This is a genomic window from Labilibaculum sp. K2S (assembly GCF_030372765.1).
Classification (GTDB): domain Bacteria; phylum Bacteroidota; class Bacteroidia; order Bacteroidales; family Marinifilaceae; genus Labilibaculum.
Genome location: NZ_JAUCMW010000001.1, coordinates 57,672 through 468,831 on the forward strand (window position 1 = coordinate 57,672; position 411,160 = coordinate 468,831).

Sequence of the window (411,160 nt, forward strand, 5' to 3'; positions counted from 1 at the left end):
CAACATCTGATTAATTGATTGGATATATTTCGTAAATTGCATGTAAGTGTAAGAAAATCAATACTTAAGTAATCTTAAACAACTTGTTTTTTTTCCTTTTTTTAATATCTGTCAAGTATGAAATCTGTATTTCAAATAGTACTTTTTTATCTCTTTTTGTCTTCAAATTTAGCATTTAGTCAGGGACAGGCTGGGATATGGTATTTTGGTGAAAATGCAGGTTTGGATTTTAATGTAACCCCTTCCGTTGCGTTAACTAATGGCAGTCTAAATACAGAGGAAGGTTGTTCAACTGTTTGTACAGTGCAAGGAGACCTGTTATTTTATACGGATGGAGTTACTGTGTATAATAAAACCCATGCAGTAATGACTAATGGAACAGGTTTGGATGGCAATTCTTCAGCAACCCAATCTTCAATAATTGTACAGCAACCAGGAAGTGCGATACTCTACTATATATTTACTGTTGATGCTCATCAAAATGCTCTTCGAAATGGTTTAAATTACTCGATTGTTGATTTATCGCAAAATGGTGGACTTGGGGCTGTAACCGTTAAAAATACGGTATTGTATGGAAGTGAAGTTTGCGAAAAAGTAACCGCGGTGAAACATGCTAATGGTACTGATTTTTGGGTTCTTATGCATCCATGGGACAGTCGGGATTTTTATGCTTATCAATTTACAGCTACAGGTATTTCAACTCCTGTAATTAGTACAGTTGGAGTACGACATAATAGTGATCGGAAATCTGCTATTGGCTATATGAAAACTTCCTCGGACGGATCGAAATTGGCTGTTGCTATTTATACTCAGGATCGGGCTGAGTTGTTCGATTTTAATACTGCTTCAGGAGTTGTTTCAAATCCAATTCAACTGAATAATTACAGCACTCCTTATGGTATTGAATTTTCTCCTTCGGGTGAATTTTTATATTTAAGTTCATTTTTAGGTGGTAATTTGTATCAGTTTAATATTTCATCTAATGATCAGGCCACAATAAATGGGTCTGCTCAAATCATCGGAAACGGATCGTGGCTGTACGGTGCATTGCAGTTGGCTCCGGATAATAGAATTTACATGGCCAAAACGAATACTGACGGCACAACCGGAAGTCTTAATTTGGATGTTATTAATAATCCGGATGTAGTTGGAGCTGGAGCAAATTTTGTTGCTGATTCGAAAAATTTATCAGGAAGAAGATGTCGGTTAGGTTTGCCAAATTTTGTGACTAGCATTTTCACTCTTGAGTTTGCCTATCAGTTTGACTGTATGGGAGACAATACTGAGTTTACAATCAGTTCCGATCTGGCAAATATTTCAAGTGCAACCTGGAATTTTGGAGATGGAACTGTATTAACTTCTAATACCAGTCCTTTCACAGTAAATCATATTTACGGAACAGCAAACACCTACAATGTTAATTTAGAAGTTAACCTGATTTCAGGAGGAACAGATAATGTGACTCAAGCTGTATCAATACGCTCTTTGCCAACAGTTAATGATCAATCGCAATCTGTTTGGGAGGATGTTCAAGGTACGGGAATTGCAACAGGTGTAGATTTGACTATTTTGGAAGGTGCTGTAAGTAGTTTGGCTGGAGCAACTTTCATCTGGTATTCTGATGCTACCCTAACATCGGTTGTGCCTGATGCCACCAATGTAACTGTTAGCAACGGACAACAATTCTGGGTTGAGGTGAATGATGGTTTTTGCAGCAATGTTGCTGTGGTAACTTATACGGTAAACTCCTTACCGAAAGCTTTGGATCAAAATATTACTCTTTGTGAGGATAATTATAATACGGGTATTGTTTCCAATATCGACTTAACATTGCTCGAAGCAGCAATCACAAATAATAATGGTTTCACTGTAACATGGTTTCATGACCTTGCTTTAACACAGCCGGTAATAAATTCTAACAATAGGATTGTTACCAATGGTGAAGTGTTTTATGCTCAGGTATCAACAGGTACCGAGACAAGTATTGCCACTGTTACTTACACTATCGATACACTTCCTGAGGGGAATGATGTCTCATCTCAAATTTGGGAAGATAGTTTTGGTTCGGGAACAGCTTCTGGCATTGATTTAACATCCTATAATATACAGGTTGCCGGAGCAAATAATATCGTATGGTATTTTGATGCAAGTTTAACAAATCCAATCGTAAATCCAACTAATCTTATTGTGAATGATCAGGATGTTTTTTACGCTTATATTGATAATGGATCCTGTTTGAATAGCGGAAGTATCCGGTTCACAGTGCGATCATCGCCAATTGCAAATGATTTGGCTATAGATGTGTGCGAGGATCTGTTGGGAAGTGGAACAGCATCTAATATTGATTTGTTGTTGCTTAATGGTGCCATTAATGGGGGAACAACCAGTAGTGTAAGTTGGTTTACCGATGCTGCATTGTTAACTCCTGTGGTAAACCCTTCAAATGTAAGTGTAACCAATGGGCAGGTGTTTTATGTTCTTGTTCAAAGTGCCGGCGAGTCGAATACGGCCACAGTTACCTATACAGTTCTTTCCTCACCAATTGCGAATAACCAAAGTGCTGTTGAATTTGAAGATGTGCCCGGATCTATGATTTCTCTTGGTGTAGATTTAAGTTTTTACAATAATATGATACTTGGAGGGCAATCAAACTCAATTGATTGGTATTTAGATGCCGGTCTTACAAATTTGGTTCCTGATCCAACAAACCAAGATGTTGCGGATGGTGATGTTTTTTATGTCCTTGTATCAAACGGAGTTTGTTCGAATGATGCAACTGTTTATTTTTCAGTGGTAAACACACCGATTGCCAGAAATGTTTTTCCTGTTGTTTGTGAAGATGTTTCTGGAACAGGCAATACCTTGGTTGATTTAAGTTTGCTTGAAAATCAGATTAATGAGGGGAATGGAGATGCTTTTGCATGGTACAGTGATTGGCCAACAGAACCCAATGGATTACCGACGAACGCAATTCTAGATCCTGCAAATGTAATTGCTGCAAATGGAGATCGTTTTTTTGCATTAGTAAGTGATGCATTTAATACGAATGTTGCTGCAGTTACTTATACAGTTAATTCTCTACCCGTTGCTGTCAATCAAACTGTTGAGGTTTGGGAAGATACTTTTGGAACAGGTCTGGCCACAGGGATAAATTTATTGGCTTATAATTCAATTATTTCAAGCAATTCAATATTGTGGTATGAAGATGCTTTGCAAACAATTCCCGTGCTAACTCCCAATAATGTAAGTGTTATGGCAGGAGACAATTATTATGCCTTGGTGGATGATAGTAGTTGTCAAAACTCTGCAGTTTTAACATTTACCGTTCGAAATTTGCCCGAAGCAAATGATTTGCAGGTAGAATTATGTGAAGATATAACGGGAAGTGGTTCATTGACATCCTACGATCTTTCTAAATTAGAGTCGGCAGTAAACAATGATCCGGGAACGGTTAAAGAATGGTTTTTTGATATAGCCTTGAGTTTGCCGGTTCCAAATCCTATGAACACAGCCATTTCTAACGGAGATAGTTTTTTTGTTCGTGTAAGTTTTGGCGTGGAGAGTAATGTAGGAAGAATTGACTTTACAATTAATGCATTGCCCGATGCTCAAAACTATCAAGTCTCCTTATGTGAAGATGTTTTCAATTCCGGGCAGGTGAGGGGTGAAAATTTGAATAATTATGGATCTAATCTTACTTCATCAGTAACAAGTACAATTATTTGGTATTCTGAAGCAACTTATTCTAATCCTGTTTTAAATACTCAAAATGTTCTGGTTTCAGATGGAGATGTATATTACGCCAGAGTTTGGAATGGTGTCTGCGAGAATTTTGCAGAACTATCATTTGATATTTTATCTTTACCGCAAACCACAACTGTAAACGAGGTGGTTTGTGAAGATAGTTTCGGGTCTTCCTCATTGTCTGGAATAAACCTTACCGATTATAATTTGCAGGTGAGTAACGATCCTGTTGCAAATGTGCAATGGTTCGAAGATGACCAATTGAATATTCCTGTCTCGAATCCTCCGGGTGTAACAGTCTTTAATCAAAGTTCATATTATGCCCTTGCCACTAATGTGAGTTCTTGTGAAAATACCGGACGATTAAATTTCTTAGTCGACCCATTGCCGGAAGCAAATGATATAAGTATAGAATTGTGTGAGGGTGTTCAGGGAACAGGAGAGGCTGTTGATTACGATCTGACTGCGCTTAATAATCAGGTAACATCCGGTGCATCTGTTACAGTGAGTTGGTATGAAGATGTTGATTTACTCATTCCTGTTTTAAATCCGCTTAAAACTACAATTCGTTCCGGTGAAAGTTATTTCGCTAAAATAGAAAATGGATGTGCTAATGCCTCGGTGATTGATTTTACCGTTCATGACAAGCCATTTTTTGATTTAGGGATGGATACGACAATATTTTACACCGAATCAAAAATATTATCTCCCTCAATAGATATTCGGTTCCTGCCTGGCAACTACCTCTGGCAGGACGGTGTTGCAACTTCAACCTATACAGTTACTGAAGAAGGAAAATATTTTCTGGAATATACGGATATGAACGGTTGTATTGGGATGGATTCTATTATGGTTTATGTCGATAGGTATCGGATATTTGTTCCAAATGCTTTTACCCCTGACGGAAATGGTGTTAATGATACTTTTGGACCATCAATCACAGGTGATGTTGCAGGTGAAGATATAGAGATGTTTATATACAACCGTTGGGGTGAACTAATCTACACATTTACTGATTTGGGTCAGGGCTGGGATGGTACCTATAAAGGAAAGAAAGCAAATGTGGGAGTATATGTTTGGATCCTGATTGTTAATGGGAAAGCTCGTCAGGATGGTAATGTTTCTTTAATTCGATAAAATGGTAAAATGGAGATTTATTTATATCATCTGTTGTTTACTTTGGACTTCACTGGTCAAGGCTCAGGACGTTGAGTTCTCTCAATTTTACGCAAATAGACTTTATCTTAATCCTGCGTTTGCCGGATCAGAGTATGTTCCAATTTTAGGATTGTCATATCGGAATCAATGGCCGCAGAATAATCGTCCTTTTGTCACATATAGTGCTTCCTATGATCAATTTGTTGATTTAATGAAAGGCGGACTTGGGATATTGATTCTTCAGGATAATCAGGGACAAGGAGCAATTAAAACAACAACAGCTTCAGGAATGTATTCATACTCATTGGATATAAATCGAAATTTATCAATGAATGTTGGATTCAAGGCTGGGTATATTCAGCGGAAATTGGATTGGGATTCATTTGTTTTTTCTGATATGATAGATCCGTTATACGGAGTAATTTATCCTTCCAGAGAAGTTCAGCCAAACAGTTTGAGTAAATCGTATTGGGATTTTTCGATGGGGATCATCGTAAATTATAAGAGTCTTTATTTTGGAGGTGTAATTGATCATCTCTCAGAACCCAACGAGGCATTTAATTCAGAACAGAATACAGCAGTTTTACCGCGCAAATATACTGTACATGCAGGGGCAAATATTCCCATGGGTTATTCCCGTGGATTAGTGAAGAGTAATTTTACTATTTCCCCAAATATATTGTATCAACGACAATTGGATTTCGAACAAATAAATTATGGAATGTATTTATCCAGAAATAGCTGGGTTGTTGGTGCTTGGTTTCGTCATAATCTTTCCTTCGATTTTGATGCATTCATTATTTTGATTGGTTACCAAACTGATAAACTTAGAATTGGCTATTCCTATGATTATGTGGTGTCTAATTTGGTGAAAACAAATTCAGGAGCTCACGAGATATCGCTTAGCTATTTATTGGGAAAGGCAAAATCTTCTTGTTCGGGGACTCATTTTTTAAGAAAGAAAAGAAGGATACGTGCAATTCGATGTCCGAAATTTTAAAATTAATAGGTTGAATATTAGAGCGTTGAAGTTTAATTATTATTAACTGGTTAACAAAAGTTAAGATTCCTTAAGAGAAGTCTATTGAATTTGGTATTGCTATGATATTAAATTTAGAAATGATATATTTATGTTGTGATAATCATTGATTTTATTGAAATTCAAATGAGATATTTTTATAGGGTTTTACTATTAATCTTTTTTTTTATGTTTTTTGTTTCACTCCCGGAAATGAAGGGACAGGAAACAGAAGATGTGAGTGACTCAATAAAAACATTAAAGATTCTTCAACAAACACTTGATGATATTGTTGAAAAGAATACGGCTTACGAAAATGTAGGTTCCGAGATGGAAGTTGATGGTTTGGTTATGGATGAAACAATGACCAAAGTAGGACGTGATTTCTATGATATGTTTTTTTCCGTCTGGGTTGCGCCTCAAAAAGCAAAAAATTTCACCATTACTATTAAAGAAATGGTTTTACCGGGCTTAGCAACTCAGATTATTGTTTTGGTAAATGATAATGAAGTATTTAAACAAAGAGTGCAGCCACGCTATGAAGTGTTGGAACAAATGTCCCAATACGCAAACCAAATGGCGGTGCAATATTTAAATAATTATGAAAAAATGAATGCCCAGCTTGAAGATGAAGATCAACAGGGAACGGGAATGTTTTGAACTTTAAACTGTGAACCATGAATATTATAAAAATTGTATTTGTCTTGTCTTTTCTGAGTTTGTTATTGCCAACCGAATCTATGGCTCAGGATTTTGTGTATAAACCAATAAATTCATCTTTTGGGGGTGATCAGTACAATTACAATTGGTTATTGAATTCTGCGACTCAGCAAAATAGAATTGAAGATCCAAATGCGGATAGTGCATTAAATAAAGATCCGTTGAATGATTTTCAAGATAACCTGAACCGACAAATTTTGAATCAACTATCAAGTAAATTGGTTAACTCTATTTTTGGAGATAATAATCAGCTTGAAACCGGTTCGTATAATCTAGGGAATTACAAGGTTGATATTTCCGAAGATGCCAGTGGTGTTACTGTGAATGTCAGTGATATTACAAACGGAAATTTTACGAATATTGTTATTCCCAGTTATTAATAAATAGTTACTCGCTAATTCCCTATATATGTTTAAATGTATACGCTACTACTATAGTATTTTAATTTTACTACCTCTCATTAATGGATGTGTTCCATATTTTAATCAGCCTTTAAGTGAGCAAAGAGCAGAAATTGGAGCGGAAACACCGGCAAGGAAAAGTTTGGTTAACTTACCCGAGCCAAAAGAAAAGATTGTTGCTGCAGTATATAAATTTCGTGATCAGACCGGACAATATAAGCCTTCTGATAATGGAGCCAATTGGTCGACCGCTGTTACTCAGGGAACCACATCAATACTTTTAAAAGCAATTGAAGAATCGGGTTGGTTTATTCCTATTGAAAGAGAAGGCTTATCTAATCTACTGAATGAGCGAAAAATTATACGGTCAAGTCGTGCAAATTATGCCGGTCAAAATGAAAGTTCTCAATTATTGCCGCCACTTTTGTTTGCTGGTTTGGTACTGGAAGGTGGCGTTATTAGTTACGATGCTAATGTTTTGACTGGCGGTGCTGGATTAAAGTATTTTGGTGCTGGTGCATCTGGTCAGTATCGGCAAGACAGGGTAACTGTTTATCTTCGTGCTATTTCAACAAGTAATGGTCGAATTCTAAAGACTGTGTACACTTCAAAAATGATTCTTTCTCAAAAATTGGACGCTAGTATCTTTCGGTATGTGAAGTTTAAACGTCTGCTTGAAGCTGAGGTTGGTTTCACCTATAATGAACCATCTGAAATGGCTGTGAAAGAAGCTATAGAGAAAGCCGTTGAGTCATTGATTATCGAAGGTGTTATCGAAGGACTTTGGGATTTGAAGAATCCAGAAGATGTTAATTCAGATGTAATAACAAAATATGTTGAAGGAAAAGAGGATAATCAGGGAGCTGATTTCTTTGATCAGTTAATTACTCCACGCCGTCGTAAATTTGGTTTAGGTTTTAATGGTGGATCATGGTTGTATATGGGAGATTATAAGCATACGGAGATGGAAGCCATGGCTGGAGTGTCTTTATTGTACGATACTCAAAAAGCATTGCAGTTTGGACTTAATTTTAGCCGGGGAGATCTTGCAACCACAAATTATTTTCAAAGAACTTATAATTCTCTGGATATAACGGCTAAATATCGTTTATTGCCTTATAAAGATTGGACTCCTTATATTGAAGGTGGCTTAGGTGTTTTTTCAGAACATGAAAAATCTATCTATACTGTAGATCTTTCAAATTCTATATATACTCAGGCATTATATGGAGTTGGTGTAGAATTTTTATTTAATGATCATATTGGTTTGAATTTCTCTGTGTTGAATCATTACATATTTAATGATAATATAGATGGATTAAAACAAGGAAATTTTAATGATTATTTTTGGGAAGGGAAAATCGGCTTAAACTTCTATTTTGATAAGATTTGGGATAGAAATAAGAAGAAGAAAAATAGAAAAGAAAAAATACAGAAAAAGCAGTGAGTCAGTTTATTTCTGCTGAATAAAATAGTAACAAGTTATTAACAGGGCCGGATATTTATCCGGCCTTTTTTTAATTTGTGGAGTTCGTGACTTGTTGAATGTAAAATATTGTAATATAGATACTTGTGTGTTTTTGTTTAATTTTAATTAACTATTTATGTTGAATTTAAAACTTTAGTTTGTCTTCATCAATTTCTTCATCATATTCATCATATTAATTTGATGTTTGATGTAATCTAATAATATATATTCAATAGATCTCTTTACATTTAAATAGAATTTAAAACGATAAAACATAAATTATCAAGTAAAAATCAACCAACAACCAAATTAGTAAAACTTTTAAATCAGGGAGACCTGATCTATTCACTTTAAACCTTAAAAATTTATAAACCATGAAAAAGATTTTATTCATCTTTTTAGTAGTACTATGTACTGGGGTAGTTTCATTTGCCCAAGTTAACCACTCCGACGTGAACCAAGTTGGGAATGACAATTTATCCACAGTAGAGCAAGTAGGGGTTCTAAATATTAATGACATTTACCAAAATGGGGAAGCTAATATTGCTGAAGTTAAGCAGTATGGGTTTCTAAATATGTCATTTTTAGATCAGTATGGTGAAGGAAATGAGTATTATGCTACTCAGACCATGACTAATTTCTCAAAAGCTTTACAAGTTGGGAATTACAACCTTGCAGAGGTTAATCAATTGGGATTTAATGCATCTTATGTTTCTCAACTTTGGGGAAGTTACAATAAGGCAGATGTAGATCAATTCGGATTTTTCAACATGTCTGTTATCAGTCAATTTTTAAGTTATCATGAAACTGCTGATGTATTCCAGTTTGGATTTTTAAATTCGGCTAATGTATTGCAAACAGGTGGTCAATATGATAAGGCAACCATAAGTCAATGGGGTGTTTTGAACAATGCGAATATTTATCAAACATTTACAACTAAAAATTCAGCACTTGTGGTTCAACGGGGATTTGCTAACAATGGTCTTGTTAATCAATTCATGGGACGTAACAATAATGCTGAAATTTCTCAGGTTGGATCTAAGAATGACGCATATGTTGATCAGTTTTTTGGAGCAGGAAATAGTTCAGTTGTTATGCAAAAAGGTAAAAATAACCTTGCCTGGACAAAACAAGTAGGTGGGATTTTAAATAAAATTGATGTGAATCAGGAAGGCAAGTCCAATGAAGCATATGCTTTTCAGAATGGAGGATCTTTTAATAAATCTATCGTTAAGCAACTTGGAAAAAATAATGTTGCAGTAACTGAGCAGGATGGTGGTGCTTTTAACTCTGCAGCCATTAATCAAGTAGGACGTAAAAATGCAGCAACTGTTACACAACTTGACGGAGCATTTAATAAAGGTGTAATTTCTCAGCAAGGAGGAAGGAATAGTGCAGAAATTCTTCAAGATGGAGGTTTATTTAATACCGCTGTAGTTACACAAAGTGGCAGGAAGAATGAAGCTTCTGTATACCAATTGAATGGTTGGTCTAATACCGCGTATGTAGAGCAGTATGGAAAAGGAAATGATGCAGTAATATCTCAGATTAACGGTTCATTTAATAATGCATATATTGGACAAGATGGTAAATTTAATGAGGCTGAAATTCTGCAGGTAGAAAATTCTGGTAGTTATGCAAGTGTTGCACAAGTGGGTAACGAAAACTATGCATATATTGAACAGTTTGCAACAGGTAATACTTTTGCACGTATCATTCAGGTTGGTAATGGTAACGCAGCAGGAATTGGTCAATATGAAGTGGATAATAGTTATGCTTTAATTCAGCAATATGGTGATGACAACGAAGCTGTTTCTATTCAGGCGTATGGAGAAAATAATGTAGCATTAACAACTCAGGTTGGTTTTGAAAATGTATCTTACACAGAACAAGTGGGAAGTAACAACTCCGTAAGTGTTTACCAAAATGGTAATGGTCACTCTTCATTTATTTCTCAATATGGAAATGGAAATTCAGCCACTGTTAGTCAGTATAATGGTTTCTAATTAGTAGTCAGAATATTTGATTGATTTATAGTATTTAAGACCGTCAAAATTGGATTTTTATTCGATTTTGACGGTTTTTTAATTTCCTGTATTTAAGACTCCTTAAACTTTTGTTTAAGTTTTCTTATTCTTTTTTAGAATGAATAAAGATTAGCATAAAAGAGACTTGGTTTAATCACTGAATCAGTGACGTTTGTGTAAAAACACGAGTGATTGGAAAGGCTTTTGCTTAATTTAGATAAAAAGATCGAAGGATGCTATAAGTGCATTATTAGATCAGTCAGAGCTCTTAAACCTTTAAAATTGATTTTTAAAATTAATTCACTTTAAACCTTTAAAAAATTCAACCATGAAAAAATTTTTATTTTTATTTGTAGCTGTTGTTTTTGCAGTATCTTCTGCATTTGCACAGGTAAACAATTCGAATGTCAACCAGACAGGTTGGCTGAACACTGCTGGCGTAACTCAGGTTGGCTGGTTTAATGGCAGTGATGTAAATCAACTAGGACTATGGAATGGTGCAACTGTTGATCAAACAGGGCTTGCTAATTACTCAAGCATCGATCAGTTTCTTGTTGGAAACAGTGCTGATGTAACTCAGGATGGTACTTTTAATGTTTCTTACGTTGATCAGGTAGGTTTTTTTAATTCTGCTGTTGTAGATCAAATGGGACTTGGTAACATGTCAGAAATTATGCAAATGGGAATGTTGAATTCTGCAGCTGTTAGCCAGTCTGGTCTTTTCAATATGTCTAATGTTTTGCAGTCTGGATTTTTGAACTCTGCAGTTGCAACGCAAATGGGATTAGGAAACTATTCTTCAATAGAGCAAGGTAGCTTTGGTAATTCTGCAGACGTATTACAGTGGGGTGCATTTAATAATAGTAGTGTCTATCAAATGGGTGCTCTAAGTTCCGCTGTGGTAGCTCAATTTGGAATGTTGAATTCTGCTTCTATTTCTCAAATGTACACTTACATGTCAACAGCAGAAATTCTTCAGGTAGGAAGAGCTAACCAGGCAAGTACTTTACAAGTAGGCGGACATCACAACCATGCATATATTAACCAGTGGGGTTTCCGTAACTTGGCAACTACAACTCAGTTCGGAGGAAGTTTTAATAATGCTTCAATCACTCAGTTAAGAGCATTTAATAGAGCTGCTACTACACAATTAGGTGGTTATTCTAATAATGTTGCTATTCATCAGAATGGTTATTTCAATCAAGCTTCAACTTTCCAAGGAGGAGGAGTTGATAATGAGGCTTCTATAAATCAAAACGGCTGGGCCAATGGCGCAAGAACTGTTCAAATTGGTGGAGATCATAATGACGCTAAAACAACTCAAATTGGTTCTCGTAACTGGGCATTTGTTGAGCAGATTGGTGAGTCTAAAGGTAAAGTAAATGTATTGCAGGATGGTTACAGAAACTTTGCTGATGTAACTCAAAAATTCGGTAGTAAAGACAAAGCTACAGTGAAGCAATTTGGTGATCATCAAACAGCTTATGTTTCTCAATTGTGGGGTACTAAGAATACAGCAAAAGTTGTTCAGAAAGATCATGGTAACACTGCGATCGTTGATCAAATTGGCGGAACAATGAATAGTGCTGATGTATTTCAAAAAGGTGAGCATAACTTCGCATTTGTTGGACAATTTGGCGGATCTGGTTCTGACGCTGCTGTTGAGCAAAGAGGTGATAATAACCGTGGATGGGTTTTTCAGGTTGATCAGGAAGAAAGTTTAGCGGATATCCTTCAGGAAGGTGATCGTAACGTTGCAGTAATAGGTCAGATTGATGGAGCTAGAAATAGTGCAACAATTATTCAAACTGGTGATGATAATACAGGTTTAACCTATCAGTTTGGTGACGATAATACTTCATTCCTTGAGCAGGTTGGTAACAGTCATTTTGGTTTAGTTATTCAGGATGGTAATGATAACTTCGCAGTAACTCAGCAAGGAAATGCAGGAACTATCTTTGTAACTCCATAATTACAAAATATTTAATTAAAAAAAAATCCCGCCGAAGCGGGATTTTTTTCCTCTAATAATTTTCACAAACCTTTTTATGTCTGTAATTATTCGAAAATATTTATGGTTTGCTCTGTTCGTATTTAGCTTCGGTAATCTAGTAGGACAAAATTATAATGTTGAGGATCAGATTCTAAACCAATTAAATTATGGTGCTGTTGATGCCATAAATGCTGAAACCAAAGTTTTGGCAATCCAATCAGGAAATGAAAACGGATTGATGGTTCATCAATTTAGTCAGAAACAGTTGGCCATTATTCAGCAAGTAGGAATGGAGAATTTGATTAAGGCAATACAAAAAGGGGATTCTAATCTCTTGGAAATATTACAATCAGGTGATAGAAACCTTGTTGAATCCTTACTTCAAGGGAAAAACATTTCCATTAGCGTTCATCAATATGGTGATAACAATTCATTGCAACAAGAAGTTATTGGGAATAATAAGAGCTTTGAAATTACTCAGGCTGGTAATGACAACCAAGTAGAGATTGATTCAGGATTGGCAAATAACGGAATGATCGTAAATCAGGTTGGAACTGGTATGAATGTAATAATAAAAAGTGGTTTGTGAATACAGAGCAGGTTTAATTTGATGGGATGTCCTTCTACGGGCATCCCTTTTTTTTAAGATAATTTAGGGAATAGGTACTTTTTTTTGAAGTTATTATAGTAATTTAACGGACTCTGTATTGGTTCGTTGCTAAATATTAAATAAATTTAGATTTACAATATCAAAGCTAATTAGGAATGCATGCAAGACTCATTGTTTCGATTGTTATGTGCCTTGTTTTAAATATTGTAGGGGTTATGGGACAATTGCCTGTTAAAGCTTGGATTGTAATGGAAAGTGAGGTTCATAGCTACTTGTTAAAGGCAAATGTTCAAAATGTTGGGCATAATTCTTTAACATTAAGATATATTTTTGAGGTGACAAAAAAAGAGCGTGCAGGAGACACCAAAACCATCCAGAAAGGAATCTTTACCGTTTTAGATAAGAGCATTTCGTCTCTTTCTGAATCAAGAATAAGTCTTAGCAAAGGTGATAAGTTAATGGCTAAATTGTTAATTTATCAGGATAATCTGATTGTTGCTCAAGATTCGGTTGTTTTACAAGGAGATAATTATTAATTTAAAAAAATAAAATTGACAATATATATGCGACAATTCTACCTACTCTTCAGGCATTTTATTTTACTGTGTCTGCCTTTAATTATTTTTTCTTGTAATGAAAGTACTGTTGATCCGGAATTATTCGGTTCGGTGAGTGGTACTGTAACAACTTCCGAGGAGGCTGGAAGTTTGCCGATGGAAGGAGTTAGTATTACAACCAATCCAGGGACTACAGCTGTAACAACAAACTCAGATGGGCATTTCAATCTGAATGAAGTTAAAGTTGGAGATGTAACTGTCAATGCTAAAAAAGAAGGCTATACTGCCGTAAGCATACCCGTTAAGGTTCAGGAAGGAAAAGAATTGGTTATGCAGGTGGTTATGGGAATTGCTCCTCCGGAAACAGCCGCTCCTGCTGAGCCTGTTTATGCTTTGCCCTTGGATGCCACTGCTAATCTGCAGACAGAGGTGAAGCTGGTATGGAATAATGGGAAAACGGAAAAAGGCGATACCTTATTTTTTAATGTTATTCTTTATGAGGATGGTCAGTTTAAAGGAGATACTATTGCTGAAAGTATTATGGATACTACTTTTGTGGCTAAGAACTTAAAATTTGAAACGAATTACCGTTGGAAAGTTGATGTTAGCAATAGAGCAAGACAGGAAACTAAAGGCCGTGACTGGAAGTTTAGAACAGAAAACTTTCCTAAGAATGGGTATTTGTTTGTTAAAGATACTCTGGAATCCAGAGATATTTACTCGTGGGATTTAGCAAAAAATCATCTGGTTCGACTAACTAATGATGGGGGAAGCGAAGTTTCGCCTCGAATTTCGCCAAATGAAGAATTAATCGCATATGCTTCTAATAAATCCGGTGAATACCATATTTATACTATGGATACCAAAGGTGAGAATGTTGTAAAAGTAACTAATGATAAAGCCGTGGCTGGTTATCACAATAGCGGGACTGGTTTTGTTTGGTCTCCGGAGGGAGATCAAATTCTTTATGGGCATTATGGCGATCTTTACACCATAAATTATAATGGGACAGGAGAAACTAAAATTGCCAATGCTCCTGTGAATCGTCATTTTAAATCATGTGATTGGAGTGCTCATTTCAATAATGTATCAAAAGAAAAAATTGCTGTTCTTACGCAAGGAGAGAAGCCATACGATAATGAAATTTATTTAATGGATCCTGATGGAACGAATTTATTTTTACTAGTACCGAATTTGGAAGGAACGATTTCCAGCCCTCACTTCTCACCGGATGGTACGAAAGTGATCTTTTCTTTGGATTCATTGAATGAATATGATAATGGCAGACAATTAAATGCTAAAATTTATAGCGTGACTACTGATGGCACTACATTTACAGATTTGTCAGGGGATGATAAAACAGCAGGGACAAATGATCTTCAGTCCAGATATACTGAAACAGGAGGTAAAATCGTTTTTATGAATGTCGCCAATGATAATGAAGGCCAAAAGAGTATTTGGATCATGGATACTGATGGAAGTAATCGGGAAAAGATTATCACCAATGGTGAAATGCCGGATTTGTATAATCCTTAACCTCTGAAAAAATTAAATACATTTAAATTAACAGACATAAAAAAAAGCTTTCCAATTTTGGAAAGCTTTTATATTTTTTGGAAAGAGGTAAATTAGAATCTTCTTTCTTTGATTCTTGCTTTTTTACCTGTAAGTGCACGTAGATAGAAAATTCTTGCTCTTCTGACACGACCTCTTTTGTTCACTTCAATTTTATCGATGAATGGAGAACAAAGTGGAATAATTCTTTCAACACCTACGTTACCAGACATTTTTCTGATTGTGAAAGTTTTAGTTGTGCCAGTACCTTTAATCTGAATAACAACACCTCTAAAAATCTGGATTCTTTCTTTGTTTCCCTCTTTAATTTTGTAAGAAACACTAATAGTATCCCCTGCTTTGAATTCAGGATTTTGAACACCTGTAGCGAAAGCTTCTTCTGCAATTTTAATTAAATCCATTGTCTTAATTTGTTAAAGTTCACGAGCGCAATGTAAACATATTCATCTGTTACCATGTCAGAGATTACGCACGAATTCGACGCGAAATTAATAAAAAAAATTATAAAAACATTCTAATGAAGTTATTTTTTCTTTTTGCTTCATGATGAATATCTAAGATTAGATACTAATTAAATATGCCTGGTTATTATAGGTTTTAAATAATTTTTCAGGCACAAAAAAAAAGAGGCTGTTGTAATAACTACGAAACAGCCTCTTTTTATTATTTATAGGTTGGTATTAATGAGCATCACCAACAACTTTAAGCTTGTCACCTGTTGTTTTCACAATAGTTTTGTAAAACTCTTCGCTATATCCAGGTTGTTTAACTTTTGGGTTTTGATTGTTCCCGTCTTTTTCTTTGATGTTTCCATCCATAAATTTTGCAAAAAGGTAGCCATAAAAATCTTTCCATTCTGCTACAAGATTATTTCCTTGATTACAAGAAAAATCTGTTAAGAATTCAACTGCTGTTGCTTTATTTTTCTTAAACATTCCTTCAGCAGCGAGATCAATAATATTGGTGAAAGCAAGATACTTCGTCTCTAAAGCCTTTTGTTTGACTGCAATTTCAGGATGTATTTCATTATAGCGGGTATAGGCGAAATTACTAACCTGATTGAATACCCAAAATGCAGATTTACTTGTGAAGTCCATCATTTTTCCATTTCCAACGGCAAATGTTGCAGGGACTCTTGTAATTCCACAATATACAGGGAAATAAACTGATGAAGATGCATCATCAACACCAAACCAGTTAATTCCACCAACGGCATCAGGTAACCAGTTTCGGCTTTGAGCAACAAAAGAGAAACCAGTTTGTTGAGTAGCAGTAGCACGTTCATTACAATAGGTAACACCATCTACCTTCCAGGTTAAAGGTCTCCATCTGTATGGATTTCCGTAAGGACCTGCGCCCATATCTTTTGACATATCTAAATCAGTACCTTCTAGGTGATTTCTCATAAAATCCATTACCTCAAGTACATTGATTTTGTGATCCGGTTTAATCCATAAAGGCATTCTGTTGGTAGCATAGCCTTTATCGTCGTGTTCAATCTTACCCTTGCAATAGTCAAAATATTGGTCCATTCCTTCTTTTACATCATTAAAGAAAGACCATACTCTAATTTCACAAAATCTGGCACCGCCAAAATCAACAGGAGCATAGGTGTCTGAAAAGCTAAAATCTTTATTTTTTCCTTCCTTAGGATAGTATCCTTTTTCTTTTGCAAATGAGATAACATCTTTTGCGTAAACATTTTGAACTTCAGGATTAAAAATTTTATCGATTTTATCCGAAGAGATAGACGTTGTACCTTCTAATGGGAAAGTTGTAATTCTAGCTTGATTAGCGTGACCGCTAACATAACCGTCAGGAATCATACGAGCTACCCAAACAGCACCTTTTTCGCCATTTCCTTTACCAATCATCTCTAAAATCCAAACTTCGTTAGCATCAGAAATTGAAAATGACTCACCAGAACTATAATAGCCATAGGTGTCAACAAGCCCGGTCATTACTTTAATCGCTTCACGCGCGTTTTTTGATCTCTGAAGAGCTAGATAGATAAGACTTCCGTAATCAATTATAGCTCCTTCTTGTGATCCTAGTTCAGAACGTCCTCCGTAAGTGGTTTCCCCAACTGCTACTTGAAATTCGTTCATGTTACCAACTACAGAATATGTATGCGGAACTTGCGGTATTTGACCAAGTAATTTTCCTGTGTCCCATTCGTAAACATCCATCATTGTTCCTTCTGCCCAATCCGCAGCAGGACGAAAATATAGTTCTCCATATAATACATGCGAATCTGCCGCATAGGTAATCATATTAGAACCATCGGTGGAAGCTCCACGGGTTATCAGGTAATTTGTACATGCTCTGGCACTTGGAGTTGAAAAAGCAGACACCAACATTAGAAGAGCCGCAACTACAAAAATCTTTTTCATGTTTAACTATTTTAAATGTATTCAATACTGAATTAAACCGTTTTCGGTGATACAAAAATAGAAAAAAAACAGTAGATAAAAATGATAAAAGTCCTGATTTATCGGTCTTTTGATCGTGTCTGAAATGTATTTGTTATAAAGGGGAAGCTTTATAGATTATATAAATTGAATTACCAGATAAAATTGCTTGTAAATATTTTCTGGTTTTGAACTTGATCTGTCACCTTTACTTGTAATTGATGATTTTTATTTGGAGCTAATCTTTTACTGTCAAAAACATAAAATAAAAGATCATTTTTAGCGTCATATTCAAATAGCACCCACTTACCATCAATTGATCCTTCGTATGATTTTATCCCCGCAAGGTCATCTTTTATGGCAAATCTGATTGATTTTTGTCCGTTTAGGGATTTAAGACTAAAATTGGTAATTGGTTTAATTGTAGGAGGAATTGTGTCTATGCTCACGGCAAATTTTCCGAAATATCTAGACTTCGTTTTTACTGAAGAATTGAAATAAATTCCCCCTTCGTTTGTTATTTCTCCTTTTTTATCTATTCGGGCTATAAGAAGCTTATCGGATTTTCCCTTAGGAATGGATTTTGGTTTTATTGAGATTGTGTAATAGTTGTGTACAGGAACGTTTTCATTGCAGATGCAGTGAATATCCGAAAGATAGTTTGAATCCTGTTCGAAGGAATAGGTAAATGGAATGTTTGAATAGAAACTGTTCTTAGGAAATTTCACTTCTATGTTTTCTTTTTTGAAAGTGTTTTCTCTATCATAGTTCATTAGCACATCAAAATCACCTTTCGGAAAAATCTTTTCGATTTCGTTTCCTGCTGCGTAAATTCTAAGATTGCTTTTATTCAGATTTGCATCGGAAACAAGAAAGTCAATTTTGTAATCAGTGTTCTTTTTAAACAGAAAGATCCCATTGTTTTTCATCTTCGAATAAATACTAAGTTGATTATTTGGCTCTTTAAAAGTTTTATGAATACGTTTATTATGAGATACATTTAATTCGTAATCAAGGTGACTGTTGATATAGGTTGATTCGTCAAAAGAGAACTCTTCAAAAGAATAACTTGAGATTAATGTGTCATTTATTTTCATTTTCATGTCGAAAATGCCACACTTTCCCCATGTATTATCCATATAGTCATTTGTTTCAAGAGCAAAACCAATATTTCCTAATAACTTCAGTTTAGGATCGCTTTTTAAATGAAATGCTTTATTATAGAAAGTAACCGGAAACCTTTGTCTGCTGTTAAAACCATTTACATTGCTTGCAGAATCGAGAGGATAGGCATAAAAATTGAATATTTTTGGAGGAGTAGTATCCTTTATTTTGAAACCAAAAAGTAACGGATTAAGCGGATGTTCAGATTTCGTATCTCTTATTTCGAAATGCAAATGCGGTCCGGCAGATGAACCTGTATTTCCTGAAAATGCAATTACAGTACCTTTTTTAACCAATATTTCATCTTTACTGATATTCAAATCAAATTCGAAAGTGTTGTTTTGATATTGGTAAGACTTGACAAATTCTTCAATATCTTTGTTGAAATGATCAAGATGTGCGAAAACAGAGGTGTACCCATTTGGATGATCGATATAAATTGCTTTTCCATAACCTCCTGAGGATATTTTGATTCTGCTCACGAAACCATCAGCAACCGCATGTACTTTTTTACCAGTTGTAAATGTTCTAATATCGATACCGGAATGAAAATGGTTGTTCCGGAGTTCTGCAAAGTTACCTGATAATGTTATGTCAAAATCAACGGGTGACCGAAAATAATTTTGAGGGAATATTATACTCTGAGAGTATATTTGTTTAGAAAATAAAAATAGTAGTGCCAATAGTGTGAGAATCGTGTATGTTCTGGTTATCTTCATATTATAAATGCTGGTTTTGTGAAAGGATTATCAAAACTACAAAAAAACCTATTTTTTCTGAAATGATTTACAAAATACAAACTAATATATTTGATAATCTTCTCAGCAATGTTAATTTTGTAAAAGAAAAATTTTAATGATGGATCAAGAGCCAAACGAAGTACTGAATAGTTTAAAAGGACAAATTTCGGAACTTATTTTGTTGTACCGGAAATCTAAACAGGAGAAAGAATCTTTAATTCATGAGAAACTGGAGCTCATGGAAAAGGTTGAAATCCTGAAAAGGGAAAGGGAAGAACTCGACCATCAATACAATACATTAAAGTTAGCCAAAACATTTGCTGCGAATAGCGGCGATTCGCAGGAGGCTAAGGTTAAAATTAACCGAATTGTGCGGGAGATTGATAAATGTATTGCTCTTTTAAACAGGTAGAATTTGTTTATGGACGAAAAACTTTCAATAAGAGTTAATGTAGCGGATCGGTTTTATCCTTTGAAGATAGATCGTAATCAGGAAGAGGTTATCCGGAAAGCTGCAAAAATGATTAATGAAAAAGTATTGCAATACAAACAACGATATAAAGATAAAGATACTCAGGATTTTTTAGCAATGGCTTCGTTACAGTACGTAATTAAGGTTATTGAAGCTGAAAATAAAACTGATGTTTCCCCGGTTCTTGAAGAGGTCAAGGCAATGGAACAGGAGTTAAGAGAATTTTTAGATAAAGAGTAGTTTACATTCTTAGTAGGAAAGTTGTAACCCGCATTATTTCTTAAGCTGATCGCAATTTTAATGTTTTGTAGTCATTTTTCTTGTATCTTATGGTAAGACAGGAGAAGACTATTGAACGTTATTGTTGTAAGCCTGAGTGATAGTGCGGGTTGCATTTTATATATATAATAATACTGACTTAATATTCTATGATATGATTGAAATAATAATAATAGGATCCATTGCATTTGTTGGTGGTGGCATCGTTTCTTACTTTGTTTTGCAAAAGACTCTTAAAGCCAGGAGCAGCTCAATAATTAGGGATGCACAATCGGAAGCAGAAGTGATCAAAAAAGATAAGATTCTTCAGGCAAAAGAGAAATTTTTCCAATTGAAAACAGAGCATGAGAAACAAATTAACTCAAGAAATAACAAATTACTTGCTGCTGAGACTAAATACAAACAAAGGGAAAATGCTTTAAATCAACGAATAGATGAATTTCAACGCAAGAAGAAAGAGGTTGATATCGTTCGTGATAATTTGACCGTTCAAATTGATTTGGTAGAAAGAAAATCAGATGAGTTGGAGAAGGCAAAAAAGCAGCAAATAGAGCAGTTGGAAAAAATTTCCGGCTTATCCGGGGAAGAGGCTAAAACTCAGTTAATCGATTCTATGCGTGATGTAGCGAAAACCGAGGCCATGTCTTACGTGAACGAAATCATGGAAGAGGCCAAGATGACCGCTAATATGGAAGCTAAAAAAGTGGTTGTGAAAACGATCCAACGAGTAGCTACTGAAACTGCAATTGAAAATTCAGTTACAATTTTTCATATTGAATCGGATGAAATAAAAGGTAGAATTATTGGTCGTGAAGGTCGGAACATTCGTGCTTTGGAAGCAGCTACAGGTATTGAAATAATTGTCGATGATACTCCTGAAGCTATTGTTCTTTCTGGTTTTGATCCTGTAAGACGCGAGATTGCCAGATTGGCGCTGCATCAATTAGTTACCGATGGTCGTATTCACCCGGCAAGAATTGAAGAGGTTGTTAATAAAGTTCGCAAGCAGATTGAAGAAGAAATCATTGAGACTGGAAAACGTACTGCAATTGATTTGGGTGTTCATGGATTGCATCCCGAATTGATTCGTTTGGTTGGTAAAATGAAGTATCGTTCATCTTACGGACAAAATTTATTGCAGCACTCCAGAGAAACAGCTAATCTTTGTGCAATTATGGCAACTGAGCTTGGTTTGAATGCAAAAAGAGCGAAACGTGCCGGTCTGTTGCATGATATTGGAAAGGTGCCGGATGAAGAGCCGGAATTGCCACATGCAATTTTGGGTATGAAATTGGCCGAAAAGTACAAAGAGAAGCCGGATATCTGTAATGCTATTGGTGCTCACCACGATGAGATTGAAATGACATCGATGATCTCTCCGATTATTCAGGCTTGTGATGCTATTTCAGGTGCACGTCCTGGAGCAAGACGGGAAGTTGTTGAGTCATATATTAAGAGATTGAAAGATCTTGAGAACTTGGCATTGTCACACCCTGGTGTGCTTAAAACATATGCTATTCAGGCAGGTAGAGAATTGAGAGTAATTGTAGGCAGTGATAAAGTTTCTGATAAAGAAGCTGAAACATTGTCCTTGGATATTGCTCAGAAAATTCAGGATGAAATGACTTATCCTGGTCAGGTTAAGATTACCGTAATTAGAGAAACAAGAGCTATCAATTACGCAAAGTAATAAAGTATAAATCAGTGAAAAGCCCGTTTCTTAATGAAACGGGCTTTTTTTATATGGATCTAAATAATTCTTTGAAATTGGGTATGAAGCTATTCAGATTCAGTTTTTTGTACACATTAATTTCGTGTTGAACCAATCTTTTAATCATACTTGTGTTGGATGCTAATTTGTAGAATTGGGGTCTGTTTACGATGTTTTTAGCTTTGATGATATGATGTAAATCCTTCTGTCCAAAAACTGTTCCTTTATCAATAGGATTGATGTAAAACAGAATTGAATTGGTGTTTTCTATATTTGATTTGACAGATGATTCATCTTTATAACAAAGTAAAACACTGCCGGGAAGATTGATTCCATATACGGGAATGTTTAGTTCCTGAGCAATACCGGCATAAATAATTGCAATTATTATATAATTACCGTGTTTTTGTGATAATACAGTACTGATATCACCATCCCAATTTGTGGGTTGATTGGGTGAGAGAGCCTGATAGTTGTATATGTTGTAGAAAAAATGATTTAGAATCTTAATTTTTTCCAATGCGGTAAGATGATCGTTTATTTCTAAGCTTACATCGTCTTTTATTTTTTGAATACTTTTTCGGATAGGATCTATTAACAGATTTGGATTGTAACTCTTATTTACCAAAATAGCACCTTCTATTAAGTTTGGGTTTTTATTGGAACTCCATGCGATAAGCTCTTTCTTAACGGTCTTAAACTGAATTTTGTTGATTACCATTTCCAGTCTTTCCTGAAAGAGAGGACTCTTTGATTCCAGCCAAGAATCTTCCAGTTGCGAGATTATACTAACCGGTAACTCTATTAGTTCTTTTTCGATACTTTTATGAATTTCTTTATCTGGATCGTCCAGTAAGGATAATAGAGCTTCTAACTTATTCTTATTCATAATAATAGATTTTGTCCTCACTAAATATAGTAAAACCCGCAAGGAAAAGCAATCTTGCGGGTTAAGTTTTTGATAATAAGGATAAAAGCTATTTGCTTAGTCGGTCTAAAACGGTTTGAATTAGTTTTTTTATCGTTGGATGATAGTCTTTACTGGCATCTTTAGTGATTCTATTCGCAATTATTGCACAAACAGCAACCGACTCATGTCCTAACATTGCAGAAAGTCCGAATATTGCAGAACTTTCCATTTCGTAATTGGTGATTTTCTCTCCTTTGTATTCGAATTTTTCGATTTTATCATTCAAATCAGGATCCAATGTCTGAAGGCGAAGAACTCTGCCTTGAGGTCCGTAAAATCCATTTGCAGAGATAGTAACACCTCTTGTCATGTCGGCGCCATCCAAAATGTCCAGCAGACTTTTTGAAGCTGGTACCACATATGGAGAAGCTAATTTTTGATCCCAATTAACAAACTTCTTAAATGCTTCTTCAAAATCCAGTTCGGATACAGAATCTCTGTCTGCATAAAAATTCAGCATCCCGTCAAAGCCTATCGATTTGTTTGACAGCAGAAAGGAATCAACAGGAATATTTCCCTGTAAAGCTCCTGAGGTACCAATTCTAACTAAATTTAAAGTTGTGTGTTCTTTTTTTGGAGTGCGTGTTTCCAAATCGATATTTACCAAAGCATCTAATTCGTTCACTACGATGTCTATATTGTCGGTGCCAATTCCTGTTGAAAGTACTGAAAACCTTTTCCCGTTATAGCTTCCGGTTTTTGTTACAAACTCGCGGTTTGATATCGTACATTCCACACGATCAAAATAACTGGCAACCAATTCAACACGTCCGGGATCTCCAACTAAAATTACAGTATCGGCAAGATGTTCCGGTTTAAGGTGCAAGTGAAAAACACTTCCGTCAGGATTTATTATTAATTCTGATGATTTAATTTTTTCCATGATTTTTAAAATTTACAAGAGTAAAGAGCCGAAAATATGTAAAAAAAATCAATCTGCAAACTAACGAAATGTTTTCTTTTGCTAAGAGATGTACTTTTCAAAATTACGCTTGCTATAATTTTCTAGATCTGACATAATTGTAGTACATTTAACAGGAATTAGAAATATAATTGAAATACAAAATCATGAAGAAACAACCTTATTTTTTAATTGTTCTAGGTGTTTTGGCCGTAATTTTGATCTTATCAGGATCAAGTATGTTCGTTACATTGCAACCAGGTGAACGTGGAGTTATTTTCCGTAAATTTTCCGGAGGATTAGATAAAGAGCATGTTGCTCAACCTGGTTTCCATATTATTGCTCCTTGGAATAAAATGAATGTTTATGTAGTTCGTGAACAGAAAAGTGAAGAAACCATGGATGTTTTGGATAAAAGTGGTTTGTCGCTAAATATTGATGTATCTGTTCGATTTAATCCGGAGTACGATAAAATTGGATATTTGCACGAGATTTTTGGCAAGGATTATATCAACCAATTGGTTGTACCGGAAGTTCGTTCTTCGGTTAGACAAGTTGCCGGAAGGTATAATGCGGAAGAAATTTATTCGACGATGAGAAAAGAAGTTGAAGATGCTATTATTCAGGAAACTTCATTAGTTCTTTCGAAGAATAACATACAGATGAAAGCCTTGTTGATTCGTTCCATAAATCTTCCTGCGAAAATTAAAACAGCTATTGAAAGCAAATTGCAGCAGGAACAAGAGGCTCTTGCATATACGTTTAGACTGGACAGAGAAAAAAGTGAAGCGGAAAGAAAACGAATTGCTGCTGATGGTGAGGCTGTAGCCAATAAAATTATCAATAGTAGTTTGACCGATGCTCTTTTGAAAATGAGAGGTATTGAAGCTACCATAAAGCTTTCTGAATCGCCAAATACAAAAGTTGTGGTAATTGGAAGTGGAAAAGATGGAATGCCTTTAATTCTTGGAAATAACTAAAGTATTTAATTGAGATATTCGGAACCGCTTGATTCGTCAGGCGTTTTTTTTTATGCCTGTAAACGCTCAGTTAATTCTTGTTAAAAAAAACATTAAGTGCGTGTAATCTAGTTGATATTATGCTGTTGGCATAAAATTAGGATAATAGTTTGATTGTTACTGATTTTTAATGAGGACGATAAAGTGGCCCATCGTTTTGTGAATAATTTGAAAAGTACATTTGATGCAAGGCAGTTTAACAGTTTGTCTGTTAAAGTGATCACATGTCGTTAAAAACGAAAAGGTTAATAGCCTGCTTAAATTTTGCAGATTTAACTTGCTGCAAAAGCGGATAGAAAATTTGCTTTGTGATTAGGGGTAATTCTGCAGGGCAAGTGTATTTTTTACTAGTGTGATTAGTTAGTATTAAGTAGTGATGGTAAAAAGCAGTAAACGAAAGTTTGCTGCTTTTGTATTTAAGTTTAAATTTGTACAAAAAAAATAAAAATACGATGATACAAAGAATTCAGTCTTTATACCTGTTAGGGAGTTTTATTTTAATTGCAGTGATGTTCTTTTTTCCGCTAGCGGAATTGGTAGATGCATCGGGTGCAGTGTATGAATTTTTATACCGTGGAATTCCAGCTTTGCAGGAAGGGGAACCAGCAGTTTTTAATGCCATGCCGGTTGCCATTTTGTTAAGCATTATTGCTTTAATTAGTTTTGTTACTATTTTCTTATTCAAGAAAAGAATGCTGCAGATTCGTTTAACCGTGTTTAATATGATTTGCATGATTGGTGCAATGGGATTGATCTATTACAGCATAAGCAGTCAGGCAACAGAACTAAATGCCATTACAACCTACAGCTTAATCAACGCATTTCCTTTGGTTGCATTGGTGCTAAGCTATTTGGCAATTCGCGAAATTGGTAAAGATGAGGCTTTAATCCGCTCGATGGATCGGATTCGATAAGCGACCACAAAACAAAATAAGAAAACCGGCCTTTTGAGCCGGTTTTTTGTTAGTTATTAGTTAAGAGTTATAAATTATGAGGTAATAATCTCTTTTGCCTTTTAGCTTTCGACCTTTGGACTTTTTGACCTTCGACTTTTAGACCTTTACAGACTATTCAAGACCTTTCGACTTTTTAATTTTTTCCTTAGTTTTCTTTTTCATTACCGAGTAGCCGAATCGACCGATTAACTCTCCCAATTCGAAGTAGTGGCCGTGCGAGTAAACCAATGGTCCTGATTTGGCCAGCGAGAATTCCCCTTTTTCGTTGATGTATCGTTCATCGGCTTGCACATTTACCACTTCGGCCATAAACATATCGTGCGAACCCAATTCTACTATTTTAGTCACCTTGCACTCTATGCTCAATGGCGATTCCTCGATAATGGGAGCAGAAATTTCTTTCGATTTACCGGGAGTAAGTTTCATTTCCTTGAATTTGTCGAAATCCTTACCCGATTTTACACCGCACCAATCGGTGGCGTAGGCCAAATCTTTAGTGGTAAGGTTGATTACAAATTCGCCACTTTCTTTAATGATGTTGTAAGAGTGACGGTTCTTGCGAACAGATATGTAACACATGGCCGGATCGGAGCAAATGGTTCCTGTCCAGGCAATGGTGATGATGTTGTAATTTTCGGGCGTGCTGCCACAGCTTACCATTACGGCAGGCAAGGGATAAACCATGGTTCCGGGTTTCCAGTGTTGTTTTGTCATACTTGTAGCGTTTTAGTGTCGCTAAATTACAAATAACTGTTTCTTTACCGATAAGATGCACACAATTAATCCAAACAAATTCAAATTTCCTTACATTTGCCTCATACAAACACACTGGGTTTACATTGCTTTTAGTACTTAAATAACAAGAACAATGAATAGGGATATTGAAAATATACAGTTAGATGCCATAAAGCTCGAAAGCGAAGGGGACTTTCGCTCTGCTTTGGAAAAATACAAGGAGCTCGCTTTGGCAGAGCCGCAAAATATCGAGGTGCTTTTTAAGCTGGGAGAGATGCACCACCAGTTGGGGGAGTTGCCCAAAGCCTTAAGTGCCTATATTCGGGTTACCGATCTGCAGCCCGATCATAAAAAGGCAAACGTAAAAATTCAAATGATTCAATCCATCATGAATTTTTTCAATCCCGATTTGTACAATCCTTAAATAAAATGGGTATAAGAATTACAAAAGCCTAACAATTCACATTTTTAGGCTTTTGTTGTCATTGAAAAATGATCTTGGGCTTAGGATTCTCTCAATTTTCTATATGCATTTTCGTAAAAATCTGTTTTGTCAATTGTGAATTCGTAGTATGTTGTAGGTGTATCTTCTTCTATTATTTTGAATTTAACAGATCCACCTTTTTTAAAAATACTGTGGAGTATCCAGGAGTGTTCTTTGCTAAAAGTTAATCTGTCAGATTCATAATTGATGGCATTTAATTTGTAACGTTTTTTGTCTTTATCTTGAACAAGTACGCTGTAATAATCAGATGAGTATGCTTTAACAGGGTTGTTACCAGCATATTCAAATAACTTTAATGATATGTTACTTGCATCAGAGATTAAAAAATAAGCATTTAATTCAGAATCTTGTGTTGCGGTGTTACTGAATGTTCCTCTTATAAGTGATTTTCCAGTGATGTAACCATTTTTTGTTGGCTCACCAAATTCATCGACAAAGTGGTTTATTTCCCAGGCACCAGTATTATTAAGATTAGCAAGTCTGTATCTTTCTTTTTCTTCAACTTCCTTTTTCATTTTCTCAGCCAGCAATTCGGCCTCTTTCTTCTTTTCAATTGCTAATTGAAGTTTCTCTATTTTATTACGTATGAGTTCGAATTCTTTGTTTTTTGGGGATTCGGGGTGCTCTTTATATAGTTTAAGTATATTTTCTTTGGCTAAAGAATAATTTTTTTCAGCGTAAGCTTGTTCTACTTTTGCAATTATTTTTTCAGCTCCGTTCTCACATTCTTCAAGTTGAGTTTTTAAATGTTCATGTTCAGCTTTTAATTTGTCGTAATCAGATTGGGAAACGCAGCTCGTCAGAATTATTGCAAATGCAATGATGGTAGTAATTTTGGATAACATGATACAGTAGTTTAGGGGTAAGACTAAACCAAATATAAAGCTTTATTATGTTGTCACAAAATATTGTTAAGTATTACATTGTTTTAAAATATCCTACATTTCCCACTCACAACCCGCCTGTTAAAATTGCAGAGAGCATATTTATTTGGAAGTAAGGATGTTTATTGGTGGGCGAAGGCTCAGTATTTTGGGCGAGGAGTTCTTCAATTCGGAATGATTTTCCACAATTTCTGGCGGATAATGCCCCAACCCGGAATGAGTCTCTGCAAATCGGGCGGACAATGCCCCAACCCGGAATGAGTCTCCGCAAATCGGGCGGATAATCCCCCAACTCGGAATGAGTCTCAGCAAATCGGGCGGGCAATCCCCAAACTCGGAATGACTCTCCGCAAATCGGGCGGGCAGTCCCGAAAAAATGCAATGACATTTCAGGGGATTGGAAATTATAATTTAGCGGTTGCTCGATTCTCTCTCAATCAGTTTTACCGGCAATACAATGGTTTCCTGATGATTTCCGCTTTTGTTGGTGATGATATCGAGCAGCAATTCGGTTGCTTTGGTGCCAACATCAAAGCCCGATTGCTCGATGGTGGTTAGCGAAGGGCTAACATATTCGGAGAAGGGTTCGTTGCTGAATCCCACAACAGCCAGATCTTCAGGAATTCGAAGTCCTATTTCTTTGGCGTAAAGAATAATGCTGAGTGCCGAAATATCGTTGGCCGCAAATATAGCATCCGGACGCCTGGGCGAGTCCAGCAATTTTTTTGCGCATGCTTTGCCGTCTTCGCGGGTTAACAGACTTTCAATAATCAGTTCTTCTTCAATTTCGAAATTGTGCTTGCGTAGTGCTTTTAAGTATCCCTGCAAACGGTTAATGTAAATGTTTAAATGCTGTGGCCCGCCAATGTGGGCAATTCGTTTGCATCCTTTCGAAATAAGGTGTTCGGCAGCAATAAAGCCACCTTTAAAGTCATCAACCACCACCTGGCTGGTTTCCAGCTCGTCGCAAACCCGGTCGAAAAACACCAAAGGGATGTTTCTGTCGGTGAAGGTTTTGTAATGCTCAAAGTTTTCGGTGTTTATGGCTATCGATGAAATCACACCATCAACCCTGCTGGCAAAAAGAGTTTGCACACAATCGGCTTCTCTGGCTTCCTGATCGTTCGATTGACAAATAATTACATTGTAGCCTCTGGTTCGCGCCAATTCCTCGATACCGGTAATTGCCGAAGAAAAGAAGTATCTGCTGATTCGGGGAATAATAACACCAATGGTGTTTGTGCAACTGGTGCGCAAATTAGATGCTAAGGCATTGGGTTGGTAGCCGAGTTGCCTGGCCATGTCGCGAACGGCTTTTTTGGTTTTGTCACTAATTCTGGAATTATCGTTGAGAGCCCTGGATACAGTAGAACCAGATATATTTAAAGCTCTTGCGATATCGTGTATTGTTGTGTGACTCTCTTTTTTCATGTGATTATAATAGTGTGTTTTTGCCATATGGAACTTACCATGCTGAGATAATCATTTCCCTGTGTGCAGAAAGCTTTATACATGGACGTTTCATATTCTGCTTATGCAGGCTTTAATCCAATACAAAGATGCATATTATTTTTACATTCGTGTAATAAAAGTGCAACAAAGGGTAATCGATTGCACAATATTTGGTTTGACTTATTATTTTTTTGCTTGTTAAAATAGTGTTGGTAATCAATGTTTACTGATGGTTTGATGCTTTGGTGCTGCTTGTGTTTTTAGTTAAGAAAAAATAAAAACAGACAATCGATTGCACAGATCAATTACATTTTATTACTTTGTATTAGGCAAACGGGTAAAATCCTGCCGGACATAAATATCAAAAAAAGATTGTACTAATTTATAAAATAAAGACCATGGGTTTAAAATACGAAGAAAGATATGCAACTCATCCTGCTGATGCGAAGAGTTACGATACTAGTCGATTAAGAGATGAGTATTTGGTTCAGAATTTAATGGAAGAAGGAAGCATTAATTTGACTTACTCTCAGTACGATAGAATTATTGTAGGTGGTGCAGTTCCTGTAAAAGAAGCTTTGACATTGGAATCAATAGATCCTTTAAAGGCTGATTACTTTTTGGAAAGAAGAGAATTGGGTATTGTAAATGTTGGTGGTAAAGGAAGCGTAAGTGTTGACGGTGCAGTTTATGAATTGGATTACAAAGAAGCTCTTTATCTGGGAAAAGGAAATAAGGAAATCATTTTTGCAAGTACAGATGCGGCTTCTCCTGCTCATTTTTATTTAAACTCGGCTCCGGCACACGAGATTTTTCCAAATGTAAAAGTTGGACTCGAAGATGCTATTGTTATCGAATTGGGCGAAGCTGAAAATTCAAACCGCAGAACATTGCGCAAATTAATTGTTTCTGATACAATTAAAACCAATCAGCTGCAAATGGGAATGACTGAGTTGCATCCTGGAAGTGTTTGGAACACAATGCCGGCGCATACTCACAGCAGAAGAATGGAGGCTTACTTCTATTTTGAAGTACCAAAAGGACAGGCTATTTGTCATTTTATGGGCGATCCTAAAGAAACCCGTCACATTTGGATGGCAAATGAAGAAGCTGTTTTCTCGCCTACATGGTCGATTCACTCGGCAGCAGGAACAAGTAACTACACATTTATTTGGGGAATGGGCGGCGAAAATCTGAATTACGGCGATATGGATATTTGTCAGCCGGATGAATTGCGTTAGTATAAAATAGGTTGTATATAATTAAGATATAAGTTATGATTTTAGATTTATTTAAGTTGGACGGCAAGGTTGCTTTGGTAACCGGAGCTACTCATGGTATTGGAATGGCTATCGCTACAGCCTTGGCTGAAGCAGGTGCTCAGATTGTTGTAAATGATATTTCGAAAGAAAATCTGGATCGCGGAATTGCTGATTACGCAAAAAAAGGCATTGATTGTAAAGGTTATATTTTTGATGTAACCGATGAGGCTGCTGTAATTGCGGGTGTTGACCAAATAGAGGCAGAAGTTGGGCCAATTGGAATTTTGGTAAACAATGCTGGTATCATTATGCGTGTACCAATGCAGGATATGGAAGTGAAAGATTACCGTAAGGTAATTGATATCGACTTGGTTGGTCCTTTCATCATGGGTAAATATGTTGGACGTAAAATGATTGAGCGCCGCGAAGGTAAAATCATCAATATTTGTTCAATGATGAGTGAGTTGGGACGTAACGACGTTTGTGCTTATGCATCGGCAAAAGGAGGTTTGAAGATGTTGACTAAGAATATGGCTACCGAGTGGGCAAAATTTGGTATTCAGACCAATGGAATCGGACCTGGATATTTTGCAACATCACAAACAGCAGCTATCCGCGAAGACGGTCATCCTTTTAACGAGTTTATTATTAACAGAACACCTGCTGCCCGTTGGGGAGATCCTGAAGATTTGGGTGGAACAGCAGTATTCCTTGCATCAAAAGCATCCGATTTTGTAAACGGACATGTTGTTTATGTTGATGGTGGTATTTTGGCAACCATCGGTAAACCATCGAACGAAAAATAATAGTGAGATAAGTTAGATTATTAGTTAGTTGTGTGAAAGAGTAAGAGGGGGAATTTGAATGTCGCTGAGAAGTGGATCAAAACTCTTCTTATTCTTTTTTTTTCATCCAGTGTATTGGTTTTTAAGATCTAAATTTTTGTAAAATGAAGAGATATTGTTTTGTTATTGCCGTTTTAGCAAGCTTTTTAAGTGCATGTACTTCGTCTCCTGTTCTTCAGTTAAAGAACAATACAAGTCAGACCCGAAAAGATGCTCCTGTTGTGATTAGCAGGGTGGAAATTCAGAAATTAACAGGAGAAATTCCTAATGAGAAGATTCCTGTTGTTACTGATGAAAAAGGAATTACAATCCCTTCGCAGGTTGATGATTTAGACCGGGATGGAAAATGGGATGAACTGGCTTTGGTTTGTGATTTTGAAGCAAACGAGGTGAAAAACATGAAAATTACTTTTGTTGCTAAATCAGAGATGCCTGAATATACTATTCGCACTAATGTTCGGTTGGGAGTTGGTTCCATTGAAGGTGGATTTAAAGGTGTGGATCAGGCTGTTTCTCCCAAAGGATTTACCGGAGTTCCGATAAGTTATCAGGCCGAAAGTGTGAGTTGGGAAAATGATGTAATGGGTTTTCGTGATTATTTCGATTGTAGAAATGCAAAGGATTTATTCGGAAAGCTTCAGCCTGAAATGATAATGGATAATATCGGAACCAAAGAAAGTGTTAGTTACCACGAACTAAGCAGTTGGGGAATGGATATTTTACACGTTGGTCCATCTTTAGGAGCAGGTGGTTTGGCCTTGTTTCATCAGGATTCCTTATACCGTTTGGGATCAACTGATCGGTTCGAATTTCAACTGGTAACAAAAGGACCGGTTCGTTCCATTTTCGAATTGAATTACAGTGGTTGGAATGTAGATGGCAAAAGCCTAAGTGCACAAGAGAAAATTACTGTTTGGGCTGGTAAATATTGGTTTCAGAGTGATGTTAGCGTAGGCGGATTGGATAAAGAAGCCGAATTGGCTGTTGGGATTGTAACCAGTTACTTAAAAGAAAAGAAACCATTTTCGTTTGTTGCAAACAATCAATTCGAGGCAATTGCAACCCACGATATTCAATCAATGAACAATGACTATTTGGCAATGGGAGTTTTATTTCCATCGGATAGTAAAGTAAGAGTTGGTGATGCTCCTGTTTTGAGCGAAGCGGTAAGCAACGGAAGTCGTTTCAACCAACCGGTTGGTTTGACTCACTTTGTAACTCAGAAAATTAGTAATAACAGCAGTGTAACGCACTACTTTTTTGCTACCTGGGAGTTGGAAAATAAAAAGTGGGCAGAACAGGAAAATTTTGAAAATCTGATGAAAAGTCAGGCTGATGAATTGAGTTCACCTATTGTTGTAAGCATTAAATAAGTATTTTTTTACTGAACCCAATTTTGTATGAAGTTGTGATTTAGTACTTTTTTATATTGGATAGAGTGAGCAATGTTGTATTCGTAAGAATGTAGCATTGCTTTTTTTATGCAATTGCCAATAAAGAACAAAGCTCTGTCTGAAATTTCCACTTCAGACAGAGCTTTGCTGCGAAAATCGTTTCACTTACTTTTTGATTGATTTGCTCCAGGTGTAAAATAAATCGGTCCAGGAGCTGACATGCCCTTTATTGAAACCAAAAGAAAAGCCGTGGCCTCCGGTTGAGAAGATATGCATTTCTGCAGAAACTCCATTGCTGATTAAGCTTTCGTACATCAATAAGCTGTTTTTTACAGGCACTCCATTGTCATCTGATGCATGAATAAGAAAAGCAGGTGGTGTATCGCTGGTAACCTGTAAGTCGTTGGAGAATTTATCGACTAATTTTTCAGTTGGATTTTCCCCCAATAAATTTCGCTTCGATCCCTGATGTGTAATACCTTCTTTCATACTGATTACAGGATAGATGAGTGCCATAAAATCGGGACGGGCACTTTCTAAATCAATATCGTCAGCTGCAGGGTACATCAATTCATTATAATGTGTGCCAAGTGTTGAAGCCAGGTGTCCGCCGGCAGAAAAGCCCATTACGCCTATTTCATTTTTATTGATGTTGTACTTTTCAGCATTAAACCGGATGGTTCTTAAAGCTCTCATCGCATCTTGTAAGGGGGCTTTGTAACTTTCAATAACCGATTGGGAATCCGGCAAGCGGTATTTTAGAACAAAGGCTGTAATTCCTTTTGAATTTAACCATTTTGCCATGTCGGTACCTTCCGAATCGTATGCTAAAATTCGATACCCGCCACCAGGGCAAATAAGAACAGCCTGACCGTTTGTGTTTTTTTTGGCAGGAGTGAATACTTCTATTGTCGGCGTTTGTACTTTCGAAATCCGAACAACATCTGTTGCATTTATAACTTCTGTTTCATTTGAAACTTTGTGGTTTGGCATCTCATTCGGCCAAAGAGGAATAATGTTATTCTGACCAAATATATTGAACGAATACACACTAATAAGTAACAAGAGAAGACTTGTTTTTTTCATGATTTATATTTTATTGATTGTGAAAAATAAATTTACGATTATTCGATGAATTGCAGATGTAAAATGATGTTTCAATTCGGATGTTATTTTTATTCTGTGGTAACCAACAGCAGTTTTAAATCGGTATTGGTTCTGCTTTTGCCTTTCGCCATAAAAACGGCAGTAAAGTAGTTTGAATTTCCCAAATAGGATGCTGTGAATTTTTGCAAGGAGTCGATATTTGTGAAATATTCTACTGTTGAACAAACTCCAATATCATGATCCGAAAAGAAAACAAATTGATCGTGATTATTCGGACCTTTGTATTTAGACACAATTGAATATTCAGATACGAGTCCTTCGGTGAATAAATTAAATGTGGTGTCCTTTATGCTTGGGTGTTCCGAAAAATATAGCTTGGAATCCTTAATTTTGTAGTATTGGTTGGCTTCATTAAAAAAATGGATGAACGAATTGTTATTTTTAATTGGGCCCGCGTAAATTGTATTTCCATCTTTTAAATCAGCAATGGAAGTTTGGCTTGAAAAATGAATGTTAAAATCAGTATTGTACTTGTCGAATAAGGAGGTGATTTTTTGGCTGGTAATAGCTCCCATACCAGTCATGTACGTGTAATTGGCAGGAGAAAGTTCGTTTTTAAGCTTTGGGTTGTTGTCGCAGAACTGATAGAATTCCTCAATGCTGTTGATTGTATAATCACGGTTCCAACCAAATGCACCGGTTGCCGTATTGCCCATAACGCCAAATGCATCTCCTATAATTAGCTTCGGTTTGGTTTCATCCTCTATAAATGAATTCCATAAAATTGGCGGTTTTTGAGGTATTTTACTAATAACAAACAGCAATACAACAACCAATAGCATCAAATAAGGAATGTACTTAGAAAGCTTTAGCTTATTCGCTGCGGTTTCTTTGGTTTTTTTCATTGAAAACATCAATTGATACTGACCTTTTTCAATGTTCAGTCTGCAGTCATCTTCTTTGCCTTCGTTTTCGTAATACCGGGCAATTTTTTTTCTCAGATTATAAACATTAACCCGAACCCGGGGACTGCTTTTTTCTGTATTCTTTGATTCTCCAAAGAATTCTATTTCAATTAATTTTTCTTTTAGATCGGTGCCTTTTATTGTTTCTTCGAATAGATAGGAAAGCAAAGAACTACTTGTCGGAGCTTTGGAAAATGTTTTGCTATTCCTGATTTTTGCAATAATAAGCCGCTTGTTATCTAAAGAGATATTCATTGAAGAAGAATTTTCTGTTTTCGGGTTTGGTTTGTAATGGTTGGTTTTACAATGCTTTAGACTTAACGTTAACCGTTATAAGTACCGTTAAAGCAATGTTAAAGATAAACAAAATGCTAGGAATCGTTTCATTTGTAATAAGGATTATTGAACGCACAAATAATTTGAGTTTTTCAAATTGGAAGAATGAATGATTTTCAAATTAAAATAGTTATTAGAATGATGAAAAATAAAGTTTTCGCGGTCATCTGCTTCTTATTTATGTCAAGCCTGGTTTTAGGACAACAAAATACATTGACAAATGACGGTGCCTGGTGTTGGTTTTCTGCACCTGGAGCAATTTACAAACACAATGGAAAGGCTGAAATTGTAACTGGTTGGGTCACTTCCGATGGATCGATTGAAGCTGCGACTTTGAATCTGGAAACTAAAACGAGTTACATTCAAACGGTAAGTCCGAAATTGGATAGAGACGATCATGCCAATCCTTCTTTTATTGAGTTGAACAACAAAGATGTGCTGATGTTTTATACCAAGCATTTCGATCAGGCTGTGCGCATGAATAAATTGTCGGCAACAGGAGATTCAAAAGATTTTGGAGCAACTTCCTTTAAAGAGGTGTTTAGCGAGGAGCAGTTTAAGTTGTATCCGCGAAAGTGTGTTACTTATGCAAACCCGATCGCTTTAAAAAAGGAAAAGAACAGATTGTTTTGTTTTGGACGTTGGACAGGATTTAAACCCAACATGATGTGGTCGGATGATAATGGCGAAACTTTTAATCCGGCTCAGGTTTTTATTACGAACCAACCATTTAACGATGACAATCGCCCCTATGTTCGCTACTATTCCGATGGGAAATCTAAAATTCACATCATATTTACCGATGGACATCCGCGAAAAGAACCAACCAATTCTGTTTATTACGCTTGTTACGAAAAGGGTGCATTCTGGAGAGCTGATGGAACAAAAATTTGTGATTTAAATCAGATTCCTTTTGAGCCTAAAGAAGCAACAGTAGTTTATAAGGCAACAAAAGAAACTGGAAGAGCTTGGGTTTACGATGTTACAGCTGATAAAAAAGGGAATCCGGTTATTTTATATGCTTGTTATCCGAAAGAAACGGAACATTTATATCACTACGCTCAATATATAAAAGGGGAATGGGTCGATAATGAGATTTGTAATTCGGGGAAATGGTTTCCTCAAACACCCGAAGGAAAAACGGAACGGGAACCGCATTATTCTGCGGGTTTAACTTTTCATCCATTAAAGCCTAATACAATTTATTTATCGAGAAATGTGAACGGAGTTTTTGAAATTGAGAAAAGAGTCACTTCAGATTTTGGTAAAACCTGGGAAGTAACTCCAATTACGCAGCATTCGAAATATGATAATGTTCGTCCTATTGTTCCTAAAAACATGAAAAAAGGCGATAAAACAGTTTTGTTGTGGATGGTAAACGAGAAGTACATTCATTACACGGATTTTAAAAGCAGAATTGAATATTTTCTGGATTAGAAATCATTAAACGATACAATTATGAGAATCACGAAATTTATATCGGTAATAGTTATTGGCCTGTTGTTTGGGGGCGGTAATTTATTTGCGCAGGAGGCATTTCTTACAAATGTAAACGGCAGAACAAATCAAAGTCTAAACGGAAAATGGAAATACATTTTGGATCAGTATGAAACCGGGCAGATTGGTTTTAGTCCTTTGTATAAAAACAGCAAAGCAAAATCGAAGAGCGATAGGGTGGAGTACAGTTTTGATGACGCACAAACTTTATGGGTTCCCGGTTCCTGGAATTCGCAAAAAAAAGAGCTGTATTATTACGAAGGAAGTATTTGGTTCCGAAAAACCTTCGATTACCAGCCCAAGCATAAAAACTCCAGAATATTTATATATGTGGGGGCAGCAAACTATAAAACTACCTTTTCATTTAATGGGAAAAAATTGGGTGTGCACGAAGGTGGATTTACTCCCTTTAGTTTTGAGGTAACCGATTTGCTAAAAGAGCAGGATAATTTTTTGATTTTAGGAGTTAGTAACCGACGTGAGAAGGATTATATTCCAGCCATGGTAACCGATTGGTACAATCATGGAGGAATTACCCGCGATGTGAAAATTGTGGAGGTTCCTCAAACCTATATCGATGATTACACACTGGTTTTGCAAAAGGAATCGTTGAATAAAAAAACGCGTGTGGTGAAAGGTTCTGTTCAGCTTGCCGGCAGTGATTATCCTGACAAGGCAAAAATTGAAATTAAGGAATTAGGAGTGGTTACCGAAGTTTCCATAAACAAAGAGGGAAGAGGCGAGTTTGCATTTAGCTCAAAAAAGATGAGCTTGTGGTCGCCCGAAAATCCTAAGCTTTACGATGTAAAACTGGTTGCCGGAGAAGATGAGCTTACCGATAGAATTGGCTTTAGAACTGTAGAAACACAGGGAAAAGAAATCCTGTTAAATGGGAAGCCGGTTTTTCTTCGCGGCGTTTCCATTCATGATGAAAATCCGGTTCGAAGAGATAGGGCGCACTCAATGGATGATGCAAAGCTGTTGTTGGGTTGGGCAAAGGAAATGGATTGTAATTTTGCCCGCTTGGCACATTACCCGCATCAGGAAAATATTGTTCGTCTGGCCGATGAAATGGGAATTTTACTTTGGGAAGAATTGCCATTGTATTGGGGAATCGACTGGAAGAGTGAAGAGGTTTTGAAAAAGGCGGAAACTCAATATGCCGAGTTAATCAGAAGAGACAAAAACAGAGCGGCCACCATAATCTGGTCCATTGCAAATGAAACGGTACCCGGCGAAGCGCGAAATCACTTTTTAAGAGAAGTGGCTTCACATGTGCGTTCGTTGGACAGTACCCGTTTGTTGAGTGCGGCCTGCAAAAAAGATGGTTGGGAAGATGGACTGGCCGGTGATAATTACAAAGTGAGTGATCCGATTGCCGAAGTTTTTGATATTGTAAGTTTTAATGAATATCAGGGATGGTACGGCGGATCGCCTGAAACCTGCCGGAACAAACGCTTCACAATAGAATACAATAAGCCGGTAATTATTAGTGAGTTTGGCGGTGGTGCTTTGGAAGGATTTCATGCCGATAAGGAAACGCGTTGGAGTGAAGAATATCAGGAGTATATGTATCAGGAGAATTTGGCCATGTTCGATAAAATTGAAGGTGTAGTTGGATTAACACCATGGATTTTGGTCGATTTTATGACACCACTCCGCCAGTTGCCCGATGTGCAGGATGGCTGGAACAGAAAAGGATTGGTTTCGGAGTCGGGAGCCAAGAAAAAGGCTTTCTATATTATGCAGAACTATTACAAAAAGAAAAAAGAGGAGTACAAATAAAAAACGGAGATAAGTTTAGTATCGATAAGGGTATCAATACCAAATTAACATCAAAACATGCCTTATAAAATGTTTCTTTTCAGCTATATCTTCGTTAAAAAAGATGCATCGTAACATGGCTATGCTTTACTTTTTCGCCTCGATACAGCTAAAAATTAATTCATTTTAATTAAAGTCTATTTTGAAATTAAATTGGTATAATCACAATAAGGAGCGTTGATTTTTTTTTCAACGCTCTTTTTTTGCGGTATATGTCTCGTCCTAAAATAGCCTTACACAAAAAGTAATGTTATGTGAAAAGTTAATGTAAAATTGATCAGAATTTAATCTTGTTTTTTGAATTGTGAGGCATATATTCTATAGGTTTATAGCTGAATCTATTTCTAACATTTTTCATCATTCAATACAATTCCATGAATTTTAAATTTTTTACGGCTGCAATTCTTATCGTACTGTTTATTGGGTGCAAAAATTCTGTGAAAACAGTAAAAATATTACAAGTGCCGGGGAAAGATCAATTTTGTAAGATTGACAAAGAAGGAGTGTCGGTGCTTCCAAGTGGTCGCTATGTGACTCCTGCAGGTGAAGTTATCCCCATCACCAACGATCCGTATGGAATGGCAATCTCACCAGATGGAAAAAAAGCCGTAACCCTGCACAATGGTGTCATCACGATTATCGATTTAATGCAGGTAACAGCACAGCGAATACCTGATTACGAAGGAAAAATACCTTCTCCTTTATCCAAAGGTTCATTTTTAGGTGTTGCTTTTTCCCTCGATTCAAAATATGTGTATTTAAGCGGAGGAGACAAAGGCGATGTAGTTATTTATGATGTTGAGAAACTGAAAAAGACAGATGATATTTCATTGAATGGGAAAGTGAATGGCACAGATTATCAGGATAGTTTTACATCCGATTTGATGATGAATCCCGATAAAAACGAATTGCTGGTATTGGACAGGGCTAATTTCAGAATGGTTCGTGTCGATTTGGCCACTAAAAAGCTAACTGCTTCGGTTAAGGTTGGCCGCCAACCTTTCGGCATTGCTTTAAGTCCCGACAAAAAACAAGCTTTGGTTGCCAATGTGGGGATGTATTCTTACCCTCTTATTACAGGAGCAACACCCGAAAACATTCAAAACCTTTTGATTTCGCACCATCCTTACGGAAACAATACACCCGAATCGGTTCATGGAACATTGGTAGAAGGCAAACAGATTCCAGGTCTGGGCAGTCCGAATCATCCTGATGCCATGAGTGTGTTTACAATTGATCTGGAAAAAAATGAGGTAATTAATAAATTTAAAACAGGATATTTAATTGGAGAAACAGTAGAAGATGCCGAAGTTGTTGGTGGTGCAAGTCCGAACTCAATTGCTGTGGGAAAACAATTTGCCTATGTAACCAATGCCACCAACGATAACATTACAATAATAGATCATACCAGCCAAAAAATAGTCGGACATATCCCTATTCAGGTTGATCAACGTATTGATAAGCTTAGAGGTTTGCTGCCATTTGGAATTACAATGACCAAAGATGAAAAGACCCTGTATGTTGCCCTTTTGGGATTTAATGCCGTTGCTGTAATCGATGTGCCGGGCAAAACAACCAAAGGTTTAATTCCTTCGGGCTGGGGACCAACCAGAGTGGAGTTGTCGAACGACGAAAAAAATATTTACATCATTACCTGCCGGGGTTGGGGAGCAGGTCCCAATGGTGGGGTCGGTTTTGTACCGCCTGTTCAGGGCAGTTCGGTGAGTGAAATTCAGTTGGGGAGTTTTCAAAAAGTACAGGTGCCCGGCGTTGATGAACTGGCCCGCTATACCAAACAATCGATCGATAATACATTTATTGAAACAACTATTGAAGAGGATGGAAAAAACCCTCTGCCTGAATTGCCCGGATTGCGCCAAAGTCCGATTAAACATGTGGTGTATATCACCAAGGAAAACAGAACCTACGATGAGATTTTCGGTCAGTTGAAAGTTGCTGCCGGCGACAGTACATTGGCACGGTATGGTACTAACAATACTTACACATTGCCCGACTCTCTTCAAAATCAGTTTCCCAATCTGCGTATTTCACCCAATCACATAAAAGCGGCCAAACAATTTTCTTTTTCAGACAATTACTATTGCGACAGCGATGCATCCGTACATGGTCATCATTGGTTGGTTGGGGTAATTCCCAATGAATGGGTCGAATCCAATGCCAGTACAGACAAAACAGCTATGCCTTTTTCGAAAGCCGAAGGACGACGCTTTCCGAAAACAATCGGAAGTGTAGATCCGGAAGATTATGCTGAAATAGGCGGACTTTGGGAGGCCTTGGAACGACAGCAGATAGAATTCTACAATTTCGGACAGGCCAACGAAAGCGGGCACGAACGCGAGGCATGGTACGATACCAATACAGGTGCTGCTCATGGCGTAATGATTCCCATGCAAAATGCCTTGTTCACAAGAACCAGTCATAATTATGCCGGTTACAACACGTCCATTCCCGATCAATACCGAATGGATCAGTTCGAATTGGAATTTACGAAGAAATGGATAGACAGCAACGACGAAATGCCTCCTTTCATCACCATGATGATTCCCAACGATCATGGTGCAAGTCCTAATGCCGAACAAGGATATCCGTACCGCCAGTCGTATATGGTCGACAATGATTTGGCTGTTGGCCGTGTACTGCATTTTTTATCGCGGACAAAATACTGGAAAGATATGCTCGTAATTATCACCGAAGATGATCCTCAGGGAGGAGTGGATCATATTGATGCTCACCGTTCTGTTTTGATGATGGCAGGGCCGTATGTAAAGCATGGATATGTTTCGCATACTCATGCCAATTTTGGAGCTATATTGAAAACCATATACAATATTTTAAATGTTCCCTATGTGAATCATTTCGACCTAACCGGTTCGTTATTACAGGATTTTTTTACGGATAAACCCGATTTTACGCCCTATACATTGGAACTTCACGATAACCGGATTTATGATGCCGAACTGTCGATGAAGAAATACCATAAAACCATCGACTGGAGAAAGATTGAGCAAGGGCCTGAAATGGATAATGTAGAAGATGCCCGCGAAGATTTTACAAAAAACAATACCGAGGAATAGAATGCATTGCCAATTTAAAATGAATTAAATTTCAAATATATTTTAAAAGATGAGTTTTGATGTTAATTTGGTATCCGCTTATTTTTACAAGCGAAACAAACTTTTAAGCATCATTTTTATGAACAAACGAATTCTCCTGATACAAGCTTTGCTTGTTTCACTCTTGCTTTTTTCATGCAAAAAACCAACTCCTAAGGATTTGGCAAAAGAAAATTTAATTCCTCAGCCTGCCAGTCTTCTTGCAACGGGCAGCTCTTTCGACTGGACTGCGAAAACAAAAATTTATGTGCAGGAAAAGCAGGAGGGCAGCCAACAAGTAGCAAATTATTTGGCAAAGCTGATTGCTCCGTCAACGGGATTTACTACCGAAGTGAAAAGAGTAACAAATCCGGCAGATAAAAAAGGAATTGTTCTGATTCTGTCGGATGATACTATTTCCGGTGATGAAGCGTACACATTAAAGATTACTGAAAAAAGAGTTGTTCTGGAAGCGCATCAGCCAGCCGGATTGTTTCGGGGAGTGCAAACCATCAGACAACTGCTGCCGGCAAAAATAGAATTGGATAGTGTACAAGCAGGGCCTTGGGAACTGGCCAGCGGTATTATTCAGGATGCACCAAATTACCAGTATCGTGGAGCAATGCTGGATGTGGCACGTCATTTTTTTGGAGTTGAAGATGTAAAGCGGTTTATTGATTTGATTGCAGCATACAAAATGAATGTGCTGCATCTGCACCTTACCGATGATCAGGGCTGGAGAATCGAAATCAAGTCGTGGCCCAATTTAACAACTCATGGCGGAAGTACACAGGTTGACGGCGAAAAAGGTGGGTTTTACACTCAGAATCAGTACTGCGAAATTGTAAACTATGCACAGGAAAGATTTATAACTGTTATCCCCGAGATTGATATGCCAGGGCACACCAATGCTGCTTTGGCTTCCTACGCCTGTTTAAATGCCAATAACAAGGTTACCGATTTGTACACCGGCACCAATGTTGGTTTTAGTACGTTGGCCACCGATAAGGAAATCACCTACAAATTTATTGATGATGTGATTGGCGAATTGGCAGCCCTTACACCAGGTGAATACATCCACATTGGCGGCGACGAGTCGAATGCAACCAAAAAGAAAGATTACATCAGCTTTGTGAATCGGGTGCAGAAAATTGTAAGCAGTCACAAGAAAAAAATGATTGGGTGGGCCGATGTGGCTGCTGCCGAATTGGAAGAAAACTCTCTGGCTCAATTTTGGCAAACCAAGCCAGATAATGCAATAAAGGCCGTAAATCAAAATGTAAAAATCATTATGTCGCCGGCCAACCGTGCTTACCTCGACATGCAATACGATTCCATTTGTCCGTTAGGCTTGCATTGGGCGGGTTATGTGGATGTGAAAAAGGCTTACGAGTGGAGCATTGAAAACTTTGCGGAAGGCATCAGTAAAGAAAATATTGTAGGAATTGAAGCACCATTATGGGGAGAAACGATTGAAACAATGGATGACATTGAATACCTTGTTTTCCCAAGATTGCCGGGCTACGCCGAATTAGGATGGTCGAAGAACACCAACAAAAGCTGGGACGAGTATAGGATTCGTTTGGGAAAACAGAAAGAACGTTTTGGGTACATGAACATCAACTATTACCAATCGCCCTTAATTCCATGGGCTGATCGAGGAAACGAAAAAATAATACAACAGAAGGAAAAGAAATAATTAGTAGTGTTTCTGTAAAATTGGAAACTTTACTCAAAGTATTTCGTAGAACCATTCACCGTTAACATTTTAAATAACAATAAGATGTATACAAACTTATCTGAAATACAAAAACAATATTTTTATAATTTGTGTGGTGAAACTCATCAATCATCAGAAACAAAAGGGCGTTTTAAAACAAGTAAGCCGTATAACAATGAGTATTATAAATTCTCTCCCTGGGGATTTGAATATTTTTTTGATGCAGAAAAAGGTTATCTGATATGTATATTGTCTCATCATATGACTGACAACCGAATTTATGGTTGGGATCATCGGGGGAATGAATTATCAGATTATATCATTTCTGAATATTTTAAAAGGAATAATGTAGCTTAAAAAATAAATATTTGTGTAGAACAGATGTAACAAAAGTAAATGTAAAGTTTACCCGACTCTTTTAAAGAGCCGGGTTTTTTATTTGTGGGAATATATGTCTTTTTATGTTGCTTGAAAAGCAGTTGTAAATTTTGCGATATAAATGTTTTGTTAGCTAGTTTGAGTTTCGTAGATTCGGAAGGTGAAAATGAGAAAAGTGTTTTTATTGCTCTATAAGGGGTGGTAATTACACCTTATTTATCTAGATGTAGATGAAATAAAGCCCATGGCTTTATTTAGAAGAAATAAGTAAGGAAATCTCCTAATCATAAAAAAAAATGAAATGCCTGTTAGTAGGAAAAGGAAAAAAAAGAAAAACGCAAAGATTAACAAGAAGGTTTACAAACCATATGAAGTTGTAAAACAGGAATTCGTAAGAATTGAAAATCCTTTTCCTGAAGATATTCCCTTTGAAAAGAGATTAGAAATAATTATTGAAATTGGGAATAAATCAAAGGAAGAATATGAAAAAGAATATGAAAATCTAATCGGATATTTTAAGGCATACAATTCATTATATCTTTGCTCATTTTGTGCTTATTATTTTGGGAAGCATGAAGAAGGAATTGATAGAGAAGCAATAGACGGTTTTCTTGATTTCCCTCCTTTTTATCTAGAAATATTACAATGCGTCGCATTGATGACAGAGAAAGTTATCTCTGCAAAACCACTAAATGAAAAAATAACTGATTTTGAATCAACTATAAAAAATCTAAATAAATCCCAGTCTGCAAGTTATTTTAAATTAGTAGAGAAAGCATCAAGTCAAGAGGATATAAGTGCTATAGTACTTAGGACAGAAATGATGGTACATACATTAGCAGTTAGAAACTGGGCGTATGTTCATCAAATGGATGAAATCACCTTAGAATTAGCAAATCTTGTAGAGACTGTGTTTAAAGATAGTATTGGCTTTATACCAAGTCATATGTTAGATTTATTATCAGGAATTATTGAATTGAATGAAAATAAATTAAATAATCACCTTAAAAAAACACGTAGTTTTATAATACCTAAAAAATGTGATGGTGTTTTCACTAAATATGAAGAAGCATTTCCACATGTCGTTAAAACAAATGCTACTCAAAGAGAAGAAATTTGGACTCGTGTAGGCAAGAATATTAAAAATCTTAAGACAATGTTTTTAGCACATTCAGATTATTCTTTGTCTGATGTCTATTCTCATAGTATTACAGAGGTGTCTAACTATTTATCAGATAAAATATCGGAAATCGAGATTTCAAACATTTTAGATAAACTAAGTTACCAATTAGGTGAGTTGTCTGAGATAAACAGGGATTTTATATTTTTAGATAATCCTGTTCATTTAAAACCGTTTATTAAGACAGACGAAGAAAAATATTTTTCTATAATACCACATATGTTTAGTCATATTGCATTAGATATTCTTGAATCTTTTATAACAGAAAATTCAAAAATAAAGAAGCAGTATCTTTCAGTTAAAGGCAAATATTTGGAAGAAAAGGTCGAAAATTTAATGAGAAAATCATTCCCAAAAGCACAAGTATTCAAGGGAAGTTTATGGAAACGGAACGATGATGATAAATTATATGAGAATGATTTATTAGTACTAATTGAAGAGTTTGCTATAATTATTGAGTGTAAGTCTGGAGCGATATCTCCTCCTGCCAAGAGAGGTGCTCCAGAACGTCTTTTTAAAACTATGAAGGAATTAGTTGTAGAGCCTTCCGAACAAGCAATTCGTTTCCGGAATTTTTTAAAAGAAAATCCTAAACTTCATAAATTAAAAACTAAATCAGGAACCGTAAATAATATTGATAGCTCAAAAATTAGATTTTATGTTCCATTAGGGGTAACACTTTCAAATCTAGGTTTTATTGGCTGTAATTTAAAGAAACTGATATCTGCTAACATTATATCTCATAAACTAAGCGAACTTGCACCATCAATAAGCTATACAGACCTAGAAATTATTTTTGAGGTTTTGACTACACAAGCTGAAAAAATACATTATCTATCACGCAGAAGAGAATTTGAAGCTCATGTTAATTTTCAAGGTGATGAAATGGATTTATTTGGTTTCTATTTGGATAATGGTTTTAATATTGGGGAAACTGAGTTTGATGAGAATTTTCACATAGATTTGACTTTAAAATCAAAAGAACTAGACCCATATTTTATTGGAAAACATAGAAATGTTAAAGTAGAGAAGCCAACATTACAAAAAACAGAATATTGGTCTGACCTTTTAACGAAAATTGAGTCGAGTTCTAAAAACTGGTTAGTTTCCTCATTTATTTTATTGAATCAGCCAAAAGAAAACCAAATTGAATATGAAAAGAAACTAAAGCAATTAATGGGCATGGTCATAAATGATGAGTGTGAAAAAAAACACAATTATTTATTTATGCATTTTGGACCTGAAAGAAGAAAATATATACTTGTTGGCTACCCATATAAAGATACAGATAAAGAAACAAGAGATGGAATTATAAATGACATTGTAGGTCAAATTGAAGAAGAGGAAAATGTAAAAGGATACTTGATTATTGGATACAATTTAAATTCATCAAATTATCCATATTCAGTATTAGCAGGAAGTATGAAAACTAGATTATTTGATAAATTGGACTAAAAAACCAGTTGCTAACAAGCTGACATAAAACATTGCGAAGATAGTGGTGTGCTTGAACGAAATAACATTTAATCAATAGAGTATCTGGATGGTGAATTTGTGTTTGAAAATGCGCAACGTTTCATGCCAACATATGTTTAGCAAACATTAGAAGGATGAAGAATCAATACAAAATATGAGAGAGGTTATAAAAACAGAAATACTAAATAATTTCAAGGATTTTTCAAGTGGGGTTGGTGCTAGCCTAAAAATTCCAACTAAATTGGATATTGACTCTGGTGGAGCATTACAGTATCTTACAATAAATATTGAGAAAGAACTTGATAATAGTAAAATTGTTATTAATCAAACATTTTCATATCTGTTTAGCCAGCCAGAGGAATTAGTAGCTCAAACTGGATTAATCTTAACTATTAAGAAAACTGTTCGGTCAGATTTTTATCTTCACTTTTGGCAACGTGAATTAATGGATCGGATATTTTCAAAAGACAGAATTAATTCAGGAAACCCAATTTTTAATAAAACGTTTTCAGTCAGGAGCAATAATCCGAACATTGTAAATTCAATATTTACAAACTCGAATGTTCAAGATTTATTTTTGAATAATAAGTTCTTAGTTTTTAATGTAAATTCTAACGGAAGAGAAATTAAGATTAAACTTAAAAATATGGTACTGAAAAAGTATGAAACTGAAGAGATTGAGAATTATCATAACAATTTATTGTTTATAAACAATTTGATTAAAGTATAAAATTTCCTTTGTTAACAAAGGATATAGTGCATTTGGCAGATAGCGCTAGTTGGAACCTATTTTGATATAAGTTCAGTAAATTAATGCAGAATAAGTTTTGCATAATTGATTTTGAAAAAGTGATTTATGGTTCGTACAATTGGACTAATAAAGCCCAATATAATGATGAAACTATATCAATAATTGACAGGCGTTTGGAGTCAAAAAAGTTTGCAGAACAATTTTTAAAAATTAAACTTGAAATTAAAAAGCAAAATTGGACAGTAATTTATTTAGGGAATTAAAAACAGTAAAACGAAACAAATAACGAAATGAATGATTTTTTGATAGCAATAGGTATTGGTCTTACAGCTGGTTTGATCGACATTATTCCAATGATGATTCAGAAACTTGATAAGCGGGATACTATCTCAGCTTTTGTACACTATTTCGCACTTGGATTAATTATTCCATTTGTGAATTGGGGATTAACTGCATGGATGACAGGAATGATTATCGCTTTACTGACCGCCATACCGGTTATGATTGTTGTTTACCCAAAAGACAAAAAAGCAATTGTTCCAATGATACTGTTTTCGTTGATATTGGGTGCGGGAATTGGAATTGCCGGGGCAAAATTTATCGGATAGAAAATGAAGGGATTGATTAAAAAATAATAAAAGACCATGCCGCAATTAATTCCGGAATTATCAAAGAATATCACGAAAAACAAATATTTTTAACAGACTATAAATTTATTTTAATGACTTGTATTTATCGACTATTAATTTTCAGTTTGGTACTGATTCCGAACCTTACCAAAGCGCAATCAAGCATCGAACTTTTTAACCAAAAGGATTTATTGGGATGGTATGCCTATGAACCTGAATCGGGAAAACATGAGAATGCCTCAGAACTTTTTGCTGTCGATCAGCAGATGATTCGTTTGTATGGTAACAAGGCAGGTTACCTAATGTCTGAGCAATCATTTGATAATTTTCAATTATGCGTAGAATTCCGGTGGAATACCGATTCAACATTTGTAAGAAAAAGCAACAAAAAAAACAGCGGAATCACTTATTTGGTTCCAAAGGAAAGCCGTGATACCTTGTGGCCTAAGGGAGTACAGTTTCAGGTAAAGGAAGGTGCGACAGGAGATTTTATTTTTCTTCAGAATGTTACTCTTCGAATTAATGGAGTGCAAACAGAACCTGGCCGAAGTGTGGTTGCCAAACGTTTTACAGATGCAAGCAATGCAATTGGAGAATGGAATACTGCTGTTGTTACAGTGGTAAATGGTAAAATTAAACAGGAGCTTAATGGCAAACTGGTAAACGAGGGAGTCGAATCTTCGGTTTCGAAAGGTCGTATTTTATTGCAGTATGAAGGTTATCCGATTGATTTTCGTAAGGTGCAGATTAAGAAATTATAATGGCTTCAATTAAGCCTATTTGTACCGGCAGATTGTTTTGATATTGAGTTTAAAAAAATATTCAGGAAGTATAATTAAATTAGAATGCCATGCATTATTTGAAATGTAACAATTGCGGACACTTAAATGATCTTAAATCGGAGTACATGACTTTTTGTACAAAGTGCAATAAAAAGCTCGAAAACAATTACTCCGATTGGAAAATTCGTAATTCAGATCAATCATTTGATGAATACAAACAAGCCGTGTGCACTACCGAAGCCATTGAATCGTCTAAGGAGCTGCCAAAATCGAAGAAAAGGAAAGGGCTTACATATTGGATCGCATTTGCTGTGGCATTTGCAATTTTTTATGCCATTGGACAATTTGGAGGGGAAAGTTTAGCAGGATTATTTCGGAAAACAACATTCGATAAAGCATTAATGGAAACGGCAGGCGAACTTAATAAATCGTGCCCGATTATGGTTGATAATGCTACCAGGCTTGACAATGCAGTTGCATTGCCCGACAATGTTTTTCAATACAATTACACTCTTATTGGTATGAATAAGGATTCAGTAAACATTGAAGAACTAAAAACTTACTTGGAGCCGACCATTACCAATTACGTAAAAACAAATCCCGACATGCAGAGCATGAGAGACAATAAAGTGAAAGTGAATTATTACTATAAGGACAAGTCGGGTGTTTATTTATTTACCATTTCGGTAAAACCGGAACAATACGAATAATAAAAAAAAATGCAGGTTTTAATACAGCAGTTCCTTAATTTACCTAGCTCTGTCAGGGAAATAAAATCAAGGTTTTACTTTTTGCGACAACAACTTATCGGATGAGGCAGATTGGAATGTGCTGTACCGAAATCCCATAAAAAGTAATCGTTGCACAATGATATTTAAAATCAAACAATGAAAGTCGTTTCCACAAATATTGGCGAAAGCGTAGAAATTAATTATCACGGAAAAATTGAAAAAACAGGCATATATAAATATGCTGTTGATCAGGCAATTTTTCTTGGTAAAGAAGATGTTGTTAATGATTCGGTGATTGACAGACGATATCATGGAGGTGCTGATAAAGCCTGTTACTGGTATTCTGAAAAGCATTACGCCTTTTGGAAAGATAAATTCCCAAATTTGGATTGGAATTTTGGAATGTTTGGTGAAAATTTAACCATTTCTGATTTGGATGAAGGAGACATTAAAATTGGTGATGTTTTGCAAATAGGAAATGCCAAGGTTCAGGTTACCCAGCCCCGGCAACCGTGTTACAAACTAAATCATCGGTTTGATTGTGACAGCATGGTTCGCCAGTTTATTGATGCTGGTTTTCCGGGTATTTATATTCGTGTGATTGAAGAAGGTGAAGTAAGGAAAGGGGATGAGTTAATTTTACTGGAAAGAAGAGAGGAAAGCCTTTCAATTAGAGAAGTGTACAATCTGTTGTACGAATCCTCCAAAGATCAACTTAAACTCGAGAAGGCATTATCTGATCCGGCACTGGCAACAAGCTGTAAAAGAGATTTGAATAAATAAGAAAGGACAGCGGTGGCTGTCCTTTTTGTATGTTAACTTCCTAATATTATTTTTCGAATTATGGCTTCATGGTCAGTAGTACTCACATCCATATTAAATCCTATTTTATAGATCAAGCCGTTGTACCAGGTGTAATATTGTGATGAGCCTGTCGACTCCTTATCCATCAGTTTGTCCTCTTCAATGAATTTATAATAGTCAAACATTCTGGGCCAGCTTCCTGATGCAGGTTTGTAATACAAAGGATGAGTTCCTTCCAAAACTAATTTTTCATAACCCGTAATATTTTCTTCCATTGCTAATGTGGCTTGTTCATCTGCGAAGGGATCTTCAGGATATTGAGTAATAGAGATGATAAAGAAATCTTTAAAATTGGTTTGATAGCTCGAATCATTCTCCAAATAAGAAAATTGAACCTGAAACACCAATTTATTAAAGGCATTCCATGAAGTCACAATATTTGCTTCTTGCTGAGCAACTGTAAACGGCAAATCGCTTTGCGATATCAGGTTAATTTTATCTCTCATGACTGAAGGAATGCTGGATAGAGCTTCCGAAAAACTCACAGGAGCAAAATAGTCCACTTTTTCGCGGAATTCTAATAATTCAAAATCATAGTTGTAGGTATGTTGTCTTCCATCAACTTCGTTTAAATTTTCCAGTAGTGCCTGGTTTTCATCAATATAACCGGAATGTTCGTTGTCTTTTGCACATGAAAAACTTCCAATAACGAAAAGTATAATGAAAAAATAATGACGTCTCATAATGATGTAATTAGGTAAATCAATTGTAACAATACAAACATACGTAAAAATTGATTTTATGTTCTGTCTTGTTTAAAATTAAATAATCATACTATGATTTTTTTTCATCCTAAATACAAGAATTAAAAGTTGTGTTTATTTTTCATTTGCCAGTTCCCAGGCAGTTAAAAACACTAATTGGGATACTTTGTTTATAGCTTGGAAATCGATCTTTTCGGCTGTGTCTCTTGCTTGATGATAGTCTTTGTGCAAGCCGTTAAAATAAAAAACAGCGGGAATGCCATGTTTCACAAAGGATGCTTGATCCGAGGCTTGATAGAGAAAATTATCAGGCATATCGTATCTGTAATCAAGACGTAACTTTGTACTAATCTGATTTATACTATCGGATATGACTTTCAATTTGGGCTTGAGATGATTGGTTCCCAAAAGGTAAATATAATCTGTGGTATCATTAAATTCATCGTGTCGGCCCAGCATATCCAAATTTAAATTTCCAACAATATTCGATAAGGGAAACGGTGGGTTGTCTACAAAATATTTCGATCCGCACAAACCTTTTTCTTCTCCTGTAAATGCAGCAAAAAGGATGCTTCGTTTTGTTTTATGCCCCTTATCGCTGGCTTCCTGAAATTTTCGTGCAATTTCTATGATTGCAGCAGTTCCTGATGCATTATCATTCGCTCCATTGAATATTTCACCATCTTTTTTCCCAACATGATCGTAATGAGCAGAAATAACTAAAACTTCTTCCTTTTTATTGGTTCCAGGCAGATAAGCGAACACATTTTCAGTATTTACTTCCTTGTATTTTAGGTCAAAATTAAAAGTGAATTTACAGATTTTCTGTTCTGTTTTATTCATTTTTTTTGTCTCTAAAATCTGTTTTAATCTTTTGGGTTTGATTTGAAGAAGTGCACAGGCAACCGGATTCGAGATTGCACCCTGATAGGTGTGCATTCTGTTTTTATATTGGGTAAAGGATTTGGAAGAGCCGATGGAGTCAAACGGATTAAAATTGTTATTAATTTCCGATTTTAGAACCATTCCTTTTGGAGATATTATCTTTTTCTTATCAAGTAACTCTTTGTATTGATTGTTTTGATTTGGATTGCAAAACAGTATCAATTTGGCTTTGGAAGCCACCGCAATATCATTCGATTTTATGGCTGCAGCATACAGATTTGTGCTCAGGAAGAGAACAGCCTTGTTAGAATAATCTTTGTTTATATAACTTGTGTCAGGAGCAGTTCCCAAAAAAACAAGATCCAAGCTATCATTTGAATAATTGGTGAATCCTGATATCAGAATGTCTTCGTAATTTTTAAATACTTTACCAACGATCTGAATTTCAGCATCAGCTTGCTCGTTTTTGTAGATGGCGAAATTCTGAAAATATCCCGAACGGTCCTTGTTTCCTTTAGGATTGTTTACACCTGCATTTATGAATTGCTGGCAGATGTACTGAGCCGCAAGCTTTTGTCCTTTACTTCCAGTGTCTCTGCCTTCCATATTATCGGAGGATAGTGTTACAATATCGTTTTGTATTTGCTTGGTCGATAGTGATTTTGAATAGTGCAAGGCGATACTGTCTTGTGCACTTAAATAAAAAAAATTACTTACTGATATGAAAAGGATAACGATGATTGATCTCATGGGAAACATTTTAATTATGAAATATGGAATTTAAATTACTAAAATTTGTTTTCCAATTCGCATTTGGCCTTTATTATTTACTGTTTAAGTAAGGGATTATAGGGTATTTTTTATTCCTCATTTTTAGCTGTAATGTCGTAACTTTAATTAAATAGGGAATTTGAATCATGAAAAACTTCTGCCTTATACTATTGATTGTTTCATTAGGAAGATATCGTGAAGTTGCTAATCGGCAAAAGATGGAATTTGAGAAACTTCGGGAAAACATGGTCATCGAACAGATTATTAAAAGAGGTGTGAATGATGCTCTTGTTATCGGCGCGATGGAAAAAGTGGAAAGACATTTATTTGTTCCGGCAAGCTTAAAGCGTTTCGCGTATCAGGATCGTCCTTTGCCTATTGGGGAAGGACAAAGCATTTCACAACCTTATATAGTTGCTTACATGAGTCAACTTCTCGAATTGAGTTCGAAAAGCCGGGTTTTGGAAATTGGTACAGGATCCGGATATCAGGCGGCCATACTGGGTGAAATATGTGCTGAAGTTTATTCCATAGAAATTGTTGAATCACTGCATAAAAGAGCCTCTTTTGTTCTGGATTCTTTAGAGTATGAAAATGTGAAGACCTTTTGTCGGGATGGACATCAGGGGTTGGCAGATATGGCTCCATTCGATGGAATTATTGTGACTTGTTCACCTACAGCAATTCCCGAAGTTTTAATTGCTCAACTGGCAGAACGCGGACGATTGGTAATTCCTGTAGGTAAGAAGAATGTGAAGAAGTTGGTTCTTCTAAAAAAAGAAAATGGGAAAATAAGCAAACAGATTGATTTACCTGTTCGATTTGTACCCATGCGTGATGAAAAAGGGAAGTTCTATTAAGATTATTTCTTCTTTTTATAGACTCCTTCAAACTGAATGCTCCAAATTTCACCATCGTCAATGGTCGATTCCCAAATTTGCTTTACATCGCCGTTTGGCATTACGATCCAGCTAATTCGATGAAGAGACTGGTCTTCTCCCATATTGGAGTCGGTACTGCTTGATAAAACCATTTTTCCATTGTCAAAATTTCCTTTCAAAAGCAGATTATTGCCATTTTTATCAATCCAAATTTGTTGCCATTTATCAATTTTTTCATTGTAAAAGCTGTAGCTCGTACCTGTAAAATTTTCTTTTTCCGACACCCAATTTTCCTGCAGTAGGTTGCCATTTTGCAGCAAACTAATGGTGTTGTGACCTACAAGTTCATCATTGGTGAACACGTCCCATTCTCCCAGCCAAAAATCGAATAAGCGATGTGGTAAAATAGTATTGTCTGTACCTGAATTTTGAGAAAAGGAGGTAAAATATAAAAGAATAAAAATGGGAAAAAGTAAGTGTTTCATGAGGTAATTTTTGAAAGTGAAACAAGTAATAAAGTGAAAAACTCATTTGGAGTTTATTCTTCAAGATAAGTTAAACAGCGTTCCAGTCTGCTTTTTAGTTCGTGAGCAAAAGGTTGTAATGCCTCGTTTTCAATGACATTAAAAGTCGCTGTTGGGTCCATAATTGAAATATCGACATGACCATTATCTTGTTCAATAACAGTTACATTACAAGGCATCATTATGCCGATTTGATCTTCAACCTGAAAAGCTTTGTAGGCAAAAGATGGGTTACAAGCACCTAGAATCCGGTATTTCTTGAAATTGACGTCCAGTTTTTCTTTTAAAGTAGCTTTCACATCAATATCGGTTAATATGCCAAATCCTTCGGTTTGAAGCGCTCTGGTCACACGGTCAATGGCATCTTCAAATTTAAAATGCGTACTTAAACGGATAAAATAGCTCATCGTTTTATTTATTTGATGGAAATTAATGGCATTGCACTATTTTTAGGCAACAATCAAGTTATGAAAAAATGCGTGAACTGTAAAAAATAAAAACGACGATTAGATATTCCGGTCGTATTTTGTTTTGTTATATTTTCTTCTTGGCGAAAGTTCACACGCTTTAATTAAAAACCAAATTAAGAGTGCGAAGGCAAGAATCCTTAAATATCCCAATACCGGCTCATATTCTATGCCTAATGGACCCGGAACATAACGGGTAAGCATAATTATACTTAGAGGGATGAAAATAAGCATCAACACAATGAGAAGTATTGCAGCTTCTTTATGAACTCTTCTGCTCAAAAGACCAACACCACAAATAATCAGAACAAATCCTAAAATATTAATTATTTCGTAAGTTGAGTTGGAAATAGCAGCGAATATATGCTCAAAAAGATTTGGAACAAGTATATGCATTGCCCCGACAGTAATGAAGCCGATTCCATAAGCAAAACGCAAATGATCATTTTTAGTAAATTTCATGAGGTATTTGCTGAATTGGGAGGTGATCCACACCAAAACATATGAAATGAATATGACAAGCAAAAAGAGCATCGGCTTAGTATTTTAATTACGTGGTTTTCAGTTAATATACGAATTTGATATTTTGCCTGCAAATGCCTGATTTTAAAACTTTATTGTGTTAAATACAAAAGACCACATTCGTGAAATGTGGTCCTTCAAAAACTATTTTTTGACGTTTATTCTTTTAATCGAATAACTACGGCCCCGTTTTTAGCTTCTTTTCCATATTGACTTGTGGCATTTTCATCTTTCAAAACGGTAATGTAATCAATGCTGTTAGGATCGATATTTTTCATTTTTTCTTCTGATATTCTTTCACCATTTATAATATAAAGAGGTTCATTTTTATCCGTATTTTCCAAGAAATTGAGCGAAGAGTTTAAGTTGGAGAATTTGGTTTTTAGAGTAATTACAATGACACCGTTTTTAGCTTCTTCACCGTATTTTTCAATTGCCTGCTCACCTTTTAGCACATTAATGTTTTCAATATCATTGGAATTTATTTCTTCAACTTTTTTTGCTGCTGTTATTTTTCCATCAACAATAAAAAGTGGAGGGTTTTTTATTGAACCTAACTTCATTTTTACAGCTTGCTTGTTATTCGTTTTGCTGGTGATTTCGACGACTCCATTTTTCCCTTTCTTTCCATATTTTTCTATTGCTGGTTTACCTTTTAGTACATTAATACTTTCAATATCGTCAGGCTTAATTTTTTCCGATTCTTTTTTTGAAAGCTTTTTTCCATCAACTACATATATGGCATTATCAATTTTGATAGGATCTTTAAAATTTAAACCTTTGGAATTGATTTCAATAGCCCCGTTTTTAGCACTTTCTCCGTATTTCTTTATTGCTTCTTTGCCTTTTAATATGTTAATATTTTTAATGTCATCGGGATGAACTTTTGTGGCTGCTTCTGAAGAAATTTTGTTCCCATCAAGAATGAATAAAGGAGGATTGATTGTATCTCCTAAATTAAGCTTAACAGCAGAAGTATTTTTTTGATTATTTGATTTACTGGTGATTTCGATTACTCCGTTAATAGCTTCTTTGCCATACTTGGCTGTCGCTTGTTCACCTTTAATTACATTTATACTTTCAATATTATTTTCATCAAGTCCCCTTGAGTCTGCATTTGCTAATTTTTTCCCATCAACAACAAATAGAGGATATTTACGTTTTGCACCTTGAGCATTTACTCCATTTTCACTGGTATAACCATTACCAACAAATGTAGTACCTGGATTTTTCATATAGCTATATCCCAGTACCATAATATCATCAGTATTAATTGAATCAGATTCTCCTTTTTTAGTTATGTTTTCTGATTTACTGGTGATTAGAATTACTCCATTTTTAGCTTCCTTGCCGTACAATTTAATTGCCGAATCATCTTTCAGAACACTTATTGAAGCAAATTCATTTGGTGAAATTTTATCCATTTGTTCTTGAGTGATCTTTTTCCCATCTAAAAGAATAAGAGGGTGTTTATTAGTGACTCCAGATGATAATGAGCTAAATTGAGTAACGCCTGGATTACCTATATTGCCTAAAGTAGGCCTTATATGACCTTTTTTGCCCCATCGTGAGGGGGTAGTAGAATCTTGATTAAATGAACTTGTTGGATTATTTTTTATTCTCTCTTCCAATTCTTTGCGATATTCATCAGAATTAACTCTCTTAATATCTTCCTGAATTCTCGTCTTACTTTCTTTAATTTGCTGATTCATTTTTTCCTGAAACTCCGGTGACTCAATTTTTTCCAGTTGTTGTTGGATGTTCTTACGTTGTTCTTTTATGATCTCATCGGCCTTCAATTTTACCCATTTGTCTGATTTTACAGAATCTTTTGGGAAACTAAATTCAGGAGCATCAAAAGAATTAAAAGGCATTTCTACAGCAGGAGGTAGTGTAGGCATAGTTGGCATAACAGGCATCGGAGGCATTTCCGATAGTTCTATTTTTTCTACCTCAGTTACTTCTTCAAGCTCAATCTCAGTTGCAGCTATTTCTGTTTGTTTTTTTGCCTCTTTTTTCTTTTTTTGATCGGATTTTGCATTGATTAGATCAAGCGGAAGTTCTTCATTCTGAATTGACTTATCAGATTGATCTGCAGTTTTGTCCAGAATGTTAATCTTCGAAAAAAATGCTTTTTGATAATCTGTATTCCCTGAAATTGCAAAATTTGAAATTAAGAACAAGCCGGCAAATAGGAGCGTAAATACGCCGCTTAGTACAAATCGTTCTCTTCTTGGATTGGTTGAGGCTTTAGGTCTAAGAATACGTTTAATCCGATTCAATACTTTTCCTTTTTTACCGGAAAAACCTAATACCAATTCATACTGTTTTTTTCTGATTGCTTCCATATTATTTAATGCTTTAATAAGAGTTAAGGATTCACCACAAACCTTAACCGCCAGATCGTCACAAATGTGCTCTCTTTCGGCATTTACCACAGAAGATAGCCACCAAACTACAGGATGATAAAAGAATATAAGTTCAATAATTCCTTGAATGAATTGCAGCAGATAATCGTGCCTGCGAATATGTGCCAATTCATGTGCTATGATAATTTCCAATTGATTTTCGGGGATTCCACTTAGCATGGAAACCGGAAGAAGTACAACTGGTTTAAAATATCCAATTACAGAAGGTATCTCGAGCAGGCCCGACTCCTTAAATAAAATGTTTTGTTTGAGATTGTATTTTGTCACCAATCGATCAGCAATCGACTTATAGTTAGGCCGTAAAGGATAGGTTAAGTGTTTTTTTAGTTTTAAGGTATAAATGTATTTTAAAATAAGATTAATGGAGAGAAAGAGCATTCCAATCATCCAGATTTTAACCAGATAGGGAAATGAGTTTTCCAATTGAATTTGGATTTGTGTCCACAGTTTGGTAAGGAATGATTCTTCTTGCGGAATGATGTCTGAAGTTCCCAGTAGAGCTGTAAAATCAACTAAAGAGGTACTGGTATTTGATGGTATGTATCGGCAGAATGTAATTGCTGATGCAACACAAATTAGTAGGAGTCCTAAGCCCGACAAAGCATATCGAATTCTTGCATTGTCTTTTGAGATAAATCGAAATATCAACCAAATAATCCCCCCAATTACTGCAGTCTGCCATACAGAATGAATTAAAGACCAGCCAATAGCATGACTCAATTCGTATAAATCGAAATTATTTATCAGTTCCATTTTGATTCGGATTTTCGATGTTATCAATTAATTTTTTTATCTCATTTAATTCCTTCGTTGAGCATTTTTGATTGCCCAAAGCCTGAAGAACCATTCCAGAAGTAGATCCACCAAAAAGAGTGGATATAAACTTATCGATTAACTGATTTTTAGTTTCCTTTTCTTCAACAACAGCTTTGTAGATATGGGTTTTTGATTTTATATCGCGTTCGAGTATCCCTTTCTCAGTCATTATTTGCATAATTTTAAGAGTAGTTGTGTAGCCAACATTTCTTTCTGATTTCAATTTGTCATTTACAAACCGGACATTCGAGGGCCCATAGGTCCATAGAACTTGTAATATTTCTAATTCTGCTTCGGTTGGCTTAATCTTCTGTGGCATATTATTGTGGTGATTTCCGTTATACGATTAATTTCGTAGATAAAGATATACGAAACTTGTCGTATTACAAAATTTTAATACGATATTTTTCGTAGTTCAGTAATTTGGAACTCGTAACAGCAATGAAAAATGATTATAAATACTTAATCAGAATGCTATATCTCTTTACTTACCGCTTTTTTTTTCGTAAATTGAATAGTACTCCCTTTATTCTCAAATATGTGGGGTGGAAGTAAGAACCGGAAATCAAAACCCAATTGGCACTGCCAATTAAAGGTTGTAAAGACCTTCTGTAGAGTGGATATTTTTAACTATTAGATCCAAATATTATGCCTATTCGTAAATTAAAAGAGTATTTAGATGAGCGACATATTAAATATGTAACGATTCGGCATTCATCGGCCTACACCGCCCAGCAAATTGCTGCATCGGCTCATATTCCGGGTAAAATGCTTGCAAAAACAGTAATGATCAGAGTGGATGGAAGGATATGTATGGCTGTACTGCCTGCATCTTATTTGATTGACTTTGATTTATTAAAACAAATGCTGGATTGTAAAAAAGTAGAGCTGGCGCATGAGCAAGATTTTAAAAATATATTTCCACAATGTGAAGTGGGAGCTATGCCTCCATTTGGTAATTTATACAATTTGGAGGTTTATGTGGCTGAAAGTTTAGTTGAAGACGATGATATCGTGTTTAACGCAGGAACACATACAGAGCTTCTTATGCTTTCGTATGAAGACTTTCATAATTTAGTTGAACCTATTACCTTAAAGTTTACACATAAGAGTTATGTGTAATTAAGTAAAATGAAACGACCATGAGTAAACTATCATCAGTATACAAACAAGCATGATTTACAAATGGTAAGTTTCATCTGATCGTAACAATAAAATTAGAAACAGATGAAACAAATAATTGATTCTTTTTTCTGTTCTTACTTCATTTTTAATTTTAGATAATTCTCTTGTATTCCTTCGCACAACCACATGGCTAAGGCTTGTCGGTTTTCTGCTTTTATAAATCGCATTTGATCGTTGTAGTTATTGATATTGCCTAATTCAATAAATACCGCGGGTGGAGTTGTTGTTTGCAACATGTATAATCTTCTTGTACCAACGGTTCCTTCATAACCCCGGTTAGGTTGGAATTCATTATACTTATCTTTCATTTTTTGCAGTAAAGTAAGTGCTAAATCCTTTCCTTTCCTGCTTACTGCATGATGATAAAAATACACATCAGTGCTGTTTCCTTTACTCCTGGAGTCAAGATGGAGGATAATTAATCGTTGGTAGGCCGATTTATTTTCATTTTGTGCTAATAAATTGATGGCTGCAGCTCTTTGTTTTAATCGTGGCGTATGTTTTCTGGGTATTTTCTGTGAAGGATAGCAACGTTCATCTTTATCGGGTTTTAGGTAATCTGCATCTCTAATACCATCATTCGGATCTTGAATGATGAAATGCACTTTGGCTCCATGCGACAGAAGCTCTTCACCCATTCTTAGTACAATATCATATGCATATTCGTCTTCTGTGATTTTGTGACCCGAAATAGTGCCTACAGCACCAGGATCAGGACCTCCATGTCCGGCCACTAAATAAAGAACAGCTCCACTCATTGAATTATCAACCAGTTTTACATTCCGATGATCTTCGCCTAATAGGGAGGCTAAATGCGTTGAATAAAGAAACGGTAGTTTATATTTTTCACCGGCAATTAAATCACCATTTTTGGTAAATCGTCCTTGATTCAAATCCTTAAATTTTTCTAAATCGTTAATGGGAGATATGTGGTTTCGCAGCAGAAAAGAGTTGAAGCCTTCACCATTTTTCGCGGTACTCCATTCGTAGTTTTCCTGAGCGAATAAAGAAGCAATACTTAAAAGAAAAACAGTAAAAAGGATAAGGATATAGCGAATCATTTTTAGCGGTATTTTTGTGAAAAAATAAAAATACGTGTTTTTTCAGTAAATATGGCTATTAAAATACTTATTCGTCAATGATCAGAGCTGAATGGATTTGTTGTTTACTGAACAGCAATTGTTTTTGAATCAATAGCATAAGAAGTGAAGATTCCATAGCCGCAACTAACATTGGAATGAAGGTTTACCTTCTTGTAAAAGGGTAAGTCGTCACGATTGTAATAAGCGGTTAATGATCGTTCATACTTGAAGTAATCGGATGTAATGTGGTACAATTCCAATTTGTATTTCTGATTTATTTCTGAATCATTAAATAATTCATTGAAAGTATATATTGAAATGCTGTTGGTTTCTCCGTTAATATTTTCATCGGAGAATGTGTGGCTGCCACGAAGCATATTTTGCTGTATTCCAATTGAATTTTCGGATAAATTGCCATTGAAAATAATGTTATTGCTATAGAAATCTATATCTGAGAAAGAAGTTCCATTATATGCTTTCAGTAAAATCATGTAGTAGTTTTCCTGCAATGCTGCATCGTCAAATTTAAAAGTAAATTCCAGTTTGTTTTCTTCCTTAATCTGATAAGAAAGATTTGTTATAGCAACTTTTTGTAATGTTTTGGTTTCAGATGCAGCCGTTCCTAAATCAGGGTACGAAACTTCAATTTGATAGGAATTACCAGCTTTTACTACAGATGAATTTAAGGAGTACCACCCATCGTTTTCATGTATCATTTTCCCTAACAACTGATTGTTTTCTTTTATGATGATGTTGGCATCAGACAAAAAAGTATTGATGGATTGTTCCTGAAAAACTGAACTTTTGCTTACATGAACCCGGAGTAAACTATCTACTCCAAGCAGCGAATTGATAACTAGTTTTGGTTCTTCTTCAGGAATGGGAACCTGCAACTCTTCTTCGCAGGAAAAATGCAAAAAAAGCAGGCAAATATTGAGAAAAAGTAATTGATATTTCATCTGTTTATAATTTTAAGTTTTTTTCAGATGGAACTTACCATATAATCATTTCCCTGTGTGTAGAAAGCTTTATACATGGACGTTTCATGTGTTTATAATTTATTTTTAATTGTCATATAGCCTGTTATGGACGTGTCATAATAGCTTTTCTTAAAATTTATAGGAATAACTTACACTTGGCAAAAAAGCGAACAGACTAATTTGCTTTAAGCTGTAACTGGTGGTGCCAAATTCGTTTTGAGTTTCGCTTATGGAAACGTAGTTGGCATTTTTCCTGTTGTACACATTGTTAATACTAATATTCCATGTTCTTATTCCATGTTTCTTGAATTTTCTAAAATTGATTGAGAAATCCATTCTGTGATAATCCGGTAATCTAAACCCATTTCTGTGAGAAAAAATTGGCGTTGAAGAAATTTCTCCTGGATTATAGGGTGAAACCGTACTTATATTCGTTGAAGAAAGAGTTGCAGGCAAACCGCTTCCATAAACCCATGCAACGGAAAAATCGACTTTCTTGCTTAATTTTTGATTTAGTAAGACTGAGAAATCGTGACGGCGATCGTAAGGGGAAGCAAATGTTTTGCCACCATTTATTTCAGGATATTTCACAAAAGATTTGGAAAATGTGTACGCCATATTTCCCGTAGTTTTACCATTGGTTTTACTCAGATTAAGCTCTAAACCATTGCTCCACGATTTTCCAGCTTCTACTATATTTTCCCAGTCGGCACTCACATTCTGAAAAAAATATGCATCGCTGAATTCTAAAACATTACGGGATAATTTGTGGTAATATTCAGCGGTTAACTTTACTGATTTAGAGAAAGAATAATTGGTTCCTCCGGTATATTGAAAGGAATCGATGGGTTTAATTTTACTTGTTACGGGCAACCAAAGATCGGTAGGCAGACTAAGTGAACTGGTTGTAACCAGATGGAGGTATTGAGTCATCTGCGAAAAGCTTCCTGTTACAGTCCATTTGGGATGCAAATAATATTGAGCACTAAACCTCGGCTCTACGGTAGAGTAGTAGGTTCCTTCTACAATAAAGCTACTCCATCGGGATCCCATATTTACAAGGAATTTTTTTCCGAACTGAATTTGACATTCACCAAACAGGATTAATTCTTTTGAGCTTATAATTTGATCGTTGTATGTATTTTGTTCGTTTTGATTGCTGTTTCGGTACAGTTCGCTGCCGGGTTTGGTGTGATGCAGTGAGCTTTCCATTCCAAATTTCAGATAATGTTTCGAGTCGGGAATCCAATCGAATTCCGATTTAAGTGTGAAATCACGAATGCCTGATCTAAATTGATAATTGTAGTTTTCTTTAAAACCTTCACCTTCATTTTGCACGGATTTCTTATCCTTAACTAAAAAGGTATATCTGCTTAGTATCAAAGAAGTATTTCCGAAAAGGTGGTTGCTGTAAATGTGGTTCCAGCGAAGAGAATTTGTGAAATTACCCCAACCAACTTTATTTTCGGTTTTCTCTTTTGATGTGGCTGTTAACTGTTCCGTATTTTTTACATTAATTAAATCGCCGCCCCAATAGGTGCTGAAGAAAATCTTGTCGCGTTGAGAGAATTTATGTGTGAGCTTAAAATTTAAATCGCCAAAATAGTAACCGCCGGTCACATCGCTGTCAGCTAGTTTTAAAATGCCTTTTAGCAGTAAATCGAGATAGGAGCGCCGAACCGAAAGGTTGAATGTTGTTTTGTCCTTTTTAATTGGACCATGCAGGTTAAATTTGGCTGTTAAAAGTCCAATACTAAAATCGCCGCCCAGTTTTTTCGAATTCCCATCTTTCATACGAATATCGAGAACGGAAGAAACACGACCTCCGTAATGTGCGGGGAAACCTCCTTTTATCAGTTTTACATGGTTAATGGCATCAGGATTAAAAACGGAAAATAAGCCGAACAAATGCGAGGAATAGTAAACGGGAACATCATCGAGAAGAATTAAATTCTGAGCAGGCGAACCGTTTCGTACGATAAACCCTCCAAGACCTTCGTTTGAGGACTGAACACCGGGAAATTGGATTAGATTCTGAAACAAATCATTTTCACCTAAAATTCCTGAATTACAGAATTTATCGGAAGTTATCGTATTGCTGCTTACAAATTGATGATTGATGTTATTGCCTTTTTTATCAGCAACGACTTTAATTTCATTAAGAATGGTTTTTGGCTCTAAGGCTATGTTAATACTGGTATCTTGTTTGGGGAATATGCTAATGACAGCATCTTGATAGCCAACATAGGAAATTTGTAGTTTGTATGCTTTTTGATTGAGAGAAAAACTATAAAAGCCAAAGTTGTTGCTAATAGTACCTGTGTAATTTTCTAAATTAACAACACTTGCGTTGATAAGAGATTCACCTGTTTTGGAGTCGGTTATGAATCCGCTGATGCTGTATTTTCGTTCTGATGGAGGAATGCCAATTAAAAAGATTTTATTCTTTTGGTTGATAATTTTAAATGCTTTTGTATCAATAATTTCGTTCAGGAAATATTTAAGGTTTCCTGTTAAGGCGGGAAGTTCAATGTATTGATTTGTATTTAATTCGCTGGTATAGCTAAATTCAGCACCGGTTTGTTTACTTATTTCGTTCAATAATTCATGAAGAGGATAGGCAACGTTTGGAAACTCTAATTGCTTAGACATTAAATGCTCCTGACAGAACGCTGAAGAGGAGAGAAGGAGGAAAGAAAATAGAATTAATAATTTTCTCATGAAGATTGTCGGTTCGAAATGAATATTTGTCAAATTTACAATATGTTATTATAAACGACAAAGGGAAGCCCGAAGGCTTCCTTTTTTAATTTGAAATAACTCCAAAAAGGAGCAGTTCGTAAACTTATCGTTAAGAATTAAATTACTTTTTTAAATATATATCTGGTAATATAGATTCCGTTTCCATCGCCTTTACCACTGTCACTTTCAACGCCACTAGTTACAAAAACAAGTTCCCATCCCTCGGTACTAAGCTGGTTTATTTTCGATGAGGTTAACGCATCGTTTGAAGCAATGTTTTGAAAATTGATACCTGCGATACTATAAAAATTTAATAATTTTGTTTCCGCAAATTTGTCAACTTTCGCATCGGAACGTTTTACATCTTTCTGCTTACTTTTTTTACCATCAGTTCTTTCTGTGGTGAAATCGGCAGCATTAATGGTGTCTTTTTCTTCAATTAACCGGGAACGTCCAATTCCCATAGGCACAATTGATTCTACAGAAGTAATAACTTTGTACTGAACGGTTTGAGCTTGTGATTCAAAAATAAATCCAAATGCGATAACCGCAATAAATAAAAACTTCTTCATTTTTCTATTTTAATAATTATACAATATGCTTATTTATACTTTTCGTCGAATTATTCATAAAAATAAATTCGTTTTCTGTCTTTTCAGCATAATTATCTTTTTGATGTTTCCGTTTGAATTTTAATTCTAGAAAGCAATTCCTAAGGTAAGTCCGGCTCTTAACGTAAAGCCATCCCAGTTGCCGGTATCAAAGTCTTCTTCGGTGCCTGATTTTGCATCAACATTAGCGCTTGTGTAACCCGGTCCAAAAAACCATTCGAAGCTTACTCTTTTCTTAAAAATATACTGCTGGCCAATAATTAAACCGGCACCCAATCCGTTTAAGGTGGCTTCATCATTTACTTCATTCTCCAAGTTGTAATGCAGATAACGAGCGTAAGGCGCTACGAAAAATCCTTTTGGTGTCGGCGAATCTGAAAGATAAAAGCGGTATTCAGGAGTAATTCCCCAACCTCTTACTTTGGTGTCGTCCCAGGTATTCCCTGTGTACAAAAGTCCCAATTGAATACTGCTGTTGTCGTTCAGCTTGTGTTCTATAAAAAATGATCCTGTGCGCACCAGCGGACTTAATAAATTGGCTTTTATTACTGTATTTTGTGCTTTTGTTATACTTATGCCTGCAAGCAGGATAAAAGCGAATAAAACGATTCTGTTTCTCATTGGTTTAAATTTTAGAATTAGTTTTTATCATCAGTAATGGTGAGATGATTTCCCTTTTTCGTAATATGAACTTTTAAAACAAGTTCCAATTCGTCAATTACTTTGTTGATAGGCGCATTCGAAAAAGAATTGGTGTAGGTGAGTGTATCTAATTTAGCACTCCTGTTTGTGATTTTTACACCGTAATAATTCTCAAGATCACTGAAAACTTTCGCAACTGGCGTGTCCTTGAATGTAAGAACATTGGTTTTCCATGAATTGAAATTTAATTCTTCGTTCTTCGATTCGCTTACCTTACGTTTTTGAATGATTCCTTTTTCTCCTTTGATTAGATAAACTATTTCCTGCGTTTTCTGATTTTTCAGACTGACTTTTCCAGAATTCACACTTACAATAGTTGTTCCATCCATTTCATTTTTAACATTGAAGCTGGTACCAAGTACTTCAATAATTGCATTTCCGGATTTGATTATAAATGGTTTGGTCGGATCGGGCTTCACTTGAAAGTAGGCTTCTCCTTCCATCTCTACATTTCTTACTTTTGAATTGAAATATTTTGGATATATGATTTTACTCTCCTTGTTTAAAAAGACTTCTGTTCCGTCAGCCAATACAATTTTATTTTTTGTTTGCAGGCTTTTGTATTCTGCGTATTTACCAAAGCCTGGTGTTGTCTGATACAGGTAAACCAAACTAAGTGAGAGCAAGACAAGAACAGTGGCTGCATATTGCATAAACAGGTTTACTTTTTTCAGTTTAACTGTTTTTCCCGATTTCGCTTTTATGATTTTCCAATCAGCTGTTTCATCAATTTTTTGGAACACTTCAATTCCTTTGCTCGATTTCCAGATTTTCTGCATTTTAAGAAAGGTATCTTTGTTTGCAGAATCAGCCTGTATCCACTTTTGGAATTCCTGCTTGTCCTGATCAGAAGAAGTTTCCTCTAAAATGGCCTTTAAAAGCTGCTCATCGATATGTTGATTGTTTTGTTTCATTTTGCTGTTTCTAATGGTATGACAAATAAGAATGACCGCACACGTACTTGAATTCAAAAAAAATAAAAATTTATTTCAGTGCGTTCAATAGGTAAACAATAAGCAGTGATACCAGCATTGGGCCAATTGTTATCCGTAAGCTTTTTAGAGCTTTCGAGATTTGCGTTTCGACAGTACGTTTCGAAAGTCCTAACTGATCTGCAATCTCCTGATTGGTGAAACCCTCTATTCGGTTCAGCTTAAATATTCGCTGGCATTGCTCAGGCAATTCATCAATTGCTTTAAAGAGGGCGTATTCTAATTCTGTCTGTTCTAATATTTTATCAGCTTCCAAGCTAAAACCAGAACTTAAATATTTGATGTTCTCATGATGAGTGGCATGGTTTTTTCTTTGTTTGATGGTATTTAGGCAAGCATTTCGAACCGAAGTAAACAAATGTGCCTTGGCTGAAGTATGAATTTTTACAGATTCCCGATTATCGAACAGATGAACAAAAACATCCTGAACAATTTCCCTTGAATCATCTAAATCGGATAGGAATTTATTGGCGTAAGCCGTTAAAACAGAATAGTGTTCTTTAAAAAGTTGTTCTATTCTTGTTTCCGTCAGGTTTTCGAACTGTTGGGTTTTTAGCGCGTGTTCCATTTAATTACTAATAGACTGATTTGTGCATGCAATTTTCTTTAAAAGGGGAATTTAACCTCTTTCTAAACAATAGACAATTAAATAGGGGTGGACACGTATCATAAAATGAAAAAAGTTGATTTTTTTGGATAAACCTAGTGCTCCCACCTTAGGTGAGGAGCCCAATTAAATTATGGTGATACTCTTGTATCTTTTGCTGAGAGCCTCACTTGCAGTGAGACCCTCAGATTTTGATAAAGTTGAGAAGTGTCCTGCATGAAAAAGTATCAATTTACCCGGAGCGAAGGCTTTCTTTTCATCATGAAGTGCCCTTCGCACTCGGACGAAGGCTTTTTTTTCTTCATAAAACCCCTTTCGCTCCAATGCGAAGGCTATTTTTCCTACGTAAAACTCCTTTCGCTCTAATGCGGAGGTCTTTTTCTCATCAAAACACTTGCTTCACATCAATGCTAAGGTATTATTCTTATCATTAACCCAGCTCGCATTACTGCGAAGGTATTAGCAAGCAGCTTGGAGAACCATCCGCAAGAAGCGGAAGGACTTTGGATATCAAAATGTACTCTTCGCTTTAGTGCGAAGTTGATTCCATGTACAATTTGGAACAATAAAAGGAAGTGAACTGGAAGTAATTCTTTGCTCGGATATATTCTGCTGTGAGCGAGATATAAAAACACCGAAACTGGAGGGCTTCGGTGTTGATTTTGTGCTTGTATTTAATCAATAAAAATGGCTTTGCAATTGTACAAAGCCATTTTGTTTATATTTTTTGATTCGATCTAGCTTAAATATAAGGCAATGGAAACACCAATAAAGGTACCGATGATGTAACCCAAAATACCAACCAGAATTCCGGGTGTAACCAGCTTCTTTTGTCCCATAGATGCTGCCATTGGAGCAGCAACCGATGGCCCCATAATGTTTGCTGCCGATGAAATTACCACCTCGTAAACATCCAGTTTAAAGAGTTTGGCTACAGCGAGCATAAACAGAAAATGGAAGAGCATAATGGTTAGGTAAAATCCCAATACAGCAGGGCCAATGCTAAATATTTGTGTCATATTGGTAGCTGCACCAATTACCGCCAAAAAGATGTACATCATCCACAAACCAAGCGAAAAGGCTGTGTCTTCCAATGGTTTTAGTCTCTTTGGAAACAGGTTAGCTGCAAGCACTGCTAAAACTGTAATCACCAATATGCTAAGGTTTAATTTTGTGTGCAATAAGTCTTGAAGATAGGGAGAAAGAAGGTTTCCCAATCCGGCAATTAAGGCAGCAATAAATACAGAAACGGCTACCCGCTCCAAACTCATTGGGAATTGTGCTTTGTCGGATGATGTGGCAGATTCCTCTTCATTTTCTTTCTTAGGTTTCACAAAAAAGCGGGATAAGAACAGGAGAGAAGGAGTAAGGAACAGAAATAGTGTATACAAATTCGATACAAAATTATCAACAGCTATAGTTGCCGTAAATAATGGATTGGTGCTGAAATTTAAGATCTCGGCAGCAGCAATAAAATTTACACTTCCACCAATAAGAGTCGCGGCAATTACACCTGCTGTGTTTCCAGAATCCGGACCTAAATCAATCAGCCAAAATGCAATAAAGCATCCCAGTACAATTCCAATAGCACCCAAAATATAGGCCACCAATAGTTTTCCGCTCTCTTTTACAATTTTAAGAATGTTGGAACTGAACAGCAGCATGGGAATAGAAATGGGGATAAAATAGGAGAATACCATATCGTATACATCCACTTTAATTGTTGGATTGGATGCTACCGGTACCACACCAGCCATTGCAAGCAGCGACATGGATATCATGGTAACTAAAATTCCGGATAGTTTGCCAAACCATTTTTTGTGTTCGGAATAAAGACCAAAAGCTGCAGCTCCGGCTATCACGAAAAACAAGGTTAAATTGCTTTCGGGAGATATTAGTGATTGCATAGTTGATTGATTTAGATTAAGAGGAACGAATATATTTCGATTTTTGCCGAAATGCAAAGAATCAGGCTTATTTATTGTTGGCAGGTATAGAGTTTATCCTTAAAAAAAGAACCTCAAATCCATTTTGGTTTTGAGGTTTTATTTATTTCGTATTGCTTACTTTTTTTTCTTTTTCGCTGTCTTTTTCGCAGGAGTTTTCTTTTTCACACTTTTCTTTTTCGGATTTTGCAGAAAATCTTCTGCTTCATCCATTAGTTCTTTCAAGCTTTTCGAGTAATCTTCAGAAAAGTCGATAGTTGCAGTGTATTCTCCTTTGGATATGTCCATTACCTGAATTTCGGTGCCGGTAAACTCTTCAATTTCAGCTAATAATTGTTTTTCATCTGTTGGGTCGCAGAAAGAAATGGCCAAACCTTTTTGAACACCACGTCCGGTTCTACCCACACGGTGAACGTAATTTTCGGCAACATCGGGCATGTCGTAATTTACCACATAATCAACATTGGGAATGTCGATACCACGTGCACTAACATCTGTTGCGATCAAGATTTTGACTTTTCCCGTTTTAAAAGCATTTAAGGCAATTAAACGATCATCCTGTTCGCGGTCTCCATGAATGGTTTGTGTTTCTATTCCTACACGTTCCATGGCTTTGTGAACACGTTCCGCTCTTACTTTGGTTCGCACAAAAACCAGTATTTTACTTTCCTGATGTTCCTTAATCATTCGTTCCAAAAAGAAACGTTTATCATCCATTTTCACAAAAGCAACACCATGCTCTACGTTCTTGGATACAGGATCTTTAGGTGAAATTTGAATACGAATTGCACTTCGAACCAACGAATAAGCCAGTTTTTTAATTTTGGGTGTAATGGTCGCTGAAAAAAATAAGGTTTGACGATTCCTTGGAAGAAAACGAATCAAATCCTGAATGTCTTTTATAAAACCTAAATCCAACATATGATCGGCTTCATCCAAAACCAGAGTTTCTACCTTATCAAGCTGAATAAATCCCTGACTGGTTAAATCGAACATTCTGCCGGGCGTTGTAATTAATACGTCGATTCCACCTTGTAAACTTGCAATTTGAGGAGCTTGTTCAACACCTCCGAACACACAAAAACTTGTTACTTTGGTATGCTTTCCAATTTTTTGAAAAACTTCGGTAATTTGAATGGCGAGCTCGCGGGTAGGAACCATTACAACACATTTAATGCCGTTGCTGCTTTTGTTATTCTTAGCTTTGTGCAGCTTATCGATAATAGGAATCGCAAATGCAGCTGTTTTTCCTGTTCCGGTTTGTGCAATGGCAAGCACATCTTCTCCTCGTACAATTGGAGGAATGGCTTTAAATTGAATGTCGGTAGGTCTGTTAAAACCCAAACCTTCTAGATTTCTTTTAATATCGGGGGAAAAACTATATTGACTAAATTTCATTTTTTGTATTCAGATGATTTTATCGTGCAAAGATAGGTGTAAAATATGGTTTTGTTGAATTCCTAAGAAGCTTGTTGCTAAAAGGGAATATCATTTATGCTTTTGCTGCTTTTTCCAAAGTTTTGGTTTCTGTCCAATATCTGAAATAGCCGTAACCACCAATTACAATGGTACCAATAAATGTTAATCCATTGGAAAGAATTCCAAAGCTGATTCCCGCATTTGGATCCAATTGAAAGGCAAGGAATAACTGCAGAAGTAAGAAATGAGTTGTTCCAATTCCTCCGGGACTTGGCAAAGCCCAGCCGATTCCGCCAATAAACAGAATCACAATTGCAAAACTGAATGAGTATCCTGATGTTTCAGGCAAACAAAGCAGATAGATGTAATTTAAGACAACGAGCATTGTCCAGATTAGTAATGTTAATACAATAAACTGGAATCTTTTCTTAAGAAGCAAGCCTTGCTTAAGCGATAGAAACATACTTTGTAAGAATTCAACGATCTTTTTTACTGGACGCCGCTCTGATTTTTTTATTCTGCGTAAGCTAACTAAGAAAAGGATAAAAAGAACAAGTATGGAAATTGGAATTACATACAAATAGCGGTAGCCGTAAATATGAGAAATTCCACCAATAGTAGAGTCCATAATTCCTTGTAAACGATCCAGTTCAATCCAGAATACAGCAAACACACCAAGACCCAAAATCAGTAAATCGTAAGCCCGTTCGGCCATAACGCTTCCCATAGATACAGAAACCGGAACGTTAGTTGTTTTTTGCAGAGATGTGCAACGAATTATTTCTCCTAATTTTGGAGTGAAACTATTCACGAAGTAGCCAAGCAGTACCGAGGTTAGTACTTTATCCGATTTTGGTTTTTCTCCGGATTCTTCAATAAGCAGCTTCCAACGCAAGGCCCGCAGGTAAAAAATGATGAATAAACATACGAAGCTAAGCAGTATAAAAAAATAGTCAGCATTTGCTAAGCTTTCCCATACCGGAGCCATTGGTTTTTCACGCAAAGTGAGAAACAGGAATACGGAACCAATTAGTATTCCAATTGAATTTTGTATTATTTTTTTTATTCGACTTCCCATTTAATGAAGTTACTGATTTATTATTTTTTTGTAAAGAAATACAAAAATAGGAAGACTTTTAGAATATTTTGTTTCCATAGGAAGTATTATAACAAGATGCGGTTATTTCCTGATGGTTTGATAAGCTTCCTTCAGCCAGTTTTTTAGTTGTTGATCAAACTCGGATAATCCGCCAAGGGCAATGCGGTGAAGTACGCGGTTTTTAGATATTCGTTTGCACAGATAAATTGGAAATTGATCTTCTTCCCGTAGCAGTTGAAACTCCAATATCAGATGATTTTTTTTTGTGTATATGGATAAAAAAGTTGCACCTGTCTTACATTGAATACAGGTCTTTAAATAAATAATTTCAAGCTTTTCGAATGTTATCAGATAGGATAGAAGTGCTTCAAATAATTCTGAAGTATCCGGACTCATTTTTTGTAAATGAGTCTCTTTATCGGTAATAAAGCACGAGTGATATTGGTTTGGACCCGATAATTTTCTTTTGCAGTTAGGACAAATGTATGTCATTGATAATTTAAATTCTATTCAGATTTGCTTGTATCCATTGCAACTTGTTGCATACTGCTGCTGATTCTTTTGATAGCTTCTTTAATATTGTCTTCGGGTTTAATAAATGTCTGGTTGCCCCAGAACTTTGGATCGTAACTTAGTTTTTCAGTGGAAAGAATTGTTGTTGGCGCGATTGTTTCGCGATGCTTAAATTTTCTAACATTGATAGTGTCTAATTTTGTTGTTGCCATTTCGAAAGTTGTAGAGAAAGTTTGTGAAAACAATTTTCTTTTGTTCTTCACTTTAAATTTTAAATTCCCAAGTGTGTGATTCAAGAAATACTTTCCATCTATATTACGATAGTTTACGGAGTATAAAACCAGCGTAGGTCTTACTTTTGTTTTTGGATTTCCCTTACTAATAAATCGGTCGGAAAGTTCGGATAATCGATCTTGATTATAGCCAAATTCTGCACCAATAATTGCTAAACTTCTGGTTTCAATAATGAGTTTTCCTTCTAAAAGAGGCTGGCTTATGTGTTGTTTAGGCTTAAAATCAATAATATAAACAGATTTATTGTTGAATGTACTGATATCGGATAAACGGTAGGTGTATAGATCCATAAATTCAGGATCAAGAAATTCGGGGCGGTTTTTTACAATGTCCAACATCAAACAGCCTTGAATGCCTCCTTTTAATCGAAATGATATGGTATCCAAACGGGATACATCATAAATTTTGCGGCTCTTAAATATTTTCACTCTATCTGTCAGCTCATTTTCGACGTAAGGATTTTTGTAAATTTCCAAAACAGATTCAAGGTAAATCATATACTTACTGTTTTTATGCACAGATTCCCGATAGAACGAGGTAAGATTGGAAGCGTTTTGCGGATAATTGATTTCTATTCTGTTGACAGCAGCTTTTAGTATTGATTTGGGGTCGTTGTTTCGAATCACCACTTCCTGAAGCGAAATAAAATCCTCTTTTAGTTTAATTTGAAGTTTGGTATTTGAGATATCTGAAACAGGGATTTCGAAATTTTTAAATCCAACATAGGATACAACAAGCGTGTCTTTACTATTTTCCGATGAAAGTGTAAGGGCAAATTCCCCATCCTGATTACTAATTGTGCCAATATGTTTGCCTCTAATACCAATACTTGCGTATGGCAGAGATATTTTAGCCGATTGATTTGTTACTTTACCACTAATGTTTCGGTACGAAATGTAAGGAATCATAGTTGAAGTAAGAGGTTTATCTGTTTTGTATTTTGTGGGAACAATGATAATATGCCTGTTTACTACTTGAAAGGTAAGGCTGGTATCCTGCACTATTTTTCTCAGTAAAATTTCAAATTCAACTTCATCAGCTTTTAAACTAAGCTTCTTTTTATTTGTAAATAAATTAGAATTATAAGTGAAATAGCAATTGTTTTTTGTCGCAATAGAATCCAAGGCATCATTAATGCTTAGTTCCGAAAGATCAACTGAAATTTTGTTTTGTAAGAGCGAATTCTGTGCGTTGACTTTTTGAGTGAAACATACCATAAGTAAAAGCAGAGCATTTAAAATGATGCTTTGTACTAAAATCGGATATGTTTTTCTTCTTTTCATTTTAGAAATAAATTATTTCAGTTCTTTTTTTATCGTAATTTGAGAACCACTCTTCTCATATGTCAGGTTATGTGGCCGGCATAAGTTTTCCAGAACGTCATTAAGTGGTGTTTTATTAAATGATGTGGTGATCGGTAAATTTTGAATTGCTGTGTCGTTAAATTGAATGTTAACCTGATAGGTTCGGTTAATAACCTTAGATACATCTTGTAAACTCATCGCTTTAAACACCATCAACTGAGTTTTCCAGGAAAGATAGTTTTCATCGTTTTGTGTTCTTTTTTCCAGAAAATCTTCCTGTAAAACTCCAAAATCGCCCTTTTCCAGAATAATTTTATTATCAGGTTCTTTTGCAAGTGAGAATTGAACCTTACCCGATTCAACCAAAACTTCAACATGTTTATTGGAAGCATTCACGTTGAAGGAGGTACCTAAAACTTTAATTTCAGCATTGCCCACTGAGATGATGAATGGTTTATCAGGATTTTTAGCAATTGAGAAAAACGCTTCCCCGGTTAATTTTACCCTTCTTTCTTTTCCTGCAAATGATCTTTCGTAAACCAATTCCGATTTGCCATTAAGTGTTACAATAGAACCATCAGCCAATATAATGGATTTACCACTTTCATTTAATTCTGATGAAATACTTTGGTAAGGAGCAAATTTGTCATTGTAAATATGATATGATGCAAATCCAAGGCCAATGGCAATAATTAGCATGGCTGCAATCTGTATAAGTTTTTTAGTGTTTTGGAGCGAAAATAAGGGAATTACCTTGGTGGTATTTGCCTTTTTAAGATCGCTTAAATTGGATTTTACTGCCGACCAGGCAACATCAACATTAAATTGTTGTTGAATTTCGTTAACCTCTTGAATTAGATCCAAATCTTTATCGGATGCAGATACAATTTCTGCATACGTAGGATTGGAATCAATCAACTTTTCAAATGCCAATTTTTCCTCTGCATTCATCTCTCCACTAAGGTATTTCGAAATGATTTCCCACTCTATTTTATGTGATGTATTTTCTTTCATTTTGTTTATAGCACAATAATTCCAACGTAATCTTTTAAATTTTTTCGGAAGGCTTTTAATGCCTTTCCCATATTTGCTTCAACAGTTTTAACCGAAATTGATAATTTATCGGCAATTTCCTGATATTTTAGGCCTTCAAACCTACTCATTTTAAATATTTTACTGCAACGATCGGGCAAATTTGCAAGAGTTGTGTTTACAATGTTGTAAATTTCTTTTTCTTCAACCGAATCTATTGGTAATGAGCTTTTTGGTTTGTTGTTTTTAATGTATTCTTCGTACTGTGTTTTAACACCTCTTTTTCGTAATACCTGCAGACTATTAAAATAAGTTGCTTTGTAAAGGTACGCTTTTAATGAAGTGTGAATTTTTAAATTTTTTCTGTTTTCCCATAACTGACAAAACAATTCCTGAACAATTTCTTCAGCCTGATTTGTGTCTTTCACAAAACGCAGCGCGTAATGACATAGTAAAGGGTAATATGCTCTGAATAATTTTTCAAACTCCTGTAAATTACCTCTTTGTATATGTTTAAGTGTAGTATCTGTATCTTCCGGCATTTTCGTATCTCTTCCCGTATTTTAAAAAGCTTGTAATCCTTTCTAAGTTAGGATTTTTCAATCGTTAGAGGAAAGATCTGCAATATTATTATTATTATTGATGAAAGAACCGTTCTGAATATTCTCATGTTTCCCCAAGCATGAGTGAACGGTTCTTTTTTTGTTTTGAATTCAGTTGCTAATGCTTGTAGGATAACTAACTCAAGTATGTTTTGAATTCAAAATTTCATTATCTGGCTTTTCTTTTCAATTTCCGAATTGCCGACTCAATGGACTGATCTGGTTCAATGGTATTGTATTCTCCCCAGAAATTAGCATCAGCAAAGTTGCTTACTTCTTCAACCATGATCTGATTTGCTCTAAATTTATCGTCTCCTTTAAAGCGCACAATATTCTGTTCATCACGGTCGGTAATTGCAATTTCAGTCATTGCGCTATAGTTGGTGTTGAATAGTTTACGTTTCCAGTTGCATTTAAAATTAATCTCACCTCTGGCATAATTGAAATACCATTTGCCATCTTTTTCAGTATAGTTAACTAAGTAATCGGCTGAGGTAGGAGTTACTTTTACACCTGCTGGTTTCCGTTTAATAAACATTCGGCTGGCTTCCTCTTCATTGCTTAGGTTCAGGCTAAATTTTGCACTTGACAAGGCTAAATTTGTCGATTCGATATAAAGCAATCCATAATACAATGGAATATCTATATTTTCTTTTTGTTTAAACTCAATTACGTAATGAATCTTGTCATTTATTTTAGTAATTGATTTGATAGAAAAATTATAGTTCTCGATAAAATCATCGGAAAGAAGATTGTAAGGATTTTTCACAACATCTAAAAGTAGTGATGTGTATGGTCCGCCCTGTAATTTGAACAATAACGTATCCATTTTCTTTACATCCTGACTTTTGCGTCCCTTGTAAATTTGTACCTGATCATCTTTTAATTGTCTGTATCCCGCTTTGTAAACGTTTACAACAGCCTCAGATATAGCTACATAATTTCTGTTTTTCTTAATTGTCTCGCGGTAAAAACCCTTCATCATATTTGGGTCTTTAGGGTAATTCTGACCGATTTTAGCCAAAATACTTTTTACTAAAAAAAGAGGATCTAATGGGTAAATGTTAATTTGATCCAAAGGAATAGTAACTGATTCCAGCTTTAATATATTTTTCTTTTCCTTTAATGAAGAAATAGAAACTTCGAGATTTTTGTATCCGATATAGGTGATTTCAATTTTGCTAACAGGAAGATCTTTAGCAATTTTCAATAGAAATTCACCATCGCTGTTCGACACTGTAGCAACATTAACACCCTTAACAGCAATAGTTGCAAACATAAGAGGTTCGTTTGTTTTGGCATCTTGAACCTTGCCTTTGTATACGTCGTATTTTAAGGTGTCAATAACCTGTTGTACTTTGTTTTTTTCTTTCTTTACATTATTTCCCTCCGCTGCCATTACATTGCTGAAAGAGAAAAACAAAAAGGCAGAAAGAATGATTGCGAAATAAAATCTAATTTTTGTTTTCATGGCGATTTATTTTATTTGATAATAATTTTAAAAATAGGAGAAAACCGATCGTGTATTTTCTTGCTTCTACTACTATGATGCTTTATGGATAAAATACCCTATCATTTTTTTATTTATTTTTTTGTTCGTGTTTTTTTACAAGCCTTATATGTTCTATATTTATCTAAAATGATATAAATATTTTTTCTCTAACGAGGGTTATTATTTATAGATGTAAAGGATATAATTTAATCAATATTAGCAGGTTTGGTTTATGAAAGTAGATTATTGTAAAGAGAATCTTATTTTAAAAGTATTTCCAACAGTAGGAGGCTGTTTTGAAGAGGGATGGAGTGTTCTGAAAAATTACTTTTTAATTTTATTACTTGCAATTATAGTTTTCGGAGCAATTGATATGCCCATGGGGATTAATCAAATGGGATGGGATGACAGCGATTCATTTAAGATCGGTTTGGCATCGTTCAAATTTTTCGGATTTATCTATTACCTATTGGTTGTTACTCCGTTTAGTTATGGTGTAGATTGGATGTTTTTGAAAGCATCAAGAAAAACGGAACCTCAGTTTGAAGAAATTTTGAATGGATTCAAGAAGTTTCTATTTGTGATTTTAAGTCATTTATTGGTGATTGGAATAGTCGGAGTAGGCTTCCTGTTTCTTATTATTCCGGGAATTTATTTGGTTTGCAAGTTGATTTTTGTTCCCTTTTTAATAATGGATAAAAAGGTAGATCCAATACAGGCTGTTAAGCTTAGCTTTTATTTGAGTAAAGGTTACTTTTGGACAATTCTTGGAATGGGAATAGTATCATTCCTAGTCATTATTTTAGGACTTATCTGTCTGTTTGTAGGAGTACTTGTCTCGATAGTTTGGATACACTCGGCTTTTGCTGTTTTATACAAGGCGTTGGATGAACTGCATTTTAAAGAGGCTTGTGAATTAGCAGGTATTTCTCCTGAAAGTATAAGAGACTAAAATTTCAATATTTACTACATTAAAAGAAAGGGAGACCATTTTGATCTCCCTTTTACTATTGTAAGTTTTAAAACCTATTTTATCAGGTGTCTCGATAAATCAAGCATTCGAACAATTGGTGCTTTTGCCTTTTCCATAACATCATCAGGTAAGATGATTTCAGGTTGTTCGTTTTTTAATGCAAGGTATAACTTCTCCATTGTGTTCAGTTTCATATAAGCACAATCATTGCAAGAGCAGGTTTCGTCGGCCGGAACAATTAAAAATTCTTTGTTGGGAGAATCTTTTTGCATCTGATGAAGAATTCCCGTTTCTGTTGCAACAATGAATTTTTTAGATTCGCTGTTTTTTGTATAATCCAGCATGGCTGTTGTTGATCCAACAAAATCGGCAAGTAATAATACCGGATGTGCACACTCTGGGTGAGCAATAAGTACAGCATCAGGATTTTCGATTTTCATTTTCATGATTTTTTCTGAAGAAAGAATATCATGAACCTCACAGGTTCCATCCCAAAGAACCATTTGTCTGCTGGTTACTTCATTTATGTATCGTCCAAGGTTTTTATCAGGAGCAAAAATTATTTTCTGATCTTTAGGAAAGGATTCAACAATTTGAACTGCATTTCCTGACGTGCAAATCACATCAGATAAAGTCTTAATTTCGGCAGTACAATTGATATATGAAATAACAATATGGTCGGGGTGAAGCGCTTTAAATTTACGAAAATCATCCGCCGGGCACGATTCAGCAAGAGAACATCCGGCTGCTAAATCGGGCAGAAGTACTTTTCTTGTTGGATTTAATATTTTAGCAGTTTCTGCCATAAAATGAACGCCCGCAAACAAAATAATATCTGCATCAACTTCTGAAGCCTTTTGTGCTAATGCCAAACTATCGCCTTTAAAATCGGCTATTTCCTGAATGTCAGGAGTTTGATAGTAGTGAGCAAGAATTACAGCATTCTTTTCTTTTGCTAATTGAAGAACCTTATCTCTCATCAAGTAAATATTTGCTTAGTCTCTCGTTAGGTTAACAGGTGCAAATATCTTTAAATTATAGCGAAAATCAAACCATTACTATATGTTTTGGCATTTAAACAACTTATTTAGATCGGGGAATATGAAGGTGAAAAGCACTTCCTTTCTCAATTGTGCTTTCAGCCCAAACTGTACTTTTATTCGCTTTTGCAAATTCTTTACAGAGAAGAAGTCCCAGTCCGGTTCCTTTTTCACCCACGGTTCCGGTTGATTTGAATTTTAAATCGATGCGGAAAAGTTTATCCAAATTTTCGCTCGCTATGCCAATGTCATGATCTGTAATTTGAACTTTCAGAAAGTCATTTTTCTCTTGTATGTCAATTTCAATTTGACTCTTGGACTCTGAGAATTTTATTGCGTTGTTAATAAGATTTCTCAGAATTAAGCTGTACATATTTTAATTTCTTTTTTGTCTACTGATACAATTTACGATCGTTTAAATTGAATAGGGATTCAATCTTTTTTATTACTATTATGAAATGAAAACATCTCTACTTGAAATATGTTGTTACTCTGTTCAATCAGCAATTATAGCAGAACAATCCGGGGCTGATCGAATTGAATTATGTGCTGGTGTTCACGAAGGAGGAACTACTCCTAGTGCTTCTTGTATCAAAATGACTAAAGAATCAGTTAGCATTCCTGTACATGTAATTATCAGACCTCGTGGTGCTGATTTCTGTTATTCTGCTATTGAGTTTGAGTGTATGAAATTGGATGTAATTCACTGCAAAGAAATTGGAGTAAATGGCGTCGTATCTGGTGTTTTACTTTCGGATGGAAGCATTGATGTGGAAAGAACCAAAGAATTGATCGATTTGGCAAAACCAATGAATTTCACCTTTCACAGAGCTTTTGATATGGTAAAGGATCATTTTAAAGCTTTGGAGCAGTTAATAGAGATGGGAACCAATCGAATTCTCACATCTGGAGGAGAACAAACTGCCGTAATGGGTAAATATTTACTGAAAGACCTGATTGTAAAGGCAAGTGGACGGATAGTGATCATGCCGGGAAGTGGTATCAATCATGAAAATATTTTGAGTTTGAAAAATTATACCGGAGCTAAAGAGTTTCATTGTTCAGCAAAGTCTTTGGTGAGAGGGAAAATGGAATATCAGAATCCTAAAATTGCCATGGGAGGTGAAGAAAATGTGCCTGAATTTGAATTTTACGAGGCAGATTCCGAGAAAATTCGTAAAATTGCAGACATCCTAAAAGCCGAGGACTTATAACTAATTATTCTACTAATGAGGAAAATTTCTATCCTTCTGCTTAGTCTCATTCTCTTTTGGGGCTGTTCCAATGTACATTTTATTCAAGACAATGCCGTTCGTGCAAAAGTTTCTAAGCGATTCGAAGAAAGAAAAGAATTTGCATCTAATCGATCCGATGAACTTTTCTCAGTATTTCAAGAAAATATAACGACTGAAGAAAATGAAGCATTACAGTTTTTATATGCCTATATGCCGTTGTGTGATTTGGCAGATTATAATGGAGATTTTTTTCTAAAACAAGTGAAAGCTTCGTTTGAGGCCAGAGAAAGTTTTGAGTGGGGTAAAAAAGTGCCGGATGAATTGTTTCGTCATTTTGTTCTACCATACCGTGTAAACAATGAAAACTTAGATTCGGCCCGATGGGTTTTCCTTAAAGAGTTGAAACCGATATTAAAAGGTATGTCGATGAAAGAGGCAGTGCTGGAAGTGAATCATTGGTGTCACGAAAAAGTTAATTACGCTCCAACAGATATTCGCACAAGCGGACCACTAAGCATTGTGAGAACTTCATGGGGAAGATGCGGTGAAGAATCAACATTTACTGTAACTGCCTTACGTTCGGTAGGAATTCCTGCCCGTCAGGTCTATACTCCACGTTGGGCGCATAGCGATGACAATCATGCTTGGGTGGAAGTTTGGACGGATGGGAAATGGTCTTATTTAGGTGCTTGTGAGCCTGAACCCGATTTAAATATGGGGTGGTTTACCGAACCTGCCCGTAGAGCCATGCTGGTGCATACCAAAGTGTTTGGTGATTTTGAGGGAGATTATGAAGTTGTAAAGCGTTCAGATAATTTCACTGAGATTAATGTGGTGGAGAATTATGCTGATGTGAAGAAAGTTTACGTGCAGGTCGTTGATCAATTGGGTAATTCAGTTGAAAATGCAAAAGTAGATTTTGGATTGTATAACTATGCTGAGTTTTATCCAATTGCCAGTAAGAATACAGATTCTGATGGAATATCTTTCCTCACCACAGGTTTGGGTGATCTGCTTATTTGGGCTAGTAAAGAGGGGGAGTATGCTGGCAGGAAAATCAGTGTAAGTCAAACCGATACGCTTCGTTTGGAATTGGGTCGTGGTTTTTATGGAGAGCAGATTACCGATTTAAATATGGTTCCTCCGGTTGAGCAAAATCCTTATTCGGTTGATGAGAGCAAAAAGAAACAAAATGATATGCGTCTGTCTTATGAAGATAGCATTCGAATGCAATATAGAACCACTTTTATAGATTCAATTACTGCCTGTAAATTAGCTGATGAAAAATCTTTGGATGCAGGAATGATCTGGAACAGCTTTAAGAAAAGTCAGGGGAATTGGAAAGAGATTCAGAAATTTGTAGAATCAATATCTGGAGGAAATGGTGCAATTGCAGTTGATCTTCTTAATTTAATTACTGATAAAGATTTGCGAGATACGCGATCTGAAATACTGGAAGATCATTTGAGTAATACGATCGGAAAATACAAGTTGGAAGATTACAGTTCCAAGGAGCTTTATTTGAAATGTGTTTTAAATCCAAGAATCAGCAATGAGTGGTTAATTGCTTACCGCGGATACTTGCAAAAGGCGTTTCAAGATAAATTTACCGGCGATCGATCTGATATAGTTGAGCAAATTAAGCAATGGATTTTAGATGAAATACAAATCACCGAAGTAGAAAATTATTACAACCTGCCAATTAGCCCAAAGGGTGTTTATGAGCTCAGAATCTCAAATGCTGAATCCAGAGATGTTTTTTTTGTGGCACTTTGCAGAAGTTTAGGAATTCCATCGCGTTTGGAGCCAGCAGAAAAAACACCGCAGTATTTCGATGGTAAAGAATGGTTGAATATTTATTTTGAAAAACAAATAGTTAATCAGCCAATTACTGGTTTTGTGATGTTGAATAATACTGCAAAGGATTTTGATCCGGCTTATTATATGCATTTCACCATTGGGAAATTAAATAATGGAATTTATGAGAGCCTTGATTATGGGTGGGATTCTAAATTATCGGATTTGCCTTCAAAACTGGAATTGGAAGTTGGGAAATACAGATTGGTAACAGGCAAACGCGGCGCTGACGGAACAGTTTATGCACATTTGAATCATTTTGGAGTTTTAAAAGACCAGACCACTAAAATTGATTTGGTATTCAGAGATCCAATGGCAGAAAATAAGGTGTTAGGTCATTTAGATACTAAATTGAAGGTTTTCAGTGATAAAGGGAAAGAAGTAACCCTTAAATCATTAGAGAAGCAGGATGCGATTGTATTGATGTGGCTGGAGCCGGGAAAAGAACCAACCCGACATTTAATGGAAGAGTTTAAGGAAGTGAAAAAGAAATACAAAGAATGGGATGGAAATATAATTGTATTGCAGGCAGAGGAAATTGATAAAGAGAACTTTTCAGAAGGCTTTTTTAGCAACATGCCGTCAAATTACAAGCTGTATAAGGATAACAGTAATGAATTGCTTATACAGGCTAAAAAGGAGTTGGGTATTTCTGGTAAAATTGAAAAACCTCTGATATTGATGTTAAACCCTGCGGGCGATATAAAATTTGCTTCCCGCGGATATAAAATTGGGATTCATGAGCATTTACTCAAAGTTTTGGAAGAATAATTAAAAACAGGAATCTCGTGATCGAATAAAAAAAAATGCCACTTCAATTCGTTGAAGTGGCATTTCTATTTATGATATATCTATTTCTAATATAAAAAGAGAATTTTAATTGTAAAGTTCTTCTGCAAAACTGCCCTCTACCTTATTTCCCAATAAAAGTTCTTCAATGGTAGCAGCAATATCTGTAAAAGAGGTTCTGGTTCCCAAATCAACATTTTGTTTGATATTTTTACCAAACACCATTATTGGAATGTACTCTCTTGTGTGATCAGTTCCCGGGTAAGTGGGATCACATCCGTGATCGGCAGTTAAAATTAAAATTTCATCTTCCTTTAAATTTGCCTGAATTTCGGGTAGATAACGATCAAATTCTTCCAAAGCAGCTTTGTATCCTTCCGGATTTCTACGATGTCCAAACATCATATCAAAATCGACCAGATTCGTGAAGATCAAACCTTTTGAATCTTCTTTTAATGCAAGCAGTGTTTTGTTGATTCCATCAACATTATCCTTATTGGTTCCGCGGGAGTCGGTAATTCCTTGTCCGGCAAAAATATCTTTTGTTTTACCAATACCAATAACGTCCAATCCGCTTTCACTTAGGCGATCGAGAACAGTGGGAGCGGGTGGCGTAACAGAATAATCGTGACGATTTGCTGTTCTGGCAAAATTTCCTTCACTGCTTCCCAAGTATGGCCGCGCGATCACACGTGCTACAGGTTCATGTTCGCTGCAAATTTCCAAAGCAATTTCGCAGGCACGGTACAATTCGTCTAAAGGAATAATTTCTTCGTGAGCAGCAATCTGAAAAACAGGATCAGCAGAAGTATATACAATCCAGTTGCCGGTTTTCATTTGTTCTTCTCCGTATTCGTCAAGAATAGCAGTTCCTGAAGCAGGCTTGTTAGCCATTACTTTTCTGCCGGTTCTTTCTTCAAATAATTGAATGGTTTTTTCTGAAAATCCATTCGCATAGGTAGGGAAAGCACGTTCCAGCTTAACTCCGGCAATTTCCCAATGGCCGGTTGTTGTATCTTTGCCCTTGGAAGCTTCCGCAGCTTTTCCGTAGGCTCCGTTTGTGTTGTTGCATGATGCAACACCTACAATGTCAGTAAGGTTACCAAGACCTAGTTTCTGCATATTTGGTAAATTAATACCATTACAATGTTTGGCAATATTTCCAAATGTATTGGAGCCAACATCTCCAAATTCGTCAGCATCTGGTAAATAACCAACGCCAGCGCTATCCAGCACCACAATTGTAGCGCGTTCTATTTTAGGAATCATAAACTTGTGTTTAAAAGTGTATAAAATATACTGATGAAGGGTTGTTTAGGTAGTGAGGCAAAGTTAGTAGAACAATTATAAATTAGCAATTAATAATTATAATAAATGTTCTTGATGGGATTATGAAGAAGTTAATAAATACTTTGTGATGATCTCTTGTACCGGTATCATATCCGTATAATAATTTGTTGAGATTACAGCAACAGGGCAAAAGAATCCCCCAAACAAATAAATGTCCGGGGGATGAGATATATAGGTTTTATTTAGACTTAATTGTATAAGTTTTCTCTTTGCTCTTTAATTTTATCGCTGGTAATATAATCATCGTAATCCATCAATTTATCAATGATTCCATTAGGAGTTAATTCAATAACACGAGTAGAAATTGTTTGAATAAATTCATGATCATGAGACGACATCAACACGGTGCCGCCAAAGTTGATCAACGAATTATTGAATGATTGAATCGATTCCAAATCCAAGTGATTGGTTGGTGTATCCAAAACCAGCAGGTTAGCATTTCTCAACATCATTCGGGAAACCATACAGCGAACTTTTTCACCTCCCGAAAGAACATTTGCTTTTTTGTAAATATCTTCACCAGAGAAAAGCATTTTGCCAAGATATCCTCGAAGATAAACTTCACTGGTATCACTGGAATATTGAGCTAACCAATCGATTAGTGTAATTGGTTCTTCAAAGAATTCAGTATTGTCAAGTGGTAAATATGCCGGTGTAATCGTAACTCCCCATTCATAATTACCACTGTCGGCTTTTTCAATTCCGTTAATGATATCGAAAAGGGCAGACATTGCACGAGGATCTCTGGAAAGGAATATCACTTTTTCACCTTTTTCGATTGTGAATTCAACATCTTTAAATAAAACTTCTCCATCTAGGCTTTTACTTAAACCTGAGCAAGAGAAAATTTTATCTCCGGCTTCACGTTCCTGCTGAAAAATAATACCGGGATAACGGCGGGTAGAAGCTTGAATATCCGAAATATCCAATTTTTCGATCATCTTTTTTCGGGAAGTTGTTTGCTTCGATTTGGCTACATTGGCACTGAATCGGGCAATAAATTCCTGAAGTTCTTTTTTCTTCTCTTCGGCTTTCTTATTTTGATTTGCCTGCTGACGGGCAGCTAACTGACTGGATTCGTACCAGAAGGTGTAGTTACCGGAAAACATTTTCACTTTTCCAAAATCGATATCAACAATGTCAGTACATACCGAATCTAAAAAGTGACGGTCATGCGATACCACAATAACTGTATTTTCGAAGTTGGCCAGATAATTTTCCAACCACATTACTGTTTCAAGGTCAAGATCATTGGTAGGCTCATCGAGAAGTAAGTTATCCGGGTTTCCAAAAAGTGCCTGAGCCAATAACACACGAACTTTTTCCTTACCACTCAGTTCTTTCATTAGTTTATAATGAAGAGCTTCTTTAATGCCCAAACCGCTTAATAATTCAGCGGCTCCGCTTTCAGCATTCCAGCCATCCATTTCAGCGAATTGTTCTTCCAGTTCCGAGGCTTTAATTCCATCAGCTTCCGAAAAATCAGGTTTTGCGTAAATGTCATTTTTTTCCTGCAATACAGCCCACAATTCTGAGTGACCCATAATTACAGTATCTAGAACTGTAAATTCATCAAATTCAAAGTGATTCTGCTTTAAAACCGCCATTCTTTCACCAGGTTCCATCGATATTGATCCTGTTGTAGAATCCAATTCACCAGAAATGATTTTTATTAGGGTAGACTTACCGGCGCCATTTGCACCAATAACTCCGTAGCAGTTTCCAGGGGTGAATTTTATATTAACATCCTGAAAAAGAGGTTTTTTACCAAATTGAATAGATAAATTTGAAACTGAAATCATACACTTATTTCCTTTAATTATTAAGGCTGCAAAATTAGTGATTTTTATTTTAGATCTAATCCGATTGTATGATTAACTTTTAAGTAATTTTTAAAGAAGGGAAACCTGCAATAAAAAACAGGTTCAATTTGAATTTGTGTTTGAAGAAAGAATGGTCGTAATTTCATTTGTATTTTCGACAGCAGGAATTGTAACCCGGAAGGTTGTTCCCAAATTTAAAGTGCTCTCAACCCGTATTTCTCCTTTGTTTTGTTCAATAAATTGCTTGCAGAGCAGTAAACCTAATCCATTTCCTTTTTCGCCGTTGGTTCCAATATAAGATTGAGAATGGTCTATTTCAAAAAGATGTGCAATTTGATCTTCAGAAATTCCTATTCCGCTATCTTTTATCCACAGTTCAACGAAGTTATCACTTTGTTTTAGTCCAATCGCAATTACACCTCCTGATTTCGTGAATTTTAGTGAGTTGTTAATTAGGTTACGAATTACTGTATCCAGCATTTGGCGATCGGCAAAAACAAAAACGGTCTCTTCAAGTAGTAATTGAAGATGGATATTTTTCTGTTTCGCAACACTCGAATAGGTTCGAAGATTATTTTCTAAAAGTGGTTTAAGAGAGAGAATAACAGGTTTGTAGGGCAGTTTACCCGATTGATTTAAAGACCAGGATAGAAGATTGTCGGTTAGACTTAATACATTGCTTATGCATTCTTCCATGTCGTTGCTGCTTTCCTCAAGCAATTGATATTTTTTTTGCTGAATAAAAATCTTGATTAACTGAGCAATATTATATACAGATGCTAAAGGAGAGCGCAGATCGTGCGAAATAATTTGAAACAACCTGTTTTTTGTTTTGTTGGAATCAAGTAAGGCTTCATTTTTTCGGTCTAAAAGAGTTTTATGCCATTGAATCCTCTCATTTTGCAATTGCAGTAATCGATGTGTTTTTTTATTTCTGTAATACGAACGGACAATAAAAATAGCGTAACCAAGCAGTAAAATCAACAATACTATTAAACTGTTTCGCTGCCACATTTTACTCTTGTTTTCTTTTTCCAACAAGGTAATTTGCGTTTCTTTTTTCTCCGATTCATATTTTTCCTGAATCTCAGCAATTTGTTTTAGATTTTCATGGTTGAAAATACTGTCTTTTAGCAATTCATAATTTAATATATAGTGTATTGCACTATCTGGCTGGTGCAATTGTGCGAAAATTGCGAAAAGCTCCCGGTTGCAATCTTTCTGATATTCAATGTTTTTTGTCTCTATTGCAAGTGCAAGTGCTTTTTTACGATATTCTAATGCTTTTTGATAGTTGTTTTGTACATAAAAAACATGAGCAAGACTATTAATGGTAGATATTATTAGATTTTTATTTCCTATTTCTTTCTTTAACAGCAAGCTTTGATTTAAATATTCCAAGGCCATTGAATCTTGCTCCATTTCCATGAAGCAAGAACCCATGTTGTGATAGGTTTGCGCTAGTTTATACTTATTGGGGGCCTCTTTTAAAACATCAAGATTTTTTTTGTAATAATCTAACGCTTCTTGAAAATTATTCTGAATGGAAAGTATGTTGCCAATATTCGTATTTGAGGTATACAAGAAAGAAATTTGATTCCGCTCTTTGTAAATTTTTTCAGCCTTGTAATAATATTCTAGGGCTTTGTTGTATTTTTTTAAAGCCTTATATATTAGTCCAATACTGTTGTAGGATAAGGGTAGCTCAAAGGTATTGTTGTTGTTTTCGAAATATTCCATACAAGTAAATAAATCAACAATAGCCAGATTGTATTTATTCATATTTCGATAAACGATTCCTCTGTTTAAATAGGTGTTATTTATACCAAGAGAATCGTTGGATAGTATGAATTTATCAAGAGCTTTATTAAAAAAAGATATTGACTGAGTATAGTCTTCCTTACGAAAATGTACTAAAGCAATACGAATGAGGGCATTTCCAGCTCCTGAGTGGTTTTCGGATTTTTCTGCATACTTTATAGCTTCCTCTGCATAATGAATTGCTTCAACTGGTAATTTTCGATAGTTTTTGCCTGTCCATTCATTTAAGAATTCAATTTTTAAATGAATGTCTGAAATAGAATCTAATTTTTTGTCAATAGAATCTAAATTCTGAGTAAAAGCTAAGGGCTTTGCTACAAATATAAATATGATTAATAACAAAACAAGTTTTCTCATACCAAATTCGATTAAAACTATTGAGCAATTTAAGGTGAAAAATGAATGATAAAAATCGGATTACTAAATTATATGTTTCCGATATTTATCATTCTTTTGTAAGTACTATTAGCTAAGGGTTGGTTGTTTCGGCATCATCATAATTCACATCTGTACCGTTGTCTGCAACAGGATTTCCTACTGAAGAATCCCCAGATAAAGCTTGCTTAACAATCATATTCACTTTCTTGATTTCATCTGTAGGTCCTTGTTTTACAGGAACGGCAAATTCAACAATATCCGTTTCTAACGAACCATAAGTGGTTACAGTAGCTGTTACTGACCATACTTTTTTTCCGTCTATTTCTATAAGTCCTTGCTCTATAGAACTAAGTGCATAGTCTTTTGGTAAAGAAACTACAGAATTAATAGTATAAACTCCGGTTGATGTTGATTTTGTAAGGTTTACGAAGGGTTTAAATAGTTTCATATGTTTTTAATTTTAAGTTTTTGCCATATGGAACTTACCATGCTGGAATAATCATCTTCCTGTGTGTCAAAATATCCTTGGCATGGACGTTTCATAAGTAAATGTTCGTTTGTGATTATTAATTCACAAAGTCCATTATTAGTATAAAGTAAGCATTTACGAGCATTAAGAAAAAATGTTAGTATTCAATTAAATTTAATTCAATATTTTCTGAATAGCTTCCAATTCCATTGCTTCAAAATGTAAATTTGCAACAGAATTTATGTTTTGATCGAGTTGATTCACCGAACTTGCACCAACCAAAACCGAAGTAATTCGTTTATCTTTTAGCAGCCAGGCAATTGCCATTTGGGCTAAACTTTGTCCTCGCTTTTCGGCAATTGCATTCAGAGCCTTTACTTTATCTATTACTTTTTCAGTAATCTGCTCTTTTTGCAAAAAACCATGCGATTTGGCTGCTCTCGAGCCTTCAGGAATTCCTTTCAAATATTTATTGGTCAACATTCCTTGTGCCAAAGGAGAGAAAGCGATGCCACCAATTCCATCTTCTTCCAGAACATCTAACAAGCCATTTTCAACCCAACGCTCGAACATCGAATATTTTGGTTGATGAATAAGGCAGGGAGTTCCCAGTTCCCGCAATATTCTTGAGGCTTCGCGTGTTTGATCGGCACTGTAATTTGAAATGCCAGCATACAATGCCTTACCCTGACGGACAACATGATCCAATGCCGTCATAGTTTCCTCTATGGGTGTATTGGGATCGGGACGATGAGAATAGAAAATATCGACATAATCGAGTCCCATTCTTTTCAAACTTTGATCCAGACTTGAAACCAAATATTTTCGTGAACCCCAATCACCATATGGTCCGGACCACATTTTGTATCCTGCTTTAGTCGAAATAATTATCTCATCACGATATTGTTTCAAATCTTCGTTCAGAATTTTCCCAAAATTTTCTTCGGCAGACCCCGGAGGTGGTCCATAATTGTTGGCCAAATCGAAATGGGTAATTCCCCGGTCAAAGGCATGAAAAATAATCTTTCTGAACTCGTTATAGACATCTACATGTCCGAAATTATGCCACAAACCTAAAGATATTGCTGGCAGTAATAAACCACTTTGCCCACATCTTCGGTAGGGCATATCATCATATCTGTTTTCAGATGCTTTATACATACTTATTTAATTTTTATTCGAAAAGTGAAGATAGTAAGAAATGTTTAAACATGTTTGAATGTGAATGAATCAGAATTTAATGTTTTGATGTGAGCAAACCAAAATAAAATAGCCACAGGAAATTCCTGTGGCTTGTATTTTTTTACTAAAGTTTTGTAAGTGCTCTAATTTTGGGACATTTAACGAATAGGCTATTGTTCGTTAAATATTGAAAACAGGCAACTGCGTTACTAAAATCTAACGGATTATTATTTTTATACTTGTATTCAAATTACCTTTTTAAGCGAAAAGAAAAATTCAATCCCCTTTTCTTTGCGTTTTTTAACAAATATTCTCCCTTTGTGATAGGCTACGGCATTTTTCACGATTGATAAGCCTAAACCCGTACCTCCCATTTTTCTCGAACGACCATTATCGGCCCGATAAAAACGTTCGAATATGCGTGGCAAATGTTCTTCCTGAATTCCAATTCCATTATCGGTAAATGAGAAGTAATGGTAGTTCGTATCTTCGAAATAATGTTCAATGTCGATTTTACAACCTTCTCCGGCATATTTTATCGAGTTGTCAATCAGATTTCTGAAAATTGAATCCAACAGCTCCGAATTGCCTTTAATTTTAAGATTTTCAGGGAAATTCAGGTCTATTTTCATGTTCGATTCAGTCAACTTCAATTCAAAATCGGTAAGCATATCTGTTACCATTTCATTCACATTTACATCTTCAATAGAGAATAGTTCATTGGCTTCTTCAATTTTAGTGAGAAAGGAGATATCCTGAATTAAATTCGATAAACGATTAATTTGCAGACAGGAACGTTCAATAAATTGTACTTTTTTGTCTTCATCCATCGTTGGATTATCCTTAATTGTTTCCAGAAAACCAGAAATAGCAGTTACAGGAGTTTTCAGCTCGTGTGCTATATTAAGAGTCATTTCCTGTTTAATGGTTTTCTCATTTTCCAGTTTGGTGATGTCGTTAACAGAAATTTCGAAGTTACTGTCCAGAAAAACTACGACCTGAAACAGAAACACTTTATGTCCGATTGTAATGTTCTTTTTCGTGCTGATAATATCAACGTTTGGGATGTAATTTGTTTCCAGCTCTTTGATATTTCTGTCGATAAAATCGTTGATTTCAACCAATTCAGGAAGTTCAAACAGTTCCTGGTAGTTGTGACTCGATATATGAGACAAATAGTTGATGTAATCAATAAAATGGCTGTTCCATAGAATCAGGTTCTTCTTTTTATCAAATATAGCAACCCCTTCCTGTGCAATTTGAAGGTGCATAATCAACTTTTCTTTTTCCTGACTAAGAGCTTCGGTTGTTTTGGTTAGTTTGCGGTAAATTTTTACAATCTGGTGGCTAATTTCACCCAATTCTGTCTTTCCAAAATCCTCATTCGGATCTATTTCTCTATTTTGTGCTGCATTAATGGCAAATTTCCGAAGCTTTGCAATTGAATTTCCAAAATGCTCGGTGGCGTAAATTAGAAAAACTACGGTTACACCAAATAAGCCAAACAGAAAGTAAAAGAATAGGGTGTTTGCCTTTAAAAAGCTAAGTACACTTTCGTTGATTGGAAGCGCAGTCCGAACAAAATATTCATAATAGTTTTTGGAATAATAGTAATAGGATTGTCCGGTAGAACCTGATAAACGGATATTACTTCCTTTTTGAGAATGCAAAGATTTTTGAACTTCAGGGCGGTTGAGATGATTATCAAGTCTTTCTATATTGTCTACATACGAATCGTATACAACTTTACCTTTTGCAGTAATAACTGATATTCTAATGTCTTTGTCGGGCATTAAAGCACGTAGGGTATCTATTTCTGAAAAATTAAGAGTTTCATTCAAGCCTTTTTTTCTGATGAGCTCATGAATTTGCTGCGTGTAAATATTAAGGGCATATTCTAATTTTTCGCGGCGGTACAATCGTTCCTGACTGTATTGAAATCCTCCTATTAGAACGGAGAAAATCAAAACGATGATAAAGAAGAAAAAGAACAACCTCTTTTTGTATTTTGATCCGGATTTTTGAATGGGTTTTTGCATGAATTTATAAATTTGGGACATTAGTTTGTTTTAGGTTCAAAATAGTAACCGTAGCCAGATTTCGTTTTAATAAATTTGTGGTATTCACCAATTTTCTTTCGTATTCGTCTCACATTAACATCTACTGTTCGGTCGCCGATAAAGCTGTCGTTTGCCCAGATAATACTCATTATTTCTTCTCTGGAATATATTCTTCCCTGATGACTGATCAGCAATCGGAGTATTTCGTATTCCGTTTTTGTTAAACCAACATCTTTATCATTAATGCACACTTTTTTTGAGTCTGAGATCATTTTAAAATCATCGAACTTAAAATCCAGATCATTTTTTGAATCAGAAAAAATGCGTTTGCAAATTACATTAATTCTTGCAATTATTTCTTTTACCGAGAAAGGTTTGGATACATAGTCATCCGCACCGGCATTAAAACCAATCAGTTTATCTGCTTCGCTTGTTTTGGCAGTAATAAACAGAATTGGCTTATCTTCCAGATCAGGATTTCTTCGAATTATCTTCGCTAATTCGAGCCCTGAAATTTCTCCCATCATAATATCTAAAAGGAAGAAATCATACGTTTTAAGTTCCAGTACTAATGCTTGTTCTGCTGAGTAGGCAACATCTACATCAAATCCTTCCTGCTTAAGATTGAATTGGAGGATTTCGCATAAATCCTCTTCATCATCAACTACTAATATCTTTAAATCTTTCATGCTTGGAAATCTTTTCCTGGGTTTTTGTTCAAAAAAGTTGAGCTTTAGTAAATCATCAATTTTACCAGTTGTTTACTGATCTTCTTCAGGCAAATCCTTATGGCGTAAATCAATGCCTTGCAGGTAATAAATTGACGCTTCAGCAATATTTGTTGCATTGTCTGCTATTCGCTCGATATTACCTAATATGCTGTTGAAATTTAACAGATTGAAAATTTCGGTTGGTTCACTGCTTTTGGGTGAATTTTTTCGAATCATTCGTTTCAAAATTTTCGATTGCATTTCGTCAACGATCTCATCATTTTTAATGGTCCAGATAGCATACTCACGATCCCCGTCCTCAAAGGAGATCAATGCTTTTTTAACCATTTCTGCGCTTATCGACAGCATGTTTAAAACCGAATCTTTATGATTCTCATGAATTGTTGGCGGTTCCATTTTGTGGAAAAAGCGCATGATGTTATTCAGTTGATCACCAATTCTTTCTACGTGACCAATCATTCTGAAGTACGAGACTAAGAGGCGTAAATCGCTTGCCATCGGATGTTGTAAACCGATTGTTTCAATGATGTTGTCACTCATTTTTATCTCAAACTGATCAATTTTATTTTCGTTCTTTTTAAACGTTTCAATAAGCTCTTTTTCTATTTTATCCAAGCCATGATTAACCACCTCTTCCAATATTTCAAACTGCTGAAAAAGCAGTGTCTGCATTTTGGCGAAATCATTATCAAGCTTATCGAATTTTTTATCTTTTTTAATTGACATAGTATGCGAATTTGTATTGTTAGTATAAGAATTCCTAAATTGTTGAAAATCAACCAAATTTTCCGGTTAGGTATTCTTCGGTGCGTTTGTCTTTTGGCATGGTAAACATTTGTTTGGTTTTACCATACTCAACCAATTCTCCCAAATACATAAACATGGAATAGTCGGATATTCTTGCCGCCTGCGACATGTTGTGCGTAACCAATACAATTGTAAAATCTTTCTTCAATTTTACCAGCAGGTCTTCAATTTTTGCTGTAGCAATCGGATCCAGTGCAGATGTAGGTTCATCTAAAAGAATAATTTCAGGAGTGTAAGCAAGTGCTCTGGCAATACAAAGGCGTTGCTGCTGTCCTCCCGATAGAAATGTTCCTTTGTTGTGGAGAGAATCTTTTACCTCGCTCCACAAACCAACTTCGCGTAAAGATTTTTCAACAATTTCATCCTTTTCTCTTCGTTTCAATTTAATTCCATTTAAAAGATAACCGGCAATAACATTGTCGTAAATACTCATTGTCGGAAAAGGATTGGGGCGTTGAAAAACCATTCCAATCTTTCTTCTTAATAGGATAGGGTTCATCTTGTAAATATCTTCTTCGCCAAGATAAACAGTACCTTTGTTGTGCGTGTCGGGATTCAATTCGTGCATTCGGTTAATGGCTCTAAGCAATGTACTTTTACCACAACCGGATGGCCCCATAATCGCCGTAATTTTGTTTTTTGCAATTCCCGCAGAAACATCGTTAATGGAATATTTGTCTCCGCCGTAGGAAACGGAAAGTTGATCGATGTTAATAATAGGAGATTCTATATTTTCTATTGGGTTTTGCATCATGTTGTTGATTTTATTAGGTTGTGCTTTTATTTTTACTTCAACTTCCTTTTTTTCTAATACTGTACTTTCCATCTTTTTGCGATTGCTTTAGCGGTAAGGTTTAAACATAAAATCAAAAACAACAAGAACAAGGATGCACTCCAAATCATGTCTACCAGATTGGGATCGTTGTAAAATTCCCATATCAATAGAGGAATAGCACTTGATGGTTCTGTAATATCTGTGCTGATTGCGGCACTTCCCAATGCAGTTAGCATTAAGGGAGCAGTTTCTCCTGCAATTCGTGATATACCAAGAATCACACCGGAAATAATTCCACTAATACCGGATGGCAACACGACTCTTAGCATGGTTTTGTGATAAGGAACGCCTAAGGAGAGTGCTGCTTCCTTCAAAGTTTCCGGTATCATTTTTAGCGTTTCTTCTGTTGAACGCACAATGGAAGGCAGCATCATTATTGAAAGAGCCACACTTCCTGCCAGACTGGAAAAGCCTCCGGTAATTGGTTTTACGATCCAAATGTATCCAATAACTCCAAGAACAATAGACGGAACACCTTGCAGCATATCTACAATAAACCGAACGATACCTGCGAATTTTCCTTTTGAATTTTCAGCCAGATACATGCCGCAAATAATTCCCAGCGGAATTGCTATTAATGAGGCCATGCCTACAATAATAAGTGTTCCAACTATTCCGTTGGCAATACCCCCGGGAATAATTTCATTGTTTTTAACAGCAACCATTGCCTCCATGGTGTCCGGGGCAACTTTATAAAAGAAGCTGATGTTAATTTGCTTGTATCCCTTTTTTATCAACTCGAAAAGAATCAGGAAAAGAGGTACGCTTGAGAGGAAGGCCAAAAATATAAGCGTATAAGTGAATAGCTTGTCTTTAAGCAATCGTCCTTTCAGCTTAGCATTTGATAATTGAGCAGATGTATTCATTCTATATATCTTATTTCGGTTAAGCCGATAATTTTTTCATGATTAATTTGCCGAGGTAGTTTACAATACCTGTGATTACAAATAAGAGCAATCCTATTTCAACCAAAGAAGTATATTTTAAACCATCGGCTTCGCCAAATTGATTGGCGATTAAACTTGCCATGGTGTTTCCTAAATCGAAAATTCCTGTTGGAATTTTGTTGGAGTTACCAATCAGCATGGTTACTGCCATTGTTTCCCCAATTGCTCTTCCCAAAGCCAGAATGTATCCTGCAAATATGCCGGATCCTGCATTGGGGATGATAACCGTTTTTACAACCTCAAAGCGGGTAGCACCTAAGGAGTAGGCTGCCTCTTTTAAGTTGCCCGGAACCATCGAGATCACTTCCGATCCAAGAGAGGATGCGTAAGGGATGATCATGATTGCCAGAATTATGGAAGAGGTGAAAATTCCAAATCCCTGAGCATTTAGCCCTAAGTCGGTAATTATGGGTCGTAAAGCATAAAATCCCCATAAACCATATACAACAGATGGGATTCCTGCCAACAGATCGATTACAGATCGTAAAAAGGATGGTAATTTACCATTCCTGAAATATTCGCCTAAGAACAAAGAAATTGAAAAGGCGAATGGAAATGTTAATAGCAATGCCAGAATTGAAGTAACCAGCGTTCCAATGATAAAGGGGAGAGCACCATACGATTCTCTTCCTTGGGTTGGATTCCATTCAGTGGAATAAATAAAACCAAAACCAAATTCTTTAAACGAGGGGATTGCCCCAATAAATAAGGTAGTTACAATTCCTAAAGCGATTAGTACTATCAAAACGCCACTACCAATTAAAAGATATCGAAATATTTTTTCGCTGTTCATAAGCTTTGAACCGTTCCTGTTAAATAGGAGCTTGCTTTCAATTGAGAAACTGTTTAAAAATTTATCCTTTAGCTTTTTTATAAGCCAAAAACCTCATAATTGCGTTAAATTATCTTTAAATAGAACCACTATTCGAATCAAATTTGCCTTATTCTGAGTCTTTTTTCTTCGATAAAAATTTCTAAAAATAAATTTAAACAGCTTCTAAGTCTGGAGAACTTTTTTATTGTGAAAATAAAAATAAATTGAAAGCAAGCTCTATATTGAAATTAATCAGTTTGTTATTTTAAAGACTTACCATTGTAGGTAACGGCGCTCAAAACAGCTCTTGCTTTAGCTGCAGCAGCTTCAGGAAGCGGTGCATAATGCACGTTAGTTGTTTCTTTTTGTGCATCCGAACCAATTACCCATTCAATCAATTTGATGGTTTGAACAGCTTGTTCCTTACTTCTGTTCTTGTAATTCTGTTCTTTGTAAATAATTAACCAGGTAAAGCTTGAAATAGGATATCCATCTGCTGCGTCAGTGTTTGTTAAACTAACACGTGTATCGGCTGGAATTTCGCCTTTTGCCGAAGCACTTACCGATTCAATAGAAGGCTTAATAAAATTACCCGCTAAATTTTGAAGACTTGCCACGGGAATATCCTGAGCAAATGCATACTCCGATCCGATGTAACCAATAGCTCCTTCTGTTTGGCTAATTGTTCCGGCAACTCCGGGATTTCCTTTAGCGCCAAGTCCTACCGGCCAAAGCAATGATTTTCCAGTACCAATTTTTTCTTTCCAATCGGCACTTACTTTGCTCATATAATCGCTAAAAATGAAAGTAGTACCACTTCCGTCGGAACGGTGAACAACAGTAATTGCCAAATCCGGCAAGTTAATACCTGGATTTACAGCAGCAATTTTAGCATCGTTCCATTTTGTGATTTTCCCCATGAAAACACCTTCCATTAATTCAGGAGTGAATTTTAATTCTGGTTTACCAGGAAGATTGTAAGCCGCAACCACAGCACCCAAACAAGTAGGAATGTGAAGAACTTTACCAGGCATTTCTGCTAATTTTTTATCGTCTAAAAATGCATCACTTGCACCAAAATCTACAATTTCATCTTTTAAACTACGAATTCCTCCGCCTGATCCAATTCCACCATAAGTAACCAACAGACCTTTTTCTGAGGAGTAGTTTTTGAAAATTTTGTTGTAAAAAGGTTGTGGGAAAGTTGCACCGGCACCAGTAATGGTTTCCGCTTTCTCAGTTGTTTTTGCTTTTTCTTTTCCTGAGCCTCCACAACCAGTCATAAGGGCAACGGCAATAACAGCGGTTAGAAGCAGTTGAATTTTTTTCATCTTTTTAAGATTTTAGTTTAGAACTATTGTTCCTGTATTTATTAAATTATTTATATTTCACTTTTGCAACAGAGGAGAAGCATGCTCCTCATCTTTTGGTACTACAATGTTATGAAGCTAACATTACAGGAATGTTACAGGAATGTTAAATTATCGTTACATCTTTTAAGTTATTGAATAAAAGGGCGTAAGGCTTGTGTTTTTTCGAATAAAAATAAAAAATGTATCATTTTATGGGGAATTTGATTCCGAATGGAGACCGAATAATTTGTAGAATAAACTTTAAAGCCCGATTCAAGAACAATTAATTACATTTTCAATGAAAAATAAATTAAATAGTAAAGCTGACATGCAGTTGGCTGCAGAACTGATCCGCGATTCAAGATCGATGATTGCATTTACCGGAGCCGGTATTTCTGTGGAGAGTGGAATACCTCCTTTTCGCGGACCGGAGGGCTTATGGAGTAGATACGATCCGCAGTGTTTGGATCTGGATTTTTTTCATTCTCATCCCAAAGAATCGTGGACAGTCATTAAAACGATCTTTTATGATTTTTTTGGAAAGGCAGAATTCAATCAGGCACATAGGGTGTTGGCCGATTTTGAGGCAAAAGGACTGCTAAAGGCTCTTGTAACTCAGAATATCGATAATTTGCATCAGATGGCAGGATCGAAAAATGTTCTTGAATTTCATGGAAACTCTCAGAAATTGATTTGCCCTCATTGTAAGAAAATTTATTTGCCCCAAGAAGTGAACCTGGATGTTTTGCCACCCAGATGCGTGGCAGACAAACAAATATTGAAGCCCGATTTCGTGTTTTTCGGGGAAGGAATTCCTGAAGAAGCTTACCGCAGATCAATTGAAGCCGCACGAAAAGCCGATGTGGTGCTAATAATAGGAACCACAGGAGAGGTAATGCCTGCTGCCATGATTCCTACCGAAGCAAAGCGGGCAGGAGCGACAATTATCGAAATCAATACCGAACCATCCAATTATACCAATAACATTACGGAAATATTTCTTCAAGGAAAAGCCAGTGAAATATTGTTGAAATTAGAAGACTTGATTCAGCGGAATTAATAAGTTACCCATTTGATTCGTTGGCTTTTGCAGGCGGGTTTCTGAACTTTATAATCCGGTGTAAATCCCGAAAGGGTGTTTCAAAATCCCAATTCATAAAGTAAAATAGGGGAAAATATTTTATATTTGTTTTCAATTTTCGAATGATGATGTGATGAATCGCAGTATAAATCGTTGGAAATAGTAGGTTTAAAAACCGGGGAATCCGGTTAATTGTATTGAAAATTAAAAAAATCAAAATAGAATTTCATGAAGTTATTAGAAGGAAAAACAGCTATTATTACCGGTGCATCACGTGGTATTGGTAAAGCAGTTGCAATCGAATTTGCAAAGCAAGGTGCTAATGTTGCTTTTACTGATTTGTTCTACAATGAGCAGGCAATCGAAACTGAAAAAGAAATTGCTTCTTATGGCGTAAAAGCCAAAGGATATGCATCGGATGCAAGTAATTTTGCTGATACTGACAGAGTAGTTAATGAAATTGTAGCGGAATTTGGTGCAATTGATATTTTAGTAAACAACGCTGGTATCACTAAAGATACTTTGTTGATGCGTATGACCGAAGAGCAGTGGGATATGGTAATCAACGTGAACTTGAAATCTGTATTCAACTTTACCAAAGCAGCTCAAAAAACAATGTTGAAGCAACGCAGCGGTTCTATCATCAACATGAGTTCTGTTGTAGGTGTTAGCGGAAATGCTGGTCAGGCAAATTATTCTGCATCTAAAGCAGGTATTATTGGCTTTACAAAATCAGTAGCAAAAGAATTGGGTTCCCGTGGAATTCGTTCCAATGCAATTGCTCCGGGCTTTATTATCACAGAAATGACAGGAAAACTTCCTGAAGATGTTGTGAAAGAATGGGCTGGTAAAATTCCTTTGAAAAGAGGCGGTACTCCCGAAGAAATTGCAAAAACCTGTGTTTATTTAGGGTCTGATCTTTCTTCATACGTAACAGGACAAACCATTCACGTTTGTGGTGGTATGAACATGTAAGAAATACCAAAAACGATATGTAAAGCCATCCTTCGGGGTGGCTTTTTTGTTTTCTATCCCTGTAAAAGGAAGGATAAAAGTAAAATCCGGCTTGTGCCGGATGCTCACCAAACTTTTTTTTGATAGTCTGGCTTGTGCCAGGTGCTCACCAAACTATTTTTTGATTGCATGGCTTGCGCCAGGTGATCACCAAACTTTTTTTTGATAGTCTGGCTTGTGCCAGGTGCTCACCAAACTATTTTTTGATTGCATGGCTTGTGCCAGGTGCTCACCAAACTTTTTTTTGATAGCCTGGCTTGCGCCGGATGTACTCCATTTTTTTTTGGAGTGCGGAATGGAGATGTTTTTGCTCAGCGCATCCCGAAAAGGAAGAGGATTATACCAATTTAATTTCAAAATGGACTTTACTTAAAATGAATTAATTTTTAGCTGTATCGAGGCAAAAAAGTAAAGCATAGCCATGTTACGATGCATCTTTTTTAACGAAGATATAGCTGAAAAGAAACATTTTATAAGGCATGTTTTGATATTAATTTGGTATTAAATACAATTCACTACATTCAATCTACAGTTGAATTCATTTCATTTTTCTTTCTGCTTACTTCTTCGGAATATTGTATCGTAGGAAATAAACAAAATACATGCAAACAACAACTAATACTTACGATATGAAAAAATTTATTCTCTTTTTACTACTAGTGGCAGCCGTAACACTACTTCCGGCTTACCATGGTTTTGCAGCCAAGCCCGATAAAGAAATTACGATTAGCTGGAATTCGAACTGGAATGTTGAAAATCTTAAGATCTCGACCAACGGTGATATCGAATTTAATGATAATTATACAGAGATTACTTCGATATCGGATGGTGGATATCTGAAAATCAGCATGGTGAGTTTCGGTATGAAACGAAAGCTATACGTGAATTCGGATGACGGACGTGTTGTTTACCGATACTTTGAAGGAAATAAGGAGGTAGATTTTGAGCCAAAAGGCCGGGAATGGATGAAAAAGGTATTGCCTGATGTAATTCGTAATTCGGGATTGGATCTGGAGAATCGTGTTCGTAAAATTTATCAGAAGAAAGGCATCACTGGCTTTTTATCGGAGCTGGAACAAACCGACAGTGACTATTACAGTTCGAGAATGGTTGAATATCTTTTGAAGAATAATAAATTGAATAAGGCGGAACTGCAGAGTTTGCTTCGGGAATTTCCTTACCGGATTGATTCTGATTATGAGTTGTCTCAGATTTTTAAAAAGTACAACCCTGTATTTTTGGAAGATGCAGAAGTTTCGGCTGAATTTTTTCGCAGTCTGGCAGAGCTATCGTCAAACTACGAATTGTCGCAGGTGCTGTCATCTGTTTACAAACTGAATGATTTAACCAACGAAAACTTCAACCTTTTTATTGGTGCTTTTGATGACATTTCATCGGATTACGAGAAATCCAATTTAATGAAACTGGCCCTGCATGATGAGAAGCTGACCAACGAACAATTAACTGTTTTGCTTAAGGAAGTGGAAGGACTTTCGTCTGATTACGAAAAATCTCAGATTATTAAGTCGTTGCTGAATGCAGACGGACTCTCAACAAAGAATCTGAATGAAATAATTGAACTAACTCACAGCTTATCTTCCGATTATGAAAGGACACAAATTGTTGGTACAATGATCAAGAGAGGTTTGCTGAACAGGTCTAATCTGGATGAATTTAATGAATTGATTGAAGAAATATCGTCAGAATACTCCTACACACAAATATTAAATGAATTGATTGGTTATGAGGCCTTAGGCACCGATCGTTTTAACTACTTGATAAAAGCATCCGATAATATTTCTTCATCTTATGAATTAAGTAGATTTTACAATTCGTTGCTAAATCAGGAAGAATTATCTGTAGAACAGCAGTTGCAACTGATTTCTAAAGCTGAAAATATTTCTTCCAACTACGAATTGGCGCAATTCCTGACCAGAGCAAGTCAAAAAATGGATTTAAGCAATGAGAAAGTTTATGATGCTCTTATTAATGCAACTCAGGAAATTAGTTCTGAATATGAATATGGGAAAGTTATGAAAGCGATTTATTCTCATCGGAAAGACAGATAAGCCGGCTGTTGCAACTAAATAGAATGATCAACAGCTTATTAATTGTTTTCGGCATGCAATTATACAATTGGAACGAAATTGAAGCCGTAAAAGTTTGATTTCGGACTGATTGCCTTACCTTTAGCAGGTATTTATACTAAATAGAATTAAAATCCCATACGCACCAATGAATAAATACTTACGTTTTTTTATCATCAGTCCTGTTCTTGGAATTTTGTGCTATATGCTCGCTTTTTATGGTCATGTGGGCGAATTGCCTGGCGCTGAATTTAAATTCAACGGATATTTACCCAGCGCCATATTTGGTTTGTGGGCCGGCTTTTCGGCATTGGGAATCGGGCAGTATTTAAACAGGAATTTTAACTGGCGTCAAAAACATGCGCTGCGGTTTTTAATTCAATGTGTTTTGCTGTATGCCGTAGGTTTGATGCTGGTAACTATTTATTCCGAAATGTTTTTAATATCTCTGCGTTCCGAACTTACTTACGCACAGTTTTGGTTGATGTATAAAGATGAATTCTTTAAAACGGTGATCATTCTTTTTATTCTGGTATTTGTTTATTCCCTCTTGGATTTTGTGGTGTATTCTTACAATCAGATGAAGGAAGAGGAGATTCGCTCGGCAGAGATGATCAACAATCAGCTAAATCTGCAGTTTGAAGCACTAAAATCTCAATTGGATCCTCACTTTTTGTTCAATTCCCTGAATACAATTTCTTCGCTGCTTTATAAGGATACCGAAAAAGCGGAACGCTTTATCCGCATGTTTGCCGAAAGTTATCGCTTTATATTTAAGCAGAACGATCAGGCATTAATTCCCTTGCAAAAGGAGTTGGATTTTGTTCAGGCCTATAATTATTTGTTAGAGGTTCGGTTTCAGGAAGCATACGAGCTGAAGATCAACTTACCTGATGCTGTTTTAAAAAGCTATGTTCCCCCTTTAAGTGTGCAGATGCTGGTTGAGAATGCAATTAAGCACAATCTGATATCGCAAACAACACCGCTTGCCGTGGAGATTGATTCGGAGAAGAATTATTTGTGCGTTCGAAACAATATCAATCCCTTGCGGGAGCAACCGGAATCCTTTCAAATTGGCATTGAAAATATTCGAAAGAGATATTCCTACTTTACCGAAGAGACGATTCTTCTGGATAAAAATGAACACTTTAAAGTCAGTTTACCACTGATATCTCAACTGAAATAGTTGAGGTGCAAAACCAATATAACGGACTGTTAATTATGAAGACTAACTATTTAAATCATCTGTTTTACAGGATATTTGCACCGCCTTTGGTTGCTGTATTTGTTTACCTGCTGATATTATTAATATTCGACCGACTCTCTGAAATAGGAAATAATTTTAGTCCGGAAGAGGTTCTCTTTTTGGGAATTGTAACTTTTTCCTTATTCGAAGTATATCGCTTTTGGATTTTCCAAACGGAGAAGATAGCTTATTTAAAAGAACGGGTTTTGCTGAAATCCTTTTTCCTGTTTATGGGGAGTTTTATCATCACAATCATTCTTGTTTTCGCATTCTTTTCGCTCTATTTCATTTATTTTCTGGGATTAAGTGCGTTTAGAGCCGAATTGACCTCCTTTCTCATTGTATTTACTTTAGTGGGTATTTTGTATCATCTTTTTTATCTGAGTATCCGGTTTTTAGATCAGCAAAAGGCTCTTCTGCTGGAGAAAGAAGAAATGAATCGGAAAAATATTGAATTCGAACTGCAGGTGTTTAAGAATAAGATTAATCCTGATTTTTTATATCAGTCACTGGAAAGTGTGATTAGTATGATTCGGAAAAAAGAGGTTGATCGGGCAGAAAAATTCATCGATCATTTGGCCTTATTTTACCGGCGGATATTGGGGAACAGATACTCTGAAATTATCTCGCTTGAAGAGGAAATTCAAAAGGTTGATCAGTACCTGCTCATCAGAAATAACAAATACAACGACAACTTTATTGTGAATTGGAACATTGAATCATCTCTAAAAGATATTCATATTGTTCCCAATACTATATTGCAGGTACTGCAAATGATCGAATATTATCAAATGGTTGATTTGAATACCAAATTGGCTGTTGATGTGAGCGAAAATGAGGATTGCATTGTATTTCATTTTTTGTCTTCGGAGCGGTTAACTCCGGTTCCTAAATTGAATCTGCAGATGAAGACTCTAAAAAAAGCCATTGGTTTTTATTCAAATAAAGAGCTTGTTTGGGATAGAAAGGGAGATTTTACCCAAATTTACATTCCAAAAATTAATTTAGAAGATTAGCAAATAACTAAACCTCATATCCCCATTAATCATGAATGTTGTTATTATAGAAGATGAAGTATTGGCTGCCGATAAATTGGAACGCTTGCTGCACAAATACGATCCAAAAATAAAGGTGATCGATCGATTCGATTCCGTTACTGATTCCACCATCTGGTTAGGTAATCCTGCTAATAAAGTAGATTTGATTTTTTTGGATATCCATTTGGTTGATGGATTGAGCTTCGAAATATTTAATAGGGTGCAGGTACAAACGCCGATCATTTTTACAACTGCCTACAACGAATATGCTTTAAATGCATTTAAACTGAATAGTATCGATTACCTGTTAAAACCAGTAACATTCGATCATTTGTATACCAGTCTGAAAAAATTAGAGAACTTCAGGGAATCGCTAAGCGGAGCAGGGCAGATGAAAAATTTGGAGGAGTTGAGTAATGCCTTGGCTACCATCCAAAAAAATTACAAAACCCGTTTCATGGTGAAAATTGGTGAAAAATTAAGGTCCTTTAAGGCAGAGGATATCACGGTTTTTTACGCCGATGGCAGAGATGTTTTTATTCTGTTGAAAGAAGGCAACCGCTACATTATTGATTACAAAATGGAAGAACTTCAGGATTTGCTGAATCCGGAACAATTTTATCGGATCAGCCGCTCGTTTATCGTTAATATCAATTCAATAAACGGTGTTTCGGTTCATTCCAATTCACGACTTAAAGTAGATTTATCGCAGGAATTTGAAAGAGAACTGATTGTGAGCAGAGAAAAGGTGGGCAGCTTTAAAGATTGGTTTAACGGAATTGGGTAGTTTTCTTGTTTTAGCCTTCAGTTTTAAATGTACAGAAAAACAAAAATGCTGACAGCACAGATATTCTGTGCGATGGATGGTGCAATTACAGGTTAATGCACACGAATTTGTTTTTTGTTTGGAAATTAAAAGCCGGAAATTTTTGTATTATGAATGTTTAGACTAATTTTAAATAAGAAGTTTAAATATTCACTAAAAAATAATGATTTCCATGAAAACTTTACAATCAAAAATTGGAGCAGGCCTTCTAATCTTGTTCATGCTCTTGCTGGGGGCTTCATCAAAATCGTATGCTCATTGCGAGATTCCTTGTGGAATTTATGCCGATTCTCTTCGGATCATCATGTTGTCGGAAGATATTGAAACCATTGAGAAAAGCATGAAAAAGATTACTGAATTATCATCGACCGAAAAAGTGGACTACAATCAACTGGTTCGATGGATCACCAATAAGGAAGATCATGCCAATAAAATTCAGGATATTGCTACCCAGTACTTCATGTTTCAAAGGGTAAAAGTTTCAGATGATCCTAAAATAATGGCTAAAAATGCAAAACTTCTGGCTGTTCTGCACGAAATTTGTGTTTATGCAATGAAGTCTAAACAAACTACAGATTTGGCATATGTTGAGAAGTTGAAGCAGGCAGTTCAAGAGCTTTCTCATTTGTATTTTGGTGAGGAAGAGCATCATCATTAAAAATTCAGGACGGATGAATTAATTCGGGTTGCAATTAGTGCCAACTTGAATTACAAGGGGTTTTCACAAGTAGTGGGAATCTCTTTTTTTTATTCCTTTTCAAGTAAGATATAGGCACCAAAAGTTTTATTTTGAAATGGACTTACCAATGGCAGATACCCATTTACCCATTTTCCATCCTGTATTTTAAGTGGATGTTTTGTCGTCATTTCCAAATGGAATTGGTCGAAACTTGCTTTGAATTGATTAAAGATTTTAAAATTGCCTTTCGAGCCGGAATGAATGTTTTTGTTTAGAAAAAGAGCCAAAGTGCTCATGTTGTACCGAAGGTTAATCTCCAGGCATGGATGAATTCTTAGCTTTTCATCACGATTCAAAACCAACATACAATCAACTCCAAAATAACCCGTATAGTTGGTTGCTATATCCGAATCAGCAAGAGTTTCCGACATACAGGACTCCAATTCATGAATGTATTTCCCGGTCAATAATTTTTCCATTTTGCTTGGAACACCGCCCAAGTAATTGCTCAGGTATTGTCCTTTCGAATCGGTTTCGAAAAATCCTAATCCCAAATAATTCACACTGCCTTTCCCATCGCAATAATATTGAAGCGAAAAATCGAATAATTTATTAAAAAAAGGTTCAACCATTACATAGGATTGTGAGGCAAGTATCCCCTTAATCGATTGAACAATGGATTCATTTAAAGTGGCATGACGAAGAATCTGTATGCCTCTTCCTGCTGAGCTTAATGGTGCTTTAATTACAATTTGCTTCCATTTGCTCATTAGGTTCTCAACCTCTAAAACACTGGTGCAGATTTGTGCTGTTTGATCTATATCAATGAATAATGTGCTTTTGGAACGATTAATTGCTTCTTTTATAATTTTCAGAGCCTTTTTGCGACTGTACAAATCACGATGCTCTGTTTTCCAGTAAGAATTGGCTTGATTTAAAAAATCAGGACTGCAAGACTCTTTAAATGGTTTAAGAATATGATGAATTCTGGGACTCCATCCCCAAGGATGAAGGCTGTCTTTCGGCATTTTAATAAACTCAGAGTCTGCTAATGCTGCGCTTAGTGGTTTGAAATTTGGTAAGCTTACGCCTGCATTTGTCAGTAGATCAATAAATTGTTGATCAGGCGATTGATGAACCAATACTGTATCCATTTTATCAGCAAAAAATAGTGGCAATACATCCAGATCCTGCTCAAACTTTGTTAAGATTTTATTGGGCATGAAACTAACCGTTCCGTTGGCAATGGCCATTTCGCAGGTAGGATTGTAAATAAATATTTTTGGAGAAATTTCAGTTGGCATCATTCAAATTCATATCTTTTTGATTTCACAAAAGTAGGTGAAATCTGCTTATCTTTGGTTTTCCAACATAAATTATAAATATGATTTTTCCCAATAAACTAGTGCATGGTCGATTAATAAAGAGATACAAAAGATTTTTAGCTGATGTTGAGTTGGATAATGGAGAGATCGTTGTTGCTCACACTTCGAACTCAGGCAGCATGAAATCCTGTTTGGAAGAAGGAGCGGAGGTCTACCTGACCTTTGTTGATGATCCCAAACGTAAAACCAGGTACACTTGGGAAATGATCAGGATTAACAAGTCTTGGGTAGGCATTAATACAGTCGTTCCGAATTTATTGGTTTACGAAGCCATCAAAAATCAGGAAATTGGTGCTTTAAGAGGATATTCGTTCGTAAAAAGAGAGGTGAAATTTGGTGATAGCCGCTTTGATGTTTTTGCCTCGAATGAGGACGAAGAGTGCTTTATCGAAGTGAAAAATGTGAGCATGAAGGTGGGTGAGTATGCACGTTTTCCCGATGCAGTAACTACTCGGGGAAAAAAGCACTTAAATACTTTAATGCAGGTAAAGAAAGAAGGTAAAAGAGCTGTGATGGTTTATGTGATTCAGCGATCCGACGTTGAAAAATTTGCTCCTGCATATGATATCGATCCTGATTATGCCGCAACATTAAAAGAAGCTTGCGAAAAGGGAGTGGAGGTTTATCCCATCCGGGCAATTGTAAGGCCGGAAAGAATAGAATTAGGAGAACTGTTGCCTTTCGAATTGGAATAAAGGCGTAATTACTTACTTTTGCCAGCCTAAAGAGATAGAATATGAATGACAAGGCACAAAACGAATTGGAAAGATATCGCGAACTAAGAAATGAAGTAAGCGAATTGAGTGAGAAGTTAGCCAACCTGCATAAAGATGAAATGGCTTGCAAAAAAGGCTGTTCGGAGTGTTGTATGCATTTTTCGGTTTTGCCGGTGGAGTATTTCAGCATCTTGCAGGAATTGAAAGCAAACCCGCCCAAAGAGTATCAGGAACTGAATGAAGAAGCCGATGATTGTAATTTTCTAATTAATGATCTGTGTCAAATTTATCAATCCCGGCCTTTTATCTGTCGCACGCATGGATTGCCTTTGTTATTTATGAGTCCCGAAGGCGATGATTGGGAATTGTCGACTTGTCCGTTAAATTTTACTGGTTTTGAAGATTTTCACAGCGAAAATACATTTCTGCAGGATACCTACAACAGTAAACTATTCTTAATTAATCAGGAATTTGTTAAGAATTATGAAGCTGAAAAATTTGGTGATTTTGATATGATATCTATAAATCGTTTGGTTACTGATTTGAAGAAATAGAAGCTGTTTATTGTTTAACTGGTAGCAGTTAATTTTTTTTTTTCAGGGAGTTACTTTCTCTGCGCCTGGAAAACAAAAAGTGCCGCCGATAACTGTAGCTGTTTGCTCAAGGATCGGAACTCTCAATTTGGGGAAAATGGATTCTTTCAGATTGATGACAACATTTTCATTGGAAGTCCGATTGCCTCGAAATAGGTTCGACGGGGTACAAGTATTTGGGTTCTCCTTTACAATAGGTTCGTCAATATCTGAGAGTGTGCTGACCAAAGAGTCACAAATCAATAAATTGGTAATAAAACCAAAGTCGCCTCCGTCTTTAAGTAAGCCTAAATTATATTTGGGTGTCACAGCAAAGTGATATCCTTTAGTCTTGGGGTTCGTATTTTTGACTGCATCAGCAATCGGAAATCCATTGTACCATCCGGTATTTGATTTATATTCCCAATTTTTAGGGCTGATATGGAACATTGTAATTCCGTAATATTCCATTCCCAGTATTCCATTTTTCATTGTTCCTGCATTAAATGGGAGAAGAAGCGATGTTATCGAATCAGGCAAGCAATACAAAATACTGTCGGTAGTTGTTTCATTGTAGGTAATGATCTGCACTTTGATTGGGCTTGGATTGTTTATTTTTATTTCAATTTTTATCGATTTTCGATTGTTTTTCAGCTCTGTTCTCAGTTGATTAATTGGGTTTGAGATTGTATAGGCAACCTGATATGATTCAGAAATGGCACCGGTATTTGGATTTATTGTTTTCATTCCGCCATTTTCGCTTGACGGATAACAGGTGTTATTTGTAAGTTGCTTTAAGGCCCAGCGACCTTTAGGAATGGAATCATTTAGTTGTTCCGTTTCGCCTGTATTATAATATATTTTCTTTAGCAGATTGGAATAAGCATTGGGAAATCCGCCTGCATGGGATAGTGATGCTAAGTATTTTGAATCTTCTGATGGTTGTACCCGTGCACTTACATAGTTGAAAGTTCCCTCATTGAATATTCCATTCAGATTTTGGTAGTACCATTTTAAACTACCTTGTGACGGGTATTGAATAAGAGTTATCTGTTCCTGATAGAAGGAAGCAATTCCTTTGTTTATTGCATCTGTAAGAATAGGGTAAAGGGATTCGGATACCGGATGTAGTGTTGTATCCGTATCATTTATTAGATTGTTATACTGAGCAATTTCATATGTGTCCGTTTGATATGAAAGAGCAACAGATGCCAGAAGAGGAAGAAAAAGTATTTTTACTATAGATTTAGTCATCACAAATATTCTTTTTTACGATAAGTATAGAATCTATGTAATATGTGAAGACCCGCTAAAAAGCAGGTCTTCTATAGTATTACCTGCATAGTGGAAACAGGTATTTGTTACAACAGCTGATTAAGCGCCTGGGTTTGTAATTGCACCACCAATAGCATATGCACTTTGCTGCAGTTCAGGAACACTTACAATAGCATCTGAAGCTGAGAATGTAACTTTAAATGAACTGTTGTCAGAACTTTCTTTGAATGAGCTTTTGTAAACTCCCTGGCTGAAGCTTCCTAGTTTAATAAAACCAAAAAGTGTCAGATTTCCCGATGAATGTTCTTCCCAACTTTCTTTGAATTTTCTGAAATTTGCATTTCGATATGTTATTTCAACTGTTGGATAGTTCGCAATTAAAAGGTTGTTTAGCATGCCAAAGTTTCCACCATTTTTAAAAGTGTCCATATTGAAAGTCGGTTTAATCACAAACTTAAATCCGCTAATATCCTTTTCTACGTTAGATACAGCTTGAGAAATTGGATCAGCATAATACCATCCTTTTTCAGTAGCTTGTTGCCATGCTGTAGGAGCCATTGGTATCATTGCATATCCTTCCCACTTCATCGAAACGGAACAATCTGTACTTGTTCCTTCAGCTTTCGACATGTCATATGAGCCTCCGCCTGAAAGTCCGAATTTCAACCAGGAACCAACGCTAAATCCGGCCTGACCTTCAATATGTACATTCATTTCACTTCCTGAAGCTGAATGTGTTTCCATTTTAATTTCAATGGTACGACCTTTGTTTTGCAAGTCGTTTGAAATCTCCTGTTTTGATTTATTGATACTATACCCAACATTGAATTTGTCCGAAATTTCTCCGTCATTAGGATTTACTGTTTTAATTCCTCCATTCTTTTTTGAAGGAGATTGAGTGCAGTTTTTTAATGATGTAAGGATCCATGAACCGTTTTGCAGAGTATCCTGCAAAGCATTTACCGGACTCATTATATTTAGATAAATAGAAACATCTGAAATTACCTGATCACTTGATGCAGGCCGGTTTGGTAATAATTTTTTTAAGTTTCTGGCCTCAGTCATTTGGGTATAGCTGATTGGGCTTTCGCCTGCAGCTTCTTTTCCGCTCCAAATACTACCAAAAATATAACCAATAATGTAGTCTAGTTTGGTTTTTACATTTGCTTCTTTCATATCTTCTTCAGAGATGTTGCCATAACAAGTTTGGTAATCAGAAACTACAGTGCCTCCCTGTGTCGAAGCATTTTTAGTTGCTTTATCCAACTGTCCTTGATCATTGCTGTTTAACGAGTATGCAATTGAATTTAACACTTGAACATAAGCGTTTGGAAAACTTCCGGACGCTCCAAGTTTAGCTGTGTTTGTAATATCCCCGGGAGCTACGACTGAATTAATGTAATTGTAGGTTGATTCGTTGAAAATATTGTTGCCATTTTGCCAGTTCCAAAGGAAATCTCCTTGAGAAGGATATTGAATTGGATACAATGGTGATTTAAAAATTGAAGCGACTGCATCCTGAGCTTTTTTTTGCAATTCTGCGTAGAATTCATCTCCACCGGTTTGGTTGTTTGCAACTAGTGTGGCAACATTCTCCATTTCTTTTGTTGAATTTTTCATAAAATTGTCTATTTTTTATTTTTTTTGATGTTATGGACCTATTTTATTGTCCATAACATGCCACAGAGTTTCTGCGGACTTTGTTTAATCTGTTTCAAATGATTTGGAATCGATGATTTAATTGTCCGGATCATTTAAATTTTATGTACATCATTAATTGGTAGTGTTAAATTTGGTTAGTGTAATAAAATGGCTTTTTAATGTCAATAATTTATCCATTTGTCACTAATCGTCTGTAAATATTCTTAAAAAGCAATTATGAAAAAAAAATATATGAGTGAAATGACAAAAATTATCAGTAGGGAGTATGAAAAGTTGAGTAAAGCGAATTTTGGAATCGCTTTTTTTGTGATATTCATGGTTTTGAAAGAAAATTCAATGTCGGCCTCGATTTATAAATCTGTTAAGGTTTGAAGAACTCTGGTTTCTATTTTTTACAGAAGAAAAAAAGTAATATTGAACTAATACAAAGTCATGGCTTTTTGCTTGGATTTGTCTGAATATAATTTTATTGCAGGGTAGTTTTGAAATTAAGCCAGTGTTGTTTAAAATAAAATTTTTGGAATTAAGCTAAATTCTGTTGTAACTTACGAAGAGAGTAGTGGCTTAATTCTTAAAATTTCAGGTTATGGCAACAACGAAAAATAATCCAGCAAATGATTTATTGAAGAAAGAGATTCTAAACATTGCTTTAGAAATTTTTGTGCGGGATGGTTATTTCTCGACAACAGGAGCTATGATTGCCAGTGAAGCTGGTATTAGTGAGGAAAAGTTATTTTCTCTTTTTGAAACGAAGGAGAATTTGCTTCACACAATTGTTGCTGAGGCAGTACATCTAATATTTGATGGAGTAGATCCAAATCAGGATGGTAAATTGCAGGAGGTTGAATTACTGTTTTTTATTAACGATTATTTCGATTCTGTTGAGAAAAATCTTGATTTCTTTCGCTTTTTCTATTCTTTGAGACTTCAGCCGGGGGTTGTTGACCAGTACAAACATGAATTGCACGAAATCGTAAGCCCGAAATTAAATATAATTAGAAAATATTTTAGTAAAGAAGGTACTGAAAATCCAAAGATGGAAACCCGCTTTCTTGTCTCGATGCTGGATGGAATTGCAATGAATTTTGTTTTGGAACCCGATGGTTATCCTATTGATGAGATGCAGCAAAAAGTCTTGAATATGTACATTAAAAAAGCTGAAATTGAAGATTAGCTTTTACCGAAAATTTTCTATTAAGCTTGTTCTTTCAATTTGAGATTATAAATACAAAAGAATCCGGTTCACGTCGTGAACCGGATTCTTTATGTTTTTGATTTTGTAAAATATACTAAAGACAAACAGCCTGTAGTTAAGAGTTTACAAATTATTTTAAACCACGTTTGATTAATAAAGCATCAATATTTGGTTCTGCACCTCTAAATTTTTTGTACAATACCATTGGATCTTCAGTACCACCTTTGGCTAGAATGTTATTACGAAAAGCAGCAGCAGTTTCTTTGTTGAATAAACCAGTTTCCTTAAATGCCTGAAAAGCATCAGAATCCAATACTCCAGCCCAAATGTAAGCGTAGTATCCCGAAGAATATCCACCACTAAAAATGTGCGCAAAGTAAGTAGAACGATATCTTGGATAGATTTCAGGAATCAAGCCAATTGATTTCAAGTAATCATCTTCGAATTTTGCAACATCGATATCCTGAACTTCAGATAAAGTATGATATTTCATATCCAACAACGAAGCTGCAAGGTATTCAACAGTAGCAAATCCTTGATTAAATTTACCAGCATCCTGAACTTTTTTAACCAATTCAACAGGAATTACTTCTCCGGTTTGGTAATGTTTGGCATACAATGCCAACATTTCCGGCTCTAAACACCAGTTTTCCATTACCTGTGATGGCAATTCAACAAAATCACGGGATACAGCAGTACCCGAAAGAGTGTTGTATTTGCATCTTGAAAGGAATCCGTGCAAAGCGTGACCAAATTCATGGAATAAAGTTTCTACCTCATCAACACTTAGTAAAGCTGGCTGATCGCCTACAGGCTTGGTAAAGTTGCATACGTTGCAAATAATTGGAGTGATTGCATTTTCAGTTTTCCAACCTGATTGCTTGCGGAAGCTGTTCATCCATGCACCACCACGCTTCGAAGCTCTGGGGAAATAATCTAAATAGAAGATTCCAATATGAGTTCCATCTGCCTCCTGCAATTCCCAGGTCTGAACATCCTTATTATATTTTGAAATATCATTTCTTTCGATGAAATTGATTCCATAAAGACGGTGAGCCAATTCGAAAGCACCATCGCGAACGTTGTTAATTTCGAAGTATGGACGAAGTTCAGACTCATCTAAATTGTATTTCGCTTTCTTTACTTTCTCAGCATAGTACCACCAGTCGTAAGATGCTAGTTTAAATTTACCACCTTCTTTGTCAATCACTTTTTGCATTTCAGCAGCTTCCAGTTTTGCATTTGGAAGTGCAGCATCCCATAGTTTATTCAATAATTCGAATACTTTCTCAGGAGTTTTTGCCATATTCTCGGCAAGAATATAGTCTGCATGACTTTTAAATCCAAATAGTTGAGCTCTTTCTACCCTTAGGTTAGCAATTTCTGACAATACTTTTTTGTTGTCGAACTCATTGTCGTTATTACAACGGTTCACATAACCCATGTAGATTTTTTTTCTTAGATCGCGATTATCTGCGTACTGAAGAAAAGGAAGCATACTTGGCTTGTCTAAAGTGAAAGCCCATTTTCCTTCTTCTCCTTTTGCAGTTGCAGTTTCAGCGGCAGCAGCTTTAACAGATTCCGGAAGACCAGCTAAATCATTTTCATTATCAATAAGCAATACAAACGCATTGTTTTCTGCCAATTGGTTCTCTCCAAACTGTAGAGTTAATAAAGATAATTTTTCATCAATAACACGAAGTTTTGCTTTTTTACCGGCATCTAAATCAGCACCGCCACGAACAAATCCTTTGTACGTTTTCTCTAGAAGAGTATTTGCTTCAACGTCTAAGTTTAATGCATCTTTTTGTTCGTAAACAGCTTTAACTCTTTTAAATAAATTTTCGTTTAGGTCAATATCAGCACCATATTTTGTCATTTCAGGAGCCAATCTTTTCGAAAGTGCCTGAATGGAATCATTGGTATCCGAACCCGAAAGGTTAAAGAACACATTACTGACCTTAGTCAGCAATTGTCCGGCTTTATCCATTGCTTCGATCGTATTTTCGAAAGTTGGTGCTTCAGTATTATTGGCAATAGCATCAATTTCTGCACGACCTTGCTTCATGCCTTCCATGAAAGCCGGCTCGAAGTGCTCAAATTTAATTAAATCAAACGGAGCTGTTTGATGAGGAGTGTTGTAGTCTGCAAAAAACGGATTTTCAGTCTTTTGCTCACTTTTGTTACTATTGCAAGCGGTTAAACCGATACCTGCAACAAGTACATAAAGAAAAGTCTTTTTCACGTTGTTAGGTTTAGTATTAGTACTTATAGAATCTTAGCCTGCCAAATTAGTAAATTCTTACTAGTTTTCCTTATGATTTTCTTAGTTTTCCTTACCTGTTTGCTGCGGTTTAAAATCAAAGCTAAGAGATAACATGAAAAGTGGAAGGAGAGGTTTTCGTACTGGGATACTGGGAGATAGGAAAATAGGCTCAAACTAATTTTTTCCTGCAATTTTTTTTATCTGAATTCTTTTTTTGTTTTTCAGAGTCCCGGTTTGCACTCTTTGGTGAAAAGCTTAAGTAAAATGCGATCCACAAAACGAATAACACAACCGAAGTTGAAGTGAATTTGTTTAAATAGAATCCTTTTATTGAGAAAATAATTGCATTTTGAGGATCCTCTTGTAAGTGAAGAATCTGAAATTTCTTACCTATAGGATATTCTACATTCTCAGGACCTTTTAAGGTAAATTGTTTTTGATTTGCTTCGTAGGCAATAATAGAATAAAAAGAGAGTAACATGCCGGTATTTTCTTCTACTGTTTTTACTACAATGCCTTCTGTTTTTTCACCGTACGCAATAAGCTTCCAATTTGCATAAATTGGAATTAGTAATATCAAAATCGTAATAATAAGAAACCTTGATCCTGAAATCTTCATTGTAAAGAGCTATTTATTATTACTAAATATAAGGAAATTTGCAAAAAAAAGAGACTGCCATTTGATAAGAACAACAGTCTCTTTAAATGTTATATACTTTATTCCTTATTCAGGATAATTCAAATTCTCGTCAGTTAGATGCTCTAAAACCTCAGTTTTGAATTTGTTTGATTCCCATTTTGCCATTGGTAAATCGTGGCTCATGTAATTTCCACATTCTATCTTGTTTGTTCCTGGAATTTCGCTGTTAAAATCAGCCATAAAATCAAACATTTCCTGAGTTACCTTTACGATATCTTTTGATTCCAAATCACCGTTAAAAATTGCATAAAAGCCGGTACGACATCCCATTGGACCAAAATAGATTGTGCGGTCTGCCCATTCTTTATGGTTTCTTAAAAAGGTAGCACCCAAATGCTCCATGGTGTGCATTGCCGGAATATCCATTGCCGGTTCCTGGTTTGGCAATTTGGTTCGGATATCGAAACTTGTTAATGTCTCTGCTCCAACTTTATCTTTACGGGATACATAGATCCCTCTTTTCAATTTATTGTGGTCTACTGTAAAGCTCTGTATCTTTTCCATTTTTTATTTTTTTTATTTCTGATTTCCTAACTCGCGTACCATTTCTGTCACCATTTTGGCCGAATTTACCGCGGCTATTTCTACAAATTCCTGATATTCCATTGCATTCTCTTGTCCTGCAATATCCGAAATAGATCGGATAACCACAAATGGAATATTGAACTGGTAACAGGTTTGTGCAATTGCGGCACCTTCCATTTCAACAGCTTCGGCTGTAGGGAATAAAGTTTTTATTCTGTTGGTTGCTTCGGCATTATTCATGAACTGATCACCAGTTAGAATAGTTGCCTTTTTTGTTTGTAAATCGGTTAATTGGTGAACCGATTTGTCGGCCAAAGAGATTAATTTCTCATTGGCAGCAAAACTTGCCGGCATTCCGGGAACTTGTCCCGTTTTATAACCAAAAACAGTACAATCCATATCATGATGAATAACTTCTTCGGATATAACGATATCGCCAACTTTTAAATCTCCGGGAAAACCTCCCGCAGCACCTGTATTAATTACATAATCAGGTTTAAAGTTGTCGATGAGTAAAGTTGCCCCGATAGCTGCATTTACTTTTCCAATTCCCGATTGAAGCAAAACAATTTCAACATTGTTTAAAGTACCTGTGTAGAAAACAAAGGAGCCTTTTTTCTGTTCTTTTCGGTTGGACAATTGATCGCGAAGTTTAACTACTTCGACTTCCATTGCGCCTATAATTCCAATTTTCATGCTAAATAAGATTTCTGATAAGAGCAATAAGCGATTAGACGATTTATTTTCGCACACTTAAATTCTTCATCAATTCTCAAGTTTGTCAACTTTTTTATGAATTGCCAAAGGTACAAAACTATCTTCCTGTTCGTTCAAGCCGGATTAACTTTATTATTCCCTTTTTTCTTTTTTGTATCAAATCTAAAATCTCAATTTTGAAATTATTTAGATGAAAATTTAATTAACTTCATCATTCAAATAAGAAAAAGTTATCGGATGACCTTAAAACAATTAAAATACGCTTTGGCTTTAGGCCGTTTAGGAAGTTATATAGGTGTGGCTAAATCGATGGGCGTATCGCAGCCGGCAGTTAGTTTGCAGATACAGGCCTTAGAGGATGAGTTGGGTATTATTCTTTTCGATCGGTCGACCAAAAATGTCGAACCGACCTTAAATGGAATCGCTTTTTTGGAAAAAGCACAATCTTTGGTGACTGAATCGAAGCAATTGGAAGATTTTGCCATTCAATTGTCTGAAGAGATTCAGGGAGAGGTTTGCCTGGGCGTTATCCCAACTTTATCGCCATTTTTGGTGCCTTTGTTTATTGATGAGTTGAATAAAAAGCATCCTAAAATTAGAATTAAGATTCAGGAGGCAATCACTGAAGATATTTTGCAGGGAATTAAAACAGGAATTTTTCATGCCGGAATTATTTCAACACCCATCAAATTAAAGAGTAATTTGGAACAGGTTCCTTTATTTTACGAGCAGTTTTATTTGTATGTGTCAGATAAACATGAATTGTATTCACAGGAGAAAATAGATATTAGTAAATTGGATTTTTCGGATGTTTGGTTGCTTAAGGAAGGAAACTGTTTTATGGATCAGGTGACTAATATTTGTAGTGTTCAGCCTAATCAGAATGGAATTTTCATATATGAGAGTAATAATATCGACGCTTTACGAAGAATTGTGGAATACAAGGGAGGAATCACCTTCCTTCCTGAACTATCAACTTTAATGATTCCTTCGGAGCAGGAAGAAATGATTAAGGAGATAAAGGGCAAGAAAAAGGTAAGAGAAATAAGTATGATTTCGTTAAAAACAGAGGTGAGACGCAATCTGCTGAATGCAGTTAGTCAGGTGATTAAAGATAGTGTGCCTTCGCAAATGCTAAGAGAGGAAAATAAGGAAATTGTTACAACTAATTTTGTAGAAAAATGATTGCTAAAACAATAAGAACACCTTACTATGCGGTAGTATTTTCATCGATAAAAACTACTGCAGATAATGTTTATGATGAGATGGCCGATTCGATGATGGAATTGGCGAAAAGACAACCTGGTTTTTTGGGTGCTGAATCAGCTGGAAATGAAGTTGGAATTACAGTCTCGTATTGGGAAAGTTTGGATGCAATTAAAAAATGGCAGGCTCATCCGGCTCATCAAATTGCACAGGAAAGAGGCAAAGAGAATTGGTATGAAAAATATGCTGTTCGAATTTGTAAGGTAGAATCGGACTATTTCTTCGAGAAATAATGTTTTGAATTTATAAATGTACCCTAAATGGGATTTAGGGCTGAATGCTGTAACACGAGTCTTATTTCTTCGAAAACAAGCCTACTACGCAAATAAGAACAATAGCTCCTATTGTTGCAGATATAAGCAAACCAAAGAATCCATTTAAGTGTATCCCAAAAATACCAAAGATTGTACCTCCTATAAAAGAACCAATAACACCTAAAATCAGGTTGATTATTATGCCATAACCACGACCTTTTAATAAAATGCTTGCAATCCATCCGGCTACAAGTCCAATTAGTAAAAAAATAAGATAGTTCATGTGTTGAGAATTAGTACTTTATTAAATTACTAAAATTTCTTAAAACAAAAACAATCTTTTTATTGTTGATTATTTGTCTTGCATTGCAATGGATTTTTGAATGGATAAGAATAATTATTAACTTCATTTTGCAATGAAAATGGAATATTCAAAGCTGAAATTTTATGGAAAATATGATAGAAACAAAGAGTCATCAAGATTTATTGGTGACTAAAACACCAATATTGAATCAAGGGAATCCGGAAGAAAAAAGAAAAGAAATTCTCAACTATTTTAGAAAGACATGGGAATTGGATGAACTCTTATACGATTGCTTAAACGGACAGGAGGCATTTATTCACCGGGCCGATCCTTTGCGCCATCCTTTGGCTTTTTATTTTGGACACACAGCTACCTTTTTTGTAAATAAATTGATATTGGCAGGAATCATCACAGAAAGATTGAATCCAAAATTTGAATCGATGTTTGCTGTGGGAGTTGACGAAATGTCGTGGGATGATTTGAATGATAAACATTACGACTGGCCAACTGTGCAAGAGACTCAGGTTTATCGAAATGAAGCTAAAAAGATGATTGAGAAGCTGATTTTAGAGCTTCCACTCACAATTCCAATCAATTGGGAAAGTCAGTTTTGGGTAATAATGATGGGAATAGAGCATCAGCGAATTCATATCGAAACATCATCGGTATTGATTCGTCAGTTGCCCATCCATTTGGTAAAACCCAGTGTACTTTTTAAAATTTGTGAAGAGAGGGGCAAAGCTTCTTCCAACGAACTTTTGAAAGTTAAATCTGGAAAGGTAAGAATCGGAAAAGGGAAGGACAATGCCTTGTATGGCTGGGACAATGAGTTTGGGAAATTTTATTCTAAAATAAAGTCATTTCATGCATCGAAGTTTTTGGTTTCGAATGAGGAGTTTAAAGATTTTGTAGATGATGATGGATACAAAACGGAAGAGTGGTGGACGGAAGAAGGCTGGGGCTGGGTGACGTATAAAAAATGTGAGCATCCTTTGTGGTGGCTGAAAGATGGAGCCAAATGGAAGTTTCGTACTATGCTCGAGATGATTGAAATGCCTTGGAATTGGCCTGTAGAGGTGAATTATCTGGAAGCAAAGGCATTCTGCAATTGGAAATCTGCAAAGACAGGTAAAACCTTGCGTATGCCAACGGAGGCTGAGTATTATCGTCTGCATGATTCGCTTCATATCGAAGATCAGCCGGAATGGGAAACGGCACCAGGGAATATTAATCTGGAGTACTATGCTTCTTCTTGTCCGGTGGATCATTTTGAAACTGGTGGTTTTTACGATGTAATTGGAAACGTGTGGCAATGGACAGAGATGCCGATTTCAGGATTGGATGGTTTCGAAATCCATCCGTTTTACGATGATTTTTCGACGCCTACATTCGATACCAAGCACAATCTGATTAAGGGTGGCTCGTGGATATCAACAGGGAATCTGGCCATTCGCGATTCCCGTTACGCTTTTCGCCGGCATTTTTTCCAACATGCTGGTTTTCGTTATATTGAATCAGATCAGGAGGTGGAAATTGAAACCGATTACTATGAAACGGATGGTTTAATATCGCAATATTGTGAATTCCAGTATGGAGAGGAATATTTTGGTGTGAAAGATTATTCTAAAACTTGTCTTGCTCTTATCGAAGATCATTTAAAAGGCCTTAATAAAGGGAATGCATTGGATATTGGATGTGCAACAGGAAGAACGACATTCGAGTTGGCAAAATATTTTGATAAGGTAACTGGATTGGATTTTTCAGCTCGTTTTATTCGCATTGGAACTCAGTTGAAAGAAACCGGAAAATTAAAGTATATCCGACAGGAAGAAGGGAAGTTGTCTAGTTATCAAGAAATTAAATTGGTGGATCATGGTTTGGATTCTGTTCGTGACAACGTAGAGTTTTTTCAAGCTGATGCCTGTAATTTAAAAACCATTTATAAGGGATACGATTTGGTTTTTGCAGGCAATTTAATTGATAGATTGTACGATCCTATCAAGTTTTTGCAAGAGATTCATTTGAGGATTAATGATGGTGGAATTTTGGTTCTTACTTCACCCTATACTTGGCTGGAAGAATTTACCGAAGTCGATAAATGGGTAGGAGGATACCGAAAAGATGGTGAACCCTTTACATCGCTTGATGGTTTAAAGGACATTTTGAGGGAACATTTCGATTTGTTGGATGAGCCCAAGGATGTGCCTTTTGTAATTCGCGAAACGTCACGGAAATTCCAGCATACCATATCGCAGATGACGATTTGGAGGAAGAAATAATTCATGAAAACAAAAGAACCGCATTACAATTGCGGTTCTTTTTTGTTCGTTTCGGTTAAAATTGGAATGAAACACCAGCATTAAAACCAATCCATACAAACAATTTGTTTTTACTGCTTGTATGATTGTAGATCGTGTGTGGCATGTCTATTGTTCCATATTGTTCACCAATTTTCTTATTGGTTATGTAAGCATTAAGGGTAGGGCCGGCAAAGAGGGAACATTGAGGAGTAAAGTGAAAATGAAAATTGGTTTGCAATGTGTTTAAAAGATTTAATTCACTCCAGTCGTTATCGTATACCAATTTGTTTGATGTTGCTTCAATGGATAACTTGTATCTTTGACCAATGCGGAGCAAACTTCCGAAGCCGGTGCCGTATTTAAAAAGGTCTTTGCCCTTGTATCGATCAAATCCAACTGTAAATAGGGTATAGAAATGCTCAACACCCATTTTGTAGTTTAAATTAGCGTTAATAACATCATTGGTAGAAATTTCAAGTGCATAATAACCTCCTTTTACAATAGAGAAAAGGCCTATTGGTGTGCCGCTTTCAAGGCTGTCAACAAGATTAAAAACACCTATTTGACTCCCTTTTAGGATTTTTGCATAGTTGAAAGCTCCTATTTGCAAACCATTTAATTTGTTTTTGGTGATGTTTGCCGTGGACAACTGAAATCCCTTGGCATTTTCTTTTGTGATATTGGCAACACCAGATATCATTACTCCATCTGAGTTTCTGGAATTAATGTTGCCTACACCAGAAAGCTGAAATCCTTTTGCATCATCAGTTATCAAGTTAGCGATTCCGGCAATTATACAACCATCTGCTTTGTTTTTGGTAACATTAGTAATTCCTGCAAGTTGAAATCCAGTTGTTTTTCCTTTGTTGTAATTCGCTAAGCCGCCAATTTCCATTTTGTTTACACCACCATTAATCCCTATCAGTAAGTTAAAGGAATAATCGTTGATGTAGTTGATTGAGTTTGTTCCATTGGTTCCGATAGGAGAAACAAAACCAGCTTGATATTTTGTGTGGTTTTGGGCAATAACCGGACTTACTAAGCTCAGTATCATGCACGCTAATGCAATTCTTACTTTTGTCATTTCTATAAATATAAATTTGATTTTATGATCTTATAGAAGGAGGACAATTGTAGTGGGAGATACCCCTATTTAAAATTTTAAAAAATTGATCCTAGGAAAGAAAATAAGAAGAATGCAGAAGTGCATCCATATCCTTTCATGCTCTTTGTGTTGAATCAGATTATAAATGTTTAGAATCTAAGGCCGAATTGCCAGCCAAGCCAATATTGATTTTTAAGTGTTGCAATAGCTTTATCCAGATAATAATTTCCAAAATACATAGTGTTCTTACGGGAGAAATCAATTTTTGAAATCTGATTTTGTTCTTTATCCGGACTACAGAAATTGTAAGATGGACCAGTACTGAGGGTGATGTTTTTATTCAGTTTAATTGTAAGACCCAGCTGAGCGCGGTACAGATCACCGGCAAAAGCATCATAGTCAGAATCAGTGTTAAAAAGGGAAGAACCAGACACATCCAGATTGATTGAAAATTTGCGGTTGGGATTGCTTGTGCAGCCAATACCATAAGCTGCGTTAAGATATTTACCCGCTCCAATTCTTAGAAAGCTGTAAAGATTTTTGCCACCCGTTTTGTAGGCTGCATTAAAGTAAAACGACTCATCGGTTGAAAGCTCCCATTTGTGGTAGCCGTTTTTAATGATATTCACCAATCCAATCGGAAAACCATTTTCAATGGTGTCGGCAAAATTGATGAGACCAATTTGTATGCCTCGCAACTTGTTGGTTTGATTATAGATCCCAGATATTTGCACCCCGTTGGTTGTCCCTCTCACCAGATTAATTGCGCCCGAAATTTGAAGACCATCTACCGAGTTTGCCTGATTGTAGACACCACCAACCTGCAGATTAATTCGCTCACCACCATGCAGATTAATTCCTCCGCTGATTTGTCCATTCCAACCTCTGTAGGGGATGCTGTCCAATGATTTTGCAGCAGCAGTATTTATGGCTCCACCCATTTGAAGGCCTTTTATATCGCCTTTTACTCTGTTAATTACACCAGCTAGTTGAACTCCATCCATGTTTCCCAGATTTGTGTTGACAACACCGGAAGCTTGAACACCATGTACATCTTCACCAACCACGTTGGCAACTCCCGAAATTTGGACACCATTCATTTCCTGCCGGATGATATTGGCTACGCTTCCAATTTCAAACCCCTCAATATTTGCCGCATATCCGGCGATAATATTCATAGATAATTTGTTTGTAACCAGTCCATTTGTTAATTGATTGGTTCCCCAAGAGGGAATAAATGATACCTGAACAAACCGTACTTCTTTTACATTGAGGTTGTTGGAAATATAGAGTGCTTTGTTCGTTACCATTAGGTTGACTAAACCAATATTCTGTAATTCTTTATTGGTATAGGCCCAATTAATTGCTTTGGTTCCGGGATGTAAGTTTTGGGCAAAAGCAGGTTCTGTTTTAAAGATGCTTTGTGCCTGCCATGGTTTAAGAACAATATTTAGTTGTTGTTTACCAGCCTGAACATAGACAATGGTGTCTTTGTATCCTTTGCAGCTAAAGTTGATACCAGAATTTTGATTGCCTTCTAAATGCAAAAGGTATTTTCCGTTAGAATTGGTAATGAATGAAGCTTGACGATTCACTTCATAAACAATCGCATTTTCAAGAGGGTTTCTATCTGAATCTGTAATCACACCAGATAAAACCCACATAGTATTGCTCCAGCCAGACTTATTTTTCGATTGTAAGATGACATGAGAACCAACCACTTTATAGGTCAATCTTCCTTTAAAAAGCTCATCCAATATTTCTTCGAGAGACTGATGCTTGCCCTTAATCGAAATCATTTTACTTGGGTCGAGTAACATTGCATCGTATGAGAAGTTAAAGCCACCTAGTTTCTCTAGAATAAACATTGTAGTTTCTGTACTTTGATTTGTCACCTCCAGATTGATTTTCTTTTCCAGAAAGTTTTGAGCCTGTACCTTCTTGTTAAAGAAAATACAGGCTAGTGTTATTGATAGAATCAGGGCAATTTTATTCATTCTTTTTCAGGTCTGAAATTATAAACGTGTTTTCTTTCCTGCTGTAAGTTAAGTTAAATGTCTTTGAGATAACTTTAATCACATTTTCAGGATCTTCATCAATGAATGAAGAAGAGTAGTACAGATTGTTTATTTTAGGATTGTCTGAATTTATAGTGATGTGATAACAGGATTCAAGTACTTTGAATACTTCTTTTAATGGCTTATTTCTGAAGGACAATCTTTTATCAACCCAGAAAAATGCCGAAGAGTTATTTGCCAGGCGGATAATGGTATCCTGTTGGTTCGAAATTAAGCCTCCTTCGTTATTGGTTAAAATCAAATGCAGCGTATCCGTTCTTGCTTTGTTCGGACGGAAGAGTTCTACCTTGCCGGAATTTACATCCACGGCAATATCTCCGTTTTCTTTTATCTTCATTGTAAAGCTTGTGCCCAATACCTTAACGCCGCCAATACCTGCATGAATAATGAATGGGCGTAGTGTATCTCTTTTTACATGAAAGAACGCCTCACCTTTTAATTCTGCGATGCGCAGCCCCGCTTTTGAAGTATGATAGCTAATTTGAGATAAGCGGTTCAGGTAAATCTCCGATCCATCAGGCAAACTGTTTTGCAGGGTAGACTGGCTGGTGTTGGTCAGTAAGAATTCTTCTGTTTGAGTATAATCATCGGAATACCAATTGAAAATACCAAAAAGAACAAGAATGAATGCCGCTGCAGAGCTGATTAAAGCAATTCTAAATCGGGAAAACCGTTGAATAGACGGAGAGAGGGTTTTTTCATATTGATCTAACCGAAAAGATAGCTTTGTCCATGCTATTTTTTTATTAACGGAAATTGGATGAGGATTTAATTTACCGCTTTCCAGCCAAACTCGTTCTAATTGATCTAAATGTTTGCGGTTTTCGTGCTTTTCTTCCAGCCAACCAATAACCATACTTTGCTCTTCCTTGTTGGTTTCACCCAAAAGGAATTTGGCAAGGAATGTATCACTAATATGTAGGTTATTGTTTTTCATGAACAATTTAATTTATCTCAATCGGGTATTGCTTTTGTTTGGTGTATTGTTTCTTTACAAGTATGACAATTGTAATCGTGTTTAACCCTATTCTCCGTTAAAAAAATGATAGAAGAACAGTGCAAGCAGAGGGAGATAGTCTGCTAATTCCTTTCGTAAAAATTGCAAGGCTTTTCCCATTTGATTTTCTACTGTTTTGACAGATATCCCCAATTTATCCGCTATCTCTTTGTATTTGAGCTGCTCGTATCTGCTTAGAATAAATATTTTCCTGCGTTGTTCGGGCAACAGATCAATACTGCTTCTGATTTTAAGTTCCAATTCGGAAGCATTCATAGGATCATTTTCCAGACGTTCGGAATATTCGATTTCCTGTTGGTTGTGTTCCTTGTATTTTTCCCGGATATTGATGTGTTTAATCAGATTTAGACTGGTATTTCGAACGGCACGGTATAAATAGGATTCTATTGAATTTTCAATGTGAATATCGTGTCGGTGAATCCAGAGTTTGAAAAAAACTTCCTGAACAACTTCTTCCGATCCTTCCTGTTCCTTCAGAAAATTATAGGCATAAGCACACAAACGACTGTAGTGGGCGTTAAACAAGGCTTCGAAATCTGTTCTGTTAATGCATTCCGATCGTATTGTTTCTTCTGTAGTCAATGTTAAGCTAGTTAAGAGCAACAAAGGTAAATATTTTTTTATGATGTAAATTAATTAAAGGTCTGATATATAAATAGAATGCCACGCAAGGAACGTTTTTTCGATTCTTGCGTGGTGTTTATTTGTTTTAGTCTGTTTTATTTAGCCTTAGAAGTAAAGTATATACTGCAAACTAGGCAATAAAGACAGTTGTTCACCATCTTCTATTTTATGGGTTGCACTATTGTATCTTTCCAATATTTTAGCCTGATTATTACTTGCATTTTTAATATCAATTTTGAATTCATGCTGGGTTTTTTTATGGTTTAGTTTGTATGAGAACGAAACATCCAGAATAAAAAGATCATCTCCTTGTTTGCTGAATTCACTATTGGCAAGATATACCGTTTCTCCGGCCTCCTGACTTTTCATCAAATCTACAGGTGTATAATATTGTCCTCCTCTGAATGTTATTTTTCCATTCAAACCAATTCTGTTCTGATCATTTTGTCCAACTTTATACTCTTTTCCAATAAGAAGATTGGCCGCATAATTTCCATTGTATCTTGAATTGCGTTCAATACCATCTAAGGCAGTGAATTTTGATTCGTATAAAGATCCGGTAAGCAAATAGTAAAAATTGTTATGGAAGAATCGCTCCAGACTTAACTCCAAACCGTAGTTTTTACCAGTACCTTTGTTCACAAAATCAAAATCTGCCAAACCCTCTTTTATATCCTGAAGTACTATTTTACTGTTTGGGTCGTTTTCAACGGCTACGTCATATAAATCCTGATAATAGGCCTCTGCTTTTAAATGCAGGTTACGGTTCAACTGATTGTTATAGCCAAGTACATAGTGTATGGCTTTGCTCATTTTTAAATTTTCGTTTGGCGTGTAGGTATTGTTTTCCTCATCATGCAATTGGATGAAATAGGTAGACAGACTCTCTGTTTTGCTATGCATACCAAAGCCAAAGGAAAATGATTGGTTGGATAAAAACTGATACTTCAATCCAACCCTTGGTTCAATGGTGTAATCATTATTCAATTTAAAATAACTTGCATGTACTCCGCTGACTACAGTGAAGTCTGATGTAATTCTGTATTTCCAGTTTACAAAGGATTGGAATAAATGAGACTTGCTTTCAGAATTTACATCTGTTGTAAATGCTCCGGTATTTTTAAAATCGTTAACACTCTTGATGTCAAAACCCAAACGGGTGTATTCAATTCCGGCCTTTACACTGTTTTTAGCATTTAGTTTTGTGTTGAATGTGCTGACATATTTAAAGTAATTGTGTTGATATTTTTCATTTAAGGCAACAAACAGAGTATTGTCATCACCTAAGATTCTTGATTCATTTTGAGTATTGGTTGCTGAGTAGGCTAAAGTGTTTTTCAAATACGATTTTTTGCCAATGGGTAAAAGGTTTGATATTCCAATTACAGTAAGATCTGAATTAACATTGTATTCCCCAAGAGTAATAGTTTCTTCATCATTCTCTTCCTTAGCCAGAATGTTGCTTTTTCCCAAAAGACCAAATAGAGTGAATTTACCTGCCTTTTGAGTGGGGAGTACAATTTTAAACGATCCATCCTGATACTTGGGAACACCATCGAAATCTACCAATCCGATATTATCCAGCAGTTCAAGTGAAGAATAGCGGTAGTTGGCTAAATAGGAACCGGAGTAATTTTTTTTCAAAGGCCCCTCAACAGTAAAATCGATGCCATAGGTGCTAAATCCAAAGGACTGTTCGTGTTTTGCATTATTTCCCGAACGTAAATTAATATCAAATATTCCCGAATAGGCATTCCCGTATTCGGCAGTGAAGGCTCCCGTAAAAAAATCAGAATTACTTAGCATGCTGCTATTTAATGCATTAATTGCACCACCAGTAGATTCTTCGTCGGCAAAATGATTTGGATTTGGTATTTCTATTCCTTCCATTCGCCATTGAATTCCCTTGGGAGAATTCCCTCTTACAATAATTTCATTTGAGCCTTCGGCGTCGCCCGAAACACCGGCATAGCCCGATACCATGCGGGCAGGGTCGTTCAAAGATCCCGAATACCTGCTGGTTTCTTCAACGGTGAAAGCCTGGCCACTTACAGTAGCCATTTTATTCAAAGTTTCGTGTCTGACAGTTTTCGGATGAACCGTTACCTCTTCGATATGTGTAAGCGATTCGATTAACTCAATTTTCAGAACAACTTCTTTGGCCGAACCTATTTCAATATTTGCTATGGTTTTTGCCTCGTAGCCTAAACAGCTAATGTGTAAGGAAATTCGACCAATGGAGACCTGCTTTAAAATAAAATTGCCATCCATGTCACTCGCCGTTCCCTTAAATGGATCGGAATTTAGAATCACAATATTAGCTCCAATAAGTCCTTGTTTGGTTTCATGATCAATGATGGTTCCCCGAATGGTTTGGGAGTACAGTTTACTATTTGATTGTGCTTTGGATTCATGATTCCATGCAAGCACTAACAGTAATATTAATAGGTAATTTCTTACTTTCATGATTCTTATTTCGCATTATTATTCTTAAAATCATCAGGAAGACAATTGAAGAATGAAATACCCCTACTGTGAAACGGAAAAAATGATTTTAATGCGAAAAGTTTTTTTATATCCTTTTCAAGTGATTTTAATGACACCTTCCTTTTTCTATTGGTAGTTGTAGTTCAATAGAATAAGATAAAGTAGTCTTTTTTATGTTGCATTAAAAGTAGGTTTAAATTTTTCGATACGAATATTTTGTTAGCTAGTTTCTGTTTTGTAGATTCGGAAGTTGAAAAGATAATAGGTGTTGAAATTAAACCACATGAGAGTTGTTAAAAGACCTTCTCAGGAATTAGATACGATTGCCGTTGCTTGTCAGCTTAAGAAAATTCTGCGTAAACTTAAAAATGATTAAAATGATTAAAAAAATATATGTATTCCTATTTGATGGGTTTTCTGATTGGGAAATTTCATATTTCACCCCGGAAATAAATAAGAGCGAACAATTTAAATTGGTTTATTTCTCAAAGGATGGAAAACCAGTAAAATCAATGGGTGGTTTACAAATTAAACCAACAACTTCGCTTAATGAAATAAATTGTAAGGATGTTGATATGCTAATTCTTCCAGGTGGTTCGGCTTGGGAGAAAGGAGAAAATATAGAGATTGAGAAATTAACAAAGAACTTATTTGAAAATGGAAAATCAATTGCTGCAATTTGTGCTGCGACTACCTATCTTGGACAATTGGGAATACTAAATGATTTAAAGCACACCAGTAATGATTTGAATTATTTAAAAGGAATTGCTCCAAATTATTGTGGAGAAGAAAATTATCAAAATTCATTTGCAGTAACAGATAAAAACGTAATAACAGCAAACGGGATTGCTTCAATTGAGTTTTCCAGAGAGATTTTTAAAACAATTGAATTATACGATGATAAAAATATCGAAAAATGGTTTCAACTTTTTAAAAATGGAATTTGGAGCGAATAAAAGCCGAACATACAAAAAAATGTAACGGGATTTTTGAGCTTTTCGAAACTTTGTGTTTTTAATGAGCGATGATCAAATATTCTTAAACGCAAAAAATAAATCAACAGGAAAAAATCTCAATGTACTACAGAACTGGTTGGTTAGTAAACAATAAAAACGCAGACATAACCAATTTATTTATCAAATACACTAACTACAATCTAAATTCAAAAAAAGAATCATGAATTTAAAATTTTATCAGCAGAAAGGATTTACAGCTACACTTTGTGCTGCTATTATTCTCATTGCAATACCTATTGTGACCGATGTATACAAAGAGTCTTTCGTATCAGAAACCGGGCATTTTAAAATAATGGGTGGTTTAAGCATTATCTTGGCTTGCTTGCTAAATGGAAACTTCTCCATATTGTCTCAGGAATTTTGATTGGATTTATCTTGTTTGCCACAGTATTCATGGCTTTTGCAATGGGACTGAATTATGCTATGGCCTATACTGCACTGATCATCGCGCTGATTGTGCTATTGGTTTTGTTGAATTCTAAACCAGTTAAAACGTATATGGATGCCAGATAAAGATTCTACTCACTAAAATTTATCATGCTGTAAACAACGCAACAAACAAAACGAACATGAACAAAACAGAACAAAATTTTCAGCAGTACCAACGCCGGAGTACAATTATTCATGTTGCTTTACTCATAGGGCAGGTGTTTTTCGCATCTTTTGCCGTTTTTATCAATCAAACACAAGGACCACTTACTGGAGATGATGATGTCATTCGAATGACTTTCATGATTTTGGTACCGATATTTTTCCTTGTTACTTTTAGTATAGGCAAATTAGTTTCAAACAAAAAATTAAAGCTGGCAAAAGAGGAGACTGAATTAAAAACTAAAATGGAATCCTATAGGGTCGTCAACATCATTAAATATGCTTTGCTTGAAGGAACAGTGTTTTTTGCAATTATTACCTATTTGCTTACCGGAGAATTGCTTTTGTTGGGCTTTGCCGTTATGATTATGCTGCTGTTTGCAACTTATTACCCAACTAAAGAGAAATTGGTTCGGGAATTGGAATTGAATCGCGCAGAGCAAGCCATATTAGATGATCCTGCTGCAATTGTTGCTGAGGTAGTTCAGCGTTAAAACCTCAAGCAAATCCTTGAAATGGAATAGGTTTTCTCAGTTGGGTAATAATTACAGTAAATTTTTTTTAAAAAGATATTCGAAAAATGTAACTAATAGTTATGCTTGCCAACTAACTATATGTACACAAACTATAAATATGGTGAATAAGGAAAATAAGTTTAATGATATTGTCACGGATAATGGCAAAAGAATTAGGCGGATTTGCAGCTATTACAGTCCCAATCACGAGGATAGGAAAGATATGTATCAGGATATTTTGGTTAATATCTGGAAAAGCCTTGATTCTTTTAGGGGTGACGCTTCAATCAACACTTGGATCTATCGGATTGCAGTAAATACTTCTTTGGGTTTTACCGGAAAAGCATTCAAACAAATGCAGATGATTGTAGATGTCGATACTGAAAATCTTTCTCTTCTGTTTGATGAAGGCACAAAGGAAAAGCTCGAGCAGGAAGCTCAGTTGAATCAACTGCAAATTGAGCTAAATCAAATGTCGGTAATCGATAAATCACTGATGTCGCTCATGCTCGAAGGTCTTTCGATGCGGGAAATTGCTGATGTTATTGGCATTACCGAGCCCAATGTAAAAGTGAAGATTCATAGAATTAAAGAGCAGTTAAAATCTAAATTATCAGGAGGCAAGCATGAATAACAGTAAGATTTCACAGGATACAAACGGTATGGGATCGTTTATCGATAAATTAAAAAGGGAAGATAATAATCTTCAGAAAATCTTTAAGATTTTAAAAATAACATACATCGTTCTTTTGATTATTTACATTCCAATCTTCTATTTTGAAATAGAAAAGGGAGGACTTTTTCAAGTTGTTAAGGTCGTATTTATTGCCTTGGGTTTCTCTACATTTTTGTTTGTTTTTGCCTATGCGCAAAAGAAGATAAAAAAAATATCGTACGCCGAACCAACTTTGATCTTATTAAAGAAAACAGAAAAAAGATATAGACCATTCCATCTCTTGGATTTAGCTAGTATTCCCCCAATTCTTTTCTTAGCCATAGGTTTAGGTCTTAGCGAAAAAACATTTTTAGCAACTAAGGAGTTCTTTAGTTCAGATCTAAATTTGAGTACTTATTTGGTAGAAGCGAGGCAGTTTCTGTTTAGTGGAGAGCATTGGTTTAAAATGCTTGCTAAAACTGTAAATGAATTTCCAATGATAATTGTATTTATGGTAACAGGAATGTTAATATTTATTTTTGTAATATCGTTTGTAGCTGGGTATCTCCTTTGGGTATCAAAATATAAGCCTATTCGTGATAATGCTCTCGAGCTTATAAAAGAAATAGAAAACTAACAGCATATCGAATAGCACCAAACCATCTTGTATGTTCTTGTAAGATGGTTTTTCTGTTTTTTTATTATTGCCGGATTAGTGTCATTTTTCCAAAAACATTCGAAACCACCAATAGCGGACCATTTTCCGATTCAAGTGTAAATTCACTGGTAAACAAATTGCTCTGATACCGTAGCAGATTGCAATTTTTCAGGTACTCAGCGTTATGATATAATGTTACAAATTGATGAGAATCTTTACGTCCTGTTTTTTCTCCGGAAATATATTTCATCGTTATTGAATGATTTGAATCCGACCAAAAAAAAGAACATACATCATTTGTTTCTGCATTTCGCCAATCACCATTCATTATAATGTTCATCATTTCCGTTGAGTTCATCGCTGTTTGTTTTAAGATTTGGGCTTACTAAAAGTTACGAAATCTTCAGGGATTTATATCAAAACATTTTTAGCACGATGAGGAAAGTAGAAACTCAAAAAAAAGACGTGATTCGAAAATCGCGTCTTTTTTGCTTAAACTTCTTCCGGTTTCCAACTTTCCAATTTAATTAAATCGGGAAAAGCTTTGGGTTTATAAATTGATTTTCCTTCAAAAACCCGCAAACATTCCTGAATTCCCTCACTAATACTTGGGTGAGGATGAACGTTTTGCCGAATGTCTTTCAGAGTTCTTTTTTGTGTGATTTGGTAGGCAATAGAAGTAATTAGGGTAGAAGCCTGTGGCCCTGCAGCACGCATACCCAATATTCGATCCTTACCATCATCGCTTACAATAATTTTCACAAATCCATCGGTAGCACGCATGGCAACAGCACGGTTTACCAATGAGTTTGAATAGGTTGCAACTTTGTATGGAATGCCACTTTTCCGGCAGGCTTTCTCGTTCAAACCAACAGCCGCCACTTCGGGTTTAAAGAACATTAATGTCGACATATTTGAGTAGTCCAACGGATATTCTGAATTGCCATACAAAGCCTCAACAATATATCTGCCCTGCAGTTCGGCAACTGAATACAATTGTGCATGCCCCGATACATCACCTGCAGCAAAAATATTACACGATTGAAAATTATCTGTAGCACAAACTTCATTAATATCAAGAAATCCACGATTTGTAGTGTTGATTCCAACATTTTCTAAACCAATATTATCCAGGTTCGGTATTCTTCCAATAGCCACAATAGCCACATCTACCTCTATAACAGTCGAATGACCATCCTGATAATCCAGTACAACTTCTAAAAAATCCGGGCGTTTTCGAATTGTTCTTAAGTTTGCTGTGTGATGTATAATTACACCGTTGCTTTCTAAATTTTTCCCAACAAAACTACTCAAATCATCATCCTCGTAAGGAATTACCTTATGCTGACGATCCAATAAGTGTACTTCTGTTTGGTTGTAATTGGAAAAAATAGTGGCGTATTCACAACCAATAATTCCCGAGCCAATAATAATCATTCGTTCCGGAAATTCTTTCAAATCAATTATGCCTTCCGAATCAATAATTCTCTCATTATCAATCTCAACGTCAGGCATTGGTCTTGGACGTGAACCTGTTGCAATAATGAAATTATCGCCTTTAATCTGCTCTATTTTGTCATTGGAAATTACCTCAACAGTATGCGAATCGATAAATTTTCCCCAGCCGTATTTTAAAGTAATATTTCCACAAGTCTCCGAAGGTTTCGAATAAGTCTCAATTTGCGACAGCATCTGCAATTGCTTTTGTTTTGCTGCCTGTATAATGGTTTGTTGAACCTTTTTGTAATCTACATGTAAACCCGATGCACGATAACCTCTCATTACCGATGACGCAATTGAAAAATCCCGGGATAATTCCCACATCGCCTTCGAAGTTAAAGCACCATTCATAATACCGGCCCCTCCTAAATGACTCGCCTCGATGATACAAACCGATTTTTTAAAATCGATGGCACGCATTGCTGCCGAGAAACCTGCCGGGCCACTTCCCAAGACAACAAGGTCGTATTTTTCTATATCCATAAAAACTTTTGTTTATTGTTTCAATTGGCTGTATTGCATGCACATTATGCTTAAATAAAATGTACTCGAAACAGGAAGAATTGCAGCCATTTTTGTGCTTCCTGCGAAATTAAGTAGAAAGATATAAATAAAAGAGCAAACCCATAAGCTTTTAGATGTTTTGCGGATAAAAAAGTCTTTTTCTTATGTTTGGGTGTGTCCCTTCGGGCCGGGCTATTCGCTAAATCTTTTTTTCGTTCCTCCCAAAAGGATACCGCTGCTATCCCTCACACAATTCTGTTTGTTTAAAGTCGTATGTAACAAGCGTCAGGAATTCAAGTGGAAAGGAATAAGAAAAAAGTTTCAAGTAAAAAGTATTCCAATAACATGCAACAATCCTTTAATTTTAAGGAGCTGTTAGTAATTCAATTCTCCATTTTTCAACTTCTGATAAGTATGTTTATACAAAATTTTGTGCAGTAAAAGTCCTTCCTGTAAGTTCTCGTCACTCATCTCGTTTTCGTACTCAATAAAATTGGCTGTTTCAAGTAAGTATACATCATCTCTAAGGTTTTGGTATTCTTGTTCAATTAAATGTATGTCAGCAAATATAAGATAGGGCAGGCGACTTAATACTGCTTTTCTCTGGTCGTTATATTCATCCAAATCCTTGGCTTTGCTATCCGCAAAATAGAATTCCTGTAAACTATCAACAAACGAATCATCACAACTTTTCATCAGAATAACACGATCTTTTCTTAATCGGAAAAGTTCCGCCGGATCTTCTTCAGGAGCTAAATTTTCTTCTTTTTCAATTCCTCTGGTAATAAACAGATAGGAGAGATGGGCCAGCCCGATGTTTTGTTCTTCATCATCAATCAAATCAAAATGGAGCATCATGATAATTGCCTTTCCCAATTGGGAAATGGCAGTATCATCCCAAAGCAGGAAAGGATCTTTTTTAAGAATCGAATAAATGGCATTCAGGTCTTTATTACAAGCTCTTACTTTACCGTTTTGCCCTTTCTCAATGGCTTGTAATATTAGCTTTTGAAGCTGTTCTGTTGAAGATATCATGTTCCGGGATATTTATTTTTTTAGAGGCGATAAAGGTAACAATTATCCTTTTATCTATGGGGAATGAATATTTATTCTACAAAAAAAGAAGTCCAAACGGACTTCTTTTTAGTTGAGAAATAAAAAAATGCCGATTATACAATTTCGATGTTTTTGTGATCGGTAATTTTCTCACAATAGTGACATTTCAAGGTAATAGGAGAATTATTTATCACCTTAAAGCGAGTGGTTACAGCTTCTACATTTGTAATGCATTTTGGATTCATACATTTAGCAATACCAATAACTTTCTCAGGCGATTCAACAATTTTCTTTTCTGAAACCTTGTAATCACGAATGATATTTAGTTTTGCATGCGGAGCAATTAATGAAATTTTATTGATTTCTTCATCCTCAAAAAATTTGTTGGAAATTTTAATGATGGCTTTCTTTCCCAATAGTTTACTTTCCAAATTGTTTCCAAAAGTCACTGAATTTTTACTTTTGTCCAATCCTAAAATGGTAATTACCTGAAAAAGATATTCAGCAGGAATGTGATCGATAACAGTTCCGTTTTCAATAGCGCTTACTTGCAATTCTTTTTTTGTGTTCATATGATGATGTGCTTTTATTCGTGAGTATGAATTTATAGATTAAGAGCTTTTGCTATGATAGCTTGTCGGGCATAAACACCATTTAAAGCTTGTTCAAAATAGTAGGCTTTTGGATTGGTATCAACATCCACAGCTATTTCATTTACTCTTGGAAGCGGGTGAAGAATTCTCATGTTATCCTTCGTATTGTTAAGCATATCGTTCTTTAGGATGTACACATTTTTTACTTTTTCATATTCCAAAGGATCCGCAAACCGTTCTTTTTGAACACGGGTCATGTACAAAATATCGGCATCGTTAATAATATCATTGAATTCGGTGTGTTCGAAATATTTGATATTGTTTTTTTCCATGAAAATTTTGTACCCACGGGGAATTTCCAATTCGGGAGGAGCAATAAAATGGAAGGTAGGATTGAAGTGAGAAAGTGCCATTAACAAAGAATGAACAGTACGACCGTATTTAAGGTCGCCAACCATAAAAATATTCAGGTTTTCGAGTGTTCCCTGAGTTTTCATGATGGAATAAAGATCGAGCATGGTTTGAGATGGATGCTGATTGGCACCATCGCCGGCATTAATTACCGGAACATCAGATACTTCAGATGCGTAGCGGGCCGAACCTTCAATAGGATGACGCATAACAATCAGGTCGCAATAGTTACTCACCATTTTAGTGGTATCCTTTAAAGTTTCCCCTTTAGTAACACTTGATGACGAAGAATCGGTGAATCCAACAATTCTTCCACCCATGCGACTAATTGCAGTTTCGAAGCTTAAGCGTGTACGGGTTGATGGCTCAAAAAACAATGAAGCAACAACTTTCCCCTCTAATAAGCTGCAGTTAGGATTTTTTTCGAACTCAGCAGCTCTTGCTAATACTTCCAGGATTTCCTCTTTTGTGTAGTCGTCGATCGATACTAAACTTTTGTTATCCATTGATTAAAAATTAAGTGTGTTTATAATATGATTGTTTTTTTTGAACAAAAAAAAACCAACAATTACTAAAATTGATAGTAATGTTGGGTTTTTTGATAAATATTCTTGAAAAGGATTATCCAAATAGCCGAAGCGGGAATTAATCCTTAAATCATGTTTTCTTCGAAATAAATAATGGAAAATGTGTAAGAAGGAGTAAAGGTCTTTACTTCTTTTGGTATTATTTGCGGTTCCAGATTGAATTAGTTGTATCTCCATTCTAGATTACAAATATAGGTATAAATTATTCTGAAAATCAAATCAAAAATCGATTAATTATTAACATTTTTTTTGAACGGAAAAATAAGTGAGGAATGTATTTATATATAATGTTGATATCGAAAGAACTAAATGGTTTTGACAAATTCTGTTTTCACACTATCAATTTTAGAAAACTTTTCGATGATCTTATCAACCTCGCTTTGGCGGATACTTAAGGTGATTTGGCAGGTTAGATTGAAATCTTGCCCCAACTGTTCCGGTTGATCATCTTTAATAATTTTCATTACATCATTCATAACCAGATAATCGAAATTAACATCGTAAATGTCATTTACAGTTTTTTCAATAATTTCTGTATTGGCAATTGCATCGGCAGCAGCTGTTTTGTATGCATGTATTAAACCGCTTACACCTAGTTTAGTTCCTCCAAAGTAACGAATAACTACGATAAGTATGTTGGTAATATCATTCGAGAGTATTTGCCCTAAAATAGGTTTCCCTGCTGTAGATGAAGGTTCGCCATCATCATTCGCCCTGTATTCAGATTTATCAGCGCCAAGCATATATGCATAGCAATGATGGCGGGCATCGTAGTATTCTTTTTTTAGATTGGCTATGTACTCTTTAATTTCCTCTTCGCTGGTTACTGGGTAGGCATATGCAATGAATTTACTTCCCTTTTCTTTGTATAGTCCTTCAGATGCCGGATTGATTGTTTTGTAAGTATCGCTGCTCATTCCTTATTCAAAATACTTGTTAAATTAATTTGTTAGGATAAAAATAGCAATAAATGCCAGCAGTATTCCCAATATATTTACTTTGTTCAGTTTTTCTCTAAAGATGCTCAAGCCAATAAATACGGAACAAGCTACAATGCCAATATTTACTATGCTGAAAACTACCGAACTGTCAAGTCCCGAATTGTTTAATGAGGCAATCAGGAAATAAAGTGAGCCAAAATTTACAAGTCCCAAAATACTTCCACCAACCAAAACTTTTAGCTGAAGCAGGTCGCGGAATTTATCTTTGCGAATAAATAAAGTGATCAATCCTGCAATACTTGCAATTGCAAAAAGTAGAGTTGAAAACTCTTCTGTTCCACCAGAATTTAAGTATTCCTGTTGCACATATTTAACTAATGAATCAACAGTTCCGGCTCCAAAGAATAGGAGTATTGGCAACCAAATATACCGGCGGTTAATCTTATCACCTTGTTCCTTATAGATACTGAGTAATACCGCACTAACTGCAATTATCATCCCGAAAATCTTTTTGGCAGTAATGACTTCCTGATAGTACAGGATGGAAAAAAACAAGGGGAGAACAAAGGACATTTTACTGGCCAAAGTAGTTACTGATATGCCTGCTTTTTGTGTAGATCGGCCAATGATAAAGAATACGATAATAAAAAGAATACCAATTAGTATGGATATGCTGAACCAGTCTTGTTGAATAATGTTGCGGAAATTGAACGTGGCATTAGTCAGGAAATAACCACATAAAGATGCCGTTAGATAGTTGATGATAATAGCGGGAAGAATATCAATTTTGAATTTTTCCAGATATTTAAAGGTGATAAATATTCCTGTGGAAGTAAGAATTGCAAATAATAGATTGAGCATAGACTTAATTTTTGCGCAAAGTAATGAAAAATATCTTACCTAAAATTAGAAAAGCAGATTCAAAATGAATCTGCTTTTAGGGTAGTAATATAATAATTAGTAATAAAATTACATTTTTAGTTTCTTGTCAATTTCGTCAATTTGAGTTTTGAAACCTCTGTCAGTATCAATTAAATTGTTTACTGTTTTGCAGGCATGTAACACTGTAGCATGATCTTTTTTTCCAATTTGCGAGCCAATGGAAGCCAAAGAAGCTTTTGTTAGTGTTTTCGAGAAGTACATTGCTATTTGTCTGGCCTGTACAATTTCTCTTTTTCTTGTTTTTACCTGCAATACATCAATTGGCAACGAAAAATGATCACACACTACTTTTTGAATGTAATCAATAGAAAGCTCCCGCTTGGTATTTTTCACCAACCTGTCGATAATGGTAACGGCTAATTCAAGATTAAGCTCCTTTTTATTTAAGGTAGACTGAGCTAATAATGAAATTAATGCTCCTTCCAGTTCTCTAACATTATTGGTTACATGACTTGCGATGTATTCAATTACTTCATTTTCAAGAACAATACCATCTTTATATGCTTTTTGATGCAAAATCCGAACTCTGGTTTCGTAATCAGGATTCTGAAGGTCTGCCGAAAGTCCCCATTTAAATCTGGAAAGTAAACGATTCTCCATTCCTTTCAACTCAATAGGAGCTTTATCAGAAGTAAGAATTAACTGCTTGCCCGATTGATGAAGATGATTAAATATATGGAAAAATGTATTTTGCGTTTTTTCTTTCCCTGCTAATTCCTGAATATCATCAATAATTAAAACATCAATCATTTGATAAAAATGAAGAAAGTCATTCTTATTATTATTTCTGATTGCTTCAGTAAATTGTGTTTGGAATTTGTTTGCACTTACATACAATACTGTTTTATCCTGATACAATTCTTTTGTTTTAATTCCGATTGCCTGAGCAAGGTGGGTTTTTCCTAAACCGGAATCACCATACAATACCAATGGATTAAAAGCTGTACCTCCAGGATTTTCAGAAACAGCCACACCCGCTGATCTTGCAAGTCTATTACAATCTCCTTCAATAAAGTTTGCAAAAGAATAATCCGGATTTAGTTGCGAGTCAATGTGTAATTTTTTAATTCCAGGAATAACAAAAGGATTTCGAATGGTTAGTTCTTCCTTATCAGAAGGCATACTAACCGGACGATTTTTTGTGCTTGTGCCATTATTCCCGGGAACTACAACAGAAAAAGGTTTAGAATTTGCAATGTGATTATTCTCCATCACAACATTGTATTCCAATTTAGCGCTGTTGCCAATTTCTTTTCTCAGTGTTTTTCTTAGAATATCAATGTATTGCTCCTCCAAATATTCGTAGAAAAAATGACTTGGTACTTGCAATGTCAGGATCTGGTTCTCCAAGTTTAATGGTACGATTGGTTCGAACCATGTTTTGTAACTTATTGGGGGCACGTTGTCCTTTATTACAGCCAAGCAATTATTCCAAACCTGGAGGTGATGATTATTCATTTCTGTGTCAGTGTTTTAAAAATGTAGGATGCACTATATTTTGCTTTTGCAAGATTGTCAAAAAAAAAATGAAAAAAAAATTATTTAGCTATTGACTTTTTAAAAACATTTATTACTATATATAAAACAAGGGATACAGAATCGCAAAAAAAACGAAATTAATTAAAAGTCATATAATCAGCTATTTACCATCTATATTTGTTTAACTTTCTGGTTGTTAGTGATTTCTGAATACGATACTTTAAGGTCTTTATTATACAATCTATAATCAATCTACTATGAACATAACTCATCGTGTGTTAAGCAGATTATTAAGCTGATCTTACAAGGTAGGGATTCAGTGGTTTAAGGTCTTTTGACTTACTATAATTTCGTTTGGTAAATATAAATCAATTCTCAGGGCTTATCTTAATTACAAAGGCATCTGGGAAATCATCACGAATTTTTTTAAGTTGTCGGATAATATCCTTATAGTTTTGAGTTTCCCCAATTGTATATTTATACCTTCCGTTAAAGTAGATTTCTTCAATTTTTCTGTATCCTCTAAATGCCGTGTCATCTAAAGGTATTTGAGAGGCAGAAGACATAATTTGAACCTTATAGTAAATTTGATTTTCTTTGTCTCTTTTCTTTTGAGATTTTTCAGAATTCATATAAACTGTTTTTCCAGTATCAAATAATGAAAAGTGCATATATTTTTTAGGATTGTTCTTTACATCGATCAGTAAATTGGTTAGACTGTTTGATGCAGCTTCCAGATTTGTATATAAGGTATCATTATTAATTAATGAGCCCATTGAACCTTTTCCTGAGTTTATTTTTTCAAGAATTTCGTTGGTTTGTTTAAGGGTTGCTTTTGCATTGTTTATGGTTTGAGCAATATCTGAAGCAGATAAGGAATCACTAATACTTGAAAAATTGGATAGAATAGTAGATACGTTTTTGTTGTTGTCTTTTAAATTTCCTGTTATTGAATCTACATTTGCGAAAATATTTTCAAAATGACTTTTTTGTCCGGTGATTATAGTATCAAGTGTACCGGAAGCATTTTCAAGTTTTTTAAAGGTTTGTTGAATACTGCCAAAGCTTCTGGTCAAATTATCACGTGTGTCCTCATTGAATATATATTGTATTACTGTAAGTACCGAATCAACACCAGACATTAATTTTTCGGCCTTTTTCTTTAGTGGCAACATCTGCATGCTAACCTGTTCTTTTAAATCACCTTCAACACTACCTTTAATTGTATCACCCGATTGAAGAAGAGTTTTCCCTTTGCCTGGAATAATTTTAATCTCCTTTGTTCCCATGATGTCTGCACTCTCAATTCGGGCAACAGAATTAGCAGGAAGCTTAAATTGATCAGAGATGGCAAATTCAACCAGAAGATGATCTGCCGATGCACCACTAAATTTGATGGATTTAATTTGTCCGACTTTATAGCCTTTTAATGTAACTGAGCTTGATTTTTTTAATCCATCAACCCTTTCGTATCTCGCATAAAAAATTTGTTCGCTGGAGAACAAATTAAATCCTTTCAGAAAGTTAACACCCCAAATTAAAATTACAATTGCTCCAATAACTACAAGTCCTATTTTTGCGTCTTTTGAAAATTTCATAATTCGGTATTTTAATTTCAGATTGAGTGATTGTGGATAATTTAATGGTAAAACTACTTATGTTTTTTGAAGTTTTTTCGCTTTTGACAGGGAAATACGTTCTCCATTGTAAAATACAACCACAAAACAGTCATTAATTACTTTTCTAATTTCCTTTTGAAGAATAACAATCTCTTTGTATTTGTCAGTAGATCCAACGGTATATTTATAAACTCCATCGCTCATACGCTCTTTAATATTCTCAAGCTGATTGAAGGCCGCAGAATTTAATGGTATTTGTTTCGTAGAAGATTTTATCTGAATGCAATATTCGAGTTGTGAATTTGTTTCCGGTTCATTAATTACGGGCGTTGTAATAGTTGTATCGATACAAACTAATTCTTCTTTCCTTTCCAAAACAACACTGGATTCTTCAACTTTAGTTTTGTAATCGCGAAAAGCCCTGAAAATTGCACTGGCAAGATAATCCTGATTTTCAGAATGCTTCAGGTAATTAGCTTCGGTAGGATTCGAGACAAAACCAACTTCTACTAATATCGATGGCATACTAACTTGCTTCAGAACCCAGAATCCGGCTTCACGAACACCTCTTGAGTGACGACCCACTCTTGTTTTAAATTGAAATTCGGTGAATTCTGCCAAATTAATACTGTTTTCCCTATTCATACCTTGTAATAGATTAAAGATGATATAGGAGGCAGGATTTTTTGGATCGAATCCTTCATATTTTGTACTGTAATCATCTTCGTAGAGCATAACAGAATTTTCTTTCATCGCAACCGCTAAATTTTCTTTGGTTTTATGCAATCCTAATGTATAGGTTTCTGTGCCGCTAATGGAATGATTATCATTTGCATTTGCATGAATAGATATGAATAAATCTGCTTTGTTTTGGTTCGCAATTTCCGATCTTCTATCCAAAGGAATAAAAACATCAGTTTTTCGCGTATAAATTACATTAACATTAGGGAAGTATTTTTCTATATAAGTTCCTAATTTAAGTGCAATACTTAAAACAACGTCCTTTTCGTTAAGGATTTTGCTTACTGCACCAGGGTCTTTTCCCCCGTGACCAGCATCAATTACTACAGTATTGATCTTGGAATGATTGCTTTGCGATATTCCAACAAGAGGTTGTAGAACAATGGCGCATACCAACAATAAAACGACTGATGATCTTGTAATTAGACCACGATATATATATTCTGGAATAATGTTCATTAGAAAAATCTTCATAAAAGAACTTAAAAAATGTTTTTGAAGTTCGTTTCGATTAGGGAATATAGCACTTTTATTTGTATTTTTGGCGTCCTAAGAAAGCGTGACTGTTAAATTTGGTCAAACGGACTTGGCGCCATTTAATTCGATTATTTTACAAAAATAACAGATAAAAATTGCAATTGAAATTACTACAAAGGGTTTTTATTATTTTCATTGGAATAGTATTTCCATTGAGTAGCTTCGGGTTTATTAGTCCGACTAATGATTATGGTAATTATCAACCGGTTACAGAATGGAATAGTGAGAGTTTTTCACATTTATTGGAATATAAAATATCTGAAAAAGATACTTTGTTAAAAGTTTCGTCGGATACTTTAGTGTCGGATTCTGTTAAAAAGGAGAAAAAAGCTTTTTTTGAAGCGACTATCGAATACAATTCCGATGATACAATTGTTTTTTCCCTTACCGGACAAAAGGTGTTTTTAACTAAGAATGCTTTTGTAAAATATGGTGAGATTGAGTTAAGAGCATACTACATCGAGCTTGACTTGGAAAAGAAAGAAGCTTTTGCTTACGGGATAAAAGATTCAACCGGAACATTTATTGATACTCCTGAGTTTAAAGATGGTGCTGAAGAATTTACATGTAAGGAGCTTAAATACAATTTTGACACAGGCAAGGGGTTGGTGAATGAAATTATTACTGAGCAGGAAGGTGGATTTGTTCATTCTGAAATTACCAAGCGTATCGATGACAAGACTTTTTATCTTAGAAATGGAAAATATACGACCTGTGATCATCCTCATCCGCATTTTTATGTGAAAATGACAAAAGCTAAGATGATTAAGGATGATAAAATTGTTTCAGGGCCTCTTTATCTGGTGTTGGAAGACGTGCCTTTGCCTATCGGTTTGCCTTTTGCTATGTTTCCTTTTAGCTCTTCCTATTCATCAGGAATTATTGTGCCTAGTTATGGAGAGGAGCAGCGAAGAGGATTCAATCTTCGCGGAGGAGGTTATTATTGGGCCATTAATGAATATCTGGATTTGGCAGTGACTGGTGATATTTTCGCCAACGGATCATGGGGTGGATATTTGGAATCGAGTTATAAAAAGAGATATCGGTTCAATGGCCGGGTTGCTACAGAATATCATTCCAATACTTATGGCGATAAGGGGTTGGCCGATTTTTCGGAGTCGAGCGATTTCGCGATTCGTTGGAATCATACTCAAGATGCGAAGGCAAATCCGTATCGAACATTTTCTGCTTCGGTTAACTTTTCTACCAGTAATAATGATAGAAACAACTCAACGTCGATAAGAAAAATTACAAATAATCAAAAGCAGTCAAGTATTTCGTACAGTAAAAAATGGGCAGACAGTCCGTTTAGTTTGAATGCCAGTTTTCGTCACTCGCAAAATAGCAGAGACACTTCAATTTCACTTACCTTGCCAAGTATGTCATTAAATATGACACAAATTTACCCGTTCCGGGCAAAAGGGAAAAGTACAAATTTGAAATGGTATGATAAGGTGGGAGTGAGCTATTCTTCCAAATTGGAAAATAGAATCAATACGAAGGAAAAAGATTTGATGAGTTCTTCATTGGTAAAAGATTGGCAAAATGGTTATCAACACAGTATTCCAATTAGTACGAACTTTAAATTAACGAAAGATCTTACGCTTTCGCCAACATTAAATTATCAAGGTGTTTTGTATTCCAAATCGGTCAGGAAAAGCTGGGATGCCAGCTTGAAGGATGGAGAAGGTGGTGTTCGAACGGATACGATTCAGGGTTTTAAATACGCACACAATTATTCAACCAGTGCGTCACTTTCCTTAAGTCCAAAAATTTATGGAATGTATACGTTTAACGAAAACTCAAAATTAGCCGCTATCAGACACGTAATGACTCCAAGTATTAGTGTGAGTTATACACCTGAAATTGGTATTCCCAGAAGCAAATATTACAAAACTTACCGAAACGAAGCTACAGATAAAGATGTTGAATATTCAATATTTGAGGGGAGTGTGTATGGAACTCCTACAGGAGCACAGGAATCTGGTAGCATTAGTTTTGGTTTGGATAATAATGTTGAGGCAAAAATGCGTACGGCAAACGATTCAACCGGAACAGAAGAATTTAAAAAGGTAAAGATTATTGAGAGCTTGAAATTTTCTACCTCATATAATATGTTTGCAGATTCGTTGAACTGGTCGAACATCCAAATGTCAGGAAGAACGAAGCTTTTTAATAAGAAATTGGATTTAAGTGTACGCTCAACCGTTGATCCGTATAAACTTAATGCTAATAATATTAAAATTAATGAGTTCGGGCCACGATTAACCAATGCCTCTATCGATTTGGGCTTTAGTTTGTCGTCAAAAGATCTGACGGGGGATAGTGGAAAGGACAATAAAAATGATAAGTCCGCTGAACCTTGGAGAGATACCCGATATGTTGATTTTGATATTCCCTGGTCGTTCTCTATTGATTACGGATGGACATATTCGAAACCAACAGCAAAAAGTACTGTTGGACAGAGAATGGGTGTGAATGGAAATTTTAGCTTAACACCAAAGTGGAAGGTTAGTTTTTCTTCAGGGTATGATTTTACAGCAAAAGAAGTAACTTCTTCTCAATTTACGATTACCCGTGACCTGCACTGTTGGCAAATGTCTTTCAATACCATACCATTTGGGGCGTATCAATCCTATAACTTCAGAATTAATGTGGAATCTTCAATTTTGGCAGATTTAAAATATGAAAAGAAACAGGCTTGGCAGGATGTGAATTTTTAACGCTAAACCATAATGATATTATAAGACCAGTATGTTTTCATGCTGGTTTTTTTATGCCTAAGCGAGAATCCAATTTTTAAGAATCTCTTTGCCATATTGCGTCATAATGGATTCAGGGTGAAACTGAACACCGCATAAATCGAATTTTTTGTGGCGGATGGCCATAATCACATCCTGTTCGTCGCTAGCCGTAATACGAAGGCATTCTGGGAAATTATTTTTTGATAATGCCCAGGAATGATACCTTCCGGAATCGAACTTCGAAGGAATATCCTTAAACAGAAGTTCGTTGTCGTCGGCAATTAGTGTAGCTTTTGGCACACCGTGAACAATTTCCTTCAGATTGATTAATTCAGCACCAAAGTATTCGCCAATATATTGCATGCCCAGACAAACGCCAAGTATTGGTTTTGAATTGGCATATTGATCCAATATTTCACCCATTGCTGTTGCTTCTCGTGGTAGTCCGGGACCGGGAGAAAAAATAAGTTTGTCACATTTTTTTATTTGTTTCCAGTCTATATCATCATTTCGCATAACTATTACCTGTTCGCAAAACTGCTCAACGATATGAACCAGATTGTAGGTAAAAGAGTCGTAATTATCTATGATTACTATTCTCATTCAGGCATTTTTATTTTAACTTTGAAGTCGCAAAATAAGCGATTTTTTTACAAACACTTAGAGTAAACAAAATGAAAAAAACTATTAATTCAGAAAAGGCTCCAAAAGCAATCGGACCATACAGCCAGGCTGTCGAAGCGAACGGAACACTTTACATTTCAGGACAGCTTCCTGTCGATGTTACTACCGGAAAATTTGTTGAAGGCGGCATTAAGGAGCAAACCGAGCAGGTAATGAAGAATATCGGTTATATACTTGAAGAGGCAGGTTATACCTATAAGGATGTTGTTAAATCGACTTGCTTATTGAGTGACATTTCTGGTTTTGCCGAGATGAATGCCGTTTACGGTGAATATTACAAAGAGGAATGTCCGGCCCGTGCGGCTTTTGCGGTGAAAGATCTTCCTTTGGGAGCAATGATTGAAATTGAAACCATTGCCGTGAAATAAATTCATAGAAGAGTAAAATATGTAAAGGCTGCTGATTTTCGAATTGGCAGCCTTTATCTTTTTACTGTGTAATTAAATAAAAGATAAGTTCGGATAAAGGAATTCTCTAATACAGTATAAATTTTCTCACAAACATTTATAAATTTCCTTCATCCAGTTAAAATTTTCTCTCATATATTCATGAATTTCCTTAATACAGTTAAAGATTTCCTCCACATATTCACGAATTTCCTTCATCCAATTAAAGATTTCCTACACCTATTCATGAATTTTCTTCATAAATTTGTGTATTTCTCTCGCTATATAGTGAAATACTCTTATAAATTGACGGATAAAACTACCGAATAGAGGACGGAGTGAACCGATAATAGGAATAAATACTGGAGGAGGATTATAAAATAGTCACAGAATATCATAAGATGGGAGTATGGATGAATAAAGGCTGTATGAAGGTTTTAATAGATTGGTTCGCGTGTTGCTTATTCCAGTATATTTTAACCGAGGGGTATTGTTGATTTGTATGATTACAATCTGATTAAATCCTTGTTTCGCAATGAAATAGAAACACATGCAGACTATTTAAAATACATATTAATAGTGTCGATGTGTTCTAGAATAGTCCTGAATATCCATAATTAAAAACATAAATTATGAGATTTGTATCACTAAAGGTCAAAGGTCAAAGGTCAAAGGTCAAAGGTCAAAGGTCAAAGGTCAAAGGTCAAAGGTCAAAGGTCAAAGGGGCAGAAACTATCGGTTGATCGATACAGATAACACAAGGAGGATAATATGGATGTTTTTAAGCCGGTTTATACGGAGCAAAACGATTGTCAGGATTGTTACAAGTGCATTAGGGAATGTAAACTGAAGGCTATAAAGGTAGTTAATAATTCAGCCCAAATTCTCCACGATGATTGTATTTACTGCGGAACCTGTACCTTAATTTGCCCGGTAAATGCCAAGAAAGTCCGCAACGATGTAAATAAAGTAAAGGGTTTATTGAAGCGCAGCCAAAAAGTAATTGTTTCATTGGCACCATCATTTGTTACCGAATTTCCAAATCTGTCCGACGGGCAAATTGTAGCTGCTTTAAAAACATTGGGATTTACACATGTGTCTGAAACTGCATTGGGAGCTCAGGAGGTCTCAAAAAAAGTGTCGGAATTCATCGAAAATCAGGATAAAGGAATTTATATTTCTTCGGCATGCCCATCGGTTGTTGAGATGATCTGCAAACATTATCCAAAATATAAAAATTACATAACTCCGTTTTTATCACCACTTTTAACCCATTCCAAATACCTTAAAAACCGGTATGGAGGTGATACTCATGTTGTTTTTATTGGTCCTTGTATTGCAAAAAAAGCCGAGAGTGATCAGTTTCCTGAATTGTTGGATGCGGCGCTCACTTTTTCTGATCTGAGGAAATGGTTCGAAGAAGAAAATATCGATCCTTATTTATTTTCGGAGGAAGAAAAGGAAGCGGTTTTTGTTCCGGGAAAAGCTGGGAAAGGCGTTCTTTATCCAATTGATGGAGGGATGATTATGGGGGTGAAGAACAATACCACTGCAACTGATGCTGTTTATATGACTTTCTCTGGAATTACCAACATTCAATCCGTTTTAGTTGATCTGGATAAGTACAAGAAATCGAATGTGATGTTTTTGGAACTTTTGGCCTGCGATGGCGGATGTGTTAATGGACCGGGAACCAGCAAGTCCTATTCAACTGCGATTAAACGCCTGGAGGTGATCAATAAGCTTGGTAAAGAGCAGGCTTATCAGTTGGAAACTGATTTCTCAATTGAAAGAACTTTTGATTCTATTCTCCCAATAGAGCGAAAAGAACATGCTGAAAGCAGTATAAAAGAAGCTTTAACAATGGTGGGGAAATATTCCGATAAGGATGAAATTAATTGTGGCGGTTGTGGTTACAACAGTTGCCGCGAGTTTGCCGGAGCTTTGCTCGAGGATCGTTGCGAACCCAATATGTGTGTATCGTACATGCGAAAAATAGCACACGATAAATCGTCAGCACTTTTGCGTAAAATTCCTTCGGGAGTTGTAATTGTCAACGAGCAATTGAAAATTATAGAGGCAAATCTTAGTTTTTCCAGAATGATGGGAGCCGAGATTGAACAATTGTACGAAGCGGTTCCTGGTTTAGTCGATGCCGATTTGCATAAAATTGCTCCTTTTTACAAGTTGTTTTCTTCGGCACTTTCAACTGGTGTTGATAATTTGGAGAGAGATATTCGTTTTGAAAATAAAATGTTTCACATTACACTTTTCAGTATTCATAAAAACAAAATAGTAGGAGCTATTCTTCGGGACATGTCGCAACCTTTTATTCAACGCGAAGAAGTGATATCGAGAGCAAAATCTGTAAATCAAAAAAATCTGGAAACGGTGCAGAAAATTGCTTACTTACTTGGAGAGAATGCCTCGGAAACAGAGGAAATGCTGAACTCCATCGTCGAATTTTACAGTCTTTCACAGGATTAATAGTCATTTATGTCATCCAATTTTTACATCGAAGTAGAGTGCCGGCAAAAAAATTATGATGGACAATCCATTTGCGGGGATGTATTTATGTCGCGCAAAATTAAAGAAGAGGGGCGAACGATTCTTGTTTTATCAGACGGATTAGGAAGTGGTGTTAAAGCGAATGTGCTGGGTACACTCACGGCATCGATGATTCTGAACTACATGAAGGTGAATAAGGATATTCGTAAAGCGGCCGAAGTAATTATGAAAACTCTTCCGGTTTGCAGCAAACGAAAAGCAAGTTATTCTACTTTTACCATTGTTGAAATTGAGTGTGATGGGGAGACTCGGATTATTCGTTATGATAGTCCTGAATGCCTTATTTTGCGTGGATTGGAAAGTTTTGTCCCCGATTGTGAAGAGTTAAGTCTTCCAGGTGATCCGAATAAAGGGAAAGTACTGTATTCGTATCGGTTTATGGCTCAGAAAGAAGACCGGATTGTATTTTGTTCCGATGGAGTTACCAATTCGGGAATGGGAAGTACTCGATTGCCATTTGGGTGGGGCTTAGATAATTTGGATGTGTACGTAAAAGGATTGATTCGCAGACAACCATTTATATCTGCCCGGCAATTGGGTGCTTTAGTTGTTGACCGGGCCTGTGCTAATTATGGAAACAAACCTAAAGATGACACTTCCTGCGGCGTGCTCTATTTTCGGGAACCCCGAAATTTATTAATATGTACGGGACCTCCCTACGAAAAATCGAAGGATGCACAGTTGGCAAAACAAGTTGTGGAATTTGTGGGTAAGAAAGTGGTTTGTGGCGGTACAACAGCCGGGATTATCTCTCGTGAAATTCAGGCTCCCATCGATGTTGAATTAACAATTACTGATTCGGAATTGCCGCCAATATCGCATATTAATGGTATTGATTTGGTTACCGAAGGGATTTTAACTTTGGGCAAAGTATATCGCTTACTTAAAAATTACAAGCAAAATTCTTCATTGCGGCAGGGGCCGGCGGATCTGCTGGTTCGGGTTTTATTGGAAAGTGATAAGATTTTTATTATTAATGGAACAAAAATAAATGTAGCACATCAGGATCCTAATTTACCAATGGAATTAGAGATACGCAGAACAGTTGTAAAGAATATTGTTGCTCTACTGGAGGAAAAGTTTTTAAAAGAAGTAGATCTTAGTTATATTTAAAATGAAATATAACCCGTATTTAACATGGGGTATTGTTGATTGAATTTCCATTTGGTGGGTAGTCTTGTTGGTGAATTGGAAGAAAGTAACAATCCTCATGAAACAGATCATAAAGACAATAACTAAATGGCCGAAAAAATCGAAATTACCATTTGCTTGGGAAGTTCCTGTTTCTCGAGAGGTAATGGGAAAGCTTTAAAAGCGATTAATACCTTTTTGGAAGAAAATAAATTGAAAGACAAGGTGTTCTTTCATGGTGAATTGTGTACAGGGAATTGTGCCAAAGGACCTATTTTAAAAATTGGAGATGAACTGCACGAGGAAGTAGACCCGGATAGTGTTGTTGAAATATTAAACGGCGTTTTCGGACTCGTTTAAGTCAGTCAGTCTTTCAATCCTTAAAAAACTCATTATGCCATTAATTGTAACCAATAAGAATAAGTGTAATCTTAGTTATACGTGTATTCGGGTTTGTCCTGCCAAAGCAATTAAAATTAAGGATGATTTTGCAAACATCATTAAAAGCAGATGTATTGGTTGTGGAAATTGTGTTACCGTTTGTGCTCAAAATGCGATAGAATATCGAAGTTCGGAAGATTTGGTTAAGCAGTTGTTAGCTGATACCGAGCCTGTAGTTGCCATATGTGATCCTAGTATTTCCGGCGAGTTTGATGATATTCTTGACTTTCGGAATTTTGTTGGTATGATTAGAGCTTTGGGCTTTGATTACGTTGTTGAAGCTGCTTTTGGTGCAGATTTGGTGGCTTACCGCTACAAGGAATTGTTCAGGAATTTTCATGGAAAGTATTATATCTCAACAAAATGTCCGGCTCTGGTAAATAATATTGAGAATTTCCATCCCGGCCTGGTTGATAATCTGGCACCAATTGTACCGCCGGGTATTGCCATGGCAAAAGTAGTACGGAAAAAGTATGGAAAAAATGTTAAGATTGTTTCTTTATCGCCCTGTGTTGCCAGTAAAGACGATGTGAAAGCATTTAATGGAACTGATGGAAGTGTTCATGCGGTTTTGAGTTTTGTAGAATTAAGGAAGCTGTTTAAAGAGTACGGAGTTTCGGAAAACTCTGTTGAATTCTCAGAGTTTGATCCTCCATTCGCTCGTTTGGGAGGTTTATTTCCAATTAGTCATGGTCTGTTTCAGGCTGCAGATATTGATATATCCATGCTAAATGGTGGGATTATAAGTACTGAGGGAAGAAACAATTTTTTGAGGTCGATCAATGAGTTTAAATCTCAGCACGATTTATATCAGCATCTTGACTTATTTTATTGCGAAGGTTGTATTATGGGACCTGGAACTTCGCCGGGAGGCCGAAAATTTTCTCGTCGGTCGAAAGTAATTCGTTACGTGCGCAAAAGGTTAAAAACTCTTGATGAGATTAAATGGCAGCAAGAAATTGATGAATACAGTGATCTTGATTTAACCCGGGGATTTAAATCGAAAGGAAGGGAGCTTCCTGTTCCTACAGAAGAAGAAATATTGGAAGTCTTGGTGGAGATGGGAAAAGGGAAAATTGAAGATCAATTGGGATGTGGTTCCTGTGGATATGAGTCTTGCAGGGAGTTTGCGATTGCAAAATGTCAGGGGCTGGCCAATTATGAGATGTGTTCTTCCTTTACAATTAAAAATATGAACAGCTATATTAAAGAGCTGGGAAATACAAATTCGCAATTGACTAAAACAAAAGCGGCTTTAAAGGAATCGGAAAGAATTGCCAACGAAGAAAGAATGATAGCGCAGGAAGCTTCAGAAACGGTGTCGGCCATGCTGCAGAAACTTCCATCGGGTGTTGTAATTGTCGACGAAAGGTTGAAAGTGATTGAGTCGAATAAAACTTTCGTTGATTTATTGGGTGAAGAAACCAGAATGCTGAATGAAATTATTCCCGGATTAGTTGATGCAGATTTAACAAAATTGATCAGTTTTCATAAATTCTTTTCCACAGTAATTTTGAATGGGGAGGATATTTTAAACAAGGATGTGCATTTTGGAAACCGGTTGTTTAATGTTTCGGTTTTTACGATTAAAAAGAATAAAATTGTTGGTGGTATTATTCGCGATTTATACGCTCCTGAAGTAAGGAGGGAAGAGGTTATTGGCAGAGCAAGAGCAGTTATTAAAGAGAATCTTCAAACAGTGCAGCAAATCGCCTTTTTATTAGGTGAGAGTGCTTCCAAAACGGAAAAATTACTAAGCTCGATCATTAAATCCCATGCTTCAGGGGAAGAAAGGAAAGGCGAATAATGGACGAGAAATTTCATATAGATATCGACTGTCAGCAACTCTTTCATCATGGTGAAATGATTTGCGGTGATGTGTTTCTTTCAAAGAGAATTAAAGAGGAGAACAGAACGATTGCCGTGTTAAGTGATGGCATGGGAAGTGGAGTGAAGGCCAATGTGCTGGCAACTTTAACTGCATCTATGGCAATGAATTTTACAGCAGAGCACAAAGATGTAAAAACCATTGCCGAAATAATCATGAACACACTTCCTGTTTGCAGTGTTCGAAAAGTAAGTTATTCAACCTTCACCATAATAGATATTGAATTTGATGGAACAACTCGTATCATTGAATTCGACAATCCCTTGTGCGTGGTAATGCGTGGTTCGGAGGTTTTCGATCCGGGATGGAGAACAATTCTGCTTGACAGTGAAGAAAATCAAGGCAAAGAACTTAGAACTTGCGAATTTAATGCTCGAAAAGAAGACCGCATCCTGTTTTGGTCCGATGGAATTATGCAGTCGGGAATGGGAAGCAGGGAATTGCCTTTCGGATGGGGACATGAAAGTGCTTTAAAATTTGTCACCAATATTGTAAAATCGACTCCCTACATATCTGCCCGTAATTTGGGTTTGCAGTTAGTGAAAAAAGCAGCCAGGAACGATCAGGATGAGCTAAAGGATGATACAAGTGCCGGTGTGATCTACTATCGGGAACCGCGTAAACTTTTAATTTGCACGGGTCCTCCTTACGAAAAGGAGAAGGATGCTGAGCTGGCCATGAGAGTGTATCATTTTAAAGGGAAAAAAATTATTTGCGGAGGAACAACGGCCGAAATTTTGGGTCGCGAATTAAATTTAAAATTTGCTGCCGGAATGAAAATTACGGATCCGGAACTTCCACCGGCTTCTTATATGGAAAGCATAAATTTAGTTACCGAGGGTATTTTAACAATTGGAAAAGTTGCCCGGATTCTTGGAGATTACAATAGTGATTATGATTTGGGTGACGGGCCTGCAGATCAGATTGTGCACTATCTTTTACAGAGCGATAAAATCTCTATTATTTCCGGAACAAGAATTAATTTTGCTCACCAGGATCCAAGTTTACCAATTGAATTGGAGATCAGAAGAACAGTTGTGAAACGAATAGTAAGTCTTCTTGAGGATAAATTTTTAAAAGATGTTACTCTAACCTTCATTTAGGTGAGGTGTATTCTGATTAAATGTAAACAGAAAGTAAGTCTAATAATTTTTGACTTGGTATTGGTTTGGCAATATAATCATCACAACCGGCATTCAGACTCTTAACCCGGTCTTCGGACATTGCATATGCTGTTTGCGAAATTATTGGAATTTTTGGATTTTGTTTCTTGATGATTTTTGTTGCCTCAAAACCGTTCATAAGTGGCATTTGAATGTCCATTAATATTAAGTCAACCTTATTGCAGTTAAACATTTCAATAGCATCCTCCCCGTTTTTTGCCCAGAGAACTTCAGCCCCTGTTTTTCGGATTACCTCTTCCAAAAAAAGAAAATTGGATTCTACATCTTCTGCAATAAGAATGGTTTTTGAGGACCAATTACGTTCGGTTAAATTCATGAGGTATAATTTGGTGTGCTAAATTGGTTTTTTACTTAATTCAAATTTATATAAAATTATCTTCATTCAAAAGAAGATTCTTTATATAGAATCCCTTTAAAAAGGTCGTTGATTAACTATTTATTTTGAATTACTAGGAAATGATATTAAGTGCCTATCATATTAGTTTTCATGCAATTTGCTGTCGGGTTTGAAATAGATTTATTGAAACAGATTGGATCATACCAATTGTTTATTGGTAATAGGTTGACATTTCTTTCTTAATTGTTATTTTTGATTAGTATTGATTGAAATATACCTGCATGATCTCTAAATTTATTCGATCCGGGCTACTTATTAGCTTAACACTTTTTTGGGTTTCCTCCAAGGCTCAAATCTCTTATGGTGGTGAACCTTTATTTAAAAATGGAAAGTTAAAGTCGGAATTGTCAACTATTTATTTGCCTCGTTTCAAGATGTCAACAATGAGTAAGGCATATGAACAGGTTGAAGGTAAAAGTTATCTGAAGCATGCACAATATGCTTATCGATATACAACAAGCTACAATGCCTTAAATTCTGGTAAATGGCAAGTTTTAGACGATGGCAGAAGAGTCTGGCGGATATCAATTTCGTCGCCGGGAGCATATTCTTTAGGATTGATCTTTTCAAAATTTAGAATTCCGACAGGTAGTCAGATGTTTGTGTACAATAAGCAATCAAACCGGATATTGGGAGCCTACAACGAAAAAAACAACAAAGAATCGGGCAGGTTTTCGGTTGAACCCTTGCAGGGAGATGAAATAACTGTAGAATATATAGAACCTTTGCATCCCGATTTTATTGCCGATATAGAGATTGGAAGTGTGTTGCATGATTATAAAAATATTTTTAATCAGTTACAAGGAACTGAATCCCGGCTAAAATCATCAGGAACCTGTAATGTGAATATTAATTGCCCCCAAGGAGATGAATGGCAGGTTGAAAAGCAATCTGTCTGTCATATTTTGTATAGTGGTTACATTGCATCGGGTGCGCTGATAAATAACACCAGGTTTGATGGACGGCCTTTTTTACTGACAGCCCATCATGCTGTAAATAGTCAGGAAGATGCAGATGTTGCTATTTTCTACTTTAATTATGAAGCAGTTGATTGCAGTTCTGATACAGGCTCTAAGTCTCAATCTATTTCAGGATCGAGTTTGCTGGCTACAACAAGCAGGTTGGATTTTACACTTTTAGAACTTTCTGTAATGCCTCCTGCGTCTTATTCTCCCTATTACACTGGTTGGGATAGATCAGGCCGGGTACCCACAAACACAACCTGTATTCATCATCCACAAGGAGATGTGAAAAAAATATCTGCTGATTACGATGCTCCGCTAACAGATTCTTATTCAGATAAAAAATATACATTCGATACGAATACGCATTGGTTGATTTTAGAATGGGATTTAGGAACTACAGAAGGTGGATCTTCCGGATCACCTTTATTTGATGAAAATCATCGCTTAATTGGAGATTTAACAGGAGGAGAGGCTAATTGTGACAATCCGGTATACGATTATTTTGCGAAGTTTTCAGAAAGTTGGGCCAATTATTCCGAAGCGAATCAGCAATTGAAATTTTGGTTGGATCCATTGAATTTAGGTGTGGAAACACTTGATGGTGTTGATCCATACAAAGGATTAAGAGCAGTTATTACTGCTTCTCAGGATAGTATCTGTTATGAATCTCAGGTTACCTTTACTGATATTTCATTAGGTGAACCGGATGAGTTCTATTGGAATTTTGGTGATGGAGCTACTCCTCAAACATCAATAGAAAAAGGACCTCATGTTGTGAGTTACAGTAATCCGGGGCGTAAGCAAGTTAAATTAATTGTGAGAAGGAATGGGGTTGCTGATAGTGTTGTTCGTTCTATTTTGGCGATGGATGTTCCGGTGGCAAATTTTGATTATACGGTTGATTTGAATAAGGTTCAAATGACTAATACATCGGTTGAAGGGATGACCTACAATTGGAATTTTGGCGACGGAACAGTTTCAGAGGAGGAAAATCCGAGTCATACTTATGCCAGGACAGGAAGATATACCATAAATCTTAGCACAGAAAATTTGTGTGGTGTAAATTCAACATCAAAAGAAATAACGACCACCTATAATGATTTAGTTAGGATTTATCCAAATCCATCCGATGGTGTTTTTACGGTTGATCTAAGCCAAATAGTTTATTTACGAACCACTTGGATGGTATTTGATACAAAGGGAGCTCAAATTCGCTCAGGAGTTGTTTCCAGCTATGAAAGTATGATTAATTTTAATCTGAATGGATTATCTTCAGGAGTCTATATCTTAAACTTGAATATTGACGGCGTTGATTTGAAAAGAAAACTCCTGCTGACAAATTAAAAGATAGTCTCATTCTATTTTTTTAAGTGAATAGAATGAGAACTAATGTTGTTATTTTTCAATTTTTTGAAAAGATGTTACAATTCCTTTGATTAATGCAGACGAAAACCCTTGATGTTCCATCTCGTTTAATCCGACAATTGTACAACCTTTTGGTGTAGTAACCTTGTCGATTTCCGATTCGGGATGATCATTATTAATTTGAAGCATTTCGGCAGCACCTTTTACTGTTTGAGATACTATTTGTTTGGCGGTATTGGCATCAAAACCAATTTGAATCCCACCTTGAATCATTGCACGAATAAAACGGAACACAAAAGCGATTCCACAAGCACCTAAAATGGTGGCTGCCTCCATAAGTTCTTCATTAATAATCAGGCTTTCTCCAACACAATCGAAAACAGCTTTAATGTTTTTTGTTTCTTCCGGAGAAGCATTTTTGCCGCAAATACAGGTTGTTGATTCAGATATATTGGCCGCAATATTTGGCATAGCTCTAAAAACCGGTATTTTATGATCCAGCATTTCTGAAATTTCTTCGGTTGTCAGTCCGGTTGCAAGAGAGACAAGTACATGCTGTCCTTCAATGATTTCACCTTTAATCTCTTTAATTATTTTACCAACATTGTAAGGCTTAACGGCAACTAAAATAATATTGGAATTTCTAACAGCTTCACAGTTATCCGATGTAATTGCAGCTCCCTCTGTTACTAAATCCGCTATTAAATCAATATTTCGTCTTGTTGCAGTTACATGGTTCGGGCTAAAAGTATCGTTATTTAAAAGTCCTTTAACAATCGAGCGACCTAAATTACCACAACCAATAACACAAATTTTTTGATCTTTCATATTCATTCATATTTGTCTGACAGCACGATTTTGATATAAGTTAATTAAAACCATATAAAAATGGGGCTTAAAATATTCGTAAGAAAATAAGGAGGTGTGTATATTTTTTATCAGAGTTTAAAAGTACAATTTTTTTTGATATCAGAAGAATGAAAAAATTGCATCTGTTAATTATACACTACAGCAATTGTTTATTGTAGTAAGTTACTTAATAGTAGGTGTGTATGTGTTGTTTTTTAATGCTTTAAAATCAAGAGTCGGTAGACCACAATTTTCTTTTTTGAAAATTATTTTTGAATGATAAAAAAAAGTCATATTTTTGATAAACCGATTTAGTAAACCGATTTAGTAAAACCGAAAACCTTTGAAAAAGAAATCAATTAAAGATATTGCCCAAGATTTAGGAGTTTCAAAAACTACTGTCTCATTCGTTTTAAATAAAAAAGGAGATGAAAAGAACATCAGTAAAAAAACTCAAAAAGTGATATTGGATTACATCGAAGAGGTAGGTTATCAACCGAATCAAATTGCCAAGAGTTTAAAGAATGGTACAACTAATACCATTGGCTATCTGGTTCCTGATATCTCGAATCCATTTTATGCTAAAATAGGACGAATGATTGAAGATTTGCTTTGGGAAAAAGGATATCATTTGCTAATTGGCAGTACCGATGAGAAAAAAGAAAAAGAAGAGTTATTGCTTAATATGTTTGTAAACAGGCAGGTTGACGGATTAATTATTGCGTCTTGTTTTATAAAAGGAGATGTTTTAAAATCTCTTTCCAAGCAAAATTTCCCAATGGTTTTCTTCGATCGGGAAGACCCTGAATTTTCAGCCAATTACATTTTGGTTGAAAATAAAAAGCCAATGAAGGAGGCTATTCAGAAAACAATAAATAAAGGAGCCAAAAAAATTGGTCTGTTGTCCATTACGCCGGATATTTATTCTTTAAAACTCAGGATAGATGGATACAAGCAGGCCTTAACAGATAATGGCTTAGAGTATGACGAAAATTTACTTCGAATTGTAGATTACAATCATATAAAAGAAAGTGCTCAAAAGGAATTGAAATACTTGATTGAAGCTGGGGTTGAGGTCGTTGTTTTTACTAATAATCAGATTACTGCTACGGCTATTTGGTTAATGAATATGAATTATCCTGAAAAGGTAAAAGAAATCACCTTTGTGAGTTTCGATAATCTTGACATTTTTGATTATTCGATGCCAAGAGTAATTTCCATTGCTCAACCTATTGATCTTATTGCCGGAAATTCTGTCGATATCCTGAAGGAAGTAATCAAATGCAAAGTAAATAAGAATACAAGAATAGAATTGAAACCTAAATTAATAGAACGTTAATAATAAAAGTCAACAATGAAGAATAATTATCTAAAATCAGGGCCAATTTTTTTGGCTTTCTTATGCATGGGATTTGGTGATGTTGTAGGGCCACTTACAAGTCAGTTACAAAGCGAGTATGAGTTGAGTAACCTTTTGGCCGGATTGGTCACCTTTATGGGATTTATCATGTTTGGTTTGCTTTCTGTTCCGATGGGATTGTATCAGGATAGAAAAGGAAAAAAGCGTGTATTGCTTCTTGGTATGCTAGCCGCATTAGTAGGTTTAGTGTTACCTATATTAGGCAATTTCTCTTCATTTATTTTGTTATTAGGGTCGTTGTTACTGTTAGGTACCGGTGCTACTTTGCTGCAGGTTGCAGGCAATCCAATTATGAGAGATGTATCACCTGAAGGAAAGTATTCCAGGAATTTGTCATTCGGACAGTTTATTAAGGCAATTGGTTCTTTATCAGGAGCTTTAATTCCATTGTTGGCTGCAAAATATTGGGGATTGGATTGGAAACTTTTGTTTCCGATTTATTCCGGAATTCTCTTAGTTGCTGCAATTTATTTATATGTTGTTACTATTGAAGAGAAAAGAGATGATTCAGCATCTCCTGCTTCATTTGGATCGGTACTTGCTTTGTTGAAAAATCCATATGTTTTCTTTATGGTTTTGGCCATTTTCTTATATGTTGGTTCAGAGGTAAGTATGAGTGCTAAACTTCCAAACTATTTATCTGAAAAATTTAATTTTGATATTAAGGAACTGGGTTTGTGGGGAACTTTATTTTTCTTTATGGCTTTAATGACCGGTCGTTTTTTGGGAGGTGTAATTTTGAATTGGATGTCTCCTTCAAGATTTTTGAAAATCACAACTCTTTTGTCCTTAATTGGGATTGCCGGACTTTATATTGCAACAAGTTCGGTTATGGGATTTGCGGCTATATTAGTGATTGGATTGGGATTTGCTAATATTTTCCCATTGGTATTTTCAATAACAATTGATGCAATGCCTGAAAGAAGTAACGAAATTTCAGGTTTGATGGTGACAGCGATTATTGGTGGAGCTATTGTTCCTGTAATATTTGGTGCTGTAGCAGATGTTTTCTCACTTATGGCTGGTTTTGTTGTTACACTAGTGTGTATTGGATACATTTTTGGATTATCGTTTTACAAAAGAAAGTAAGGAAGTATATGAATATTTGGAGTGATAAAAGAGTTGTAATGACACTTGATGCAGGAGGAACAAATTTTGTTTTTTCGGCAATGAAAAGCGGGGAAGAAATAGTTGAATCAATTTGTAAGCCGTCGAATGCAGATCAACTTGATTTGTGTTTGAAAACAATTGTTGACGGATTTCAGGAAGTTCTGAATCTGCTTGCGGAGAAACCTGTTGCAATTAGTTTTGCATTTCCTGGTCCTGCCGATTACAGAAATGGTATTATTGGTGATTTGCCAAACCTTCCTGCATTTAGAGGAGGAGTTGCTTTAGGACCAATGCTGGAGGAGAAATTTTCGATACCGGTTTTTATAAATAATGATGGTGATTTATTTGCCTATGGTGAAGCCTTGGGAGGCGTATTACCTGCTATCAATAAGCGATTAGAAGAGGAAAATAGTCCTAAGCGTTATCGAAATTTAATTGGTGTTACTCTGGGTACCGGATTTGGTGGCGGATTAGTGCACAATAATGAATTGTTTATTGGCGATAATTCTATTGCAACAGAGGTTTGGCTAACAAGCTCACGAATTTTTCCTGATCGATTTGCTGAAGAGGGAATAAGTACCCGGGCTATTCAAAGAACATTTATTGAAAATGCAAAAGGCAGGTATTCCTGTGAACTGATGCCAAAAGATGTTTATGATGTTGCTATGGATAATAATAATCCAGATCAAGAAGCAGCTCTAAAAGCATTTGAACTGTTTGGAAGATGTTTAGGAGATAGTTTGACTAATCTTTTAACCATTACTGATGGTATTGCTGTTATTGGTGGAGGTTTAACCGGTGCTCATGATTTATATATGCCGGCTGCTTTGAAAGAAATGAATGGTAATTGCTGCACTGCAGGTGGAGAATCTCTTCCTCGTTTGGTTCAAAAAGTGTACAATATCGATAACGATTCAGAATTTAACGAATTTGTTTCAGATTGTTCAGTAGATATACAAATACCAGGAACAGATAAAACGATTAAATATGATCCAAATCCTCGCTTAGCAGTTTGTTTCAGTAAGCTTGGAGCAAGTAAAGCTATTGCAATTGGAGCATATGCATTTGCATTGAAAAATTTGTAGTAGTAGTGTGCTACCCTTCGGATTGAGAAGCAAATTTGTTTCTCTTTCCGAACCTTTTTTCATAAGAAGGATGAATTTTAGATTAGTTTGAAAACCAGACGAAAGTCTGGTTTTTTTTATGCTCTAAATCGTTATGTTTTCAGAAACAATATCTTTAAATGAGCATTGATATTTTTCATTGTATAATTTCACATAGAGTTTAATATAGTTTTCATAAGTCTCCATTGCCAAGCTATGTTTTCCTTGTATGGAAAGGAGATTGCATTTTACCCGAAGTGCAGTTTCATTCATCTGATCGAATCCAAAAATAACATTCGAAATGGACAAACGTATGCTTGGTTCAAAATCGAATTTAGTTAATAATTCTTCCAGAGTACTTACAATTGTACCGGTCGTTTTGTCTTTAAAAGAATCCAGCCATTCAGGAATGATATCGCGAAGCAGAGTACCTCTGTATAATATCTGAATAATTTCTTCTATTTTATCACTATCTGAATTTGTTATTTGGGTACTAATACATTTCTGAATGTGTGCCAGATCACAGAAAATGTTCTCTTCGAGTACCATCTTCCAATAATTATTGTCAAAAGTAATTTCAATACCTTGAATATCTTCTAAGATGCCACGTAATTTTTTAATATTAACACCTCTGTTGTTTTTGGCCTTATCTTCCGGTTTATCAGGCCAAAGGAATTCTTGAATTCTTCTTGATGAAATTCCTTTTCCATCTTCAAGAGAATACAATAATATTAAAAGGAACAATTCTTTTAGAGTAGGACTAAAGCGGTAGGTGATATCTTTGTTTTTCTTATCAAAAACCTGAAATCCTCCAAACAAAAGGATAGAGTTTACTTGTGGAATTTCAAAAGTAGGTAGTTTTTCCTGAAATGTTAAAATGGAATCATTTTCTAATTTTTCATTTTTTATTTTAGCTCTTATTTTTCTTCTTACTAAAAATATCAGGAACAAAAGGGTACTGGCTAAAAAAACATAGAATAATTTTATGGAGAAAGGAAGTGAATGATTATTCATATTCAATTCTGTATCTGCTCCAGGTTCATAGCTTATCGAATACATGGATACCTCATAGGTTTCAGCTTCCGCATCCGTTTCCTGCGATGTAAGTGCAATCAATTTATTCTCACTTTCCCAGTAATACAAATCAGCGAATGATTTGATGTCAACAAATTCGTACGGTATACTATCGCCAATAAAATATAGTTTTGGATCATTAATAAATCCTTTTGCTATTCGAAGATGAGTACTGCTTTTTTGACAAGGAAATAGTAATGTATAAAAGGCACTGTCTTTTTCAGTTACTTTTAATGAATTAACGGGCAGGTATTGAAATTGATCATTTTGCTGTAGTTTCCATAGTTTTTTTATCTCATTTTTTTCAAAATCAATACGATAAAGGTCGTAGTAAAATTCTTTTCCTAAAATTTGTTTTCCAAGCGAATTTCCCAGTCCTCCAAATAAGTAAACAACATTACTGTTTTCTGATGAAAATCCAAGCGAACTGCAATACCGAGGTTCGATTACATCTCCTTTAAGTTTGAGCTCAGTCCATACTTTGCTTTTTTCGTTAAACGATTTAATTGAATTGGAATAGGAATAGTAACCGTATCCGCACAAAGTAGTTATTTGGTGATTAGTTGGATGAATCAGCTTGTTGTGATGCCACCACTTTGGAAGATCGTTAGTTACACTGTCTACATGACTCCAACTTTGATTGACTGAATTGTAAATTGAAAGATCGTTTTGGTTTAAACTATACGAAACTAATTGATTGTTACGATCAAAAATAAGCTGTTGAGATTTTTCAAATACAGGGTAACCGGAATTTTTATTGTTTGTAGCTAAAGTGCCTGTTTTAAATGAGTAGGTGCTTGTAGTACCATTTTTAAGAACAAAATGAATTGTCTCATTTTTTTTATCATATGCCATCGACGGCAATGAGGGAAATGATAAAGTTTTTATTTTCGTCCATCGATTGTGATAATCAATTACCCAATCGGGATTGTACAGTTTTGCAGTTCTGCTTGATAAGATGTCTTTAAGTTCATTGTTGGCAACTTTTCGAAATGGCCATAGATGTTTTGGTGTTCCGTCAATATGAATGGCCAAATCTTTTACAGACATCGAAGGAACTTCATCGATAAAAAAGCCATACTTGTTTACAACACCCAAAGACAATGAAAATTCAGAAGCTTTTGGAAATTGAATTGAATTTTTAAAGTGATTGTCCCCAAGAGTTAAGGCAATCTCTCCATTTTCACTATCAATTTCAAGTTGGAATGGAATCCATCTGTTTCGAAGAAGGTTTAGTGAATTAAAATTACAATGAAATTTAGTTTCTTTTTTATTGTGGATTACATATAAATCCGGTTCTCTATAGGTAACCTGAATTAAGTTTTTACCATGTTCCTCCTTTAATGATAGAATTTCCCCATAATGCGTTTCCGTTTCCCGTAAAGAAAGCATAAAGGCAATGGTGAAGCTTTTGGTATATGAAATATTATTCTTGTGTGTAATATCAATTCCAGTTCGATTCTCTTTCGAAACCTCGTTGGATTTAAAATAAATACCATGGTCGGCATAAAGAGAAGGGGAAGATATAATTAAGGCAAATAATGCAAGTAGAAATTTCATTATTGTTTATGGAGTTTGTTAATTTCCAAATATATCGAAATATACCAAGACTTTAAAGATAAAAGCCTAAAAAGACTAAGGTCATTGCACAAAACGGAAGAAGAATTAGTGAACTTATTTTAGCTTGATATCAATCAAATTGATTTATTCGTTTCGATAATAGAAAAAACGGTAAATAGGTGGTGGAATTGTGATAGGTATGAGTTGTTTCTAAAATCGACTTCATTCAATAGTGGGAACAAATAAGGAATTGCTAAAAAACCTAATTAATTGTGCCTGACAATCCTTTTGTGGTAAAGTTTTGTAAATCAGACATAAAACGTTTGATTAATGATTTTATGTGCCTTGTTAATTCAATATTAATCGTGAATTAATACGTTTGCGTTAATATTGGTTGCAGAAAAAAACAACTTTTTTTTTGTTCATTGTATAATTAATAATTCTAACTATGAAGAAATGCTATTTACGAAATCTTCATTCAAGCCTGGCTAACCCATTAGGACTTGGAAGTAAGATTGGGATTTTTGCTTTGCTTTGCGCGATGATGGTTCTTCCATTTTCGGCAAATGCAAACGTTAACAAATTTGACGACAATTCATCTGTTTCTGCAACACAGCAATTCGTTACAGGTACTGTTACTGAAGACTCAGGAATGTCACTTCCTGGAGTATCAGTTGTTGTTAAAGGTACTACAATTGGAACAGTAACTGATATCGATGGAAAATTCGAGATCACAGCTCCTGAATCAACCAGTATTCTGGTTTTTAGTTTTGTTGGTATGCAAACACAAGAAATTACAGTTGGTTCTCAATCTGTAATTAATGTTGTGATGACTGTGAATGCATTAGAAGTGGCAGAAGTTGTTGTAACAGCTTTAGGTATTAAAAGAGAAAAGAAGGCTCTTGGTTATTCTGTTCAGGATATTAAATCTGATGAAATAACACAAGGAGCTGATGCTAATTTAGCAAGTGCTTTGGAAGGAAAAATTGCAGGAGTTCAGATTAATCAGTCTGGTGGTGGTGTTGGAGGTAGTTCAAGAATTGAAATTCGTGGAGCTAGCTCCCTTACAGGTAACAATGCTCCGCTTTGGGTTGTTGATGGAGTTCCTTTTAATGATTCCAGAGAAGGAGAAGATGCCGGAGTTTGGGGCGGTGTCGATAAATCAGGTGCAGCTTTTGATATTAATCCAGATGATATTGAATCTGTTTCTGTATTGAAAGGACCAAATGCCGCAGCTCTTTATGGCTCTCGTGCCGGTAATGGTGTTATTTTGGTGACAACCAAAAAAGGGAAAAAAAATGCTGGTCTGGGAATTGCCTATTCTGGAAGTGTAACTGTTTCCAAGGCAGCTTACTTTCTTGATATGCAGGATAAATTTGGTCAGGGAACCGAAGGTGTTTACGATAAAAACGGAACTTCTTCATGGGGACCGGAAATGAAGGGACAAATGCTTGAATCCTGGACTGGAGAAATGATTCCTTATGAGGCTCAAACTAATCGGATAGAAGACTTTACCAGAACAGGCGTTAGTCAAAAACACAACCTTTCATTTACAGGTGGGAACGAAGATGGATCCTATCGTGCATCAATTGGGAAAGATATTTCCAATGGAATTTACGATGGACACAAGGTAGAAAAAATGAATTTCGATTTAAGAGCTGACTATAATATTAATCCATGGTTAAATATTGACACAAAAGTGTCCTATATGAATACCAAAGGTAAGGAAAGACCTGAGATGGGATATTATAGTTATATGTCATATTTTAATCAAATGCCTATGAATATCCGAACTCAGGATTTAAAACCTGGATATGATATGGTAGGAGGTAACCATGTTGAGAAGTTATATACGACTTCGAATGCAAGTTTTCGTAATCCATATTTCTTGCAAGATCAGCAAAGTTATCAGGATGAGAGGTACCGTACTTTTGGATATTTTGCAGCCAATATGAAATTAACTTCTGATCTAAAACTTAGAATAAAGTACGGTTTGGATTACTATCGTGAAGATGCTCAATCTATGTATAAATATGCTGATAATGTATATAGTAATCACCCTGATTACAATACGATGGAGCGATTTTTCAAAGAAGAGAATTATGAGTTTTTGTTGAGTTACAATAAAGATTTAAGTGAAGATTTTGCTGTTAGTTTAAATGTAGGTGGTAATAAAATGTATACTACTACAGAGAATTTATCCAGCAAGTCGGGCAAGTTGCCTTCTGAAGGAAACTACTTTTTAGGATATGGTACTAATATTTCTTCAAGTGAGTCAATTTCTGAAGAAGAAGTTCAGTCTATTTACGGATTTGGTCAGGTAGCCTATAAAAATATGTTATTTCTTGATTTTACAGCACGTAACGATTGGTCGTCAACACTTCCAGATGATAACAACTCTTATTTTTATCCATCGGTTAGTGTAAGTGGAGTTTTATCTGAAATGGTTGAGATGCCAAGTTGGATTACATACGCTAAATTAAGAGGTTCATGGGCTCAGGTTGGAAAAGCGACAGATCCATACATGACAAGTATGTTGTATACAATTGAAACGGGTAATTTTAATTTACTAAAAGGTTCTGTGCCGAGTATTTTAGTTAATCCAGATTTAAAACCTGAAATTTCTTCTTCTACAGAATTTGGTTTTGATGTAAGGATGTTTAATAACCGCATTGGAATTGATTTTACCCTGTATGACGAAAATACTCAAAATCAGATTATGCCGGTTGATATGGATCAAAGTGCGGGTTATCAGCAGAAATTGATTAATGCTGGTAAAATCTCAAACAAAGGAGTTGAAATCATGTTGTCAACCACTCCAATTAAGACTAAGGATTTCACCTTTGATCTGAACTTCAATTTTGCTGCTAATACCACAAAATTAAAAGAGCTTGATATTGATCTAAAAGAATACAGATTTGGGGATATTAATGGAAGCCCAATGGTTGTAGGTATTGAGGGAGAAAAACTGGGTGATATTAAAGGGTATAAATATCGCAGAAATGATGCTGGTGTAATATTAGTAGACTCGGAAGGACTGCCAATGAGAACGGAACAGCTTGAGGTGATTGGAAATTTACAAGCAGACTGGACAGGATCTATTGGTTTAAAGGCTGATTACAAAGGTTTGTATTTGTCTGCGCTACTTTCCATTCAGCAAGGAGGCGACATCGTTTCGATTACCGAAAAAGGAGCTGTTGGAGCAGGTACTGCAAAAAGAACAGCTGAAAATAATCGGAATCCTTATACAGTTGATGGACTAACAGAGAGTGGAGCAGTAAATTTAACATCTGCAACAGCTGAAAAATATTGGGGGCGAATTTCCAGTATCGATGAAGAGTTTGTGTATGATGCGTCCTATATGAAATTAAAAGAGGTGGCTGTTGGTTATTCAATACCTCAAAGTTTCTTGAGTAAAATTGGTAAGAATCCGATTAAAACCGCAAGAATTTCATTAGTGGGACGAAACTTGTTCTATTTCTATAAGGACACACCTGGAACTGCTCCTGATGCAAGTGCTTACAGCTCTAGATTTGAGGCTTCGGCATTTGATTTTTCTCCGGTTCCAGCAACCAGAACATATGGTTTCTCACTTAATTTGGGATTCTAAGAATTATAAGTATTAATGATCATGAATCAAACCAATGAAAATACCTTGATAGAACAGAAATGTTATTCAAATTACGAGATTCATGTGCCTGTTGAAAATTAAAAATATACAGATGAAAAGAATATATAATTCATTACTATTATTGGGCTTGATATTCATCGGCTTCGGTTGTACCGATGATTTTGAGGAGATGAATACGCCCAAAGATTCCGTAACGGAAGTAGAACCTCGATTTTTCTTTTCGGATATGGTTCAGGGAGTTTTTGCAAACTACCAGAGAAACGTTAATTTATATCCTGACTTTTATGCGCAATACTGGGCATCTACAGGTTCTTGGGCTGTATCTGATCGATATGAATACAAAGATGATTGGATTGGAAATCAATGGAAAGAACATTATACCCAATTTAATTTAGAGTCGAATACTGTTGATGCACAATTTGGCGACAAACCTGCTTATAATGATCAGATTGCCATTAAAAATATTTGGATGGTGTATTGGTGGTCGCGTATGACTGATACTTATGGGGATATTCCATATTTTGGTGTTAGTAATGCAGAAACTAACGCTTACGATTCTCAGGAGGCTATTTACGATGATTTGTTTCTGAAACTTGATGAGGCAATTAAGAGCATTAAAAATGATGAAACACAAGCACTTTATGGCGCATACGATTTAGTTTATGATGGAGATGCGGCAAAATGGATACGTTTTGGTAATTCACTTCGTTTAAGACTTGCAATGCGTATTTCAAATATTGCTCCAGCTAAAGCACAGGCTGAGGCTCAAGCTGCTATTGCTGGTGGAGTGATGACAAGCAATGATGATATTGCACACGTTCCGATGTGGAGCAATGGATGGTATGATTATCTTCATCAGATGGCATGGTATTGGGATAATATTCGGGTAGCTAAAACATTTACGAATTATTTATATGGTCAGTCAAGTGTTGGAGAAGATCCTAGAGCACCACGTTGGTTGTCTTATAAAGTAGACGGAAAACCGTTAACTAAAGAAGAAGCTGGAAAAGCAAGTTATGAAGGCTTGGAGAATGGCTTAGATGCAAGTATGCCATCATCATCAGCTGAAGTAACAGGTAAAGCAACTATTCGTTTGGAAAATGGATTCGTGGAATTTTCAGGAGATGGAGATAAAAATGCAATGTTTTGTCCGGTAATGTATTATTCTGAGGTTCTATTTCTTCAGGCTGAAGCAGCTCTTCGTGGGTGGACTTCTGGCAATGCGAATGCATTATACAAACAAGCTGTTGAAGCATCAATGGATTTTGTTGGAGTGGACGCAGTTGATGGTGATGCTTATGTTGCCGGATTAAATGATTTAACGGGAAGTAATGAAGCTCAGTTGAAGCAAATTATTACTCAGAAATGGATTGCAAACTTTCCAAATGGAATTGAATCCTGGGCTGATTTTAGAAGAACTGATTATCCTGACTTAACTCTGCCATACGATGGAGTAAGTGGAAACGCTTCTGTAGCTGCCGATACTTATGTGAAACGAGTTCGTTACCCTGATAATCAACACAATTTAAATGAAGTTTCGATGCCATCGGCATTAAATACGATCGAAACAGACCGTATGGATATCAAAATTTGGTGGGATGTTGAGAATACAAAAGCCAAATCAGGTGGATTAATGAACAGTAATTTTTAGAAAAAAAAATATTTTGAATGGAGCTGCTCTTATTGGGGGCAGCTCTATTATTCCTGCTTAAAATAAGTAGTTAAATTGCAATTAGTGATAAATTTCGTACGTGTGTGAACTGTTATTTTGGTTTGCATTAGAAATTAAACAAATATTGTTTTCTGTAATAAGGTTTGCTTCCGCCTACATAAAAGGGAAGGATTTTTTTCAGCCTTTTCGAAAAAAGGTGTACTAAAATTGAAGATTAAATAGCCTTGAGCTACAACATATATCAGCAGATTATAAAACTTAAGAACAAAAACCAGATGCTATACCAAAATTCTCTTAAATCATTAATTCTACTATCTCTGGCAATTACTACTTTATTTTCCTGTAGTAATAAAGAGCAAAAAGATACCGAAGGTAACTACATTCAATTTGTTGATCCTTTAATTGGATCGGCGGGACATGGACATGTTTTCGTAGGTGCGAGTGTGCCTTTTGGAGCCATTCAAGCTGGCCCAAGCAATTTCCATAAAGGTTGGGATTGGTGTTCATCGTATCATTACTCAGATAGCATCGTCAAAGGTTTTTCTCATTTGCATTTGAGTGGAACAGGCTGTGCCGATTTAGGCGATTTTTTAATTATGCCTGCTGTTGGAGATGTGAAAATGAATCCTGGTTCACAGGAACATCCGGAAAATGGTTATGCTTCCTATTACAGTCATAAAACCGAAAAGGTTGAACCTGGCTACTATAAAGTACATTTGGATACTTATGATATAGATATTGAAATGACCACAAGTGAACGTGTGGCTCTTCATAAAATAACATTCCCGAAATCAGATCAGGCAAAAATAATTCTTGATTTACAAGAAGGAAACGGTGATACTGCTACCGAGACATTTTTTCATAAAGTAAATGATACAATTGTAGCCGGTTATCGTTTTTCAACCGGATGGGCTGAAGATCAAAGAGAATATTTTGCAATGATTCTGTCTAAACCGGTTAAAGATATTAAAGTATATAACGGTGATAAATTAGTAGAAGGTGATGCTGCAAAAGGAGTTGCAGTAAAAGCTTGCCTTGAATTTGAGACCGAAGCATCTGAAGAGGTACAAGTCAAGTTTGGAATGTCTCCTGTTAGCATGGAAAATGCTTTGGCGAATAGTAGGGCTGAAATGAAATCATGGGATTTTCAACAAATTCTTTCTGAGAATCAACAAAAGTGGAATAAAGAACTGTCTAAAATTGAGATTGTAACCAATGATCTTAAAAAGAAGAAAGTATTCTACACAGCAATGTATCACACATTAATTGCTCCTAACTTATTTAATGATAACAATGGAGATTACAGAGGTGTTGATAAAAAAGTATACCAAAGTGCTGATTTTACAAATTACACCTTATTTTCTTTGTGGGATACTTATCGTACAGCTCATCCTCTATATACCTTGACACAACAGGAACGTGTTCCGGATATGATTAATTCAATGCTGACAATTTATAAACAGCAAGGAAAATTACCGGTTTGGCATTTAAGAGGAAACGAAACCAATACAATGGTTGGATACAGTGCAGTTCCGGTTGTAGTAGATGCTTGTTTGAAAGGATTTGAAGGGATAGATTACGAATTAGCGTACGAAGCGGTAAAAGCAACAGCTATGGGCGATTTTGAGCCTGGCGTTAAAGAGTTACAGGAATATGGTTTCATTCCGTGTGATATGATGCATGAATCGGTTGCCAGTGCTATGGAATATGCGATTAGTGATTGGGCAATTAGTAAACTGGCTGAAAAACTGGGAAAAACTGAAGATGCAAAATATTTTGCGGGGAGAGCTAAAGCATATACTAAATATTTCGATTCGAAAGATCGGTTTATGAAAGGAAAAATGAAAGACGGTTCATGGAGAACACCTTTCAATCCTTATTCTGCGCAACATCGTGTAAATGATTATTGCGAAGGCAACGCATGGCAATATTTGTGGCTGGTACCGCAAGATCCGGAAGGATTAATTGCTCTTTTGGGAGGCGAAAAACCATTTCTGAATAAGTTGGACAGTCTGTTCTCAATTTCTTCAGAACTGGAAGAAGGAGCATCATCGGACATTTCAGGTTTAATTGGTCAGTATGCACACGGAAATGAACCAAGTCATCACATCACTTATTTGTATGCATATGCCGGCGAGCAATTCAAAACTGCTGATAAAGTTAGGTATATCATGAATGAATTGTACACAGATAAAACCGATGGTTTATGTGGTAACGAAGATTGTGGTCAAATGTCGGCTTGGTACGTAATGTCTTCCATGGGATTCTATCCTGTTAATCCAAGCAATGGTGCTTATGTGTTTGGCAGTCCTTTGTTCGATGAAGCAAGCATAAATCTTCCTGAAAATAAAAAGTTTACCATCAAAGCAAACAACAACAGTGATAAAAATATTTACATTCAGTCTGCGGCTTTAAACGGATTGGAGTATACAAAATCATTCATTACACACAAAGATATTTTAAAGGGAGGAAAGCTGACATTCGAAATGGGAGCTACACCAAATCCTAATTTTGGAAAAGCTATTCAAGATCGACCTAAATCAATTGTTTACTAGTATGATAATGAAGAAAGCAAACGTATTATTATTGTTATTTGTTGCAGTTTTAGCTGCATGTGGAGGAGAGAAGGAAATTGGTAAGGAACGGAATTTGGTTGATTTTGTAAATCCATTAATGGGAACCGATTCTGACTATTCTTTGTCAAATGGAAATACTTATCCAGCCGTTGCATTGCCATGGGGAATGAATTTTTGGACACCACAAACCGGTGAAATGGGAAATGGCTGGTGTTATGCCTATGATGCAAAAAAAATCAGAGGAATCAAACAAACCCATCAACCAAGTCCGTGGATCAACGATTATGCTGCATTTTCATTAATGGCCGTTACCGGCGATTTGAAATTTAAAGAAGACGAAAGAGCATCTTGGTTTTCACATAAAGCTGAAGTTTCGAAACCAAATTATTATAAAGTATATCTGGCGGATTATGATGTTACCGCTGAAATAACACCTACAGAACGAGCGGCTATTTTTCGCTTTACTTTTCCTGAAAATGAATCTTCATATATTTTGTTGGACGGATTTTTTAAAGGATCTGAAGTCACAATTCTTCCGAAGGAAAGAAAAATAATCGGCTATTGCAGAAACAATAGCGGTGGTGTTCCTGATAACTTCCATAACTACTTTGTTGCCGAATTCGATAAGGAATTTGAGCTAACACATACTTGGAATGGAGATCAGTTAACTGAAAATTCACTGAAAGCAAGCGGAGAGCATGTTGGTGCCATCATTGGATTTAAAACTCAAAAAGGAGAGGAAATTCATGTGAAAGTGGCTTCATCTTTTATAAGTCCTGAGCAGGCACAATTGAATTTGGACCGGGAAATTGGAACGAAAAATTTTGATAAGGTGTTAAGCGATGCTGAAATGGCTTGGGAAAAGGAACTTTCCCGAATTAAAGTGGAAGGTGGAACCGATGATCAGTTAGAAACATTTTATTCCTGCTTGTACAGGGTGCTGTTATTCCCTCGCAAGTTTCATGAAATTAACGATAAAAATGAAGTAATTCATTACAGCCCTTACAATGGTAAGGTACTGCCCGGCTATATGTTTACAGATAATGGCTTTTGGGATACATTCCGGGCAGTCTTTCCATTTTTCACACTAATGTATCCTGATATTAACGCTCAGATTATGGAAGGATTAGCCAACACTTACAAAGAGAGTGGTTGGTTGCCCGAGTGGGCGAGTCCTGGTCACAGAGGATGTATGATTGGCTCGAATTCGGCATCTTTAATTGCAGATTCTTATTTAAAAGGAATTCGTGGATATGATATTGAAACATTGTACGAAGCAATTCTTAAGAATACGAAAGGTTACAACAAAGAGATTACATCTGTAGGTCGTTATGGTGCCGATTATTACAACGAGTTGGGTTATGTTCCTTACGATGTGAATATCAACGAGAATGCTGCCAGAACATTAGAGTATGCTTACGATGATTTCTGTATTTGGAGGCTTGCTAAAGAATTGGGTCGTCCGCAGGAAGAAATAGATTTGTTTGCCAAAAGAGCCCAGAATTATAAGAATGTATTCGATAAAGAATCTGGCTTGATGAGAGGAAAAAACGAGGATGGTTCTTTTCAGTCTCCGTTCAATCCGTTAAAATGGGGCGATGCTTTTACCGAAGGAAACAGCCTGCATTATACATGGTCGGTATTTCAGGATGTGAATGGCTTAATCGACTTGATGGGTGGAAAAGAAAAGTTTATTTCTACCTTGGATGGTGTTTTTGAGATGCCTCCTAAATTCGATGATTCTTACTATGGTGGAGTAATTCATGAGATTCGGGAAATGCAGATCGCCAACATGGGAAATTATGCACATGGAAATCAGCCCATTCAACACATGATCTATTTGTACAATTTCGCAGGACAGCCATGGAAAGCGCAGGCAAGAGTTCGTGAGGTAATGGATAAGCTCTACACTCCGCAGGCCGATGGTTACTGTGGTGATGAGGATAACGGACAAACTTCTGCATGGTATGTTTTCAGTTCAATGGGTTTTTATCCTGTGTGTCCCGGAACCGATGAGTATGTTTTTGGTTCTCCGCTTTTCGATAAAATCACTTTGAGTCTGGAAAATGGAAAAACGTTTACAATTTCAAGTACTGATAATTCATCAGATCATGTTTTTGTGGATGATATCCAATTAAACGGTAAGTCTTATGGAGCTAATTTCATTAAACACAATGATATTTTAAACGGGGGAAATCTTGAATTTAATATGTCGGCAGAACCAAATAAGGTGAGAGGAACTACTAAAGAAAGTTTTCCATATTCTATGAGTAAATAAGAAAGAATGATATTAGCATATCAAATATAACGGAAGGCTTGCAAACATGAGTTTGTAGGCCTTTGTTGTATGAAATTGATGAATCAATCTAAAAGTAAGTGATATGATACGAGTTAGGGCACAATTGTTACTGTTATCTTTTCTTTTTGGATTTTTTGGAAATTGCTTATTTGCACAGGAGAATCCAGCTTGGATGATTGAAGCAAATGATTATACCAATTATACAGGAATATCAGTTGCAAATGGACGAATAGGAATTCTTCCTTCAGCCGAGCCAGGAAAAACCAAATCGATTATTCTGAACAATGTTTACGATAAGGAATCGAAATTTGGTGTTAGTAAAGTGTTGTTGGGAATTAATTTTGCAAATATTGAAATAGTTGTCAATCAAGACACGCTTTCTACTGCAAATTGTTCCAATTGGAAACAAGTGCTGAATATGAAATCTGCTTCGTTCGCAACATCATGTCAGTTTAAAGAATATGCCGAGATATCTTTTACGCTTTATGCATTAAGAGGAATGCCTTATTCCGGATTGGTAGACGTGAAAATAAAATCCCTGCAAAAGGAATTAGGATTTAAGGTGAATGGACAAATTGTTTGTCCAAGTGAATATAAAGATGTGACTTCTGATTTTAGGATTTTACAAGATTTGGATGCACGAATGCCAATATTGCAGACTGTAGCAAAGAGTCCGTTTGGGAAACACGATTTGGTAACCAGTGCAGCATTTATATTTGAAGGCGAAGCACCCGATTTAAAGCACAATTTGAAAGATCCTTTTACCAATGAACTGGGCTTTTCAAAATCTTTGAAAAAAGAGGAAGAGTATAATTTTGCCTGGTGTGGATCGGTTTGTACATCGCAGAATTTTACAGATCCGAAAAGTGAATCGGAACGAATGGTTATTTTTCAGCTACTGGGAAATAAACAAGCCGTGATTAATCGTCATAAAGAACTTTGGTCTGAATTGTGGAAAGGTGATATTGAAATAGAAGGAGATCCGGAGTCTCAGCAAGATATCCGTTTGGCATTGTTTCATTTGTATTCTTTTGCCAGAGATGACTCTAATTTGAGCATTGCTCCAATGGGTTTATCATCTCAAGGCTATAACGGACATGTATTCTGGGATACTGAAATATGGATGTTTCCACCTCTTTTGGTTTTCAATCAGAAGATTGCAAAATCTTTACTGAATTACAGATTTGACAGACTGGAAATGGCAAAGAAGAAGGCTCAGAATTATGGTTATACAGGTGCCATGTTTCCATGGGAATCGGATGATACAGGTGAAGAGGCGACGCCAACCTGGGCTTTAACGGGAACCTTCGAGCATCATATTACAGCAGATATTGCAATCGCTTTTTGGAATTATTTCAGAACTACAGGAGATAAGGAGTGGTTGAGAGAGATTGGATTTCCGGTACTGAAAGAAGTTGCTGATTTTTGGGTAAGTCGTTCTGTTCAGAATCATGATGGTAGTTATTCCATTAATAATGTAGTTGGTGCGAATGAATTTTATCATCATGCCAATGATAATGCCTTTACTAATGGATCGGCGAAAACGGCCTTGCAGTTTGCAATTGAGGCGGGCGGAATTCTCAAAAAAGAAAGCAATCCTCGTTGGGTTAATGCAGCCAAAGGGTTAAAGTTTCATTATTTTGAGGATGGTGTGACCAAAGAGAATTCGGAATACAATGGGGAGATTATTAAACAGGCAGATGTTAATTTATTGGCCTATCCGTTGGAAATTGTTACTAAACCCGAAGAAATAAGAAGAGATTTGGAATACTATGAGTCTAAGATTGCTCCGGAAGGTCCGGCAATGTCTTATTCTGTTTTAGGCGCATTGTATGCACGATTGGGTGAGCCGGAAAAAGCATTTGAACTTTTCAAGAAAGCTTATGTGCCCAATAAACGTGTACCATTTGGAGCACTTTCCGAATCTGCTTATAGTAATAATCCATATTTCGCGACAGGAGCTGGCGGTATGCTGCAAACAGTTCTTTTCGGATTTGGAGGTTTACATTTTACGAAGAATGGAATAGAACAAAAGAATCCATGTTTACCAAAACAATGGAAGAAATTAACCATAAAGGGTGTTGGCCCCGAATTAAAAACTTATGTGATTGAGTAATTATGAATAAAATGATAATTGTTGCATTGCTGTCAGTCTTGCTGTTTTCTGCATGCGAATCGAGTAAAAGCGTTGAGTTGGTATCACCCAATGGTGAAATTGTTTTCAACCTGGAGGTGAATGAGAAAGGACAGGCTTTTTATAAGCTTCAAACCAATCAAAATCAAATATTCTCCGATTCAAGATTAGGGATGGAATTGCGGGAAGATTCTTTGTTTACTGATGGCTTACGGATTCTTAGTGTAGTAAGAAATGAAAAGAATGAGAATTGGAAACCAGTTTGGGGGCCAAATGAAAATATAATCGAAAAGTACAATGAGCTAATAGTTTCCTTAAAAAATCATGAAAATAACAATTTGAAGTTATACGTGCGTTTATTCGATGATGGATTAGGTTTCAGATATGAAATACCTCAGCAAAATGGTATAGATAGTATCAACATTACCAAGGAACTAACTGAATTTAATTTTGCCCAAAATGGAACTGCATGGTCTATTCCAGCAAATTTCGATTCGTACGAAATGCTTTACCGAACTACTAAATTAAGCGAAGTACCTGATGCGAATACACCAATTACGGTGAAAATGGAATCGGGTTATTACGTGAGTATTCATGAGGCGAACCTGACTAATTATGCGGGAATGACTTTGAAGAATATGGGTGCGACCAATTTCCAAGCGAATTTGGTGCCTTGGCCCGATGGAGTAAAAGTAAAAGCAAAAGATTCATTGTTATCTCCATGGAGAACAGTAATGCTTTGCAAAAATGCAGCGGGTTTGGTTGAATCAAATTTGATTCAAAACCTGAATGAGGCTTGTGCAATTCCAGATACGAAATGGATTCAACCCATGAAATATGTTGGCATTTGGTGGGGAATGCATTTGGGAGTAGAAACATGGACTCCTGGACCAATTCATGGTGCGACAACCACAAATATGAAAAAATATATCGATTTTGCTGCCGATAACAATATTGAGGCTGTTTTAGCTGAAGGTTGGAACACGGGTTGGGAAAATTGGGGGAAACCAAAGGCATTCGATCAGGTAACACCTTATCGCGATTTCGATTTTGATGAAATTGTGAGGTATGCAAAGTCAAAAGGCGTTGAACTAATAGGGCATCACGAAACAGGCGGAGATTATATCTTTTATGAAGAAAGTATGGATAAAGCCTTTTCAAAATTGCATGATAATGGCATTCGGGTTGTAAAAACAGGATATGCAGGACCAATTCCCAACGGACAGTTTCATCACGGACAAAAAATGGTTCAACATTATCGAAAAGTAGTGGAGACTGCAGCTAAATATCACTTGATGGTGGATGCGCATGAACCAATAAAAGCGACAGGAATCAGCCGGACTTATCCAAATATGATGACAAGGGAAGGTGCGCGAGGCATGGAGTGGAACGGCTGGAGTGAAGGAAATCCGCCGGAGCATCATGTGATTTTGCCTTTTACCCGTTGTTTGGGCGGACCAATTGATTACACGCCCGGAACCTTCGATATTTTGTACAAAAACCGAAAGGAATATATCAAATGGAACAGCAACGACAAAGGCAATAGCAGGGTAAATACCACCTTAGCGAAGCAATTGGCTTTATGGGTTTGTTTGTACAGTCCCTTGCAAATGGCTTCCGATTTGGTGAGTAATTACGAAAATCAGCCAGCCTTTCAGTTTTTCGAGAATCTGCCGGCAGATTTCGAAGAATCCAAAGTCTTGGAAGCTGAAATCGGAGATGTATATGCTGTTGCCCGTCGGAAAGCTTCGAATTGGTACATCGGTGCAATCACCGACGAAAATGCCAGAGAAATTGATTTAGATCTGAGCTTTTTAGATACGGATAAAAAATATGTGGCGACCATTTATGCGGATACAGAAAATACATCCTTAAGTGACAATCCAACGGAAATAAAAATCTTTAAAAAAGCGGTCGATAGCAAAACTATTTTGCAGGTGAAGATGCAAAATAGTGGAGGGCAGGCCATAGAAATCAGAGAATTTGAAAAATAGTAGGGAACAATTGATAGCCTGAAGTTATGAGAGTAACTTTTAGCTTATTTGTTATTATTTATAATGATTAATGAATGAAACCGGTGATTAACCTTAAAATTAATCGGCTTTTAATCTCTAACTCTTTAATTTGACTTGTAGATTAGAAATTAGAGAACCGATCGGGAGCAGCTTGGCTGGCAGAATCCCGTTCGGTATTATTTTAGATTATTGCAACTAAATAAAACCTAATTTGATGAAGCGCTTATCAGGAATTTTGATTCTTTTTTTTCTAAGCATAAATTGTTTTGCACAATTTGCCGGTTACGTAAACCCATTTATTGGGACTACTAATTTTGGCACCACAAATCCGGGAGCAATTGTACCACGGGGCATGGTATCAGTAACTCCTTTTAATGTTTCCGGATCCGATTTGAATACCTACGATAAAGATACCCGTTGGTGGTCAACACCTTATTCCTGGGATAATTCTTTCCTTACCGGATTTTCACATGTAAACCTGAGTGGTGTTGGTTGTCCCGATTTGGGCGTGATTTTGTTGATGCCAACAACAGGAGAGGTAAATGCAGATCATAAAACATACGGATCTATCCTAAAAAATCAGGAGGCAAGGCCTGGATATTATGCCACCAATTTAGAAAAATATGGAATTAAAGCAGAATTGAGTGCTACCAAAAGAACAGGCATCAGTCGCTATACTTTTCCAAAAGGGAAATCGAATATACTTTTAAATTTAGGTTTGGGCTTAACCAATGAATCGGGTGCAAAGGTTCGGATCGTAAACAATCAGGAAATAGAAGGTTCCCGAATGACAGGAAGTTTTTGTTACAATGATGGTTCGGAACGTCCGGTTTATTTTGTGGCCCGCTTCAGTAAAAAGGCCGATGAGTTTGGTGTTTGGAAAAAAATGCCGGAAATGAAAGCCGAATCTGCATGGAGCGATACCGATGGTCAGTTCAAATATTACAAAAACTACACTCAGGAACTATTTGGCGATGAGATTGGAGCTTACTTTACTTTCAACACCAATACCGGCGAACAAATAATTGCAGAAGTTGGAGTATCATACGTAAGTATTGCCAATGCAAGAATGAATTTGAATGCAGAATCGAATCAGTTTGATTTTGAGAAAACAAGATTGCAGGCTACACAGGAATGGAATAGTACTTTGAGCCGGGTAAAAGTAGAAGGTGGAACCGAAGATCAGAAAACCATTTTCTATTCAGCATTGTACCACACTCAAATTCATCCAAATATTATTAACGATGTAAACGGGCAATATCCGGCAATGGAATCTTTTGAGATTCGCGAGACCAATGATTGCAATCGATACACCGTATTTTCTTTGTGGGACACTTACCGAAATTATCATCCGTTAATGGCCTTGTTATATCCTCAGGAACAACAGGACATGCTTCGATCCATGGTCGGCATGTACAAGGAAAGCGGATGGTTGCCAAAATGGGAGTTGAATAGTAAGGAAACACACGTTATGGAAGGCGATCCAGCCATTCCTGTTATTGTAGATTCTTACTTGCGTGGATTAAAAGATTTTGATGTAGAAGCGGCATATGCTGCCATGGTGAAGTCGGCAACTACTCCAGGAAAAAACAACAAACTGCGACCGGATATTGATCATTATTTAGCAAAAGGATATGTGCCTTTAGTTGATGAGTTTGACAACTCGGTTTCTCATGCTTTGGAATATTACATTGCCGATTGGAATTTGGCACAATTCGCCAAGGCTCTTGATAAAAAGGATGATTACAAGAAATTCCTGAATCAGTCTCTTCGTTACAAAGAATATTTCGATCCCAAATTTGGAATGTTTCGTCCCCGTCTGGAGAATGGCGATTTCTTAACAAATTTTGATCCAAAGCAAGGCGAAAACTTTGAACCAAGCCCGGGTTTTCATGAAGGAACAGCATGGCAATATGCTTTTTGTGTTCCCCATGATGTAAATGGATTAATAAAACTAATGGGCGGAAAGAAGAAGTTTGTAAATAAACTGCAAACTGTTTTCGACGAAGGATTGTTCGACATGGCCAACGAGCCTGATATTCATTACCCATTCCTGTTCAACTATACCAAGGGCGAAGAATGGAGAACGCAAAAAGAAGTTCGCCGATTAATCGATACCTATTACAAAAATGCTCCTGATGGCATTCCTGGCAACGACGATTGCGGCACTTTATCTGCATGGGTAATTTACAGCATGATGGGAATTTATCCTGTTTGTCCCGGAGATACCGATTATGCAATTACAAGTCCAGTTTTCGATAAAATTACAATTGAACTGGACCCGGAATTTTACAAAGGAAAATCATTCGAAATACTCACACATCGTAAGAATAAAGGCGATTTGTTTATTGATAAAATGATGATTAATGGAAAGAAGCAGAACTCTTATTTCATTACTCACAAAACAATAGGCGAAGGAGGAAAACTGGAATTTTTTCTGAAAAAATAAAATTACAACCTAATAACACTTGTTAAATACAAATGTCAAAAACTAATAACAAACCAAAACATCCGGCTACTTGGATTCCCACTGCATATTTTGCGATGGGTTTACCATTTGTTGCTATTGCTCAAGCATCCGTGCTTATGTTTAAGAGTTTTGAGATATCCGATTCGTTAATTGCATTTTGGACCTCACTCATCATGTTACCTTGGACATTAAAACCACTATGGAGTCCAATATTGGAAATGTTTAAAACAAAAAAACATTTTGTTGTTGCAACCCAACTCGTAACAGGATTTACATTTGCTCTGGTCGCATTGGCCTTGCCATTGGATAATTTCTTTACCTATTCTATTGCTTTATTAGCTGTAATAGCCTTTAGTGGTGCAACCCACGATATTGCTGTCGATGGAGTTTACCTAAGTGTTTTATCAGGAAAAGAACAAGCAAAATATATTGGATGGCAAGGTGCTTCGTATAATATTGCAAAAATCTTAACTGCTGGTGCTTTTGTTTATTTAGCAGGCATCCTCGAAGAACGTTTTGGCGTATTACATGCATGGATGGCCGTTATGCTCACCTATTCAATAATCATGATTTCATTGGCTTTGTATCATATTAAAATGTTGCCATCAGGAGGAAATGCAAGCCGTGAGGTAGCTTCGTTAAATGATGGATTTAAAACCTTGTGGGATGTTATAAAAACCTTTTTCCAGAAAAAACACATTGGTTGGTTTATTGCTTTTATCATCTTGTACCGATTTACCGAAGGCTTTGCCATTAAAATAGCTCCTTTGTTTTTTAAAGCAACAATCGAAGAAGGAGGTTTGGGACTTAGTACTTCGCAGATAGGTCTTATTTATGGCGTATTTGGTTCCGGGGCTTTTGTTCTGGGTTCAATTTTAGCAGGCTATTATATTTCAGCACGAGGATTAAAAAAATCCTTATTCACTCTGGTTTGCATTTTTAATATTCAATTTATAGTTTACGCTCTATTGGCCGTTTATCGCCCGGAAAGTATATTTCTAATTGGATCTGCAGTTGTGGTTGAATACTTTGTATATGGTTTTGGCTTTGTGGGTTTAATGTTGTTTATGATGCAGCAAGTTGCTCCCGGAAAATATAAAATGGCTCATTATGCATTTGCTACAGGAATCATGAATCTAGGCATTATGCTGCCGGGCATGTTAAGTGGTTTTATGAGCGATTGGTTAGGTTATAAGTTATTTTTTATATGCATACTTGTTGTTATAATTCCATCTTTGTTAGCAGCAATATTTGTTCCTTTTGTTCATTCAGAAGAAAGCGAAGCAGATGAAAATAAAATCTAATTTTCATTAAATGAACTTATCAATACTCGATCTATCCATAATTGTAGGATACATTATTTTAACCGTATTTATTGGTTATTTTCTATCCAAAAAGGCATCAAAGAACCTTTCCAATTACTTTTTGGGAGGAAATAAAATACCATGGTATATGCTTGGAGTTTCCAATGCATCGGGTATGTTCGACATTACCGGAACCATGTGGACGGTTACTATTTTGTTCGTGTATGGTTTAAAATCACTCTGGATTCCTTGGTTATGGCCGGTTTGGAATCAGATTTTCCTGATGATGTTCATGGCCGTTTGGTTACGGCGTTCGAATGTAATGACAGGAGCCGAATGGTTAAAAACCCGTTTTGGTGAGGGGCGGGGATCACAACTTTCGCATTTAATAGTGGTGCTTTTTGCCATTGTTAGTGTAATCGGTTTCATTACCTACGGATTTGTTGGAGTGGGTAAATTTGCACAAACATTTTTCCCTTGGGATTTGCATGCCACTGTTTTGGGTTTAAGTATTAAGTCGGAGAACATGTACGCAATTATCATCATGGGCTTAACCACCTTGTATGTTGTGAAAGGGGGAATGTACTCTGTGGTTTTTACAGAAGTATTTCAGTTTGTGATTATGACTATTGCCTGCATCATGGTAGGTGTAATTGCTGTTTCCTTGGTAACGCCGGAGCAGATTGCCGCAGCAGTACCTGCAGGTTGGGCGGATATTTCGTTTGGCTGGACTCTCGATTTGGATTGGAGCAATCTAATTCCTGCAGTAAACCACAAAATTGACATCGACGGATACAATATGTTCTCGGTTTTAATGATGATGATGATTTTTAAAGGAGTATTGGTGAGTATTGCCGGACCGGTTCCCAGTTACGACATGCAGCGCATACTCTCTACCGAAACACCTAAAGATGCTGCTAAAATGAGTGGGATTGTATCTTTGGTGCTATTCGTTCCCCGTTATTTGATGATTGCCGGATTAGCAGCTTTGGCATTGGTTTATCTGGCTCCGGAATTCAATAAGATGGGCAATAATATCGATTTTGAAATGGTTTTGCCATATGCCTTGAATAATTTTATTCCGGATGGTGCAAAAGGTTTATTGCTGGCAGGATTAATTGCGGCCTTCATGTCCACTTTTGCGGCAAATGTAAATGCCGGACCGGCCTACATTGTAAACGATATCTACAAAAAATTTATCAACCCGAATGCTTCTCAAAAGAAATACATTCGAATGAGTTATTTGGCATCATTCGCAGTAGTAATTATGGGAATATTCTTCGGTTTTTTTGCCGAAAGTATCGATACCGTTATGAAGTGGTTGGTAGGTGCTTTGTTTGGCGGATATACCGCATCTAATCTTTTAAAATGGGTGTGGTGGAGATTTAATGGGTATGGTTTTTTTTATGGAATGCTTGCCGGTTTAATAGCCTCGTTGGTGGCACCTCTGGTGTTTCCCGAAGTATCTCCAATTTATGCCTTCCCGTACATTTTCCTATTCTCTTTTGCAGTATCGGTTATTGGTAGTTTACTAACCAAACCTGAATCCGATGAAGTGTTAATTAAATTTTACGAAAGTGTTCGTCCGTGGGGATTTTGGAACCCGGTTTACTTAAAGTTGAAAGCACAAAAACCGGAAGCAAAACCAAATAACGATTTCTTTAAAGATATGTTTAACTGTACCATTGGAGCAGGATGGCAAATGATGTTGCCACTCATCCCAATCTATTTTGTAATTGGTAAATACTCATCGCTATCACGGGTAGTTGCATTATTTATAATTACGAGCATTATCCTCTATTTTACATGGTACAAAAAACTCGAAGATTACCCGGCAGATTATAAGTATTGCAAAAAAGAAATCAAAGAAGACTAAAAACGATATTGATAGAATTAAATTCATAAACAATAAATGAGCAAAAATGACTAGTAAAGCAAATATGCCTTGGGAAGACAGGCCGGAAGGATGTAAGGATGTGATGTGGAGATTTTCTCAAAATCCTGTTATTGGAAGGTACGACATACCAACATCCAACAGTATTTTTAATAGTGCAGTAGTTCCTTTCGGGGAAGGCTTTGCCGGAGTATTCCGATGCGATAACAAATCGGTTCAAATGAATATTTTTACCGGTTTCAGTAAAGATGGAATCAATTGGGACATCAATCACGATCCTATCGAAATGATAGCGGGCAACACCGATATGATCGACTCCGATTACAAATACGACCCTCGTGTTTGCTGGATCGAAGATCGCTATTGGATTACTTGGTGCAACGGTTATAACGGACCAACAATCGGTATCGCTTATACTTTCGATTTTAAGACATATCATCAATGTGAAAACGCATTTTTACCCTTCAACCGTAATGGCGTTTTGTTTCCTGAGAAAATTGATGGGAAATATGCAATGCTAAGCCGCCCAAGCGATAATGGTCATACACCTTTCGGCGACATTTACATTTCCTACAGTCCCGATATGAAATATTGGGGAGAGCACCGTTGCGTAATGAAGGTATCAAATTTTACCGATAGTGCATGGCAGTGTACTAAAATAGGAGCCGGTTCAGTTCCCATTCGCACCAACGAAGGTTGGCTGATGTTTTACCACGGGGTAATTAATACCTGCAACGGATTCCGTTATTCGATGGGAGCAGCTCTTCTCGATCTCGAAAATCCCGATAAGGTATTGTTTCGCACAAAGCCATATTTATTGGCTCCTGCAGCTCCATACGAACTAATGGGTGATGTGCCAAATGTCGTGTTCCCATGTGCGGCATTAACCGAAGGAAATAAAGTTGCCGTTTATTACGGCGCTGCCGATACGGTAGTTGGCATGAGTTTCGCCTACATCGATGAAGTAATCGATTTTATAAAAAACAATTCATTATAGTTAAGTTAGTTTTGATTTTAATTGGCTGATACTTTCGGGTGTCAGCCTTTTTTATGGGCGTTCCCTTCGGGCGGGCTTTTCATTTCAACTCCTCGCTCGTTCCTCGCTGTGGGGTTTCCATTTCAATCCCTAACGCATTCCCAAAACAAAAATACCCGTCATGCTCTGACTTTAAGCAAGCCGAACATGTCAGGGTATGACTCGATCCAAAATCTAAATATTAGACAGTAAATTCAGAAAGAGCTTCGGTACTCTGTACCTAATTCACTATCGTATAAATTAACCTACAAAGACTGCGCAACTCTGTTGCTTAAATTTTAATAAACAACAGGTGCAGAGCACCATGGTATTTGTAGAAATAAATCATCAAAAAAGCAAAAGGTGCAGCGCACCGCAGCCTAAATAAAAAGCTGGCTGAGCAAATTGGGTTCTTTTTAGACCTGACTGGTTTCCAAAACCAGTCAGGTCTGAACTATTAAATCTTCTCTTTTTTCTCAGCTTGATTATTCCACCTTACATTTTTCCATTTCTGTTGTTCTTCTTTCGATAAAAAGGTCCAGACAACAATCCGGCTCTTTTTGTTTCCTTGTCCCATTGGTAAGGTTTCCACTTTAACAGCTTTAGCCGCTTCAAGAGCTTGGTAAACACTTTTCAGATTCGATTCTTTCGAGATGAGTGTAGAAAACCAAAAACATGACTTTGCAAATTTCTTACTCTGATTAATCATGTTTCGAACAAAGCGTTCTTCGCCGCCATCGCACCACAATTCGTTGCTTTGTCCTGCAAAATTAAGACTTGGTTTCGTTACTTTTTCGCTGGAAAGGTTTCTTGTTTTGCGCATTGTTCCTTCCAATGCATCTTTAGCTGATGCATGAAATGGTGGGTTGCAAATCGATAAATCAACCAATTCATCTTTTGGAATAACACCGTAAAAATAATCTTTGGGATTCTCTTGAAGTACACATTTCACATTCCCCTTTAGTGAAGGATTGGAATCCACAATACTCTCTGCTGATTTAATGGCAACAGGATCGATATCCGAACCAATAAAAGACCATCCGTATTCATTGTTTCCAATAATAGGATAAATGCAATTCGCACCTACGCCAATATCTACGCAAGTAAATTTATTGCCTACAGGAATTTTACCATAGTTGTTTTGTTGCAGCAAATCAGCAATATGATGAATGTAATCTGCTCTTCCGGGAATAGGAGGGCACAAGTAGTTTTCAGGAATATCCCAATCACTAAGTCCATAATGATGCATGAGCAATGCTTTATTCAACATTTTTACCGCATCCGGATTCGCAAAATCAATCGATTCATCTTCGTACTTATTCAGAATAACAAATGGAGCTAATTCCGGACACGTTTCTACCAGTTTTTTAAAATCGTAGCGGTTACGATTTTTATTTCTGGGATGCAAACTGGGTTTCTCTTTTGGGTGATCTTTCTTCTTATTTAGCATGGATGTAATTCTCTAATTTGAATCTGCTAAATTAAAACATTAATGGAAGAAAGTCGCCTTTATTCCAATATTGGAAATCCATTTTTTTTATTGTGTCAACAAAAAAACTTTTAAGACTGGAAATTAGATGTTGAATCTGATTCATAACTTGACATTTTTGCAAGACAGACTAATAAAAACAATGCAGCCCTTATGAATGGAGAGCAGATCAATCGTAAAGCAAGAAGTCCTTACCGGAAGAAGCTTGGTTATGCTTTGGGTAGCGCGGATTTTCTTCTTTTATTAACAATAGTTTTTTTGATCCCGAAGCCAAAACTTTTGGGTTCAATCGAGGTTCGAACCATGCTGTGCCGTGTCTTTTTTGAGTGAAAGGGTGGCTCGAGCCACGATGAGGTGTGGTATTTTTAGGTCCGTTCGAGTATCAAGGCACGCTTAGTCGTGGTTTTTTTGATGCAAATTGTGTCTCGATACTCGATTGAGGTGCTTCGATGCTTGATGTTGGAGCCTCGATACTCGATTGAGGTGTCTCGATGCTTGATGTTGGAGCCTCAATACTCGATTGAGGTGTCTCGATGCTTGATTTCGATGCTTCGATCCTTGATATTGAAGCACCGATGTTCGACTGAGATGTCTTGAGGCATAGGATTTGAGCTGTAAGAGGTCTGTTGAACAGATAAAAAAAAGAGGTTGTCCTTTTGGAACAACCTCATTTAATTATCTGTTAAAATATTTATTTCATTTTATATGCGTCGTTGTGAACGGCATTAATCGCTCTTCCCGAAGGATCGGCGTTGTTGCGGAACGATGCATCCCAAGCTAAAGCTTCAGGAGTACTGCAGGCAATAGATGGCACCGATGGTACACAGGCTGCAGCAGTATCCGAAGGGAAGTGTTCTGCAAATATGGTTCTATAGTAATATTCTTCTTTTGACATTGGAGGATTCACAGAAAAACGAAATTTAGCATTTGCCAATTGCTCATCAGAAACTTTCTTGGCTGCAACTTCTTTCAAAGTATCAATCCAGCTGTAACCCACACCATCAGAGAACTGTTCCTTTTGTCTCCAGGCTACACTTGCTGGTAAATAGTCTTCGAATGCTTTACGCAGCACCCATTTTTCCATTTTACCATCTTTAGCCATTTTATCTTCCGGATTAATTCTCATTGCAATATCAAGGAATTCTTTGTCCAGAAACGGCACACGGCTTTCAACACCCCATGAACACATCGATTTATTCGAGCGTAAACAATCGTAAAGGTGAAGTTTATCTAATTTTCGGATGCATTCTTTGTGAAATTCTTCCGCATTAGGAGCCTTGTGGAAATACAAGTATCCACCGAACATTTCGTCAGCACCTTCACCGGAAAGCACCATCTTAATTCCCATCGATTTAATTACTCTTGACATTAAATACATCGGGGTAGAAGCACGAACCGTAGTTACATCGTAAGTCTCCAGATGATAAATCACATCGCGGATAGCATCCAGTCCTTCCTGAACAGTAAAAGTTACTTCGTGGTGAATCGTATCGATATGATCGGCTACTAAACGTGAGGCTGCCAAGTCAGGTGAACCTACCAATCCAATTGCAAATGAGTGCAATTGTGGATACCAGGCATCCTTCTGATCACCGGATTCAACACGCTTACCGGAATATTTTTTTGCAATTGCTGAAATTACAGATGAATCCAAACCACCTGAAAGTAATACTCCATAAGGTACATCAGACATCAATTGACGATGAACAGCATCTTCTAATCCTTTGCGAAGAGCAGCCATATCTGTTTTGTTGTTTTTTACATTTTCGTAATCTTTCCAGTCACGCTGATACCATTCCTTTACAACGCCGTCTTTGCTGTATAAGAATTTTCCGGGAAGAAATTCTTCAATTTTATTGCAATAACCTTCTAATGCTTTTAGTTCGGAGGCCACGTAGTAGTTACCGTGCTTGTCCCATCCCTGATACAATGGGATTATTCCCATATGATCCCGTCCAATAAGGTAGCAATCATTCTTTTTGTCGTATAAGGCAAATGCAAAAATACCATTTAAATCATCGATAAAATCGACACCTTTTTGTTGATATAAGGCAAGAATTACTTCGCAATCAGATTTTGTCAGGAACTCGTAAGAGTCTTTCATCTGATTTCGAATTTCCAGATGATTATAAATTTCACCATTAACAGCCAAAGCCAGATTACCGTCTTTGCTGTAAAGTGGTTGTCCTCCCGATTGAGGATCTACAATCGATAGTCTCTCATGAGACATAATCGCTTTTTCATCACAAAATATTCCAGACCAATCCGGACCTCTATGACGAATCTTTTTTGACATTTCTAAAATTTGAGGGCGCAGCTCTTGAGCATCCATCTTCAAATCAAAAACTCCAACAAATCCACACATAAAAAATTGTTTAATAGTTATTTTATCAGCCTGCAAAAATATGGTTAAGCTGTTTAAATTTGGTATTAGTTGTCAAAAATACGATTTTCAATTTAGTTTCTACTATGTTTTATGCTCTATATCTTTAGTGTATAGGTAGAAAAGATTATTTTTCCGAACTATTCGAAAATAAAGGCTGTTTATTGAATGACGTACTAATTTATCGGGGGTAAAGGAGGAAATTAATATGGTAATAACAAAAAAGGACACCTTTTGAAGTGTCCTCATGCCTAATTTGTTTTATTTTCAAACTCGTGATCAAGAAAGGTTTTAAGAGTATCAATATCGAGCCGTTTGGCAATAATTTTCTTATCCTTGTCAAGCAGGTATATGGTTGGCGTACTAAAAACATCGTAATAAATTCTGAAGTTAGTCTGGTAGTGGGGATCGTAACAATTGATAAAATCAAATAAGTTTTTATCAGCAATAAAATTTTCCCATTCTTCTTTTTCGTTTTGAGTGCAGACTGCAAATACTTTTACACCCTTTTGTTTGTACTTATCTAAAATATCGGTCTTTAATTTTGGAGTTGCTGTTTTGCAATGACCACATTCGGGTTCCCAAAAATATAAAATGGTGAACGGAGCTTCTACTTCGTGCAAACGAACAAACTCTCCTTCGGGCGTTTCCATTTTTAGATCCTGGGCTTTCATTCCAATTAAATTGTATTGAAGTTTTATTACCCGCTCGCGAATATTGGCAAGTAAAGTTGAATCGGCCCAATTCGCTTCTCCACTTAGGTAGTATTTTTTTGCCAGACTAACGAAAGCCGCATCCATTCCCATAATCTTGCTTTTAACTGCGTAGTTAAGAGAGTATTGTACCAGGTATTGGAAAAATTCCTGATCAGATCGGGATTTTTCAATAATATTAGTCGCTTCTTTTACGATTGTATCCGGACTTTGAATCAAAATTTTCTCATAAAAAAACTCCAATTTATTTTTAAGAATAGGTGTTCTTAAAAAACGGTTGTCAGTGAAATCTACGTAATCGAAGTAATGATCTTTATTGTACAAGTATGATTTTTTCTTTATTTCCTGATCTCTGTCAGGTGTCGATTCCGGAATTTCCTTTGAAAAATCGGGAACTTTTGGAGACAATGTCAACTGTGCAAATTTGGAAACAAAGCTTCCGTTGGGGTAATCCTGATTCAGTTTTTGAATGTATGCACGTACATCTTCATCTGCTTGTTTAAAAGCTTCCTGATATTTCTCTTTTTCTTTTTCATTGTCCTTGCTTGCCTTGTACGCTTCCTGAATTTTTTTTGAATTCTCGTTTTGGGCTTTCATGAATTTTTGAAAGGAATGAAATGCTTCACTCTCTTTAGCACCTGTAATTTTAATCGTTTCGATAAAGCTAACTGGATCTGCAGATATGGCAAATTCCTGATCTTTACCAATTAACAGATCGAAATACTTTTGAGAAGGAAGATAGATTACATAAATGCCTTCATCCAATTGTTTCGCTTTGCTAAATAAGCCTTTGCCATTAATTAATTGCGTAGTATCATCAGCAAATATTCTGCCGTCAAAATAGTGTGCTAAATAAGCGGTACTATCAGTACAGCCAATAAGGTTAACATCAATATTGTATTTTTGTGCTTTGCTTGTAAAAGAGGATAGCAGGCAAAAACCCACACATATAAGAGTTATAATATTTTTCTTCATTTTCATTATAATGTTGATAAGCATAATTGGAAGCGAAAATTACAAAACTTTTTTTAAAATGAAACGACAATGAAAGGCAATTGTGACACACAGAGGGATGATTATTTCAGCATGGTAAGTTCCATATGGCAAAAGTTTAAAATTATAATCATATGAAACGACCATGTAAAAAGTGTTACACACAGAAGAATGAGTGTAATTTGGGAGTTCCATCTGAGCATAAAATAAAAAATATAAACAGATGAAACGACCATGTATAAAGCTTTCTATACACAGGGGATGATTATTGGTTCATGGTAAGTTCCATATGGCAAAAACTTAGAATTATAATCATATAAAATTAGCTTTGCAAGAATTGCCGGGAAATGTTATTGAATATGGATCAGCACAAATATTGATCTATATAATTACAATTTGCATGTTTTTTTGAATGAAATAATACTATTGGGGATTATTTTGGAAGGTCAGATATTTTCTTATTTTTTCCAATAGCAGACTTGAGTTAATTGGTTTGGAAATATAATCAGTACAACCGGCAGCAATACATTTTTCTCTTTCTTCAACCATAGCATACGCTGTTTGGGCAATAACGGGAATGGATGGATGAGTTTTTCTGATTTTGTTCATTGCCTCAAAACCATTTATTACCGGCATATTAATATCAAGAAGTATCAAATCGGGTGTGTGTGAATTAATAAGATTTATTAATTCTTCACCATTCACAGCATGTTTTAATTTAACCTCTGTGGTCTGCAGCAACTCTTCAAGCAAAAGAAAAGATGAAATATCATCTTCAGCAACATAAACAAGACATTCTGAAAGGTTTAGACTATTTGCGATTTGAGGAGTCTCATTTTTTTCGATGACAGGTTTGCTTTGTTCGGATATTGGTATTGTAAAATGAAATGTACTGCCTTCGTTAACCTTCGATTCAATCCAGATTTTTCCTCCTAAAAGATGTACTAAACCTTTTACAATACTAAGCCCAATACCTGTTCCTTCTTGTAAATGTTGATTCTCAATTTGTCTGAATCGCTCAAAAATCAGCTGAAACATTTCTGCTTGAATACCGAAACCCGTATCCTTCACATATAAATGAACCATCGAATCAACATGCGATATAGAATAACCAATTTCCACAAAGCCTTTTTCTGTGTATTTAAAAGCATTGGAAACCAGATTGTAAACAATTTGTCTGAATCTGGTAGGATCACAGGTTATATTTAGATTTTCAGTGTTTTGGGGGATGTTTAATTGAAGCGTAATATCATTTTTGTTTTTCACGATCTTAATCATGCTTTGAGACTCCTTAATTTCATAAAGCAATTCGTTCAAAAGACACGATTTCGTATTCACTTTTAGTTGGTTCGATTCAAGTTTTGAAACATCAATTATATCATCAATAATTCGAAGTAAGTGTTCACTGCTCGACTGAACTAATTTTAAAAATTTATGTCTTCTCTCAAGAGTAAGATTTGGTTGACCTAATAAATCCGAGAAACCAATAATTGTATTCATTGGAGTTCGTATTTCATGACTCATATTTGCTAAAAAAGCTGACTTTAGATGATCACTCTCTATGGCTTTTTCTTTCGCTTTTTTAAGCTCTGTATTGGTTTTAAGAATCTCAGAATTAATAGTTTTATATTCTAGATTCAGCAACTCATATTCTTTATTTGTTCTCTCAAGTTCAGCGTTTAATCTTAAGAATTCATCATTTTTTTGTTTTAACTCAATATCCGATTCTTTAAGACTGGTAATATCAGTAGCAATTTCAAAGCGAACTATTCGTCCATCAATCCACTCTATTGCTAAATCAGAAATGTAGTACCACCTATTGGTAAGGGGGTTTTTAAATTCCCAGTTGTAAATTTCGGATGGTTTGCCATCATTTATAATTAAATGATTTGTGCAAAAACTGCATGGTTCTGTTTCACCAGCTTGCATAGTCGAAAAGCATTTCGCGCCAATATTATCACCAAACTTATCTTTCATTCTCTTGTTCATGAAAAGTATTTCGTATGTCTCAATATCAGAGACGTAAACTAATGCATCAATATTATCCATTACAAGTTCGAAAATATTTTGACTTTTTTGAAGGGCAGTTTCAGATTCCTTACGGGCTGTTATATCCGTTGTTGAAACATAGGCAATAAATTTATCATTATGTTTGGTGTAGAAAAGCTTGATGATTGCATCAACAACTTCTCCTTCAAGTGTTATTACTTTCGCCTCTTTTTTAAATGAGTTTTCACCATTGATAATAGCCAATAATTCCTCTTTAAAAACGGAAAGTGATTCTGGCATAAATGTTTTTGCTAAATTTCCTATTAGATCTTCTTTTGATTTAGCTTTGTATAAATTCACGGTAGCTTGGTTAACATCAACAATAATTACCTGCTGAGATAATTCAATTAATAATTCCGGATGCTCATCAAAATAACTTCTGAAATCAGTTACTCCTTTAGACTTAAGATCCTCAATGGTTAGCATTAAAACTGTGAAATCCTCCTCCCAAAGAGACTCCGGGGAGTTTTCAAATAAGGCTTTGTATTTGTTCGTTGTCTCGCTTAATTCCGAGTTAAGCCTTGAAAGATCAGTGATGGCCTCAAGATCATGTGTTTTGGCCTCAACTTCATCGTGTAAAATTTCTTGTTCGGTAATATCAATAAAATATTCAATCACATGAGTGATTTCTTGGTTAGAATTGAATATTGGACTTGCATGAACCCAAATATTTTTGAGTTCCCCTTTAATATTTATATTCTTGAGTTTGGTTTTTATTGTTTTTTTTTCCTTCAAAACCATATTCACAGAACATTTACAATGGTCTTTTTTGGTGTAATTCTTTGCATTGGAGAGAATAAGATCGCAACAATCTTGATTGACAATAAAATTCGGATCATTTGAGTCTACGACTTTGTATGTGCCCACTTCAATAACATAATATGGGTAGGGTAATGACTTAATTATTTCGTGGTGTAAATCATTCTTCATCTTAACTTCTCTAAATATATCTTAATCTTAAGATATTTTAAAATAAATATTATATAGTGGTTTTTGTCATGAAAGAATGCCTGTTAATTAGGATTAACAAATGCGGATATCCTGATGAGCTAATAAGAATAATGGCTGCAGAAAAAAAACTTGTGCAACCATTGCTTTTATTTAATGAATATGCTCTTCTTTTTTTAGAATAGCATTCAGAATTTCTTCTTTTTCAATTCTTTTTGTGCAGAAGAACCAATCATAGCAGTGAACATTTTCATCTGTGTTTTCCATCCGGTCTTTTGCAATACCGCAAGATCCGGCAGGAGGAACAATTACTTCATCGCCAGGGCGCCAATCTGCCGGGGTTGCAACCGAAAATTTGTCGGCAGTTTGCAGTGCAATAACTACACGATAGATTTCATCGAAATTTCGTCCTAAGCTTAAAGGATAGTAAATAATTGCACGGATGATTCCATGAGGGTCAATGAAAAACACAGCACGAACAGCTTTTGTACTGTCTTCACCAGGTTGAATCATGCCGTACTTATTTGCCACTTCCATAGTAATATCTTCAATTAAAGGGAACTTGACTTCTATATTTTTCATCCCTTTATATTCAATTTTCTCTTTAATTGTTCGTAACCATGCAATATGGCTGTATAAACCATCGATTGATAAGCCAACTAACTCACAATTTGCTTCTTGAAATTGGCTTTCCATACTTGCAAAAGTCATGAATTCTGAAGTACATACAGGAGTGAAGTCGGCAGGATGGCTAAACAGTATGACCCATGAGCCACTATAGTCATTCGGGAAATGGATATTCCCCTGAGTACTAACAGCTCTAAACTCGGGAGCTTTATCACCGATACGTGGCATTGTAATTACGTTTCTCTCATTCTTTTCTTCCATGATTCAAGATTTAAAGGGTGACTGTTTTTTTGATATTGCATTGAAATTGGAAGAGCTGTGGCTTGCATCACAAGCTCAGGATTTTTTCCTTCTAAACAGACTTGTTTTAAGGGAAAAAATTGTCTTATCAATTAACGAACTCAATTAGGTGTGGGAGATAACCCAATATTGTCAATTCCTTAGGAGGGAATCTTAGTGGTTTAGAACAAATTTTAATTCATTCTCAGGTGTAAAGTTAAAGTTAACTCATTGAATTGCGGATGTCAAGTTAAATGACTGATGGAGAGGTAATTTTAAATCAGTTTTAATAAATTTAGACTCGGAATTTATTCTTTCACGATTAGAACAGGATCTATTTCAAGCCATTCGAATGCCTCTTTAAGGGAATGAAAAACTTTAGCATTTTGAATTCGAACTTGGATTTCGAATAGCATAGCCATTGAGGTGTCATAGGATTCGCTTACAATAATGGCACATTTATTTGCTATTGGACTGTACTTTTGGTATTCCTCAATATAGTCATCTAAATCTTTGATATTCAGTATAACTTTTGCTTGCGTGAAATTGGCAATTACATGATAGGTTTCATCAAATAAAGAATCTTCACGAGTACTTAGTGTGTGACGTATTAAATCATCCCATTTGAAATAACCGTAATAGTATTCATTAATCAGTTTTAAGTTTGGAGATATTTTGTATTTGAATTTCATTCCTATTACTTTTCAATTAAATATAGGAAGATCAATTTAGTTAAACAAAAATAAAAAAAGTTGCCCTTATCAAAGAGCAACTTTAAATTGTAGCAGTAGTGTTTATTTTAATTAGCTGAAATTTCTATTGTTCCAGCATCTGTAACAGCATCATTGCTTACCTCAATATCTTCAATTTCTTTTTCAGTATATCCATCAACAGGCATTAAATCAAGCTTGTATGTGCCTGCTTGTAATCCTTTAATCAAGAAATCGCCGTTTCCTTCAGCAATGGTCGAGATGGTATCCAAACCGATTATTGCATGAATAGTTGGAAGTGCTTCAGCTGGTGATATAGTTCCAGAGATGGCACCGCTTGTTGCTTCGTTAAAAGTTCTGATTACAGGCTTTAATTTGTATTTGCCATTTCCAGTTGCAACAATAGAACGGGCAGCATCAAAATCTATCCACAATTTGTACTCAATTCCAGCTAAGAAATCATCGTGAATCTGAAATTTCAAACCGGAAGTCTGAGCTGATGGAGTATCCAAATCATAAGAAACACCATCAATAACTACTGAGTTATTTGCGCCAAGAATCAAACGCATTTGCGAAACAGTGCCACTTGGCATTTCCTGATCAACCAAAAGCGTGTCCAAGCCATTATTGAATTGTAAAAGATCATATACACCTGCATTTAGCAACTTCATTTCCTGCCATCCATCTTCTGTATTTTCATTGTTTGATGAATGAAATTGAATAGCCTGAATATCAATATTAACCTTATCGTATTGTGCGGGAGAATCTGTTAATCGAATTTTAACAGGAGTCGTTAGTTTTACATTATCGTTGGAGCATTGAATGAAAACAAATGCAAGCGCAACAAGTGAAATTGTACTGAATGGTTTTAAAAATCTCATTGTGTGTTTAATTTTAATTAAATAAAAGTGTTCGGATAAAACGGTGAAAATAGATTTTGTTTTATTTGAATATTTTATGAAAGCCAATAAGTATGCCAGATATAGCCTTAATACAGTAAGGGGTAAGTTATCAGTGAGATGATGAAAACTAAAATAGATATGATATTTTGAATGTTGAAAATTACGTGGAATTATTCTACACATATTACTCAATTCCTCAGTTAATAGGAATAGGTAGGAGAGCTTCCTAAAATCATTTGATTTTATGTGTATGTCCAATTCAAAAGGAAACATCCCATTTTGTTATTTTCTGTATTTAAAATGGGGATTAAGTTCATTGTAAACTGCATCACGGCTTTTGCTTTTTCAGAAACAGAAGCATCTTTTACAATCTGGATATTTTTTTAATCCATTTGCTTCGGGGTAATTTGAATTCCTCTGTTGATTCTTATCAATGAATTGTAATCGTTTGTGTGTTAAAAAAGTTTAAAAAAACATTTTTTCTTAATGAGTATGGCTCTAAGTGAAACGATTATTCATTAAGATTGCTATCCTCCTACTAAAGATTAAATCTATTATTAATTGCTCAATTTATTATTATGAAGAATTTACAACAACTGGTTCAGTGGACAAGATTTGGATTGGTTTCAGCATTTTTTATTGTTCTTATTGTTGAACTTGCTTTGGGAGTTCTGGCTATTAGTGGTGAATATTCAATTTTAAGTATTCATAAAAGTTTGAATATATCGATATGGAAGAACATATTGGGAATTGCTTTGATTATTGTGGAGATTATTATTTCGGAGATGATGTATAAAAAGAAATTGGAATATGTTGGCTTATTTGAGACTTTGGAAGAAAAACTAAAATATTTTAGAAAAGCATTTTCTTTTAAAATGCTATTTGGAGCTTTAACAGGAATTGTAGCTATGCTGGCCTATTCGCTAACTGAAAATTTGATTTGGTTTTTACCATGGATCATGGTATTGTACACCCTGAGTAAGTCCTTTCCGTTTAAGTGGACATTGGTACATGCCATGCAAATAGAAAATGAAGAAGACAGGGAATTATTCTAAGATGAATCAATCTTGTATTCTGTGATGAGTGCAGGGAATGAGGCGTTTTTTACTAGTAATTAAACTCAAAAATAATTTTGCGACCTTAATGCCACTCTTCGTATTCTTTATGTCCCGGTATTTTTAGTCATCATTCTTAATTCTGAATTGATTAAGCTATCTTTGCGGACTATTTAAATTATTTGTTGTGGAAAACTTTAAGGAATTAGGTGTAAATAAAGATATTATTAAGGGATTAAACGATCTTAATATTATTAAGCCTACTCAAATACAAGCAGAAGTGATATCGGTACTTCTTCAAGCTAACACCGATTTAATTGGACAGGCTCAAACAGGTACTGGCAAAACAGCAGCCTTTGGAATCCCTTTGCTGCACAGAATCAATACCAAATCAGACAAGGTTCAAGGTTTGATTCTTTGTCCGACACGCGAGTTGGGACAGCAAATTGCCAAGCAATTGTTCAAGTTTACCAAGTACTCTGATAAGATTTTTACTGAATCGGTTTATGGCGGGGAACAAATTGACAGACAAATTAGTGCTTTGCGTCGTCCAACTCATATTATTGTTGCGACTCCAGGTCGGTTAATTGACTTGGTGAAGAGGAAAGCGGTTGATTTGAGCCATGTAAAAACTGTAATTTTGGATGAGGCAGATGAAATGATGAGCATGGGCTTTAAAACCCAGTTGGATGAGATTTTGACTCACCTTTCGCGTGTAGAAAACCGATGGTTGTTTTCGGCTACTATGCCTCAGGAAATTATGCAGATAGTTAAAAGACATTTTTCTCCAAGCGCACACAAAATTGAGGTGAGCGGACGAAATGTGGTGAACAAAAATATTCAGCATCAGTTCCTGATCTGCGAGGACAATGAAAAATTGAACATCTTGATTCAGTTTTTAAAATCGGAGCAAAAAAACAGGGGAGTGGTGTTTTGTAAAACCAAGGCTTCGGCACAGGTTTTGGCCAAGCAGTTAATTGCAAAAAATATTCCAACTGATGCCATTCACGGCGATTTAAAGCAGATTGAACGGGATAAGGTAATGCGTGCTTTTAAAAACGAAAGCCTTCGAATTTTGGTGGCAACAGATATTGCTGCCCGGGGAATCGATATTGTCGATCTTTCTTTTGTGGTACATTACGAATTGCCTGATAAAGAGGAGTATTACACTCACCGAAGCGGTCGAACTGCCCGTGCAGGTAAAGAAGGTGTTTCTCTGTCGTTGGTAAATAACAAGGAGCTTAAAAATCTTCGTTATTTCCAAAAAACGTTAAACATTGCTTTCAATCAAATCAGACCGAGAAAATAAATATTTTGCTTGAGTATAACCTTGTTCATGAATAATATATCGAAGAGATCTTGCTTGCAGGATCTCTTTTTTTGTAAGATTAATTTACAGTCATAAGATTGTAGTAAACCTTAACTACTGCTAAGTTAATACACATTTTTAGTCCCGTTAAAGTTCATTCTAAATTCAGACGGAGTACAGTCTTGTTTTTTCTTAAAGATTCTATTGAAGTTGGAAATGTTGTTGAAGCCACAATCGAAACAAATTTCCGCGATACTCTTGCTGGTTTCAATTAATAGTCGGGTAGCTATTCCCAAACGAATTTCAATAACAAATTCAACAAAGGATTTCCCTGTTCGTTGCTTAATCAAACGACTAAATGATATTACCGACATGTTTACAAGAGCAGCCGCATCTTCAAGTTTAATTTTTTGCTGAAAATTGTCTTGTATGTACTTGTAGATTCGTTCAATTCTTTCACTATTATGAAAATCACTCTGGCGGTGGAATGACATATTTGTAAGCAATTGTTGTTCTCTGGAAATGGCCAGATCATATAATAGTGATTGAAAAGCCAAATAACTATCAAAACCTCTTTTTTGGCTAAGAGCAATCAGTTTTGGTTCCACCATTCTTGTTGTATCCTCTGAAAATAAAATACCTCTGTTGGCATTGTTGAGCAATTCCCGTATGGGTTTAAGCATGTTTCTATTCAGGGTGTTATCATCAAATAATTCTCTGGGGAATTGTATTGTGATTTCATGCAGGAGTTCTTTATTATCGTTTTTGTAATTTTCCCATCCATGATAAAGATTAGGACCAACCATAACTAATTCTTTGTTTTGGATTTCTCCAATGTGATCTCCAATGATTCTTTTTCCTCCTTTTGCTTTATGTATGTAGTTAATTTCGAATTCAGGATGGAAGTGAATTGGAAAGTTAAAAGCATTTCTTTCTCTATCAAATATTAGGAAACAATCGTTCTCTTGTAAAGGTGTTATTTCTCTGTGAATATGGTCTTTCATAGCTTATTATTTTTTGCAAAACTACTTAAAATGATGTGATAGTACAATAAATAGTGATGGAATTGTACTATTTAAGATGAATATTTGGATTGTATAGTTAAGTTTTGGTAAATATATTGTGTGTTTTAGCTGTGTTTTCGGGTTTTGTGTCATTTGGTTGCATTGTTATTCTGTTGAACAAGAGGTGTTTTTGTTCGTTTTTGGGTGTTGTATATCAATTTTATCAGAAATGATAATAAAGTATCATCTTACGATTGAAAAATACTTGGCTGAAGTATGCAAACGATATAATTTTGAAATGTAATCATTTAGAGGATTTTGCACAGATGAGAAAATTGCCATTAAAAAGAGTATGTAAAAATAATAATGCAATGATAATACCGAAGATAACAGCTGTTTTAGGTCTGTCTATGTTGATGGCTTGCTCCCAAAAACCAGTTGAGAAAAGCACCAATTCAATTGCAGAACAATTGGAATTTGTGAAGGGAAAAGGAATTCTTTTTGGACATCAGGACGATTTGGCTTATGGAAAGAATTGGAGTTATGTGGATGGAGAATCGGATGTGAAACGGGTTGCCGGAGATTATCCAGCTATGTTCGGATGGGAATTAGGCGGTATAGAACTTCAACACATGCACAATTTGGATCGTGTTCCTTTTTCGGACATGAAGCGATTGGCAATAAAAGGGTATTTGATGGGTGGAATCAATACGTTTAGCTGGCATCCTTTTTCGGTAGTTAATGGAGAGAGTTCATGGAATACCGAAAACGATGTCGTGAAGCATATTCTACCCAATGGATCACATCACAAGGAGTTTTTGATTCAATTGGATAGAGTTGCTGATTTCTTCAAGTCCTTGAAAACAGATGATGGAATCGCAATGCCTTTTATTTTTCGTCCGTGGCACGAAATGGATGGCACATGGTTTTGGTGGGGAACAAAAAACTGCACTGCAGAAGAAGTTAAGGAGTTGTTTCGATTCACCATAAACTATTTAAAAAACAAAAAAGAATTGACTCAAATGTTGGTTGCTTACTCTCCCGATCGAAATTTCACAACAATTGACGAATATCTTACATGGTATCCTGGTGATGACATTGTTGATGTAATAGGAATGGACAATTATTACGACTTAAAAATACAGGATGGCGAAAAGGAAGCTATTAAAAAATTGCACATACTAATTGGTTATGTAAAAGAGAAGCACAAGTTGGCAGCACTAACAGAAACAGGTTTGGAGAATGTTGATGATTCCTTGTGGTTTACTAAAAAGCTAGGCAAAGTTCTTGGTGATTCATTAATCAGCAAAGAATTAAGTTATGTAATGGTTTGGAGGAATGACCCAAAGGTTCACTTCTTTTTTCCATACGAAAATCATTCGGCAGCCACTGATGCCAAGAATTTTTTAGATCAACCTGAAATGCTTTTACTGAACGATTTTAATAAACTGAAAAAAATAAATAATTAAACTTTTGGTATGAATAAAGAGTTGTTTGCAGAACGAATAAAATTGATTCGTGAAAAACATGAAGATTTGTTGGGAAGAAGGAATGAAAAGCTGTTTAGTACCAATGGAATATACAATCGGTATGCAAACCCGATTGTAACAAGAGATCATTTGCCATTGCAATGGCGGTTTGATTTTAATCCAGATACCAATCCGTTTTTTATGGAGCGTGTCGGATTTAATGCAGCATTTAATGCGGGTGCTGTGAAAATAGATGATAAATACCTTCTTGTGGTTCGTGTTGAAGGAAACGATAGAAAATCGTTTTTTGCAATTGCTGAAAGTTCAAATGGGGTGGATAATTTTAGATTTTGGGATCGGCCAATAAGCATGCCTCAAACTGAAGATGAGGATACTAATGTCTACGATATGCGTTTGACTCAACATGATGATGGTTGGATTTATGGCGTGTTTTGTACTGAACGTAAAGACACAAACGCACCAGATGGTGATACTTCAAGTGCAGTAGCTTCGGCTGGTATTGCCAGAACCAAAGACTTAGTGATTTGGGAACGTTTGGCTGATTTAAAATCGACTTCAGGACAACAACGTAACGTTGTGTTGTTTCCTCACTTAATAGAGGGAAAGTATGCATTTTTTACCCGCCCTCAAGATGGATTTATAGATACAGGAAAAGGTGGAGGAATTGGTTTTGGTTTGTCAGAAACAATTGAAGATGCAGAAGTGAAAAATGAAATCATTGTAGATGCCAAAACCTATCACACCATTTACGAGGTGAAAAACGGATTAGGCCCGGCACCAATCCGTACCGGTAAAGGATGGTTACATCTGGCACACGGAGTTCGGAATACAGCGGCAGGATTAAGATATACCTTATACATGTTTATGACAGATCTGGAAAAGCCATGGGTAATTACTTACAAGCCACATGGTCATTTTATTGCTCCATTGCAATCTGAGCGTGTAGGTGATGTTTCAAATGTAGTGTTTTCGAATGGGTGGATTGCTGATGAAGATGGCAGCGTGAAAATCTATTATGCTTCTTCGGATACACGGATGCATGCGGCAACCTCAACTATTGATCAATTAGTTGACTATTGCATTAATTCACCGCAAGATAAATTTCACTCACATCAATCTGTAAATACAATTAACGAATTGATTGATAAGAACCTAAGATTCACAAATATGTTAAAATGATAAGGTAATCTGCCCAAAGGCTATATTCCATGCCGGCCTACTAATGTTTAAAGACAAGATAATGCGCTGTATCATCACTTATATTGTTTTTGTAACTGTTAAATAATGATGAGTAAAATACAATTACGGAGTGTAATGTGTAAATGAATTTAACCTTTTAAATTTAAATCTATATTTTATGAACAAGAGTCTACAAATCTTGGTTATTGTTTTCTTGTTTTGTTCACAGCAATTGGCTTACGGACAAAATAAAACAATAACCGGGACAATAACAGATGATCAAATGCTCCCATTACCGGGAGTTTCCATCGTAATTAAAGGTACCACGCAAGGTACAATCAGCGATGTTGACGGAAACTATAGTTTCTCTATTCCAGAGGGGAAAACTGTTCTTGTATTTTCCTTTATTGGTTTTAAAGACAAAATTATCGATGCATCTAAACTTACTTCGTTGAATGTGAAAATGGAAGTTGAAACAGAAGGCTTGGATGAAGTTGTGGTAGTAGGATACGGTAAGATGAAAAAAAGCGATTTGACAGGAGCTGTTAGTTCTGTTAAAACGGAAGAGCTTAAGGGAATGACTATTTCGAATGCCGACCAAATGCTTAAAGGTAGACTGGCTGGAGTTCAGGTTACTCAAAACTCGGGAGCTCCAGGTGGAGCAGCATCTATTCGTATACGTGGGGCTTCATCAATCAACAATTCCAACGAACCGCTTTATGTTATTGATGGGATTCCATTTAGCGGTGAAGGATCAGAAATTGGTGGTTTTGCTTGGGCAGGTGGAACTGGTGGGCAAACAAAGGTAAATCCTTTATCTACTATTTCGCCATCGGATATTGTTTCTATGGATGTATTAAAAGATGCATCAGCTACAGCAATATATGGCGCTGCAGGGGCTAATGGTGTCGTAATTATTCAAACCCGAAGGGGGCAATCCGGTGAGGCAAAGATTAGCTATGAAGGTTACATGGCATTTCAAAAAGTTGCCAAAAAGATCGATATGATGAACCTGAGAGAGTATGCTCAATATCAGGTTGAACTTGGGGAATTTACACAAGATGAAGTTGATGAGGCATATAAGGATCCTTCAATTTTGGGAGAAGGTACAGATTGGCAGGATGCAATTTTCAGAACTGCACCATTACAATCACATCAACTATCATTGACCGCTGGATCAGAAAAATTTAAACTTGCAGCCAGTGTTGGTTATATGAATCAGGATGGTATCATATTCGGTTCTGGTTTTGAACGATATAATTCACGTCTTAATGTTGATGGAGAGGTTCGTAAATGGCTTAAAATGGGCGCGTCTCTTGCTGTTACACATACCGATGAAACAATAACGCGTCAGGATGGTACAGATGGTGTGATTATGCAGGCTTTAACCATGCAGCCTTCGGTACCTGTATATAACTTTGACGGCACATGGGCCGGACCAAGTGATATTAACGGAGCCTCTCAATATAACCCGGTTTGGTTGGCCAAAATGCAAAACAATACATTGGCTCGAAATCGTGTTATGGGGAATGTGTATTTGTCAATTGATCCAGTGAAAAATCTAAATATTCGAAGTGAGTTTGGTTATGATATATCGAGTAGTAAAAATAAAAGTTTTATTCCACGCTACGATTTCGGTTTAATTGAATCCAACCTTAATAAGATGATGCAGCGCGAAGACAACTCTGTTTACTGGTTATGGAAAAATTATGCCACTTACAATTTCAATCTGGAAAAACATGGTTTTAGTGTCATGGCAGGTGTTGAGATGTCCAAAAATGCATGGGAAGGTACTCAGTTTATTAAACAAGGATTTACAACTGATGATATTTTTGTAATGACAGAAGATGGCGATTTTGTATCTAATGATGGATGGAAAGATGAAGCAACCAGTTCTTCTGTATTTGGTCGGCTTAATTACAATTATGATGATAGATATTTAATAACTGCAACCATGCGTGCGGATGGATCTTCTAAGTTTGGAGGAGATAACAAATGGGGGTATTTCCCTTCGGCCGCTGTTGCGTGGAGAGTTTCGCAGGAATCATTTCTTAAAAGTTCTGAATTGGTTAGCAACTTGAAGTTAAGATTGGGTTATGGTATGGTAGGTAACAGCAATATTGGTACTTATAAATATGGTTCTGCGATGCACACCATGACTACTCCTTTAGGAACAGCTTACCGATTAGCCAATGTATCCAATCCAAAATTAAAATGGGAAGCTTCACAACAATACAATGCTGGTATTGATATGGGAATTATTCAAAACAGAATTTCTCTAACGGTTGATATGTACAGAAAATCAACTAAAGATCTATTGATGCAGGTTTCTATCCCTTCCTATCTGGGGGATAAAGATGAATCTTCAGGAATTGCTGCTCCTTATGTTAATATAGGAGAAACTCAAAATCAGGGAGTTGAGATCTCTTTAAATACTGTAAACTTATCGAATGATAATTTTAAATGGTCTTCTGATGTTGTTTTCTCTGTAAATAGAAATAAAGTAATTGCCTTAAATGATGATTCTCAGGTTCTTTATGGAAATTTGGATTGGTGGAGTGAATTTCAAACAGCAACAGCGATTATGGTTGGTCAACCGATGGGAGTGTATTATGGATACAAAACCGATCGTTTATTTACCAATGAAGAAGATATCTTAAATTCTCCTGTTCAGGTTGAAGATCCGGGAAATTCTGATCTGAATTTATACAATCAGAAAACAGGTGTTTATGTTGGAGATATTAAATTCCAGGATTTAAATTCTGATGGAGTTATTGATGATAATGACCAAACTGTAATAGGAGATCCTAATCCTGAATTTACATTCGGATTTACTAATACATTCAGCTACAAAAACTTTGAATTATCTGTTGGGATAAATGGTGTTTATGGTGGCGATGTTCTAAATTTTTCCCGTGTAAGAACGGAGGGAATGACTTCAATTTGGGACAATCAGTCAAAGGCTGTTGTTAATCGCGCTCAGGTTGGTTCCGATGGTTCTGGTAATGCATATCTTTTAAATCCGGAAGCAAATATTCCTCGTCCGTCAACCAACGATTTTAACAGAAATACCAGAATGAGTAATCGTTGGATTGAAGATGGCAGTTATTTAAGGATATCCAATATTACACTTGGATACAGCCTTCCAAAATCGGCTCTTAAGTTAGTAGGACTGAATAATGCTAAAATTTATGGGACTGTACAAAATGTCTTTACCTGGACAAATTATTCTGGTTACGACCCCGAAGTTGGAGCTTACAACCAATCTGCACTGTATCAAAATATTGATATGGGACGTTATCCAACTCCTCGTACTTATACTTTTGGTATTAATGTTGGATTTTAAACTAAAAAATGAAGAAAATGAAGAATTTATTTAAAATCATATATTTTTTGATTGTTGTAATGACAATGAGTGGTTGTGACGATTTTCTGACTGTGGTGCCACAGGATTCACTTGTTGCAGAAAATTATTATACTTCTGAGGCCAATGTTAGGGCGAATACCGCATCGCTTTATGGCAGTGTTTGGTGGGATTTTCATTCCCAATTTATGTGGTTGGCCGGAGACGAATTAGCAGGTGATTTGTATTATACCTATGATGCTGAAGGTCAGTTTTATTATAATAAGGTCGGTGCTGGTAATAAATTTAATAATACGGGCTGGGAAGGGTTGTATCGGGTAGTATCTTTTTCCAACTCGATTATAAATGATATGCCATCTTCTGCACGAGAAAACGGTGTTTCAGAAGATGTAATACAGAAAGCGCTTGGCGAAGCCCGTTATATGAGAGCCGTTGCTTATTATTTTATAGCTGAAAACTGGGGGGAAGCGCCAATTATTGAGAATGCTACAGAGTTAATTACTTCAGGAAACGTTGCTGATATTTACGTTAATAAACATACACAATCGAGTATGTACAGATTCATGTGTGAAGATCTTGAGTTTGCTGCAGGTATTCTTCCAAAAACAGATGAAGCAGGTCGCGTAACAAAATGGTCAGCTTTAGGAATGTTGGCAAAAGTTTATGTAACAAGAGGAGCTTATGAGGGGAATAGTGAATACTTTACCTTAGCCAAGGAATGTGCCCGTCAGGTAATTGAAGATTCGAACCTTGCTTTGTATGATAATTTTTCTACGATGTTTGATGTAGAAGCGAATAACTGTTCTGAATCTCTTTTCTCTATTCAATGCATGGTAGGAAGTTATGGCGATGGAAATTCACGCAATGTAAATTGGAGCCGGGGATCTCGTATTGCCGACCAAACATGGGGAGCAGGTAAGGGACCAACCATTTCTCTTCAGGAACTTTTTGCAGAACACCCTAATGATGCCCGCCGTAAATGGACTTATATGACCCATGGAGATTACTATGAAAATCTGGACAAGGCCAATGGTGGATACACATACCAATTCTCTTACCGCGATCCTGAAGATTTAGATACTCAGGTAGAATCAACGAATGGGATGTTAGCTCACATTAAAAAATATGTTATTGGAAAATCTGCTGACACAGAAGGACAAGTTGGAACAAATCAGGATGCAGGGAATAATATTTACGTTCAACGACTTTCTGATGTTTACTTTCTTTATGCCGAAGCAACAATGGGTTTAAGCGAAACAACATCAGATGCTGCAGCTATTGGATATATCAATAAGGTATTGGATACTCATAGTGCCGGGTACAATGTTTCAGCTCCTTTAACTTACATTGATTTAATTAAAGAGCGCCGTAGGGAATTTGCTTTTGAGGCTAATTCGTGGTACGATATAAAACGTTACTACTATAGAGATAACACTGCAACTATAGAATATTTAAATAGCATGAAAAGAGACCAGTTATATGTGTTTGATTATAACAGTATTGATCAGGAAGGATTATCCACTGCTGACAAATATGTTCTTGAGAACGATCGGGATTCTTATATAATAGGATGGGAAACTACGGCCAATGGAGAATGGGATGGAGAACGTGTTAATAATATCGTTTTCAATGGTTCATCAATGTACATTAGTTTACCTGCTGAGGTTACTACAAAAGCTCCTATACTACTTGACGAAGCAGTCAATTATTATGTTGAATAAAGTATTGTATAATAATGGCAAGTTCCTTATAAACAAGGATGATAAAAGAAATAAGCATATGAAAAACATACTAAAAATATTATCATTACTATTTGTAGTAATACTGGGTTTTACCGCCTGTAATGATGATGATAATGATGGAGGTACACCTTCCATTCAATACATACGTCCTACCGAAGCTGCGGCTTCGGACTCTTTACTCGTAAGTGCTTCAATGGGGCAAACCATTGCAATAATAGGAGAAGGACTTCAGGATGTTGTATCAATTTATTTTAATGATCAGCAGGCTAAATTGAATCCAACCTATGTAACATCACATTCTATTGTAGTTACAGTTCCTGGATCTATTCCTGATGAAATCACAAATACCATAACTTTATCCACTTCTTCCGGAAAAAGTCTGGTTTATGATTTTACAACTAAAATTACTCCTCCTAAAATAAAATCAGTAAGCTGTGAGTGGGCTAAAGATAATTCCGAAATAACACTTTATGGTTCTTACTTTTTCCCAACAGAAGAAGGTGATATTGAAGTTTTATTTCCAGGTAACTTACAGGCTGAGGTGGTTGAGTTTACCGATGAATATATTACCGCTGTTGTGCCAAAAGGTGCGATGAAAGGTTATATTACTGTAACAAATGATTATGGAATGGGGCGCACATCTTTTATTTTTAGAGATGACGCGGATATTTTTATTGATGGAGAAAATCCAACAGCATGGAATAATTGGGGATTATCTGATTTCGCTTCCGCTGAAGGAATAGATGGATCATATGTGAATTTTGAAGGAACAACTGGTTCTTGGGCATGGCCGGCAAATGCAATTCAACTATTCTACATTAATCCTAATGCACAGCCTCTTGTTTCAGAGGGAGATGCTAGTGATTATGTATTGAAATTTGAATGTTATTGTCATGAATGGCATGATACTCCAATGTTAATTTGGTTTGACAATGACGGAAGCCATAATGTAGATGGTGCCAATGCTCAATATCACTGGAAAGCTTATAACAATAACGGCGTTTCTGAGAACTATGTTACCGATGGTTGGATTACTGTAACTATGCCAATTTCCGATTTTATATATAGCAAAGATGAATCAGAAACAGATCGTGCTATAACAAGTCTGGATGAACTTCAGAATCTAAATATAATGTGGTTTGGATCTGTTAATGAGTCAACTACCGAATTCGGGTTGAAAATGTGGATTGATAATGTTCGCCTTGTTAATAGTAAAGAGTAAAAATCGAACAAAAACGAATTTTAGTTATGAAAAATAATATATATAATCGATTACGTATAGCATTAATATGCTTTACACTATTGGCTGGCATCTTTGTTGTTTCTTGCGACAAAGACGATGATAATGGGGGAAGTGTTGAGCTGTATTCGTTTGGTCCAAGCCCGGTTTTACGTGGCAGTGATATTCATTTTATCGGACAGGATCTGGACTTAATTACCTCTGTCGTTTTACCGGATAATATCGAGGTAACCAATATCACTGTAGTTAGTAGTTCTGAAATAACGATTACAGTGCCACAAGAGGCTGAACCAGGTCTGGTAACTTTAAAATATAAAGGAGGAACCATTACCACAAAATCAAGAATTGGTTATACAGAACCTTATTCGATCACATCAATTTCGCCGGTAGAAACAGCTGTTCGGGAAGGAGAAGAGGTTACAATTAGTGGTGATTACCTTAATAATATTGTAAAGGTCGTTTTTCAGGGAAATGCAAGTGTTGATTCAGCTAATTTTGTGTCACAGTCTCGTAAAGAAATTGTTGTAAAAATCCCAAAAGAGGCTGTTTCCGGTAAAATCATAGTAGAAGATGTTCATGAGAATCAACTTTATTCAGATTTGGAACTAAGCATTTTGCAACCAACTCTAACGAGTTTCTCACCAACGCTTGTTAAGGCTGGTGAAAACGTAGTGATTAGTGGAGCAAATCTTGATTTGGTATCAGAAATAATTTTTTCCGGAGATTCTTCTGTTGTGGCTAAAGATTTTGTATCCGTTACCTCAACCTCAATAGAGATTGTAAGCTCTGCTTATATTCAGGATGGCCCTATTACATTGAAGGCATATTCCGGCGTGGAAGTAATCAGTTCTGAATCCATAACAACGGTTGTTCCATCAGCACTTACTATTGTTGCTGCAAGTCGTTACAGAGCAGAACTTGAAGTACTTATTTCGGGGGCAGATCTTGATTTAACAACTTCGGTACAGTTTACAGGAGGAACTGCAATTACAGATTTCACCTATGATGGAACCGGTATTACTGTTGTTATACCGAATGATGCAATGGACGGAGTTGTTGTTCTTAATACCGCTTCAGGTAAAAGTGCTTCAACTGATGCAATTGTGTTGGTAAAGCCAGTCGTAGCAGATGTGACTCCAAACCCGGTTGATGCAAATAACGACATCACGATTACTGGTACTGATTTAGATTTGGTAAAATCTGTTACTTTCGCGAATGATTTAACGGTTGATGTAACTCCCGAATCCAGCACAAGTATCACTGTTACTGTTCCTATGGAGGCCACAACGGGTGAGCTGATCCTGACAATGATCAATGGAGCTGTCGTGAACACTTCTTCTGTTACTATAAATAGTCCTGATTATTGCTACATTCCGGTACTACCTGATTCCGAAGCGGAGATTAATTCGGGTAAAGTATTCTCGATTGATGTAGTAAATGGTAGTGCATTAACAGAAGTAAAAGTAGATGGCAATACAACTAGTTCTTTTGTTGAAGGAACCAATATGTATGTGTTTATTCCAAGTAAGGCTAGTGGTAAAACCGAGTTAACTTTGATTTCTGCAACAGGAAGTATTTCATATACAATTTCAGTAATTGGCGTAAGCAGTATCGAAACTGTGATTATGAATAAGACTCATGATTTAGGATCATGGGCAAAGGAAGATGCTGGTGGAGCATTTCGTCTTTACAAACCTTCTTTTAATGGAGTGAAAGCCGGTTCGATATTGAAATTTTATTTTACAGTTTCAGGCACTCCCGGACAAATGCAGATAAATGATGCGAACTGGGGACAACAGGCTATGCTTGAGTTTACTGATGAAGCACAGACATCTTACGAGATGGAGTTGACACAAGGATTTCTGGATCAGATATTAAATACAAGTGATGGATGGTCTGAAACCGCTGCAGTAATACAAGGGCAAAATTTGGTTATTTCTAAGGTGTCTGTTATTACTTTCGAGGCTTCAGCTTCTGAAACAATTTGGACAGGCTCACAAGTTATGCCGGGTGATTGGTCTGGAAATATCCAATTGTCCGCAGATCTCTTTGCTTCTGCAAATGTTGGTGATGTAATTCACGTAAAAACTGTAGATGTTCAGACTGGGGCACAAGGTTCGTTTAAAAATGGCTCATGGACAGAAATAGCTGCCGGAACGGATTACTTCGACATAACCGGAGATTTTGAATTGACCATTACCGCTGATATTTTAACTGCATTGCAATCGGGAGGATTGATAATTAGTGGCCATGATTATACTGCGACAGAAGTTTCTATCGGCTCATAATTAAATTTTAACACAATTTTGAATTTATTTGTTCAATAAACCTTATTGCCTTTTTCTCGAAAGAGAAGATTGGCAATAAGGTTAAAATAACCAATAATGCTGCAAAAAAGATTCCTATATAATCAAGTAGTGAGAAGTATGTTGCTTGCTTTATCTGTACTTTTTGTTTTTTCGTGCGGTTCTGAAAGTGCCCCGGATGAACCACTCGTGCTTGAACCTCCACATTTGGTAAGTTCAAATCCTGAAGATGGGGCAACAGAGGTAGATACAAAAACAACCGCTATGCAATTGGTGTTTGAAAGCAACCTAATTGTTGTTTCAGAATCCAAATTTTATTTAAATAATAATGTTGTAAGCACTGTAACAGCTGAAGAAAATGTTTTAACGGTAACTTTTTCAACTCTTCAACCTGAAACAGAATATACCCTGCTCATTGATGCCTTGGCTTTAAAAGTAGTAAACGGAGCCGTAAATTCTGCCCAAATTTCAATAAGTTTTACAACTGCAGCAAGTCAGGCTGTAGATATTACAAATGACCTTGCAGTTGATAATCCTTCCCCGGAAGCCACAAATCTGTATTCCTTTTTTAAGGAGAACTATGGGGAAAAAATAATTTCCTCTGCAATGGCCAATGTGAATTGGAACATCAACGAGGCCGAATGGGTGAAACAGATTACAGGGAAATATCCTGCAATTGCAACTTTTGATTACGTTCATTTGCCATATTCTCCTTCCAATTGGATTGATTATTCTGACATTTCTGTGGTTGAGGATTGGTGGAACAACAATGGAATCGTAAGTGCTGGATGGCACTGGATTGTTCCTACCTACGAAGGTTCTGCAGATTATACTTATAAACCGGAAGAAACAACTTTTAAGGCTTCAAATGTTGCAATAGATGGCACCTGGGAAAATACAATAGCTAAAGCTGATTTAGAAGAGATAGCTGGTTATTTGAAATTACTTCAGGCTAAAAATATCCCTGTTATTTGGCGGCCATTGCACGAAGCTGCAGGTAATACATATGAATATACGAATGGTGAAGCTTGGTTTTGGTGGGGTACTGACGGTGCAGATACCTACAAAGAACTTTGGGTTTTTATGTTTGATTATTTTAAAGCTCAAGGACTAAATAATTTGATATGGGTGTGGACTACACAAACAAAAGACAATGCTTTTTATCCTGGTGACAACTACGTGGATATCGTGGGAAGAGACATTTATAATAATGCCGAAGCGACTTCTATTGCTGATGAATTCAATACCATTCAGCAAACCTATCCTACTAAAATGATCACTCTTAGTGAGTGCGGCAACACGGCCAATGTTTCTGAACAATGGAATGCCGGAGCTAAATGGTCGTATTTTATGCCTTGGTACGATTATGAAAGAACAAATGATACAAATGAATCAGATTTTTCGGGTACCGATCATGAACATGCCAATGCTGCATGGTGGACGAATGCTTTTAGCAATACTTATGTGATTACACGAGATCAAATGCCTGATTTAAAGTAGAATATTTAAAGGGTGTTTTATTTTAAAGTGAATCCCCAAACGGATTAATAGATTGATGATGAGAGAAAAAAATAATTCACTGGAACAATTCCTATGTGAAATTAAACAAGAATGGTTCGATATACTTGATTATTGGGCAGAAAGTACAATTGATAAACATAATGGTGGTTTTTATAGTGAAATTTCCAATACCAGTGAAGTCAATAGTGAGATTGCAAAGGGAGTTGTACTAAACACAAGAATTTTATGGACATTTTCATCCGCATATAACCACAGTAAAAATGAGAGATATCTTGAAATAGCCAAACGGGCTTTTGATTATATTCTTGCTTTTTTTTTGGATCATGAGAATGGTGGTTTGTTTTGGGCTGTTGATGCAGCAGGAGAGGTTGTGAATGATAGAAAACAAGCTTATGCACAAGGATTTGGCATTTATGCTTTTTCGGAATATTATAAAGCTTCCAATGACGAAAATAGTCTTAAACAGGCTGTAAATATTTTTCATTTGCTGGAAAGTAAATACAAAGACAATGAGTTTGGTGGTTATATTGAGGCTCTGGGCAGAGACTGGCAGATGTTGGATGATATGCGCTTGAGTGAAAAAGATGCAAATGAGCCAAAGTCAATGAATACGCACCTTCATATAATTGAACCTTATACCAACCTTTATCAGGTTTGGAATAATGCTGAAGTGAAGAACAGTATTAAAGATTTGTTGTCGATATTTTACGATCGGATTCTTAATCAAAAAACTTTTCAGTTTCAATTGTTTTTTGATATGGATTGGACAGTAAAATCCAATGAAGTATCCTTTGGACATGATATTGAATCAGCTTGGTTGCTTAGTGATGCAGCAAGAGTGATTCATGATGAGAATTGGATTGAGAAAATGGAAACAATAGCCGTTCAGGTAACCGATAAAGTTATTCATGACGGAATGGATCGTGATGGCAGTGTTTTTTACGAAAAAATTGATGGAGTAATTGATAAAGATAAGCATTGGTGGGTTCAAGCCGAGGCGATTATAGGATTGGTGGATACCTACAAAATAACAGGAAATAAGAAGTATCTGGACAGAGCCATTCAAATATGGACATTTGTTAAAGCCAATATTAAAGATGGTAAGGGGGGAGAATGGTTTTGGCGGGTTGATGAAGGAGGAAAACCTGTAGCCAGTGATTGCAAAGTAGGATTTTGGAAGTGTCCGTACCATAATACCAGAGCGCTAATTGAAAGTTATAGCAGACTTAAAGAATAATCAGAATGAGAAAATTGTTTTTATTACTAATAATGATTGCGTTCAGCATTTGCGTGAATGCTCAGAAAGCAGAAAATTTGGCTTTAACTCCTCCCATGGGCTGGAATAGCTGGAATACATTTGGCACAGATATTAATGAGCAGTTGGTGATGCAAACCGCTGATGCTTTTGTAGAATTGGGATTAAAAGAAGCCGGATACGAATATATTGTATTGGATGATGGATGGATGGCTAAGGAAAGAGATGAAAATAATAATCTGGTTCCGGATCCAAAGAAATTTCCCGGAGGAATAAAATCTCTGGTCGACTATGTGCATTCAAAAGGTTTAAAATTTGGTTTGTACGAATGTGCCGGAAACCAAACCTGTGCAGGTTATCCCGGGAGTCGTGGTTTTGAATATCAGGATGCCAAACTTTTTGCCGAATGGGGAATTGATTTTTTGAAATATGACTGGTGCAATACCGAGAATTTAAATGCAAAAGGAGCTTATGAAACCATGAGAGATGCCTTGTATGCGAGCAAACAACCAATTGTTTTCAGTATTTGCGAATGGGGCGATAATGAGCCTTGGAAATGGGCAAAGGATATTGGGCATTTGTGGAGAGTAACCGGTGATATTACCAATTGCTGGGATTGTGAAGTCGGTCATGGAAACTGGTCATCGCGAGGTGTCTGGCCAATTATTAATCTTCGTAAAGATCTCCGGAAATACGCTGGCCCAGGCCATTGGAACGATTTAGACATGATGGAGGTGGGGAATGGTATGACCGATTCGGAAGATCGTGTACATTTTGCCATGTGGAGCTTATTGACCTCGCCTTTGATTTTAGGAAACGACCTTCGCACTATGTCTCACGAAACATTGAAAACAATCGAAAACAAAAATGTTATTGCTGTCAATCAAGATGCTTTGGGAATTCAAGCTTACTGCCACCTGAAAAGTCCTGATTTGGAAATATGGGTGAAACCTCTCGCCAATGAAGAATGGGCTGTGGCTTTTGTTAACATGAGCAAGGAGGAATTACTCCTTGCTTATGATTGGTGGAAACATCCGGTAAACGATCAGCTGACCAACAAGCAATTGGAAAAGAAATACAAAAGTTACTCCATGTATGATCTGTATGCATCCAAAAATATCGGGTTAACCAATACAAATCTTGAAGCAAAAATTAAAGGGCACGATGTTTTATTGCTGAAATTAAGTCCTCAGAAATAATAAAAATAAGTGAACGGGAAGCTGTGTTGAACAGTTTTTGCAAGTATAAATCTATTTGGAGTATCTATTTTCAAATCTCCATTTAAAGCAAATAGAATGGATCATAAAATCTGTTTAAAAGAAAAAATAGGATATAGTTTTGGAGACTTTGCCTCTTCCATGTTTTGGAAGATATTCTCTATGTTTCTTATGATATTTTATACCGATGTTGTAGAGTTATCTCCTGCATCGGTTGGTACAATGTTGTTGCTAACCCGGTTGTGGGATGGTTTGAACGATCCGATTATGGGAATTGTTGCCGATCGAACCAGTACATCAAAAGGAAAATTCAGACCTTATCTTTTATGGGTGGCAATTCCATTTGGTATCATTGGAATTCTAACTTTCTCAACTCCTGAATTCGGTCCGTCGGGAAAATTGATATATGCCTATGTAACCTATACCTTAATGATGATGGTATACACGGCAATAAATGTTCCTTATTCGTCCCTAATGGGCGTAATGACAAGCAATCCGGATGAACGAACATCACTGGCTTCTTTTCGTTTTATTGGAGCGTATTCCGGAGGAATCTTCATGACGGCTTCTATTCCTTACTTATTGGATTATTTCAGGGAAATAGGTTCCAGTGAAGCGGGCAGTTATCAATATTCTGTTGCTATTTATGCGCTTGTGGCAGCTTTCTTTTTCATCATGACCTATTTGTGGACAAAAGAGAGGGTAAAGCCATTGCAGGAAAAAACCTCCATATGGAAAGATGTAAAAGATTTGGGGAAAAATGCACAGTGGTTTATTATGCTTGGTGCCGGTATTGCTGTGCTGATCTTCAATTCTCTTCGCGATGGAAGTATCATGTACTATTTTAAATATTTTATCAAAGATCAAACCATTCCTTTACTTGGAGAAATGAAGTGGGATAAATTAGCAGGTGCTTACATGACCATTTGGTTGGCTACAAATATGATAGGTGTTTTGCTGGCCAAACCGGTTTCAGCAAGAATCGGAAAGAAGAATACTTTTATCGGAGCTATGGTTTTGGCATCTTTTTTAAGTATTTCCCTGTATTGGTTACAACCCGAACAGATCGGATTGATTTTCTTACTCAACATTTTTATTGGAATAACAGCTGGAATTGTATTGCCGTTAATCTGGTCGATGTATGCTGATATTGCCGATTATTCGGAATGGAAAACCGGTCGGCGGGCCACTGGTTTGGTATTTTCATCTTCCTCCATGTCACAAAAAATGGGCTGGACTTTAGGTGGAGCTGTTACCGGCTGGTTGTTGTCAGCCTATGGTTTCGAAGCCAATGCCGAACAATCTTTCGAATCATTAAAAGGAATTCGCTTAATGATTAGTATTTATCCAGCCATTGGCGCTGCGCTTTCTGCTCTGTTTTTATTGCTGTATAAATTGAGTGATAAATATATGAAACAGGTAATTGCAGAATTGGCTGAAAAGCGAAGATAGATGGTTGTGAGAAATCTTTTAAAAGGGCTTAATTTGTAGTTTCAATATTATTATGAACTAATTTTTTAAGATAAAATGAGAAAATTTCTAGTTGTAAGTCTTCTAAGTTGCTTCTGTTTGTTTGGCTGTCAGGAGCGGGTTGTTAAAATTGCATGTATTGGCGATAGTATTACGCAAGGATTTGGAAGAGATAATCAGGATTCTTATCCAAATCAGATGAACGTGATGCTGGGTGAAAACAAAGAGGTGAAGAATTTTGGTGTTAGTGGCAGAACAATGCTGAAAAAAGGAGATCGCCCGCTTTGGAAAGAAAAAACTTTTACCGAGGCGTTGCAATACCAAGCTGATGTTGCAATAATATTATTGGGAACTAATGATTCAAAGCCTCAGAATTGGGATCAATATGGCAATGAATTCTATTCTAATTATTTGAGTATGATTGATACGCTAAAAACCACCAATCCAAACATGCAGATTTTTGTGTGTTATCCGCCACGTGCATTTGCTCAAGTTTGGGGAATTCGTGATTCAGTTATTGTAAATGGCGTTATTCCTGTTGTCGATTCCATTTTAACCCAAAGAGATGTTAGATTGATTGATTTGCATTCTGCGATGTACGATAATGAAGATTTGTTTCCGGACAAAATTCATCCGAATAAAGCTGGATACAAACGAATGGCTGAAATTGTAGATGAGGCTATCAGTAAATAGAAATAGTTTGGATTCAAGGAATTTGTTCATGGTTTTGAATTCATAATAAAATTTAAAAAACATATGAAACGACCATGTAAAAAGTCTTATACACAGGAGGATGAGTGTAATTTGGGAGTTCCATATGGCAAACACACAAAATTATAATCATATGAAACACTATAAATTTGTCATTTTTTTGTTTGCACTGATATTTTCAGGCGTGAACTGTTTTTCTCAGGAAATAAGTCTGTCTCCGCTATTTGGTGATGGTATGGTTCTTCAGCGCGATAAGCCTGTTTCTGTATTTGGAGAAGCTCCGGCTAACGAAAAAATTACTGTTCTCTTCAGAGATCAGCATAAACAAACAGTCACAGATGAAAATGGAAAATGGAAAATTGAACTTGATTCTGAAGTTTATGGTGGTCCGAATCATCTGACGGTGAAAACCAAAAATGAAACACTTGAAATTAAAGATGTTTATGTGGGCGAAGTTTGGATCTGTTCCGGTCAATCGAATATGGAAATGCCGCTTTTAGGCAATTGGGCTCATGTTAACAATGCTGAAGAGGAGGTTGCCAATGCAGATCATCCAAACCTCCACCTTTTTATGGTTGACCGAAATACATCTTTTCAACCTGAAACAGAAATAGAATCGAAAGGATGGAAAACATGTACTCCCGAGAGCTGTAAAGAGTTTTCGGCAGTTGCTTACTTTTTTGGTCGTGATTTGCTTGAAAATTTAAATATGCCCATTGGATTGATTCAGTCTGCGTGGGGAGGTACTGTGGCCGAAGCATGGACGAGTGCTTCAACTTTAAAAAGCATAGCTGATTTTCGGGAGAAAATACTTCAAATTGAAAAAAATCCAACATCCAAAGAAGAGTTGGAACTAAAATACAAAAAAGACTTCGCTGCTTTTATTCAGGAAACAGGCGAGGCCGATAAGGGAATTAATGGTAAGGATACCATTTTTGCTTCGGTTGATTTGAATGATGCAGATTGGATGCCAATGGATCTGCCGGGGATGGTAGAAAGCACTAAAATTGGATCTGTAGACGGAAGTATTTGGTTCAGAAAAACCATTAGTATTTCTGAAGAAAATGCAAATAAAGAAATGATTTTGCACATTGCCGCACCTGACGATGCCGATGAAACATGGTTTAATGGTGTAAAAGTGGGAGAGAGCACGGAATGGGATGTCCCCAGACAATACAAGCTGGCTTCCAATTTGGTAAAGCCGGGTAGAAATGTAATTGCAATTCGTTTATCCGATTATCGCGGTGCCGGAGGTTTTATGGGAGAAGCTTCTCATTTTGCTTTAACATCGGAAGATGGATTTAGAATGGAATTAGCGAAAAACTGGAAATGCAAAGTCGGATATGATTTAAAAGACATCAAAACAATTCCAATAGAACTAAACGATCCCAATCAACCAACAGTATTGTTTAATGCCATGATTAATCCTTTAATTCCATATAGTTTTCGTGGTGTAATTTGGTATCAGGGAGAAAGCAATGCCGGCAGAGCAAAGCAGTACGAAGAATTATTTCCTGCGATGATTAATGACTGGAGAAGCAAATGGGGCGGAGAAGATTTTCCCTTTGTTTTTGTGCAGCTTGCTTCTTATTTGAAGCGAAATACAGAACCCGTGAACGATAGTTGGGCCGAACTTCGCGAGGCGCAGCGCTTAACCCTTAAATTACCAAATACAGGAATGGCTGTAGCTATTGATATAGGAGATGCTAAAAACATCCATCCAGGAAATAAACAGGATGTTGGAAAGCGTTTGGCTTTGTGGGCACGAAACAAAGTTTATAAGGAGAACATCCCTTATTGCGGACCTGTTTACAAGGCTATGTATGCAGAGGGTTCATCTCTCGTAGTCGAATTTGAAAATTGTTATGAAGGACTGGCAACTTCGGATAACAGGGAAGTAACAGGTTTTGCTGTTGCAGGTAAAGATGGCGTTTACCATTGGGCTAAAGCAAAAATTGAAGGGAATAAACTGAAGCTGACATCAGATCAGGTGGCAGAACCTGTTTCGGTGCGTTACGCATGGAGTTCCAATCCCGATTGCAACTTAATTAATTCTGCGAAATTACCAGCGAGTCCTTTTGAAGCGAAATTGTAGATTCTAATGAACGTTCGTAGGAACTAATAGATTTATAATCAGAACAAACTTTGTCAAAACCACAACCATCTAATGAACAATTACAGGCTGAATTTATTTACAGTGATACTTCTTACAGGACTATTCAATGCATGTAAACCCAATGAAACTCAAAACATGGAAACAAGGGAATTAGACTCGAACTGGACTTATCATCAGGTAAATGGTGAGTTGGCAGGAAAAGCGGCAGTACCCGGAACCATTCACACCGATTTGCTTGCGAATAAACAGATTGAAGATCCGTTTTATCGTACAAACGAGAAAAATCAGCAATGGATTGATAAAGAGGATTGGGAATACAGCAGTTTTTTTCAATTATCCGAAAAGGAAATGAACAAGCAAAATCTGCTTCTCGATTTTAAAGGATTGGATACTTATGCCGATGTGTATGTTAACGATTCGTTGGTGTTGAAAGCTAATAATATGTTTCGTGAATGGGAAATCGATATCAAAAAGCTGGCAAAAGCAGGCGGGAATCAACTACGCATCTATTTTCATTCTCCTGTTAAAAAAGGATTGGAATTATTAAAGGCATCAGCTTATACATATCCTGCGGGTAACGATCAATCGGAAAATGGAGGGTTGGGCGACAAAAAAGTGTCGGTTTTTACCCGTAAAGCCGGTTATCATTATGGTTGGGATTGGGGACCGCGTTTCGTGACTTCTGGTATTTGGCGTCCAATTGAGCTTAAAGCCTGGGATGAAGTTCGTATTAAAGATGTGTTCATTCAGCAAAAATCGGTAAAGAAAGAGCAGGCAAAACTGACTGCAGCTTTTACTCTGGAAGCAAACGAAGCTTTTACAGGAAAAGTAATCGTAAAAGATCAATCTACAGGCAAGGAATTGCTGAGTAAGCAAGTTGAAATTGAAAAAGGAAGCAATTTGATTTCTGTTCCATTCAATATCGAAAACCCAAAATTGTGGTGGTCGAACGGATTGGGTGAGCCGAATAGGTATCAATTCGAAGCTCAATTGGTAAAGGACAATTCTGTAATGGCTAAATATGTTGTAAATACAGGATTGAGAAGTCTGAAACTGGTTCGGGAAAAAGATGAGGCAGGAGAGTCGTTCTATTTTGAACTGAATGGCGTGGCGGTATTTGCAAAAGGTGCAAATTACATTCCCAATGATAATTTTTTGCCACGGGTTAGCAAGGCCGATTACGAAAAAGTAATTGCCGATGCAAAAGATGCCAACATGAACATGCTTCGTGTTTGGGGTGGTGGCACATACGAGAACGATATTTTCTATGATCTGTGCGATAAAAACGGCATTATGGTTTGGCAGGATTTTATGTTTGCCTGCTCCATGTATCCGGGCAACGAGGAATTTTTGGAAAATGTGAGACAGGAAGCCAAAGACAATATTGTGCGTTTGCGCAACCATCCATCCATTGCCCTTTGGTGCGGGAACAACGAAATAAATACTGCCTGGAGTTATTTTTCCAAATCTGGTTGGGGTTGGAAAGAATTATATAACCAAGAACAACGGGAAGAAATTCAAAAGGCATACATGGATATTTTCCATGATATTTTACCGGATGCAGTTGCGGAATATACCGATGGAGATGACTATTGGCCATCGTCACCACAGGCAGGATTCGAACCCGAAAAGCATGCTGATTACGATAGCAGAAGCGGAGATATGCACTACTGGGGCGTGTGGCACGGATTGCATCCGTTCGAGGATTTTGACAAATACAAAGCTCGTTTCATGAGCGAATACGGTTTTCAATCTTTCCCCGATTTCGAAACGGTGAAAAAGTACACCTTAGCGGAAGATTACAACATCGAATCAGAAGTGATGGCTTCTCATCAGCGAAGTGGAATAGGAAATTTACGCATTAAAGAATACATGGGTTGGGATTACAAAGTACCCACTGATTTTGAGGAATTTCTATACATGAGTCAGGTTTTGCAGGCACGCGGAATTAAAACCGCTATTGAGGCACACCGACGGGCCATGCCTTACTGTATGGGAACTCTTTACTGGCAAATTAACGATTGCTGGCCGGTTGCCAGTTGGAGCAGTACCGATTATTACCACAAATGGAAAGCCATGCATTACATGGTTCGAAAAGCATATAAACCCGTTTTGGTGTCTGCTTTTGCAAAAAATGATACTCTGGCCATTTATGGTGTTTCAGATTTATTGGTTGGGAAGAAGGGTGTTTTGCGTCTGAATCTGATCAGTTTTGAAGGAGAACAATTGTTTGAGAAAGAGCTTTCTGTTGATTTGGAAGCCAATACCAGTTCGGTACTTTTCACAAGCAGTCTTGCTGATCTACTTGCTAAATTCGATAAAAAGTCGGTTGCGCTGCAAATGGAAGTAATAGAAGAGGATCAGCTTCTGGCTGAGGGTAAGTACTATTTTGCCAAACCAAAAGATCAACTTTTACCGGATGCTAAAATTGACGTACAATTGATCGAAAAAGAAGGCAAGTACTTTATTGAAGTTTCAGCCGATAAATTAGTTCGCGATTTGTATCTGAATTTTAAGAATTCAGATATTAGATGTTCCGATAATTACTTTGATTTACTGCCGGGCGAAAAACGAACAATAGAATTGACAGGAAATGATGTGCCACAGCAAAGCGATTTGCAAATAAGGCATTTGCAGCAAATTTCAGACTAAGAAAAACTACAGCATCTAAAAAATATTGGTGCATAAACTTATAAAAAATATGAACAAGACTCTACTCTTTTTATTAGCCGGCATACTCATCGTTTTTTCTGCTTGTCAGCAAAAAAATGAAGCCAGCTTTGTTAAAGTGGCTAACAATGGATTTACGCTAAAGGGAAAGGAATATAGCTTTAAAGGAGCCAATTATTGGCAGGGAATGAATCTGGGAGCGCCTCAATCGGGCGATCAGCAGCGATTACTAAGGGAATTGGATGAGATGCAGGAATTAGGGATTACGAATTTGCGGATATTGGCTGCAAGTGAAGCGGACTCTGCTATGCGCTACTGTATCCATCCAGCCTTGCAAACGGCTCCGGGAGTGTACAACAATGACATATGGCAAGGATTGGATTTCCTACTTGCCGAAATGGGAAAAAGAGAGATGAAAGCGGTTATGGTGCTTGGTAATTTCTGGACCTGGAGTGGGGGATTTCCTCAGTATCTGCGCTGGGCAGGTATGGGTGAAGTTCCCTATCCTCAGGAGCCTCCAACTTCGTGGCAGCAGTTCACCGACTACTCCAAACAGTTTTTTAGCAACGATTCGGCGCAGGAAATGATGAAGAATCATATTAAAACCATTATTGGCAGAATTAATTCGATAAGCGGAAAAGCCTATAAAGATGATGCTGTGATTATGGCCTGGCAATTGGCGAACGAACCTCGGGGATACGATGTGCCTAAGCAATTGCAGAAATGGACGCGAGCCACTTCAGCCTATATCAAAAGTCTTGATTCAAATCATTTAGTGTGTTTGGGTACCGAAGGAAATACGGCCGATTTGGTTTCCGGTGTTAATGTTTTAATTGATAACGACGATTCGAATATCGATTATATAACCATGCACATCTGGGCACAAAATTGGGGCTGGTATAGTCCCGAACAAAGCGATTCGGTATACACTGAAATGCTTCAAAAGGTAAATTCTTATTGGGATGTTCACGTAGATGCAGCTAAAAAACTTCAAAAGCCAATAGTGCTCGAAGAATTTGGAATTGCCCGCGATGGTTCATCTTTTTCTCCCGACACAACGACCAATTGCCGCGATCGTTTTTTCGAATTTATTTTCAACAAAGTAGATGAATCCATAAAGAATAATGGAATGGTGAGAGGTGTAAATTTTTGGTCCTATTCAGGAGAAGGAAGACCACCACATCCAGGAGAATTCTGGAAAAGAGGCGATACTTATTTAGGGGATCCTCCTCACGAATTGCAGGGATGGTATGGCGTGTATGATAAAGATTCTACAACTCTTGCAATCATAAAACGATGCTGTGAATCTAGATTTTAGCCATTCCTCCATAGTTCGTGTTCGGGAAAACAGAAGCAATGAGACATCAGAAAGACGCGGTTTTTATTGCGTCTTTTTTATTGCGAAAACCCCAACCGCTGTAAAGCAATTGGGGGTACATTTCAAAATATATATGTGGTAGTAGTTTCTATTTAACCAATATTCCAAGCTGTTCTAAGGTTTGGCGTTCCGATCTTTCGTAAAACAGATCCAGACAGGCACGTAAATCCGAACAGTAAATCATTAATGCGTTAAAAGTCTCTTGTTTTCGAACCGTGGCAACCTGAGCTTCACCATCCTCTTTTTGCGCTTTTATTTTCAGCTCATCAATTTTTTCCAATTGCTGTACCATTTCAGTAATTTCTTCAGGACCTAACTCAACCAATGCCAATTTATCCTGAATTACAACGTGCTGAAGAACTGCATTTAGAGTTTCATTACATAGGTTTTTCCAGTCAGCATAATTGGTCGGAACCTCTTTGTTTAAACGAAGAAGAGTGCTTAGTTCAGCACTGTTTTTGAAAAAGTAACGACCGGCTTTACGGATCTTTACCAATTGTCCGTATATTTTGTCGTAAACAATTTTAAATTCACGATTTGCTTCTGTCGATTCAATTTTTTCTGCAGATTGGCTTTCGAAAGCCGATTTTGTATTTTCGTAAAGCTTTATTCCATTCAAAATGCGCTCTTCTGGATAAATCGCTGCAATTCGTGTTTTAATAGCTTCGTTACCCGATAAACCATATACGAGTATTCTACATTCTTCTAAAGATTTTTGTAAACTTTTTGGCATGATAATGTCTTTTTCAGGGTCAATTGTTCTGTTTATCTATATGTTTTTTTTAAGCGATATTGAAAGTAAGTATAATATTTCAAAAAACAAAAACATAAGAACTAAAAATTATGTTTTAATGTAATGGTGGATATGTTAATAAGGGGTGGAAATTGATCGGTAGGCCATAAAAAACGCAATGTGGCAGGGTATTTTACTTTTTATGATTAGGAATTCATTTTTTGAACTAAAAATTTACTTTTTTCCCAAAGGAAGGCACTTTTTGCCATTGGGAGGAAGCTTCTTAGGACAGGGAAATCACTTTTGTGCATAAGGAATTCACTTTTGAGGATTGGGAAGACGCTTTTCCCGACAAATTGTCGCTTTTGAGTATAGGGAAGTCACTTTTTAGGATCGGGAACTTACTTTATGGCAGGGGGAAGCACTTTTTAGGCTCGGGAAGCACTTTTAGGCAAGGGAAAGTAGTTTATCCTGAAATAGCTTGACAGATTATTACTTAATTTTGAATTGTTGTATTGTATTTTTATCTAGCTGCGATTATACAAAGTTATTAAAATCTTCTTCCTGTTTTCTTTACGTCCGAAGATTCTTTCTTCTGCTTCTGCATTGAAGTTTCAATTTAATTCCTGATTTTCCACTACGTCTTTTTCCGATATTTCTGGATTTTGATTCCTGGTAGATATTTCGTCACTCTTATTCGTGTGGAGTTTAATTTGCGTTCTGTCATTGTTATTAGAAGTACAAATTGTGGAGAGAATACTATCCAGAGGAGCCAGAACTTCAATGTCTTTTATTTCTGCATCATATTCATTAAAAAGCTCCCAATAGAGCTCTCTCAGTTTTTCTTCCGTATTTTCTTGAATTTGTTCTATCTTAAAAATAGGAATCCAATGAACGTTATTAAGTAAACCCCAAATTCCAAAGAATAAACTTATGGATGTAATAGCTTGAAATAATAAGATCTTCATATTTTCAATCTGAAATAATGCGGGTTAAAATAATTTTTTGGGTATTTCTGTTTTGGGATGACAAAGCATATCCGTTAAGTTGCCATAGAACCACCACGATACATGAATTCCTTTTCGTGTGTTTACTGCTGTATATATTGTTGTTATAAATTCGGCCAGATTAAAAATAAAAGCAGTAATCAGATAGGAAAAGTATCTGTTTGTAATGGGTTCGGAATCAAACAGGATTGCTGCGGTCCACCAAAAGCCAAAGCTGTTTATGAATAGCAAAGAGAATTGCGATAACAATGCCTGCGTGCAGTGCCAGCGAACAAAGTAGGTTCCTTTTCTATTGGCAATAAAAAAAAAAAAGTTGCAATCAAATTTATTATAGGAAGAGGTAATCCGGCTACCAGCGCAGCAAGCGACATCACATAGCTGTTCGAAGCTTTTTCAGCTTCATAATCTTTTGGTTCGTAAGCAAACTTACCAGTTGATATCATATGTCTTTATAAATGTTCCAAATCCAATTCAAGAGAACCAACACGATAAGAGGTATGGCAACGGGTTTTTGTTTTAGGATGCGCTCTGCTTTGTTGTAGAAAATAAAAAAGCTATCCTTTTTAAACAGAAAATCAATACAGATCCAAATCGGACTTACCGTCATTATTAAAAATAGAATAAGACCCATAGGATTTAAAAGAAAAGCCTGTTCTATCCTGCCATGAAGCAAAGATAAAACAGACCTTGTAGAGCCGCAGGAAGGACAGGGAATTGTGCTTATTTTTTTAAACAAACAAACATTTATTTCATTCGGAAATATTGAAGTTTCTTTATCTAGGTTGATAAATAACCATAGATACCCCACTAAACATGCTCCAATCAGCAGCATATAAAGCCGATTCCTGCTTCCTGCCATTAAGCCAGTGCCTGCATAAGTTTCGACAAGTTTTTTCCTTTTGCTGCGCCCATAATCAGAAACCAATCAATAAGGGTCCAGATTCCAAAGCCGCCACATGTTACCAATTTGCCGATTCCCAATCCTGTATCGCCTAAAAAGAAACGATCGATACCCAGTGTTCCGCCAAGTAAGGAAACGATTAAACTTGTTGTTGGATCTTTAAATGAAATAGATTGAACAATTGCCCATTTTGATTCATCGGCATTTTTTAAACTTTCTCTTACGCCAATAATCTGGTGACTTTCAAAAAACTTTCCATAGGTCATGATAAACATGTCCACTTTCTGTGAATCCATTTTGCTAAATTATATATATTATGATCCTACTCGTTTGGCTTTTCGGATACGCCCTATTTTTATAGTGGTGTTTGATTCCACAGTTACGTTTTATTTTTAAAATAAAAAAGCGCTAATTTATGAAAATCATTTTTCTTAACATACTAAAAAGATAAATAAATACCTCCTTTATCGAAGTTTTTAGATTTACTTATTTCAATTTTTTCGGGGAAGAACGCAAGTTTATTTGCGAACGGGTGTCTAAGTATCTAAATTCACATGATCAGTATCGAAGTATTTTTACCATGATTGAAAAGGAGTTAGTTGAACAACTCAAATCCGGAAACGAAACAGCATTTCGCCAGCTTGTAGAGACCTATCAGGCAATGGTGGTGAATACGGCTATGGGGATGATTCACAATCAGACAGATGCTGAAGACATTGCCCAGGATGTTTTTATTCAGGTTTATCATTCGATAACTGATTTTAGAAGTGAGTCGAGCCTGAAAACCTGGTTGTACCGAATTACAATTACACGCAGTTTAAATGCAATTCGGACCAATAAAAGAAGAAAGTTTTTTAGCCGCATCGAAGATTTTTTTCAGGGAAAAAAGGAAGAGGTTCAGGAGAAGACAAGTTTTGTGAATCCCGATAAGGTTTTGGAAGAAAAAGATCATGCCAATGCGATTCATGCAGCTTTGGATTCTTTGCCAGAAAATCAGAAAATTGCTTTTACATTGAGTAAATATGAGGAATTGAGCTATGCAGAAATTGCTGAGCTGATGCAGATTTCGAAATCGTCGGTAGAGTCGCTGCTGTTTAGGGCGAAATCGAATTTGCAGAAAAAACTCATTGGGTATTATAAAAATTTTAAGAAGTAGCGCAAGTTTTTTTTAAGAGTGGTGTCCAATACAAAAACAATACAAATGAAATGCAAAGAAGTAAATAGCAAACTAATTTTTTATCTGGAGAAGGAACTCTTGAAGGATGAAATGCTGCAGGTGGAAAATCATTTGTCGAAATGCAGTTCATGTTCCGACCGCTTGATTTTACTTCAGTCGGCTATGGGTGTTATCGAAAAGGAGAAATCGCTGCAGGCAAATCCTTATTTTTTGTCAAAAACGCTAAACCGTTTAAGGGAAGAACAAAGGAGAGCTGCACAGCCTTTCATTGGATTATTGAAGCCTGCACTACTCGGCGTATTGTTTTTGCTGGCCATTGGATCGGGCATTTTTATGGGAGCAAATTTTGCTTCAGACACTGAAACCAGGCAGCAATCGAATTTAATCGATCCCTATTTTAACGAAATAGACAACGAAACCATTGAATTGTTCTTTTTAAACGATGGATATCATGAATAAAGCGAATAAAATTTGGATGTGGTTTGCTTTAATTTTATTGGCAGTTAATTTGTCAACGATTGGTTCGTTTTGGTATCACATGCAGCAGGAGCGGATCGTGGAAGAAAATAAGGTGGAGATGCCGGATGAATTCAGAACTCGTTTTCTGAAAGATCAATTGGGATTAAATGAAGAGGAGAAGATGATATTCCGATCCTTAAACAGGAACTACAATCACGATGCAAATCGGATTATGAATCAGTTGAGAGCTTTGCGAAGCGATATGGTACAGCAATTGGGAAATAAGAATTGCGATACTTTGGAGCTGAAAAATATTGCCGGTGAAATAGGCGAAATGCATAAGGAGTTGAAATTGACAACCGTTCAGTTTTATTTAAATATGAAGAGTGAATTGAATGAAGAGCAGCAGGCCAAACTATACGATTTGTTTAGCAGCTTACTGCAGAAGGATGAAAATGTAAAAACGCCAAGAGGAAGACGAAACGGTTGGGGACGTGGCAATGGTCCCGGTCGGAAAAACCAATAAAATGATATAGTTATTGTTCTTTTTAGGAAGCAATTGGTATTGCATCCCGGGAGAAGTATGTCAAAAAAATAATTAAAAAAAGAGATCATGAAAACACAAAATTTAGTTAGAAACTTAGGATTACTATTGATGGTAATCATGTTTGCAATTCCTGCTGCCGATAGCTTTGCACAGAATAGACGCAGGGTAAATGATTGCAGTCAAATTTCAAATTTAACGGTTGAACAGAACAAGCAGTTGAATGATTTGAGAGCAGATCATTTGAAAGTGATGGATGCTTTGCGTGCCGAAAGAAGGGCTTCTGTAAGCGATAACGACAGAGCAAATGTGAGAGAGCAAATGCAGGCAGAGTTAACGAAGCATACCAATGCAGTAAGCGCAGTGCTTACTCCTGAACAGCGCGTGCAATACCTGCAAAACAGAAACCCGAATGCACAGTGTATTTCAGGAAAAGGCCGAAGAGGCAGAGGTTGTGGTAATGGCTGCGGACAAGGCCGAAGAGGCAGAGGTGGACAAGGTCGTGGAAACTGGTAATAAATATTTTTAAATTGAAACCAAAATTCAGAAATCATGAAACGTCCATGTATAAAGCTTTCTACACACAGGGAAATGATTATATGGTAAGTTCCATCTGACAAAAACTTAAAATTATAAACAGATGAAAAATAGAATGACAAAATTTTTAATCGCTTTTGCACTGACTTTTGGCTTTTTTGCCTGCGATAATGAGGATGCAGGAACGGATGCTTTGGCAAATTTGCCTTTGGTTGAAGTATCGGCCGATGGATATACCGATATCATTACGGCGAACTTGAAAACGGTATTGAGTATCGATACAACAGTTGCTGATGAAAGCGAGCAGGAGGGATTGTTGTTAATGCGCGAGGAAGAGTTGCTGGCTTATGATACATACAGTTTGTTTGCTGATTTGTATGATGTAAGGATTTTCAGCAATATTACCCGTTCGGAATCAACTCATGCTGCAGCAGTATTAACATTGTTGGATTTATTCGGAATTGAAGATCCGGCAACAGGTATTGCCGGGGAGTACAATAATGCAGGTTTGCAGACTTTGTATGATGAATTAAGTGAAAAAGGAAAATTATCACTAGAAGAAGCCTTAAAGGCCGGTGCATTCATCGAGGAAGCGGATATTAAAGATTTGGAGGATTTGATAGCTGAAACTGAGAATGAGGATATTCTTTTGGTGTATGATAATTTGCAGAGAGGTTCACGAAATCATTTACGGGCTTTTGTTCGCGTGTTAAGTACTTATGGTGTAGTTTATCAGCCTACAGTTTTAAGTGAGGATAATTTTAATGAGATATTAAATTCGGATACCGAACGCGGTAATGGTTGTTTGAATGATTGTCAAAATAAATACAGAAACCGTAAAGGGAACGGAAATGGATGGAATTGATTTTTCGATTCAGAAAGCGTGTAGGGTAATCCCGAAAATAAAGGCTGTTGATGCAATATCAATGGCCTTTTGTTCTTGGCAGAAGTGATGATCGTTTCTGAAAATTTTCCTAAGTTTGAATTCTGAAAGAATCAAAACATAAAAAACAGATATGGAAATTAGAAAAAACGAAACTCAGTTGGTGTGTATTGCCAGATTTATTGCGAATGAGGGAGAGGCCGATATGTTAATCAAAAATTTACATGCTTTGCTATTGCCAACACATCAGGAAGGTGGTTGCATTCGTTACGAATTAAATCAGAGTATCGATAATCCGCATGTAATTACTTTTGTAGAGAAGTTTTACGATCAGAAAACCTTCGACGAGCATTGCAGCCAAAAATATATTACCGACTTTTTTAATGATGGTAAACCAGATCACGTAAAGGAGTTTGATGTGAGCCTGCACAAGGAGATATTAAAGTAGAATGGTTTAACCACAAAATAAAAAAAGGAAAGGAATAAACTTCGTGAAGTTCTTGCTGTTCTTTGTGGTAACAAGTTGTGGTAATGAAAAGAAAAAGAGGCAAACCGATCTGATTTGAGAAAATTTCGGTTTACCTCTTTTTAGTTCAGTTAAACTCTACTCGAAAAGAGTTGAATTTAAGAGAATATTATTTTGCTTTGATCCATGGCTGACCCACTTTCAAAATTGTACGACCAGCAACGTCGTTAATAATGATAGCAGCCATCATGTACCAGGCGCATAATGCACAAATAATCAATTCGTATCCAGCTACCTCATCTAAAATTGGAAATCCGAAGTGACCTAAGTCCAAAAGAATGAAACCAATAAGTAATGTGGTAAAAGTGACAGCCATTGCAGCATGAATAAAGAATGATGCTACCCATAAAATAGCAGTAAATAAGGTCCAGGCTACCAGGTAATATCCAACATCAGTAGTCGATGATTTGTATACTCCGTAAAAATTCATCAACCAAATAACTCCTAAACCAATCCAAAACGAACCGTAACCGGAAAATGCTGCAAAACCGAAATTGTTACCGTTTTTGTGCTCGAGCATGCCAGCCATAAGCTGTGCCAATCCACCAAAAACAAATCCCATTGCAACAACAGGACCTAATCCACACAATCCGATGTTATGAAACTGCAATAAAAGGGTTGTCAATCCAAACCCGCCAAGTCCGACTACAGCCGGATTACCTAATTTTACGTTGCTCATCTATATATATTTATTCTGATTTTTCAGATCGCAAAACTAGCAATTAGATCAAGAGACCAGTACTCTGTCTAAGTAGTTATAAAACATGATTTTAGGTGGTGTTTTTGTTTTGAAATCTGTAAGCTTGTGATAATTAAGTGATAAGAAACTTTTTTGCAGGGAAAATAGAATTTTTATTGCGTGGAAATGATATTAAAAGGGCTGAAAAAGAGGAGGGAAGGCTACAAATGAAAAAATCCTTATGCAATTAAATGCATAAGGATCGTTTCTTTTTGAAATTGAGAATATTTTATCGTCCAACCAACTCCAATTCGTTACTCGAAATATCTCTCATCTCAACTTTACGTATTTTTCCGGTTACTGTGGTTGGAAATTCGCTTGTGAATTTAAAATATTTAGGAATTTTGTAAGTGGCAATTTGTCCTTTGCAATAATCTCTAAGTTCTTCTTCGGTGGCCGATTTTCCTTCTTTAAATTTTATCCAGGCCATTACAACTTCGCCGTATTTGTAGTCGGGCACACCAATTACATATACTTCGCTAATGCTTTCGTGAGAATGGAAGAATTCTTCAATTTCGAACGGAGAAATATTCTCGCCCCCACGAATAATCAGATCTTTTATTCTACCCGTAATGGTTACGTAACCGTCCTCGTCCATGCTGGCCAAATCGCCGGTATGCATCCATCCGGCATCATCAATTACCGATTTGGTTGCCTCTTCGTTGTTCCAGTATTTTAACATTACAGAGTATCCCCGGGTGCAGAATTCACCACCTTCTCCACGTGCTACAATCTTTCCCGTTTCCGGATCAACAATCTTAATTTCCTGATGAGGATGAACCCGGCCAACCGTTCCTACCCGTTTACTAAGTTCATCGTTTACAAAAGTTTGGGTTGAAACAGGAGAAGTTTCAGTCATACCATAACAAATGGCTACTTCTTTCATGTTCATTTTTTCCTGAACCTCAAGCATTGCTTTTTCAGGACAAGATGCTCCTGCCATAATACCGGTGCGTAAACTGCTTAAATCGTATTTTTCAAAATTAGGATGTTCCAATTCCGCAATAAACATCAAAGGCACTCCGTAAAGCGATGTGCACTTTTCATCCTGAACGGTTTGCAATACGGTTTCAGCTTCGAAGGCTTCACCTGGAATCACCATTGCAGATCCATGTGTAATGCATGCCAAATTGCCCAATACCATACCAAAGCAGTGATAAAAGGGTACAGGAATACAAACCCGGTCTGTTTCATTGTAATGCAAACGCTCACCAATAAAGTAACCGTTGTTCAAAATGTTGTGATGAGTTAAAGTAGCTCCTTTTGGAAAACCTGTTGTTCCCGAAGTGTATTGAATATTGATCGGATCATCAAACTGAAGCTGAGATTCCATTTCTTCGATTTGCGATGTTGAAATTCTTTTGCCTGCCTCAATTAATGCATGCCAATCCCGATCTAAAATTACAATTTGTTTTAAATGAATGCAGGATTGTCTCACCTCTTGGATAATTTCGAAGTAGTTGGTTTTTCGAAATCCTTCCGACATAATTAACAGACTTATTTCTGATTGACGAAGGGCAAATTTAAGTTCTGCTGATTTATAAGCTGGATTAACATTTACCAAAATAGCACCAATTCGAGCTGTGGCAAATTGAACAATTACCCATTCGTGTCTGTTCGGCGACCATATTCCAACCCGATCTCCTTTTTCAACACCAAATGCAAGCAATCCTTTTGCCACTTCTTCTATTTGCTGCCAAAATTCAAGATATGTTGCTTTGTAATTTTGATAAGGAACAATTAAGGCATCTCTATCGCCAAATAATTCAACCGTTTTGCGAAGTCGTTCAATAATTGTTTCGCCTAAAAGAGGCAGATTCGAGCTTCCGTGCTCGTAAGATAGTTTGTTCATTCTTTTATGTATAAATGAGTCAATTGAACACAATTAACCCGTGATGTGATTATCTATAATACATCAATTAACAATTGAAAACCATCTTTCTGCAGTTAGCCGGAACCGGCTATACTTTTTTGATTAGGAAGTAATAAAAGTTGTGATGGAGCCGTAGCTCCTTGTTTTAATATGGGCGCAATTTATAAAAAATATTTTAGCGGGCAACAAATATATCCGGGATAATAGAACATATTCCCGGTATATTGAATTAAGTATTTCACCTTAAAACCGTTTCGTTTTAATTCCATGAAGTAATCAGCAAAAAAAAAGGAAGATTATTAATCTTCCCATACAATAGTTTTAAAATCGTCGAAGAAGGGGCCAAATTGAATTTCTGAAATTTGATTGTTGTCCAGCCAAAGGTGCAGGTTTTCGTTTGGGAAAAATATCAATTCATGAGTTGGAAATTCCTCTGAAGCAACGTCCTCAAATTCCGGTTTTCCAAGTTGAAAAAGTTCCAATTCAGCCAACAACATCTTTTTACTTAAACCAATCTTAATAAACTGAAAAATACTATATTTCTCATTAAGAACTGAGATATAGCTGAGTCTGTACTGATCAATAGATTCAAATGTAAAGCTAAGTCCTTTGTCAATATAAAAAAGAGTGATGCTTACTTCATCCGGAGAAAGGGAGTATTCTCCGACATCATCTGCGTTTCCCAGTATTTTTTCAACTTCAGCACGAAGCATACCAAATTGAATTCCTAAGATACCTTTGCCCAATATGATGTCATTTTTATTCATACAATTACTTTTCGAATGGATATTTTAAACCTATTTGTTCTCTTACCTGGTCCATTATTGATAATATTCTTTTACTTTTTAGTAAAGGTATTACAGGACTTTCAATCGCTCCTTTTTTTAGCATTTCATTTACAGCAAAAGCCTCATGATTATAGCCAAGTTGCGATTCTTTATTGATAAATTCTAATTTTTCATCAGGACTTATTAAAAATGCTTTTTTAGCCATCCAAAATTGAGGGATTTCTATGCGTCCTTTGGTACCATAAATTACGGCCTCGTTTTTAAGTTCGGAGACCAAAGAACTTGAAATTTGTGCCATTCCGCCACTTTTATATTTTAATTGGATGCTGTTGTAATCATCAATTCCTGTTTTAGAAAAATGAGCCATTGCCTGTATGTCTTCCATTTTTTCATCAAACACCAATTCAGCCATTGCAATACCATATATTCCAATATCCAATAAGGCGCCACCCGCCAAATCCGGATTTGCCAAACGCTTTTTTTCATCCATATTACCAGTATAGCCAAAACTTACCTGTACTTGTTTAACTTCGCCTATTTTACCTTCCCGAATCCAATTCATGGCCTTGATAATGGCCGGCAGGTAATAGGTCCATAGCGCTTCCATAAAAAACAGATTCTTTTCTTTGGCCAGATTCTGAAGAATGTCCAATTCCGCGGTATTTACTGTAACAGGTTTTTCGCACAAAACAGATTTTCCATTGTTCAGACAAAGCCTGGCATGCTCCAAATGGAAATTGTGAGGCGTAGCAATGTACACAACATCAATATCTGAATTTTTCACCATTTCTACGTAAGAAGAATATGCCTTCGGAATTTCAAATTCATGAGCAAATTCATTGGATCGGTTTTGCGATCTTGAGGCGACAGCTATAATTGTCCCATTGTTCACAACTTTAAAATCTTCCGCAAACTTTTTTGCAATTCTGCCTGCACCTAAAATTCCCCACTTAATAGTCATAAAAATATGTGTTTCCCTGATGTTTTATTCAAAAGAATATAAAAACTAATTCTTTTGAAAAATCAGGATTCGGATATAAAATTTCTGATTGTTAAATATAAGCTTTTGTTCCAAAAGGTGAAATGAAAAACAGTATTGTTTAAATGTGTTTTTATTAATCTTATCAATTGCAAGTCGGAATTGAGCATTACTTTTTTTTTGTCAACCCGTTGAATGTCACCTCTAATTAAATTCGATTACCTCTTTTTGCTCGTAGTAATTGATTGGGAAGCTTAGAGGAAATGTTTCTAAATAGCTGAAAAAAGTTTATCAAGCCATCCAAAATGTCTATTTTTATGCTTTCAAAATCAAAACATGAAAAAATGGCTATAAATTTTCGAGCTACTGAATATATTCTTGAGTCTTTGCAGACAGGAAATAAATTTGAAGATGAAGGGTGGACTCTGGATGCTCCTGCTGAAGTGAAAGCTTGCTTGATAAGAACTAAATATCAAAAAAAGCAACTTGAGCTTAAGGACAGTTCGTTGGGGATATATAAGTTTGCCGATTGGTTACCAATCCACAGAACATTGGAGGGATCTTCTGCTCCGGCAACTTATAAGAGTGAAGGATTGGCTAAATATTTGGGTTTAGAAAATTTATATATCACATTTAGTGGATACTGGCCCGAAAAAGGAGCAAATTTCAGAACCTGTTCTTTTAAAGAAACCGAGGCTTTTTCGGTAAGCGGAAGATTGAGTGACACGGGACAAATACTAGTGGTTGCATCTGCGGGAAATACTGCCCGGGCATTTGCAAGAGTCTGTTCCGATAATAACATTCCTTTGTTGCTTTGTGTTCCTGAAGATAATATTGATGCTCTTTGGTTCGATGAGCCAATCAAGGAGAATGTTAGATTGATTGCAACAAAATCGGGAAGCGATTATTTTGATGCTATTCATTTATCGAATCTTGCCTGCCAGTTAGACGGTTTCGTTACTGAAGGCGGAGCTAAAAATGTGGCTCGAAGAGATGGAATGGGAACTACTGTTCTTTCTGCGGTAACAGAGATAGGTAAAATTCCTGATTATTATTTTCAGGCTGTTGGCAGTGGAACAGGTGCAATTGCTGCTTGGGAAGCTAATCTTCGCTTTATTGAAGATGGCCGTTTTGGTTCCAATAAAATGAAATTGATGGTGTCTCAGAATGCTCCATTCTTACCGATGTATGATGCATGGAAAGCAGATTCGAGAGAAATTTTGCCATTGGATGACAATTTGGCGAGAAAACAAGTGGAAGAAATCGTAGCTAAGGTGTTGTCGAATCGAAAACCTCCTTATTCAATTGTTGGAGGGATGTTTGATGCGATGAAGGATGCCGGTGGTGATGTGTTGAAAGCCACTAACGATGAAGCAATGGAAGCGGCCAAAATATTCGAAGAGACAGAAGGAAATGATATTCATCCTGCTTCTGCTGTAGCCGTAGCTAGTTTAATTAAATATGTGCAGGAAGGAAATATTAATAAAAAGGCTTGCATCATGTTGAATATTACCGGAGGAGGAGAAGATCGTTTTAAAAGAGAAAAAGAGGTTTGTTATCTGAAACCATCTCATGTTTTCGAGATTGATCCGGAGCTTGATTCGTTAAAAGAAGTTTTAGAGAAGCTTTTTAAAATAGAGTCTTCAGAAATAATATAATAAGGAGCAGGCCTTGAGCCTGCTTTTTTATTGGATTTGTAATACAATATCATCACTTTCAGTGCTTAAATGTAATTGAATTTATTGTTTAGAGAAAGCTTCAGTTTATCATTTATTTAAATGGAGTGATTTCTAAATTTTTGGTGTAGTTGTAGCCCAATTCAAAAATATCCTGAGCATGATTTCCATTCAGTATTTCATATTCACGTAAGCCGGTTGGCTCTATAAATAAAGAACATTTTTCTTTGTGACGAATAATATTTGAATGGACTCCTAACTGGAAAGTTCGGGAGGCCACCTGAACCAAATTATCAAATTTTTCAATTTTATGAAGCGGACTCACATTTACTGCAATAATTACATCGCATTTTTGCAATAAAGGAGAGATAGGCAGGTTATCGAAAAGCCCTCCATCCGAATACAACTTACCATCAATTTCAACAGGAGAGAACAGAACAGGAATACTCGCCGAAGCTAAAAGATAGGAGGTTAAATCTCCCTCCTTGATGTATTCAATCCTGCCATCGTTTAAGTTAGATACAGCAATGAACATTGGGATTTTTAGATTTTCAATTTTCTTGATTTTAATATGCTTTTGAATATCCTTTTTTAATCCATCCAAACTGAATAAGCCATATTTTGGATACTGTAATTTGGAATAAGCCATCAAAGTCTTATTTTTAAGAATTGATAATGTTTTTTCATGAGAATGGCCTGAAGCGATAAATGCTCCAACTAAGGCTCCTGCACTTACTCCGGAAATAATGTCAGGGCGAATCCCTTTCTCATCAAGTGCTTTTAATACACCCAAATGTGCAAAGCCCCGAGCACCGCCACCACCTAATGCTATTCCTATTCTCATTAATTACTGGGCTTTAAATTCCGGATTGTATATGATACCAATAACATTTCCCCATGGATCTTTTACACTTGCTACCCAAAGTTCTCCTCCTACATTTGTAGGCTGTTCATGAACTACAGCACCGATTTCCAGTAAATGTGAAAATGTTTTTTTTATATCATCAACTCCCCAGTATGATAAAACATTATCTGTTTTTGAAGCGTTTGAATCTGTCTCAGGCAAAAGACCTAATTCGTAGCCGCCGATATTAAATCCAACGTAAAAATCTTCATCAAAATAGGGGGAAGTTTCAAAAGCTTTGGAGTACCAATTTTTAGCTTTTGTAAGTTCATTAGTCTTATATATGGTGGTTCGTAAACCTAAAAATTGTTTTCTCATATCAATTGATTGTGCCAAAATATAGTGTGTTAAGAATATAGTGTTTCAGAACTGAATTTATCAATCCATAAATTACTCATTTGATTCTGATTTATCTATTTTAATTTCGTCTTTTTAATCAAAAAAGCGAGCTTATCAATTTAGATAAGCTCGCTGCATGTTACTTAATTTACATTTTCTATGGCTCCCGTTATTATTTCATCAACAACCGAGGTATCGAGAAGAGTAGAAATATCTCCAAAATTAGAATAGTCTCCTTCAGCAATTTTTCGAAGGATACGTCGCATGATCTTGCCCGACCGGGTTTTAGGTAAGCTCCTCACAAGTTGTATTCGATCCGGTTTTGCAATTGGACCAATAATTTTGGTAACACCTTTTCGGATACTGGTTTTGATTCCTTCTTCGCCACCGGTTGACAGCTCTCCACAAACAACAAAAGCATAGATGCCTTGCCCTTTAATATCGTGAGGGAAACCAACTACAGCCGATTCGTTTACCAATGGATGTTCATTTATTGCATTTTCTACTTCGGCAGTACCCATTCTGTGTCCCGACACATTAATAACATCATCCACGCGCCCTAATATTCTATAGTAGCCATCTTCATCGCGTTTAACACCATCTCCTGTGAAATAAAGATTTTCGTAGGTGCTGAAATAGGTTTTTTTAAATCGTTCATGATCGCCCCAAATTGTTCTAAGCATTCCGGGCCAAGGATATTTGATGCACAAATTTCCTTCCACGCTCTTTCCAGATAATTCTTTTCCTTCGGCATCAACAATTATGGGTTGAATGCCCGGCAGAGGTAAAGTTGCAAAGGAAGGTTTTGTTGGTATGATTCCTGCAATAGGGCTAATTGCAATTCCACCTGTTTCAGTCTGCCACCAAGTATCAACAATGGGACATCGGTTTTTCCCAATATGATCGTGATACCAGTGCCAGGCTTCTTCGTTAATTGGTTCTCCAACTGTTCCAAGCACTTTTAAAGACGAGAGGTCTTTGTTTTCAACATATTCCTGACCCTTCGACATCAACGATCGAATGGCTGTAGGTGCGGTGTAAAATTGTGTAACATCATATTTATTTACGATGTCCCAATATCTACCTGCATCAGGATAAGTTGGTATTCCTTCGAACATCATTGTGGTAGCACCATTTAACAAAGGACCGTAAACAATGTAAGAGTGTCCTGTAATCCAACCAATATCAGCAGAACAAAAATAGATATCGCCATCGCTGTATTGGAAAACATTTTTAAACGTATAAGCTGTGTAAACCATATACCCACCGCAAGTGTGAACAATTCCTTTTGGTTTATCAGTCGACCCCGATGTGTATAGAATGAATAAGGGATCCTCTGCATCCATCGTTTCAGCCTCATTTTCGTTTTCGGCATTCGCCATACATTCATGCCACCACAAATCTATCTTATTATTGAAAGAGATTTCTGAATTAGTTCGTTGAACCACTATCACTTTTTTTACCGTTGGACAAGTTTTTACTGCTTCATCCACAATTTCTTTAATAGGGATAATTTTACTGCCCCGATAACCACCATCCGAAGTTATAACCATCTTTGCTTTTGCATCAATTATTCTGTCAGCGAGAGAATTTGCAGAGAATCCGGCAAATACGATGGAATGGATAGCACCAATTCTGGCGCATGCCAACATGGCAATTGCTAATTCAGGAATCATAGGCATATAAAAGGCAATGCGATCGCCCTTTTTAATTCCGTGTTGAAGAAGAACATTGGAAAATTTCTTTACCTCTGTAAACAGCTCATTATAGGTTAGAACCCTATTTTCGTCATTTGGTTCATTAGGTTCCCAAATTATTGCCGGTTGACTTCCCCGGGTGAAAAGATGCCGCTCAAAAATATTTTCAGTAATATTCATTTTTCCATTAACGAACCAATTAATTTTTGGCTCAGAAAAATTCCAGTCCAATATTTTATTCCATTTTTTCTTCCAAAAAAAACTCTCTGCAATTCGACTCCAGAATTCTTCCGGTTTAGCTACACTCTTCTGATATTCATGGATGTATCCGCCCAGGGTACTAATCTTATCTATCATGTGCTGTAAAATTTGGTTAAAGCTTAAATCTACATATCTCAATATATGAAATTCTGCATTCATTGCCCAATAATTTTGTTTTGAAATTTCTCAATTAAAAAAACAGACAAAGGAAAAAGGGAAGTAGTCTTGATTAGAATGATATTTTATTATATTACCATCTATATTTAACATGACTCTTAACTTAGAAGAGTTTTTAATTTGCAATATAAGAAGTTGATAATGAATAAGAAAACAGTTGTGGTTGTTGTCCTGTCAGTAATTCTATTTCTCTCGGTTAGTAGTGTTTTGGTTATTAATGGCTTCCCTGATCTAACTTATGATTGGACTGTAGAATCAAAGTCGATACTTAAACAATACATTAAGTTGTTGGGCTTTATAAGTGTAATGGGGCTGGTTTATACGTTGGTTGAAGGATTGAAAAAGGCTCAACCCGAAGATCAAGATGCAGAGAATGAAATTATGCAATGATTTTTGTGACTGTCATGGAACGGGCAGGAATCGTGAACTGGTTGAATTTGTTGGAGTTTTGGAAGATTACGCAAAAAAAATAAGTTCTTATGTGATTTTTTTTTTCTGAAGTGGATATTTCTTTGAAAAAATGGTTTTATTTGCAAATTAAGGCAGTTAATAACAACAAAAATATTTTATGATTACGTAAATGAAAAACACCTATTTTGATTTGATTGAGCAGAGCTATTATTTCCCACAGGAAGGCTTTGACTTACGTGATGATTACCTTACTTTTCAGGGGATCTCTATGAAATACCTTATAGAAAAGCATGGTACTCCGTTTAGATTCTTTTACCTTCCCCGAATAGGAGATCAAATAAAAAAAGCCCGGAATCTTTTTAACAAGGCAATCAAGAAAAATAATTACGCAGGTTCTTATGAGTATTGTTATTGTACAAAGTGCAATCACTTTGCACATGTAATTGGCGAAGCATTAAAACACAATGTTAATCTTGAGACTTCTTCAGCTTTTGATATTGATTTGATTTTGAATCTTTACAGAGATAAAAAAATTGATTTCAACAGAATTATTATTCATAATGGTTACAAAACGGATGAATATTTGAAAAAAATCCTGGATATGCAGGAGGTTGGATTCAAGAATAGCATCATCATTTTTGATAGTGTACAGGAATTAGATCGTCTGGAAATACTGGCAAAGGATCGGGTAGTGAAAATTGGTTTGCGAATGGCTATTAATGAGGAATCTCAATCTGCCTATTACACTTCAAGAATGGGTATTCGCAGTAATGAAATCATTAATTTTTATCACGATAGAATCAAGAATAATCCTAAGTTTGAGCTTAAAATGCTTCACTTTTTTGTAGATTCAGGAATTAAGGATAGTTTGTATTATTGGGGTGAATTTCAAAAGGCATTAAAGGTTTATTCCGAATTAAAAAAGGATAGTGAAACTCTTGATTCATTTAATTTAGGTGGTGGTTTTCCAATACGTAATCATCTGGGATTTGAATACCAATATGAATATATGATTAACGAAATTATTTCCAACATTAAGGATGCCTGCATGAAGGATGAAATTCCAGAGCCTAACATCTATACTGAATTTGGTAAATATACAGTTGGAGAAAGTGGCGCAATCATATTTAAAGTGCTGGAACAGAAACAACAAAATGATACAGAGTCATGGTATTTGATTGATAATAGTTTAATGAATACCATTCCTGATGCATGGTCTATTCATGAGAAATTTATTTTGTTACCAATAAATAAATGGAAAAATGAATACAAACGTGTAAATATTGGCGGAATTAGCTGTGATCACTCGGATTATTACAATTCTGAAGATTTAAATCAGGAGGTTTTGCTCCCGAGTTATTCCAATGATGAAAAGGAACCATTGTATATTGGTTTTTTCCATACCGGAGCTTATCAGGATGCAATTAGTGGATATGGAGGCATTAAGCATTGTTTGATCCCATCTCCAAAACATGTAATAATTGACAGAGATGAAAAAGGCAATTTTTTCGATTACGTTTACCGAAACGAACAATCTGCCGATGAGATGTTTAAACTTTTAGGATACAAAAAGTAAAGAAGTAATTGTTTTACAAATAAAATTGCAGAATTGGCACTGCAAGAGAGACGAAAATCTCAAATTTTTAATTGCCAGATAATATTATTAAAATGCTTTGCTATAAATTATAAAATCATGCAAACTAAAGGACCCGTTACTAAATTTATATTAGAACATTACAGACATTTTAACTCAGCTGCCTTGGTAGATGCTGCCGTTGCTTACGAAAAGCATTTAGCGGAAGGGAAGAAGATGATGATTACCCTTGGAGGTGCTATGAGTACTGCTGAGTTAGGTCGATCTTTGGCAGAAATGATTCGTCAGGATAAAGTTCATATTATCACTTGTACCGGAGCAAATCTTGAGGAAGATATCATGAATTTGGTTGCTCATTCTCATTACGAAAGAGTACCTCATTACAGAGACTTAACGCCACATGACGAATGGGCTTTGTTGGAGAAAGGTTTAAATAGAGTAACAGATACATGTATTCCGGAAGAGGAAGCTTTTAGAAGATTACAGAAACACGTTTATAATATTTGGAAAGACGCTGAAGATAAGGGTGAGAGATATTTTCCACACGAGTTTATGTATAAATTATTACTTTCAGGAGTATTGGAACAATATTATGAAATTGATCCTAAAAACAGCTGGATGTTGGAAGCGGCAAAGAAAAATCTTCCGATTGTAGTTCCTGGCTGGGAAGATTCAACCATGGGAAATATTTTTGCATCCTACTGCTTAAAAGGAGAATTGAAGGCGTCGACTATGAAATCAGGAATTGAATACATGACTTGGTTGGCTGATTATTATACCAATACTGCAGGAGACCAAGGCATCGGATTTTTCCAGATTGGTGGTGGTATATCAGGAGATTTCCCAATATGTGTAGTTCCTATGTTGTATCAGGATATGGAAAGAACAAACACTCCTTTTTGGAGTTATTTCTGCCAAATTTCTGATTCCACAACAAGTTACGGATCGTATTCGGGCGCTGTTCCGAACGAGAAAATTACTTGGGGTAAGTTAGGTATTGAAACCCCTAAATTCATTATTGAATCAGATGCTACAATTGTGGCTCCCTTGATTTTCGCATATCTATTAGGTTGGTAATTAATAAGAAACCAAATATATTTCCATTTTTCGATAAACAAATTATTGTATGAAGAGCAGCAATAAACCGAGAGTAATCCAGAGCTATGAAAAGCTTAGTCAGGAGATACAGGAACAAATAAAATTGTATTATCCTGAGGGATATATGGATAATTTGATTGAGTTCAGAAATCATAAAAATGAATTAGTAAGTGCCTTGCCATTTGAGACTGAGGATAAAATTTACATGGTTCGTATGTCAGTTCGTAAAGCTCAGGAACTTATCGAAGATGATGATGATTTTGACGATGATGGAAATCTGCTGGACAGCAAGAAGGAATCGTATGAAGATAAATATTCCGATTCTGATTCCGATTTTTTAATGTCAGACGACGACGAGGAAGTTGATAATATTGCAGATGATGACGATGATATGGATGATGAATAGACGTTTAGCCGTTTATTCCTGCCAGAGACAAAATAATTAGAGAAGGCGGTAAAATCATGTATTTTGATTTTATCGCCTTTTTTTGAATTTGAATGTATACCTATTCTCTAAGGTCTAAAGAAATAGCAGAATTCTATAAATTAAGGGACTATACAAAAACCTGCTATTTCAGTCAACTACTAACCACTAATGGTTTTTCTCTACTTCCATAAAGAAACCAATTTAGTTTTTTCTAATTTAATCAATTCGCATCATCGGGTTTAAGTTTGTTGAATTCGGTTGAGGAAAATATTGAATAAATTTTCTTTTGAAATTTGAGAGAGTGAGGATCGTTTTGGAACAGAATTTTTTTTTGAATGAATTGAGTATTCAAATTACAAAATTAAAGGAGTAATGTCCAGTAGAAGAGGAGGTTTTATCTTTGTAAATGTGAGGTTTAAGGAATATTAATTCAAATAATTTCTTTTATTATTTGAAATATAACTTGCCATTTTAATTTCTAAATTTCAGGATACAAAAAGGGTTGTTTCATTGTGGAAACAACCCTTTATTTTACTGTGACAATACTGTTTATATGAATAGATTAATGTTTGATTTTTCAGCTTCTTCAAGATAGGTTGCTACACCTCCAATAGAAACACCTTCAAGCAATTCATCCTTATCAACTCCCATTACATCCATCGACATTTGACAAGCAATCATTTCAACACCGTTCTCCATAGCAGTTTTTAGTAAATCCTCAAGAGAGTCTACTTTTTTCGCCATCATTCTTTTTTTCATCATTTTAGAACCTAAGCCCATCATGTTCATTTTCGACAGCTTCAAATCATCTGCACTGTTTGCCATCATTTTGCTAAACATCTTGCCCATCAAATCTTTTTGAACTTTTGGTTTGTTTGCTTTTTTAATCACATTCAAGCCCCAAAAAGTAAAGAAGAGGGTCACTTTATTTCCAGTTGCAGCAGCTCCATTGGCAATAACAAGTGATGCCAAAGCCCGATCCAATTCATCAGAAAAAACAACCATGGTTTTATTTTTAGCAACACCACAGTTTAGAGTTGTACATTGTTCATCTTTCTTCTGTTTTTCAATAACTGCAGATATAATTCCTTTATCGGAATCAAGAGAAATTAATTTATTTCCTGTCATGTTACACCACGATGCAACATCTTTCATAAATCCCTGATCCGTTACTTTTTGCAGCAATCGATCACCGTTCTCCAATTTATCGATTTCTTTTTTTAGTTTGATGATCGGTCCCGGACATTGTAATCCACAAGCATCCACCTCAACGATTTTTTTTTCAGATTGGATTTCTTTTTCTGTAGAGCTTGTTTTTTTTCTATAGATATGACTGTCTTTGGCCACATAACTGGATTCAAAAATGTCTTCGTTACTTTGTTTGCAGGTTGCGTGTTCGTAGGTTTTATACCCACCACTTAAATTGTAAACGTCCGAAAAGCCTTTTTGCATTAATATTCTTGCTGCAAAATAGCCGCGTAAACCAACCCCACAATAGATGATTATTTTTTTATCTCTTGGTATTTCGTCCAGACGATTTCTGATTTGATCCACTTCAATATTTACGGCATCTTCAATCTGACCCAGTTCAAATTCGTCAGGAGTACGAACATCTAATATGAAATTATTTGCTGCATGCAATTGGTTCAATTCATCCCAATGAATAATATTCACCAAACCTTCAATAATATTTCCTGCAGTAAATCCTGCCTGATTTACAGGATCTTTCGCCGATGAGTAGGGGGGAGCATAAGCATGTTCTATTTCCTGTAAATCGTAAATTGTTCCACCTTTTTTAAGAACTGTTGCAATTAAATCGGTTCTCTTATCTACACCATCATATCCAATTATTTGAGCACCATATAATTTCCCGTTTTTGGGATCGAATGTGATTTTTATGCTTGTAGGCATTGCTCCGGGATAATATCCGGCATGCGATCCTCCATGAGTGATATTGGAAATGTAAGAAATACCTTCCTTTTTAAGAACCTTTTCTGCCAATCCAGTTGATCCAATGGTAAGATCAAATACTTTGGCAATGGCAGTTGCAATTGAACCTTTATAGGTTTGTTTGTGTCCCAGAACCAAATTGTTTGCTAAAATTCTACCTTGCTTATTGGCAGGACCTGCCAGGTATGCATTGGTGTATTTACCGGTAATAGGATGAGGGAAAGCGATAGCATCGCCCAAGGCATATACATTAGGATCGCTGGTCTGAAGGTATTCGTTTACTTTAATACCTCCGTTGGGAGCCAATTCAATACCTGCTTCTTTAATTAATTTGGTTTCAGGTTTAACACCGATAGAAAGAATAACCATATCAGCGTCCACTTTTCTGCCCGATTGCAAATGAATCTCAAGATGATCAGTATCTCTTTTGAACTGACTGACGCCATCATTCAGATAAAATTCAACATTTTTAGTCTTTAAATGCTGATGTACAACGGCCGCCATTTCGTAATCAAGAGGCGTCATTACTTGTTCGGCCATTTCAATAATTGTAACCATCATACCTAGGTGATGAAGGTTTTCAGCCATTTCCAAACCAATAAATCCAGCTCCAACAACTACAGCTTTCTTTGGCTTGTTTTCGTTGATGTAAGTTTTAATTTTGTCTGTATCATTTACGTTTCGAACAGTGAAAATTGCTTTGTCTTTTATGCCGGGAATTGGTGGTTTTATCGGTTCTGCGCCTGGAGAAACAACCAATTTATCAAAAGTTTCAGTATAGCTTGTATTGTTGATGAGGTCGTTGATTTCTACTAATTTATTTTCGCGGTCAATTCTAACTACTTCGTTCTTAATCCGAACATCAACATTTAATCTTTTTTTGAAGCTTTCCGGAGTTTGCAGCAATAGATTTTCCCTCTCTGTAATAACATCACCAACATAGTATGGCAAACCGCAATTCGCATACGAAATATGTTCGCCTCTTTCGAACATGATTATCTCTGCCGATTCATCCATTCTGCGTAAACGGGCAGCTGTTGTTGCTCCTCCTGCTACACCACCAACTATTAAGTATTTTACCATTGTTATATATTCTAAAAATTATTTTGTTGCAATCATTATATGTATATATTCACATATCTATAATACAAAAGTAAGCTTTCAGAAAAAATTATCACTAAGGCAATGTGAATTTTTAACATGTTGCTCAGCATATTAAATCGATTGCATTGATGAAAGTATCTGATAAAGAGTAATTAATAAGTTGTTTGCAATAGTGTTTAAAATCATTAAATGAGAATATTCTCACTACAAAGAAGGGTTTATCAGACATTATTCTTCTCTGCTAAAGAAATGTGATCAGCATTGGTAGCAATTGAGATAATATTATTTTCTTTATAGTAAAGGAGGGGAATATGATAAAATGTGAAAAGATTAATTTAAGTTTTCCTAGGCAACTCATATGCAAAGATCTTAGTTTTGAGGTTTTTGATGGGGAGTCAATATGTTTTAGCGGACCATCAGGTAAGGGCAAGTCTTCATTGCTAAAAGTGCTGATGGGATTTATCACACCACAATCTGGGACAATTCAAATTGATGGTTTAGAGTTGAGTAGTGATACGATTGCAGCGATTCGAAACAAAATGATCTGGTTGCCGCAAAATAGTAATTTACCTGTTGATTCAGCCAATGAGCTATCTGATTTACTTCAAATGAATGTAGAACAAGTAGAAAGATTTCAACAGTTTCAGGATCAGTTGGGAGTTCGGGAATGCGGCGACGACAAAAGTTTTGCAAAAATTAGCGGAGGACAAAAGCAAAGGATAGTTTTGGCTGCATGCTTAAGTCTTGATAAGCCAATAATCCTTCTGGATGAACCAGTTTCTGCTCTTGATGATTATTCCATCGATCTTCTCTTTGCTACATTGAATTCTTTGCCTAATAAAACAATAGTCTCAACCTCCCATAACAAGAAATGGATTGACTATTGCAACAGAACAATTGAGTTATGAAACGTTCATACCAAAATGATTTTGAAACACAGGGAAATGATTATTCCTGCAGGTAATTCCGAAAGGATTCGGGATCATATGGCAACTAAAAAGCAAATTATAAACACATGAAAGAAATCGTTGACATAGGAATATGGAGTTTGGCCTTGGGATTTTTGCTCATGATTATTCCCATTGCAGGGTTCATCTATTTTAAAGTGAAAATTGTTAAAGAAACTGTTATTGCCTTAATTCGAATGGTGGTACAACTTTCTTTGGTTGCCTTCTACTTAGAATATATTTTTGCATGGAACAATGCCTGGGTAAATGTAATTTGGGTTTGTATAATGATATTTGTTGGTGCTTTTACAACAATTAAGAGGGCAGGGCTTACCTATCGGTTTTTTATCCTTCCATTCGCTATTTCAGGTTTTATAAGTATTCTAATTCTAGATGCATTTTTTCTTGGCTTTGTAATTCATCTCGACTATATTTTCGATGCCCGATACTTTATTCCCATATCGGGTATGGTATTGGGAAATGCTTTAAATCATAACATCGTTGGTATCAGTAATTATTTTAGTCGGCTAACCAAGGAACAGGATTTGTATTATTTTCTTTTGGTGAACGGAAATAGCAGAAAAAATTCACTGGCACCATTTATCCGCTCGGCCATAAAAAGTGGGTTAAATCCATTAATAGCTACCATGTCTGTTATTGGTTTAATCTCCTTACCCGGGATGATGACAGGACAGATTTTAGGTGGAAGTTCTCCTATGGTCGCCATAAAATATCAGATATTAATTATGCTCGCCATATTTGTTGGTTGCTCTATAAATCTAATGCTTAGTATTCTTCTGGCAAATCGTTTTGCATTTGACTCTTTTGGACGAATTAAAACCAATTTATTTAAGAAATAGTATCTCCTGTCAGTTTGTAAGAGATTTTTGTTTTTTTACTGAAAATCAATACTGCAACTTCGTAGTGTATTTTTACGCAACCGTTTTCGTTATTTGAACTAATTCTAAACTTTCTGCTTTGGGTTCTCTTTTATTGATTTTAAACCAAATATTGGTATTTTAGTACCGAATATTAAAAACAAGACTTGTTTTAATTCCAATTCACAAGCAAAAATATGGATTTTCTTGAAATTTATTTTTACGTTTGCGCCTACTTGGTAAGTTACCTTGAAATGTTTGGCGGACTATAAAATCCATTCCCTACCTCGATCTTTGTGATCAATTTTCTATTCTATTTTTTGAGTAAATGTAATTGATGTTTTAGTACATCAATAATTTTATAATTAGGCACTTTTTTTTTCTAAGTGTTGTAACTTATAGATTAATCAAAATAGTTAAACAAATACAACATGCAAAAGTCTTTATTATTAGGCGTTGAAGCCATTGCTCAAGGAGCAATTGATGGTGGAATGTCGGGAGTTTACGCGTACCCGGGAACTCCGTCTACTGAAATTACCGAATACATACAACATTCGAAACAGGCAAAAGAATTAAACATTCACAGCGATTGGGCTGCGAATGAAAAAACAGCCATGGAATCAGCTCTCGGTATGTCATATGCTGGAAAAAGAGCAATGGTTTGTATGAAGCACGTTGGATTGAACGTAGCTGCCGATTGTTTTATGAATGCTGCCATTACTGGAGCAAACGGAGGAATGTTGATCGTAGTTGCAGATGATCCATCTATGCACTCTTCTCAAAATGAGCAGGATTCCCGTGTATATGGTAAGTTTGCCATGATGCCGATTTTAGAGCCTTCCAACCAACAGGAAGCATACGATATGGCTCGTTTCGGGTTCGAATTGTCTGAAGCTTTTGAGATTCCTGTTTTAATGAGAATTACGACTCGTTTGGCTCACTCCCGTGCCGGTGTTGCAAGATCTGCTGAGGTAAGGGTACAAAATGAATTGAAACTTCCGAAAGATAAGGTTCAATTTGTGTTGCTTCCGGCTATTGCTCGTAAGCGCTATAAAATGTTGTTAAGCAATCAGGAAAAATTTGAGGCTGCCTCGGAAGATTCAGCTTATAATGCATATACCGATGCTGCTGATAAGTCAATGGGTATCATTGCTTGTGGTTTAGGATACAATTACTTAATGGAAAATTATCCAAACGGAGAATGTCCATATCCTGTTGTTAAGATCAGCCAGTACCCAATTCCCCGCACAATGATTCAAAAGATCACCGGCGAGTGCGATAAAGTATTGGTTTTGGAAGAAGGTTATCCTGTAATTGAGGAAATTCTGAAAGGATATTTGGAAAAAGAAGCTGTTATTGGCCGTTTGGATGGAACTCTTTCCCGGGATGGTGAGTTAACTCCGGATATGGTTGGCAGAGCTCTTGGATTTGAAATTGAAGAAAGTCTTGAAATACCAGATATTGTAGCTGCCCGTCCGCCGGCATTGTGTGTTGGCTGTAGTCATATTGATGTGTACAAAGCATTGAATGAGGTAATTGAGGAATATGGCGCAGGTCGCGTATTTGCTGATATAGGTTGTTATACTTTGGGTGCTTTGCCTCCTTTTAATGCAATTAACTCTTGTGTGGATATGGGAGCATCAATCACTATGGCTAAAGGTGCTGCCGATGCCGGATTAATTCCTTCGGTAGCTGTTATTGGGGATTCAACTTTTACGCACTCGGGCATGACTGGTTTATTGGATGCTGTTAATGAAAAGACTCCAATTACAGTAATTATTTCTGATAATGAATCCATCTCAATGACCGGTGGTCAGAAATCATCTGCTAAAGGTAAATTAGAAGCAATTTGCGAAGGTTTAGGAGTAGAGAAGGAGCACATTCATGTATTACTTCCAGTGCCTAAGAAACATGATGAGATTAAGGAAATCTTCCGTAAGGAGTTTGAATACAAAGGGGTTTCTGTAATTATTCCCCGCAGAGTATGTGTACAGAAGAATGTGCGTGATCAGAAAATTAAGAAAGCGAACATTGCAAAAGCCGCAGCTAAAGCTTAATTAAATTATTAACCTGAAAAAAGTAAAGAGATGAAACGTCCATGTATTAAGCTTTCTACACACAGGGAGATGATTATATGGTAAGTTCCATCTGACAAAAACTTAAAATTATAAACACATGAAAACAGATATGGTTATAGCAGGTGTTGGTGGTCAAGGGATTTTATCCATTGCCGCTGCTTTAGGTTCTGCTGCACTAGAAAACGATTTATATATGAAACAAGCTGAAACTCATGGTATGAGTCAGCGTGGCGGTGATGTTCAGTCATTCATGAGAATTTCTGATAAGCCTATTTATTCCGATTTAATTCCTAAAGGTGGTGCTGATATTATTTTATCAGTTGAGCCAATGGAAGCATTGCGTTACCTTCCTTATTTGAAAAAAGGTGGTTATGTGGTAACTAATTCAACTCCTTTTATCAATATTAACGATTATCCTGAGCAGGAAAAATTGGAAGCAACCATAAAAGCCTTGCCTAATTACGTGTTGATTGATGCGGATAGAATAGCGAAAGAAGAAGTTGGTTCTGCACGTGCTTTTAACTTTGTAATGTTGGGGGCGGCATCTCCGTTTATCGATGTTCCATTCGAATATTTGGAAGAAGGTATCCGTAAAATTTTCGCTAGAAAAGGGGAAGAAGTGGTGGACATGAATATTAAAGCGCTTCATGCGGGACGCAAGTTTTCGGAGGAAAACAGATAGGTAAAACTCAACTAATATAATTCAAAATCCCCGTTCGGAATTCTTTCCTTACGCGGATTTTTTTTTTAATAAGTGTAAAAGGAGAAAGGTGCTGAAACAAATAATTAACTACGAAGGTGATTCTATCAAAGTTTATTTTAAAATAGTGGATAGTACTTTTTCCTTACTCCTTTATACTTTGAGTTTGTTTATCCTTTATTGTCTAAAATTTCACTAATTGTTCGCAGGCAGGCTGCAATTTCTCTTTTGAACGGATGGTTGGGCATAATTCCACTCTCTGCATCCAGTCCATTTAAAATACCCATCCAAATTGCACTTATGCCAAAGCCAATCAAAACATCCTTTTTGTAATTTTCGACAAATGCCTGTCGGTATTGCTCTGTGAAATTATTGAAATTAACTGCGATTCGAAAGGTATAGGAAGCGTCCGGATTTTCACCATTATGCATATGGTAATCTATTATTTTTACGAAATTTGTGGATAGTTTTTTAGATTCCGATTCTATTTCATCTCTTTTATCCTGATTGATATCCATATCATGTACACCTTTCAGAATCAAATGGTCGATATCTTCAGTGCATATTTTATTTTTTAATAGTATAGGTTCCATGTTTGTTGTATTATTTATAAGAACACCTAAATTACTCGAAAAATATGAGATTGTTTCTTCCTGCGATCATTGTTTCATTATAATATTTTACAGCAAATAGGAATTGCACTTGAATTCCAACTATGGTTAATGTTCGTTTTTTGCTATTTTTCATTGACTATTCACGATCAACGGAATATTAGCAGAAAAGCTTAACTGTTTGTTCTTTTAGTGTGCCAATTCGCAGATTTGAGTATTTGATTGGCTTTACTCTATTCATCAAATTTTTCTTTCTTCTTTACATTTGCCAATGTGCGTTTTAATAATGTTGTATAAATTGGTTTATTCCCCAAAAGTGATGTAAATACAGATGCTGTAACTGTGGTAATGATTAAAGGTAAAATTAATTCATAGTTTGATGTCATTTCTACTGCAAGTACTAATCCTGTTAAAGGTGCTCTAACAGTTGCAGCAAAAATGCCTGCCATTCCTGCTATGGTAAAAACGCCTGGGTTTGAAATGAACTGGGGAAAAAAGTGTTGCATGCTAACTCCGAACAGCATACCTAAAATAACACCAAGTGTAAGCATAGGTAAAAAAATCCCTCCAGGAACACCAAAACTATAACTGAGTAAGGACAGCAGCAGTCTTGCGATAAATAAAAATAATAGAAAAGATAAGGTGAAAGAATGGTCGAGTACTCTGGCAATTGTATCGTATCCGCCGCCTATTATGTCCGGAGAAAAGATACCAATTACTGCTATGCTTAGCCCTACAAAAACTCCTGTATAAATAACGGGCATTTTCGAGGTGAACTGAAAGAGATCTAAAGATAGGATAAGGAGTTTATTGTATAAAAGGCCAACAATACTACATAATAAACCGAGGCATATAAACAGCCAGAATCCATATATATTTGGACTTGGAAATACAGTCATCTGTATAATAGGTTTGGATCCAACCAGCATCCTAACAATAAAGTCTGATGTTCCTGCACCTATCATAATGGCTGCTAACGAATAAAAATTAAATTTAAAATGGCCGTTCATTTCTTCGATGACGAAAATAATTCCTGCAAAAGGTGCATTAAAGGCACTTGCAAGTCCTGCAGCAGCACCGGCAGAGACCAATGAATTGTTTTCAATATCAGGTATGCCTAAGGTGTCTTTCACCATCTTACCAATGTTGGCTCCCAATTGAATCGTAGGGCCCTCGCGTCCCAGAAGCAATCCGCTTCCCAAAGAAAATAAGGAAGCAATAAACTTGATGGGCAGCACTCTTTTCCAACGCATGGGACGCAACCCATCCAGTGCACCCTCTATTTCCTGAACTCCACTTCCAGAGGCTTCTGGTGCATATTTTTTCACCAAAAATAAAGCGATACTTATTCCTATGATTGCAAACAGAATCGGCCAAAGCCAGCTCAGGAATCCCGATTGGCCTGCCTGATGATATAAGATATCCCTGATATTTTCGATATAGCTAAGTGAAATTCTAAAAAAGCCGCCAACAAGTCCAACAACAATCCCGATGATCAGTGCATAAAACAGTTGTTTGAAGTGTCTTTTATTCTCGCCGTTAAGTTGATGGCGGGAAATATTGGATATATTAATGGACATAGTAAATCAGGAGATTGTATTGTTTAAAATTGGATTAATTGAATAAGTGGAATGCGAGTTTGATTCCTTGAATGATCATTCCAATTCCCATTATTGAAAGAATTAGCCCCATTATTTTCCCGATTACAGTTATTATATTATGGCCAATTTTTTCAACGATATAGTCACTAAAAAAGAAGGCTAAATAAGTGATGTAGCACATTATTGCAAAAATTAAAATGACTATACCAATATGAAAATAGTTGTTGTCGGAAACAAAATTCATGGCTGTAACAATTGTTCCCGGTCCTGCTAATATAGGTATCGCCAAAGGGGACACGGCAATGTTTTCATCGATCTTTACTTTTTGCAGGTGCTTTATATTTGATTTTTTTGATTCCAGCATTTCAAACCCTACATAAAAGAGTAAAATACCACCTGTTATTTTAAAGGCTGGTATTGTAATGCCAAATAATTCAAATATAAATTTGCCTAACAGCACAAATATAAATACAATACAAAATGCAATTATAGTCGCTTTTTTATTAATTGCTTTTTTCGTTAATTCATCGGCGTCTTGAACTAATGATGAGAAAATAGGAATATTGGCAATTGGGTTCATTATGGCAAAAAAGCCTGTAAATACAGATAAAGAGTAGGTCAAATATTCTATCATATTGTTATTTTTTTCGTTTTAATTTCACGTATTCGCATATGCCTGGCTCTAGAGGCAAAGCATGTGTCAGTCGCTATGCGGTTTGGATCACTTATTTTCGTGTGTTTGCAATTTGTTGTTATTTTGTATTCAACTCATTACAATTTGTGTTTGAAGAGCCTCTGTTTTTTTGTAAGAGAAATACTCTAATAAGTACAGCTTTTTTTACCCAACTAAGGTATCCTTTTTATCAGGCAAAAGCGAAAATTAGTAAAGGCAGTTATTTTATTCTATCAGTAAGGAGTTAGCCGAAAAGTTCAACTATTTTTTCACAGTGGATATACATTTGTGATCAATGCTTCCGGAATTATTTGTGTTGAATATAGCGACTGCCAAATCTTAGTATCAAATAGCCAATAACTCCAGAAGTAAACGAGCCGATCAGGATACCAATTTTAGCCGAATCGATAAATTCAGGATTGGTAATAAAAGCCAGATTGGCAATAAATATTGCCATTGTAAATCCTATTCCAGCCAGAAATGAAATTCCTACCACCTGAATGGCTTTCACTCCTTGCGGCAATTCAGCAAATTTTAGTTTAATGCCGATAAAGGATATTAAGGATACACCAATACTGTTTCCAATGATTAAACAAAGGGCAATATTGATGACCAGAGGCAGTTCCAGATTTATATCTGTACCAAACTTGATTCCTGCATTGGATAGTGCAAATACCGGCATAATAAAAAAAGCAACCCAGTTGTGCAGCTTGTGTTCTAAATGCTGCAAAGGGGATTGTACCTGACTGGTCCAATCTTCCAAATTGTCGATTTGTTCAATCTGATGATCGGAGAGGATTGGTTTTTCGCATGTTCCTTCAATATCCTTAGCAATGCCCATTAATTTGCGGGAATACGTTTTAATATCAATTTTTTGCCTGATTGGAATGGTAAATGCCATTAACACACCGGCAACAGTAGGATGTATACCTGATTTTAAAAACAGATACCAAACAAGTACGCCAATAATAAAAACGAAATAGGGGAAATAGATTTTTCGGTACGCCAGAAAAATCAGAATTGCAAGAGGAATTACCGCATATCCTAAAAGAATCCATTGGATATTTCCACTATAAAAAATGGCGATTACCAATACTGCAATCAAATCATCGACAATGGCAAAGGCGGTTAGGAATACTTTCAGCCCCAAAGGAATTCTTTTACCAAGAAGCTTAAGTATCGCTAATGAAAATGCAATATCGGTTGCCATAGGAACTCCCCATGCGTTTGATGTGCTTTGATTGTTATTGAGTAAAAAGAACATGGCCACAGGAACCAACATTCCACCCAAAGCCGCAAAAAAAGGAAAACTTGCTTTTCGAACCGTATTTAGTTCACCTATTAACAGCTCGCGTTTAATTTCCAGTCCAATCAGGAAAAAGAAAACAGCCATTAAGCCATCATTAATCCAAAGTATTATAGGTTTATTCAGTTCGAAATTAGATGTTGTTATCCCAATTTTATATTGCCATAATGAATCGTATAAATGAGAAAGAGGCGAGTTTGCCCAAATTAATGCAAGCAGGGTGGCAATAAAAAGCAGAATACCACTAAAGCTTTCTATTTTAACAAATTTCTGGAATGGGGTGATGAGAAGTTTATCTATCATGGAAGTTTATTTCGTTCATTTAAATCGATTCTGAATTTACGAAAAAATGATCTTTTATTCGCCATCACGAGTAATTTTCATGCAATAAAAAGTTTGTTTTTTATCGAAATCCTTTTCGGTATTAGCCATGCTTTCTATTAAATATTATGGAAATATTTTGATTGAAATCAATTCGGTAGCCTCACTCCGGGTAAGGCTACCGAATTTAATTACATTTTTTTTAATTCGTAGATGTCATTTCTGCGGTCCCGCAAATTTCGTACGCTGCCAAACTGATTCAATTCGCGAAGCAAGTCGATATCTACATCAGCAATTAGAATCATTTCGGTATTTGGCGTTGCTTCGGCTTTAATTCCATTGGCCGGAAAAGCAAAGTCGCAGGGGGTAAATACCATCGATTGAGCATATTGAATATCCATATTGTGCACCTTTGGCAAGTTGCCTACACTACCTGCAATAGCAACGTAGCATTCATTTTCGATAGCTCTGGCCTGAGCACAATTCCGAACCCGGGAATAGCCGTTTTGTGTATCCGTTAAAAACGGCACAAACAAAATATCCATGCCTTCGTCGGCAAGTAATCTACTCAACTCCGGAAATTCAACATCGTAACAAATCAGGATGCCAATTTTTCCGCAATCGGTATCAAAAACTTTCAATTCCGATCCTTTTTGCATCCCCCAAACTTTCGCCTCGTCCGGTGTTACGTGAAGTTTCTCATAACGCTCAACACTTCCATCACGTTTGCACAGATAGCCAACGTTATACAGTCGGTCCTCTTTAATTTCAGGCATACTTCCCGATATAATATTGATATTGTAAGAAATGGCCAGTTCCGAAAATTTCTGAACAATGGTTTCTGTGTATTCCGCCAACTTCCTGATTGCTTCTGGCTCCGATAAATGATTGTCTTTAGCCATCAGTGGAGCATTAAAGAACTCTGGGAACAAGGCAAAATCTGATCGGTAACCCGAAACGGCATCCACAAAATACTCGGCCTGATGCATGAGATCATCCAAATTGTTATAAGACCGCATTTGCCATTGAATCAAACCAAGCCGTACTACTTTTTTGTTCAGACTGGGTTTTTTATTCTTTTTCTCGTAGTAGATATTATCCCATTCGAGAAGTACAGCATAGTCATTGGAATCATCATCTCCTTCCAGGTAGTTTTTCAGAATTTTGGCCGGGTGAAAATCATTCGAAACCTGAAAATTCAACACCGGATCGTGAATTTCTTTTCTTCTTACCTTCGCAATGTACTCTTTCGGTGATAATTGATCGGAGTATTTGTGATAGTTTGGTATTCGTCCGCCAAAAGCAACTCCCTTCAGATTCAAACGTTCACTCAATTCTTTTCGGTAATCGTACAATCGTCGACCCAATCGTAAGCCACGAAACTCTGGTTTAATAAAAACATCGATTCCGTACAAAACATCGCCATCCGGACTATGTGTCGAAAAAGTATAGTTTCCTGTTATTTCTTTGTAAGTATGCTTGTCGTCAAATTTACTATAGTCAACAATTATAGATAAAGCACATCCTGCTATGTAATTATTGACTTTAATGACAACCTGGCCATCGGGGAAATTATCAATTAATGTTTTAATTTGATGTTCTCGCCAATAAGAATTAGGCATACTTGTGTACGACTCAATCATGGCTTTTTTAAGTTCCTGATAATCATCTAAACTTAAGAAGGATAATTCAATATTTTCTATTTCCTGCATTTGAATGTTGTTTACAGAGAAGTATGTGCAACAGTGCACAAATCTTTCTGTTTCGAAAGATTAAATATAATAAAATTGGGAACATGTTCAATCTGTTTTTTCTTTAAGATAATGTTTAATTGACCTGCAAGACTAACACTTACCCTTACGTGATACGCAACGCAAAGCTGTTTAATCAGTATTCGTATTTACAATCCCCTTTTACCACACATTTTACCATTCACTAAGGATATTCATAAATAAAAAAAGAACTTTCTGCATGGCTTTTTCTCTTTCGAGGATTTACACTTCCATTCCTAACGTAATTTTTTTGAACATTAAATTATTTACAGGAAGTAATTTTAATTGAGATTTGGTAGATTAGTTGGGCTATTTGAGAAAAGCTACACAATGCACCCAATTAAAAGCAATAAAAGAAATGTTGGGCTTCATATAAAACAAACATGGTAAAACTATCAAAGCTGAATATTGAAGAAATCTTTAGACAGGATGCTCAAAAAATAATTGAGTATGGAAATCCCTTACGAAATCATACACTCAACGTTAATTTCAATTAAGAAAAAAAATAAGAATGATTAAGAACAATAAAATGAGAAGAGGATTAAAAATAGGATTGGCAATAGGATTCATTGTTTTCTTTCAACAATTTGCAAAAGCTCAGGCAAATCAAAATCAACAGTTTTTGCAGCAAGTAGGTGTTGTAGATAGTCTTTATTCCCAAATACTAAACGAGTCGAGAACGATTTACATACAACTACCAGTCAGTTACAATCCTGAGAAAAATCAAAAATATCCCGTAGTTTTTATTTTAGACGGAGAAATATTTCTACCTACGCTTAGTGATGTGCAAAACTATTATAGTGGAGGCTTTACACCTGAAATGGTGCTAATAGGAATTTCCAATGCTAAAAACAGGATAAGAGATTTAACGACCTCAACTATTTCAACGAAATATGGAATGCCGTTTAATGATGAAAATGGAGAGGCTGATCATTTTGTCGAATTTTTTGAAAAGGAACTTATTCCTTTTATCGAGAATAAATATCCTGTTACCAATTTTAGAACATTAATTGGTCATTCGTATGGAGGTTTGTTTGCCATTTATGCACTAATTCATCAGCCAAATTTGTTTACCAACTACTTAGCTATAGATCCAAGTCTGGATTGGGACGATCAAAAACTGTTGAAAGAAGCACAAGGATTACTTGCCACTCAGAAATATGAAAACAAATCTTTATTTATGTCTTTAGGAGGACAATTACACATGCAAAATTCAAAGATAACTTTGGACAATGTAATGCAAGACACAACAGAATTTACTTTGTTTGCCCGTTCGAATATTGCCTTTTCAAACGAGCTAAGGCAAAATGCTAAAAACGGACTGTCTTTCGAATGGAAATTTTATCCCAGAGATTTGCATGGCACAATTCCCTTTCCGTCCATTATGGATGGTTTGATTTCGCTTTTTGAATGGTATCAAATGGAAAATACCGATAAAATAAATTCATTTGACACTCCAAAAGAAGAGCTTCTCAGCATAATAAAATACAGGGAAAAGAAGCTCAAAGACCATTTTGGATATTTTGAACCTCCTTATCCGGAAGAACTTTTAAATATGTCAGGTTATATGAATATGGAGATGGAACAGCTCGAAAAGACAAAAATGTACTTTGAACTTGCCATTGAATATTATCCTGAAAGTGCGAATGCCTTTGATTCTATGGCTGATTATTATGAGACAAAGGGGGATTTAACCAATGCGGTAAAATATGTAACCAAAGCTTTTGAATTAAGTGGCAGTGATTATTATAAGAAAAGAATCGAAGGGCTTAAAATGAGAAAAAGTAACTAAGACTAATGATAACATCCATTAGTACAATATTGATTAAAAAACTCCTTTGATTTGGTCAAAGGAGTTTTTTTAATGTTCATTTCGTTTTCAGAATAGCTTATGATTCAATTCGCAGCAAATCTTCTTTAAGAATTATTACTCTCTAATTCGCACGAAAATGTGTTTGATATTGCGTTTGCCACTATCCCGTTCGTCAATCTCGAAATGTTGCTGCATTGATTTAAGCAGAGGGGTGAGTTTGTTGAATCCGTAGTTTCTAGGATCAAAATCAGGTTTCTTCTTGTTAATTAAAGAACCAAGTTCTGCAAGAAAAGCCCAGCCATCGTCGTCGGCAATGTCTTCAATCGAATTGATTAGTAAATTAAGGAATTGCTTGTCAATTTTATCAAATTTCTGTGTTTCGGCAGGAGTTGCCTCTTTCTTCTTCTCGCGAATCTTTTTACCACTAATAATTTCGATATAAATGAATTTATCGCAGGCAACAATAAAAGGATTTGGTGTTTTCTTTTCGCCGATTCCGATTACAAGCATCCTCGATTCTCTAAGTCGTGTGGCCAGGCGGGTAAAATCACTATCGCTTGATACGAGACAGAAACCGTCAACTTTACCATTGTGCAAAATGTCCATGGCATCAATAATCATCGCCGAATCGGTAGCATTTTTTCCTGTGGTGTAGGAGTATTGCTGAATAGGAGTAATGGCATGTTCCAGTAAGGCGGGTTTCCAGCCGGCAACAGTAGGTTTTGTCCAGTCGCCGTATATACGTTTGATACTGGGAGTCCCTAACTTGGCTATTTCATCAAGCATTCCCTTAATGTTCGAATAGGGAATATTATCGGCATCAATCAGAACCGCAAGGTTCAAATCATTCGTTTCGTTCATAATTTTTTGTAATTAATAGTACGACTAAGGTAAGGAATTGTATGTGATTATACGTTTAAATATTTAGGATTATCTGGTTTTATGGCATAGACGGATATGGAAAAACAATAAAAGTACTTATCTTCTAAGGATGAAATTAATTTTTTATTTGGGATGTTATTTTTATTTGATATTTCAGATGATGTCACGAACAATGATTTAATGAGCAAACTTATTCTACCCACATTGATATTTATGGCTTTTATAAGCCATGCCCAGATTACAACTGAGCTAACCGGATATGTAAAAGACAAAACCGATCTTCCATTGATTGGAGCTTCGGTGTATCTCGAAAATACCGCCAAGGGTGCTGTTACCGATGCCAATGGATATTATAAAATAGTTAATGTAAGTCCTGATACTTATAATTTGGTGGTAAGCTATCTGGGTTATGATAGTCAAACCCGTTATAATATTGAAGTGAAATCGGTAGGGAATCAATTGTACAATTTTACCCTTTTGGAACAAAGTCAGAATCTATCTGAAGTAATTGTATCCAATAAAAATAAAGTAACACGACCTCGGGAAACGCCGCTTTCAACCCAAACGCTTAGTGCAGTAGAAATTGCAACTTATCCCGGAGGAAATAACGATGTTGTTCGTGTTGCGCAGTCATTGCCCGGAATTTCACCCTCACCAGGCGGTTTCCGCAACGATTTGATTATTCGCGGAGGCGCACCCAACGAATCGGTTTACTATTTGGATGGCGTAGAGATACCCAATATCAATCATTTTAGCACGCAAGGCAGTTCCGGTGGTCCTGTCGGAATTTTAAATGTTTCCTTTATTGATAATGTAAATTTGGCCACATCTGCTTTTGGCAGTCAATACGATAATCCTCTTTCGGGAGTACTTCAGTTTGAGCAAAGGGAGGGAAACAACATAAAACACAATACCAATTTTCGTTTGAGTGCCAGCGAGGCCGCTTTAACACACGAGGGACCACTTTTTAAAGGAAAAAACAAGGAGAGCAAAACGAGTTATCTAATTTCTGCGCGTCGATCGTATTTACAATTTTTATTCAAGCTCATCGGCCTTCCTATTCGTCCTGATTATTGGGATTATCAGTACAAAATCACTCATAAAATAGATAAATACAATACTTTAAACCTTATCGGATTAGGTTCTATTGACGAATTTGCCATTGATGCCTCGGGAAGCATTGATGAGAATGAGCAATCTACACTTGATCAGACTCCATTTATTGAACAGAAAACCAACACTATTGGAATTAGCTGGAAGAATCGTTTTAAGAGTAGGAAAGGCTTTATGCAAACTACCATCAGCAACAACTTGTTGGTCAATGATTTTTCAAGATACAAAGACAATGAAAATCAGAAGGATTTGTATTTTAAAAATGATTCGCGCGAAATGGAAACGAAATTGCGATACAGTCTTACTTATTATGCCAGCGATTGGAAATTAGTGGGTGGTTTTAATGTGCAGAGAAGCGATTACGAAAATATGACCATTGATGTAAATGAAGGATTTCAATACGATACAAATATTGATTTTTTGAAGTACGGGTTGTTTGCCAATGCCACTAAATCCTTTTTCGATCAGAAACTGGACTTCTCCTTTGGCTTTAGAACCGATGGTGATAGTTTTACGCAAGACAACGATTTGCTTTCCACATTTTCGCCTCGTTTTGCTTTGTCCTTCGAATTTGCCGACGATTGGAAGATCAAGGCAAGTGTTGGCCGTTATTTCAAGTTACCACCCTATACCATTTTAGGTTATAAGCAAAATGATGTATTCCTAAACAAGGATATTGATTATACCCGAAGCGATCATTATGTGCTTGGATTCGAACATATTCTTGGGCCTGCTTCCAACATTAGTATAGAGGGATTTTACAAACATTACGAAGATTACCCGGTTTCAGTTCGCGATCAGGTTTCGTTGGCAAATAAAGGAGCCGATTTTAATGTGTTGGGAAATGAAGAGGTAGAATCAGTTGGTAAGGGGAGAAGTTATGGTTTGGAGTTTTTGTTTCAGCAGAAGTTAAGCCATCGTTTTTACGGGATCTTTTCCTATACTTTTTTCTACAGTGAATTTACCGGCTTCGATAGAAGTAAATATTTACCATCGGTGTGGGACAGCCGGCATTTGGTGTCTTTTACAGGAGGATACAAACTCAGGAAAAACTGGGAAGTAAGTGCGCGTTATCGATTCGCAGGAGAAACACCAATTGTTCCAACAAATATCGAGGAAACTACCGCCCGTTACCCGGATATTGTTTTGGATTACAACCGGCTGGGAGAGGAAAAGTTGGGCGTATTCAGTCAATTGGATGTACGAATTGATAAAAAGTGGAATTTTAAAAAACTTTCGTTGGATTTGTTTTTCGAAATACAAAACCTGCTGATGCGTAATTCATCGCAGGCACCTGAATACGTTCTTCAAAGAAATGATATGGGAAGTATAATAGAACCTCGTAACTTGGTTCAGACAGCAAATGAAGATGGGAAGCCAATTCCCACCATTGGTTTTGTTATAGATTTTTAAAGGAAGCTTAGTTTGTTCTCCTTCTTTGATTTTTTTTTGAGATGAAAGAGATGAATAATACTTCGGGATATCAGGGGAAAAAACATTTCTATTTTGTAAATCCTGCAGAAAGCAGGAGATGGATTTTTAAAATATACATTCATTAGAATGCCTTCGGGTTAAATGATCTCAGTTAGATGATATTTTAAATTGCTGCGAAGATTGCCCAATAGACGATCCTTTTCGTTGTGTATAAAACGGGTAAACAAGCTCGTTTTTTTATATAATTATTAGGATATGTGATGTTTGTGTTATGTATATAAAAACAGAACATAAACAGGTGTTTGCAAATGGGAAAAGAAGAAGGGGGCTTGGAAAGACTAAAAAATTAATATTAATTTGTTGATAAAATAACCACACAATGAACCAAACCCCTGATAAAATTATTATTATCGATAATAATGAATCACTAAGCTTCAATTCATTATTTAATGAAATGTACGCAGGGCTTTGTTTATTCTCCGAACGGTTTTTGATGGTTTCGAGCGAAGGAGAAGATTTGGTTCAGGAAGTATTTGTGAAATTGTGGGCTAAATTTGATGATTTTGATTCCTTAAATGCCATTAAAGCATATTTATATCAGGCAACCAGAAATGCTTGCTTGAATTCCATACGCCACGAAAAGGTAAAACGAAAGTATGAAGCCGAGCAGGTTCATCAAGTTGAATCGGAAACCTATTTTTTGAAGCAGGTGGTAGAAGAAGAGACGAATCGTATTATTTCTGATTCTATTGATGAGCTTCCCCGGCAGTGTAAGAAGATATTACAATTAAGTATGCAGGGTTTAAAAAATCAGGAAATTGCCGATGACCTTGGGATTTCTGTAAATTCGGTAAAAACACAAAAAAGTATTGCTTACAAAACACTCCGTTCCAAACTTCAAAATATCTTCGATATCGTAATGTATATCATGTGGATGTAAATTTTTGTATCTTTTTCTTAATCATTCTTCACCCTCTTTTTTAAGTTGGGTGTTCTAATTTATACAAGAAGAAGAAATGAAGAACACACAGGAACATATTAAACTGGCTCAACTACTTGCAAAACAATTTGCCGGTGAATTGTCTGATGCTGAAATAAAACAATTGACACTTTTCGAAAAAGAGGAAGATAAAAATGAGATCCTTTCATCGGTAAGAGAAAAAGGAATTGATTTTGACCGCTTGGAAAGGTATCAGACTTTTAATCTTGAAGAAGCCCGTAAAAAGGTAGATTGGAAAATTCAATTCAGGCAAAAAAGCAAGAAAATAAATTTCGCAAAAATACTTCGTTATGCAGCAGTACTTGCTTTGCCATTAGCTCTTGCAGTATACATGCTGTATTTAACTGATGTTACCCAACCAGATGGACTGGGGCAGGCAACTATTGAAATTAAACCGGGCGAAACAAAGGCTCAGTTGTATCTTTCAGATGGAAGAATTGTAGATTTAGAGAAGCAACAGAAGGATTTAATAAGGGAGACTGACGGTTCTGTAATCGAAAAAGATAGTCTGGGTTTAAATTATCAGACCAATATTCTTGATATCGAACCGAAAAGTATTGCTGAAAATGTGGTAGTAACTCCGGTAGGAGGTGAATATCAGTTAACCCTATCCGATGGAACAAAAGTATGGATGAATGCAAAGTCTGAAATTCGTTATCCAGTTCGTTTTATTGGTAAGACTAGAAAAGTGAAAATATCGGGGGAGGTTTACTTTGAGGTGGCTAAAGATGCAAGAAAACCTTTTATTGTTGATGTAAACGATGTTGAGGTAAAAGTTTTAGGAACACAATTCAATATTATGGCTTATCCTGACGAGAGAAGCATACAAACGACCCTTGTTGAAGGTGCTGTAAGCCTAAAAGCAAAAGAATTATCCGGAAAAACCACATCAGTCGATTTGATCCCTGGTCTGCAGGCCGATTACGATCGCTTTTCAAAAAGTGTTGAAACCAGAGAAGTAGATGTTGACAGGTTTATTGCCTGGAAAAACGGAAAGTTTGTTTTCGAAAAAGAGAGTTTAAACGATATTATGAGAAAGTTAGAGCGCTGGTATGATATTAAAGTGTTCTTCCAAAGTAATGAGCTGAAAAATATGCGTTTTAGCGCCAGAATTGACAGATACGGCAATATCAATGATATTTTGGAGAAAATGCAGCAAACAACAAATATTAACTTTGATATAAAAAATAATATTATTCAAATTAAAAAGAAGTAAACCCTTAAAACCCGAAATGAAAAAAAACAGGGAATGCGGCAACATCCCCTGTCTTAAAATCAAATAAAGTATTCCATTGGAATACAATGTTTAATCTAACCAAAACAAATTTATGAAAAAATTAGTCTTGTACAAAGTTTTTCCTCTCGGGGAAGAGCTTCGGAAATTAATTCGCATTATGAAAATCACCGGTTTTTTAATTTTAATAGCCAGTTTGCAGATTTCTGCAAGTGTATATTCTCAGCAAACTACTTTTACGGTTGAGTTTAAAGATGCGAGTATTTATGATATGATGCAGGAAGTTAAAAACAGCAGTGAATTTGATTTTCTTTATTCGGATGATGAAATTGAAGGAGTTAAAATTAACAACGCTGAATTTTACGGATCGCGTGTAGAAGAAATTCTAAACGAATGTTTGAAAGGAACGAAAATTACTTACAAGATTGAAGATAAAGTAATTCTTCTGATGCCAGCGCCTCCAAAACCCAATCTTGAAGAATCTGTGCAAGAGAAGGAGGTACATGGTACTGTTACCGATGAAAATGGCATCCCTCTACCCGGAGTATCTGTTGTTATCAAAGGAACCACAATTGGTGCAGCAACTGATATTGATGGTAACTATACAATTTCTTTTGATAATGAGAATGCAGTTTTGGTATATTCTTTTGTAGGAATGCTTCCACAGGAGCTTGTTTACAATGGACAAGCATTACTGAATATTACACTTCAGGCAGACTCAGAACAAATGGATGAAGTGGTAGTAACAGGTTATCAAACCATTTCCAAAGAGCGGTCAACCGGATCATTTTCGAAAGTAACCGGTAAAAGTCTGGAGACTCGAAGATTGAATAGCTTGGCAGATGTTTTAGAAGGTCAGATCGCAGGGTATTCCGATGGAATTATTCGTGGTGTATCCACCATGAATGCCATGGCTTCGCCATTGTATGTAATTGATGGTTTTCCGGTTGAGAATACCAGCATCGATAATTATGGCAATGTTACAGAAAATACTCCGGAGCTTAACATGGAAGATATTGAGAGCATTACCATTTTGAAGGATGCTGCCGCTGCTTCGATTTACGGAGCCAGAGCTGCCAATGGTGTAGTGGTTATTGTAACCAAAAAGGCTCAAAAAGGAAAAGTTCAAATTGATTTTTCCAGTACAGTTACCTGGAAACCTTACGATTATTATACTGGAAATTTAACCAATTCGGCTGATGTTATTGAGTTGGAAAAAGAATGGGCAGCCTCTAATCCGGAGTTAAATAATGGTTTGGCGCGTGCTCAGGCAGAGGCTGATAATCGTCGGAACAATTACAAATGGCCAAGTGCAGGGGTAGATGTTCTGTTGGATATGTATTCAGGTGCAATTTCAGAAAGCGATGCCAATGCGAAGTTATCAGAACTTGCCTCAAGAGGATTTCAGTATTACGATGATGTGGCCAAGTATGCAAAACGTGATCTATTTTATCAGCAATACAACTTAAGCATTGGAAAAGCGACCGAACTAAACAATTTTAAATTTTCGGTTACCTACAAAAAGAACAAAGAGGAAGATATTTATTCGAAGAGTAATCAAATCGGTATGAATATCATGAACTCTCTGCAGCTTACCTCATGGCTAAAGGCTGATTTGGGTGTTTATATCAATTACAAAAATGCGACAGAGCAAACATACGATCTTTTATCACCTTATTCTGCTGGTTTTACCGGAAGTCCATACGACCGTTTGGTTGATGATAATGGAACCACTGTAAGCGTTGCTTCTCAGGTTAGAAAGACTGTTCGCGATAATGTTTCAAATTACGGTTTGTATAGTTTAGACCTAACTCCGCTTGACGAATTAAATAGGAAACTGGGGAAAACAAAAGAATTTAGCAACAGAACCTATGCAAAATTAAATGTAAAGATTACTCCATGGTTGAACTACGATGCCATGTTTCAGTATGAATACGGAGTGAATCGTTATCAACGTTTAAATGAACTGGATTCTTATTCAACCCGCACAACCATTAATAAATTTGCGAGCAATTCAAATGGAAGTGCAGTGTATAATCTTCCCAAAGGAGACATCTACTACGATCGCAACCACTTCTCAAATTCTTACAATTTCAGACAACAATTAAATCTGAACAAAACTTTTCAGGAGAAACATCAAATTACATGGATTCTTGGATCAGAGACAAGGCACAGCAAGCTGGAATATAGTGATCAAACTCGTTATGGTTATGACTCAGATATGCTAACTTCTCAGTATTTGAACCAACCCTTACTGACAGGCGGCTTTTCCGGTTTGATGAATTCATGGGCGTATTTAGGGGCTAATGATTTAGCAAGTCAAAGGGAATTGGTGAATCGTTTTGTTTCCTTTTATTCAAATGCAGCTTACAGCTACAATAACAAGTACACCTTATCGGGCAGCATTCGCTGGGATCGTTCCAATCTTTGGGGAACCAACTCCAAGTACCAGAACAAACCACTGTGGTCGGTTGGAGCCAATTGGAACGTAAATAAGGAAGATTTCTTTGATTTGGACTGGGTGAACATGTTGAAACTAAGAACTTCTTATGGTATTGGAGGTAACATTGCAAAAGATGCTGCGCCTTACTTAACAGCCAGTTACTATACCAGTTCCTTAGTTGGAGGTGTTTATGGTAATATTTCTTCGCCACCGAACCCAGATTTACGATGGGAAAAGACAACAACAATAAATGCTGGTGCTGATTTTTCATTGTTCAACAACCGCCTATCAGGTTCTGTTGATGTTTATAAAAAGAAGAGTGTGGATTTATTAGCCAATCAGCAAGGTACACCAACTGAAGGATTTGGATACAATACCCTTGCTTTTAATAATGGATCAATGGAGAATAAGGGGGTTGAACTTGCTGTTCAGGCAGATCTTGTTCATGGAAAGAATTTTACCTGGAATGCAGGTTTTCTTTTGGGATACAATAAAAATAAAGTGACTAAAATTAATGTGGAAGCACCTTTTTATGTCTTGCAATTTGATTATCCGCAAGAATTTCCTAGGGTGAATAATGCATTTAATGGAATTTATTCCTACAAGTGGGCTGGATTGAATGATCAGGGAGAACCTCAGATTTATGATGTTGATGGGAATAAAACTTCTACGGATTACACCAACATGGATAACATTCATTTCAGTGGAACCACAGTTCCTAAGTATAGTGGCTCCATCATGAATCGATTTTCGTACAAGAATTTTGATCTATCTGTTTTGTTGCTGTATGCAGGAGGTCATAAAGTTCGCAATACCAACATTCCTAAAATTAATATGGCCGATCCATATGGTTCTGCGATGATAAGTGTAACCAATAAAGACATTCGAAACAGATGGAAACAAGCAGGAGATGAAAACAAAACGGATGTTCCCCGATTACTGTTCTATGGCAATTCTCCTGATTACAACTATTATCGTGAGTCGGTATACAATTACTCAGATATTCATGTGCTGGATGCCTCTTATGTGAAGATTAACAACATCTCATTGGCTTATCACCTGCCTTCAGAATGGTGCAGTAAATTAAAATTAGGTAGTGCAAGAGTACAATTTAATGTAGAAAATCTAAAGACTTTTGCTTTTGAGAAAAAAGCCGAATATATGTTGGGTGCTAAGGAAAGACCCACATTTGTTGGAGGAGTGTATTTAAGTTTTTAACATTTAAAACAAGAGAATTATGAAATTTAAAATATCATATATAACAATTGCAGCCTTTTTAGTGGCTATGATGTTCTCCTCATGCGACAATTATTTGGATGTGTTGCCCAAAGGAGAGAAAATACCTACAAGCTTATCTGATTATGAGGCATTTATCCGTAACGAATACAATCATTTAAATGATGCGGCACAAGCCATTAATCTGTTGAATGATGTATACAAGCGGCCAAGTGATTTGAGTTACATTTCCTTAAGCTCTATCAATTACAATTGGTTGGGAAATGAGGATCGTATTATTCAGAACAATTCAGATGAAGCAACTTACTATTATTCTTACGCAGCAATTTCGTATTGGAATTTAATTATCAATAATGTTCCTGATGCAACCGAGGCAAGCGATACCGAAAAACAGGAATTGATTGCTCAGGCTAAGGTGTTGCGGGCTATGAATTATTTTCATCTGACTAATTATTATGCAGAGCAATACGATGAAGCAACTGCCGCGACTAACTTATCTGTGCCCTTAATTACCAGTGCCGATATGGGAGCACCTTCGGAGCAGATTAGCATTGCAAAAATGTACGAATTCATTCTTACCGATTTAACAGATGCAATTCCTAATCTACCTATTGAGAGTGCTACTTTGCTGCACCCGGATTTAGGTTGTGGGTATGCAATGCTGGCAAGGGTTTATTTACAGATGGGAGACTATGATAATGCTCTGAAGTATGCACAGAATGCTTTAGATCAAAACAATAAATTGTTCAATTGGAAGGAATACTACACTGAAAACAAAGAACAAATAGAAAAAGAAGACGATTGGTCAACAAGTTATCCTTCCAAAACCATGACCAGTCCTGAGAATTACATCTTCAGATATGGTTCCAGTACCTATAAAAATTCTGGACAATCAGGAACAAATGCAGCGCTTACCCTAGTGAGAGCAGCACAATTTGAAGATGGCGATGCCCGTTTTGCCTCTAAATGGAAGAAAAAGTATCAGGCTCCGGATAGCATTTATTATGGCATACGGTCGGATAAATTTAATGCCGGTGGAATTACCACTCCTGAAATGTATTACATCAAAGCAGAGTGTTTGGCCCGCAAAGGCGGACAAGCCAATTTGGATGAGGCCATGCTAAGCTTAAATACAGTTCGTAAAACCAGAATTTTCGACGATAAATATGCTGATTTAACCGCTGCCTCAACAGCTGAGGCAATTGCTTATATCCGCAAAGAAAAAGCAAATGAATACGTGCAGACTGCCATTCCATTTTGGGACATGAAACGTTTTAATAAGGATGCTAATTATGCACAAACCTTAACTAAAGTTTTCGACAATCAAAGTTTGCAATTAGCACCCAATTCACACATGTGGATAATGCCTTTCCCAATGGGAGCTACCAGTAATCCGGGCAATGGAACATTGGTGCAAAACACTCCCCGTTAACTAAACAGTATTTTCCCCGGAGAACTTATTTAAGCTCTCCGGGAATCATAAGATATTGAGGTTAAAAGAGGGAATTTGAAAGATTCTTACTGTTGTGTCGGGACGACTGTTTTTACCTTAGCTCTAACCAACAGGAAAAATAAACAGATGAACCAGACAGAAGTAAATACTCAGCAAGAAAAAATTAAGTAGCCACATTCAAAAGTTGTTGGTTTGCAACACAGGTATAATTTTATATTAAAATTAAAACAATGAAAAAAAGTATTTCAGGCATAGTAGTATTCGTTTTCATAGTAATGATTACTGCATGTTCACAAAAAAACGCAGATTACACATTTAGTGGCGAAATAAGCGGACTGAAAGAGGGGACAAAAGTAGAATTGGTGCCTGGTGCAACGCATAAAAAGGAAGAGCCTGTTGCAAGTGCAATTGTAACCAACGGAAAATTTGAATTTTCAGGTAAATTGGAAGAACCACGTTTATTTTATCTGCAGGTAGTTGATCACGTTGGGGTTCTTAGAATAATGCTTGAAAATTCAGAGATCAGCTTAAAAGCAAAGGCTGTTTTCGAGGAAAATGATAATGGAGCTTTTGTGAATTTTTCTGATGTTCAGGTAAATGGTTCAAATGCAAATGATCTTTACAAGGAAAAATTAGCATTAAAAGATAAATTTGAGGCACAACACAAGAAGTATTATAAAGACCATGAAGCGATTTTAGCCGCCGTAAGAAATGCTCAGAATAATAAGAATAAAGTTCTTGTTGATTCCTTACAAAAATTGGACAGTTACCAAGCTTTTGCGTTAGCTGAAAAAGGCTTTTTTGATGGCATTGAGAAAACAACTAACGAAGCTATTCTTACAAGTAAGGATTCTTGGTGGGGACCTTTGGTGATGTTGGAATCGATGAGTTATTTTACCGATGAACAAATCCCTTTGTATGAACAATTTTCAGATGAAGCTAAAAATTCTTACTATGGGAAATTGGTGAAAAAGGAACTTTATCCGGAAAGAGTTGTAGGTAAACAAGCTCCGGAGTTTACCTTGGCCGACCGGGAAGGGAAAGCTTTTAATTCATCAGAATTAATGGAAGGTAAAAAATACATTCTGATTGATTTTTGGGCATCGTGGTGTGGTCCTTGCCGAAGAGAAATACCAAATTTAAAACACATGTATGAATTGTATGCTTCGAAAGGTTTGCAAATTATCAGTATTTCCAAAGACGAAGACAGAGCAGCCTGGCTAAAAGCTTTAGACAAAGAAAAAATGGCATGGCCAAATTTATTGAACGAAAAGGGAGTAGATGATCTTTATTTTGTGAAAACGATTCCTGCCATATTTTTAGTGGATGCATCAACCGGAAAAGTGATGGATGATAAATTGAGAGGAGAAGCATTGGATCAGAAATTGGAAGAGCTTTTAAAGTAAGCAAGATGATTACTTGAAGACCTGTGTATAAATACGCAGGCAGTATGTTTAAAACACCTCCATTTTGGAGGTGTTTTTTTATGAATAAAATAAATGGATTTTAGCCAATTTAATGTTTTCAATAAGCAATCTAAAAAGAAAAAATATTAGAGGTAATGAAAAGTGTGATGTTCACAGTTGCTATGGGCATTGGTTTTAATTTTTAACGTTTTTGTAATGTCCGTTATGTGGATTCTCCAGAAAATTTATTGATAATATCCGATGATATCAGCTTGTTTTTTGATTGCAGTCGGTTTTTGTATTTTATCGTTAATGAATTGTAACAATATTTTACACTTGAGCTTTCACCTTATTCTAGGTTTTAGTTGTCTTATAAACAAGACAGAAATATTTATAGACTGATCTTTAATAACATTCATCAAGTACAAAAAAAATAAAACACATGAAGAAAATAATTTTATCATTAGCAGCCTTATTCGTTTTTGCAGGTGCATTTTCGCAAGGTATTGAGTTTGAACACGGCACTTTCTCAGAAGCCTTGGCAAAAGCAAAAAAAGAGAACAAAATCGTATTCATGGATTGTTACACCACATGGTGTGGACCATGTAAAATGTTGGCAAAGAATATCTTCACCCAAGATGAGGTTGGAGCTTTCTTTAACAAGAATTTTGTGAGTGTGAAAATGGATATGGAATCGGAAGCAGGAAAACCTTTAATGGAAAAATATCAGGTTTCTGCTTTTCCTACTTTATTGTGGTTGGATGCCGAAGGCAATATTCAGCACAAAATGGTGGGAGCCGGTGATGCAAATACCTTGTTGGAAACAGCTGGGGTAGCTTTGGATACAAAAAATAACTGGGCAGCACTAAATAAACAGTTCGAAAAAGGAAATCGCAGTTCGGAATTCATGCAAAAATACATCATGACCTCTACAAAAGCTGGTATTGATACCAAAGAGGCTGTTGACAGCTATTTTTCAAGTAAAAAAACAGAAGAGCTGATTAATTCAGAAGATGCTGAATTAATTGCAAATGTTGTGACTTCCGTATCAGATCCAATCTATGTGTTTGTTTTGAAGAATAAAACCAAATTTTATGCTGTAGCCGATAAAGCACAGGTTGACCAGTTTTTGGAGTATACCATGCTCGGTGAAATGGCACAATTGGTTCGTAAAGGCGATCTGGAGGCTCTAAGTCTTAAAAAGAAAGAGTTAATTGCTCTCGACAAAGAAGTCGGAACAAAGATGGTTGCATTTTTGGATATGAATATGCTTCAAAGTGATCCTGATCAGGAAAAATTTTATCAGGCAATGGCTGATTATGGAATAAAGTATGATTTTAACAACTTCCAGAATTTGAACCAATATGCATGGACTATTGCTGAAGCAAAAGAGGATCTTGATAAAGAATTGGTAAATAAAGCTGTGAAAATGGCAAAACGCTCTGTTGAATTGAATGCCAATTTTGAGAATATTGATACATATGCCTGCATATTGAATAAAGCAGGACGAAAAGAGGATGCGATAATTCAAGCTAAAAAATCAGTGGAATTGGCTCCTGAGGATCAAAAAAATGACTTGTGGTCAGCAGGATTTTTGAATGGGAAAAATTAAATCTGCTGCGTTTTTTACTCATATCAATAGCTAAATCCACCTCCGCCACGGGGATGGATTTTGTTTTTCCCCAGCCAAACATTTGAAGGATACTGTCTCAGATTTTGTATGAATAGGAATTGTTTTTTTGTTTAAGTCAGATATTGATTAAAGTGACATAGTTCATTGAACAATCCTTAGTGAAATAAGGAATAACACTGGAGAACTATGAAATATTGCCGGAGAACTCAAAAATAATGCTGGATGAGTGGTCAATATTGGTGGAGGACTGCAATATATTGCCGGAGGATTACAATAAACCCGCGGAGAAGGGGTGGAAAACTCCGCGGGATAGTAAAATTAAGGGTTTAAGCTTATCCTCTTTTATAAGTATTCACATATTTTTCTTTTCGTTCCGGATTTCGCCAAAATACATATTGTCCAATTTCACGAATAATACGCATATCTTCTATAAGTAAGGTATACGCTTTATCGCGGATCACTTTATTGGCACTGCTATCATCTTTAGAACCATTTGAGGCCGCCAATAGCTCCGACATAGTACGAGCGGTTGTTCTTGCTTTCTGATTCAATGTCACATCAAAATTGATGACTGCTAATGGCTCAGGATATTTTTCACCCAATACAGCTAATTCAATTAAATCCTGAATCATGTCGGCATGTCCGTTTCCATCACGAATTCGTGCAATCTTGGTTTTGATATCAGGATATGCCCGATAAGCAAAACTAAAGTGATGAAGCATTTCATCTCTAAAGTTATATGCCTCAGGCGATAAATTGAGCCATTCTTTCTGAGCTTCTTGTCGGGCTCGGTATTCACTCATCCAAACAGCCTGACAGTAGCGCAAAGCACCTGCACGTGTTCGTAAGTTTTCAGTTTTTGACCAATCCAAGCCAGCAGCAACTAAAGCTTCTTTGTCTTCAATTGCTTCTACCTGTAATGTTTCTGCATCTGCAGCAACAATGTCGATTGGAGTGTCGGGTAGTTTTACATCTTTTAAAGGAAAAGCTTGAATTTCTTCTTTATTTGTTTCAAAATCATTTTGATAATCCATACTTATGAATGTATAAATTGTATATTTCAGGGCCCATCGGCCTCCTCTTCCAAACTCGCGTCTCAAAACGATCCGGTTGATGACCAGCCGATGGGTTACCTTTTTGTTCCGGAAATAAACTCCTAATAAATCTCATATTTCAAAAACGGTTTTAAAATTAAGTCAAATAAATAGAAATTTAATCTGTCAAATGTGCCAAGTTTTCCCGATTCAGTAAATTGGAGTTGATTTAACACGTATTGTTTTTTGTTGTTAATTAGGTATGGGTGCCAATAGCGGAAGCCGATAATCCGATTCTAAATGTCTTGAAAACAACTGTTTTCTTCTTTCAAAAAAAATTCTATTTTTGCTTCCGCTAACCACGATCTAAAAACCGAATATGCCTGAATCAAAAGATATACTTACTGAATTGCTGCGTACCGGAAGTCGGAAATCTTATGAGGCATTCTTTAAGAAATATTATCAGGATTTATTTTTGTGGGCAAATAGTATTCTAAAAGATTCGGAAGCGGCCGAGGACATTGTTCAGGATTTCTTTGTTGATTTTTGGGAGAAGAAACGATTTAAATCAGTTACAACAAATCTTCAGTCTTATATTTTTCGATCGGTCCGAAATTCCTGTCTGAATTACATCAAGCGCGAACAAAAGCTGATTCATGATATAGATCATTTGGAAAAAGAAGAGGCTGCCCCTAAAGCAAATGCCAATACCATTGAGAATTCTCAGCTAATTTATTCGGCCATAAACGAATTGCCGGAAAAATGCAGAGAAGTATTTGTGCTTTGCTGCGTAAATGGATACACTTATAATGAAGCAGCAGAAGAACTGGGTGTTACCATAAATACTGTTCGTACTCATATGGTGCGTGCATTTAAATTCCTGAGAGAAAAACTCAAATCGCCGCACCTGTTCTATCTACTGTTTTTTCATAAATAGACCTTTTTGTATCGCTTTTGTGGCAGCGATTATAAAACAGAATTTTGTCTTACCTCGCTTTTAAATCAAAATAAGTTGGTTTTAACGTGGAATTACTTGCAGGTTATTCTACTAGGTATTATTAACTTATACCAATTTAATTTCAAAAGTATCTTTAAATAAAATGGAATAATTTTCTGCCGGATCAAGGCAAAAAAGCAAAAGATAGCCGAGTTACCTTGCATCTTCTTTAACGAAGATATAGCTGAAAAGAAACATTTTATAAGATCAACTTTGATGTTAATTTGATATTACCCGTTCTTAACGGATAATTATAAGCCTATTGATTTATAAATGGATTACTATTTCTTATTTGAAAGCCGGTATTTACTAAATAGTGAAAAAAAGTTAATTTTTTGTCACATCATATCTAAACAGATCTGTCTTAAAGGTGTATACACTTAATCGATAGATTGAATTTTAATTACAAATGGAAGAAAAAATTATTGATATTATTTCCAGGTCTCTTGGGGGACAGCCTACTACCAATGAGGAGAAACATGAGTTGGAATTGTGGTTGAAAGAGAATGGAAATAAGCGCTTTTATAAAGGATTGGAGATGTTCTCCGCAAGCTCAAAGGAAGCGTTACAATTACCGCAGGCAAATGTGGAGCGGGCATTTGAAAAGTATCTTGGAAAGATGCAGCAATCGAGGGAAACTCTTCGGATGAGATTTATTAAGAAGGCAATGCCATATGCAGCCTCAGTTTTATTGATGCTTGGATTGTTTTCTGTAATGATGTATCTCGGCAATTCCGATTCAGGAATCGCGAAACAGGAACAATGGTTGGCTGCAATTGAGCCCGGATCACAAAAGGCCGAGCTCATATTAGATGATGGTGAAGTATTGAATTTGGATGAGAAGAAGGAGAAAGATGAAATTAAGGAAAAAGATGGTACCGTAATTAGTAATACCGGTTCTGCTTTGGTTTACAATGTTAGTGCAAAAACGGATAACAAAAAAACAACTTACAATAGCTTGGTTGTACCAAGAGGTGGGGAGTATCAATTACAATTGGAAGATGGCACCAAAGTTTGGGTAAACTCCGAAACCCGCCTGCGTTACCCTACCCGGTTTGCGGACAACAAAAGAGTGGTGTTGCTGGAAGGAGAAGCTTATTTCGAGGTTAGTAAGGATAAGACCCGTCCGTTTATAGTGAAAACACAGGGTGTTGATGTACGTGTTTTGGGAACTCATTTTAATATTTCGTCGTACGCCGACGAAGACGCCATACGTACTACACTGGTTGAAGGAAGTGTTTCGGTAATGGATAATAAGAATCCTAAGGAAAACGTATTACTCAATCCCGGACATCAGGCCGTTTTCTCAAAGAAAAGCGGTGATCTGAAAAATAAAAAAGTAAATGTTGATTTATATACCTCATGGAAAGATGGAAAGTTTGTTTTTCAGGAATCGAGCTTGACTGATATCATGAACCGGGTATCGCGCTGGTACGATGTGAAAGTATTCTATCAGAGCAGGGAGGCAGGAGATCTAAACTTTACAGGAACATTAAAAAGATATGAGAGCCTGGATCGCTTGCTTGGAATGATTGAAAAAACAAATGAGGTAAAGTTCTTATTTAAGGATAAAACAATAATTGTTCAAAGAAAATAAATGAAATAAAAAACCAACCAATGAGAAAAAACAACCCAAAAAGATTAACCCCCAATGCATAAGTAGAAAAAACGGGTTTGCGCGAACAAACCCGAGATAACAATAATTACTGTATTCATCCCTGAGTGGAATCAATTGATGAATACGAATGTGTAATCATAACCTTACAAATCTATGAAAATTAATTGGAAACGTATTCGCTTTCATTACGAAAGTGGATGGAAGAAACCCCTAATGCGTATGAAACTTTTAGTGATGTTGATGCTGATGTGTGTGTGTCAGCTCTCGGCAAGTGTAAAAGGTCAGAATGCAGCGGTAAACATAAATTTGCACGAAGCCAGTCTTGTTGAGTTCTTTTCGGAGATTGCTCATCAAACCGATTACGAGTTTCTTTATAACCACGATTTGGTGTTGGGAAAGGAAACCGTTAGTCTCGAAGCTGATCAACAGGATTTAAAAGAGCTCTTGGAAGATGTTTTGCATGAACGCGGTTTAGACTATCAGTTGGATGATAATGTAATTATCATTTCGAAAAGAGAATATGTTGCTCCTGCTGCAGCACCAGCACCAGCAGTGCAGGAAAAGCGGGTAACTGGTAACGTAACCGACGAAAATGGTATTCCTCTGCCAGGAGTATCAGTTGTTGTTAAAGGAACCAGTAATGGTGTAGCAACCGATATTGATGGAAATTATTCCATTAAAGTTGAATACAAAGATGCATTTTTGATTTTCTCTTTTGTGGGTATGACATCTCAAGAGGTAGCTTATAATGGACAAGTTGTGCAGAATGTAATCTTGTCAGCTGATTCTGAAACTTTGGGAGAGGTTGTTGTAACCGGTCTTCAGACTATTGAAAAAGGACGAGCTACCGGATCATTTCAAATTTTAAAAAGTGAAGAACTAGATGCTGTTATTTCTACGGATTTTAGAGAAAAACTGATTGGAGCAGCTTCCGGTGTTTATGTCGATAAAGACAATAATCTAATGATTCGTGGTCAGAGTACTTTTAACGCAAGTACTAAACCCTTAATTGTTGTTGATGGAATTCCTTTGGAAAGTTCGGATCTTAATATTAACCCGAACGATATTGATCAGATTTCTATTTTGAAGGATGCTGCATCGGCTTCTATTTGGGGGGTGCGTGCTGCAAATGGTGTAGTTGTGATTTCTACTAAAAGAGGGAAAAAGGATGGGAAATTATCTATAAACTATACAGGAAGTTACAGTGTTGAAGATAAAGTTGATATCGGTGATTATCATAGATTGAATGCTTCTGAATATGCAGAACTGGAGTTTGAGAGAAGTTTGGGGAAAGGAATATTTAGATGGTCGGATACCGATGGCTACAATCAGGTGCAGAAAGTATGGATTGATTATGAGGAGAAGGGAAGTATTTCATTGGATGAGGCAAGGGCACGAATAGCTGAGATCGGAGCCTTCGATAATGAATCTCAGATTGAAGACTTATTCTATCAGAGAAAAACGGTGCAGCGGCACAATATCTCATTAACTACCGGAACAGATAAAGCATCTCATTATTTTTCAATTAACTATGACAAAACTGATCAGGAATTGGTGGGGAACTCTGCTGATAAAATCAATTTTATTGGAAATACAGATTTAAATCTTGCTAAAGGAATCGATCTTCAGATTGGACTACGTGGAACTTACCAAAAAAGCAACAATAATGGTAATGGCAGTGCGTGGAAAATGTTACCCTACCAAAGAATTTTAGATGAAGATGGGGCATATGTTGATCAGAATCATAGTATTTCCGATGGGTACAGAGAACTTTTGGATACTAACGGATTTCTTGATTGGAGTCAAAATAACCTCCGGAAGGTAAGAATGAATGACAAAACAAAGGAGACAACTAATGTTGCGACTAGTTTAAAATTAGATATTGAGTTAATTAAGGGCTTGAAATTCACTAGTTTTGGAAGTTATGAAACAGGAAGGACTGAAGGACGTAACTTTTATGGATCAGAGCATGACTATGTGAGAGATATGAAGAATAGTTTTACTGAAGTTTCTGATACAGAAACACCGGAAATAGTAGCTTGGCATTTACCTAAAAAAGGTGGAATTCTAGACCTTTCTTATGACCTGTTAAAATCTTTTGCCATTAGAAATACATTGCAATATTCTATAAATACAGACAATTTCAGAATAAAGTTTATGGCTGGGAATGAGCTGTATTCCTTGAAAACAAAATATAGCAGTAATCGTTTGTTTGGTTATGATGAGGGAAGCATGGCTCACGAGGCAATTGATTTAGCTTCTCTTCAGGAAGGCAAATTTAAAGGTTATACCGGAAAACGAAGCTATTTAAGTTATTCTCCGGAATTGGAAGAAACTTTAGAGAAATATGCTTCCTATTTTGGTACTACGAATCTCTCTTATCAGGACAAGTATGATCTGTTTGCAAGTGTGCGTTTAGACCAGACCAATATGTTGGTCAATTCAAGTCAATTCCGAAACAATCCTTCCTGGTCAGTAGGAGGAAAATGGCATTTGTCACAAGAGGAGTTTTTCCAAAGTGATTGGATCAATGATCTGGCAGTAAAAGTATCATATGGTTTAAGCGGAAATATTGAGAAATCTACCGGACCCGATATTGTAGGTAAAGTTGATCAATCTTACTCCCTGAGTGGTTTGAATTTTCTTTCAATTACAAATCCTGAAAATAAAGAGTTGGGTTGGGAAAAGACAAATATGCTTAATGTTGGAGTGGATTATTCAATTTTGGGAGGAAGAATGTATGGTACTTTTGAGTTCTATGAAAAAAGATCCAGAGATCTGTTAAGTACCGTTAATAATGATGCAACATCTGGTTGGGGCTCAGTATTAAAAAATGCGGCATCTGTATTGAATCGAGGACTCGATGTTTCGTTAAATGCACGCATTCTCAACCGAATCTTCTTATGGGATTTGGGAGCCAATTTTTCGTACAATTACAATAAAGTTACAGACATTAACTATACTCCTTCATCAGGAGGCTTGTATTTTCAATCACCATTGAAAGGAAAAGCAATTTCCTATATCGCAGCCGTTCCATATGCAGGTTTGGATGCTGCCGGTGAGCCACAAATAAAAAAGAAGGGGGATGATACAATTCTGCCTTATACTGACCTGAGTAAGCTTACTATTGATGATCATCGATTCATGGGCAGAAGTACTCCTCCTGTATTTGGAAGCCTTACCAACACCTTTCGATACAAAGATCTAAGTTTGGGAATCATGATAACCTATAAACTTGGACATAAGGTGAGAATGCCTTCGCCGGACAATTCCTTTTTTACAGATTTTACTCCAACAGAATGGATGTCGGAGAAATATAGATGGACCAAACCTGGAGACGAATTGACCAAATGGGCGCCTAAACTGGATGTAAGTCCTGGATATGCTTCATTTGACAGAGGCGATGTTGTGAAGTACAGCGATTATCTTGTAGACAAAGGAGATATCATCCGATTGAAGAGCATTAGTTTGGAATATAAATTGAACAAATTAATTGAAAAGTTACCAGTAAAAGATGCTTCTATCCGTCTGAATGCTGAGAACCTTTGGTATTGGGCTGCCAACAGGTATAATTTGGACACAGATTATTTATCTGCGTCAGGTTATGACTCACCGTTTAGTTTGCCCGTCAGAGCTAAGTATACAGTAAGTTTGAAATTAAATCTGTAAAATTAAAATGTTCGTTATGAGAAATATATATATAATCCTTATTGTCCTGCTTTTTTTCTCCTGTCAGGATTTTGTAAATGAAACACCAAAAGGGAATTTGATTCCTAAGACAGTAGACGATATGGGAATGATTTTGGATGCTTTCGATATCTTTGAACCCAATGCAATTGCGTTTGGTCATGGAAATCAGACTTTAATGACTGATGACTGCAAGCTTCCTGAAGATGTTGCCTCTTCTGCAAATCCGGCTGTTGTAAACAGTTATACTTGGGCGGAACACTTATTCGATGTTTCGAAGAATGATGGGAATTGGGAAGGATTCTATCATGTGATTTATTTGTGTAACTATATTTTGGAAAAAATCGATGATGCTCCGGAAGGATCAGGCGAGTATTCAAGAGATTTTGTGAAAGGTTCCGCTTTGTTGAACAGAGCTCATTCTTTTTTCATTTTGGTGAATCTGTATGCAGAACACTATGATGAAAATACGGCTTCAGCGGCTCTTGGAGTACCTATGCCTTTGGAATCTGATATCAACATCAAATATGGAAGAGCTGCAGTGGCAGAAGTCTACAATCAGGTTTTAATAGATCTGAACCAGGCCGTGAAATTGCTTTCAAATAAATCTGAATATACTTTTCAAGCTACAAAACCAGCAGCTTTGGGATTGCTGTCTCGTTTCTATTTGTATCAGGGAGAATATACAAAAGCCTGGCAATATGCAGATTCAGTTTTGCAAATTGTGCCGGAACTGAAAGACTACAATACAATTGAGCAGTATGAGCTAGGACAACCGGATTTTGGTCTCGACAACTGGGCTCCTTATTCGGGTTGGGAAAAGCCGGATGTTATTTTTTACAAGGAAAACAGCGATTTATCCAGCAAATATTACGTGTCAGATGAGTTAATGAGCCTCATGGATACAACTACAGATCTTCGTTACCAAAACTTTTTCACCAATTATAAATACTACTCATTTATTAAAGATTCCAATGGTTATCGGTATTCAGATGAAGCAGATGTAAATAGGGGGATTTCCCTTGGTGAGATATACCTGATTGAAGCCGAAGCGAAATTGCGGGATAATGATGCTGAAGTGGCTCTTACTGCTTTAAATGAGCTGAGAGCAAATAGGTATGCTGCCGGAACACCTGATGTTACCGAAACAAATCCAGATGCACTTTTGCAGATAATATTGGATGAACGAAGAAGAGAAACCATCTTTAAAGGCCTTCGCTGGTTCGATTTAAAGCGATTAAACAAGGATCCCAAGACTACTAAAACAATCACACATACATTGTTTGGTGAAACATATACCTTGAAGCCTGGAAGCAAAAGATATGTGCTTCCAATTCCACGTAAAGTGATCGAGTTGAATTCTTTGATTGAGCAAAACCCTCGGTAAACAGCACTTAAGAGGATGTCAGAAAAGTAAAGTTTCATTTGAAAATAATCTTTTTATTGAAGTTTAAATGTCTGTGATTCAGATGTAAATATGCTTCAGTAAGCTCAGAATAACAATGAGATTGAACTTTTAGGACACCCTTTTATTTATTGAATTTTAATCATCGCTCTATATGTCAAGCACTAAAAAAAACAGCTTTTTTTTACTGCTGGTTGCTGTAACTAATATTTTAGCTTCTGTAAATAAATTTGTGTTAGATGAATTTCTTAAAGAGAAATCGTTCATTTTAGATGTATCCGTTCATTTATCGATATTTCTAACCTATGTTGGCATTTTCAATTTTATCTATCAGCTATTTTGTCAAAAAGAAAACTGAATTGAAATGACGGATTTAATCTATAGATCAATGTTTAGAATTCTATAAAGAAAATTTTATAATAACCTGTAAGGAATAATCTTAAGATAAAACCTTTATTAATTAAAAAATAATGAAAAATTTATTTGTAATTATTGCTGCAATGTTATTTTGCGGTAATGTATTCTCACAAGGAATAAACTTTGAACACGGCACCTTCACGGAGGCTTTGGCAAAAGCAAAAGCGGAAAATAAACCAATGTTTATAGATGTTTTTACATCATGGTGCGGCCCATGTAAAAAGCTATCCAAAGAAGTGTTTCCTCAAAAAGCAGTAGGAGATTATTTTAATAAATCATTTGTGAGTTTTAAGTTGCAGACTGATAAAAAGGAAGCTGATAATAAGGAAATTGCTGATCGATATCATGTGACAGCCTATCCAACACTAATGTGGGTTGATGGCGAAGGGGAATTACTGCATTTGGCGGTTGGTTTTCATGATGTTGATAAATTATTGACAGAAGCAAAAAAAGTCTTCGATGAGGATAAGAGAGTAGGTTCAAGTATAGTAAAATGGAACAATGGCGATCGCTCTTTGCCGGTAGCTATGAACTATTTTGCTTTTGATAAAAACTCTAAAGGTGAATTTGAGGAATATTTTAAAGGCCTGCCCGAAAAACAAAAGCTGGATAGCTTAACTTTTGAAATGATATCAGATGTGAGATTGGATACAGACGGTGATGTGTTTGCCTTTGTAGTTCGTCATCGAAAAGACTATCAGAAAGTAGCATATGATTTTAAAATTGAAGGAGCTATTGACCAGGAAATTGATTATGAATTGCAGTCGAACTTTGGAACAGAGAAATATAAAGAGATTGTTCTTAAATACAAGCAAATTGGATTCGATGAGTTGGGCTTATTTATGAAAAGAGCAGAATGGAAGTATTATTTAAACAAATCTGATTTTTTATCATTCGAAACATCTGCAAAAGAGTACCTGCAGGAATTTTCAAAACCCAATAACTATCTGCGCAATGAGTTGGTTTGGGAATTGTATGGTGTTGGAGAAGAAAAGTTTTCGAAGTTTAATAATCCTGATTTAGTAATTGATTGGGCTAATGAATTTAAGAAAAAAATGATGGAACCTGATCAATTCTGCTATCCTGAGTTTTATGCTTATGTTATTGCAGGAGATATTAATCGAGCTAAAAAAATTGGGAATGATTACTTAAAAAAGGTAGAAGGAAAAAGTGATTATGGTACTATCTCAACAAGAGAATATGTTCAATATCTGTTGAGTGAAATAAAATAGTTTTTTTGAAAAACGTTGGGGCATTTTAGAATAACATAGGGTTAAAATTAGAGTATCTCAAAACTGTACCTTTTCATTAGGTTTTTAAAAAGTAGGTTTTAAATTTGAAATATTATTTGAGCAGTCGCATTTGTGTGGCTGCTCTTTTTCTTTTACGGAAGAGAGATAGTAGTACGGTCCGGATATCGGCACCACTCACGGTACTTATTTTTTCTATGCCTTCAGTTAATTATTCAATGTCGATATTTCCTGTATTTATGAGTAAATAAAAAACCTTCGGCAAAGAGTAGCTATTGCACACTTTTCGGGATTGTGTTTTCCAATTTTTAAACAAGCTGCCCTATGGGGCAGCTTTTTGTTTTTATTATTTCTTCGAATCAAATGTTAAAAAATCGTTTGTCATTTGCATAAAACGCTTAATCAAAAAAGAGTGTTGAAAATTTTAAAAAATGAAAATTTACTTCACCTATTTTCTAATTTGCGTGAGTTTATTACTTGAAGTAGTAAATTAGGAGCGTCATTAGGGTGAATTAATTTCAAATAGAATATTGAAAGATTGGCTAAACTACTCATAAATACAACCATTTTAGAAGAATTGTTTAAGGAACACTATAACAGTTTGTATTATCATGCCCAAAGTTTTTTGAACAACTCCGAAGTTGCGAAAGATATCGTGAACGATTGTTTTGAGGAAGTTTGGAACAAGCGCAACCAATTGGATATTTCTTATTCATTAAAATCCTTTCTATACAGTATGGTTAGGAATAGATCTTTAAATTACCTGAAACGACAAGAAGTGGAGAAAAAATACATCAGCAGAACTTTACACAGTTCCGGATATGGTGAAGACGAATATCAGGATTATGATTCTGTACTGGATGAAATTAGGAAAGCCATTGAGGAATTACCCCCACAAGGCCGAAGCGTATTTAAAAAATGCTTTATCGAAAATTTAAGCTATAAGGAAACTGCTGAAGAATTAAATATCTCTGTGAATACCGTAAAAACACATGTAACCAATTCCCTAAAAAAATTGCGTCACGATCTGGACCGCGATTTATTATTGTTTTTTCTTCATATTTCGAAGAAAAAATAAAAAAGAATTCACCCATTTTATTTTTTCCTTGTGTTGTTTTTGTAAGACGAGGATATTCTAAATGTCTCAAATCTGATAATATTACAAGAAAGATGAAAAAATCATATAATCATGATCAATTGGAGGAGGTTTTTCAAATACTGAAAAATCCTCAAAAATATGGGTCTGGCTTCTTTCAAAAATACGAGAGCAACCAACAAATGCTCGATTTGTACAAAGAGTTGCGGCAATACAAAGAATCTGGTCAGAAATTAGAGCAGATTGATGCTCCAAATATTGGTTTGGAGTGGCAAAAGCTAAATTACAAATTGAAAGAGCAGCAAAGAAGAAAAAGAGGCTGGATGATAGCAGCAAGTGTTGCTGTCTTATTATCCTGTGCATTCATTTTTCAATTTGATAAAATTGTCGGACGAATGGATCAGGCTGAGAATCAGTTTGTACAAATCGAAAAAGGAAACAGCAAAGCTTTATTAATTACGTCCGGTGGGAATGAGTATCGTTTAGACGAGGGGATTGACAGAATCATCTCCGAAAAGGAAGGAGTGCAAATTCACACCGATTCAAACCATGTAGTTCAGTATGCAGGTTTTGCAGGAGAGAGTAACGAAAGCAAGTTGGCTGATATGTACAATACTTTGAAAGTGCCTCGCCTGGGAGAATATCAATTGGTTTTATCGGATGGAACAAAGGTTTGGTTAAATTCAGAATCAGAACTTCGTTATCCTGTGAAGTTTACCGGCGAAACAAGAGAAGTGGAATTGCTTGGTGAAGCATACTTTGCTGTTGAAAAAAATCCCGACAAACCTTTTTTAGTAAAGACAAAGAGTACAACTACGCGTGTCTTGGGGACAGAGTTTAATGTGAGTGCTTATCCCAGCGAGGAACTAAATATTACATTGGTTGAGGGAAGTATTGTGCTCAATTCAAAACAAATCTCAGGTAAGGTGCAATTGATACCAGGCGATAATGCCAACTTGAAAATTGGAGGAGATCAAATTCATGTTTCACAAGTTGATGTGAGAAAATATACTGCTTGGAGAGACGGGTATTTTTATTTTGAAAAAGAACGGTTGGAAGATATACTTACAAAGTTGGAACGTTGGTACGATTTTAAAGTTTTTTATCAAAATCCGGTTGTGAAAGATTACGCTTTTAGAATGCGGGCTGACCGGAATGAGGATTTTGCAGAAATTGTCAGCAGGTTGGAGCAGACCGGCAGGATAAGTATGAAATTGAAAGGAAATGTAATTGTGGTTTCCGATGTTAATCGATAACACCTAAAAATGATATAATGTTGAAGTCTCCTTCAGGGGATTTAGAAGTAAAAAAGGGATAGTTGGAGCTATCCCTCAAATTAACTGTTCATCCTTGGAGGGATGAACTATTGTTTAATCTTCATCACAAATTTATGAAAAAAAATCTAACCCACCTTATTCCATATTGGGATAGGGCAAAAACCCGACAGTGGCTTATGAGACTTGCTGTGTTAAAAATGATTTTATTGATGAGTTTACTAACGACCTATGCGCGGGTAAATTCTCAAATGATCATTTCGAATTTAAAATTGGATGAGGTAGAACTCTCCGAGGCTTTGGAGAGAATTGAAGAATTGACAGATTACGATTTTGTATTTTCTTACGATGATGTAGAAGGTTACCAAGTATCGGTTGATTTGGAATCTGCAACATTGGAGGAGTGCTTGAATAATTTATTTCAAGAATTACCATTTACTTATACTGCAGATGGAGATGTAGTAATTATAAGCTACAGAACACAACAACCAGTTACCGAAGCAGAACAAAAAAAGAAAGAGATTAAAGGTAAAGTTGCTGACGAAAATGGAGTTCCTTTGCCTGGAGTTTCTGTTGTTGTTAAAGGAACTACAAATGGTACAGCAACTGATGCAAATGGTGATTACTTTATTTCTTTTGAAAATGAAAATGCGGTACTGTTATTTTCCTTTGTTGGAATGTTGCAGCAAGAGATCACTTATAATGGACAGACCGATTTAAAAATAGTTTTGAAATATGATACAGCAAATTTGGATGAAGTTGTTGTAACAGGATATCAAGTGATCGATCGTAGAAAATTGACAAGTGCAGTTGCTTCTGTTAAAGCAGAAGATATTTTGGTGACAGGAGGTAATACTATTGATAAAATGCTTGAGGGACATATTTCAGGTATGGCTGTAAGTACAAATTCAGGAGAGGTTGGAGCTGTACCAAAAATACGAATCAGAGGTACTTCTACCTTGATTGGGAATCGTGAACCATTGTGGGTTATTGATGGTATTGTTGTTTCTGATCCGGTGAAAATTTCTCCTGAAGAGTTGAATGACCCGGATTACGTGAATCGTATCGGAAATGCTATTTCAGGCTTGAATCCACAGGATATTGAAAGGATAGATGTTTTAAAAGATGCTTCGGCTACGGCTTTATATGGAACAAAAGCGGCCAATGGTGTAATTGTAATTTCCACTAAAAAGGGACATGCAGGAAAACCTGTTGTTTCCTTCAATACTAATAATAGTTATAAATTACGACCTCGTTATTCGAACCGCAATATTAATTTAATGACTGGCAAGGAAAGAGTAAACTTTTCCCGTGAGCTCTTAAATGATAATTATGGCTATTCAAATACGGTTTCCTGGGTAGGTTACGAAGGTGCGTTACGAAGTCTGTATTCGGGAGAAATCGATTATAATGAATTTAACGAAAAGGTCTCTTCGCTAAAGAATACAAATACCGACTGGTTTAAAGAATTGACTGAAGATTCATTCTCGTCAGACAATACTGTTAGTGTTACAGGTGGAACAGATAATATTCGTTACTATTCTTCTTTTGGATACTCGAACAATAACGATGTTATTAAAGGCAACACGAGTAAACGTTATACAGCTATTCTAAATTTAGATGTGAGATTTTCTCCTGTTTTTTCTACCTCATTTGCTTTTAATGGAAACAAAGGAAAGCGTACGTATTATCAAGATGAAATTTCTCCTGTTAATTATGCCTACAATACAAGCAGATTAATAGCGCCGGAAGACAATTATCTTGTTAATGATGGTTTCGGGTATTATAAGTATAATATATTAAATGAATTAGCCAACAGTGGCTGTAAACAGGAAAGTAATAACTCTACCTATCGTATCAATATGAATTTTTCTCCTAAAGATTGGTTGTCATTTAATGGAATTTTTTCATATACACAATCCAATACTGATATCAATTCTTATTGGGGCGAGTCTACTTTTCATGCATCTGTATTGCGTAGAGCTGACCTAGGTGATAAAATAGATACAGAGTCGAGTCAATTGCCATTTGGAGGTGAATACACTATGAATCAAACCCGGAACAGTTCTTATACTGCACGTTTACAGGCTAATGCAAATAAGTATTGGGGGGAATCAGAACAGCATAATGTGAATGCTACCTTGGGTTTCGAGATGAATTCTGACAGGTATAAAGGGTATGACAATACAACAAGGGGCTATTATCCTGAGAGAGGAATGCAGTTTGCTGTAGTTTCTCCGGCTTTATATCCTGCCTATGCAAATTGGCAAAGTGAGAATTTACCTGTGGTAAGTGATAATCTTTCTAATGTACTTTCCTTCTATTCGAGTGTTTCCTATAGTTATAAAAATTTGTTTACCGTGAATGGTAATATGCGTTACGATGGGTCAAATAAATTTGGAAGCAAAAGTAACGACAATCTTTTGCCTGTATGGTCGGCTTCTTTTTCATACAATTTGAATGAGCATCTGAAAAGCTTTACAGGAATTTTTGATGAGTTACTTTTGAAAAGTTCGTATGGCTATCAGGGAAATATGTTGAGTGGACAATCACCGGAAATGGTTATTTCAAAACAACCATATGATACGCATTACAATGAATATGTATCGAATATTTCGATATTCCCTAACGAGAATTTAAAATGGGAGCGTACGGGTTCGTTTAATCTAGGTTTGGAGTTTTCGATGTTTAACCGCAGGCTAATGGTAAGTAGTTCTTATTATCATAAAGAAACAAAGGATGCCTATATGCAAAAGAAGATATCTGGTATAAATGGCTTCAGTACAACTGTAGTGAATGGGGGCGAAATTATAAATTCGGGGTACGATCTTTCAATTACTGCGATACCTGTAAAGACTGAAAATTTTAAATGGTACTTATCTGCTTCAGGTTCCTACATGGATAATAAAGTGAATACACTTCCTTCTGCAGAGCAATACGATTATACAGATTTTTTAAAAGGAACTGCAACGGTAAAAGGGAAATCGGTAAGTTCCTTTTATTCTTATGAGTTTATTGGTTTAAACCCAAATGATGGGGGTCCGATGTTTAATGATTTGCAGGATAAGAAAGAAACTTTGTATGGGATTGATAATTATGATGTGTACATGAGGGTGATGAAATCAAGCGGACGCAGAGAGCCTATCGTAACAGGAGGTTTTAATACTACACTGGAGTATAAGAATTTGAGATTGAATGCTAATTTTGCCTATAGTTTAGGGGCAAAGACCCGTCTTTTCCGTTTGTACAATCAAACAGGATCAGATATTCGGCCAGAGTACAATATCAATCGGGAAATGCTTAACAGGTGGCAGCACCCGGGTGATGAAAACGTGACAAATATTCCTGCTGTTATAAGCCCTAATTCCGATTCTTATTTTAATTATTCTTACCACTGGTCTCAATATGCATCAGAGCAGGTTCCTGCTATTGCTACAAGTTTGTGGGAAATGTATGATTATAGTGATTTACGGGTAGTGAGCGCTGATTATTTGAAGTGTTCAAGTCTATCCTTAACGTATTCGTTTCCCAAATCGATGATTACGAACTGGGCACTATCCAGACTGGAAACTTCATTTTTGGTTTCCAATCCATTTATTCTTTGTTCAAATAAATTAAAAGGCCAAACACCAACGCAAAGTGGATTTACTGATATTCAACTATCAGAACGTCCTGCATTTACTTTTAGTCTTAGTGTTTCATTCTAATACTTTATGATTATGAAAAAATATTTAATTATATACTTCCTGTTTGCTTTAGCCTCTTGTTCAAACTTTCTGGAAGAATACTCACAGGATCAAGCTTATGTTACCGGGTACAATGATCTTGATGAGTTGTTGCTGGGCAATGCATACATGACACGTACTGATATACAAACGTATCAGTGGGGTACCAGGGATGGTGTTTACTATCCTTATTTGCACTTTATGGCTGATGAGACGGAGCAATATACTGATGGTATTGACTACCTTTCTGAAGCTTCGTGTTTTACATTATTCGGATATTATACCTGGCAGCAAAAAGCAGTACGAAATCCCGATGGGGGCGACAGCTGGGACGATTCGGCGGATTGGAATGCGTTATACAATCATATCAATTCTTTGAATGTTATTATTTCATCGATTAATGATTACAATGGAACGACAGATAATGATATTCAGAATATCAGCAGAATAAAAGGGGAGAGTTTATTTTTACGCGGAGCCTATTACTTTGTATTGGCAAATCTTTTTGGAGACCCCTACAATCCATCTTTTGCTGAAACTGCATTGGCAGTGCCATTAAAAACGACACCTTACATCGAAGATATTATCTATACACGAAGTACAGTTGCAACAGTATATCAGTTTATTGTTGAGAATCTATTGGATGCAGAAAAAGCATTGGAAGGTATTGAGCATAAATCGCTGTATCGAGTTGATGTAAATGGTGTTCGTTTACTATTAAGTAGAGTTTATTTGTATATGCAGGATTATGAGAATGCTAAGATTTATGCTCAAAAAGTATTGGATGCAAAAAGTTCTCTTCAAAATCTAAATACATTTACCGACGAAGAATTTTTGAATCCGTCCTGTCCAGAGTTGATTTTTTCAATGGGATCTGCTTCAATTCCTGAAAATATCGCTGTTAGCACCTCTCTTTCTTCCAATGATTTTCAGGTATCAAATGATCTTTACAATTCCTACGAAGCAGGAGATTTAAGAACAACGTTTTATGTAGTAAAGGACGGGGGACTAATATATCTGAAGAAGATGAATGGAAACAGATTTGAGACCAAGGACTTATCGGATAATTTTATTCTCAGAACTTCAGAGGCTTACTTAAATTTGGCTGAATCTGCCGCTTTTTTGAATGATGACAATACGGCAAAACAAGCTTTGAATGACTTAAGAAGCAATCGCTTTGCCAGTGATTTGTATGATGATTCAAAAGTGAATAATCTTACGCATGATGAATTAATTTATTTTATCCGGGATGAGCGTCGCAGAGAGCTGTGTCTTGAAGGGCATCGTTGGTTTGATTTACGTCGATATAATGTTGTATTGGAGTATCCAAACACAAAAACATTGAAGGCATCATATACTTATTTTGAGTTGGATCCAAATACGTATAGTTATATTCCTTCAGCGAAAAGATCATTTGTTTTGGCTCCCGGCGACCCAGCTTATACCTTGCCTATTCCTCAGTTCGAACTAGAGTACAACAAAGGAATGAAAGACAATAGTAGAGATGCTAGAGACGGTTTTAATGAAAGTTTATAATACGATTGATATGAAAAATATATATATAATTTTGTTTTGTCTGATTTTATGTAATTCGTCGTGTAGTGAAGACGTAACCTACCTGGAAACAGACTATCCTCAGGAGAATATTTTTGCACCTGCCAAGGGAGCCATGGACGAAGAATCTTTACTTAGGAGAGATTTTTTTAATACAACCGGAGTTTACCTTCTCTTTAATGATACCTTAACTACCTATACTGTTACTTCATTGTCCGGGGAATCAGTAGTTGTGAATGAGATTTTTAATCCTGGCTATGCAATGACCAGTTCGTCTTCAGGAGATAAATTTGAGTTCAACTACTATGATGATATCGAACTTCAAAAGTTCGCATCTGATTTCGTCAAAGAGGAAATTCTTCCCAAAATTCCAAAGGAAATGCATCCGTTTTCATTTCTTCTAACCAATAGCATGTTAGTAAGCAAAAACGACTATGGATCTTATCTTGAACCGGAATTAACTGATTTCTATAACGGCTTGCAGGGTACTGCTGTTGCTCTGGGTGATGTAAGTATTTTAAATGAAGACGAGAGAAAATTGTTGGCCTCGGATCTATTAAAAAATATAATTATTGCACAGATAGGTAAAATTCCCGCAGTAAAATTTGAAAAGTTTTACAATTACAGTAATGAGTACTACGATATTTACTCGTGGAATATTCCGGAGCCATATACCTCCGTGGGATTATTAATGACTTATGCGGAAGAATGGGGGGTGCCTTTTAATAGTGCAGAATATGATTTGAAAGCCTATTTGGAGGAGGTTTTTGCAATGAGTGAAGAGGAATTCAGAGCAAAATATGCCGACTCCCCTGCTTGTATCGAAAAGATGGAAGAGCTGATAAAAGTGTTGAGATCGTACGGAATAGTAGTATATGAATAGAAATCTATTTGAAAATTTAAAAAAATAATTATGAAGAATATTTTATTGGTGATTTTGTTGTTTTGTTCATCTCTTCTATTTTCACAAGAAGGGGTGAAGATTGAGTCAATACCATTTAAAGAAGCTTTGGTGAAAGCAGAACAGCAAAAAAAACTGGTTCTTATAGACGCATACACTGCATGGTGTGGTCCTTGTAAATGGATGAAAAAGCAATTTAAATCTGCTGAAGCCGGTCTTTTTTTTAACAAACATTTTGTTTTTCTGGAATTTGATATGGAAAAAGAAGGAAAAACTTTGGATGAGAAATACAAAAAAGAAATTACAGCTTATCCAACGTTTTTAATCATTCGTCCCAATGGAGAAATTCAACATAAAGTGGTTGGGGCTGATACACTATCTATCTTTATAAATATGGTCAAACGAGGCCTTACTAAAGAGACTTCATTGGATTATTTAGAGCAGAATTACAAACAGGGAAAACTGAGTAAAAAGCAGATAGTAGATTATATTATTGTTTTAAAAGAAGCAAATTCAAAAAAAGAGGTCTCAGAAGTGGCAAATCAGCTTTTTGAGAATTTAACTGAAAAGGAAAGAGTAAGCAGTGAATATTTACACTTGTATAAGTGTATTGATTATGTCGATTGGAACAGTGCTCGTTTTGCTTACTATCTGCAGCACTACAAGGAGATTACTCCCATGATGGATCAAAAGAGTATTGCCTATGTGAGAATGGCTGCATTGTGGTCTCATTTTTATAATTACTTAACAGGAATGATAACTCCGGAAGAAAATTATGGGGCTGAATTGAAAAATGAAATTCCATTATTTAGAAAAATGCTTAAAAATACAGCAATTCCCAATCGCGATTTTTATTTGGCATTGGGAGATCTTTCTGAGTCGCAGTTTTTGAATGACAAAATTGCTTACGAAAGAGAGTTTAACAAAATTCTATCGTATCCTGTTGATGAAGAATTATACGATGTGCTTATGAAATCCCTGCATTTAGTTTGGGGAGAATCTTCAGAAACAATGAAAATAGAAAACAAAACAGGTCGGATGTTGGAGGAAAAATTAAATAGAATTTATGAAAAATAATAAGGTGAACAGATTTACGATTTTCATTTTAGGGTTGGTTATATCTTCTTTACAGGCATGCAAAGACTCAAAGAAGGAATTTGAGATAACAGCAAAAATACCGGGAATGTACAATGGTTTAATTGTTGAATTGGTTAATGATGAGGATGGGAATAATACTCTGATGGCAATTGATACTGTTGAAAATGAATCTTTTGTTTTACAGGGGAGTGTGCAGGAACCTGTGGCTGCTAAGTTGGTTATAACTAACCGGGCGTTGATTCCAGAGGATGCATCTTATGAAAAACAATTCGAAACAACTACTTCCTTATGGGTGGAAAATGTTAAAATGCAGTACAAAGCTGCTCATTTGGATAGTATTCCCCTTTCGTATGTATATCTATCTTCGCCACTGTACAAGGAGGCGAATGTAACTGTTGACGGAGGAAAAGGAGAGGAAATGTTTACAGCATTTCGCAATCAGTTGCGTCCTTATGAAATTGATTATTCTGAGAAGAGTATGCGATATTATTCATGGGATGAAAAGAGTGAAGTTACCAAGGAAGATCTGTACAATGATTTACACAATTCTCACCAGACACTTCTTGCTGCTTACAAATCTTTTATCAAACAAAATGGAGGTTCTGTTTCTCTATTCATAATGAGTAAATTTTTAGATGCAGAATACAGCTTCTCAAAGGAAGATTTAGCAACATGGAAAAAAGTTGTGGGTGCGGTAGAAGGAGATTCAATTCGGGTAGCTGAAATTAAAAAGAAGCTGAATGAAATGGCGCCATATACAACAGGAACTCCTTTTCAGGATATTGATGTTTTAACTGGAAAAGGTGAAAAGTTAAAACTATCTAATTTTATGGAGGAGGAAAAGTTTTTATTTGTTGATGTGTGGGCTTCGTGGTGCATGCCATGTCTTGCAGCAGTTCCCTCTGTAAAACAGTTGCATTCTAAATACAATAGTAAGGTGAAATTTGTAAGTCTTTCTATTGATAAGGATGAAAAACAGTGGCGGAAAGCATTAGAAAAAGAGAACATGGAATGGCGGCAATTGCTTAGAGATTCCTTAACTGTGGATCAACTCGAAAAAGCGTATCATTTAATGAGTGTGCCTACTTTTATTTTAGTTGATAAAAGTGGAACAATTCGTCACGTTGGGCATGATCCGGAGTCGTTGGATATTATTTTCGGTAAAATAATTAAGTAGTAAATTATTTGTGATATGCCTTAAATTGTCAAGGTGCCGGCTTATAGTAAATATGCTATACAGATTTTTCGATTGAAAATGTTGAGTGTGTTGAGGGTGTCCGGAATAGCGGACACCCTCTCTTTTTTGAATTGTATTCTATCAAGCTTAATTCTTATTTTGAAGTTCTGAACAAAGGAATGTATAGGTTTAAAAAGAAATCAATTGTATTCAAACGATTTTGATTCGGATTTTCAACCTATCATGTTGTTTATATTTTTAGTTTTCCAGAAGTCGGTATTACAGCCTGAATATGGAAAATCACGAACAAGATATCATCCGAAAGTTTAAAAGTGGAGACTAATCTGGTCTCCGTCTCTTGTTCGTGTACTATTATACTCTGCAACCTTTCGGAATGTAGCTTGGAATCTGCTGCTCCAGTGCAATCATTACCTGTTGAAGCCATCAAGTTTCCAATTAAGTCTTACTGTCGATAAAGTTTTTCACGTTCTCAGTTTTTAGAGTGATTTGCGTAATGAATGTTTCGGCGAAAAATTTGAAAATTAAGCGTGCTGTAAATCAATCCAATACTTCATGTCTGATATTCAGCGATCTATTGAATGAAGCATGTGACGGTAAATTTTTCATGAAATTATCTAAGCCTTATCATCTCTGTGTTTTTAGCTGTTTTTTGAAGTACTTACAGCTAAGATTTACAGGAAACATGAAATCTATGCCGGCAATTTATAATGATTAATTCTTATTTAACTATACAAGTGTGTTTTTTGATTATTACTGTCTTTGTAAACCCATTTTATTTGTTGCTTTTAAGCGATATACAGGCAGTCTTCAATTTTGAAAATACCATTTCTATTTTTACTTTTGAAAAATCTTAACCACAGCCCATACCCACAATCCATGACCACAAAAAGCCAATTTCAAAAAATAAAATCGGGAGATTCCAAAGCATTCGAAGTATTATTTAATCAGTTGTATCCTTCGATGTGTGTGCTGGCCCGCGAATATGTGAAGGACGATGGAATGGCTGAAGATATAGCTCAGGAAGCTTTTGTTAAATTGTGGAATGCCCGTGACCGATACGAAAATATTACCTCTGTTAAATCATTTTTGTACGTGATGGTTAAAAATTTGAGTCTTAACTATTTGAAAAGAGATAAGCTGGGCAGTAAATTTACAGAAAGTCTTGACAAAGAAGATTATTATTATTTCAATAACCGTATTGTAGAAGAAGAAACATACAGGATTTTGCAGCAGGCTATCGATGATTTGCCTCGTAAGAGTGCTGTTGTTATGAATCTAAGCTTGCAAGGGATGCGAAATCATGAAATTGCCGAACGCCTTGGCGTATCGGTTAATACTGTAAAAACGCTGAAATACAATTCGATGAAAACTCTTAGAGTCAAATTAAAACACTACTTCTTTATTCTTCTTCTTTTACTCGGGGAAATTTAATTTATTCTCCCGAAGTAGATTTTTAATTTGTCAGTTTGAAATTCAGATTTATAGCTTCTGCAACAGATGTTTGTTTATCTTTTCTACGTTCTGTAGGGTAAATAATTCTCTATCCATTTTTTAAACTGTATTAATGCAACCATTAGGCTCAATGGTATTTGAATGAGATATAGTTAATATTTTTTTAATCCCATTCATCTACTTTTAAACCCCGATTGTTTTATAATTAGAAATGAAACCTTAAACATGAAAGAATTGCACTGTGAATATCAAATTGCTCAATTGATCTCGAAAGAGATTATTGATGAACTATCTGCTGAAGAAGTGAAAAAACTTGAGGCGTGGAAGTCCGAATCGAAGGCAAATAAAGAACTATACGCAATTATTAAAAGGGGAGAAAACAGAATTGAAAGAAACAATTACGCAGCAAATCTGAATGTGAAGTTGGCTTTTGGTAGGGTAAAAGATAAAATTAAACCCCAGCAAAAAACCATTCGTTTGAAAGAATGGGGATTGAGGATTGCCGCTGTTTTGGTAATTGGCGTATTGGTTGGGACACTTTATCATGTTTCAACGAAAGATTTAAAATATGAATCTGAAGTGGCTGCTTCGACCATAGAGCCAGGATCTTCAAAAGCTGTATTGCAGCTCTATAATGGAGAAACGCTGCAGTTAGAGAATAAAAGTAATGACAGCATTGTGGAAAAAGACGGAACCTTCATTAGTAATTTAAATGGAAAGTTATCTTATGCCGCAAATGAAGACGTTGCATTGCAAACAATTTATAATACGGTTAAGGTTCCGGTTGGGGGTGAGTATCAATTGACACTTTCAGATGGAACTAAAGTAATGCTGAATTCCGAGTCGGAAATTAAGTTTCCTGTTCAGTTTAACCAAAATAAGAGAAAAGTCTGGATTTCAGGGGAGGTGTTTTTCGATGTGGCGCACAATAAAAACAAGCCATTTATTGTGGATGTTAAGAATGTTGAAATTGAGGTTTTGGGGACCGAATTTAATGTAGAAGCATACAATGATCAGAAATCGGTGGTGACCACACTGGTTCGTGGAAGTGTAAAGTTAAGCAAAGGACAGGAAAGTGTCACTATTAAGCCAGATCAGCAAGCTTTTATTTCGGACGGGGGAGAACAGTTTGCAGTGAAAAATGTAGTTGCTAAAAATTACGCATTATGGAAAGATGGAGTGTTCTACTTTGAAGAAGCTGACTTGGGAACAATAATGCAAAAATTGGAAAGATGGTATGGAATAAAGGTATTCTACATGAACCAAACAATAAAGATGAAACGCTTTTCTGTTGAAGTGAAAAGGTACGAAGAAATTGAGGATGTGCTGAATATGTTGACGAGAACAAACAAAGTAAATTTCGAGATAAAAGAGAATGTAGTAACTGTTAAAAATTAAAATAAAAAAAAGAGCAAAAGTTATCTCACTAACTTTTGCTCGCTGAGTAGTAACCCAATTCCCGCACGGAATTAAATTATTAACCCTAAATGCAAATTTATGAAAAAATGTGAAACCCGGAGTTTTTGCCGTAAGAAACTCTACAAACCTTTATTAGCAATGAAAATTACCCTGATGCTAATAGTGTTGAATGTCATGCAGGTGTCTGCAAGTGTCTATTCGCAAAATACAAAACTTGATTTGAACATGACCAATCAATCATTGGTCGAAGTGTTTAAAGAGATCAGAAACAATAGTGATTTTACTTTTGTGTATGATTTAGAAGATGTAGAAACAGTTAAAAATCTAGATATTGACCAAAGAGGGGCTACTGTTGAAGAGATTCTCGATAACTGTTTTCTGAATACGAACTTAAGCTACGAAATTGTCGATAAAGTAGTAATCGTTAAGCAGAAACCAATTGTTGCACCTAAGCCAATTCAACAAGAAAAAAAGGAAATTCATGGCCGTGTTATGGATACACATGGTATTCCTCTGCCAGGAGTATCAGTTGTTGTTAAAGGAACCATGATTGGTACATCTACCGACGTTGATGGAAATTATTCCATAGAAGTAGATGATAATCATGGTTTGATTTTTTCGTTTGTAGGGATGCAAAAACAGGAGGTAAAAATTTCACAAAGATCTGTGGTGAATGTTGTAATGATTGCCGAAAGTCAGGTGTTTGACGAGGTGCAGGTTATAGCATATGGTACTTCTTCGATACGATTAAATACCGGCTCGGTAAGTTCGGTTAAATCGGACAAATTAACCAGTCAGCCTGTAGCCAATCCTATGAATGCATTATCAGGACGGGTTTCAGGTGTAGTAATTCAACAAAGCAATGGCTTGCCAGGTAGTAGTACTTCATTACAAATCAGAGGGAAAAGTTCCCTTTCATCAGGTACTGAGCCATTATACGTAATAGATGGTGTCGCTTTTTCCAACGAGAATCTTAACAGTTATGGAATTGGAGGAGCTAATGGAGGAATAAGCCCTTTTAGTGTGATAAACCCCATGGATATTGAGCGGATTGATATATTAAAAGATGCGGATGCTACCGCAATATACGGTGCCAGAGCATCCAATGGTGTTGTTTTGATTACCACAAAAAGAGGAGAAACAGGAAAGGCAAAACTGGATGTGAACGTTTACACAGGAGCAGGGAAAGTAGGTCATTTTATTCCTATGATGAATACGGATGAATATCTTAGTATGCGAAGGGAGGCATTCCAGAATGACGGAGTTGAACCAGATGAATATAATGCACCGGATTTGATGACTTACGATCCAAAAGCTTATACCAATTGGCAAAAATTACTTATCGGAGGAACTGCTCACACAACCGATGTGCAGGCTACCCTGCATGGAGGCAGCGAAATGGTAAAGTTTTTGGTGAATGCCAACTTTAGAAATGAAGGAACTGTTTTCCCGGGAAATCAAGGGTCTACTAAGGCTGGTGCAAGAATGAATCTTGATTATGGCTCGAAGAACGGGAAGTTTAAAGCTACATTTTCAGGCGCGTTTTCAAACGATAAAACTGATATGTACGCTAACGATTTAACATGTTTTTATAGTTTACCTCCTAATTATCCAGTGTATAATGAGGATGGAAGCTTATTCTGGGATTATTATCAGGAAAATCCAATCGCTAACTTACAGCAAACCTATAAAGGGATTACTAACAATTTGATGGGTAATTCAACGCTTAGTTATAGTCCAATTGATAAATTGAATTTAAAGGTAAATTTGGGTTACACACAAACTACATTAGAACAAAAAAGTAAATATCCAGTTTCATCTTTTAATCCTTCATATGGCATGACTAGTTTTGCGATGTTTGCCAATAGTAAGATGACAAATTATATTATTGAACCTACTGGTAATTATTTGATTACTGGGAGCAATTGGACTTTAAATACCCTTTTGGGAGCTTCGCTGCAACGTAATATTACCAGTGGCAGTTCTTTGGAAGGTTCCAATTATAGCAGTGATGCCCTACTGGGTGCAATATCGGGAGCAGGCCTTATTTCTTCTATGTATGAGGATAGTTCAGAGTATAGTTTTGCATCTTTATTTGGTAGGCTTACCTACAATTTTAAGCAGAAATATATTTTGAATGTGAATTACCGCAGAGACGGTTCATCGAAATTTGGCGACAATAATCGATTCGGAAATTTTGGTTCTGCCGGTGTGGCCTGGTTATTTAGCAGTGAACAATTTATTAAGGAAGGGTTACCGTTTTTAAGTTTCGGAAAATTGAGAACCAGTTATGGTGTAACAGGAAATGATCAAATAGACAACTATATCTATTTAGCGCTGTACGATATTGGAACGACTTATAACAATTCAGCAAGTCTTAATTTGAAGACATTATCAAATCCAAACATACAATGGGAAACAACACGCAAGTTTGAGATGGCTTTAGATTTAGGTTTTTTTAAAGACAGACTGTTTCTTGCTGCTAATTATTATATGAATCGATCAAGCAATCAGATTGTGAATGTAAAAACAGCTTCGCAGTCAGGCTTTAATTATTCCATGCAAAATCTGGATGCTGTAGTTCAAAATACGGGGCTGGAGTTTGATCTGTCTTCTACAAATATAGATAGTGAGGATTTTAAATGGTCTACCAATTTTAATATTTCATTCCCTAAGAATAAGTTAGTTTCTTTTCCAGGGCTCGAAGAGAGTAATTTTAGTAGTCAGTATGAGATTGGGAAACCTATTAATGCCAGTAAATATTATCAGTATGCCGGTGTTGATTCTTCAACAGGTGAGGTTTTGTATACAGATAAGGACAATGATGGAGAGCCTGATTATGAATATGCTCCAATTGGTAATCCTTTTTATGGTGGACTAAGTAATACTTTTACTTATAAAAACTGGTCTTTGGATTTTTTGATTCAGTTTTCACACAGAAAAGGACAGACCAATAACATAAGTGAATATCAATATGAGTCTGTATTAGGAAATATGTCCAACCAAAATACTTCAGTATTGAATCGATGGAGATCTCCTGGAGATGAAAATACTCGTTTCGCAGGAGCTTCAGCAAATTACGATACAGCTATTTATGATAGTTACAGCTATTATTCATATTCTAATGCAAACTATGGTGATGCATCGTTTGTAAGATTCAAATCAATAAATATCGCATACAACTTGCCAAATCAATGGATTGATAAGTTGAAAATATCTTCGGCCAGAATATATTTTCAAGGCCAGAATTTATTTACACTTACAAAAAACAAATATGTTTTTGATCCTGAAACCAGCGGAATGGGGATAGGTACCATGCCACCATTAAGAACATTTGTTTTAGGTCTTAATTGTTCATTTTAATTAGAAAAACCATGAGAAAATATATTATAAACACCTTAAAATGTATTTCTGTTTCCACCTTTTCGATGACCTTATTGTTGCTCAGTTCCTGTGATGATTTTGTTGACATAGGTGCACCGGAAATGCAGGTTGGGGTAGAGGAAGCTTTTGAAAATGAAGCGTCTGCCACCAGTGCTATTTTGGGATTATATGCGGAATTAAGCACTTATGATGAATATTATGTTGGCTGTATGGAGTGCAGTGCCGATGGGGTATTGCCGTATACAAATGGTTATGGTTCATTCGTTAGTAATGCTATACCTACTAATAACTATTATACATCTTATTATCTTTGGGGGACTACCTATAATGCAATATTACAGGCTAATTATGCAATTAATGGATTGAATCAATCCAAAATGCCATCTTCTTCTGTTAAGAGCCAATTGTTGGGAGAAGCTAAATTTTGGCGGGCATTTTCATATTTTTACCTGGTAAATATGTTTGGAGATGTTCCTATGCCGTTGGGTACTGATGTAATTGAAAACGCTTCGTTGCCAAGAACAGCAACTTCAGATGTTTACGATCAGATTATTACAGATCTTACAGATGCGAAAGAATTACTAGGAATGGATGATCCCTCTTTAGGTGATAGAGTAAGAGTTAATCAATCAGGCGTTAGTGCCTTACTTGCCAGGGTTTATCTTTATCAGGAAGATTGGGTAAAAGCAGAGGCAGAGTCAGGTCTGGTGATAAGTAATTCCGCTTATGAACTGTCAGCATTGGATGAAACATTTGTGAATTCTTGTAAAGAGACCATTTTACAAATTGCCAACACAACCGGTGTTTCAAAATTTGGAGAAATGTATGTTCCTGTATCCGAGCAATCCATGCCATCTTTTTATTTAACCGATAACTTGTTTAATTCATTTAGTGAAGATGATTTAAGAAAGAGCATGTGGATAAAACAAGTAACTGTTAATGGTCAGGAATTCGGTACAATATCCAAATACAAAGTAAAATCCGGCACGGGCAATGAATACGATATTGTTATGCGTTTGGCGGAACAATACTTAATTCGTGCCGAAGCCAGAGCTCATTTGAATCGTATTACCGGAGCAAATAGTGCAGAAACTGATTTAAATACGATCCGAAACCGTGCAGGGCTTGAAAATACAGATGCTTCCACTCAATCAGCAATGTTTCTTGCCATTGAAAAAGAACGGAATCTTGAATTTTTTGGAGAATGGGGACATCGATGGCTGGATTTAAAACGGACTCCGAGTATCGTTGATCCAACGAATAAAACAAGGGCTGATGATGTATTGTCCGAAAGCAAACCGACTTGGATTTCTACTGCCATATTGTATCCGATACCCGAAAGTCAGATAAAAATTAATACTAAGCTTACGCAAAATCCAGGGTACAATAATTAGCATAATAATGGGATAGTTAGTTGAAATAATTAGGATATCGTTGATAAATATTTTAAAGGTTTATCAACGGTTTCTAATTGAGAACAGCTAAAAATGTTTAATAATCAGCATAATGTTTAAAAAATCAAGTATAAAATTACAGCTTGGCTTCATATTGAGTTTATTCTTTTTTACTCATAACGGTCTTGCACAAACCGAACAAGACACCAGCCAAATCACCTTCACTATTGGTACCGAAGTGTACGATTATCCGGAGGTACAATGGATTAAAGGGGATTCAATTACTAAATTTGATAAAGATAAGATCTACATTATTGAATGTTGGGCTACTTGGTGTGGCCCGTGTAAAGGAGCTATACCGCATTTAAATGAGCTTCACAAAAAATACGAAGATAAAATTGTTATTGTCGGGCAAAATGTATTCGAAAACAATTTAGCCAGAGTAAAAAAGTTTGTTGCCGGTAAAGGGGATGAAATGTCGTACCGTGTTGCTTATAGTGGAGGAACAGAGAGTGATTTTTCTAAGAAATGGCTGAAGCCTGCAGGAATTAATTCGATTCCAATTACAATTGTAATTCAGAACAATCGAGTAATTTGGATGCCTCACCCTAATGGATTAACAGATGGAGCAATTGATTTGCTTATAAATAAAGAATTTTCGGAAGAAAAACTTAAGGAACTTAGTTCCGGAAGCAAGATCGTAAGAATAAGAAACTTGATATTTGATGATAAGAAATATGACGAAGCATTAGTTGCAACGGATGAAATACTGCTTGAAGAGCCTGATAATGAACTCGCATTAATCTATAAGTCTGCAGCGCTTAAAAGAAGCGGAAAATCTGACGAGGCTCTTGCATATTTTGAAAAAAGGCGTCAGGAAAAATTCTTACCGCCTGTGCTGTTTCAGCTATATAGTATACTTATGGAAGAGGAGCAGTTTGATCAATTAATAAAGTACGTAAATATTGATTTTGACAGAGCCTTATTGGAGAATACTTCTGCTGCAGGAGATATCATCGCATCTGGATATGAGGCTTATGTTGCTAAAAAAGATTATAAAGGACTTGTTGCATTTATCAATCGGGTTTCAAACAGCACTACTGATAGTGATCTTCTGAAAACTACCTTTGTTGTAGCCGCTTACTACCCAGTAACTCCAATGGTAAAGATTGTTGACGATGCCATTTACAATGTTGCCTCAAAATTTTTGAAGGAAAATCAATTGGATTTCGGATATCTGGCTTTAGTCACTCAAATGTTTTGGGCGAATAACGAAAAGGAGTATGCAAAAACAATGGTGAAGAGATCTCTTGAATTAGCGGTTAAGGAGAACCTTCCGGAAACTGGCATCAATGTATTAAAAATGTTTTCCGACTCTTTGGATAAAGGAATTTTCCCTACAGAGGCGGAATTAGAAAAAATGGCAGCTGAGATGGCAAAATAATATTCTAAAACAATGAAGATGAAGAGAAGGACAATTGTTCTGTTTTTTTTAGTTTCCATTTCCTGTTGTATAATGGCTCAGCAAAAGGGAGTTCAGTTTGTACATGGTCTTAAATGGACAGAAGTAAAAGCAAAAGCAAAGGCTGAAAATAAGTATATATTTGTAGATTGTTTTACAACCTGGTGTGGCCCATGCAAAATGGTAAGTACAAAAATTTTTCCGTTGGAGGAAGTCGGGCAGTTTTTTAATCAAAACTTTATTAATGTTAAAGTACAGATGGATAAAACCCCGCATGATAAGGAAGATGTTAAGGCATGGTATTCTGATGTTGATACAATTGCCAAGATTGGTCAGGTGGTAAATTACCCTACGTTTTTATATTTCACCCCGGCAGGGGAACTTATTCATCGCTATGTGGGTGCTCCATCTGAGCCAAATGAGTTTATTGAATACGCTAAAGCAGCACTCGATTCTTCCACTCAATATATCAGCTTAAAAAAGAAGTTTGAGAGTACATTGGATCCTGATCTTTCTTTGTTGAGAAGTATGGCAATAGCTTTTTCGCATAATGGTGATACAAAAAACGGAGAAGGAGACATGGGGCAGCAATGTGCCAATGAGTTTATCTCAAAATCGAAAGTTAAAGATCTTCTTACAAAGGAGAATATCGATTTTATGATAAGATTTACTCATAATGTGAGCGATAAGGGTTTTGAAATATTCCGCCAATACGGAGCATCCATCGATTCGGTAGAAGGAAGGAAGATATCGAGGTCTCTTGTGGAGGGGACTATTTTTTATAGAGAGGTTTTGCCATTGATTAATAATCAATCCTCCCCGGATTGGAATAAAATAAGAGAATCAATAAATTCTAAGTATCCTGAATATAGTGATGTTTTGGTAACAAAGGCCAGGATCATCTATTTTGGCGAACATAAGGAATGGAACTATTTTGTGAAGGAAGTAGAACAGTGGATGCAGATAGTAAGTAAAAAATCTTTAGGTGAAGATATCAATGGTTATGTTTGGACTATACTTACTTCCTGTAATGATAAGAATTCTTTGGAAAAAGCGCTTGAATGGAGTGAAATTGCTTTGAAACAAAACGAGACAGATATTTCTTCACTGGCAACTTATGCAAATATACTATATGTACTTGGAAGAAATGAGGAGGCGGTAAAATATATGCAAAAAGTGGTTTTGCTTGCTGAAGAGAGTGATCGGGAATATATGGAAGAGTTATTGGACATGATGAAAAGCGGGCAAAAGATTAATTTCTAACATACGAGTTGATAAGAATGGAATAATTTGCCTTGTAACATGATGCTGAGAGTTTCATCATCATGTTACGGTGATTTTGGTGATAAAGTTAAAGCTTTAGAGAACATCAATACTTTTCTGGATGCTCATGCAGACAACATGTAATCGATTGTCAAATAGGAAATTTTTTTATGCCTGCAAATTCACCCTATTTACACTTTATATTGTCTTTAAAGTAAGAAGAAGGCTTAAAAAGTTGGCTGAAAATATAAATTACAACTAAATAGACCAAAATGAATAGAAAAATTACACTTGCAGCACTCTTACTCATAGTGCTAAGCAGCATTTCGTTCGGACAAATTTTAACTCCATCAAAATGGAAGGTAGAATTGTCAAAAAAGGAATTTAAAGCTGGAGAAGTTATTGATATTGTGTTTAAAGCAACTATTGACAAGACCTGGCATTTGTATTCAAACGATTTTGATCCGGAATTGGGGCCAATTTTAATTGAGTTTGATTTTGAAAAGAACGCAAGCTATGAGAGAATTGGAAATGTGAAGCCAATAAATGCCAAAAAGCATTATGACAAAATATGGGAAGGTGAAGTAAGTTATTTTGAGAATACAGCTGAAATGCGTCAACAAATCAAAATAAAAAGCCTGCCATTAAAAATTGTTGGAACCTTCGAATATCAAACCTGTTCAGATAAAAGTGGGCAGTGTGTAATGGGAGATGATGAGTTTGATATTACATATCCTGCTAATTAAAATAGAACTATTATTAAAATTTTAATCACACCAATACTTTACAGGAGTTTAATTAATTAGCATATCGATTAAATTCTGAATTTAAAGCCACCCCTCAGGTGGCTTTTTCATTTGTACATAAGTTTGGATATCGTATCCAATATCCATTAGAAAATTAATTTATTTAATTGGTAAAGACTGAGATGATCATTTTAAAATCAGGAAGAAATTAGTTTCACAAGAAAAACACAAGCATATTTAATTAAAAACGAACCAAAACATACCTTTTTATTACGATTTGATAAAAAAATAGTACTAAAAATGTACACTTTTAGTGAATTGTTATTTTTATCTAATCTAGATTGAAAGCATTTTTGATTCATGTAGATTATCAGTGTAATTACATTGAATTAAATAAACAAAATAATTGTGAAGATGATAATCGAATGTCTTGTAATAGCTTAGTAATTAACAAATATTAGCAAATTTTTTCATTCAGGCTTTCACCCTATTATATGTTTTGGTTGTCTTTACAGTAACAATACAGAATTAAAAGAAGAATCAAATAAACTAAAGCAACTCAATTACATTGGGTCATACTTCTGAGGTAGGATCCAATTAATAAAAAGATTAAAAAATGAAATTGAAATTTACATTTCTTGCCATTTTAGTGGTAATGTTTAGCGGATTTTCATTTGGACAAGTACTACAGCCTGCCAAATGGAATGTTGAGTTTTCGAATAAAGAGGTTAAGGTAGGTGATCAGCTGGATGTTGTTTTTAAGGCTGCGATTGATAAAACCTGGCATGTATACTCAAACGATTTCGACCCTGAGTTGGGGCCGGTATTAATTAAATTTGATTTTACAGAAAATTCCAGTTACGAAAGAATTGGTGAAGTAAAACCAATAAATGCTCATAAACACTACGATGAAATATGGGGTGGTGAAGTAAGCTATTTCGAAAAGGAAGCTGAGATGCGCCAAAGTATTTTGGTGAAGGAATTGCCCTTGCATGTAAAAGGAACCTTTGAATACCAGACTTGTTCCGATGCTACAGGGCAATGTGTAATGGGGGATGATAATTTTGATTTGCAGGTTAAATACGGAGCTGTAACTGTTGCGCAAAAAGTGAAAGCTGAAGCATCGGCACCGTTAAAAGAATCAAAAGATAAGAAAGGACTTTGGGCAGTATTTATTTTTGCCTTTTTAGGTGGTTTAGCCGCAATTTTTACTCCCTGTGTGTTCCCTATGATTCCCATGACGGTCAGTTTTTTTATGCACAGCAGTGAAAACAAGGCCAAAGGTAGAATGCAGGCTTTCTTCTATGGGTTTTCTATTATTGCGATATATACTTTTATTGGTACGTTGCTTGCCGTTGTTATGGGACCGGGTTTTGCCAACTTCCTTTCAACACATTGGGTTCCTAATGTTTTCTTCTTTTTAATTTTCATGGTGTTTGCCGCATCCTTCTTTGGAATGTTTGAAATTACCATGCCAAGCTGGATGGTGAATAAGTCTGTATCAAACGAAGATAAAGGTGGATTATTGGGTGCTTTCTTTATGGCATTTACTTTGGTTTTGGTTTCGTTCTCATGCACAGGACCTATTGTAGGTGCCATTTTAGTTGCATCGGCAGGAGGAGAAGTATTAATGCCAATTGTTGGAATGTTAGGATTTTCTACAGCATTTGCGATGCCATTTACATTGTTTGCCATTTTCCCGGGATGGTTGAATAAAATGCCGAAGTCCGGTGGATGGTTAAACTCAGTAAAAGTTGTTTTGGGATTTATTGAGCTGGCTTTAGGTCTTAAATTCTTAAGCATTGCTGATCAAACTTACCATTGGGGAATTTTAGATCGTGAAATTTACCTTGCTGTTTGGATAGTTGTATTTGCCTTATTGGGATTGTATTTATTGGGTAAACTCAAATTCTCTCATGACAGTGAATTGAAATTTGTTAGTGTTCCTCGTCTGCTGTTGGCAGTTGTGACCTTTTCGTTTGTAGTTTATATGATTCCAGGAATGTTTGGAGCTCCTTTAAAAGCTCTTTCAGGGTACATTCCACCACAAGCAACTCAGGATTTTGATATTAATAAGATTGTACGAAATAATGCAGGTAATAGCGGTGCAGTTCATCAGGAAGCCCATACCGCTATGTATTCAGACTTTTTACATTTACCTCATGGCTTAAACGGATATTTCGATTACAAGGAAGGAATGGCTGCGGCTAAAAAGCAAAACAAACCTGTATTTATGGATTTCACAGGTCACGGTTGTGTTAACTGCCGGGAAATGGAAGCCAATGTATGGTCAGATCCACAAGTATTGAAGCGTTTGCGTGAAGACTATGTGGTAATTGCAATGTATGTTGATGATAAAACAGAATTGCCTAAAGAAGAATGGATTGTTTCCAGTTATGATGGTAAAAAGAAGAAGACTTTAGGAAAGAAAAATGCCGATTTCCAAATTTCAAATTATAATATTAATGCTCAGCCTTACTATTGTTTGCTTAATTCGGATGGTGAAGATATTGCTGCACCAAGAGCCTATGATTTGGATGCAGGTAAATTTGTTGAATTCCTTGATGAAGGAATTAAAAACTTCAAGCAAAAAAAAACAGTGGCAGTAAGAGTTAACTAAATTAAAAGAGAAATTATTTTGTTTTAGCAAGAGGGCAGGAAGATATTTAAGAAAAATATTAGTTAGTGAGTTAGTAGTTAGTAAGTTTTCATGTGTAAGGTATGAAAACGTGGTTAGTAGGGAAGATGTAGATGGCAGGGCCGGCAATCCCTGTCATCTCATCATCAAACCTGAATATTTTTTGTAGTTGTTAAAACAAAATCAAGATAAACAATAACAAACATTAGTTAGTGGTGAAAAGGGCAGGGACGTCAAGTTATTTACCCCAATATCTGATCTAAAAACTCCCTGCTCTTTTTTTTCGAAATTTAATTTTATGTTATGAAGACCACCATCGGGTTCTAATTGACTGTCAATTAGAACCCGATGGAAACTTAGGAACACCAAGTCTCTCGGAAATGTTAATGAGAAGAACTTATAAAGTAAAATTTAACGTATGAACAAAATTGTTACACTGCTCTTAGTGAGTATCTTATTTTCCGGCTTGTTAACACAGGCTCAGAATACGACAACAATACCTTTGGATTCGAAGGTAAAGCACGGTAAATTATCTAATGGTTTAAGCTATTATGTGATGCATAATGAGGAACCAAAAGATCGTGCCAGTTTTTATTTTGTACAAAATGTGGGAGGAATTCTTGAAGAAGATTCTCAAAATGGGTTGGCTCACTTTCTAGAACACATGGCGTTTAATGGTTTGGAAAATTTTCCAGGTAAGAATATGCTTGATTATTTGGAAAAGAATGGTATTCTTTTTGGGCGTGATATTAATGCTTACACAGCTCAGGACGAAACTGTTTATAATATCAGCAATATTCCTACAGGAAATGAAGGATTAGTGGATTCGGCTTTGTTGGTTTTGCATGACTGGTCAGGTGGATTATTGTTGGAAGGCAAAGAAATTGAGTCGGAGCGTGGTGTTATTCATGAAGAGTGGCGTACCAGAAGAAATGTTCGTAAGCGTTTGGGAGATCAAACATCATCGGTGATGTTTAATAATTCGAAGTATGCAGAACGTGATGTGATCGGTTCTTTGGATGTGATTGATCATTTTGAACATTCAGCACTTCGTGAATATTACGACAAGTGGTATCGTCCGGATTTACAGGCTGTAGTTATTGTTGGAGATGTTGATGCAGAAGATATTGAGAAGAAAGTAAAGGATTTATTTTCAAAAATTCCAATGAAAAAAAATGCTGCAGAGCGCACTTATACTAAGGTTGAGGATTCAAAAGAAGTTGGTTATGTTGTCGCTAAGGACAAGGAAGCTAAAAACCTTAGTATTATGTGGTTGTTCCGTCGCGATTTGGATGTTGTTAAGAATAAAACCACTCAAAGAAACGATTTGGCCAAGGGTATGTTAAATCAGATGCTTGCTGCCCGTATCTCTGAAAAAACCAAGAAATTGGAATGTTCGGCCATGGGTATAGAGTTTGGAGGATATGACTTAGCGCGTACCAAAGGTGCTGATTATATTTATGTTACACCAAAATCAGGTAAAGAACTGGAAGCTTTCTCTGAAGCATTAACAGAGTTGGAACGTGTTAAGCGTTATGGTTTTACTGCTTCGGAACTCGAGAGGACTAAAGTGCAATATATGAGATCATATGAGTCATATGCTGCGAATTACAGCAAAATTACAAATGATAAGTGGGCAGAGCAGTTAGGAGATTTGTTCTTAAAAGCAGAACCATTTCCTTCTTTGGAGTGGGAAATGGAATTTGCAGCTAAAACAATTCCAGCCATCACACTCGAAGAGGTGAATTCGTTTGTAAAGTCTTATTCTAATGTTAACAATTCAGCATTAATATTGCAAGGTCCTGATAACGAAACACAAGCTTATCCAACTAAAGAAGAATTATTAGCTGTTGTGGCTAAAGTGAAATCTTCGAATGTGGAAGCTTATATTGATGAAGCAGGCAACCAGCCTCTTGTTGCTAAGAAGTTGAAGCCGGCTAAGATTTTAAGCCAATTTGGAGTTGAGGGAACTGATGCTAAAGGTTATGTTCTTGAGAATGGAGCAAAAGTAGTTATTCTTCCTACTGAATACAGTAAGGATGAAATTTCAATGTCTTCTTTCAGTTTTGGAGGAACATCATTAATTGCTGATAAAGATCTTGCTTCCGCTGATATGGCGACAAGTATTGTTGAAATGTCAGGTGTTGGGGAGTTTGATGCAACTCAGTTACAGAAAAAATTAGCCGGTAAAATTGTTGGTTTGAATGCAAGTTTAGGAGAATTGACAGAAGGATTTTCAGGTTCAGCTTCTCCTCAGGATTTTGAGACTTTACTACAATTGCTTTATCTGAATTTTGAAGCTCCTCGTTTCGAAGAAGCTCCTTTTAGTGCGCAGATGGCACGTATGAGAGATTATGTTACAAACATAAAAGTAGACAATAATAAAGCACTTCAGGATACAGTTGCTTTGGCAGGTACTAATTACTCTCCCCGTACTTTGCTTTTTGGAGAAGATTTTATTAATAAGATCGACTTTAACAGAGCTTCGGAAATTTACAAGGAGCGTTTTTCCGATGCCAGTGATTTTACGTTCATTTTTGTTGGTAATATTAACGAGAAGGAACATTTACCAATGATTCGAAAGTATATTGGTAACATCAGCTCTACGAACAAAAAAGAAACATTTTTAGATCATAAAGTGGGTCCTGCCAAAGGAATAACAAGCAGGATTTTCGATCGTAAAATGGCTGTACCTAAAACAACCGTGAATTATGCCTTACAAGGCGATTTCGATTATACTTTAAAGAACAGAATGATGCTTAATGTAGTGTCTCAGCTTCTGTCTAAAAGATACATGACAACTATTCGTGAAGAAGAAGGTGGATCTTATGGCGTTGGAGTTAGTCCTTCATCATCTAAGTTGCCAAGTCCGGAATTCTCATTGAACATCAGTTTCGATTGTAATCCTGAAAAGCGTGATCGTTTGGTTGAAATTGTTAAGGAGGAAATTGTTAAGATTCAAAATGAGGCCTGTGATGCTGTTGACTTAAATGAGATTAAGAACAATTTCATTAAAAGCAGAGAAGAAGCTGAATTGCAAAACTCTTTCTGGATGAGCAGTATCCAAAACAATCTAATGTTAGGTTCAAAACTGACTTCTAAGGAAGATTACATAAAATTGATTGAAAATATTGATGCAAACTCGATTCAGAAATTTGCAAAAAAAATATTAAAAAACGTGAATATTGTTGAAGTGATCATGAATCCTCAAAAGTAGTAAAACAAAATCATTAGTCTGTTTTGATTTAGTTAGGACCGGTTGGTGAGAATGATTGACCGGTCCGCTCTTTTGTCTTAAACTATTAACCAACCACTAGTAAATTATCGAAAAGCATATAATTTGTTTTTCTTGAAAAATCAGTAATGAAGGAACTTTACCTGCAAAAACTAAAAGAAGAATTTGTTCCTGCACTTGGGTGTACAGAACCAGTCGCAGTTGCTTATGCGGCAGCAAAAGCAAGGGAAATTTTGAATCAATTTCCAGATCGGATTGAATTTCACGTGAGTGGAAATATTTTTAAGAATGGAATGGGAGTTGGAATTCCAGGTTCGGGTATGGTTGGTTTAACTATTGCCGGAGCTTTGGGTGCTTTGGGAGGTAATCCTAAGGCCGGTTTAGAAGTTTTGGATGGAATTAGTCCTGATATTGTTGAATTGGCGCAAACCTTTGTGAACCAAGGGAAAGTTCAGGTAGATGTAAAATATGGTGTGGCTAAACTGTACATCGAATGCATCTGCTTTAAGGGTGAAAATTCAGGTAGGGTTATTATTCAGGATCGACACACAAATGTTGTTTTAGCCGAACGAAATGGTTTTGTTATCTACCAAAATACGTCAAAATCAGGAATCGATGCTATCGTTAGTATGAAAGACTGGAACTTCCGTAGTATTTATGAATTTATTAATGCTGTTGATATTGCCGATATCGCTTTCATTGAAAAAGGAGTAAAACTTAATAAGTCCATTGCAGAGGAAGGCTTAAAGGGGAATTACGGACTTCAGGTGGGTAAATCGATGATGATTAATATTCGGAAAGGAATCCTTAAGGAGGATTTAATGAGCCGATCCATAATGCTTACAGCAGCCGCTTCAGATGCAAGAATGGCTGGAAGTGCAATGCCTGTAATGTCTAATTGTGGTAGCGGAAACCAAGGGATAAGTGTTACTTTGCCTGTGGTTGTTGCAGCAGAGGAATTTAAAGTGAGTAATGAGAAGTTACTAAGGGCTTTGGCTTTAGCTTTGTTGGTTACAATTTATATGAAATCTTTTGTTGGTCAACTATCTGCGCTTTGTGGGGTGTTATTGTCTACTGCCGGCGCAGGATGTGGAATTACTTACATTATGGGAGGCGATTTTAAACAAATGGGGATGACATTACAGAATATGACAGGGGGTGTAACCGGTATGATTTGCGATGGAGCAAAATATGGTTGTTCACATAAGATTGCTGCAAGTGTAAGTGCTGCAATTCAATCCTCATTGTTAGCAATGAATCACAATTGTTTAAATGGAATGAATGGCATTATTGATGATGATGTGGAAGCGACTATTCGGAATATTGGTCGTTTGGCAAATGAGGGAATGGAAGTAACCGATGAGGTTATTCTTAAGACCATGTTAGAAAAGATGAAGAAAGTTTCTTAAGAATATAGAAAGAAGGAGAAAAAGATGGAAAGCAGAGAGAATACTGAAAGAGTAAAATGTTTGATAATTGGTTCGGGGCCAGCAGGGTATACTGCCGGAATCTACGCATCAAGAGCAAATTTAAATCCTGTTGTTTATGAAGGTTTGCAACCAGGTGGACAATTAACTACAACTACAGAAATTGACAATTTCCCTGGATATCCTGAAGGAGTTACAGGAAATGTTATGATGGGCGAACTAAAGAAACAAGCGGAACGATTTGGTTGCGATTGTCGTTGGGGTATAGTTACCGAAGTAAATTTGAACGAAAGGCCGTTTAAATTAAGGGTAGATGGGAATAAGGATATTGAAGCCGATTCGGTAATTATTGCAACAGGAGCTACTGCAAAATATTTGGGTTTAGAGAGTGAAGAAAAATATAGAGGTTCGGGTGTTTCGGCATGTGCTACCTGCGATGGTTTTTTCTACAGAGGAAAAGATGTTGCTGTTGTAGGTGGTGGCGATACCGCCTGCGAAGAAGCTTCATACTTAGCTGGTTTGTGTAAAAAGGTTTACTTAATAGTTCGTAAGGATTTTTTAAGAGCATCGAAAGCAATGCAGGAAAGAGTATTTAAAACTGCGAACATTGAAATTTTATTCGAACACACAACTAAGGAATTAACAGGAGAAAATGGGGTAGAGGGATGCACATTGATTAAAAATGCAGGTACCTCTTCGGCAGAAGAAGTAAAAATTGCTATCGATGGGTTCTTTTTGGCAATTGGTCATCACCCAAATTCAGATGTATTTTCTGATTACATTGATACCGATGAACAAGGTTATATCCTGACTCAGGCAGGCACTCCGATGACAAATATTAAAGGCATTTTTGCTTGTGGCGATGTTCAGGATCCGAATTACAGACAAGCAATTACATCAGCAGCATCAGGATGTCAGGCTGCCATCGAGGCAGAAAGATATCTTTCAGAAATGAATTAAAAAACATAGTCAAAGGTACTTTTTCGGCTAAATAAATAACTTCCATTATTTATGGTGCAAATTTCAGTAAAGCAGGCAATCCCGTATATTTCAGACATGTATTCGTTTTAAGTCAACGGTTGGGATTGCCTCTTTTTTGTATACAATAAAATTTAAAATAATTCATTCGCTCATCAAATATTTGTTTGATGGGCGTTTATCGTTAGCAAAAGAAATAAGTGACATAATGCATGGTTCATTTTAGGAGAAGTATTAAAATTGAGAAGATTGAATATAGAATAAAAGAACCAATTTTCTTTTAGTTTGGATTATTCTTAGAATCATCTTAAATTTCAGCGAAACAAAACAGAACCTATCTTGAAAAGAATTTCAATTATTATCCTTTTAATTTCCCTTACCAGTTTTTTTGCTTTCTCAAAAGTGAAGAACAATGGGATTCCTTTTATAAAACATTTTCCCCGAAGTCATTACAAAGGAGGAACCCAGAATTGGGACATTACCCAAACACCCAACGGACTGCTTTATTTTGCTAATAATGAGGGTGTGTTGGAATTTGATGGAAACAATTGGCGTGTGATTCCAATGCCGAATAATTCAGTTGTTCGTTCGTTGGCCGTAGATAGTTTGGGACAGGTATTTGTTGGTGCATATAATGAATTTGGATATCTAAAGCCCGATAATCAAGGGAAGTTAAGCTATCATTCTCTGGTTGATCTCTTGCCTGATAGTGATCGGAAATTTGATGAAGTTTGGCAAATTTTTCCTTATAAAAAGGGTATTCTGTTTCATTCGTTTCAAAAGATATTCTATTATAGGGATGGTGCAATTTCACAAATTCAAAATGAAAATGAATTTCATTTTGGTTTTCTTGTTGAGAATCAGTTTTTTGTGAGAGAACAAAGAAAAGGACTTTGTGTGCTCGACGGCAGATCTGTAGATTTAGTGAAAGGCGGTGAATTATTTGCTGATAAAGAAATTGTTAGTTTGCTTCCCTTGTCAAATCATTTGATTCTCATTGCTACGGCATTAGATGGCTTGTTTTTATATGATGGTACTCAGATTACCACATGGAACAATGATTTGAGCCAAAAATTCAAAACTGATCAGGTATATACAGGAATATCACTTGGTAATTCAAAATTTGCTTTTGGAACGGTTCGAAATGGTGTTTATATCATTAACAAGGATGGACAAATAATTCAAAATATTAATACTGAAAAAGGTTTACAGAACAATACAGTATTAAGTCTGTTTTTGGATCGAAAGGAAAATTTGTGGGTTGGATTGGACAATGGAATCGATTATCTGGAAATTAGTTCTCCTCTTTCCATTTTTCCAAAAGAAAAAGATCTTGGGGCAGGTTATGCATCAATATATTATGATGGGTATTTGTATCTGGGAACAAACACTGGATTATTTGCGAGGAAGTATGATTTTTCACAGGATTTAAGGAATGGAGAAGAGGCCTTCGAATTGGTTAAGAATACTTCGGGTCAGGTATGGCATTTACAAGTAGTAGACGGGGAGCTAATTTGCGGACACAATAAAGGAACATTTAGTATTGATAAAAAGGTAGGAAAGTTGATTTCTGACATAGCCGGGGGATGGAATTACATTTATAAAAAAGAGATTCCGAATGTAATGATTGGTGGAACCTATACTGGCTTAGTACTTTATGAGAAATCGAAACAAACGAATAATAAGTGGAAATTTAGTAAAAGAATTGAAGGCTTCAATGAATCATGCAGAGAAATGGTTTGGAATGACGATAATACGATTTGGATGTGTCATGGTTACAAAGGTGTATATCGTCTGTTCTTAAATGATGGATTTGATGAATGTACAAAGTGCAGATTTTATGGAATGGAAGACGGCTTTCAGTCAAATCTGGGCATAGATGTACACAAACTCCGGGATGAAATTGTTTTTTCTACCAGTAATGGTTTTTACAAATATGTGGCTGAATCGGATCGATTTGAAGTTCATCAGTCTTTAAATAATATATTTGACAGCGAAGAGCCTGTTAATAAGCTGTTTGAGCAAAATAATGGTGATGTCTGGTTTTTTCAAGCTGAAAATATAGGTTTGTTAAAGTCACAAGTAGATAATTCATATGAAATACTGAAAAAGCCATTCGCGCCCCTAAAATCTTCTTTTATTGGAGCTTTTGAGAATGTTACGGTTGTTGATAAGGAAAATGTTTTATTTGGGAATGAGGATGGTTTTGTGCATTATGATCCTACAGTTGTAAAAAAATACAACGATGCGTTTCAGACTATCATCAGAGAAGTTCGTATAAGCGGGAAAACAGATTCTGTTATTTATTATGGAACTTATTCCAATGCTAATGCAATTCAATTTGATTCGGATAATGAAAATAGGATTGAGTTGCCTTATAAGAGCAATGCCATTCAATTCAAATATTCTGCGCCTCAATTTAGCAATCCGGAATTAATCCGATATCAGTCTCAATTGATCGGATTTGATGAAATTCCATCATCATGGGCAAATAATTCTCAAAAAGAGTATACTAATCTTCCGGAGGGAGAATATGTATTTGAAGTGGTTTCAGAGAATCAATATGGAGTTAAATCTGCCAGGGATACATTTCATTTCACCATTTTACCTCCTTGGTATCGTTCTCATACAGCATTTGCTATATATGTTTTACTTGTATTGTTCTGCATTTATGCTGCTATTATTATTATAAGATATCGAATTAAGTATTTGCAAAACCAATTAAAAAAGAAGCAGGAAGAAGAGCTGAGACTAAAGGAACAAAAGTTTAGGGAAGAGGCACTTATTACGGAAAGGGAGGTTGTGCAGCTCCGTAATGATAAATTGCACAGCGAAGTTGAATTTAAAACCCGTGAACTGGCTGGATCAACTATGAATATCATTCATAAAAATGAGGTGCTTTCCTATTCGGTTGGAGAATTGAAAAAAGCTCTGAAAAAAATAAAAGATCCAACAGCACTTGTTCAGATAAGACAGTTAATGAAAACTATCGACGCTGAGTTCAACAGCGATCAGGATTGGGAGCAGTTCGAAGTACATTTTGATCAGGTGCACGAAGATTTCCTGAAAAGACTTCGATTGCTGCATCCGCAATTAACACCAAAAGATTTACGAATTTGTGCTTATTTAAGAATGAACCTATCCTCAAAAGAGATTGCTCCGCTGATGAATATTTCTGTTCGGGGAGTAGAAATAAGTCGGTATCGTTTGCGAAAAAAATTTAATATTGCAAGAGAAGAAAATTTAATTGATTTCATATTGAATGTCTAATCAATAAAATTTATTCTGTCTAAAAAGAGGCTAAGGATGAAAATCATTAGCCTCTTTTTAATTTGATGTATGGCGGATTTAAAAAATGTTTAATTGTTAATGAATGTTAAAGGGTTGAAGATTAATGTTTTAAAAATATGTAAGTATACTATGATGTAGTAATGATGTATTGGTGTTTTATGCATGTAGAGTTTGTGATGTATTGGTTTTTTTGATTAGGATAGATGTTGGGCTTACATTGCAATCGTTGTAGGTGTATACTGTAAAAACAGAACATCGAACTAATTTCTAATCTTAACTAACTAATTTATGAAAAAAACGGTCTTGTTTTTATTTCTCACATTCTTTTGCATGACAACCTTCGCGCAAAGGTATGTTGTGACTGGTGTCGTTTCCTCAGCTGAGGATGGTACGCCCATACCATTTGCTTCAGTAGTGGTAAAAGGAACAACTATTGGTACTTCAACTGATTTTGATGGTAAATACTCTATTGAAGTAACTGAAGATGCGATACTTGCTTATTCAATGATAGGATTTGAGACTAAAGAAGTTCTTGTCGAAAGTCAAACTGTAATTGACGTTATACTACTTACTCAGACAACAGGTCTTGATGAGGTAATTGTAGTAGGTTATGGTACTCAAAAGAAACGGGATGTGACTGGCGCTGTGTCCATTGTTGACTCTAAAACAATTGAAGCTTTAAAACCGGTTAAGGTAGAGCAGGCACTACAGGGAACAACTGCAGGAGTAACAGTTACTTCTGCTTCCGGTGCTCCAGGTTCAGGATTAGACATCCGTATTAGAGGAATCTCTACAAACGGTGATGCATCTCCGGTAGCAATCATTGATGGATATCAAGGTGATTTAGGAACTCTTAATCCTGATGATATCGAGACTATTACTGTTCTTAAGGATGCGCAAGCCGCAATTTATGGAACAGTTGGTGCTAATGGAATCATTTTGATTACAACCAAGACGGGTCGAAAAAATACAGCAGCAACTGTAAGCTTTAATAGTTCTATTGGTATTCAGGAAACATCAAGAAAATTGCCTGTTTTAAATGCAACAGAATATGGTGTTTTATTAAATGAGGCCTATGCAGCTAATGGTGAGGCTTTGCCTTTTTTGAATGTTGCAAATTTAGGTAAAGGAACAAACTGGCAAGATGAATTGTTTGAAAGAGCTCCTGTATTAAATAACAATATTAGTGTTAATGGTGGTTCTGATAAAATTGTATACTCTTTAAGTGCTTCAGATTTGGACCAAAAAGGAATAGTAGGGAAGGATAAAACGGGTTATAAACGTAATACAGCCAGAGTGAATTTAGGAGCTGATCTTTCCGATAATTTTAAGATGAAGTCATCTGTAATTTACACCTATATCAAAAGAAAATCGATTAATGAAAATGGTCTTGGATCTGTATTATTTAATGCATTAAATATGCCTTCAACAATGCCGGTTTACGATTCAAATGGAAATTATTTCTTGGCTCCAACCAGTCTTGGTATCGAAATTATTAATCCGTTAGCGCAGATTGCTGATACTTATAATGATTACAACTTGAAGAAGTTGAATGGTAATTTTAGTTTGGATTACGAATATTCCAAACATCTAAAAGCTACAGCAAGGATTGGTTTTAATACTAGTAATTCAGAGTCTAAGACATTTACTAAAATTGTTGATTACGGAGGAAAAGTGTTCGATAAAACACGAAGTAGTGTAAATCAGAATGCCGAAAACTTCAATGATTATACTTTTGATGCATTTATTACTTATGATAATACTTTTAACGAAAAGCATCATTTATCAGCAACACTTGGAACTACTGTTTTTAAAGAGTGGGGAAATCATTTGGATGCGACAGGTTATGATGTTCCAAATAATTCATGGGATTTTGCAGACATAGGATTAGCTAATGGGGTTAGTGATTCTAAATCAGTGGGATCTTGGACATTTGATCAAAGAAGATTATCGTATTTTTCAAGAATTCAATATGATTATGAAGGAAAATACTTGCTTTCAGCAATGATCCGCAGGGATGCCTCAACAAAATTTGGTCCTGAAGAAAGCGTTGCTTACTTCCCTTCAGCAACTGCAGGTTGGGTTATTTCAGATGAAGATTTCATGAGTGGCATTGAAGAAATCGATTTTATTAAATTGAGAGCGAGTTATGGTTTGTTAGGATCTGATAAAATTGATAGTTATAAATACATTTCGCAGTTAGATGGTGAAGCGACCTATGTTTTTGATGGTGTTTTGGCTCCGGGAACAGCTATTGGTGCAAATCCAAATCCAACTGTGAAATGGGAAGAGTCAGAACAGTTTGATGTTGGAGTTGATGTCAAACTTTTGAACAATAAAATAGATGTTAATGCCGATTATTTTATTAAGACTACCAACGATTTGCTGATTGGAAATATTCCTGTTTCCGGTATTCTTGGTATAGCTGCTCCTGGAGCAGCTGGTCCTACAGTAAATGCGGGTACTGTACGCAACAAAGGATTTGAATTCGCAGTTGGATACAGAGGCAACATTACCAAAGATTTAAGTTTTAAAGTGAATTACAACTTCACGACATTAAATAATGAGGTTCTGGAAGTAAATAATGGTTCAGGATTTATTGAAGGTGGAAATTTTGGTGTCGGTCAGCCAGCACCTTCCAGAATGGAAGTGGGAAAAGCTATTGGTTACTTTTATGGATATAAAACAGATGGTATTTTCCAAAATCAGGCAGAAGTAGATGCACATCCTTCTCAAACTGCACTGGGAGCCGAAGCATCACCTGGAGACATCAGATATGTAGATATCAATGGAGATGGAAAGTTAACTTCTGATGACAGAACGAATTTGGGAGATCCTATTCCTGATGTAACAATGGGCTTGAATATTTCAGTGAATTATAAAGGATTTGATTTCGTAGCATATTCTTACGCTTCAATTGGAAATGAGATGGTTCGTAATTACGAGAGATCCAATTCAAATGTAAATAGATTAAGTACCAGCCTTAACAGATGGACTGGAGCGGGAACAAGCAATTCTGTTCCACGGTTGACAACTGCTGCAACTGCAAACAATATTTTCTCAGACTATTTTGTTGAAGATGCCTCTTTCTTACGAATTCAGAATGTTCAACTAGGGTACACATTCCCAAAGAGTATCACTGAAAGATTAAGAATCTCTAAACTGCGTTTCTATGGCTCTGTTGCCAACCTATATACGTTTACTGACTATACAGGTTTTGATCCGGCAGCATCTACCGGCGCACCAATTGGTGGTGGAATTGACTATGGTTTCTATCCTGCAGCCAGAACATTTACATTCGGATTAAACCTTAATTTTTAAAAAGCCATGAAAATGAAAAATAGATTATACAACAAAGTTATATTCACGGTTTTTATCTCATTATCAGCATTAGTTTTTTCTTGTTCTGATGACTTTGTAGAATTATCACCTGAATATTCAATTGACTCTGAGAATTATTTTAATTCCTCAGATGATTATTACAATGCTCTCATTGCATCTTACGATATGTTACAATCAACGTATGTAAATGTAATATTAGGAGAAATAGCTTCAAACAATACTCTTTGTGGTGGCGAAAGTGCTACTGATGTTGTTGGATGGCAACAGGTTGATGATATGATTCATACACCTGTAAATAGTAATCTGGGAGACATATGGAACTGGATGTTCGCCGGAGTGCAGCGTTGCAATTACTTTATGGAATTTAAAGATAATATCGACTTTGATGGAAGAGAAATAATGATTGGTGAAGTTCGGTTTTTAAGAGCCTATTATTACTTTGAATTGGTAAAATGGTTTGGAGCAATTCCGCTTAAAATCGATGAGCGATATAAATTAGGAGATGAAACTTCAATTCCACGTTCACCGGTATCTGATGTATATGCACAAATTGAAGCAGATCTGCTTTTGGCTATCAAAGTGCTGCCAACAACTGCAAGTCAAACCGGACGTGTAACAAAAGGTGCCGCTCAGGCTTTGCTTGGTAAAGCATATTTGTTTCAGGATAAATTTTCTGAGTCTGCTGCAGTTTTTGATGAGTTGATTAAGGATGAAAATTATTTATTAGTATCTGATTACAATACAATCTTCGAGGCAGAAGGCGAAAATGGAGTAGAATCTGTTTTCGAAGTTCAATATACTGATGTTGAAGGTGCTGGTTTTGGTTGTTTGCAATGCAGCGAAGGAAATGTAGCGGTTGGATTTAGTGGGATAAGAGGTTATGTCGGAGATTTATATACGTCTGGTTTTAGTTTTAATCTACCAACACAAGATGCAGTAGATGAGTTCGAACCAGGCGATAATCGTAAAGATGTTGCCATACTGGATATCGAAGCCTGGGCTGCAGAAACAGGAGCAGAATATACTACTGGTTTTGAACATACCGGATACTTCAATAGAAAATATATCCCGCGCAAAAGGAGTGCTGATGCACAAGGTGACTTGAACTTGACCAATCCTAACAATTACAGAGCAATCAGATATGCTGATGTTTTATTGATGGCTGCTGAAGCCAATAATAGAGGAGGAGTCTCAGACACAAAAGCACAAGAATATCTTTCACAAGTTCGACGCAGAGCTTTTGGTGATACGAACCATGATATTACATTAACAGGAGCTGCTTTAACCGATGCGATTTATCATGAACGCAGAGTTGAATTAATAGGAGAAGGACATCATTTCTTTGATTTGGTGAGAACAGGCAGAGCAGCCAGTGAAATAGATGGATTTGTTGCAGGTAAAAATGAGGTGTTTCCTATTCCATTGGAAGAAATTCAGTTTGCCAACGGGAACTGGGAACAAAATCCAAATTATTAAAACTTAAAGAATATGAAACGTCCATGCCAAAGTGATTTTGACTCACAGAGAGATGATTATCTCAGCATGGTAAGTTCCATATGGCAAATAAAAACAAATTATAATCATATGAAAATACTAAATAAAATAAGCGCATTTATTTTCATTTTAGCTGTCGTTTTTGCTTGCGAAACGGATGAGGATAAATTGTATTCATTGGATTATGTGACTGCACCAACTAATGTGTCAGCGATATTCAATATTACTCAGGATAATACAGGTATAGTAACAATTATACCAAATGCAGATGGTGCTTCATCTTATAGAATAGATTTTGGTGATGGTTCTGAAGTTGCAGAATATACTCAAGGGCAAGAGGTAACGCATACTTATATCGAAGGTGTATATCAGCTTAGCATTTTAGCTGTTGGTTCTACTGGTCTTTCTACTGAATTTATTCAAGAAGTCAATATTTCATTTAAAGCCCCTGAAAATTTAAAAATTATTGTTGAAAATGATCTTAGCATTTCTAAGAAGGTAAATATTAGTGCAACAGCTAATTATGCAACTGTTTTTGATATCTATTTTGGTGATGTGGCGGATGAAGAGCCAACGGCAACAATGCCTGATGAGCTTATCTCTCATCTTTATGAGGTTGCAGGAGATTATGAAATTAGAGTGATTGCAAAAAGTGCAGGAGCAGCGACTACTGATTCTACATTCACATTTACAGTTACTGAGATTTTAGCTCCGGTTGCGTCGGCGCCAACACCTCCTTCCAGAAATGTAGAAGATGTAATTTCGATTTACAGTTCTGCTTATGCTGATATTGAAGGAATTAACTATAATCCGGATTGGGGACAATCGGGTCAGGGAAGCAGCTATGGAGAATTTGATCTGAATGGTGATAAAATGCTTCAATACATCAATCTTAGCTATCAGGGAATTGCTTTAGCTGATGGAACATCTGTAGATATTACGGGTATGGAATTTTTACATATAGATGTTTGGACTCCTGATGTTACTAAATTAGAAACTTCACTGATTAGCGGTACAAATGGTGAAAAACCAGTTTCGAGCGATTTAACAGCTTTTGAATGGACCAGCATTGATCTTGCGATATCTGCATTTACAGATCAGGGATTAACAGTTGCAGATATTATTCAATTAAAATTAGTTGGTGATCCTTGGGCGGCAGGAACTGTTTTTGTAGACAATATTTATTTCTATAAAGCAAAATCATCATCGCCAACTCAAGCGGCTCCAGTACCACCTGCAAGATATGTGTCTGATGTGATTTCCATATTTAGTGATGCATACACAAATATTACAATAAATGAATGGAATCCTGGTTGGGGACAGGCAACAACATTAACCAGTATCGATTTTAGTGGGAATAATGCTTTATTGTACAAATCATTAGACTTTACTGGTATTGTAACTGACTATGATAATCCAACTGATTTATCAGCAATGACATTTGTTCATTTTGATTATTGGACGAGTGATGCTGATAAGCTAGCGTTAAAGCTGGTGAATACAGTAGTGGGTAGTGAAGATATTGTAGAGGTTTCTGCTGTTACTGTTGGAAGTTGGGTAAGTGTTGATATCGCTTTAGCAGAGTATTCTACTGACCTGACAGCGGTAACGCAGTTGCTTTTCGAATCTTCGAGTGCAACAGTATATATTGATAACTTATATTTCTATAAGGCACCGACAGAAGCTGCGCCAACACCAACAGCTAATGCTGCAGATGTGATTTCCATATTTAGTGATGCCTATACAAATATTACAGTAAATGAATGGAATCCAGGTTGGGGACAAACAACTACATTAACCAATGTTGATTTTGGTGGAAATAATGTACTCTTATATCAAGCCCTTAACTACACAGGAATTGTTACAGATTACGACAATCCAACTGATTTGTCTGGTAAGACTTATGTGCATTTTGATTATTGGACAAATGATGCAACCAGTCTTGCTTTAAAACTGGTGAACACCATCGTAGATAACGAAGATATTGAGGTGGTACCATCCATAATTCTAGGTAGTTGGGCAGGTGTTGATATCGCTTTAGCAGATTATTCTACCGACTTAACAGGGGTAACCCAGTTGCTCTTCGAATCTTCTGGTGCAATGGTTTTTATAGACAACCTTTATTTCTATTAATTTAAGAGAATAACTTATGAAAAAAAATATTCAATATATATCCACTCTGCTTCTTGGAACGCTGCTAATTTTTACTGGTTGCGATGAAGAGAAGTATGAATTAGGTACACTAACAGTACCAAGCAATGTTGACCTTTCCTATGTGATCGTTGGGCAGGATGATGAAAATCCATATGGTGATGGCAGTGGTGCGGTAAATTTTTCGGCATCAGCAAATGATGAAATTACCTTTAATTATTTATTTGGTGATGGAAAAGATAGTGAGATTGCTGCGGATGGTAATGTATCACATGTTTTTGCTAAAACAGGTGTTAACACATACAATGTTACTGTAATCGCTATTGGTACAGGTGGTATTTCTTCGAGTAAAACCATACAGATTGAAGTTTTAAGCACCTTCACAGATGATGAAGCTGCAGAATTCCTGACAGGAGGAAGCTCTAAGACGTGGTATTGGGCAGCAGATCAACCAGGACACATCGCTTTAGGCCCTAATTATGAAGATGCAGGCAAAGCATATGGAGCATGGTTTAGTGCAGCACCTTTCGAAAAATCGTGTATGTATGATGCTGAATTTGTGTTTACAAAAACTGCTGAAGGTTTAACTTTCGAACAAACTACAGGATCTGCATATATTCCAGGAACCTACGCAGGTAAGTTAGGAGTTGATGGCGATTTATGTTATGGTGAAGATGTTGTTACCGCTATGTTTGGGGTTAAAAGCGTCTCGTTCGGACCAGCATCATCTGTTGCAACAATTGATGGGGGATACAGAGGAACCAGCTTTAGTTTAAGTGATGGTGGTTTTATGTCATGGTACGTTGGAGCAAGTACTTATGAAATCATACAGGTAACAGAAAACTTATTGAAAGTTAGAGTTGAAGAGGATGAAACATATGCTTGGTATCAAACTTTTACCACAGTTAAACCTGTACAATAATATGGAGTCGATATTGTTAAAACGAATTTACTAACTAAATAGGTTGGAATTCTTATCACAAGATCAGGTATAAGGAAATATAGAAAACAAGACGTTGCATATTTGGATTTTTAATACCTATTGTGCAACGTCTTTTACCAATTAAAAGATTGAATACAAATCTTTCTTGTTTACTGAAATTAGAATTGTAAATGAGGAGTTTCGCAATAATATGATAATGGTTATGAAAAGGATAGATATATTGAAAATGATTTTTGTTTGTTTTGGTTTCCTTCTTCTCGCAAGTTGCGGAAGCAACGATTCAGAATCAGGAATGAATGCGAATTTCACCTTTGATTATACTGATGGTAATCATGTGGAATTTAAAAATGAATCTGAAGGAGAATACTATTCTATGGAGTGGGATTTTGGAAATGGTGAGACTCCTGTGACTACAACAGACAAAAATAAAAGCTTTAGTATATATTATCCTGTTGAAGGAGAGTACAACGTAACTCTTACATTATTTGGTTTTACTGGGGATAAAGCAGAGGTCAGCAAAATAATTAGCATTTCAAATACCGATTTCGAAATTTCTTTTAGTGCAGAAATTGATCCAACCAATCCCAATAATGTAGTTTTGGTAAATACAACTATAGGCAATTACGATTCTTTCAAATGGGTATATCGTAATATAGATGTTGATAATGAGAAGAATACAATTGCTTATTTTCCTAAATCCGGACAGTATGAAATAGAATTGATTGTGGCTGTAGGGAATGATACCTTTTCAACAAAACAAACAATTACCATAATTCAAGATGATCCTAACTATGTGGATAATATGACACTAGTATGGTCTGATGAGTTTGATGGAACATCGGTTAATACAGATTATTGGACCTTTGAAACCGGCTCAGGTGGATGGGGCAACAACGAATTGCAAAATTACACCAATGGTGATAACGCTGAAGTTACAGATGGCATGTTGATTATTACAGCAAAAAAAGTGAATGATGATAAAGTTGCAGGTTCATACACTTCAACTCGTTTGATTTCTAAAGGCAAAAAAGAATTTACATACGGACGATATGAAATTCGCGCCAAATTACCTTCCGGTACAGGAATATGGCCTGCTATATGGATGCTGGGAAGTAATCTCAACACAGCAGGCTGGCCTGCATGTGGTGAGATTGATATTATGGAATATGTAGGTTATCAACCTGATGTTGTTCATGCAACAGTTCACACAACTGCAGGTTCAGGCTCCAATGGTGATGGCAGCAGTGTGCCACTGACAACTGCCGAAGAAGAATTTCACGTTTATGGTTTGTTATGGGATGAAACAGAGATGGTGTTTTATATCGATACTCCTGATAATGTAACTCATACTTATGCACCATCAACTAAAACGGCTAGCAATTGGCCTTTTGATGAATCTCAATTCTTCATTTTAAATGTTGCAGTTGGAGGGAACTGGGGAGGTGCTCAGGGAATCGATAACGCTATTTTTCCTCAAAGCATGGAGGTTGATTACGTTCGGGTATATCAGTAATCGAATAATTCTACAAAACATACATTATGACACTTAAAAATACCATCCTATTATTGGGAACAATATTTCTGTTGTCTTCTTGCAAATGGAAGAAACCTGAAAGCTCAGTAAAAAATACAGAAAGTGCGCTGAAGAGCGATTATCAATTGGTTTGGAGCGATGAATTTAATTATACAGGTTTGCCAGATTCAACAAAATGGAGTTACGATACAGAAGGAAATTCTGAAGGTTGGGGAAACAGCGAAGCTCAACATTACACAATAGCAAAGAAAGAAAATGCCTGGGTTGAAAACGGTGTTCTTAACATCATTGCATTAAAAGAGCAGTACGAAGGTAAGGATTATACATCTGCCCGCTTAAATTCAAAAGCAAATTGGCTGTACGGAAAAATTGAGGTAAATGCCAAGCTTCCAAAGGGAAGAGGTACTTGGTCTGCTATATGGATGATGCCGAAAGACTGGTCCTTTAAGGATGGAGACTGGCCAAATATTGGAGAAATCGACATCATGGAACATGTGGGACATAATTTAGGTGCAATTCATGCTTCTGCCCACTCTAAAGATTACCAATGGCAAACCAATACACAACAAACTGACACAATACATATAGCTGATGTAGCTGAAAAATTTCATTCCTACATCTGGGAATGGACGCCTGAAGTGATGAGAGCCTATGTAGATGATCAACTTTATTTCGAATATAAAAACGAAGGTTTGGGTGTATCAAAATGGCCCTATATAAAGCCATTTTACTTGATATTAAATGTTGCCGTGGGCGGAGTCTGGGGTAGTGTGGAAGGAATAGATGCTGAAGCATTTCCTCAAACCATGCAGGTTGAATATGTAAGAATCTATCAGAAAAAATAATCGCTTTAGTTTTAGAGTTGATCCTTGTAAAAGAATAATGAATGCTTACATCGGAAGAATCCGATTGTGAGTTTTAAAATATAAAAATCAGAAGTTTTTACTATAAAAAGTAATTGAAGTAGAATCAATTAAAATCAAAATGAAGAAGAATAACATTTATTTGGGAGACACGAGTTTGAATTGCAGCAAGGCTGAAGTCGAGGGGGAATTCGTAGAACTACAGAATGAAAAGTTTTACAAGATCAGCAATTCTGATCAAATGTCAGACTTCTTTATGAGTATAGTTAGTGATTCCGATCACTGGATGTTCATATCGAGCAATGGTTCTTTGTCGGCAGGAAGAAAAGACAGGAATAATGCATTGTTCCCTTATTATACCGTTGATAAAATTCACGATTACAGAGATAAAACAGGCAGCAAAACAATTGTGCTTGTTGAAAAGAATGAGAAAACCTTTCTATGGAAACCTTTCTCTGACGGTCTGCGAAAAATATACAAGATTGAAAGAAATTTGTATAAGAGTATGTATGGCAATAAAGTCATTTTTGAAGAGGTGAATTTTGATTTGGGAATGAGTTTCCAATACGGCTGGAGTAACAGTGAAAAATTTGGCTGGGTAAAAAAATCGAAAGTCAGCAATTTAAGCGGTGAAGCAGTAAAATTTGAGATACTTGATGGTATTGAAAATATTCTTCCTTGCGGTGTAGATTACAATTTTCAGAATGAATACAGCAATTTATTAGATGCTTATAAGAAAAGTGAATTGCTTGCAGAAAGTGGTCTGGGATTGTATATGTTAAGTTCAATTCCTGTTGACAGAGCTGAACCCAGTGAATCGTTAAATGCAACTACAGTATGGTCGCATGGATTAAATGACAAAAGGAAAATTCTTTTATCAAGTAAACAATTCGATCGCTTTAAGGATGGTCTTCCAATTGAGGCTGAATATGATGTCAGAGCAACAAAGGGAGCCTATATTTTGAATGCAGAATTGGAATTGGGAGCAAATGCTTCACGCGAGTGGATCATTGTTGCAGAAGTAAATCAGACTAGTGCTGATGTTGCCAATCTAAATCATTTTATCAATACTGAAAAGAACATATTCGAATTTGTATCCAAAGATATTGCTTTAGGTACGAATAATTTGATTCAGATTGTTGCAGACGCCGATGGTTTGCAAATGGGAAATGATGATCTGGCTTACGCCCGTCACTTTTCAAATACGCTTTTTAATGTGATGAGAGGTGGTGTTTTTACTGACAATTACCTTGTCGGATCAGATGATTTTAAACTGTTCGTTCATCAAGCCAATAAATTGCTTGCTAAGAAATTTGAAGCGTGGATTGATCAATTGCCATCAAAAATCACTTATTCTGAATTGAATAATTTGGCTGAAAAGACCGGCGATTCTGATTTGATTAGAATCTGTTATGAATATCTTCCGCTTACATTTAGCAGAAGACATGGAGACCCAAGTCGCCCATGGAATCAGTTCTCTATCGAAACAAAAAATGACGATGGCTCACCAAAACTGACTTATCAGGGAAACTGGCGTGATATTTTTCAAAATTGGGAAGCTTTGGGCTTGTCGTATCCTGAATTTATTGAGGGAATGATTGGTAAATTTGTAAATGCATCTACTCCTGATGGTTACAATCCATACAGAATAACAAGGGAAGGAATTGACTGGGAATGTCCGGATCCGCAAGATCCATGGGCTTATATCGGATACTGGGGAGATCATCAGATTATCTATCTTCAAAAATTTCTGGAGTTATCTAATGAATACCATCCCCGGAAATTGGATGAGATGCTTTCGAAAGAGAATTTTGTTTACGCAAATGTTCCGTATCGAATTAAATCTTATCGGGATATTGTAAAAAATCCAAAGGATACCATTGAGTTTGATTTTACTTTAAATGATCAGATTCAAAACAGGGTAGAGCAAATTGGAGCTGATGCCCGCATGCTGACAAATGGAGAAGGTCAACTGTATCAGGTGAATCTTACCGAAAAGATTTTGGTAACACTATTGGCCAAATTGAGCAACTTTATTCCTGAAGCGGGTATCTGGTTAAATACTCAACGCCCTGAATGGAATGATGCTAACAATGCTTTGGTGGGTAATGGAGTTTCGATGGTTACTTTGTGCTACCTGAGAAGATTCCTGAAGTTTTGGACGATTAAATTTAATGATATATCTGTTGAGGAAATTCGCATTTCTGAAGAAGTAAAAACTTTATTGGACAGCATTTTTAATTTGTTTGCTGAAAATGCATCTCTATTGGAAAAAGGATTTTCGGATGAAGACAGACGCCGTTTCGCAGATGTTTTGGGCGAAGCAGGAACGACTTACCGAAATGGAATTTATGCCAATTCTTTTTCAGGAGTGAAAAAAACAGTGAAGGTGAGCGAATTGCTCGATTTCACCAATTTGGCTTTGGTTTATATGGATCAATCCATTAAAGTAAACAAACGTGAGGATGGTCTTTATCATGCTTACAATCTGATTTCATTTACTGATAAAACTGTTTCGGTTCGATATTTATATGAAATGCTCGAAGGACAGGTTGCTGTTTTAAGCTCTGGCTATTTAAACTCTAAAGAAAGTCTGGATATACTCGATTCATTAAAAGCAAGTGCATTGTTTCGGGAAGATCAGTACAGTTACTTTCTTTATCCAAACAGACAATTACCTCTTTTTGCTGAAAAGAATAACATCCCTGCCAATCAGGTGAAAGAATCTAAATTATTATCTCAATTAATTGCTGATCAGGATACTTCAATTCTGAATGTAGATGATTTAGGAGGTTATCATTTTAACGGCACATTTAGGAATGCCCAGGTTTTGGAAAATGCCATCAACAATCTGAATGCAAATAAGTACGCACAGCTTGTTAAGGAGGAAAAAGAAAAAGTACTCGGTATTTTCGAAGAGATGTTCGACCATCAATCATTTACAGGTCGTTCGGGTACTTTTTACGGATTTGAAGGTTTGGGTAGTATCTATTGGCACATGGTTTCGAAACTATTGCTTGCTGCACAAGAAAGCTATTTTAATGCCATAGAACAGGGAGCTGATCCTGTGGTAATTGGTAAAATCAAGGATCATTACTTCGAAATTAAAGCAGGTATTGGATTGTATAAATCGCCTAAATTATACGGAGCCTTCCCGACAGATGCTTATTCTCATACACCTTCTCATGCCGGCGCTCAACAACCAGGCATGACAGGTCAGGTAAAAGAAGATTTTATATCCAGAATGAGAGAGCTGGGCATCCATGTGAATAATGGCGAAATAGTATTCGGGACATCTTTGTTTAACGATCAGGAGATATTGAATCATGATGACCTGTTTGTTTACTATGGTGTGACTGGACAGGAGAAACAAATTGCTGTTCATAGCGGTCAGTTGGCATTTACTTACTGCAAGGTTCCTGTGATCTATACATCCGCAGAAAAAAATCAAATTACAATTTCATTTAAAAATGGAGAAACGAAAGTGATTCCAAACAATACAATAGATAAGGAGACAAGTGCTTTGATTTTTAATCGAAGTGGAGAAGTGGAGAGAATTGATTTCTCAATCGGCAGGAAATAATAATTGATACAATCTGTACGATCACAAAACACGATTGTGATTGTACAGATTACCTTAAACTCTAACCTAATAAGCTATAACCGATGTCAGTAAGAAGCGAATATTTAATGTCCCTTGCCGGAATGGATCTTTCCGGTAAAACCGAAGATGAATTAGTCTCTCTATACAATCAATTGTTGAATTCAGGAATGCACGGATTGTGTTTTAGTCCATACATGGAGGATCAAGAGCCAGGGACAGAAATTAGCGAAGAACAAATTAGAAGAAGAATTGAGATCATCAAACCTCATACCAAATGGGTGAGGTCATTCTCATGTACCGAGGGCAATGAATTGATTCCTAAAATTGCTAAGGAAAATGGAATGAAAACCATGGTTGGAGCTTGGTTGGGAAAATACAAAAGCATTAACGAACGGGAAATCACTAATTTGATTGAAGTTGCTAAAGCCGGACACGCAGATATTGTTGCTGTTGGAAACGAGGTACTGTATCGTGAGGATTTATCGGAAGATGAACTGTTGGATTATATCTATAGAGTGAAAAAAGCACTTCCGGGAATTCCTGTCGGATATGTTGATGCTTACTATGAATTTGGTAACCGTCCTAGAATCACAACAGCCTGCGATGTGATATTGGCCAATTGCTATCCATTTTGGGAAGGATGCAACCTTGATTATTCCTATCTGTATATGAAAGACATGTACAATCGTGCGCTAAAAGCCGGAAATGGAAAAAAAGTAATTATCACTGAAACAGGCTGGCCAAATGTGGGTGAAAAATTCCATGGTGCCGAACCTTCTATCGTAAATGCCCTTAAATATTTTATCAACACGCAAATGTGGTCGAAGGAAGAGGATATAGACATTTTCTATTTTTCATCCTTCGATGAAGCGTGGAAAACTTCTGACGAAGGCGATGTTGGAGCTTATTGGGGAATTTGGGATAAAGATGAGAACTTAAAATTTTCGAAATAGTTGATTCCTTGAATTGAAATTGCATGAACCACTACAGAATGAATCGAAACGAACCACTTACTATAGAACCTGGAAAAGCGATTTGTTATTCGGGTTTCAGAGAAGGACAGAGTCCGGATACAGGTGTTTATCCAACTTATGAGCAAGTGAAGGAAGATCTTTTAATCCTACATGATCATTGGAAATATTTGCGGTTATACGACTGCGATAAACAAACAGATCTTGTTTTGGAGGTGATTCAAAAAGAAAAGCTCGATTTTAAAGTAATGCTGGGTGCCTACATAGGTGCTGAAATGAACAATTTTGGTTGTCCGTGGGGAGGTTCATATTCGGAAGAGGAATTGACCCAAAACAAGGAGCGAAACCTGAATCAAATTAAGAAATTGATTCGATTGGCCAATGAATTTCCTGATATCATTTTTTCCTTATCAGCAGGGAATGAAGCATTGGTTCACTGGACAGATCATTACGTGCCGTTAGAAAATGTAATTGGCTACGTCCGAATGATTAAAGCAGGGGCAAAACAGCCGGTTACATTCTGTGAAAACTATGTGCCATGGCTCGATAAATTGAAAGATTTGGTTGAAGAAGTTGATTTCATATCCATTCACACTTATCCGGTGTGGGAGTATAAAAATATTCATGAGGCAATGGAATACACTAAGCAGAATTATTACAGTGTTGCTGATAAGTATCCTTACAAACCTGTTGTTATAACCGAAGCTGGTTGGGCAACCAATTCAAACGGAAGAGGCATTTCTCCAGGAAATGTAAGTCAGGATTTGCAGAAGATTTATTACAATGATTTAATTGAATGGAGCGAGATAGAAGAGGTCTTAACCTTTGTTTTTGAGGCTTTCGATGAGCCATGGAAAGGATCTCAGGAACCAATGGAACCGGAAAAACATTGGGGTCTTTTCACGGTTGACCGAAAACCAAAAAAGGTGATGGCAAAATTATTTGCTGATTCAAAATAGTATGAAACCCCAAAACCTAAAGAACTATGAAAAACTCAGTAAAAAATAGCAGGAGCACTGGCGTGATGATCACTTTGGTGATTTCAATCCTGTTGATATCCTGTAAAAATGATAAGAAAGTATCCCCAAAAGATTTAGATTCAACCAAGATAACTAAGATAGAAATTAAGCAAACTAGTAATGACTTATTAAATGGAGTTTCGAAGGCGGTTTGCTATTCTGGTTTTAGAACAGGCCAACATCCCGATAGAGGAGAAGGAGCCATTAATCCAAGCGATGAACAGATTCTCGAAGACCTTCAGATTATCTCTCATGATTCTCTTTTCAATTTAATTCGTCTGTACGATTCTGGTGAAAATTCCGAAGCTGTACTTAGAATAATCAAAGAAAATAATCTGGATATTAAAGTAATGTTGGGCATTTGGTTGAAAGCTGAATTAAGTGCTCATGAAACTTGTGGATGGCTAACCGAGCCAATTTCTGCTGACATTTTAGCGCAAAACTCCATTACAAACCAGAAGGAAATACAGGAAGGAATTCGGTTGGCTGCAAAATATTCCGAATCAGTAATTGCAGTTAATGTTGGCAACGAAGCATTGGTTGAATGGAATGATCACAAAGTAGATACCGATACGATTATTTCTTATGTGCATAAAGTTCAGAAGGCAATTCAACAACCTGTTACTGTTGCCGATAATTACGAGTGGTGGGTTACTAAAGGCGAAACGTTAGCGAAGGCAGTCGACTTCATATCAATTCATGTTTATCCGGTTTGGGAAGGCAAAGACATTGCCGAGGCAATGTCCTATACCATCGAAAATGTGCAAAAAGTTAGAAATGCACTTCCTGAAAGCAAGATTGTAATCACTGAAGCAGGATGGGCTACAGAAGCTTCAGAATTTGGCGTGAGAGCAAGTGAAGAAAAGCAAAAGCAATATTATAACGACCTGATGAAATGGTCTGCAGAAATGAACATCACGACCTTCTTTTTTGAAGCTTTCGATGAAGATTGGAAAGGAGAAACAGCGAATCCTTTGGGTGCAGAAAAACACTGGGGCTTATTCACTGTTAATAGAAAACCTAAAAAAGTAATGGGGAATTTCTTTGATAATTAAATCAAATTAGAACAGTTTCTGCCTGCATGCCCTAATTCATAATTTTTAATTCATAATTCAATAAATATGACACATTATAAAACAGCAAAGGAAGACATTGTCCCAATTGGGCAAAAAATAGCATTTGGATCAGGACATCTGGCGAATCAGTTATTTCCTGCTGCTTTGGGTGTGTTTATGGTTGTTCTGGTAATGTCTTTGGGAATGGATCCAATTCTTGCCGGATTATTAGGTGCCTTACCCAGACTTTTGGATGCGTTAACAGATCCTATTATGGGATTTATTTCAGACAATACGAAATCGAAATGGGGGCGAAGAAAACCTTATATTTTAATAGGGAGCGTTATTTCAGGAGTCACTTTTATGATTATGTGGCAATTGAATCCTGAAAATTCTGAGATCTACAATTTCTTTTACTTTTTAGTCGTATCCATATTTTTTTATATCGGTTACACCATTTTTGCGACACCCTTAATTGGTTTGGGGTATGAAATGACTCCCGATTACAATGAAAGAACGAGATTGATGGCTGTTTCTCAGTTTATGGGACAAATTGCATGGATGATAGCTCCTTGGTTTTGGGTAATTATATACAATCCTTCTCTTTTCGATTCCGCACCTGAAGGGGCAAGAATTCTTTCCGTTTGGGTAGGTGGTTTGTGTATGGTTCTAGGCATTCTGCCGGCCCTTTTTAACAATGAAATGATTGTTCCCGATCAGGATAAGATGAAAAATTTGTCAAGAAAAGAATTGGCTGCGAACACAAAGGAATTCATAAAAGGGATAAAATTAACCATTCAAAATAAGCCGTTTATGAAGCTTTGTGGATCTACATTTCTCATTTTTAATGGTTTCCAGACTATTGCGCAATTTGCCTTCTTTATTATTGTCTATTATCTTTTTCAAGGAGATAAAGTTGCGGCAGGAGGATGGCCTGCCTGGTTTGGTACCATAAGTGCGATGGCTACCGCATTTCTTGTAATTCCTATTGTCACCAAACTTTCTGAGAAATTTGGTAAAAAGAATGCTTTCATCATAGCCACTCTTCTTTCAGTGGTGGGATATGCATTAAAATGGTGGGGATTTAATCCTGAATATCCTTGGTTAATGTTCATGCCAATTCCGTTTTTGTCATTTGGGATAGGTGGTTTATTTACTTTAATGATGTCGATGACAGCGGATGTTTGCGATTTGGATGAACTGAATAATGGAGAACGCAGAGAGGCTACATTCGGAGCGATTTATTGGTGGATGGTGAAACTGGGGACGGCCATTGCCATGCTAACCAGTGGTGTTGTTTTGCATTATATTGGTTTCGATGAAAGTGTTGATGTTCAGTCTGCAGAGACTCTTACAAATCTTAGATTAGCGGATATTCTGATTCCTATTGCCACAGCATTCCTCGCAATTGTATTGATCTGGAAATATGATATAACAGAGAAGAGATCTCATGAAATTAGAGAAGCATTAATTGCACGACGAGGTAAGGTAAAGCATGAAGGTGATGAGATCAGTAATGTTACAGGCGAAATTATACCTGATAAAATATAAACTTCCTAAATAGTCGAGAATGCATATGCGGGAATGACAATTTAATTCAAGAAGAATTGGACTCTTGAGTAACACAAAAGCTGTAAATGAAAAAAATTAATGAGTGCTCAGGCAATACCAACCAGTATTGATGCTAAGTAGTTTGAATTCAGATTAATAATTTTGTTATGATTAAAAATATTACAATCACTTTGCTCTTGTGTTTGTCATTCGTTTTCATCAATGATGCGCGCGCCGATACAATAACAACAAACGGCCGGACAATTCTGCTAAACGATTCTGTCTATACAATTAAAGGAATCTGTTATCATCCTGTACCTAAGGGCAGTGATAAACGAAGCTTTAGTAATCTTAGCGAAGATTTAAGTTTGATGGTTGAAGCAGGGATTAATACAATTCGGGTATATTCTCCCATTCATGACAAAGCTGTTTTAGATGAAATTCAAGAGGCTGGACTAAAAGTGATTATTGGGCTTGGATACAATCAAGGCGGAGATTCGGATATTTTTTCCGGCACATTTATCGATTACATAAACAGGTACAAGAATCATGATGCCATACTTTTTTGGGAACTGGGTAACGAGTATAACTACCATCCGGAGTGGTTTGAGGGTGATATTAATAATTGGTACACAGCTTTAAACAATGCTGCAGACTTAATTCATCAGCAAGATCCATTACATCCTGTTGCTACTGCTCATGGCGACCTACCGGATTCGTTGGCTCTTGCAACATGTCCGGATATTGATATTTGGGGAATGAATGTTTATCGATGGGACAATCCTGAGACTATTTTTCCTGAGTGGGAAGCTGTTAGTAGTAAACCAATGTACCTTTCCGAAGCCGGAGCAGATAGCTACATGACGATTTCAAAAAATACTTATGAAAAAGGTGAAAATCAGTTGGCTCAGGCTGATGCAACGGTAAACATTCTGGGTGCCATATTTCGAAATCAGGATATTTGTTCGGGTGTAACATTGTTTGCTTTTGTTGATGAGTTGTGGAAAGCAGGTAATAATAACGTGCAGGATACAGGAGGATGGGCGCCAAACAGCAGTGGCGTTCCTTACGACGGAGCACCAAATGAAGAGTATTGGGGAATAGTAAATATTGATCGAAATAAGAAAAAAGTTTTCTCTGTTGTAAAAGAAAAATATACAAACTTACCGGTTTCGAAATAGTCCAATCCAATATCCATAAGAATGAAAAAAACAGCATTGTTTTTACTGATAATCTTACCCCTGCTAACTATTGGTCAGCCTAAAAAAGATAAAAGCATGGAACACATCCTAAAAAATAAAAACCTGGAAATTCACATCGATTTGCCATTGGAAAATTATCAGTTTTCGAGATTCGATTGGACAGGGAAGATTACAAGTTTAATATATAAAGGTGTTCCTATTTCTACCATTGAGAGAATGAATGAGGATGAAGAAGACAATTTCGGAAAAGGCTTTTACAATGAATTTGGCATCGAAATGCCTGTTGGTTACAATGAAATCAAAGAAGGAGAATGGTTTCCTAAAATAGGAGTAGGGGCATTAAAAAAAGTGGGAAAAGAATACAGTTTCAGCAAAGCTTATGAAACTGAACCTGCCGACTTTAAAATCATTACTGATATGAATAAATTACTCGTTGAATGTGTCTCTCAGAGTGTTAATGGTTATGCGTATGTGCTGAAAAAGGAAATCGAATTATTGGAAAGTAGTTTTGTTATTAGGTATTACCTGCACAATACAGGAGTAAAAACCATTATTACCAACGAGTACACGCATAATTTCTTAGCCATCAATAAAGAATTCATGGGAAGTAATTACATTTTAAAATTTCCATTTGATATCAAACCGGAATTATTCGGAGCAACCGTCAATCCTGAAGAGAAAGTGGAGCTTGGACAAAACGAAATTACGTTTAAGAATACTCCAAATGAACAATTCTTTTTCAGCAACCTTTCAGGAAGCAAGAATGTGGATGCTCATTGGGAATTAATAAACACAAAAAGCAAAATAGGGATTAGCGAAACAGGCAGTTTTACAACCAACAAAGTAAACCTTTGGGGATGGAAACATGTGCTTAGTCCTGAGTTGTTCTTTGATATAAACTTAAGACCTGATCAGACAATTGAATGGTCCAGAACCTATAATTTGTTTGATTTAGAGTAAAGAACTTATGTTTTTTCATGTGGGCGGGAATGGAGGAGGATCCAGATCATGAAAAAGCCGTTAATAAAATCAGGAGTATGGAGCGTTAAGAAACTTTTGCTGTTTGAGGACGTTAGCCCCGAAGGATGAGGGTCTAAAAGGACGAGTTCCTAAGTTTTAGTGGAATGCTTTGATTTTTAGGTCTTTTTAATGCCGTGGTGGCCTTTTGCCTACTTTTGGGCAATGAAAAGTAGGAGCCTAAACGGCTTGAATTTAAAAGCAACCTTGATTTTTTTTGCTTCTGTTTTGTATTAAGACAAAAAATGAAGTCGGTTTGGGTGGAAAACCCAGTTGATTAGGTCGATTAAGACAATCTACCGAAAGAAGAGAGATCATGAATGCCAATAAAAAACACGATTGAATAAAAGTAGGAGCCTAAACAGCTTGATTTTAAAAGTAATAATTGAAAAATATACAACAATGACTGAAATAGAATCAAAATTATCGATAAAGGAAAAAGTAGGGTACAGCTTAGGCGATACAGCTTCCCATTTTGTATGGGATATGGTTGGTTTTTGGATTCTGATTTTCTATACCGATACTTTTGGAATCTCTGCGGCAGCAGCAGGTACTATTATGCTGATCGCTCGCTTTTGGGACATGGTAAGTGATCCTATTATGGGAATTATTGCTGACAGAACAAACACTCGCTGGGGAAAATTCCGGCCTTACATCTTATGGATGGCTCTACCCTATAGTGTGCTGGCAGTTTTGACTTTCACCACTCCTGATCTCGGACCAACGGGTAAAGTGATTTATGCTGGCGTTACCTATATGTTATTAATGACAGTATTTACGGCTATAAATCTACCTTATTCATCATTAGGAGCGGTAATGACTTCGGATTCTTACGAAAGAGCGGGCTTAAATTCGTACCGATTTATTTTTGCTTTTATTGGTCAGTTTATCGTGTCAGGAACAGCTCTTTCTTTAGCCTTGTATTTTGGTCAGGGCGATAATGCAAAAGGATATCAGTACACTTTAATTCTGTTTTCCGTTATCAGTTTTGTGTTGTTTATGATTACTTTTAAAACGACGAAAGAGCGAGTGCAACCTCCTAAAGAGCAGAAAGAAAACTTAAAGGAGGATTTTAGGAATCTATTTAAGAATAAACCCTGGATGATATTGTTTTTCGTTGGAATTATTTCGTTCATCATGTTTGCAATGCAGAATTTGTCCATTGCATACTATTTTAAATACTATATAGGCAAGGAAGAAAATGTTCAGTTGTTTAATGTGATTGGTACAGTGGCATTAATTGTAGCAATACCTTTCTCAAAACCATTGGCAAAAAAATTCGGTAAACGCAATGTGTTTTTGGCTAGTTCATTACTTTCCGGATTTTTCTTCATCTGCCTATATCTGCCGGGAGCTAACAATCTGGCCATGATTTATACACTTAATATCCTTGCAAAAATGGCTTATGCTCCGGCAGTGCCTTTGCTTTGGACAATGCTTGCCGATACAGCTGATTATTCCGAATGGAAAACCGGACGACGCTCAACCGGATTGGTGTTTTCTGCAGCTACATTTGCACAAAAAGCAGGATGGGGAATTGGTGGTGCTTTGGCAGGATGGATGCTTGCCATATTTAAATTCGCACCCAATATTGAGCAAACAGAAACTGCCATAACAGGAATAAAACTCATGATATCGGTAATTCCGGGAATCTTATACATGTCATGTGCAATTCTCCTGTACTTCTACACCATCGATCACGAAACCTGTGTGGTCATGAAATCTGATTTAGATCAGCGCAGACTTGCTGAAACGACAACTTAAATTGTTTTTGGTTTATGAAGGAAATAGAAGTATTATCTTCATTCATTTTGGTAAAGATCATCTCGTAAAAGGGGTGATCTTTTAAATATCAACGCATTATAGATCTAAATATTAAGATATTTATTGTGAATTTCATTTTATTCTACCTATTTCTAAAATAAAATATATTGAATGTAATTGATATTTAGTCTGTTTTTAAAATATGTGAATTATTGTATATTTGAGAATTCATAGCACCTACCAATGATAAAAACTTTAAAGAACAAAAAGCTTTTTTTAAGCGCGTTGTTAATTTTATGCCTTAAATTTTCCTTTGCCCAATACAGCTTTAATAGGATCACAAAGGAACAAGGACTTCCTCATAACAATGTTGAATGCATTTTGCAAAGTGCTTCTGGATTTATGTGGTTTGGTACTCGGGATGGCCTTTGTCGTTTCGACGGTTACGAAGTGAAAGTATATCGAAACACACAAGATTCCAATTCTATTTCCGGAAATAGAATATTATCTGTTGCTGAAGATAAAGATGGATTTATTTGGGTGGGAACCTATCAAAATGGAATTAATAGATTCAATCCAAAAACAAATCAATTCAAAAAATACGGCATCAGGAATGGCATAGGTAATCAGATTTATCGAATAAAAGTTTTAAAAGATGGGACGGTTATCATAGGCAGCAACAGTGGTCTTGCTTTATTTGATAAAAGCACGGATTCATTTAAAGTATATCATCCTAATGGTGAGCCTCAAAGTATAAACTCTTACGTAGTAAGTGATATTTTGGAAACTCACGATGGACAGCTGTTTATTGCAACTTTTGAAAAAGATATCCAGCGTCTGGATAGAAAAACCGGTAAGTTTTTTTCGATACCCTACAACAATTTAGAATTAAATTCAGGGAATTATCGAAAGCGTCTTCTTGAGGATAGAGAAGGTAATTTATGGATATCTGCTGACAAGCACGGTTTATGCAAATACAACCGGAGATCGAAAGAATCAAAATTTTATTTTAAGAAAAATGGTCTGAGTTCTGAAGTTCTGACTGGAGATATGATTGTAAATTCGGATGGTAAAATCTGGATTGCTTCAGATGGGGGAGGAATTAACATATTGGATACTCGAAAAGAAACATTTGATTATGTGAATTTCGATGATGAAGATGTTAATAGTTTACCAAGTAATCAGGTTTATACTTTATACAAGGACAATGCCAACAGGATTTGGGTAGGAACATACGATAAAGGTGTCGCATATTATGATCCTCTGGCGAAGAAATTTGCAAACGAACTTTTGCCTGATAATGTTTGTTCCTTTTTTAAAGGCAAATCGGTGCTTGGTATTTTACAGGATAGTAAAGGAAATGTTTGGATAGGAACAGATGGATCGGGTTTACATGTTATCAGCAAAGAAAATAAATTAACTCATTTTTATTCTAAAATTTCAGATGAATCCAGTATCTCGGGTAATGTTATTACTAGTTTGGCAGAGGATGTAAATGGCAATATACTTGTAGGTACTTACAACGCCGGTTTAAATATATATAATTATAAAACGAAATCTTTTAAGCATTTTCATCAGAATTCTCAAAACAATTTAAGTTTACACTCCGAAAATGTTTGGACCATTCTGGTGGATAGTCAGGGGAAAAATTGGCTGGGACTTTTGGGCAATGGTGTTGATCTTTTTAATTCAGATACAGAGACATTCAAAAATATAGGACCATCCTCCAGAGAATTGATTAAAATTGATCATTCCAATGTGATGTCTGTTATGGAAGATTCCGATGGTGATATATGGTTTGGTACCGAAGGCAACGGCATATATGTTTACGACAAGCAAGCTAATAATGTATTGAGAATTAGTACCAATTCAAATATTACTACCGAAGGTGTAATTAAAGATTTATTTCAAGATAAGTGGGGAAATATTTGGATTGGAACAGAAGGGAATGGCTTGTTTAAATACAATAAAAAAGAGAAGGAAGGCATTCAATACACATTGAAAAATGGTTTGCCATCTATGATTATTCTTGGTATACAGGAAGATGCAGCCGGTGGAATTTGGGTGACGACCTATGATGGAATTGCTGTGCTAAGTAAGGATTCGAAGGAATTTATGTCTTTTGATAAATCGGATGGCTTATCATCGAATGAGTTTAATGCTCAGGCTTTTATTAAATTACAAGATGGTACTTTTTTAACCGGATCAAAAAATGGGCTGGACATTTTCAATCCTTCTGAGTTGTCCTTAAATCTTACGATTCCGAAAGTTTATTTTACGAAACTAAAAATCCAGAACCAGGAAGTTTTACCGGGTGATTCAATTAATCAGCTGGTTAAATTGCAAAATGATATCACACATACCAAAGAGATTGAGTTAACTTATTCCGATAAGGTTTTCTCAATTGAATTTGCCGCCTTGAATTATACACATCCTAAAAAGTGTCAGTATAAATATAAATTGGAAGGGTTTGATGAAAACTGGTACGATTCCGATTCCGAACATCGCTTTGTATCTTATTCAAATTTAAAAGATGGAAATTATACATTTAAAGTTCAAGCTTCAAATAATGATAAAAAGTGGGGGGATAATATTGCAGAGCTTAGTATTCGTGTTCTTCCTCCTTTCTGGAAAACCAAATGGTTTGTTTTCTTAGTAGTTGGCTTAATAGTTGGTATAGCAGCGGCAGCTTATAATTATCGATTGCGTCTTTTAAAAATAAAATTTCTGCAGGAACAGGCGTTAAAGGAAAAAAGAATTACAGAACTTGAAAAGGAAAATATTGAATCGGAATTGGAAAAACTAACCTTTTACACGGTAAATCGAAACAGGGTACTGATCAATTATAAAAATCGGATGCTTGGTCTTGCGGCCAAAGCAATGCCTGCAGTAAAAAGTGGTTTGCAAATCGTAATTGATGAGATTGATAACGAAATCAACGATGATAAGGAGTGGAAATATCTTGAGCCTCGATTGGATAAAATGTACAATGAATTTATAAGTAAGTTACGCAATGAATATCCGGATTTAACTTTGTCTGAGGTAAAGGTTGCTTCGTATGTAAGAATGAATCTTTCTTCAAAAGAGATTGCAGAATTTATGCATAAGACGACACGAGCAATCGAAAACGACCGCTATCGCCTTCGAAAAAAATTAGAACTCGATTCCAATGAATCATTGCAGAGATATTTAATGGATTTATAAGTTTTTCGTTTAGTTTATTTCTATTTTTGACATCAAATTAATGTGATTTCTTGTTTCTGCAACAACCAGTTTGTGAGTAAATTGCAGTGATTAGAGTGGTTTTGAGTAGTCCCTGTAAACGTTTGAGGAGTATTTGAGAGGTATCAAACTCATGTTACCATATTGTGTGCATATATATTTGTTTTGAAAATCAAACAAACAGATAAATGACAAGCACAATATTGAAATATTTTTTATTTGCAGTTATTAGCACAGGCATTCTTAATGCATGCAATTTAATTGCAGGACAAAGCAATCAACAGAATGGAGATGAAAATTTGCAGACGAATAGTCGAAGCAATAATAAGATTACTCTTGAAAAGGCAATTCAATATACTACCGCAAAAGAAGGGGATTTAAGATTCTCAAAATCTGATGACCTGTTGGTTGGGGATTTTAATCAGCCGGAAGAACATTTTTCCACTCTTATATTAGATGCAAAAAAGCGTTTTCAAATCATTGAAGGTTTTGGCGGTGCACTTACTGATGCTGCAGCAGAAACTTTTTATAAGCTTCCCAAAAACAAACAAAGCGAAATTCTAGAGGCTTATTTCGATCGTGAAAAGGGAATTGGCTATAGTTTGTGTCGTACTCATATTCATAGTTGTGATTTTTCAAGTGAAAGCTATGCTTATGCAGAAGTAAGCGGTGACACAAGTTTAGATAATTTCTCCATAGAACACGACAACAAATTTAAAATCCCTTTCATCAAAGAAGCTTTGGCTAAATCAGGAAATGAAATGAAACTTTTCGCTTCTCCCTGGAGTCCTCCTGCGTGGATGAAAACCAACAACAACATGTTGGAAGGAGGAAGTTTAAAACCGGAATATTTCCAGACTTGGGCTGATTATTTCGTTAAATTCTTTGATGCTTATAAAAAGCAGGGAATTGATTTTTGGGGACTTACAGTTCAAAATGAGCCATTGGCAGTTCAACGCTGGGAATCCTGCATTTTTACTGCAGACGAAGAGAGAGATTTTGTAAAAAACTATCTGGGGCCAACTCTTGAAAATAGTTTAATGGGGGACAAGAAAATTATTATCTGGGATCACAACCGAGGATTAATGTACCAGCGTGCTCAAGTTGTTTTAGATGATCCTGAGGCTTCAAAATATATTTGGGGGACTGGTTTTCATTGGTATACCGGAGATCATTTTGAAAACGTAAAACTTGTATCCGAGGCATTCCCTGATAAGAAAACCATTTTCACTGAAGGATGTGTATTCCCGTTCGATTACAGTAAGCTGGGTGAATGGAGTTGGGGAGAAAAATATGGAGAGTCAATTATTCATGATCTTAATAATTCGGCTTCGGGCTGGGTTGATTGGAATGTTTTACTCGATGAAAAAGGAGGTCCAAATCATGTTGCCAATTATTGTTACGCACCAATTATCGGAAATACAAAAACGGGTGAAATCACTTACATGAATTCCTATTACTATTTGGGGCATTTCTCAAAATACATCCGTCCAGGTGCACAGCGTATCATTTGTTCTTCGAATGATGACAATATTCTGGCAACAGCTTTTGTAAATGAAGACAATAGCATTGCTGTTGTAGCAATGAATCAAACTGATAAGCAACTTGAATTTAAAATATGGTTAGAAGGAAGAGGTACTCTGTCTGTTCTTCCTGCTCATTCAATTGCAACAATTGTTATTAACGAATAAGCACAAACCCATCAGGAATAAATCTATACCAATGAAACTGCTGCTAAATAGTAAAAATATGTTACGACGACTTGAATATCAATCAGAAGGAAAATACGGGAATTGTAAGATGAAGATTTTTCTCAATCTCTCTTTTTTTATATTGTTGTTCCTTAGTTTTTCCGCTCCTGCTTTTTCGCAGGGATTTGTACATGTTAATGGAACAAGTATTGTCGATGGAAATGGAAACAATTTAATAATCAGAAGTATCGGAACCGGGAATTGGATGATTCAGGAAGGTTACATGATGCAGTCTTCGGATGTAGCTGGCACTCAGCATGAATTCAGAAATAAATTAATTGAAACAGTAGGAGAGGCCCGCACCAACGAATTTTATGATGTTTGGCTTTCAAATCATTTTAGAAAAATTGATGTTGACTCGATGTCTGCATGGGGATTTAATTGTATACGTGTTGCAATGCATTACAAATGGTTTACTCCTGCCATCGAAAATGAACCTGTATCAGGCGAAATCACATGGACCGACAAAGGTTTCGACATGATAGATGATCTGCTTTCGTGGTGTGCTGATAATCAGATGTATTTGATTCTTGACCTACATGGAGCACCCGGAGGACAAGGGAAAGATGCTGCTATCTCTGACTACGATTCTTCGAAACCTTCCTTATGGGAAAGTGATTTGAATAAAGACAAAACAGTTGCACTCTGGAAAAAAATTGCTGAAAGATACAGCAACGAGCCATGGATCGGCGGGTATGATCTAATTAATGAGATCAATTGGACGTTTCCCGAAGGCAACAATTCCCAAATTCGTGATTTGTACGGTAAAATTACTGATGCCATTCGCGAAGTTGATAAAAATCACATCCTATTTATTGAGGGGAATTCGTTTGCCAATGATTATTCTGGTTTAACACCTGCCTGGGATGAAAATATGGTATACAGCTTTCATAAATATTGGACATACAATGATGTAAATGCTTTAAAATGGATAACAGATTTTAGAGACGAGCAAAATCGTCCGGTTTGGTTGGGTGAAACAGGAGAGAATTCCAATACATGGTTCACAAATTTGGCGGCATTAGCAGAAAGCAACAATGTGGGATGGTCGTGGTGGCCGGTGAAAAAATCAGGCATTAATAACATACTAAAGGTTGAAACGAATGCGGATTATTTGCAAATGATTGAGATGTGGAAAGGCAATGGTACAATGACTTCGGATGAAGCATTTAATGCGGTTATGACCTTTTCCAACAATCACAAATTTGAAAATTGTACAATCCAGTACGATGTAATTGATGCCCTTATTCGTCAGCCTCACACAACAGAAACAAAACCATTTAAAACACATACAACAAGTCGAAAAATATTTGCTGTCGATTATGATCTGGGCAGAAACAACTACGCTTACTTCGATACAGATACTGCAAATTATCATCTAAATACCGGTGAATATAAGGCATGGAATCAGGGTTGGGAATATCGCAATGATGGTGTGGATATCGAGAAGTGTAACGATACGGAAACCAATGGTTACAATGTTGGTTTTGTGAAAAGCGGTGAGTGGTTACAGTATACCCTTAATTCGGAAGCTAATGCGGCCTATAAATTAGAAATCAGAACAGCTGGTACTGGTAAAGCGTCTATGCATATTGAGGCAAACGGTCAGATAGTTTCCGAAACGTTTGAACTTCCTTCTACGGGTAGCTGGACCAGTTATATAACCAGCACAATAAATAACATTATTCTGCCAAAGGGCATGGTTAAAATTAAACTTGTGTTTGATGGCGGGGAGCTGAATGTAAACCACTTTTCATTGATTGAGCCAGTCGAAATAAGCGCTGTTCCTTTTAAGCTGTTAAAAGCCGGTTCTGCGAAAATTGATAATGAAATATTTCTTGATGTAAATCAGCCAATTACATCGGTTGAAAACGATATGAATATCAATGAATTTGAATTAACGGTTGATGGAGAATCTGTTTCCATTTCAGATTTTATTTTGGATCCGAATAACAGTCAGAAGATGATTCTAATTACTGAGAAGGATTTGTTTTATAATCATGAAATCAAACTTTCCTATACAGGAAACAGTGTAAAATCAGGTTCTAAAGAACTGGAGTCTTTTACGAATGTAATTGTCGAAAATAATTTCAACAGGCATTTTGAAATTCCTGGAAAAATTGAAGCGGAAAATTTCATGACCAATAGCGGCTTTGAGTTGGAAGATTGTACAGACACAGGAAAAGGGAAAAACACTTCGTATGCTTCGGATGGCGATTATTTGGAATATCTTCTGTATGTGCCGGCAGCGGGAACTTTCACCATGAATTTCAGGCTTGCTACAGCAAAAAATGCAAAAATTCTTGTCTTGAACTCCGTGAACGGAGAAATGGTTTCCAATGAATCTGTTTCTTTTGGAAGTACCAATGGATGGCAATCCTGGCAAACAAAATCCATAACAATAGATCTCCCGAAAGGCAAAACAGTTTTACGCTTATTGTCTGAATCAGGAGAACACAATCTGAATTGGATTTCTTTTGATGACGGCACTGTTACAGGAATTGAGAATCCAATTCATGAGTCGAAATTTGAAGTATTTCCTAATCCGACGTCCAACATTTTAAATCTCAATTTTGAATCCTCTTCCAGCAGACAAATTAGTCTTTTTACGATGGGCGGAACGCAGGTGTTTTCTCAGTTGAGTTCTGAAAAGAGTCATTCTATTAACGTAAATGGATTTGCAACAGGTACATACCTGCTTACAGTTTCAGATGAAGACATGAACAAAACGGTGAAGGTTCTCATTGTTAAATAAGTGTTTCCAATACAAAGACCAATATTATAGCTTATTGCATTTTGCAATGTATGGAAAAGATCAAGTTAGTACTATAAAACTGAGGTGATTCCATCGAAACCGGAGAAACCAGTACAAACAAGACCGTTTAAAAAGTTTCAAAAAAATTACCGAAAATAAATGGTTTCACCTCAGCAATATACTTGATTTCAACCTCGAACGATATAGTGTTCTTCAGTTTTTCATTATTGTAAGAACGAATAATTATAAAGTAAAAAGCTTACTATGAGATTAATAAAATATGTCTGTTGTTTCATCATGATTCTTGCTTTCACAAATTGTGGCAGCAGTGATGGAGGAGATGATCCTAAACCAGACCAAACAAAACCTGCAATAACAATTATTAGTCCGTCATTGAATGCCTCGATTGCTGCTGGAAGTATTCTTCAGTTAAACATTGATCTGACTGATGATACAGCTCTTGATAACTACGTGTTAAAAATTAGCTTGTCAGGTACCAAATCTGTAAAGACAGTGAAAGAGTTTTCCTTCAATAGTATTACAGATACAGATTCTAATGGCAATTCCTTACCAAATATCACAGGGAAAAAATCAGTCAAACTTAATTTTGGAATTGCCATCACCGAAAAGGCACAAGAGGGAAACTACTCTCTTACTGTTTCTGTTTCGGATAAAGCTGGAAATCAGCAAGAAGAAGATATTGGGTTTTCAATTACCCGAATATAATTACCGTGGATCCGGAAGCTAACAGACAGATCCATTTATTAAAAAAAAATTAACTAATCATCTTAACTAATTATCTATGAAAAAAACAGTCTTGTTTTTAGTTTTGGCATTATTTTGCTTGCAAACCTTTGCACAAAAGCATGTCGTAACAGGTATGGTGGCCTCATCAGAGGATGGTATACCATTGCCGTTTGCCTCGGTAGTGATTAAAGGTACTACAATCGGCACTACTACCGATATGGATGGAAAATATCAGATTGAGATCTCAAATGATGGGATACTGGTATTTTCGCTGATCGGTTTTAGCTCACAGGAAATTGTGGTGGGAAATAAAACCGAAGTGAATGTAGTTTTAAATGTGGAAACAACAGGACTTGACGAAGTTATTGTTGTTGGTTACGGAGTGCAGAAAAAGAGTGTTTTAACTGCTTCAATTGCGAAAGTTTCAGCAGATGATTTAGGAAATATTGCACCCGTTCGCATCGATAATGCTCTGAAAGGATTGGCCTCAGGAGTAACTGTCACATCATCTTCCGGACAGCCGGGAGCTTCTTCGCAAGTACGAATTCGTGGTATTGGTACGATTAATAATAGTGATCCGTTATATATTGTTGATGGTATGCCAATTGATGGAGGAATAGATTATTTAAATCCAAGTGATATTCAGTCTGTTGAAGTTCTAAAGGATGCTGCATCAGGAGCAGTATATGGTGCCCGTGCTGCTAATGGAGTTATTCTGATAACTACAAAAAGTGGAGATAAAGGCAAAATATCTGTAAAATATGATTTCTCAAGAGGTTGGCAAAGCAAATGGAATAAAAGGGATGTGTTAAATGCCCAACAATATGCTTTACTGATAAATGAAGGTTTAGTTAATTCAGGTGAAACTGCAAGATATGATAATCCTTATGCATTGGGTAGGGGTACAGATTGGCAGGATATGGTTTTTTATGACAATGCCCCTGTTGAAAACCATCAATTGAGTGTTAGCGGTGGATCCGATAAAGTTCTATATTATTTCTCTGCAGGTTATTATAAGCAGGATGGAATCGTTGGTGGAAATTTTGACCGTTCCAATTATGAGAGAATCTCATTAAGGTCAAATACAACATACCATCTTTTGGATAATATGGAGCGTAATTTTTTAAATAAATTAACAGTTGGAATTAATGTTGCCTATTCAAGAATAAACTCTAAAGGTATTGGAACAAACTCGGAGTATGGTTCAGCACTTGGAGGAGCAATCTCATTCTCACCATTGTTAGGTTTGTATGAAGAGGATCAGGCCACGGCTGCAACCCTTCATCCAACGGCGGTTCGTGACCCAAAGAATGGGTTAATTTATACAATCGCTGGTGACGACTATAACGAAATCACTAATCCGGTCGCTCAGCTGGCTTTACCTGGTGATGAGAATAACTCGGACAAGTTAGTGTCGTCATTTTGGGGTGAATTAACGGTTTGGGACAATTTAAAGATTAAATCTTCATTTGGAACTGATCTGGCATTTTGGGGTAATGATGGTTGGACACCTGAATATTATTTAGGTAAATCTGCTTATTCTGATTATTCAAAAGTTTGGTCGAGTATGAATCGTGGATTTACTTGGCAGGTGGAAAATATCTTATCATACGAAAAGAGTATTGCCGACAAGCATAATTTTAACGTAATGTTAGGGCAATCGGCTAAAAAAACAACAGGTCGTGGTTTAGGCGGAAGTAATAAATTTATGGTTGAAGAAAATGGAGACAAAGCCAATATTGATTTTACTACCGGAACAGCTGCAAATGGAGACCAAACAGTTGGAGGAGGAGCTTGGAGCCCGCATACTTTAGCGTCAATGTTTGCCCGGTTAAGCTATAACTTTTCAGAGAGATACATGTTTCAGGCCACTATTCGTAGAGATGGTTCATCTAATTTTGGTCCAGGAAAAAAATATGGTGTGTTCTCCTCAATTTCACTTGGATGGAATATTACAAATGAGGCATTCATGGAATCACGTCCAGAGTGGTTAACTTCTTCTAAACTGAGAGCTTCATGGGGTAAAAATGGTAATGAAAATATCGGGGCTTTTGGTTATACCGCCCTTACTTCAACAGGTAATAATTATGCTTTTGGACCAGGAAATGGAACATTAGTAAATGGAACAAAAGCATCTGGGCTGGCTAATACTTCATTAGCATGGGAAGAATCGGAACAAACCGACATAGGACTTGATTTAGGATTCTTAAATAATGCATTGACATTTACAGTTGATTACTATGAGAAGAAAACCAATGGAATGTTGATGACGATGTCGATTCCTTCTTATGTGGGAGAATCAAAACCAACAGGTAATGTTGGAGATATGAAAAACTGGGGTGTTGAATTTGATTTAGGCTATAGATTCAAGCTTGGTGATTTCAACTTTAACATTAGAGGAAACGCTTCTTATCTTGAAAACGAATTGGTTAATCTGGGAAATGCAGATGGTTTTGCTAATTACGATAGCTATGCTAATGTTGGAACTATTTCGAGAGCCCAAAATGGTATGCCGTTCCCATATTTTTATGGATATAAAACAGATGGTATTTTCCAAAATTATGCAGAAATTAATTCACATGTGAATAATGAAGGTGGCTTAATCCAAGCGAATGCAGTTCCTGGAGATGTAAGGTTTGTGGATTTGAATGGAGATGGCTCTATTGGAGATGATGACCGCACAATGATTGGAAAGGGTATGCCTGATTGGACATACGGTATAAACTTTGGAATTGATTTTAAAGGCTTTGATTTTAGCATGATGCTGCAGGGGACTGTTGGTAACGATATTTATGATGCTACTCGACGTACAGACTTGCGTTATATCAATTTACCTGCCTATATGTTAGATCGTTGGATAGGAGAAGGAACTTCCAATACAATTCCGAGGTTTTCATTTTCAGATAATAATGGCAACTGGTTATCATCTGACCTCTATGTTAAAGATGGCGATTATATGCGCATTAAAAATGTGACATTAGGTTATACTCTACCCAAAAATATTGTCAATAAGGCATTTGTAAATAGTTTGCGCTTCTATGTTGCAGCAGAGAATCTTTTCACTTTCACAAAATACGACGGTTTTGATCCTGAAATTTCTTCAGGAGGTACTTCTCTTGGTATTGATCGCGGAATATATCCTCAGGCAAGAACATATACAGTTGGTTTAAACCTGTCTTTTTAACGATTAAAAACTTAAAGTAATGAAGAATAAATATATTTTAATTTGCAGCTTATTTTTTATCCTTTTGGGTTCTTGTAAAGAGGAGTTCCTTGAAGTAGATTCGGCAAGCAGCGTATTGATAGATGATTATTATACAACTGAGGATCGTATATTTGAAGCACTTGTTGCTGCTTATGATCCATTAGCCTGGACAGATTATGCCTGGGGACAATATACTCAACTTAACTTAGTGTCAGATGTAATGTCAGATGATGTTTTTGTTGGAGGAAATGACCAGGGTGACTTGCCTTTTCTGCATAAGATGTTTAATTACGAAGCGACACCGGAAATTGTTTGCAGCGATTTATGGACCACTTTTTATTCAGGAGTAAAGCGTGCTAACGCTGTTTTGGAATATATGGATGATGTACAGGATATTTCCGAATCAAACAAAGAACTTTACATTGCTGAAGCTAAAGTATTGCGGGCTTACTATTATATGTGGTTATGGAAACTTTGGGGTAATATTCCATATTATGAAACCAATCTCGATTTTCCGTATACAACAACTCAGTTAACTGCCGATGAAGTTTATGAAGGTATAGTCACAACATTAGAAGATGTGATTGCTAATGGAGGATTATCAATAAAAACTACTTCTGAAAATACAGGACGAGTGTCCTTGGCTATGACTTATATGGTATATACTGAAGTGGTGATGTATCAGAATGATGAAAGTCGCTATTCAACAGCTTTGGCTTACATGAATGAAATTATTGCAAGTCACCAGTATATCTTGAATGATGATTTTGCAGGAATTTGGGAAGAAAGTGGAGAATGGACTAAGGAATCTATATTTGAAGTGAACTATTTTAGTGTTAATGGAGGAAAAGATTGGGGGAGTGCCATCGGTGATGGGGGTACTGTTTATCCTAAATTGATTGGTATTAATAGTTTATCAGGAAGTGATGATTTTGATGGAGGTTGGGGATTTGAACCTGTCCGTCAGGAAGCATATGATTTGTACGAGGATAATGACCAACGTAAAAATGGTGGAATTTTAAATTTTGCAACTTATGCAGCTCAAACCGGAGCTACTTACGAAGGACGTTATCAGGACACAGGAAACTTTTTGAAAAAATACCTTCCAAGAGCTAACGGAAATGCCGGTTATGCGGGTTCTGCGGATATGAATTACAACAATAACCTTAGGGTTTATCGATATGCTGAAACACTACTTAACGCCGCTGAATTATTAGCACGTGGAGTATCAGGAACAGGAAGTGCTCAAACTTATTTAGATGAAGTCCGGGATAGGGCAGGTGTAGGTAGTATTACTGCTACTGTTGATAATATCATTAAGGAACGTCATCTTGAGTTTGTGGGTGAAGGTAAGCGCTATTGGGATTTGGTTCGTACCGGAATGGCAGCAACAGTACTTGCTCCAAACCAGTACAGAAAAAACACTTGGACAGAGAATAAAAAACATCTGCCTATTCCGCAGGCCGAGATGGATTCAGATAGCGGTTTAACTCAAAATCCTTATTAAAGAACAAAATATAATTATATGAAACGTCCATGCCAAAGTGATTTTGACACACAGGGGGATTGATTATTCCAGCATGGTAAGTTCCATATGGCAAACACACAAAATTATAATCATATGAAACGTATTGAAATAATATATATAGGATTATTCGTCTTGTTAACTTCTTTAGGAGTGGTTTCTTGTACTCAGGAAACATATGACGATCAGGAACCTGTTACAGAGCAAATGTTGGATGCCACATTTGCAATTGAGGAGCTGTCAGCTAACAATTTTCAAATTACAGCCAATAGCAGCGCGTATGTTATTAGCAATTACTGGGATTTAGGAGATGGAACAGGTTATGCAATGGGGAGTAATTCTTTTGAACTGTTTTTACCTGATGCAGGTGAATATGAAATTAAGCATAGAACAATTGGCGCTGGAGGTATTTACAGTGGTGAAGAATTGATTTCAGTAAATGTTGAAATATCCGATCCAATTTCTGGAAATTTAATCAGAGGAGGTAAGTTTACTTCTGAAGATGATATAGCAGAATGGACAATTGGTGGCACGGGTGCAGGTAACGGTACATGGAATTTTAATGACGGTAATGCTAATTTAACAACGCCCAGTTGGGGAGGTAATGGAATTTACCAAGCCATCCAGGTAGAAGAAGGGCGTAGTTATCAAATCGATATGTATATCAGTTCTGCTACAGGCTGTTCTGATACATGGTTCGAAGTATATTGTGGTTATAGCGATCCGGAAACTGTATCCGGCGATTACAATGAAGGAGGAAAATTATTGAGCATAAGTACGTGGGATGGAAGTGGAACAGCTCCGTTTGCAGGGAAATTTACTAATGTAGGAAGTTCAACCGAAACCAATGGGGTTTTTACCGCGGCTGCAACAGGAACAGTATATCTTGTTATAAGAGGTGGCGGTGGCGATATGAAGGAAGGAATTTCTATTGATAATGTGGAAATTCGTTCAGTTCAATAACACCTCTGCTAAGCTTGGGCTATATACTCATGGATTTAAATCCAGAAAAGTTCATTATTATAATAAATTAGAATAGTTTATGGGGCGTTGCATTCGGAAGGCATTGGAATTCTTTGTGCATCGCCCCTTTTTTAAGTTTGCCGTTGAAGGGACTGAGAAAGAAACTCTGGGCTAAACTAATTCAATTTTCATACAGGTGATGAAAGTTGATTCCGTTTGGGTTTTCAAGAATGATTAAAAATGAAAAAATGGTAAATAGATTTTACGTATTAGGGATATGTCTTTGCATTTTACAGTCTTGTGTATCTTCTTTATCTACGAATGATCAGAAGATTGAGAAACTTTTGTCGCAAATGACAATTGATGAAAAAATAGGACAGATGTGTCAGATCAATGGCTTTTCCGGACAAATTCCGGATAAGATAAAAGAAGAAATAAAGGCTGGAAATGTTGGCTCTATTTTGAACGAAGTTGACGTAAAAACAGTAAATAAAATTCAAAAAACAGCAATTGAAGAAAGTCGGTTGGGTATTCCTTTATTAATAGGTAGAGATGTTGTACATGGTTTTAAAACCATATTCCCAATTCCTTTGGGACAAGCGGCTACCTGGAATCCTGAAATAGTAAAAAAAGGGGCAGGTATTGCAGCACAAGAGGCTTCTTTAGCTGGTGTTAACTGGACATTTGCACCCATGATTGATATTGCCCGGGATTCACGATGGGGGAGAATTGCAGAAAGTTTTGGAGAAGACCCATACTTGGTTTCAAAAATGGCTGTTGCCTCTACCGAAGGTTTTCAGGGTACCAATGGTTCTTTTTTTTCAGATGGTAAAATAGCCGCTTGCGCAAAACACTTTGCCGGCTATGGTGCAGCAGAGGGAGGTCGCGATTATAATACAACACTTATTCCTGAAGGAGAATTGCGCGATGTTTATTTTAAACCATTTAAGGCGGCCAAGGATGCCGGGATTAGAACTTTTATGACTGGATTCAATGATTTGAATGGCGTTCCGGCTTCGGGAAATCAATTCTTGTTTCGTAAGGTGTTAAGAGAGGAGTGGCAATTTAATGGAATGGTGGTCAGCGACTGGGCGTCAATTCATGAATTGATCAGTCATGGTTTTTCTTCTGATGAAAAAGATGCAGCAAGAAAAGCTTTGATAGCAGGCGTTGATATGGAAATGGCTTCCACCTGTTACAAAAAGCATATTAAGGAGCTTTTGGATGAGGGGCTTATAAATATAGATTTAGTTGATGATGCAGTGAGAAATATACTGCGAATCAAAATTGAACTTGGATTATTTGAAAATCCATATGTTGATGAAAACGGACAGGGTGAAATTGGAGAAAAAGACATTGAAAAAGCAGCTCTGGAAGCGGCGGAACAGAGCATCGTTCTTTTAAAGAATAAAAATAAACTGTTGCCTCTTTCCACAAAAATAAATTCAGTTGCAGTTATTGGCCCGATGGCTCATGAAAAATACGAGCAATTGGGAACATGGAGTTTCGATGCCGACAGTTTGTTATCAATTACGCCGCTCGAAGGAATTAGGAACTTGCTGGGAGAAGCGAAGGTGAATTTTGCAAAAGGATTAAAATACACACGAGACAAAAATTCAGATGGTTTCAATCAGGCAATAAAGGCTGCAAAATCGTCTGATGTTGTTGTTGTATGCGTGGGCGAGGAAGCGATATTATCAGGAGAAGCTCATTGTCGGGCCAGACTTGATCTTCCTGGAATTCAAAAAGAACTGATACAGGAAATATCGGAAACAGGCAAACCAATAGTTCTGATTGTAATGGCAGGAAGAGCATTGAGTATAGGAGATGTATTCGAAAATGCAGATGCAGTGCTGTATGCCTGGCATCCGGGAACTATGGGAGGAACAGCATTGGCAAATATTTTGTTTGGAAAAGTATCACCTTCAGGTAAATTGCCGGTAACAATGCCAAAATCTGTTGGGCAGATTCCTATGCACTACAATCATAAAAATAGCGGACGACCTGTTGATCCCAATAACTGGCCTTCTATTGATAAAATTCCGGTTAAGGCCTATCAAACTTCATTGGGTAATACTTCTCACTACATGGATGATGGTTTTGAATCCTTATATCCCTTTGGTTTTGGATTATCATATACTGATTTTGAATATTCAGACTTAAGGATTGAAACACCGGTAATTGCAAGTACAGCAGAGTTGAAAGTATCCGTTTTGTTAAGCAATAAAGGCAAATGTACTGCCGAAGAAGTTGTGCAGGTTTACATCCGTGATCTGGTTGGAGATGTTACCAGACCGGTAAGAGAACTAAAAGCTTTCGATCGGGTGAAATTGAAGGCAGGAGAAGCTAAGAGAGTGAGTTTCACAATTCCGGCAAGCGAATTGTCATTTCATAATCAGCAAATGACGAATGTTGTTGAGCCCGGAAAATTTATGCTTTGGATTGGAGGAGATTCCAATGCTGATTTGGGTGCTGAGTTTGCAGTGAAATAGGAACTGTTTTAATTTTTATTGCACAATATATCCTTGTAATACCAATTTAATTTCAAAATCCTGCTTAAAATATCAGCTTGTCATGCTCTGACTATATACAAGCCGTTCTTGTCAGGGTATGACTTGATTCTATAAGCACTATTTTATAAGATCAATTTTGATGTTAATTTGGTATAATTAGTAAGGTTAAAATCAGTTTTTTCGTATCAAATGATTTTTAAATCAAGCTTTTATATTGATTGTTTAATTCGGATTTTAAATGTGGATAATGCTAATTATTTGTACCTTAAACCCTATAATTTGTAATTTATAAAACATGAAAAATTTACTATTGTTTTCCATCCTAATAGTATCAAGTATGGTATTGAAAGCACAGACTGAAAAATCAGACCTGGATGTCAATGACAAAATTAACCAACTGGTTTCTAAATTAACTCTAGAGGAGAAAGCAGCCCTTTGCTCCGGTCGCGATGACTGGAGTACACAGCCAATCGAACGCCTGAATATCCCATGGATTTGGGTAGCAGATGGTCCCCATGGTTTGCGTCGTGCACCGGCAACCAATAAGCCTGGTTACGGCGATCAGTTGCCGGCCACTTGCTTTCCAACTGCATCGGCACTTTCTGCAACATGGAATTTAGATATGGTTCATAAAGTTGGACAAGCCATAGGTGAAGAATGTCAGGCGCAAAATGTGAATGTAATTCTGGGGCCGGGTGTAAACATCAAACGATCAGTTTTGGGCGGAAGAAATTTTGAGTTCTTTTCTGAAGATCCAATTTTATCAGGCGAACTGGGAGCGGCCTATATCAACGGAGTTCAAAGCCAGGGCGTGGGAACATCATTAAAACATTATACTGCCAATAATGTCGAAACCATGCGCATGTACAACAACTCCAATATGGACAATCGTACCCTGCACGAAATCTACCTCACTCCATTCGAAATAGCGGTTAAAAAGGCACAGCCATGGACAATTATGGCCTGTTACAATCGGGTTCAGGGTGTTTACGGCACTCAAAGTCCGTATTTGTTAACCGATATGCTTAAAAAGGAATGGGGATTTAAAGGCATTGTTATTTCAGACTGGTTTGCAGTGGTTAACCGGGTTGAAGCAATGAAAGCAGGCATGCACATCGAAATGCCCGGAGTCAGTGGTGTAAATGATTCTCTCGCAGTGGAAGCGGTTAAAAATGGAGATTTGGATATTGCTGTTGTTGATGGATTGGTAAAAGAGATCCTAACAATTGTATTCAAAGCAAAAGCTCTCGAAAAGGAAGGTGCTGAACTCAATGCCGAAAAGCATCACGCTTATGCACGGCAGGTTGCTTCCGAAGCCATAACACTTTTGAAGAACAAAAATCAGATATTACCTGTAACAAAAGAGAAGTACAAGCGTGTAGCTATTATTGGAGAATTTGCCACAGCTCCCCGTTATCAGGGAAACGGAAGTTCTGAAGTAAAACCGACCAAACTCGATAAAGCCTTAGACATCATCAAAAAAGAATATGGCAAGAACATAAAAATAAGCTATGCGCAAGGCTATAAATTGTCTGATGATAATGATACGTCGCTAATAGATGAAGCCAAAAAAGCAGCTGCCGATGCCGATATTGCTTTGGTATTTGCAGGTTTACCCTTGCAGTACGAATCGGAAGGAATTGACCGAACCCATATTAATATGCCTGTATCTCATAACAAATTAATTAGTGAGATTGCGAAAGTTCAGAAAAACACGGTTGCCGTACTTACCAACGGAAGCGCAGTTACCATGCCATGGATAAATGAAGTGGACGGTATTTTGGAAACCTGGTTAGGCGGACAGGCAGGAGCAGGTGCTGTTGCTGATGTTTTGTTTGGGAAAATAAATCCATCGGGTAAGCTGGCCGAAACATTTCCTGTGAAATTGGAAGACACACCTTCATTTTTAAATTTTCCGGGTGAGCAAGGCGAAGTCCTTTACGGGGAGCGTATTTTTGTTGGCTATCGTTACTACGATGAAAAGAAAATTGAACCTCTCTTTCCTTTTGGATTTGGATTGTCTTATACAACTTTTGAATACAGTAATCTTAAACTATCGGCTAAAAACACGACCGATAAAGAAGGAGTAAGCGCAACAGTAAGGGTTAAAAATACAGGTGATGTAAAAGGGAAAGAAATTGTGCAATTGTATGTTACCGATAATGAAAGTACACTATTGCGCCCTAAAAAAGAGTTGAAGAAGTTCGCGAAAATTGAGTTAGAGCCGGGAGAAGAAAAAGAAGTGACTTTTAAATTGGAAGCTCGTGATTTTTCCTACTACGATGGAAAAAGAGAGATGTGGATTGCTGAAAGTGGCGAATTTACAATTTCTGCAGGAGCATCATCACGCGATATCAGATTATCTGAAGTTGTTGCTTTGCAATCGACACAGCAAGTTCCTTTGGCTTTCGACGAATACACATTTTTTAGCGAATACTGGAAAAACAAGCAAACCCGTGCATTGCTAATGGAATTAGTTCCAAATTGGATCAAAGGCTTCACAGGAGAAGGAAAATCAGGTTACAATGCAGATTTTCCAGGTTTTATGGTCGATCATCCAATGATAAAATATCCTTACATAACCAATGGCGAAATATCTCATGCTCAGGTAATGGAACTGGTTGAGAAATGCAAGGCCTTCACTTATAATCCATAATAAGTATCACAAATATGTAGACCAGAGGAATTTCCACTGGCAGAAACAAGGACTTAAATAGTTTTTGCATACCGAAGGAAATAGAAGTAATCCCTTCATTCATTTTGGTAAAGATCATCTCGAAAGAGGTGATCTTTTTTATTTCTTCTTGTTTCTTTTGGTAAGCACTTATTGTTTTGTAGTTTCGGGAACCCGAATAGAATAAGAGTTGATTAGCGCGACTGCCACGCAATTAGCGAGGGAGTTAGATTAGGAAAATGAAAATTATGAATGAAGTGATAATTAAATAAAAGACAATATGACCAATAATGATATATTAAGACGTGTTCGTTACGTGTTTGACTTTAGTGATCTCAAAATGATTGAACTTTTTAAATTAGCCAATTACGATATCAGTAAAGCGGATTTGGATGGCTGGTTTAAAAAAGATGATGACCCTTTATTAATAGAAATCACAGATAAAGAACTGGCCACTTTCCTCAACGGATTAATCATTGAAAAACGCGGAAAAAGAGAAGGTCCTCTACCAGAGCCAGAAGATCCTTTAAGTAATAATATGATTCTTCGGAAACTAAAAATTGCATTGGATCTGAAATCAGATGACATCTTAGATATGCTTGCCTTAATAGATAAAAAAATAAGCAAACATGAATTGAGTGCTTTTTTCCGTAATCCAGATCATAAACACTATCGAGATTTTTTGGATCAGTACCTAAGATATTTTTTGAATGCATTGCAAAAGAAATACAAGAATAAGTAAGGCAAACATTCTGTAGAACAGAAGTAATAATTTGAAAAATCACACAAACACGACGTCTTACAATTTCCCGTGCTCCTGCAGATTTGTAATCTGCAGGTTTTGAGTTGAGGATTTTCAATCCTCTATTTACAGCTTAGGCGATTACTAACATGCTTTATGAACGAAGAGAATAAATCGCCAACTAATTAACCCTATATTATAAATCTGGGCTAGCGGTAAGAGTTGAATACAATTTCAATTGTAGGATATAATAAAAGTAGAAGATATAATACTTCGAGTAGTGGTATATATACTAGGTTAAAGCCAAATCTAATTGCTGCTTATTAAAGAGCAAAAGCTTTAGGGCAATATGATCCTGAAAATCCACAGCAAGCAAAAGCAGAAATCTATCGTTTGTTTGAAATTCTTAATATAGAACCGTAATAAAATAGGAAAGACAAAAGGCTGAGCCCCCGCTCAGCCTTTTTCTTCCCCTAAACTGAGTATTTCCCCACCAATTCAAGTTACAATCCTCCAAAGCCCTCCAAAATCCCATAAAAGCACAATATACCCTCACAATAGCAGCATAAAATCCATAAAAGAAGAGGAGAGGAGCTAAAACGCTCAGGGAAACCTCAGCCAACTTCAATAAAATCAGAGTCGGGTGAGGGGAACACATCCAAACCGTGGGGAAATTGAACATAAGCGACAGAAAGTCAGTAAAAAGTGCGGGGAAATACTAAAAAGCTGGGGGAATCATCAAAAAGTGACAGAAAGTCGTAAAAAATGAATTCTAAATCGAAGCAGAATTTCCAAAGTGTGAAATATATCATAAAAATTTTATTGAGCAGTTTTTGCTTTTCAGACTTGAGAATAATAATTTCATTATGGCAAATAAAAAAAAGAGCATTTAAAAAGTAATGTTATGAAACATTCATGATTCAATAATTATTAACTCATACTCGGGAATGATTATTTACTCATGGAAAGTTCCATCGAACCAAAAATAAAAAAATACAAACATATGAAACGCCCATGCCAAAGTGATTTTGACACACAGGGGGATAATATATTCCAGCATGGTAAGTTCCATATGGCAACTAAAAAATAAATTATAATCATATGAAAGAAAGTTATTTAAAAGAACTGGAAAAAGGACGACTATTGGTTTATGGTATTTCGGCTGATGAATCAATTAAGCAATGCATACAGCCAATCTATTCCGAAGAGCGTATTGAATTGGGAAAGTCGCTTTATACAAAAACCAAAAAAGCTTTCGAGCTTCAAAATATCGAAGGTATTGAATCCAGTCAGGCAACTCGGGAATTCAACGGGTTTTACACGATGCTTCGCGATAAGCTGATTCGTATTCGTAAGGTGGGTCGGTATTTTTTTAAAAATGATCTTGAATTATCAACCCTCTTGCGTTTAAATAAGGAAGTGCCACCGGCATATCCCGAGTGGAAATCTTTAGCTGATGATACTGTAAGAGCAATTATTACACATGAAGCTATTCAGGAAAAACTGACACTGGCTAGTTTAACGCCCGAGGCAATTACAGAGGTGCAGGCAGACTTGGTCAAACTGGATGACTTAAAGCTGAAGGCTGAAAAAGAGGATGGAGAAGCGCAGCAAGCCACCGCTCAAAAACAAGAGTACTATGTTGAATTTATGGCCTATTGCTCCGATTTGCGTGCTTGCCTCGATTTGTTTTACGAGGGTAGCGAGCGTCAGAAATTAGAAGCTTAATAATTCTGAAATGCCACTTGATAATTCGGGTGGCATTTTTTGGTTCAAGCGAAAAATTTGGGCAATTAGCCCATAAAAAAAACTCATCAATTTCTTGATGAGTTTTCCGTGAACGCGGAGGGATTCGAACCCCCAACCTCTACGGCCGTAACGTAGTGCACTATCCAGTTATGCTACGCATCCATTATTTCTTAATTACCCTGCAAATATAGGGGTTTTAGACTGATTCCTCCAAATATTTTGGTGTTTTTTTAAAGTCAAAAACGATTGATTTTGCTAAGAACTTTACAGGTAGGATTTTACAATAGGAGAATTTTTACTGCAACAAGCTGAGGAGCCTTATCTCTGGGTAGATTTAGCTTGGAATATATGAATGTTGGGGAAGTTTAACAAGCGATTAACAAGTAAAAGATATAATGATCTGGAATTATTTGTATAATTTTACTAGAATACAAAAAAGATCAGATGAAATGTCCATGTGAAAAGAATTACAGTTAGAATGATTGTAATTTGGGAGTTGCATATGGCAAAAGCACACAATATATAATCATATGAACAGAGAACCTTCAGAATTATTTGAGGACGTTGAAGAATCCAAAGCATTATTTCACATTCATAAACTTCAGAACATGTGTAATGAAGTAAGAAAGCAGAATGGAGATGATCATATGCATAATTTCTACACCATTACATGGATTAAGGAAGGAGAAGCAATACATGCCACCAAATATGTTGAGTACACATTGCGAAAAAATTCGATTCTTTTTGTGCCGCCGGGTCTAATGCATCGTTTTATTAGTAATGCCCATTGCACAGGTTATTCCATAACCTTTAACGAAGCATTTTTTGCTGTTAAAGAGAATGGTGAAGACTCAGTTTCCGATTCAACATTGTTTAGTAACCCCGATTTTCGATCAATTATTACTTTGGATGAAAAGCAGCAAATTGTTTTTAAGGGAATTACAGAATTGATGGAAAAAGAATTTGAGAATGACGATCGATACCGTCACGAGATGTTATTGCAGCAATTGAAGTTGTTTTTATTGGAATCAAGAAGAATTTACGAAGAGCAGCACGATTTGGGTGTGAGTTTAGACGAAGAGCATCCGGGTTCGGTCATCATTAAATTTAAACAGCTGATAGATAATAATTACAAAGAACTAAAAAATGTTTCTTCTTATGCGGATATGCTTAATTTGAGAGCAACCTGTTTAAATGAGATTACGAAGAAAACAACCGGTATTACGGCAGGAGAACTAATCCGAAACAGAGTGATAAAAGAAGCAAAGAAAATGCTTTATGGCTCTGATTTGAATACAAAGGAAATAGCTTATAATTTGGGTTTTAATGATCCGGCTTATTTTAGTCGCTTCTTTAAAAAATATACAAGCCAAACATTGAGCGATTATCGAAGTTTGATTAGAAAATAATCCAACAATAAAGAGAATTTGTCCATTTACGAATGAACAATCATCTGCTAACTTTGTATTTGTAAAGTTCTTACAGAGATTTTAAAACGAATAAAAGAAATTTAATTAATATTTGAAGTTATGAAGAGATTAGGTTTAGTAATGATAGTGGTTCTTGTTGTCAGTGTTGTTTCGACTCCAGGCACAGCTTTTGCAAAAAAAGACAATTTAAAATTGAATGCTGAAAACAGTAAAATTGAATGGTTGGGCAAAAAAGTGACAGGAGAACATTCCGGAACCATTAAAGTAAAGAGTGGAAGTTTGGTACTTGACGAAGGTGAACTTGTTAAAGGAAGTTTTGTTGTTGATATGACAAGTATTGCGAATACAGACCTGGAGGATGCCGATTACAAAGCAAAATTGGAAGGTCATTTAAAATCAGACGATTTTTTTGGTGTGGAGAAATTTCCTGAATCAAAATTTGAGATTACCAATGCCGAGAAAATGGAAGATGGTAATTACAAGGTAAAAGGAAATATCACAATCAAAGGAATTACTGAACCCATTGAATTTATGGTGAATTTACACAAACATGATGCGACTGTACATGTAAGTGGAAAAATGACTATCGATAGAACCAAGTTCAACGTGCGTTACGGATCGGGTTCTTTTTTCGATAATTTGGGTGACAAGACAATTTACGATGATTTTGAATTAAATTTAGATCTATATTTAGAGTAAAGATTTATTTTTTAGAAGCATAAGCCGGAATATTCTTATTTCGGCTTTTTTATGATTAGTTTCGAAGTGCAATATGAACAATAGATGGAGAGCTCTGTAAATACTTCTAAATCTTTGATTTTATTATAAATAATCGTAATTTGTTCATGCTTTAAATCTAAACCAATGTTATTATGATGCGAATTTTGTTTTCAGCTTTATTTGCCTTACTGATCTGCTCGAATACTTCAGCTGAAGTAAACTTAAAAAATTTGCATAGCTCCCGTGTTTATTCGAAAGTACTTAAAGAATACCGCGATGTAAAAGTATTGCTTCCCAACGAATATAATGACACATATTATAAGTACCCAACAATCTATTTGTTGGATGCCGAAACGAACTTTGATATGGGAATCGAAGTTCTAAGTTTTCTCATGGATAATCATTTTATTCCTCCTCATATTGTTGTAGGTCTTCCTAATACCGATCGCTTTCGCGATATGACACCTGTGGATTCTATCATGAATAAAAATATTTACCGAACCCGGGGAGGAGCCGATAATTTTATTAAAGCACTCGAGGTGGATGTGTTTCCATTCATAGCTGATAATTTTAGAGCGAGTACTCAGCGATTAGTCATGGGCCATAGCTATAGTGGTCTTTTTGTTGTATATGCATTTTCTACACGACCCGATTTATTTGATAAATATTTGGCTTTTAGTCCGATTCTTTGGTGGAATAATAAGGCAATAGTTAACGATATTGACCAATTTTTAAGCAACAATTCATCCATTAGAAAGCAACTGTTTATTTCATTTGCCGAAGAAGCTACGGAGATGTTAAAATCCTGTAAATCTTTAATTCTATCCTTAGAAACAAAAGCACCATCTGATCTCAAATGGAATTATGCATGGATGCCCGACGAAAGTCATTACACACTCTATCGTAAAAGTTTAATGCAGGGCATGGAAACTATTTTCGCAGAGTACAAATATCCTGATGTACAGGTTTTAGTTGAAAAAGGCGTTGAGGTTGCTGAAACTTATCAACGAAAAGTATTGTTGAGTTATGGCAGAAATGAAAAATTGCCCTATTCTCTGCTTGAGAGTGTTTGTATTCAGCTTAAAGATGCTGAACGATATAATGACGCAATGGCTTTTTTAAAATATTCTATTTCCAATTATCCTGAAAGAGCAGAGGCATTTTATTACGTAGGCGAGATTTACGAAAAAGTTAACCAACCTAAGGAAGCAGTAAAGTTTTATGAGATTGCACACAACAAAGACAAAGGAAGATGGGATTATGAGAATAAATTTCTTGCGATGCAGAAATTACTGATTGAGCTTGAAAATAAAACTCAAAATAATATAGATTTATAATGTAAAACAAGGTGAAGTATTAAATATTAATTCCTTTAAATTTATTTACCCTCAAACACAATTACTTTTATTCTAGTCCGTTACACACTATAACAGTAGTGATGTATATTTTTACTGATGCAATTAATTTGCTTTGGTGGATAGTAAAAGCGGAGGAACGATGAAGGGAATATTTTTCACAGAGTTTTTGGAGATGGTAGAGAAGGAGTATGGTTTAATCTTAACCGAAAAAATCATTTCTGATTTGGGAATAGGAAATAACGGTGTTTACGAAGCAACAGCCGATTATCCATACGGTCAATTTGCTGAGTTATGTAATTTGCTTAGTTTCGAAGTGAGAAGTTCTGTTCCCGATGTAGCAAAAAATTTTGGAGAATATCTTTTCTCCCGATTGGTAATTTTGTTTCGCCCCAACTTTGCAGGCAATAGCAGTATATTTGATTTCTTAGATCAGATAGATGAGTTCATTCACAATAAAATTCAGGAACGCTTTACTCCGGTTGAAATCCCACGTTTTAGAGCAGTGAAAATTAATGATTCCACCTTTCAGATGAGTTATCAGACTGAAAAATTACTGATTGATTTAGCCATTGGATTATTTATGGGCTGTCAAAGGTTTTTTAATGAAGAATTGACTTTAAATACTGAATTTATTTCAGAGAAAAGCAAATTGGTCTGTTTTACCCTTTCAAAAAATCAGGTGCTAGTTTGATTCCATATTGTGAAACGTAAAGTATTTCGTTTTTCCAGCCTTCACTTCAAGATCTAATTGCTGATCTTTGCTGTCTCCGTTTGGAGAATTTACTCTAAGAGTCACGGTATGCTTTCCCTCTTTCAATCGAATTCGGGTGTAGTGAATAGAGTTGGGCAGGGTTTGCCAATTTCTGGTGTCGGCTTTTTCTGTAACAGCATTAAAAATGCTGATAATAGCACCTAAATTTTCATCTTTACTTCTTGTATAACTTTCAATAGCTTGCTTGGTGGCAAGTCTTAGTAAAGAATTTGCCATTTCGCGTACCATTCGGTCTTTTAGTGTTTTAAAAGCAATGGCGTTGATATCTTCTCCTTTATCCAAAGGATAACTAAGCGAATCATTTATAATGATGTCGGCATTTGTATAGTAGGGAACCCGTTCCTGATATTTTGGAAAAGCAACGCGTACAAAATCCAGATCGCTAAAAGAATTTTGAGTCCGGCTATCCATATTGCCTACAAAAAAGGGCAAAGTAACATTTTCTTCATTGTTCACCATGGTCAGGTAGCCATCTCGACCATTAACAGCACTAAAATTGATGCTCCATTCTGCTTTTACCGGCCCAAGCCCCGATAGCCAGATGATTATTACATCCCCTTCAGTCTTGTCGGCTTTTTGGAAATCGAATCCAAATTTATTTTTGAAAAATTCGTAATCTTCCATCAAACCAGTTTTATAGGCAGTTCGAAGAAGATCTTCTTTCAATTGTCGTGGCGCAGGTGTATTAAAGTTTTTTAGATAATTGTCCTCATAAATTTTGAGAGCATTCCGATAAGCAATAAAGGCATTGTTTGAATCTCCCGACGAATCGTAAATTAACCCCATTAGTGTGTGGGCAAAGGCATCATCGCTGTATCTGTTCTGATAATTCTTTGGATATTTATCGTTCAGGGCATACAATTTTTCATTTACTCTTCGGCATTCAACCAAAGCAGCTTCCGTATCGCCCATTTCCAAATAGCTTAACGCCTTATAAAAATTTAGCATTACATTCTCAAAATCCTCTGGAACATAGGGTCTGGCCATTGGGTTGGTGAGCATTGCCAATGCTTCCGAACCAATATTTTTACGTTGATCTTCAATGAAAAGATCCGCCTCGTTAAAATACATAGTCGCCGAAACATAATCTTGCTGCATCCACGATAAAGTTCCCTTATTCAGTAAAAACAAGGCTTTGTTTTTGTTTCGATTGCTCTTTTTATCTTTATCCAGTACTTTTTCGGCACTCGCTATGTCACCCTGCAAAAAGTAGTTGTTAAAAGCTTCATTTTGCATGTAATAGGTAGCACAACCAGATAATAGTAGAAGAACACCAAATAAAAAAACAGGGAGTATCTTACCCGATATACGTAAGGATAATTTTTGCTTCATCGAAAAAGGAATAAAGAAATTCAGGAAGCCAACCAATGACTTCCTGTAGAGTACCAATTTATTTGTTCACGTACTTTTTAATTTTTTTATCACCCATCCAAACCAGTTCGCTGGTTTCAAGATTAGTTAGCTCCAGATTTAACTGATAGTAACGAACATTTTCTTTTTTATAACTGTCTATAATCGAATTGATGTCGCCTTGTAAGATGAAGTCAGCACCCAATTCCTGTCCCCATTTTTTTAGGGTTGCCTTGGAGGCAAAATCTTGCTGGTCTGCACGTTCCTGACGAAGATCTTCACGTTTGGCACCTGCTTGCACCAAGCGAACCCGACTGTCATTTAAAATGGCTTTTTCGATGTCTTTAATGTAAGTATCCGAATCGATGTGTTCTGAACTTTTATTGGTGATTAAGCCAACAATAACAACAGGTTTACGATTAAATTCCTGTTGATAATCTTCAATCCAGTTTTGATTAAGCAATTGATCAATTAAAGCCTCGGCAGTCAATTTTGAATCGGTATCGTTCCATCGACCACTTAAATCAATTTGCTGATCAGGAGATACCCGGGTAACTTGTCTCGAGCAGGAAACACCAGCTAATACAGCCAGTGCGAAAACAAATAGGCGAAATGAATACTTCATAATATTTTCATTTTTTGTTTAAATAATATTCTAATTTTTTGAAATGAATTATTCTCAGGTAATTACAATTTTTATGCCAATATGATTATAAACCTTCTACTATTTTTGATAACTTTTGGTAATGCAATTTGCTAATTGGAGTGAGTGGCAAACGCAAACAGTTTTCACAGAGTTTTTTCATGCTTAGAATTGCTTTAATTCCGGCAGGATTGCCTTCTGTAAAAAGGTTTTGGATGACTCCAAACATCTTATAATGAATCTGAAGAGCTTCCTTGTTTTTTCCATCTAATGCTAATCTTACCATCTGGCTCCACTCCTTTGGAAAAGCATTTCCCAGTACAGAAATAACACCACTGCCTCCTAATGAAATAAGAGGAAAGGTCATGGCATCATCGCCTGATATCACCAAAAAGTCTTTTGGTTTGTTTTTAAGAATGCTCATAAGTTGCTCCATATTACCGGAAGCCTCTTTTACACCAATTATATTTTCAATTTCCGAAGCCAGTTTTACGCAGGTTTCAGCACTTATGTTTACACTCGATCTGCCAGGCACATTATAAAGAATTACCGGAACCGGACTGGCATTTGCAATGGCCTGGTAATGCAGAAACAAGCCTTCCTGACTGGGTTTGTTGTAGTAAGGAGCAACTGATAGAATGGCATCAATCTCATCAAATTCTGAGAACTCCTGAATTTGCTGAATAACAGCCTGAGTATTGTTTCCTCCAAAGCCAACTACCAAAGGAACGCGCTTTGCATTCACTTCAATAATGTGATTGATAACGGAAATTTTTTCATCACACGAAAGTGTTGATACTTCACCTGTAGTTCCCAGAACCACTAAATAATCGATACCATTTTCAATCTGAAAATTAACGATGTTGCTAAGAGCATTAAAATCGACACTTTCATTCTCTTTAAATGGAGTAATAAGAGCTATGCCTGTTCCTGAAAATTTGTTACTATTCATTCTTATTACTTTTTAATCTGTGAAAGATATTTTAAGCTTTCGCTGATTAGGTTTTCCATTGAATTGTTTTTACCCTGATCAATCATTAAATCCAAATGCTCACAGTTATCGACCAAAGCCCCGACTTTACAAGCTGCCAACGAGACTTGTGTAATGTATTTTATCGAAAGATGCTCCGATTTTGTAAGAACAAAGAGTAAATCGAACTTAGTATTGGTGAATTCGATTAATTCAGGAATGATTGGTTCTCCGCTCCATTTCACATCTTTATTGGTATAAAAAACTATTTTTTGAGCCACACCAAAATCAGGCAATATGTCAGCATCAATCCATCCTGCGCTTTGTACTTTATAGCCTTTTTGGCTTAAATCTTCTGTAAACTTTTTCACTACAGAGTGATTCTTTTCCTGAAGAGTATCAAACAGTATGCCTATACTTTTAGAACTTTCTAAATTGTGAAACTCCTTTTTGCGCGGATTTTTCTTTAGTTTGCTTTTGATTTTTAATTCGGCAAGCTGATTTTTGATATTTTGAAAAAAACTCATTTTATATTTGATAGTTAAGTTGAAGGCTGGTAATTATGGGTTAAACAGGCAATTATTATTTGAAACCACAAGTTATGAAAAAAATCATTTTGCAAATCATAAATTAAGCTTATTTAATTTTTTTTGGAGCCTTGTAACCATTGGGATTCAGTTTTCCGGGGGCAATTCGTAGCTCATGAGCCAAATGGGTAAGACTGTTCATATTCATTACTTCGCATGCTTTTATTGCAATTTTAGCACAAGCCAAAGTGTCTTCCAACGCATCGTGATGTCTAAGCGGAATATCGAAAAGGTGAGCTATTGTATTTAGTTTATGGTTTGGCATATTGGGCCAAATGTTACGACAGATTTGTACGGTGCACAGGTAATCAAATTCTGGAAAACGAATGTTGTAAGTTTCTAAACAAGCCCTAAGCACCGACACATCAAAACTAGCGTTGTGAGCGATCACCATTTTCCCGTGCAGATAATCCTCTACCTCTTCCCAAATGTAATTGAAGCTGGGTTTGTTCATAACATCTTCTTCCGTAATTCCATGAATACTAACATTCATCGGATGAAAATACATTTCAGGTGGCGATATCAGCCAATCTTTACTTTCAACAATTAGTCCATTTTCAACGCGAACCAAACCAAGCGAACAAGCAGAATTGCGCTGTCCGTTTGCTGTTTCGAAATCTATTGCGGTAAAATTCATTTTTTTAGATAAAAGGGAAATGAAATAAGATTTAATTTTGTGCTAACTGCTAACTGCTAACTGCTAACTGCTAACTGCTAACTGCTAACTGCTAACTGATCAGTCCAATCATCTCTAAAAATTCATCTTCTGTTTTTATTCCGATGCCTAATTTTTCTACTTTTTCAAATTTGCTTGGTCCCACTTTTTCCCCCGCCAAAAGAAAGCTTGTTTTCTTCGATATGGAACTCACATTTTTTCCTCCGTGCAGTTCAATCATTTCCTTTAATTCATCGCGGGAATATTTTGAAAAGCTTCCGGATATAACAATGGATAATCCTTCAAGGGTATTGCTCGCATTCTCATTTTCTACAATTTCAGTCTCCAATTGCAAGCCAAATTCTTTTAATTGGGCAATTAAATTTTGATGATATTTATTGGAGAAATATTCTACAATACTCTCGGCAATTTTTCCTCCAATTTCGTCTACCTGAATCAATTCTTCAAGTGTTGATTCGGCTAATCTGTCGATAGATGGAATCGCTTTGGCCAATTTTTTTGCTACTGTAATTCCAACATACCGAATTCCCAAAGCATACAAAACCCTTTCGTAAGGAACCTGTTTCGAATTTTCAATACTTGTCAATATTCTTTCTGCAGATTTATCGCCCATGCGCTCTAAAGGAATAATATTCTCTTTAGTCAACCGGTACAAACCTGCAACATCACTAATTAGTTTCTTTTGAAAAAGCAGGTCGATGGTTTCTTCACCCAATCCGTCCAAATCCATGGCTCTACGGCTGATGAAATGTTCAATTTTTCCCTTAATTTGGGGCGGACAGCCCATATCATTCGGGCAATAATGATTCGCTTCGCCTTCTTTACGAACCAAAGGAGTGCCACATTCAGGGCATTCTTCAATGTATTGAATTGCTTGTGCTTTCGCAGATCTTTCAGACAGTTCTACGCCAACAATTTTTGGGATAATTTCGCCGCCTTTTTCCACATAAACAGTATCGTTTTCGTGAAGATCTAAATTTTGAATGATATCTGCATTGTGCAGTGATGCTCTTTTTACCGTTGTACCCGCCAATTGCACCGCCGTTAAATTGGCTACCGGAGTAATCGATCCGGTTCTGCCAACCTGATAAGTTACCTTTTCAAGTTTGGTTGATACCCGTTCCGCTTTGTATTTATAGGAAATGGCCCAGCGGGGCGATTTGGCAGTAAAACCAAGTTCTTCCTGCATATCCAGAGAATTCACTTTTATTACAATTCCATCAACCGGAACCGGCAATGAGTTGCGTTTTTCGTCCCATTCCTTAATGAATACAATTACTTCGTCGATATTTTTACAAAGCACTGTGTTGTCCGGAATTTTAAAACCCCAATCCTTGGCGGCTAATAAATTGTCGTAATGATATCGGTTTGGGATTTCCTTGCCCAACAAATAATATAGGTAGCAATCTAGTTTTCGTTTCGCAACCACCGATGAATTTTGCATTTTAAGAGTACCCGAAGCTGCATTTCTAGGATTCGCAAACGGAGCTTCTCCAATTTCCTCACGTTCCTCATTCAATCCCTTGAAAACAGCAAAAGGCATTAATATTTCGCCTCGTATTTCAAATTCTTCAGGATATCCTTCTCCGCTTAGCTGCAAGGGCACCGATCGAATGGTTTTCACATTAGCCGTAACATCATCTCCCTTTACGCCATCGCCACGGGTTACAGCCTGAACTAGTTTCCCTTTTTGGTAGGTTAAAGAAATTGATGTGCCGTCGTATTTCATTTCGCATACGTATTCAACATCACCATCAATCAACTTTTTAATTCGGTTTTCGAAATCGCGGATTTCTTCCTCCGAATAGGTGTTTCCCAGCGAAAGCATCGGGTATTTATGCTCAACCTGATTAAATTCCAGATTGATATCGCTGCCAACTCGCTGGGTTGGCGAATTTGGGTCGTTAAACTCAGGATATTGTTTTTCCAAAGCCATTAGCTCATTCAAGAGCATATCAAAGTCGTAATCGCTGATGCTTGGTTGGGATAAAACGTAGTAATTGTGATTGTATGTATGTAATTGTTCGCGCAATTTGGCAATTCGAACTTGTGCTTCTGCCTGATTCATAATTGTAAAGGTCTATCGTTGTGTAAATAGATGAGCTGTATTTTCTATAGCAAGCCCTGAATGGTAAAAATAGTAAAGCTTTCGCTGATTTCGCAATTGATTTCAATGATTTTTGAGATCGGAAACTGTAATTAGTGAACTGCTTGGGTAAGAGTTTTAAAGTACAGCCATGTGGAAAGCATTTTTAGGTTTTAAGCGCTGGTATCGAGGAATCTTTAAGTTTGAATAACAGATGTTTCGGGATCGCTCGACATAACGCTCCCAAGTGAAACTTTACTTGTCGAACATCATTTTCATTTCACACCATTTACCGATTCTTGAGCGCATTTAACCGATTTCGAGAAGTGAAAGCTATTATATTGCACTACTTTAGTTGCAGAAATAAAGGATACACTAATCTTAAACAACAAGATCATGGATGAAAATAAAAAAAATAAAAGTCTGTTTGTTGGGCTTGGGCTAATTATAGTTGGCATCGTAATTATTTTGGAACGGCTCAATTATCAGTCTGATTTTATCGAAACTTATCTGTATCGATGGGAATCCGTTTTGATTTTAATTGGCGTACTGCAGATTTTGGTTCGCCGAAGAATTTTTGGCGGTCTGATATCCATAGCTGTCGGAGGATATTTTCTTATGGATGATTTGTATTTTCTACCACAAAATTGGGAGATATGGTTCTTTCCCGTACTACTTATTTTAGGAGGCATTGCGTTTATTTTTGCCCCTGACTCCCCATATTGTTGTAAAAATAAATAAATTCATATCGTAAAATATATCATTATGAGATCACAGCATAAATCAAACCCAAACAACCGTGCAATATTTGGTATTTTCTTAATCCTTTTTGGATGCTTATTGGTTCTTAAAAATCTCGATTTTATTCCTTATGAATTAAGACATGTAATCTTCTCATGGCCGGCATTATTGTTTGGCTTAGGAGTGCTTTTCTTTTTTGGCAAAGATGAAAAAACAACAGGAGTTATTTTAATGGCTGTGGGAGGGGTGTTTCTATTTCCTATTATATTCGGTTGGAGCTTTAACTGGCGTGGATTATTTTGGCCTGTAATGCTAATTGTTATTGGAGTTGTGGTTATTCGCAAACGCAATGTATGTGATTTTGACAAACGATCAGAAGTAGGATCAGATTTCGATTATATCGATGAGTTAAATATATTTGGTGGTGGTGAAAAAGTAATCAGCAACAAAAATCTTAGAGGAGGAAAAATCACCTGTATTTTTGGAGGAACAGAATTAAATCTCACCAATGCTGATCTGGCAGAAGGAACAAATGTATTAGATGTATTTGCGGTGTTTGGAGGCTGTGTTTTAATTATTCCATCCGATTGGGATGTAAAAGTTGAAGTATCTGCTATTTTGGGAGGAGTTGTTGATAAAAGAACAACTATACCTAATTATATTGTAGAGCCTAAAAAAGAGCTTGTCATTAAAGGATCGGTTGCATTTGGCGGATGCGAAATCAAATCACATAAATAATTTCAATGCAACATCCTCTTCTAAAAAATCGGTTTGCCATTCCAATTTATATGGTATCGTGGGCGTTTTTTGCAACGCTGTTATTTATTATTGGATGGTATTTCGAGGGAAGGACTTTTTATGATTCGGCTGTAAATGCTTTCAGCTTTTCATTTCCATTATTGATATTAGGTGCATGTATTTGGTTTATTGTTATATATACCAGCATCGAAAGTCTGGGGCTTTTCCATTTTTTTTTGCATCACTTAACTGCAGGTTTAATCGTGGTGGGGATCTGGATATCGTCTGCATACCAATTACGAACCATATGGTTTGGTGCCACCAGTGAAGGTTTTGATTACCTTATTCCTGTGCATTGGCAGATTTTTATGGCCTTTGGGATGTACGATTATATTGTAATTGTTTACTATTTGGTAATTTATTATCGTAGTTTTCAAGATAAATTGGTTCACGAGTCTGAATTAAAAGAGTTGGTGAAAGAAGCAGAACTAACAGTATTAAAATCTCAAATTAATCCGCATTTTCTATTCAACAGTTTAAATTCGGTAAGCTCTCTAACTTTATCAAAGCCGGAATTATCCAGAGAAATGCTTGTGAAATTATCAACTTACCTACGATATTCGCTTGCCCAGAATTTAAAAGAATTAAATAATTTGAGTAACGAATTGAGTAATATTCGTTTGTACATGGAAATTGAGAAAGTTCGTTTTGGTGATCGCCTGCAGCTTCATTTTGATCTTTCACCCGATTGCGGGAAGCTGAAAATTCCCAATTTAATTTTACAGCCATTATACGAAAATGCGATTAAATTTGGAGTGCATGAAAGTCTTGATCCGGTTTGTGTACTAACTAAGTGTCGTTTTGAGAATGATATTTTAAAAATTAATATTAGTAATAATTTCGATCCAGATTCGGTTCCTGCAAAGGGTAATGGTATTGGATTACGTAACATACAGGAACGTCTGCATTTAATTTACGGCCGTGCTGATTTAATGCGGGTTGTTAATGGAGAAGATCAATTTACTGTTTATCTGGAATTTCCGCAAAGTATATAAGATATGGAAGTAATTAAAGCAATAATTATTGATGATGAATCATTAGCCAGAGATCTGGTTCGGTCATATTTGGAAGTTGATCAGGATATTGAAATTTTAGGGGAATATTCCGACGGATTTCAAGGTTTAAAAGCAATTAATGAATTGGAGCCGGATTTGGTGTTTCTAGATGTTCAGATGCCCAAACTGACAGGTTTTGAGATGTTGGAGCTACTTGATAAACCTTGTAATATTGTGTTTACAACAGCTTATAACGAATATGCAATTAAAGCATTCGAACACAATGCAATTGATTATTTATTGAAACCATTTTCCAATGAACGGTTCCAGGATGCTGTGCGCAAGGTGAAGGAACGCATCTCAAATTCGGTGACGAGTGGAGATCAGATTGAGAAAATAAAAAATCATAACGATTCCTCGGATGAGTTATTGATCCGGGTGGTGGTGAAATCAAGAAATAAAATTGATGTAATCGCAATTGATAAAATTAAATATTTTGAAGCGCAGGACGATTATGTGATGATTTATACCAATGAGGGCAGGTATCTGAAGCAAAAGACAATGAAATATTTTGAAAGCCATTTAAATCCGAATGAGTTTTGCCGGATACATCGTACTTATTTGGTGAAGATCGATCAGATAGCTCAATTGCAACCTTACGAGAAGGATCATTGGATTGTAATTTTAAAAACCGGGGAAAGTTTAAACGTCAGTCGAAATGGATTTAAGCAATTGAAACTGCAATTGGAAATTTAATCATTGACCAGTTTTTATAGGATAAACATCATTCTCTCACGAATTGATGTTTTTTTTATGTCAAAAGCAAGATGTTTTGATCTTACTTCTGGTTTGAAAAACAATTATAAAAAAAGTTAGTTGTTTTTTAGTACTTCTTTTGTTAAGTGTGTTTTATACTAAATTGTGCTAAGTTTTGTTACTTTAGTAGAATGAGCAGTGTTAGTAATGTTTTTGGTGTGAGTAGATGTAAACTGATGACAAACTGATTGTTTCTGTTTGTGAATTGGCAAGAAAGTTTTTTGATTTTTAATTGATCTGCAACATAAATTTTCTACTTTTGTGAAACTAATTACCATGTACACTAACTAATTTACACACTACTAATGAATTTAAAACTTAATTGCAGAAATGGATTATTGCCGATCCTTCTGTTTTTTTTAAGCCCCGCGGAGCATTCATATGCTCAGGATTCTACAAAAGCTATAACAAATTCATGTTTAAATGGTATTGTTGTTGAGAATGAACATCAAAAGCCTCTTGAGTATGCTACCGTATCAATTTATTCTTTACCAGATTCTTTATTGGTTAAGGGAACTATCACAAATAGAAAAGGGGAGTTTGAACTAGATGGTTTAGCGAGTTTAAGTTATTATTACAAAGTTGAATATCTTGGATTTGAGAGTTATAGCAGTAAGCCAATTCTTTTAAAAGAAAATGAAAAGTTATTATTGCCTAATGCGCTTGCTTTACATGCCGGTGTCCGAACGATTACAGAAGTGGAAGTAACCGGAAATCGTGACTTTGCACGAATCGAATTGGACAAAACTGTTTACAATGTGTCAAAATCACCAGTTTCTGATGGAGGAACGATTAATGAAGTCTTAACCACAATTCCTAAATTAAACGTTACTGCCAGTGGCGAAATTCAATTGCATGGAAGCTCTGATGTAAAAATATTGATTGATGGGAAACTGAGTGGTTTACTGGGAATGAGCCCGGGAGATGTATTGAGTAATATGCCTGCAGCAGATGTTGACCGTGTTGAAGTAATTACGAGTCCTTCCGCAAAATATGATGCTTCAGGTTCTGCTGGGATTGTGAATATAATTATGAAGAAGGATAGAGCCAAAGGGTTTAATGGGAATGCTTCCGCCACCATTGGTACTATCAACAAACATTCTGGTCGGACCGCACTTAATTTACGAACCGGAAAGATCAATTTGTCAGGATCATACAGCTATCGAAACGATTGGTCTGGCAGAGATTATGAATTATCACGATTTACCGAAATAGGCAATGATGTTGAGATATTGAATAGTCGTGCTGATGTCGATTTAGGTGATAGAAGTCACATTGGACAATTGGGCATGGATTATTTAATAAATGACAAGAACACCGTGAGTTTTTCTGTTACCAACCGTAATGTGAAACAAAATCGGAATGGAATCTATAACTATTCCCGGAATTTAATTACCAATAGTACTTTTTCAAATGAAACATCCCGTGAAAGTGCTGTTGATATCGATTTGAATTCCTGGGTGTACAATGCCTCTTATATTTGTAAGTTTGCTAGAAAAGGGCAGGAATTTTCTTTTGATGCTGCCTATACAAATAATAATGCAGAAAATTACGGAAATTATACTGATGAAGTAGAAGGGAATACCAGTGACTTCTTCAATTCGGACCGGGAGGAAGCAATTGTTCAATTGGATTACAAACAGCCAATAGGTGAAGTGGGTTCGATAGAAACAGGATATCTGTACCGAACTAATGAGATAAAGTACAATGAACCAATAGATTTATCTACTGCATTTAATTATAAGGAGAGTATTCATGGTTTGTATTTTCAGTTTAGTGGAGAGAAAGGAAATTTTGGATATCAGTTTGGTTTGCGGTCTGAGTATTCGGATATTGAGACGAATAAAGCTTATAATGACGATTATGTGGACTTTTTCCCTAGCGTACATTTTTCCTATAAATTATCAGACAATAAGCAGGTATTACTGACTTATTCTAAAATGGTTTATCGTCCTGATTCCAGAATGTTGAATCCATTTCAAAATCTTCAAGATCCGGAAAATCAGCGCTTGGGAACTCAGGATTTGGGAGCTTATTATACACATATGCCGGAGTTAACTTTTGTTTACAAAAGAGATAAGATAACCTATACCACAAATTTGTATTATCAGTATAAGGATAATATTATAAGTCAATATCGTTCTGTTAATGAAAGCAATGTGGCGATTGTGACTTATGAGAATGTAGGAAATCTACAATATGCAGGTGTTGATTTTAATATGTCTACAAAATTTAACAAATGGTGGAGTGTTAATTCTTATTTATCTGGAATTTATCAGAAGTATACTCCTTCAAAAGATTTAGATTACCAGGAGAATGATGATTTTGGCTTTTTTGGAAAACTAACTTCAACCATGCGAATACCTAAATGGTTTAATTTTCAAACAACTCTGCGTTACGACTCTGATATGCCGGTTGTTCAAGGAAATTACGATCAATCCTTTCAGGTGGATTTCGCTTTTGGGAAGAGAATAATGAAAGGTAAAGCAAGTTTGTCTTTATGGATTTACGATGTTTTAAATAGCAGCAAGTATAATGTAAATACTTCAGGAGATCGTTTTACTCAGCGAATGAAGTACAATTTTGAAAATAGGGTGGCAAATTTGACCTTCCGATATTATTTTGGTAAAAAGTACAATGTGTTAAAAACCCAAAAAAGAGGAAGTGGAGTCCAGCACTCAGAGAAAGATATCTAAAAAATAATTAGTGCATGAAAAAAACTCATTCTGTTGAATGAGTTTTTTTTATTCGTTGTTTTTTCTTAATTGATGATTATTTTTTTACTAATCAGGTTTTTACTTGTTTGAATATTGAGTAAGTAAACTCCTTTCGGAAAAGAATGAACATCAATAATGTGCTTTGTGTTATTTATTTGTTTTTGGTAAATAATCGATCCTTTTAGATTAATCATTCGCAATTGGCTTGGCAGACTATTAGGTAAATTAATACGTAAAAATGTGCTTACGGGATTTGGGTAAACAGCAAAGGCAAAATCTTCTTTCGCAAAATCATCAACATCAGTAATGGGAGTGATATCAATAGTCACTTTTGTTTTAATTGAGTGACCATTGTTGTCGAAGGCACGGTAAGTGAAAAAATCCTTGCCACTGTAGCCCGTATCCGGAATGTACTCAAATGATCCATCTTCCGATAGAAACACAAAGCCGTTTTCGCAGAATTCTGATAGTTCAGAATAGAATGTATTACCGTCAAAATCAAAATCATTGGCTAAGAGTCCATTTGCAGCTTCAATGACAAGATTTTCGTCCTGATTTGTGGAATAGTTATCTGTATATGCGATGGGGTGGTTGTTAAATTCAATCAATCCATCTTTTACAACATAGTATGATTGTTTTTTCACTTCTACATAATTTGTTGGGGTTCCCCAATTCCAAATGAATCGATTATTTCCTTCCAGTAATACATCATTATGGAGAACGCTTAGGGCTATACCGTCAGATATGGCTTCTTCTGTTTCAGGTGTGGCTCTGTCATCATTCATTACCTTTGCATTAGCAGGGTCAGTAACCTGTAATAACGACCATGGAAGATGAATATCAATTGAATCATTTGAAATAATGACAGCATCCAAACTTGATGGAGGTAATTCAGTCCTACGGGTTTTCAAATTTCCAACATACTGAATTTCATAATTTTTGTCATTGTTTTTCCAGCGAACCAAGTTCCAGGGAGCTCCATCAGTAACAGTAGAATGATAAAGCTGTTTGGCTTCTGAAACACCATGCCATATACCAAATAAATCATAGGCTTGGGTAACAAATAATTCTGCAGAATAGTTGGTGATACGCAGAGCAAATTCAGCTCTGTTGGTAATTGTAGTTCCCGAAGGAAGTATTGACTCGCCCAAGTTGGCATCATAGGTGTCAATTGCCATCCAAATCGTATCAATGTTCGAAAGCTCTTTTTCAAGCATCAGGCGAATGTTGAAAAAATCAAAGTCTGCCGCAGTAAGGATTTTTTTAATGGGTTTATCACTACCAAAATCGTCTAATACAGAATATGAAATCTCAGAAGGACGGAATGCAATTAAACCAAAGTTTTGTTCGGCAGCGGTAATGTTGTGCCAAAGTATTCTCGCTTCAGGATTGAAATCGAAAGGATCTGTAATCCATGTTCGTTTGAACCATTCATCCAGCAAGGAAAATTGTATTCCTCCTGCACAACCGGCTTCTTCAATATTATCAAGAAGTCTCAAAAAATTAAGTCCTTGTTCCACCTCTGAACTTCCCCCATGGTTCATTCCATTTGACGAATAATGTGCAATTCCCCAGCTCGAAGGCGTGCCTGTTTCAGCAATTAGCACAGGAAAATTTTTATAATGATTCTTAAGATCGTTGATATAACCCAAATAACTGTTCGGACCTAAAGGATCGGAGTATTGTTTATAGCCGGGATCTTCGCTAATAAAATCAGGATAATATGGGTACGCGTGAAAGCTGGCAAAATAACCCGCAGGTGCTCCATCAAAGTTTAAAGTGGATAAATCCAGTGATTCCTTGTCTTCATCTGTTCCTGTTTCTGTTGGATGTATTAAGGGATCCAGAGTAGGCCAACTGGAGATACTCACAGGGCGTTCCGTGTTATAAGTGTTACGTTCGTATAGTACAAGTTCATTTAAATGTGATGCTGCCCAAACTTCGGATGGAGATGCACTTGCCAACTTAAAAGCTGTACCTGAAAATGAAGTTTGATCGGAATGTTTACTGTTTGTTTCTTGAATTTCTGCCGGATGAATTTCTCTTCCAATAATATAAGACATAAGCCAAGGGGATACATCAACAGTATATAATCCATAAGCCTTTCCAAAGCGGTGATCTATATTGTTATTTCCATGAACACAGTTAACCACATCTTTAATTTCTTTGCTGAATACATCATTTAACTGATGCAAATCATTGGTATACCCACTTAGTTCTTCCTCTAGCCATACACCATGCATTATATACATCGGACTTGCCGGATTCTTGTCGTTAAATTCTTTTAAAGCCTCATAAAAACGAGGATAGTGAAGAGTGTAGACTCTAATACAGTTAAATCCAACATCATGAATATCTGCTATCCATCTGGCATATTGATCTTTGCTTGCAGCCAGTTCGCCAGGGAATGTTCCGGGAATTGAAACACCAAGATTAATCCCTTTAATAAAAAAAGGCACATAGTTTTCTCCATTCCAAACGGTAAAATTTTGTGAGTTTGTTGAGAATGGAACTTGAGTCCTATTTGGATCAGTCTCCTCAGCATGAGAGTACTGCGGTAATGTAAAAAGGATTGTAAAAATACCGATTAGTATAGAAAAGTATTTAATTGGATTCATCTTTTAGTTTTAAAATATTTATTGAAGATGCAAAATAAATTGATGAAATCCGATTTATTGAATGAATGATCTGTGATTGATATGAATAAGTAAGACACTTATTCTGAATGTCTGACTCTTTATTTTAAGGAAGTATCTATTGGTTGGTTTATAGTTTATTAGGAAGTGTAAGTCAGCTGTGATGTTTCAATTTTTGAATTGTTTGTTGTTGAAAGTAATAGACTTTTATAGTTTATTTTTTAAGTTGAATGGAGATTGGTAAAGGGCTTTTTATTCTACCAAATAGTCAGAAGAGATAAGATCAGTATTCAATTTATCCGTTTCAAGACTGACGTGAAACAGAGCATCTCCTTTATGCACCATAGGTGCAGTGTTTACACAAAACACATAACAATCAAACGGAGCAACTACTTTCTTTTCATATCCTCCGTAAGGATCTGTTATTTCGCCCAAAATTTGTTTTTTAACGACCCAACTTCCATTTGTAACCCGTAATTGAAACATGCCCGAATTGGAAGCTCTTAACCATTGAGCTTTAGGAATCACAACGGGAGTTTGTTTTAATTGCAAATCTCCATTCTGTAATCCTAAATATTTCATCACATTCACTGCACCTTCTACACCGCAGCTAATAACATCTTCATCCAGATCATTTGATTTTCCTCCTTCAAAGAGTAGAATTGTTTTTCCCAGATTGCGAATGGTATCGCGAACAGATTTGGAAATGTAATCGGAATTCAAAATAAATGGGGCATTAAAAACCTGTGCAAGTTTCAACGTTTCCTTTTCCTTAATAACACATCGAATTTGAGGAAAATTTGACCTGTCAGCACCACCCGAATGAAAATCGATCACATAATCAACTTTGGGCGCAATTTCTTTTGTAAAACGATACGCAAATTGACTGGCAAGAGAACCATTTAAAAACCCCGGGAACATTCTGTTCAGATCCCTGCCGTCAGGAAATTCTCTGCGGAGATTTAAGAATCCAAATACGTTAAAAACGGGAATGCAGATAATCATTCCCCTTTTTGGTTTGTTGTATTTTTTCCGAATGATATTCCGAACAATGGCAACTCCATTAACTTCATCACCGTGCACACCACCCATTAAAAGCAAGGTAGGGCCATCTTTTTTCGCACGTTCCACAATTACAGGGACCTTAATGGTATTTCGGGTATGTAATTTCGCAACTTCCAATTCTAAGAAAGCACGCTCACCTTTCTGAATTTCTTTACCTAGTATGGTATACTTATCAATCAACATTCCTTTCAATGAATCTAATTATTTGTTTTGCGATGTCCTTTTTGGTTGCTATCTCGATACCTTCCAAACCTGGCGATGAATTTACCTCCAAAACCAAAGGTCCGCTTGCAGATTGCAGCATGTCCACACCAGCAATTCCTAATCCCATTGCCTTTGCTGCTTTTATTGCCGTGTTTTCCTCTTCATCAGTCAATTCAATAATTGTTGCAGAACCTCCCCTGTGAAGGTTAGATCGAAATTCACCTTTTAATGCTTGCCGTTTCATAGCTCCAACCACTCTTCCATCAACAACAAAAGCTCTAATATCAGCACCTTTCGATTCTTTAATAAACTCCTGAGCAATCACACGGGCTTTTAGTCCATTAAATGCCTCAATAACTGAAGTTGCAGCATTTGGAGTTTCGGCTAAAACAACACCTAAACCTTGAGTTCCTTCCAGAAGTTTAAGTACCAGTGGTGTGCCGCCAACCGATTGAATTACATGATTAACATCTTTTGTGTAGTTGGTGAAAACGGTGCGGGGTAAGCCTACACCTGCACGTGAAAGAACCTGTAAGCTTCTTAATTTATCCCGCGATTTTATCAATGCTTCAGAACCAACAGCTGTAAATGTTTTCATCATTTCAAATTGGCGGACTACTGTTGATCCGTAAAAGGTAACAGAGGCACCAATTCTTGGAATTATTGCGTCAACATCCAGCAAGTATGCGCCATCATAGAAGATCTTAGGTTTCTTTTTTTCAATTTCAATAATGCATTTTAAATGATCCACAACAAGTACTTCATGGCCTCTTTTTTCTGCAGCTTCAACCAATCTTTTTGTAGAATATAATTTAGGGTTTCTAGATAAAATAACAATTTTCATAATATGTAATTAACATTTTTTGGATGGATTCTAATTCTCTATTGCTGTTTTTTTTTGCTTCTGCTTGAAAGAAATATTGCGTTTTGAAGTATCAACAATAAATTTTCCATTCAAAAGTTTTCTTCCGATCAATATCGGATATCTCATTTCACTTCGTTCGCTTAAGGAAAGTTCAATAAAGAACTCCTTATCAAATAATATAATAATCGTTTCAATTACAAACCGGGTTTCCGATTTGCCGAAAGAATTTTTGACTCTTTTTCTCTTGTATTTTTTTACTGTAAATTCTTTTTCGTTGTAATCCGGATGGGATGGATCCAAAAGTTTGAATTTTAGGTATCTTTCATGACCGACCTCGTATTCTTCAATTTGATGGCAATGAATAGAAGACGTATATGCACCGGTATCCACTTTTAAATCAATATTTGATAAGTGCAGATCCGGAAAATCAGCCCTGTCAATTTTCCCAATGACTATTTTCATGTAATGTAATTTCATTATTTTTCTTGAGGGGAGGCATCTTAAAATTTTCTAATGTAGGAAATTAATTTTAAATGCTTGTTTCCCTGAATTTATCTTTTATATCTCTTTATGCCAACTTGTAATGGAAATGAAGCAATAGTACAATTATTTCCCACAAGGAGAATCGATACGAATTTGTATTCGTTTTTTCATTTATACTTTTAATTCAGGCAAAACCATGAAAATAGCAAGATGGAGGCAATTTGCAATTAGATTTCCTTTTTAAAATGCACATCTAATTGATTAAAAGGGATAATAATATTATTCTCAATAAATTTCTTATTAATAATTAAACGGATATCACTTTTCACCTTGCCTATTCTAAAGATGTTTTTGCTGAAAAATAACAATTCAAAATCCAATGAAGAGGCGCCAAAATTTACAAGTCGGGCTTCAATCGATTGTCTTTCGTAAATATCGGGATGTTCAAAAGCACTTTCTTCTAAGGTTTTTAATATTAGATCAACATCAGAGCCATAGGCTACCCCCACAGGAATTCGGAAGCGGGTTTTTTTAGATTGATGACTCCAATTAATCACTTTGTTTGTAGTAATTAGTGAGTTGGGAATAATAATCGAAATTTCATCTCTGTCTAAACCTTTTGAGGTTCGTAATCCAATGCTCTGAATTTTAATTATATCTCCATCAATCTCCAATATATCATTAATTTTTATCGATCGTTCCGAGAGGAGGATGATTCCTGATATCATATCATTAAAAGTTTGCTGCAAACCTAAACCTACACCAACCAATAAGGCTGCCGAGCCGGCAATAAGCACAGTTACTTTTATATGTATGGCTTCAAGCATCAAACCAATCGACATGATCCAAACTACATATTTTATGATCTGGAACAGGGCATATGTATTGCCTTCGTCTGTTTTAACAAATTTGTGCTTACGAAAAAGGGTTTTTTTAATTAAAAAAAGACATATTTTAGTCAGTATATAAATCAGTAAGATACTAAGCAAAGTAAATACTGTGATTTTATAATTGTCAATGCTAAAGAGTTGATATTTTAATATCTTATTGATTGATGCAAACATATTTGGTTTTATCTTGAATGTTATTTTATTGAAGAGTTTAATTTCGGAAATAAATTTCGCAAAAGAACTATTATTTTTTTATAATCTGCATATGATTCATGAATATTAAAGATATTAAATTTATTGCTGGAACTTAAAACAAAGAATCTTATGGAATTGTTCGCTGGTTACGCGGAATCTTTTATGCCTTACCGTTGAATAGCATCTGTTTACAAATTTTTAACCTTTTTTTTAATAAAATGGAGTGCAAGTGAGCATTATTGATACTTTTGCATCTCGAAATAAGTTTATGGATAAGAATAGTAAAAATGTTCAGGAGTTGGAGAGTGCAAGTATCAAAAGCTTGCTTTGGAAGTATTTCTTACCAGCTTTTACCGGAGTAGTTATTAATTCATTGTACAATGTAGTCGACCGGATTTTTATTGGTCAAGGTGTTGGTGCAATTGCTTTATCGGGTTTAAGTGCGGTGTTTCCAATCATGTTAATCATGATGGCATTTGGCATGCTTATTGGCATTGGTGCAGGTGTCCGAATTTCTATCAATCTGGGAAAGAAAGATTTGGGCAGAGCCGAATGGGTTTTGGGAAATTCATTTGTTCTCATGATTATCGTTTCAGTTATTATTACTGTAATCGGATTTTTAATAAAGGATCCCTTACTCAGGATGTTTGGAGTTGGAGATGATACCATGTTTGTTGCCAACGAATATCTAAATATTATTCTTTACGGGGCGATTTTTAGCGTTGTAGGCTTTTCTTTAAACAATTTGATCCGTTCCGAAGGAAACGCCAAAATAGCGATGTATTCTATGCTGATTAGTGCCGGTACAAACATCATTCTCGATCCCATCTTTATTTTTGTTTTGGATATGGGCGTTGCAGGAGCCGCTTATGCTACGATTATTTCGCAATTTATTCTATGCATTTGGGTAATTTGGCATTTCAGAAGCGAAAAATCAGTCATAAAACTTCGGTTCTCAAATTTTAAATTGAACCGCGAGATTGTTTTCTATATTTTAACCATAGGTTTTGCTCCCTTCTCGATGCAATTGGCCGGAAGTTTTGTTCAGGCATTATATAATATTCAGTTGGTAGAGTACAGCAACGATATCGCCATAGCAGCAATGGGCGTAATTAACTCTGTTTCCATGCTGATTGTAATGACTGTGGTGGCTCTAAATATGGCAGCTCAACCTATTTTCGGCTTCAATTATGGGGCGCAAAATTACGCCAGAGTTAAAGAATGTCTGATATTGTGCATGAAAGCAGCAACAGGAATTGTGATTGTTGGCTTTCTGGGTGTACAGTTATTTCCCGAACTAATTGTTAAGGCCTTCAATAATTCCAGTGCAGAATTGCTGGATATGGGTTCTTACGGTTTACGGGTTATATTGATCGCGTTACCAGTGGTTGGTTTTCAGGTTGTTGTTGGGAATTATTTTCAGTCCATTGGGAAAGCGGGCATTTCGGCTATGCTAACATTAATGCGTCAGGTTATTTTATTAATCCCAATTCTCTTTATTCTTCCTACTTTTCTTGGTTTAAATGGTGTTTGGTTTGCCGGTCCGATATCCGATATTGGTGCAGCCATTGTGGCGGGAGCCTTCCTGATAAGAGAATTACGAAAGTTAAATCGGAAAATTGAACTTCAATAAAAATAAATTGTACTAGGTTAACTTTTAATACGTTTGAATATACAAATACAGAGAGTTGTGTATTCTAAATAAGTCTCCTATGCATCTTTTTTAGATTTCGATTCCCTGATTTTTTGTAATTTGATGTTTGTATTAAACTGACGGGATCAATGAGGGGCTTCAGGACAATCATATTATTTTTATTTCTTATCCAATCCTTTTATCAGGCTTATTCGCAGGTAAATGTGAACAGACCAAGAGTAGAGTTGGGGAAGGAAAGATTCGATTGGCTAAAGTCGAATATTTCTGGCGGAGATAGCGGCAGTACCTACAATACATTTATAAATAGCTACAACAATAATTGGATTACAGATTCCGATCACTATTTAGCAGGTTCAAATTCAGCACAGTGGACTTACAATTGGACGAATGGTGATTCCTTCATGTTATCTAAAATGACTGCTTTTTTATTGCAGTTAGGAACTGATAATTTGGCTCAGGCGAGGTGTGAATTCATTATTGAGAAATACATCACTTACATCAATGGAATTAATTTCGACAATTATTCAGGAGATACTCAAGAGAATTTGCTTCGCGAAAATTGTGAGTTTGGCGCTATTCTTCTCGATTGGACGTACAATTATATTCCTGTATCGCAGCAGCAAAATTTATCCGTTTCCTTCTATCGCGTTTTGGAGTATTTCATGAACAACTATATTTTAACAGGTTCAGGAAATAGTTATGTGAGCAGTCACAACATAAACAATTGTATCATGACAATGCGTGCAGCCATTGCACTGCACGGAGCCGATGGCCTTTCTTCTACGCAATTGTCTCAAGTAAATTCCTGGTATCAAACTTTGCTTGGGAAGTGGGAAAACGGCATTCTTCCGGCTTTTGCTCACTTTCGTGATGATGATGGCGGATGGAATTGGGGTGCAGCCTACGGAATGATAAATTTACCCAATCAATACCAGCTTTTCGACGATATGAAGTACGGAACCGATCGGGACTATTATCAATCTCAGCCTTGGATTCGGGAGTCGGTCAATCAGTATTGGTATTTTTTTCGTCCGGACAATTATTGCATTCACTTGGGTGATGCCATTGTAAAATTGGATCAGGCAAATCGTGCGATGTATCGTCATGCAGCAGAATATCAAGATGCCCGAAGTCAGTATCTGGTTCAGGTTTTCAATCAATCACAATATCTAAACAATACAATATTGGTTTTTATTAAACTGATGTATAAGGATTTTACAGCTCCTTACGTACCGCATCCCCAGCCACCACTCAATTGGTGGGCCGATAAAACCGGACTGTCGGTGAGCCGTACTTCCTGGAACGAGGATGCGACCATGTTGTGGTTTTACAATGCTCCTGCTAAACGGGCCGATCATGAGCACCGGGATAACAACACATTTACCATTATAAAAAACAAACCTTTGATTTTGGATGCCGGGTTTTACGATTCGTTTGGCACTTCTCATTATAATAATTACTACACGCGAACCATAGCGCACAATTCCATTTGTGTTTACGATGGAACAGAAAGTTATCGAAACTTGGGGCGAAGTGTTTCCAATGACGGAGGACAGATAGAATCGGATAGATTGGAAAATTTAGATGATGTATTTTCTGCTCAGCACAGAAGAGGAAAATGGATTCGTTATGCCTCAGGCACTGATTTTTCCTATCAGGTGGCTGACGCAGCAGATTCTTATCAGGCAAATAAACTGGACCGTTTCGAGCGTCGGTTGCTCTATCACAAACCCGATCGTGTGATTGTTCTGGATCATGTTCACTTGCTGAATACCAGTTCGAAAGTGCGAAAAGCCAAGTACATCAATCACTTTGTAAACAAACCGGATATCAGCGGAAGCGTTACGAATACAAAGGTTGCAAATCATATCATTACCTATAACGGGAAAGATTATAAAGCCACAAATGGCAAGGGGAGTGTTGCGGTTCGAACCTTATTGCCGGAAATTAGTGCGACAACTTTAATAGGTGGCAGCGGATATGAATATTGGGTGGATGGAACCAATTATCCGCCAAACCGAAGTGTTGATTTGGAAGACGAACACCCTGGATTCTGGCGAATTGAAGTAGAACCAATTGCCGTGAAGGAGAACACCGTTTTTTTGCATACGATTAAGATTGGGGATGATTTGAATCCGGCAGTGGCAGGCGGAAAACTTTATTCTAATGAAAGTACCATTGGCGTTGACTGGGAGAATTATTTGTATTTGTTCCAGGCGCAGGGAGATACGGCATCTATATCTTATTCTGTTCAAGACATTGCTGGTGATCGGACAATTAAAATATTTGCTCTCGATTTAAAAAGTAAAACATCTTTTGGAGTATTTGTAGATGATGTTTTAGAGCGCTCAGGAGACACAAATTCGGATGGAATTCTGCAGGTTACAGTGGATTTGCCAAGTGGAAATCACACAATCCTTGTACGTGACACTCTTGCAGCAGATCCCAATCCGGGTACCGATCCCGACCCCGACCCAACACCCGAAGAGCCGGAAAAGGATAATTTGGGCGCAGTAAAAGTTTTTCCCAATCCCAATAAGGGAGAATTCACGATTGTGATTGAAGACAATACGGTAACAGAGTTTCAAGTGGATATTTACGATTCGGAGGGGCGGAAGCTTTCTCAGTACCAAGAGTCGGGCAGCCGAACAGATATGGATTTGAGTAGTTTAACGGCAGGAATCTATTTTTTAGTCATTCATTTTTTGGATAGAACGGTGAAGAAGAAGATTGTAGTGATTTAAAATATTTAGAACCCTTTTGGGTTCAACGAAAAATCCAAATGTTTCTTTATTTCTAATCACGATATTTCCTTATCTTTAGACTTCTTAAAAAACCACATTCATGATCAAACGAAATATTGTACTAATTGCTTCAATTCTACTAATTGCAGCTTGTCAAAACTCTAAACCCAAAACTTCTGTGAATCAAAATACATACTCCTTCTTTCTGGGAACCTATACCGATGGTGATTCCAAAGGAATTTACAAGTTGAAAATGGAAGCAGATGGTCATTTAAAAATGATTGGTTTGGTTGCTGAAACAGCCAATCCTTCGTTTTTGGCTTTTGCGAATAATCAAAAAACACTTTTGTCTATCAACGAGTTGGTGAAGGATAATAACATGGGAAGTGTTGAATCTTATCAAACAGGTGATTCGTTGAAATTGATTAGTTGTAAGCCAAGCGGCGGAGCGCATCCTTGTTTTGTTACTGCAAATGATGCTGGTGTAGTACTAACTGCCAACTACACAGGAGGTAATATTGGGTACTTAAAAGTTGATGAGAATGGAGAATTGTCTGATCTTTTGGATGTGCAGCAACACACCGGTTCAGGAACGGTTGTAAATCGTCAGGATCAGCCACATGCACATAGTGTTTGGTTTCAGCCCAATTCAAATCATATTATTGCAGTCGATTTGGGAACCAATGAGTTGTGGATTTCAAGCATCGATTCTGTCAGCAATCAATTTGTGCCGGCAAATCAGGCAAAAGTTTCTTTGGTTGACGGGGCAGGACCAAGGCATTTGGCTTTTCATCCCAATGGAAAAATATTTTATGTGATTAATGAGCTTGACAATACCATTACTGGTTTTTCAATTTCAGATCATGAAGAAGTTAGTATGATTGGGAATGTAAGTACTTTGCCAGCCGATTTCGATGGAGTAAGTAATCCTGCTGATATACATATCTCTAAGGACGGTAAATTTTTATACGGATCGAACCGGGGACACAACAGCATTGTTATTTTCAAAGTACAGGAAAACGGAGCTTTAAAATTGGTTGGGCACGAATCCACACGTGGCGATCATCCCCGTAATTTCAGCTTATCACCCGACGATAAATTTCTGCTGGTTGCCAACAAAAATACCAACAATATCGTGAGTTTTAAAAGAGATTCTGTAACCGGAAAGCTAACTTTCGTTGATGAAATAAAAGCGCCCAGTCCGGTTTGTATTCTATTTCAGCAATAGCTCCTGCAAAAAATAAGTTAAAATTTGAACTTTATTGCGGCGAAATAGTAGACTGTTTAGAATATCAGCTTGTATTCAGGAATGCCTTTACTATTTTGTCGGGACTGCCCGCCCGATTTGCTGAGAGTCATTCCGAAGTGGGGGACTGTCCGCCCGATTTGCTGAGAGTTATTCCGAAGTAGGGGATTGCCCGCCCGATTTGCGGAGAGTTATTCCGAAGTGGTGGACTGCCCGCCCGATTTGCAGAGAATTATTCCCAGGTGGTGTATTGCCCGCCCAAAAAGGTGAAGCTTCGCCCGTCAATAAATATGGCTAATTCTAAGAAACCTCACCCAAAAAAGTTGAGATATGAAGGTTTTTAAAACTGAATTCCCAGCTTTAAATAACAACACGTTTAAACTCAACTAACATCAGTAAATCCGATTTTTGCAGATCAGGGTAGAAGGTAAGTAAAGTATACCACAGTTCATCTTTCGATTTAAAGCCGTCTTTGTGTGCCTCTTCCAAACTCATTTCATCAAAGCTTTTGTGCGAAACAGCGGTGATTTCAATGGGAATTGATTTTCCATGATCAAAAATTGCTGTACCAGGTCCCAATTCCGGAATTGGTTCATCGATTCGGGCCGTTTGCGTTTTACTTCCTTTAAGAACCGGGATGTAAAAATCTTCGTGAAAATGAATTTGAGACATGGCTTTTATTGTTGTCGTTTTTGTAAATCAAATAATTCTGAAATTAAACTGTCTGGATCTTATTCAAAAACTCTTTTACTCTCTCAAAAACTAAATTTTGAATGTCGGTATAGGTCAGTTCTTTGGGTAAATTTCTGAAAAACCTGACTTCTGCAATTTCCATTTCGGGTAATTTCCCCAATTGTTGGATGTTGGCAAAGAAGATTCTGCCGGATTTTATTTCTCCCTGCCAATCGCAGGAATAATCGCAGACCGTACGCAGACTAAAATGAGTAGCTCCTGTTTCTTCATACAATTCTCTTTTTGCCGCAGCTAAGGCCGATTCATCCTTTTCAATATGTCCGGCAGGCATTTCCCAGGTTTCCCGCAGGCGATGGCGCACAAATACCCATTTGTTCTGATACTGAGAACAGATAATAGAATATTTTAATTCTTCACCGGGAACGGTGAATGCATCTAAAAATTTAACAATGGGCTGGTTCATTTTGTTATGGAAAAATAAGTTTGTGTTGCTAAACTGTAACCGATCAAAAATTAAGTGAAGATATTGATTTTTCAACAAAAAAATGAACTTATTCCGAGGTCGATTTTCCTTTGTGGTTAATTCTTTAATCGGTTTTCCGGTAATTAATAATCCCCTTTACCATTCCTCTAAAAATAAAAAGATGAAATGGATAACTCAAAATCCAATACAATCGTCCCATGATTCCTTTGGGGCGAAACGTCGCTTTTTGGGAGATGAAATTTTCATCATTTTTTCTGTCAATTGTGAATTCGAGCCAGGCTTCACCGGGCAAAACCATTTCGGCATACAACAAGAGCCTTCCACCTTCTTTATCGGCAAGCAGAACACGCCAAAAGTCAAGAGAATCACCCATTTCAATTTCAGTAGGATGTCTTCGTCCTCTGTTTAAACCAACACCGCCAAAAAGTTTATCGAGCAAGCCACGTAAATGCCAAAGCCAATTGCCGTAATACCAACCTCTGTCGCCACCTAGAGCCCAAACATTCTCAATTACCTGTTCCGGATTATTGGTGAATTGATAACGCTTGTTATCGGTATAACATCCAAAATCAGGTGGTTCTACATATTTCATTTTATCATTGGTCAGAATGCCGCTGCTCAAAGCATCTGTCCACGAAGAGATCACCATTTGCTGTTTAATTTTTCCGGTTGCCCGCTCTATGGCTTCTTTGTAGGGCATTAAAGTAATTTGCAGCGTTGATGCCAGATTATTCGGACGGCAAATTACTTCAATTTTCATACTGTCGACCAGATTTAAGGCCAGATTATAGGATGTGGAAGTGATGAAATACAACCAATAGGAAGATAGGCGGGGAGTCATTACCGGAAGGGTGGTGATGATTCTTGGCAGCTTTCTAACTTCGGCATATTGCTGCAGCATTTCTTTATAGCTCAACACCTCAGGACCACCAATGTCAAAAGTTTGGTTCAGGCATTCATCGTGATCAATAACCTTGGTTAAAAAATCAATAACGTTTCGGATTGCAATGGGTTGACATTTTGTGAGTAACCATCTGGGCGCTGTCATAATGGCTAGTTTTTCAACTAAATCTCTAATAATTTCAAATGAAGCACTTCCCGAGCCAACAATAATTCCAGCTCGTAAAATGGTGTGATAACTTTTGCTTTTTTTTAGAATGTCTTCCACCAGTTTTCTTGATTCAAGGTGTTTCGATAAAATTTCCACATTGGCGATCCCACTTAAATAGATAATTTGCCTGTTTTGTGTTTTATCGATGAATTCTACAAAGTTTCGTGCGCAGGTTTTCTCCAATTTTTCAAATCCATCGGTACTGTGAAGCATGGAATGAATCAAATAGTAGCTCACCTCAATATCCACTGGTAGTTTGCCCAAAGATTGTAAATCCAATAAATCGGCTTCGAAGATTTCCAAATTGGGATGATCAATTTCTTGTGGTGAGAAGCGTTCCTTATTACGAACACAGCAAACAACATTATGCCCTTGCTCAAGCAGAACGGGTAGTAATCGTTTCCCTATATAACCATTGGCTCCTGTAAGTAGTATTTTCATTTAGAAATGAATTTGTAGGATTAGAAGTATCAATTTACTAAATAATAAGCTCAGTTTTTACCGATTAAAAATTTATTTATACATTTGAGCCATAACAGAACAGAACACTTGAACCGATAATACGCATGAAAGCATTTCAATTTACTCCGGACAGTAACTCTCCAACACCAAAATTTCAACAATTAATTCAAGCATTTCAGGATGCGATCAGTCAAAAAATATTCCAGCCAGGCGATGTATTGCCCTCGGTAAATGAGATGTGCCGTGAGTGTTCTCTATCCAGAGATACTGTATTTAAGGCATATGCTGAATTGAAGAAAAGGAATGTGATTGAATCTGTTCCGAATAAAGGATATTTTGTTTCGGGTGAAATAACCAGAGTGTTTTTGTTTTTGGATACTTTTAAAGCGTACAAAGAGGTTTTATACGATAGTTTTAGAAAGAAATTAGCAGATAATGTAATTGTGGATCTTCATTTTCATCATTACAATATCGATGTATTTAAATCTCAGATTCGAGAGAGTATTGGCAAGTACAGCAAATACATTATCATGAATTTTGATCATCCCAAAGTGGCAGCTTGTTTGAAGCAGTTGGATCCAAAGAATGTAATGATTATTGATTGGAATATTAAGGCTGATGATCAGCATTCTCAGATCTTTCAGGACTTTGGGGAGTCTGTTCTTACTTCTCTTCAGTCTGGTTTGGAGGAGATAAAGAAATACAAAGAGTTTAGTATGATTTACCCGGATTATACTTATCATCCATACGACACCGTTGAGTTCTTTCTGCGTTTTTGCAAACAAAACAAGATAAAACATTCCATTTATACTGATATTGATTCCATCGAGGTGAAAAAGGGCGCGGCTTATTTCTCGGTTAGTGATCGGGCAATGGCTAAGATTCTGGATAAAGCAAGAGAGAAAAACTTGGAATTTGGCGTAGATATAGGACTTGTTTCTTACAATGAGACACCAATGAAAAAGTATATCGACAAAGGAATTACTGTAATATCAACAGATTTTGATCTAATGGGCAAAAAGGTTGCAGAGTTCGTAACAACATCTGAACGAGTGTATTATTGTGTCCCAACTCAACTCGTAATGAGAAAATCTTTATAGTTTTTTAAAAATGTTTTTTTATTTAAAAAACATTTCTAAATTTGCATCAGAACAGAACAGGGCAGAACGGTAAAAAAGAATAGAAAATGTATTTATTAGGATTAGATATAGGAAGTTCCTCAGTTAAAGCATCATTATTGGATGCTGAGAGCAGCAAATGTTTGGCTGCTGATTTTTTTCCCAAAAAGGAAATGGAAATTACGGCACATGAAATTGGTTGGGCCGAGCAAGATCCTGAAATGTGGTGGAGTAATCTAAAGCAGGCAATCAAAAGTGTAATGCAAACTGCAAATGTGGATGGGGAAATGGTTAAAGCCATTGGTATTTCTTATCAGATGCATGGTTTGGTTTGTGTTGATAAAGATTTGAAGCCGGTTCGTTCTTCTATTATTTGGTGCGACAGCAGAGCCGTTGAAATTGGCGATAAGGCTTTTGCCAGTATTGGAAAAGATAAATGTTTGTCGCATTTGCTGAATTCACCTGGAAATTTTACAGCCAGTAAATTGGCTTGGGTAAAAGAGAATGAGCCTGAAACATTTGCGAAAATTCACAAAATAATGTTGCCAGGAGATTTTATTGCGATGCAATTAACCGGAGAAACCTGCACTACTGTTTCAGGTTTGTCGGAAGGAATTTTCTGGGATTTCAAAAACAATTCGGTTTCGGAAGATGTACTGAAAGCCTATGGTTTATCGGCAGATGTATTGCCAAAAATTGTTGATACTTTCTCAAATCAGGGACAAGTGCTTCCTGAAATTGCTAAGGAATTAGGTTTTTCAAGTAGTGCGGTAGTTTCTTATCGTGCAGGAGATCAGCCAAACAATGCATTGTCTTTAAATGTATTGAAACCAGGAGAGGTAGCCACTACAGCAGGAACTTCGGGTGTGGTTTATGGTGTTAGCGATGAGGTGAAGTTTGATCCTTATTCAAGAGTAAATTCATTTGCTCATGTAAACCATACTAAGGAAGACAATCGTCTTGGAATTTTGTTGTGCATTAATGGAACCGGAATTATGAATTCATGGTTGAATCATAATGTGGCGAAAGGATTGTCTTATGCAGAAATGAACGAAAAGGCCATGGAGATTCCTGTTGGATCGGATGGCATTACTATTCTGCCGTTTGGTAATGGTGCAGAGCGTGTTTTGAAGAATCGCGAAATAGGTGCTCAAATTTTGAATCTAAACTTGAACCGACATACAGATGCTCACATTTACAGAGCAGCACAAGAGGGAATCGCATTTTCATTCTATTATGGAATGGAAGTAATGAAGGAAATCGGCGTACAGCCAAATGTAATTCGTGCCGGACATGCAAACATGTTTTTGAGTCCCTTGTTTAGAGAAACCTTAGCGACCGTATCAGGAGCAACCATTGAATTGTACGATACCGATGGTTCTTTGGGGGCCGCAAGAGGGGCAGGATTTGGTGCAGGCATCTATTCTTCATTGGAAGAAGCTTTCGCAGGATTGGAGAAAATTAGTACAATCAAGCCTGACGAAAACCTTCGTGAAGAAATGTTGAAGGCATATGATCGCTGGAACAAGGAATTGCAAAAGAATTTATAGTAGTAGATAGCTAATAAACAGATTGATAATTTAATAAGAAAGAACATCATGACTATTCTAAAAGGAGACAAAGAGTATTTTCCTGGAATTGGTAAGATTGCTTACGAAGGACCGGAATCAAAAAATCCTATGGCATATAAGTGGTACGATGAGAACCGCGTTGTTGCAGGTAAAACTATGAAAGATCATTTGCGTTTTGCAGTGGCTTACTGGCATACTTTCTGTGGCGATGGCGGAGATCCATTCGGACCTGGAACTCAAAAATTTCCTTGGGGAAATGAAGCTGATGCAATTAGTGCTGCTAAATCGAAAATGGATGCAGCTTTCGAATTCATTACAAAATTAGGTGTACCATTCTATTGTTTCCACGATACTGATGTTGTAGGAGAAGGATCTGTTTTCGAAATTGAGAAGAGAATGACTACTATGGTTGACTATGCGAAGCAAAAGCAAGCAGACTCAGGCGTTAAGTTATTGTGGGGTACAGCAAATGTATTTTCGAATGCCCGTTACATGAATGGTGCTTCTACCAATCCTGATTTTAGTGTTGTTGCCAACGCGGGAACTCAGGTTAAAAATGCATTGGATGCTACTATTGCTTTGGGTGGTACAGGTTACGTATTTTGGGGAGGTCGTGAAGGTTATATGTCTCTTTTCAATACTGACATGAAACAGGAGTTGGATCATATGGCAAGATTCCTGACTATGGCCCGTGATTACGGTCGTAAAAATGGTTTCGAGGGAACTTTCCTTATTGAGCCTAAGCCAATGGAGCCAATGAAACACCAGTACGATTTCGATACTGCAACCGTAATGGGTTTCTTAAACAAATATGGTTTGGCTGATGATTTCAAAATGAATATCGAAGTGAATCATGCTACTTTGGCTGGTCATACTTTCGAGCACGAATTGCAAACTGCAGTTAATAACAACATGTTGGGTAGTATCGATGCAAACAAAGGTGATTACCAAAACGGATGGGATACTGATGAATTCCCAACCAGCATTTATGAAACTGTTGCGGCTATGCTGCCAATTCTAGAGAATGGCGGATTTACTCACGGAGGTATCAACTTTGATGCGAAAACTAGACGTAATTCAACTGATTTAGAAGATATTTTCATGGCTCACATTGGTGGAATGGATGTGTTTGCCCGTGCTTTGGTTATTGCTGATAAAATCAGAACTGAATCTCCATACCTGCAAATCAAGAAAGACCGTTATTCTTCTTTCGAATCAGGAAATGGAAAAGCGTTTGCTAACGGCGACCTTTCTTTAGAAGACCTTAGAAAGATTGCAAAAGAAGTTGGGGAACCAAAACAATTAAGTGGAAAACAAGAAATGTTAGAGCAGTTAATTAACTGGTATATTTAAATAAATCTTATAAACTCCCGTAAGTTCGATTGCGGGAGTTTATTCTAATTTTCAAATCCATGTCTCAAGCCCAAACTCAGGGAAGTAATTCGTTTATCTTAACCATCACCTTAGTGGCAACACTTGGGGGATTGTTGTTTGGTTACGATACTGCCGTAATTAATGGTGCCATTGAAGCACTAAAAGTATTTTTTGTTACTCCATTAGAATCTGATCATGCTCTTGCACTGCAGGTTATTGGAGAATATAAGATTATCATTTCTTTATGTTTTGTAGTTGTTTCCTTACTGGTTTCCAGCTTCATGTTTCGTATGTATGGAAAGAAAAAAGGAATGATATACAGTGGAATTGTAATTGTTGCAGGAATCATAATCTGGTACACTCAGTTCTGGGTATCTGTAAACGAAATTTCTGAAAATACCTTAAATTCGATTAATGGTTTTACGATTTCGAGTGCTATTATAGGTTGTATTATTGGAGGTTCTATTGGCGGATATGTTAGTCAGAATATTGGTAGAAAAAGAGGTTTAGTTCTTGCTGCAGTTCTGTTTATCATTTCTGCAATTGGTTCGGCAATGCCTGAAATTATGAATATTTTCGGAGCCGGAACCATCACTTCATTTATTTTTTACCGTATTATTGGTGGTATGGGTGTAGGAATAGCCTCAATGCTTTCTCCTATGTATATTGCCGAAATTGCACCTGCAAACATTCGTGGTAAATTGGTTTCATGGAATCAGTTTGCAATCATCTTTGGTATGTTGGTGGTTTATTTTGTGAATTACATTATTGCTTCAAGTGGTGATGATGGTTGGTTAAATGAAATAGGATGGAGATACATGTTTGCATCTGAAACCATTCCTGCAATTATCTTTTTGGTATTGCTGTATTTCGTTCCTGAAACTCCCCGGTTTCTAATTATGAAATCGAGAGAAGAGGAAGCAAAAACTCTTTTAAATAAGATTGTTGGTTCGGAAAAAGCTCCGGGTCTGTTAGTAGATATTAAAGAGTCATTAAAAGAAAATAACGCTCCATGGTTAACTTTTGGAGGATTAATTATAGTTATAGGAATATTATTATCTGTATTCCAGCAATTTGTAGGTATCAATGTGGTGTTGTATTATGCATCCGAGATTTTCAGAAATATGGGAAGCGATACCGATACTTCTTTACTTCAAACCATTTTGGTTGGGGCAATTAACCTGATCTTTACTGTATTGGCAATTTATACTGTTGATAGGTTTGGACGTAAGCCGTTAATGATAATTGGCGGTATTGGTATGGGAATCTGCATGTTCGCATTGGGTTTTGCCTTCTATTTTAATCAGTTGGGTTTGGTTGCTTTGTTCGCCATGTTAGGATATGTTGCCTTTTTTGCAATGTCGTGGGGACCGGTTACCTGGGTGTTGTTATCAGAGATTTTCCCGAATTCAATTCGTAGTGCCATGTCGATGGCAGTTGCGGCTCAGTGGATTGCAAACATGATTGTTTCATGGACTTTCCCAATGATGAATGACAACTCTTGGTTGACCAATCAGTTTAATCACGGATTTACCTATTGGATTTATGGTGGTATGGGATTATTATCAGCATTGTTCGTATGGAAAGTAGTTCCTGAAACCAAAGGAAAAACTTTGGAAGAAATGGGACGCTTGTGGAAAAAATAATTTTAAAATAGTTAGTTAGTAGTTGTACATGTTATATCCATTATCGCTAATTAATAGATAAGTTGGTGGGTTTTATTGGTTTAAGATAATGGATAATGTAAAAGGATCGGCTGTGGCCGATCCTTTTTTTATTCTTGTTTAATTAAAGCATTAGAGGATGTTGTTCTTTTCCGTATATTTGACGGCATAATCTCCAAAAGCCAAATTTCCATATTGTTTCTGATCTTGTGAAAAATCAGAAATTCAAATTAGTAGAAAATATGAGATTATTAGCCACTTGTTGGGCAATGATTTGTCTTTTTGCATGTAGTGAAAAGAATGTTGAAAGCGAGAACAAGCTTACTGCTTACGTAAACAATTTTGTCGGGACCGATGGTCCGGGTAATACTTATCCGGGGGCAGTTGCTCCTTTTGGAATGGTTCAGTTGAGTCCTGATAACGGTTTGCCCGGATGGGACAGAATAGCAGGTTATTTTTGGCCTGATTCTACCATTGCTGGATTTAGTCACACACATTTATCGGGAACCGGAGCGGGAGATTTGTACGATTTGTTGTTCATGCCAATGAACAGCCGTTTTACTGAAAGTTTAACTCCTGAAGGCGATTACCGTCCCTATTCTAAATTTTCTCACAACAGAGAGGAAGCATCACCCGGATATTACAAAGTTGATTTGTTAAGCTCCGGCATTGTTGCAGAATTAACTGCCACCAAGCGGGTGGGATTTCATCGCTATACTTTTTCCGAAGATGAAAAATCGCAAATTATCCTGGATTTAGGATTCAGAATGAATTGGGACAATCCGTATGCGACACAAATTACCATCGAAAATGATTCTACCATTTCCGGATATCGGAAATCCAATGGATGGGCCAGAGATCAGCATGTGTATTTTGTAGCTCAGTTCTCCAAAGCTTTTAAAAGTGCTGATTTGTTCGAAGCCGGAAAAAAATCAGTAAACAGTGAAGTGAAGGGTGCAAAAACCAGGATTGTTGCTCATTTTACAACTACGGAAAAGGAACAAATATTGGTAAAGGTGGCTTTGTCATCGGCTTCGGTAGAAGGTGCAAAGAAAAATCTGAAGGCTGAACTGCCGGCATGGGATTTTGAAGCTGCAGTTAAGAGCGCCGATCGGGAATGGCAGAAAGTACTTTCACAGATTGAAATTACCGGATCGGAAGTTCAGAAGGAGATATTCTACACCAATTTGTACCATTTGTATTTGACACCATCCTTGCTTTCGGATGTTGATGGAATGCACAAAGGAGCAGATGGAAAGAATCACAAAGCCGAAGGATTTGATCGTTACGATACCTTTTCCTTGTGGGATACCTACCGCACGGCTCACCCTTTGTATACTATTTTGTGTCCTGATAAAGTGGAAGATTTCATCAAATCATTTTTGGCTCACTACGATGAAACAGGCTTGCTGCCGGTTTGGTCGTTGGCAGGAAACGAAACCAACATGATGATAGGTTACCATGCCGTACCGGTAATTGTTGATGCGTATTTCAAAGGAATTGAAATGGATGCTGAGAAAGCTTACACTGCTTGTAAAGAATCAGCCATGGAAAAAGGCAGACAGATTGATGAGTACATGAAATTAGGATACGTTCCTGCCGATGCAGAAGGGGAGAACTGGTCGGTTTCCAAGACACTGGAATATGCTTACGATGATTGGTGCATTGCTCAGTTTGCAAAAGCATTGAACAAGGAAGATGATTGCCAATATTTTTTGAAGCGTGGTGAGAACTGGAAGAATTTGTATGATCCGAAATCAACTTTCTTCCGTCCGAAAGATGAGCATGGCAATTTCATTCCCATTTTTGTTGCAAAAAATTACACCAATTACTATTGTGAGAGCAATGCATGGCAGTACTTCTGGTATGTGCCGCAAGATATTCCTGAATTTATCGCCACAGTGGGTAAGGATAAGTTCACTGCCAAGTTGGACTCTATGTTCACCTACTATCCGGCAACGACCGACGACCTGCCTATTTTTAGTACGGGAATGATTGGTCAGTATGCACATGGCAATGAACCTAGTCATCATGTGGCTTACCTTTTTAACCATATCGGTCAGCCGGAAAAAACACAGGAAATGGTACGCCGAATAATTACTTCTCAATACACAAACAAGCCTGATGGGTATTGCGGGAATGAGGATTGCGGGCAAATGTCAGCTTGGTTGGTGATGTCTTCGCTGGGGATTTACCCAACAAATCCGGCCAACGGAATTTACGATTTAACTTCTCCATCGGTTGAAAAGGGTGTAATTCATTTGCCTAAGGGAAAAACATTTACCATTTCTACGGAGAATCAGGGGGAGCAAAATCATTACATTCAGGCTGTATATCTCAATGGTGAAGAATACAAAGAGCTTACAATTACTCACCAACAGCTGATGCAGGGTGGTGAGTTGAAGTTTGTTTTGGGTGCTCAATAGTAAAACCTGTAAATTGAAATTGTAACACAATTAATAAAAACAATAATGAAAAATTATTTCTTCTTATTGCTGGTTTTGTTTGCATTTGGATGCACAGAACAAGAACAGACACAAACATTCATGACTTACAATTTGCGCTATAACAATCCCGGTGATGGGGTGAATTGTTGGGACGCAAGAAAAGCCAATGTTGTTGGTTTGATTACTAAATATCAACCTGATGTTTTTGGTACGCAGGAAGGCTTGAACGGTCAGATTACTTATTTGGACAGTGCGCTGACGGATTATTCATATGTTGGAGTGGGGCGCGATGACGGAAAACAAAAAGGTGAGTACTGTGCTGTTTTTTACAAGCCGGCAAAATATGAAGTAGTTAAGCAGGCAACTTTTTGGCTGTCGGAAACTCCGGAAGAAGTATCGGTAGGATGGGATGCAGCTTTGGAACGTATTTGTACCTATTTGCTTTTGGAAAACAAACAAAGCGGGGAGCGGTTTTATGTATTCAACACTCATTTCGATCATATAGGCGAATTGGCCCGACTGAACAGTTCTAAATTGATTTACAGTAAAATTACCGAGCACAATCCAGAAAAATATCCTTGTGTTTTAATGGGTGATTTGAATCTGACTCCTGAAACTGCAGCCATTCAATATTTAAGTGAGGTATTGGATGAAACAAAAAGTTTGGCTGGCGAAAATTGCTCAGGTCCACAGGGAAGCTTTAATGGTTTTAAACATACCGAACCGGTTACTGATCGAATCGATTATATATTTATCAGCAAAGGCGATGGGGTAGTGAATCAGTTTAAAATTATTGATGATCAGGTAGAGGGAAGATATCCTTCTGATCATTTGCCTGTTTTTGTTGAAGTAGTGTTGTAAATTACTGTAGATAAAGAACCCCTCAGACTTTCAGCTCTGAGGGGTTTTATATTTCAACAATATTGCAAGCTAATAAAGGCCGTTTTTAGTAAGATCCTCAATTGTTTTTATGAGAATCTGCGACTTAATCTGCAAGTGATAAGCTTTGGATTTTGATTTAAAAGTATCTATCCAATACAAGATTTTCATGTTCACAGTAGTTGCAGTAAGTTCATCAATAACGATCATGGGTTTTTTGTCGCCACTCAAAACCTCTGGTACTTCAGCTAAATTACTTTTAATAATGTCTGAAACTTTTTTAAAGTCGGTATTGTATTTTAGGCCAATGTTGATTTCATATCGTAAAAAACCGTCAATTGTATAGTTGAATAACGGAGATTTAATGATCTGAGAATTTGGGATGAATACATCCTTTCCATCTAGTGTTTTAAGAATACTTTCCCGAAGATTAAGCTCACTCACGTAACCAATTGTCCCATTTGTCTCAATTAGGTCGCCGACTTTAAACGGACTCTTAAATGCCATTAATATCCCGGAAAGAAAATTTTCACCAATATCTTTAAAGGCAAAACCAATTATAAATGTAGTGATTCCGGCACCAGCCATAATGTTTTTGGCTATTCCTCCCAGTCCTATGATATGAAGAAAAAAAACAAATCCGGTTATGGAGATCATAAAAGCAACAACTTTTCCCAAAAATTCAGCAAGTAGGGGATTTTTTGTTTTAGGCTTAATTTTTTTAATTGCGATTTTCTTTATTAGCCACGAAACCAGTATAAACAAGAACAGGACGATTCCTCCCAATCCAATTTTGGGCAGTAGTTCTATTGTTTTGTTTGATATTTCCTGTAATTCGATCATGTTTGTTCAGATTTAATTGTAAGAGTAAAATAAGATCTTCGAAATGAATTTAAATGATCAGTCTTACGCCACCTAAATCTTCGACTTTATAAAGGAAATGATCTCCCGGTGATGCAATGAACATGAAGTTGATGGGAACTTTCCATTTATTCGATAGTTCTTTGATCAGAACAGGTCCGAATTCTCCTTCAACAATTAAGGCTTCCACATCAATTTCCGGGTACTCTTCGTCGATGATTGCAACCATTTTTTCAAAACTGCTTATAAACTGCGATTCATCTACGTTGGAAGGAGTGGCCACATGAACTATTTTTAGGCTTTTTGTGTGTTCGTTGTTTTTAATATATAACATTACCTTATTTAATACGGCTATATTATCACGTTTTGCAAAGTAGACGAATTGCTGGGCGTTAATTGAATTAATTACATTGTTTAGGTGGGTACTAATTTGCAGAAACCAGTTTTTAATGTAATTAAAAATGTAAATGGAGACCCCTAATAAGGCTCTTAGTATAGCAACCCGATTTAGCATTACAGAAATGAAAATAATGGCCGGGATAAAATAACTTAGAAATACGCTCACATTCGAAGGAGCATTTTCACTCTGAGGTTTCATCATAATATTTCCAATAAGAGCAACTACTACAGCTATAATAGCTACAAAAACACTCAGCCATTTTGCTGTTTCCGGACGCGGAAGTTTAGCTCTGCGAACCTTTAGCAGAATATTACCAAATCCGAAAAGAAACATAACCGATAGAAAGGAAATGGTATAAACTCCGGCTAAAACCCCCACATTACCATTGGTAATCAGTAGAACGGAAACCGAAAGGATAAAGAACATAACAATGATTCGGTACGAACTGCCTTTTTTGTTTTTTCGCAAGAAAAATTGTGGTAAAATCCGATCCAAAGTCATTCGTTCAAGCAATCCTGAAACACCAATGTAAGAAGTTAAAACAGCTCCGCTCAACACCAAAACAGCATCAAGAGAAACGAGTGTTGACAACCATTCTCCGGATGATAAACTACCCATGTGCGACAATAAAGTTGTAGAATATTCTGATCTAATTTCCGGAATAGGAACCAAACTTAGGGCAAGAAATGCCATTAATGGGTTGATGATACTTACCACAATCCACATGTTTAAAAGTGTTTTCCGGAAAACTCCCGGTTGCTGTTCTTCTACAAAATTCGCAGAACTTTCGAATCCGGATATGCCCAGCATAGAGGCAGAGAAACCCAAAAATATTGCCATGGTAATACTGCCTTCTACAGGCAGGTTCCAATTTTCAAGGAATTGGGAAAATCCATTTTGAAACAAATAGATGATAATAAATAATGCCAATACGGACAATGAAAAGAGATGGAAAATAAAGATGCCGGTAGCCACTTTCGCGGATTCTGTAATCCCGGATATGGTGAGGACTGCAAAAACCAATAGGAGACCAACCGTAGCCATAATAATAGGCAGCTGAGTAAAAACGTGATGAAAGTAATGCATTGCTTCGTTTGCCGAGATCACCGCAGTGGCCATGTACGAAAGTATGGTTAGGGTTGCGGCTAAAGAAGCTGTTGATTTGCTTGTGGTGTTTAGCAATGCATTGTATGCACCTCCGTTTAAAGGAAGAGCACCAACAACTTCTCCGTAAATTTTTCTGAAGAGAAATAGAACCACGGCCACAATGAGTAGGGTGATCCATGCATACTGACCTGCAAAGCCAATGGATAAGGCGGATACATATAGTACGGAGGAGCTGATATCATTTCCGCAAATAGCGGTTGAAGCTAAAACGCCAAGTTTTTTCTTGTTCATTTATAGATTGAATTTAATCGTTTAGTTGGTTTAATTTTCAAAATAATTTATTTGCATCAATTTATCGGAATTATAACGAAAAAATCAATTTTAAATAAAAATTGAAAGTACATAAAATTTAAGATTAAAATATATATTCGGAAATACAGTTTGATCACCCCTTCGCCTGTCGGCACTTCTCATCAAGAAGGGAAGACTTTGTTTGTGTGGGTTTATTCTTTTTGTAATCACCTCAACCCCGACCCTTCTCCTCAAGGAGAAGGGAGTGTTTCATATTCAAATTTATTACATTAGGAAGCTGTATTCTCCTCTCCTGAAAGAGGGATAGGGTGAGGTTCTTGAGGATTTATTCATTTATTTTGTTCGACATTTGGTTCGGGACAAAGGCCAGAGGGGTGCATTCTATTTAAAACACTCTAGTGCGAAACCAACACCCCAACCAATATTCCTACACCTACACCAGCAATACCAGTCAGTAATTTTTGACCCCGGGCATTCCATTTTTCTTTGCGGATCAGCTCATTGGCACGATCGAGGTTTTGTATCGAAGAATCGAGAGATTGTTGAGTGTACTGCAATGTTTTTTGCGTGCTTTCCAATGATTTTTGGGTGTATTCGATAAAATCGAGAGTTGTTTTTTCGCTTTGCCTGCAGTTGGCCAGTAGTTTGTTGTACGATAATTCGTGTTCCTCCAAACGGGTTTCGTAAGCCTTAAGCAGATTTTTGCATTCAATATTATCATCTTCCAAAGTAGCTTTGTGGATGTTCTTGTAAAACTCGTATCTCGTTTTATTAATCAGATACATGGTATCGCAAACTACAACCAACGTATCGCCAACCACAAGCTGCAAAGGCGATTGGTTTGATGTGCAATACTGAAGCGGAGATTTTTTTAGCCCCACGTGCTCTTGAGCGCCGGCAGTATAGTTAAATGCTAAAATAATCAGCAATAGTAGAGTGTTCTTCATAATTCGAATGTATTGGCGTATTTTTGCAGTTCTTTTTTCATTTCTTCTTTTTCCAGAATCTGCTCTTTTAAAACTTTCAGTTCTTCCTTATTTCTGGTACTTCGTTGCTGTTCTTCCAACTCGAGAATATCGCGTTCGTTTTTCAGAATTTTCAGCTCATTTTCGGTAAACTCAAGTTTGTTAAGCACAAGTGTTAAGGATTGCTGTGTTTTGCCGATGCTGTCTTTTAAAACAGACAGTTCTTTGTTTACCTGATTGATGGTATTTTGCGTTTCTTTTAGTTTGCTGTTGCCCGATACCACAAAGTAGAGCACCACTACCACTAAAATAGTGAGCACAAGAGTGAGGGCATTTTTAAATTTTTCCATAAGGAGTGGGGGATTGATTTTTGCTGTTTCTTGAAATATGTATTGCTTACTATGCGAAGTCAATTGTTAGTTGTTAATGCTCCTTTTAAGAGCAAAACAATTTCTGACAGTTCAGAATTTGGAGCTGCGAGAATAAAATCCGGCAACACACCTTCAGTAAGTTCTCTGTTTCCGTATTGAATAAATTCTTTGGCCGAAACAACGAATGTAAGACCTGAACAGGGGAGTGTGAATGTTAAAAAATCGCCATAGTATTTTATTGTTCCTCCGGTAGGTTCACCAATTATTTTCCCGATGTGATATCTTTTAACAGCTCCGGCAAAAGTGGCTGCTGCACTATTGCTTCTGCCATTTACTAAAACAAAAACCTCACCTGTAAATGGAGAATTGGTTTTGTGGGGTGTCTGTATCAACAGGCTGTCACCAATGTGATAAAGCGAATCTGCAGGAATACCGGCAATCAGTTTGTAAAAGTCTGGTTTGCTCTCCTTGTATTTGCTTTTTAGTTCGAGGCTGGGACGAACCGAAATGGATGAATACTGAGAGTAAGCTTTGCTCGTTAAATAATTTAGTAAACTATCAACACTGGAGCTTCTGCCACCCGGATTATCACTTACATCAATAATCAGTTTTCCGCACTTATTTTCCTGTATGCTATCGAAAGCATGGCGCAGAAAAGAAGCTAACTTTTCAGTATCGTAAAAGGAGGCAATTTTTAAACAGGCAAATTCATTGTTTTCAGAAAACTGCAGACCGAAAGACTTTTCCTTTTTCGGTGGATAAAGCTTATTCTTTAGCTCAAAATATTTATCGTTAGTTACCGCTTTGCAAAGTACTGCAGAATCGAAGCCTGCTATTTTAAGTTCGTATTGTTTGGTTTCGCCGTATAACATCCAGCAGCACATTGCAAAAAGCCGCTCAACCGATTTATCGCCGCTGGTTCCGTTTTTATTGCCTGCTAAAACCCGCACATCATGCAGTAGTTGTTTCGAATCAATCGAGTTGATGGACAGAAGTTCAGCACCTGCAATTCCATTTACGGCTTGTTCGGCAAAGTATTCGTTTATATACAGTTTGTTGTTCCTGACCCGAATGCTAAACGGCATGCTAAGGCCTCCGTTCTTCATGTAATTAATTCTTGTCGAATAAGGGAAATAAAGAGCAGTATGATCATCGTCCACCTCCGATAATAATTTCGATAGAATCACAAAGCTTTCCATTTCACTGATACTATCGGACAGATGCCCGGATAACAAATCGTATTTTGCTTGCCACTGCTTGGCGAAATCCTTATTCAAAAACTTAGGATGAACATTTGCCAGTTTCTGATGTAAAAACACAAGATCTTGCTCCATTTCCTGTTTTGCGAAATAGTTGGGCACATATTGTTGAGCCACAGTAAGATGCTGCAAACAAATGTACATTACTACAAAACTAAGTGTTCGTTTCATGATTCTGATGATTTTCCGAATTTGTAACTGGCTTATTTTTACTTTTTCAATTGCTTCAGCCATTCATCCCGGTCGTTCAGCACCAAATCGTATTTCGTATTGTCTTTTGTTACTACCCGCAAGCCATTGTCCATAATTCGGCTTGTTTTTCTTTTACTGATTTCTGTAATCTCACTCAACTCTATAGACGTTTCACCCTTTTGAAAATTGTATTTGTGAGGGTTGAAAATCAATCGTTTATTGGTTAAAAACAACTTGCCTCCAACAGCTACCAAAGCTCCACGAAACAAACTGGCACCATCTTCAAAAATGATCGTTTCATCGGCATGCATTTCTGGATTTTTAACTTTAGAAAGCATTTTTGGCACTAGTTTTTCCAACACGAAGGGAAAACCTATTCCAAACAGTATCGTGAAAAATAGGGTCTGATATAAAACACTCTTGATGGTATAAAGGTCAAATATGTAATTCAGAAGCAGAAGTACAATCCCATAGGGGATGCCAGATAACAAGACAAATATGATTCTTTGTTTAAAATTTAATTTTTTCATGGGATTGATTATTAGACTATTTTTTGTTATTTATGTTTATTGCTATATGAATACTCTTCTTAATTGGGTAAACTCCTCAAAATCTAATTTTAATTCGTCGATAGTGGGTGTCGTATCTATTTCACTTGGACTATTATGACCAGCAATCGAAATACAACATTTCTCATAAATGTCATTTATCTTACCTTTGTGGGTGTCAATTTTGTGACCTTCTATCCTTAATATTGACGGGAAAGCAATGCCTTTTTTATAGCGTTTAACTATTTTTTTCAACAAATCATCTTCAACGGCTATTTCAATGGCTGCACGTAAATGACCATACCCTTCTGATGCCAATTTTTCTTCGTCTTGGTCGGGCGAAGGGTTTGTACTAATTATCGCCTTAAGTTTTTTCGTATAGTACGAATAAGAGTTTACTTCTTCTATTTTACTCCAATCTCCATTTGTTTGAGCCCATTCCCAAAGAAAGTCTACAATCTCTTTTTTATTTGCTGTTGTTGATGACATTATCTTACAATTAGTTGGTTTAGTCTTGAATTTTAAGGAGATATAATAAAATATCTTTGCAATGGTGCTTCTTCTCTTTTATTTATTAAAATGTGTGTTTCTAATACTTGTTGGCATGCCTTGTATTTCCTTCAATATAAAACCCCAATCCGCTTCTATATGTAAAAACTCCTAGCATTTCCTTAAGCGATCCCCAAGGTAAGCATAAAAATAAAAGTACAAGTGTTTTTGTTTATTAGAATCAGTCCTAATAATTGTTTGCAGGTTAAGTGGCCGCTTGCACCTGCACAAAGTGTTTGCCGTTATTCCTGATGAAGGGGCAATTGTTTTATCCTGAAAAATAGGCTTGTTAGTCAGTATTTTTGGTCTGTTTGTTTTATTTTTTCGATTTTAAGTCTTATTTGTTGGTTCAGTATCCGTTTAACGGTAAAAACAAAACAAATGCATTTTTTTTCATCATCCGCGAAAGCGCATGTTTACTTGGTTTTTCACAAAAATACGACATAATAATTGGCGTATGTATGAAAAAAACATGTATTAAAATTAATATTGTTCAATTATTATTATCTAACTTAGAAACCGTTTTGTTAAAATAATGACTCGGCCGAGGCATTTGTTTCACTAAAAGGAAGTGTAGAAGAAGTTGGGGGAGGATGAAACCAGCAAGCATCATCAGCGAAGGGTATATTATTGTGCTTAAATTGAGGAATACCCATGTTTAAAGGGTTTTCGCAATGGCAATAGTGTCCTCGCTTTGGAGCGGAGGTGTTTTGAGCATAATAATAGTGTCATTTGCAGACTGCGAAGGCGTTTTTTTTATTGTAAAAGTATTATCGCTTTGGAGCGGAGGTATTATTGGCATAAAAAAGGTGGTTTTTACTGGTGCGAATGCCTTTTTTCCAATCCAAAAGCTGTTTCGCAGCAATGCGAAGGGGGTTTCGAAATGAAAATGGAGTCATCTGCTTGGTGCGAAGATACTTCCGACATACTGATACCTGCTTCGCTTTGGAGCGAGAGCATTATCGTCCTAAAAATGGGGCAATGGAACAAATGCGAAGTGAGTATTGTGTATTGATTTACTGTCTTCGCCAATTAAATTGAAGGTTTTTATCGAATTTTAAAGTATAAGAAAATGAAAATTGAGGGTTTTAGTATAAGTAGATTCAGAAATGCTGAATTTGTATCGTTGGGAAGTGATGTAGTTGCAATTACCAAATCGTACGATTGGGTAGGGCTTGGTATTCCTGGTTTTTATACCCGGGTTGAAACCAGTTTGAATAATTTGGTGGTTCAGTTGAATAAACTGAATACGACAACAGAAACTGCCGGAGCGGGTCTTGCCGACAAGCAGTTTAACAATGCATGGAGGGCTTTAAAGTACATTTGTTTGTGTTACGAGCTGCATCCGAATGAGGATAAGCGCAAGGCTGCTGCTGTTTTAATCAATTTGAGTAAAACGCATGGCTACAATTTGCATCAGGAGAGTTTGCAGGAACAAAATGCAAAAGCAAAAATGTTTTTAGCCGATTGCGAAAATGTAGAGGAAGCAAAATTGGCAATACAGCAATTGGGAATTAAAGATATTGTTGATAATGTGCAAATAGCCTTGGATGCGCTTGTTTTGATTCTTGATGAACGAAACAGTAAAAATGCGGATCAGAAACGTGAGAACGACACCAAATTATTTCGTAAGGAACTTACTGAAAGTTTAGATGGAATGTTTAAATATATGGAATCTATGTCGGGTTTGGTTTCGGGTGGCGAACTGGATACTATGATTAAAAAAATTAATGAGAGCATTCTGAAATTGGAAATGTCGCAAAATATGAGAGGCCGCCGCAAATCGGAAGAACTTGCTGAAACAGAATAGATTTTTTGGTTTTTAAATATTGCAATATGGTTTGATTAATTGCAATGTCCCCCCTTACAGATGCTTAGCTGTTTGGGGGATTTTTTTGAGACACCTCAACCCCGACCTTCTCCTCAAGGGAGTATTCCACAATCAAATTTCCTGCATTAGGAAGTTGTATTCTCCTGAAGAATAGGGATAAGGAGAGGTTATAAATGCGAGAATGGGGTTCAACCAATGAGATGGCTCATCCGATAAATTACTTAGATCAGGGTAAAGTAACTTTCCAATTCCTCTAACATTTCCTCGGTATTGTTTTTATCTTTCACAATAATTCCATCTTCCAGCAATAAAATTCGGCTGCAGACTTCGGTTACATGATTTAAATCGTGACTCGAAATAACAGCTGTAATTCCATTTTCCCGCAGTTTTTTTAGTTTTGATTTCAGCCATGACTGAGAGCTGGGGTCGAGGTTGGCGAAAGGCTCATCGAGGATCAGAATCTCGGGTTTTATCAATAAAGAAGCCAGTATTCCGATTTTGTTTTTATTTCCTGCCGATAATTCCCTCAGGTATTTCTTTGCAGTGATGTCGTCGGTGTAAAAGTTCGCATTTTCGTGCAAAAACTCTTTCACATCAGAACTGTTTTTGCCGTGCAAACCTCCAATAAATTCCAGATATTCAATGGGGGTTAGAAAAGGGATTAAAAAACCTTCATTCAGAAAAGAACCCGTATAAGTTTTCCAATGATCAGACTTCGAGACCAATTCACCTTTTGAACTTACACTTCCTGCTGAGGCTTCAATCAAATCTAAGAGTAAACTTAGCATGGTTGTTTTTCCTGCGCCATTATTGCCAACCAAGCCAATGCATTCGCCTTTGTTTATTGTAAGATCAGCAATGGATAAAACAACGTTTGGTCCGTAAGCTTTTTTTAAGTTGCTAAATTGTATCATATCTTTTTATTTTTGCCTAAAACCAACGGCCATTTTATATTTTCTTTTAACTAATTGGGTAAGTATAATTTGTATCAGGAATTTGTTGCACGCAATTGCAATTAGCCCTGTAATTCCCAGAGCGTAAATTCCGTACTGTGGATATCCAATGCTTGAAAACAGCAACTGAAAAAGTGAGGGCAATGCAAACAGAGGTATGATGATAAGAAACTGGCTAATCCCCATGCCTTCGTAATTCATGAACGTACCTTTTCCCATGTCGATTCGGGATGTGCTGAATGAACTTGCATAAGCCAGTAAAAAAAAGGTGATGCCAATGTTGTAAAATAGAACGGCTGTATTGATAAGGGCTATTTTATAAGAAATGAAAGCGTAAGGCAGGGTAATAAAATAGCAGGCGATACAAATGACGGCAAAAAATAAGAATTTCGATTTGATGTAATTCTTCAGAGAGATCTTATTGACGAGGAAACTATCAAAAAAGGAACTATTCCACGCAAACATCAACTGTGCATGGTTAAAAGCTGCGGCTGCGGTCAATAGTACTCCGGCAATAATTAATATGTAATAATCATTTAAAGACTCTTCTTTATAAAACAGAAATCCGTACAGTAAAAATACAGCTCCCAGCATCATTAATGATCGGGGTCTTTTGTTTCTCAAGGTCATTTTTAGCTCAATACCTATTAAATCGCCAATTTCGCCATATCGATTCAGAAAAGAAAAGCTGCCGATTCTTCTTGTCTGACGGCTGATTATATCTTCGATGTACGAATTTCGTTTCAGAAGATGATAAGCAATGGAATAGGAAGCTGTTGCCATGGCTATTGGAACAACCAGTAAAACCGGATGCAGGTTCAGAAACGAAAACATTTCTGAAAACGAATCTGAAATAGAAATCAGATTTGCGATATCGCAATAAACCAATACAGCAACAAAACCCAAAATCAGAAAGATGAGTGCAGGTTTTTTCGTGAAATATTTCTTCAGAAAGAAAGTCAAAAAATTATTTGCAGCGATGAATGCAATAACAACAAGAAACCAGGTAAAGCAATACAGCGGACTTTGCGTATGGCATATCACTTTAAGGAAAAAAGGCAAAACTAGTAGAAATCCCAATAAGTTCATAAAATTGAAAACACTTTTCACTAAAGGATAATGCAGGAGAGTGCTCTTTTTTATTGGCAGGCTAAGGTATGCTTGTATTGATAGAATGGGAAGTGGTTGAAACAGAAATCTCACGATTAAGTCGAAGGAGAAGAAGTAGAACAGGATTCGATTGTAAGAATCAATCACATTGCTGTCTTTATAGGTTTTTTGAAGTATTTCATCGGCAAAATAGCCTAGTGCTATAACATTTAGCAAGAGGTACAAACCTATAATTACGAGTAGAATATTCAGTGCGATGCTCTTTTGCCAAAATGTGGAACGTTGAGCTTCTTTCCATTGATGAAGGAGTAATTTAAACATGTTTCTGTTAGAAAATTTAGGAGGGAGTAAATATAATAATTTTATTTTGTTAGTATAATTTTTAGGGTTTTATTTCATTTTACGTTTTCTATTTTGATTTACAGCTTTCGCACCCCTTCGCCTGTTGGCACTTTGTTCACAATATTATTTCAAATTGCGTTCACGATCG

At 36.3% G+C, this 411,160-nt stretch carries 308 protein-coding genes and 1 tRNA gene; 184 read left to right on the forward strand and 125 right to left on the reverse strand.

Going from position 1 to position 411,160, the window contains the following annotated elements; genetic code table 11:
• Positions 1-117: 117 nt before the first annotated feature.
• The 10 genes from QUH73_RS00265 (at position 118) to QUH73_RS00310 (ending at position 15,232) form a co-directional block, all read left to right on the forward strand.
• A complete protein-coding gene (locus QUH73_RS00265) occupies positions 118-4,881 on the forward strand; it encodes a gliding motility-associated C-terminal domain-containing protein (RefSeq protein ID WP_289528436.1) in 4,764 nt (1,587 codons plus the stop codon).
• A gap of 1 nt (position 4,882) precedes the next feature.
• A complete protein-coding gene (locus QUH73_RS00270; RefSeq protein WP_289528437.1) occupies positions 4,883-5,902 on the forward strand; it encodes a PorP/SprF family type IX secretion system membrane protein in 1,020 nt (339 codons plus the stop codon).
• 165 nt (positions 5,903-6,067) lie between these two features.
• Positions 6,068-6,580: a CsgE family curli-type amyloid fiber assembly protein gene (locus QUH73_RS00275; RefSeq protein WP_289528438.1), complete on the forward strand. Its 513-nt coding sequence runs from the start codon at positions 6,068-6,070 to the stop codon at positions 6,578-6,580.
• Positions 6,581-6,597: 17 nt separating this feature from the next.
• A complete protein-coding gene (locus QUH73_RS00280) occupies positions 6,598-7,020 on the forward strand; it encodes a curli production assembly/transport component CsgF (protein WP_289528439.1) in 423 nt (140 codons plus the stop codon).
• A gap of 28 nt (positions 7,021-7,048) precedes the next feature.
• Positions 7,049-8,488 carry a CsgG/HfaB family protein gene (locus QUH73_RS00285; protein ID WP_289528441.1) on the forward strand — a complete coding sequence of 480 codons (1,440 nt, stop codon included), beginning with the start codon at positions 7,049-7,051 and terminating at the stop codon, positions 8,486-8,488.
• Between the two features lie 395 nt (positions 8,489-8,883).
• Positions 8,884-10,515, forward strand: a complete 1,632-nt coding sequence (locus QUH73_RS00290) for a hypothetical protein (protein WP_289528443.1) — start codon at positions 8,884-8,886, stop codon at positions 10,513-10,515.
• A gap of 349 nt (positions 10,516-10,864) precedes the next feature.
• Positions 10,865-12,508 (forward strand): hypothetical protein, encoded by a 1,644-nt coding sequence (locus tag QUH73_RS00295; RefSeq protein ID WP_289528444.1) that lies wholly within the window; start codon positions 10,865-10,867, stop codon positions 12,506-12,508.
• Between the two features lie 76 nt (positions 12,509-12,584).
• Entirely contained in the window at positions 12,585-13,118 is a 534-nt protein-coding gene (locus QUH73_RS00300) for a hypothetical protein (RefSeq protein ID WP_289528445.1), read from the forward strand.
• Between the two features lie 176 nt (positions 13,119-13,294).
• Complete coding sequence (locus QUH73_RS00305; protein WP_289528446.1) at positions 13,295-13,675, forward strand: hypothetical protein; 381 nt, start codon at positions 13,295-13,297, stop codon at positions 13,673-13,675.
• A gap of 27 nt (positions 13,676-13,702) precedes the next feature.
• Entirely contained in the window at positions 13,703-15,232 is a 1,530-nt protein-coding gene (locus QUH73_RS00310; RefSeq protein ID WP_289528447.1) for a carboxypeptidase regulatory-like domain-containing protein, read from the forward strand.
• Between the two features lie 92 nt (positions 15,233-15,324).
• Here the strand turns inward: QUH73_RS00310 and rplS are convergent, their stop codons facing one another.
• From rplS to QUH73_RS00325, 3 genes are all read right to left on the reverse strand, one after another.
• A complete protein-coding gene (gene rplS / locus QUH73_RS00315) occupies positions 15,325-15,672 on the reverse strand; it encodes a 50S ribosomal protein L19 (RefSeq protein WP_289528448.1) in 348 nt (115 codons plus the stop codon).
• 279 nt (positions 15,673-15,951) lie between these two features.
• A complete protein-coding gene (locus QUH73_RS00320) occupies positions 15,952-17,664 on the reverse strand; it encodes a dipeptidase (protein ID WP_289528449.1) in 1,713 nt (570 codons plus the stop codon).
• A 170-nt stretch (positions 17,665-17,834) separates the two neighbouring features.
• Complete coding sequence (locus tag QUH73_RS00325) at positions 17,835-19,565, reverse strand: M23 family metallopeptidase (protein WP_289528450.1); 1,731 nt, start codon at positions 19,563-19,565, stop codon at positions 17,835-17,837.
• A 136-nt stretch (positions 19,566-19,701) separates the two neighbouring features.
• Here QUH73_RS00325 and QUH73_RS00330 point away from each other — a divergent pair, with 136 nt between their 5' ends.
• The 3 genes from QUH73_RS00330 (at position 19,702) to rny (ending at position 22,027) form a co-directional block, all read left to right on the forward strand.
• The gene (locus QUH73_RS00330; RefSeq protein ID WP_124992687.1) at positions 19,702-19,998 is read left to right on the forward strand and encodes a hypothetical protein; all 297 of its coding nucleotides are present in this window, start codon (positions 19,702-19,704) and stop codon (positions 19,996-19,998) included.
• Positions 19,999-20,007: 9 nt separating this feature from the next.
• Positions 20,008-20,298, forward strand: a complete 291-nt coding sequence (locus QUH73_RS00335; RefSeq protein WP_101308013.1) for a cell division protein ZapA — start codon at positions 20,008-20,010, stop codon at positions 20,296-20,298.
• 193 nt (positions 20,299-20,491) lie between these two features.
• Positions 20,492-22,027: a ribonuclease Y gene (gene rny, locus QUH73_RS00340; protein ID WP_289528451.1), complete on the forward strand. Its 1,536-nt coding sequence runs from the start codon at positions 20,492-20,494 to the stop codon at positions 22,025-22,027.
• Positions 22,028-22,076: 49 nt separating this feature from the next.
• On the opposite strand, the gene QUH73_RS00345 is transcribed toward rny, so the two are convergent.
• Both QUH73_RS00345 and QUH73_RS00350 read right to left on the reverse strand, forming a co-directional pair.
• On the reverse strand, positions 22,077-22,937 hold the full coding sequence (locus QUH73_RS00345; protein ID WP_289528452.1) for a transglutaminase family protein: 861 nt from the start codon (positions 22,935-22,937) through the stop codon (positions 22,077-22,079).
• Between the two features lie 88 nt (positions 22,938-23,025).
• Positions 23,026-23,901 (reverse strand): nucleoside phosphorylase, encoded by an 876-nt coding sequence (locus QUH73_RS00350; RefSeq protein WP_289528453.1) that lies wholly within the window; start codon positions 23,899-23,901, stop codon positions 23,026-23,028.
• 185 nt (positions 23,902-24,086) lie between these two features.
• Here QUH73_RS00350 and QUH73_RS00355 point away from each other — a divergent pair, with 185 nt between their 5' ends.
• Both QUH73_RS00355 and QUH73_RS00360 read left to right on the forward strand, forming a co-directional pair.
• Positions 24,087-24,899, forward strand: coding sequence for a prohibitin family protein (locus QUH73_RS00355; RefSeq protein WP_289528454.1), 813 nt, complete (start codon positions 24,087-24,089; stop codon positions 24,897-24,899).
• Positions 24,900-25,390: 491 nt separating this feature from the next.
• Positions 25,391-25,852 (forward strand): DUF4293 domain-containing protein, encoded by a 462-nt coding sequence (locus QUH73_RS00360; protein ID WP_289528456.1) that lies wholly within the window; start codon positions 25,391-25,393, stop codon positions 25,850-25,852.
• Between the two features lie 153 nt (positions 25,853-26,005).
• Here QUH73_RS00360 and QUH73_RS00365 read toward each other — a convergent pair whose 3' ends face one another.
• Positions 26,006-26,608, reverse strand: coding sequence for a flavin reductase family protein (locus QUH73_RS00365; protein WP_289528457.1), 603 nt, complete (start codon positions 26,606-26,608; stop codon positions 26,006-26,008).
• Between the two features lie 154 nt (positions 26,609-26,762).
• Between QUH73_RS00365 and QUH73_RS00370 the strand changes: the two genes are divergently transcribed.
• On the forward strand, positions 26,763-27,053 hold the full coding sequence (locus QUH73_RS00370) for a tetratricopeptide repeat protein (protein WP_289528458.1): 291 nt from the start codon (positions 26,763-26,765) through the stop codon (positions 27,051-27,053).
• 80 nt (positions 27,054-27,133) lie between these two features.
• Here QUH73_RS00370 and QUH73_RS00375 read toward each other — a convergent pair whose 3' ends face one another.
• Both QUH73_RS00375 and QUH73_RS00380 read right to left on the reverse strand, forming a co-directional pair.
• Positions 27,134-27,979, reverse strand: a complete 846-nt coding sequence (locus QUH73_RS00375; protein WP_289528460.1) for a hypothetical protein — start codon at positions 27,977-27,979, stop codon at positions 27,134-27,136.
• Between the two features lie 450 nt (positions 27,980-28,429).
• Positions 28,430-29,449, reverse strand: coding sequence for a LacI family DNA-binding transcriptional regulator (locus QUH73_RS00380; RefSeq protein WP_289528461.1), 1,020 nt, complete (start codon positions 29,447-29,449; stop codon positions 28,430-28,432).
• A 419-nt stretch (positions 29,450-29,868) separates the two neighbouring features.
• Between QUH73_RS00380 and kduI the strand changes: the two genes are divergently transcribed.
• The 3 genes from kduI (at position 29,869) to QUH73_RS00395 (ending at position 32,950) form a co-directional block, all read left to right on the forward strand.
• Positions 29,869-30,711 carry a 5-dehydro-4-deoxy-D-glucuronate isomerase gene (gene kduI, locus QUH73_RS00385; RefSeq protein ID WP_289528462.1) on the forward strand — a complete coding sequence of 281 codons (843 nt, stop codon included), beginning with the start codon at positions 29,869-29,871 and terminating at the stop codon, positions 30,709-30,711.
• Positions 30,712-30,746: 35 nt separating this feature from the next.
• Positions 30,747-31,538, forward strand: a complete 792-nt coding sequence (locus tag QUH73_RS00390) for a gluconate 5-dehydrogenase (protein ID WP_289528464.1) — start codon at positions 30,747-30,749, stop codon at positions 31,536-31,538.
• A 143-nt stretch (positions 31,539-31,681) separates the two neighbouring features.
• The gene (locus QUH73_RS00395) at positions 31,682-32,950 is read left to right on the forward strand and encodes a DUF4861 domain-containing protein (RefSeq protein WP_289528465.1); all 1,269 of its coding nucleotides are present in this window, start codon (positions 31,682-31,684) and stop codon (positions 32,948-32,950) included.
• Between the two features lie 186 nt (positions 32,951-33,136).
• Here the strand turns inward: QUH73_RS00395 and QUH73_RS00400 are convergent, their stop codons facing one another.
• The gene (locus QUH73_RS00400) at positions 33,137-34,057 is read right to left on the reverse strand and encodes an alpha/beta hydrolase (RefSeq protein WP_289528466.1); all 921 of its coding nucleotides are present in this window, start codon (positions 34,055-34,057) and stop codon (positions 33,137-33,139) included.
• 89 nt (positions 34,058-34,146) lie between these two features.
• On the reverse strand, positions 34,147-35,298 hold the full coding sequence (locus QUH73_RS00405) for a hypothetical protein (protein WP_289528467.1): 1,152 nt from the start codon (positions 35,296-35,298) through the stop codon (positions 34,147-34,149).
• A gap of 219 nt (positions 35,299-35,517) precedes the next feature.
• Between QUH73_RS00405 and QUH73_RS00410 the strand changes: the two genes are divergently transcribed.
• From QUH73_RS00410 to QUH73_RS00460, 12 genes are all read left to right on the forward strand, one after another.
• Positions 35,518-36,816, forward strand: a complete 1,299-nt coding sequence (locus tag QUH73_RS00410; RefSeq protein ID WP_289528468.1) for a BNR-4 repeat-containing protein — start codon at positions 35,518-35,520, stop codon at positions 36,814-36,816.
• 21 nt (positions 36,817-36,837) lie between these two features.
• Positions 36,838-38,661 (forward strand): glycoside hydrolase family 2 protein, encoded by a 1,824-nt coding sequence (locus tag QUH73_RS00415; protein ID WP_289528469.1) that lies wholly within the window; start codon positions 36,838-36,840, stop codon positions 38,659-38,661.
• Positions 38,662-39,074: 413 nt separating this feature from the next.
• On the forward strand, positions 39,075-41,795 hold the full coding sequence (locus tag QUH73_RS00420; RefSeq protein ID WP_289528470.1) for a bifunctional YncE family protein/alkaline phosphatase family protein: 2,721 nt from the start codon (positions 39,075-39,077) through the stop codon (positions 41,793-41,795).
• Between the two features lie 118 nt (positions 41,796-41,913).
• Positions 41,914-43,512: a beta-N-acetylhexosaminidase gene (locus QUH73_RS00425; RefSeq protein ID WP_289528471.1), complete on the forward strand. Its 1,599-nt coding sequence runs from the start codon at positions 41,914-41,916 to the stop codon at positions 43,510-43,512.
• An 84-nt stretch (positions 43,513-43,596) separates the two neighbouring features.
• Entirely contained in the window at positions 43,597-43,890 is a 294-nt protein-coding gene (locus QUH73_RS00430; protein ID WP_289528473.1) for a hypothetical protein, read from the forward strand.
• A 322-nt stretch (positions 43,891-44,212) separates the two neighbouring features.
• On the forward strand, positions 44,213-46,546 hold the full coding sequence (locus QUH73_RS00435) for a hypothetical protein (protein ID WP_289528474.1): 2,334 nt from the start codon (positions 44,213-44,215) through the stop codon (positions 46,544-46,546).
• A gap of 175 nt (positions 46,547-46,721) precedes the next feature.
• The gene (locus tag QUH73_RS00440) at positions 46,722-47,297 is read left to right on the forward strand and encodes a hypothetical protein (RefSeq protein WP_289528475.1); all 576 of its coding nucleotides are present in this window, start codon (positions 46,722-46,724) and stop codon (positions 47,295-47,297) included.
• Positions 47,298-47,380: 83 nt separating this feature from the next.
• Positions 47,381-47,581: a phospholipase D-like domain-containing protein gene (locus QUH73_RS20825; RefSeq protein WP_124992708.1), complete on the forward strand. Its 201-nt coding sequence runs from the start codon at positions 47,381-47,383 to the stop codon at positions 47,579-47,581.
• A gap of 27 nt (positions 47,582-47,608) precedes the next feature.
• Positions 47,609-47,926 carry a hypothetical protein gene (locus QUH73_RS00445; protein WP_289528476.1) on the forward strand — a complete coding sequence of 106 codons (318 nt, stop codon included), beginning with the start codon at positions 47,609-47,611 and terminating at the stop codon, positions 47,924-47,926.
• 113 nt (positions 47,927-48,039) lie between these two features.
• Complete coding sequence (locus QUH73_RS00450; protein WP_289528477.1) at positions 48,040-48,708, forward strand: 3-keto-disaccharide hydrolase; 669 nt, start codon at positions 48,040-48,042, stop codon at positions 48,706-48,708.
• Positions 48,709-48,797: 89 nt separating this feature from the next.
• Positions 48,798-49,439, forward strand: a complete 642-nt coding sequence (locus tag QUH73_RS00455) for a hypothetical protein (RefSeq protein WP_289528478.1) — start codon at positions 48,798-48,800, stop codon at positions 49,437-49,439.
• A 177-nt stretch (positions 49,440-49,616) separates the two neighbouring features.
• Positions 49,617-50,243: an MOSC domain-containing protein gene (locus tag QUH73_RS00460; protein WP_289528479.1), complete on the forward strand. Its 627-nt coding sequence runs from the start codon at positions 49,617-49,619 to the stop codon at positions 50,241-50,243.
• A 32-nt stretch (positions 50,244-50,275) separates the two neighbouring features.
• Here QUH73_RS00460 and QUH73_RS00465 read toward each other — a convergent pair whose 3' ends face one another.
• Both QUH73_RS00465 and QUH73_RS00470 read right to left on the reverse strand, forming a co-directional pair.
• Positions 50,276-51,007 carry a hypothetical protein gene (locus tag QUH73_RS00465; protein ID WP_289528480.1) on the reverse strand — a complete coding sequence of 244 codons (732 nt, stop codon included), beginning with the start codon at positions 51,005-51,007 and terminating at the stop codon, positions 50,276-50,278.
• 135 nt (positions 51,008-51,142) lie between these two features.
• A complete protein-coding gene (locus QUH73_RS00470) occupies positions 51,143-52,663 on the reverse strand; it encodes a M28 family metallopeptidase (RefSeq protein WP_289528481.1) in 1,521 nt (506 codons plus the stop codon).
• A 167-nt stretch (positions 52,664-52,830) separates the two neighbouring features.
• Here QUH73_RS00470 and QUH73_RS00475 point away from each other — a divergent pair, with 167 nt between their 5' ends.
• On the forward strand, positions 52,831-53,544 hold the full coding sequence (locus tag QUH73_RS00475) for a protein-L-isoaspartate(D-aspartate) O-methyltransferase (protein WP_289528482.1): 714 nt from the start codon (positions 52,831-52,833) through the stop codon (positions 53,542-53,544).
• 2 nt (positions 53,545-53,546) lie between these two features.
• Here QUH73_RS00475 and QUH73_RS00480 read toward each other — a convergent pair whose 3' ends face one another.
• The 5 genes from QUH73_RS00480 to QUH73_RS00500 form a co-directional block, all read right to left on the reverse strand.
• On the reverse strand, positions 53,547-54,050 hold the full coding sequence (locus QUH73_RS00480) for a hypothetical protein (protein WP_289528483.1): 504 nt from the start codon (positions 54,048-54,050) through the stop codon (positions 53,547-53,549).
• 53 nt (positions 54,051-54,103) lie between these two features.
• Positions 54,104-54,496: a DUF302 domain-containing protein gene (locus QUH73_RS00485; RefSeq protein ID WP_289528484.1), complete on the reverse strand. Its 393-nt coding sequence runs from the start codon at positions 54,494-54,496 to the stop codon at positions 54,104-54,106.
• Positions 54,497-54,595: 99 nt separating this feature from the next.
• The gene (locus QUH73_RS00490) at positions 54,596-55,018 is read right to left on the reverse strand and encodes a hypothetical protein (protein WP_289528485.1); all 423 of its coding nucleotides are present in this window, start codon (positions 55,016-55,018) and stop codon (positions 54,596-54,598) included.
• Between the two features lie 218 nt (positions 55,019-55,236).
• Positions 55,237-58,260 (reverse strand): TonB-dependent receptor plug domain-containing protein, encoded by a 3,024-nt coding sequence (locus QUH73_RS00495; RefSeq protein WP_289528486.1) that lies wholly within the window; start codon positions 58,258-58,260, stop codon positions 55,237-55,239.
• Positions 58,244-58,642: a BlaI/MecI/CopY family transcriptional regulator gene (locus tag QUH73_RS00500; RefSeq protein ID WP_289528487.1), complete on the reverse strand. Its 399-nt coding sequence runs from the start codon at positions 58,640-58,642 to the stop codon at positions 58,244-58,246. The genes QUH73_RS00495 and QUH73_RS00500 overlap by 17 nt, the downstream gene beginning before the upstream one ends.
• A 329-nt stretch (positions 58,643-58,971) precedes the next feature.
• Here QUH73_RS00500 and QUH73_RS00505 point away from each other — a divergent pair, with 329 nt between their 5' ends.
• The gene (locus QUH73_RS00505; RefSeq protein WP_289528488.1) at positions 58,972-59,445 is read left to right on the forward strand and encodes an aminoacyl-tRNA deacylase; all 474 of its coding nucleotides are present in this window, start codon (positions 58,972-58,974) and stop codon (positions 59,443-59,445) included.
• A 137-nt stretch (positions 59,446-59,582) separates the two neighbouring features.
• Here QUH73_RS00505 and QUH73_RS00510 read toward each other — a convergent pair whose 3' ends face one another.
• The 15 genes from QUH73_RS00510 to QUH73_RS00580 all read right to left on the reverse strand — a co-directional run bounded on the left by QUH73_RS00510 (position 59,583) and on the right by QUH73_RS00580 (position 76,904).
• Complete coding sequence (locus QUH73_RS00510) at positions 59,583-60,569, reverse strand: N-acetylmuramoyl-L-alanine amidase family protein (protein ID WP_289528489.1); 987 nt, start codon at positions 60,567-60,569, stop codon at positions 59,583-59,585.
• 104 nt (positions 60,570-60,673) lie between these two features.
• Positions 60,674-61,549 (reverse strand): DUF4249 domain-containing protein, encoded by an 876-nt coding sequence (locus QUH73_RS00515; RefSeq protein WP_289528491.1) that lies wholly within the window; start codon positions 61,547-61,549, stop codon positions 60,674-60,676.
• A 150-nt stretch (positions 61,550-61,699) separates the two neighbouring features.
• Positions 61,700-64,291, reverse strand: coding sequence for a TonB-dependent receptor (locus QUH73_RS00520; protein ID WP_289528492.1), 2,592 nt, complete (start codon positions 64,289-64,291; stop codon positions 61,700-61,702).
• A 137-nt stretch (positions 64,292-64,428) separates the two neighbouring features.
• Entirely contained in the window at positions 64,429-64,884 is a 456-nt protein-coding gene (locus QUH73_RS00525; RefSeq protein ID WP_289528493.1) for a hypothetical protein, read from the reverse strand.
• A 126-nt stretch (positions 64,885-65,010) separates the two neighbouring features.
• Positions 65,011-65,544 (reverse strand): DUF3575 domain-containing protein, encoded by a 534-nt coding sequence (locus QUH73_RS00530; RefSeq protein WP_289528494.1) that lies wholly within the window; start codon positions 65,542-65,544, stop codon positions 65,011-65,013.
• A gap of 17 nt (positions 65,545-65,561) precedes the next feature.
• Positions 65,562-66,539, reverse strand: coding sequence for a FecR family protein (locus tag QUH73_RS00535; RefSeq protein ID WP_289528495.1), 978 nt, complete (start codon positions 66,537-66,539; stop codon positions 65,562-65,564).
• Positions 66,540-66,609: 70 nt separating this feature from the next.
• A complete protein-coding gene (locus QUH73_RS00540) occupies positions 66,610-67,185 on the reverse strand; it encodes an RNA polymerase sigma-70 factor (protein WP_289528496.1) in 576 nt (191 codons plus the stop codon).
• Positions 67,186-67,961: 776 nt separating this feature from the next.
• Positions 67,962-69,131: a DUF819 family protein gene (locus tag QUH73_RS00545; RefSeq protein WP_101307973.1), complete on the reverse strand. Its 1,170-nt coding sequence runs from the start codon at positions 69,129-69,131 to the stop codon at positions 67,962-67,964.
• Between the two features lie 156 nt (positions 69,132-69,287).
• Entirely contained in the window at positions 69,288-70,568 is a 1,281-nt protein-coding gene (locus tag QUH73_RS00550) for a DEAD/DEAH box helicase (RefSeq protein ID WP_289528497.1), read from the reverse strand.
• 94 nt (positions 70,569-70,662) lie between these two features.
• Positions 70,663-71,667, reverse strand: a complete 1,005-nt coding sequence (locus QUH73_RS00555; protein WP_289528498.1) for a lysylphosphatidylglycerol synthase transmembrane domain-containing protein — start codon at positions 71,665-71,667, stop codon at positions 70,663-70,665.
• Between the two features lie 102 nt (positions 71,668-71,769).
• Positions 71,770-72,180, reverse strand: a complete 411-nt coding sequence (locus QUH73_RS00560; RefSeq protein ID WP_289528499.1) for a DUF5655 domain-containing protein — start codon at positions 72,178-72,180, stop codon at positions 71,770-71,772.
• Positions 72,181-72,194: 14 nt separating this feature from the next.
• Positions 72,195-73,778 carry a carboxypeptidase-like regulatory domain-containing protein gene (locus QUH73_RS00565; RefSeq protein WP_289528500.1) on the reverse strand — a complete coding sequence of 528 codons (1,584 nt, stop codon included), beginning with the start codon at positions 73,776-73,778 and terminating at the stop codon, positions 72,195-72,197.
• Positions 73,779-73,790: 12 nt separating this feature from the next.
• Entirely contained in the window at positions 73,791-74,813 is a 1,023-nt protein-coding gene (locus QUH73_RS00570; RefSeq protein WP_289528501.1) for a FecR family protein, read from the reverse strand.
• Positions 74,814-74,818: 5 nt separating this feature from the next.
• The gene (locus tag QUH73_RS00575; RefSeq protein WP_289528502.1) at positions 74,819-75,373 is read right to left on the reverse strand and encodes an RNA polymerase sigma-70 factor; all 555 of its coding nucleotides are present in this window, start codon (positions 75,371-75,373) and stop codon (positions 74,819-74,821) included.
• Positions 75,374-75,602: 229 nt separating this feature from the next.
• Positions 75,603-76,904: a carboxypeptidase-like regulatory domain-containing protein gene (locus QUH73_RS00580; protein WP_289528503.1), complete on the reverse strand. Its 1,302-nt coding sequence runs from the start codon at positions 76,902-76,904 to the stop codon at positions 75,603-75,605.
• A 253-nt stretch (positions 76,905-77,157) separates the two neighbouring features.
• On the opposite strand from QUH73_RS00580, the gene QUH73_RS00585 reads away from it, so the two are divergent.
• Complete coding sequence (locus QUH73_RS00585; protein WP_289528504.1) at positions 77,158-77,877, forward strand: hypothetical protein; 720 nt, start codon at positions 77,158-77,160, stop codon at positions 77,875-77,877.
• 74 nt (positions 77,878-77,951) lie between these two features.
• Here the strand turns inward: QUH73_RS00585 and nadA are convergent, their stop codons facing one another.
• Together nadA and QUH73_RS00595 are read right to left on the reverse strand one after the other, a co-directional pair.
• A complete protein-coding gene (nadA, locus tag QUH73_RS00590; protein WP_289528505.1) occupies positions 77,952-78,878 on the reverse strand; it encodes a quinolinate synthase NadA in 927 nt (308 codons plus the stop codon).
• A gap of 103 nt (positions 78,879-78,981) precedes the next feature.
• The gene (locus QUH73_RS00595) at positions 78,982-79,311 is read right to left on the reverse strand and encodes a sensor histidine kinase (protein WP_289528506.1); all 330 of its coding nucleotides are present in this window, start codon (positions 79,309-79,311) and stop codon (positions 78,982-78,984) included.
• Positions 79,312-79,396: 85 nt separating this feature from the next.
• Between QUH73_RS00595 and QUH73_RS00600 the strand changes: the two genes are divergently transcribed.
• Both QUH73_RS00600 and QUH73_RS00605 read left to right on the forward strand, forming a co-directional pair.
• A complete protein-coding gene (locus QUH73_RS00600) occupies positions 79,397-80,152 on the forward strand; it encodes a copper homeostasis protein CutC (protein WP_289528507.1) in 756 nt (251 codons plus the stop codon).
• 15 nt (positions 80,153-80,167) lie between these two features.
• Complete coding sequence (locus QUH73_RS00605) at positions 80,168-82,801, forward strand: transglutaminase domain-containing protein (RefSeq protein ID WP_289528508.1); 2,634 nt, start codon at positions 80,168-80,170, stop codon at positions 82,799-82,801.
• Between the two features lie 105 nt (positions 82,802-82,906).
• On the opposite strand, the gene QUH73_RS00610 is transcribed toward QUH73_RS00605, so the two are convergent.
• The 12 genes from QUH73_RS00610 to pstS form a co-directional block, all read right to left on the reverse strand.
• Entirely contained in the window at positions 82,907-84,088 is a 1,182-nt protein-coding gene (locus tag QUH73_RS00610; protein WP_289528509.1) for a phosphopentomutase, read from the reverse strand.
• Between the two features lie 269 nt (positions 84,089-84,357).
• Positions 84,358-85,971, reverse strand: coding sequence for an ABC-F family ATP-binding cassette domain-containing protein (locus tag QUH73_RS00615; RefSeq protein ID WP_289528510.1), 1,614 nt, complete (start codon positions 85,969-85,971; stop codon positions 84,358-84,360).
• Between the two features lie 123 nt (positions 85,972-86,094).
• The gene (locus tag QUH73_RS00620; RefSeq protein ID WP_289528511.1) at positions 86,095-88,170 is read right to left on the reverse strand and encodes a tetratricopeptide repeat-containing sensor histidine kinase; all 2,076 of its coding nucleotides are present in this window, start codon (positions 88,168-88,170) and stop codon (positions 86,095-86,097) included.
• Between the two features lie 112 nt (positions 88,171-88,282).
• Complete coding sequence (locus QUH73_RS00625) at positions 88,283-88,639, reverse strand: hypothetical protein (protein WP_289528512.1); 357 nt, start codon at positions 88,637-88,639, stop codon at positions 88,283-88,285.
• Between the two features lie 195 nt (positions 88,640-88,834).
• Positions 88,835-89,821 (reverse strand): L-glyceraldehyde 3-phosphate reductase, encoded by a 987-nt coding sequence (gene mgrA / locus QUH73_RS00630; protein WP_289528513.1) that lies wholly within the window; start codon positions 89,819-89,821, stop codon positions 88,835-88,837.
• Positions 89,822-90,087: 266 nt separating this feature from the next.
• Complete coding sequence (locus tag QUH73_RS00635; protein ID WP_289528514.1) at positions 90,088-91,881, reverse strand: sensor histidine kinase; 1,794 nt, start codon at positions 91,879-91,881, stop codon at positions 90,088-90,090.
• Positions 91,882-91,901: 20 nt separating this feature from the next.
• The gene (locus QUH73_RS00640; protein ID WP_289528515.1) at positions 91,902-92,591 is read right to left on the reverse strand and encodes a response regulator transcription factor; all 690 of its coding nucleotides are present in this window, start codon (positions 92,589-92,591) and stop codon (positions 91,902-91,904) included.
• Between the two features lie 72 nt (positions 92,592-92,663).
• Positions 92,664-93,359 carry a phosphate signaling complex protein PhoU gene (gene phoU, locus QUH73_RS00645; protein WP_289528516.1) on the reverse strand — a complete coding sequence of 232 codons (696 nt, stop codon included), beginning with the start codon at positions 93,357-93,359 and terminating at the stop codon, positions 92,664-92,666.
• Between the two features lie 49 nt (positions 93,360-93,408).
• A complete protein-coding gene (gene pstB, locus QUH73_RS00650; protein WP_289528517.1) occupies positions 93,409-94,266 on the reverse strand; it encodes a phosphate ABC transporter ATP-binding protein PstB in 858 nt (285 codons plus the stop codon).
• The gene (pstA, locus tag QUH73_RS00655) at positions 94,248-95,141 is read right to left on the reverse strand and encodes a phosphate ABC transporter permease PstA (RefSeq protein WP_289528518.1); all 894 of its coding nucleotides are present in this window, start codon (positions 95,139-95,141) and stop codon (positions 94,248-94,250) included. The genes pstB and pstA overlap by 19 nt, the downstream gene beginning before the upstream one ends.
• 19 nt (positions 95,142-95,160) lie before the next feature.
• Positions 95,161-96,015 carry a phosphate ABC transporter permease subunit PstC gene (pstC, locus tag QUH73_RS00660; protein WP_289528519.1) on the reverse strand — a complete coding sequence of 285 codons (855 nt, stop codon included), beginning with the start codon at positions 96,013-96,015 and terminating at the stop codon, positions 95,161-95,163.
• 281 nt (positions 96,016-96,296) lie between these two features.
• The gene (gene pstS / locus QUH73_RS00665) at positions 96,297-97,367 is read right to left on the reverse strand and encodes a phosphate ABC transporter substrate-binding protein PstS (RefSeq protein ID WP_289528520.1); all 1,071 of its coding nucleotides are present in this window, start codon (positions 97,365-97,367) and stop codon (positions 96,297-96,299) included.
• 319 nt (positions 97,368-97,686) lie between these two features.
• Here pstS and QUH73_RS00670 point away from each other — a divergent pair, with 319 nt between their 5' ends.
• The 7 genes from QUH73_RS00670 (at position 97,687) to QUH73_RS00700 (ending at position 105,337) form a co-directional block, all read left to right on the forward strand.
• Positions 97,687-98,448 carry an SIR2 family NAD-dependent protein deacylase gene (locus QUH73_RS00670; RefSeq protein WP_289528521.1) on the forward strand — a complete coding sequence of 254 codons (762 nt, stop codon included), beginning with the start codon at positions 97,687-97,689 and terminating at the stop codon, positions 98,446-98,448.
• A gap of 249 nt (positions 98,449-98,697) precedes the next feature.
• Positions 98,698-99,444 (forward strand): 3-oxoacyl-[acyl-carrier-protein] reductase, encoded by a 747-nt coding sequence (gene fabG, locus QUH73_RS00675; RefSeq protein ID WP_101307946.1) that lies wholly within the window; start codon positions 98,698-98,700, stop codon positions 99,442-99,444.
• A gap of 668 nt (positions 99,445-100,112) precedes the next feature.
• Complete coding sequence (locus QUH73_RS00680) at positions 100,113-101,552, forward strand: hypothetical protein (RefSeq protein WP_289528522.1); 1,440 nt, start codon at positions 100,113-100,115, stop codon at positions 101,550-101,552.
• A 166-nt stretch (positions 101,553-101,718) separates the two neighbouring features.
• Entirely contained in the window at positions 101,719-102,756 is a 1,038-nt protein-coding gene (locus QUH73_RS00685) for a sensor histidine kinase (RefSeq protein ID WP_289528523.1), read from the forward strand.
• A gap of 35 nt (positions 102,757-102,791) precedes the next feature.
• Positions 102,792-103,832: a histidine kinase gene (locus QUH73_RS00690; RefSeq protein ID WP_289528524.1), complete on the forward strand. Its 1,041-nt coding sequence runs from the start codon at positions 102,792-102,794 to the stop codon at positions 103,830-103,832.
• 31 nt (positions 103,833-103,863) lie between these two features.
• A complete protein-coding gene (locus tag QUH73_RS00695) occupies positions 103,864-104,640 on the forward strand; it encodes a LytR/AlgR family response regulator transcription factor (RefSeq protein WP_289528525.1) in 777 nt (258 codons plus the stop codon).
• Positions 104,641-104,851: 211 nt separating this feature from the next.
• Positions 104,852-105,337, forward strand: a complete 486-nt coding sequence (locus QUH73_RS00700) for a superoxide dismutase [Ni] (RefSeq protein WP_289528526.1) — start codon at positions 104,852-104,854, stop codon at positions 105,335-105,337.
• Between the two features lie 89 nt (positions 105,338-105,426).
• Here the strand turns inward: QUH73_RS00700 and QUH73_RS00705 are convergent, their stop codons facing one another.
• Positions 105,427-106,665 (reverse strand): hypothetical protein, encoded by a 1,239-nt coding sequence (locus tag QUH73_RS00705; protein WP_289528527.1) that lies wholly within the window; start codon positions 106,663-106,665, stop codon positions 105,427-105,429.
• A 77-nt stretch (positions 106,666-106,742) separates the two neighbouring features.
• Between QUH73_RS00705 and sfsA the strand changes: the two genes are divergently transcribed.
• Entirely contained in the window at positions 106,743-107,438 is a 696-nt protein-coding gene (gene sfsA / locus QUH73_RS00710; RefSeq protein ID WP_289528528.1) for a DNA/RNA nuclease SfsA, read from the forward strand.
• A gap of 41 nt (positions 107,439-107,479) precedes the next feature.
• Complete coding sequence (locus QUH73_RS00715) at positions 107,480-108,013, forward strand: YkgJ family cysteine cluster protein (protein WP_289528529.1); 534 nt, start codon at positions 107,480-107,482, stop codon at positions 108,011-108,013.
• Between the two features lie 42 nt (positions 108,014-108,055).
• Here QUH73_RS00715 and QUH73_RS00720 read toward each other — a convergent pair whose 3' ends face one another.
• Positions 108,056-109,285 (reverse strand): hypothetical protein, encoded by a 1,230-nt coding sequence (locus tag QUH73_RS00720; RefSeq protein WP_289528530.1) that lies wholly within the window; start codon positions 109,283-109,285, stop codon positions 108,056-108,058.
• A gap of 120 nt (positions 109,286-109,405) precedes the next feature.
• On the reverse strand, positions 109,406-110,926 hold the full coding sequence (locus tag QUH73_RS00725; protein WP_289528531.1) for a hypothetical protein: 1,521 nt from the start codon (positions 110,924-110,926) through the stop codon (positions 109,406-109,408).
• Between the two features lie 258 nt (positions 110,927-111,184).
• Here QUH73_RS00725 and QUH73_RS00730 point away from each other — a divergent pair, with 258 nt between their 5' ends.
• Complete coding sequence (locus tag QUH73_RS00730; RefSeq protein ID WP_289528532.1) at positions 111,185-111,340, forward strand: hypothetical protein; 156 nt, start codon at positions 111,185-111,187, stop codon at positions 111,338-111,340.
• A 214-nt stretch (positions 111,341-111,554) separates the two neighbouring features.
• Positions 111,555-112,142, forward strand: coding sequence for a TetR/AcrR family transcriptional regulator (locus tag QUH73_RS00735; RefSeq protein ID WP_289528533.1), 588 nt, complete (start codon positions 111,555-111,557; stop codon positions 112,140-112,142).
• Positions 112,143-112,293: 151 nt separating this feature from the next.
• Here QUH73_RS00735 and QUH73_RS00740 read toward each other — a convergent pair whose 3' ends face one another.
• The 4 genes from QUH73_RS00740 to mtnN form a co-directional block, all read right to left on the reverse strand.
• Positions 112,294-114,408, reverse strand: a complete 2,115-nt coding sequence (locus QUH73_RS00740) for a M3 family metallopeptidase (protein WP_289528534.1) — start codon at positions 114,406-114,408, stop codon at positions 112,294-112,296.
• 190 nt (positions 114,409-114,598) lie between these two features.
• Positions 114,599-115,048 carry a hypothetical protein gene (locus QUH73_RS00745; protein WP_289528535.1) on the reverse strand — a complete coding sequence of 150 codons (450 nt, stop codon included), beginning with the start codon at positions 115,046-115,048 and terminating at the stop codon, positions 114,599-114,601.
• 105 nt (positions 115,049-115,153) lie between these two features.
• Positions 115,154-115,633, reverse strand: coding sequence for an S-ribosylhomocysteine lyase (locus QUH73_RS00750; protein ID WP_289528536.1), 480 nt, complete (start codon positions 115,631-115,633; stop codon positions 115,154-115,156).
• A gap of 12 nt (positions 115,634-115,645) precedes the next feature.
• Positions 115,646-116,350, reverse strand: a complete 705-nt coding sequence (gene mtnN, locus QUH73_RS00755; protein ID WP_289528537.1) for a 5'-methylthioadenosine/S-adenosylhomocysteine nucleosidase — start codon at positions 116,348-116,350, stop codon at positions 115,646-115,648.
• Positions 116,351-116,608: 258 nt separating this feature from the next.
• Here mtnN and QUH73_RS00760 point away from each other — a divergent pair, with 258 nt between their 5' ends.
• A complete protein-coding gene (locus QUH73_RS00760; RefSeq protein WP_289528538.1) occupies positions 116,609-117,556 on the forward strand; it encodes a hydrogen peroxide-inducible genes activator in 948 nt (315 codons plus the stop codon).
• A complete protein-coding gene (locus QUH73_RS00765) occupies positions 117,553-117,870 on the forward strand; it encodes an antibiotic biosynthesis monooxygenase family protein (RefSeq protein ID WP_289528539.1) in 318 nt (105 codons plus the stop codon). Before QUH73_RS00760 ends, QUH73_RS00765 begins: the two co-directional genes overlap by 4 nt.
• Before the next feature lie 61 nt (positions 117,871-117,931).
• Here QUH73_RS00765 and QUH73_RS00770 read toward each other — a convergent pair whose 3' ends face one another.
• Positions 117,932-118,174: a GlsB/YeaQ/YmgE family stress response membrane protein gene (locus QUH73_RS00770; protein WP_289528540.1), complete on the reverse strand. Its 243-nt coding sequence runs from the start codon at positions 118,172-118,174 to the stop codon at positions 117,932-117,934.
• A gap of 164 nt (positions 118,175-118,338) precedes the next feature.
• Here QUH73_RS00770 and ovoA point away from each other — a divergent pair, with 164 nt between their 5' ends.
• A complete protein-coding gene (ovoA, locus tag QUH73_RS00775) occupies positions 118,339-120,474 on the forward strand; it encodes a 5-histidylcysteine sulfoxide synthase (protein WP_289528541.1) in 2,136 nt (711 codons plus the stop codon).
• Between the two features lie 55 nt (positions 120,475-120,529).
• Here the strand turns inward: ovoA and QUH73_RS00780 are convergent, their stop codons facing one another.
• The 5 genes from QUH73_RS00780 to QUH73_RS00800 all read right to left on the reverse strand — a co-directional run bounded on the left by QUH73_RS00780 (position 120,530) and on the right by QUH73_RS00800 (position 127,786).
• Entirely contained in the window at positions 120,530-121,579 is a 1,050-nt protein-coding gene (locus tag QUH73_RS00780) for an LA_2272 family surface repeat-containing protein (protein ID WP_289528542.1), read from the reverse strand.
• A 170-nt stretch (positions 121,580-121,749) separates the two neighbouring features.
• A complete protein-coding gene (locus tag QUH73_RS00785; RefSeq protein ID WP_289528543.1) occupies positions 121,750-123,597 on the reverse strand; it encodes an STN and carboxypeptidase regulatory-like domain-containing protein in 1,848 nt (615 codons plus the stop codon).
• Positions 123,590-124,615, reverse strand: coding sequence for a FecR family protein (locus tag QUH73_RS00790; protein ID WP_289528544.1), 1,026 nt, complete (start codon positions 124,613-124,615; stop codon positions 123,590-123,592). Before QUH73_RS00790 ends, QUH73_RS00785 begins: the two co-directional genes overlap by 8 nt.
• Before the next feature lie 87 nt (positions 124,616-124,702).
• Complete coding sequence (locus tag QUH73_RS00795; protein WP_289528545.1) at positions 124,703-125,278, reverse strand: RNA polymerase sigma-70 factor; 576 nt, start codon at positions 125,276-125,278, stop codon at positions 124,703-124,705.
• 147 nt (positions 125,279-125,425) lie between these two features.
• Positions 125,426-127,786, reverse strand: coding sequence for a TonB-dependent receptor (locus QUH73_RS00800; RefSeq protein ID WP_289528546.1), 2,361 nt, complete (start codon positions 127,784-127,786; stop codon positions 125,426-125,428).
• Positions 127,787-128,184: 398 nt separating this feature from the next.
• Here QUH73_RS00800 and QUH73_RS00805 point away from each other — a divergent pair, with 398 nt between their 5' ends.
• From QUH73_RS00805 to QUH73_RS00825, 5 genes are all read left to right on the forward strand, one after another.
• Positions 128,185-128,763 (forward strand): type 1 glutamine amidotransferase family protein, encoded by a 579-nt coding sequence (locus QUH73_RS00805; RefSeq protein WP_289528547.1) that lies wholly within the window; start codon positions 128,185-128,187, stop codon positions 128,761-128,763.
• A 220-nt stretch (positions 128,764-128,983) separates the two neighbouring features.
• Positions 128,984-129,187 (forward strand): hypothetical protein, encoded by a 204-nt coding sequence (locus QUH73_RS00810; protein WP_289528548.1) that lies wholly within the window; start codon positions 128,984-128,986, stop codon positions 129,185-129,187.
• A 205-nt stretch (positions 129,188-129,392) separates the two neighbouring features.
• Entirely contained in the window at positions 129,393-129,908 is a 516-nt protein-coding gene (locus tag QUH73_RS00815) for a hypothetical protein (RefSeq protein WP_289528549.1), read from the forward strand.
• A 139-nt stretch (positions 129,909-130,047) separates the two neighbouring features.
• Entirely contained in the window at positions 130,048-130,563 is a 516-nt protein-coding gene (locus QUH73_RS00820) for an RNA polymerase sigma factor (protein WP_289528550.1), read from the forward strand.
• The gene (locus QUH73_RS00825; RefSeq protein ID WP_289528551.1) at positions 130,556-131,221 is read left to right on the forward strand and encodes a hypothetical protein; all 666 of its coding nucleotides are present in this window, start codon (positions 130,556-130,558) and stop codon (positions 131,219-131,221) included. The genes QUH73_RS00820 and QUH73_RS00825 overlap by 8 nt, the downstream gene beginning before the upstream one ends.
• A gap of 64 nt (positions 131,222-131,285) precedes the next feature.
• Here the strand turns inward: QUH73_RS00825 and QUH73_RS00830 are convergent, their stop codons facing one another.
• The 10 genes from QUH73_RS00830 to QUH73_RS00875 form a co-directional block, all read right to left on the reverse strand.
• Positions 131,286-131,600, reverse strand: a complete 315-nt coding sequence (locus QUH73_RS00830; RefSeq protein ID WP_289528552.1) for a hypothetical protein — start codon at positions 131,598-131,600, stop codon at positions 131,286-131,288.
• Between the two features lie 134 nt (positions 131,601-131,734).
• Entirely contained in the window at positions 131,735-133,225 is a 1,491-nt protein-coding gene (locus QUH73_RS00835) for a dihydrolipoyl dehydrogenase family protein (RefSeq protein ID WP_289528553.1), read from the reverse strand.
• A 396-nt stretch (positions 133,226-133,621) separates the two neighbouring features.
• On the reverse strand, positions 133,622-134,281 hold the full coding sequence (locus QUH73_RS00840) for a hypothetical protein (RefSeq protein ID WP_289528554.1): 660 nt from the start codon (positions 134,279-134,281) through the stop codon (positions 133,622-133,624).
• A gap of 134 nt (positions 134,282-134,415) precedes the next feature.
• On the reverse strand, positions 134,416-134,874 hold the full coding sequence (gene pyrI / locus QUH73_RS00845) for an aspartate carbamoyltransferase regulatory subunit (protein ID WP_289528555.1): 459 nt from the start codon (positions 134,872-134,874) through the stop codon (positions 134,416-134,418).
• A gap of 32 nt (positions 134,875-134,906) precedes the next feature.
• Positions 134,907-135,812: an aspartate carbamoyltransferase gene (gene pyrB / locus QUH73_RS00850; protein ID WP_289528556.1), complete on the reverse strand. Its 906-nt coding sequence runs from the start codon at positions 135,810-135,812 to the stop codon at positions 134,907-134,909.
• 386 nt (positions 135,813-136,198) lie between these two features.
• Positions 136,199-136,810, reverse strand: coding sequence for an IMPACT family protein (locus QUH73_RS00855; protein WP_289528557.1), 612 nt, complete (start codon positions 136,808-136,810; stop codon positions 136,199-136,201).
• Between the two features lie 24 nt (positions 136,811-136,834).
• Positions 136,835-137,695: an EamA family transporter gene (locus tag QUH73_RS00860; protein WP_289528558.1), complete on the reverse strand. Its 861-nt coding sequence runs from the start codon at positions 137,693-137,695 to the stop codon at positions 136,835-136,837.
• 108 nt (positions 137,696-137,803) lie between these two features.
• Complete coding sequence (gene dnaA / locus QUH73_RS00865; RefSeq protein ID WP_289528559.1) at positions 137,804-139,234, reverse strand: chromosomal replication initiator protein DnaA; 1,431 nt, start codon at positions 139,232-139,234, stop codon at positions 137,804-137,806.
• 389 nt (positions 139,235-139,623) lie between these two features.
• Positions 139,624-140,853 carry an MlaD family protein gene (locus QUH73_RS00870; RefSeq protein ID WP_289528560.1) on the reverse strand — a complete coding sequence of 410 codons (1,230 nt, stop codon included), beginning with the start codon at positions 140,851-140,853 and terminating at the stop codon, positions 139,624-139,626.
• Positions 140,854-140,910: 57 nt separating this feature from the next.
• Entirely contained in the window at positions 140,911-142,089 is a 1,179-nt protein-coding gene (locus tag QUH73_RS00875) for an N-acetylmuramoyl-L-alanine amidase family protein (protein ID WP_289528562.1), read from the reverse strand.
• A gap of 164 nt (positions 142,090-142,253) precedes the next feature.
• Here QUH73_RS00875 and QUH73_RS00880 point away from each other — a divergent pair, with 164 nt between their 5' ends.
• Positions 142,254-144,875 carry a putative LPS assembly protein LptD gene (locus QUH73_RS00880; protein ID WP_289528563.1) on the forward strand — a complete coding sequence of 874 codons (2,622 nt, stop codon included), beginning with the start codon at positions 142,254-142,256 and terminating at the stop codon, positions 144,873-144,875.
• Positions 144,876-144,932: 57 nt separating this feature from the next.
• On the opposite strand, the gene QUH73_RS00885 is transcribed toward QUH73_RS00880, so the two are convergent.
• Positions 144,933-145,499, reverse strand: coding sequence for an anthranilate synthase component II (locus QUH73_RS00885; protein WP_289528564.1), 567 nt, complete (start codon positions 145,497-145,499; stop codon positions 144,933-144,935).
• 71 nt (positions 145,500-145,570) lie between these two features.
• On the opposite strand from QUH73_RS00885, the gene QUH73_RS00890 reads away from it, so the two are divergent.
• The 6 genes from QUH73_RS00890 (at position 145,571) to QUH73_RS00915 (ending at position 153,097) form a co-directional block, all read left to right on the forward strand.
• The gene (locus tag QUH73_RS00890; RefSeq protein ID WP_289528565.1) at positions 145,571-145,948 is read left to right on the forward strand and encodes a RidA family protein; all 378 of its coding nucleotides are present in this window, start codon (positions 145,571-145,573) and stop codon (positions 145,946-145,948) included.
• Positions 145,949-146,737: 789 nt separating this feature from the next.
• Entirely contained in the window at positions 146,738-148,453 is a 1,716-nt protein-coding gene (locus tag QUH73_RS00895; RefSeq protein ID WP_289528566.1) for a [Fe-Fe] hydrogenase large subunit C-terminal domain-containing protein, read from the forward strand.
• A 9-nt stretch (positions 148,454-148,462) separates the two neighbouring features.
• Positions 148,463-149,647 carry a SpoIIE family protein phosphatase gene (locus QUH73_RS00900; protein ID WP_289528567.1) on the forward strand — a complete coding sequence of 395 codons (1,185 nt, stop codon included), beginning with the start codon at positions 148,463-148,465 and terminating at the stop codon, positions 149,645-149,647.
• A gap of 126 nt (positions 149,648-149,773) precedes the next feature.
• Positions 149,774-150,025 (forward strand): NAD(P)H-dependent oxidoreductase subunit E, encoded by a 252-nt coding sequence (locus tag QUH73_RS00905; protein WP_101307900.1) that lies wholly within the window; start codon positions 149,774-149,776, stop codon positions 150,023-150,025.
• A 34-nt stretch (positions 150,026-150,059) separates the two neighbouring features.
• Positions 150,060-151,913, forward strand: a complete 1,854-nt coding sequence (locus tag QUH73_RS00910; RefSeq protein WP_289528569.1) for a [Fe-Fe] hydrogenase large subunit C-terminal domain-containing protein — start codon at positions 150,060-150,062, stop codon at positions 151,911-151,913.
• The gene (locus tag QUH73_RS00915) at positions 151,913-153,097 is read left to right on the forward strand and encodes a SpoIIE family protein phosphatase (RefSeq protein WP_289528570.1); all 1,185 of its coding nucleotides are present in this window, start codon (positions 151,913-151,915) and stop codon (positions 153,095-153,097) included. Before QUH73_RS00910 ends, QUH73_RS00915 begins: the two co-directional genes overlap by 1 nt.
• 16 nt (positions 153,098-153,113) lie before the next feature.
• Here the strand turns inward: QUH73_RS00915 and QUH73_RS00920 are convergent, their stop codons facing one another.
• Positions 153,114-153,494 (reverse strand): response regulator, encoded by a 381-nt coding sequence (locus QUH73_RS00920; protein ID WP_289528571.1) that lies wholly within the window; start codon positions 153,492-153,494, stop codon positions 153,114-153,116.
• A 302-nt stretch (positions 153,495-153,796) separates the two neighbouring features.
• Here QUH73_RS00920 and QUH73_RS00925 point away from each other — a divergent pair, with 302 nt between their 5' ends.
• Positions 153,797-155,884, forward strand: coding sequence for a T9SS type A sorting domain-containing protein (locus QUH73_RS00925; RefSeq protein ID WP_289528572.1), 2,088 nt, complete (start codon positions 153,797-153,799; stop codon positions 155,882-155,884).
• A 51-nt stretch (positions 155,885-155,935) separates the two neighbouring features.
• On the opposite strand, the gene proC is transcribed toward QUH73_RS00925, so the two are convergent.
• Positions 155,936-156,733, reverse strand: coding sequence for a pyrroline-5-carboxylate reductase (gene proC / locus QUH73_RS00930; protein WP_289528573.1), 798 nt, complete (start codon positions 156,731-156,733; stop codon positions 155,936-155,938).
• Positions 156,734-157,097: 364 nt separating this feature from the next.
• Between proC and QUH73_RS00935 the strand changes: the two genes are divergently transcribed.
• Genes QUH73_RS00935 through QUH73_RS00945 form a run of 3 tightly spaced genes read left to right on the forward strand, consistent with a single transcriptional unit; the run spans position 157,098 to position 160,369 of the window.
• Positions 157,098-158,093, forward strand: coding sequence for a LacI family DNA-binding transcriptional regulator (locus QUH73_RS00935; protein WP_289528574.1), 996 nt, complete (start codon positions 157,098-157,100; stop codon positions 158,091-158,093).
• Positions 158,094-158,108: 15 nt separating this feature from the next.
• A complete protein-coding gene (locus QUH73_RS00940; protein ID WP_289528576.1) occupies positions 158,109-159,263 on the forward strand; it encodes an MFS transporter in 1,155 nt (384 codons plus the stop codon).
• A gap of 8 nt (positions 159,264-159,271) precedes the next feature.
• Positions 159,272-160,369: an ROK family protein gene (locus tag QUH73_RS00945; RefSeq protein ID WP_289528577.1), complete on the forward strand. Its 1,098-nt coding sequence runs from the start codon at positions 159,272-159,274 to the stop codon at positions 160,367-160,369.
• A gap of 123 nt (positions 160,370-160,492) precedes the next feature.
• Here the strand turns inward: QUH73_RS00945 and QUH73_RS00950 are convergent, their stop codons facing one another.
• A complete protein-coding gene (locus QUH73_RS00950) occupies positions 160,493-163,021 on the reverse strand; it encodes a Kelch repeat-containing protein (protein WP_289528578.1) in 2,529 nt (842 codons plus the stop codon).
• Between the two features lie 448 nt (positions 163,022-163,469).
• Between QUH73_RS00950 and QUH73_RS00955 the strand changes: the two genes are divergently transcribed.
• The 10 genes from QUH73_RS00955 to QUH73_RS01000 all read left to right on the forward strand — a co-directional run bounded on the left by QUH73_RS00955 (position 163,470) and on the right by QUH73_RS01000 (position 184,013).
• Positions 163,470-166,631: a SusC/RagA family TonB-linked outer membrane protein gene (locus QUH73_RS00955; RefSeq protein ID WP_289528579.1), complete on the forward strand. Its 3,162-nt coding sequence runs from the start codon at positions 163,470-163,472 to the stop codon at positions 166,629-166,631.
• Between the two features lie 112 nt (positions 166,632-166,743).
• Positions 166,744-168,303: a SusD/RagB family nutrient-binding outer membrane lipoprotein gene (locus QUH73_RS00960; protein ID WP_289528580.1), complete on the forward strand. Its 1,560-nt coding sequence runs from the start codon at positions 166,744-166,746 to the stop codon at positions 168,301-168,303.
• A 296-nt stretch (positions 168,304-168,599) separates the two neighbouring features.
• A complete protein-coding gene (locus QUH73_RS00965; RefSeq protein WP_289528581.1) occupies positions 168,600-170,879 on the forward strand; it encodes a GH92 family glycosyl hydrolase in 2,280 nt (759 codons plus the stop codon).
• Positions 170,880-170,886: 7 nt separating this feature from the next.
• Positions 170,887-173,178 (forward strand): GH92 family glycosyl hydrolase, encoded by a 2,292-nt coding sequence (locus QUH73_RS00970; RefSeq protein WP_289528582.1) that lies wholly within the window; start codon positions 170,887-170,889, stop codon positions 173,176-173,178.
• A gap of 103 nt (positions 173,179-173,281) precedes the next feature.
• Positions 173,282-175,315: a glycosyl hydrolase family 95 catalytic domain-containing protein gene (locus tag QUH73_RS00975; RefSeq protein WP_289528583.1), complete on the forward strand. Its 2,034-nt coding sequence runs from the start codon at positions 173,282-173,284 to the stop codon at positions 175,313-175,315.
• Positions 175,316-175,317: 2 nt separating this feature from the next.
• On the forward strand, positions 175,318-177,327 hold the full coding sequence (locus tag QUH73_RS00980; protein WP_289528584.1) for a glycoside hydrolase family 97 protein: 2,010 nt from the start codon (positions 175,318-175,320) through the stop codon (positions 177,325-177,327).
• Between the two features lie 235 nt (positions 177,328-177,562).
• Positions 177,563-179,797 (forward strand): GH92 family glycosyl hydrolase, encoded by a 2,235-nt coding sequence (locus QUH73_RS00985; protein ID WP_289528585.1) that lies wholly within the window; start codon positions 177,563-177,565, stop codon positions 179,795-179,797.
• Positions 179,798-179,829: 32 nt separating this feature from the next.
• A complete protein-coding gene (locus tag QUH73_RS00990) occupies positions 179,830-181,122 on the forward strand; it encodes an MFS transporter (RefSeq protein WP_289528586.1) in 1,293 nt (430 codons plus the stop codon).
• 10 nt (positions 181,123-181,132) lie between these two features.
• Positions 181,133-182,998 (forward strand): sodium:solute symporter family protein, encoded by a 1,866-nt coding sequence (locus QUH73_RS00995; RefSeq protein WP_289528587.1) that lies wholly within the window; start codon positions 181,133-181,135, stop codon positions 182,996-182,998.
• A 46-nt stretch (positions 182,999-183,044) separates the two neighbouring features.
• Positions 183,045-184,013 (forward strand): glycoside hydrolase family 130 protein, encoded by a 969-nt coding sequence (locus QUH73_RS01000; RefSeq protein WP_289528588.1) that lies wholly within the window; start codon positions 183,045-183,047, stop codon positions 184,011-184,013.
• Positions 184,014-184,488: 475 nt separating this feature from the next.
• Here the strand turns inward: QUH73_RS01000 and rlmF are convergent, their stop codons facing one another.
• From rlmF to QUH73_RS01035, 7 genes are all read right to left on the reverse strand, one after another.
• On the reverse strand, positions 184,489-185,481 hold the full coding sequence (gene rlmF, locus QUH73_RS01005; RefSeq protein ID WP_289528589.1) for a 23S rRNA (adenine(1618)-N(6))-methyltransferase RlmF: 993 nt from the start codon (positions 185,479-185,481) through the stop codon (positions 184,489-184,491).
• 730 nt (positions 185,482-186,211) lie between these two features.
• Positions 186,212-187,885 carry an asparagine synthase B gene (gene asnB, locus QUH73_RS01010; protein WP_289528590.1) on the reverse strand — a complete coding sequence of 558 codons (1,674 nt, stop codon included), beginning with the start codon at positions 187,883-187,885 and terminating at the stop codon, positions 186,212-186,214.
• 269 nt (positions 187,886-188,154) lie between these two features.
• Positions 188,155-189,591: a TlpA family protein disulfide reductase gene (locus tag QUH73_RS01015; RefSeq protein WP_289528591.1), complete on the reverse strand. Its 1,437-nt coding sequence runs from the start codon at positions 189,589-189,591 to the stop codon at positions 188,155-188,157.
• Positions 189,592-190,032: 441 nt separating this feature from the next.
• Entirely contained in the window at positions 190,033-192,588 is a 2,556-nt protein-coding gene (locus QUH73_RS01020) for a hybrid sensor histidine kinase/response regulator (protein ID WP_289528592.1), read from the reverse strand.
• Between the two features lie 171 nt (positions 192,589-192,759).
• On the reverse strand, positions 192,760-193,494 hold the full coding sequence (locus tag QUH73_RS01025; protein ID WP_289528593.1) for a peroxiredoxin: 735 nt from the start codon (positions 193,492-193,494) through the stop codon (positions 192,760-192,762).
• A gap of 326 nt (positions 193,495-193,820) precedes the next feature.
• Positions 193,821-194,204 (reverse strand): hypothetical protein, encoded by a 384-nt coding sequence (locus tag QUH73_RS01030; protein ID WP_289528594.1) that lies wholly within the window; start codon positions 194,202-194,204, stop codon positions 193,821-193,823.
• 107 nt (positions 194,205-194,311) lie between these two features.
• Positions 194,312-195,103 (reverse strand): DUF4382 domain-containing protein, encoded by a 792-nt coding sequence (locus QUH73_RS01035; RefSeq protein ID WP_289528595.1) that lies wholly within the window; start codon positions 195,101-195,103, stop codon positions 194,312-194,314.
• Between the two features lie 599 nt (positions 195,104-195,702).
• Between QUH73_RS01035 and QUH73_RS01040 the strand changes: the two genes are divergently transcribed.
• Together QUH73_RS01040 and QUH73_RS01045 are read left to right on the forward strand one after the other, a co-directional pair.
• Positions 195,703-196,179, forward strand: a complete 477-nt coding sequence (locus QUH73_RS01040) for a hypothetical protein (protein ID WP_289528597.1) — start codon at positions 195,703-195,705, stop codon at positions 196,177-196,179.
• Positions 196,180-196,366: 187 nt separating this feature from the next.
• Positions 196,367-197,488, forward strand: coding sequence for a DEAD/DEAH box helicase (locus QUH73_RS01045; RefSeq protein WP_289528599.1), 1,122 nt, complete (start codon positions 196,367-196,369; stop codon positions 197,486-197,488).
• A gap of 125 nt (positions 197,489-197,613) precedes the next feature.
• Here QUH73_RS01045 and QUH73_RS01050 read toward each other — a convergent pair whose 3' ends face one another.
• The gene (locus QUH73_RS01050; protein WP_289528601.1) at positions 197,614-198,492 is read right to left on the reverse strand and encodes a helix-turn-helix domain-containing protein; all 879 of its coding nucleotides are present in this window, start codon (positions 198,490-198,492) and stop codon (positions 197,614-197,616) included.
• Positions 198,493-198,863: 371 nt separating this feature from the next.
• Between QUH73_RS01050 and QUH73_RS01055 the strand changes: the two genes are divergently transcribed.
• The 14 genes from QUH73_RS01055 (at position 198,864) to QUH73_RS01120 (ending at position 222,091) form a co-directional block, all read left to right on the forward strand.
• A complete protein-coding gene (locus QUH73_RS01055; RefSeq protein WP_289528602.1) occupies positions 198,864-199,961 on the forward strand; it encodes a glycoside hydrolase family 26 protein in 1,098 nt (365 codons plus the stop codon).
• A 9-nt stretch (positions 199,962-199,970) separates the two neighbouring features.
• Positions 199,971-201,161, forward strand: coding sequence for a glycoside hydrolase family 130 protein (locus QUH73_RS01060; RefSeq protein WP_289528603.1), 1,191 nt, complete (start codon positions 199,971-199,973; stop codon positions 201,159-201,161).
• Between the two features lie 178 nt (positions 201,162-201,339).
• A complete protein-coding gene (locus QUH73_RS01065; protein ID WP_289528604.1) occupies positions 201,340-204,507 on the forward strand; it encodes a SusC/RagA family TonB-linked outer membrane protein in 3,168 nt (1,055 codons plus the stop codon).
• Between the two features lie 17 nt (positions 204,508-204,524).
• A complete protein-coding gene (locus QUH73_RS01070) occupies positions 204,525-206,246 on the forward strand; it encodes a RagB/SusD family nutrient uptake outer membrane protein (RefSeq protein ID WP_289528605.1) in 1,722 nt (573 codons plus the stop codon).
• Positions 206,247-206,304: 58 nt separating this feature from the next.
• Positions 206,305-207,489: a glycan-binding surface protein gene (locus tag QUH73_RS01075; RefSeq protein WP_289528606.1), complete on the forward strand. Its 1,185-nt coding sequence runs from the start codon at positions 206,305-206,307 to the stop codon at positions 207,487-207,489.
• 26 nt (positions 207,490-207,515) lie between these two features.
• Positions 207,516-209,795 carry an IPT/TIG domain-containing protein gene (locus tag QUH73_RS01080; RefSeq protein ID WP_289528607.1) on the forward strand — a complete coding sequence of 760 codons (2,280 nt, stop codon included), beginning with the start codon at positions 207,516-207,518 and terminating at the stop codon, positions 209,793-209,795.
• A gap of 96 nt (positions 209,796-209,891) precedes the next feature.
• Positions 209,892-211,313: a glycosyl hydrolase gene (locus QUH73_RS01085; protein WP_289528608.1), complete on the forward strand. Its 1,422-nt coding sequence runs from the start codon at positions 209,892-209,894 to the stop codon at positions 211,311-211,313.
• 58 nt (positions 211,314-211,371) lie between these two features.
• Positions 211,372-212,571, forward strand: a complete 1,200-nt coding sequence (locus QUH73_RS01090; protein ID WP_289528609.1) for an AGE family epimerase/isomerase — start codon at positions 211,372-211,374, stop codon at positions 212,569-212,571.
• A 5-nt stretch (positions 212,572-212,576) separates the two neighbouring features.
• Entirely contained in the window at positions 212,577-213,788 is a 1,212-nt protein-coding gene (locus QUH73_RS01095; protein ID WP_289528610.1) for a glycoside hydrolase family 27 protein, read from the forward strand.
• 96 nt (positions 213,789-213,884) lie between these two features.
• Positions 213,885-215,258 (forward strand): MFS transporter, encoded by a 1,374-nt coding sequence (locus QUH73_RS01100; protein WP_289528611.1) that lies wholly within the window; start codon positions 213,885-213,887, stop codon positions 215,256-215,258.
• Positions 215,259-215,333: 75 nt separating this feature from the next.
• The gene (locus QUH73_RS01105) at positions 215,334-215,969 is read left to right on the forward strand and encodes a GDSL-type esterase/lipase family protein (protein WP_289528612.1); all 636 of its coding nucleotides are present in this window, start codon (positions 215,334-215,336) and stop codon (positions 215,967-215,969) included.
• Between the two features lie 151 nt (positions 215,970-216,120).
• Positions 216,121-218,082 (forward strand): sialate O-acetylesterase, encoded by a 1,962-nt coding sequence (locus QUH73_RS01110; protein ID WP_289528613.1) that lies wholly within the window; start codon positions 216,121-216,123, stop codon positions 218,080-218,082.
• Positions 218,083-218,154: 72 nt separating this feature from the next.
• Positions 218,155-220,755 (forward strand): beta-mannosidase, encoded by a 2,601-nt coding sequence (locus QUH73_RS01115; RefSeq protein WP_289528614.1) that lies wholly within the window; start codon positions 218,155-218,157, stop codon positions 220,753-220,755.
• A gap of 49 nt (positions 220,756-220,804) precedes the next feature.
• Entirely contained in the window at positions 220,805-222,091 is a 1,287-nt protein-coding gene (locus QUH73_RS01120; protein WP_289528616.1) for a glycoside hydrolase 5 family protein, read from the forward strand.
• 148 nt (positions 222,092-222,239) lie between these two features.
• Here QUH73_RS01120 and QUH73_RS01125 read toward each other — a convergent pair whose 3' ends face one another.
• The 5 genes from QUH73_RS01125 to QUH73_RS01140 all read right to left on the reverse strand — a co-directional run bounded on the left by QUH73_RS01125 (position 222,240) and on the right by QUH73_RS01140 (position 225,088).
• The gene (locus QUH73_RS01125) at positions 222,240-222,884 is read right to left on the reverse strand and encodes a hypothetical protein (protein ID WP_289528617.1); all 645 of its coding nucleotides are present in this window, start codon (positions 222,882-222,884) and stop codon (positions 222,240-222,242) included.
• Positions 222,885-223,498: 614 nt separating this feature from the next.
• Positions 223,499-223,852 carry a hypothetical protein gene (locus QUH73_RS01130; protein ID WP_289528618.1) on the reverse strand — a complete coding sequence of 118 codons (354 nt, stop codon included), beginning with the start codon at positions 223,850-223,852 and terminating at the stop codon, positions 223,499-223,501.
• 257 nt (positions 223,853-224,109) lie between these two features.
• Positions 224,110-224,334, reverse strand: coding sequence for a hypothetical protein (locus QUH73_RS01135; RefSeq protein WP_289528619.1), 225 nt, complete (start codon positions 224,332-224,334; stop codon positions 224,110-224,112).
• Positions 224,331-224,750, reverse strand: coding sequence for a DUF2752 domain-containing protein (locus tag QUH73_RS20830; protein ID WP_442913377.1), 420 nt, complete (start codon positions 224,748-224,750; stop codon positions 224,331-224,333). Before QUH73_RS20830 ends, QUH73_RS01135 begins: the two co-directional genes overlap by 4 nt.
• Complete coding sequence (locus QUH73_RS01140; RefSeq protein ID WP_124992843.1) at positions 224,750-225,088, reverse strand: TM2 domain-containing protein; 339 nt, start codon at positions 225,086-225,088, stop codon at positions 224,750-224,752. Before QUH73_RS01140 ends, QUH73_RS20830 begins: the two co-directional genes overlap by 1 nt.
• Before the next feature lie 284 nt (positions 225,089-225,372).
• Here QUH73_RS01140 and QUH73_RS01145 point away from each other — a divergent pair, with 284 nt between their 5' ends.
• From QUH73_RS01145 to QUH73_RS01170, 6 genes are all read left to right on the forward strand, one after another.
• Positions 225,373-225,948: an RNA polymerase sigma factor gene (locus QUH73_RS01145; RefSeq protein WP_289528620.1), complete on the forward strand. Its 576-nt coding sequence runs from the start codon at positions 225,373-225,375 to the stop codon at positions 225,946-225,948.
• 45 nt (positions 225,949-225,993) lie between these two features.
• Positions 225,994-226,428, forward strand: a complete 435-nt coding sequence (locus QUH73_RS01150; protein ID WP_289528621.1) for an anti-sigma factor family protein — start codon at positions 225,994-225,996, stop codon at positions 226,426-226,428.
• The gene (locus QUH73_RS01155) at positions 226,421-226,954 is read left to right on the forward strand and encodes a periplasmic heavy metal sensor (RefSeq protein ID WP_289528623.1); all 534 of its coding nucleotides are present in this window, start codon (positions 226,421-226,423) and stop codon (positions 226,952-226,954) included. Before QUH73_RS01150 ends, QUH73_RS01155 begins: the two co-directional genes overlap by 8 nt.
• 87 nt (positions 226,955-227,041) lie before the next feature.
• Positions 227,042-227,488, forward strand: coding sequence for a Spy/CpxP family protein refolding chaperone (locus QUH73_RS01160; RefSeq protein WP_289528625.1), 447 nt, complete (start codon positions 227,042-227,044; stop codon positions 227,486-227,488).
• A gap of 124 nt (positions 227,489-227,612) precedes the next feature.
• A complete protein-coding gene (locus tag QUH73_RS01165; protein WP_289528626.1) occupies positions 227,613-228,374 on the forward strand; it encodes a DUF2202 domain-containing protein in 762 nt (253 codons plus the stop codon).
• A 151-nt stretch (positions 228,375-228,525) separates the two neighbouring features.
• Positions 228,526-228,840, forward strand: coding sequence for a putative quinol monooxygenase (locus QUH73_RS01170; protein ID WP_289528627.1), 315 nt, complete (start codon positions 228,526-228,528; stop codon positions 228,838-228,840).
• Between the two features lie 187 nt (positions 228,841-229,027).
• On the opposite strand, the gene QUH73_RS01175 is transcribed toward QUH73_RS01170, so the two are convergent.
• The 4 genes from QUH73_RS01175 to QUH73_RS01190 form a co-directional block, all read right to left on the reverse strand.
• A complete protein-coding gene (locus QUH73_RS01175; protein ID WP_289528628.1) occupies positions 229,028-229,597 on the reverse strand; it encodes an acetate uptake transporter in 570 nt (189 codons plus the stop codon).
• A 289-nt stretch (positions 229,598-229,886) separates the two neighbouring features.
• Positions 229,887-231,509, reverse strand: a complete 1,623-nt coding sequence (locus QUH73_RS01180) for an AMP-binding protein (RefSeq protein ID WP_289528629.1) — start codon at positions 231,507-231,509, stop codon at positions 229,887-229,889.
• A 320-nt stretch (positions 231,510-231,829) separates the two neighbouring features.
• Positions 231,830-232,297 (reverse strand): hypothetical protein, encoded by a 468-nt coding sequence (locus QUH73_RS01185; RefSeq protein ID WP_289528632.1) that lies wholly within the window; start codon positions 232,295-232,297, stop codon positions 231,830-231,832.
• Between the two features lie 4 nt (positions 232,298-232,301).
• A complete protein-coding gene (locus tag QUH73_RS01190) occupies positions 232,302-233,279 on the reverse strand; it encodes a Gfo/Idh/MocA family protein (RefSeq protein ID WP_289528633.1) in 978 nt (325 codons plus the stop codon).
• Between the two features lie 362 nt (positions 233,280-233,641).
• On the opposite strand from QUH73_RS01190, the gene QUH73_RS01195 reads away from it, so the two are divergent.
• On the forward strand, positions 233,642-234,955 hold the full coding sequence (locus QUH73_RS01195) for a cysteate synthase (RefSeq protein ID WP_289528634.1): 1,314 nt from the start codon (positions 233,642-233,644) through the stop codon (positions 234,953-234,955).
• A gap of 112 nt (positions 234,956-235,067) precedes the next feature.
• Here the strand turns inward: QUH73_RS01195 and QUH73_RS01200 are convergent, their stop codons facing one another.
• The 3 genes from QUH73_RS01200 to acs all read right to left on the reverse strand — a co-directional run bounded on the left by QUH73_RS01200 (position 235,068) and on the right by acs (position 238,270).
• Positions 235,068-235,817, reverse strand: coding sequence for a patatin-like phospholipase family protein (locus QUH73_RS01200; protein WP_289528636.1), 750 nt, complete (start codon positions 235,815-235,817; stop codon positions 235,068-235,070).
• A 3-nt stretch (positions 235,818-235,820) separates the two neighbouring features.
• Positions 235,821-236,195, reverse strand: coding sequence for a VOC family protein (locus QUH73_RS01205; RefSeq protein WP_289528637.1), 375 nt, complete (start codon positions 236,193-236,195; stop codon positions 235,821-235,823).
• A 164-nt stretch (positions 236,196-236,359) separates the two neighbouring features.
• Positions 236,360-238,270 (reverse strand): acetate--CoA ligase, encoded by a 1,911-nt coding sequence (acs, locus tag QUH73_RS01210; RefSeq protein ID WP_289528639.1) that lies wholly within the window; start codon positions 238,268-238,270, stop codon positions 236,360-236,362.
• A gap of 222 nt (positions 238,271-238,492) precedes the next feature.
• Here acs and QUH73_RS01215 point away from each other — a divergent pair, with 222 nt between their 5' ends.
• From QUH73_RS01215 to QUH73_RS01230, 4 genes are all read left to right on the forward strand, one after another.
• On the forward strand, positions 238,493-238,741 hold the full coding sequence (locus tag QUH73_RS01215) for a hypothetical protein (protein ID WP_289528640.1): 249 nt from the start codon (positions 238,493-238,495) through the stop codon (positions 238,739-238,741).
• Between the two features lie 190 nt (positions 238,742-238,931).
• Positions 238,932-240,338 carry an arginine decarboxylase gene (locus QUH73_RS01220; protein ID WP_289528641.1) on the forward strand — a complete coding sequence of 469 codons (1,407 nt, stop codon included), beginning with the start codon at positions 238,932-238,934 and terminating at the stop codon, positions 240,336-240,338.
• Between the two features lie 117 nt (positions 240,339-240,455).
• Entirely contained in the window at positions 240,456-241,433 is a 978-nt protein-coding gene (locus tag QUH73_RS01225) for a deoxyhypusine synthase family protein (RefSeq protein ID WP_289528643.1), read from the forward strand.
• Between the two features lie 49 nt (positions 241,434-241,482).
• A complete protein-coding gene (locus QUH73_RS01230; RefSeq protein WP_289528644.1) occupies positions 241,483-241,860 on the forward strand; it encodes a hypothetical protein in 378 nt (125 codons plus the stop codon).
• A 570-nt stretch (positions 241,861-242,430) separates the two neighbouring features.
• Here the strand turns inward: QUH73_RS01230 and QUH73_RS01235 are convergent.
• Positions 242,431-244,914 (reverse strand): CoA-disulfide reductase, encoded by a 2,484-nt coding sequence (locus tag QUH73_RS01235; RefSeq protein ID WP_289528645.1) that lies wholly within the window; start codon positions 244,912-244,914, stop codon positions 242,431-242,433.
• Positions 244,915-245,246: 332 nt separating this feature from the next.
• Here QUH73_RS01235 and QUH73_RS01240 point away from each other — a divergent pair, with 332 nt between their 5' ends.
• From QUH73_RS01240 to QUH73_RS01255, 4 genes are all read left to right on the forward strand, one after another.
• Positions 245,247-245,843 carry an ATP-binding cassette domain-containing protein gene (locus QUH73_RS01240; RefSeq protein ID WP_289528646.1) on the forward strand — a complete coding sequence of 199 codons (597 nt, stop codon included), beginning with the start codon at positions 245,247-245,249 and terminating at the stop codon, positions 245,841-245,843.
• Between the two features lie 107 nt (positions 245,844-245,950).
• Positions 245,951-246,742, forward strand: a complete 792-nt coding sequence (locus QUH73_RS01245; RefSeq protein ID WP_289528647.1) for an ABC transporter permease — start codon at positions 245,951-245,953, stop codon at positions 246,740-246,742.
• Positions 246,743-247,191: 449 nt separating this feature from the next.
• Positions 247,192-248,817 (forward strand): thiamine pyrophosphate-dependent enzyme, encoded by a 1,626-nt coding sequence (locus QUH73_RS01250; protein ID WP_289528648.1) that lies wholly within the window; start codon positions 247,192-247,194, stop codon positions 248,815-248,817.
• Positions 248,818-248,935: 118 nt separating this feature from the next.
• On the forward strand, positions 248,936-249,520 hold the full coding sequence (locus QUH73_RS01255; protein WP_289528649.1) for an indolepyruvate oxidoreductase subunit beta: 585 nt from the start codon (positions 248,936-248,938) through the stop codon (positions 249,518-249,520).
• A 188-nt stretch (positions 249,521-249,708) separates the two neighbouring features.
• Here QUH73_RS01255 and QUH73_RS01260 read toward each other — a convergent pair whose 3' ends face one another.
• The 5 genes from QUH73_RS01260 to QUH73_RS01280 form a co-directional block, all read right to left on the reverse strand.
• Positions 249,709-250,131: a hypothetical protein gene (locus QUH73_RS01260; RefSeq protein ID WP_289528650.1), complete on the reverse strand. Its 423-nt coding sequence runs from the start codon at positions 250,129-250,131 to the stop codon at positions 249,709-249,711.
• 251 nt (positions 250,132-250,382) lie between these two features.
• Complete coding sequence (clcA, locus tag QUH73_RS01265) at positions 250,383-251,729, reverse strand: H(+)/Cl(-) exchange transporter ClcA (RefSeq protein ID WP_289528651.1); 1,347 nt, start codon at positions 251,727-251,729, stop codon at positions 250,383-250,385.
• Positions 251,730-251,763: 34 nt separating this feature from the next.
• Entirely contained in the window at positions 251,764-252,384 is a 621-nt protein-coding gene (locus QUH73_RS01270) for a MarC family protein (RefSeq protein ID WP_289528652.1), read from the reverse strand.
• A gap of 346 nt (positions 252,385-252,730) precedes the next feature.
• Positions 252,731-254,032 (reverse strand): Na+/H+ antiporter NhaA, encoded by a 1,302-nt coding sequence (nhaA, locus tag QUH73_RS01275; protein WP_289528653.1) that lies wholly within the window; start codon positions 254,030-254,032, stop codon positions 252,731-252,733.
• Between the two features lie 209 nt (positions 254,033-254,241).
• Positions 254,242-255,762, reverse strand: a complete 1,521-nt coding sequence (locus tag QUH73_RS01280; protein WP_289528654.1) for a bifunctional GNAT family N-acetyltransferase/carbon-nitrogen hydrolase family protein — start codon at positions 255,760-255,762, stop codon at positions 254,242-254,244.
• A 571-nt stretch (positions 255,763-256,333) separates the two neighbouring features.
• Here QUH73_RS01280 and QUH73_RS01285 point away from each other — a divergent pair.
• Positions 256,334-257,614 carry an alpha/beta hydrolase-fold protein gene (locus QUH73_RS01285; protein ID WP_289528655.1) on the forward strand — a complete coding sequence of 427 codons (1,281 nt, stop codon included), beginning with the start codon at positions 256,334-256,336 and terminating at the stop codon, positions 257,612-257,614.
• 135 nt (positions 257,615-257,749) lie between these two features.
• On the opposite strand, the gene QUH73_RS01290 is transcribed toward QUH73_RS01285, so the two are convergent.
• Complete coding sequence (locus QUH73_RS01290; protein ID WP_289528656.1) at positions 257,750-258,496, reverse strand: NYN domain-containing protein; 747 nt, start codon at positions 258,494-258,496, stop codon at positions 257,750-257,752.
• 234 nt (positions 258,497-258,730) lie between these two features.
• Between QUH73_RS01290 and QUH73_RS01295 the strand changes: the two genes are divergently transcribed.
• From QUH73_RS01295 to QUH73_RS01325, 7 genes are all read left to right on the forward strand, one after another.
• On the forward strand, positions 258,731-261,043 hold the full coding sequence (locus tag QUH73_RS01295; RefSeq protein WP_289528657.1) for a TonB-dependent receptor: 2,313 nt from the start codon (positions 258,731-258,733) through the stop codon (positions 261,041-261,043).
• A 400-nt stretch (positions 261,044-261,443) separates the two neighbouring features.
• Positions 261,444-262,004 (forward strand): RNA polymerase sigma-70 factor, encoded by a 561-nt coding sequence (locus QUH73_RS01300; RefSeq protein ID WP_289528658.1) that lies wholly within the window; start codon positions 261,444-261,446, stop codon positions 262,002-262,004.
• 76 nt (positions 262,005-262,080) lie between these two features.
• Positions 262,081-263,280 (forward strand): FecR family protein, encoded by a 1,200-nt coding sequence (locus QUH73_RS01305; protein WP_289528659.1) that lies wholly within the window; start codon positions 262,081-262,083, stop codon positions 263,278-263,280.
• A 112-nt stretch (positions 263,281-263,392) separates the two neighbouring features.
• Positions 263,393-266,959: a SusC/RagA family TonB-linked outer membrane protein gene (locus QUH73_RS01310; RefSeq protein WP_289528660.1), complete on the forward strand. Its 3,567-nt coding sequence runs from the start codon at positions 263,393-263,395 to the stop codon at positions 266,957-266,959.
• Between the two features lie 19 nt (positions 266,960-266,978).
• Complete coding sequence (locus tag QUH73_RS01315; RefSeq protein ID WP_289528661.1) at positions 266,979-268,409, forward strand: RagB/SusD family nutrient uptake outer membrane protein; 1,431 nt, start codon at positions 266,979-266,981, stop codon at positions 268,407-268,409.
• A 251-nt stretch (positions 268,410-268,660) separates the two neighbouring features.
• Positions 268,661-269,836: a TlpA disulfide reductase family protein gene (locus QUH73_RS01320; protein ID WP_289528662.1), complete on the forward strand. Its 1,176-nt coding sequence runs from the start codon at positions 268,661-268,663 to the stop codon at positions 269,834-269,836.
• Positions 269,837-270,278: 442 nt separating this feature from the next.
• Entirely contained in the window at positions 270,279-271,448 is a 1,170-nt protein-coding gene (locus QUH73_RS01325; protein WP_289528663.1) for a thioredoxin family protein, read from the forward strand.
• Positions 271,449-271,801: 353 nt separating this feature from the next.
• Here QUH73_RS01325 and QUH73_RS01330 read toward each other — a convergent pair whose 3' ends face one another.
• Complete coding sequence (locus QUH73_RS01330; RefSeq protein ID WP_289528664.1) at positions 271,802-272,503, reverse strand: hypothetical protein; 702 nt, start codon at positions 272,501-272,503, stop codon at positions 271,802-271,804.
• 379 nt (positions 272,504-272,882) lie between these two features.
• On the opposite strand from QUH73_RS01330, the gene QUH73_RS01335 reads away from it, so the two are divergent.
• From QUH73_RS01335 to QUH73_RS01575, 49 genes are all read left to right on the forward strand, one after another.
• Positions 272,883-273,440 (forward strand): RNA polymerase sigma factor, encoded by a 558-nt coding sequence (locus tag QUH73_RS01335; RefSeq protein WP_289528665.1) that lies wholly within the window; start codon positions 272,883-272,885, stop codon positions 273,438-273,440.
• Positions 273,441-273,909: 469 nt separating this feature from the next.
• Positions 273,910-275,097, forward strand: a complete 1,188-nt coding sequence (locus tag QUH73_RS01340; protein WP_289528666.1) for a FecR family protein — start codon at positions 273,910-273,912, stop codon at positions 275,095-275,097.
• A gap of 174 nt (positions 275,098-275,271) precedes the next feature.
• Entirely contained in the window at positions 275,272-278,787 is a 3,516-nt protein-coding gene (locus tag QUH73_RS01345; RefSeq protein ID WP_289528667.1) for a SusC/RagA family TonB-linked outer membrane protein, read from the forward strand.
• Positions 278,788-278,803: 16 nt separating this feature from the next.
• Positions 278,804-280,192 carry a RagB/SusD family nutrient uptake outer membrane protein gene (locus QUH73_RS01350; protein ID WP_289528668.1) on the forward strand — a complete coding sequence of 463 codons (1,389 nt, stop codon included), beginning with the start codon at positions 278,804-278,806 and terminating at the stop codon, positions 280,190-280,192.
• 488 nt (positions 280,193-280,680) lie between these two features.
• Positions 280,681-281,859, forward strand: coding sequence for a thioredoxin family protein (locus QUH73_RS01355; RefSeq protein WP_289528669.1), 1,179 nt, complete (start codon positions 280,681-280,683; stop codon positions 281,857-281,859).
• A gap of 556 nt (positions 281,860-282,415) precedes the next feature.
• A complete protein-coding gene (locus tag QUH73_RS01360) occupies positions 282,416-282,955 on the forward strand; it encodes an RNA polymerase sigma-70 factor (protein WP_289528671.1) in 540 nt (179 codons plus the stop codon).
• 92 nt (positions 282,956-283,047) lie between these two features.
• The gene (locus QUH73_RS01365; RefSeq protein ID WP_289528672.1) at positions 283,048-284,229 is read left to right on the forward strand and encodes a FecR family protein; all 1,182 of its coding nucleotides are present in this window, start codon (positions 283,048-283,050) and stop codon (positions 284,227-284,229) included.
• A gap of 230 nt (positions 284,230-284,459) precedes the next feature.
• Positions 284,460-287,954 carry a SusC/RagA family TonB-linked outer membrane protein gene (locus QUH73_RS01370; RefSeq protein WP_289528673.1) on the forward strand — a complete coding sequence of 1,165 codons (3,495 nt, stop codon included), beginning with the start codon at positions 284,460-284,462 and terminating at the stop codon, positions 287,952-287,954.
• 12 nt (positions 287,955-287,966) lie between these two features.
• Positions 287,967-289,508 (forward strand): RagB/SusD family nutrient uptake outer membrane protein, encoded by a 1,542-nt coding sequence (locus QUH73_RS01375; protein ID WP_289528674.1) that lies wholly within the window; start codon positions 287,967-287,969, stop codon positions 289,506-289,508.
• Between the two features lie 10 nt (positions 289,509-289,518).
• Positions 289,519-290,409 (forward strand): hypothetical protein, encoded by an 891-nt coding sequence (locus QUH73_RS01380; RefSeq protein WP_289528675.1) that lies wholly within the window; start codon positions 289,519-289,521, stop codon positions 290,407-290,409.
• 30 nt (positions 290,410-290,439) lie between these two features.
• Positions 290,440-291,504, forward strand: coding sequence for a thioredoxin family protein (locus QUH73_RS01385; protein WP_289528676.1), 1,065 nt, complete (start codon positions 290,440-290,442; stop codon positions 291,502-291,504).
• Entirely contained in the window at positions 291,494-292,702 is a 1,209-nt protein-coding gene (locus tag QUH73_RS01390; RefSeq protein ID WP_289528677.1) for a TlpA family protein disulfide reductase, read from the forward strand. Before QUH73_RS01385 ends, QUH73_RS01390 begins: the two co-directional genes overlap by 11 nt.
• A gap of 897 nt (positions 292,703-293,599) precedes the next feature.
• Positions 293,600-294,154 (forward strand): RNA polymerase sigma-70 factor, encoded by a 555-nt coding sequence (locus QUH73_RS01395; protein WP_289528678.1) that lies wholly within the window; start codon positions 293,600-293,602, stop codon positions 294,152-294,154.
• A 246-nt stretch (positions 294,155-294,400) separates the two neighbouring features.
• Positions 294,401-295,573 (forward strand): FecR family protein, encoded by a 1,173-nt coding sequence (locus QUH73_RS01400; protein WP_289528679.1) that lies wholly within the window; start codon positions 294,401-294,403, stop codon positions 295,571-295,573.
• 159 nt (positions 295,574-295,732) lie between these two features.
• Complete coding sequence (locus QUH73_RS01405; RefSeq protein WP_289528680.1) at positions 295,733-298,957, forward strand: TonB-dependent receptor; 3,225 nt, start codon at positions 295,733-295,735, stop codon at positions 298,955-298,957.
• Between the two features lie 11 nt (positions 298,958-298,968).
• The gene (locus QUH73_RS01410; RefSeq protein WP_289528681.1) at positions 298,969-300,372 is read left to right on the forward strand and encodes a RagB/SusD family nutrient uptake outer membrane protein; all 1,404 of its coding nucleotides are present in this window, start codon (positions 298,969-298,971) and stop codon (positions 300,370-300,372) included.
• 112 nt (positions 300,373-300,484) lie between these two features.
• Positions 300,485-301,816, forward strand: coding sequence for a thioredoxin domain-containing protein (locus tag QUH73_RS01415; protein ID WP_289528682.1), 1,332 nt, complete (start codon positions 300,485-300,487; stop codon positions 301,814-301,816).
• Between the two features lie 18 nt (positions 301,817-301,834).
• Positions 301,835-303,097: a DUF255 domain-containing protein gene (locus QUH73_RS01420; protein ID WP_289528683.1), complete on the forward strand. Its 1,263-nt coding sequence runs from the start codon at positions 301,835-301,837 to the stop codon at positions 303,095-303,097.
• A 272-nt stretch (positions 303,098-303,369) separates the two neighbouring features.
• Positions 303,370-303,843 carry a protein-disulfide reductase DsbD domain-containing protein gene (locus QUH73_RS01425; RefSeq protein ID WP_289528684.1) on the forward strand — a complete coding sequence of 158 codons (474 nt, stop codon included), beginning with the start codon at positions 303,370-303,372 and terminating at the stop codon, positions 303,841-303,843.
• Between the two features lie 616 nt (positions 303,844-304,459).
• The gene (locus QUH73_RS01430; RefSeq protein WP_289528685.1) at positions 304,460-306,463 is read left to right on the forward strand and encodes a protein-disulfide reductase DsbD family protein; all 2,004 of its coding nucleotides are present in this window, start codon (positions 304,460-304,462) and stop codon (positions 306,461-306,463) included.
• Between the two features lie 436 nt (positions 306,464-306,899).
• Positions 306,900-309,698 carry a M16 family metallopeptidase gene (locus QUH73_RS01435; protein ID WP_289528686.1) on the forward strand — a complete coding sequence of 933 codons (2,799 nt, stop codon included), beginning with the start codon at positions 306,900-306,902 and terminating at the stop codon, positions 309,696-309,698.
• Between the two features lie 146 nt (positions 309,699-309,844).
• Positions 309,845-311,125 (forward strand): L-cysteine desulfidase family protein, encoded by a 1,281-nt coding sequence (locus QUH73_RS01440; RefSeq protein ID WP_289528687.1) that lies wholly within the window; start codon positions 309,845-309,847, stop codon positions 311,123-311,125.
• Between the two features lie 24 nt (positions 311,126-311,149).
• The gene (gene trxB, locus QUH73_RS01445; protein WP_289528688.1) at positions 311,150-312,103 is read left to right on the forward strand and encodes a thioredoxin-disulfide reductase; all 954 of its coding nucleotides are present in this window, start codon (positions 311,150-311,152) and stop codon (positions 312,101-312,103) included.
• Between the two features lie 357 nt (positions 312,104-312,460).
• Complete coding sequence (locus QUH73_RS01450) at positions 312,461-315,391, forward strand: helix-turn-helix and ligand-binding sensor domain-containing protein (RefSeq protein ID WP_289528689.1); 2,931 nt, start codon at positions 312,461-312,463, stop codon at positions 315,389-315,391.
• A gap of 309 nt (positions 315,392-315,700) precedes the next feature.
• Positions 315,701-318,733: a SusC/RagA family TonB-linked outer membrane protein gene (locus QUH73_RS01455; RefSeq protein WP_289528690.1), complete on the forward strand. Its 3,033-nt coding sequence runs from the start codon at positions 315,701-315,703 to the stop codon at positions 318,731-318,733.
• Positions 318,734-318,745: 12 nt separating this feature from the next.
• Positions 318,746-320,230, forward strand: coding sequence for a RagB/SusD family nutrient uptake outer membrane protein (locus QUH73_RS01460; protein WP_289528691.1), 1,485 nt, complete (start codon positions 318,746-318,748; stop codon positions 320,228-320,230).
• A gap of 108 nt (positions 320,231-320,338) precedes the next feature.
• Positions 320,339-322,381, forward strand: a complete 2,043-nt coding sequence (locus QUH73_RS01465) for a hypothetical protein (RefSeq protein WP_289528692.1) — start codon at positions 320,339-320,341, stop codon at positions 322,379-322,381.
• Positions 322,382-322,397: 16 nt separating this feature from the next.
• On the forward strand, positions 322,398-323,321 hold the full coding sequence (locus tag QUH73_RS01470; protein WP_289528693.1) for a PKD domain-containing protein: 924 nt from the start codon (positions 322,398-322,400) through the stop codon (positions 323,319-323,321).
• Positions 323,322-323,544: 223 nt separating this feature from the next.
• Positions 323,545-324,855 carry a family 16 glycosylhydrolase gene (locus QUH73_RS01475; protein WP_289528694.1) on the forward strand — a complete coding sequence of 437 codons (1,311 nt, stop codon included), beginning with the start codon at positions 323,545-323,547 and terminating at the stop codon, positions 324,853-324,855.
• 26 nt (positions 324,856-324,881) lie between these two features.
• Positions 324,882-325,721 carry a glycoside hydrolase family 16 protein gene (locus tag QUH73_RS01480; protein ID WP_289528695.1) on the forward strand — a complete coding sequence of 280 codons (840 nt, stop codon included), beginning with the start codon at positions 324,882-324,884 and terminating at the stop codon, positions 325,719-325,721.
• Positions 325,722-325,860: 139 nt separating this feature from the next.
• On the forward strand, positions 325,861-329,322 hold the full coding sequence (locus QUH73_RS01485; protein ID WP_289528696.1) for a hypothetical protein: 3,462 nt from the start codon (positions 325,861-325,863) through the stop codon (positions 329,320-329,322).
• Between the two features lie 83 nt (positions 329,323-329,405).
• Entirely contained in the window at positions 329,406-330,296 is an 891-nt protein-coding gene (locus QUH73_RS01490) for a glycoside hydrolase family 17 protein (RefSeq protein WP_289528697.1), read from the forward strand.
• Between the two features lie 23 nt (positions 330,297-330,319).
• The gene (locus QUH73_RS01495) at positions 330,320-331,273 is read left to right on the forward strand and encodes a glycoside hydrolase family 17 protein (RefSeq protein ID WP_289528698.1); all 954 of its coding nucleotides are present in this window, start codon (positions 330,320-330,322) and stop codon (positions 331,271-331,273) included.
• Positions 331,274-331,299: 26 nt separating this feature from the next.
• On the forward strand, positions 331,300-332,388 hold the full coding sequence (locus QUH73_RS01500; RefSeq protein WP_289528699.1) for a glycosyl hydrolase family 17 protein: 1,089 nt from the start codon (positions 331,300-331,302) through the stop codon (positions 332,386-332,388).
• A 66-nt stretch (positions 332,389-332,454) separates the two neighbouring features.
• Complete coding sequence (locus QUH73_RS01505) at positions 332,455-333,939, forward strand: MFS transporter (RefSeq protein WP_289528700.1); 1,485 nt, start codon at positions 332,455-332,457, stop codon at positions 333,937-333,939.
• Positions 333,940-334,106: 167 nt separating this feature from the next.
• Entirely contained in the window at positions 334,107-335,120 is a 1,014-nt protein-coding gene (locus QUH73_RS01510) for a hypothetical protein (protein ID WP_289528701.1), read from the forward strand.
• 21 nt (positions 335,121-335,141) lie between these two features.
• Positions 335,142-336,101 (forward strand): hypothetical protein, encoded by a 960-nt coding sequence (locus QUH73_RS01515; protein ID WP_289528702.1) that lies wholly within the window; start codon positions 335,142-335,144, stop codon positions 336,099-336,101.
• A 459-nt stretch (positions 336,102-336,560) separates the two neighbouring features.
• The gene (locus QUH73_RS01520; RefSeq protein ID WP_289528703.1) at positions 336,561-337,922 is read left to right on the forward strand and encodes an MFS transporter; all 1,362 of its coding nucleotides are present in this window, start codon (positions 336,561-336,563) and stop codon (positions 337,920-337,922) included.
• A gap of 243 nt (positions 337,923-338,165) precedes the next feature.
• On the forward strand, positions 338,166-341,126 hold the full coding sequence (locus tag QUH73_RS01525; protein ID WP_289528704.1) for a two-component regulator propeller domain-containing protein: 2,961 nt from the start codon (positions 338,166-338,168) through the stop codon (positions 341,124-341,126).
• 206 nt (positions 341,127-341,332) lie between these two features.
• Positions 341,333-342,835: a glycoside hydrolase family 30 protein gene (locus QUH73_RS01530; protein WP_289528706.1), complete on the forward strand. Its 1,503-nt coding sequence runs from the start codon at positions 341,333-341,335 to the stop codon at positions 342,833-342,835.
• Between the two features lie 58 nt (positions 342,836-342,893).
• Positions 342,894-345,650, forward strand: a complete 2,757-nt coding sequence (locus tag QUH73_RS01535) for a carbohydrate-binding protein (RefSeq protein ID WP_289528707.1) — start codon at positions 342,894-342,896, stop codon at positions 345,648-345,650.
• A 264-nt stretch (positions 345,651-345,914) separates the two neighbouring features.
• Entirely contained in the window at positions 345,915-346,376 is a 462-nt protein-coding gene (locus tag QUH73_RS01540; RefSeq protein ID WP_289528708.1) for a DUF4625 domain-containing protein, read from the forward strand.
• Positions 346,377-346,452: 76 nt separating this feature from the next.
• Positions 346,453-349,581, forward strand: a complete 3,129-nt coding sequence (locus tag QUH73_RS01545; protein WP_289528709.1) for a SusC/RagA family TonB-linked outer membrane protein — start codon at positions 346,453-346,455, stop codon at positions 349,579-349,581.
• A gap of 19 nt (positions 349,582-349,600) precedes the next feature.
• Complete coding sequence (locus QUH73_RS01550) at positions 349,601-351,109, forward strand: RagB/SusD family nutrient uptake outer membrane protein (protein ID WP_289528710.1); 1,509 nt, start codon at positions 349,601-349,603, stop codon at positions 351,107-351,109.
• 114 nt (positions 351,110-351,223) lie between these two features.
• Positions 351,224-352,090: a hypothetical protein gene (locus QUH73_RS01555; protein WP_289528711.1), complete on the forward strand. Its 867-nt coding sequence runs from the start codon at positions 351,224-351,226 to the stop codon at positions 352,088-352,090.
• A 248-nt stretch (positions 352,091-352,338) separates the two neighbouring features.
• The gene (gene bglX, locus QUH73_RS01560; protein WP_289528712.1) at positions 352,339-354,582 is read left to right on the forward strand and encodes a beta-glucosidase BglX; all 2,244 of its coding nucleotides are present in this window, start codon (positions 352,339-352,341) and stop codon (positions 354,580-354,582) included.
• A gap of 316 nt (positions 354,583-354,898) precedes the next feature.
• Positions 354,899-357,259 (forward strand): glycoside hydrolase family 3 C-terminal domain-containing protein, encoded by a 2,361-nt coding sequence (locus tag QUH73_RS01565; RefSeq protein ID WP_289528713.1) that lies wholly within the window; start codon positions 354,899-354,901, stop codon positions 357,257-357,259.
• Positions 357,260-357,557: 298 nt separating this feature from the next.
• Entirely contained in the window at positions 357,558-358,019 is a 462-nt protein-coding gene (locus tag QUH73_RS01570) for a DUF1456 family protein (RefSeq protein WP_289528714.1), read from the forward strand.
• A gap of 1,101 nt (positions 358,020-359,120) precedes the next feature.
• Positions 359,121-359,747 (forward strand): hypothetical protein, encoded by a 627-nt coding sequence (locus QUH73_RS01575; RefSeq protein ID WP_289528715.1) that lies wholly within the window; start codon positions 359,121-359,123, stop codon positions 359,745-359,747.
• A gap of 109 nt (positions 359,748-359,856) precedes the next feature.
• Here the strand turns inward: QUH73_RS01575 and QUH73_RS01580 are convergent.
• Positions 359,857-359,930, reverse strand: a tRNA-Arg gene (locus tag QUH73_RS01580).
• Between the two features lie 368 nt (positions 359,931-360,298).
• Here QUH73_RS01580 and QUH73_RS01585 point away from each other — a divergent pair.
• The 4 genes from QUH73_RS01585 (at position 360,299) to QUH73_RS01600 (ending at position 363,967) form a co-directional block, all read left to right on the forward strand.
• Complete coding sequence (locus QUH73_RS01585) at positions 360,299-361,177, forward strand: helix-turn-helix domain-containing protein (RefSeq protein WP_289528716.1); 879 nt, start codon at positions 360,299-360,301, stop codon at positions 361,175-361,177.
• Positions 361,178-361,297: 120 nt separating this feature from the next.
• Positions 361,298-361,897 (forward strand): YceI family protein, encoded by a 600-nt coding sequence (locus QUH73_RS01590; RefSeq protein WP_289528717.1) that lies wholly within the window; start codon positions 361,298-361,300, stop codon positions 361,895-361,897.
• A 173-nt stretch (positions 361,898-362,070) separates the two neighbouring features.
• Positions 362,071-363,255 (forward strand): alpha/beta hydrolase-fold protein, encoded by a 1,185-nt coding sequence (locus tag QUH73_RS01595; protein WP_289528718.1) that lies wholly within the window; start codon positions 362,071-362,073, stop codon positions 363,253-363,255.
• A gap of 160 nt (positions 363,256-363,415) precedes the next feature.
• Positions 363,416-363,967: a heme NO-binding domain-containing protein gene (locus QUH73_RS01600; protein ID WP_289528719.1), complete on the forward strand. Its 552-nt coding sequence runs from the start codon at positions 363,416-363,418 to the stop codon at positions 363,965-363,967.
• Here QUH73_RS01600 and QUH73_RS01605 read toward each other — a convergent pair.
• The 6 genes from QUH73_RS01605 to ligA form a co-directional block, all read right to left on the reverse strand.
• The gene (locus QUH73_RS01605; protein WP_289528720.1) at positions 363,959-365,380 is read right to left on the reverse strand and encodes a COG3014 family protein; all 1,422 of its coding nucleotides are present in this window, start codon (positions 365,378-365,380) and stop codon (positions 363,959-363,961) included. The two genes, QUH73_RS01600 and QUH73_RS01605, sit on opposite strands and share 9 nt — an antisense overlap.
• Positions 365,381-365,438: 58 nt before the next feature.
• Entirely contained in the window at positions 365,439-366,023 is a 585-nt protein-coding gene (locus QUH73_RS01610) for a penicillin-binding protein activator LpoB (RefSeq protein ID WP_101309201.1), read from the reverse strand.
• Between the two features lie 85 nt (positions 366,024-366,108).
• Positions 366,109-366,993 carry a 4-hydroxy-tetrahydrodipicolinate synthase gene (dapA, locus tag QUH73_RS01615; protein ID WP_289528721.1) on the reverse strand — a complete coding sequence of 295 codons (885 nt, stop codon included), beginning with the start codon at positions 366,991-366,993 and terminating at the stop codon, positions 366,109-366,111.
• Between the two features lie 5 nt (positions 366,994-366,998).
• Positions 366,999-367,538, reverse strand: coding sequence for a DUF6913 domain-containing protein (locus tag QUH73_RS01620; protein ID WP_289528722.1), 540 nt, complete (start codon positions 367,536-367,538; stop codon positions 366,999-367,001).
• A gap of 109 nt (positions 367,539-367,647) precedes the next feature.
• Entirely contained in the window at positions 367,648-368,235 is a 588-nt protein-coding gene (locus tag QUH73_RS01625; RefSeq protein ID WP_289528723.1) for an exonuclease domain-containing protein, read from the reverse strand.
• 91 nt (positions 368,236-368,326) lie between these two features.
• Positions 368,327-370,342 (reverse strand): NAD-dependent DNA ligase LigA, encoded by a 2,016-nt coding sequence (gene ligA / locus QUH73_RS01630; protein ID WP_289528724.1) that lies wholly within the window; start codon positions 370,340-370,342, stop codon positions 368,327-368,329.
• Positions 370,343-370,756: 414 nt separating this feature from the next.
• Here ligA and QUH73_RS01635 point away from each other — a divergent pair, with 414 nt between their 5' ends.
• The 5 genes from QUH73_RS01635 to QUH73_RS01655 all read left to right on the forward strand — a co-directional run bounded on the left by QUH73_RS01635 (position 370,757) and on the right by QUH73_RS01655 (position 376,406).
• Positions 370,757-371,101, forward strand: a complete 345-nt coding sequence (locus QUH73_RS01635; RefSeq protein ID WP_289528725.1) for a LiaF transmembrane domain-containing protein — start codon at positions 370,757-370,759, stop codon at positions 371,099-371,101.
• Positions 371,102-371,125: 24 nt separating this feature from the next.
• Positions 371,126-371,839 (forward strand): LiaF transmembrane domain-containing protein, encoded by a 714-nt coding sequence (locus QUH73_RS01640; RefSeq protein WP_289528726.1) that lies wholly within the window; start codon positions 371,126-371,128, stop codon positions 371,837-371,839.
• A gap of 5 nt (positions 371,840-371,844) precedes the next feature.
• Positions 371,845-372,894: a sensor histidine kinase gene (locus QUH73_RS01645; RefSeq protein ID WP_289528727.1), complete on the forward strand. Its 1,050-nt coding sequence runs from the start codon at positions 371,845-371,847 to the stop codon at positions 372,892-372,894.
• A gap of 3 nt (positions 372,895-372,897) precedes the next feature.
• Complete coding sequence (locus QUH73_RS01650; RefSeq protein WP_289528728.1) at positions 372,898-373,650, forward strand: LytR/AlgR family response regulator transcription factor; 753 nt, start codon at positions 372,898-372,900, stop codon at positions 373,648-373,650.
• A 365-nt stretch (positions 373,651-374,015) separates the two neighbouring features.
• Complete coding sequence (locus QUH73_RS01655; RefSeq protein ID WP_289528729.1) at positions 374,016-376,406, forward strand: TonB-dependent receptor domain-containing protein; 2,391 nt, start codon at positions 374,016-374,018, stop codon at positions 376,404-376,406.
• Between the two features lie 65 nt (positions 376,407-376,471).
• On the opposite strand, the gene QUH73_RS01660 is transcribed toward QUH73_RS01655, so the two are convergent.
• The 5 genes from QUH73_RS01660 to QUH73_RS01680 all read right to left on the reverse strand — a co-directional run bounded on the left by QUH73_RS01660 (position 376,472) and on the right by QUH73_RS01680 (position 382,744).
• Complete coding sequence (locus QUH73_RS01660; protein ID WP_289528730.1) at positions 376,472-379,045, reverse strand: T9SS type A sorting domain-containing protein; 2,574 nt, start codon at positions 379,043-379,045, stop codon at positions 376,472-376,474.
• Between the two features lie 270 nt (positions 379,046-379,315).
• Positions 379,316-380,311 (reverse strand): succinylglutamate desuccinylase/aspartoacylase family protein, encoded by a 996-nt coding sequence (locus tag QUH73_RS01665; RefSeq protein ID WP_289528982.1) that lies wholly within the window; start codon positions 380,309-380,311, stop codon positions 379,316-379,318.
• Positions 380,301-381,176, reverse strand: coding sequence for a 30S ribosomal protein S6--L-glutamate ligase (gene rimK / locus QUH73_RS01670; protein ID WP_289528731.1), 876 nt, complete (start codon positions 381,174-381,176; stop codon positions 380,301-380,303). Before rimK ends, QUH73_RS01665 begins: the two co-directional genes overlap by 11 nt.
• A gap of 30 nt (positions 381,177-381,206) precedes the next feature.
• Entirely contained in the window at positions 381,207-381,659 is a 453-nt protein-coding gene (locus QUH73_RS01675; RefSeq protein WP_289528732.1) for an ATP-dependent zinc protease family protein, read from the reverse strand.
• A 248-nt stretch (positions 381,660-381,907) separates the two neighbouring features.
• Positions 381,908-382,744, reverse strand: coding sequence for a mechanosensitive ion channel family protein (locus QUH73_RS01680; RefSeq protein WP_289528733.1), 837 nt, complete (start codon positions 382,742-382,744; stop codon positions 381,908-381,910).
• A gap of 250 nt (positions 382,745-382,994) precedes the next feature.
• On the opposite strand from QUH73_RS01680, the gene QUH73_RS01685 reads away from it, so the two are divergent.
• The 3 genes from QUH73_RS01685 to QUH73_RS01695 all read left to right on the forward strand — a co-directional run bounded on the left by QUH73_RS01685 (position 382,995) and on the right by QUH73_RS01695 (position 388,391).
• A complete protein-coding gene (locus tag QUH73_RS01685) occupies positions 382,995-384,398 on the forward strand; it encodes an MATE family efflux transporter (RefSeq protein WP_289528734.1) in 1,404 nt (467 codons plus the stop codon).
• Positions 384,399-384,547: 149 nt separating this feature from the next.
• Entirely contained in the window at positions 384,548-387,163 is a 2,616-nt protein-coding gene (locus QUH73_RS01690) for a T9SS type A sorting domain-containing protein (protein ID WP_289528735.1), read from the forward strand.
• Positions 387,164-387,263: 100 nt separating this feature from the next.
• Entirely contained in the window at positions 387,264-388,391 is a 1,128-nt protein-coding gene (locus QUH73_RS01695) for a lactonase family protein (protein ID WP_289528736.1), read from the forward strand.
• A 378-nt stretch (positions 388,392-388,769) separates the two neighbouring features.
• Here the strand turns inward: QUH73_RS01695 and QUH73_RS01700 are convergent, their stop codons facing one another.
• From QUH73_RS01700 to QUH73_RS01710, 3 genes are all read right to left on the reverse strand, one after another.
• On the reverse strand, positions 388,770-389,081 hold the full coding sequence (locus QUH73_RS01700) for an ASCH domain-containing protein (protein WP_289528737.1): 312 nt from the start codon (positions 389,079-389,081) through the stop codon (positions 388,770-388,772).
• A 43-nt stretch (positions 389,082-389,124) separates the two neighbouring features.
• Positions 389,125-389,565 (reverse strand): NUDIX hydrolase, encoded by a 441-nt coding sequence (locus tag QUH73_RS01705; RefSeq protein ID WP_289528738.1) that lies wholly within the window; start codon positions 389,563-389,565, stop codon positions 389,125-389,127.
• Between the two features lie 124 nt (positions 389,566-389,689).
• Positions 389,690-391,138, reverse strand: coding sequence for an SDR family oxidoreductase (locus tag QUH73_RS01710; protein ID WP_289528739.1), 1,449 nt, complete (start codon positions 391,136-391,138; stop codon positions 389,690-389,692).
• 125 nt (positions 391,139-391,263) lie between these two features.
• Between QUH73_RS01710 and QUH73_RS01715 the strand changes: the two genes are divergently transcribed.
• The 6 genes from QUH73_RS01715 to QUH73_RS01740 all read left to right on the forward strand — a co-directional run bounded on the left by QUH73_RS01715 (position 391,264) and on the right by QUH73_RS01740 (position 400,194).
• Positions 391,264-392,259, forward strand: coding sequence for a GntR family transcriptional regulator (locus QUH73_RS01715; protein WP_289528740.1), 996 nt, complete (start codon positions 391,264-391,266; stop codon positions 392,257-392,259).
• Between the two features lie 86 nt (positions 392,260-392,345).
• A complete protein-coding gene (locus tag QUH73_RS01720) occupies positions 392,346-393,827 on the forward strand; it encodes a xylulokinase (protein WP_289528741.1) in 1,482 nt (493 codons plus the stop codon).
• Positions 393,828-393,875: 48 nt separating this feature from the next.
• Complete coding sequence (xylA, locus tag QUH73_RS01725; protein ID WP_289528742.1) at positions 393,876-395,201, forward strand: xylose isomerase; 1,326 nt, start codon at positions 393,876-393,878, stop codon at positions 395,199-395,201.
• 59 nt (positions 395,202-395,260) lie between these two features.
• The gene (gene xylE, locus QUH73_RS01730) at positions 395,261-396,868 is read left to right on the forward strand and encodes a D-xylose transporter XylE (protein ID WP_289528743.1); all 1,608 of its coding nucleotides are present in this window, start codon (positions 395,261-395,263) and stop codon (positions 396,866-396,868) included.
• Between the two features lie 260 nt (positions 396,869-397,128).
• Complete coding sequence (locus QUH73_RS01735; RefSeq protein ID WP_289528744.1) at positions 397,129-399,312, forward strand: GH92 family glycosyl hydrolase; 2,184 nt, start codon at positions 397,129-397,131, stop codon at positions 399,310-399,312.
• 45 nt (positions 399,313-399,357) lie between these two features.
• Entirely contained in the window at positions 399,358-400,194 is an 837-nt protein-coding gene (locus tag QUH73_RS01740; RefSeq protein WP_289528745.1) for an endonuclease/exonuclease/phosphatase family protein, read from the forward strand.
• Positions 400,195-400,263: 69 nt separating this feature from the next.
• Here QUH73_RS01740 and QUH73_RS01745 read toward each other — a convergent pair whose 3' ends face one another.
• The 7 genes from QUH73_RS01745 to QUH73_RS01775 all read right to left on the reverse strand — a co-directional run bounded on the left by QUH73_RS01745 (position 400,264) and on the right by QUH73_RS01775 (position 406,716).
• Positions 400,264-401,055, reverse strand: a complete 792-nt coding sequence (locus tag QUH73_RS01745) for a mechanosensitive ion channel family protein (protein WP_289528746.1) — start codon at positions 401,053-401,055, stop codon at positions 400,264-400,266.
• Positions 401,056-401,104: 49 nt separating this feature from the next.
• Positions 401,105-402,871: an APC family permease gene (locus QUH73_RS01750; RefSeq protein WP_289528747.1), complete on the reverse strand. Its 1,767-nt coding sequence runs from the start codon at positions 402,869-402,871 to the stop codon at positions 401,105-401,107.
• A 416-nt stretch (positions 402,872-403,287) separates the two neighbouring features.
• Entirely contained in the window at positions 403,288-403,839 is a 552-nt protein-coding gene (locus QUH73_RS01755) for a hypothetical protein (protein ID WP_289528748.1), read from the reverse strand.
• Entirely contained in the window at positions 403,836-404,207 is a 372-nt protein-coding gene (locus QUH73_RS01760; RefSeq protein WP_289528749.1) for a hypothetical protein, read from the reverse strand. Before QUH73_RS01760 ends, QUH73_RS01755 begins: the two co-directional genes overlap by 4 nt.
• Before the next feature lie 59 nt (positions 404,208-404,266).
• Positions 404,267-405,658, reverse strand: coding sequence for a S41 family peptidase (locus QUH73_RS01765; RefSeq protein WP_289528750.1), 1,392 nt, complete (start codon positions 405,656-405,658; stop codon positions 404,267-404,269).
• Between the two features lie 38 nt (positions 405,659-405,696).
• Entirely contained in the window at positions 405,697-406,209 is a 513-nt protein-coding gene (locus QUH73_RS01770) for a GRAM domain-containing protein (protein ID WP_289528751.1), read from the reverse strand.
• 42 nt (positions 406,210-406,251) lie between these two features.
• Complete coding sequence (locus tag QUH73_RS01775; RefSeq protein ID WP_289528752.1) at positions 406,252-406,716, reverse strand: hypothetical protein; 465 nt, start codon at positions 406,714-406,716, stop codon at positions 406,252-406,254.
• Between the two features lie 734 nt (positions 406,717-407,450).
• On the opposite strand from QUH73_RS01775, the gene QUH73_RS01780 reads away from it, so the two are divergent.
• Both QUH73_RS01780 and QUH73_RS01785 read left to right on the forward strand, forming a co-directional pair.
• Positions 407,451-407,663 (forward strand): hypothetical protein, encoded by a 213-nt coding sequence (locus QUH73_RS01780; protein ID WP_289528753.1) that lies wholly within the window; start codon positions 407,451-407,453, stop codon positions 407,661-407,663.
• Between the two features lie 185 nt (positions 407,664-407,848).
• Entirely contained in the window at positions 407,849-408,586 is a 738-nt protein-coding gene (locus QUH73_RS01785; protein ID WP_289528754.1) for a DUF6261 family protein, read from the forward strand.
• A 242-nt stretch (positions 408,587-408,828) separates the two neighbouring features.
• On the opposite strand, the gene QUH73_RS01790 is transcribed toward QUH73_RS01785, so the two are convergent.
• Positions 408,829-409,521: an ABC transporter ATP-binding protein gene (locus tag QUH73_RS01790; protein WP_289528755.1), complete on the reverse strand. Its 693-nt coding sequence runs from the start codon at positions 409,519-409,521 to the stop codon at positions 408,829-408,831.
• Between the two features lie 6 nt (positions 409,522-409,527).
• Positions 409,528-410,991: a DUF5687 family protein gene (locus tag QUH73_RS01795; protein WP_289528756.1), complete on the reverse strand. Its 1,464-nt coding sequence runs from the start codon at positions 410,989-410,991 to the stop codon at positions 409,528-409,530.
• Positions 410,992-411,160 lie beyond the last annotated feature (169 nt).

Excerpts from the sequence above, each read along its gene's own strand:
- QUH73_RS00475 (WP_289528482.1), top strand. The coding sequence starts at position 52,831 with ATGAAAAACTTCTGCCTTATACTATTGATTGTTTCATTAGGAAGATAT.
- QUH73_RS01070 (WP_289528605.1), top strand. The coding sequence starts at position 204,525 with ATGAAGAATTTATTTAAAATCATATATTTTTTGATTGTTGTAATGACA.
- QUH73_RS00785 (WP_289528543.1), bottom strand. The coding sequence starts at position 123,597 with ATGAATAAAATTGCCCTGATTCTATCAATAACACTAGCCTGTATTTTC.
- QUH73_RS01315 (WP_289528661.1), top strand. The coding sequence starts at position 266,979 with ATGAAATTTAAAATATCATATATAACAATTGCAGCCTTTTTAGTGGCT.
- QUH73_RS01205 (WP_289528637.1), bottom strand. The coding sequence starts at position 236,195 with ATGAGAAAACAATTTTTAGGTTTACGAACCACCATATATAAGACTAAT.
- QUH73_RS00860 (WP_289528558.1), bottom strand. The coding sequence starts at position 137,695 with ATGCTCAATCTATTATTTGCAATTCTTACTTCCACAGGAATATTTATC.
- QUH73_RS01095 (WP_289528610.1), top strand. The coding sequence starts at position 212,577 with ATGAGAAAATTGTTTTTATTACTAATAATGATTGCGTTCAGCATTTGC.
- QUH73_RS01075 (WP_289528606.1), top strand. The coding sequence starts at position 206,305 with ATGAAAAACATACTAAAAATATTATCATTACTATTTGTAGTAATACTG.
- QUH73_RS01390 (WP_289528677.1), top strand. The coding sequence starts at position 291,494 with ATGAAAAATAATAAGGTGAACAGATTTACGATTTTCATTTTAGGGTTG.
- QUH73_RS01085 (WP_289528608.1), top strand. The coding sequence starts at position 209,892 with ATGCTGCAAAAAAGATTCCTATATAATCAAGTAGTGAGAAGTATGTTG.
- QUH73_RS01035 (WP_289528595.1), bottom strand. The coding sequence starts at position 195,103 with ATGAGATTTTTAAAACCATTCAGTACAATTTCACTTGTTGCGCTTGCA.
- QUH73_RS00470 (WP_289528481.1), bottom strand. The coding sequence starts at position 52,663 with ATGAGATCAATCATCGTTATCCTTTTCATATCAGTAAGTAATTTTTTT.
- QUH73_RS00295 (WP_289528444.1), top strand. The coding sequence starts at position 10,865 with ATGAAAAAATTTTTATTTTTATTTGTAGCTGTTGTTTTTGCAGTATCT.
- QUH73_RS00805 (WP_289528547.1), top strand. The coding sequence starts at position 128,185 with ATGATTAAAAAAATATATGTATTCCTATTTGATGGGTTTTCTGATTGG.
- QUH73_RS01665 (WP_289528982.1), bottom strand. The coding sequence starts at position 380,311 with ATGTTGATTGATAAGTATACCATACTAGGTAAAGAAATTCAGAAAGGT.
- QUH73_RS00760 (WP_289528538.1), top strand. The coding sequence starts at position 116,609 with ATGACCTTAAAACAATTAAAATACGCTTTGGCTTTAGGCCGTTTAGGA.
- QUH73_RS00455 (WP_289528478.1), top strand. The coding sequence starts at position 48,798 with ATGCATTATTTGAAATGTAACAATTGCGGACACTTAAATGATCTTAAA.
- QUH73_RS00280 (WP_289528439.1), top strand. The coding sequence starts at position 6,598 with ATGAATATTATAAAAATTGTATTTGTCTTGTCTTTTCTGAGTTTGTTA.
- QUH73_RS00540 (WP_289528496.1), bottom strand. The coding sequence starts at position 67,185 with ATGGAACACGCGCTAAAAACCCAACAGTTCGAAAACCTGACGGAAACA.
- fabG (WP_101307946.1), top strand. The coding sequence starts at position 98,698 with ATGAAGTTATTAGAAGGAAAAACAGCTATTATTACCGGTGCATCACGT.
- QUH73_RS01530 (WP_289528706.1), top strand. The coding sequence starts at position 341,333 with ATGACAAGCACAATATTGAAATATTTTTTATTTGCAGTTATTAGCACA.
- QUH73_RS01775 (WP_289528752.1), bottom strand. The coding sequence starts at position 406,716 with ATGTCATCAACAACAGCAAATAAAAAAGAGATTGTAGACTTTCTTTGG.
- QUH73_RS00940 (WP_289528576.1), top strand. The coding sequence starts at position 158,109 with ATGAAGAATAATTATCTAAAATCAGGGCCAATTTTTTTGGCTTTCTTA.
- QUH73_RS01785 (WP_289528754.1), top strand. The coding sequence starts at position 407,849 with ATGAAAATTGAGGGTTTTAGTATAAGTAGATTCAGAAATGCTGAATTT.
- QUH73_RS00525 (WP_289528493.1), bottom strand. The coding sequence starts at position 64,884 with ATGAAGAAGTTTTTATTTATTGCGGTTATCGCATTTGGATTTATTTTT.
- QUH73_RS01375 (WP_289528674.1), top strand. The coding sequence starts at position 287,967 with ATGAAAAAATATTTAATTATATACTTCCTGTTTGCTTTAGCCTCTTGT.
- QUH73_RS01625 (WP_289528723.1), bottom strand. The coding sequence starts at position 368,235 with ATGAATTTTACCGCAATAGATTTCGAAACAGCAAACGGACAGCGCAAT.
- QUH73_RS00995 (WP_289528587.1), top strand. The coding sequence starts at position 181,133 with ATGAACTTATCAATACTCGATCTATCCATAATTGTAGGATACATTATT.
- QUH73_RS00695 (WP_289528525.1), top strand. The coding sequence starts at position 103,864 with ATGAATGTTGTTATTATAGAAGATGAAGTATTGGCTGCCGATAAATTG.
- QUH73_RS00420 (WP_289528470.1), top strand. The coding sequence starts at position 39,075 with ATGAATTTTAAATTTTTTACGGCTGCAATTCTTATCGTACTGTTTATT.
- QUH73_RS00370 (WP_289528458.1), top strand. The coding sequence starts at position 26,763 with ATGAATAGGGATATTGAAAATATACAGTTAGATGCCATAAAGCTCGAA.
- QUH73_RS01540 (WP_289528708.1), top strand. The coding sequence starts at position 345,915 with ATGAGATTAATAAAATATGTCTGTTGTTTCATCATGATTCTTGCTTTC.
- QUH73_RS01790 (WP_289528755.1), bottom strand. The coding sequence starts at position 409,521 with ATGATACAATTTAGCAACTTAAAAAAAGCTTACGGACCAAACGTTGTT.
- QUH73_RS01525 (WP_289528704.1), top strand. The coding sequence starts at position 338,166 with ATGATAAAAACTTTAAAGAACAAAAAGCTTTTTTTAAGCGCGTTGTTA.
- QUH73_RS01140 (WP_124992843.1), bottom strand. The coding sequence starts at position 225,088 with ATGGATTCACAGAAAGTGGACATGTTTATCATGACCTATGGAAAGTTT.
- QUH73_RS00800 (WP_289528546.1), bottom strand. The coding sequence starts at position 127,786 with ATGAAAGTAAGAAATTACCTATTAATATTACTGTTAGTGCTTGCATGG.
- QUH73_RS00855 (WP_289528557.1), bottom strand. The coding sequence starts at position 136,810 with ATGAGCAGCGATACTTACAAAACAATCAATCCGGCATCTGAAGGACTA.
- QUH73_RS00625 (WP_289528512.1), bottom strand. The coding sequence starts at position 88,639 with ATGAAACTATTTAAACCCTTCGTAAACCTTACAAAATCAACATCAACC.
- QUH73_RS01080 (WP_289528607.1), top strand. The coding sequence starts at position 207,516 with ATGAAAAATAATATATATAATCGATTACGTATAGCATTAATATGCTTT.
- QUH73_RS01305 (WP_289528659.1), top strand. The coding sequence starts at position 262,081 with ATGAAGAACACACAGGAACATATTAAACTGGCTCAACTACTTGCAAAA.
- QUH73_RS00595 (WP_289528506.1), bottom strand. The coding sequence starts at position 79,311 with ATGTACAGCTTAATTCTGAGAAATCTTATTAACAACGCAATAAAATTC.
- QUH73_RS01025 (WP_289528593.1), bottom strand. The coding sequence starts at position 193,494 with ATGGAAGAAAAGAATGAGAGAAACGTAATTACAATGCCACGTATCGGT.
- QUH73_RS01490 (WP_289528697.1), top strand. The coding sequence starts at position 329,406 with ATGTCAGTAAGAAGCGAATATTTAATGTCCCTTGCCGGAATGGATCTT.
- QUH73_RS01635 (WP_289528725.1), top strand. The coding sequence starts at position 370,757 with ATGGATGAAAATAAAAAAAATAAAAGTCTGTTTGTTGGGCTTGGGCTA.
- pyrB (WP_289528556.1), bottom strand. The coding sequence starts at position 135,812 with ATGGATAACAAAAGTTTAGTATCGATCGACGACTACACAAAAGAGGAA.
- QUH73_RS01695 (WP_289528736.1), top strand. The coding sequence starts at position 387,264 with ATGATCAAACGAAATATTGTACTAATTGCTTCAATTCTACTAATTGCA.
- QUH73_RS00770 (WP_289528540.1), bottom strand. The coding sequence starts at position 118,174 with ATGAACTATCTTATTTTTTTACTAATTGGACTTGTAGCCGGATGGATT.
- QUH73_RS00555 (WP_289528498.1), bottom strand. The coding sequence starts at position 71,667 with ATGGGAAGTCGAATAAAAAAAATAATACAAAATTCAATTGGAATACTA.
- QUH73_RS00410 (WP_289528468.1), top strand. The coding sequence starts at position 35,518 with ATGATGAAAAATAAAGTTTTCGCGGTCATCTGCTTCTTATTTATGTCA.
- QUH73_RS00835 (WP_289528553.1), bottom strand. The coding sequence starts at position 133,225 with ATGGATATAGAAAAATACGACCTTGTTGTCTTGGGAAGTGGCCCGGCA.
- QUH73_RS00480 (WP_289528483.1), bottom strand. The coding sequence starts at position 54,050 with ATGAAACACTTACTTTTTCCCATTTTTATTCTTTTATATTTTACCTCC.
- QUH73_RS00360 (WP_289528456.1), top strand. The coding sequence starts at position 25,391 with ATGATACAAAGAATTCAGTCTTTATACCTGTTAGGGAGTTTTATTTTA.
- QUH73_RS01675 (WP_289528732.1), bottom strand. The coding sequence starts at position 381,659 with ATGAAAATAGTCATTGGGAAAATTGACAGGGCTGATTTTCCGGATCTG.
- QUH73_RS01405 (WP_289528680.1), top strand. The coding sequence starts at position 295,733 with ATGAAAATTACCCTGATGCTAATAGTGTTGAATGTCATGCAGGTGTCT.
- QUH73_RS01110 (WP_289528613.1), top strand. The coding sequence starts at position 216,121 with ATGAAACACTATAAATTTGTCATTTTTTTGTTTGCACTGATATTTTCA.
- QUH73_RS01520 (WP_289528703.1), top strand. The coding sequence starts at position 336,561 with ATGACTGAAATAGAATCAAAATTATCGATAAAGGAAAAAGTAGGGTAC.
- QUH73_RS01125 (WP_289528617.1), bottom strand. The coding sequence starts at position 222,884 with ATGCCAAAAAGTTTACAAAAATCTTTAGAAGAATGTAGAATACTCGTA.
- QUH73_RS01290 (WP_289528656.1), bottom strand. The coding sequence starts at position 258,496 with ATGAACGAAACGAATGATTTGAACCTTGCGGTTCTGATTGATGCCGAT.
- QUH73_RS00425 (WP_289528471.1), top strand. The coding sequence starts at position 41,914 with ATGAACAAACGAATTCTCCTGATACAAGCTTTGCTTGTTTCACTCTTG.
- QUH73_RS00350 (WP_289528453.1), bottom strand. The coding sequence starts at position 23,901 with ATGGAAAAAATTAAATCATCAGAATTAATAATAAATCCTGACGGAAGT.
- nadA (WP_289528505.1), bottom strand. The coding sequence starts at position 78,878 with ATGAGAGATAAGGTTCTTCAATTAGCAAAAGAAAAGAATGCTGTAATT.
- QUH73_RS01325 (WP_289528663.1), top strand. The coding sequence starts at position 270,279 with ATGAAGAAAATAATTTTATCATTAGCAGCCTTATTCGTTTTTGCAGGT.
- QUH73_RS00565 (WP_289528500.1), bottom strand. The coding sequence starts at position 73,778 with ATGAAAAGAAGAAAAACATATCCGATTTTAGTACAAAGCATCATTTTA.
- QUH73_RS01620 (WP_289528722.1), bottom strand. The coding sequence starts at position 367,538 with ATGAGTTTTTTTCAAAATATCAAAAATCAGCTTGCCGAATTAAAAATC.
- QUH73_RS00450 (WP_289528477.1), top strand. The coding sequence starts at position 48,040 with ATGACTTGTATTTATCGACTATTAATTTTCAGTTTGGTACTGATTCCG.
- QUH73_RS00810 (WP_289528548.1), top strand. The coding sequence starts at position 128,984 with ATGAATTTAAAATTTTATCAGCAGAAAGGATTTACAGCTACACTTTGT.
- QUH73_RS01345 (WP_289528667.1), top strand. The coding sequence starts at position 275,272 with ATGAAAATTAATTGGAAACGTATTCGCTTTCATTACGAAAGTGGATGG.
- QUH73_RS01415 (WP_289528682.1), top strand. The coding sequence starts at position 300,485 with ATGTTTAAAAAATCAAGTATAAAATTACAGCTTGGCTTCATATTGAGT.
- QUH73_RS00415 (WP_289528469.1), top strand. The coding sequence starts at position 36,838 with ATGAGAATCACGAAATTTATATCGGTAATAGTTATTGGCCTGTTGTTT.
- QUH73_RS01105 (WP_289528612.1), top strand. The coding sequence starts at position 215,334 with ATGAGAAAATTTCTAGTTGTAAGTCTTCTAAGTTGCTTCTGTTTGTTT.
- asnB (WP_289528590.1), bottom strand. The coding sequence starts at position 187,885 with ATGTGTGGATTTGTTGGAGTTTTTGATTTGAAGATGGATGCTCAAGAG.
- QUH73_RS00285 (WP_289528441.1), top strand. The coding sequence starts at position 7,049 with ATGTTTAAATGTATACGCTACTACTATAGTATTTTAATTTTACTACCT.
- QUH73_RS00275 (WP_289528438.1), top strand. The coding sequence starts at position 6,068 with ATGAGATATTTTTATAGGGTTTTACTATTAATCTTTTTTTTTATGTTT.
- QUH73_RS01215 (WP_289528640.1), top strand. The coding sequence starts at position 238,493 with ATGAATAAGAAAACAGTTGTGGTTGTTGTCCTGTCAGTAATTCTATTT.
- QUH73_RS00635 (WP_289528514.1), bottom strand. The coding sequence starts at position 91,881 with ATGCAAAAACCCATTCAAAAATCCGGATCAAAATACAAAAAGAGGTTG.
- QUH73_RS00720 (WP_289528530.1), bottom strand. The coding sequence starts at position 109,285 with ATGACTAAATCTATAGTAAAAATACTTTTTCTTCCTCTTCTGGCATCT.
- QUH73_RS00515 (WP_289528491.1), bottom strand. The coding sequence starts at position 61,549 with ATGAAATATCAATTACTTTTTCTCAATATTTGCCTGCTTTTTTTGCAT.
- QUH73_RS01610 (WP_101309201.1), bottom strand. The coding sequence starts at position 366,023 with ATGAAGTATTCATTTCGCCTATTTGTTTTCGCACTGGCTGTATTAGCT.
- QUH73_RS01285 (WP_289528655.1), top strand. The coding sequence starts at position 256,334 with ATGATTAAGAACAATAAAATGAGAAGAGGATTAAAAATAGGATTGGCA.
- QUH73_RS00680 (WP_289528522.1), top strand. The coding sequence starts at position 100,113 with ATGAAAAAATTTATTCTCTTTTTACTACTAGTGGCAGCCGTAACACTA.
- QUH73_RS00345 (WP_289528452.1), bottom strand. The coding sequence starts at position 22,937 with ATGAATAAGAATAAGTTAGAAGCTCTATTATCCTTACTGGACGATCCA.
- QUH73_RS01645 (WP_289528727.1), top strand. The coding sequence starts at position 371,845 with ATGCAACATCCTCTTCTAAAAAATCGGTTTGCCATTCCAATTTATATG.
- QUH73_RS00670 (WP_289528521.1), top strand. The coding sequence starts at position 97,687 with ATGAAAAATAAATTAAATAGTAAAGCTGACATGCAGTTGGCTGCAGAA.
- QUH73_RS01475 (WP_289528694.1), top strand. The coding sequence starts at position 323,545 with ATGAAAAGGATAGATATATTGAAAATGATTTTTGTTTGTTTTGGTTTC.
- QUH73_RS01545 (WP_289528709.1), top strand. The coding sequence starts at position 346,453 with ATGAAAAAAACAGTCTTGTTTTTAGTTTTGGCATTATTTTGCTTGCAA.
- QUH73_RS00400 (WP_289528466.1), bottom strand. The coding sequence starts at position 34,057 with ATGAAAAAAACAAGTCTTCTCTTGTTACTTATTAGTGTGTATTCGTTC.
- QUH73_RS00620 (WP_289528511.1), bottom strand. The coding sequence starts at position 88,170 with ATGAGAAAACTTGTTTTGTTATTAATCATATTTATATTTGTAGCAAAG.
- QUH73_RS01780 (WP_289528753.1), top strand. The coding sequence starts at position 407,451 with ATGGCAATAGTGTCCTCGCTTTGGAGCGGAGGTGTTTTGAGCATAATA.
- QUH73_RS01715 (WP_289528740.1), top strand. The coding sequence starts at position 391,264 with ATGAAAGCATTTCAATTTACTCCGGACAGTAACTCTCCAACACCAAAA.
- QUH73_RS00305 (WP_289528446.1), top strand. The coding sequence starts at position 13,295 with ATGCATGCAAGACTCATTGTTTCGATTGTTATGTGCCTTGTTTTAAAT.
- QUH73_RS01160 (WP_289528625.1), top strand. The coding sequence starts at position 227,042 with ATGAAAACACAAAATTTAGTTAGAAACTTAGGATTACTATTGATGGTA.
- ovoA (WP_289528541.1), top strand. The coding sequence starts at position 118,339 with ATGGAAAATATGATAGAAACAAAGAGTCATCAAGATTTATTGGTGACT.
- nhaA (WP_289528653.1), bottom strand. The coding sequence starts at position 254,032 with ATGATAGATAAACTTCTCATCACCCCATTCCAGAAATTTGTTAAAATA.
- QUH73_RS01115 (WP_289528614.1), top strand. The coding sequence starts at position 218,155 with ATGAACAATTACAGGCTGAATTTATTTACAGTGATACTTCTTACAGGA.
- QUH73_RS00530 (WP_289528494.1), bottom strand. The coding sequence starts at position 65,544 with ATGAGAAACAGAATCGTTTTATTCGCTTTTATCCTGCTTGCAGGCATA.
- QUH73_RS00965 (WP_289528581.1), top strand. The coding sequence starts at position 168,600 with ATGCTATACCAAAATTCTCTTAAATCATTAATTCTACTATCTCTGGCA.
- QUH73_RS01640 (WP_289528726.1), top strand. The coding sequence starts at position 371,126 with ATGAGATCACAGCATAAATCAAACCCAAACAACCGTGCAATATTTGGT.
- QUH73_RS00685 (WP_289528523.1), top strand. The coding sequence starts at position 101,719 with ATGAATAAATACTTACGTTTTTTTATCATCAGTCCTGTTCTTGGAATT.
- QUH73_RS00830 (WP_289528552.1), bottom strand. The coding sequence starts at position 131,600 with ATGAACTCAACGGAAATGATGAACATTATAATGAATGGTGATTGGCGA.
- QUH73_RS01660 (WP_289528730.1), bottom strand. The coding sequence starts at position 379,045 with ATGAATCCAATTAAATACTTTTCTATACTAATCGGTATTTTTACAATC.
- QUH73_RS00750 (WP_289528536.1), bottom strand. The coding sequence starts at position 115,633 with ATGGAAAAGATACAGAGCTTTACAGTAGACCACAATAAATTGAAAAGA.
- kduI (WP_289528462.1), top strand. The coding sequence starts at position 29,869 with ATGGGTTTAAAATACGAAGAAAGATATGCAACTCATCCTGCTGATGCG.
- QUH73_RS01335 (WP_289528665.1), top strand. The coding sequence starts at position 272,883 with ATGCCTGAATCAAAAGATATACTTACTGAATTGCTGCGTACCGGAAGT.
- QUH73_RS20830 (WP_442913377.1), bottom strand. The coding sequence starts at position 224,750 with ATGGCAGGAAGCAGGAATCGGCTTTATATGCTGCTGATTGGAGCATGT.
- QUH73_RS01355 (WP_289528669.1), top strand. The coding sequence starts at position 280,681 with ATGAAAAATTTATTTGTAATTATTGCTGCAATGTTATTTTGCGGTAAT.
- clcA (WP_289528651.1), bottom strand. The coding sequence starts at position 251,729 with ATGTCCATTAATATATCCAATATTTCCCGCCATCAACTTAACGGCGAG.
- QUH73_RS00900 (WP_289528567.1), top strand. The coding sequence starts at position 148,463 with ATGTCATCCAATTTTTACATCGAAGTAGAGTGCCGGCAAAAAAATTAT.
- sfsA (WP_289528528.1), top strand. The coding sequence starts at position 106,743 with ATGATTTTTCCCAATAAACTAGTGCATGGTCGATTAATAAAGAGATAC.
- QUH73_RS00290 (WP_289528443.1), top strand. The coding sequence starts at position 8,884 with ATGAAAAAGATTTTATTCATCTTTTTAGTAGTACTATGTACTGGGGTA.
- QUH73_RS01365 (WP_289528672.1), top strand. The coding sequence starts at position 283,048 with ATGAAAAAATCATATAATCATGATCAATTGGAGGAGGTTTTTCAAATA.
- QUH73_RS01065 (WP_289528604.1), top strand. The coding sequence starts at position 201,340 with ATGAACAAGAGTCTACAAATCTTGGTTATTGTTTTCTTGTTTTGTTCA.
- QUH73_RS01240 (WP_289528646.1), top strand. The coding sequence starts at position 245,247 with ATGATAAAATGTGAAAAGATTAATTTAAGTTTTCCTAGGCAACTCATA.
- QUH73_RS01430 (WP_289528685.1), top strand. The coding sequence starts at position 304,460 with ATGAAATTGAAATTTACATTTCTTGCCATTTTAGTGGTAATGTTTAGC.
- QUH73_RS01410 (WP_289528681.1), top strand. The coding sequence starts at position 298,969 with ATGAGAAAATATATTATAAACACCTTAAAATGTATTTCTGTTTCCACC.
- QUH73_RS01755 (WP_289528748.1), bottom strand. The coding sequence starts at position 403,839 with ATGAAGAACACTCTACTATTGCTGATTATTTTAGCATTTAACTATACT.
- QUH73_RS01370 (WP_289528673.1), top strand. The coding sequence starts at position 284,460 with ATGAGTTTACTAACGACCTATGCGCGGGTAAATTCTCAAATGATCATT.
- QUH73_RS00780 (WP_289528542.1), bottom strand. The coding sequence starts at position 121,579 with ATGACAAAAGTAAGAATTGCATTAGCGTGCATGATACTGAGCTTAGTA.
- QUH73_RS01510 (WP_289528701.1), top strand. The coding sequence starts at position 334,107 with ATGATTAAAAATATTACAATCACTTTGCTCTTGTGTTTGTCATTCGTT.
- QUH73_RS00270 (WP_289528437.1), top strand. The coding sequence starts at position 4,883 with ATGGTAAAATGGAGATTTATTTATATCATCTGTTGTTTACTTTGGACT.
- QUH73_RS00390 (WP_289528464.1), top strand. The coding sequence starts at position 30,747 with ATGATTTTAGATTTATTTAAGTTGGACGGCAAGGTTGCTTTGGTAACC.
- QUH73_RS01440 (WP_289528687.1), top strand. The coding sequence starts at position 309,845 with ATGAAGGAACTTTACCTGCAAAAACTAAAAGAAGAATTTGTTCCTGCA.
- QUH73_RS01000 (WP_289528588.1), top strand. The coding sequence starts at position 183,045 with ATGACTAGTAAAGCAAATATGCCTTGGGAAGACAGGCCGGAAGGATGT.
- QUH73_RS00550 (WP_289528497.1), bottom strand. The coding sequence starts at position 70,568 with ATGAAATTTAGTCAATATAGTTTTTCCCCCGATATTAAAAGAAATCTA.
- QUH73_RS00375 (WP_289528460.1), bottom strand. The coding sequence starts at position 27,979 with ATGTTATCCAAAATTACTACCATCATTGCATTTGCAATAATTCTGACG.
- QUH73_RS00745 (WP_289528535.1), bottom strand. The coding sequence starts at position 115,048 with ATGAAGATTTCAGGATCAAGGTTTCTTATTATTACGATTTTGATATTA.
- QUH73_RS01185 (WP_289528632.1), bottom strand. The coding sequence starts at position 232,297 with ATGAATAAAAATGACATCATATTGGGCAAAGGTATCTTAGGAATTCAA.
- QUH73_RS01040 (WP_289528597.1), top strand. The coding sequence starts at position 195,703 with ATGAAGAATTTACAACAACTGGTTCAGTGGACAAGATTTGGATTGGTT.
- QUH73_RS00495 (WP_289528486.1), bottom strand. The coding sequence starts at position 58,260 with ATGGAACTGATAAATAATTTCGATTTATACGAATTGAGTCATGCTATT.
- QUH73_RS00320 (WP_289528449.1), bottom strand. The coding sequence starts at position 17,664 with ATGAAAAAGATTTTTGTAGTTGCGGCTCTTCTAATGTTGGTGTCTGCT.
- QUH73_RS01320 (WP_289528662.1), top strand. The coding sequence starts at position 268,661 with ATGAAAAAAAGTATTTCAGGCATAGTAGTATTCGTTTTCATAGTAATG.
- QUH73_RS01225 (WP_289528643.1), top strand. The coding sequence starts at position 240,456 with ATGCAAACTAAAGGACCCGTTACTAAATTTATATTAGAACATTACAGA.
- QUH73_RS00820 (WP_289528550.1), top strand. The coding sequence starts at position 130,048 with ATGGTGAATAAGGAAAATAAGTTTAATGATATTGTCACGGATAATGGC.
- QUH73_RS00405 (WP_289528467.1), bottom strand. The coding sequence starts at position 35,298 with ATGAATATCTCTTTAGATAACAAGCGGCTTATTATTGCAAAAATCAGG.
- QUH73_RS00575 (WP_289528502.1), bottom strand. The coding sequence starts at position 75,373 with ATGCCGGAAGATACAGATACTACACTTAAACATATACAAAGAGGTAAT.
- QUH73_RS01260 (WP_289528650.1), bottom strand. The coding sequence starts at position 250,131 with ATGGAACCTATACTATTAAAAAATAAAATATGCACTGAAGATATCGAC.
- rny (WP_289528451.1), top strand. The coding sequence starts at position 20,492 with ATGATTGAAATAATAATAATAGGATCCATTGCATTTGTTGGTGGTGGC.
- QUH73_RS01600 (WP_289528719.1), top strand. The coding sequence starts at position 363,416 with ATGAAGGGAATATTTTTCACAGAGTTTTTGGAGATGGTAGAGAAGGAG.
- QUH73_RS01795 (WP_289528756.1), bottom strand. The coding sequence starts at position 410,991 with ATGTTTAAATTACTCCTTCATCAATGGAAAGAAGCTCAACGTTCCACA.
- QUH73_RS01765 (WP_289528750.1), bottom strand. The coding sequence starts at position 405,658 with ATGAAACGAACACTTAGTTTTGTAGTAATGTACATTTGTTTGCAGCAT.
- QUH73_RS00895 (WP_289528566.1), top strand. The coding sequence starts at position 146,738 with ATGGATGTTTTTAAGCCGGTTTATACGGAGCAAAACGATTGTCAGGAT.
- QUH73_RS00570 (WP_289528501.1), bottom strand. The coding sequence starts at position 74,813 with ATGAAAGAAAATACATCACATAAAATAGAGTGGGAAATCATTTCGAAA.
- QUH73_RS01195 (WP_289528634.1), top strand. The coding sequence starts at position 233,642 with ATGGCTATAAATTTTCGAGCTACTGAATATATTCTTGAGTCTTTGCAG.
- QUH73_RS01680 (WP_289528733.1), bottom strand. The coding sequence starts at position 382,744 with ATGTTTGCATCAATCAATAAGATATTAAAATATCAACTCTTTAGCATT.
- pstS (WP_289528520.1), bottom strand. The coding sequence starts at position 97,367 with ATGAAAAAAATTCAACTGCTTCTAACCGCTGTTATTGCCGTTGCCCTT.
- dapA (WP_289528721.1), bottom strand. The coding sequence starts at position 366,993 with ATGAATAGTAACAAATTTTCAGGAACAGGCATAGCTCTTATTACTCCA.
- QUH73_RS00580 (WP_289528503.1), bottom strand. The coding sequence starts at position 76,904 with ATGAAAACAAAAATTAGATTTTATTTCGCAATCATTCTTTCTGCCTTT.
- QUH73_RS00300 (WP_289528445.1), top strand. The coding sequence starts at position 12,585 with ATGTCTGTAATTATTCGAAAATATTTATGGTTTGCTCTGTTCGTATTT.
- QUH73_RS01220 (WP_289528641.1), top strand. The coding sequence starts at position 238,932 with ATGAAAAACACCTATTTTGATTTGATTGAGCAGAGCTATTATTTCCCA.
- QUH73_RS00870 (WP_289528560.1), bottom strand. The coding sequence starts at position 140,853 with ATGAAATTTTCAAAAGACGCAAAAATAGGACTTGTAGTTATTGGAGCA.
- pstB (WP_289528517.1), bottom strand. The coding sequence starts at position 94,266 with ATGGAAAGTACAGTATTAGAAAAAAAGGAAGTTGAAGTAAAAATAAAA.
- QUH73_RS01460 (WP_289528691.1), top strand. The coding sequence starts at position 318,746 with ATGAAAAATAGATTATACAACAAAGTTATATTCACGGTTTTTATCTCA.
- QUH73_RS00705 (WP_289528527.1), bottom strand. The coding sequence starts at position 106,665 with ATGATGCCAACTGAAATTTCTCCAAAAATATTTATTTACAATCCTACC.
- QUH73_RS00310 (WP_289528447.1), top strand. The coding sequence starts at position 13,703 with ATGCGACAATTCTACCTACTCTTCAGGCATTTTATTTTACTGTGTCTG.
- pstC (WP_289528519.1), bottom strand. The coding sequence starts at position 96,015 with ATGAACAGCGAAAAAATATTTCGATATCTTTTAATTGGTAGTGGCGTT.
- QUH73_RS01015 (WP_289528591.1), bottom strand. The coding sequence starts at position 189,591 with ATGAAGAAAAATATTATAACTCTTATATGTGTGGGTTTTTGCCTGCTA.
- proC (WP_289528573.1), bottom strand. The coding sequence starts at position 156,733 with ATGAAAGATCAAAAAATTTGTGTTATTGGTTGTGGTAATTTAGGTCGC.
- QUH73_RS00490 (WP_289528485.1), bottom strand. The coding sequence starts at position 55,018 with ATGAAATTTACTAAAAATGATCATTTGCGTTTTGCTTATGGAATCGGC.
- QUH73_RS00730 (WP_289528532.1), top strand. The coding sequence starts at position 111,185 with ATGAAAAAAAAATATATGAGTGAAATGACAAAAATTATCAGTAGGGAG.
- QUH73_RS01300 (WP_289528658.1), top strand. The coding sequence starts at position 261,444 with ATGAACCAAACCCCTGATAAAATTATTATTATCGATAATAATGAATCA.
- rlmF (WP_289528589.1), bottom strand. The coding sequence starts at position 185,481 with ATGCTAAATAAGAAGAAAGATCACCCAAAAGAGAAACCCAGTTTGCAT.
- QUH73_RS00790 (WP_289528544.1), bottom strand. The coding sequence starts at position 124,615 with ATGAAAAACAATAACCTACATATTAGTGATACATTCCTTGCCAAATTC.
- QUH73_RS00825 (WP_289528551.1), top strand. The coding sequence starts at position 130,556 with ATGAATAACAGTAAGATTTCACAGGATACAAACGGTATGGGATCGTTT.
- QUH73_RS01200 (WP_289528636.1), bottom strand. The coding sequence starts at position 235,817 with ATGAGAATAGGAATAGCATTAGGTGGTGGCGGTGCTCGGGGCTTTGCA.
- QUH73_RS01270 (WP_289528652.1), bottom strand. The coding sequence starts at position 252,384 with ATGATAGAATATTTGACCTACTCTTTATCTGTATTTACAGGCTTTTTT.
- QUH73_RS00500 (WP_289528487.1), bottom strand. The coding sequence starts at position 58,642 with ATGCCACAGAAGATTAAGCCAACCGAAGCAGAATTAGAAATATTACAA.
- QUH73_RS00600 (WP_289528507.1), top strand. The coding sequence starts at position 79,397 with ATGAAAACATCTCTACTTGAAATATGTTGTTACTCTGTTCAATCAGCA.
- bglX (WP_289528712.1), top strand. The coding sequence starts at position 352,339 with ATGGTAAATAGATTTTACGTATTAGGGATATGTCTTTGCATTTTACAG.
- QUH73_RS01590 (WP_289528717.1), top strand. The coding sequence starts at position 361,298 with ATGAAGAGATTAGGTTTAGTAATGATAGTGGTTCTTGTTGTCAGTGTT.
- QUH73_RS01515 (WP_289528702.1), top strand. The coding sequence starts at position 335,142 with ATGAAAAAAACAGCATTGTTTTTACTGATAATCTTACCCCTGCTAACT.
- phoU (WP_289528516.1), bottom strand. The coding sequence starts at position 93,359 with ATGTCAATTAAAAAAGATAAAAAATTCGATAAGCTTGATAATGATTTC.
- QUH73_RS00945 (WP_289528577.1), top strand. The coding sequence starts at position 159,272 with ATGAATATTTGGAGTGATAAAAGAGTTGTAATGACACTTGATGCAGGA.
- QUH73_RS01690 (WP_289528735.1), top strand. The coding sequence starts at position 384,548 with ATGAGGGGCTTCAGGACAATCATATTATTTTTATTTCTTATCCAATCC.
- QUH73_RS00610 (WP_289528509.1), bottom strand. The coding sequence starts at position 84,088 with ATGATTCCTAAAATAGAACGCGCTACAATTGTGGTGCTGGATAGCGCT.
- QUH73_RS01130 (WP_289528618.1), bottom strand. The coding sequence starts at position 223,852 with ATGAAGATCTTATTATTTCAAGCTATTACATCCATAAGTTTATTCTTT.
- QUH73_RS01550 (WP_289528710.1), top strand. The coding sequence starts at position 349,601 with ATGAAGAATAAATATATTTTAATTTGCAGCTTATTTTTTATCCTTTTG.
- QUH73_RS00970 (WP_289528582.1), top strand. The coding sequence starts at position 170,887 with ATGAAGAAAGCAAACGTATTATTATTGTTATTTGTTGCAGTTTTAGCT.
- acs (WP_289528639.1), bottom strand. The coding sequence starts at position 238,270 with ATGATAGATAAGATTAGTACCCTGGGCGGATACATCCATGAATATCAG.
- QUH73_RS00980 (WP_289528584.1), top strand. The coding sequence starts at position 175,318 with ATGAATAAAATGATAATTGTTGCATTGCTGTCAGTCTTGCTGTTTTCT.
- QUH73_RS20825 (WP_124992708.1), top strand. The coding sequence starts at position 47,381 with ATGCAGAATAAGTTTTGCATAATTGATTTTGAAAAAGTGATTTATGGT.
- QUH73_RS00840 (WP_289528554.1), bottom strand. The coding sequence starts at position 134,281 with ATGATATCTTCAACAGAACAGCTTCAAAAGCTAATATTACAAGCCATT.
- QUH73_RS01470 (WP_289528693.1), top strand. The coding sequence starts at position 322,398 with ATGAAAAAAAATATTCAATATATATCCACTCTGCTTCTTGGAACGCTG.
- QUH73_RS01750 (WP_289528747.1), bottom strand. The coding sequence starts at position 402,871 with ATGAACAAGAAAAAACTTGGCGTTTTAGCTTCAACCGCTATTTGCGGA.
- trxB (WP_289528688.1), top strand. The coding sequence starts at position 311,150 with ATGGAAAGCAGAGAGAATACTGAAAGAGTAAAATGTTTGATAATTGGT.
- QUH73_RS01465 (WP_289528692.1), top strand. The coding sequence starts at position 320,339 with ATGAAAATACTAAATAAAATAAGCGCATTTATTTTCATTTTAGCTGTC.
- QUH73_RS01595 (WP_289528718.1), top strand. The coding sequence starts at position 362,071 with ATGATGCGAATTTTGTTTTCAGCTTTATTTGCCTTACTGATCTGCTCG.
- QUH73_RS00950 (WP_289528578.1), bottom strand. The coding sequence starts at position 163,021 with ATGAAATTTCTACTTGCATTATTTGCCTTAATTATATCTTCCCCTTCT.
- QUH73_RS01480 (WP_289528695.1), top strand. The coding sequence starts at position 324,882 with ATGACACTTAAAAATACCATCCTATTATTGGGAACAATATTTCTGTTG.
- QUH73_RS00325 (WP_289528450.1), bottom strand. The coding sequence starts at position 19,565 with ATGAAGATAACCAGAACATACACGATTCTCACACTATTGGCACTACTA.
- QUH73_RS01230 (WP_289528644.1), top strand. The coding sequence starts at position 241,483 with ATGAAGAGCAGCAATAAACCGAGAGTAATCCAGAGCTATGAAAAGCTT.
- QUH73_RS01340 (WP_289528666.1), top strand. The coding sequence starts at position 273,910 with ATGGAAGAAAAAATTATTGATATTATTTCCAGGTCTCTTGGGGGACAG.
- QUH73_RS00380 (WP_289528461.1), bottom strand. The coding sequence starts at position 29,449 with ATGAAAAAAGAGAGTCACACAACAATACACGATATCGCAAGAGCTTTA.
- QUH73_RS01500 (WP_289528699.1), top strand. The coding sequence starts at position 331,300 with ATGAAAAACTCAGTAAAAAATAGCAGGAGCACTGGCGTGATGATCACT.
- QUH73_RS01700 (WP_289528737.1), bottom strand. The coding sequence starts at position 389,081 with ATGTCTCAAATTCATTTTCACGAAGATTTTTACATCCCGGTTCTTAAA.
- QUH73_RS00330 (WP_124992687.1), top strand. The coding sequence starts at position 19,702 with ATGATGGATCAAGAGCCAAACGAAGTACTGAATAGTTTAAAAGGACAA.
- QUH73_RS01380 (WP_289528675.1), top strand. The coding sequence starts at position 289,519 with ATGAAAAATATATATATAATTTTGTTTTGTCTGATTTTATGTAATTCG.
- QUH73_RS01505 (WP_289528700.1), top strand. The coding sequence starts at position 332,455 with ATGACACATTATAAAACAGCAAAGGAAGACATTGTCCCAATTGGGCAA.
- QUH73_RS01705 (WP_289528738.1), bottom strand. The coding sequence starts at position 389,565 with ATGAACCAGCCCATTGTTAAATTTTTAGATGCATTCACCGTTCCCGGT.
- QUH73_RS00535 (WP_289528495.1), bottom strand. The coding sequence starts at position 66,539 with ATGAAACAAAACAATCAACATATCGATGAGCAGCTTTTAAAGGCCATT.
- rplS (WP_289528448.1), bottom strand. The coding sequence starts at position 15,672 with ATGGATTTAATTAAAATTGCAGAAGAAGCTTTCGCTACAGGTGTTCAA.
- QUH73_RS01485 (WP_289528696.1), top strand. The coding sequence starts at position 325,861 with ATGAAGAAGAATAACATTTATTTGGGAGACACGAGTTTGAATTGCAGC.
- QUH73_RS01175 (WP_289528628.1), bottom strand. The coding sequence starts at position 229,597 with ATGAGCAACGTAAAATTAGGTAATCCGGCTGTAGTCGGACTTGGCGGG.
- QUH73_RS01420 (WP_289528683.1), top strand. The coding sequence starts at position 301,835 with ATGAAGAGAAGGACAATTGTTCTGTTTTTTTTAGTTTCCATTTCCTGT.
- QUH73_RS01740 (WP_289528745.1), top strand. The coding sequence starts at position 399,358 with ATGAAAAATTATTTCTTCTTATTGCTGGTTTTGTTTGCATTTGGATGC.
- QUH73_RS00700 (WP_289528526.1), top strand. The coding sequence starts at position 104,852 with ATGAAAACTTTACAATCAAAAATTGGAGCAGGCCTTCTAATCTTGTTC.
- QUH73_RS00975 (WP_289528583.1), top strand. The coding sequence starts at position 173,282 with ATGATACGAGTTAGGGCACAATTGTTACTGTTATCTTTTCTTTTTGGA.
- QUH73_RS00885 (WP_289528564.1), bottom strand. The coding sequence starts at position 145,499 with ATGAGAATAGTAATCATAGATAATTACGACTCTTTTACCTACAATCTG.
- QUH73_RS01050 (WP_289528601.1), bottom strand. The coding sequence starts at position 198,492 with ATGAAAGACCATATTCACAGAGAAATAACACCTTTACAAGAGAACGAT.
- QUH73_RS01255 (WP_289528649.1), top strand. The coding sequence starts at position 248,936 with ATGAAAACAGATATGGTTATAGCAGGTGTTGGTGGTCAAGGGATTTTA.
- QUH73_RS01350 (WP_289528668.1), top strand. The coding sequence starts at position 278,804 with ATGAGAAATATATATATAATCCTTATTGTCCTGCTTTTTTTCTCCTGT.
- QUH73_RS01165 (WP_289528626.1), top strand. The coding sequence starts at position 227,613 with ATGAAAAATAGAATGACAAAATTTTTAATCGCTTTTGCACTGACTTTT.
- mgrA (WP_289528513.1), bottom strand. The coding sequence starts at position 89,821 with ATGTATAAAGCATCTGAAAACAGATATGATGATATGCCCTACCGAAGA.
- QUH73_RS01425 (WP_289528684.1), top strand. The coding sequence starts at position 303,370 with ATGAATAGAAAAATTACACTTGCAGCACTCTTACTCATAGTGCTAAGC.
- QUH73_RS01400 (WP_289528679.1), top strand. The coding sequence starts at position 294,401 with ATGAAAGAATTGCACTGTGAATATCAAATTGCTCAATTGATCTCGAAA.
- QUH73_RS01060 (WP_289528603.1), top strand. The coding sequence starts at position 199,971 with ATGAATAAAGAGTTGTTTGCAGAACGAATAAAATTGATTCGTGAAAAA.
- QUH73_RS00735 (WP_289528533.1), top strand. The coding sequence starts at position 111,555 with ATGGCAACAACGAAAAATAATCCAGCAAATGATTTATTGAAGAAAGAG.
- QUH73_RS00365 (WP_289528457.1), bottom strand. The coding sequence starts at position 26,608 with ATGACAAAACAACACTGGAAACCCGGAACCATGGTTTATCCCTTGCCT.
- QUH73_RS01135 (WP_289528619.1), bottom strand. The coding sequence starts at position 224,334 with ATGATATCAACTGGTAAGTTTGCTTACGAACCAAAAGATTATGAAGCT.
- QUH73_RS00545 (WP_101307973.1), bottom strand. The coding sequence starts at position 69,131 with ATGCAATCACTAATATCTCCCGAAAGCAATTTAACCTTGTTTTTCGTG.
- QUH73_RS01570 (WP_289528714.1), top strand. The coding sequence starts at position 357,558 with ATGACCAATAATGATATATTAAGACGTGTTCGTTACGTGTTTGACTTT.
- QUH73_RS00430 (WP_289528473.1), top strand. The coding sequence starts at position 43,597 with ATGTATACAAACTTATCTGAAATACAAAAACAATATTTTTATAATTTG.
- QUH73_RS00560 (WP_289528499.1), bottom strand. The coding sequence starts at position 72,180 with ATGACATACATTTGTCCTAACTGCAAAAGAAAATTATCGGGTCCAAAC.
- QUH73_RS01735 (WP_289528744.1), top strand. The coding sequence starts at position 397,129 with ATGAGATTATTAGCCACTTGTTGGGCAATGATTTGTCTTTTTGCATGT.
- QUH73_RS01770 (WP_289528751.1), bottom strand. The coding sequence starts at position 406,209 with ATGAAAAAATTAAATTTTAAACAAAGAATCATATTTGTCTTGTTATCT.
- QUH73_RS01745 (WP_289528746.1), bottom strand. The coding sequence starts at position 401,055 with ATGATCGAATTACAGGAAATATCAAACAAAACAATAGAACTACTGCCC.
- QUH73_RS00915 (WP_289528570.1), top strand. The coding sequence starts at position 151,913 with ATGGACGAGAAATTTCATATAGATATCGACTGTCAGCAACTCTTTCAT.
- QUH73_RS01150 (WP_289528621.1), top strand. The coding sequence starts at position 225,994 with ATGAAATGCAAAGAAGTAAATAGCAAACTAATTTTTTATCTGGAGAAG.
- QUH73_RS01535 (WP_289528707.1), top strand. The coding sequence starts at position 342,894 with ATGTTACGACGACTTGAATATCAATCAGAAGGAAAATACGGGAATTGT.
- QUH73_RS00910 (WP_289528569.1), top strand. The coding sequence starts at position 150,060 with ATGCCATTAATTGTAACCAATAAGAATAAGTGTAATCTTAGTTATACG.
- QUH73_RS00640 (WP_289528515.1), bottom strand. The coding sequence starts at position 92,591 with ATGAAAGATTTAAAGATATTAGTAGTTGATGATGAAGAGGATTTATGC.
- QUH73_RS00990 (WP_289528586.1), top strand. The coding sequence starts at position 179,830 with ATGTCAAAAACTAATAACAAACCAAAACATCCGGCTACTTGGATTCCC.
- QUH73_RS00355 (WP_289528454.1), top strand. The coding sequence starts at position 24,087 with ATGAAGAAACAACCTTATTTTTTAATTGTTCTAGGTGTTTTGGCCGTA.
- QUH73_RS00460 (WP_289528479.1), top strand. The coding sequence starts at position 49,617 with ATGAAAGTCGTTTCCACAAATATTGGCGAAAGCGTAGAAATTAATTAT.
- rimK (WP_289528731.1), bottom strand. The coding sequence starts at position 381,176 with ATGAAAATTGTTATTTTATCTAGAAACCCTAAATTATATTCTACAAAA.
- QUH73_RS00615 (WP_289528510.1), bottom strand. The coding sequence starts at position 85,971 with ATGATTTCAGTTTCAAATTTATCTATTCAATTTGGTAAAAAACCTCTT.
- QUH73_RS00875 (WP_289528562.1), bottom strand. The coding sequence starts at position 142,089 with ATGAAGATTTTTCTAATGAACATTATTCCAGAATATATATATCGTGGT.
- QUH73_RS00585 (WP_289528504.1), top strand. The coding sequence starts at position 77,158 with ATGAAAGTAGATTATTGTAAAGAGAATCTTATTTTAAAAGTATTTCCA.
- QUH73_RS01585 (WP_289528716.1), top strand. The coding sequence starts at position 360,299 with ATGAACAGAGAACCTTCAGAATTATTTGAGGACGTTGAAGAATCCAAA.
- QUH73_RS01100 (WP_289528611.1), top strand. The coding sequence starts at position 213,885 with ATGGATCATAAAATCTGTTTAAAAGAAAAAATAGGATATAGTTTTGGA.
- QUH73_RS00690 (WP_289528524.1), top strand. The coding sequence starts at position 102,792 with ATGAAGACTAACTATTTAAATCATCTGTTTTACAGGATATTTGCACCG.
- QUH73_RS01575 (WP_289528715.1), top strand. The coding sequence starts at position 359,121 with ATGAAAGAAAGTTATTTAAAAGAACTGGAAAAAGGACGACTATTGGTT.
- QUH73_RS01385 (WP_289528676.1), top strand. The coding sequence starts at position 290,440 with ATGAAGAATATTTTATTGGTGATTTTGTTGTTTTGTTCATCTCTTCTA.
- QUH73_RS00510 (WP_289528489.1), bottom strand. The coding sequence starts at position 60,569 with ATGATTCGCTATATCCTTATCCTTTTTACTGTTTTTCTTTTAAGTATT.
- QUH73_RS01280 (WP_289528654.1), bottom strand. The coding sequence starts at position 255,762 with ATGCAGGAAATAGAAAATATTGAATTATCCTTCTTAAGTTTAGATGAT.
- QUH73_RS00520 (WP_289528492.1), bottom strand. The coding sequence starts at position 64,291 with ATGAGAAAATTATTAATTCTATTTTCTTTCCTCCTTCTCTCCTCTTCA.
- QUH73_RS00925 (WP_289528572.1), top strand. The coding sequence starts at position 153,797 with ATGATCTCTAAATTTATTCGATCCGGGCTACTTATTAGCTTAACACTT.
- QUH73_RS01760 (WP_289528749.1), bottom strand. The coding sequence starts at position 404,207 with ATGGAAAAATTTAAAAATGCCCTCACTCTTGTGCTCACTATTTTAGTG.
- QUH73_RS01455 (WP_289528690.1), top strand. The coding sequence starts at position 315,701 with ATGAAAAAAACGGTCTTGTTTTTATTTCTCACATTCTTTTGCATGACA.
- QUH73_RS00960 (WP_289528580.1), top strand. The coding sequence starts at position 166,744 with ATGAAAAGAATATATAATTCATTACTATTATTGGGCTTGATATTCATC.
- dnaA (WP_289528559.1), bottom strand. The coding sequence starts at position 139,234 with ATGAATAATCATCACCTCCAGGTTTGGAATAATTGCTTGGCTGTAATA.
- QUH73_RS01650 (WP_289528728.1), top strand. The coding sequence starts at position 372,898 with ATGGAAGTAATTAAAGCAATAATTATTGATGATGAATCATTAGCCAGA.
- QUH73_RS00955 (WP_289528579.1), top strand. The coding sequence starts at position 163,470 with ATGAAGAAATGCTATTTACGAAATCTTCATTCAAGCCTGGCTAACCCA.
- QUH73_RS00440 (WP_289528475.1), top strand. The coding sequence starts at position 46,722 with ATGAGAGAGGTTATAAAAACAGAAATACTAAATAATTTCAAGGATTTT.
- QUH73_RS01250 (WP_289528648.1), top strand. The coding sequence starts at position 247,192 with ATGCAAAAGTCTTTATTATTAGGCGTTGAAGCCATTGCTCAAGGAGCA.
- QUH73_RS01720 (WP_289528741.1), top strand. The coding sequence starts at position 392,346 with ATGTATTTATTAGGATTAGATATAGGAAGTTCCTCAGTTAAAGCATCA.
- QUH73_RS00265 (WP_289528436.1), top strand. The coding sequence starts at position 118 with ATGAAATCTGTATTTCAAATAGTACTTTTTTATCTCTTTTTGTCTTCA.
- QUH73_RS01655 (WP_289528729.1), top strand. The coding sequence starts at position 374,016 with ATGAATTTAAAACTTAATTGCAGAAATGGATTATTGCCGATCCTTCTG.
- QUH73_RS00725 (WP_289528531.1), bottom strand. The coding sequence starts at position 110,926 with ATGAAAAATTCAACAAAAGAAATGGAGAATGTTGCCACACTAGTTGCA.
- QUH73_RS00505 (WP_289528488.1), top strand. The coding sequence starts at position 58,972 with ATGCCTATTCGTAAATTAAAAGAGTATTTAGATGAGCGACATATTAAA.
- QUH73_RS00890 (WP_289528565.1), top strand. The coding sequence starts at position 145,571 with ATGAAAAAAACTATTAATTCAGAAAAGGCTCCAAAAGCAATCGGACCA.
- QUH73_RS01145 (WP_289528620.1), top strand. The coding sequence starts at position 225,373 with ATGATTGAAAAGGAGTTAGTTGAACAACTCAAATCCGGAAACGAAACA.
- ligA (WP_289528724.1), bottom strand. The coding sequence starts at position 370,342 with ATGAATCAGGCAGAAGCACAAGTTCGAATTGCCAAATTGCGCGAACAA.
- QUH73_RS00920 (WP_289528571.1), bottom strand. The coding sequence starts at position 153,494 with ATGAATTTAACCGAACGTAATTGGTCCTCAAAAACCATTCTTATTGCA.
- QUH73_RS00395 (WP_289528465.1), top strand. The coding sequence starts at position 31,682 with ATGAAGAGATATTGTTTTGTTATTGCCGTTTTAGCAAGCTTTTTAAGT.
- pstA (WP_289528518.1), bottom strand. The coding sequence starts at position 95,141 with ATGAATACATCTGCTCAATTATCAAATGCTAAGCTGAAAGGACGATTG.
- QUH73_RS00435 (WP_289528474.1), top strand. The coding sequence starts at position 44,213 with ATGCCTGTTAGTAGGAAAAGGAAAAAAAAGAAAAACGCAAAGATTAAC.
- QUH73_RS01180 (WP_289528629.1), bottom strand. The coding sequence starts at position 231,509 with ATGAACAAACTATCTTACGAGCACGGAAGCTCGAATCTGCCTCTTTTA.
- QUH73_RS00765 (WP_289528539.1), top strand. The coding sequence starts at position 117,553 with ATGATTGCTAAAACAATAAGAACACCTTACTATGCGGTAGTATTTTCA.
- QUH73_RS01030 (WP_289528594.1), bottom strand. The coding sequence starts at position 194,204 with ATGAAATTCAAATACAAAATATCTCCAAACTTAAAACTGATTAATGAA.
- QUH73_RS01565 (WP_289528713.1), top strand. The coding sequence starts at position 354,899 with ATGAAAAATTTACTATTGTTTTCCATCCTAATAGTATCAAGTATGGTA.
- QUH73_RS00905 (WP_101307900.1), top strand. The coding sequence starts at position 149,774 with ATGGCCGAAAAAATCGAAATTACCATTTGCTTGGGAAGTTCCTGTTTC.
- QUH73_RS01055 (WP_289528602.1), top strand. The coding sequence starts at position 198,864 with ATGATAATACCGAAGATAACAGCTGTTTTAGGTCTGTCTATGTTGATG.
- QUH73_RS01235 (WP_289528645.1), bottom strand. The coding sequence starts at position 244,914 with ATGGTAAAATACTTAATAGTTGGTGGTGTAGCAGGAGGAGCAACAACA.
- QUH73_RS01020 (WP_289528592.1), bottom strand. The coding sequence starts at position 192,588 with ATGAAGAATGATTTACACCACGAAATAATTAAGTCATTACCCTACCCA.
- QUH73_RS01090 (WP_289528609.1), top strand. The coding sequence starts at position 211,372 with ATGAGAGAAAAAAATAATTCACTGGAACAATTCCTATGTGAAATTAAA.
- pyrI (WP_289528555.1), bottom strand. The coding sequence starts at position 134,874 with ATGAACACAAAAAAAGAATTGCAAGTAAGCGCTATTGAAAACGGAACT.
- QUH73_RS00815 (WP_289528549.1), top strand. The coding sequence starts at position 129,393 with ATGAACAAAACAGAACAAAATTTTCAGCAGTACCAACGCCGGAGTACA.
- QUH73_RS00605 (WP_289528508.1), top strand. The coding sequence starts at position 80,168 with ATGAGGAAAATTTCTATCCTTCTGCTTAGTCTCATTCTCTTTTGGGGC.
- QUH73_RS00465 (WP_289528480.1), bottom strand. The coding sequence starts at position 51,007 with ATGAGACGTCATTATTTTTTCATTATACTTTTCGTTATTGGAAGTTTT.
- mtnN (WP_289528537.1), bottom strand. The coding sequence starts at position 116,350 with ATGAAAATTGGAATTATAGGCGCAATGGAAGTCGAAGTAGTTAAACTT.
- QUH73_RS00445 (WP_289528476.1), top strand. The coding sequence starts at position 47,609 with ATGAATGATTTTTTGATAGCAATAGGTATTGGTCTTACAGCTGGTTTG.
- QUH73_RS01245 (WP_289528647.1), top strand. The coding sequence starts at position 245,951 with ATGAAAGAAATCGTTGACATAGGAATATGGAGTTTGGCCTTGGGATTT.
- QUH73_RS01155 (WP_289528623.1), top strand. The coding sequence starts at position 226,421 with ATGAATAAAGCGAATAAAATTTGGATGTGGTTTGCTTTAATTTTATTG.
- QUH73_RS01120 (WP_289528616.1), top strand. The coding sequence starts at position 220,805 with ATGAACAAGACTCTACTCTTTTTATTAGCCGGCATACTCATCGTTTTT.
- QUH73_RS01310 (WP_289528660.1), top strand. The coding sequence starts at position 263,393 with ATGAAAAAATTAGTCTTGTACAAAGTTTTTCCTCTCGGGGAAGAGCTT.
- QUH73_RS01555 (WP_289528711.1), top strand. The coding sequence starts at position 351,224 with ATGAAACGTATTGAAATAATATATATAGGATTATTCGTCTTGTTAACT.
- QUH73_RS00985 (WP_289528585.1), top strand. The coding sequence starts at position 177,563 with ATGAAGCGCTTATCAGGAATTTTGATTCTTTTTTTTCTAAGCATAAAT.
- xylA (WP_289528742.1), top strand. The coding sequence starts at position 393,876 with ATGACTATTCTAAAAGGAGACAAAGAGTATTTTCCTGGAATTGGTAAG.
- QUH73_RS00485 (WP_289528484.1), bottom strand. The coding sequence starts at position 54,496 with ATGAGCTATTTTATCCGTTTAAGTACGCATTTTAAATTTGAAGATGCC.
- QUH73_RS01395 (WP_289528678.1), top strand. The coding sequence starts at position 293,600 with ATGACCACAAAAAGCCAATTTCAAAAAATAAAATCGGGAGATTCCAAA.
- QUH73_RS01605 (WP_289528720.1), bottom strand. The coding sequence starts at position 365,380 with ATGAAGCAAAAATTATCCTTACGTATATCGGGTAAGATACTCCCTGTT.
- xylE (WP_289528743.1), top strand. The coding sequence starts at position 395,261 with ATGTCTCAAGCCCAAACTCAGGGAAGTAATTCGTTTATCTTAACCATC.
- QUH73_RS01435 (WP_289528686.1), top strand. The coding sequence starts at position 306,900 with ATGAACAAAATTGTTACACTGCTCTTAGTGAGTATCTTATTTTCCGGC.
- QUH73_RS01330 (WP_289528664.1), bottom strand. The coding sequence starts at position 272,503 with ATGGATTATCAAAATGATTTTGAAACAAATAAAGAAGAAATTCAAGCT.
- QUH73_RS01190 (WP_289528633.1), bottom strand. The coding sequence starts at position 233,279 with ATGACTATTAAGTGGGGAATTTTAGGTGCAGGCAGAATTGCAAAAAAG.
- QUH73_RS01495 (WP_289528698.1), top strand. The coding sequence starts at position 330,320 with ATGAACCACTACAGAATGAATCGAAACGAACCACTTACTATAGAACCT.
- QUH73_RS00335 (WP_101308013.1), top strand. The coding sequence starts at position 20,008 with ATGGACGAAAAACTTTCAATAAGAGTTAATGTAGCGGATCGGTTTTAT.
- QUH73_RS01710 (WP_289528739.1), bottom strand. The coding sequence starts at position 391,138 with ATGAAAATACTACTTACAGGAGCCAATGGTTATATAGGGAAACGATTA.
- QUH73_RS00715 (WP_289528529.1), top strand. The coding sequence starts at position 107,480 with ATGAATGACAAGGCACAAAACGAATTGGAAAGATATCGCGAACTAAGA.
- QUH73_RS01295 (WP_289528657.1), top strand. The coding sequence starts at position 258,731 with ATGGCTTTTATAAGCCATGCCCAGATTACAACTGAGCTAACCGGATAT.
- QUH73_RS01170 (WP_289528627.1), top strand. The coding sequence starts at position 228,526 with ATGGAAATTAGAAAAAACGAAACTCAGTTGGTGTGTATTGCCAGATTT.